The sequence below is a fragment of the Rickettsia africae ESF-5 genome, assembly GCF_000023005.1.
GTDB lineage: Bacteria > Pseudomonadota > Alphaproteobacteria > Rickettsiales > Rickettsiaceae > Rickettsia > Rickettsia rickettsii.
In genome coordinates this window covers 895001-1278540 of sequence record NC_012633.1, presented here as the reverse complement: position 1 = coordinate 1278540, position 383540 = coordinate 895001, and the positions used below count along the sequence as shown (strand labels likewise).

Genomic DNA, 383540 nt, shown 5'->3' with positions numbered 1-383540 from the left:
ACTTTACACACGTAATTGTGGATAAATTTTTTAATAACTTATTATTTTTCCTATTAAAACTTATTAAAAATTTCCTCAAATCCTTATTAAATCAAGTAAATCTAGTGTATTTTCTTTTAAATAAATAGTTTGTGGATAAAATTGTGAATAAATATCATTTTTCTTTGAAAAAATAATCTTTTCTAAGCTATAAATGAATTTTACACTTAATTATCCACTTGTATAAATTCATTACAAACTTATGTGAATAATAATTAAAAATACATATATTTTTAAGAAAATTTTAATGAAAATTTTGTTGATAACTCTGTTTAAAACATTTAATCTACATAATTCTATTTACATAAACAACAAATAATAAATATATTTATTATTTTAATATTTTTAGTAATAGCATGAAGCAAATTATAAATCCGTTAAAAGGAAATAATAATAAAGTACCTATTTGGTTTATGCGTCAAGCAGGTAGATATTTGCCGGAATATAAAAAAGTAAGAGAAACAACAAAAAATTTTCTAGATTTTTGTTATGATGTTAGCAAAGCAACAGAAGTAACCTTACAACCGATAAAACGTTATGGATTTGATGCAGCTATTATTTTTTCCGATATATTAGTTTTACCTCATGCTCTTGGATGGGAAGTGGATTTTAAAGAAAATATAGGGCCTATATTAAAGCAATTCAAATCACAAGAAGATTTTAAATATCTGCAAATCAATCCGAATTATAAATTAGAAAAGGTTTATGAAATAATAAAAAAAGTAAAAAAAGAATTACCATCCCCCATTTCTTTAATAGGATTTGCAGGTAGTCCTTGGACAGTGATGAGTTACATGCTAGAAGGAAAAGGAAAACAGGATTTTAAAACGAGCAAAAAATTCATATATGAAAATAGAATACTTGCTGAAGAATTATTAAATTTTATTACGGAAAAAACAGCTGATCATCTTATAAATCAAGCAAAATCTGGAGCAGATATTTTAAAGCTTTTTGATTCATGGTCAGGAGTACTTGCAGAAGAGGAATTTACTGAATTTGTAATAGAGCCGACAAAAAAGATTATACTAAAAGTAAAAGAAGTTTTTCCAAAAACTCCTATAATTGCTTTTCCTAAAGGAGCAGGATTATTGTACGAAAAATTTATAAAAGAAGTACCGATAGATGTTTTAGCCGTAGATCAAATGGTCCCTCTTAAAAAAATGAAAGAGTGGAGTGATAAAGTAATAGTACAAGGTAATTTAGATCCGGTTGTATTATTAACTAATAAAGAAATTATTAAAGAAAAAACTTATAAAATTCTTCAGGTAATGAAAGGAAAGAATTTTATCTTTAATTTAGGACATGGTATTTTGCCTGAAACACCTACGGAAAATGTAGAATTTTTGATAGAATATGTTAGGTTATATGAAGAAAAGAATAGCAATAGTACTTTTTAATTTAGGCGGTCCAAAAAACCTTAAATCAGTGAAGCCTTTTCTATTTAATCTATTCTATGACAAAGCTATAATTAATCTACCAAATCCTTTGCGTTATATTATCGCTAAAATAATTTCTATTACTAGAGAGAAAAAATCTCAAAAAATTTATTCTTTAATCGGTGGTAAATCTTCTTTACTTCAGGAAACAGAGGAGCAGAAATTAGCACTAACCAAAAAGCTAAAGCAACTTATAAAAGAAGATTTCGCTATTTTTATAAATATGAGGTATTCAGCACCGTTTGCTAAAGAAGTAATAGGTCAAATAAAAAAATATAATCCAAGCGAAATAATATTATTGCCTCTATATTCTCAATTTTCAAGTACTACGACAGGATCATCGGTTAAAAATTTTTTACAAAACCTTGATATTGATATTCCAATTAAAACAATTTGCTGTTATCCTCTAGAAAAAGATTTTATAAAAGCCCATGTTTCATTAATTAAAGAAAAACTATACGATAAAAATTTTCGTGTATTATTTTCTGCTCACGGGTTACCCGAAAAAATAATAAAAGCAGGCGATCCTTATAGTTTTCAGATAAAAGAAACAGTACAAGCAATAGTTAAAGAATTAAATATAAAAGATCTAGATTATAAGATAACTTATCAAAGTAGAGTAGGACCTATAGAGTGGTTAAAACCGAATACGGAAGATGAAATAGAGCTAGCAGGAAAGTTAAAAAAAGACATAATTATCGTACCTATATCCTTTGTATCCGAGCATGTTGAAACACTAGTAGAGCTTGATATTGAATATAAATTAATCGCAGATAAATATGAAATTCAATATACCCGAATTCCAACACTTGGAACAAATAAAATTTTTATTAATAGTTTGACAAATATATTGCTACGATTTATTAATAAGGTTGATACTAATTTAGTTATGAGTAGCTCTAGTACAAGAATATGTCCAAACGAATTTACTAAATGTTTGTGTAAATTAACAAGTTAATAAGGAAAAGAATGGCAAGTTACTATCTATGGTTTAAGTCAGTTCATCTGATATCTGCTATATGTTGGATTGCAGGGCTTCTTTATTTACCTAGAATATATGTTTATCATATCAAAGCTAAAATAGGTAGTGAGCTAGATAGTACTTTACAAGTAATGGAACTAAAATTACTCAGATTCATTATGAATCCAGCAATGATTAGCACATTTATTTTTGGTTTAATAAATGCTCATATTTACGGGTTTGTTGCTCTTGATACTTGGTTTCACATTAAAATGTTTGCAGTATTAGTTTTAGTGATATTTCATGGTTTACTTGCAAGATGGCGAAAAGATTTTGCAAATGGTAAGAATGTCCATTCAGAAAAATTTTATCGCATAGTTAATGAGATTCCGGCTATTTGCATGATTGTTGCAGTGATTATGGTTATAGTGAAACCATTTGACTAGTATACTCTTTGTTATTTGAAAAGGGATTGTTAAAGGTATATAGTCATTGCGAGCAGGAAATAATAACAAACTTCTAAGATTGTGTTTCGTCAATATTTTCTTTTGAAGTAAACTCTGCTACGAGTTCAGGTAGGCTCTTGTTAGTTTGGTTAGATATGTAGTTACTCCCGATTAATTAAACTAAAGCATTGCTTTTAAGCTCTGGACATTCCTATTATAGCTGACTTTTGGTAGAGATTGCTAAACCTAAACCCCGAAATAGTGTTTTACTATTTTAGTTAAAGTTTATACCTAACTTCCTTTAAAAGTCAATCTATAACTTATTTTAAACTAATAATTTATTTATCTAAGAGATTTTTTATTTCTAATGTAAAATTTATTTAGAATATCTATAATTCATAAAAAATAATATGGAACATTATGAATAATAGCGATAAACTTAATAAGTTAGTAATCTTTAAAGATAAAACCATTAGAAGAATTTTGCATAATAACAAATGGTGGTTTTCAGTAGTCGACGTAGTAGGAGCATTAACTGATAGTAGTGACCCTGGAGCTTATTGAAGAAAACTAAAACAAAGGTTAAACGAAGAAAAAAGTGAGGTCATGACAAATTGTCACGGACTGAAATTAACTGCCACAGATGGAAAAAAATATATAACAGACTGTGCAAATACAGAGTTATTACTTCGTATTATACAATCTATTCCGTCTCCAAAGGCAGAACCATTTAAACAATGGCTTGCTAAAGTCGGTTATGAGAGGATTCAAGAAATTTCTGATCCAGAAAAGTCAATTGATAGAGCAAGGGATAATTGGAAACGACACGGTCGTAGCGAGAAATGGATTCAACAACGTATGATGGGGCAGGAAACACGAAATAAATTAACTGATTACTGGAAAAACCATGAAGTAACAAAAGAGAATGAATTTGCTATATTAACTAATCACTTTTGACAGAAATTTCAACACACCGAAATAGCATTTTGCCATTCCGGTTATGATTTTAAAAAAATCAATTAAACTTTACTTCAGGTGGCAACGACATTAATATTGCTTCGACATTTCCATCGGTCATTAAGCCGAATTTAGTACCGCGGTCATATAGCAAATTAAATTCTACATATCTACCTCGCCTTATAAGCTGGTATTCTTTCTGCTCAGCTGTCCAAGGTAAAAATAACTTACTTCTAACGATTTCAGGATATACCGACAACAAAGCCTTACCTACGTCCTGTGTAAAGGCAAAATCCTGTTCAAAATTACCGTTATTTAAGTAATCATAGAATATTCCGCCTACTCCTCTCGGCTCTTTTCTATGCTTTAGATAAAAATATTCATCACATTGCTTTTTGAATTTAGGATAATAGCTAGAATCATACTTATCGCATGCTTCTTTAAAAGCTGCATGAAACTTTACAGTTTCGTTTTTTTCCGGATAAAAAGGTGTTAAATCGCCACCGCCGCCAAACCAACTTTTAGAAGTTTCTATATAACGAGTATTAAAATGCATAGCGGGAATTAGCGGCGATTTAAGATGTGCGACTAATGAAATGCCTGTTGCAAAGAATTTCCCGTCTAGCTCTGCTCCTGGAATTTCGTTGCGGAATTCGGAAGAAATTTTACCAAATACGGTAGATATATTAACCCCAACTTTTTCAAATACTGCTCCTTTCATGAGAGACATGACACCGCCACCGCCGCCGTTACGTTGCCAACTTGAGCGTACAAACTTAGCCGGTTTTAAACCTTTGGTTTGTGCATATTCTTCTTCGATTTTTTCAAATTCTTTGCACAATAAATCACGTAAATTAGTAAACCAACTACTTGTTATTTCTTTATTTTCTATGTTCATAATTATTAAGCAACGATTTAATTACTTTCCTCATCATATACATAATCACTAAAAATACGGTAGCAATGATCATAATATAAAAAGCCGGAGCATAAAATAAGCCTGTGTGCTCTACAAGCCAACGAGAAATAATAGGTGAAGTTCCGCCGAATATCGCTATTGCAAAATTGTAGCTGAAAGCAACACCGGTAAATCTTTGTTCTGCCGTAAACAAGGATATAACGAGTATATAAGCTGTACCTGCTATGCTTCCTGCGAGCATACCAAGCATTGTAAGAGCTATAATTTGTTGCCACATCTCTTCTGTCGACATAAGTAACATGGTCGGTAAAATCAATATCAAGATAGCAACACCAACAAGTATTGCCATTTTAAATTTTCCGATAATATCGGCAGTACCGCCGGCAAGCGGCATCGCTATCATCGCAATAAACGAACTATACGCTAAATATGATAAAGCAATAGTATTACTAAGATGCATTACATTATAATAGAAAACATTTATATATGTTTTTACTAAATACATAACGCTGCTAGCGATAGCACCTATACACATAGTTAAAAATATCGATCTCCAAGCAGTTCTAATTACATTGGAAAAAGGTGCTTTAAGAACTTGTTTCTTTTTCTCAAGCATTTTAAAAATCGGTGTTTCCGATACGCGCAATCGCAAGTAAAATCCTGCAAGACCCATAAACCCGCCAAGCAGAAAAGCAAAACGCCAAGCAAAATCTATATGAGAGAAATAACGTTCTATTATAATACCGATAAATGTTGCAATTAAGGTACCGGCGATATTTGAACCATGTACTAAACCTGCCGTAAAACCCGGTCTTAAATTTTGACGATGTTCAAGGATAAAAATAGCCGCTCCCGTTCCTTCACCGCTAATACATAAACCTTGAATAAGCCGCATTATAACTAGAGTTATAGGGGCATAAATCCCAATACTTGCATATGAGGGTATGAGACCCATAATAAAGGTCGGAATAGTCATACCTAGCATCGAGATTATTAAAGCGATACGTCTACCGTATCTATCACCGATATAACCGAATAATATGCCTCCTATCGGTCTTGTCAGAAAGCCAACCGCAAATACTCCAAGGCTTAGAAGAATTCTAATGAATTCTGATTCGCTTGGAAAAAAAACTTGTCCAATAATCAGCGAAAAAACTGAATATACCGTAAAGTCATAATATTCGAGTACATTACCTGAAATAGCAGATAAAAAAATGAACTTAGACCTATTATTCATCGAGCTTTCAATAACTTAATTACTAATTAGTTATTATAGACAAGTTACATAATTTATAAAGTGTAATTTATAATATTTAATTGTCGGCATTTTAATTCTTGTGGTGATAGTAATATGTTTTTGTGGTTATAAGTTCTTGTTTAATAAACAACCTGAATCAGTTGCAAATGATTTTGAAAAAGAATTAGCAGAATGTGATAAAGCTATAAAACAAAATCCGAATGATGCATATATTGGATATGGATTTAGACTAAGAATACTGGGACTTAGATTTCCTGAAAAATATGAGTTGGCCCTTGAAGTTTATAACAAAGCAATTGCACTAAACTCTAATCATTTTCAGGCTTATCTTAATAAAGGAGCGGTATTAATCCTTATGCTTATAACAATAAAGCAGAAATATTAAGAAAGCTTGAAAAATACGAACTAGCACTTGAAGCATACAATAAAGCAATTGAAATTGATCCTAATTATTCCGATGCTTATTTTAATAAGAGTAAATTATTCGATGAACTTGGAAATTACGAAGTAGCTCTTGAGGCATATGATAGAGCACTCACATATATGCATGATGACGATTTAGATTATTCTGACATATATATAATATAGGAACAATTTTGAGTAGGCTTCAAAAATATGATTTAGCTGTTAAAATGTATAATAAAACAATACAGCTTAATCCTGATGATTTTAGAGCTTACGTGAATAAAGGAATAGTTTTAGGAATTCTTAAAAAATATAATTTAGCATTAAAATGATGCAGCACTTAAATTAAATATCAATGATTATAAAGCACATCTTAATAAAGGCCTTACTTTGGAAAAATTAGGCAAATACGATTTATCTCTTGAATCATACAACAAAGCATTAGAATTAGAGCCAAATGACTTTGAGACACAAGCTCAAATACAAGTATTAGACATACAAAAGGCAAAATAATAGTCATAATTTATTATGACTATTATAACGTACATATTAATTTGGTCATAATTATTATAATATACACGTTATAATGGTCAAGCACTTTATAACCTAGTTATCCTCTAGTGGTACCGGAATTCCTACTTTTGTAAGTTTAGTTCCTTTTGGCTTTTTAATTCCTGCAAATTTCTGTTCTTCTTGTTGTTTTCGTAGTTTTTTTCCTATTTTTGCAGCTTCTCTGCTACCTTTAAGAGCACTTTTTACGGGCTTTGTGTTAATATTCGTAACACCTTTTGAAGTCTTAATACTTCAAATCTTTATCAAAATATTTTACGTTTGTAGCAATACTTAAATGGTAAACTCCGCTACCTTTTTGTATAAACTGATTTTGATTTTGTAAAGCTTTACCTTCTAAATCTAAGAATTTACCATCTTTACCAAAATCACCTACTTCTCCAACTTTTGTACCACTAAGATCATATGCGTAAAGTTTTTCTTCATAAGAAATCTAGGTTGTTTAAAAAGTTCTCTATAGAATTCTTATCATTAGTAAAATTGCCTAATTCATGGGTGCCTATAATTTTCTCTTCTTTGCTTACTACTTTTTAATAATTCCAAGATAGGCTAGAGCTTTTTTAAACTTACCCAAATTACACTTTACCTCAACTTCTACGGGTCTAGAAAATTCTTTTTCTTTTACTTCTTCAACTTCTCCTATAACTAATTGCCCATCTATGGGGCTGCCCAGTTCATCTTTAAAATGAATTAATTTGGCATTTTACTCTATTTAAGTCAGTTTCTTCAGTTTGAAAATGTAGATGTTTTTTTCTGACATAAATTCCTCCTTGAATAAATTGTGGTTTATTTCAAATGTAAAGGAGTAAATTAAATTTTTGCAAGAAGTTTTTATTGTTAGTTATTTCTCAATAAATAACAAATATTAAGAATTAAAAACTACTGTGCCATTCAGCCGCCATCTATCAAGAGTCCACTACCTGTTATTGATGATGCTTTTTTGTCACATAAGAATATTACTAAGTTTGCTATTTCATCAGCTTCTACAAATTTTTTCGTAGCTTGAGATTTAAGGATTACATTTAACGCTGATTCTTTTCACTGATATGTCTAGCTTTAGCAGTATCTGCTATTTGATTCCTTACTAATGGTGTGTTGACGTAACCGGGACAGATAGCATTAACTGTAATATTATTCTCAGCCACTTCTAAAGCAACGGTTTTGGTAAGTCCAAGGATACCATACTTTACTGCTACATATGCCGACTTGAAAGGTGATGCGACATATGCATGAGCGGAAGCGATATTAACAATTCGCTTGAAGCCGTTTTTTCATAATCTGTATTGCGTATTTTGTAGTATAGAAAGATGCTATTAATCTATACGCAAAATTTGCTCCCATTTATCTTCAGAAAATTCATCGATAGGAGCAACATGCTGAATACCTGCATTATTTACTAATATGTCTATTTTACCGAATTCTTTTATTATCCTCTCAAACATAGAATGAATTTCATCAGGTTTTTCCAAATTTATTCCTTGATAAAATACAGCCCTTGCCCCAAGTTCTTTCAATTCTGCTGAAATTGTGGCTACTTCATCTTCTTTTACAAAACCGTTTTTGCAAAATGTTTTGCTATCTCAAGCCCGATACCGCTAGTAGAACCGGTAATAACTGCTACTTTGTCTTTCATTTTTATCTCCTTATAAAATATGTACTGTCATACCGTGGCTTGTACCAGCCAGCTAAATCGTCATTGCGAGCAGAGCCATAGGCTGTGTGGCAATCTCAGAACTTTGGCACTAGATTGCTTCGTCAATTACTTACGTAATTTCCTTGCAATGACAAGAAAATTAGAACCATGCAACAAAGCTGATCAAGTCACGGGATGACATATTTAATCAAGTAATATTTGTCTTTTATTTAAAAGTAACTTATATTAGATTACACTTAAAGAAATAATGTATAAATCTATGGAAATTGTTAATAGCGTTGATGCATCTGTATCTTGCCAGGGCAAAGAACCTCCATATGACCATCCGAAAGTTTATTTAGAGATAGATAAAAAAAAAAAAGAAGTTATCTGCCCATATTGTAGTAAGAAATTTAAACTAGTAACAAAATGACTATAAAATTTCTGTCAGAAAGTACTATCAACCGAATTGCTGCCGGTGAGGTTATAGAAAGGCCCGCATCGGTAGTAAAGGAATTAGTTGAAAATGCTGTTGATGCAAGTAGTACTAAAATAGATATTGTTTTAGAACGTGCCGGTAAAAATCTAATCATTATTTCCGATGACGGTATCGGTATGACTGATAAGGAATTAGAAATTGCTGTTGAACGTCATACAACTTCTAAGTTTGATGAAAGCGATTTTCTAAATATTAATACTTTTGGTTTTAGGGGTGAAGCACTGCCGTCTATTGCTGCTATTAGCAAAATGCTAATTACTTCTAAAAAACGAGATGCCGACAAAGCATTTCAGATTAAGTTAATCGGCGGCAATGAAAAACAAGTTACTATTTCTGTTCATAATGAAGGTACTAAAATAGAGATACGTGATTTATTTTTTGCAACACCTGCACGTTTAAAATTTCTTAGAGCCGATAAAACAGAGCTTGCAGCAACTGTAGATGTGGTTAAGAAAATCGCTCTAGCACATCCTAAAATTTCTTTTAGTTTAACACATGACGGTAAGAATTTATTAAAACTAAAGGGACAAAATAAAGATGCTGAAACTAACCTAAAACAGCGTATAATTGATGTAATAGGTGATGATTTTATAAAAAACGCTGCTTATATAGACTTCAAAACACCTGATTTCTCTATTTGCGGCTATACTAGTAGTCCGACATATAATAGAGCTTCAAGTGAAGATCAGTTTTTATTTATTAATAATAGATCAGTAAAAGATAAATTATTACAGGTAGCTTTAAGGGTAGCATATCAAGATTATTTAGCTCGTGATCGTTATCCGATATGTGCTATATTCTTACAAATCGATCCGCAACTTGTTGACGTTAACGTACATCCGGCAAAAGCAGAGGTTAGGTTTCATGACCCGAATTATGTGCGAAACTTATTAATAGAAGCAATTAAAAATGCTTTAACAAATAAAAGCCATGTTACTTCTACTACTATCGCTTCTGATGCTCTTGAGTTATTTAAAAATCCTTTAGTTAACAAACAATCGCCAGTAAGTAAAGTTATAAATGTTAATAGTAAATCGGCAGATTATAGACCTACTACTCATTCTACACTTAATACAGTTCCTCAAAATCATGTTTGTCAAAAATTAATCGATACATTATCACATGCTAAAATAGAACAAGAAGTAGAAAATCGTATAGAACATGAACAGCAAACCCGTAAACAATATAAACTTGGGGCAGCTAAAGCACAACTTCATACGACTTATATTATTTCACAAACCGAAGATAGTATAGTGATTACCGACCAACATGCAGCACACGAACGTTTAGGGTATGAAAAAATAAAAGATTACCTTAAAACGGAAGAGTTAATCAAACAGCGTTTGCTTATTCCTGAGATAGTAGAACTGCTAAATGAAAAAAAAGCAGATTGTTTATATGACCATAGAGAAAAACTATATAAACTTGGTTTAACTCTAGAAAAATTCGGCGAAAAATCTATTATAGTAACTGAAATTCCAAATATCCTTGGAGATGTAAACGTACAAAAGTTAATTCAGGATCTCGCCGATCATTTATCGGATTTTGGCAAGAATATAGCTTTGACAGAGTTAATCGAGCATGTAACGGAAACTTATGCCTGTCATTACTCTATTAGAGCAGGACGAAAATTATCGGCAGATGAAATGAATGCCTTACTGCGTCAAATGGAAAATACGCCGCTTTCAGGTCAATGTAATCACGGCAGACCTACTTATATTGAGTTGAAGCTTAAGGATATCGAACGCTTATTTGGACGGTAACTCGTTTAATTTGAAAAATTGGCGTCATTGCGAACGACTGCAAGGAGTGCGGCAATCTCGGGAAATTAAAACTAGATTGCCACGCTCCTTATTAGTCGCTCGCAATGACTTATCTCTCTTTATTTTGCAATGCCTAGTTTTTACTTGACTATTTTTCAATTTCGTTTTATTCTACTTTTCTTAGAATAATAAAATAATATCTTGATTTAAGGTGTCAGCTAATGGCAAAGAAAAATAAAAATGTTTTGGTAAGGCTAGTAAGTACTGCCGGCACAGGTGTTTTTTGGGTAAAGAAACGTAATCCGAAGACCCAAACCGAGAAGCTTTCTTTTCGTAAGTATGATAAAGTAGTTAGAAAACATGTTCTTTTTAAAGAAGAAAAAATAAAATAATTGTAAGTAATATAATATGGCAGTAAAAATTCGTTTAGCTAGAGGCGGTGCTAAAAAGCGTCCTTTTTACCGTGTAGTAGTAGCTAACGCAACAGCACCTCGTGACGGTGACTTTTTAGAAAAAGTCGGAACTTATGATCCAATGCTTGCTTCAGATAATAGTGAGCGTGTTGTTTTAAAAAAAGATCGTATAGAATATTGGCTTGGCACCGGTGCTAAACCAACTGAGCGAGTCGCAAAATTTATTGAGCAAGCGGGTGTTACTCTTCCTGAGAAAGTTAAAAAGGAAATGGAAGTGAAAGCAAAAAACCGCAAAGCTAGACTAAGTAAAAAGGAAGCTAAAGAAGCTTAGTTTATAGTGTATTTTCGTCATTGCGAGCAGGCATTGACTGTGTGGACCAATTCAGCCCCTGTCATCTCCCGCTATTTGATTGCAGGATTTAGTAAATTTGACTATTACAAGTTATTTTTCTAGATATTGTGGTCGAGCCACGGGTATGACAGCACATATCTCTTCTCTATAATCATATTAATATGCCGGATTAGCTCAGTGGTAGAGCAACCGCCTTGTAAGCGGTAGGTCATCAGTTCAAATCCGATATCCGGCACCATCAAAATTTTTCTTGTCATACTGGGACTATCTTTATATAGATACCAAATCGTCATTGCGAGCAGCCGTAGGCTGCGTGGCAATCTCATGAAATAATAACACACTTCCTGAGATTGCTTCGTCGAATTACTGTGTAATTCTTCTCGCAATGACGATTTACCGATCCATGCAAGCAAGCTTTTACAAGAATTATATAGAAAAAAACATATAATAGTGACATCCTTTGAAGTTTTTATATATGATAGTAATCGATAAAACATCTTATAGAGCTGTGGGATTTGATAAACGTATTAAATTCCTAGTGCTACATTATACACAGTGTGATTTTAAGCAGTCTTTAGATTTTCTAACTGGTGAAAAGTTAAGTAGCCATTATTTAATAAACAATGAAAACCCTGAACATATATTTCAATTAGTAGAAGAGCGTGATAGAGCATGGCATGCTGGAGTAAGTTACTGGCAAGGTCATGAGCGTATTAATGATACATCAATCGGTATTGAAATCGTAAATCCTGCTTTTGAAGTAAATGCAGAAAACAATGATATAGTTTGGCTACCCTATTCAGAAAGGCAAATTAATAGTGTTATAAGTTTGTGTAAACAGATTATTGCTAGATATGATATTAAACCTACTAGAGTAGTTGGGCATTCTGATATTGCTCCAGGTAGAAAACAGGACCCTGGCCCGCTATTTCCTTGGAAACTATTATATGATAACGATATTGGAGCTTGGTATGATGAACAGGTGTTTAACGATCTATTGCCGCAAGTTGACATAACCGATATTGCAGCAATTCAGCAAAAATTTATTACATACGGTTATAAACTTGAAGTTACCGAAATTTTAGATTCTAAAATGAAAGATATTATAATTTCGTTTCAAATGCATTTTCGTCCTAGTAATTTTTCTGGCGATTTGGATGCTGAAACCATAGCAATTTTAGATGCATTAATATTGAAATATAAATCTGAATTAATATGATAAGATTTATAACTATACCGGATTTTGCGGATTATCAAGTTACTTTGAAATTAATGGAAGATTACGTTAACAAAGTAATTAGTGATCATGAGCCGGAAATTATTTATTTAGTTGAACATTTGGAAGTATATACAGCCGGTACTAATTATAAACAAGAAGAATTATTAAATTACGGTGATATTCCGGTAATTTACACAGGGCGTGGCGGTAAATTTACTTTTCATGGACCGGGTCAGCGTGTTATTTATCCAATTCTTAATTTAGCTTCACCAAATCGACACAAAGATTTAAAGCTATATATAAAAATGCTTGAAGAATGGATTATAAATAGCTTAAATTATTTTGGAATTAAAGCATATATTATTAAAGATAAAGTAGGAATTTGGGTAAAAGTAAGGAAAGATGAATTTGCTAAAATTGCTGCAATAGGTGTTAGAGTAAGAAAATGGGTTACATATCACGGTGTAGCTATAAATATTTCAACAGATTTAAGTAAGTTTAGTGGGATTATTCCTTGTGGACTTGAAAATTCTTTAGTAACATCTTTAAATCAGTTAGGGATTCATGTTGAAATGTCTGAATTTGATAAAATTATTCAAACTGAATTTAATAAAATATTTAAATGATCAGAAAATTTTTACTCACAATTTTTGCTCTTTGGGTCGGTGGTTTTGGTTATTATTTATATTTAATAAATTCTTATAAGCTTAATAGTAATACCACTAATGCAATAATAGTATTTGCAGGAGGAGGACATAAAATTGAAACCGGTATTGCTTGGCTTAAGGCAGGTTATGCACCTATATTATTTATTACTGGTATAGAATCTACAGAGCAATTAAAAATTTTGTTAAAGGAACGTAATGTTATAGAACAGCAGGTAATATTTGCTCCGAATAAAATAATGTCTGAAGAAGATAATATTAAGAAAGTGGTTGACTTTATTGTAACTTACAATCTTACTTCAATAATTTTAGTAGAGCATAATTATAATATGCCTTTTATGCTAAATAAGCTTGAAAAAGCGATTCCTTCTTCTAATAATATCTATATAGTACCATATCCTGTTTTTTCCAAACAAAAATATGATGTGTTATTAAAATCCTATCATCGTTATTTAATGAGTATACTCGTTTAATTTCTTCTTTACTCTTTTCCAGTACAATATTTCAGAACGGCTACGCCAAATAATGCAGAAATTAAAGAGTCTATTATTACTGCAGCTCTCATAGAGTTTGAAGGGCAGCTGCTCTCAAACGTAAAATACTACCTATAAATAAACTTAGGGTAAATCCAATCCCTCCAAGTATAGCTATAGAATAAAATTTTAACCATGAAGTATCACTTGGTAAGTTACAGAGTTTAAATTTTACAAATGGATATGAAAATAGCATAATACCTAATTGCTTACCTACAAATAAACCAAATATTATCCCATAAATTAAAGCAAGTATTGAGTTGGAACAAATGCCTTTAAATGCAAAATATTCTAAAAAGATACCGGAATTCATAAATACAAAAAGCGGTAAAATAAAGTAATTTACAAAAGGACGAGTTAAGTTTTCAAGTTTTTTAAAAGAAGTGTTAAATTCTCCTTTTATATTAACAGGTATAAAAAGTGCTATAATGGCTCTGCATAAGGTATCGTGAATACCTGACTCCACCATACTAATCCATAATAATAAACCTACAATTATATAATAAAATAATTGTTTAACTTGTCGATAATTCAATATAAACAAGATGAATATAATTATAGAGGAAATTAATAATGCCGGAGTATTGATTGTTTTAGTATAAACTAGCATAATTAACGCAAAAGCATCGTCAATTAATGAAAAACCTATAATAAAAGCTCGTAATTCTAAAGATATATGTCGGCTGAAAAAAGATAAAATACCAAGGACAAAAGCAGTATAAGTTGCGATAGGAATAGCCCATCCTTTTATTAATCCCGGTTTATCGTAATTAAAAAACATGTATATTAGAATTACCACACCTCCAAGGGCTGCCGCTGCAGGTAATATTAGTTTTTTTATTTTTATGTTCACCTTCTACTAGGTGAAATTTCATCTCTAAACCTATTAATAAAAAGAAGAAAGTCATGAGACCGTCATTAACTAACTCTATAAAAGTTGTTTTTTGTACTTTTATAAGCTTGTATAATAAGTGTAAGAAGATATAATTATTAATTACAAAAAAATATCTAAGCAATTCTTATGTTAGCAGAACAGCAAACCGAATGGATTGAATGGATTATCAGCAATAACCTTGTAAATAAGGGATGGCATATAGATAATGATACTAAAAAGAATGTTTATTTCCAAAAACCAAAATCAAAAACAGAACAGACAAGATTAAACGGAGAAAGATCTGATCATATCTTATATGAAAGTAATAATGATAAACCTATTGCAATAATAGAAGCAAAAAAGCAGGAGTGGATTTAAGGCAAGCTTTAGATCAAGCAACGGAATATGCAAAATTGCTTGATGTACCTATAGTGTTCGTAATGAATGGAGCTTACTGCGAAGCTCGTTTTGTTGCTAATAATAAAGAGCTTATATTAAATCGGTGATGAAGTAAGGGAATTACTACATGCAAAAGAATTATTATCTGCTTTTTTAGAAGCAAGCAGTAATGAAGTTTGGACTATACCGAAAGAAATTAAAATATCACGTGAAGAATTAATATCAATATTTAAAAACTTGAATAATCTTTTAAGAAATGAAGGGCTCCGAGCAGAAATAAAAAGATTTAGCGAATTTGCAAATATATTATTCTTAAAATTATTAAGTGAAAACAACGAAAAATCCTGGTGGAATAATATCAAAGCACAATCAAACGATGATATTATCGGTTACATTAATAGCTATGTTATAGAACAAATTAAGAATAAATACGGTGGTGATGTTTTTACGCCTATTTCTCTAGGCAATTACATTACTCTCCGCCACATTATCGATGCAATTGATCCTCTTATTTTATCTACGATAGATACAGATATAAAAGGCGACGTATTCGAGTATTTCTTAGAAAAAACTACATCAACGGAAAAATGATTTAGGCGAATATTTTACACCGAGAAATATCGTTAAAACCATTATTAATTTGGTTGATCCTAAATTTAAAGAAACAATTTATGATCCTTTTTCGGTACCGGTGGGTTCTTAACTGAAGCTTTTAATTATATCAAAGAAAATAATATAATTAGTACCGATGAAGATTTAGAAAAATTAAGATTTAATACATTATATGGGTGAGAGTTAACCAAAACCGCTAGAATCGCTAAGATGAATATGATTTTGCATGGTGACGGACATAGCGGAATTCAGCAAATAAATAGTCTTGAGAACCCTAATGATGTTAAACCCTTAACTGATCAGCAGTTAAAGTTTGATGTAATTGTTACTAATTGCCATTTTCTCAAACTATCACTAAAAAAACTAGCAAAAACGGCAAAACTATAACAGAAAATCATATAACTTCTCTTTTTAATAACGGCATTGCAAAAAATAACGGTGATGCTGCTTGTGTTTTGCATTGCCTGCAAAATTTAAAAGAGGGTGGTAGAATGGCATTGGTAGTACCTGAAGGGTTCTTATTCAGAAAAGACACCGCTGCTGTTCGTCAATTTTTACTATCAAAAGCAAAGCTGCAACTCGTTATCTCTCTACCGCAGCAAGGTACTTTTTTACCTTATACAGGAGTAAAAACGTCAATACTTTATTTTATCGATGTACATAAACCGAATAATCAAAAAGAATATTGGTTTTATGAGGTTAAGAATATCGGCGTTACGTCTAGACAATAAAAAAAGAAAAATTGTCGGTATAAATGATTTAAACAGGCGAGGATGAAAAATTAAATTTATCTAAAATTCCTTTTATAGATCTCGATTTTTATCAAATAGCTAAAAAGGGTTGGTGAAAAACAATGATATTTTAATGTGTAAAGACGGAGCATTAACTGGTAAAGTGTGTTTTGTAGATGATAAAATTTTACCGCAAATAGAAGTAATGGTTAATGAACATGTTTATATTTTTAGAGGGAAACCGAATATTATACATCAATCTTATTTATTTTATTGTTTAAATAGCGATATAATTCAAAATCAAATTTAATAAGAACTTAGCTTATAATAAAGGTGCTCAGCCTGGTTTAAATAGAGAACATATAAACTCAATTTATATTCCTCTTCTGTCTCTAGAAAAACAACAGAAAATTATTGAAGAATTGAATAGCTATCAAAAGATAATAGAGGGGGCAAAACAGATAATAGATAATTGGCATCCTTATTTTGAAATAAATAAACAATGGGAAATTGTTAAATTTGGCGATATCGTTATCAATAAATTAAAAAGTAATATTTTATCTCTTGAGCATAAGGAGTATACAACATTAATAGTAGGTAAAAAAGGTAAAATGATTAACATTAATACTGCAATTAAGGGGGATATTCCAGTAATAGCATCTGGTCGGGTTAGTCCTTATTCACATAATCAATATAATTTTAACGGTAACATAATCACTATTTCTTCATCGGGAGCATATGCTGGATATATTTGGTATCATAATTCACCAATGTGGACTTCAGATTGTAACGTAATCTATTCAATTAATGAAAAACTATTGTTAACTAAATATCTATATTATATTTTAAAATCTCAGCAAAATATAATATACCAAAAGCAAGCTGGATCAGGTCAACCTCACGTTTATTTGAAAGATTTAGAGGATTTACAAATTCCTATCCCGCCTCTTGAAGAACAGCAAAAAATGGTAACAGAGCTTGATAATAATCAAAGTAAGATTGACAACCCCTTAAAAACTATATAAAACAATTTGAAAACAAACTAAAAACCACATTAAATTCTCTTTGGCAATAATTGATGTACATTAACTACTTAAAAGATTTGATTGGTTTTAAGTCTGTAACTCCTAAGAGCGATGGGGCTATTGAGTATATTAATGATTTGCTTAAACAGCACGGCTTTAAGACCGAAATAAAAATATTCGGTGATTCTAAAAGTGAGCAAGTCACTAATCTTTATGCTGTTTTCGGTAGCAATGAGCCTAATATTTGCTTTGTTGGTCATGTAGATGTAGTGTTGGCAGGCAATCATGAGCTTTGGCATAATGCGAGTCCATTTAAAGTTAGCCAGCAAGATGGTAAGATATATGGCAGAGGTGCGGTGGATATGAAAGGGGCTATAGCGTGCTTTCTAGCTGCCAGTTTAGATTTTATAAAAAATAATACCGATTTTAAAGGTTCCATTAGTTTCTTACTTACTAGTGATGAAGAGGGAAAAGCAAAGCATGGTACTAAAGAAATGCTGCAATATATTTATGATCAAGGATATAAGATAAATTTTGCTATTGTCGGTGAACCTACTTGTGAAAAAGAAATAGGCGATGCAATTAAGATTGGCAGAAGAGGAAGTGTTAACTTTAAATTAAATATAGAAGGCTTAAGCGGGCATGTAGCTTATCCTCATAAAGCAAATAACCCATTGCCTTGCTTAATAATAATATTGAATGAGTTAACAAATATAAAACTTGATGAAGGTACTGAATTTTTTCAACGTTCAAATCTTGAAGTAACGAATATCGAGGTCAGTAATAATACTTCAAACGTAATTCCGGCAAGTACGGAAGCATCTTTCAATATACGTTTTAATAATTTACATAGTGCAGAAACTTTAGCAAAACAGGTAGAAGAAATTATTAAACAGCATTGTAAAGAATATAAAGTAGATTATAAGTTAGAATATAGTAGTTCTGCTGAAAGTTTTATTCAGAACCCTAGCGATAAAATAAAAGAATTTGCTAAAGTAGTAGAGCATACGCTTAAAATAAAGCCTGAATTCTCTACAAGCGGCGGTACGTCGGATGCAAGATTCGTCAAAAATTATTGTCCGTTAGTAGAGTTTGGTTTATTATCCGAAACGGCACATAAAATAAACGAATACACAAAAATTAGCGATTTACAAAAATTATATGATGTGTATTATAACTTTTTGATGGAAATACTTTGATGTCATTCCCGCAGAGGCAGGAATGACATAGAATCCATGCAACAAGGCCACCCTTTTATAGGAATGGCATTACCATACGCGGATGTGATGGAACTGGTAGACATGCAAGATTTAGGTTCTTGTGCCGTGAGGCGTGGGGGTTCAAGTCCCTTCATCCGTACCACTTAAATTTTCTCATAAAAAATAACATAAAATTTTTATGCAGCAATTTAGTATTTATCAAACAAGCGATGAATTGCTTCTAAAATCGATATTGCTTCTGATAGAAAAATGCTATCACTCTGATCTTAAAAGCGTGATATTAACTGCAGATGCAGATCAACAAGAAATGCTCAATAAAAATCTTTGGACTTATTCACGTAAGCAATTTATACCTCACGGTAGTAAACTTGACCCGCAGCCTGAAAAACAGCCGATTTATATTACTGATGAGTTACAAAATCCTAATAATGCTAGTGTGCTTGTTATTATTTCGCCTACAGATATAGGAAAAATTTTACAAGCAAAAGAGTATATAAGAGTTTTCAAAAGGATAATTATAATAACTGATTTACCGGAAGATTTAAAAGAATTAACAGTTAAAATAAATAAATTTACCGGACAGGAAAACAAAATAGATTGTTTTACTCAAAATCCTCGTGGAGCTTGGAATAAAGTAGTCTAATAAATTTATATTCTTTTACGTACAAATAAATATAATCCGATCGTTAAAGCAATAACCAAATTGAAATAACAAGCAAAAATAAAATCTAGATTTTTTGAAGCAAAATTTTGTAATATAAAATGAATTGAAGTAACTAGCAATACTGTTAAGGCAGAAAATAATACCGGCATAAAAGTTGTTTTTTTGCTATAAGGATATCTCAAAAAAACTGCAAGTGCTACAAAAGGTAATACAAAATTGTATAAAGGCCAAATTATTCTTTGATGTGCTTCAGCAATTAATTTAATTTTTTTAGTAATAGCTAAATCATGAGGAGGGGCAAGTAATTCGCTTATATAATATTCGTTTGCTTCTTTATTATGTTTAGTTCTTTGCGATACTAAAGGATTATCATTTTGCAGTTTTATTATTAAAGAATCGAAAGTTAACTGAGTTAAATTACCGTTTACGTCATATTCTTGTCTTATGCCTTTATTAAGTTCAAAAATCGGGCTATTATCATATATATTAAGAGTACCTGAACCCGCAAATACTACTGATGGGTTATCAGCGTTGCGATTATCAAATATTATTACGCCGTTCATAATATTTCCTGCTGATTTTTTATCTATAAAAACAGTGATATCTTTCGTTACTTTATTAAAAGTTTTCTCTTCAATCATACTTGAGATATAATTATTCTTTATAAAGTTTAAACGTGATTTTAAGTTTATATGAGATAACGGCAGGATGTTAGAAGATATATAATAAGCAAGTAGCATAACTATTAATGCGACATATAAAGCAGGCAGTGCTAGCTGTACATTATTAACTCCTGAAGTTTGTAATATAATTAATTGTCGCTCGACTTTTAAATTATTATAGATATAGATCACGGTAATAACCATTATTACCGGTAACAGAATAAATAATAAAGTAGGAAGTACTAAAACTATTAAACTGAAGAAGTCCATAACTTTTATACCTTTATCAAATAAATATAAAAGTTTTAATATTTGCGTTATCCATACTATACTAGTCACTGAAAAAGTAACGACTATAAGCAGCGGTAAGATATTTTTTATAAAGTATTTTCGGTATAGTAGCATAATGTTTGTTTGGTTTTTTGATGTCATTCTCGTTTTTAGCTAGGAGCGACATCAAACGCTTTTTAAAAACTGTCCAGTACTATGGATGGTTAGGTGGTTTTTGGGGGAACTCGTTCCCGGTTCATTTCAAAATAATTAAAAACCAAGTGTACTGTGTGAACCTAATTTTATTAACTCCAATGTGTCAGCATCGGGTTTTCTATAAATTAATACTAAATCCGGTTTAATATGACAATCTCTACAATCTTTCCAATTACCTATAAGGGCATGATCTCTCATATGTATAGGTCATGTTATATCAGCAACTAAGTATCTAACTGCTTTCAGTAAAATATCATCCAAATTTATTCCACGTTTAAACTGTGCAGTACGTTTAATCGTTCTCATTTAAATCAGATAACAAATTATTGATATTACCAACATGAACTAATTTGCCGCTTCTTGCAGCTTTCATAGCTTTAATTGTTTCATCATTTGGGATAAGTGGCTCAAACGGCAATGCTTTTTCACGAGCAACACGAAATAACAGCATACGAACAGCATCAGATAAAGTAAGTCCCATAGCAGCAAGCACTAAAGCTGCTTCTTCTTTTACGTCTTCATTAATACGGGCTCGCACAATAGAATCAGCAGACATAAAAATCTTCTTTCAATAATGTAGCTACATTGTAGCGTGCATATTAAAAACTTTCAAGATTAAAAAACAAGTTTTTTATATGTTTTTTCTTAATTACTGCCTCATTAATAGAAAATCCCCGATCTTTCTTATTATATGATTTGCAAAGATGCGATAAATTAACTTACCTATCAGTATTGTTATAAATGTAATAATAATGCCGTAGATTATATCACTTGGGTAATGCATAGCAAGGCTTATGCGAGATAAAGACACGAGCATAATAACACAAATCATTAAGATTTTTAATGGTAATTTTATATAATTCCAAGCAAAATACGTTACTAACACGCTAAGAGCTGCGTGGCTGCTTGGAAAGCTTGAAAAGCATCTTTCGTTTGCAGTATTTATTATGGTCATGAAACTATCTACAGGAAGACTGCAATAAGGGCGAGGGAAATTAACTGAAAATTTAAGAGCGGTAAAAATTAAACCGAATACCCCGTATATTATACCGATTTCAACTAACTTATTATAATTGTGCCAGAATTTATTTTGCCGCTTCTTATCATTTTTGGTTTTCTTTAATTGAATATAAAAATATATACAGTATAAAATATATATTAAAGCGAAATTAGCGATATTAAAACAAAACGAAATTATTTTAAAAAAATAAGGTATAAAGCCGATATTAGTAATTTTATTCAAAAATAAGAATATTTCTTGATTTAAGCCGCAAAAATTATAAAAAACTTCAAACATTATTTTAAATATTTATGTTACAAGTAACAATACTTGGGTGTGGAGCATCTATAGGCGTACCGGTGATCGGGTGCGATTGTAGTACTTGCACATCTCCTTCAAAGTACAATAAAAGGACTAGATCAGCAATATATATTAACGATGAAAATAGTCAAATATTAGTTGATTTCGGTTTTGATATTAGAAATCAACTATTACGAGAAAAGATAAATAAGCTCGATTGTGCTATATTAACACATTATCATTCCGATCACGTTAACGGCATCGATGATTTACGAGTATTTACTTTTATGCAAGGCAAGCCATTTGAAATCTATACAAATCACGATAGTACGGCAAAGCTCCATACAAAATTTGATTATCTATTTAACAATAAGTTATTTAAGCTTGGGCGACTGTTCACAACTCAATCTGTTAGTTTTTTTGATAAAATTAAGATTAATACTATTGAAATACAATTTTTTAGACAGCATCACGGTCCTATAGATAGCTTGGGCTTACGTATAGGTGATTTCGTTTATTCGCCCGATTTAATCGATTTTCCTCCTGAATCAGATAAATTTTTAAAAGATATAAAAATATGGATATTAGATTGTATGGATTATAAATCAAATCCGAATCATGCAGGACTTGATAAAGTTCTAGAATGGCGTGAAAAATATAAACCTGAGCAGATATTATTAACCAATATGAGACACACGATAGATTATCATGAGATTACGAAAATGCTTCCAAATAACGTTAAGCCGCTTTATGACGGTTATAAATTTACGGTTTAGTTTATGATTATTTTAGAAAAAGTTTGTAAGCGTTATGGCAAGAATTACGCAATTAAGAATATTGATTTAAGTTTTACTACTAAGGAAACTACTGTAATAATCGGTCCTTCGGGAAGCGGTAAAACTACTCTGCTTAGAATTTTAAATAATTTAGAAGAACCAAGTAGCGGTACTTTTTTGGTAGACGGGAAGAAGCTACTGCTTAAAAATAGAAGAAAGCTTCTTTTAAAAGTTGGTATGGTTTTTCAAAATTTTAATCTATTCCCGCATTTAACGGTAGGAGAAAACCTAATCTATACGCCGGTAAATGTTTTAAATTTGCCAAAAGAACAGGCAATTTCTATGGCAAAGGAATTGCTTGCAAAATTTAAGCTAACGCAAAAATTTGACTCATATCCGGCAAGCCTATCAGGAGGGCAAAAGCAACGCACCGCAATAGCAAGGGCTTTAATGATGAAGCCGAAAATTTTGTTATTTGATGAACCGACTTCGGCACTCGATCCTGAAAATATTAAAGATGTTATAGAGAATATAAATTTATTAAAAGATCAAATGAGCATGGTAGTGGTTACGCACCATTTGAAGTTTGCAAAATTAATAGCGGATCGTGTTATTTTTATGGATCAAGGACAGATTTTAGCAAATCAGCCTGCTGAGGATTTTTTTAATAAACCGGCATCGCATCGAGCTAGGTTGTTTTTAGAGAATATCGGCGATTTAAGGTAATTTTCTTGATAAAGATAAAATGATAGCCTATAATTAGTATTAATTATAGGTATCCTCAATGAACTTAAAAAAACTGGCTACGTCGTCTAAATAAGTTCGCAGGTAGCCACGTATTAAGGATACGCTTTGCTCCTAGTCTTGTAGACTCCTTGCTCTTTTCCAAGTTGATCTTCGTATAACTTTCTTCGTTTACTTGGAGTCAATAATGGAACATATTTATGCAAATCTAGCAGTTAGTATATCAGAATTTAAAAAAAGCCCTACTGTATTATTGGATAAGGCAAGTGGTGAGCCTGTTGCCTTATTAAATCATAATAAACCGACTGCTTATCTAATTCCAGCTGAATTATATGAGCAAATTATTGAAGCTTTAGATAACAAATATTTATTAGAGTTTGCTACTATTAGATTAAAAGATAAAGAAAAGGCAATAGCGGTTAATTAGTATATAATTTGCTTAGAAAGCTGGATTCCTGCTTTCGCAGGAATGACATAGAATCAATAAATAATATCGCCATATGAATAAAAAGCTTATCCTATTTTTTAGTATAATGTTACTATTATCACATCGTACAGTTTTGGCATAGATATGAGTATAATGACCGCAAAAACTAAAAAGCTTGAATTACAAGGAGGAGCAATTGCAATTTTATACAAAGGTGAAGTTATTTATAAAACAACGTTTGGAAATCAGAAAGGTAATAGTGGAGTTATTTATAGATAAAACTTTATTTCTTTTAGCATCGGTTTCAAAAGCTGTTTCAGCAACGGCAATTGCATTAATGGTAGATCAAGAAAGTTGAGATTTTGATGAAAAATTCAAATTACCATACCTAAAAATGCTATTAGTCTTAATAATATTTTAAGCCATACAACAGGTTATCAATTCTCAGGAAATATTGAAATTGAGCAACGTTGCTAAAAAAACAACAAGCTAGTTGTAAACCCGGGCAATGCTATAAGTATAGTAACATATTTTAGTTTACTTGAAGAAGCTTTAAATTGTAAAAAATCAAGTTTAAATGCTGCAATAGATAATTTGCGTACAACGCTTAAAACGCAAGATATATAAATATTACCGTTAGGGCCGAATGTACAACTTGCTTATCCGCATTCTAAAGCAATAATAGACGGACAGGAGGTAATAACATTGCTGTCGTTTCCGCCTTATTACCCAAAGACGGTACCTGCATCTGTCGGTATTTTTGCATCGATAGATGGAATGATTGAAATATTCACACTTAGTTTTGGTTATAAACCGAATCTTATTGCTAAAAGTACTTTAGATCGTATGTGTAAAATAGTAAAATCAAACAAAGATGTTTTTGGATTTAAATGGTAACCGATTTGGCCTATTGATCAAAAAATGATTGAGTCATATTACGTATTCTTAAAGTAAAAGGATGCTCAAATAAGGATTTAATTTTTCACTCAGGCTATATAATTAACGGTATTAATTCTTTTATTGGCTTTATACCGTCAGAAGAACTTGGAATTATTATTCTAGTGAACCAAGAAGGTAGTTTTCCACTTAAAAATGGGCTGGGACTTTGGTTTGATTATATAGATTAAAATTTATATACTCAGATAGAACTTCGTATACCTATTCTTTATTTACTTGTAGTATATTATATGAATAAAAAACTCATAAAACTTATTTTTATCATTTGTAGCACCGTAATTGTAACCGGTTTATTATACAAATATATCAATCAACATTATCCAAAATTTTTTAAAGCACCACAAAATATAGGGAGTTTTTGTGCGTCATTATTAATATTATTTAGTATAATTTACAGTACTATTAGCCAAAATGAAATACGCAGATTTTGTTTGCAATTAGCAATGTGGGCAGTAATTTTCTTAGTTATAATAACCGGTTATGCTTTTAGGTTTGAGCTGAACTACGCTTATCGTAGAGTAATGTCTGCTTTAATTCCATCATATAAATGGTCTACTGAAGTCGGAGAAATTATTATAGCCCGTAACAGAGACGGGCATTTTTATATCAATGCTTTTGTAAATAATGTTAAAATAAAATTTATGGTAGATACAGGGGCAAGTGATATAGCTTTAACTAAAGAAGATGCTCAAAAATTAGGCTTTGACTTAACTAAATTAAAATATACTAGAACTTATCTAACAGCTAACGGCGAAAATAAAGCCGCCCCTATAACCTTAAATAGTGTAGTAATCGGTAAGGAATTTAAGAACATCAAAGGACATGTAGGTCTTGGTAACCTTGATATTTCGCTTCTTGGTATGTCGCTACTTGAGCGTTTCAAAGGTTTCAGGATTGATAAGGATTTATTGATCTTGAATTATTAAACTTCTTGCATAACTTGCTTCTAAAGGCAATTTGTACGTCGATCCTAATCCCTAATCTTCACGTATGTCTATATATGCTGCAGCGGTAAGTGCTTCCGTGTATCCTTTAAATTCCTCTCTATAAACTGCTTTGGAAAGATGTCTATTTTTTACAAATTTCCTTTTTTATTAAGAAATAGTTAAATTATTAATTATTTCTTGGCCTTTATATCAAAAAGTGCTAACATGCCTTTTTTAAATAAAAGGGGTTTTGTGTATAAATCTAAATATGACGAAATCAATTTGTTTAATGCTATTTACAATGAAGACATTAAGAATATCAAAGAACTTGTCAATAATAAGATTATAATATTGATGTTGTTAAACTTTATCTACAAGATGCTTGTAATTTGAAAAATTTTTTAGAAATCGGTAAAAAAGAGCTAACAGAAGAGCAAAAAGAAAAATTAGATAAACTAAACGATATGATTACCCCTTCTCTTAAGGATAAAATAGGGATAAAACGCTATTGAAATATAAATAAATATATAATGATGACAACAATGAAGAATATCAAATATTAAAAGAGAAACTTAAAGTTTTGCCTGAGATAGTGCAAACAGAGCTTAACGAGATGTTGGGGATAATACATCTTATTGTGATGATATTTTGTGAATAAATATGGATACCAAATTGTCATGAGCTAAGCGACTAAAGACGTTGTTGAGTGGAGCAGTTTTTCCGTCATTGAGAGGAAATTTACAATAGTAAATTGACGAAGCAATGGGAAGAATTCCTGAGATTGCCACGCTCACTAACGTTCGCGTGCAATGACGACTTGTATCCACTCAACACGATTTTTGCAAGAATGACATAAGAGTCGTGTTAAAACGGCATTTTAAAGCCTGGTGGTAATCTCATACCGTTTAAAGCTCCTGATAAAGAATTTTGAGAATCTTCATCACATTTTTGTTGAGCATCATTAAAGGCAACTTTAATTAAATCCTCAAGCATTTCTTTTTCTTCTGCTTTTAATAAAGATTCATCAATTGAAATCTTTTCAACTTCGCCTTTACCGGTTGCAATAACCTCAACAAGTCCGCCGCCGGCTTTACCGGTATATCTTGCATTTGCCATTTGCTCTTGAGCTTCTTGCATTTTCTTTTGCATTGATTGGGCTTGCTTTAAAAACTGATTAAAATTTACCATAATTCTATCCTATATATTTTTAGCTTTTAAGTAAAATATCCGAAATTGTTATATTTGGGAAATGTTTTTTAATTAAACCAAAATCGTTACTTGCTTCAATCTTACCAATTAACTGATTCTTTAAGGTTTGCTTGTTCTGCTCTTTTATTATTACTATCTCAAACTTTTCATTAGTAAAAGCAGCTAACAAATCGTCTATTTGTCTTTTTATTTTGCTTGTAACTTCAAGACTTACGAACTCTAATCTATTATTACTGAGATTTTTAAGTTCCGTATGATTGAGCAGGAAATAATATATATCTATCTCATTATTTTTATATAAATATTCAAGAAAATCTACAATTTCAAATTTTTTTTTTATTTCCGGATTAATTGATTGATTTAAATTTTGATTATTACCGTCAAAATCTGTAAGCAAGGGTAGCGACGTCGAATATATAGATTTTATAACTAACATTTCCGTTTCTGTTAGTTGGTTATAGGAAATTTTTATTTCCCCTACTCCCTTATTATATATTTGCCATAAGATTGATAAGTGCGGCAAGCTGGTTTTATCTAATATGTTTTTAGTTCTATCATTAAATGATTCATATATAGGCAAACTATAATTAGGTAACATTTTTACTTTATTAAGATAAGCAATAAAATCTGCTGCCGATTCTATAAAAATCTCAAGATTAACCGAAGAACCGTAAAGTTTATTTATTAAATTTATAGCTTTTTCCGTCTCTCTGTAGATAATACATTCGACAAATTCTATTATAACCGAACTATCGACAAGCCCAAGCATTTGATTAATTACTTGAGGACTAATTATATTGTCAGATTTCACCGACATACTAGCTGCTTGATCTAAAATAGAGACTGCATCACGTGCCGACCCTTCCGATTTGTAAGCTATAATTCTTAGTGCTTCTATATCGGTTTTTAAATTTTCTTGCTTAGTTATATATTCAAGTAGCTTAAAAATCTCTTCAAAACTCAACCGCCTTAAATCATAACGTTGACATCTTGAGATAATAGTTGCAGGTATCTTTTGTACTTCCGTCGTTGCAAAGATAAATATTACATGAGGTGGTGGTTCTTCCAGTGTCTTAAGAAGTGCATTAAATGCCCCTTTAGAGAGCATATGCACCTCATCAATAATGAAGATTTTATGCTTACCTTGTAGGGGCTTATACTCGGCGGATTCTATAATTCTACGTATGTCATCTACGCTAGTTTTACTTGCCGCATCAATTTCGATTATATCAGGGTGATTATGATTATTAAAGCTGATGCAATTCGTACATTGCTCGCATGTTTTAATAGTCGTATTTTCGGTAATTAAAGCAGAACAGTTGACGGCTTTAGCAATAATTCGGGCGGAAGTAGTTTTACCGACTCCTCTAATACCTGTTAAAAGATAGCCTCCGGCGAGCCTATCGTTTAAAATAGTATAGCTTAAAACTTTGACTAATACCTCTTGCCCCTGAAGCTCGGCAAAGTTACTAGGACGATATTTCCTTGCAAAAGGAATATATTGATTTGATGAATTTATATCTAGCACGATAGTTATAAGACTAAAAAATTTATTTTGTATATGTTTTACTGAGAATTCCTGCTTTCGCGGGAATGACATAAAACGAGCCGCCTTGCTGTAGAAATGACATCAAAATTAGAATAATGCTAGTAATGACCCATCGAATCCCACTCTGGCTGCTTCCTTTCAGACCTGACCGACTAAACAGGTACAATGCCCACTACTAGCATAATTAACATAACCTGTTTATTTTCAAGAAACAATATATTTTTTTTCTATTTCCGATTTTGTTAATCTTTTAGGAGGACCGAATATTTCAGGGTTTTTTATTTTAAACAAATCATCGGAAAATTTTTGTACTTTAGCTATTTTATCAAAAGTAATAGTGACTATATTATTATCTTCAAATATTTTTAATGCTTCAATTTGTTGAGTAGCTTTATTAAAAGTAATTTCGCTACGTTTTTCCGTTAGAGTATGATAGATAGTAATTTTAGAAATATTTCTTGCGTTAATTACCGCTTCAAAAACAAAATCCTTGTCAAAATGCTCATTATCTTCTAATAAAAAATTAAATGTATTTTCGCTTCTATTAATACGGCTTACTTGCTCCATATCATAATCATACATCGATACGAAATTTTTAGTACCTATTATAACTAAAGGGAAAGGAGGATAATAATTACATCTAAAATTATAAGGTTTATGGATCAGTAATTTTCCTTTAACTATTTTACCGTACGAATCTTCTTGAGTAAAATCTATCGCAACCGATTTTATCTTACGTAGATAAGTTTTTAGTTCCGAAATAGCTGTTTTATCATCTGCCCCAAATGTTAAGCTTGAATTCACAAAAAGATAAATAATGATTAGAAAAAATATTTTTTTCATTTTCGTTGTTTTATATTTTAAATTATGTTTAAAATACCTTATGTATTCAGTTAATGCAAAATATAATTAGTATTTATGAAAATCGTTGCTTTAAAAGAAAAAGCCAAGCATGAAACACGAGCCGTAATAACTCCTGAAGTAGCAGGATTGTTAGTCAAAAAAGGCTATACGGTTATGGTAGAAAAAGATATAGGGCTTCATGCCGGTTTTCTTGATGAAGAATATGTTGCTCTAGGTGCTAAAATATCTTCGGTACCACTCGAAATTATTTCTGATGCTGATATTATATTAAAGGTGCAACCTTCATCCGTTACGGATAAATATAGTGAGCTTGAATTTGCAAAAAAAGGAGCAATTATTGTAGGATTATTATCGCCTTATTTAAATCATGAATATATAAAAGCGGCAGCTAAAAAAAACCTTACGACTTTTGCTATGGAGTTTGTGCCGAGAATTACTAAAGCTCAAAATATGGACGCTTTATCTTCTCAAAGTAACTTAGTAGGCTATAGAGCGGTAATTGAAGCAAGCTATCATTATACAAGGGCTTTTCCTATGATGATGACGGCAGCAGGGACAATTTCACCGTGTAAAACTTTAGTGCTTGGTATCGGTGTTGCCGGTCTTCAAGCTATTGCAACGGCAAAAAGGCTTGGTAGTATTGTTGCAGGATATGATGTAAGAGCTGCTACCAAAGAGCAGGTAGAAAGCTTAGGAGCTAAGTTTGTTTCACCGGAATTACAGGAGGATTTACAAGATAAATCAGGCTATGCTCACGAGAGTTCGGAAGATTATAAAGCTAAACAAGAAGAGTTTTTAGCAAAAATTATTAAAGGATATGATATAGTGATTACTACTGCACAAATTCCGGGAAAAAAAGCACCTCTGCTTGTTACGAAAAAAATGCTAGAATCTATGAAGCGCGGCTCAGTGATTGTTGATATAGCGACTAGTACAGGCGGGAACGTGGAAGATTCAGAACCGGATAAGATCGTTACTAAGCACGGAGTTACCATAATAGGTTTATCAAACCTTGCTACTAAAATTGCTACCGACAGCTCAAAATTATATGCTAAGAATTTGTATAATTTTCTAACCTATGCATTGCAAGACGGTAAGTTTAATATGGATGATGCGTTAGTACGTGAGATGTTGATTACTAAAGACGGAAAAATTGTGAGTGAGAAATTAAATATATGAATCAATTACCGACGATGGCTAAACAGGCTGCTGAAATTGCCCATAATACCCAAGAATTATCAGATAAATTAAAAGATTTGGTAATAGATACTAGTTGGCAAACAAACACAAGTACTATAGATCCGCTAGTATTTGCTATAACTATTTTTGTATTAGCTTCTTTTGTGGGCTATTATGTTGTGTGGAAAGTAACGCCTGCACTTCATACTCCGCTTATGTCTATTACTAACGCTATTTCAGGTATTATAGTTTTTAGTTCTATGATTGCTGCAAGTAGCTCTGCTTTTGGGTTTCCCGGTCTACTAGGGTATTTTGCAACGCTGCTTGCTTCTATAAATATCTTCGGCGGATTTATAGTAACAAAAAGAATGCTCGAAATGTTTAAGAAGAAGTAATTAATAATGTCATACCTGCGTTGTTGATACCCAAATTGTCATTGCAAGGAGCAGGGGGTGTTGCATGGATCGAAAAACCTACTCGATGTCGTTCCTGCGTAGGCGGGAATGACATAACAAGCCATACGGTTAACGTTTATAGTGACAAAAAAATCAAATTAAAGTTCTAGTTCTTTATATTCAATGGTAACTACTTCGTATGATTTAGATCCTTTCGGTGTTGTAACTTCTACAAAATCACCTACCGATTTTCCAATCAAAGCTTTTGCTATAGGAGAAGCGATTGAAACTCTTTTTCTAGTTATATCAGCTTCATATTCTCCTACAATAATATATGTTACTTCTTCTTCAGTATCGTCGTCGATCAAAGTAACCGTAGCCCCGAATTTTATGTTATCTCCCGATAATTTACCAATATCAATAATTTCCGCTCTTGCCGTCATATCTTCAAGCTCTTTAATACGCCCTTCTATAAATGCTTGTTTCTCACGTGCCGCTTCATATTCCGCATTCTCGGATAAATCGCCGTGTTCTCGTGCTTCGGCTATATCTGCACTAATTTTTTTACGTTCTACATGTTTTAAATGTTTAAGCTCGTGTTCTAATTTTTCAAAACCTTTAGCGGTGATAGGAAATTTTGTATTCATAATTATATTGTATAGATTTAGTAATTTTAGTATACTATTTTCAATAATATAGAATATAGATTTCAGCAAGTATATTTGTAATAGTGAAATTTGTCAAATAAGCCTTTTTAATTATTTGGCATTGCCTAAATATCGTCATTGCAAGTGGTCCTTGTCTAAGCGGATTCTGTTATGTCATGCCTGCGAAAGCAGGAATGACATCGAATACTGTTCGCAATGATGTTGGCATTATTTCTCATATAACAATAGCAACAAATTAGTAGTCTTATGGAAATTAAAGATTTTGACTTTGAGAAAAAGCGTAAAATTTTCCACCTATCGGCTATAATATTTCCGCTGCTTTATTTATTTATTCCAAGAACCGCTATTACGTTATTATTATTTATAATAACGGCTATTACATTATATTTAGATGTATCACGTCATAATAATGCAAAAATTAGTGAATTTGTAACTAGATTTTTTTCAAAAGTTATAAGGCTTGAAGAAAATAACGGTTCTTTTGCTTTAAGCGGCGTTAGCTTTATGATGATCGGTTTTTTCTTAACTGCTCTTCTTTTCCCTAAAAATTTAGTGATTTGTTCGTGGTTGATTTTAATTATTTCAGATTGTTTAGCGGCTCTTGTCGGCGTTAAAATAGGAAATAGCTTAGGTAACGGTAAATCTATAGCCGGTTCTATTACCTTTTTAGCTTCTGCAATTTTTATAAGTATATTGGTGTATTTCTACTTAGGATATAATACAAGTTTTATTATTATTATTATAAGCTGCATAGGGGCTACAGTAGCTGAATTTTATTCAAAAGATTTAAGAATTAACGATAATTTGTCTATACCGCTTTCTTATTGTCTTTCTACATCTATTCTTTCCTACATATTGTAATATAATGAGAGTTGCACCGGAATTTTATGAGTTCTTAAGAAACCGTATTAACATATCGGATGTAGTGCGGCAAAAAATAGCTTTAACTAGAAAATCCGGTAACTATGTAGGTTTATGTCCCTTCCATCAAGAAAAGACCCCATCTTTTACGGTTAGTAATAGTAAGAGATTTTTCTATTGTTTTGGTTGTAAAGCAGCCGGTGACGTTATAAAATTTACTTCTAATATTAGCGGTTTATCTTATAATGAGTCTGCTATAAAGCTTGCAATCGATTACGGTATAGAGATACCGAAATTAACTGCAAAACAGAAAGAATTTTATGAAGAATCCGATGAAATTCTAAATATTTTAGAACTCGCCAATAAGTTTTTCAGGACACAATTAACACCTGAAATATTACATTATCTACACGCAAGGGGTATTACCGAAGAAACAGTAAAAGAGTTTTCAATAGGTTTTGCCCCGAAGAATAATAAATTTGAAAAATTTTTTCACGATAAAAATATAGATATTATAAAGCTTGGTAAAGCAGGGCTAATCGGCAAGCGAGAAAACGGTGAAATATATAATTTATTTTCTAACCGTATTACTATTCCAATTAGAAATATTTACAATAAAATTGTAGGCTTTGGCGGTAGAGTACTAGGGGAGGGGCTGCCTAAATACTTAAATTCACCTGAAACTACAGTATTTCAAAAAAGTGAAACTCTATACGGTGAGCATAAAGCGATAAGCAGTAGCTATAAAAAAAATCATTCGATTTTAGTAGAAGGTTATTTTGATGTTATAGCACTACATCAAGCAGGTTTTAGTGAAACGGTTGCGAGTCTCGGTACTAGCGTTACTGAGAATCACTTACATAAATTATGGCGTGCTGGCGATGAAATTATATTATGTCTTGACGGAGATAATGCAGGCATAAAAGCTAGTATAAGAACTATTAACTTAGCATTACCGCTTATTAATAGTGAAAAGAAAATTTCTTTTATTAGGTTACCAAGCGGACTTGATCCCGACGATGCAGTAAATAAAAACGGTGTTGATTTTTTTGCAAAGCTTATAGATAAAAGAATAAGCTTATCAGAAATGATTTGGCATATTGAGTATAGCGGCAAGAGTTTTAAAACTGCGGAAGAAAAAGCTAATTTAGAAAAAAATTTAAAAAATTATTGCAGCAAAATATCGGATAGTGATTTAAAAGTAAGTTATTACAGGTTTTTTAAAGATCAAATATGGCAAAATTTAGTTACAACGCAGAAGAAAGCTACAACTAAAAACTCAAATTTGGCTCCTATAATTTCAAGTCACGGCTATTCGGAGCTTGAAATACTAGAACACGCTTTTTGTGCTTTGTTGGTTAAATTTCCTATAATACTTGAAGACAAAGATATTAGAGATTTCATCTTAAATTTAAATTTTAATAATAAATTGCTTGAAGAATTCCGTAATTGGTATTTAAACGAGATTATAGATAATAACGTAGAAGCAAGTGAAATTACTGCAATTGTGGAAAAAACTAGCTTTTTTGATATTTTTTTATTATTATCAAAAACGGATAATTTGTTTTTAGATATCTCATTTAATAAAAATAATATCAGACTGGATTTATTATGGCAGTGGCTACATAAGAAATATTATCTAATAAATTTACAACAAGAATACGCTGTTACCATAAACAGTACTGACAATCATGACTTTGAAAAAGTTTTACTATATAAAAAAGAAATTCTGAAGATTGCAAATGAACTGCAAGTTTTAAACGAATCTTTTATTAATCACACGATAACTTAATTATTTCAAACTTCTTTTAAAAGAAAAAAGCATATAGGTATTTAATGAGCAATAGCAATATAGACAATGATCTAGATAAAATAGATAGTTTACTTAAAAAAGCTAAATCTAAAAAGATACCGGTCACTTATGATGATATAAACAACGCTCTTCCTCTTAATAAAAATCCTTCAATAAGACAATTAGAGGAAGCTATATTAAAATTTTCCGATGCAGGAGTAGATATTTTAGAATCTAATGAAGATGATGAAATTAAGCTTGATATCGGAATGGATGAAGAATTTAAGCTATCTACCAATGTTGATAATGAACCTGAGGATGAGGTAGAAGAAGAAAATATAGGTACTACCGATGATCCTGTAAGATTATATCTTAAGGATATGGGGGGAGTCGATCTTTTAACTCGTGAACATGAAGTAGAAATAGCAAAAAGGATTGAGGAAGGACATAAAACAATGACTGCTTCCTTATGTAGAAGCCCTATTGCTATGCGTTGTTTTATAGTATGGTATGAAGATTTAGTTAATGAAAAAATGTTACTACGTGATCTGATAGATTTAGAAGCTAACATGTTACATGACGAAACACCCGAAAATGATGAAGAAAATAGTAGTGAGACCGAAGGAGAAGAGCATGAGGATAATCACTTATCTATGTCTAGAGTAGAAACGCAGATATTACCTAATGTTATAGAGCGTATGAAAAAGATTGCTTTTATCTGCGAAGAGCTACTCATTGAAGCTAAAAAATGTTATGAGAAATCTTTTGAGCCGAAGGTTTTACAAAATAGCAAAAAATATAATAATTTGGAATTATTAATAAATGAAGTTTCGGAAATACATTTTAATTCTAAAAGAACGGAAGAAATTTTAGGTAAGATGTATGGAATAAATCGTGATTTAATTAATAAAGAAACAGCTTTTTTAAAACTTGCTGAAAAATATGGAGTAACTCGCCAAAATTTCCTTGATGAATATATAGGATCGGTTATCAATGCAGCATGGAAAGAAAAAATGCTGAAAAATAAAAAAGTCGCTTGGAAAGAGTTAATGACTAAAGAATCGGATTATATAGATCAAATGATTGCTGAATTATCGGTTATAGAATCTAAAACCGGTCTTTTAGTTAATGATTTTAAAAAACTAGTGAATACTATACAAAAAAGCGAGAGACAAACGCTACAAGCAAAAAAAGATATGATAGAAGCGAATTTACGTTTAGTTATATCTATTGCTAAAAAATACGCTAATAGAGGATTGCAGTTTTTAGATTTAATTCAAGAAGGTAATATAGGACTTATGAAAGCGGTGGATAAATTTGAATATCGCCGTGGTTATAAATTTTCTACCTATGCTACGTGGTGGATTAGACAAGCTATAACAAGAGCTATTGCCGATCAAGCAAGGACTATACGTATTCCTGTGCATATGATTGAAACAATTAATAAGATACTACGTACTTCAAGACAAATGCTTAATGAACTCGGATACGAACCAACAGCAACGGAAATCGCTAACCGTCTTTCAATGCCGCTTGATAAAGTGCGTAAAGTCATGAAAATAGCTAAAGAACCTATAAGTCTTGAGAATCCCGTAGGTGATGATAGTGACGGCGGTCAATTAGGCGATTTTATCGAAGATAAGAATGCAGTAGCACCGATTGATGCGGCAATTCAGTCAAATTTACGAGAAGTTACCACTAGAGTACTTGCAACCCTTACGCCTCGTGAAGAAAGAGTGCTTAGAATGCGTTTCGGTATAGGTATGAATACTGACCATACATTAGAAGAAGTAGGGCAGCAATTTAAAGTAACTAGAGAACGTATAAGACAAATCGAGTCAAAAGCTTTAAGAAAGTTACAACATCCTATTAGATCCAAAAAACTTAATAGCTTTAGAAGCGGAGGAAAGCGTGGTGACGGTAATCCATCGGATTTACTAGAAGCATGATAATACTTATACTGTCATCCCGTGATTTGGGATCTTAGGACATGGGCTGTGATACAAGATCCCGTGGTCAAGCCACGGGATGACAGTGGGCTATTATGTATCGATATAAAATTACCATTGAATATTTAGGCACGGATCTTGCAGGTTGGCAAAGACAAGCAGGAGTAATGTCGGTACAGCAGATATTAGAAGAAGCGATTTATAAATTTTCCGGTGAACAGGTGATATTGTTTGGGTCAGGAAGGACAGATGCCGGTGTTCATGCTATAGGTCAAGTAGCACATTTTGATCTTTCAAAATATTTAGAACCTCACAAAATTATTACAGCTATCAACTATTTTGCAAGACCGTATGCCGTAGGAGTATGGAATTGTGAATTAGCCCCCAATAATTTTCATGCTAGGTTTTCGGCTACTTCTCGTTATTATATATATAGAATTATTAATAGACCTTATCCATCGGTAATTGATTTAAATAGAGCATGGTGGATTAGTTCACCTTTAGATGTTCCGGCTATGCAACAAGCTGCCGTCTATCTATTAGGCAAACATGATTTTACTTCATTTAGGGCTAGCTCATGTCAATCAAAATCATCGATTAAAACTTTAACTGAACTTAATATTATTAAAGAAGACGAAGAAATAAAATTATATCTTTCAGCCCCGTCATTTTTGCATCATATGGTACGTAATATTGTCGGCAGTTTAGTACTTGTTGGTAAAAATATTTGGCAGGTAGAACAAATTAAAGATGTTTTAGAAGCCAAAGATAGAAAAGCCGCTGGTCCTACTGCTCCCGCCTCCGGTCTTTATTTTGTGAAAACAGCGTATTAACAACCATAAATTTTGTCATTACAATGACTCCCTGCATAGGCATTGTTATGTGGATACCACCTTGTCATTGCGAGGAAATTACGAAGTAATTGACGAAGCAATCTCAGGATATTTGATGAGATTGCCACGCAAGTACTACGGTTGCTCACAATGACAACCGGGTATCCATCTACAAAGCACACTCGTAATGACGTCCTAAATTAGTACACTACGACACTGTCAATAAACTGTATAATTTTTCATGGATATTAGTTAGCTTACCTATATCATTTCCACCGGCTTGAGCAAGGCTTGCTTGTCCACCTCCGCCGCTGCCACCTAAGAATAAAGAAAGTTTTTTTGCAATTATATCTGCATTGTATTTGTCTGTTATAGCTTTACTCACCGCAACCGTAATAGATAATTTACCAATTCCCTCGGCAATATATACCATTATCAAATCTTCTACTTTTTTTGTTAAATTTTCGGCAGCTTGACGTAATATTTTATTGTCTATATTTCCTACTTTTTTATATAATAGTTTTATTCCTGTTATTTGTGCAGCTTGCTTTTCAATTTGCTCTATACTTAAATCTAAACTAGCTAAAAGAGTTTTTTCTAACTCTTTCTCAACTTCCTTGTTACGCTCTAAGATATTATTAACCTTAGTAATAAGTTCATTTTTATTAGTTTTGAAACTGCTTTCTATCGATTTAAGTAAACTATCCTTTTCTCTCATTAATGTAATTACGAATTCACCGCAAACTGCTTCAATTCTACGAACACCTGCTGCTATAGCACTTTCGCTTGTGATTTTAAAGCAACCGATGTCACCGGTACGTCTGACATGCGTACCGCCGCATAATTCTAAAGAAGTCTCACCCATCTTAACTACTCTTACTTCAGAGTCGTATTTCTCGCCAAATAGTGCCATAGCTCCTTGTTTAATTGCATCTTCAGTTGCCATTAATGTAGTAGTTACTTCATGATTATCTCTAATAATCTCATTTACCTTATCTTCGATTAAAGTGATTTCTTCATTAGTCACAGCTTTAGAATGGCTAATATCAAAGCGTAAATAAGTCGGAGCGACTAACGAACCTTTTTGAGTAACATGTTTCCCAAGTACCTCATGCAGTACTGCATGTAATATATGCGTTGCCGAGTGATGAATTCTTAAATTTTGCCTATATCTTATGTCTATACTAAAATTAGCATTCTCGCCTACGTTAATCTGCCCCCTTTTCAAAATACATTTGTGGATTATAATAGAACCTAAATATTTTAAAGTATCTATTACTTCTACTTCAGAATCTTTTGCAAATATTGTTCCGATGTCACCTATTTGACCGCCTGATTCACCGTAGAAAGGAGTTTGGTTGCTGATTAGTAGGAATTGTGTATCTATTTCTTTTATATCATTAACTAAATTATTATTTTTGATTAATGCAATTATTTTACATTTTGCTTCATTAAGTGTATATCCTAAAAACTCCGTGCTACCATGTTGCTCTTTGATATCAAACCACAACTGATCGGTTTTTGATTCACCGGAGCCAAGCCAAGATTTTCTAGCACGTTCTTTTTGCATAAGCATTTGCTCTTCAAACCCTTTGTGATCAACGGCAATATCACGGTTTTTTAGAATATCTTCGGTTAAATCAAGCGGAAATCCGTAAGTATCGTATAGTTTAAATGCTACTTCTCCTGATAATTCATTACCTTTTGTTAGTGTTTCTGTTTCTTCGGTAAGAAGTTTGAGACCACGTTCTAATGTGGCTTTAAATCTAATTTCTTCTTGTTCTAAGATACTGCTTATAAAGCTTTCTGCTCTTTTAAGTTCAGGATAAACATTTCCCATTAAATCAACAAGTTTTGGCAGTAATTTATACATTAACGGTTCTTTTGACCCAAGCATATGAGCATGCCTCATGGATCTTCGCATAATGCGGCGAAGTACGTAACCACGCCCCTCATTTGAAGGAATAACGCCGTCAGCTATTAAAAAGCTACTTGCTCGTAAGTGGTCGGCAATAACTCGGTAAGAAAATTTAGCTTCTCCCTCTACTTTCACTTTTACTATATTTTCGGTAAAATTAATTATTTCCTGAAATAAATCTATATCATAATTGTTGTTAACATGCTGTAATACTGCTGTCATACGCTCAAGACCCATACCGGTATCGATAGATTTTTGCGATAATTCTATGCTAGTATCTTTATCGATTTGTTCATATTGCATAAATACCATATTCCAAATCTCGATAAATCTATCACCGTCTTCATCTTTAGTACCAGGAAGTCCGCCATATATTTGTTCACCGTGGTCGTAAAAAATTTCGGAACAAGGACCGCAAGGGCCAGTATCACCCATTGACCAAAAATTATCGTTTGTTTTGATCTTTATGATGCGATCATCCCCAAAACCTGCTATTTTTTTCCAATAAGCAGCTGCTTCGTCATCAGTATGATAAATTGTTGCATAAAGCTTGTCTTTTGGGAGTTCAAATTCTTTAGTCAATAAATTCCAAGCGTAATATATGGCTTGTTCTTTAAAATAGTCACCGAATGAAAAATTACCTAGCATTTCAAAAAAGGTATGATGTCTTGCCGTATAACCGACATTCTCAAGGTCGTTATGCTTGCCGCCGGCTCTAAGAGACTTTTGACTAGTTACCGCTTTGTTATAAGGTCTTTTTCCTTGTCCGGTAAAAACATTTTTAAATTGTACCATTCCGGAATTAACAAACATTAAGCTAGGGTCATTGTGTGGAATTAACGAGCTGGCCGGTACATGTGTATGATTATTTGCTTTAAAGTAAGTTATAAATTTACTTCTAACTTCTTCGGTGGTAAATTTAGTCATGGTAAGATATATTATTTAATGTTATGTCATTCCGGAGAGGATCATTTTTCGTCATGGCGAGGAAAATTACGTAGTAATTGTACGTACGCAATCTCGTGCCAAAGTCCTGAGATTGCCACGCTCCTTATCAGTCGTTCGCAATGACGGTTCGGGTATCCACGCAGAAATGACGTCCAGTATAGTAAAATACACTGAATTATGATTAAAATAAATTTATTTATGAAAAATATTTTTGATTCGATCAAATTACATTTTGTTCAATTTGCTACAAAATTAAAAATATTTTCTTTCAAAAGAGAAAAGATTGTGGTGTTACTAGGTAATAAAGGTGTATTTCTTAGTACTTTTCTCGATAGTAAATTATTAGATAAATTATTTATCCCTACTCGGGAACAGATAGACTTAAATTCTTATAAAAACTTTTTTAGTAAATTTCCAAAAAGCGATATTTATTTTTTACTTGACGGCAGTGAATGTAAAACACGGCACGATCAAATACCTATATTACAGTCAATAGTTAAACTTGATCCTATTGAACAATTTATTGAAGGTTATTTTAATAAAGAAGACATTATAGCACATTGTGTTTACGAAATTACTACTACCCCAAGTGAAATTTGGTCGACTTTAATTATGTCGTGTCCATTTGAAACACCTTTAAGTGATATAATTTCATGCATTATAGATAACAGATCTCTTGATTTAAAAGGAATTTACTTTTTAACGTTAGAGCTAAAAGTTATTATAAATAAAATAGTGCAGAATATAGAAAATGATAAATATAACGATTATTTTCAAATTTGTGTATATGTATCACAAGCTAGCGGTATAAAATTTATTATCAAACATAAAAATAATATAATAACAATTAGAAATCTTGAGTATCCATTTGATAAAACAACCGGCTATGTTCAAGGTATTATAGAACAAGAAATTAATGATTGTTTGATATTATTTAAAAACTATATAAGTAATCTTGACCAAAGAGCCTGTATAATTCTTATAGTAGATGAAGAGTTAAAATCTTTATTAGAATCAATAAACCTTGAAGAATGCCCTGTAATCTTTATACCGGTTGATAATATACTAAATAAGCAAACTCTAGAAAAAGAAAGATTTATAGATACGAATATTAGTAGACTGTTTCTAGAATATAAGAGTTTTCCCGCTTATAATAATAATTTAAAATCAATAAAAAAACTAGTTACTATAAAGGATCTGACATTTAAATTATATAGTGCATTACTTATAATATTAATATTAGTGGTCGGTATTATCAAATATAATACAAAACAAAATTACAAAGACATAAACTCTATTAATGAAAAATATTATGCAACAAATCAAGAATATGATGATATCAAATATAAATATCCTTATATTAAAAATACTACTAGCCTAGCTGATTTATATGTAATAGAAAAATTACTAGAAGCACCGGTACCACTGCCGTTTGATTTACTTAAAAGGCTAATAATTACTTTAAATCCGGCTTTTAAATTAGAAGAAATTAAATGGGAATTAACAAATATAGATAATATTTTGTTAGTTTCTAAGAGACAATTAATAATCAAGTTAATACTTAAATATCATACTAATAATCTATCGGTGGATGAATCTCTAAAGATGCTAGATGATCATATAACAAACGCAAAAAATAAATTATCTAATTTGCAGATAGATTATGTTATATATAAGGATAAAATACTTGATATATTCGGTAAGGTAGTAATTCCTTTATCGGTTAATATAGTTGATAATAAAACGTAATATTCCATGTCATTCCCGCGTAGGCGGGAATGACATAAACCATGCAACGGCACTAATAACCCAAGGTAAAAATAATGTTTGAAAAATATATTGTGTATTTAAAGAATCTTATATTTTTTCAATTTATTATATATTTCTTCTTTATTTCCTTAACTATTTGGATAATAAAAATTTTCCAGCAAGAATACAGTAAATCTATTCTTGATAAACAAGTTTTACAAGAAAATCTAACAGAGGAAGTTTTAAAGCTTTATTCTGTCATTAACTCTAAAGAAGAAATATTAGAATCGTACAAAAAATATGTAGATTTAAGCGTGCCAAGTAGTGTGAGTTGTTTAAATTATCAAGAACTAATTCCTAAAATAAAAAGCTTAAGCAATAAATATGATTTAGTAGAACCTATAGATGTATTTATAAATTCAGTATTTTTTAAAAATAATGTTCAGGCGATTGAAGGAGAAGGTGAATCGATTCATGTAAATAATTATAGCATAAATATAAAATATGCATGTGCAGATTTTTTGACTTTTCTAAAAATATTCTCTGAAATTTATTCTTATATGCCTCCTAATACTCTTATATCTTTTGTACGAGTACGTAATGAAGAAGTGTTAACACCTAAGAATATATATAAACTTTCAGTAAATCATGCTCCTAATCTTATTTATGCTAAATTGATATTATATATCAGAGAATTAGCCTCAAAATAAATTACCAAAATGAATAATGCAATAGTACTTAATAACGTAAATACTAATTTATTTAAAAAAGATATTGTTAATAATTTTGTCAATAATCTTATGAAATCTACTTGCTCTACTATTGCAAATATGCTTGCTATAGATTATACGCTAAGGCTTAATTCTAAACCAGAGGCTGAAGAATATATTAATAAATGTATTTCTAGACTCAAAAATTATTTAGGTATGCGGGTTATTAACGATGATAATTTTTCCGTAGCATTAGAGTTATTTGCAATAATGATTACTTCTGAAGACGAAAATGAGCAAAATAAGAATAATATTTTAGAGCAATCACAAGCTATAATAGCAGAAAATCTTGTAGAAGTTTATTTTGGAGATGAAATGAATAGTACCGAAAAAGAAAAAATTAAAAATATATTTAAAACTCTTTTAAAAGAGAAGAATTTTGATAAAATAATAAATTATGCGGAGTCTCACAAAAAATTATTTAAGGTTTCTGTAATGTATGCCATGAAGAAATATAATAATATTGATAAAGCAACCATCTATATAAAGAAAGAATTTAATAAAATATTAGAGATGTCTTTAGTATTTACACAAAAAAGTAATATATTTAAACAAGCCACTGGAAAAATTGCCGGTGCTGTTTGTGCTTTATTAGTCGGAGCAATCAGTGTTGCGACTGCAGGAGCGGCTTTTTCTATCATAGTTGTACCGGCATCAATTTTTGCCGTCAGATATGCACCTGAACTTGGTGAAAAAATTGGAGGATTAATTTTGAATAATGATAGTGCAATAAAACTAGAACAAAGCAATATAGATAAGTTTATGAAAACATTACAAAATGATAAAGAAAGTCTTCTATCTCAAGAAAAAACAAAAAACATCAAACAAAATATTAAAGTTTCTCCTTCTCAAATCAATGTTAAATTAACTAAGAAAGTGGTGAATGAAAAACATAGATAGGGTATAGTCATTGCGAGAAGAATTACGCAGTAATTCGACGAAGCAATCCAGTAAAAATTCTGTAAATCAGAATTTTTTTAATTATTTTTCTAGATTGCCACATCTCTACGCTCCTCGCAATGACAACTACGGTATCAACGCAAGCAAAGCTATTTTTACTTGAGAATATAAAATATTACTCTTAGTATCTTTTTTTAAATCAATAAAATAACTTAATGAGAAAAGTAGTAATATCCGGCATGATCGGCAACGCTTTAGAATGGTATGATTATGCATTATATGTGCAAGTTGCTTATATTATAGTGCAGCATTTTTTTCCGGATCCAGAAATGCAAGAGACGTTAACTTTTGCGGTATTTGCTGCAGGCTTTGTAGTACGACCGCTCGGCGGTATTATTTTCGGTAATATAGGTGATAGATTCGGTAGACGTACTGCTTTGGTGATGAGTATTATAGCTATGGCAATACCGACTGCCGGGATAAGGGCTCTTACCAAGTTATAAAACTATTGGAATTGCCGCTCTTATTATTTTAACTATTATCAGACTCATACAAGGTTTTTCTTTAGGAGGGGAATTTAGCGGTTGTATTTCGTATATTGTAGAATATGCTTCGTTCGAGCAGCGAGGACTTGCGGGGAGTAGCTCATTTGTTATAGTATGTGCGGCGGTATGCTGCTTGGACTTGGTACAGCAGCCGGTTTTTCTTATTTTATGCCTGCCGATATGCTATTTGAATGGGGTTGGAGGATACCTTTTATTTCCGGTTTATTTATTAGCTCCGTAGGTTTATATATTAGAAAAAACCTAGCAGAAAGTCCTATTTATAAAAAAGCTAAGGGAACAAGGCGTTGAGCACGTTTTCCTTTACGAGAAACATTAACAAAATACCCAAAAGAACTCTAATTATCGCACTTGGTCTGTATATTACCGTAACTGCTTCTTTTTATACTTCTACGGTTTTTATTGGTAATTTTATGCAAACACTCGGTTATACTAATCAGCAAAGCACAATTGTTAGTAGTATAATATTAATCGTAATAATGATAGTATTTCCTATATCTGCGTATGTTTCGGATAAGGTGGGGCGACATCCTGTACTAATATTGGGGATTATCTTGTTAATTTTATCAGTCTATCCTATTTTTGTAGCCTTAGGGTCGATGAATTTTACTTTAGCTATAATATCTCAAGTAATATTTGCTGGAGTTATTAGCATCTATATGGGGCCTATTCCAACGGTTTTAGTAGAGATATTTCCGACTAGCATAAGATTTACCGGTGTTGCACTTTCATACAACCTTGCAGCTGCTATATTTGGCGGTACTGCTCCAATGTTAGCAATGATATTAACGAAAGTTACCGGAGACAATTATGCTATTGCATATTATTTTAATTGCACTTGCCTTGTTATCTTCTATAATTCTAAAATTCTATAAAGAAACCTATAAAAAGAATCTAGTAAATTAATATGAGCGAAGTTTTTGAAATACCAAACGGTGAAAGCAAGGTTTTACTCCATTGTTGTTGTGCTCCTTGTGTTGGCCCTTTAATGGAAAAAATGATCGATACCGGCATTAAGTTTATGCTTTTTTTCTATAATCCTAATATTCATCCTAAAAAAGAATATGAGCTTCGTAAAAACGAAAATATTAAATTTGCCGAGAAACATAATATAGAATTTATCGATGCAGATTATGATCCACAAAATTGGTTTAGGCGTGCTAAAGGGATGGAGCTTGAGCCTGAGAGAGGTATACGCTGTACAATGTGTTTTGATATGCGTTTCGAGCGTACGGCTTTATATGCTTATGAGAACGGCTTTAAAGTTATAACTAGCTCGCTTGGTATTTCTAGATGGAAAGATATGAACCAAATTAATGAATCAGGAACTAGGGCGGCATCTCATTATGAAGGGGTGACCTATTGGACTTATAATTGGCGTAAAGATGGCGGTGCTAGCAGAATGTACGAAATTGCAAAAGAAGAGCACTTTTATAAACAAGAATTTTGCGGCTGTGTTTATTCTTTCCGTGATACTAACGATTGGCGAGTAGCAAACAATCGTCCTAAAATCGAGATCGGCAAGGAGTATTATTAAGACCTCAAATTAATAAAAAAATATTTTATTTTTTTGCAATCTTTATATTATAATAATCTGGACAATCTAGCTATATGAGGATTTTATATGAATAAATGACAGTTACACGAAGCAAAGAATAAGTTAAGTAATATTATTGATATTGCAATGTATGGTACCCCTCAATGTATTACAAAAAGGGGTGAAGAAGCAGTTGTAATTATTAGTATAAAAGATTATAAACAACTTACTAAACAAAAACCTGATTTCAAAGAATATTTATTGAGCATACCTAAGACAGATAATTTGGATATTCAGAGAGCAAAAGGATATGCTAGAGATTTTGAATTATGAAATATTTATTAGATACTAATGTTGTATCTGAAATTCAAAAGAAAAAATCCAATTCTCAAGTAGCAGCATGGTTTTCAATTATTCATTCTAGCCAGTTATACTTGGGTTGTATTACTATCGGCGAAATAAGAAAGGGAATATCAAAATTAGCAAAAAAAGATAAAATAGCAAGTTTGAAATTAGAAAAATGGTTAGAAAGAATAATAATAGATTATAATGAAAGAATTCTTAATATTGATAAAGAAATATGTGAGGAGTGGGGTGAATTAATGAGTATTGATAGTACAAATGCAATCGATGCTTTAATAGCTGCACAGGCAAAACAAAGTAATATGATACTAGTTACTAGAAATATTAAACATTATAATATGTTTAATATAAAAATATTTGATCCTTTTAACTGATCAAAATTTTCTTTCCCAATAATAATACCCTATGAAAAAACTATCATTTCAGCAAATTATTCTGACATTACAAAATTATTGGCAGGATTATGGCTGTGCAATATTGCAACCTTACGATGCCCATGTTGGAGCCGGTACGTTTCACCCTGCAACTGTACTTCGCTGCCTTGGTACTAAACCTTGGTCTGTTGCATATGTTCAGCCATCAAGAAGACCGGGGGATAGCAGGTATGGCATGCATCCTAATAGAATGCAGCATTATTATCAGTTTCAAGTTATCTTAAAGCCGTCTCCAGATAATATTCAAGAGTTATATCTTAAAAGCTTAGAATGTTTAGGCATAGATTTAAAAATTCATGATATCAGATTTGTTGAAGATGATTGGGAGTCGCCAACCTTAGGTGCTGCCGGGCTTGGCTGGGAAGTATGGTGTAACGGTATGGAAGTATCGCAATTTACTTATATGCAGCAAATCGGTGGTATTGAATGCCGTCCCGTTGCCGGTGAAATCACTTATGGACTCGAGAGGCTTGCTTTATATATTCAAGGTGTTGATGAAGTAAGAGAGCTTGATTGGAGCGGGCAAGTAGGCGAAAAAGCTTTAAAATACGGTGAAGTGGATTTCGAAGCTGAAGGGCAATTTTCAAAATATAATTTAGAGCTTGCCGATAGTGAAATGTTACTGCGACATTTCAAGGATAGCGAAGACCAGTGTGAGAGATTAATCAAAGCTAATTTACCTATGCCGGCTTATGATGAATGCCTTAAGGCAAGTCATGCATTTAATCAACTAAATGCACTTGGAGTAATCAGCGTCACTGAGCGTGCTTCTTATGTTTTAAGAGTGCGTCATTTAGCTAGAATTTGTTGTACAAAATGGTTGGAGATGAACAAGTGAGCGAGTTATTATTAGAACTATTTAGCGAAGAAATGCCGGCTTTTATGCAAAAAAATGCTGAAGAGGGTTATTTAAATATATTCACGAAAATTTTTGAAGAAAACGAAATATTTGCAAAAGTACAAGTATTCGTGGGACCTCGCAGGATAACGCTGCATGCTACCCATTTGCCAAAGATAACTTTGCCAAAAGAGGAAGAAATTAAAGGACCAAGCATAGAAGCTCCGGAAGCCGCTATTAACGGCTTTTGTAAAGCTCATAATGTTAGTAAATTAGAGCTTCCTACTAAATTAATTAGTAATCAGCTATATTATTTCTTTGTCAAAAAAACAGAAGAAAGAGAAATAAAAGAGATTTTGCCGGAGATTATTATAGAAGCTATTAATAAATATAGTTGGGCAAAATCGATGTTTTGGGGTGATTACAAAATAAAATGGATTAGACCTCTGCGAAATATTTTATGTATATTTGACGGCGAAATATTACCGATGCAATTTGGGCATTTAACCGCTAATAATATTACGTATGGGCATCGTCTTACTGATAATAAAAAATTAGAAGTAACAGATTTTGAAGATTATAGAAATAAGCTTTTAGAAAATCATGTTATTTTAGAAAGAGCAAAGAGAGAGGCAATAATTAAAACCGGTTTACTGGAACTAGCAAATTCTCATGAGTTAATTATAAAAGAAGATAATCGTTTAGTAGAAGAAGTAGTAGGGCTTAGCGAATTTCCTGTTGTGCTGCTTGGAAAAATACCGCAAAAATTTTTAGAGTTACCTAAAGAAGTACTTATTTCTTCGATGCGTACGCATCAGAAATATTTTTGTTTATTTGATAAAACAGGAAATTTCACACCGTATTTTCTCTTTGTCAGTAATGGTAGATTTACAAATGCTGAACTAGTTATTCAAGGTAACGAGAAAGTCCTATCGGCACGTCTTTCGGATGCTTTATATTTTTGTAAGCAGGATATAGCTAAAACTTTAGAATCAAGATTAGGCCAATTAGAAGCTGCAACATTTCATGCAAAGCTTGGTAATTTAAGAGAAAAAATTGAACGCATAACCGATATTTGTAATTATATAGCTCCAAATAATAAGGATTTGATTACAGCAGCTAGACTTTGCAAAAGTGATCTTGTTTCTGAGATGGTCGGGGAATTTCCTGATTTACAGGGGATTATGGGTTATTATTATGCAAAACATGAAGGGCTAAATGCAGAAATAGCCGCTGCAATTAGAGACCATTATAAACCGCAAGGTTTGAGCGACAATTTACCAAGTGGAAATGCGGCTTTACTTGCTTTAGCCGATAAGCTAGATAGTTTAGTAGGTTTGATGATAGCAGGGGAAACACCAACAGGCTCAGGTGATCCATATGCCTTAAGACGTCAAGCTCTTGGTATAATAAGAATAATACTTGAAAATAAATTAGAGCTAAATTTTAATGATTTAATTAATTTTTCTATAAACTTATATAAAGATTCATCTGACGAAAATAAGAATTTAATAATATCTTTTTTTAAAGAAAGAGCAAAATTTTACTTTAAAAATGACTATGATATTGCGTTAATTAATGCAGTTCTTGACTTAAATTTAGTAGATACAAACTTTAAGCTTGATGCGTTAAAAGAATTTTTAATAGAAGACGCAGGCAAGCAATTATTAAATGCTTACAAACGAGCTAGCAATATAATTGGTGATCAGAAAATTACCGGCTTAGTTGATGCGAGTCTCTTTAGTACACAACCTGAAAAAGAATTATTTGAAGTAATCCAAAAAATTTCTCCGCAAATTATAGATAGTATAGCTGATAAAGATTATAAGAAAGCATTAAATTTATTATCGTCTCTATTAACTCCCATTACTAGCTTTTTTGATAATGTACTCGTTAATGACTCTGATCCAAAGATCGCTCAAAATCGTTTGTCGTTATTACAGAATATTTGTGAATTATTTGATAAAGTAGCTAAGTTTAACCGCTTATGATAAACAAAGCAGTTCAATTTATAAAATCAGGTAAAGTGGTTGTTTTTCCGACTGAAACAGTCTATGGGATTGGTGCGGATGCCACAAATAATGAGGCGTGTTTAAAGATTTTTCAGTTCAAAGAGCGTCCTGCTATCAATCCGCTTATCGTGCATGTCTCCTCCATAGAGCAAGCAAAGGAAATAGGGGAGTTTGACGATTTAGCTACAAAAATAGCAGAAAAATTTTGGTCTGGACCATTATCTATAGTTGTCCCTTTAAAAGAGAATGCAAATATTGCTCCTAGCGTAACAGCAGGACTAAATACCATAGCACTTCGGATACCATCTTATCCTGTAGCGTTAGAGCTTATCAGACAATCAGGCATACCTATAGCTGCCCCAAGTGCTAACCCTTCAAACTATATTAGTCCGACTAACGCTGAGCATGTCACAAAACATTTTAAGGATAATCAGGAAATTTTTATTTTAGCACCTGAAATCTATCAATCTAAATATGGGCTAGAGTCAACGATAATTGATACAACAACTGTTACTCCTACTATTCTTAGAGAAGGGTTTATAACTGCTGAAATTTTAGGAGAAATACTAGGGATAGAAGTTTTAAAAGCATCAGAGACAAGTACTATAAAAGCTTCGGGAATGCTTGCAAAACACTATTCACCAAAAGTACCGGTTAGGCTAAATGCTATAAATTTAGAGGATAAAGAAATCGGATTAAATTTTAGCAATAGCAATCTTACAGGAAGATTTTCATTAAACTTAAGTGTAAAAGGTGACTTTATAGAAGCCGCTGCAAATCTTTATGCTTATTTAAGAATACTTGACGATTATGCTGCATCTCATGATGTAAGAGGTATAGCAGTTAGCCCTATACCTCAAGTGAATATAGGGGTTGCAATTAATGATCGCCTAAAACGTGCCGCAAAATCATAAATTTCGGCGTTCTATTCGCCTTAATAGCTTTTTGATGATATTTGGTAATTACATAGTTATCGTGCGGTTTTAAATAATCATTTTTATTTATAATTTCAAAATTACCGTTCTGCTGTATTAACTCTATTGCTTCATAAAAATAATTTTCGATATCGGAAGCAAATACTAAATTACCATTGTCTTTTAGCTTATCTTGTAAAAGCTTAAGTCGTTCTTTATTGAAAATACGTTTCTTTTTTTGCTTATTTTTTATCCATGGATCGGGAAATAAAATATAAATTCCATCAAGGCTATTACTTGGTATCTCATTTAATATTAAATCCAAATTATTAGGGAATAATAAAAAATTCGTGATATTTTGTTCGCCTGCAAGCTTTAAAACATTTGCAACTCCGTTTAAATATACCTCTATCCCAATAAAAAGTGCATTAGGATTCATTTTAGCTTGATTAATGAAATGCTCACCCATACCAAAGCCTATCTCAAGAAATACTTTACGTTTTTCATTTACAAGTTTTTCTTTAGAAAATAAATATTTTGGTAGTTTGTTATCTAATAAATTCTTTTGCACTCCTGATAAGCTTTTACCGATACGTCTTGCATATGACCGATTGAGATTAATAGGAGAAAATAATATTACCCTACTGTGACCTTGTAGATCCTTATAAACGCTTTCAATATTATAACCATGATCTAAGAAAATTTGGGTTACCGCTTCTTCCTGTTTAAACCCTATTTCTAATATAATCTTACCATTTGGTTTTAAGAATTGTTTGGCATTTTCAGCGATGAGAAAGTAAGCTTGCAGTCCGTCTTTTTCAGCAAATAAAGCAATAGACGGTTCATAATTGATTGTTTCAATTGCCATCTCTGATTTTTCGCTGTGAGCTATATATGGTGGGTTGCTAACGATAAAATCAAATTTCTGAGTTTCAATATTCTCAAACCAATTACTGTGAATAATCTGAATGCGATCCGTTACCTCATATTTTGCCGCATTACTTTTGATAATGTCTATAGCATCAAGACTTATATCGGTTGCAATTACATTAGCATTCGGTAACTCACATAATAGACTGATAGCAATGCAGCCGCTACCTGTGCCAAGTTCTAGGATATTTAAGAATTTGTCATTGCAGTTTTCGCTTATGTCATTCCCGCGAAAGCAGGGATTCGGTTGCTTTTTTTCTGGATTCCCGCTTTCGCGGGAATGACATTGAAATACAACATCCACCAAAACTTCAGTATCGCTTCTTGGAATTAATACATGTTTATTAACAATAAATTCACGTGAGTAAAATTCTTTAACACCTGTAATATATACTATCGGTTCATGCTTTAATCTTCTCGCTAACAGTTTTTCAAAAGCTTCTATCTTGGCTTCATTTAACTGTTCATCAAGATTAATAAGTAAATACTCAATAGGTTTATTTATAACATGCTGTAGTAAAATTCGTGCTTCTAATTGCGGCGAACTAATACCTATTTTATTTAATTTATCTGTAGCGTCACTAAGAATTTGCTTTATAGAACATTGCATGGAAAGTTTTATTTTCTGCCAAAATTTTTCATTGCTAAAATCTCATCTACACTACCTAGCGGTGCTCGTTTTTTAAGTTCAGTAAATTCACGAAATATATTATTACCAAATTTATTCTTATAATATTCGGGTTCCAGAGTTATAATATCTATTTTAAGATAATTTTTGGTTTTAGGTATTTTAATTATTTTCATAAACCGTTTTATGTCATTATATCACCAATTATTTCTGAATAATATCTATATAGCTATTTTTAAAGCTAAGATTTGTTAATGTGTCTAAATCACAAGTGATTAAAGGTTCTTGTTCGTGTTGATTTTTTAATAAATAAGGACTAGTACAAAACCAAGCGAACTTTCCTTTTATCTGGTCAGCAGTTAGTTTATTTAGTACTTCACCATTTTTCCCATACAAAACCAAGTCAGAAAAAGCACCATATCCTGCTTCGGTAAATTTTATGGGAGCTTTCTTCTCACCTAAAATTTGTTTTTTCTCATATTCTTTAATAATAATATGAGTTATATTTTTTGTTGGAACAGTAATCATATATTCTTTTTTGTTAGGATAAATAATCTCTGCACATTTAGCAATAAAATTATGAAGTTTAAGCGAAAGACTAGAATGTTTTTTAGTATTATTATAGTCATATATTGGAGCTTTAAATAAAATTTGCGTTCTGGAAGTTGCCATAGTTATGATCATTTCTACCGATGGTATATCAATACTACTTTTCTGTTCCCATGCTTTATTATAGGTAAAAACTACATATACATCTGTTAAATCTTGGTCATGATATTCTATGCTAGAGTCAAAAGCATCTAGGCCCATAAAAGCTTTTCTATATTCTTTTTCCCGGACTGGTTTATAAACTCCCCCTGTTTCTTTGAGAAATTTTGCCAAGTAGTTACATTTACTCCATTAACTTTTACCATATAAAAATGTAAATCATCTTCTACTTCATAATGATAAATTTCTGATTTCACTTCTTGTGCTTTATATAGCTTTGTAAAAAGATGTTGTAAATTAGAATATTTTTCATCTATTTTACTGAAATCAAATTCAGAGAAAATCCGCAGAGCTTGCATATATTGCATGTCTATATTATCAGGTGCTTTTGCTTCTTTGCATGCAACTTTTATAAATTTATTTAATTGTTCTTCTTGCTCATTAAAATCATTTTTTTTAAATTCTTCTAAAAATTTTTTTAATAAAAGTTCTTTCCTATAATTTGCATCATCAATATACGTACTATTATTAATATCTATGCCTGTTTTTAATCTTAGAGAAAGAATTTCATTGACGAATTCAGAAATTTTAATTTCATGTTCTGTACTAATATTAGGAAGAGCTAGCAATTTTTATAGATTGCGGTTTAAGAGATAAATTATTACCTAATTTTAAAATAGAATCTTTTACTTCTGGCCAATCTCTATAATTTGATATATCTAAGAAAATAATTTTGTCTGTGGCGGTACTTAAATCTTGCAGAAAAGTAAAAATCTTTTCTAAGCTCGCTTTTTGTTTTTAAGGTTTAAAATACCCTCTTCCATAGAATATAAGGCTTCTTCTAATTTAGCATTAGCTTTTTTCATTTTATAAATAAATATTAATTTTTAATATAATATTAAGGATTAATATTTTGTTAATTATAAACTAATTATCTCTTCCATATCCCTTGGCAACTCACAAGAAAATTCCATAATCTCATTACTAGTCGGATGAGTAAAACTTAAATACCAAGAATGCAGGGCTTGACGTTTAAAATCAATTAATTTTGCTTTTAGTTCAGGGGGAGAATGAGCAATTTTTCGGTCGTTATTGCCGTAAGTTTGGTCGCCGACTATCGAATGCTTTAAATGGCTTAGCTGTACTCTAATTTGGTGAGTTCTACCCGTACTAAGCTTGCACTCCACCATACTAATACTACCTTTATAAAATAATTCTAGAGTCTTATAATGTGTAACGGCTTCTTTGCCGCCATATTTTAATATGGTCATTTTTTGGCGATCGCTTCGGCTGCGACCTATATTATTCTTAATGACTCCTTCTAGCGGATTTATTACTCCCCACACTAACACTTTATATTTCCGTATTACCTGCCTTTGTTCTATCTGATTTGCAAGTAGCATATGTGCTTTATTATTTTTAGCAACTACCATCAAGCCCGTAGTGTCTTTATCTAAACGATGTACTATCCCGGGTCTTTCTGATGAGCCGATATCCGATAAGTTTTTTGTATGATGTAATAAAGCATTAACAAGCGTATCGTCATGATGCCCTGCTCCTGGGTGTACCGTCATACCTGCAGCTTTGTTAATTACTATCAAATCATCGTCTTCATATATTATATCAAGTGCTACATTTGCTGTTGCAATTTTTAGCTCTTCAGGTTCTTTAAAAGAAAATAATATAATATCATTCTCCTTGACCAAAACATCAGGATCAGAAATAATTACATCATTAACTAGTACTTGCGAATCTTTAATAGCTTTTTGGATTTGATTCCTTGAAACATTTTCAAGAAGCGATGATAGAGCTTTATCAAGCCTTATGCCATTTAGTTCGTGTGGTACGGAATATTTTAACATATTTTATTTTAAGATAATGAATAATACGCTTAAATGGTTAAGTGCAATCGGTGTTGAATATTATTGCCATGAACATCCACCGCAATTAAAGGTACGTAATAATACTGAACTAACTGAAAAGCCACAAGTAAAACTTATGTCTACAAAAGAAACTGCATTCAATATGAATGATAAAGTTCATGATAATATAACCCTAGCAAGATCTCTTGCCGATAAAGCTGATAATATTGAAGAACTAAAAGAATCTCTACTAAATTTTAATGGTTGTGAACTTAAGAAATTTGCTACTAATACGGTTTTCGGTGACGGTAATTTGGAAGCTAAAATTATGTTAATAGGCGAAGCCCCGGGAAGTATCGAAGATTTGAAAGGAATACCTTTTTACGGCGAAAGTGGCAATTTACTTGATAATATGCTACATGCTATCGGAATTTCACGAAAAAATAACGCTTATATTACTAATACGGTATTTTGGCGTCCTCCTGCTAATAGACAGCCGACGTTCGAAGAAGTCGATATTTGTAGACCTTTTGTCGAGAAGCATATTGCTCTTATTAACCCGCAGCTAATTATTCTAGTCGGTAGCACGGCTGCAACTAGCTTACTTGGAAAAAATTCGGGTATTACTAAAATTAGACAAGAATATTATTTTTATACCAATAAATATCTATCCGCTCCTATTCAAACTACGGCAATCTTCCACCCTGCCTATTTACTCCGCCAACCTATGCAAAAACGCACCTCTTGGTATGATTTACTCAAGATTAAGGAGTATTTAGTCAATAATAGACTTCTTGCATAACTTGTACATTAATCTAGTACTAACAGCTTCACGTACTTTTCAAAATAATTTTCTACTGGACAATTAGTCGTATATATGCGACAGTGTAATCATCTCTAGTTAAGCTTAATATGCAAAACACTAAACAAATACAATTTTTATAACAGATATTCTGCTATTAAATGCAGGTAATAAAGATACTCAAGGCAAAGATATTAAAAAAGCCTTAGAAATAATAGAAGAAGTTTATAAACGAAATTGAGGGTGTTATATGGAAAGTTTACAGATTGTTATATGGAAAATTTACAGATTATTTAAAAGAAAAATTACAACATGAGGAAATATTAGTAGGGTATATTAATGAAGCGTTAGAGCAGTATTTCGTGGATCATAATAATGAGCTATAATGGCTATTTTAAAAGAAGCCATTATAGCAAGAGGAGGTAAGCAAAAATCTCTAAAGAAGCTCATATAAATAGGCAACATATATATATAATATTATTTAGCAAAGGTAATCCAAGTGTCGACAATATAGGATCTTTATTAAACGCTTTAGGCTTGCAGTTGAAAGTAGAAGCATGTGCGTTTTTAATTTTCATTAACCTTGCAAGTTGAGCAAGATATCAAAGAAAATTTTTAAATCCTAATAAATCATAATGCATTTCTAATTTCATTAAATTAGGGTTATACTTACTGATGTATAAAAATAAGGTATATCCATATGACCGATGAAAATAATAATGATTCAGAATTTGCTGAATTAAAAATCAGAGGAAAAATATTTAAATTACCTATACTTAAAGCAAGTATCGGTGAGGATGTAATCGATATAAGTAGGGTATCTGCGGAAGCCGATTGCTTTACTTATGACCCGGGTTTTATGTCTACTGCTTCTTGTCAGTCTACTATCACCTATATAGATGGTGATAAAGGAATCTTGCGGCATCGAGGATATGATATTAAAGACTTAGCTGAGAAAAGTGATTTTTTAGAAGTGGCATATTTACTGATTTATGGGGAACTACCAAGTGGTGAGCAGTATAATAATTTCACTAAACAGGTTGCTCATCATTCATTAGTGAATGAAAGATTACACTATTTATTTCAAACCTTTTGTAGCTCTTCTCATCCTATGGCTATTATGCTTGCGGCTGTCGGTTCTCTTTCGGCATTTTATCCTGATTTATTGAATTTTAAGGAAGCAGATTACGAACTTACCGCTATTAGAATGATTGCTAAGATACCTACCATCGCTGCAATGTCTTATAAATATTCTATAGGACAACCGTTTATTTATCCTGATAATTCGTTAGATTTTACCGAAAATTTTCTGCATATGATGTTTGCAACGCCTTGTACGAAATATACAGTAAATCCAATAATAAAAAATGCTCTTAATAAGATATTTATCCTACATGCCGATCATGAGCAGAATGCTTCTACTTCAACAGTCCGAATTGCCGGCTCATCTGGAGCTAACCCTTTTGCTTGTATTAGCACGGGTATTGCCTCACTTTGGGGACCTGCTCACGGCGGGGCTAATGAAGCGGTAATAAATATGCTTAAAGAAATCGGTAGTTCTGAGTATATTCCTAAATATATAGCTAAAGCTAAGGATAAAAATGATCCATTTAGATTAATGGGTTTTGGTCATCGTGTATATAAAAACTATGACCCGCGTGCCGCAGTACTTAAAGAAACGTGCAAAGAAGTATTAAAGGAACTCGGGCAGCTAGACAACAATCCGCTCTTACAAATAGCAATAGAACTTGAAGCTATCGCTCTTAAAGATGAATATTTTATTGAGAGAAAATTATATCCAAATGTTGATTTTTATTCGGGTATTATCTATAAAGCTATGGGTATACCGTCGCAAATGTTCACGGTACTTTTTGTAATAGCAAGAACCGTAGGCTGGATGGCACAATGGAAAGAAATGCACGAAGACCCTGAACAAAAAATCAGCAGACCTAGACAGCTTTACACCGGTTATGTACATAGAGAGTATAAGGGTATTCGGGAGAGGTAAACATTTTCGTCATTGCGAGCGACTGCAAGGAGCGTAGCAATCTCAAGAGATTTGATGAGATTGCCATGTCGCTTCGCGCCTCGTAATGACGTTGAAAATATAAATCATATGCATTTTATTGATGAAGTTAAAATATATATAAAAGGTGGGAACGGCGGCAATGGTTGTGTTAGTTTCCATCGTGAGAAATTTATTGACAGAGGCGGACCGGACGGTGGTGATGGTGGACGTGGCGGTAGTGTTATTTTCAGGAGTAATCACCATCTTAATACGCTAGTAAATTATCGATATAAACAGCATTTTACCGCAGAAAACGGCGAAAACGGTAAAGATTCAAATAGAAGCGGTAAATCAGGAAAATCATTAGTTCTTGATGTTCCGATCGGTACTCAAATCTTGTCCGAGGACGGCAATATATTATTTTATGATTTCACTGTGGATGATCAAAGCTTTGAAATAATTAAAGGAGGAAGTGGTGGTCTTGGCAACAGCCATTTCAAATCGTCGGTTAATCAAGCTCCAAGAAAGCGTACGGAAGGAGAAATTGCCGAAGAAATGTGGATTCATTTAAGTTTAAAACTTCTCTCTGATGTTGGGCTTGTGGGGCTTCCAAATGCCGGTAAATCTACTTTTTTATCCGTTGTAACGGCAGCCAAGCCTAAAATTGCCGATTATCCCTTTACTACTTTAGTGCCAAATCTTGGAGTGGTATATGTTGATGACGAAGAGTTTGTCATAGCCGATATTCCTGGTTTAATTGAGGGGGCTCATCAAGGTCACGGACTTGGCGATAAATTCTTAAAGCATATAGAAAGATGTAATGTATTAATACATTTAATAGATGGCTCTAGTAATGATGTAGTTGCAGATTATAATACGGTACGTCTTGAGCTTGAATTATATTCCGATTATCTAAAAAATAAAATCGAAACCATATGTCTTAATAAATGCGATGTTCTCACAGATGAGGAAATACAGGAAAAAATAAATAAGCTGCAGAAAGTTACTAATAAAGAAATTTTTCCTATCTCTACCTGCACTAATGCTGGAGTAAATAAAATAGTTAAACTTGCTTTAGAGACTATAAAAAATCAGGAGTAATACTACTAGGTATTGCCTGCGTGGATACTGAGGATTGTCATTACGAGGATTCCTGAGATTGCCACGTTCACTAACGTTCGCTGGCAATGACAATGAATAAGCTTTAAATTAAAGTAATACGTTGCTCTTCTGCTTCTAGATATTTCTCTAGCTCTTCCTTAGTATATTTCTTTTCTTTAAGCTTTATTTCGTGATTAAATATATATTGTACAGCTTTATCTTCTAAGGCAGGACCTTTAAGTCCTTCAATTGCTCTAGGATTATTTTTATAAAAATCAAATATCATATTTTCCTGCCCAGGAAAATTACGTGCTTGTTGCATAATAACTTTTCTTAAATCATCAGGCTCTAATTGCAAATTTTTAGATTTTGCATATTCAGCAAGTAATAAGCCTATTCGCACACGGCGTAGGGCTAATTTATTATAATATGCTGTTATTTCTTTAGAGGATTTATCTTTCAATAATGATTCATCTTGTTCATTTTTATCGGTTCCGGACTTTAGAATATTTTTTTCTTGCTCTAATAAAGATTCCGGTACATCAAAATCTAACAATTTTTCTAACTTATCAAATAAGTTCATTTTCATTATAGTATTAATAGCTTCTTCCGACTCATTTTCTATTTGTTTAGTAAAATGTGTACGCAATTCTTCAAGGCTATTACTTTGGAATTTTTTAGCAAATTCGTCATCGATAACGGTAGGTTCTGCAGTATGTACTGCTTTAATTTGTACTACAAAACGAGCATCCTTACCTGCTAAATCTTTAGCATGGTAATTTTCAGGAAAAGTAACATTAACATCTACTTCACTACCTGTTTTAGAACCTATTAATTGTTTCTCAAAACCGGGAATAAGTGCATTACTACCTATTATTACCTTAAAATCATTTAATTTACCGTCCTCAAAAGCTTTCTCCTTGATGTACCCGATTGCATCAATGGTAACCTGATCTCCGTCTTTTATTTTTGCTTTACTTTCTTTAGTATAATTTTTTGTTAATGCAGCAAGTTTTTCTAGTTGTTCTTCAACATCTTTAGAGTTTACTTCTAATTTTGGACGATCTAGTGAGATTTTTTTTAAATCCGGAATAGTAATTTTAGGTAATAGCTCCATTTTTACGGTAAATTCTAAAGCTTTATCGGATTCGTTTTGTAATTCTTCAATTGTAGGTCTACCGATTATATTTAGATTATGCTCTTTAATAACGTGATTTACTGAATGGTTAATTCTTCTTTCTATTATATCATTCCTGACGGAAGTACCGTATTTTTTCTTAACAATTGAAACCGGTACTTTACCGACTCTAAAACCTGCTATTTTAACTTTTTTGGTTAAATCAAGTAATTCTTTTTGAATATCGTCATCTATCTCACTTAAAGGAGTAGAAATTCTTGCATGAAAATCCAATCCTTCGTTTTTTAATATGGTAATTCCCATTTTAATAATCCATTAATTCTGTATATAGTTTGCTAATCAAAATAAACTAAAGAGCTGCAATATGCAATAGTTTTTGTAAAATCCCATTAGGATTAGGCATTGCTAACTGTGAGTTTCGCAGAACTCACCTTTGCTGGCATATAGTCGTCTATTTTTGCAATCACTAACTATTTCGCGTTAGTACTTAACAGCAATTGAGCCATTTCCATAGCAGTAAGCTCCTGCTTCTTATAATTTTCAAGGGCTTTAATAATTTTGGATATATCAAATATCTTATCGGTATTATTAATATAACAATATTTAGCCCGATTTCCCTTTTTTATTGTATTAATGTTCGGTTCGATGTTATAGTACGTAATAACCTTAATTTGTGTCTATAAATCATTATGATAATTTTTTTCTGCTACTTTATTCTTAGTGCTAAGTAATCGTTTGCCGTTGCTTGTTTGTACTTTTCGTTTTGTTTCATCAGGATAAGTATTAAGCAATCCATGTAGGCTATTTGAGCATTACTAAATTCTTTCCCTGGATGAGCTTTAAGGAACTCAATAACTGCATTTTTACGGTCAAATTTTTTATTATAATATACCTCATTATCATTAACCGCTCTATTAGTATTATTAACATAACAATATTTAGTCAAAAGCCCTTTTTTATTATCTTAATGTTCGGTTCTATTTGTTGTATAGCGTTCAATAGCTTATTCAATTCATTTCTATAAATCATGATAATAATTTTTCTCTTTCTTACTTTGCTTTTAGCATTAAGTAATCGTTTATCATTGCTTGCTTCCTCTTTTTTCTTTGCTTCTTCAGGATAAGTATCAACTAGCTAGGTTGCTATTTTAGAAGCAGTAAACTCTTTGCCGGCATGAGTTTTAAGAGTTTAATAATTGCAGTTTTGCGGTCAAAAAAAGACATATTCGGTAATTATATTAAGTTAAAATTCATATTACTTTATTTTTTAGACATTGCTAAATTAAAGATGGATATTGTCATGAGCTAAGCGACTAGCCGTAGTCGATTTTGTAGAAGTACTTTTTTCTTTTTTGTTATTGCTCTTTTGTTCTTTATCTGAGTTAACTTTAAAAGCTCAATAATTACAGCTTTGTATTGAAATTTTGCAGAAAAAATAAATTATAACTTCTTCAAAGTAAACAAATTAATTATATAGAAATAAAAAATTAATATTATAGTGGTATAAAAATACAACTATTTTTTAAATTATATAAAGATAAGGTATTTATGGGGTAACCCTTTATTTTTTAAAAAGAATTTAAAGGGTTATATCTTACTTTTTTAGAGTATATTGCAATAAACTAGATGATTTAGGAGCAAAAGCAAGTAAATAAATTGGGTATAAGATTTGTGGCATTGTTAACCAAAGATAGATATCGTTATGAGCTAAACAACTGAAAGTGTTGTTGCGTGGAGGCCAAATCGTCATTGCTAGGCGCGAAGCGACGTGGCAATCCAAAAAAATAATTAAAAAAATTCTGATTTTACAGAATTTTTTACTGAATTGCTTCGTCGAATTACTACGTAATTCTTTTCGCAATGACGGAAAACCAATCCACGCAACAATGCCACACAGGAATGACATTAAGAGCATTTTTTATTAGACCGCTTAGTCAGTAATTTTCCTCACAATGGTGTTAAGCAATAAGATTTAAGCGTATTTCTTCGTTCAGTTCTTTAGCAGAAGATAATTCTATATCAAGTTCGGCAAATATCTGCACTAAAGCTACAGATAAATCATTGATCATTTTGTAGGTATGGGCAGGGGTTGGGATGATGCGGAGGCGTTCCGTACCTCTCGGTACGGTTGGAAAATTGATATGTTGAACGTAAATACCGTATTCATTAAGGAGCATATTTGAGGCTTTCGCCGTTTTAATCGGATCACCAATAATTATCGGTACTATATGACTTTCATTTTTCAAATAAGGTATATTAAAACGTTCAAAAGAATTTTTAAGTTTTGTAACTACTTCTTGATGTTTTATTCGTTCTTCATTCGATTCTTTAAGATGTCTAATACTATGCGTTGCAGCGGTAGAAATTACCGGCGGCAATGAAGTAGTGAAAATAAACCCTGGAGCGGTTAGTCTTATAGCATCGACTAAATTATGGTTGCTAGTGATATAACCGCCGATAGTACCATATGCTTTGGCAAGTGTCCCTTGAATAATATCGATTTGATCACTACAATTAAGAAGCTCGGCAATACCGCCACCCTGTTTACCGTATAAACCGACCGTATGAACTTCATCGATAAAGGTTAAAGCATTATATTTTTTGGCTAAGTTGATTATATCTTTGATAGGTGAGAAAAAACCGTCCATAGAGTAAGCCGATTCAAAAACAACAATTTTCGGTCTATTAATATCGACTGATTGTAAAAGCTCTTCTAGATGCTTAACGTCTAAATGTCTATATATATATTTCTCGGCTCTTGAACTTGTAATCCCTGCAATTATTGATGCATGATTTAGCTCATCGGAGAAAAATACTATATCCGGCATGATTTTAGCAAGACTTGCAAGCGTTGTATCATTTGCAACAAAACCGGATGTAAAAACTAAAGCTGCTTGCTTTTTGTGTAAATTTGCAAGTTCTTTTTCAAGCTCAAGAATGGCAATATTATTACCGCCGATATTGCGAGTTCCACCTGATCCAACACCGTATTTTAGCAAGGAATCTATAGAAGCGTGCATTACTTTTGCATGTTTACTCATACCCAAATAGTCATTAATGCACCACATAACTATTTGTTTATTAGCGTGTTCTGCAAAAGGAAAATTATCGGCTTGTCTTTTTAAGGCCTTAAATTCTCGATATCTTCCTTCGCTTTTGATCTTATCTATATGTTTGCTAAATATAATATCGTAATAAGACATTTTCTCGATGTTATTCCCGCGTAGGCGGGAATCCATTTTATTAATTATAAAATTCTATAATCAGATATTTTGAATGTTCTTTCTAGATTCCCGCCTACGCGGGAATGACATCGAACAGAACAATACTTCCAAACTGACGTTTGCAACTATTCTACATTAAAATTAAAAAAGTTTAAAGTTATAATATGGCTTTTTGTACAATATCGTTTAATCTCTTTGAAAATGCACCTGTATCAGCAACCGGTTCACCCTCTAAAATACAGGCTTGATCAAATATTAGATTAACCAATTCTTCATTATTTTTATTATTTGCTTTTAAGTCGTTAAAGATTTTCTCTATGATTTTATTTTTAGGGTTTAACTCTAGATTTTTAGCTGAGGCATTAGCTATTTGTTTCTGTTCAATCAAAAATCTCTCCATACGAATATCCATAGCAGCGTCGCTAACGGCAAGACAAGCAGGACTTGAAGTAAGTTTTTTAGAGATCTTAACTTCTTTTACCAACTCCCCTAGTGTCTCTTTAAAATAATCTGTTAGCAATTTATATTCATCATCGGATTTTTTACTATCTGTATTTTTCTCCTCAGATTGTGAAGTAGTTTGCTCTACATCGATATCGCTTCTTGTCGCTGATTTAATAGCATGTTCTTTATATTTGCTATTAACATTTACCCAAAAATCATCCACTGTATCGGTAAAAAGTAATACATCGATTTTTTTACTTAACAACCCTTCGATTTGTGGGCTTGAAAGTAATTTATCGGGGTTATCACCGCTTAAATAATATATAGTACTCTGCCCTTCTTTAAAATTCGCTATATATTCGTCAAGGCTGATCATTTTATTATGCAAGGCACTTCTGAATATGCATACCTCTAATAATTTTTCATGGTTGGTAGTAGCCTCACATAAACCCTCTTTTAAAGCACCGCCGAAATTAGTCCAAAACTTATTATATTCTTCAGGTGATTCCTCTTTCTTTTTTCTAAGCTCGCCGAGCACTCTTTTTGTAATAGCATTTTTGATTTTCTCAAGTACGCTATTATGCTGCAGTGATTCACGGCTAATATTTAGTGGTAAATCTTCTGAATCAACCACGCCTCGTAAAAATCTTAAATATGACGGGATTAAATCTATATTCTCATCAGATATAAATACTCTTTTTATATATAATTTTACTCGCCTTTTGCGATCAGGGTGGAATAAATCAAATGTTTTGCTTGATGGAATGAAAAGTAGGTTAGTAAATTCTATAGCTCCCTCGTTTTTATTATGCATAGTTATCCAAGGGTCATCAATGGCATAAGATAGACTTTTGTAGAATTCTTTATATTGTTCTTCCGTAATTTCCGATTTCGGTCTTGTCCATAATGCAGAAGCTGAATTAAGCTGGATTTCATTATTACCAGCTTCATCAAAGAAATATATTGGTACTGCTATGTGATCGGAATAGCTTTTAACGATGTGTTTTAATCTAAAATGATCAAGGAATGTATCTTCTTCCGTTTTTATATGTAAAACGATTTCCGTGCCTCTTGTGAACTCTTTATCTGAATCTGAGACAGTATATTCACCAAGTCCGTCTGATTCCCAAATATGGACTTTATCTTCCCCAGCTTTTCTTGAGGTTACAGTCACTTTATCGGCTACCATAAAGCTTGAATAAAATCCAACACCAAATTGACCGATTAGCATATTGTTTTTTTTAGAATCACCGGATAGGCTTTTAAGAAAATTTGCCGTACCCGATCTTGCAATAGTACCGAGATTTTCAATTAAATCGTCTTTATGCATGCCGATGCCATTATCACGGATAATGATTTGTCTGTTATCTTTATCGACTTTAACTGTAATTTTAAAATTGCTATCGCCAGCTACTAATTCACTATTACTTTGAGATAAATAACGTAATTTATCACAAGCATCCGAAGCATTGGAAATTAACTCCCTCATAAAAATCTCTTTATTACTATAAAGAGAGTGAATCATTAAATTTAAAATCTTGCCAACCTCGGCATCAAATTTCTTTTTTTCTTGTATCATAATTATTCCAGTTAATAAATTATTTTTTCGTCATATGACTGCTTATGTCATTCCTGCGGAAGCAGGAATCTAGAAAATAATAAATATAAACTGGATTCCCGCCTATGCGGGAATGACATTGGAAGTCTAGCAACAACTGCACCTTATTTAATATAGGAATTAATAATCAAATTTAAATAGTCTTCATTAATATTTTTTATCAATATCGTTTTTAAGCTATGAGTATGACCTTTAATAATTTCGATATTACTACGTGATAATTTCCATTCTTTTGCTAAATAATTTATGATTTCTTCATTCGCTTTACCTTGTTCCGGTATTGCTTTTATAGATAATTTTAGATATGGGATATTATTAATAATTACAAAATTGCTAATTAGATTTTGTTTAGAATTAGGCTTTACTTTAAAACTAAGTAAAGCCTGATGTGAAGAAGAATTGTAATTGTAGAATTTATCCATGAATATTTTTTATCATATTTGCTTATTATTTTTAATAAAAAAATAATCCTTGAAAAACTTTGCTTAAACTGATATTATGTTTACCATAAATGTTTAGCACCCTTAGCTCAGCTGGATAGAGCAACAGATTTCTAATCTGTGGGTCAGAGGTTCGAATCCTTTAGGGTGCGCCATTCTGCATTTCTCGGTATTTCTACAAACGTATCAAACCGCAGATGCAGCATAAAATCAAGCTTTTGACCGTTGAACTGAATATTAATTGTCTTTCACCAAGTCTCTAAACTAAGCAGCTTTTCTCTTTCTGCTAAATAGTAAATTTATCACCTTATAAAACGAAATATTAAAAATATTTCTCAAGTTTATTAATTAAAGCTTTAATTTCTTTTGTGTTAACTAATATTTAATAATCATGATATCACAAGTATCGCTCCATATTTAGACATAAATATGAAAATTTGCTTAAAGGAGCTAATAATGGATTAAAAGAAGAAATGATTATTAATACCCTCACAGAACTATCATCAGACCATTCTGGTGTAATGCTTAATTTAAAACCGAGTAATAACGAAAAAGAGTTTAAAGAAAAATTAGAAAAGATTATTAATACTTATGAAAAATGGAAGGAAAATCCTGAAAACAAAAAAGCAATTTCTCAATAACTCAAAAAAGAATTAGAGAATCTAGATATATGGTGCAAAGAAACAGCTAAAAAAGATAATTCGCATGTTTTTAAAAATATTGGACAAGTTATAAAACATAGTTTTAAAGCTTTGGCTAACATAGGAAATAAAGAAGCTTTCAAAAAAGAACAGAAAGAAGTAGGTATTTTATATGGATGCTATAACACATGCTAATAAAAATACTAAACAAACACTAGAACGCATAAGGGCTACTATTAACAAACATAAATCTCCCCTTCCTCATTTTCTTTATTACTACTCCCAAGAATATATCGCAAAAAAGCAAGCGAGGATCTGTAGAAAGATAAATAATAATTGCTCGAAGCTGGTAAATGTATCGATAATCGTCCACTAGGGTGTGCCATTAACCGAAAATCAACAAGCCGTCTTAATCTCGTTTATTTTCAACTGTGGGGCTGGGGCATTTCAAGCATCAACATTGCAACAAAAGCTAAACCGAGGTGAATATGCAAACGCTGCTAACGAGTTACTGCGATGGATGTGTGCTAAAGGCGGTCTTAAGCTGCAAGGCTTAGTGAAACGTCGGCAATATTATAGATTATAATTATTAAAACTTTTGATTATTTCCTGTAATTCTCAATAATACGCTTAAACTAAGAGATATTACAGGAAACCTGCTATAAATATTTATCAATTAAGCAGACATCACCGGAGAAGGAGCAAAAGATTTTGTCGGATAATTTCCACTTTCTTTCTCCAATTTTTCAAAATGCAATATACCAAATCCAATACTTGTTGGAATCATCATAATTAATACTTCCCAGTTTCTAAAGGTTTTTATTAAATGAGGAAAGCAAAAAGAGCTAATAACATACATACAAGCAGCTGATACAGCATATGTAAATGTTACGGAGGTAAAGCGTTTAAAGATTGGAAAATGTCTAAAACAATTTGGTACAGCCGGCATAACATTAAGGGCAAAAGCCATGATAAGTGCTTGAATATAAATTAATAATATTTCCTAATGCCTAATTACAAATCAGAGGAATATCTAATATATTAGACCAAACTTTATCCCAACCTTTTGCATGAGAAATATTAGGAAAAATTTGCTTTTTTACACACGGTGAGTTACTTGTTTTTACGTAAAGTGCTGCTATGAAAGGCGGGACTCTTTTGTCATCCATGCCGGAGAGATGTAATTGAGGGATATTATTAATCTGTTTTGCATAATTTATCGGGTTTAAGGATTTAACTAAGTAACCACGATAATTATGATATTTATCAAACTTTTTAGTATCTAAATTACCGGCAATCGTTATAATATCTTTAACATTACTATTTTGAGCGGCAATTAATATTGTAAGCCCGCCGCCACCGGAGAAGCCGACTAAGCTAAATTTTTGTCCGTTATTGATAATATTTATGACATTGTTAATTGAATCTACGACTTCCTGCCCCATTCTTTTATCTAACCAATAATCGCTAATGCATTTTGAGTTCATTTCTAAAGGAGTATATTGGCAAGGTCTTGCTATATAAACAATATTCGGTCTTTTATCCATTGTAGCAAGCTTTAAGAGCATCGGATTAACGGGAGTAGGGTTGTCGGAATTAGCAGATCCATCCGCAAGATGTCCATCTCCCTCAATATAGAATACAAAAGGTAGGTTACGGTCGGTAATACGCTGATAAGTCGTAAGAGTAAAATCACCACCGTTTACTAGCCCCATCTGAAAGTTATTTTGAGTTGCTATATCTTGCGAATGCTTTACCCTTCTAGCTACATCATGAGTAGTAGAACACCCTGAAAGAAATATTGGTATTAAAAATATTATTGCCCAAATAAAATTTTTCATAACAATTTTGATTAAAACGGTATTTCGTCGTCTAAGTCGCTATGGTCAAAGGAATGATTTTTAGTTTCAGGATGTTTATATTCGCTATGCCCTGAATCTTGATTATGATTATTAGAGTTTTTACTATCTAATAATATTAATTGTGAATTAAAGTTTTGTAACACAACTTCCGTGGTATATTTTTCTTGACCTGAATTATCATTCCACTTACGGGTTTGCAATGAACCTTCAATATATAATTTGCTACCTTTTGTGACATAGCGTTCTACAACAGATACTAACCCTTCACTAAATATCACTACTCTATGCCATTCAGTTCGTTCTTTTCGTTCGCTGGTAATGCGATCTTTCCAAGTTTCGGTTGTTGCTAAGGAAAGATTAATGATTTTTTTTCCTTCGCCCGTAGTTCTCATTTCCGGATCACGCCCTACATTACCTATTAATATTACTTTATTTAAACTACCTGCCATAGATTACTACCTACTTTAAAATATTACTATTGCAATAATAAAATAAAAGAGCCTATAATACTACAGGTTTTTTAAAAAATATCTCAAAAATTTTGTAGTGAAGTGATTATGAACCAAGAATATATTAAGGTACGCGGTGCTAAAGAGCATAATCTAAAAAATATAAATGTTAATATTCCAAGGAATAAATTTGTTGTTATCACCGGTCTTAGCGGTTCAGGCAAGTCTTCTTTAGCGTTTGATACTATTTATGCAGAAGGTCAAAGGCGATATGTTGAAAGTTTATCTTCATATGCAAGGCAATTCTTACATTTACAAAATAAACCTAATGTAGAATCTATTTCCGGATTATCGCCTGCTATTGCAATTGACCAAAAAACTACTTCCAAAAATCCACGTTCTACGGTTGGAACTATAACGGAAATTTACGATTATCTTAGGTTATTATATGCAAGGGTGGGTATTCCTTACTCTCCGGCAACCGGTCTTCCGATACATAGCCAAACAGTTTCCGAGATGGTAGATATAATTAATGAACTACCTAAGGGTACGAAAATATATTTACTCGCTCCTATTGTTAGAGGACATAAGGGTGAGTTCAAGCGTGAAATTATGAATTTAAAAAAGCAAGGCTTTCAGAAATTAATAGTTAACGGGGAAGTTTGCGAAATTGATGATTTACCGCAACTTGATAAAAATAAGAAGCATAATATAGAAGTGATAGTTGATAGAATAGTTCTAGACGAAAGTTTAGGTAATAGACTTGCAGATAGCTTAGAGAGTTCGTTAAATCTTGCCGAGGGTATTACTTATTTGGAAATTGTAGAATTACCGCCGGCAGTTAAGAGCGAGTTTGAAAAAAATCAGCGTATTACTTTTTCCGAGCAATATTCTTGTCCGGTATCGGGTTTTCAGTTTACTGAAATAGAGCCTCGAATCTTTTCTTTTAATAGCCCTTTTGGAGCATGTCCTAAATGTGAAGGGATAGGTAAGGAGTTTTTCTTTGATAGAGATTTAATAGTTCCGGATCAAAGAATTGCTATTAAAGACGGTGCAATAGTGCCTTGGGGTAGTACAGCTTCTAAATTTATCCTAGAGACATTAAAGGCTCTTGCCGATCATTATAAATTTTCTATTGAAGTACCTTTTGTAAGTTTATCACAAAATGTTAAGGATATTTTATTTGAAGGTTCAGGAGAAGAGGCAATAAAGTTTGAATTTCACGATGGTTCTAAAACGCAAATAATAAAACAACCTTTTGCCGGTATAATACCAAGTTTGCAAGAAAAGGACCGTACTATAGAATCGGTTTTAATAAAAGAAGAACTAGCTAAATTTAAGTCAGAGCATAAATGTACTGCTTGTTCAGGGTTTAGATTAAAAGACGAAGCATTATGCGTTAAAATAGCAAATTTGCATATAGGCGAAGTAGCAGGTATGAGTATTGCAGCCTTGCAAAAATGGTTTAGTCACTTAGAAGAAAAATTAAATAAAAAGCAATTATTTATTGCTGAGCGTATACTCAAAGGAATTACCGAGAGATTAAAATTTCTTATGAATGTCGGGCTTGATTATCTAACGTTATCACGAGAAGCAGGTACTTTATCGGGGGGGGAAAGTCAGCGTATTCGTCTTGCATCTCAAATAGGTTCAGGACTGAGCGGTGTTTTATATGTACTTGATGAGCCGTCTATTGGTCTTCATCAACGAGATAATACAAGATTAATTGAGACACTAAAAAGGCTTAGAGATTTGGGTAATACCGTTTTGGTAGTCGAGCATGATGAAGAAACAATATATGAAGCAGACCATATTATTGATATAGGACCGGGAGCCGGTATTCACGGCGGTCGTGTTATTGCGGAAGGCAATGCTGAAGAAATAAAGAATTTTGAAGAAAGTATCACAGGTAGGTATCTAAGTGGTCGTCAAACAATCAAAGTGCCGTCTGAAACAAGAGTAGGGCATGATAATAGGGCAATTGAATTACTTGGGGCGGTTTCCAACAATTTAGATAATGTTGATATCAAAATTCCGCTTGGTACTTTTACCGCTATAACGGGAGTATCGGGAAGTGGTAAATCAAGCTTGATGATTCATACTCTGTATAAAGCGGCTCTAAAGCATTTAGAGCCAACTAGCAAAGTATTTCCTGGCAAATATAGAGAGTTAAAAGGACTTGAATATATTGATAAAATTATCGATATTAATCAATCTCCGATAGGTAGAACTCCTCGTTCAAACCCTGCGACTTATACAGGTGCCTTTACCCATATTAGGGATTGGTTTGTGGAGTTACCTGAATCAAAAGCTAGAGGGTATAAAGTAGGCAGATTTTCGTTTAACGTTAAAGGTGGTAGATGTGAAGCATGCCAAGGTGATGGGCTAATAAAAATAGAGATGCATTTCCTACCTGACGTATATGTAAAGTGTGATATTTGTAACGGTCACAGATATAATAGAGAAACGCTTGAAATAAAATATAAAGGTAAATCTATTGCCGATATTTTGATGATGACTGTAGAAGATGCGATGCAGTTTTTTGAAAAAATACCGTTAATCTATGAAAAATTAATTACCTTAAATGAAGTGGGTCTAGGCTATATTAAAATCGGTCAGTCTGCTACTACTCTTTCAGGTGGTGAAGCACAACGCGTTAAGCTTGCTAAAGAATTATCAAGACGTTCAACCGGTAAAACGCTTTATATACTTGATGAACCGACTACGGGATTACATATCGACGATATTAATAAATTGTTAAAAGTGTTACATAAACTTGTTGATATGGGCAATACCGTTTTAGTTATCGAGCATAATTTAGATGTTATAAAAACTGCAGATTATATTATTGACGTCGGTCCTGAAGGTGGCGACAAAGGTGGTAAGATAGTTGTATGTGGCACCCCTGCCGACATCGCTGCCTGTGAGGAAAGCCATACCGGTAGATATTTAAAGCAATATTTGGTGTGATCTAATATAAATAGCAAGTTACTCCATATAATTTGCTATTTGATGTATTTCTAAATTATCCTTAACACTCATCTCTTGATTTCGTTAAGAAAAATTAATCTAATCCTTGCTATTTTCTAAAAATTATCATGTTTTGTGGTTTTCTGTAGAATAATTATAAAAGAAGAAATTAATGAAAGTTACATTTAATAGTATTGAAAAAATTTATAATTTATTAACTACCGAAGAATGGATAGATAAATAAGATCCAAAGCAACGCTTGGAACAATTAAACAAAAAACTAGCGAAAGCTAGTGATCCAAAAGAAAAAATTAATTTAGAAAAGGCCATAACAACCTTAGAAGAAAATGCTAAAAGTAATCCCATGACTTTAAAAAAAGCTGGAATAAACCAAGACGATGCTGAAATATATTATATAAAGAGGGCTTTAATAAAAAGTCTAGTGATACATTAAAAGAATTATTAGAAAATAATTTTGATCAATTAAATACTAATGATGTTTTTGAAAAAATACATAAGCAATATTTAAGTACAAATACACACCTTAAAAAAATCTTATTAGTAAAGACTATGTAAGGAATATTGCCATATTGTCGAAAATCGCTGACTTATATACGGAGAATGGCGGTTTAAATTCTTTAGAAATGGCTAAAAAAGTATCTACTTACTTTGGAAATTTAGAAGATATAAAAAGTTACTTAAAAACTGTTAATTATGATACAAAAGAAACAATAGAATTGAGTTTTCAATTTAATTTACCACAAACATTGTCTTCCAAAACATTAGAATTTTTTCAAATTTTAAATAAATCTGGAAGGGACTCATTATATATTTTCAGTAATGCACACTTACTGGAAAAAACTGAAAAATTTCAAAAAATTCTTAAAGAAAATAAATTAAATGATTTTCAGCAGATAACTAAAAATGATTTAAAGAATTAGCAAATCAAGTAACTGAAATAGTAAATTAAAGAATCTTATAAGTACAACGAAGAAGAATTATCAGAAGAAAATAAATTACATGCAAAAAATTTAGCTAATTTTTCTTTAAAAGGAAAACTAGATAATAATAGTTTTCAAAAAGCATTGAACTTTATAAAAGAATATTATATGCCTGATATTAATTTTGATATAGAGGTAACAGGCAAAAAGTATAATTTTCCTAAATTACCTGCCGATGATATGAAAGGTTTTATGCTTGGTAAATTTAGTAATTCTTGCCAATCTATAGGACATGATTCCGAAAGATTATTTTAGAAGGTATGAGTAAAGCAAATGCCGGTTTTTATATAATTACGGATGATGAAGGAAATATAAGAGCTCAGTCATATGCTTGGCTTGCTGGAGAGGGAAAAAAGAATGAAAAAGCCACTTCTATGTATGGTACTAGATTCGTTTGAGCATTTAGGGAAAGAAGATAAATTATTATTTGTACCTATAATAAATAAATTGAGAGAAGCATTACAAAAACAAGCATTAAATTTATATGTAGGATGTGGCGGACAAACTCCTAAACTTGATATAAACACTATACTTCATCCAAAACCAATGGAGCAAGATTTATATATGGCGATGCAACAAATGTTTATCCTATTACAAGAGAAGTACCAACAATAGAATTAAACTTAGGAAAAAATGCTAATAACCAGGTTAATCAATATTCTACTATTGAAGAGCTAAAAACTGATAGTAAATTACTACAATACTACAACAAATTATAATAAGTAAGCAAATTAACCGAGATTTAACAGAAGAGGAAATATCGTTGCTTAACATAGGTTTTACTTTTGCACAAATTTCGAATATAGAAAACAATAAACAAGAATTCTTTGTTGAAAATGACTATAATATAAAAAGTTTGACTGACGCCGGTGTTAGTGTGAAAGAATTACTTGCAATGGAACCAAGTCAGCAGAAACTCTTTATTGAAAATAGTTATAAGGTAAAAAGCTTATCTAAGGCCAGGCTCATTACGAAAGAATTGTTTAATGTGATAACAGGCCAACAAGAATCAGGTAATACAAATGAAAATGATTTAACTCAGTTCGATAATACGGATCACAATGCATTAAAAGTAGAATTGATAGGTGATGCTACAGAACAAGCTTAGGTGAGCGTGGAATACAATTCAAGTATAATAGAATTCTTGCATAACATAGCTAATAAGGAGAGATCCTTTTGGAGACAAATAAGTTATGCAAGAATTCTAATGCTTATGGTCATGGTGGTGGGTATAGAAGCCTAGAGCAGAAAGTGCATTTGAGAATTCAGAGTTAGGAGTTATTTCATTTGGTATTCCGCTGCAACATATGTGACCGTTTAAGCATATCACTTGATTGGAGTTTTTTATTACGGTAAATAAATCATGAGAAATCATAAAAACCGTAATATTGAGCTTTTTACGAATCAAATTAATAAGCTGATAAAATTCTTGTTGGCTTGTTACGTCTAAAGACTGTAACGGTTCATCTAAAATAATTAAGTCGGGATTATTAACTATTGAACATGCAAGAACTACCTTTTGAAACTGCCCTCCTGAGAGCTTAGAAATTTCTTGATCTTTTATATGTTCCAAATCAATAAATGAGTTAATCTCTTTAATATTGTTATTAAAATTACTCGGTGCTAACAACTCTAAAAAATTTTTTACTGTAATAGGTAAATCAGGGGGTAATCCGAACTTCTGCGGTACATATCCAATTTTTAGTTTGGGATCAATTATAATCTCGCCGCTTGTAGGTTTTTCAAGTCCAAGCATTAAGCGTACTATGGTAGTTTTACCTGCACCGTTAGGTCCGATTAAAGTAGTGATATTATTTTTTTTGACAGTGAAACTAACGTTATTTATCGGCAATTTATTACCGAATTTTTTAGATACGTTACGAAACTCGATTATAGGTTTTTGCATGTGTTAGTTCACTTCTGTCATCCCGTAGCTTGACCACGGGATCCAGTAATAAATACTAAAGTTATTAATGTTTTAAGTTATTTTTCTAGATCCCGTGGTTAAGCCACGGGATGACACAGTGGGCAATAAATAGCATTCGTTAAATAGAATAAATGCCGATTAGTGCTGCCTCGGTAAGTAAATGCTTTTGCAGGGCTAATACTAAATCTGGCTTACTAGCATTCTCATCAAGCTCAAGATAATCATTTAGGGCATATAGTTTAAAAAAATAACGATGAGGTTTGCCGGCAGGTGGACAAGGACCGCCGTATTTTTTTTCTTGCCAGCTATTATTTAAAATTTTAATACTACTATCTATTTGTCCTTCTGAAAGCTTAGTAATAGAAGCAGAAATATTATATATTACCCAATGATCCCATATACCGTGTGGCGGTGCTATTTCTACCGGTGCATCCGGATCATCCATTATAAGTGCAAAAGATTTAGTATCTGAAGGAGCATTACTCCATTCTAGATGCGGTGAAACATTTTGTCCTTTACAAGTAAATTTATCAGGAATGCGATCATTATGTTTAAATGCCGTACTTGTTATTATGAAAGTCATAGGTTGCTCCTTTTGTTATAACGTCATTGCGAGCAGCCATAAGCTGCGTGGCAATCTCATGAAATAATAAAATTCCTGAGATTACTTCGGCAATTACTTCGTAATTTTCCTCGCAATGACGTTTTGTCTATCAATTCACAACTTGCCATTGTCCGTCAGGTTGGCGGCATGCATTACCGTATGCTTTTTGTTGTTTTCCGCCTATTACAACTGTTTGAGTGTATTCACGGCAATATTGACCAGTGCTATTTCTATAAGTTTTATTAGGTGTTACGTAACCGTAATTGCCGTTATCCGGATTACGCCATTCTACGTTACTACCACTAGGAGCTGTTTCTAAAGCTTTCTGTGAGGTAAGCTCTGCAAGTCTTCTATCCTGTTCATCCATACCTGCACCGATTTGTCCACCAAGAACTGCTCCAAGTAATGCACCTACACCTACTCCAACAAGCTGTCCTTTGCCCTTACCGAATTGAGAACCAAGTAATGCGCCGCCAGCACCGCCAAGAAGTGTTCCTGTACCTTGTTTATTCATACCGCCCGGACCGTTACAGGCTTGTAACATAGAAGTTGCAAGAGCTATAATCATAATTTTAGATAATAGTTTCATATAATTCTCTCTAAATTAATATATAATTAATAAGTATATGGTTTTTAGAATTTTGTAAAGCTAAAACTAGATTCTGTGTATTTTAAAATATTATTTTTAATTTTGTTCACAGAACCTCATTATAATTGAATTTTATATTTTCTTTGTTAAACTACAAATAAATAAATTGGAAAGATTTGTCATGGATACTAATAGCCGTAATCGGTTAATAAAATCGGCATCTTATTTATCGGTTACTACGGCATTAATTATTTTAAGTATAAAATTATATGCTTGGGTTGTTACCGATTCGCGATCAATCCTTGCTTCTTTAATTGATTCAATGCTTGATATAACTTCCTCCTTTATTAATCTAATAGCTTTAAGATTTGCCCTGCAACCGCCGGATCATCATCATCGATTCGGGTATGAAAAACTGCAGGATTTAACAATTTTTTCTCAATCGATATTTTTCTTTGCTTCAGCTTTTTTTGTAGGCTTTTCTTCGGTTAAATCTTTATTTGAAAAAACAAAACCGGAGAATATTAGCGACGGTACTACTGTAATGTATGTATGTATATTCTTAACAATTATTTTAGTGTTTTACCAAACTTATGTAATTAAAAAAACAGGATCGGAAATAGTAAAAGCCGATAAGCTTCATTATTTCACGGACTTACTAACTAATGTTATAGTAATTATCTCTATAAATTTAAGTGATTATTTTTGGTTTGTTGACCCATTATTTGGTGTAGTTATTTCGTTATATATATTTCACTCTTCTTATTCTTTATTTAAAAAGGCATTTAAAAATTTAGTAGATCATGAATTACCCGAACAAGACAGACAAAAAATTATCTCGATAGTTAATAACCATTTAGGGGCAAAAGGTATGCACGAAATGAAAACTAGATATGCCGGTCAAAAAGCTTTTATCCAGTGCCATCTGGAAATGGACGGCAATATGTCGCTTTATAATGCTCATAAAATTAGCGATGAGATTGCTTTTGAAATATTGCAGGAATTTCCGGAGGCTGAAATAATTATCCACCAAGATCCTTTTGGAATCGAAGAACACGTAAAGTACCGTGAATATATTGTTAGATAAAGAAGCTAATTTTAATAATTTTTTCATGGAGCAAGCTTTAAAACAAGCAAAGATTGCTTTTGATAAAAATGAAGTCCCGGTCGGAGCGGTAGTTGTAGATAGGTTAAATCAGAAAATTATTGCTAGTACCCATAACAATACGGAAGAAAAAAATAACGCTCTTTATCATGCTGAAATTATTGCTATTAATGAAGCATGTAATCTTATATCTTCTAAAAATTTAAATGATTATGATATTTACGTTACTTTAGAACCTTGTGCTATGTGTGCGGCAGCTATAGCTCATAGCAGGTTAAAACGTTTATTTTATGGGGCTTCTGATTCCAAGCACGGAGCAGTCGAAAGTAATTTGCGATATTTTAACAGTAGTGCTTGTTTTCATAGACCGGAAATATATAGCGGAATTCTTGCCGAAGATTCGGGGCTATTAATGAAAGAGTTTTTTAAGAGGATAAGAACTGTTATTTCTAGCCACAGAATGACATAAAGAAGTAAGAAAACATGCTAAAACTATTAACCCCCTATTATTTTAATAAATTATCAAAGGTTATAATACCTATATTAGCTATATCTACTTGCGTAATGATGATTATAGGTCTTTATTTAGCCCTCATAGTTTCGCCGGTAGATTATCAGCAAGGTGATTTTGTACGCATTATGTATGTTCATGTCCCTGCCTCTTGGATGGCTCTTGGTGTTTATGTTTTCATGGCAGTATGCAGCTTTAGCTATTTAGTATGGAAAACTACTATTAGCTATTTGCTAGCCGTAGCTTCTAGTTACGTTGGGGCTACTTTTACTTTGGTTAGTTTAGTAACAGGTTCTTTATGGGGAAAACCTATATGGGGGACATGGTGGGTTTGGGATGCAAGACTTACCTCCATGCTCATATTATTTTTATTATATTTAAGCTATATTATTATAGTGAATAGTGCGGATAATATAAGAAAGGCACAAAATCCTTCTTCTATTATTGCTCTTATCGGACTGATTAACATACCGATAGTAAAATTCTCGGTAAATATTTGGTATAGTCTGCATCAGCCTGCTAGTGTTTTAAGGCTAGGGAGTCCAACTATTCACTCTTCAATGCTAAAGCCTTTAATTATCATGTTTATTAGTTTTATATTATATTTTCTATTAGTATTACTTTTAAGAACTGCTATATTAATCGACAAAATCAAAAACAGATAATAAAATGACTTATGTTGTAACCGATGAATGCGTAAAATGTAAATATACCGATTGTGTTGAAGTATGTCCTGTAGATTGTTTTTATGAAGGTGAAAGGGAAGATGATTTTATGTTAGTCATTAACCCCGCTGAATGTATAGATTGCGGCGTTTGTGTTCCTGATTGTCCTATAGGTGCTATTAAACCTGAATCACCGGGGTTAATAGAATGGGTAGAACGTGCAAAAGATTTTATAGAAAATAAAGGATGGAAAAATATTACAAAAAAAAAAACTGCTTTGCCTGATGCCGATAAATTTAAAGATGAGAAAGATAAGTTTAATAAATACATAGGTTCTGTGAAGATTTCTAATTGATTTGTTATTTTGAGATATTTTTAAGCGAAAATTATAAGATTTTTTTGAAATAGGATTAACTATTCCTTCAAAAATCTTATAATTTTCGCTTAAAAATATCTCAAAATAACAAATCAATTAGAAATCTTCACAGAACCTAAAATAACATGAATTAACTATATGTGTTTATTTTGTCACAAAACTTAATAAAAGCTTTATTATATGAATCTAATTGCCGATTAAATATAGAACTAAAAAATATAATATGTTATATATGCCATTAAGATAATGTTTTTAATTTGAGGTGCTAATCATGAAAAAGTTACTTTTAATAGCTGCTACAAGTGCAACAATTTTGTCTTCTAGCGTATCATTTGCTGAGGGCATGGATCATGAGTGGTATTTAAGAATAGATACCGGTGTAGCAATGTTTAATGAAGCAAAAGATAAGGCAACCGGTGTTAAATTAAAATCTAATACAACTGTTCCAGTTGCTTTAGGTATCGGTTATTATATTTCCGAAAACTTTAGAGCCGATTTAACTTTAGGTACTATAATCGGTGGTAAGTTAAAGAAATCCGGAGCTGCGACTAATGCACCTTTTACCCGTACTAATGTTTCAGCAAGCCATAAACCTACTATTACACGTTTACTTATTAACGGTTATGTAGATTTAACTAATTTTGATATGTTCGATGTTTTTGCTGGTGCCGGTGTTGGTCCTGCATTAGTTAAAGAAAAAATTACATATAATGGGATAACCGGTCTTTCATCTAACACTAAAAACAGAACTAATATTTCTTACAAGCTAACTTTAGGTACTTCTGCACAAATTGCCGACGGTGTTAAAGTAGAACTAGCTTATAGCTGGATAGATGATGGTAGAACCAAAAGTAAGAATGTAATTTACCAAGGAACAAGTGTACCAACCGGTGGTATGCATTATCAAAGCCGTAACTTAACAGCCGGTATAAGATTTGATATATAATTAACAAGAATATATTAATAGTTTTAGGTAATAACCTAATATCATACCGTGGCTTAACCACGGTATCTAGAAATACAAAAAAAAAAGATTGGATTCCGGTGGTTAAGCCACGGAGTGATATTAGATGACAACTCAGAAATGTCACTTAAAGCTATTTTTTATCGAATTTAGGTAAAAATTGTAAAATTATTATCTAATATCGTTTTTACTAACAACTAATAAAATTTAAAGGAAAAATTTAACAATATGAAAAAATTACTTTTAATAGCAGCTGCAAGCACAGCACTTTTAACTTCTGGTCTTTCATTTGCTGATTGCGATATGAATTCTTCTGTAGATTCATCTACTAATGCATCGATGTCATCATCTGTGGAAAATCAATGGTATTTAAAACTCAATACCGGCGGTGTGATTTTTAACAAAACAAAACCTAAAGGAGCAGATTTTAAGTTAAATAATATAAAGTCTAATACAGGATTTACAGGTGAGATCGGTGCGGGTTACTATATCATGGATAATCTAAGAACCGATTTAACAATTGGAACGGTAGCAAGTAGTCATTTAAAGAAATCAAAACCTTATCCAGACGGTAATTCTTTCTCAGTAAAAAATAAACCTACTATTGTAAGTGTATTACTTAACGGTTATGTTGATTTCGTCGATTTAAGTATGTTTAAAGTATTTGCAGGTGCAGGTGTTGGTGCTGCTTTTGTAAAGGAAAAAATTAACTCTAAAGATATTAAAGGTGGTGTAACTGACACTTTCAACGGTACTACTAAAAACAAAACTAACTTTGCTTATCAATTATCTTTAGGAACTTCATTTGAAGTTGCACAAGGTGTAAAAGCTGAACTAGTTTATAGCTGGAGAGATTACGGTAAAACAAAAAATACCACCAAAACTATCAACGGGGATAAAGTTAAATTTGGTGGAACCCATTATAAAGGTCATAACTTAATGGCAGGATTAAGATTTGATATGTAATTAGTCTTAAATCTTTTTACAAGCTATTAACACGAAAAAGGAGTCTTTATTAAAGACTCCTTTTTTTGTTTGTATGTCTTGCCTACGTGGATACTGAGACGTCATGAGCTAAGCGACTGCAAGGTATTATCGCATGATTCAGCTTTTTTGTCATTGCGAGGAAAATTACGAAGTAATTGACTAAGCAATCCAGTAAAAAATTCTGATTTACAGCATTTTTATTATTTTTCCTAGATCCTACGGTTGCAGAGTTGTTGTATGGTTAGCCCGTACGATGTCATTCCCGCTTCCGCGGGAATGACATAAACTGAGCCAGGCAACAACACCTACAAGCTTGCGGAGTTATAGTAGAGATGGCATTGATATTCATGCCAACAAACTCTTAATCTAAAGACTCTTTTTGCCTTTATAAAACGTTACGTTCATTTGATGTATTGCTGCAAAGCCTAAATAAATTTTAATACGTTCTAGAATAATATCTTGATAATAAGGTAATTCTGCTGCAGTAGCATTATCTTCAGCTTGTATAAACAGCGTATTAATCTTTTGTTTTTTATAAGTATAGGTGGTGATTTTTAAAGGTAATGCTTTAGTGCTGAAGTTAAACCCGACTATTTTATTCCAGTTAATCATGATTTCAGGCAGCAATGGATGTTGTTTAGCAAATATACGTCTAACTATTTTATCAATATCCTCTTTAATTAGCTTCATTTTAATAAACTCTGCACTGTTAAAGTTATGACTGCTAAAGCAAGCATTATAGATATTACGGGAAAATGTAAAGATGTAACCGATATGATCATTAAAAATATATTACAAACTGCTATAATCGATACTACTTGTTTATGAGATTTACCTTTTTGTACTGCTTTTTGAAAAAAATGTTTTAAATGAGGCTGCCAAATTTTTTCTTTATTGAGTAGCCGAATTAATATGGTTAGCACTGCATCAGTGATGTAATATAAGCTAGCAATAGCACAAGCTATAAATAAATTAGTGCTTGTAAGAGCCAGCAGGAGCAAACAAAGACCCGTTAAGAATCCAAGACTAATACTTCCCACGTCTCCTAAAAATATTTTTGCCGGATGCCAATTAAATATTAAAAAACCACAAGAGCCACCAAGAATAATAACATTTACACTAGTTATAAAATATGGATTATTAATAGTCGGAAATTGTAAAAAACATAATATAAGCATAGTGCTAGATAGATGGATAGATTCCACACAACTCATACCGTCTATACCGTCCATAAAATTATATATATTAATAAAACCGCTTAAAGCTATAACTAAAATAGAATATATTAGTATATGTACAGAGTTTAGCTGCGAAAAAAGAAAAATAGCAAAAGCTGCACAAATTAAGTGGACTATTAAACGAATTAGAATAGGTACGGCTTTTAAGTCATCTAAAAAGGAAATCGAAGCAATTGCCAATAATAACGGTAATATTTTTATTGAATTAACAAAGTTGTTGCTCGTTATATATTCAAACCCGCTCAAAGCAATCATTACAACAACTACAATAGCAAGACCGCCGCCGCGTGGTGTTATCTTATCATGAGAACGACGGTTACTTGGTATATCAACTAAACCGATAGTAGGAAGATATTTAGTTAATATATATGTTAATATAGAGGTGGATATAAAAGAAAAAATAAATAATGTGCTGTAGCTATTTATATTCATAGGAACATATTAGATTTAAAACTATAATATTTACGGTTTGGCATATCTCTACTATCTTATTTGTCATATGAATGTTGGCTTTTGAAGGTTCAGGGCTACCGCTTGGATGATGATGCACAAGTATAATGCTGCTTGCTTCGTTAAATAAAGCTCGTTTAATTATCTCACGTGGATATACCGCAGCTTGGTCTATAGTTCCTTGACTTAAAACCTCATTAGCAATTAAAATATTTTTCTTATTCAAAAATAATATACGAAATTGCTCGAGTCGCATATTGCCCATATTAACTTTTAAATAATCAATCCAAGAACTCCAAGAAGCATTAATATTTTTATTTATTATTTTTTGTTTCAATACTCTAATTTATCAGCTCACGTAGAGCAAAATTGATATATAAATTTTCATTGGTGCCTTTAATACTAAGTAGCCTTTCCTTATCAAGGTTAATTAAATCCGTAATATCAAAATGATCAAGTAATTTTTTAGCAAGAGGTTTTATGTCTTTACGAGGGATAGCCGAAAATAACATTACTTCAAGTAATTCGTAATCAGAAAAATGTTCTGCTCCAGCGGCAACGAAGCGTTCTTTTACTCTTTTACGGTGACCTATATAATGAGGCGTATCTATTATTTCATCATTACTAAATTCTAACAAATTATTTTCTAACATTTTTTATGTTTATTCAAATTATAAATAAGTAAAATGTTGCTGATGTCATTCCTAGCTAAAAGCGGGAATCCAGTAATCTTTAATGTCATCCTAGCTAACTTGATCGCGGGATCTAGTCTTTTTAAATACTTTTTGGATCCCGTGGTCAAGCCACGGGATGACACTGAGTGCGTTTTTTGATCCACGCAAAAATGTCCCGCGGGAATGACATAGATAGCCATACAACAAAATCAAGTTTTACCCTACAGTTTAGTATGGAGGATAATCAAGTTTTTTAGGTGATAACGTAAATATTTCAAAACCGTCTTTAGTCACGCCTATAGTATGCTCAAATTGAGCCGATAATGATTTATCACGTGTAGTAACTGTCCATCCATCTAGTTTACTTAATATAGTGTCATAATTACCGGCATTTATCATAGGTTCAACGGTGAAAAACATCCCTTCTTCTAACGTTAGACCCGTGCCGCTGCGACCGTAATTTAATATTGATGGTTCGTCATGAAAAACTCTTCCGATACCGTGACCCGTATAATCTCTAACCACAGAATAATTATGTTTCTCGGCATAGCTTTGAATAGCATGTCCGATATCACCGAGTTTAGCACCGGGTCTAACTACTTCAATCCCTTTCATCATTGCATCATAAGTTACTTGAATAAGACGCTTTGGCTTAATTGCTACGTCACCGACATAATACATACGGCTAGTATCACCGTACCAACCGTCTAAAATTACCGTAACATCAATATTTACTATATCACCGTTTTTTAACGGTTTATCGTTTGGAATGCCGTGACAAACCACATGATTTATAGAAGTACAAATCGATTTCGGAAAGCCTTTGTAATTTAACGGTGCAGGAACAGCATTATGAGAAGTAATAAAATTATGACAAAGGCCATTTAAACTATTAGTAGTGACATTCGGTTTTACGTGATCAGTAATAAAATCGAGCGTCTCTGCAGCTAATTTTCCTGCTGCCCGCATCTTTATGAAATCTTTTCCCGTGTGGATTTTTATGGTCATGAATTTTGGTTACCTTTCCCTCAAAAAAATATATTTTCATAATACAAAATGGCTTTTTTAATGTAAATAACTTATCCTATTATTGTGAGAAGTGCTGCTATGTTACTTGATGTAGGTTTTGGATATTATATAATTGCTAAATATTATTTAATATAATGGGTGTAGTGAGGTTATTATTTGCTCTTTCTGTTGTGGCTGCACATTCAACTTCTCATCCATTGCTTAAATTGATAGGTACAACAATTGCAGTACAATCTTTTTTCATGATTTCCGGCTTTTATATGGCTATGATTCAGAGCAATTATACAAACAAAATAAAATTTTGGAAATGTAGATATTTAAGGCTTTATCCTACTTATATCTTTTGTATTTTAGTTACTTTCTTTTTGCAGCAAAAATTTTCTTTTTTAAGCAATTGTGTCATCTTCCATTTCCGGCTGGTTTTTTTAATTTTTGCAAACCTAACAATGTTGTTGCAAGATGTCACAATGTTTATTGGAATTAATAATAATACAGTACATTTTACAAAATACTTTATTGACTCCACGTCTCCTCTTTATCAATTTTTGTTGATACCTCCTGGTTGGTCAATTGGGCTAGAAATTTTTTTTTATTTAATGGCACCTTGGATTCTAAAAAAGAAAAATATCTATATTTTATCCATAATTTGTATATCTTTAATTACTAGAATTATTCTTCAGTTTAATGGATTTATAGGAGATTCTTGGTCTTATAGATTCTTTCCTTCTGAACTTGCAGTTTTCTTAATTGGTAGTCAAGCATTTTATATTTATACTAATCAAGAAATAAACGAAAAAAAGTCTTGGCTTAGTCAATTACTCTATTTATATATTATATTAATAATTATTACTTTTCCGTTTATCCCAATAGAGCCTCAACTAAAAAAAATACTTTTTTATTGTTTATTTGCTCTATCTTTAGGAAAAATATTTGACTTAACCAAAGATAATAAGTTAGACAAATTAATTGCTTTACTCTCTACCCAATATATTGTTGTCATTTAATTGTGTTGTATAATATATTACCTGCTATTTCATATTGGGCTGATAATGGGACATTTCTTAATACGTTGGTTAGTTTTATAACAGTAATAATTATTTCTTTATTGAAAAGCCTATAGAGTATTATAGAAAAAGATATAAAACTCATAATTTAGCTTAATATTTAAAACTATGCTATATTACATAAATAAAATTCTTTCAAACAATAAGGTACAAGCGGTTATCTTAGGGATAATCGGGCTTGGGATTGTTACTGTTCTCACGTCATATAATATAGACGATCCGTCATTTAACTCGGTCACAACAGAGTACCATAGTAATTTAGTAGGAATTTTTGGCTCTTATTTATCGGATTGTTTATATCAATTTTTTGGGTTGGCTGCTTTTATCATACCGCTTGCTTGCTTTGTTTGGGGGAGAAATTGTTGGTATGGAAGATATCGCGGCTCATTTATCCGTATGTTTGTAATGTTGCTTGCTCTCGTTAGCAGTAGCACATTATTATCTAAGATTAAGCTAGAATTCATACCGGCAAATGCAGGTGGAGCTATCGGAATAATAGCTTCTAATTTTTTTGAGCGATTTACAAATCAACTATACTTATTATTAATATTTTTTACCTTTATTATATTAGTTGTTTTATTTGAAATTAAATTTACTTCTTTAAGTAATTTTATTATTAAGCTAGGGAAATTTTTAATCTATCGGATACAATCTTTTTTACATAATGTATTTTCACGATTGTCGTCGATAAGATTATTCCCTACTAAAAACAATGATAAGATAAATATAACTTCTTCTTACCAAAAGCCTGTAAGTGAAAAAGTAAAATTTCCTGAAGAAGCAAGATCCGTACCTGCAAATCCTATAAAATTCTTTAGCAAACCTGTTAGCCCTAAAATATCTCAAAGCGAAATAGCAGAATTGCCGCCTATTTCGTTATTACGTGATCCTGAAAAACATCATGTAAAAGGAGCTTCGTCCTCAGAGCTTAAACAAAAGGCAGAAGAGTTATTAACCGTGTTGAATGATTTTGGAGTTAAAGGGCAGATAATTAATATCAATCAAGGACCGGTGGTAACTCAATATGAATTTGAGCCGGCAGCAGGTACGAAAACATCAAGGGTAGTAGGATTATCTGACGATATAGCACGCTCACTATCTGCTTTATCAACAAGGATAGCAGTCATACCCGGCAAAAATGTACTGGGTATTGAGCTTCCTAATAAGCAGCGTGAATTCTTTTGCTTAAAAGAACTTATAGAGACCCCAGAATACCAAGACAAATCAACTTTATTGCCGTTAGTCTTGGGTAAAGATTTAGCAGGTAAGCCGCTGATTGCCGATCTTGCTAAAATGCCTCATTTATTAGTAGCAGGAACCACCGGCTCAGGTAAATCCGTCGGTATTAATGTGATGATTGTATCGCTCTTATATCGCTATACTCCCGAAGAATGTCGCTTTATCATGATTGATCCGAAAATGCTTGAATTATCGGCTTATGATGGAATACCGCATTTGCTAACTCCTGTGGTAACCGAGCCTTCTAAAGCGGTAGTTGCTCTTAAATGGGCAGTTAAGGAAATGGAAAACCGTTATAGAATGATGAGTAATATTGGTGTTAAGAATATCGCAGGTTATAATGCAAAAATCTTAGAAGCGGTTAAAGAGAATAGGGTAATTGAGCGTTCGATTCAAACTGGTTTTGACCCTGAAACAGGTAAGCCTATTTACGAAACCGTTACAATGAACATGGAAAAACTGCCTTACATAGTGGTTATTGTTGATGAGATGGCTGATTTAATGCTAGTTGCCGGTAAGGATATTGAAATGCTGATTCAAAGGCTTGCTCAGATGGCAAGAGCGGCAGGCATCCATATTATTATGGCAACGCAAAGACCTTCTGTAGACGTTATTACTGGTGTCATTAAAGCCAATTTTCCAAGTCGTATTAGTTTTAAAGTTACCTCTAAAATCGATAGCCGAACGATTTTAGGAGAGCAAGGTTCCGAGCAGTTACTCGGTATGGGTGATATGTTATTTATGGGGAGTACTTCCAAGATAAGTAGGGTACACGGACCGTTTGTTAATGAAGCCGAAATTGAGCAAATTACGGAATATTTGAAAGAGAGCGGTATGCCTGAATATATTTCTGCCGTTACCGAGCAACCTGAAGAAGACGATAGTAGCATTGATATCGGTGACGGCACCTCTGATGAAGTGCTTTACAAAAAAGCTGTGCAGATAGTGCGTGACGAACGCAAATCTTCCATTAGCTATATCCAAAGGTCGCTTAGAATTGGCTATAACAAAGCTGCCAACTTAGTTGAGAAGATGGAGAAAGAGGGAATAGTCTCACCACCGAATCATACAGGTAAAAGAGAGATATTATTGCCTGAGAGGTAGGGTATTTTTTCGTCATGCGCTACGCAGTCGTAGGCGTTGTTGCATGGCTCTTATGTCATTCCTGCAAAAACAGAAATCCAGCATAAAGCGAGCTTTAAATTTCAAAAATTTGGTAGAAACTTTATTTATATAGTAAAGGTGTTGATGCCCAGTACAAAGACCAATTAGGACGTATAGCTCTGCATCATGCTATAAAAGCTAATTGCGGTGAAGAATTAATACAGTTTTTAATTGAACACACTGCGTATATTAATTATCGTGATAAATCAGGTCTAACACCGCTGGCTATGGTGAAGAGTAATCATTGTATCCCGGCTACAGAATTATTGCTCAAAGCTAATGCTTCTGAATATTATATGTATGATGTGTTATTAAGGTGTTAGGAGAATATGGATACTAAATAGTCATTGCGAGCGGGCATTGCCCGCGTGGAGCGATTCCCTCCCTGTCATCCCATGGTTTGTCCACGGGATGACACCCAGCAGATTTCTCGAGCCATGCAACAAGGCCAACGTCGCTACGGAATGACAATCTATACATAAAAATATCATCTATGTTATTAATTATAATAGACATACTAAAAAAGTTGCGTTATAACACTTTTTAAGTGAGTTAATTTTTATTAAGGTTTACATATATGGCGAATATTTCTCCAAAATTATTTCAAAAAGCAATACAACAAGGTCTTAAAGCCGCTTTATTCACCACCTCAACCGCAGCGATAATGCTGAGTAGTAGCGGGGCACTCGGTGTTGCTGCAGGTGTTATTGCTACTAATAATAATGCAGCATTTAGTGATAATGTTGGCAATAATAATTGGAATGAGATAACGGCTGCAGGGGTAGCTAATGGTAATCCTGCTGGCAGTCCTCAAAACAATTGGGCATTTACTTACGGTGGTGATTATACTATCACTGCAGATGCAGCCGATCGTATTATTACGGCTATAAATGTTGCAGGTACTACTCCCGTAGGTCTAAATATTGCTCAAAATACCGTTGTTGGTTCGATTATAACGGGAGGTAACTTGTTGCCTGTTACTATTACTGCCGGCAAAAGCTTAACTTTAAACGGTAATAATGCTGTTGCTGCAAATCATGGTTTTGATGCTCCTGCCGATAATTATACAGGTTTAGGAAATATAGCTTTAGGGGGAGCGAATGCTGCACTAATTATACAATCTGCAGCCCCGGCAAAGATAACACTTGCAGGCAATATAAATGGAGGAGGTATAATAACTGTCAAGACAGATGCTGCCATTAACGGAACAATAGGTAATACAAATTCATTAGCCACGATAAGTGTAGGAGCAGGTAAAGCCACGTTAGAGGGAGCGGTTATTAAAGCTACTACGACTAAATTAACGAATGCTGCGTCGGTATTAACCCTTACAAATGCAAATGCAGTATTAACAGGTGTGATTGATAACACCACAGGCGTTGATAATGTAGGTGTCTTAAATTTAAATGGTGCATTAAGTCAAGTAACCGGGAATATAGGTAATACAAATTCATTAGCCACGATAAGTGTAGGAGCAGGTAAAGCCACGTTAGGGGGAGCGGTTATTAAAGCTACTACGACTAAGTTAACAGATGCTGCGTCAGCAGTGACATTTACGAATCCTGTAGTGGTGACCGGAGCGATAGATAATACCGGTAATGCAAATAATGGTATAGTGACGTTTACCGGTAATAGTACAGTAACTGGCAATATAGGTAATACAAATGCATTAGCAACAGTGAATGTAGGAGCAGGTTTGCTACAAGTACAAGGAGGAGTGGTAAAATCGAATACAATAAACTTAACGGATAATGCGTCAGCAGTGACATTTACGAATCCTGTAGTGGTGACCGGAGCGATAGATAATACCGGTAATGCAAATAATGGTATAGCGACGTTTACCGGTAATAGCACAGTAACTGGCAATATAGGTAATACAAATGCATTAGCAACAGTGAATGTAGGAGCAGGTTTGCTACAAGTACAAGGAGGAGTGGTAAAATCGAATGCAATAAACTTAACGGATAATGCGTCAGCAGTGACATTTACGAATCCTGTAGTGGTGACCGGAGCGATAGATAATACCGGTAATGCAAATAATGGTATAGCGACGTTTACCGGTAATAGCACAGTAACTGGCAATATAGGTAATACAAATGCATTAGCAACAGTGAATGTAGGAGCAGGTTTGCTACAAGTACAAGGAGGAGTGGTAAAATCGAATGCAATAAACTTAACGGATAATGCGTCAGCAGTGACATTTACGAATCCTGTAGTGGTGACCGGAGCGATAGATAATACCGGTAATGCAAATAATGGTATAGTGACGTTTACCGGTAATAGTACAGTAACTGGCAATATAGGTAATACAAATTCATTAGCCACGATAAGTGTAGGAGCAGGTAAAGCCACGTTAGAGGGAGCGGTTATTAAAGCTACTACGACTAAATTAACGAATGCTGCGTCGGTATTAACCCTTACAAATGCAAATGCAGTATTAACAGGTGTGATTGATAACACCACAGGCGTTGATAATGTAGGTGTCTTAAATTTAAATGGTGCATTAAGTCAAGTAACCGGGAATATAGGTAATACAAATTCATTAGCCACGATAAGTGTAGGAGCAGGTAAAGCCACGTTAGGGGGAGCGGTTATTAAAGCTACTACGACTAAGTTAACAGATGCTGCGTCAGCAGTGACATTTACGAATCCTGTAGTGGTGACCGGAGCGATAGATAATACCGGTAATGCAAATAATGGTATAGTGACGTTTACCGGTAATAGTACAGTAACTGGCAATATAGGTAATACAAATGCATTAGCAACAGTGAATGTAGGAGCAGGTTTGCTACAAGTACAAGGAGGAGTGGTAAAATCGAATGCAATAAACTTAACGGATAATGCGTCAGCAGTGACATTTACGAATCCTGTAGTGGTGACCGGAGCGATAGATAATACCGGTAATGCAAATAATGGTATAGCGACGTTTACCGGTAATAGCACAGTAACTGGCAATATAGGTAATACAAATGCATTAGCAACAGTGAATGTAGGAGCAGGTTTGCTACAAGTACAAGGAGGAGTGGTAAAATCGAATGCAATAAACTTAACGGATAATGCGTCAGCAGTGACATTTACGAATCCTGTAGTGGTGACCGGAGCGATAGATAATACCGGTAATGCAAATAATGGTATAGCGACGTTTACCGGTAATAGCACAGTAACTGGCAATATAGGTAATACAAATGCATTAGCAACAGTGAATGTAGGAGCAGGTTTGCTACAAGTACAAGGAGGAGTGGTAAAATCGAATGCAATAAACTTAACGGATAATGCGTCAGCAGTGACATTTACGAATCCTGTAGTGGTGACCGGAGCGATAGATAATACCGGTAATGCAAATAATGGTATAGCGACGTTTACCGGTAATAGCACAGTAACTGGCAATATAGGTAATACAAATGCATTAGCAACAGTGAATGTAGAAGCAGGTTTGCTACAAGTACAAGGAGGAGTGGTAAAATCGAATGCAATAAACTTAACGGATAATGCGTCAGCAGTGACATTTACGAATCCTGTAGTGGTGACCGGAGCGATAGATAATACCGGTAATGCAAATAATGGTATAGTAACGTTTACCGGTAATAGTACAGTAACTGGCAATATAGGTAATACAAATGCATTAGCAACAGTGAATGTAGGAGCAGGTATAACATTACACGCTGGAGGAAGTCTAGATGCGAATAATATAGATTTTGGAGCCAGGAGTACTTTAGAGTTTAACGGACCTCTTGATGGTGGTGGTAACGTAATCCATTATTATTTTAAAGGAGCTATAGCAAACGGCAATAATGCTATATTAAATGTTAATACAAAGTTACTTACGGCATATCATTCAACTATAGGAACAGTTGCAGAAATCAATATTGGAGCCGGTAATCTTTTTGCAATTGATTCAAGTGCTGGTGATGTTACTATATTAAATGCTCAAGATATTCATTTTAGAGCTCTAGATTCTGCTTTAGTACTTTCTAACTCAACCGGAGTCGGAGTAAATAATATATTATTAGCAGCTGATTTAGTAGCTCCCGGTGCTAATGAAGGTACGCTAGTCTTTGATGGTGGGGTTAGTGGTCTGAATATTGGGAGTAATGTAGCAGGTACCGCTAGAAATATCGGTGATGGAGGCGGTAATAAATTTAACACTTTACTTATTTATAATGCCGTTACAATAACTGACGATGTAAATTTAGAAGGTATACAGAACGTGCGTATTAACAATAAAGCAGATTTTACTAGTAGTACAGCATTTAATGCTGGTGCTATACAAATAAACGATGCTACTTATACGATTGATGCAAATAATGGTAATTTAAATATACCGGCAGGAAATATTCAATTTGCACATGCGGATGCTCAATTAATATTACAAAATAGTTCAGGAAACGACCGTACGATCACACTAGGTGCGAATATAGACCCTGATAATGACGACGAGGGTATAGTAATATTAAATTCTGTAACTGCAGGAAAAAAATTAACGATAGCCGGAGGCAAGATGTTTGGTGGAGCTCATAAGTTACAAACTATAGTTTTCAAAGGAGCGGGAGATTGTGACACGGCAGGTACCACTTTTAATACAACAAATATAATGCTTGATATTACAGGTCAATTAGAACTTGGAGCTACTACGGCAAATGTAGTTTTATTTAAGGATGCTGTTCAATTAACTCAAACCGGTAATATTGGAGGTGTCTTAGATTTTAATGCAAAAAACGGTACGGTAACATTAAATAACAATGTAAATGTTGCGGGAACAGTCAAAAATACCGGTGGTACTAATAACGGTACGTTAATAGTTTTAGGTGCAAGTAATCTTAATAGAGTAAACGGGATTGCTATGTTAAAAGTAGGTGCAGGAAATGTAACTATTGCCAAAGGCGGTAACGTTAAAATCGGCGAAATCCAAGGTACAGGTACAAATACTTTAACATTACCTGCACACTTTAACTTAACAGGCAGCATAAATAAAACCGGTGGTCAGGCTCTGAAGCTAAACTTCATGAATGGCGGTAGTGTTAGCGGTGTTGTAGGGACTGCGGCTAATTCGGTTGGTGATATCACAACGGCAGGTGCTACAAGTTTTGCAAGCAGTGTTAACGCAAAAGGTACCGCGACACTTGGCGGTACTACAAGTTTTGCCCATACATTCACTAATACAGGTGCGGTTACTTTAGCCAAAGGTTCTATCACTAGTTTTGCTAAAAATGTAACGGCTACCAGCTTTGTAGCTAACAGTGCTACTATTAATTTCGGCAATAGCCTAGCCTTTAATAGTAATATAACAGGTAGCGGTACTACACTTACTTTAGGTGCAAATCAAGTAACATATACTGGTACCGGTAGCTTTACCGATACGCTAACCTTAAATACTACTTTTGACGGAGCAGCTAAGTCAGGTGGTAATATCTTAATTAAATCAGGTAGTACTCTTGATTTATCAGGGGTTTCAACTTTAGCACTTGTTGTTACTGCTACTAATTTCGACATGAATAATATAAGCCCAGATACAAAATATACGGTAATATCTGCAGAAACAGCAGGTGGTTTAAAGCCTACTCCTAAAGAGAATGTTAAAATAACTATTAATAATGACAACCGTTTTGTTAACTTTACTTTTGATGCATCGACTTTAACGTTATTTGCAGAGGATATAGCTGCAGATGTTATAGATAAAGATTTTGCACCGGGTGGACCGCTTGCAAATATCCCAAATGCTGCAAATATAAAGAAATCGCTTGAGTTAATGGAGGATGCTCCCAATGGTTCAGATGCACGTCAAGCTTTCAATAACTTTGGTCTAATGACACCGCTACAGGAAGCAGATGCTACAACTCATCTCATGCAAGATGTTGTAAAACCTAGCGACACTATAGCTGCCGTTAATAATCAAGTTGTAGCGAGTAATATATCAAGTAATATAACTGCTCTAAATGCTAGAATGGATAAAGTACAAGCAGGGAATAAAGGTCCTGTTTCTTCTGGTGATGAAGATATGGATGCTAAGTTTGGTGCGTGGATAAGCCCGTTTGTCGGTAATGCAACGCAGAAGATGTGTAACAGTATAAGTGGTTATAAGTCTGATACAACTGGTGGCACTATAGGTTTTGACGGCTTCGTTAGCGATGATCTAGTACTCGGACTTGCATATACAAGAGCCGATACTGACATTAAGCTAAAAAATAATAAAACGGGCGATAAGAATAAGGTAGAGAGCAACATCTATTCTTTATACGGTTTATATAGTGTACCTTATGAAAATCTCTTCGTTGAAGCTATAGCATCTTACTCAGATAATAAGATAAGAAGCAAATCAAGACGTGTTATTGCAACGACACTAGAGACTGTCGGTTATCAAACTGCAAACGGTAAGTATAAATCCGAAAGCTATACAGGTCAGTTAATGGCTGGTTATACCTATATGATGCCTGAGAACATTAACTTAACACCGTTAGCTGGGCTTAGATATTCGACTATCAAAGATAAGGGCTATAAGGAAACCGGTACTACTTACCAAAATCTTACCGTTAAAGGCAAGAACTATAATACTTTCGACGGTTTACTCGGTGCTAAAGTATCAAGTAATATCAATGTCAATGAAATAGTGCTAACACCTGAGCTTTACGCAATGGTTGATTATGCATTCAAGAATAAAGTTTCGGCGATTGATGCAAGATTACAAGGTATGACTGCTCCTCTTCCAACCAACAGCTTTAAGCAAAGCAAAACAAGTTTTGATGTTGGTGTCGGTGTTACTGCTAAGCATAAAATGATGGAATACGGGATTAACTACGATACCAATATCGGAAGTAAGTATTTCGCTCAGCAAGGTAGTGTAAAAGTTCGTGTTAATTTTTAATTAACCGTTCTATAATCATAAAAAAAGCCTATATAGTTTGACTATATAGGCTTTTTTGCTTTATAATGTAGTTTTGAGAAGCGTCATTGCGAGGAGCGAAGCAACGTGGCAATCTCGTCAAATATCCTGAGATTGCTTCGTCACTTACTTCGTAATTTCCTTGCAATGAAGATAAAAACTTAAATAAAAAATTATGTTAGATAATATTAGAAAAACTGCCGATAGTTTTATAATGCGGGTTTTATTCGCAATGATAGCTTTTGCTTTTGTCGGCTTTGGTATTAAAGATGTATTAAATGGAAGAAGAAGCGGCGATATTGTTACTTTTTCTCATGTGAAAAATATCTCCCAGGAAGATTTTGTGAGAGCAAAATCTTTAGAAATTAATGTTATAAGTAAGCAAACGGGAACAAGTTTAACGGATGAAGAAATAGCACAGTTAAATATTGATAACCGAATCCTCAAAAGGCTTGTTTACGATAATGTCTTAGATTATTTAGTGAATTATTATGACTTAGATCTAAGTGATGATACAGTTAAAATTTTAGTTAAAGAATCACCGGTTTTTAAAAATGAGCAAGGTGTTTTCAATATAAAAATTTTTAAAAATTATTTTAGAAATTCTTATATGGATGAAGAAAAATATTTATTAAACTTCAAAGAAAAAGCTCTAAAAAATATTTTTGTTGGTACTTTTATAGAAAGTTTCTATGTTCCTAAAGCTATGACTGACAATATAGTAGATTATATGGCTGAAAAAAGAGAAGTAGAATTAATACAAATAGATTTACAAAATAAACCGAAAGATTTACAAATCCCTACTCCTACCGGTCAGCAATTAAAGGATTTTTACCAAGATAATAAAACCGCGTTTGAGGTACCTGAGAAACGCAGCTTTTCTTATATTAAAGCTAATATTAAGGATTTAAAAGTCTCAGTTACTCAAGATGAGTTGTTAGAATTTTATAATGAAAATAAAGATGAATTCGGTGATCAAAGTTTTGAAGCGGTACAAAAACAATTACATGATTTATTAAAGGCTCAAAAAATCGACATACTTAATATGGAGTTTGCTAAAAAGCTGGAAGATGAGACGGCAGCCGGTTCTAGCTTAGTTGAAATTGCCGAAAAATATAAGCTACCGATACAAAACGTTAACTATATCAGTTATGCAGAGCTTATTGAAGATAAAATAATTGCTGAAAGTGCCGATAGTATTTTTGAGCTTTCGGAAGGTGAATTATCTTATCCTATAGAAACAGAGGATAAAAGCTATCTTATATTGGTAGAATTAAAATCTATTCAGCCGGCAAAAATACCTGAATTTGATGCTATTAAAGAGCAGGTAAATAAAGCTTGGATAAAGCGGAATATTGCAGATGTAAACTTAAAAATTATCAAGGATTTAGCAAAGGAATATAATTCAGATCAAGAGAACATAAAAGAGCTTAAAGCTACCGGAATAAAAATAAGCAAAAAAAGCTATATTAGATCCGAAATGGAAAATGATCTAACACTAACTCCTGAAATATTATTATCAATTTTTAATACTACAATAGGAAGTAATACGCCTGTATTTCAAGTAGGTGATGAAGTATATTTTGCACATATTAAATCTAGCAGTATCGATGAATTAACAGCTAAAAATATTCATGTCAATTCAGAAAAAAATATAATATATAATATTAAAAATTCTGTAATTGACGAGCTAATTAACTACACAATTATTCAGAATGATATGCAGGTAAAAGCTAATTTTAGTAAGTAGCGAAATCCATCAGGTTATACCGTATCGTCATTGCGAGGAAATTACGAAGTAATTGACGAAGCAATCTCAGGATATTTAATGAGATTGTCACGCAGCCTATGGCTGCTCGCAATGACGATAAAATAAGCCGCACATTATAAACAAAAAAAAACTATGAGCTTTAAAGATTTACCGGAGTTTTTAAAATTTTTAGAAAAAAACGGTGAGTTAAAGCGTATTGCTCTTGAGGTTAAAACTGACTTAGAAATTACTGAAATTAGTAGAAGAGTATTAGCACAAGGCGGACCTGCATTACTTTTTGAAAATGTTATAAAAGTCGACGGCATTAAGTCCGACATACCTGTTCTAACTAATCTTTATGCTAGTATAAATCGTATTTGTATGGGGCTTAAACTTAAGTCACCCAAAGAATTAAGAGAACTTGGCGTTTTACTAGCATTCCTTAAACAGCCGCAACCACCCGCATCTTTTAAAGAAACATTGTCAATGTTACCGTTTGCTAAGCGTATATTTGCTATGTCTCCTAAAACCGTATCAAAAGCAGCTTGTCATGAAATCGTCATTGATAAACCGAATATTAATATATTGCCGATCCAAAGATGTTGGCCGGATGATATTTCGCCTTTAATTACTTGGGGTATAGTATTTACTAAAGGTCCAACAAAAGATAAAATCGATAATTACAACCTTGGCATATATAGAATGCAGGTTATTTCAGAAAATAAGCTATTGATGCGTTGGTTAAAGTTACGGGGGGGAGCAGAGCATCATAAACGTTGGAAAGAAGCAAAAAAAGAACCTTTTCCTACTGCTATCGTTATCGGGGCAAATCCAGTGGTAACTTTGGCAGCAGTTATGCCGATACCTGAGAATATCTCGGAGTATAATTTTGCTGGTTTACTCGGTAATAAAAAAGTAGAGTTGGTACAATGCAAAACTATTGACCTCAAAGTACCTGCACATAGTGAAATAGTTCTGGAAGGCTATGTAAGTTTAGAGGAGTATTTGCCTGAAGGTCCTTTTGGGGATCACACCGGATATTATAATGATGTTGAGGAATTTCCTGTATTTACGGTTACCGCAATAACGATGAAGAAAAATCCAGTATATTTAAGCACCTATACAGGAGAACCGCCTGATGAGCCATCAATCTTAGGTGAAGCATTAAATGAAATTTTTATTCCTATATTACAGCAACAATTTCCGGAAATAGTCGATTTTTGGCTTCCACCTGAAGGTTGTTCATATAGAGTTGTGGTAGTATCGATTAAAAAATCCTATCCCGGTCATGCTAAAAGAATAATGCTTGGGATTTGGTCTTACTTACGGCACTTTATGTATAGTAAGTTTATTATAGTTGTAGATGACGATATTGATGTTCGTAATTGGCAAGAAGTAATTTGGGCAATAGCAACAAGAAGCGACCCAAGGCGTGATACGAGCTTTATAGATAATTCCCCGATAGATTATTTGGATTTTGCATCTCCTGAGCCAGGCCTTGGTAGTAAAATGGGAATAGATGCAACCGATAAAATATACCCTGAGACAAATAGAAAATGGGGTAAAAAAATAGAAATGAGTCAGGAAGTTATCGACAAGGTTAATAGTATGTGGAATAGTTTAAAGATATAAGGTATACTCGTTTAATTTGAAAAATTGGCGTCGTTGTTTCATGTTTTTTGATCCTCACGTAGGGCTAATGATTTAATTTGGACGTTTTTTGTCAATAATTACTTACTCGGTAAAAAACCGATGCCTTTTGATTTGCTATATTGGAATGCGGATTCTACTAATTTGCTGGCAAAAATGTATGAGGAATATTTACAAAATACATATTGCAATAACTTGCTAAAAGAGTCTAATAATTTAGAGGTACTCTGAACAAAAGTAGATCTTGGAAAAGTTAATTGTAACTCTTTTTTCGTAGCCGCAAAAGAAGATCATATAGCTCCATGGCGTTCAATATATGATGGAGTAAAATTATTAAATGGACATAAGATTTTTTGTCTCACGGATTCAGGGCATGTAGCAGTTGTAGTTAATCCTCCCGCTAGTGCTAAATATAATTATCGGTTTAATGACGACTTAAGTTTAAGTAGTCATGAGGTGGCTTGTGAAAGCTACGGAATATAAAGGCTCATGGTGGAATTATTGGCTTAATTGGCTTATAAAAAATAATGATAATAAGCTAGTAGATTCTTTAGATTATCAGAATCTAGAGGTTATTGAAGAAGATCCAGGAAGTTACGTAAGGAAGTAGGTGTTGTTTGTGGGGATACTAAATCGTCATTGCGAGCAGCCATAGGCTGTATGGCAATCTCATGAGATTTTGCTTCGTCAATTACTTTGTACTTTTCCTCGCAATGACGGAAAAGCCGATCTATGCAATGCCTAAAATATAAATAAGTCATGAAGAGAAAAAATAATAAATTTATAGAAATATCTATTGCCTTTATTTTGGGAATTGCTTTAGGTCTTTATGGACAGAATCCGGATTATTTTACTAATCTAATAAGTCAAAAATCATTAGCTTTATCTGCTATGCAAATAAAGCATTACAATGTTTCAGAGCTTTCAAGAAGTAAAGTTAGTACATGTTTTACTCCGCCTGCCGGTTGTACTAAGTTTATAGCCAATCAGATAGATAAAGCTGAAGAATCTATTTATATGCAGGCATACGGTATGAGCGATGCGTTAATTACTAATGCACTTATTAATGCACAAGCGCGAGGAGTAAAGGTTAGAATATTGCTTGATCGTAGTAATTTAAAGCAAAAATTTTCTAAATTACATGAATTACAACGAGCAAAAATTGATGTAGATATAGATAAAGTACCGGGAATCGCTCATAATAAAGTTATAATTATTGATAAAAAGAAAGTAATAACCGGTTCGTTTAATTTCACGGCTGCTGCCGATAAACGTAATGCTGAAAATGTAATTATTATAGAAGATCAGGAGCTAGCAGAATCTTATTTACAAAATTGGTTAAACAGAAAGGCGAGCAACTGAGAGGAGATTCCCACTATGTCATTCTTGCGAAAGCAGGAATCTAGTAGCTAAAAGATATAAATAGATTTTAAACATTGACATTCACTAGCTTGTTTGAAATCTTTAGAAGTTGCTGCTTCTTTAGTAGTATTCAAAATAGTATTAACATTATTTTGTATAATTTCGGAATTTTTCTTAAGCAAAGATTGCATGCTTTCTGTAGCAATTTGGTTAGTTATTAAAAGAATATTCATAGCTCTTTGCATTGTATTTGTGATAGATGCAAGATCTACACTAGGGATATTTTTCATAGAACTCATATAAAATTCTGGATTCATATAGGATTTCATTAAAAATTGTGTATTATTTCACATTATTCATTATTCTAAAAAATTTTTTGTGTTTTATAGGTTACGTATATGTAAACATAAACCCTCAATTCATGCTCACATTTATAAAATTATGAGTCAATAATTGTTAGCATTAAGAATAATATTAAAAATAGTTAAGTTTTTATAAATGTTAGATACATCAATTCAAGCATTAATAAATAAGTGGCAAAAATACCTCGTTTTGCAAAGAAATTACTCTAATCATACAGTAATTTCTTATAATAATGACCTTAAGCATTTTCTTGAGTTTATGAATTATTATAATTCAGAGCTTGTAACGATAAATCATATTAAAACCGCAGATATCAGATTAATCCGAAGTTGGCTTGCAAAACGTAACTGTGATAATTTTACCGCTTCTTCAATTTCACGTGGTTTATCTGCAGTAAAAAATTTTTATAGGTTTTTAGAGAAAACAACACAATTAAATAGTCATATAATTTTTTCTATAAAATCTCCTAAAAAGACTAAATTGTTACCAAAAGCTTTATCGGAAGATGATGTAGTAATATCACTTGAACATATTGAAGAATACGGGAATGTTAAGTGGATAGAACTTAGAAATAAAGCCCTACTTGTCCTTATATATGCTTCAGGTCTACGTATATCGGAAGCATTATCAATTACGAAACTTCATCTACAAAATCTAGAATTTATAAGAATAATAGGTAAAGGTAGTAAAGAAAGAATAATTCCGTGGTTACCGATTGCTAAAAATTTAATTACCCAATATTTAGAAATATTGCCATATAAGTTAGGTGATAATGAACCCATATTTAGAGGAAAGCAGGGTAAGAAATTGCAACCACCGGTATTTAATCGTGAATTAATTAAATTAAAGCATTTTTATGGTTTACCGCAGCATTTAACTGCTCATTCATTTAGACATAGTTTTGCTTCACATTTGCTTGAGCATGGTGCAGATTTACGCTCTCTTCAAGAACTATTAGGTCATAAAAGTCTATCTACTACACAAAGCTATACTAAAACAAGTATAAAGCATTTAGAAGCTGTATATACTACCGCATATCCAATTAAAAAATAAAATATATTAATATTCATAATCTTCTTGCATTAATTTTAAGTTATATATTATTTTAAAAACCTTATAAACATAATATATTAAAGTTAATATTGAGATATTAATATGCTAGAAACACTTTTAAAAACCTTATAAACATAATATATTAAAGTTAATATTGAGATATTAATATGCTAGAAACACCTAAATTACCTATGGGATATAAACCTTCTCAAGATGAAGAATATATGTGTCCTAATCACCTAGAATATTTTAGACAAAAACTTTTAAGATGGAAAGAGGATTTATTAAAGGAATCTCAAGAGACTTTAAATCATTTAAAGGAAGCAAATTTAAAAGCATCCGATCTTAACGATTGTGCTACTCATGAAACAGAAAGAGCTTTTGAGCTTCGTAGTAGAAATAGATATTGTAAATTAATGAGTAAAATAGAAGAAGCATTATCACGTATTAAAAATGGAGAATATGGTTACTGTGAAGAAACAGGCGACCCAATAGGTATAAAAAGATTAGAAGCACGACCTATTGCTGCATTATGTATTGAAGCTCAAGAGCGTCATGAAAATTATGAGAGAAGTCATTTGGATGAGCCTGGGCATTAAGTAGCTAGGTAATTTATGTGCGTGGATCGCAAGAATCCAAAAACATTTAATGCCACCCCGTGGCTTGACCACGGGGTCTAGAAAAACAAATTATTATATTAATAATTTTAGTATTTTTAACTAGATTCCGTGATCAAGTCGCGGAATGACAATAATTCATTTTTGCAGGCATGATACTTGAACATCTAAAACCTAAAGAAGTTAGAGCATTTACTGTTTCAAATAAAGGTAATCCCATAACATTTGAATATGAGCCGGAAATAAATGAGATAAAAGCTTCTGCATAACCGGAAATTTTACATCCGCCGGCTTTATCTATTCCCTCATCCAAAGAACAATAAAAATTAATCTCTTCATCACTTAATTTTTTGAACTTAACAATAGTCTGAACTATTTTTTGTCTAACTGTAAGCTGATCATTCTCTTTTTTGATAATACATAAACCGGTATAGACACGATGACGACGCCCGGATAACATCTTAATACAATTCTTGACTTCTTCATAAGTAGTAGCTTTCGGCAATATTCTTCTACCTACTGCCGCTACGGTATCGGCAGCTATAATTATAGCTGATGCCTCTATTTGAGATGCAATTTTTATAGCTTTTTCGTAAGCAAGTCTTATGGCTAAGGGAGCGGGTAATTCACGCAAATTAGGTGTTTCGTCTATATCTGCCGGAATAATTTGTGAAGGGATAATTTTGATTCTGTTTAGTAACTCAATTCTTGCAGGAGAGCTTGATGCTAATATAATCGGTAGGTTTTTTCTGTTCTGCTTCATACTTATAAAGACTAGTGACGATGAATCACACGTCCCTTAGTTAAATCATAAGGAGTCATTTCTACCATAACTTTATCTCCTAGTAATATTCTGATACGATTTTTACGCATCCTACCGGAAGTATGAGCAATAATTACATGATCATTCTCAAGCTTTACTCTGAAAGTAGCATTAGGTAAAAGTTCAAGTACTGTACCTGTAAACTGAATGAGGTCGTCTTTTGACATTATAATTTATGTTTTTATGGTCGGGGCGGAGAGATTCGAACTCCCGACCCTCTGGTCCCAAACCAGATGCGCTACCAGGCTGCGCTACGCCCCGATAATTAATTATGTCTATACTATATACTCTATTATTCGTAGCAAATCAATTTGTTTATATAAAAATTTATAGATTTTACCTAGAAAAAGTGGTTTTGTTAGGTTCTAAGCGTCATTGTATTAGTCCTGCGGCTTTGTTGTATGGCCCTTATGTTCATACCCGTGGAAGCGGGAATCCAGTCTTTTTTGCTGTTATACTGTGACTTGACCCCGATCTTGTATAACAGACTGTGTCCTGAGATCCCGCAATCAAGTTGCGGGATGACATTAAAGATTACTGGATTCCTGCTTTCGCAGGAATGACATAAGAGGTACAAAAATTAATAAAGTTTTGCGGTTTTCACTAAGAAGCTAAAATAGATAGGTTTTACCCTTGTATTTCTTAAGTTTTATATACGATTTACCGAATTTCTATAAAGAGTACATAAAGTTTAATTTATTTTAAACAAGAAAAGTAACTATGAGTTACTTTTCTATATAGAAAATACCTTCTTTATAAGCATTTTTTATAGATATTTTTAGTATTAATTAATGTTTTTCAATTAAAAGTAATATGTTATTTATATAACAAAATCATAAGTTAGAAAAATTAAGCCCACATTTAGGAGATATTATGTCAAGTCAACGGTAAAAAATTTAATAAAAAAAGGCATGTTTACATCAATTGCGGCATTGATGCTTGCTAGCACTAGTTAGTGTCCTTGGTATTGCTAACCGAATCGTAACAGTAGGGGGTGGCTCAGTAGCTGATGGTAGTGCTTTTGGCGGAGGAGCATATGTACCAGGTTCATTTGTAACCCTTGGCGAAGTAAATAATTTTACTGCAGATGTGCCAGCAATGCCTGCTATATATTTAGATACTTTTAATAATGCAACAATACTGTGCCAAATAACATATTTTGGACCGGTTATACCTGTTGATCTTACTAAAGAAAATGTCGGGCGTGTTGTAGATGTCCCTAACGCTATAAACATCACTTTAACAGGTACGCCAGTTACAAATGCACAAGCACTTGCAGTAGTTCCTCCTTTTGCTCCAGGACCAGGAGAAGCACCAGGGAATACTTACTATTTTAACAGCTTTAATTTTAACGATTTAGCTAGTACTTTGATTTTTCAGGCTACATCACTTTTTCCTTCTACTGGTGATAATAGAATCGCCTTTATCTCAGGTCCAGGTAGTATAGTAACTTCTGTTCAAGGCCAGGCAGATCTTACATTACAGATTGACACTGACTTTCAATTTAAACATCCAAGTTGGATTAAGGCAAAAACTTTTAATATTGCAAATAATAAGCTACTTAATTTTGCTACTGATACTTCACCAGCCGCAGGTCTTTACGTTAATGAAGTTATGGATATACAACCTTATAGACATAGTATCAAGTTCGGCGGCCAAAATGCTACTTATGACGTAAGTAATGAATCGCCAAATGCTGCAGAATTTGTGGCTAGCTTCAACCTAGTTCCAGCAAATGATGTAGATGGTCAATTAAGAGTACACGTGGCTTCCGGTAGCCGAGAAATTGCACTTAATGCAGGTACAGGTAGACGGGTAGCGGTAATGGAACAGGAGGGACAAGGCTTAACAAATTTTTAACCGATGGGATAGGAGCTCCTCTAAATCACACTCCAGCTACAATTACAGGAACCATCTTTGCCCAAACTATTCAGATAGGGAACCAGTATCAGCCTATTAATATAGGAGTAGACACGCCGTATGGTGTGGATTGGATACCGGCGCGGGAGGATTAGTACAATTTACGCAGAACTCGTTAGTACGATTTCAGCAAGATGTAATTTCTGATATAGATTTTAACGGTACGGCCGCACAAGTAACAATCGCTGATGGTAAGAATGTTGGTGGGGCTACCGGTGGTAATATAGATAATAAATTAGGAGGAGGTGTTAAATTTTGTCGGTAATAGTACGGTTATCGGTAATGTAGGAGCTACAAATCCGGTTAATATATTAAATGTTCAAGGCAATAATGCCGGTACAATAAACCTTGCTGCGGGCGGTAATTTAGCGGCAGTAACAAGTAGCGGAGGTGTTAACGGCATTGTTAATGTTTTAGGAGTAGGTACGCTTGGACCTGTAACAGGTATTGCGGCTTTGAATCTTAACGGAAGCAGGGAATGTTATGATAGTCGGAGCATCTAGTGCAACTACTCTTACCATAAATAATGCAGTTGTGGTAGCTACAGCTGCGGGTGGTTTTACCAGTAATGCTGAGGTCGGAGCAGGCCAACTTACAACAAATACTACAGGTAATGTTACTGTCGGAACAGGAACATATACAGGTAATATTACCGGTAATGCAACTTTTGGCGGGGCCGGAACTATTAACACAACAGTTATTACAGGACAGACTGATTTTAAAGGGTCTGCAGGTACGGTTAACGTTAATGATACCGGTACTTTAGCAGCAGTGACAAGTAGTGCAGCAACTAACAGTAGTTTAGTATTTTTAGGAGGCGGTAACGTTACCGGAGTCATAAATAATATTGGAGCAATTACTGTTAATGCAGCGGGTAATAAAACGGTTATCTTGCAAAAAAGTGTATCCGCTACTTCTTTATGCTGTGGCGAATTTACAAGACTCGCTTACAAAAAGCGGTAACGTGGATTTTACCAATGGCGGTGTTTTAGAGTTTTCGGGAGCAAATCCTGCAGGTTATTTACTTAACAGCCAAATCAAAAACGGGAATACAGGAACATTAAACGTTTATACTACCGGTACTACTTTAACGGCTACTGATTCAAGTACAGGTATGGTAAACACAATTAATATCGGGCAGGGAAATGCAGTCGCGGCATTTACGATAGATGTATCTAACAAGGCTTTAACGCTAGGAAGTGATATTAATTTGAATAATACTAAATCCGTATTTGGTTTAACTACTAGCAAAAATCAACAAGTTACCTTTATGAATAGTGTCGATGGTTTTGCCGGTAGAGGCGGTAGCGTCAATTTAAGTAGTACTTCTAGTACTATACCTGATAATAATGTGTTAACTTTGCAGGGTAATTTGGGTAATGAAACTCTTGGCACAAAGGCAAATCCCCTTGCTGTTATAAATGTTAGTGGTAATGTCAGCGTTGTTGGTACTAATGCTACGTTAGGTACAAATGGACTTGATATGAGTAATACTGCAGTGCTTAATATTGCTGCTGGCGGGGTTTTTGCCGATGCATCACTTACTTCGGCTAAGATTGCCAAAATTAATATCGGTGAGGTTAATGCTGGACCAGCCGTTTATGTCCTTGATGCATTAAACGGTGATTTTCCATTAGATGCACCAGGTGTTACATTCATGAATTCCGCATCTGTTTTAAAGTTAATGACTACTGTAGCTAGCGGCAAAAACAGTACTATAGAGTTAACAGGTAATATAGAGCCAGTTGTTCCAAATACCGGTGTAGTTGAGATAAATGCAAGAAATGCTAATACCAAGTTAACAATAGATGGTATGGCTAATAAGTATGCTATCGGAACAAAAGCAAATCCGGTGAGTAAAGTACAACTTACAGGGTACGGAATACTGGTAATAACTGCTCTTAATACCCCAAATATCGACGTATCCGTTGCAAAAGTTGCTATAGGATCACAGTTTGGATCAAATTTTTTTCTCCACTCCTTCCGGTTCTATTAATAGCGAGCTTGGGGCTGTAAAGATTGACGGTAATATGAATTGCCAAAATAATGCCGGTACCGTAGCAATATTTGCTAGTGATATAGCAAATAATATAACATCAGCTATTACCGGTAATATAACAAGTACCGGAGGTACTAACGGTACTATAGGTACAGTTGATGGTAATGGAAACTTAACGAATACAATTACGAACCTTGCAATGTTAAAAGCGGGTGTTGACAACAGCACCATTACGATTAACGCCGGTGGTAATATGTCAATTGCTGAAATCCAAGGAACCGGCACGGGTAATAAGTGTTTACTCAAGCAACTAATTTAACCAGTGGTATTAACATCACAGGCGGTAAAGATGTGGATTTAATGTTTACCGGTCCAAGCAGCGTTAGTGGAGCTATAGGTAGCAGTACTTCAAAAGTGGGTGATATAACTATTAGCGGTGATGTATTAAATTGTATCGGAGGTATTAATGCAGGATATGTAATATTAATAAATGGTGGCGACATAAAATTTAAGGGAACAACGAATAGTTTAGATATTTCTAAAGGATCAAGCTTTTCTCCTTTTGCTTTTAAATCCTGAGGATAGAGCATGGTGATTTTTGATGAATTTACTGCTATTACTTATTCCGGTAGTATAGGTACTAAAGGAATGGTCGATATAGTTCAAATAGACAGGGGTGATGTTACAATTCAAGGTATCGTGAAAACAGGCTCGATTTCATTTACTACTGCTCAGTCTGAAACTTTAAGCCTTAATAATACAAGTATAATAAATGAATCAATTACGACCACAGGTAATAAAATCCATACTCTTGCAATATCAAATGATTTAACAACTGGAGCTAGCGGTAGTGGTTCGGTAGGTTCAGACTCAAATCACCTTAAAACCGTTCAGTTCAACGGTGTAGACAGTAAAATCACAATCGATAGCGAAGATTTTTACTCGAGTATAACAACCAAGACTAATAATCAAGGTACGGCAATATTTAACGCTAATAATGGTTTGACCGATGATTTAGGCGGTGAGAATTTAAACCTTAAACTAGTTCAGTAGTAATAAAGACACGGTAAAAGGGGATATGCTAAAACTATTGATGCCGGTAAATCAAGCGGTATTTACCGGTTATAACAGTAGAAGTTTAGACATTTCGTCAGCCACGGTCGGCGGTGTTAAAGTGCCAAGAGCAACAACAAAATTTCATTACAAAACAAAAATCGTTTCAGAGAACTTCAAAGGGAGCAGCAGCAACTCTTCAGCGGAATACATTAATGCTGCACTTGTACAAGCACCGATTATAATGGCGGTAGTCATAAATTCGATGATGATGTATGGCTACAAAAAGCGGTAACAGGCACTAATACTATTACTTTTGCACCGAAGAAAACCGCTTTTATTATTGCATCGGATTTAGGAGCAAATACTATAAGTTGCCGATCAAGCAACAATGATGTTTACCTGTGATAATACTAGTGTAAATGTCGGGGGCAATATCTCAGGAAGTAATATAACTTTCGATCTTGGTAATAATAAAGTTACTTATACAGGCTCTGCTACTCCTACCGGTGAGCTTATTATAAATGTCTTCTATGATACTATAAATGCAGGGCAAACAGGCAACGCTAATAGCGGTAATATAGTACTCGCAAGCGGTAGTACCTTTGATTTATCAAATGTTTTTTCAATTAAAGTATTTTTAACTGCACAAAATAATCCGTTTGCTATTGGGCAAGGTAGTGCTTATCCTATCATCACCATGGCAGGAGGTAATATCATAGTTGGTCATGTTGTAAGCTTACCGTTTAATGTAACCGCTAATGAAGGTGGTTTTGTCAGATGGCAAATTACAGGTAATTCCTTTGTACTTTTGATGATAGAACCAACAGGAGATGTAACAATAGATAATATCATCAAATTTTTAACTAAATACTCCTGTTGGTAATGTTATAGTAAATACCCTTGTAGGGCAAAGATGAGAAGTCGTTGAACATCTATTACCTATAATTCAAAGACCTTCAAATGAAATACATAGAATAACTACTCCGCTTATTACCCCAATGGGGTCCTTCCGTCGGTTCGAGTGTTGGAGGTTTTAGCCCTCTACAGCCGCCACCAACTAGCGGTAGTGTAGTTAACAATATATATGTTCCGCCTACCACTCCGGGCGGCTACGACGTAACACCTAGCAATCCGGCAGGATATAATACTCCGACTACTCCGGTTACAGGTACAGGCGGATTTGGTCCTAACGGACCTGGTACAGGAGGTAATATTGGTACAGGCGGCGGTAGCCCATCAGTTGGTACCGGTGGTTTTGGTCCTAACGGTCCTGCTAATGTCGGAGGCAATCCTTACGGTCCGAATGCTTCGGTCGTAACGATTCCAACCTCAAACGTAGGCGCTAACCAGTTATCAACTGGAGGAGGCGGTAGCTTTGGAGGTACTACGGGTTATAACAGTCCATCAACAGGTGGCTCAAGTTACAATAGTCCTGCTGTAACCGGTATTGCTCCTGCTAATAGTGGTAACTCTTCAGCACAAGGGAGCAGTTCTAGTTTGGGAGGTACAACTAAAGGCGGTGTAACCAACAGCGGAAGTAGTCCATACGGTAATAGCTATAATCCTAAAGCAACAGGTATTTCTCCCGCTAATAATAGTAACGGCATGGGAAGTAGTTCCGGTAGCGATATGTCTGCTATAGGTAGTAGCCGAGATAATTCTGCAGGTACAAGTAGCGGTGGAAGCTCAGGTAGCGGAATAAGTCGTGCTAAAGCGAATGACGGCTTTAATGCTGCACAAGATAATACTAGTATCGGTAATCAGAAAGTAAGGGAGAGAATTAAGGCTCTTGAAGATGAAAATAACAATGCTACGAATCCTACAGCAGAAGATGCTACATCACGTAAGAGAGGTGTAGTTGTCGGAGGCGGTGATTGTGAACTTGATGAAAGTAAAGCTAATAATTCCATTTACGGGGCATGGGCTAGCCTATATTACGGTAAGGCAGTACAAAAAGCTTTTAACGGACTTTATAAAGCTAAATCTACCGGTGGCTCAATCGGGATTGATACCGTTATAAACGATAATATAGTTCTGGGTGCTGCTTATTAGAGTCGATACGAAGTTACGTAAAATGCTAAAGCCGGCAATACTACTAAGGTCGGAACTAATATGGGCTCTATATACGGTTTATATAGCTTTATAAATAACCTATTTATAGAAGGCGTAACCACCTATGCACGAAGTGATATTAAAACTAATGAACTACGTAATATTATAGGCGGTTATGAAACAGCACACGGTAAATATAATTCAACTTCTTATAGTGGTCAAGTAGTTGGGGGTTATAATTATCTATGGAAAGAAACTTCATTTGCACCGATGGCAGGAATCAGGCTTACTAAGATTAAAGATTCCGGTTATCAGGAATACGGTACTTCTTTCCAAAACCTAACTATTCAGAAACGTCAATATAACAAGGTTGAAGGTATACTCGGCGGTGAAATTAAGACAACCTACTATAAGGATGAATTCATAATTAGACCGCAAATTCATGCCTTTATTAATTACGATTTCAAAGGTAAAACACCGGCAATCGTTGCAGACCTTAACGGTCTTAATGAGCCTCTACCGGTACTGGCACCTAAACCTACTAAAATGCTATATGATTTAGGGGCAGGTGCAGTAATTAAGAAGGGTAGAATGGAGCACGGAGTGTATTACAGTCTGAACTTAGCTAAAAAATACCATGCCCAGTCCGGTACGCTAAGATTTAAAGTAAACTTCTAAAAACCCGCATCAATTAAGAATAAGGATTTTAAAATCCTTATTCTTAATTACACACCGAATAGCGGATTACTATATAATCAGCTGTTTGTATAAAATTAAATAATAAGTTGAATTTATACAAGGATTATCATATTAATATTTGTAATTATTTTTCGGAAACTGCGATAGTTTTTATGGTAATTGCATGTAGTTTTTTATTTAATATTTCAGACAGGACGTTTTTTACTAATTTATGTTGATTAATTAAAGAAAGTCCATTAAATTGAACATCTGATATTTCTAAGGCATAATGGTCTTGATCTCCTACTAAATCAGTAATTTTCATTGTACTGTTCGGAAATGATTCTTTAAGTATTTTTTCTAACTCTTCTACAGATATTGCCATTATTTTATCAATATTAATTTAAGTATTAATTAAAGTTTTTTTGCTTAAAGTAAAGCTTTATATGAATTTTTATTATAGAATTTTAAACATTCATTGATAAAATCGACTCTTATGCATATAATAATTAATATTATTATATCATTCTATTAATTATTATGAAAAAAGAAACTGAAGAATTAAAATTATTTATCTTAGAATGTTTAAGTGAGAAAAAAGCAGAAGATATTGAGGTAATTGATTTAACAGGAAAACATAAATTAGCCGATTATATTATATTTGCTAGCGGTCGTTCGACTAAAAATGTTGGAGCAATTGCTGAATATATAGCTTTAGAATTAAAAAATAATGCTGGTATAAATAGTAATATTGAGGGGCTTGGTAAATCAGAATGGGTACTAATAGATGCAGGTACTATTTTAATTAATATTTTTTATCCTGAAGTACGGGAGCATTTTAAGTTAGAAGAAATTTGGAAAAGATGAACGATCATATTCTTATTAACGTTATAATTTTACTAGGTACTGCGGTTTTTATCGTGGCTATACTTAAGCGTCTTAGATTAAGTCCGGTACTTGGTTACTTAATTGCCGGAGCTGCAATAGGTGATCACGGTTTAAAAATCGTAACATATGACCAAACTAAGTTACTAGGTGAACTTGGTGTAGTATTTCTATTATTTGCGATAGGACTTGAGTTATCCTTCGAGCGATTAAAAGCTATGAGACGATATGTATTTGGTCTCGGTAGTTTGCAAGTTTTAACAACCGCTATAGTAATTGCCGGTGCAATGGTGCTTATAGACGGTAATAGTAGTGCGGCTATTATTACCGGTGGTGGTCTGGCCCTTTCATCTACAGCACTTGTTATGCAGGTTATTGAGGAAAATCGTAGTCAATCAACGCAAATAGGAAGAGTTTCTTTAGCTATTCTGTTACTACAAGATTTGGCTGTAGTGCCATTGCTTGTGATAGTTCCGTTACTTGCCGGTAACAATAAAGCCTCGCTTGCAGTGGCTCTTGGTATTGCACTCTTAAAAGCCGTAACGGCCTTACTTACAATATTTATTGTCGGTCGTGTTTTTCTTCGTCCTGTATTTTCATTCATTTCATCAGAAAGTAATAATGCAAGCGAGTTACCTATTTCGATGACTTTGTTAATAGTACTTTCTGCTGCTTGGGCTACCGAAACATTTGGTTTATCTTTAGCTCTAGGGGCATTTGTTGCCGGAGTATTAGTTGCAGAAACTGAATTTAGATTGCAGGCAGAGGAAAGTATTTATCCTTTCAAAAGTTTATTTTTAGGATTGTTTTTCATGACCGTGGGTATGAATATTGATGCCCTAGAAATGTATGAAAAAATATCTCATATTCTTACTTTATCTATTGCTTTAATAGGTATAAAAACCTTAATCATAACGGCTTTTTGTATTTTATTCGGTTTTAATAAAGGAGTTGCTTTTTATTCAGGCTTATTATTATCACAAGGTGGAGAGTTTGGTTTTATATTATTCAGTTTAGGTAAAGATAGTGGAGTATTAGAAGAAAGTACTGCCGATATATTATTACTCGTAGTTACTTTTACTATGGCACTTACTCCATTACTCGCAGCTTTAGGGCAAAAGATTGCTGAGAAAGTTGATAAAGGACTTGGTAAAACTCCGACTCAAATGATTGAGCTTGGGGCAAGAGATTTAACAAACCATATTATTATTGCCGGACTCGGTAATACCGGTAAAATGGTAGCAAGAGTTTTGGAAGCGGAAGGTATAAGTTACGTAATACTTGATTTAGATGATGATAGAGTAAAAGAAGAGCTATCAAACGGTTTGCCGGTTTTTAAAGGTGATGTATCGCAAGCCGATACTCTAAAGGCATTAGGTACGGAAAGAGCATTCGCTATAATACTTACCATGAATAATCAAGTAACTATCAAGAAATCGCTTAAAACAATTAGTGGTAATTATCAGGATATACCAGTTGTCGTTAAGTTAAAAAATTTAAAAAATGCTAGAGAGTTTTATGATTTAGGTGCCACAACTATTATTCCAGAAAGTTATGAGACTGGATTACAAATAGGTGGAACAGTCCTAAAAAATATAGGTATTAGTGAGCAGGAAATTAATAGAATAAAAGTACAATTTAGGCTTGGTAATTATATAATAGCAAAAAAAGAGGATGCTTTATCTGAAGCGGAAGATAATGATTAAAATTCTTATTACTTTGATTATTGTAATATTATCAACAACAATTAATGCCGATAATAAAAAATTGCCTATTCCGAGATTTGTTTCAATAAAATCTAATGAAGTAAATGCAAGGAGCGGACCAACTACTAAATCTGCTGTAGAATGGGTTTTTGTTAAAAAAGGCGAACCGGTAGAAATAACTGCAGAGTACAAGCAATGGCGACAAGTACGTGACATTAACGGCGAAGGCGGTTGGATACATTCAAGCGTTTTATCAGGTAAAAGATCAGTAGTTATTACTTCTGATAAGGAAATAGAACTTACCAAATCCGCAGACCATAAAAGCCGAGTTATAGCAAAATTAATGCCAAAAGTTCGTTGTAGTTTAAAAAAATGTAAAGAACAATTCTGCCAAATTACATGTAAGGATTACACAGGTTGGATTTCCAAGAAAGTAATTTGGGGAGTGTATGATGATAATGATAGGTATTAATAGGCTTCTTGCATAACCTCCTTCTAAAGGTAATTTGTACGTCAATCCGGTACTCGCATCCTCACGTACTTTTATGTACGCTGCAGTGCTGTGTTCCGTGTTTCCTTCAAGTTCCTCTTTATAAGATAGGTGATGCAAGAAGCCTAGTACCGATAATAAATTGTAAAAGTAATTTACTGCCTGAAGTTAATTTGCTATGTATAAAAACTTACCAAAGATATAATTATTTATCCAAAGATATTTAGACGGTACAAATGATGTCGCATTTAAAAAACTATTTAGCGATAAAGTAAAATTAATAAATTTATTGAACTCTCTTCTTAGGTTATCGCAAGGAGATAGAATCATAGATTTAAGCTATATAACTACTGAACAGTTACCTGTATTTCTTGAAGGGCAAAGAAGTTTGTTCGATATAAAAGTTAAAGATGAAACCGGTAGATGGTATATAATCGAGATGCAGCGTAAAATGGAGAAAGATTATCTTAATAGAATGCAGCTTTACGGTTGTTATACCTACGTTAGTCAAATTAAGAAGGGTATGAAACATAAGGATTTATTGCCGGTAGTAATAATTTCTATCATAGGAGCAAAAGCTTTGCCTGATGAATTGCCGTATATTAGCTATCATCATATAAAAGAAAGCAATATACATAAATAATATTTGTTTTCATTAACTTATGTATTTATTGAACTAGGGAAGTTTAAAAAAATGATCTTAAAGATGATACCGATGAATGGTTGCATTTATTAAAATATGCTTCGCAAGAACAAGAACCGCCAAAAGAGATTAAAAATGAAATTGTGTTATTGGCATATGCAAGTTTAGAGCAATATAAATGGACAGAACAAGAGCATGATGATTATTTTAGAGCTGAAATGGCTATATAACAAGAAATAGACAAGTTTGAAGAAAAGTTTAATGCCGGGGGATGGAGAAGGGCATAGAAAAAGAGAAAATTGAAACTGCAAAAGAAATGTTAATAGAGAATGAACCTATAGAGAAAATAGCACGATATACTAAGCTTACAATAGAAGAAATAAAAAAGCTAAAAGCAGAAAAATATAAAGTATAGATATTTAAATGAAAACCACCTTACCCGAACGTTCTTTTAAAATTAGAGCAAGACTTAATTTTATAGTGCAGCAGATTTTAGATATTGCACAGGAAAAATCGTTATGATTATCTTGTACGGCTCTTTTGCTAGAGGCGATTGGGTACATGATCTACCTTACGGCTATCATAGCGATACTGATATTTTGATAATTCTGAAAAAAGGTAAATATAAAGGATACACTGCTTTAAGATTAAAAGATAATATAAATATATAAGATTAGAAAACACAGGAATAATAAACCCTAAGCAAATTATTCCGTATGATTCAAGAATATCGATAATTCTAGAGTCAATAGAGGAAATAAGTAGGCAGTTAGAAAAAGGACGTTATTTTTATACCGATATAAAAAAAGAAGGGAATTTATACTTAGCGAGGCTAAAGATTTATCTTGGAGCGATTGGTAGAGGTAAAGGTTTTTTAAAAGGGGCAACTACTTATTTAAGCGATTTGTAGTATGCTTTTTATCAGTCTTTGCCCTTCATCAAGCTACGGAAAGTCTTTACAGTACTATTTTATTAGTTTCCTCAAACTACAAACCTAAATTACATAATTTACAAGAACTAGGTAGCATGGCAGGAAATTATGACAATGAATTATGGAGTGTATTTCTTCAATTAACCGAAGAACAAAAAAAGTGTTTTGAGTTTCTTGAAAAAGCTTATGTTGATGCAAGATATGATAAAAACTATAAAATTACTAAAGAACAGCTGCTTTGTCTTATTGAAAGAATAGAAAAATTAAAAGAAATCACCGCAAGAATCTGCACAGCAAGAATGAATCCGTAAGGATTGAGTGTCATTCCTAACTCAGTATTACCTGCGTGGATACCGAGTCGTCATTGCGAGCGACTACAAGGAGCGTAGCAATCTAGCAAAAATAATAAAAATCTAAATATTAGCATTTTTAACTGGATTGCTTCGTCAAAACTTGCAGTTTTTCCTCGCAATGACGGGGCTTTTAAAGATATCTATAGTTATTGAGCAATGCCCATCAAGGTTTTAGTTTAAAGATTGATATAAATATAGTATAATATAAAACTTTAGTATATTCGATGAACTGCAAAAATTGGCTGAGTCGTTCTACAAGAGCTTCGGTTCTCGCGTATTACGTTATACGCAGCTCATCTTGCCTTGTGAACTCCTCGCTCTTTTTGAATTTGATCTTCGTATACTAGGCTTTTAGTTTAAAGATATATATATAAAATTATGAGTAAGAAGCTTTATATTAAGACCTACGGATGTCAGATGAATGTTTATGATTCCGTTAAGATGCAGGATTTGCTTTATCCCTTTGGCTATGAACCTACTGAAAATATTGAAGAAGCAGATGTTATTATTCTAAATACTTGTCATATCAGAGAGAAAGCAGCTGAGAAAACTTATTCTGAACTCGGTCGTATTAAGAAACTACAAGATACCAGAACAAAACAAGGTTTAAGTTCTGCAATAATAGTTGTAGCCGGTTGTGTTGCACAGGCGGAAGGGGAGGAGATTTTTACAAGAACTCCTTATGTTGATATTGTTGTCGGTCCGCAATCTTATTATAATCTACCGGAATTAATCTCAAAAGTCGTTAGACACGAAAAGCACTTAATCGATCTTGATTTTGTTGAAGAAGCAAAATTTGATCAGCTACCTGAGCAATTATATCCGCAAGGAACAAGTGCCTTTATATCGGTACAGGAAGGGTGCGATAAATTTTGTACTTTCTGTGTAGTACCTTATACTAGAGGTGCTGAATTTTCAAGAAATGTAGAGCAGGTTTACAGAGAAGCACTAAAAGTAGTTAGTAGCGGTGCTAAAGAAATTATGTTACTTGGACAAAATGTCAATGCATATCACGGTAAAGGTCCTGCAGATAAAATATTTAGTCTAGCCGATTTACTCAAACATCTAGCACAAATTCCCAATTTAGAGAGATTACGTTATACCACCTCACACCCGATAGATATGAATAATGATCTAATAAAGCTGTACGGCACCGAACCTAAATTAATGCCGTTTCTACATCTACCGGTGCAGTCAGGTTCAAATAAAATATTAAAAGCCATGAACCGCAAACATGATCGGGAATATTATTTTGATATAATTAATCGCTTAAGAGAAGCAAGGCCTGATATAGTTTTATCCTCTGATTTTATCGTCGGGTTTCCCGGTGAAACAGATGAAGATTTTGAGGATACATTAGATTTGGTTCGTAGAGTAAAATACGGTCAGTGTTATTCGTTTAAATATAGCCCACGTCCCGGCACACCTGGTGCAACTAGAACCGACCAAATACCTGAACATATAAAATCAGAGAGATTAACTATATTACAACAAGAACTCATGGCTCAGCAACTAGCTTTTAATACAAGTTGTGTTGGTAGTACTATGAAAGTTCTATTTGATCGCAATGGTAAATTCGACGACCAGATAATAGGTAAAACTCCATACATGCAGTCCGTATATATCCAAAACCCTAATAAATCTTTACTTGGTAAAATCATTGATGTAAAAATTACTAAGGCTTCACTTAATAGTTTAACAGGCGAAATATTATAAGTCATGTATAAATCTCTTCTTTTTTGTTTAAAAATTTTTGTCTTCCTTATTTTAGTAGGTTGCGGGATTACTGCTTATATAATATACCACTATTCACGTGATTTGCCTGATTACTCACAGCTTGCACGTTATTATCCGCCGTCGGTAACGCGTATTTATTCCCGTGACGGCAAATTAATGGAGGAGTACGCTTTTGAACGTCGTGTATTTGTACCGATTAATAGCGTACCGAGTTCGCTAATAGAAAGTTTTATTGCAGCTGAGGATAAGAATTTCTATAACCATCCCGGTGTTGATTTGTTTGGAATAGTTAGAGCGGCATTTTTAAACATATCTAATTATTTACATCATAGGCGTATGGAAGGAGCGTCTACCATTACTCAGCAAGTGGTTAAAAATTTTCTGCTAACTAACGAAGTTTCTCTTGAACGTAAGATTAAAGAAGCGATTCTTTCTTATATGATTTCAAGAGTATTTACTAAGGATCAAATTTTAGAATTATATCTTAATCAAACATTTTTTGGTCGTGGTGCATACGGTGTTGCGGTAGCTGCACAAAATTATTTTAATAAATCCGTAGAGGAACTTACTATTGCAGAATCAGCTTTTATTGCGGCACTGCCTAAAGCCCCTTCTGAACTTAATCCTGAGAGAAATTATGCTAGAGTAAAAGCTCGTCGTGATTACGTAATAGCACGTATGTTTGAAGATGGTTATATAACAAGAGACGCTGCGAAAGAAGCTATGGATAGCCCGATAGTGTTACGTAAACGAGCTAAGGAAGAAACTGTTACGGCAGATTATTATGCTGCACAGGTCAGAGAAGAAGTAATTAGGATGTTAAATAGTAAGGAAGAATTTTATACCGGAGGTCTTACTATCATTACTTCTTTAGATGCACAGATGCAGCAATTAGCTGAAAACTCTCTAAGAAAAGGTCTAAGGGAGTTTGATAGAAGGCGTGGTTTTAGAAAGCCTATAGCTAATATTTCTCTTGATAATTGGCAAGGAGAGCTAAAAAAACTACCGACTCCTCCATCGCTTTTAGAGTATAAATTAGCTGTAGTTCTAGATGTAGCCGATAATCATGTAGAGATTGGACTTATAGACGGCAGCAAATCTAAGATGCCTATTGCTGAAATGAAATGGGCAAGAAGTAATTTTAAATCAGTTAAGACCTTGCTTAAAAAAGGTGATGTGATAGTGGTTGAGGCTATAAAAGAGGGGTATGCTCTTCGTCAGATTCCTGAAGTAAACGGTGCTATTATGGTTATGAACCCAAATACCGGACAGGTACTTGCAAGCGTCGGCGGTTATGATTTTTCCACAAGTAAATTTGATAGAGTAACTCAAGCACTGCGTCAACCCGGTTCTTTGAGTAAAACCTTTGTTTATTTAGCAGCTCTTGAAAACGGTGTTAAGCCGAATCAGATTTTTAATGATGGACCTATTGAGATTTTGCAAGGTCCAGGGATGCCTAGTTGGCGTCCTAAAAATTATGAGGGTAAGTTTTTAGGTGAAATCACTATGCGTACTGGTCTTGAAAAATCTCGTAATCTTATAACCGTAAGAGTTGCAACTGCCGTAGGACTTACAAAAATCGTTGATATAATTAAGCGTTTCGGTATTAATAATGAACCAAAAAAAGTTTACTCTATGGTACTTGGTTCCATTGAAACCACACTTAGCAGAATGACTAATGCTTATGCAATTATTGCTAACGGCGGTAAAAAAGTTGAGCCTCATTTTGTAGAATTAATTAAAGATCGTAACGGTAAAATTATTTATAGGCGAGATGATAGAGAATGTCTTGCTTGTAATGTTTCGGATAGTAATTTAGATACCGCAATATTAGAAATACCGAAAGAATATATCTATAGAGTTACGGATGAAGCTAGTGATTATCAAATTACTTCGTTTTTAACCGGAGCAATAGATAGAGGTACCGGTTATGCTGCGAAGAAGTTAGGGAAAATTATCGGCGGAAAAACCGGTACTAGTAACGATAGTAAAGATACATGGTTTGTAGGTTTTACACCCAAAATAGTAGTCGGCAGTTATGTGGGTTATGATACACCGAAAGAGCTTGGAAAAAGAGCAACAGGCTCAAACGTAGTATTACCGATTTTTATTGATTTTATGAGTAATGCTTATAAGGATAAGCCATCGCTGCCTTTCAAAGTTCCAGATTCAATTAAGCTAATCGCCGTAGATAGCGCAACTGGTAAAATTACACCAAGCGGTACTGTTATAGAAGCATTTAAAATAAATAATGTTCAGATGCTTGAGAATGAAGATATGATTGATAATCAAAATAATAATGATATTTTTGATTATGTACCGAGTAAGGAAGATCAATCGCAGGAAATTTACTAAACTGTATAATTAGTTTAAGCCGATGTCATTCCCTGTTCTCTATGTCATGCAACAAAACCACCTATTTTTATTTGAACCTATGAAAAAAATTATTTTATATCTCACTGCCCTAATATCACTTACTATAACTTTTATAATTCAAGCGGATTGTTTTTTAGTTAATGAAAATTATAAAACAAGAAGGTAATTGTGATTCTCGTTATGCTCCATGCTCAACATTTAAAATTGCTATAAGTTTAATGGGTTATGATGATGGGTTTTTAATTGATGAAACTCATCCAAAATTACCTGTTAAAGAAGGATATGCTGACTATCTTGAAGTTTGGAAACAATCCCAAACACCTAAAGATTGGATGAAGAATAGCTGTGTTTGGTATTCTCAGATTATTACTAAAGAATTAGGTATGGAAAAATTTCGTGATTATGTAACATAATGTGATTATGGTAATCGTGATATTTCAGGAGGAGATAAAGGAAGGAATAACGGTTTAACTAATGCATGGCTTTCTAGTTCTTTAGAAATTTCACCGTAAGAACAATTAGCTTTTCTTCAGAAACTGGCAGAGAATAAATTGCCTGTAAGTGTTCAAGCCCAAGAAATGACTAAAAATATTTTGTTTATTGAAGATTTTGTAGATTGTTGGAAGCGTTACGGTAAAACAGGCAGTGGTAATAAACTTAGCCAAGATAGAACTGTAAAGTTAAAGGATCGTAAAATCGGATGGTTTATAGGTTGGCTACACAAAAATGACAGAACAGTTTTCTTTGTACATTTCATTGAAAATAATAAAAATTATGATTCTTATGCAGGGCAACGTTCTAAAGAAGCAGCGAAAGAAAAGCTAAAAGAATTGATAAATCAAGAATTGAAATAAATCTCAATTTTTATTTTCGAGGAACAACCAACAGTGAATTTGCTATTGTTTGTTGATTAAAAAGCAATACTCTAGGTTATCTATACTAAAGTACCTTCTTCTTCATAGGAGACTCCGGTCATATCTACCACAGCATGATCATTATCAAGTAGAGTGTTATTTTCAGTAGTAACATCTTCATTAATTTCAGCAGCAAGTTTTTCAGCTTCAATTTCATCAATATATTGTTTTAATTTAGCGTTTGTTGCGTTTTTATTTCTAACATACCAAGTTACCCCTACACCTATTATAACAGCTATGGAGGCAACTACAGTTGTGCCAATGCTTATATGTTGAGCAACCAAGGAATTATCGTTATCACTCTCATCAAACATATTTTCTTGAGAGTTGTAAGTTGTATTGAAAGCAGTATTAGTAAGGTTTGCTACGGTGTTATTAATTAAATTTATTCCCGTTTCAGTCTAACTTTCGGTGTTATCGGAAAAGATTGATTCAGAAATTTCGGCAGTAGAGCTTGTTATTGTGTTATTAATCGGATTAGCTGCTATTTCAGATAAGTCTTTTGTTATGAGTTCTAATAAGTTTTCTATTGTGTTAGTACCTTGAGTAGTGCTAGATATCGGGTTAGATATTAAATCCTTTATTTCTGAAGAAATTCCATTCAAATTATTTCCTTTAAGTACCTCAAATATTTTGCATCCTTTACTATAACCTATAGTAATAGGGTTATTAGTTGCTGCAGTATTAAGTATATACTCAATAGTAGGGTTTTAAATTTTAGTATAATTTTGTGGATCAAAATAATAACGAAAATTTCCTTGACATATTTTCATCAATGCTTCCTCATACATAAAAGTATTATCACCTTGTTTTTTTTTAATATATAATCTCGTATATCGTCTCCATTATCATTAACTGCAGTAATAATAGCCCCTCGTCTATAGTTAGTTAACGCTTTCTTTATTTTGAAAAACCCTCTAAATATTAGGTTCATGATATCGTTATTTAATAATTCAATTCTTTTGCTATACTCCATCGCTGCCATATTGTTTTTAGGACAATTTGATACAATTAAATTTTTTGTAGTAGGATCTATATAATAATTTTCTCCGTTATATCCTATTTGAAGCATATTATATTCTTGATCTTCAATTGTTGCTCTTGCTGTTGTAGTAATTCTTGCCACAGTGGTTAAAAATGAAGTTAATTGATGTATCATTTTGCTATTCCTTTGGATTTTTAAAATTGAAGGGCATAATCAGCAGTACTTATTTGATAGTCAAGAAATTATTAACAAAAATTAATAATTAATATATAATCATTGCAATTAGGTGAAATTATATAAATTTCAATATCACTTGAAGTATCTAAAGAAATGTTATAAAGTCAAAAAGTTCATAGAAATTTAAGGGTATTATGCAAGTAGTAAAAGCTTTAGAACAAATTTTAGCAGATAGCTATGCTTTATATTTTAAAACACAAAATTATCATTGGAATGTAGAAGGAGCAGAGTTTAGAAGTCTACATTTATTATTTGAGGGGCAGTATGAAGATTTAGCTGAAAGTTTAGATGAGCTTGCTGAAAGAATAAGAAGTTTAAATGCTAAAGTTCCCGCATTATCAGATTTAATAAAACTTGCATCTATAGATGAGGCAAATCTAAACGCAACGGCAAATGAAATGCTGAAAAGTCTAACAAAAGATCAAGATATTATTAGAGATACATTATATAAGGGACTCAAAGTAGCACAAGCAGAGGGCGATGAGGGTACAGCCGATATGATTATTGGACGAATTAAGGTGCATGAAAAGAATAGATGGATGCTGAAGAGTAGTATACTCTAGTGTCATTTCCATTTTCGTCATTGCAAGCGACTGAAAGGAGCGTAGCAATCTCAGGAGATAGTGTATGATTCCTGAGATTGCTGCGTCGATGCTGTGCATCTCCTCGCAATGACGTTAATGTGCATAACAAACTAACAAAATAAAAATAAAATGGAACAATATGATGTAGCCGTTATAGGCGGTGGTCCAGGTGGATATGTTGCAGCAATTAGAGCAGCACAATTAAAGAAAAAAGTTGTATTAATAGAAAAAGAGCATTTAGGTGGGGTATGTCTTAATTGGGGGTGTATACCGACTAAATCCCTGCTTAAATCTGCTGAGGTTTTTGAATATATAAAACATGCTAAAGATTATGGAATTGATGCTAAAGGTGCTGAAATCAACATTAAGAAAATAGTCGAACGCTCAAGAGAGATTTCAAATAAGCTTGCAGGCGGTGTTAAGTTACTACTGAAAAAAAACAAAGTGACCGTGATAGACGGAGTAGCAAGTCTTGCAGAAAATAAGGTAATAAATATAAATGATAAACCTACAGTAAAAGCAGGAAATATTATTATAGCTACCGGCGCAAGATCTAGGGTTTTAAAAGGCTTTAAGCCTGACGGTAAACAAATTTGGACTTCTAAAGAAGCTATGATACCGCAGCATGTGCCGAAATCTATGATTATTGTCGGCTCAGGTGCAATCGGTATAGAATTCGCTTCGTTTTATAATAGTATTGGTGTGGATATTACCGTAATTGAGGCACATAATAGAATATTGCCTGCTGAAGATATGGAAATTAGCGGAATCGCTCATAAGAACTTTGAGAAGAAAGGTATAAAAATTATTACAAATGCTAAGTTAATTAAGCAAACAAAATCAAAAGATAAGATAGAAGTTGAGTTAGAGTTAGCAGATAAAACACAAAAATTACAAGCTGAAATTTTACTTATGGCAGTAGGTATTACAGCTAATACAGAAAATTTAGGTCTTGAGAAAACAAAAATTAAAGTAGAAAACGGCTATATAACTACTAACGGGTTAATGCAAACTGCGGCATCAGGAATTTATGCTATAGGCGATGTAGCAGGAGTGCCTTGTTTAGCTCATAAAGCAAGCCATGAAGGTATTATTGCAGCGGAAAGCATAGCGGGCTTAAAACCGCATACTATTAATAAACATAATATTCCTGGTTGCACTTATTCTTCGCCGCAAATAGCAAGCGTCGGTTTGACTGAAGAAGCAGCAACAACCTTAGGTTATGAACTTAAAATAGGCAGATTTCCTTTTATAGCTAACGGTAAGGCTTTAGTAAGCGGTGATAGCGATGGCTTAATTAAAACTATATTTGATGCTAAGACGGGTGAGTTGCTTGGAGCTCATATGATAGGTTCAGAAGTTACGGAATTAATACAAGGATATGTGATTTCAAAAAATTTAGAAGGAACGGAGTTGGATTTAATTAACACTATCTTCCCGCATCCGACTTTATCGGAAATGATGCATGAATCAGTATTCTCTGCTTATGATAGGGCAATACATATATAATACTCGATGAACTTCAAAAATTGGCTACGTCGTCTTATAAGAGCTGTGGTGCTCACGTATTAAGTATATGCTCCGCTCCTTGCCTTATAGACTCCTTGCTCTTGTTGAAGTTGATCTTCGTATATACGTTTCATTTTACTTCGGAGATATAAATTAAGAAAATGAACAAAGGTAATTTAATCAAGAATTATGCAGTAGCGTTATTAAATAACGCTATGGTTGATAATATACAAGATAAGATCTTTGAAGAAATTACTTCTATAAACCGTATAATTACCGATAATTTTGATATTAGAGAGTTCCTATTTTCTCCTATAGTAAATAAGAACGACAAAATTAACGCAGTCAATTTATTAGCAAAAAATATCAAAATTAGCACAATAGTACAAAATTTTTTATTGTTATTGGTAAAAAATTCTCGTACTGCTATTTTATCTAATATAGTAAATGCTTATAATACTTTACTATATGAAAGTAAAAACATAAAGATAGTTCAGGTTATTTCTGCAAATAAATTACAACCTAAAGAGCAGGAGTGGATTAAATCTCGTATAGAAAAAGAATTAAATCAAAAAACAGAAATATTATTTGATATAGATAATACTATTATTGGCGGTATTGTAATTAAATATGATAGTATGTTGCAAGATTACTCAATAAAAGGTAGTTTAGAGAAAATAAAGAAAGCTTTAAAGACAGTTAATATTGCTGTATAGATATTTATATAGTCATTGCGAGGAAATTACGAAGTAATTGACAAAGCAATCTCAGGATATTTTATAAGATTGCCACGAGGCCTACGGCTGCTCGCAATGACGACTTGGTATCCACACGGGCAATGCTCGTTCGCAATGACAAGAAAATTAGGAGACATAAACCACATGAAACTAAAGCCTATTGAAGTAGCTGAAATATTACAAAAGGAAATAGCTAATATTAATTGCTTAAGTGAGCTTGAGGAAGTAGGGCAGGTAATAACCGTCGGTGACGGTATAGCCCAAATTTACGGTCTTGCTAATGTAAAATCCGGTGAAGTAGTAGAATTTAAATCCGGTGTTAAGGGCCTTGTTTTAAACTTGGAAAACGATAGTGTCGGTGCTGTAATTATGGGGGATGATAACCAAGTACAGCAAGGTGATAATGTCAAAAGAACTAAAGCAGTTTTAGAAGTACCGGTAGGAAAAGCTTTGCTTGGTCGTGTTGTTGATGCTCTAGGTAATCCTATTGACGGCAAAGGCGATATTGCAAGTAAAGAGTACAGACATATCGAGATGAAGGCTCCGGGGATAATAGAAAGAACGAGCGTGAGTGAACCCGTACAAACCGGAATAAAGGCTATAGATTCGTTAATCCCAATAGGTAGAGGACAAAGAGAGTTAATAATCGGTGATAGGCAAACTGGAAAAACGGCTATAGCCGTTGATACTATTATTAATCAAAAACAAGCTCATTCACTTACTAATGAAAGTGATAAAATTTATTGTATTTATGTAGCTATTGGGCAGAAAAGATCAAGTGTTGCACAAATAGTAAAAAAACTAGAAGATGCCGGAGCCATGGACTATACACTTATTGTTTCGGCTACTGCTTCGGAAGCTGCAGCTCTTCAATTCATTGCCCCTTATTCTGCCTGTAGTATGGGCGAATATTTTCGTGATAACGGCATGCACGCACTTATTATTTATGATGATTTAAGTAAGCATGCCGTTGCATATAGACAAATCTCATTATTACTTAGAAGACCTCCCGGGCGAGAAGCCTATCCCGGCGACGTGTTCTACCTGCATTCAAGGTTGCTTGAGCGTGCTGCTAAAATGTCAGAGGAAAAAGGCAGCGGTTCACTTACTGCTCTTCCTATAATCGAAACGCAGGCAGGTGACGTATCCGCATATATCCCAACAAATGTTATTTCGATTACCGACGGTCAAATTTTCTTAGAAAGTGAGCTATTTTATAAAGGCGTAAGACCTGCCGTTAATGTCGGTATTTCGGTAAGTCGTGTTGGTTCTGCAGCACAAATAAAGGCTATGAAGCAGGTAGCAGGTTCGGTAAAGCTAGAGCTTGCTCAATTTAGAGAGCTTGAGTCTTTCTCGCAATTTGGATCAGATTTAGACTCTGCCACTAAAGCACAAATCGATCACGGTAAAAGATTAGTTGAGATATTAAAACAAGCTCAATATCATCCTTTTCCGGTAGAAGAACAAATAGTAAGTATTTATGTCGGAACTAAGAAATATTTAAATGATGTCCCGCTTCAGAAAGTAAAAGAATTTGAAGATAAAATGCTTACGGAGATAAGGTTAAATAAAAAAGATATTTTGGAATCAATAAAAAACGAGCAACGTATAACCGAAGAAACCGAGCAGAAACTGAAAGCATTTTTAGAAAATTTCGTTAAGGAATTTGTTAAATAAGATGATGTTGTTTTTGTGTGGATACTAAATCGTCATTGCGAGTGACTGAAAGGAGCGTGGTAATCTCAGGATATTTGACGAGATTGCAACAAAGCTTCGTTCCTCGCAATGACATAAAAATACTAAATAAATATGTCAAATTTAAAGCAGTTAAGAACTAGAATTAAAAGCGTTAAATCTACACAAAAGATTACTAAAGCAATGCAACTAGTATCAGCTTCTAAAATGGCAAAAATAAAGAGTCAAATAGCCAATTCAAATTTTTATATTGAGGCTGTTAGTAAAATGATGTCTGCTATATTATCAATTGATATGTATGAGTTATCTATAGAAGAGCAGAAATTTTTTAATACCGTGCCGAATAAAGCAAATTTATTGATAGTTATGACATCACAGCGTGGTTTATGCGGAACGTTTAATTACAGTATAATTAAGCAAGTTAAGAATGATATTAAAGAGTTAGAAAATAAAGGCGAACAAATAAAACTTATCATTATTGGAAAAAAAGGTTACGAAGCACTAAAAAGGCAATATGTAAATTATATTGATAGTTATTTTGAGTTACCCAAAATTCATGATGAAAATCTGATGCTACAAGTAAAACAAAAAATTATGTCGGCAGTAGAAAATCTAGAAATTAGTAATTGTGTTATATATTTTAATAAATTTAAGAACGCAATGACTCAAATTATGACTAGACAACAGATTTTACCAGTAGCAAAATATCAGGATGATTCTATGATAGATAATCCTATAGTTAATTTAGTCGGATTCGGATACAAGGAACGAGGAGTGAAGCCTATAAATAATAGGAGAGCGACGAGTGACATAGTAGGCGAGTCCAAATCAATTGACTATAATTATGAATATGAGGGAGCAAGTCTCATTTCTAATCTAATTAATTTATATGTGAATTCCCAAATAAATTATGCTTTACTACAAAGTAGAGCAAGTGAGGAGGGAGCTAGAATGACCGCTATGGAAAATGCAACAAATAATGCTAATGATTTAATAAGCAAGTTAGTTTTAAAGCTAAATAGATCAAGACAGGCTATTATTACTACGGAATTAATAGAGATTATAGCCGGTTCAGAAGCGGTTTAGATATACTCGTTTAATTTGAAAAATTGGCGTCGTTGTTTCATATTTTTTGATCCTCACGTACTAGTATATACGCTGTCAAAAAATATGAAACGCCTTGCTCTTTTCCACATTAAACTGCGTCTATCTGTTCTTCATTTTATTTGTATTATATTTTTTAACAAAAGAAAAAATCATGACAAAAAATATTGGAAAAATTACTCAGATTATTTCAGCGGTGGTGGATGTAAAATTTACGAATAACGGTGAGTTACCGGAAATTTTAAATGCTCTAGAGTGTTATAACGATAAACACAGGATAGTCCTGGAAGTAGCACAACATATAGGTGATGATACAGTGCGTTGTATTGCTATGGATTCTATGGAAGGGTTAGTGCGGGGCGTAGAAGTAATAGATACAGGTAGTCCTATTCGTATTCCTGTAGGTACTGAGACGCTTGGGCGTATTATGAATGTTGTAGGTGAGCCGATTGACGGTAAAGGAGACATTAAAAGCTCAAATATTTCTTCTATATATAAGCCTGCTCCTGATTTTACCAATCAGTCAACCGAGCGTAATATATTAGTAACTGGTATTAAAGTTATTGATTTACTTGCTCCTTATACTAAAGGCGGTAAAATAGGACTATTCGGTGGTGCAGGAGTCGGTAAAACCGTGCTTATAATGGAGCTTATTAATAACGTAGCTAAAGCACACGGCGGTTATACGGTATTTGCAGGAGTTGGTGAGAGAACTAGAGAAGGTAATGATCTTTACCATGAAATGATTGACTCGGGTGTTATTAACCTTGCAGAGCCTGAAAAGTCAAAAGTAGCTTTAGTTTATGGACAAATGAACGAGCCGCCGGGAGCAAGGGCAAGAGTTGCGTTAAGTGGTCTGACCATTGCAGAGAGTTTTAGAGATATGAATGAAGGGCAAGATGTTTTGTTTTTTGTAGATAATATTTTCCGTTTTACTCAAGCAGGTTCTGAAGTATCAGCGTTACTCGGTAGGATTCCGTCAGCGGTAGGGTATCAGCCTACTCTTGCAACCGATATGGGTGAGCTACAAGAGCGTATCACCTCTACTAAGTATGGCTCAATAACTTCCGTGCAGGCTATATATGTACCGGCGGATGATTTAACTGATCCTGCTCCTGCTACTTCTTTTGCACATTTAGATGCTACAACGGTACTTAGCCGTCAGATAGCTGAGTTTGGGATTTATCCGGCGGTTGATCCGTTAGATAGTAATTCGCAGGTACTTGATCCGATGATTGTCGGTGAAGAACATTATAGTGTAGCAAGACAAGTGCAGCAGGTTTTACAAACTTATAAATCGTTGCAGGATATTATCACTATTTTAGGTATGGATGAGCTATCCGAAGAAGATAAACTAACCGTGGCACGTGCTAGAAAAATACAGCGTTTCTTATCGCAGCCTTTCCATGTCGCTGAAGTATTTACCGGAGCTGCAGGCAAATTTGTTAATCTAGCCGATACTATTGCAGGTTTTAAAGGACTTGTAGAGGGTAAATACGATGATTTACCGGAAGCTGCTTTTTATATGGTCGGAACTATAGACGAGGCTATAGAGAAGGCGCAGACGTTGAAGTGACGTTGATGTCATTCCCGCGTAGGCGGGAATGACGTAGTAATTTTACTATATTATTCTATGAACGCAACAATTCTAGTCAAAATAATTACTCCTTTAAGTATTGCATTGGAAAAGCAAGCTAAAATGGTAACAATGTCGGGTGAGGAGGGTATGTTTGGAGTGCTGCCGAGTCACGTTCCGATGATTGTTAGTTTAAAAGCCGGTTTAGTGCAAGTTTATATAGATGATATGCATAAATCCGAAAACACTTATCTTATTTCCAGCGGTGTAACCGAAGTAACGGCAAATTATATTAATATAGCTACGGAAACGGCTATTAACGTTACGAATTTCAGTGAAGCGGAAATAGCAACTAAGCTTCTCGATCTTCAAAAAACTTTATCAGATCAACATTAATTTGTTTGAAAAATCTACGTTTTGGGATAAGGTTATTTTAATGTCATTACAAGGCTTTTTTCCGTCATTGCGAGGAGCGAGAAGCGACGCGGCAATCTTGTCAAACTTCCTGAGATTGCCATGCAGTTCTACGGCTGCTCGCAATGACGATGTTTATTCCACATAATCAAGTGAGAAACAAATGTCAAAAGTACATAATTCAGAATATATACAAGAGTTATCAGTCGATAATACTTCATACAAAATTTACGATATAAATAAAGCGGCAAGCGATATAGATCTTCCCTTAAAAAAGCTTCCATATAGTTTAAGAGTATTATTTGAGAATGTATTACGTTCTAATGGTTCAAAGCAAAGCTTACTTGTATTTAAAGAATGGCTAAAAACTAAAAAATCTGATGCGGAAATAGATTTTATGCCGGCAAGAGTTTTGATGCAGGACTTTACCGGTGTGCCTGCTATTGTAGATTTGGCGGCTATGCGTGATGCGATGAAGAAAATAGGAGGTGATCCGTTAAAAATTAACCCGCTTATTCCTGTTGATTTGGTAATAGACCATTCCGTAAGCGTTGATTCTTATGCAGCTAAGGATTCATTCAATAAAAATGTTCACATGGAAATGAAACGTAATATAGAGCGTTATGCATTTCTTAAATGGGGGCAGCAAGCATTTAATAATTTTAAAGTAGTGCCGCCGGGTACGGGTATTTGTCATCAGGTAAATTTAGAATATTTAGCAAAAGTCGTGTGGCATAAAGACGGCACCCTTTATCCTGATAGTTTAGTTGGAACGGATAGCCATACAACTATGGTAAACGGTTTATCGGTGCTTGGTTGGGGAGTCGGCGGAATAGAGGCAGAAGCTGCCATGTTAGGTCAACCTCTTACTATGATTCTGCCGGAGGTAATTGGGGTAAAACTAACAGGAAAATTAACAAGTATAGCTACCGCAACCGATTTAGTTTTAACCGTTACCGAGATGTTGCGGAAAAAGAAAGTAGTAGGTAAATTTGTCGAGTTTTTCGGTGAGGGTCTTAAAAACCTAAAGATTGCCGATCGTGCTACTATTTCTAATATGTCGCCTGAATACGGTGCTACTTGCGGTTTTTTCCCGATTGATCAAGAAACTATAAAATATCTAGAGCTAACAGGTAGAGAAAAAACGCAAATCAGATTAGTAGAGCAATACGCAACCGAGCAGAATCTTTGGTATGATTTTGAACATGCGGTAGAATATACTGAGGTTTTAGAGCTAGATTTATCTATGGTACATAGTTCACTTGCCGGTCCAAAACGTCCGCAAGATCGAGTAAACTTAAATGATGTAGCAAGTAATTTTAAATATGAATTACCGAATTTTGCTTTAGACAATAAAGACATTGATAAAAAATATGCCGTAGCAAATCAGAATTACGAAATTGGTAACGGCGATGTGGTAATTGCAGCAATTACTAGCTGTACTAATACTTCTAATCCTTCGGTTATGATTGGTGCAGCACTTCTTGCTAAAAAAGCACTAGAACACGGGTTAAAGGTAAAACCTTGGGTTAAAACTTCTCTTGCTCCTGGTTCAAAAGTCGTAACGGAATATTTGAAGCTTAGTGGTCTTGATAAATATTTAGATGAATTAGGGTTTAATCTAGTAGGTTACGGCTGCACTACTTGCATCGGTAATTCCGGACCTCTAAATCCAGAAATAGAGGAAACTATTAACAAAAATGGGCTAGTTGTTGCTTCTGTTTTATCTGGTAATAGGAATTTTGAAGGGCGCATTAATCTGCTTACTAAAGCAAGCTATCTCGGCTCGCCTATTTTAGTCGTAGCATATGCACTTAGCGGCACTCTTAATATAGATCTAACAAATATGCCCATAGGAGAAAATATTTATTTAAAAGATCTTTGGCCAAGCAAAGAAGAGATAGATGAAGTTATTGCAAATTCAATTAATTCCTATATGTTTATAGAAAAATATTCTGATATATTTAGCGGAACGAAAGAGTGGAAAGATTTACAGGTTACTAATAGTTCTACTTATAACTGGAATAAGAATAGTACCTATATTAATAATCCGCCTTATTTTAAGGATATAGGTAGCAAGAATAATATACAAGATATAAAATCTGCAAAAATTCTAGCAATTTTCGGTGATTCTATTACTACCGATCATATTTCGCCGGCAGGTAGTATTAGTAAAACCAGCCCTGCTGCTAAATATTTAACGGACCATCATATAGAGCCTCTAGATTTCAACTCTTACGGATCACGTAGAGGAAATCATGAAGTAATGATGCGTGGCACATTTGCTAATATTCGTATAAAAAATGAGATGTGTAAAGGTGTAGAAGGCGGGTTTACCATAAACCAGTTAAATGGCACGCAGCAAACTATCTACGATGCAGCTATGGACTACAAAGCTCATGATGTATCGGTAGTGATTTTTGCAGGTAAAGAATATGGCAGCGGCTCATCTAGAGACTGGGCAGCAAAAGGACCTGGGTTGCTTGGTGTAAAGGCAGTGATTGCCGAGAGCTTTGAGCGAATACATCGCTCAAATTTAGTAGGTATGGGTATTTTACCGCTAACTTTTACCGGCAATAATACAAGATTAGATTTAAAGTTAGACGGTTCAGAAACTATTGACATTACAGGCTTAAGCGAGAATATAAGCTCTTATCATCCTGTTAAATGCGTGATAAAAAAACAAACCGGTGCAATAAGAACAATCGATTTAATATTGCAAATATTTACGGATAATGAGATAAATTATATAAAGCACGGCAGTATTATGCATTTTGTGGTAGAGAGTTTGAAGGGGTAGTTTGCTGGTATCGTCATTGCGAGGCAATTGCGTAGCAATTGTACGTACGTAATCTTGGGAGTTTGTTATTATTTTATGAGATTGCCACGCAGCCTACGGCTGCTCGTAATGACAGCTCAGATAGCCATGCAACAACGCCACATGGGAACGACATAAAGAGGTAAAAATATGGACAAGCATCTTAAAGAATATACCGAGAGTGGTAAGAAAAATTTAATAGTGGTATATATATTATATTTATGCGGGATCGTAGCTCCGATATTGCCGTTAATCGGGGTATTTTTTGCATATCTTAACAAAGATAAAGGCGATAACTTTGCAATTAGTCATTACGTGTTTTTATTTCGTACTTTTTGCCTTGGGGTTCTTGGGTGGATTGTATGTTTTATATTTACGTTTATCATGATTGGAGTAGTACTATACGTTATATTCGCTGTTTGGTATATACTTCGTGTTGCCATCGGTTTTAAATATATGATAGAAGACAAAGCATACCCAAACCCTATGACTTATTGGATAAAATAAAAATGATAAAGCTGAACGTAGACGGTTCTGAAATAGAAGTATCAGAAGGTAGCACCGTTTATCAAGCCTGTACACAAGCAGGAAAAGAAATCCCTCATTTTTGTTATCATGAGCGTCTAAAAATTGCTGGTAATTGTCGTATGTGTTTGGTTGAAATGGAAAAATCACCAAAGCCTATAGCTTCTTGTGCTATGCCGGTAAGTAACGGTATGGTTATTCATACCGATACGCCGATGGTAAAAAAAGCACGTGAAGGGGTGATGGAGTTTTTACTGATTAACCATCCTTTAGATTGTCCTATTTGTGATCAGGGCGGAGAGTGTAATTTACAGGATCAGGCTTTCAGATACGGCAAAGGTACTAATAGATTCCACGAAAATAAGAGATCTATTAAAGATAAATATATGGGACCGTTGATTAAAACAGCGATGACTAGGTGTATACAATGCACAAGATGTATTAGATTTGCGAGCGATATAGCGGGAATAGAGGAAATAGGAGCTATTTACCGTGGAGAACACATTGAAGTAACTTCATATTTAGAGCAAACTTTAGATTCCGAAATTTCCGGTAATATGATCGATATTTGTCCCGTCGGTGCTTTGAACTCTAAGCCTTATGCTTTTAAAGCTCGTAAATGGGAGCTAAAACATACCGTTAGCATTGGAGTGCATGATGCCGAAGGCTCTAATATTCGTATTGATAGTAGAGGTGATGAGGTAATGAGGATATTACCTCGTGTTAATGAAGAAATAAATGAAGAGTGGCTTTCGGATAAGAATCGTTTTAGTTATGACGGTTTAAAATATCAGCGCTTGGATCGTCCTTATATCAGAAAAAACGGTAAGTTAGTAGAAGCTAGCTGGAGTGAAGCTTTAAAGACAGTAACGGATAAAATAAAATCCGTAAAACCAGAAAAGATTGCTGCTATTGCTGGTTCTCTCTCTTCTGTTGAAGCAATGTTTATGTTAAAAACATTATTGCAAAAGCTTGGCTCTAATAATTACAGCGTTAATCAGTTTGACTATAAACTAGATGCCATGCAGCGAGGTAATTATTTATTTAATACTACTATTGCAGGGATAGAAAAGGCTGATTTATGTCTGCTAATCGGAGCAAATCCAAGGCAAATAGCTCCAGTATTAAATAGTAGAATAGGTATGCGAGTACGTGCCGACTCACTAAAAGTAGCAAGAATAGGTGGGGGGCATAACCAAACCTATAAAATTCAGGATTTAGGAAGTGATATTAAGATTATTGAGGAGCTAGCCATTGGTACTCATGAGTTTACGAAAGCCTTAAAAGCAGCAAAATATCTGATGATTATAGTAGGTGACGGTGTATATGCAAGAGATGACGGATATGCTATATTGTCGCTTATTCATAAGATAGTGACTGAATATAATATTATGCGTGATGATTGGAAAGGTTTTAATATATTGCATAATCACGCTTCTATAGTTGGTGGTCTTGATATTGGTTTTAATACTCCTATTAAGCTCGAAGAGTTGGAACTCGCTTATTTACTTGGAACGGACGCCATCCCATTTGATAAGCTGAAATCGACTTTTATAATATATCAAGGACATCACGGGGACGCAGGTGCTAGCAGTGCTGATGTAATTTTACCTGCGGCTGCTTATACCGAGCAGAGCGGAATTTACGTAAATTTAGAAGGTAGACCGCAAATAGCAGAAAAAGCAGTATCGCCTGTAGGGGTAGCTAAAGAAGATATAGAAATTATTAAAGAGCTTGCCGGTTATCTAAAAATAGATATCGGAATGGATAATTTGCAAGAAGTAAGAGTAAGACTTGCTAAAGAATATAAGGTATTTGCTAGTATTGATAGAATTATAGAAAATAAATTTAGTAAGTTTAGCTCTAAAGATAAGTTATCAAAAGAGCCTATAACTGCAGAACCTATTAATTATTATATGACTGACGTGATTAGTAAAAATTCGGTCACTATGGCTAAGTGCATTGAGGCTAAGGAAGCAAGAGACGAGGAGGTGGCATGATGAAAAATATGCTATTCTCACCCCGTATGTCATTCCTGCAAAAGCGGGAGTCCAGCTCTTTTTTTGTAAATTATTTTCTGGATTCTCACTTTTGCGGGAATGATATAATAAGAGTACAACCATGCTAGAACTCTTTTTTGAATATATTTTTCCGTTAATTATCATCGCTCTAAAGGTAGTTGCAATTACTATCCCTTTAATATTGTGCGTTGCGTATTTAACATATGCAGAGCGTCGTGTTATTGGATTAATGCAGCTTCGACGAGGACCTAACGTTGTCGGTCCGTTTGGATTACTTCAGCCTATTGCCGATGCGGTTAAGCTCTTATTCAAAGAGCCGATCATTCCAACCAATTCCGATAAAATATTATTTATTTTAGCACCGATGATAACTTTTATATTAAGTTTAATCGGCTGGGCAGTTATACCCTTTGCAAAGGGCGTAGTTCTGGCAGATATTAATGTAGGTGTTTTATATATTCTTGCTATTTCTTCTTTAAGTGTTTACGGCATTATTATTGCTGGCTGGGCTAGTAACTCAAAATATGCTTTTTTAGGAGCTATACGTTCCTCTGCCCAAATGATTTCTTATGAAGTGTCGATGGGGCTGGTTATTATTACCGTGCTACTTACTACAGGCACTCTCAATTTAAGTGAGATCATTGAAGTACAAAGAACAATGCCGTGGTGGATTGATTTAATGCTACTACCTATGGGTGTCGTGTTTTTTATCTCGGTGCTTGCCGAAACAAATAGATTACCTTTTGATTTACCTGAAGCAGAATCGGAGTTAGTTGCTGGCTATAATGTTGAATATTCCTCTATGGGATTTGCTTTATTTTTTCTAGGTGAATATGCTAATATGATATTAGTTAGTGCAATGACTACGACTTTCTTTTTAGGAGGTTACTTGCCGCCCTTTAATATATCGTGGTTAGATTGTATTCCGGGGTTCTTTTGGTTTGTATTTAAGGTCGGATTCTTATTGTTTTGTTTTTTATGGATTAGAGCGACCTTACCAAGATATCGCTATGATCAATTAATGCGACTTGGCTGGAAAGTATTTTTACCTCTAACTTTATTTTGGGTAGTGTTAGTATCAAGTGTGCTTGTTTATACAGATAATTTACCGAGTATTTAGGTGTTATTATCATTGTTGCTTGATCGGTTTACCCGTCATTGCGAGGAAATTACGAAGTAATTGACAAAGCAATCTCAGGGTATTTGATGAGATTGCCACGCAGCCTACGGCTGCTCGCAATGACAACTCGGTATTCATGCGGGTGATGCCCCGCAGAAATACATCGATCTTTAATATATAATTTTTATGATACACTATTTAAAATCGTTTTTTCTATATGAGATAGTAAGGGGGATGGCTTTGACTTTAAAGTATTTCTTTAAGCCCAAAGTTACCATAAATTATCCTTATGAAAAAAGCCCTATTAGTCCAAGATTTAAGGGTGAACATGCCCTGCGTCGCTATGAAAATGGTGAAGAACGCTGCATTGCGTGCAAACTCTGTGAGGCGATTTGTCCGGCACAAGCGATAGTAATTGAAGCGGACGAACGAGAAGACGGCAGCAGGCGTACTACTCGTTATGATATAGATATGACAAAATGCATTTATTGCGGATTATGTCAGGAAGCTTGCCCTGTAGATGCAATAGTTGAAGGTCCTAATTTTGAGTTTGCAAGTCTAACTCATACCGCACTTATTTACGATAAGGAAAGATTACTGCAAAATGGCGATAGATGGGAACAGGCACTCGCTAGTAAACTACGCAAAGATTACGAGTATAGGTAATATACTCGTTTAATTACTCTTCATTTATTCGGAATATATACGTATATTATGCTATTGTGATTCTGTTAATAGGTTCATTTCAAAAAAGTTAAATTAAAAAAATATATCATGAAAATTCGAACCTTGCATTCGAGATTTCATAAACCTTTGTAATTTAATTATTGCTTTTCTTTTTTTTGACGTTTATTCTCTTAATTATAAAAACTAAAAAACTATATTCCTACTGGAATAAGAGGAACTCATAAAATATATAGTACTAATGAGCAATATTTAAAGCTAAAATCATATGATAAGGATTTATATGAACAATTAAAAGCCTCCAAAAGAGCTAGAAGACAATAGTTATAAGAATAATATATAAAGTTACTAAAACACATGCTGTAAGTACAATAATTAATTGTTCAATTTGGATTATAGTTAGCCTTATATTTTTTATTGTACATTGGGAGATTTATAAAAATACGCAAAACAATAATAATTAATCAAGCCGTAATATCTGTGCAGATTTTATAGAGCTTTCTAGATGAGAGGATAGAAGAACAATACCGCCGCTATTTGCTTTCATGACAATTAGATTATTGAGTAAAGCCCTATTTTCTTTGCTTAAGTTAGTTTCAACTTCATCAAGTAGCCATAGGTCAGATTGGCAAGCAATAAGCCTTGCTATGGCTACGATTTTCTGCATTCCGCTAGACAAACTATAGCATTTTTTATCTAATAAGTCGTGTAATTTGAAGTAATGAATAGCAGCATATAGGGTTGCAGCGGAATTATAAATTTCTGACCAAAATTTTAGATTCTCAAAAACAGTCATTTCTGATTTTAGACCTAAATTATGACCGATATAAGTGCAGTAAAGTTTAGCGATATTGTTAATATTACAGTTTCTATAGTAGATATGACCGCTACTCGGTTGCATAATTCCTGCTATCATTCGTAGCAACGAGCTTTTCCCACAACCGTTAGCTCCTTTTATATATGTTATAGAAGAAGGAAGAAAAGTAATATTTAGATCAAATAAGTTTTTAAATTGTAATTGATGAAGTGATAGCATGTCCTTGTTATACCGTAGCTTGACCACGGTATCCATATAAAAGCAATTCAAAATACTAATAATTTTACTAGATATCGTGGTCAAGCCACGGTATTACATCTGTTGCTTTTTAATAAATTTAATTTTCATGATGCTCTTCTGGTGTGGTCCGTTAATTCTGTATTATCTTGTTGATTATTATGACCAATTCCAAGTTTCTCACGAGCATCTCTTCAAGCTTCTTTATGATCTGATGCATCAGGATTTACCACATGACTTATATCTATGCCTGTTACCTTATTAGCTTCTTGACCTAGTTTTTTAGTTGCGTTGTTTAATTCATGGTTTATTTTTTAGGTTCTTTTGCTATTTTTTATATAAATCTCACTTTTAAGTTCTATAATTAAAGTAGCATTTATATTTTTTGTAAGCAATTAAAATTTTACCAGCAAATTTCCCACCGATAAGCTAAATACATTTAAAATAGAACTCGGCATTAGACCAAAGTAAATAATTAATAATATTAAAGGAGCTATTGAGATTATTTCGTATTTATATAAATCTCTGAAATGCATAATTTCTTTATTGGTAATTTCACCGAGCATTACTTCTTTGTATAATTTCAGCATATAAACCGCCCCGAAGATTATGCCGAGAGCTGCTATAAAGGTTGCTACTACATTTACCTTATAAATCCCAAGCAGGCTTAAAAATTCTCCAATAAATCCACTAGTTCCGGGTAACCCGACAGAGCCGAGCATTGCAATCATAAAAAATGCGGCAAGCACCGGCATTTTACTTGCTACACCACCATATTTAGCTATTTCTTTTGTATGTAATCTTTCGTACAAAGTACCGACTATTAAGAATAGACATGAAGAAATCACACCGTGGCTAAGCATCTGAAATATTGCTCCGCTAACTCCGGCTTTAGTAAAGCTAAAAATACCTATCGTAACATATCCCATATGTGCAATAGATGAATATGCTATCATCTTCTTCATATCTTTTTGAGCAAGCGCAACGAGTGATGCATATATTATAGCAATAATGCTAAGGTAAATTACGTAAATTGCAAATTCTTGTGATACACTCGGACATAGAGGTAGTAATACTCTTAAAAAACCGTAACCGCCGAGTTTTAGCAAAATACCGGCAAGAATAACCGAGCCGCTGGTTGGAGCTTGTACGTGTGCATCTGGTAGCCAAGTATGAAAAGGAATAATAGGGATTTTAACGGCAAAAGCAATAAAGATAGCCCACCATAAAATTTGCTGAGCAAATAATGGAATATTATCGGTAAGCTGAAAGATATAGGTTAAATCAAAGCTATGCATTTTGCTATAAATATAAATTAATGAAAGTAGGAAAAATACAGAACCAAAGAACGTGTATAAGAAGAATTTAAGAGCCGCATATATTCTATTCTTGCCACCCCATACGCCGATAATAATATACATCGGCACTAATATTGCTTCAAAAAACAGATAAAATAATAGTAAATTTACCGAGGTAAATGCCCCTATACAAAAAGATTCCATTAATAAGAAACATACCAAATATTCTTTAATATATTTTTTAACGGTAAATAAGCTTCCAATTATACAAATAAGAGTAAGAAAAGAAGTTAGAACCACAAAAAATATTGATATACCGTCAACGCCTACATGGAATTCAAGCCCGATCTTATCAAGCCAAGCGTAGCGTTCAACGAATTGATAAGCGGGGTTTGAGGAGTCAAACTCTATTAAAATATAGATAGTTGAGATGAATGTTAAAACAGAACTAAGCACTGCAACATACATTACATATATCGGTTTATCTGCTTTTTTACTTTGACTAATAAACAGCAAAATATATAGCACGCTTATTAGTGGCAGAAAAATACTGATAGATATAATAGGTAATTCTAACATTCTTTAAGATTTTATGAGTTTTTTTCCGTCATGGCGAAGCAAATTACGCAGTAATTGACAAAGCAATCTCAGGAATTTGTTATTATTTTATGAGATTGCCACGCTCTTTACGTTCGCTCGCAATGACGGTTTTAGTTTTTAACGCAAATAACATCAGTACATTATGTTTTTCCAAACAAAATAACTAATTGTTACAACAATAAATGATACTATATACAAAGCATAATTAAAAACATATCCTGTTTGTATTTTGCCGGTAAGAACGCTAAAGCAATTAACGACTCGTGAAAAACCGTTTGGTCCAAAACGATCGATTATTTGCTGATCGCCAAGATAAAATAAAGAAGCTAAACAGTTAATAGGTTTCACAATTAAGCAATTATATATTTCATCGAAGTAATATTTATTGCGTAATATGTTGGAAATTAATACAAGGGGTGTCATCCCGCGGCTTGACCGTAGGATCCAGGCGTTTTTAATATTTTTACTGGATTCCCGCTTTTGCGGGAATGACATAACAGTACTTGACTTATATAAGTAAATCCCAGTAACAATTCCCACTATACCGACTGCCATAGGTAGTAGCTTAATATATAAAGGCGGGTGGCTAATTAGTAATTTATAAATATGTAAATTAAATAGGCTTGCATGGAAATAACCGTTTGGTTTGTCCATAGCAAGTAAATAATAGCCGATCATACCACTAAAAAAGCTTCCGGCGACAAGTAATATAAGTGGATTATTCATTACTTTAGCCGGTTCGTGAGCATGCTCAAAAACATCTTTTTCTAGCTTAGTTTTGCCATGAAATACCAACATAATAATCTTCATTGAATAAATAGCGGTAAGTATTGCTGCTGCTATTCCAAAAATAAACATAAACGAGCCGCTACTATAAGCCGCTTCTAAAATCGAGTCTTTAGAGTAAAATCCTGCCAAAGGATAAATCCCTATTAGTGCAAGTGAGCCGATTAAGAAGTTGCCATAAGTTACCGGCATTTTATTTCTTAAATCACCCATTTTAAAAATATCCTGCTCGTGAACGGCATGTATTACGCTGCCGGCTGATAAGAATAATAAGGCCTTAAAAAAGGCATGAGTTACTAAGTGAAATATTCCGCTATTATAGGCAGATACTCCGCACGCCATGAACATATAACCAAGCTGACTGCAAGTTGAGTAAGCAATAATCTTCTTGATATCGCTGTGCATAATAGCAATGCTTGCAGCAAAAAGACAAGTAACACCGCCGATAATCGTAATAAATTGTAGAATTAAAGGGCTATATTCAAATAAATACGAGCAGCGTGCTACTAAGAATACTCCTGCCGTTACCATGGTTGCTGCATGAATAAGTGCAGATACCGGAGTCGGTCCTTCCATCGCATCAGGAAGCCATACATGTAAACCGATCTGTGCAGATTTACCCATACAACCGATGAATAATAATAAACAAATAATGTCTAGAATAGAAAAATGTACAAATATTTTTATATTAGATAATAATTCTGCAGATGACAATACATCTTTGTAATTTGCTGAGCCACAATAAACAATAATCGTCATTACGCCTAAGATAAAAGCAAAATCGCTGGCTCTATTTATTATAAAAGCTTTAATCGCTGCTTTATTGGCTGATTCTTTTGAATACCAAAAACCTATTAGTAAATATGAGCAAACGCCGACGCCCTCCCAACCGAAAAATAACTGTAAGAAATTATCGCTAGATACTAGTATTAACATAAAAAAAGTGAATAAAGAAAGAAAAGACAAGAAGCGTATAATCCCCTTATCTTTGGCCATATAGCCAAGCGAGTAGATATGCACGATGCTTGACACCCATGTTACGGCTATAAACATTATGCTAGTTAGCTGATCGATATAAATCGACCAATTTACTTTAAAATTTCCAACCTCAATCCATGGTAATAATTTAATATGGATTATATTCCCGTCTAAGCCTGCATCGCAAAATATTATTAATGAGAATAAGGCAGATAAAGATAAAAAGCCGGTTGCAATTACTTGCGCTAATTTTTTGTCTATTACCCTTACGAATAACCCGTTTATTATGCTAGATGCAAGCGGTAACATGATGATCATTATGCAAATATTTTGATACATCATTATCCCCACATCTGATTAATGTCAGTAATTTCAATGGAGCCTTTATTACGGAAATATATTAGTAATATTGCAAGTCCGATTGAGGTTTCGGCAGCTGCTACGGTTAAGAGTATAATACTAAAAATTTGTCCCGATAATTCTTGCATATATACGGAAAATGCAACAAAATTTATGTTAACTGCAAGCAGCATTAACTCAATAGACATTAATATATTGATAATATTTTTGCGATGCATAAATAATCCAAACATTCCGATAGTAAAAACTAAGCTGCTTAAGATTAAATAATGATTAAGCGAAATATATTCATTCATATTTAATATTCTCAACACCTTTATTTAGAATAGGCTTTGTCATTAATACGGTATTTTCTTTATTGTGACGTAGTTGTTTTGATATATCTTGACGTTTTACTCCCTCACGCTTCTTTAGTGTTAACGTAATACATGCAATCATAGCGACAAATAATATAAGGCCCGCCATTTGAAACGGTAGCATAAAGTCTGTGTAGAGTACGCCTCCTATTGCTTTAGTATTTGAGATATTATTTGTTATGGTAAACGATACATTGGAGTTGAAATTAATATTTTTAGTACCAAGTAAAATAATTATTACTAAATCGGCAAACATAATCAAAGCTATAAAAATACTTAAAGCTAGATTTGCTTTTAGCTGCGTTATTTTCTTATTAAAATGCATATCTAGCATCATTATCACAAATAAGAATAATACTGCTACAGCTCCAACATAAATTACTATCAGCATCATAGCTAAAAATTCTGCTCCAAGCAAAATCATAAGCCCTGCACCGTTGATAAATGCAAAAATTAACCATAATACCGAATATACGGAATTTTTGCTTAAGACAACGCATACGCTACTGATAGTTATTAATGTTGCAAATAAATAAAAAAATATAGGCATGGTGTTTATATAGGTTGTGTCTTATCTCTATTTTATCCTCGTAAAACTCGTTTCACAACATTAGGTTCTTTCTCAATAATCTTAAGAAGTAATTTTGCAGCTCCGGTAGGTAATCTTCTGCCTTGTTCCCAGTTTCTTAAAGTTGCAACACTCACTCCAAATGTTGTAGCAAATTGTTGTTGTGTTAATTTTAACTTATCTCTTGCTTCATGCACGTCTATATTAGATAATTTTATATCATGTTTATTTGCTTTTAATTTTCCTTTAGTGTATAAAACAGCCTCTTGCATTCCAATTAATATACTTTTGTCGGTTTGAGTAGTATTTTTATTATTTATTTTTGCCTGGTCCGACATATAATTTTCCAATTCTTCAGTTAGTTTTTTTAATTCATTACAACTATTATGATTAATATTTTCCATCTTACTTTTTATAAAACCGGTTATTAAAAATACCGGCATATTTTCATTGTAGTAAAAATAAATTATTCTTATACTGCCACTTTTATCTTTATTATTACTACTTAAAGTAAATCGTAACTTTCTTCTTATACCTCCAGTGCCTTTTATTATATCACCTTGGTCAGGATTAGCAGCAATGTAATGTATTATTTCAAAGCATTCTTTTTCATTTAAATTATTCTTAGCGAATTTTTGAAACTCTGGAAGCTCAACAACTAAAATCAGTTTTTTACTCATAATAATTATACGCCATTGGCGTAGGAGAATCAATAAATAATTTTTGTTTAGTATATGGATACCGTGGCAAGACCACGGTATGACAGAGTGCAAATTAGCTACACCAACAAAGCATTAGAAGAAAATTTCTTGATCATCGGAATAAATAAGCTTTCTAGTTCTTTGCGTATTTCTTCCTTGTTTTCTACTTTTTGACCTTCTTTACTTAAAGTTAGCTCGCCTTTTTCTACATGACCAAGGACAGCCTCAATGATTGCTTTTTTATCATGTTTACCATCCATATATCTAAGTGCAAACTTCTCAAAGAAATTAACGCCGATCGGTTCATGTTGTAAATTTGTAACCCACATAGAAGGTGTATGGGTTGCTTGATGTATCACCATTTTTGTTGTTTTAGGCTTATCAAGCTCAGGGTTATTTCGATGCTTCTGATTTGTAATACTAATATAACCTTGTAGTACTAGCTTCATTGCATTATTTAAAAGCTCAGCTTTGATTTCGTTTAATTTAGTATTATGTAGCTTTTTATTAGCTTCAGTGGTTATTTTCTCAAAGCTTAACGGATTATTTAGATTTTCGCTGAAAGTGTATAAAATAGCTTTCATATAAGGCGAACTAGTTGTTAAGTTAGAGTCTTGATTGCCGTTTAAGAAGAATTTTAAATTTTCGGAAGCATTATTAAGATCTACTTCTTTGAGTGGTTTTTCAGGCACTATATTAAAGATTATATTAAATTTCGTTATATCATCATTGTTAATATTTCTATTAATTTTCACATCACTATGACATAGTAAAGTGGTTCTAAAACGACGATTCGTAATGAAATCCATATATTGTTCGGTTCTAACTATATCGTTTACCGCTTTTAACTGCTCTACTACTTTCGGCGGCATATTACCGAGATACATAGTCGAAAGATTACAATCGGCTAAATATTGTAAATTGTGCTTTCTTGCTTCATTCATAAATTCATGGAAGTAGAATTGAGCATTTTCTTCTTCTAGATGATCATGACGTAAATAATGATCGGTTTGTTTAGCAAGTAGCCCTGCTTCGGTTTTTAATGTTTCTGCATAAGGAGTTTTAGAGTTTTCTAAGCTATCCTTAACAAATTCTAGTAACAATCTAGATTGAGCTATTCTATCCCGTACATTTGCAAATGAGCTAGAATGATACATCATCATATCTCTAATAGTACGGACCATATTCCAGCCAGGGAGGGTATTATAGCTAATATATGCTATTCCGTTTGGACTAAGATTTTTATTACAAACTTCAAAAATTTTATCTCTAACGGTTTTTGGTACCCAAGAAATTACGCCATGGCAAATTATATAATCAAACTTACCGAAAGAATCGTTAATATCAGTTATCGAACAATGATGGAACTCTATATTTTTTAATCCTAGTGCTTTAACATTTTTATTTGCTTCGTCAATTTGTACCTTAGACAAATCAATCCCAACAAAATAAGCTTTTGGATAAAGAACTGCATGTGGTATTAAATTACCGCCTGCTGCACAACCAAGCTCTAATATTTTTGCATTCTCGACTTCAGGAGCATTTACACCGAAAAGAGTTGCAAGTGTACTTAAGTGATAAGGATTTGTAAGAGCATATGGGTAGCTTTCATACGGTATTTCATCATAAGTGTTATGATCTGAAACCGCACCGTTAACAACGGATTGTGCGGAATGTGTTTTTTTTGCCATCTTATCATGACCGTTAGGGGTAGAAGAAGAGTTAGTAGCTTTTGGAGACATATTTTTCCCTTATATAGTTGAATTATTCGTGTCATCCCGTGGGATGATGACATTGTAGCTTTCATATAAATATTTCACAGAATTATTAAAATGGCAATCTATAAGTAAATCCTATGCCAAATTCTCCAACGGTTATAGTTTTTTTGATAGGATTTGTTGGCACGAATTGCCCCGTTTTCATATCAAGCGTATCATAATTAATTCTTACTCTATATGCCGTTTGTAATTTTGCAGTTGCATCAATACTTAAATTTGAAGTTACATCTTGTGCAATTCCAAGACCTGCTTGCCAAGCAACACAATTTTTATGAGTTTTTCTTACTTTAAAATAATCGCTATTTATAACACTCCACCTAGAAGAGGTAGGCTTAACTTTTACTTGTGCTATTCCACCTCCAAGTATTACAAAAGGTGTGAAAGTTTTTATTTTTTCTAAATCATAAATAAGATTTAGCATATATAGATTTGATAATACGGTAGTATTACCTGGGGTTTTAGGAATAGTGAGACCATTACTTAAATTTTGCTGAGGTAATACGTAATGCAGACTATATTTAGGTTGATAAGTTGTTGAGAATTCAATAGCTATCTGTGGATATATTATATATCCTATTTTTCCACTATACATACTTGATTTTTTTAAAATTATTTCGGTATTCGAGTGTTTATGTCGGAATTTACTAACGACCGGTTCAATTATTCCGCCTTCTACTCCTATATAGAATCCTGTTTCTTTTGCGAAAGCAATGTTATTAAAAATGATGATAGTAATAAAAAATAATTTTAGTAATTTAGTCATTATAATTGCTTAAAAAATAAAAAAATATTATATACCCCCTTCATTAATGGTCAATCATATTTTTCCTAATTATGGAAGCAATTATACCAAATAGTAATAAAGTAATAGTTACAGTGAACGCAACATATTCCGGAATCGCTATATAATGATGAATAAATATTTTAAAGCTGATAAATATTAAAATTAAAGCCAAAGAATATTTTATATAACTGAAACGTTCTACAATTTCTGCTAAACAAAAGAATAACGCTCTAAGCCCTAAAATAGCAAAAATATTTGAAGTATAAATTATATAAACATCATTAGTAATTGCGAATATTGCCGGTATACTATCTATAGCAAAGACTAAATCTATTGCTTCTATCAGTACTAGAGATATAAAAAGGGGGGTGCAATATAGTTTGTTATTACGTTTAACAACAAATTTATCCCCTTCAAGGTTAGGGGTAATATTTAGATTTTTTATTATTGACTTGTAAATATAAGAATTCTGTATATCAAAAGTTTTATGTGATACATAGAAAGTTTTTATACCTGTAGCAATAAGTATTACGGCAAAAATATATAATAACCAGGCAAATTTATTTATAAGAATAATACCGCCGTAAATCATTACAGCTCTGAATATTATTACGCCTATTATACCGAAAAATAAAACACGATGTTGATATTGCCGGGGAATTTTAAAAAATTGGAAAATAATAGAGATAACAAAAATATTATCAAGTGACATAGCTTTCTCAATGAGAAAGCAAGTATAATATTCACGAGCATGATCTGCCCCCGTATTATAGTAAACATAGATACCGAATAAACAAGCTATTACAAGATAGAAAAGACTAAAAAGTACGCTTTCTTTAAAGCTCATTATGGTATTTTTTTTGTGTATTATTCCCAAATCGAGAATCAGTAAAGCAGCGATTACCGTATAAAAAATAATCCAACTCATTTATTTATCTCTTCATTTTATATTGCATGTGGAAATATAGTCCTCCCTCAAACATAACTCTTAGCTGGAATCTTATAGTATTTTCTCCTTGTTTTAAATAACGCTTTATATCAATCGGTAAATTTTTAGCTTGTAATGCTTGACCTTGGTCATTTCCATTGTTACAGTACCTTTTCTCATCTAGAGAATCAATGTTAGTAGGGCAGCTAAGTAACTTTGTGCCGTTGACATATATTAATGTGCAATCATCATACCATAAATCTTTTACTTCAAAATACTCAATATCGTCCATTATTGCATCTAAAGTTACTTTGAATTCTACAGTATGCAATATTGTATTGTCCGGTTTATTTGTTGCAGTTATAAGTGCTCCATCCTTTGGAAATGCCATAATGCTCCCATGTGGTACCGGTTTTTTGTTGAAGATATAGTCACCTATTTGAGTTACCGGATTATAAGGGGTCTCAAGTAATTGGTCTGATGGAAAGTCGTTATAACCAACTTTTATGGGGAATCCTTTAAATTTTCTACAGCCGACATTGTGGCCTAAAGGTTCAAACTCGACAACCTTTTTATCAAAATATGATAAACAATGGCGTTCTAAAGGTTTATTAGGATCAATAGGTATCCAATTCGTCGGGCATTTTCCTTTTGCAAGTTCTCCTATATCGCTTTCAGGCCATTCTGCATTACCGTGATTGTTACCGGAAGGAGCTTTCTCTGTGCTAGGAATTTTAGCACAAGTAGGTACTAATATAGGAGCACAAAGATTTAGCTCTTGCCAAGTTTTATCTCTTACATCCTCAGTCTCAGCGTTATATGTCGGCTCAGGAGGAGTATTGTTATCTCCTTTTGTATATGTCACTGTATAATATTTTGAAGGATCTACCGGTACTAATATTGGTCCTATGTTAGGTTTCGGCTCGATTCTATCTGTATAATCCCTACTTAAAACACATATTGGAGTATTAGCCTTATCGTTATTGGTATAGCATTTACTCGGAATCTTATTTATATTGCAAGTATAAATTGTAATACCTCTTCCTGGACCTGACACTGTTTCTTCTAGAGTACAGCGCGTTAGATCTATATCTTTTTTACATAAGCCAAGATTTGGATATTTAACGTTATATTTATTTTTAAAATCTTTGCAATTTATAGTATCGTTGTTGTTGAGTTTAGCAAGTACACAATTTGTTGAGTCATGATTGTAACCGGGCATAGGTGATCCATCAGGTAAAGTAGGACGCAGCATAGGGTTACAATGTTGGAAATTTTTCGGCATCAAGCAGGCATGCGTTCCACCTTGGATATATTTACCATTTATATATTCTAAATATTTTAAATATACCGCACTTGAGTCAGGATTTCCATTACTATCATAAGGTGCTTTATCGTCTTTATATTTACCGTGAATAGTCAACTGATTTAGAGTATTCTCTCCTGAAAACGGCATAGCAATATATTTATCTTCCTTTGGATCTTTAGGTATAAACGCAACGGAAGAACTATACTTATAACCGGCAAGCATTACTATGCTTTCTGTGTCAGTGGGGTTGGGAGGTGGAGGTCCGGCGTATGCTAACGGCGTTACAAGAGTGCTTGTTTCATCTATGATATTGTCGCCTTCTCTTACTTGTACTGACGCAATGAATTGCGGTTTATAATAAGCATCGTTGGGATTGCTATTATTAGTACAGGTAATTCCGGCATATTGCTTTGCACATTCATAAGCAGCTAAGCTGTAAGAATGATTTACTCGCGGTACACAATCTATTAAATTACCGGACTCAAATAAGCAAATATTATTAGGATTTTGCTTATCGTCTTCGGTATTACTAATAGAGACATAAAGCTTTCTATCTTTACCGTTGTTGTCTTTTAAGATGACATCTGTCTTTATAGGCATTAAGCTAGTTGTATCTTGCTTTTGTACCTCAGGAAATTTTACGCTTACATCCTTAAATTCACCGATATTAACTCCCCACACTTTTTGACAGGTAGTTGAATTAGAACTTGGACAGTCCGGTATATCGCTTATGTAGTAATCGCTGGGTGTTTCTACATTTCCAATTTTCTGCGAATATACTATTCTAAATCCCTCATTACAACCGTTAGCCGTAACACTACATGGCGTAGAAATTTCTGTATTAATACATGGAGTGTTGCCTGAAGTATTCTTACACGATTTAATTAAATCTTTAAAAGCCGTATTAGTATGAGTAATTTTTGCTGAAGAAAAATCTATATTACGTGGTTCTACACAAGTTTTGAGGTCAGAGCGAGAACTCGTGCAAAGCGGAACAAGATTGCTAAAGCTAACACGTATGGTATTATTAACAATATTGTTTTTAACATTAATATTAGATGGCACTACACAAGCCGGATTAGTAGAAGATTGGTCAAACTGGCCGCTTGCATCTTTTATGCTACATACATTATGAGCACTCGCACTAGTGCTAATATAATCTAAATTTGGACAATATGGTGGTGGAAAAGGCCCTAAAGGTAATTGTACACAACCAAAAGAATAGCTATCTACAGCACCGTTTAATGACCCAAGTGCTTCAATAATTTTTATTATTAAAGCAGGAAAAAAATTAAAAATCTTTCCTATCGCATTAAGTATTGATTGAAGTACTTTTATAAATTCTGAATTTTGATCTATCATACCAAGAAGTTGCCCTAATAAACTTGGTAAATTTACTCCTTTTATCGTTTCAACTAAAAATTTTAATACTTTTGCAATAGGGCTAAGTTCGTTAGTGTGATGAAGAGGTTGACGATTAGGATTCCAGTCCATCGGATCAAGATGTACACCAGAATCTGAAACAAGGTTAACAAGTCCAGGATCGCTATAAGCACAAAGTTTAGGAGGTTTTAAAGTAATTATTTTTCCGTCTATACCGATTATCTTATTATCAGTTTCTGTATAACCGACTTTATTGAGATGTACTCCATCGGTATAACCTGGATCTGCAGGGGAAGGTGGGGCATTTATCCCGGGAGGTGGAGGCATATCCGGTACGGCAACTCTAGCACAGACTCTAGTTAGAGGTATACCGTAACCTGTAGGCCATAATACACATTCTCCATCCCAATTTAAAGTAGAGTTTTGGTGCCAACAAGCTATGGCATTACAGCTTTGAATTCTAATACGAATTTTTGGAGTAAAGTAACTACTATCAGGAGCTTCTTCTGCACATCTATTGAGTAAAAAACCGATAAATGTACCTGGGTAATCAAATTTTAATAAACAAGTATCATTATTACGACCGTCGCTTTTATTCCAAGGAGGACATAATGTGCCTGGTTTAAAAGGTCCTCTTGGCTTTGCATTGATGCCTCCATCCTTATTCCAAATTTCCGTTCTCTCACTTTGACCGCAATTACATGGATCGCTAAGACAAGTGACTATATCATCCCAAATAGATGCATATACATTAAATGAGAAAAATGAAAATAAGAAAAATAGTAAATATTTTTTTAACACTTTGAGTATTCTTTATGCTCGTTGTTTTTATAGTTCATAATAAATTATTGTCATCCCACGAGCTTGTAGCGGAATCCAATCCTTTTTAATTTTTTTTGGATCCCATAATAAATCACGGGATGACAGAGTGAAATATTAGTCCGTATTTAACTCATTATATAGGTAATTAACCCAATTATCTGGAGGACCTTGGTGTTGTTCAAGTATTTTTTTATAAATATCCATTTCCTCCTGTCTGCTTGATAAAATACGGACAACTCCTATTAAAGCGGCAATACTTAATTCAGAAGCTATCGATTCATTATCCTTACTAATTAAGAACATTCTTGCAGAAAGTATTAGCTGTGATAATTTTCGTATTTCCGGTTTGCTTAAACCTAAAATTTTATCTAAATCTTCTATTTTAACGTCAGATGGTAGAATAATTTTAGTATTAATTAAATCAAGCCAAGGTTTTATAGTATATTTTGGATATGACTTAAGATAAATAAAATTGAAATTACTGACGAAAATACCGTTATTTTGAGACAAATTATTATAGATTAAATTTATATTATCATAATAAATCTCAGGTCTGTAAAGTTTATCAAAATTATCGGCAGCAAATATTTTAGGTTTTGTGCCAACTAGACTTAAATGATAAGTAAAAGCATAAATTACTGCTGCACTAATACTTTGGTGTTTCTTTAAATTATTATTAAATTGTTCTAAAAATTTTCTCTCCGTCGGGTAAAATTGTTTAGAAAACGGCTCATCAGAAAGTTTATATAAATTAAACCCTATAACTTTCCCTTCTTCAATGTTAAGAGACGATCCGTCAAATAATCCGGAATATAATTGTTCTTCGGTAAAAACTTTAAGTTTATCAAGTATTTGTATTCCTCCTTCCTCCTTAAAATCTTCTAATTTTAAAATATCGGAAAAAATACGTTTTTCTTTTTCAATTGATAAAATTTTATTTTTTAATTTCTCTAGAAAGGATATCTCTATTTCGCTAAGAGGTGAAATATAATGACCACTGATTAATTTTAAAAATTCTAAAATGAATGCTTGTGATTTTTCTGTATCATCTACTAAAAATGGATTGATAATTTGTTTGTCCGGTTCTAACCATTTGCCTTCTATTGCCTCGATAAAAATTTTAGAATCATTATTATTAGAGATATAAATTATTGTTGGATCGTATTTAGTCGCTTCTGATATTAAAAAGTTCAATAATACGGTTTTGCCGGTTTTCCCCGTACCAAAGATGCAAGTATTGCCTTTATTCGTTTTATCATGAAAATTCATGAAATATGGAGTACCTTTCTCGGTTCGCAGTAAAGTTATAGCCTTACCCCAAGGATTATATTGATTACCGAGTGTAGTATTATGAAGAGCGGTAAGAGAAGCAATATGCTCTACGGATAATGGCGACATTCTACGTATAAAGGCAAAGTTAGCAGGTAATTGCGACCAAAATATTTGCTCAATATTAATATCTTCTTTTACATGAATAATACCAAGTTTAAAAAGTTCGGTTGATGCTTTAGCTACGGCTGCATCTAGTTTATTTTCATCTTCTTCTATAACGGCAATTGAAATTTGCTGATTACAAAATTGAAAATCTAAATTAGCTGCATCAAGCTTATTAATCCCTTTGTGATTAAGTAAAGTTGAGTCGTTAGTAATTTTTAGAATATAATCTTGACCATGCAATTTGGATATTACTTGTTTTTTGCTAACAAAGTAAAATATTTCAGTTATTATTAATTCAATCGGTAACTGTAAAAATTTATCCAGTGTATTAGAAGGAGTTTCATGATATTCTTTTATAGATAGTAAAGAAACGAATTTATTATTTTTCTCATGATCCGTAACTACCATTTTATCGCTGCTAATTGTATAAATACTTCTACCTATTGCATCGGATAAATCTATTATAGGTATCAAACAATCATTATTATTAAGGTTAGCTATGCGATTATATAAAAATAAAGGATTAGAAAAAACATTATCATTTTCAAATATTATACCGAGTTTTTCAGCACTGAATTCGTTTAAATCATTTAAAATATTATTAGTGATATTGTCTAATTTTTGAAAAGCTGAATCTAAGTAGTTATTTTCAAAATCAGTAATTAATTTATGAGATAAAGAATTTATTAAAGAGTTAAAATTTGTGATGTTAACTTTAGTAGAATCATGTACTATAGATATATATAAAGTATTAACGAATTTATTATTCCAATGGTTTTTTCTTTGCCATAAGGTATGAATATTTGCCGGTAATAATTTTTTGTAAGGAGTTGAATCGTCTAAGTTTTGTTTTTCTCGTATTGTATGTAGCCAAAAAGCAAAATCATAATCGGTTATATTCTTTGTTATAGAAACTCTAACCATTTCACGTAAATTTTGTATGTTATCGCTTATTTTCTCTGAGGTAATGCCGTGTATTTTAATAATTTGTAGTAATTTACCGTCTTTGGTAAGTAAAGTATTTTCATTATAATGACATGCTATAGGTATAAAATTAGGAGCCTTATAATTATATAGATCTTTATCAAATTTTCGTAAACCACTAAACACAAATAACCTGAATTTAAATTATCGTTTTGTATACTCGTTCAACTTGAAAAATTGGCTACGTCGTCTTTGTACGTCCTTGGATGCTCACGTATTAAGTATACGCTCCGCCCCTCGGCTTACAGACTCCTTGCTCTTTTCCAAGTTGAACTTCGTATAATAACTCTTCATTTCACAGGAGTATATACTAATGAACTTTGCCTGCATGGATGCTAGAGGCGTCATTGCGAGCAGCCGTAGGTCTCTACTCGATGTCATTCCCGCGAAAGCGGGAATGACATAAGAGCCATGCAACAAAGCCAATTTAACAACAACTAGAAACTTTATATTTTATATTTAATAAACAATTATTCACTATAGGCAATGATTTTTTGTAATCCTCCCATGTAATTTATCAAGACATCCGGTATAGTTATTGATCCATCTTCATTCTGATAATTTTCAAGTATTGCAACCATAGTTCTTCCGATAGGTAATCCTGAAGCATTTAAAGTATGAACTAAGGTAGTTTCGTTACTGCCGAATTCTTTATATCTTGCTTTCATTCTACGTGCTTGAAAATCTCCACAATTAGAACAGCTAGCAATTTCGCGATATTGCTTTTGTCCCGGAAGCCATATTTCTATATCATAGGTTTTTTTTGCCGCAAATCCCATATCTCCGGTGCAAAGTAACATAACACGATAAGGAAGATTCAGTTTTTGTAAAATAGTCTCTGATGCATTAGTTATATATTCATGCTCATTTGTTGATTCTTCAGGGGTAGTAATAGATACTAGCTCAACTTTACCGAACTGATGTAATCTAATCATACCTCTTGTATCTTTACCGCTACTACCTGCTTCTGATCTAAAGCACGGGGTGTAAGCAACATAACGTATCGGTAATTTTTCTCTTGGTATAATAGTATCGGCGACCATATTTACTAAAGATACTTCTGCGGTTGGAATTAGTCTGTAACCATTGGTTGTTGCAAAAGACTCTTCGGCAAATTTAGGTAGTTGTCCTGCATTATACATAGCATTATCTCGAACTAATACCGGAGGTGATATCTCAAAGAAATCCCACTCTTTAGTATGAACATCAATCATAAAATTAATTAAAGCACGTTCTAGCTTTGCTAAATCACCTTTTAACGTTACAAATCTAGTTCCAGAAATTTTAGCAGTTTGTTCAAAATCCATTAAATTTAATTTTATACCTAGTTCAAAATGCTGTTTATTCAAAGCATTTGGATTTGTCTCTCCGTAAGTACGAACTAATTTATTCATACTTTCATCCATTCCGTAAGGTACTTCTTCGTCCGGAATATTAGGAAACATATTTAATAGTTCATTTAATTCGTTATTATTATTGAGCTCCTGTTCAAGTGCTTCCAACTTCTCATTTATATGTTTGACATCTCTTTGTAACCCTTCAAATTCTTCGCCGCTTTTAGAGGCCATATTACCTAAAATCTTTGATTTTACCTTACGTGCATGCTGAAATTCTTGAATTAAACTCGTAATTTTTCTTTTCTTTCCGTCGAGCATAGCAATTTTACTAGACATAGGTTCAATAAATCTTTGGCTAAGCTTTTCATCGAACAATTCTTTATTTTCTCTAATCCATTTGATATTTAACATTTAGTGTCCTCAGTTTTTCTATAAAATTACATATCATTATTGAAGTTTCATATAATAAAAGTAGCGGTATTGCAAGAGCAAATTGGCTTAAAATGTCAGGAGGCGTTAATATTCCTGCAATAATAAAGTTAATTACCACGGCAATGCATCTTTTTTGCTTAAGTGTTTGTACCTTAACTATTTTTAGTATATTTAATATCATTATCACAACTGGCAGTTGAAAGGCGACTCCAAAAGCAATAATTAAATGAATAACTAAATTTAGATACTCGCTAATTCTTGCTTCCAAAACTATCGGTACGATCATATCACGTTTTTCAAAACTAAGAAAAAAATTCCAAGCTTTCGGCATTACAAAGTAAAAAACAAAAATACTACCGCACCAAAATAAAATAGGCGACATAAAAAGAATAAAAGCGATAATTTTTTTTTCATGGCGGTGTAACCCGGGACTGATAAATAAATAACACTCCAAAGCAATTATAGGTATAATAATAGTAAAAGCAGTAAAAGCTGCAAGTTTAATATAGGTAAAAAATGCTTCTGTAAGCCCTGTATAAATTATATTTCGTACCGTATCACCGCTTAGCTTAGCAAGCGGTTTTAATAAAACACTATAAATAGTGTCGCTAAAGTAATAGCAAATAGCAAATATAATTATAAAAGCAGTAAATATTCTAAGAAGCCTTATTTTTAATTCTAATAAATGTTCTTGAAAACTATATAGTTTCATAAAAATTCTGACTCTTCATTGCGCAGAAATATATATATCAATATTATAAACTTTTTTTAATAATTGTCATATCTTTTTAGAAATATTCACAAAGCCTAGTTTCTTTCTATATATTTTATAAAATATCGGGATAAATAACATGCTAAACAGAGTATTACCTAAAAAGAATACAGGCCAAGTAAGATATTTTGCACAAATACCGCCAAGGCTAGCTAGAATAATACGGCTAAGCGAGCTAAAAGATGCAATAATAGAATACTGTGTGGCAACAAATTCACTATTGCAAAGGCTAGCAAAATAGATAGAGATAATAGTTCCTGCAAAGCCTGCACAAAAATTTTGTACTGTAACAGTTATTATAAATGTCTTTATATCATAGCCGATAGTAGCAAGAATCATAAACATAAGAGGTGACAATAATTGAATAACTCCACCAATTAAGACACTATGCAATATACCCATTTTTGCAGCTAAAACGCCGCTTAAAGCTCCTCCGATGATCATGATTAGTAACCCGTAAGCTTTGTAAATAACGGCAATTTCATGAGTAGTAAAACTTAAATCGAGCAATAAAGGCGAACTCATAGCCATAGGTATAGAATCCGCAGCCTTATATAAAAAGATAAACAATATAATTAGCAGTAAATATTGCTGTTCATTTTTTAAGGAGATAATACTTTTTTTAATAACTTCAAAATATTGTTGTAATCCTATTAAATGAGTAGTTGTATGGTGTATTTCTTTTGATTGTGGTTCTTTGATACATAAAATTACTATAGGTCCAATTAGAGTAATGAATAGAGCCGATTTATATACTGTATTCCAGCCGAAAATAATTGATGAATATAAAGTACCGACGCTGCCAAGTAACATACCTAAACGAAACCCTATGCTACTAAAGGTAAAAGCCATTGAAAGCTCTTCTTTAGATGTAGGTCTCTCAATTCTATATGCATCAAGTACAATATCTTGTGTAGAACTGCAGGATGAAATAATAAATAAGATAATTGCAGTAATATATAAGTTATTACAAGGGCTTATGTTTAAGAACCCCGTCATCGCTAGGATTAAAAATATTTGTGATACCAATGCCCAGCCACGCCTGTGACCGAATTTAGAACATAAAAAAGGTATAGAGTATTTATCTATAAAAGGTGACCATATGACCTTTAAGCAATACGGAAAGGCAGCTAGTGATATCGAACCTATTATATCAGTGGTGTATTTTGCTTCGGATAATTGATATGGAACTGTAAAAAAAATTAAATTGAACGTCAGACCGGAAATTAAGCCTAAAAGTAAAATACCGATTAAATATGTATGGTTATTTGTGTCATTCTTGCATGAATTGATCTTCAACGTCATTGTGAGGAAAAACTGTAAGTTGCGACGAAGCAATCCAGTAAAAAATTCTGATTTACAGAATATTCTATTATTATTTCTGGATTGCCACCACGCTTCTTGCAGTTGTGGCTTTGTTGCATGGCTTGCTTCCACTTCTGTCATCCCGCAAGTTTGTAGCAGGACCCAAATACTAATATTGTTAGTATTTTTAGTTGTTTTCTGGATACCGTGGTCAAGCCATGGTATAACACCGAATACGTTTTTTGAGCCATGCAACAACGCTTTCAGTCGCTTGCAATGACGATTAGGTACACACGCAATAATGCCTCGCAGGAATGACATAAAGGAATGATTAAAAATTTTGTACATGAAATCTAATAGCTTTAAATAGTTACTTAATATTTCATTTTTAGGGAGTAAGGAGCGACTTTGGAAAATATTTTACCGACTACCGGTATTTTAGTTACAATAGTGCTGATTAAGAAAAAGGAAGGAATAACATTTCCTTTAACCATAATTAATTGCTGCTTGGTATCAATATTACCTGTTATAGTAAAATCAAAGAACGGTCCATGTGCTTCCGTATCAAAAATTGTAATTATATTTCCTCTATAATTAAATTTACCGCTCATATCTTCAAATAAAATATGTTTATTATTAGTTATTGAACTAAGAAAACCCGGCAACGAAACAAAGGAAACAAGCCGTGTTAAAAAAGGAGTATCGACTACCGTAAAATGTTTTATAGAAAATTTGCCGTCTAATATTGGCACTATTTCACCTTTTTGTACTTCATATCTTTTTGTATTTAAGTTGATGTTAATTTGACCGTTTTGCATAGTGGTATACATTCCAAGTCCCTTAAGCAATGCTCCGGCATTATCGGATTCAATGAACCATTGTTCAAAAGTTTCCTTAGCAGTAAGCGACATCTTAACTTTTTTATTATCAATATTAGCATTTAGAAAGCCGGAGAAACACCGTACTTTATCACATTTAATTGCTAAATCAAGATTACCTAGAATTATATTATTCTTTAAAAGTATTTTTGATATATTAGTTTTTAAATTAATATTACGTGTAGAATCTCCCGCTTTTTCTAAAAACTGCATCATATTAGCATTTGATAAATCTAATCTGTTTCCATAAAGTGTCGTATTAAGATTATGGTTATCTATGATTATGTTTCCTTTTAAATCCGTATGATTATGTTTAACAGAGGCTAGATTAATATTATAAATATTTTTCTTAATTAAGGCATTACCGTTAATTTTTAGATTATCCTGCCCTGAAAGGTTAAATACAATATTTCTATCGAAATTTTTATCATTTAATTTAGTATATAAATATAAATTGGCTTTTTTATATAATTTTTTATGAATAGATACTTTATCTATATAAAATTCTAAATTATTAAGATTAGAATTAACGGTAATAAAACTCTCATTAGTATGCTGTTTTTTATACTCAAAATTTAAAACGGTGCTGCCTGAAATTAATTTAAATACTCCAAATCTTTGATTATTTGCCGTAATATTGCTTTTTATTTTAAGTAAACACTCATTATTTTTATCCGATATATCATGATCATAAGTAAAGCTGCTTGCATAATTATTAATGTTACCTTTACCGCTAATATTTAGTTTATTATCTTTAAAACTACCTTTGGCTTCACCGTTTTGTAATAGGATATTATTGTCTAAGGTGTTAAAAGAGATATTTGTTAATGTCGACAAAACATTATAGCTATTAGGGATATTGGGGCTAATAGGAATTATTAGCTCTATTATTGAATTTGCCGTTCCTTTGATTTTTTTAAGATCAATATTTTGAGCTTTAATATTTTGATATGCATCATTTGGAACAAAGGCAATTAAGTCATTAATTTCACCTTTAGCAGTAGCATTAAAAACAAATTGTGATTTATCCAGTCCTTCCCATTTGAAAGTCATAATACCGTCTGAAATGACACTTTTACCGCTATATGCTTCATTAATTAGAAATTTTATTTCCGGTCCTGAAATGATTATATTAGTATCAACTTTAGTCAAAGGTGGTAAATCTGTATGATATTTATATTCAAAATTCGAGATATGTAAATTTGCTTTTAAATTATCTTCTACTAAAATATTTTTTTTTAAAAATTTTTTATCTAATTTAATATTTAATTCTCCGTTTTGGATGTAACCTTGTTTTATATGTTCTCGTAAATATGAGATTATAGGATTATCCGGAATGATTTTTTCGACTGTTTGATAAATTATTAAAGGCATATTTGCGGCAGCTGCACTTGCATCGATATTTTTATCGGTTATTATACCGCTTAGTGATAAAAAAGCTTTGTTTCCAAAGGTGAGTTTGCAATTAACAGTCTTTGGATTATATTTAGAATAGGTGGTTTTATATGAGCATAAAGCATTTCCTAGAGGTAAGTCTGCTCCTTGCTCATCAGTTAGGATATCACTTTTTATTGAAGTTAGTCGTATGTTGGTTAGGGAATTTTTTTTAATTATATTTAACGAATAATCACCGGTCGTTGAAGTATTTATAATCTCTTCATCGTTATTTGAAATTACGTAAATTTTATCGATATTAAAATTAGCCTCTATTAGCGCATTAGAGAAGAAATTTTTGAAATTAAAGAAAAGATTAAAATCGTTAACTTCTCCTCTAGCATTATCTATAAGACTTAAGGAAATTTTATCTATGGATAACCGGTTTTCTTTAAATTCTAAATTATGTAGTACAGCCTTTATATCATTTTTACTTAAATAAAATTCAATTATTTTTTTCAAAGGTTCATTTAAGTGTCCTTTATTTGCACTATAAACAGTTAGAGTTATAGCCAAAGATAATGAAATCAGAATTATAAAAATACTAATAAAGGTTTTTTTAATAAAATTCATTTGAGTTTGTAAATCTATTGAAATATGATAAAAGCTTTATATACTCGGATAGAACTGCAAAAATTGGCTACGTCATCCTACAAGTACTCCGGTACTCACGTATTAAGTATACGCTCTGTTCCTCGTCTTGTGGACTCCTTGTACTTTTTGAAATTGAGCTTCGTCTATACTACTCTTCATTTATTTGAGGTATACACTTGGAATATAACGTATAATTTAAAAATTTAATATAAAAATCACAAAAAATTATGAATATTACATTTATCGGTAGCGGATATGTGGGATTAGTCTCAGGTATTATTATGGGCTATTTAGGTCATAATGTTACTTGTCTTGATAATGATGAGGTTAAAATATCCAAATTAAATAAGCAAATATTACCGATTTATGAAGCTAAACTTGATGAGTATCTTAAGCAAGCTTTAGAATCTGATAGGTTAAAATTTACAAATATTTATAATAATGAACTTCAAAATGCTGATGCAATATTTATTACGGTCGGTACACCTTCAAAAGGGTTGGGAGAAGCGGATTTAAAATATGTTTATGATGCTATTGATAAAGTTTTCGAGCATATAAATAAAGATTGTTTAATAGTCATAAAATCTACCGTTCCGCCGGGTAGTTGCAGTAATATTATAGCTTATTTAAAATCAAGAGGCTTTTCATTTAATGTTGCTTCTAATCCTGAGTTTTTAAGAGAGGGTAGTGCGGTAGAAGATTTTTTATATCCTGATCGTATAGTTATCGGTGTAAATAATAAAGAATCAGAGGAAATATTGCGAAAAATTTATGCACCTTTACAAGGTGTAAAGTTTGTGGTTACCGATTTAGTGACGAGTGAACTTATTAAATATGCTTCAAATAGTTTCTTAGCTACCAAAATTGCTTTTATTAATGAGATGGCTGATTTATGTGAAAAAATCGGCGGTAATATTAAAGATTTATCTAAAGGTGTAGGACTTGACCAAAGAATCGGTCAAAATTTTTTAAATGCAGGACCTGGTTTTGGCGGTTCGTGCTTTCCAAAAGATATTCTAGCATTAAATAATCTTGTAGAAAATCATCATATAGATTGTAGGATTCTTAAGGCAGTAATTAAAAGTAATAAGCAGCGTCCAAGTAATATGGTAGATAAAATAGCTACTTTGTTAGACGGAGATTTAAAAGGTAAAAATATAGCAATTTTAGGCTTAACATATAAAGCAGGAACAGATGATGTAAGAGCAAGCCCTGCCATCGCAATTGTAAAGATCTTATTAAATAAAGATGTATATGTTAAAGCATTTGATCCTATCGGTCTTGAAAATGCTAAAAAGAATTTGGAACATAAAAATTTGCTATATTTAGATTCAGCAGTTGACGCCTGTAAATCAGTAGATATTATAGTTATTGCAACTGAGTGGTCAGAATTTAAAGAACTTAATTGGCAAGAAATTTATGATTTAGTAAAATCACCGATAATCATTGATTTTAGAAATATACTAGATAATGAAGCAATGAAAAAAATCGGTTTTAGATATTATGCAGTCGGAAGTAAAATTTAGTCTTGTCGTTAAGGCTTCCGATGTTATTCCCGCGTAGGCGGGAATAACATAAAAAGTTTACGGGAATGACATAAGGAGTCATACAGTAAGACAATAAACTTTAACATTAATTTAAAATGCGACCTGAATTTATTCATTTAAGAACTCAAAGCTCTTATTCTTTTCTAGAAAGTGCATTAACGATTGAGAAGGTAGTAGAACTTGCTTCATCGAATAAAATGCCTGCTATTTGTTTGGCAGATAAGGGAAATTTATTCGGCTCATTAGAGTTTGCATTATGTGCAGTAAAAAAAGGACTGCAGCCGATACACGGAGTTATTCTAAATATAAAATACGATATAGATATTTTTGCTCAAATTTTGCTTATAGCTAAAGATGAAACTGGTTATAAAAATTTACTCAAACTATCAAGCCTTACTTTTACTAAAAATGATCGTAAGATATGCGATCACATTGATTTTGAAGATTTAATCGAATATCAAGAAGGATTAATAGGATTATGCTGTTATACCGACGGTATTGTCGGAAAATGCTTGCTAGCTCGCAACGAGGCGAAAGCGATGCTGTTTGCACGTAAATTACAGGAAATTTTAGGAGATCGTTTTTACTTTGAGATTATGAGACATGAGCTACCGGAAGAACAGTTTATTGAGGATAGTTATATTAGAATTGCTGCCGAGCTTGCTATTCCGCTTGTTGCTACTAATAAAGTTTTGTTTAGTGAGAAAAGCATGCATGATGCACATGATGTATTGTTATGTATATCAGCCGGTGTTACTAAAGAATATCTGGATCGAAAAACAGTTAGCGAAAATTGTTATTTTAGATCACCGCATGAGATGATAGAGCTTTTTTCCGATTTACCTAGTGCCATCCAAAATACTGTGAATTTAAGAGAGCGTTGTTATTTTGCCGCACATGCAAACCCGCCGATGCTGCCTAATTTTGCCACCAAAGATATTAGTGAAACGGATTTAATTAAAAAAGATGCAAAAGAAGGGTTGCTTGCAAGGCTTGCTACAAAGTTTAAATCTGAAAATATTGCGTTAGAGAATCAAGAAGCATTGAAAACCGAATATTTTGCTCGTCTTAATTATGAGCTGGATATTATCTGTAATATGAATTTTGCCGGTTATTTTTTGATTGTATCTGATTTTATTAAATGGAGTAAAAAAGAGGGTATTTTAGTCGGACCGGGTAGAGGATCGGGAGCAGGCTCGGTTGTTGCTTGGAGCTTGCTTATTACTGATCTCGATCCGATTAAATTTGGCTTATTATTTGAAAGATTTTTAAATCCTGAACGTATTTCAATGCCTGATTTTGATATTGATTTTTGTCAGGAAAGGCGTGAGGAAGTAATTAATTACGTACGTTCCAAATACGGTAATAATAGAGTAGGACAGATTATAACTTTCGGTAAGATGCAGGCAAAGGCTGTAATTAAGGATGTTGCTCGTGTGCTTAGCTTACCTTATAAATTCGCTGATTATCTAACGGAGCTTGTCCCTTTTAGTGCAGTTAATCCAGTTAGCTTAGAACAGGCAATGCGTGAAGTTCCGGAGCTTGCAAATGCCGCTAAAGGTAATGGGCTGTATAATTTAGATGGTGAAGCGGAGTTAATTAAGTTAGTGATTGATACTTCGTTAATTCTTGAGGGGCTGCATAGGCATTCCTCAACTCATGCTGCAGGAATCGTAATAGCAGGTACTGATTTAGTCGATATAGTACCGGTATATAAAGATGCTAACTCCGATATGCTGGTAGTCGGTTATTCTATGAAATATTCCGAGATTGCCGGTTTAGTTAAATTTGATTTTTTAGGGCTACAAACCCTAACGGTTATTACCGATTGTAAGAAACTGCTTAAAGAGCAAGGGATAGAAGTAGATTTTAACAATATGACGTTTGATGATAATAAGACTTATCAAATGTTGTGTAAAGGTAAAGGAGTCGGCGTTTTCCAATTTGAAAGTATCGGGATGAAAGATGCACTTAGACGCCTTAAACCTGATTCTATACATGATTTGATAGCTCTTGGTGCGTTATACCGTCCTGGTCCTATGGAAAATATTCCTACCTATATAGCTTGTAAGCATAAATTACAACAGCCTGATTATTTACATGAGCTATTGCAACCAATCTTAGAAGAAACTTACGGAGTGGTGATATATCAGGAGCAGGTACAAAGAATTGCTCAGGTTCTTGCAGGTTATACGCTAGGAGCTGCCGATTTACTTCGGAGAGCAATGGGTAAGAAGATAAAAAAAGAAATGGAGGAGCAGGAAGAAATTTTTGTTAAAGGAGCAATTGCTAATAATATTTCGGAATCTCAAGCTAAATCCATTTTTGCGACCGTGGCTAAATTTGCCGGATACGGTTTTAATAAGGCACATGCTGCGTCTTACGGTGTTATTTCATACCAAACTGCATATCTTAAAGCTAATTATCCTGCTGCATTTTTAGTAGCATGCTTAAATCTTGAATTGAATAATCACGATAAAATTAATTTATTTTTACAAGAAGCAAAAGATAACGGCATAAAAATTATTGCACCTAATATTAATATTTCTGAAGGGTATTTTAGTGTAAAGTTTTCGGACACTGTCATCCCGCATAGCGTAAAGCCTGTCATCCCGCGACTTGATCGTGGTATCCAGGAAATTTCAAAAGATACCGTGGTCAAGCCACGGTGTGACATCGCGGGTGCAATAATCTTCGCCTTAGGTGCTATTAAGGGAGTTACGCCGAATTTCGGTAAATTAGTAACGGATGAGCGAAAAGCAAGAGGGGCGTTTAAATCAATTACTGATTTTATTGAAAGATTACCCCCAAAATCTATTAACAGTAAATTATTGGAAAATTTAATCAAGTCAGGCTGTTTTGATGAGCTGCATGATAATCGATTGCAATTATTGTCAAGCATTCCAAAATTGCTTTCTTATTCAACTGCATATCACGAAGAGCAGGAATCTAATCAATTTAGCTTAATTAAAGTTTCTAGTTTAAGTCCAACTATTTTAGTATCAAGCGATTATGCCGATAAAAATACTTTAGCCTTTTATGAATTTGAGGCTATGGGTTTATTTATCTCTAATCATCCTCTTACGGAATATCAAGCAATATTTAGTCGTTTAAATATTTTAAATACTGCGGATTTGCATAATAACTTACCTGATGGTACTAACCGAGTAAATCTTGCCGGTGTAATACAAAAAAAGGATTCTCGTATGTCGGCAAGAGGTAGGTTTGTGACGCTCGTGCTTTCTGATCCTGAGAATATCTTTGAACTTAGTATTTTTAGTGAGGAAGTTTTAAAAGATTATGTACATTTACTTGATGTTAAAAGTTTGGTAGTTGTTAATTGTGACATAGTTAAAGATGAGGGCGGAATAAAACTAACGGCAAAAAGCTTTTCATCAATTGAGGATGCAATTAATAATAAACAATTTGAACTACAGTTTTATCCACAAAATCATGAAGAATTACGGCAGATAGTAACCTTGCTTGCAGCTCGTATAAATAATGAAGATCAGAGTAATGCTAAAGCTACAATCTATTTACAAAGCGCAGATGTAAAAAATTTTGTAGCAAAAATTATATTACCTGAAAAATTCTTGCTCCAAGGACAAGATTTTGAGATTTTAAAAGGATATAGTAAATAGCGTAGTTGTTGAGTGGTTCGGTTTTCCACTGTCATTCCCGCAAGGCATTGTTGTGTGGATATCGGGTCGTCATTGTGAGCAGCCATAGGCTGCGTGGCAATCTCATGAAATAATAACAAACTTGAGATTGCGGACGTACAATTACTTCGTAATTTTCCTCGCAATGACGAAAAAACCGAACCATGAAACAAAGCCAATGCCTCGCAGCATCGAAACCTTGAGTCAACTTTTTATAGGCAATACCTGAATTGACAGTAAAATGAATCTATAATTGATATAATTGAGTAATATTCTTTGATGTTTTTTTACCGCTAAATACTGCATTATTATTTTTATTATCGCTAAGTTCCATATATTTTGTTAGTCGATGTTTGTCTGCTATTAACTTTGCTTCTTTTTCTAAATTGATATTTTGCTCAAGATTTGGGTCTTTAATTAATTCTTCAAAATAATTACTTATGGATTTTAATCCCAATTTTCTCGTTAATTTACTTAAATACTTATAAAATTTATTTTTGATAGTTTGTTTTTTAGGTTCTGAATTTTTATTGAATGTATTATTGGTTTTAACTTCTTATTTTTTATCTTCTAATACTCCTGTATTAATTGATCTTTTGGTGTTTGATTTAGTTTTGAATTATCTGCTCTTACCCCAGCACCGGCATTATATATATACGATAATTTTTTCCGTTTTCTTTAGAATATTTTATAACATTTGTATGTAATCCTGTATTAGTAGGAGCATTAGAATATGATAAATATGCTTCTCCGGTTTTTTGTAGTTTATCATATATTTCATTTGTAGTTTTTTCTAAAGATTTTTTTAACTGTTCTGCTGGTGGTAATTCAGTTGAGCTAGTTAATTTACGTAAAAAGGATTGCTTATAAATCTCATCTAAGCCATCCATAAAATGGTCTAATTTTTTACCTGTATTTTCGTCAGGATTTAAAGCTTTATACGCTTAGCCGTTATAAAATGAGCTGAGCCTAAATTATAATCTTTTGTGGATTGATCATAGGTACGGGTATCGTCAAGCATTGCGCAGTACTGAGTTGCTTTTGCTTCATACTCATATTTCCGTATGTTATTTAAGGCTTGAGTGATATTTTCATAATGTTCTTTCAGTTTATTTTGGTTATTCTTGTTTAGAGCAGTATTTGTAAGTTGATTATCATAATTTTCTAAGTTACCGAACTTTCTATTATTATTTACATTCTCAACCATATTTTCAACTAGCTAGTTAAGCAGGGATCAAAATAATCATGTATTACGAATAAATGTCAATAATTACTCACCTCAATATATCTACTTTATCTAATTGTTCCCATGTAAAATTTACGTCTTCTCGGCCGCAATGACCGTAAGAAGCCGTTTTTTGATAACATGGAGTGCGAAGCTTAAGATGTTTAATAATTTTTCCTGGACGCATATCAAAATGCTGTGTTATGAGCTTAGTAATTTGTTCGTTGCTTAATGTGCTAGTACCGCAAGTTTCAGCATAAACAGATACGGGAGCAGCTATGCCTATTGCGTAGGATATTTGTATTTCACAGCGATCGGCAAGTCCTGCTCCTACTATATTCTTAGCAATATAGCGTGCCATGTAAGCAGCCGATCTATCTATTTTTGTTGGATCTTTTCCAGAAAAGCAACCGCTGCCGTGTCTTGCCATTCCTCCATAGCTGTCCACGATAATTTCCCTACAGGTTAAACCGCAATCTGCAACGGGACCGCCTATAACAAACCGACCCGTCGGATTAATTAGGTATTTAGTGTCTTTATGAAGTAAATTGCTTGGTAATGCTTGTTTAATAATTTCTTCCATTACTGCTTCAATAAGGTCTTTTTGTTGTATTTCCGGATGATGCTGAGTTGATAAAACTACTGTATCAATGGCAATTGGTTTGTTGTTTTCATATCGTAACGTGACTTGAGATTTTGCATCGGGTCTAAGCCAAGACAAGATATTTTGTTTACGTAAATATACTTGCCTTTTCATTAATAAATGAGCGTAGTAAATCGGTGCGGGCATGAAACTATCCGTTTCATTACAGGCATAACCGAAAACCATACCTTGGTCTCCTGCACCTATTTCATCGTCATTTGCATTGTCAACACCCATAGCTATATCGGGTGATTGTTAATGATAGCTGAAATTACGACACAACAGCTACCGTCAAATCCATAATTTGGATTATTATAGTCGATTTCTTGTATCTTGCTACGTACTATTTGCTCAATATCCACATAGGTACTAGGCCGCTCACTAGAACTAGACCGGTTGTTACAAATGTTTCACAGGCAACACGACCGTTAGGGTCTTGTTTTAGAATCTCATCAAGTACCGTACCTGAAATTTGATCGACAATTTTGTCCGGATGCCATTCAGAAACTGACTCAGACGTAAATATAAAATTTTTCATACATTACGCTCCTTTTAAAATTCTTCAAATGTTATATTAATATATGATTTTTTATATGCTTATTTTATCAAATATGTATGCTGTATTATATGTTGAAGTTATTTTTCTGGATTCCTGCTTTTGTGGGAATGACAGCAAGTCATGCAATAACGCCGCCTTTAGCTAGGAATGATACACCTTCAATGAATTTCCATCCAGTTATTACCTGCTCTAATTTCGGTTATAATCGGTACAGCCATATTAGTAGAATTTTCCATGATTTTTTTAATAATAGGTGTTATAATTTCTACTTCATCAATCGGTGCTTCAAATAGTAATTCATCATGAATTTGCAGTACTAATCTTGTTTTAAGTTTACGTTTTTCTATTTCTTGATCTAGATTGATCATAGCAATTTTAATTATATCGGCATTAGTTCCTTGAATCGGAGCATTAATAGCCGCACGTTCTGCGAATTGTTTAAGCTTTTTATCATGAATTAGAGGTACAAAACATTTTCTGCCAAAGCAATTTGTGACATAGCCGTTGCTACTTGCAAAAGCTTTTGTTTGCTCCATATATTTTTGCACTCCTTTATATTCAGCAAAATATTTCTTGATATATTCGGATGCTTCGCCGTTAGTAACGTTTAATTGCTTAGCAAGCCCAAAAGCGCTTATACCGTAAATGATACCAAAATTTATAGCTTTTGCTTTACGCCTATGTTCGCTAGTTAGTTCGTGTTTTTGTAAGTTAAAGATCTGACAAGCAGTTTGAGTATGGATATCGTCTTTATTGATAAATGCTTGTTTTAGTGCATCTATATTTGCGATATGGCTTAATATTCTAAGCTCAATTTGAGAATAATCGGCAGATATTAATTTATAACCTTCTTCAGCAATAAAAGCTTTTCTGATTTGATTCCCCTCACTAGAGCGAATAGGTACATTTTGTAGATTAGGTTCCTGTGAGCTAAGTCTTCCTGTAGTGGTAGAAGTTTGTAAAAATGTCGTATGTACTTTATGTGTTATATTATCTATCTGTTTCGGCAAACTATCGGTGTAGGTATTCTTTAATTTTGTTAGTTGCCTCCATCTTAATAACAAATCTGCAATATTATATCCATGCTCACTAAGTTTTTCTAGTATTTCCGCTCCCGTTGAGTAAGAGCTTGCTTTAGCTGAAGCTTTACCGAAAGGTAATTGCATTTTTTCGAACAAGATTTCGCCTAATTGTTTTGGCGAACCAATATTAAATTTAGTTCCGCTAAGAGCAAAAATTTCTTCTTCAAGTTTTAGAATTTCTGTTCCAAATTCAGCGGATAATTGTTTTAGGTAATTAGCATCTACTGTAATACCCACTTTCTCCATTTTATCTAAAATAAAACAAATAGGTAAATCAATGTTGCTATAAAGTCTAAAGGTTTTGTTGTCTTTAAGTTCCCATATAGTTTGCTTATAAAGTGCGATAAAGTTTATTACTATTTTTGCTGATTCGATAATTATATTTTCTATCCAAGGTTCTTTCAAAACTTCTTTAAATAAATTTTTCTGTGATAAACCAGCAGATAATGCATACTGCATTAATTCTAAATCTTCTATAGCCGTAATGTCATGAGATTGGTTTGCATAAAATTTAAGTAGAGGTTTAAGAGAGTAAGTAATTTTTTTTATGGATTTATCGGTTAGTAAATTGAAGATTATATCCGAAAACCAGTTGTTATTACTTTTAGTATTATAAGAAAATAGATCATGAGAAGTGTTTGAAATTTTAATAATATAGCTTTGGTTTTGCAGTGATAAAATAAAAGCAAGATTAGCTCCTTTATGCTGTAATAAATATATCCCGAATATTCCTATTTTCGTGGCTTCTTTAGCAAAGTCTGCTAACTCATTAGCATTATTAATTTCTTTTATTTCCGTTACTTTATTATCTGCTATCTCTTTGTGGTCGTTAATTTTAATATCCAATAAATTTTCTACTCTTTTATATAAAGATCTAAAACCGTATTCCTGTAAAAATCCTGTTAATTTATCGCTATTTGGAGGTGACCATTCTAAATTATTTAGCTGAAAATCTAAATCAACATTAGAATTAAGCCCTATTAACTGCCATGAAATTAACGCCGCTTCTCTTGAATTTTGTAAAGTTTCACGTTGTTTTACGCTTGAGACTTGGTCTAAAGAGTTAAATATATTTTCTACAGAACCAAATTGTGTTATAAGACTACTTGCAGTTTTTGGTCCAATAGATGGTACACCCGGAATATTATCCGATCTATCGCCGATTAAAGCCATTACTTCACGTAATTTATCAGAAGTAGTACCAAATTTTTTAACCACATCATCTTCCGTAATATATTTCCCTTTTAACGGATCATATATCTTGATGTTTTCAGTCATTAGCTGTAATAAATCTTTATCGGAAGAGATAATGACTACATGTGCGCCAAGTGCAGCAGTTTTAGTAGCAAAGGTTGCGATAATGTCATCGGCTTCATAACCGTTCTTCTCTAGAATAGGAAAATTTAAGTTACTTGCAACATCACGAACTAAAGGTAATTGTATAATTAAATCTTCAGGGGGTGGAGGGCGGTTAGCTTTATAGTCGGGATAAATCTGATGGCGAAAATTTTTCCCGCCGCTGTCAAATACTACAGCGACATGTTTAGGCTTAAAGTCGCTCAGTAATTTTAGCAGCATTGAAGTAAAACCGTAAAGAGCACCGACAGGCTCGCCTTTTGGTGAAGTTAAAGGCTGTTGTGCATAATAGGCTCTAAAAACAAATCCGTATCCGTCTATGAGCAATAAGGTATTTTTTTGAGTCATTTTATGATTTTATTTTTAATTAGATCGTCATATTGCGAGGAAATTACGTAAGTAATTGACGAAGCAATCTCAGGAGTTTATTATTACTTCATGAGATTACCGTGCAGCCTACGGCTACTCGCAATGACGACTCAATATTCGTGCGGGCAATGACGTAGCAAAACCTCACAACCCCACTAAATTTCTAGCAAAATCATGTTGGTTGAATATTTTTAAGTCCTCTATCTTCTCGCCTATACCGATAAAGTATAAGGGTAAATTAAATTTTTGTACTACTCCGACAATTACGCCCGCTTTAGCACTGCCGTCTAGTTTAGTCACGATAAGCCCCGTCAAATTAGTAGCATCATTAAAATGTTCTACTTGGTTATAGGTATTTTGTCCGGTAATAGCATCAATGACTAAAATACTATGAGTGGGGGCATTCTCGTCTAGTTTTTTTATAACTTTTACAATCTTAGACAGTTCATCCATCAAATTTTTCTTATTATGAAGCCTACCTGCTGTATCGATAAAAAGTATATTGATATTTTGTTTTATCGATTCTTCCATCCCGCGATAAGCAACACTTGCGGGGTCAGCTGATTCTTCACCGGTAATAAGTAGTGCATTTGCTCTATCTGCCCAAGTACTTAGCTGATTTACGGCAGCTGCTCTAAAAGTATCGCAGGCTGCAACTGCTACTTTTTTCCCTTGTGCCGAGTACATTGCAGCAAGCTTACCTATAGTCGTGGTTTTACCTGCTCCGTTAACACCGCAAACTAAAATTACGTTTAATTTATTTTCGCTTAAAGTAAAAGGAATTGCTGATTTTGATAGCTGCTGCTCTATTAATTTAGCAAGGGCTTCTTTTACTGTATCACTATCTATTTCTTTGTCAAATTTTACCTTTTTAAACTCTTCAATAATATTAGTTACTACCAAAACACTCATATCACTTGAGATAAGTAGCTCTTCTAGCGCTTCTAGAGTTCCTGCATCTAATTTTTTCTTGTAAAATATTTTGTCGATACCTTCCGATATTTTATTAGAAGTTTTAGATAAACTTTGTTTTAATTTACTAAATATCGAAATCATATTAGATAGTTTTTTGTTTTATGGGTGTTGGTGTTACGTCTGCGTGAATATCAAATCGTCATTGCGAGGAAATTACGTAAGTAATTGACGAAGCAATCTCAGGAGTTTGTTGTTATTTCATGAGATTGCCACGCAGCCTATGGCTCGCAATGACGATTAGGTATCTACACAGATAAGCCATCTTGCAATGATGATTAAGGTACTTATCTCTTTTTCTTATTTTTGCTTTTGTTTTTATTTCCGTCAGTGGTTTTATTGAATCTACCTAAATTTTTAACAAATTTTTGTAGTCCGTTAAGTTCCGTTCCATATGTCCTAGTATATTCATGGACTATTTCTATATCTTGTCTATGAGAATCATCTATTACTACTACTTCCTGCATAAAATTATTAGCATCAAACGTAATTTTTACTATCTTCTGCTTTTCAATTTTTGGATTGAGCCAAGCTCTTTGAGACATAACTCTTTCAACATAATACCAGGTATTTTGGGAATATTCCGGTACTATAGTAGGCGTACCTATTAACTCTACGACTTCTGTTTTATTTAGTTTTTTAGACTCTAATTTTACAAGTGCCGAATCATCTATAGATTGCCCTCTATTTTCGATAGTTTTGCAGCCGCTTAAGGAAAAAAAGGCTAATATACTAAAAATGTATGTTATAAAAATTTTCATAAGTTTAATTTTATCTAGATTTTATTACAAGATTATAATATACTGCTTCACTAATTTGACAAATACTTTTTAATTTATATTTAGAGAGACTAATAATGGCAGTTCCAAAGAAAAAAACATCAAAATCAAGACGTAATATGAGACGTTCGCACTTAGCACTTGGCAAAGTTAACGTAATAGTTGATTCGCAAACCGGTGAATATAAGCTTCCGCATCACGTTTCTTTAGTCGACGGTACTTATAATAATCGTCTAGTAGTAACAAAGAAAATTAAAACTGAAGAAGAAGTAGCCTAAAAGATTTATGACCTGTAAAATTATTGGTTGCGGCGGGTATCTTCCTTCAAAAATAGTTAGTAATGACGAGCTTGCAAAATTCGTAGATACTAACGATGAATGGATTAGAACAAGAACAGGTATTACGCAGCGTCATATAGCAGGTGATACAGAATATACTTCCCATCTTGCTTTAAAATCAGCTGAAAAAGCTATAGCAGATGCAGGGATATCGGTAAATGATATTGATTTAATTATTACATGTACTACTACTCCCGATAATAGCTTCCCTTCGGTTGCCTCTAAGCTTCAAGGTTATCTTGGTTTAACTAATATACCGTCTTTTGATTTACAAGCAGTATGTGCCGGCTTTGTTTATGGTTTACAAGTAGCAAATTCTCTTATCTCATCAGATAAATATAAAACTATTTTGCTTATAGGAGCCGAGAAAATGACGTCGTTATTAGATTGGAATGATAGGACTACTTGCGTTTTATTCGGTGATGGGGCCGGTAGCGTAATATTACAGCGTAGTAGTGATGATTCCGGTTTAATAGATAGTAATATCTTCTCAAGTGGGGCTGATTATGATGAAATATTATACACAAACGGTGGTGTAAGTATGAACGGTATTAGTGGCAAAATAGTTATGCAGGGGCAAAAATTATTTCGTCATGCAATAGAAAAAATGCAACAATCTATAAAAGATTTACTGCATGCTAATCAATTCAGTGTAAGCGATATTGATTATTTTATACCTCATCAAGCAAATATCCGTATTATAAATAAACTCGCTGAACTATTAAATATAGAAGAGCATAAAGTAGTGAAAACCGTAGACAAACATGCTAACTGCTCTGCTGCTTCTATTCCGCTTGCTTTGAGTACTCTCAAAGCATCAGGCAAAATAAAAAAAGGTGATATTCTACTATTTTCAGCTATCGGTGCAGGTCTTACTTGGGGCAGTGCATTCATTAGATGGTGAATATACTCGTTGTATTACATCTTCGGAAACTCTACTACTAGAGGTAATTTGTACGTTGATCCTGTACTCGAATCCTCACGTACCTCTATGTACGCTGTGGTTCTGTGTGCCGTGTCTTCTTCAAATTCCTCTCTATAAGCGAGTTTCTGAAGATGTCTATTTGAAAAATTGGCAACACTACTTATTTGCTTATAATTCTCACATATTATATATACGCTGCGGTTATAAGCTTCAAAATCGATTCCTCTTTTCCCCATTAAACTGCATCTATCTATTTATCCAAAGTATATACTTGTATTAAATGATATTTTTACCACATTTATACATGAGTAATTGCATTTTATAATATTTTAGCCTTTAAACTAATAAAATAATGATATATACTAACTCACATAGCTTTTGGTTAGTTTAGTTTTATGACTAGCTAAAATGAATTCAGTATTAATAAATTATAATCTCAAGGAGTTTAATTATGAAAACAAAAATTGCATTAGCTTTTCTTGCATTATGTGTGCTTGCAGGGTGTAATACAACAAAAAGAGCACCGCAATTTGACGGTAATATGAATCAAAGTGAAGAAACTTCATTAATGAAAGATTTCGAGAAGCATGCAGGAAATGCAGTATGGTTTGCTTTTGATAGCTCTGCTTTATCACCAAAGGCTAAAGAAGAACTAGAGAGACAAGCTTGCTGGTTATCAAAGCATCCTGAAGTAAAAGTTACTGTTGAAGGACATTGCGATGAAAGAGGTACCAAAGAATATAACTTAGGTTTAGGTGAAAGAAGAGCAGCAGCAGCGCAAAAATTCTTAGTTCATAAAGGAATCGATCATAACAGATTAAATACAATCTCTTATGGTAAAGAGAGACCTGCTATGATGGGTAATACTGAAGAAGCTTTTGCCTATAATCGTAGAGCTGTAACAGTTGTACACCACTAAAATTATTTACTAATTATAGTATCCTAAAAGGTCGAGTTTACTACTCGGCCTTTTTTTATTTATAACTTGATGTTATTATTGCGAAAGCGTTGATGCGTGGATACCAAACCGTCATTGCAAGCCATAGGCTGTGTGGCAATCTCATGAAATAACAACAAACTCCTGAGATTGCTTCGTCAATTACTTTGTAATTCCTCACAATGACGAAAACACTGAACCATATTGCCCTGTTTTTTAGGCGATACCTCAAAAATATAAAAATTTTACTAGACTTAACTGCATAATAATTATATAAATTTCAAATGAAAAGGGGCTGTAGCTCAGTTGGTTAGAGCACGCCGCTCATAACGGTGTAGTCGTAGGTTCAAGTCCTACCAGCCCCACCACACAAATTCTTATTTAAATTCGCATTAGCACTGAATTTATAATGATTAATCTAAAAACACTTTCTTGGTATCTTACTAAATTATATTCTAAGTGTTTTTTTATTATATTATTTCTTTTAATCGGGCTATTAATTATCTCAAATGTTTTTGATCTTTTACAAAAATTCAAAAATATTTATGTTCCTTTTAGTTTTTTTTGGAGACTTATCTTATATAAGATTCCTTATTTACTAGGTCAAGTATCTTCATTAATTAGTTTTACCGCTATGTTATTTTTTCTTAGAAATCTAACAAAAAATAATGAATTAACGGCTATGTTATCTAGCGGTATTCATATTTGGCAAGTGCTTGTTATTCCATGTATTGTAACTTTAATGTTAGGTATAGTTTTTACGACTATATTGAATCCTATCGGTACTATAGGCTTACAAAAATATGAGTTATTAGAAGCAAAACTAACTAAAAAAGCCTTGAGTGAGGGTATAATATCTAAATCAGGCTTATTATTTTTTGAATCTTTAAATGATGAAACTCAAATTATCCAAACACAATTTATTAATGTTGCCGAGAAAAAATTAAATAATATTACAATTTTATTTGTTGATCATAATAATTCTTTTTTAAAGAGAATTGATGCATTATACGGTATTATTGAAAATAAAATGTTACATTTAAATAGAGTTAAGGTTTTCACAAAAGAGGAAACTAAGGCTTACAATAATTTAACTATGCAGACAAATTTATCAATTAATAGTTTAGTAAATAAATTTATTCGTCCTGAAATGGTTTCTATTTGGGCTTTACCTAAATTAATTCATGAATTATTAAATTCAGGTTTACCGGCTATTAATTATCAAATTTATTATTACAAGCAATTATTTAAGCCTATAATGATGATGGCAACCGTAATTTTAGCAAGTTGTTTTATTAGTCTTAAACAGCGTGATAATTCCCAAGAAAAAATACTGCTATTAGGTTTATTTTCAGGTTTTATAGCATATTCGTTATCAGAAATATTATTAAAAATACTTACTTATAATAATTTGTCTTTAATTGCTGCTATTTTATTACCTAGTATGCTAATATTTTTTATTAGTAACTTTATTATGTTACATTATAAAGAAATTTAATATAGACGAAGTTTAATTTGAAAAATTGGCATCGTCGCTTCTCATTGTTGATCCTCACGTAGTATTCTACGCTGCGGTCAAAAATTCCGAGGCTTCTCGCTCTTTTCCAAATTAAACTTCGTCTATATTAAATTTCTATTTACTATGGGACTGTTTATTTTGTTAACAGTTCTATAGAAGTGTTTTTAGAATTTAGAGAGAAAAAATACAATGATAATGAAATTTTTGGAAGGATTTTCTTCCGGTATGGCCATAGATCTTGGTACGGCAAATACTATTGTCTATCAAAAAAATTGTGGAATTGTTCTACGGGAACCTTCTGTTATTGCGTTAATAAAAAAAGACGGTGCTTTTGTGCCTTATGCTTATGGTCATGAAGCAAAAATGATGCTTGGGCGTACTCCTACGGATATTGAAGCAAAAAGACCTTTAAAAGATGGTGTTATTGCCGATTTTAAGGGTGCAGAGGAAATGATAAAGTATTTTATTAGAATGGTACATAATCGTCGCTCTTTTTTTGGGCCGACAATTGTTATTTGTGTGCCTTCCGGTTCTACGCCGGTTGAGCGTCGTGCTATCCAAGAAGCAGCAGAAAGTGCAGGGGGTAGGGATGTCTATTTAATTGAAGAACCTATGGCGGCAGCGATCGGGGCAGGGCTACCCGTAACGGAAGCAACCGGTTCGATGATTGTTGATATTGGAGGAGGCACTACCGAAGTTGCAGTTTTGTCACTAGGGGGCATAGTATATGCAAGGTCGGTAAGAGTCGGCGGTGATAAGATGGATGAAGCTATTATCTCATATATAAGAAGGCACTATAACCTATTGATAGGTGAGGCTACTGCCGAAAAGATAAAGCAAGAAATAGGTACGGCTTATGTAGATGAAAATGTTGAGCCGAGAAAGATGGAAATTAAAGGACGTGATTTAATTTATGGTATTCCTAAAGAAATGATATTGAACGAAAGACAAATTGCTGATAGTCTAATTGAACCGGTAAGTCAAATTGTTGAAGCGGTAAAAGTAGCACTAGAAGCAACACCTCCTGAATTATCTTCAGATATAGTTGATAAGGGAATTGTTTTAACAGGCGGCGGCTCATTATTACGAAATCTTGATTTTGTTCTTAGTGAAGCCACTAAATTGCCAGTAATAGTTGCAGATGATGCCCTCTCTTGTGTGGCACTTGGAACAGGAAAAGTACTTGAAGATTTTACAAAGCTAAAACATGTACTATTTAAACAGGATTAAAAATGGCAATACTTGCAAATAGAGTAAAAAATTCTTCAAATTCATTAGAATTAATAAGAATAATATCAAATACTCTTAAGCGTTTTTTTGTTATATTTGGGCTTGGATTGTCTGTATATTTATTTTTTGCTACACCTAAAAAAATATCTAGTATATCACTTGAAGTAACCGGTAGTATAGTATCAATCGGTTTAGCAGTGTATGAAGATATATTTGAATATATAAATTCAATAACACAAAAATTTGTTTATTTTCAAGATTTAGAACGAAAAAATATAGAACTTAAACTTGAGATAGCAAGATTACAACATTTACAAAGTGAAGTAGAATTGGTAAGAGCCGAAAACATTGCATTAAAAGATTTGTTAACGATTGCTGAGGAAGAAGAATTTGAATATATTACTACTAAATTACTGAGTGTTTCCTTTAATCCCTTTTCTAGAACTGCTTTGATTTCTGCAGGTAAAAAGCAAGGCATTGAACCTGATCAAATCGTTGTTAATTCAGGAAAATTAGTAGGAAAAATAATAGAAGTGAGTAATAATTATGCGAAAGTAATGTTAATTAGCGATGTTAATTCTAGAATACCTATTAAAGCTAATTTTTCAAGAGAACAAGGTATTTTAGCAGGTACTAATAATAATAGTAAAATTTTATACTTGCCTAACAATCATTTAGTACAGAAAGATGAGGAGATAGTAACCTCTGGACACGGTAATATTTATCCTGCAGGTATTTTAGTGGGCTATGTGTCTAAAGTGACAGAACATGATGTTATGGTAAACGTAGCAGCTGATCTATCTAAAACGGAATTTGTACAAGTATTATTGCCTAAGGAGTAATTTCTGTTTTTTTTACTCTATGTCATTACCGCGTAGGCATTGTTGCATGGATCGGTACAATTCCCTGTGTGTCACCCCGTGGCTTGACCACGGGGGCCAAACAACAATAAAAAATACTAGCAACAAAGCTTTCCCGTGTAGGTGGGAAAGCAGCAAAATAACTTCAATATTGCTACAGAAGTTATATATTTGATAAAATAACCATATAAAAACTTGTTTTTATATGGTTTTACTAGATTTTTGTTTACGCGGGAATGACATTGAGTAGGCTTTTCGATCCATGTAACAAGGCTGGTAATACTCGACTTTGTATATATCTATCCTTTATTTATTCAGAGGTTATTAATATGGCACTTGCTACTAAAGTAAAAGAATTTTTAGAAGAAAAATTAAAACAAGAAAAGATAGATCGTAAATATCTTGCCGAAGTCACTAATATCCCTTATACTACTGTTAGCAGAATTATGAGAGCGGAAGCTAATCGTGAATTCAACCCTGAAATAGATACTATTTTAAAAATAGCAAAATATTTTAATTGTACTATGGATGAGGTAATAAAAAGAAAAGTACAGAATAATTCATAAAGCTTGATACAAGCGAATTTTGCATGACTCGCCTGTACTCACTCACGTAGTTTACCTACTGCTTTCGCAGGCTTGCATTTAAATGCATCTTGTCTAAATCTTTCTGAAATATGCTGTACCTACGAAATAAAACATAAAATATGACAACAAAAAATAAAAGAGTTCTTCAGAAATGCGCTTATAGAGAGGAATTTAAAGGAGACATGGAACGTAGCACCGCAGCGACGTCTAAATTACCTCTAGAAGTAGAACTTTCGAGGAACTCTAAAGGACTGATTATAATTTTATCTTCCCCTTCAGGTACAGGTAAGTCGAGTTTAGCTAAAGCATTATTGAAAATAGATAATAATTTACGTTTATCTATTTCGGCAACTACAAGAAAACCACGTTTAGGAGAGGTAGAGGGCATAAACTATTACTTTAAGACCGGTCTAGAGTTTGAAGAATTAGTTAAGCAGAATAAATTCCTTGAATATGCTAAAATATATGATAATTATTACGGTACGCCTAAAGAATACGTCGAAATGTTATTAAATCAAGGCTTGGATGTTTTGTTTGATATTGATTGGCAAGGAGCAAGGAGTATTAAGAAAAATGCTACTAATGTTGTTACTATATTTGTATTGCCTCCTAATATTGAAGTATTGGAACAACGCTTAAGAAATAGAGCGACCGATAATGAAGAAGCAATAAAATTACGTATGCAGTTGGCACAAAACGAAATATCACATGCTAATGAGTATGATTATGTAGTTACTAACGATGACTTTGACAGGACGCTTAAAAAAATACATGCGATTATAGTTGCAGCACGAGACAAAGCGTTTTGACTTTGTCGTTTTTTCTTTTTATACTGAGAATTAGACGTTATGTTTCTAATTTTCAGAGTACTAATTTAAATGCTTAGAAAACAATTCCTTTCATCAATAATAAAACATTTTAAAACTCATAAAGTTGTGCCTTGTTAGGACCAAGGCAGTGCGGAAAAACTACACTTTCTAAACAATTCGTAGAAGCTTATAATATTCCTAAAATCAATATTTTTGATCTTGAAAATCCTTTAGATTTAGCAAGATTAAATGAACCGATGCTTGCTTTGTCTGATCTAAAAGGATTTGTTATTATTGATGAAATTCAGTATAAACCGAATCTATTTCCTATTTTAAGAGTTCTTGTTGATACAACTGATATTAAATTTAGTACTAGGCAGTGCATCAAGAGACTTAATTAAACAAGGTTCTGAAACACTAGCAGGTAGAATAGGTTATATTGAAATGACACCGTTTACCTTATCTGAAGTGTCAGGTACTCAGCAATTATGGATACGCGGCGGATTTCCTTTATCATATCGTGCAGATGATGAAGAGTTAAGTGCTTTATGGCGTCAGAATTACATTAAAACATTTTTAGAAAGAGATATACCAAATTTAGGTTTTACAATTCCGTCTATGCAGTTACGTAGGTTTTGGTTAATGCTTTGCCATTATCACGCTAATATATTGAATGCTTCAGAACTTAGAGGGAACTTTTATGATCCGTATTTTGCAGCCTTGGTATGAAAACCTTAAAAAAAGACAAGTTAAGACTCCAAAAATCTTTTTTAGAGATGGTGGAATATATCACGCTTTATTAGGCTTAAATAATTATGAAGCTTTAAGCACTCATCCTAAAATAGGTGCATCATGGGAAGGATTTGCCTTAGAACAAATTGTTAGATATTATAAAGCCGAACCCGAAGAATGTTATTTTTGGTCATCTCATAATGGAGCGGAAATAGATCTTTTAATTTTTAAAAATGGAAAACGCTTGGGGTTTGAAATTAAATATACAAATACACCGAGCATTACAAAATCAATGCAAATATCTTTAGAAGATTTAAAACTTGATCAAATTAATGTAATATTTCCAGGTGAGATTAGCTTTAAATTGTCAGAAAAAATACAGGCAATAGGTCTTTCGAGCTTAATTCAAAATGATACAAAAGCTGCAACTATATAGTTACAGCTTTTAGAATGTTATATTATTTCACATACGCCTTTAGAAGCTTTACCGGCAAGTTTGATATCTTTGGAAGCATTATCCACACAATTACCTAAATCTTGATTATATTGGTGGATTTGACTACTCGCTTGCATAGCTTCTTTAAATATTGCGTTATGTTTTTGCTGTTGTTCTTCAAATTGTACTTTTGCAGCTTCTAAAGCTGCTTTTCTTTGTTCAGGAGTTAATTTTTTAAATTTAGACATAATAATTACTACTTTAGTTAAATTCCTCTCGTTTTATTATTTGTAACTTTAATATTAGGAGTACGAGTAGGAGATAAACTCCTAGTATTAGGATCTTTTACTTGTGTTTGTTCTCTGATTTTATTAGCTAAAGATTTAGTTTTATCCACGTTAATTTTATTTAGTACTTTATTATGATGCTCTATATCTTTTACAACGCCGTCTGTCTTAATTGCTTTATGCTGATGTTTTAGAACTAAATATTTTTCATATGCATCTAAATATTTTTCTGGTTCTTTTTTATAACGCTCTTTAATATCACTTCCTAATTTCTTTATTTTATCTTTATTTATGTTGTGTGCTTTTTCATGTTTAATAATTTCTTGATCTAATATTTTTTTACTACTTTCAATCTTCTCTACATGTGCCTTATGTATTTTTAACATTTCTTGGTGAAATTCTAATTCTTCTTTTAATTCTTTAACTTTTTTTGGTGCTAAGCCTTTTTCTTGTAATTGTTGTGATAAATTCGTTATTGTTTTATTTAATTCATTTAATTCTGTATGTGATTGTTTGTGTTCTTCAGTTATTTTTTTATGGTTTTTATGTAATACTTTATACGCTTGATTTAGTTTAAATATTTCTTCATGAGTTAATATTTCACGATTTAACTCTTCATGATCAATAATGTTTTCCTTTTCTAGTTTATTTATTATCTTATCTAAACGCTTATTACTTTCTTCAATTCTTTTAGTATCTTTAGTAATATTTTTTATAAATTCATTATGCAAATTATTAAGTGCAGCAATTCTTTGTGCGATTTCTTTTTCTTCTTCGGCAAGTTTTATTGCTCTTTGTGATTTTAGAAATTCTTCTTCTTGAACCCTAGCTTTCTCAATAGATTGTTCTACTTCATAGTGCTTGAGCTTAGTTTCAGCAGTCTCTTTTAGATTGGATATGTCAAAATTCAAGCCATATGAAGCTGCTTCGCTTTGTAAACTACTCAATTCTCCTAGAATTATTTCTATTTGAGAGCGAGAATAAGAATTGTTAAGATGCTCTTTTAAATTATCGAATTTATATTTTAATGTAGCTGTTATATCAGACATGCTCATCATCTTTAATATTAACGCCAAGAAACGTTAACAAAAGTTAATAATTAAGTCAAAAAAATTTTAATAAAAATTAATCTTGTATTTCTAGCCATTGATTTAATAACTCGTCTAGTTTCTTTTTATCATTAATTAATTGGCTAGTAATGCGGTTATATTTTTGAGGATTATCTAAATATAGATTAACGTCTTCAAGTTCTTTTTCTAAGTGTTTGATGGATATTTCTAGCTTTTCAATATAGTTGGGTAATGTTTCAAGCAAACGCTGATATTTATAAGATAGCTTTTTATTTAGAGGTGCTTTTTGAGAAGTTAGTGGTAGTGGTTTTGAAGCTTTTTTGGCTATAGGAGAGGTAGTAAAATACTGCTTATAATCTTCATAACCTCCTGTTAAATCATGAATTTTACCTTGAGCGAAAACTAAAGTTCTAGTAACTAACCTATCTAAAAAGTCACGATCATGGCTCACGACTATTAAAGTACCTGAATAATCTGTAAGTATATCTAGTAAAATTTCCAGACTATCCATATCGAGGTCATTAGTCGGTTCATCTAAAATTAACAGATTGCCAGGGTTAATTAGAATTTTTGCAAGTAATAATCTATTAGCTTCACCGCCTGATAAAATAGCGGTTTTTGCATTAAGTAGTTTAGGATTAAACATGAATTGTTTTAAATAACCGGCAACATGCATGGTTTTACCGTGTGGCAAAAATACTTGATCACCGCCTGTAGGACATAAAGTTTGTTGTAATGTATGATTAGGCTCTAGTTTTTCTCTATGTTGATCAAAATATGAAATATCTAAATTACCGCCATATATAATTTTGCCGCTTTCAGGGGTAAGCTGTTTTGTTAGTAGTTTGATAAAGGTAGATTTGCCTGAGCCATTTGCACCGATTATACCAATTTTCTCGCCGTTTTTTACACGAAAGCTAAAATTATTGATAATTTTAGTATTTTTATAACTAAAAGTAATATTATCTGCTTCAATAATGAATTTACTTTTAGCTATATTTTCGGCAAGTTCTGTCCTAACTCTTTGTGTTGAACTAGCTAGTTTTGCAGTCTGTTCTTGTGTTATTGCTCTTAAAGCTTTCAAATCCGCAAGTCTCTTTTGATTTCGTTTACGTCTAGCAGTAACACCGGCATTTAACCATTCATTTTCTTGAGATAATTTTTTATTTAATTTCCGAAGAGCGGCTTCTTCTTGGTCTATGATAATTGTTTGCCATTCATCAAAAAATTTAAATCCTTTATCGGATTTACGTAAAATTCCTCTATCAAGCCACCAAATTTTATTAGTAACATTTGAGAGGAATGTTCTATCATGACTAACGCAAATAATAGCACCGTTATAAGATTTAACAAATTCTTCTAACCATTCGATTGTTGCAATATCTAGATGGTTAGTCGGTTCATCAAGTAATAATATTTCCGGCTCTAATATTAAAGCTTTAGCAAGGCTTGCTCTTCTCAGTTGACCGCCTGAATAGGTGGATAAATTATCTGTTCCGTTGATTTGTAATTTTTCTAGAATTATATCGATTTGGTATTTATCTATTTCTTGTGTACTATCTGTTTGTTGTAAAACAAAATCATAAACAGTTAGATGAGTTTTTATAGAAATATCTTGTCTTAAATAACCGGTTGTAACTAAAGGATCTTGAAATAATGCACCGTTATCTAACTCATAATCACCTGATATGACTTTCATTAAGCTTGATTTCCCGCAGCCGTTACGTCCTATAAGACAAATCTTATCGCCTGTGTACAAATAAAGCTCTAAATCAGATAAAATTACTTTATCCGCAAAACTTAAGTTACCGTCTTTAATGTAATAAATTGGGGTCATAGTTGATTATTGGCTAGTTTTAATGTCATTCCTGCGAAAGCAGGAATCTAGAAAAATAACCTTAATATTGGTACAAAATTACATATTTGATAGAATAAACATATAAAAATAAGTTTTTATATGTTTTACTGGATTCCTGCTTTCGCAGGAATGACATTAAGTTAAAGGTTGGTAAACGAAGTTTAATTTGGAAAAGCACAAGGGGTCCATAAGACGAGGAGCGGAACGTATACTTAATACGTGAGTACGGTGCTTATAGGACTTTGTGCCAATTTTTTAAATTAAACGAGTATACTCTTAATCACTAAACTAGCATTAGTACCACCAAATCCGAACGAGTTGGAAAGCACGTAATCTATCTTAGTTTTCTTAGCTTTAAGTGCAACTAAATCTATATTCACCTCATCCATAGGGGTATCTAAGTTTAAGGTTGGCGGTGCAATCTGGTCTCTAATTGCAAGAGCTGAAAAGATAAACTCAACACTTCCTGCCGCACCAAGCAAATGTCCTATTGATGATTTAGTAGAAGACATTAAAACTTTGGGATTCGCTTCTAAAAATAATTTTTGTACGGCTGCTAATTCTATTCCATCACCAAGTGTAGTAGAAGTACCATGTGCATTAATATAATCAATCATATCGGGCGTGATAGTTGCATCTAGTATTGCGTCTCTCATCGCTCTATAAGCTCCTCTACCTTCAGGATGTGGAGCTGTCATATGATAGGCGTCACCTGTAGAGCCGTATCCTATAACTTCACCGTAAACTTTAGCCCCTCGATTTAAGGCATGCTCATATTCTTCTAAGACTACAACGCCTGCTCCTTCACCCATAACAAAGCCGCTGCGGTCTTTATCCCAAGGTCTTGAGGCTTTTTTAGGATTATCGTTATATTTAGTACATAATGCTCTAGCAGCAACGAAACCTGCAACTCCGACAGGTGTAACTGGAGCTTCCGCACCGCCTGCGATCATAACATCGGCATAGCCGTGCTTTATCATACGCATAGCATCGCCTATAGCATGTGCCCCTGTAGAGCAAGCTGTTACTGCTGTTTGGTTTGGACCGCTAAAACCGTATTTTATAGAAACAAGACCGGATAAAAGATTAATTAATGAAGCGGGGATAAAGAAAGGACTAACTTTGCCGTTATTTTCTTGATAAAGTTTGATAGAGGTATCTTCGATCATTTTAAGCCCACCGATTCCTGAACCTAATATCAAGCCGGTTCTATCACGAGATTGTTCATCGTCGGGTAACCAGCCGCTATCTTCAACTGCTTCGGTTGCGGCTGCTACTCCGTAATGGATAAATTTATCCATTTTACTTAGTCTATTAATGTCATCTGCTTGTATGAAATTTTCAAGTTTAAATCCATCTTTCTCAGAGTTATCTATAAGTCCGGCAATTTTACACGCAAGTTTAGAAGTGTCAAATTCTGTAATAGTTTTTATACCGCTTACTCCATCTACAATATTTTTCCAAGATGAGCTAACATTAAGCCCAACAGGAGTAACAAGTCCAAGTCCGGTAATAACTACTCTTTTATTTACTCTTTGATTCGACATTTTTATTATCTATTAGGGATTTTTTATGCAGATTAAGATTGGCGTTCTTTGATATATTTTATAACATCGGATACGGTTTTAATTTTAGTGGCTTCATCATCAGGAATATCAATACCGTATTCAACTTCTATTGCCATCATTAACTCTACGGTATCAAGGCTATCAGCTTTCAAATCTTCTATAAATCTTGAATCCGTAGTTATTATCGATTTATCTTTATTTAGCTTTTCAGCAACCATTTCAATAACTTTCTGTTCGATCTTATCCGTTGTACTCATAATTTTGAACTCCATAAATCATTTAATTTTATATGCCGTATAATAGTGGTTATTCAGCTATTAGACTTTATTTTAACTGTATGAATATTTATTTAAAATATTCATTACATTTTATCTTTAAAAGAACTTCTAGCACAAAAAATTATTTTATGCTAGCACAAAATAATCTTATTAATTTTTATACCATTAACATACCACCGTTTACATGTATAGTTTGACCGGTAATATATGATGCCTGATCGCTTGCTAAAAATGCAACTGCGTTTGCCACGTCTTCCGGCATACCGTAAGTGCCTAGCGGAATTTTTTGTATTATAGCTTCTCTTTGTTTTTCATTTAGTTTATCGGTCATATCTGATTTAATAAATCCTGGAGCTACTGTGTTAACCGTAATGCCTCTGGTTGCAACTTCGTAAGCGAGCGATTTGGTCATACCTATTAAACCTGCTTTAGAAGCACAATAATTAGCCTGCCCGGGGTTACCTGAAATTCCTACTATTGAAGATATGTTAATAATACGTCCATACCTGTTTTGTATCATTTTTTTTATTGCTTCACGATTTAAAATAAAATTTGCTTTTAAATTAATATCAATAACTTTGTCAAAATCTTCATCTTTCATTCTAATTGCTAGCGTATCGCTAGTAATACCGGCATTACATACTAAAATATCTAACTTTGATGCTTTAGATATTAAATTGCTACATTCTTCCTTATCGGCAAGATTACATACTTCTATCGTATAATTATCTTTTACAACCTTTCCAAGGGATTTTAATTTTTCCTCATTACTACCGCTAATAATTACATGGCTTCCGAGTTTGTGTAGTAACCTCGCTATAGCTCCGCCTATGCCTCCTGAAGCTCCCGTAATTAAGGAAGTTTTACCTGTTAAATCAATCATTTTCTTCCTCCGTTTGATCAAGATTTATATTAGTAATTTTTGACGATTTTTCACGTATTATTTTCTCAATTTCGTTGGAAATTTGTGGATGTTCTTTTAAATATTGTTTGACGTTTTCACGTCCTTGACCTATGCGTACGTTCTTGTAGGAAAACCAAGAGCCGGATTTCTCAACAATATCAAGCTTAACTCCAAGGTCGATTATCTCGCCTTCTTTTGAAATACCTGAACCGTACATTATATCAAAATCTGCAGTTTTAAATGGAGGAGATACTTTGTTTTTGACTACTTTTACTTTGGTTTGGCTGCCTATTACTTCTTCTTTATCTTTAATGGAGCCGATTCTTCTTATATCGATCCTAACAGAAGCATAGAATTTTAAGGCATTACCGCCTGTCGTGGTTTCAGGACTACCGAACATCACACCTATTTTCATTCTGATTTGATTGATGAAAACAGCAATACAATTGGTGCGATTAATTGATGCAGTAAGTTTACGCAAAGCCTGGCTCATTAATCTTGCTTGAGAAGCCATTTGAGCATCACCCATTTCGCCCTCAATCTCTGATTTCGGTACTAAAGCCGCAACACTATCTATTATTATCATATCAATACCGCTGGAGCGAATTAATGTATCGGCAATTTCTAGGGCTTGTTCACCTGTATCGGGCTGTGAAATAATAAGCTCATCAATATTTACGCCTAATTTTTTAGCATAAGCAGGGTCTAATGCATGCTCGGCATCAATAAAAGCACATGTACCACCCTTTTTTTGAGCTTCTGCAATTAAATGCAATGTTAGAGTGGTTTTACCTGAGCTTTCAGGACCAAAAATTTCGATGATTCTACCTTTGGGAACACCGCCGATTCCAAGAGCTATATCTAGCCCAAGTGAGCCGGTTGATACGGCCTCTATATCAACATGCGGACGCTGCCCTAGTTTCATTACCGAACCTTTACCGTAGCTTTTTTCAATTTGTGCGAGTGCTGCGGCAATGGCTCTTTCCTTATCTGTATTTGACATAAATTTCCATATTATAAACTTACCAATTAAAATATAAGCTTGAGAAAGAAAAATCAAATTTTATTTATGTTATTGTGCTTGTAAGATTAAATCTTGACTTCCATACTAGGTGATGCTTAGATGTTAAATTTACTTGTGTTATGGTTAATTGATTTGGACTTGCTTACTATGTTACCAACTGAATTAACCTAGGACTATTAACAAAAGAAATTTTAAAGCTAATTAAATTACTTGTTAACAGTCCCATAGTTCTCGAAAAAGATAGATTTAGTAAAACCCTTATTAAATAACTTATCACATATGGTACCACAATTTCCGTAAACTGAATATATCGCTAAAGATAATTCATCATCTATATCTTATAAATTTAGATGGCATATTTTAGTTATTTTAAGCATTTGCTTACTTTTGGTATCGATGGATGCTACAGTCTTGTATGCTGTTATTCCTACTATAATCCTTGATTTAAAACCATCTAATTTACAACAATTATGGATAATCAATGCATATGCATTAGTATTATCAGGTCTTCTCATTACCGCAGGTGCATTAGGAGATAGATTTGGTCATAAAAGATTATTACTTTGGGGACTTTTAGTTTTTTTCATCGCTTCAATGTTAGTTTATGTATTTGATAGCTCATGGGGATTAGTATTATGTCGTGCTTTACTTGGGTTAGGAGGATCAGAGATGATGCCTTCCACTTTATAATACACATGAACGTATGATCGCAATATCCGTGTGGGGAATAATGGCAACCGTAGGAGCAGCTATAGGACCAATACTAGGAGGAGTATTGGTTGAGCTTTTAAGTTGGCAATTTGCATTTTTTAATCAATGCACCTATTGCATTAGTAATTATTGCTTTTGGTATAGTTTGGATTCCTAAATCATCTAATCCTAGTAATGAACCCATGGGATTGGATAGGAGTATTTCAATCGTTTTTTGGGATGGCAGCTTTAGTTCAAGACATTGAGATGTTGGCTAAATACGGTATTATGAATCTAGCATTCGGCGGAATGCTATTAATTGGCATTGTGTTACTAATAATAGTTACCTTACGTTATGCCAACTTAAAAGTGATGATCCGTTAGTGGATATGCGTTTATTCTTAATTAGCAATTTTAGTATAGGAGTAATAGTTTATTTGCTGATTACGTGTGTCTTAGGATCCATAATGTATCTTATGTCCTTATGGTTACAGTTTATCAAAGGGTTAAGTCCTTTGTATGCAGGTCTTTATATGTTGCCTGCAGCAGTTTTTGCTTTAATTGCATCTTTAGTTATGCCATATTTATTCACACGCTTTATCGCACGTGTAATAATGTTTAGTGGGCTTATCTTTACTACTATATCATTGATTTTACCTAGTATATTAGACTATAGAGATTTATTATCGAATACTATGTTATATATCTTGGATTGCTTGGTATAGGAAGTAGTCTATGCCTCTCTACACCGTAACAGTTATGATGAATGCAGTACCGGCAGAGAGATCTGGAGGTGCAGCAGCATTACAAGAAACAGCATATGAATTAGGTAATGTATTAGGTATAGCTGTTATTGTGAGTATTACGTCTTTATATATATAGTAACAATCTAGTAATGCCTCACGGTGTTTCTGTATCAATTGCAGAAATAGCTCATGACTCAATCGGTGAAGGAATAATTATTGCTTAACAACTACCACCTTCATTTGCTTACGAATTAATTAAGGATGTTAATATTACTTTTATAAATGCATTTAATATAGTAGGTATTATTCTAGGAATAATCATGCTAATATTGGCGGGTGTGATTATGTATGTTCTTCCTCCTTTTAAAGTATCTACCTCTCTACATTAATATGATGAAACTGGTATAGAAACCTTACCGTCTTTTGCTATTTTTGCACTATTTACCATGAATGGTTAATAATGATCTTAGTGCTTATTTTTATAGTAGGTAGTTAATAAAATGAGATGATGATATTTTCAAGGCTATAAATCATTACTAAATATTTTTTCTAATTCTGTTAAGCGTTGTTCTATTCTTTCGATATCGCTTTTTGTTATAGGTCTTTCTAGTAAATCTGCTATCTTGGCTCTTAGATTTTTTTATGTTCATTTAAAATAAATTCTATGATGAGTCTTGGGATGGTTTTAGTATTGTGGTCAGACATATTTGTTCCCGATTAATTAAACTTACACTGCTTAAGTTTCAACCACCGAAGAGAAATAAACTCTTAGTGGTCGGGGGAGTAAGAAAACCATCAACGATAGCCATAATAGCCTTTAGGTTCTAAGCTTAAGCTTTAAATCTTGGACATAACTATTATAACCCCCCGACCGTGAAGTCGAGGATTGCATCAGTTTTGTAAGAAATGTTCTCACTTTTGGCAGAGGTTTCGACACCCTGAAATAACACTTTGCTACTCTAAGCATCATTTTATATATAACTTTCAAAAAGTCAATGATGGTTTGTTATGGTACTAACAATGTTCTATGCTTCTATACCTAAGGAGTTATATGGTGATGATACATCGGCTAATAACGGCATTTCGCAATTTTGATAGTTAATATCTGTGTAACAAGGATTAAATATCTCAAATATTTCTATAATGCTTTCTTTATATTTTTCAGACTTGGGATTTGTTGTTCGTATAATTGTTATTAAGCGTGCAAAGTTGCTGATAGTCTGAAAACTATCATCACCGCCAAGACTCTTACATATTTCATGCAATATTCCGCTTGAAGAATCTAAGTTCATTGCTATAGCGGATGGGGAATTTAATTTTACAATTTCATTATTTAAATTAGTTAGTGGTAGTATTGAGAATTCATATTTCTTAATAGATTTTGCTAGTTTTATAATATCATGTAAATTATTTATTTTTATAACTTCATCGAATATAACTGCATTCTGCTTAAAATTTTCATATAGTAGTTCTACAAATGCTAATTCTTTATTCTTTATTATTAAATCTAAATGTTCATTTTGTATATTTCTTCCCTTATACCAATCCCATCCATATTTAATACAATACCCTAAGATCGTACCTACAGCTAATGTTCCTAATGCTATTCCAGCTATATAAGCACCGCTGCTATATCCACCGTCATTTGTATCATCGTTAGGTCTTTCTGTAGTAGTAGGGTCAGTGTAAGCTTTACCGAGTTGATCTAAAATATTTTTACCTATTTCTGTAGGAGAGACATTATCTAAAGAGAGACCTAAGTGATTTAGAGTATTTTCAAGAGTATTTATAAACGATTTACGAGAGATTAAAGTTTTTTTATAAGCGTTATAGTTTTGTAAAGCACTCATAGCTTCTTCTTTAGTGCATTCATTTAAACCTAAGAAATCAGCTCCGCTAGTTTCGGTAATATTGCCTTGAGAGAATATATAATCATTTATTACTTTATAAAGTTGATTAAGAATACTAGCCGTACCGTTTTGATGAGGTGTTACGGCTTGTTGTAAAAGTATATGAGGATTATTTTCAGCATCGATAAAAATATTATTTATTGGAATATTTAAACCATTGTTGCACTCTTGGTATAGTATTGAAAAATCATTTGGGGACTCATTGAAAGATTGTGCAATGTTTTTCCAATTACACTGTGTATTATCCACTATATAACCTTTTTTAAAAGTTCCTTTAACAGTACTATATACTGATGAAAATATAGTACTGCTTAATTTATGAATGATGTGGCTTACATTACCCGGTAAACGGCTTACTATTTCATTGCTAAATATAGGCATAACGCAGTTAAAATTTATATTTAATATATATGCCATAATGTTACTCCTTTAATTAATAAAACGTGGTTTCTAAAGTATGTTAATGTTTTTGTCAAGATAAAGTTAAAATAAATTAATATATGGAAAGATTTGAGAAAGATGATTGTTATGCTGTAATGTTTCGTTTTTTCGTCATTGTGAGGAGAGACAAAGCCTCGAATTGGCAATCATTTTGTACTAGACTTCTTGCATAACCTATCTTATAAAGAGGAATTTACAGGAAACGGATGTGAGTACCGGATTGAAGTACAATTAGAAGGAGGTTATGCAAGAAATCTACTGTTTCATGAGGTTGCCACGCTCCTTACAGTCGCTCGCAATGATGATTTGGTGTCCATGCAATAATACCTTGCGGGGATGACATAGAACGAGCTATACAATATTACTTACCTATGCAGAAATTTTTAAAGATCTCGCCTAGTATTTCTTCTACGTTGATAACACCTGTAATTGCACCGATGCAGCGTGCCGTCATTCTAATATCTTCAGTTGCTAGAACTAAATCATTATCTAAGCTAAAAGCCGTTAAATGTGAGAGAGCTTGTTGTAAATAGTTACGATGACGCTGATTTGTTATATAAGGAGTTTCAGTAAATCCTGCCATATTTTCGGCAATATTTTCAATATTTTTTAATATACTTGAAAGCGCAATATTATTTTTTACTGAAACTCTTAAGCATTTATATTTATTTTCAATAGAAAAGATTTTACTAGCTTCGATTAAATCGATTTTATTAATTATTGTGATAGTATTTTCATCAATTAAATTAATAATATCTTCATTTATAGAGGAGTCTAATTTTTCGGCATCAAACATTATAATTTTAATATCTGCTGTTTTAGCTGAATTTATAGCTCGTTTTATACCTTCCTGCTCGATAATGTCACTACTTTCTTCTCTTATACCTGCTGTATCCTGTAAAATAATAGGATAGCCGCCAATGTCTAAATGTCCCTCAATTATATCTCTAGTAGTTCCTGCAATATTTGAGACAATCGCTATATCTCTCTGCATTAAGAAGTTTAGTAAGCTAGACTTACCAACGTTTGGCGGACCGATAATTGCAAGCTTAAGACCACTTCGTAGTAATTCTCCTTTTCTGTTATCATTAAGATATTCCGATATTGTATTTACAAGAATTGTATGAGTATTAGTAACTTCATTAAGGACGGTATCAGGTATATCTTCATCCGGGAAATCTATATAAGCTTCAAGCAGAGAGATCATTTTTAAAAGCTGACTACGCCAATTATTATATAATGCTTCAAGTTTGCCGCTTGCTTGTCTAATTGCTTGCTTATGCTGCATTATAGTTTCGGCATTAATTAAATCGGCTATCCCCTCTGCTGCTGTTAAATCAAATTTGTTATTTAAAAAAGCTCTTTTGGTAAACTCTCCTGCTTCTGCCAAACGAATACCAGCTATATTTAATAATGCATTTGTCAGCATTATAGATATAGCTTTACTGCCATGCGTGTGAATTTCGACTACGTCTTCCCCGGTAAAGCTACCAGGTGACTTAAAATAAACAACCATAACATTATCGATTAGCTCCTTAGTTTCAGGGACTGTAATTTGTTGATAATACATTAATCTTGATTTAAAGTCCTTTCTACCGGTAAGTAGCTGTAAAACTTCTAAACTTTTAGGACCAGAAATCCTAAAAACTGCTACGCCTGCTTTACCGAATGCAGAGCTTTGTGCAAATATCGTTTCCACTTATTTTCTATGCCTCTTGCTTAAGTTATTTTATATAATATAATAACAACAGAAATAATCATATTATTATTAATTAAGCAAATCATGACCCCAAAAACAACCTCTTTAAACTTTAGCCGTTTAAATTGTCAAATCCCGAATTATAAAACTAAAATTCTAGAACTTAGCAAGGAACGTGAGTCAAGTTCCATATATATAGATTTTGTTCAAAAGTTTTTAAATTATATTCCGATAGATTATGATTTTGAGAATAGAGCAAAATTGTTCCAAAATTTTGCAGATGAAGCCTTTAAGTTTTTTAAGCAAAGGATAGCAAGAGCAAGAAAAATAGCAATAACAAAGGCAGTTATCGAAAATGATCCGGCAATAAATGTCTTGATATTACTTGATAATAAGCCGCATATTGTTGATTTTATCATATGTCTGCTTAAAAACATGAATTTGCAAACTAAGTTTTTACTCCATCCGGTAATAAACTGTGTCCGAAATAGTAAAGGAGAATTAGAAAAAATATTAGCAAATTCTGTGTCGGATGAAAAATCAGAATCAATACTACATTTAACCATTTTAGGAAATTTTGACGATAAAACTACTACATTTTTAACTGAGGCTATAAATGAAAGATTAGAAAAGTTAGAGCAAAGCTATAGCTATTTACCGCAATTACGCACAAAATTACAAGATTTATCTAAAAATATAATTGATAATTATAAATTAAATTTTAAAGAGGCTAAAGAATTCTTAAATTGGTTACAAAACGATAATTTGGTTTTATTAGGGACTCTTGATTTTGAAGTAAAATCTTTAAAATTAAGCAATGAAATAGGAGCAGCAAAAATATGGCAAGAAGTAAAAGACGAGATTGATGATATTATAAAATGTTCTGCTAATCCTTTATATCAAAATCAATTAATAATACTCGGTAAAATAAATAGTGCGTCGCTTATCCATTCAGATAATTTAATCGACTATATCTTAGTGAAAAATTTTGACTCTTCGGGTGAATATATTGCGGGAAGTATAATTTTCGGTATATATAATTCAAATATGTATTACCATTCAATAAGTAATATTCCAATCCTACGACAAAAATTTAATTTTGTAATTGAGAAAGCCGGTTTTGCATTATCTGGTTATAATGCTGATAAGTTAAGAATTTTAATGGAGTCGTTACCGAGAGAAGCTTTAATACAAATTGATCAAGGCGATTTATATTGTATGTGTTTACATATGCTCTCAAGTATGATGAGTAAGAAGCTTAAATTATTTATTCAATATGATTGGTCTAGTTCTTTTCTTAATATCATAATTTTTCTGCCACGAGAACGTTTAACGGCTGAAATCCATAATATGATAGATTGTTATTTAGCAGAAAAATTCGGTAGTAAAATTTTATCCAACTATATCACCGAAGTAGCCGGTAATTTTTCTTATCTTTTTGTAACGCTTGAAGCACAAGGGGAACATAAAATAAATTTTGAAGCAGAAATAATACAGCACGATTTAGATCGTATCTCTACATGTTGGAGTGAAGATTTTTATTTTAAGTTTTCTAAAAAATTCGGCGAATATCAAGCAGGTATTAATTTAAAGCTTTTTGATAATGTTTTTTCGGCAGATTATCGGCAAAAATTTTCTCCGGAAATAGCTTTAGTAGATATTGAATATCTAACGGAAGCAAGTAAGTCACAAAAATGTATGTTTAATCTAGTTTCTGTAAATGAAACGGAATTTTACTTAAAAATATATAGTCCAAAAGTAAAACTTGCACTTTCTAACATATTGCCGCCAATAGAAAATTTAGGTTTTAAAGCAATTGATGAACAAACTTTTGCAATTAAGGAGGCTCTCGAAATCAAAGAAAGCTGGATATATAATTTTATCTTAACTTCTATTGTACCTGTAAAGGATAATATTACCGAATTAAAAATAAATGTTGAAGAAGCTTTAGACAAAATGGCACTTGGGATGCTTGCTAATGATTCTTTAAGTAAATTAATAGTGCTTGCCGGTTTTAATTGGAAGCAAGTTAAACTCGTCAAAGCTTTAACAAGATATTTACATCAAACGGGATTTAGTTACGGTAAAGGCTATGTACAGTTAACGTTACTTAAACATCCCGAATATACAAAAATGTTGGTAAATCTATTTGATATAAAATTTAATCCTAAACATTCGGATAATAATTGTGACGTAATTAAAGATAAACTAAATAATTACTTAGTAACCGTTGAGATGAGTAGTGAAGATAAAGTACTACGTAATATGCTTGGTATAGTTAATGCTATTACTAGAACAAATTACTATCAACCACATAAACATATTTTTTCATTTAAGTTTGATTCTTCAAAAGTACCGGATTTACCTAAACCTGTTCCGTTTGCCGAAGCATTTGTTTATTCTAGAAATTTTGAAGCTGTTCATTTAAGAGGCGGTCCCGTATCACGCGGAGGGCTTAGATGGTCGGATAGAGCAGAAGATTATAGGCTTGAGGTCCTTGGGCTTATGAAAGCACAAATGACTAAGAATTCTGTTATTGTCCCTGTCGGTTCTAAAGGCGGATTTTATGTTCATTTTACTGAGGAAGGGCTTACTCGTGATGAATATATGGAAAAAGTGGTAGAGTGCTATAAGAATTTCCTTAGAGGTTTATTAGACATAACTGATAATATCATTGACGGTAAAGTAGTACATCCAAAAGACGTTATTATTTATGATAAAGAAGATCCTTATTTAGTGGTTGCTGCCGATAAAGGTACAGCCTCATTTTCGGATTATGCTAATAGTGTGGCAAGAGAATATAATTACTGGCTTGATGATGCTTTTGCTTCCGGTGGTTCTGCAGGTTACGATCATAAAAAAATGGCTATTACTTCCAAAGGAGCTTGGATTTCCGTAACTAATCACTTTAAAACTTTAGGGTTAGATGTCCAAAAAGACCCTATTACCGTCGTAGGTATAGGAGATATGTCGGGAGATGTGTTCGGTAACGGTATGCTCAGATCAGAGACTATTAAGTTAGTTGCTGCCTTTAATCATAAACATATATTTATTGATCCTACTCCTGATCCTTTATCAAGTTTTAATGAGCGTTTGCGTTTATTTAATTTAAAGGGGTCTAATTGGTCTGATTATGATTCTAAGCTTATTTCTAAAGGAGGCAAAGTATTTGAACGCAGTAGTAAATTAATAAAATTATCGCCGGAAATTAAAAAATTACTTGATATAAATGATAATGAATTATCACCGGAAGAATTAATTAAAGCTATTTTAAAAGCAGATGTTGATTTATTGTGGAATGGCGGAATAGGCACTTATATCAAAGCTAAAACGGAAAATAATTTAGAAATCGGTGATAAAGCAAATGATAACCTTAGATGTAACGGTGAAGAAATTAGAGCAAAAGTTATAGCAGAAGGCGGTAATGTTGGGGTATCACAGAGAGGTAGAGTTGAATATGCTAAAAAAGGCGGGCGCATAAATGCTGACTTTATTGATAATTCAGCAGGTGTTGATTGCTCCGATCATGAGGTAAATATCAAGATTGCTTTAAGTAGTGCGATAACCTCAGGAAAAATTACTTTAGAAGAACGTAATAAACTTCTAAACGATATGACAAAGCAAGTTGAAGAGTTAGTATTACTTGATAATTATAAGCAAACCGAAGCAATAACAATTATGCAACTATCTCCTACTTTAACTGTTAATATACTTAGTCAATTTATAGATATTTTAGAAGAAGAAAAAGTATTAGAGCGGGAAAATGAATTCTTGCCTAGTGCAGAAGAATTGAATAGCAGAGCTATGAGCGGTGAAGTATTAACTCGTCCTGAGCTTTGCATATTGCTATCATATAGTAAGAGATCTGCTTATCATGAGTTAATTAATTCTACTTTTTCCCATGATAAATATTTTGATGCATATCTTATAGATTATTTTCCTGAAATGATGCAAAAAAAGTTTCGTAATGAAATTTTATCTCATCCACTTAAACATGAGATTATTAAAACCGTTACTATAAATAAAATAATGAATCAGCTTGGGGGACCGCTTATTAGTATTGTAAAGCGTGAGATTGGGGTTCCTCTTTGTGATATAATAAGGTCATATACCATTATTTGTGAAATTTTTGATCTTGATGATATATGGGAAACAATAAGTAAGCTACCTACTAATATTGATTACAATGTAAAAATCGACATGTTTACCGAAATAACGAAATTAATGCGTCGAGGTATTTCGTGGTTTATTAAAAATTTAAAACATCCTATTAATATTAGTGAAACTATAGAAGAGTTTAGAGTTCCTGCACAAAACTTAAGAAAAACGGTAGATACTTTATTAGTCGGAGAAACTAAAATAAGATTTGAAGAAAAATTAAATTATTATACCACTAGCGGGGTAGAGGAATCATTGGCTGCTACTATCGCTACATTTGACAATTTAATTTCAGTATTTGACATTATATATGTAACAAAACAGACTTCAGGGAATAATAAAGAGATAGCAAAAGTTTATTTTGTTATAAGTGATATGTTTAGTCTTGATTGGTTACGTAAAGTTTGTGATAGGCAATTGAACGATTCATTTTGGCGTCGCTTAGGTATTCAATCGCTAAAAGATGATTTATATGACAAACAACGTAGATTATTAATAAAAATAATTAATAAATCTAAAACAACTATTGATTTAGATTTATGGATTGATAATAATAATAACTTAGTTAGAAATTTGCTTGATTTTATTAAAGAAATTAAAGCTCAAGAAACTATAGACTTAAATATAATTATTTTAGCAAACAAGAAATTTGAAATATTCTTACAGAAACTTGAGTAAATTATGTCGTCAATGCTTAAGCAAATTAGGTTAGATTCAGGTAAAACTTTAAATCAGGTATCTAGTGATTTAAAAATTAGAAAAAAATATTTAGTAGCTTTAGAAGAGGGTGATTTTGATGTTTTACCGGGAGAAGTATACGTAAGAGGTTACTTAAAATTATACTTGGATTATCTTAATGTAAAAGATAGAAATGCAGAGCAGATAGAAGCTACTAAACAGAACGAAACCGAAAAATTATTAAATAATAAAAGAGCTACGGTGATAAATTATAAACGTAAAAAACAATTAGTACTTATATCTATTATAATGTTATCAATTATTATTGTAAGTCATCCATTCATAATTAACGCTTAAACGAAAATGGATAATGAAATATTAAACTGCTTACAGAATGAAGCTAATAAAGAGGCATTGGAAGGAGACACGGAACGCGGCACCGCAGCGTACATAGACGTACGTGAGGATGCGAGTACAGGATCGACGTACAAATTACCTTTAGAAGCAAGTTATGTAAGCAGTCTAAAGAAATTAATGGAAGAAGTAGAACATAAACTCGATGATTTGTTGAGTATGCTTGTAAATAATCAAAATGAAGTTCAAAAATTACAAAACGAAAATAAAGCATTAAAAGATAATTATATAATAATGCTAGATCAAATTAACATTTATATTAATGAACTTGAAGAAATAAAAAAACAGCAAAAATAATTATGTCAATTGTTACGGTAACATTAAATAACAAGAGTTTTCAATTATATTGTAATAATGGAGATGAGGAAGAATTACTATCTTTAGCGAATAAATTGAATGATAAAATAGCGGAAATTAAACTTGGTAGTCCCACAGCCTCTTTTGAGTTATTATTAGTTATGGCATCACTTAATGCACAAGCTGAAATAGCTAGTCTAACAGAAAAACTTAATAAAAATGGTCTTCAAAAAAATCATCCCGACGAAGAAAAATTCGCAGAAACCTTAACTACTATAGCAGGTTACCTAGAAAACCTTGCACGTAAAATGGAAAAGTGATATATTAACTATTAGCTGCTTGGTTCGTGAGCTTAATATTAACCTAGGACTACCACTAACTTTTAGGACATCGTCCCTGTCTAATACTAATTCAGTTTAGATATATGAAGTCCACCTTTACATAAAGGTCTTTGAAGGATTTTAAGTAACGGCCAAAGCGGTCATGTATACTCGTTTAATTTGAAAAATTGGCTACGTTGTCTTTTGCTGATAATCCTCACGTACTAGTATGTACACTGCGGTTATCAGCTTCAAAACGCCTTGCTCTTTTCCAAATTAAACTTCGTCGTCTACCTACTTTTCGTTTACTCACAGTATACCTTTAAAATGAAACAAACAAAATCACGCAATAAAGTTCTCGGTGCTTTTTTAGGCACTATTATTGAATATTACGACTATAGTTTATATGGTTTTTCAGCGGCAATTATCGCTGATAAATTCTTTTCAGCCAGTACTGATCTATTAACAAAGCTTGTAAATGTTTTTGCCGTTTATGCAGCAGCATATTTATCAAAGCCTATGGGTGCTTATATTTTTGGATGTATAGGGGATATATACGGTCGAAAAAAAGCCTTAAGTTTTACGATTATCGGTATTGTAATCCCTACCTTAATAATAGGTTTATTGCCCGATTATTCCTCGATAGGAGTTTGGAGTACAATAATTTTAGTTTTATGTCGCTTCATGCAAGGTATTTTTATTGGAGGGGAATATGACGGTGCAGCAATTTATGTTATTGAACATTTAGGAGCAAAATACCGATTTACTGCCTCGGCAATAACTAGATGTACAGGAGTAATGGGTTTATTATGCGGAATCGGTGCAACTAATTTCTTTAATTCTCATATTTTTCCGGAGTGGGGTTGGCGTATTCCGTTTTTACTAAGTTTACCACTTGCATTAATAACTCTTTATTATCGCCGGAAATTTGATGAAACACCGGAGTTTAAAAAAGCACACTATAGCCAAGATTCTATTGAAAAACTTAGCTCTATAATTAAAAAGCAATGGAAAAATATTGCACGGTTAATATTTTTAGCCGGAGGTTTTGGAGCAATATATCAAATTGCGATCATCTTTATGAAGCACTATTTACCGATCGTATTACCTTCAGTCGGTATTATTATGAGTGCTTTTTCGGTCTTAATAGTAATATGTTTTGCTGTTTGCATGCCGATTGCCGGTTTTATTGCCGATCGCTTAGGAGTTAATTCAGTATTAAAAATCGCATTTATATGTACTATTACAGCAAGTGTATTTTTTGTGATAGCAGTAAAATATCAAATGACTAATTTAGGGCTTGCAGCTAGTTTAATGTTAGCTGCATCAGTTGCACCTTTTAATTCTCTTGCTCATAGTATAGTTATTAAGTCTTTTGTAGTTAAAGAACGCTATCGTGTTATAAGTTTAGGACATAATATCGGCTCAATGTTAATGTCCGGTACTGCTAATTATATTTGTGCAAAGGTAATAAAATCATTTGATTTTAACCTATTCCCGATTTTATATCTTTGCATGTTTGCCGTACTTGCTTATTCTATGACCATATTATTTAACCGTAATAGGTAAAAAATAAATCTTGACGGTAACTTTAAATGTTATGCATAAAATTTTTCATAAATCTATAATTTTTATTATCTTATGTATACAAGGAAATATTAGTTTTACCGATGCAAACGGAAGTATATACGTTAGATATTGGTAATTGCAAAGAACGTAAATATAACTATGAAGATCATTTGGAAGAATTGTTGAAGCAAGAAATTTCTTTAGCAATGCAGAAGAATGGTTTAAGAGTTAAGCTATTGTACAACAAAGATATTAGAACACAAAAGCTTGATGATTTAGTATCTCGTTTCCGTAGCTCCTATAATAATACTTATACTGCTTTATATACGCCTTTATTATGGCTTGAGGTGAACCTGTTATAATGTTAGGAGAAAAAACAGGAGCTGATATATTTGTATTACTTAATTATGTGCAAATGATAAAGACTAATGGAGCTCGTACACATGACTTTTTAATGAGTGCTTTGGGTTGTTCAGTAAGTAATGCAGATAATATATTTATGTCTATAGGAATAGTAGAAGCAAAAGGTGGTAGAATATTATGGACTAATGCAACGCCCCAAGCACAACCATTTAGTAGCTCTATTTTCTCTTCTTGTGATAAATCAGAAATTGGCAATTTTTATTCAGTAATAAATATGCTTTTATCTCTATTATAAACTGAATTTTGTGTCGTTCAGGGGTGGTTGGTGTGGCTTATTATTCCTCTCTGTCATTCCGTGATTTATTCACGGGATCCAGTAAAACATATAGTATGGGTAGACAAAACACATCTAATTTAAGTGCATAAACTATAAATCATTTTTATCAAATAGGAAAAATTCACCTATTTCAGGGGTAATCAACTTATTTTCATCAATATTATGTTTTTTTCCGATCTCTTTAAAAAGATTATCGTTATAACCCGAATCACCTATAAAACAAATATCTCCTATCTTAGTTTTAATGATCAAAGTTCCCCATAATGCTTTATTTTTATCAAATATTCCTCTAGCCGACCAATGCTGTGTCGGTTCTAAATAAAATTCTACATCGCCTTTAATTTCATCTTCTTAGAAACTTTTTGAATTTAGCTGTATTTCTTGTTCTTTATATGACTCTCCCCACCCTAAGGTAACAATTTCTGCATCGGTAATATGTTTTTTGATTATTACGTCATTCATTAGCGGTGTAATAATCTTAGGGTTATCTTGTACCCATAAATCTTTAATTGTTCTGATGTCTAAATGGTCATAGTGATTATGGCTTATTAATATAACATCTATTTTAGGTAAATCGGTAAAATTAATACCGGATTTTACCACTCTCGTTGGTCCTGTAAAAGTAAAAGGACTAACCCGCTCCGACCATACCGGATCGGTTAAGATATTTAAACCGTCTATTTGAATTCAAAAGGTTACATGTCCTACTTAGGCTACTCGTACAGCGTCATCTCGATCGCTTGATACTAATGAATTTCGTGGAACTCGTCTCTGTAGTCACGTACTAATGTACACTGTGCAGACTCGTCCTTAAATTCATCTTGTCTGAAGCGATCGAGATTTAGTTGTGTATTTTTACTGCTAGTTATTTTTTGTGGTGGAATATCAGTGGAAGTAAATGGCAGTGTTGTCGGCCATTTTGGTCGTTTTGAAGTTATTTTCCATTTTAGAATATCAAGTAAGGTTTTAAGTTTTATATTAGGCTCAATATTGAAAAACATATTTTTATTTAGATAGACCTTCCTTTCGGTTTATTAGAGCTTTTAACTTGTTCAGCAAAAGATTTTGTCTTTTTATTTTTTGGTTTATGAATAAACCCTCTAGTTTTTTCTCCTATCAACATGGCTTCTTGCAGTATATCTTTTGGTAGTTTAGCTATAGATGCCGATATTTCCGGAGTTTGTTTTATTTCTACCGTTATCTTTTTTGCTTTATTTATATCTCTGCCTATTACTTCATCTAGTGGAACATTTTTATAATCTGCAAGAGCAACAATTGCTCCCATATCAGGCATTTTTGTACGACCATCTAGAAAATTTTTCCACGCTGTTTCATGAGTACCTGTTTTTTCACTTAACTTATACGGGGTTATATTGTCTGTTTCTAATATATTCAGTACAAATTTTTTAAAATTATTTCTAATTTCTTCTGGATCATCTTTATTTGTTTCTGATATATCGTTAATCCGATTAAATCGTTCTTTTGACCTTATATCTTCGCTCATTATTTGTTCCTGTAAAATTTACTCCTAAAAATTGAGAGTTAAAATAACTTCATAGATAGTCTCTTAGATTTATTTATTAATATATAACTAATAAATAGTAAATAGAAGATAATTATAATGAAAATAATAAATTTAAGCTATTGAATTAAGTATTTAGGTCTTATATATGAAATTTAAATTAATCTATTTTAACTTTTTTTGTCACAAATTATAAAATTTTTCTGTAGTATTATGAGCCATGTCTGTTCCATTTCTTTTTCTATAAATTAAATTTCAGATGCAGAATCTAAGATATTTTAAAAAGATTATATAAATTAAAAATTGTTTTTTCTGTATCTTGATCATTTATGAATAAGGTAATTTTAACTTCTGATAATTGTATCATGTGAACATTTATATTATCGTTCGTTAACTTTGATAATATCGTTTCAAGTAATTTACAATCATTTTTAATCCCATAACCAATAAGAGAGATTGTAGCAATTTCGGTATCAAAAGTAAAATCTTGTATCTGCTTATCATCTTTTAAATTAGTCAGTAAAGCTTGTAAATTATTTTTATCGGTTAAATTTGTAATAAAACTATATTCTTCATTATTTTTTATCTCTTGCATAAACTCAATATGATTATTATTTTGTGTAATCATATTTGCAACTTGCAAAAAACTTAAAGAAATGCTCTTTACAGATATTTTTAATAAATTTTTATTAGAAGTAATGCTGTTAATAATCCCATTCTCCATATTTTTATCCTTTGAAGTGATTAACGTACCTTCTGTATCCGGTGAAAATGTTGACAGAACACGCATATCTATTTTATACCGCATTACTAACTCTCCGGCTCTAGGGTGTAGTACTTTTGCTCCACTTGATGCTAGTTCTAACATTTCTAAAAAATCTATTTCTTTTATCTTCTTGGCATTTGGAATAATTCTTGGATCAGCAGTAAATATTCCCTCTACATCGGTATAAATATCACATCTATCGGCTTTCATAGCTGCAGCGATTAAGGCGGCAGTAGTATCAGATCCTCCTCTGCCCAAAGTAGTTAACCTATTGGATTTGTTAATTCCTTGAAAACCGGCTATTATAGGGATGGTATTTAACTGTAAATATTTTTCTAGTAAATCTGTAGTAATTGATTCTACTAAAGCTTTACTATGATTATTATCGGTGAGCATCGGTAATTGCCAAGCTAGAAATGATCGCGCCTTTATATCTTCTTCTTGAAGAGCGAGCGCTAGTAATGAAGCAGTGACTATTTCACCGCTAGAAAGTGCTACATCATATTCTGCAAATTGAGAAATGTTATTAAGGCTTGATACTTCATTACACAATGTGACAAGTTGATTAGTAACACCTGCCATAGCCGAAACTACTACAATTATTTGGTTATTTTTAGCTATTTCGGTTTTTATGATAGGAACGATTTTTTTTATTCTATCAATATTTGCAACGGAAGTGCCACCGAATTTTTGAATTATTAAGGCCATAAATAAAGCCTAATAGAATATTATGTTATATAATTAATTTCCGCCTGTCGTCATCTAGCGCACTTACAGACATTATTGTGTGGAACGGTTGTCAATTGTCATCTCGCGACTTGATCACGGGATCCAGCTTAAAATACTAATAATATTAGTACTTTAAATTATTTTTATGGGCCCTTTAGTCAAGCCACGGGGTGACCAAGTGGACTTTACCAATCAACGTAACAATGCCATAAAAAGCATTTTTCGTTCCACGTAACACTAGTAGATCAAATCGCAATACTTAAGTACTTGCAATTCCTTTAACATTCACGATTTTATGATTTCGCTTAGTTAAAAATTCTACTCTACCTTCTATCAAAGCAAATATTGTATGATCTTTGCCAAGCCCTACATTCGTTCCAGGATGAATTTTTGTGCCGCGTTGTCTAACTATAATATTACCGGGTATTACATATTGTCCATCGGTTTTTTTTACTCCCAGCCTTCGACCGGCTGAGTCTCTTCCGTTTCTAGAACCACCACCGGCTTTTTTGGTTGCCATTTTATAATTCCTTTTAAGTTATTATTATTGTTTGGTAATATCTAATATTTTTAATTCCGTCAATTCTTGACGATGACCGGCTTTACGACGATAATTTTTTCTACGCTTTTTCTTAAAGACTATAATTTTATTATCTTTAAGTTGGTTAGTAATTTCAGCCGTAACGACAGCCCCTTTAACTATTGGAGTCCCAATAAAAGAAGGCTTTGAGTATTCGCCAATCATTAAAATTTGATCAAACTGAATTTTAGAGCCAAGTTCTCCATCAATTTTTTCGACTTTAATAATACTATTTCTGTCTACTTTATATTGTTTTCCACCTGCTTTTATAACTGCGAACATGAAAACTATCTCTTTAAAAATTTATAAATATTTATCGTATCATATTATTATATTAGAAATTAGTCAATGATCTTTTTTTATAGCAAATCTATTGTCGAATATCTATTAACACAAATATAATTGCGTATTGAGTTACCGCAGCAAATATTGCGGCTAGCAAATCATCAAGCATAACGCCGATACTGCCCTTAATATTTTTGTCCAACCAATTAATAGGCCAGGGCTTTACTATATCAAAAAATCGGAATAGACAAAAAGGTAATACGAAAAGTAATATAATATTTATTGTTAGCGGACTAAAATATTTAATTAAATACGATTCATTAGCAAATAAAGCGGAAAAAAATACTAAAACAATAGTTAGTATTTGCCCTACTACTTCATCAATGACCACTTCTTTAGGGTCTTCTGACTTTGTATAATTTAAATATATTTTAGTAAAATAAGTGCCGAGCATTAAGAGTATCAAACATAGGCTAAAGCTTATAATAAATATACTGACAAGTTGAGCTTCACCGAGAGTAAGACTTGAGAAAGGAATGATTATTTTGTTATTAACAATAAAATATATTAAGAAATAAGTTAGAGGGAAAGCAGCAATCGATCCAAAAGTGCCTGGGCAGTATTTTATTTTCCCGATATAAAAAAAAGTAACAAAAAATTCTGAAAATTGTTTTTTAGTAAACATTTCTTTAATTATTTTATCCTAGATTAGAGCTATAATATCTTATATAATTAAATTTTAACTTATACAGCAAAAAAAATATCATGGGAATGAGCTTTAGCCATTTATTAATAGTTTTATTAATTATTTTTGTATTATTCGGTGCCGGCAAATTACCGCAAGTCATGTCCGATCTTGCTAAAGGTCTTAAAGCTTTTAAAGACGGCCTGAAAGACGACGGTAGTGATAATGATAAAAATAAATAATTAATCTTTAGTTAGTGTCCCTTTGTCATCATGTGGCTTGACCAGCCTTGTTGCATGGCTTGAAAAACCTACTCAATGTTATTCCCGCGGAAGCGGGAATCCAGAGTAAAGCGAGATAAATCGAGCTTTTCAAAAAATCTTTAAAGTACTGGATTCCCGCTTCCGCGGGAATGACATCCTGAACATTCGTACAACACATGGTCAGGTTACTGAGTGACCAAGATACAACAACGCCCTAATTTCCTGAAACAGTAGAATATATCCCATTCTCTTTCCTAATAATATCATATCGTCTCTGAGCTACTCCATCGATGAAATAAATATTACCGGATAAACCTATATAAGGTTGTCTACTGTTCATTCTATTTAAAAACCTTTCAGATGCAAATTCATTGCCTATATAGTTTGCAGTCATACGTCCTAAATCATAAGAAAGAAGATGCATGAAGCCCATATGGTTAATACCTAAGTCTTTTGCCCTATCCGGAACGTTGCTATTGAGTAAATTTAAAGAGCCGGTAAAGCTAATATCGATATTTTCAGGGTAATCGATATCAATACGATGATCACCGATTAAAATAGCCTTTTTATCTAAATTATATTTACGAATACTATCAGCAAGTAGGTTTAAATTTTTTGGATCGTCTGATAGATAAATAACCGGTTTTGTTGTGTCGCTATGTTCATTTATAATATCGGTATTGTCTGAAATATTTCTTGCGGCTTTTGCTATAGATTCAGGATTATCCTCATAAAATTCAGTGCGTGATAATGATGCATTGTTCTGAATCAATATATTTTGCATTACTTGACTAATAGTTTGCGAATGCTTCCCTTTAGGTAATAATGCCATAAAATCTTTATGGTTGTTACTTGCGTAATAATTAATGATACGTATCAGTTGTTTTAAAGGTGCATGACCGAATACAAATAATTTATCTTCTGCAAGAGCCGGATTATTTGACATAGTTATTATAATAATATCATTTGCCTTTGCTTTTTCGGCTATTAGAGAGGTAAAGTTAGAATATAGAGGACCTAAAATAATCTTAGTTTTACGTGCTACTATTTTATCCATAGCAGCTAAAACGTTTTTTTCGTCTGAACCATCGTAAGAAGTAACATGTATGTAAGATTTGATTCCGTCGTTAAGTCCCATTTTAATTAAATCTTTATATTGTTTCCCGACAATACTATCAGGACCCTGATTTGGCATTAAAATTGCAATCTCAATTTCTGTTTGTTCTTTTTTAGGAAAACTTATAGGTTCTTCTTTAGGAGTTTGACAGGACGTTAAATATATCAAGCAAAAAAATGATAGAACGATTCGTAGTTTATGTTTTATACTAGCCATAATGTTACTTAAAATTAAAAAACTATGATTAGATATCTTTCCAAACCGGCATTATATATTGTTTCAACACCGATCGGTAATTTTGAAGATATAACGCTTCGTGCTATATCGACTTTAAAAAATTCGGATATTATCTTATGCGAGGATACTAGAATATCACAAAAATTGCTAGCAAAACATGATATTCATACAAAATTACAAATTTATAATGATCATAGTGACGAGAAAGATAGAGAAAATATCATAAGTTTAATAAAATCGGGCAATATAATAAGCTTAATTTCTGATGCGGGGACTCCTTTAATTTCCGATCCCGGCTATAAGTTAGTTAGAGGTATACGCAATCTTAATTGTCATATAGACGTAGTACCGGGAGTATCTGCACCGGTTACTGCTCTAACTTTATCGGCTCTTCCTACTGATCGATTTTTATTTCACGGGTTTTTACCTAAAACTATAGAAAGTAAGAAAAAGATTTTTTCTGAACTAGTAAATCTTAAGGCTACTTTGATTTTTTTTGAAACGGCTCCTCGTTTGATAAATACTTTATCGGTAGCTAAGGAAATACTAGGAAACCGAGAAATATGTGTAGCTCGTGAGTTAACTAAACTGTATCAAGAAATAAAAACAGGGGATATAGATGAAATAATAGAGTTCTATCAAAATAATATTTTAAAAGGTGAGATAGTATTGTTGATTTCAGGAAATATACAGGAACAAAACCAACACAAAAATTTAGAAAAATTTATAGAACTTTGCTTAAGTAAAAACTTAAGTAGCAAAACTACTACCGAACTTGTTTATGACAAATTCAAAGATGTTTATAGTAAAAAAGAGATATATAGATTGGTGAATAAGCAAAAGATTTAATATAAATTTATAGTAGAATATTTACCTCAGAATATGCTAAAATAAAGAGAAAATCACATTCAGTAACATAATAATATGTCAAAAGTTAATCCGAGAGTAGATTTAGCATTTAAAAAAATCTTCGGAGTAGAAGAGAATAAAGATTTATTGATATCGCTTATTAATTCAATAGTAAGTGAGAAAGATCAGATTGTAGAAGTAACATTACTTAATCCGTATAATCCAAAGAATTTTAAAGCCGATAAACTATCTATACTTGATATAAAAGCCAAAAGTAAAAGCAGTAAAAGGTATAAATCGAAATCCAAGTAACCGATGAAGTGGATTACGATAAAAGAGCTTTGTATTACTGGGCGAAAATGTATACGGAGCAACTGAAAGAGGGATCAGATTATGTGGCATTAAATAAAACAATAGGGATACACATACTTAATTTTACCAGTATTACAGATACAGATGAATATCATAATTCTTTTCAGTTAAAGGAAATAAAAAGTGGTTTAGTATATTTTAAAGATATAGAGTTACATACGATAGAGATTAATAAATTTGCTAAGCATCCTAAGGAGGAGTTATCTGATGTTGTCAAGAAAGTTAAAAATGCTTTAGATATATGGCTAGCATTTTAACACGTAACTAGCATTTTAACACGTAATGATTTATTAAATAAAGATAATTTACCGAAAGAATTGGATAATGATGTATTGAAAAAAGCATTAACCGTGCTTGAGGTAATAAATTTAAATGATGCAGAAAGAGAGGAATATGAAAATCGTTTAGAGTGGCTTAGAATTGAAACTAGTGCTTTTAAAAAGATGAAAGAGGAAGGAAGAGCTGAAGGCGAAGCTAGAAGAAATATTGAAATAACAAAAGAAATGCTAATTGATAAAGAGCCTCTAGAAACAATAATTAAATAGAAAAGCTAAAAGCAGAAATCGATGAGGCAGAAAAATAAAAAGTCGTCTGCGATATATACTCCGAGTAAATGAAGAATTGGCAGACGACCCATTATAAAAAACAGTATATTTAGTTAGCTGAGCTGTGAGGACAGCCGCAACCTTTTTGAGGCTTATTGCTTTCTGCCGAATCTTTAAGTTTTTTACCGGCTGCCTGTATATCTTGACCTGCACCTTGCATTGTATTACAAGCACTTGTTAAGAAAGCTACAGCTACTAATATAGAAGTTATAAGTGCTGAACGCATAAATTTTACCTTTATCAAAGTGAGCCTAGATATTATGAAGTAAGCAAAAAATTGTCAACTTGAAAATATATTAAAATTTAAAGTATTTGTACACATCACTTAGCCGTATCTTTATAATCACATAAGATATTTTGTTGATAAAATATTAATTTTTAATATTTCTTTAAGAATTAATATTTAAAAGATTTATCAAATGAAAGAAAAATCAATGATCAATTGAAAGAAGCACTATCTTTTATGCAAGATGGTGTCTTAGATTGTACAAATTTAGAGGGAATAAGCTTACAAGAGATTTTTAATTTTCTTCAAAATCCTTATTATAGTAAAGGATAAAATTATCGCTCTTGATATATCAACCTATGAACATTGGAAAGAAGTAAATGATTTTATTTTGCAATTAAATGATAATTGATCTTTTAAGCCCCAAACTATAGAAATTTATACCTTCTATAGATATATGGAAGATATTTTGAATTTAAGATTAAAAACAGGCATAAATATTACTAATCATATTGATGTTAATATGACAGATCGCAGAAAAGAGGCTTTATTAAAAAAATTCTTAGAGAAATTTAAAAAAATAATTTTACTAAAGATGAAGAACAGTTAAGTCAATTTATAAAAGCTGTATGTAAAGAAGATAAAACCCCGGATGGAATCGAAATGCAATATGGGCGAGCTTTACAGCTTGGTTCTAAGTATAATTTCAGTAAAATAGATAAACAATATTCTGATTTACAGGGTATTTTTAAAAAGTTACAAGAGACACAAATACAAAAAGTAAATTCAGAAATTCATCATTATAAACAGGAAGATGACTTACATTTTTATATGGTAAAAGTCAACGGAGCGAATATGTCTGCTTGGCAAGATTTTTTGGGTAAGCAGAGTAGCTTTCAAAGTTCTTATCAAGGTAATGATCTGGTGATAAAAATTTTTAAGGGGAAGTATGCCTTTTCCGCTAGCTTAGATTATCATGATCAAGGCTTAACCGATGTATTATGTAGCCTTTGTTTCCAATAAAATATGACTCGCGTGATACTTCATCTATAGAGATGTTTATAACCATGCTGACTTCTCAAAATGCAAGCTTTATTTCGCATTCTGGTATAGCAAGACTTCCAATATATCAAGAAAAACCTTTTATTATAAAACATAAAAATCTTGCAGTTAAACTTCATAGTTTTATTGCCGCCTGTGCCAGAGATATTTATTCTAATAAAAAAGAATATATGATTACTGTACCGGTAAAAGAAATGACACAAATAATTCTTAAAGAATATGAGAAAAAAGGAGTTTTAGATAAAATATATATAGGATATCAGCAAGAAAATTTAGATAATAAACAAACCCCTATAAAACTTATTGAGGATGATGACAATATTTAGTCTTTATGATAAAAACGGGAATTAACTAGTGCACAAATGGAAGGAGAATTCGCTTGGTTTTGCAAACATCCGTACCTATGCAGGGGGCAAGGTAAAAGGTGCACCGTTCGTTACTTGTCATTTAGAAACATTAGCAACACTTGATCCTAAACCTAATTCTATAGAACATGAATATTATTCAGAAATAATTGGTAATTTATAAGATTTACTATAACTCTTATTTAAGGTTAAAATAATAATCGCAATACTCTTTAATAGGGCAGATGTCGCAATCAGGTTTTCTAGCTTTGCATATATATCTGCCGTGCAGAATTAGCCAGTGATGGGCATGCGTTAGCCATTTTGTATCGATAATCTGCAGTAGCTCTTTTTCTACTATTTCAGGAGTACCGCCTTTAGCAAGCCCGATTCTGTTGGCTACTCTAAAGACATGCGTATCAACTGCCATTGTAGGCATGCCGAATAAGCAATTTAGTACAACATTAGCAGTTTTTCTGCCAACGCCCGGTAGTTTAATTAATGCCTTAAAATCATTCGGTACTGAAGCTTGATAATTACTTATCAATATTTTACATAATGCGATAATATTTTTTGCTTTGCTGTTAAATAGTCCTATAGATTGTATATATTTTTTAAGTCCTTCTTCGCCGAGTTCTAAAATTTTTTCTGGTGTATCATAAGTTGCAAATAAAGATTTAGTTGCTAAATTTACTGATATATCGGTGGCTTGAGCAGATAATATTACCGCTACTAATAAGGTAAAATCATTCTTATATATTAATTCGGTTTTCGGATTGGGATTATTCTTGCTAAAAATCTCAAAAATTTTATTAACTATTTGTGCTTGCATATATTGCTATAGAAAGTGTATTTTAGAAGATAAATTATTGAGTCTTAAAATGCTAGAAAATAAAAATTTTAAATTTATAGAAAATGAGATAAAAAATAATAAAGTAGTATTGTTCATGAAAGGTATTAAAAAGTCGCCTGCATGCGGATTTTCAGGAACCGTAGTAGCTATTTTGAATAAATTAGGTGTAGAATTTCGTGATATTAATGTACTTTTTGATGCTGAATTACGTGAAGATTTAAAAAAATTTAGCGACTGGCCGACATTCCCACAATTATACATTAACGGAGAATTAGTCGGCGGGTGTGATATTGCTAGAGAGTTATATCAAAGTGGAGAACTTGAGAAGATGTTGAAAGTGTATACTCGGTGAATTTCAAAAATTGGCGTATTCGTCTAGTAAGTTCTGTGGTGTTCACGTATTCAGTATACGCTCCGCTCCTCGCCTTGCAGACTCCTTGCTCTTTTTGAAATTGACCTTTACTACTACTCAACCTTAATATTTTAAGTACATAAACATATAAAAACATGAGCAAATATTTAGAATACCCCGAAGTAGAAAGTAAAGAGCAGCCGCCGAAGAAGCTAGTAGTATTACTGCACGGTGTCGGCTCGGACGGACATGATTTAATAGGACTTGTGCCTTATATCAAAAATTATTTACCCAATTGTCATTTTATTTCCCCGCATGGTATCGAGGCTTATGATATGATGCCTTATGGTAGACAATGGTTTAGTTTGCAAGACCGCAGCCCGCATATTATGGCAAAGCTAATTGCAAATAATATTTCTAAGGTTGAAGATATAATAAAGCAAAAGCAGGACGAGTTAAATCTAACCAACAAAGATACTATCATTATTGGCTTTTCTCAAGGTACGATGATAGGATTATATTTAACACTAGTTCAAAAAGAGCCGTTTTGCTGTACTATAGGTTTTTCGGGTGCATTAATTCCACCTATGGAAGTGAATAATAAGCTTACTCCTATATGCTTGATTCATGGGGAATTAGATGAGGTGGTCGGTGTTAGCGAGATGTATAATGCTTCAAACTATTTATCTAAGCTGCATATAGAGCATAGCGGACATAAATTAACGTCTCTTGCGCATTCAATAGATGGACGGGGGCTTGAGATTGCGATTAATTTTATAAATAACCATCATTGCGAGCAGCCGTAGGCTGCGTGGCAATCTCAGGATTTTGGTATGAGATTGCTTCGTCAAAATTTTCAATTTTTCCTCGCAATGATGATTAGATATCCACACAACAAAACCAAAAAAATATGAGGATGAATGAATATTTTTAATAATAATTTACACGAAACGGATAAAGAGATTAATGAAATAATAAAGCATGAAAAGCTACGTCAAAGTAGCGTAATCGAGCTTATTGCATCAGAAAATTTCGTAAGTCCTGCTGTGCTTGAAGCTCAAGGGGCGCTTCTGACTAACAAATATGCTGAAGGATACCCAAGTAAGCGATTCTATAACGGTTGCGAGGAAGTAGATAAAGCTGAAAATTTAGCTATAGAACGAGTAAAAAAACTCTTTAACTGCAAATATGCAAATGTCCAACCTCATTCAGGATCACAAGCAAATCAGGCTGTATATCTTGCTTTATTACAGCCGGGTGATACGGTTCTTGGTATGTCCTTAGATAGTGGCGGGCATCTAACGCACGGTGCAGCTCCTAATATGTCTGGTAAATGGTTTAACGCCGTTTCTTATAGCGTAAATAAAGAGACTTATTTAATCGATTATGATGAGATTGAACGCTTAGCGGATTTGCATAAACCAAAATTACTTATAGCCGGTTTTTCTGCTTATCCTCGTAATATTGATTTTGCAAAATTTAGAGAAATCGTGGATAAAGTAGGAGCTTACTTTATGGCAGATATTGCTCATATTGCAGGACTTGTTGCCACAGGTGAGCATCAAAGCCCTATTCCTTATGCTCATGCTGTTACCTCTACTACTCATAAAACACTTAGAGGTCCAAGAGGCGGTTTAATTTTATCTAACGATGAAGCGATAGGTCACAAAATAAATTCTGCATTATTTCCAGGACTACAAGGTGGTCCGTTAATGCATATAATAGCTGCAAAAGCCGTAGCTTTTTTAGAAAATTTGCAGCCTGAATATAAAAGTTATATTCAGCAGGTAATAAGTAACGCTAAAGCTTTAGCAAGTAGCTTGCAAGAAAGAGGATATGATATATTAACAGGTGGTACCGATAATCATATTGTTTTAGTGGATTTGCGTAAAGACGGAATCACGGGTAAGCTTGCCGCAAATTCTTTGGATAGAGCAGGGATTACGTGTAATAAGAATGCTATCCCGTTTGATGAAACTTCGCCTTTTATCACTTCAGGTATTCGCCTTGGTACTCCCGCATGTACTACTAGAGGTTTTAAAGAAAAGGATTTTGTATTAGTCGGTCATATGGTAGCAGATATTTTAGACGGCTTAAAAAATAATGAAGATAATAGCGCTCTTGAGCAGAAAGTATTAAATGAAGTGACAAAATTAATTGAATTATTTCCGTTTTATGGCTAATTTAAATAAACGACCTGATTGGATAAAAGTAAAAGCTCCTAATTCTACAGAGTACTATAATACAAAGGATTTAATAAAGAATCTGAGATTAAATACTGTGTGCGAGGAAGCTGCTTGTCCTAATATTGGTGAGTGCTGGTCAAAAAAACATACAACTGTGATGATTTTAGGTTCGGTTTGTACTAGAGCTTGTAGGTTTTGTAACGTTAAAACGGGTAGACCGGATTTACTTGATCCGTATGAACCGCAAAGGTTAGCGGAGGCGGTACAAAAGCTAAATCTTAAGCATGTAGTAATTACTTCCGTCGATCGTGATGATCTTGAGGATGGCGGAGCGTCACATTTTGCGGAGTGTATTAGCGAAATCCGAAAATCATCGCCAAATACTACTATTGAGATTCTAACACCCGATTTTTTAAGAAAAGAAGGAGCAGCTGAAATAATAGCAAACGCAAAACCTGACGTTTTTAACCATAATGTCGAAACAGTACCGTCTTTATACAAAACGATTAGACCAGGGGCTAGATATTATAATTCTTTAAGCTTACTTCATAATATTAAAAAATTATCTCCTGAAATTTTTACAAAATCCGGTATGATGGTAGGACTTGGGGAAGAAATAAATGAAGTAGTACAGGTTATAGATGATTTAAGAGAAGCAAAGGTTGATTTCCTAACTATCGGGCAGTATCTGCAGCCTACCAAAAATCATGCTGAGGTCGCAAAATATGTTACGCCGGAAGAGTTTAAATATCTAGAGCGAGTAGCAAAAACAAAAGGATTCTTGATGGTTTCGGCAAGCCCGCTAACCCGTTCTTCATACCATGCCGATGAGGATTTTCAAAAATTAAAAGAGAATTACCAACAAAAACTGATGTCTTAAAATATCATGCTTATTGCCTGTGTGGTCAGTTTTCATAGCTATTATCTTTGTTTACTAAAGTAAATAATCCTTATGTTGATTAATTTATATATATGATAGCATACGTGTAACACACGTGTATACGAGTATTTTATGCAGAAGAAATTGACAATTACTATAGATGAAGCGGTTTATTATAGGCTTTATTCTGTAATAGGTGAACGTAAAATTAGCAAATTTATTGAGCAACTTGTAAAACCTTATGTAATTAATGAGAAGCTTGGAGCCGCTTACAAAGCCATGGCTCAAGATACAAAAGCTGAGGAGAAGGCCAATGAGTGGGTAGAAGGGTTAATAGAACGCGATTTTTATGAAAAGAGCTGAGGTATGGTGGTCGACTTTAATCCTTTGTTAGGTGGGAAGTCACTAAGGTAAGACTGGCAATAATTACTCAAATGCTTCATTAAATCGTGTGCAAGTAATACCTTTAACTAGTAACATCGATAAATGCTATCCTTGTGAAGCCTACGTAATGATAGGTAGCAAAAAAGGTAAAGCCATGATTGATCGAATAATGACAGTAAGCAAATTAAGATTAAAATCTAAAATTAACGTTATCTCTAATGAAGATATACAGCTTTTAAAATATGCTCTTAAGTTACAGCTAAGTCTATAACGACTATTTATTCAATATTTGGTACAATGATAAACGTAGAAATTGTAAGAAACTACAACAAATGGCGTGAGTATAAGCAGATAAATAAGAGTTTAATCAAAAAAATAACTCAAAATATTTTATTGCGGTTTGATAATTTTAGTAAAATAAAACAATTTGAATTATCAATTTTACTAACGAATGCTGCAGAAATATTGACCTTAAACAAACAATTTCGTAATATAGAAAAAGCTACTAACGTTCTTTCTTTTCCAAGCAACGAATTAAATTGGCAGGATTTATATTCTAAACTTGAATTTTTAGATGATTCTGATTATATGCATTTAGGTGATATAGCATTTTGTTATGAGGTAATATATAACGAATCGTGCGAGCAGCACAAAACTTTTGAGAATCATTTTATTCATCTTTTAATACATAGTATTTTACACTTAATTGGTTTTGATCATCAAAATGACACAGAAGCAAATATTATGGAAAATCTAGAAATTGAAATATTATCATATTTCGGTATTTTCCCTCCTTATTAACTAAATAAAAAAATTTATGTTAAAATCTTCAAAAAAAGAAGATTCTAGTAAAAAAAATCAAAATAATAAGTTAATTTTTACTGTACGAAAATTATTCTCTCCGATAAAAAATTTTTTTAGAAAAACAAAAACGCCCGATAATTTTTTTGGTGTCATAAAACGCCTTAAAATTAATAGCCAAAAAATGACTTTAGACGAGCGTAATATTTTAGCTAATTTATTGGAGCTAGAAGATAAAACTATTGAAGATATAATGGTACCGCGTTCCGATATTGCGGCAATAAAATTAACTACGAATCTAGAAGAATTAAGTGAGTCTATTAAGTTAGAAGTCCCACATACACGAACTCTTATATATGATGGTACTTTGGATAATGTAGTAGGGTTCATTCATATCAAGGATTTATTTAAAGCATTGGCTACAAAGCAAAACGGTCGTTTAAAAAAGCTTATACGTAAGCATATAATTGCAGCTCCTTCTATGAAATTATTAGATTTGTTAGCAAAAATGCGTCGTGAGAGAACACATATTGCAATAGTTGTTGATGAGTATGGCGGTACTGACGGTTTAGTTACTATTGAAGATCTGATAGAAGAAATAGTAGGACGAATAGATGATGAGCATGATCAGCAATTAGATAGCGATAATTTCAAGGTTATTAATAACTCAACAATTATTTCAAATGCACGTGTTGCAGTAGAAGTGCTTGAAGAAATAATAGGAGAAAAGCTACACAATGATTATGATGAATTTGATACGATAGGTGGATTAGTATTGACTAGAGTCAGTAGTGTTCCGGCTATCGGTACTAGAATAGATATTTCAGAAAATATTGAAATTGAAGTTACAGACGCAACTCCTCGTTCTTTAAAACAAGTCAAAATTAGACTAAAAAACGGTTTGAATGGTCAATGAATACGAATTTAGAGTCGGTGTGTCCTCTAAATTCGTTAAAAATATTTTATTATTATATTGCAGCTTGTGCTTCATTTCCTATCATCGGACTTTCTTGCGAAGTTGCGCCTGTATAATGCTCATATGCTAGCATTGCTCCCATTGTTGCTACTATATCGGCACCACATTTGAGAATAAAAGCCGGAGATTTAAGTAAATCACCTGCTATCACATAAATTCCAACAGCACATGCTCTTACTACTGCAAGCTTACCATACCAAGGGGTTGGTATCATCACTTCTAAATAATTCGACTATTTTGTTAAGCATAAAAATAAACCTAATTAGTTAATATTAAATTTTAGTTATGCGATATATAACTAAACATTAACTAATTGTCAATGATAATTACCATGAAACATGGACAATATAATTTTATGCAATTATTGTCATTTGACTTAGCAGAGAAATTTGAGTTAAATATCAAAGCTCTATACATAAAAAATTATCATTATGAATGAATTATATATTAAACTACAAAATTACAGTAGTACATATCCTGAAGAAATTGTTACAAAAACAAAAATGCTTGAATTTTTAAATGAATATGAAAACCCTTTTAGCTGAGATTTACAAATAGGACATTTCACTGCTTCGGCTTTTTTACTTAATAATGATAAAACTAAATTTTTATTGATGCACCATAAAAAGCTTGATAAGTGGCTTCAACCAGGCGGTCATTGTGATGGAGATAGTAATATATTAAATGTAGCGGTTAAAGAAGCTATAGAAGAATCCGGAATTAATGAAATCAAAACGATAAATAAGGAGATTTTTGATATAGACACCCATTATATTCCGCGAACTCATAAGGAGCCTGCTCATTATCACTATGATGTACGATTTTTACTAAAAACAGTAAATAATGATAATTTTATAAAAAATAACGAATCGAATGAACTTAAATGGTTTAACTTTTCTGATTATTTAAAATTAGATATTGAGCTAGAACGTTCTGTTACTAGAATGATAGAAAAGTTTATGACAATTAACCATCCTGCTTGTTAAATATAAATTATTGCTCTATAATAAATAGCGTTTTTTAAATAAAATGTAAATCAAATGCCATCATCTAGAATTTTTTCATTCCGTAGTAAGAACAAGGAGGATAATACTCCAAAAAATCTAGAAATTACGCATCCAGATTCAATTAATAAGAACAGATATCCGAACTCTCTAGCAGGCGAAGTTGTTACTATTAAACTTAAGGATTAACCTCAGCCTCATAATTTTATAAAGAGTGAAAAAGTTACCCTAACTTCATTTAAACCGCCTTCTTATTAAAGTAAAGACGATATCTTAAAGGATTTTGAGATTTTCTTAGATAATATAGAGACTAAAGCTTTAGGAGAGATTGATTCATAGTAACATCGATAGTTTTATGCTGTAAGGTTCCTAGCTAAAAAGGGCATTACCCGCGTGGATCAAAAAACGCGTTCGGTGTCATACCGTGGCTTGACCACGGTATCTTGGTTACAGACTTGTATTCTTAGATTCCGTGGTCAAGTTGCGGGATGACAATAATTTATTTTATGCTATTTTTTGATATTCAAAATATATTTTTCTTACTGCATAAATCCACGCTAAGCATACAAAAGTAAATACCACCATTAGAATTGGTGAGATTAAGGTAAAAGTAGCGGTTGGAACTAAAGTAAAAATAATAGATTGCACAAGACCGCTAGAGGATTTGCCGACTTTTGCACTTATCACGTCAACCGCAGCTTTACCTTTGGTTTTAAGCTCCTCATCAAGAGGGATATATAACATTTCTCTTGAAGTATCCCATATAGAATATTTAGTACCTTTAGCTAAAATATTTTGAATACCACCGATTGAAACGGCAAGAGCAAGAGGTGACATTAAAACTGCTCCATCAAATAATGATAAAATTTGTTGGTCAAATACGATAAGTACAAAGAACAAAATGCCGGTCACCATTATTATAACCGGTGAAATAACTGCTGCTACAAACCAGTTGTGCATACGCATAATGTTATTACCGATGATGGTCATAACCATTATTGCCACGCCTGTCCAAAGTATATACAGACTGTTAAATTCAGCATAGGTATTTACAGTCGGATATAATTCCTTAATTTTTGCTTTCCATACGGCTTCGACTAAGTTAATAGCAAATCCGAAAGCTGCCGAACAAATTAAAAGTAGCCATAAATATTTTGATTTCGCAATATATTTAAAGCTTTTAATTAGCCCCATACGTTCTGAAGTTGAGCGACCACTTTTTGCTTTAGCATAAAATAACGGATTAGTAAAAACGTTCTTGCTAATAAATCTAACTAACAAACAACAAATAATAGCAACAATTGCCACAATTGTCGTGGATACTTGAACTAAAGTGATTTTACTATCCGAAATACTCATAAACTTCTTAATAATAGTATCTTCCGATGATAGATTCATCATTAAAAAGCCGACTAATATTAAAGAAGAGTTGCCGAATAGCGAAAAGAGAGTATAAAATCTTTTTGCTTCTTCGGTAGTAGTAAGTTCATTAGCAAACTGCCAAAATAATAATACGTAAAAAATATTAGGCCAAAGCTCGGCAAGACTATAATATACTATATAACCCCAATTACCTACTAATGAGATGTACCACTTAAAATGAGGATAACGTTCCATCCAGTCAGCTAGATTATCGGGATGTACATGAAAAATATGAATATTAGGATAGATTACAAAAGTGAATAAAACAAAAAAGCTGATAAAAAATGCACTTAAATAATAAAAGATCTTTTCAAAAGTAAGATAATTAATCATTTTAGCATAAATAATCACGAATAAAGCAGCGGCAGGCGTAACGCAATAAACTTTAGCAAAACCTGCTATTTCTGCACTAATCTCGGAGATTAAAATACTATCTTTTAAGATTCGTAAAACGTTTTGATTAAATAAAATACAAAACATTAAGGTACTCATCGGAATAAACTTTCCGAGTTCGTAATTATGCACAGGCCAAAATGCTGCTCTGAATTTGTTTTTAAACGATCGTGATGAGGTACTTAGCATTATAAATCCCTAAGGACAAAAAAAAAACTTAAGCACTTCAAGATTTTATGAAAAGACATTTCCCCTAAAACTTTAGAGCCTATATACTTGTTATTACATTCTGAAGGTGCTGCACTTATACAATATATTTAGCCTTTTGTCAAGAATTACTAGATACTCTCAATGCTAGATAGTAATAAACTACAGGAATATTGTGACCTTTATAATAATTATACAAAGACACATAATTTAGGTAATTAATATTTAAAATCAGGTAAAATAGTAATGCAAACAGAGCATTATAGGGTGTTGTATTACTCGGCGTTATCCCGTGGTTTGTCCAGAGATTCCAGTAAAAATAAATTAAAAATGGATTCCCGCTTTCGTGAGAATAACAAAGGGGAAGTCAGGAATGACATAGAAAGAAGTCAGGATGACATCAAAACTTTCCTAATCATCCTCTCTATCTTCAACTCACTGGAAATATTTTTTTAGCTCGTGACAAAAGTTTTATTGAAACTTTGAGAAGCTACGGTGAAGTTTATTTAACAGATTGGCTAGAGATTGAGGAACCTAAAGATTTACTAGACGACTATGTGCATAAAATAATCGAAGTAATAGATAATTTGAAAATTAAAGACATTAATTTAATAGGTCATTGTATCGGTGGTAACCTTGCGATAGCTACAAACGTACTTATGCCTAAATTTATCAAAACTCTGACTTTACTTACCTGCCCGTGGGATTTTTCTCATTTTTTCTATATAAGAATGTTGCATCGATATTTAAAACTAGATAGTGGTATAGACAATTTACGATAATTCCTAAAATTCATGTTCAAATTTTATTTTTTCTTTTATTCCCTGATTATTTCAATGCTAAATTAAAAAATTTTTTCTCTATAACTTCCGATAAGGAGCAAGAATTAGCATTGAGAATAGAGAATTGGCTTATGTCAGGTAATAGTATATCTAAGGAGGTTTATAATCAAATTATACAAAATATATTAGATGAAAATATGTTTATAAATCTTAAATGGAAAATCGAATAATTTTATTATTGATCCGAGTTTAAGTCATTGTCCTGTATATATATGGTAGCAGCAGAAGATGATCAAATAGTACCTAAATTTTCCATTTTACCTTTGCAAAAATTATTAAAAAACTCTAAGCTTATAGATGTAGCAGGCGGACATATTAGTTATTTAATAAATGATAAACTAGATAAATTGTTTAAGGAGTACACATTATGACAAAACTGGTTTATATAACTTATGCGAAAAGGACTACTTTTATGTGCAAAGGACTACTTTCGGCTCGTTTATGGGTAGCCTTAGTACAACGGCTGCACCTATGCTTGCTGCTCATTTAATAAATGATATACTGCAAAACAGCAAAATCGATCCAGCTTTAGTAGGTGAGGTAATCCTAGGACAGGTAATAACCGGTGGTAGCGAGCAGAATCCGGCGAGGCAAACTCTGATTTATGCGGGAATACCGAAAGAAGTGCCGGGCTATACGATTAATAAAGTATGCGGCTCAGGTCTTAAAAGCGTAGTACTTGCAGCAAATTCAATTATGATGGATGATAATGAAATAGTTATAGCAGGTGGGCGGGAGAATATGTCGCTCTGTATGCACGGTAGCTATATCAGAGCAGGAGCTAAATTCGGCGATATTAAAATGGTTGATCTAATGCAGTATGACGGATTAACCGATGTATTTTCAGGAGTATTTATGGGTATTACAGCCGAAAATATCTCGAAACAGTTTAATATTAGCAGACAACAGCAGGACGAGTTTGCCTTAAGCTCTCACAAGAAAGCAGCTAAAGCACAGCTAGCAGGAGTTTTTAAAGATGAAATCTTACCTGTCGAAGTAACGATTAAAAAAACTACTAGTTTGTTTGATCATGATGAAACAGTAAGACCTGATATCAGCCTTGAAATTCTGAGTAAATTACGTCCTGCTTTTGATAAAAACGTTGTAGTTACAGCGGATAATGCTTCCTCTATTAATGACGGTGCGGCATGTCTTATGGTAGTTTCCGAAGAAGTTTTGAAAAAGCATAATTTAACGCCGCTAGCTCGTATTGTTTCTTATGCTTCAGCCGGTGTTGATCCAAGTATTATGGGTACTGCCCCTGTTCCTGCATCCAAAAAAGCTTTAAGTAAAGCAGGTTGGAGCGTTAATGATTTGGAAGTTATCGAGGTTAATGAGGCGTTTGCCGCTCAAAGTATTTATGTAAACCGTGAAATGAAATGGGATATGGAGAAGGTTAATGTTAACGGTGGAGCAATAGCCATCGGTCATCCGATCGGGGCAAGCGGCGGACGTGTACTTATTACTCTGATACACGGCTTACGCAGAGCTAAAGCTAAAAAAGGCTTAGTTACTTTATGTATCGGTGGCGGTATGGGTATGGCTATGTGCGTTGAAGCGGTTTAAATGTGCATTTGACTATATAGGCATTCATTGCTTTATTTGCTAAAGAAGAAAGTTGTATTCATCTGAATTAACTATAGTTCATTGTAATATATATCTGATCTAATATCTCTACAACCTAATAATGCATCATTCCCATCAATTAAACAAGACAATATATAACTTAAGGTAGCTAATTGTATGCTTGGTGACCAGTTTATAGGATTCCAATAAGACCAAATGCTAGACACTATATATTTAATAATTTCCTTATTATTTTGCATTTATTATATCCTATTTGGGTTAAGGAAATATATTAAATGAATTTATAAAATACTAAATTTTATTAAATCATTAATAATTTGGTGATAATTATACACATCTTTATATGCTATAAATAGTAACATTAAAAAGTTGTTTACTTCTTCTAGTTTCATACTTAGGATATTTCTATTTTAAGTGTACACTTCTTTTGATGTACAATCAATCTGATGAACAAATCAAATCTATCCTCGGTGTATGGAAGATTATTGAAGTACTAACTCCTAATAAAAACGAAAATTTAAATAGATATTTTGACATTATTAGAGAACATACCGATAAAAAAGGCAGTTTTAGTTGCAAACTGGATAAGAAAGAAACACTTTGTTCTTAAAAGATGTTTAGTTTGTGGATAAAACAACACTCGGTATTGATCTTGAGAAAAACGAAGTAGCAGTTCATTGGCATATTTATCTCGGTTATTTAAAATGGTCGGAAGCTGCACTTGATCTTTTACAGAAAATCCAAAATATCACTAAATTAGATCAAGAGTTCTTAAATGATTATAATAACCATCAAGATAAGCAAGAGCAACCGACAAACACCTATTGCTGGTTTAACTATAGATGAAAACGGTAAATATATTGAAGGATTGATGGTTATCTCTATTGCTGCTTATGCTCTCGGTAGAATCATGAGAGATGAATTCCAAGAAAAAGAATTAAAAGATTTACCAAATTTTGTAGATAATAATAACAGCCTAATAGAGGAAGTATTTTCAGAAAGTGAGAGAATATATTTTAAGGATAAAAAGCAAGATTCTTGAGTTAAAACTCTAGATTTAAAAATGAGTAATCTTATGATTGATCTTGTAGTGCAGAAGTTAGAAATTGACAAAAAATATTTATTTAGCCGCTCTGAAATATGCTTAAGAAGAGTTACCTCGCATAAAAAGAAAAAAGATAAACCGGTAATTTATAATTTTGCCGCTCCTTCCTTAGAAATGTTTAATAGTTTTTTTCTAAGACCATTAGATTTTGTACGAAGTAATATAGAAAAATTTGACTCGGAATCAGCAATTGCCAAATATCTCGGTAAAGAAGATAAGCCGGATTCCATAGATGTTTTAAAGCATCAAGAAAGTCTACAAGAACTGTTATCTCCATTTATGATGCAACCGATGCGTTGGTGTTCATCGCCGAGTCACTCTCTTGCGGTACTGCAAGCTGTGGCGATTAATGTGGTATTACCCTCTTTTCAGGAAAGCTTTTTGCTGTTAATGGTCCACCTGTACAGGAAAACCACTATACTTTTTGATCTTATAGCAAATATCTATGTAGATCGTGCTTCTTATTTAGCAACTTTAGAAGATCCTAAGGAGGGGTTTCAAAATAAAAAATCTTCCTTACATACACCAAATTTTGATTATCATGTTAATTCTTTCAAACCGGAATTACAAACTTACGGTATGGTTGTTGCATCATCTAATAACAATGCCGTTGAAAATATATCTAAAGAAATATCGTTATATAGTAAAATAGATAAGCTATATCATAAAGATTTAAGTTATTTTAAATAACTTTTATTGAAAGAGGAAAAAGAGAAAGATAGGGGTATATTTGCTGCGGTGCTCGTTAATCATGGAAATAAAAAGAGATTTTCAAATAAGTTTTGGAAATATAAAGATGAAGAAGAAAACGATGATAAGAATGATGAAAAACATACAATGCTGCAATATCTTAATCTGCTAGTTAATAATAAATGTAGAGATAAAGCCCCTGCACATTTTAAACCTGAGTATTGTAATTCTATAGATGAAATTAATAATGAATGGAAAGAAGCGTGTGCTGGTTTTAACAATTTATACAGTGAAATTCATGAAGTTTATGAAAATATTGCATCAGTTATTGAATTTAATAAAAAGAAAAGAGAGTTAATTAAGGAAGAGGATTGATATATGCAGAAAAAAAGAAGAGTAAAATGAGTTAGAATTAGAGCTTGATTATAAAAGCTCTAAAAATACTTAAAATTGATTGTGAAATAAAATTATTAAATTTGGTTTTTTTTTGAAAAAATTCATGCATTTTTTAAAACCGCAAAATACAATTTTTGCTATGAGCAAAAACGGGATTTAATTAAGCTAAAAAATAAATCTTCAGAAGAAATTGACCGGATAAAAACTGATATTAAGAATATTAAAGCTGCAATTAAGAAAATTGAAGCTTCTGTAGAAGAAATAAAACAGCTTAACGACGATATAAGCTTGGCTATCGTAAGTTTAAAAGATAAATATTTCAATATTAAGGATTTTGAAGAAAATTTATTTTGGAAAAATTGGCAAGAAAATTTTTAACTTACAAAATTGTTTGGCAAAATTTCTTTATGGTCATACCTGTTGTGTCTACAACTTTTCACTCATTCGATAAAATGTTGACAACATCCGAACATAATGCAATTCCTTGGTTATTTATTGATGAAGCAGGGCAGATACCGTCACAATACGCAGCTAGTACTATTTACAAATCAACAAAAGTCGTAGTAGTCGGTGATCCGCTGCAAACAGATCCTATTTCTATATTAAAGCAAGATTTAATCAAATTATGTGAACATTTTAAGGTTTCATATCCTAAGTGGTCACCTTCGGAAGTTTCATTGCAAAACCTAGCTGATCGTAATTCTTTATATCAAACAAAAATAGATGATGTTACGGTTAGTTTTCCTTTATGAGTGCATAGAAGATGCCAAAATCTGATGTTTAAAATATGTAACAAAATAGCTTACGGTGACAAAATGATTTTTGCTACCTCTGACTGTAACTCTGATATTAGAACGATTTTAGGTACTTCAAAATGGATAGATATAAAAGATAATAAGGTTCAACGTTATAAATATGAATCGGAAGCCGAATTTCAAAAATTACTAGAGTTATTAAAACCAAGTATTAAAAGAGAAAAATGGGGATGATTTGCTCAAACAAATTGACATCCTTACAATGTATAAAGATTACAGCGAATCTATTCGTAGAAAATTGAATGAAATATATGACGATTCAAGATATGAGAAAACAATTCAAGTATTTGGATATAAAAATATCGCCACTATTCATGCATTTCAAGGCACAGAAAATGATACGGTAATAAAATACTACTAGGAGCTCAGCATCCTCTTGATAAAGGTGCACGAAATATAATGACGCAAAAGCCAAACGTTTTAAACGTCGGTATTAGCAGAGCTAAAAATAACCTTTATATTATCGGTAGCCTTGAGATTTGGCTGAAACATAAATATATGCCGGAAATCTATAATATGCTTGGTGATAAAGATTATACTTAGATCGCACTACAAGAATTGGTTAACTGTCTAGACTGGGGGGGTACGTTATGCAAACCCTTAACCAGTTTAGATTAGCCTTGATTCAGGCTACGCTTAGGCCTGTTTATGCATTAGTACCAGCTCCAAATATTTAGTTTAAATATTATATCCCATGCTCATTAGTCCGGCTAAAATAAGCTCCTTATCATCATTATTAATTGCTTCGTAGATTAAATTAGGGCTTAGTAATGTAGTGGCCACTTGTAGCAATTCTGGATTATTGAAAAGCGGTTGGTAATAAATCCTTTGCTATAAATGTAATTATACTAGTGTATTCGTTTTTTTCTTGAAGTATTATTGTCTCAATTTTCTTTCTTAAATCTATAACTGTTCCTTTAGTAATTTTGCCATCTAAAAGTTTCCCCATCCAGTTTGTTATTTGCTCTATACTAACATTGTTTTCTAAAGTTTGTACTTTACTTGATATTTCGTTTATTTGTGTTTGTATCACTGCACTATCTTTAATGTTAGCAGTTTCTAATTTCGTAATTATTTTTTACTGTTGCGTTGAATATATTTAACTTTTGTTGCGTTTGTTTTTCTGCCATTTCATTAACTTCATCTTCTAAATCTACAACTGTCCCCTCGGTAATTGCATTTCCTATAAGTTCTGTTATACTTTGAGTTATATTTATTATGTCGTTTTTATCTGTTAGCTTCTGAACATTATTAAGTATTCTATATAAGCTATTCTCTCTATGGGCTTGTCTGCTTCATCAATATTAGTACTATTTTGTAAGTTAAAAATTATCTTGCCTATTATTTGGTAAATATTTGCTTCCTCTGCAATAATAAGTTTTTCGTCCTCGTTGTTATATATATATTTGTTTTATTGAATTGATTATTTAGCTCATTTACTCTTAAAGTTAATAAGTCATATATATTTTTAAAATTATTTTTTATAACTAAATTTAATACTGTTTCACCTTTATTATTAACATGATGAATAGCTTGAATAGTCGTTCTAGGTATTAATATAACTCACAAACCCTTTCTAAACCCTTCCATACAGCTAAAGTTAAGGCTATAGTACCATAAGTTTTGGTAATAGTATTAATAGCCGGATCGCTCATTAGAGGGATTAGTTGCATGCATACTTTACTTAAGCCTTTACTAGCATTTACTAGCAGCATAAGTTAAAACCGTTTCACCATTGCTATTAATAGTACTAATAGCCTGATTAGACATTTTAGAGATTAGTTGCAAACTTTATCTAATCCTTTATAAGCAGCTAAAGTTAAAGCCGTATCGTTGTTATCGTCTATCTTGTTAAGCGTGTCACCGTTTAGCTCTTTAACTAAATTTTCTGCTTCTTCTTCCGTACTTTCTTTTATTACTAAAATTAGTTGATTATATTTTAGCTCATCAAGCTTGAGGTTTTGCTGTTGTTTTTCTTGTTCGTCCAATAGTTTTCTTTTTTCTTCCTCTACTTGTTGTGTTTCTAGTTCTTGCTTTTGCTGTTCTTCATATTTCTTTTCTGCTTTTTTTGGTTATAGTTTTATTTCTGTACAGATATTCATTAATTATTTTAAATGTTGCCTCGCCTATGTTGTTCCAAGAAAGATAAAGCGACGTTAAAGATTTATTAGCTTTAAGTGCTGCAGCTAAATCTTTTGCTTGTTCATCAGTTATATTTTTATTACTAAGGTCACTTGTTGTACTTTCTTTCGGATAATCTTTTGTGCCAGTTTGTTTTAAAAATGTTTAGTATGAACATAATTATATTCTTATTGAATTCTATAAATTTTAATATTTTGTTAAAAATGAGCTATAGACAGAATCATAATAAGAAACTTTAAGAACGCAATAGAAATTTAACTAAAAGCATAAATAAATTGGAATTGATTTAGGGAATTTTTGAATATATAGAAGATTAAGCGAGATTATTTTAATAAATGATAATAATTACAATTAGTAATTTAATATATTAGTTAATTATTTTAAACAATCAGTTACTACATTTGCAGTAACCGCAACCTCATTAGCAATTGAGGTTGTGTCTGTTGCACTTAAGGATAATGACCGCTCTATTTGCCGGCGTGTTACTAAGTATAGTACCGGACAATTTTTAAAAAGCCCTAGATGTCATCCCTGCGAAAGCAGGGATCCAGGCTAAAAAATCTTAATTTTAAAGATTTTTTATATCATTTTTTTCAAGGTAAAACTTTTAAAAAAGCTTTAAAGTACTGGATTTCCGCTTTCGCAGGAAGGCATTGTTGTGTGGATCAATTTCACCTCTGTCATCCCGTGGTTTTGACCACAGGGTCCATAAAAACAATAAAAAATACTAATAATTTTAGTATTTTTAACTGGATCCCGCGTTCAAGCCACGGGATGACAGAGGTTGAAATTGATCCACACAACAATGCCTCGCGGGAATGACAGTAGCACCTCAAATTGTTTGATTAAATCAGTCATAATTTAATCCTTTAAATAATATCTCAACTACTAAGCTATAATTATTGTAAGTTGAGTATTGAAGTGTTATAATATCTTATGTGGGTTCGTCCTTTCCCACCAATGAGCTGAAGAGGTCGTTTACTGGGTAGCGGGATACGATTTTGTATGTTGTGATTGCGTAGTTAACGCCTTAGATTTATTCCTTAATTTCTGCTATTTTGCATTTCGATTATATACCAGCTACCGGCTTCATCTTTAACCTTTAAATCAAATATGCTTTTTTTCCTTTATTGAGCATAGGTACTTGCTCTATGGGCATAAACTCTATTTCTTTAATTCTAAAACCCTCCTGAAGTTCAAGAACTGCATTGATACATTCCTTTAATCTCTCTAAATCACGAAAGATTTTTTTAAACAAACTATCATTTGTTGGGTCTAAATATCTTTGCATATTAATTACTACTTTTAGTATTGCTTATATTATTTTCTATATTTAGTAATTATGGCTTTTGATATCTTACTTATGTACTTTCCGAATAAACCATAATTTTTTGGTGTGTAATTGCTACTCATATATAAATTCTATTAAACCTAAGGTTACAGGAGATAAACCTTATATTTATATAGTGTATTATAGGTTTTCCTACTTATGATTTAGCAGATTTGTATAATTTATGTTGTAATCAAAAGCTGAAATAGCTAGGTTATTTTGAATAAGTAGAATTTAACTATTGTAAGAAGTAAAAAATGAAAGAACAAAAATTATTTATAAATGAGATGAATTATATAAATCAACACTTGGAAATACAGAAGGAGTACAAGGTTGGTGTTGGGGTTTGTTTCACAAATACGATAGTAGTTTACCTTATGTTTCTTGGCATACTAATGAAGATATAAATGATATAAGAAGGACAGTTTCGCAAGGCGTAAATAATATATTTAATGAAGTAATAGATGGTTTTCGCAACATAAGTGATATAAAATTGGCTACCTTAGAGGAAGTAACACAATTAAAAGATTTAGTAGCAAATGATAAAGTAAAATTAGGATGTACCATGTGTAATAATGGTAGCACAGACTGTAGTAATAAAGAAGAAACGTTGAAATTTTTAAACCTTTATATTTCCGACCCAACCCTTGAGCTTTATTTAAGTCCTCACTCAATTCTGGTAATAGGTGCAATTTTTATACACAAAAACTGAAAAATTTTGGTATAAACAATTAATTCTATTAAAAAAAATTTTTACAAAAAGCCCTCCAATCCCTTATTTTACGAGGAATAGCCCCTAGTTTGTATAGCGTACATATTTTTAGAAAAAAAATGGCTAAAATTGGTGAAATTTGTAGAAAATAACGTATAAGTAACAGAAAATATTAGAGAAAAGTCTAGCATAAACTAACATATGAATAGCATAGAACATATTAGTAGGTTTGTATTAAGAGCTGAAATCCTTGTTAAATCAAGGCAATAAGGCGATAATGTGTATTTGCGAACCTAAATTTGAAAGGCGGAAATCTTGATTACTCCTTGGCTTTTCCATTCGATAAACTACAAGAATTGGCTAACTATCCAGACTGGCGGAGAGAGAGGGATTCGAACCCTCGATACGGTATGACCCGTATAACGGTTTAGCAAACCGCCGCCTTCGGCCACTCGGCCATCTCTCCGGTTATGGCTTTACTTTATATCATCTAATAAGCATAATTTCTAGAATTATTTTATAATTTTTCTAACTAAATATAATCATTTTCCGGCTTTACGGAATTGCCCATAATCAAAGCTTCCTTATCACATCCGGATGGCCCTTTAAAGTCCATATACCAATAACTAGGTAACTCATCCCAACTACGGAAATATTCAATATATTTGTAAAACTGTTTAGCCTTGGCTTCGAGCGTTTTAATATCCGTGTTATCATCACAAATATCAAAAAGTTGTTGGGTTATGTAATAAATAGATTTAGTATCATTTTTATATTTATCTATTAAGTACTCTATAATTTCGATTCGCTTGTTTAAGCTAAGATTATAAGAGTCTGAAATTAACAATTTTACAAAATTCTCACTATCACTACAGATGCTAAATAATATGTTCTGAATGTTCTCAAATAATTTCTGATATTTAACTAAAAATCTATTCCAAGTTATTGCTTTAAGATTGACAAAACTCTTATAGTCTTTTGGTTGGCATTCGGGAATATATTTTTGTAACGGAAAAATTGAGGTTATCTAAATTTTGATGAAAATTGTTTAATTCTTCAAAATATGCAGCCATAAAAATGATTGTACACTGAGTAATAAGAAAATCTACAAAATAAAATTGATAAATAAATTTGATGATATTTGAATATCTGCTACTAACTTGCTGTCTAGTTTTCTAATATCATTTACTATATCACCTATATATTTTCACTCTTCATCCGTGTGATCTACATATTTAATATTTAAATCTTCAAAGGTAATAACTTTACCTTCGGCTATTTTATCTATTATCGTATAGTTTTTAATTATAGGTTCTTCATAATTAGCAATAATATAAATTTCCGGATTATATATATCTTTGAAGTTATTTCGCAGCATATTTTTTACTGCTTTTACCGTATTTTGATTTAGATAATCAAGCTCTAATATATGAGAATATTGGTAAGTAATAAACTTGCATGATCTATTTTATTAAAAGGAGCAACATACCATGGATATTCACCTTCTTTAATGTCTTTTTGGATAAGAGCAATTATAACATTCTTCTTTTAAAAATGTATCATTAGTATCTGTTAAGGCTAAATTTTAAAATCCTCTATTACCTTGTCTAAATAGCTCTGCCAATCACTAGTGAATAATTCTAGTAATTGCTTAAAAAAACTAAAACTAATTTGCATATAATAATATTAAGTTAATTTAAAAACTTTATGAATCAGAAGTTATTAGAGACAGTTATTGACTAATGTTATCTAAACAATGCTGTAGTTCTTCTAAATTACTTATATTACTTAACTTATATGGATAATTAATTTTCCGGAGCATATTTGTTAGTACGCTTCCTGCCCCTATTTCTACTATATGAGCAATTTCTAATTTGTGAAATAGTTCTAAAGTTTCACGCCATCTAACTCGCCCGCATATCTGAAGCATTAAATTTTGTTTGATTTCTGTAGGATCTAGAGTAGGTTTTGCGGTATAATTTTGGATTATCGGTATCAGAGGTTTATTAATTACAGCTTTATCAAGAGCTACTCGCATTTTTTCTTCTGCCGGCTTCATTAAGCTACAATGAAATGGAGCACTGACTTTCAGCTTTATTGCTTTATAACCTAAATCTTTAATTATACTAATAGCATGATCTATAGCTGTGGTCTTGCCGCTAATAACTATTTGTCCTTCGATGTTATCGTTGGCGATTTGGCATAAATTTATTTTGTTGATCTCTTCTAATATTTCTTCAAGTTTTTGAAACGGAATATTGATACAAGCCGCCATGCTTCCCTCACCTTCAGGACATGCTTCCTGCATAGATGTACTACGTATATGAAGTAGTTTTGCTGCTGTCTCAAGGTTAATACTTTCGGTGCTACATAAAGCACTATATTCACCTAGCGAATGACCGGCAGCATAATCGCAAAGACTATCCAAACTTTTACCGGTTTCAGCTTTGATAATATTTATTATTGCCATAGATACTGCCATTAATGCCGGTTGTGCGTTAGTGGTTAAGGTAAGTTCTTCAGAAGGTCCATTAAAAATTATATCAGTGAGTTTTCGGTTTAGTACTTCATCAACGATTTGAAAAGTTTCTTTGGCGGGTTTAAAATTATCATAAAAATCTTTCCCCATGCCGATCAATTGCAACCCTTGACCGGGGAAGATAAAAGCTGTTTTCATATTTTGTATTATCGATTGAGTTTATTAATAGATTTTATTAAAATTTTCTAAAATAGTCAAATTATTTTAAGCATTTTAACACTGTTTTTCAATTTTTACGCTATATATAATTTTTACAAAAGTATTAATTTTTCTTAGTTCTATAACTTGATTACTTCCAACTAGTACTATAAATTAAACTAAGAAAATATAAACAAGGAAATTAGTTATGAAGTTAAAAGAATATTTTAAAAAGTTAGAAAGTACAGCTTTTGGTCCGTGGCTTGCTGCATTTAAAAAATTATTTAGTAAAGAGGCATTAGAAGAGGAAATACTGAATATAAAACTAAAGGAATCTGAAAAGCAAGAGGTTAATAAAAAAGATTTAGTTATTTTATCTAATAATGTTATTGAAATTGGACAAAAAGATACAATAGCGCATGAAATTTCAAGAGTTAACCAATATAAAGAAAATATAGGTTTGGTATTTACTCTAATTACCAATATTCAATTAGAAAAATTTGCAGAATTTATCTCTAATTTACCGAAAAAACATAGTGAATTTAAGGATTACTTTTGTAGTGAAGAACAAAAAGATGGGTTTTTTAAAGAAGATGCTTATAAAAAAGTTGTTAATAAAGGTAAATTAGTTGAAAAATTCCAAAACTCATATAAATATAATTATGAAAAAATAGAACAAAATGTTCATGAATTACAAGCTTATTTAGATTCATGTGAATATAATTGTGGTATTCTTAAATCTGATTTATTAAGGCATGATTATTATCATAATGCATAAATTATTATGCTATCTATTTTAGAAGTAGCGGTTTCAATAAAAATCTTATTAATTTTCTTATGACAATATCTATAAATGATTTAAATTTAAGATATAGGAGTTAAATTGAAATAAAAAATATTTAAGTTGAAATTCAAATAAATGTTACTACTATTATGTAGTATCTAACTAAATTCTGTGAAATTAATGATGTTTGATCAGTTAAATATCTTATATCCTCTGTTAATAAGTATTTTTATTTTTCGTGTTGTAGTTGTTATTTCTAAAATAACAAAGTATAAACAAGCCTTAAAAAGAAAAAAATTTAAGTATTATTCCTTATGACCTTTTTCATAAGCATAATGCAGGGATGGTAATTGTTTAACCTTTCTATTTTAATTCTTACTTTATTTTCAAAGAAACTTTCTAAAATTTTTAACATAAGATGCTATTTAAATATATGTGCGTCTTAATAGTCTATTATATTTAATATAGCAGCTACTAATTGAGAGATTTATCGCAAGTTTGTTTGGCTATTTCATACCAGCAATTTTCAGGAGTGGTAGATTTATTACTAAAACCGCATATAATCAGCCTGTCTTTAGCTCTTGTCATTGCAACATAGAGTAGTCTTATATATTCTTGCAAATCTTTTAATTTTTCAGCTTCTTTCAGTTCTTGCAAAAACTCAGGAGTATCGGCAGCATTAGCAGAGAAAAACATTTCTCCTTTATCATCCCAAATAAATTTATTGCTGCTTATCGGTAAAGTAGTAGAATCGCATAATATAACAATAGGAGTTTCAAGCCCTTTAGAGCCGTGGACGGTCATTACTCTTATTTTGTCTGAATGCTCTATATCACGTTTAATATAGATATCGTTATTCTCAAACCAAGCAACGAATCCTTGCAGTGAATTATCTATATCATTTGCATAGTTTTTGCTTAATGTTAATAGCTCAGTTATCATATCATCACTATCATCATCGTAAAGCTCTCGTAAATTTAGATTATGTACCACTAAATCAAAGAAGTTCTCAACAATAGATATTTTATAAAGTTCAATTAGAGAATCTAACTTATTATATATCTCCTCATGTGAAGAGAGTATATCCCATAAGCTATTCTCACTTTTATTTACAAGAAGTTCGTATAATTGCTGCTCGCTTATTCCAATAATCGGTGATTTTAGTAAACCGGCAAGATTTAAATCATCATCAGGTAGTAACACAAATTTAGCTAATGAAATTAAATCCATTATAGTTAGATTTTCCTTAAGGTTCATTCTATCGCTTACCTCAACTTTAAGCTTAGCTTTGCTAAGTTCTTTGATCAGATTATTACTAAATTCATCTCTCTTTCTGACTAATATCATGAAATCTTTTTCAGATATTCTGTTTGCAGTAGATGGTAAAATTTCTTCGCTTTCTATTTGTTCTTTTATAAAATTTACGATTTTTTCTATGAGTAAATCGGCAGCAGATTTAGAATTTTCATAATCTTCAGGTAGTGCCCAAAAAAGCTCTTCTTGTTTTTCACTCGTCACTAATGGCCAAACCGTTACAGAGCCTTGATGTGTACGAAATGAGGATATTAAAGGATTATTCGAAAGGAATAAACCCGGGTAATTGGATTTTATATTTTTTAAAACATTATAAGTAAATTGTAAAATCTCTGTACATGATCTATAAGAATATTCAAGGGTGATATTTTTGAATTTCTTATTAGCATTTGTAAGATTTGCTTTTAGTCGCTCATTTACTAAGTTGAAATTACGAAGATCAGCCCCTTGAAAACTGAAGATCGATTGTTTATCATCGCCGACTATGAAAACACTATTATTTGGCCTCTCTACAGCATTAAACTCTGTTATTAAAGTAGTAATAATATTCCACTGCGAGGGACTTGTGTCTTGTGCTTCATCGACAAGAATATGATTTATCTCGCTTTCAAGCTTATGCAGCAACCACTTATGAGTAGTTTTATTATTTAGTAATTTCTCGGTGTAGTAAATTAAATCGTCGTAATCGAGTAAATTATTTTCTTCCTTATATGAATCGTATTTTTTTAAAATAATATGCGCAAGTTTAGTAAGTAAGTTCGTATGATATTCTAGCTCTTCTATGCGACGCAGCTCATCTAATCGGTAAATTTCAGAGGTAATTTTTTCTAGCTCTAGTAATAATTTAGGATATTTCCTTATTAATTCTTTCGATAAAAGGCTTTTTCGTTTTTTCCCATCTTTGGTAAAAAAAATTTCTTTCGGTGCTATCTCCACATCATACTCGGCAAATAAGTTTTTTACCTTATCGTAAATATTATTTAATTCCCCTAACGCTAATCTTTTATTAGATATTTCTTTGGGAATTTGCTTATTTATAAATAACTTTCTGAATTTAATTTTCTGCTCGATTATCTCGGTAAAAATATCTTGCAGAGTTATTTCATGAAATCGGTTAAGTAAAATTTTCATTAAGTCATTATGTTCATCGCTTAAGTAAATTTCGTTTCTGATATTTAGGAAGATATCTTGTAATTTAGTTTCTTCAAGGATTTTAAATTCTGGTGTTATGCCGGCTTCTAAGGGAAAAGTGTTAAGGATTTTTTGACAAAAAGCATGTATTGTATAGATATTTAAAAGCTTATTGCTATTTAGTATTTTATCATATAAAGTTTTTGCGTTTTCTGTGTCTTGCGGCGATGGCTTATTGCCGCTCATTAAGAAAAGTGCTTCTTCTAGTTTCTCGGCGTTGCAAAGAGAAAGATATTTAAGTCTGCTATTAATCCTTACTTGCATCTCTATAGCTGCAGCATTAGTAAAAGTAAGGCATAAAATATTGGAAGGCTCTACGCCCGTTATTAACAGACGTAAAAATCGATCGGTTAGGATTTTGGTTTTACCGGTACCGGCAGATGCCGATACCCAAACGGAGTAATTAGGATCGGATGCTTCTCTTTGTAAGTCACTCATTTATGTATCGATTTTCTACTGTTACCCCGTGGCTTGACCACGGGGCCCAGTCTTTTTAATTATTTTTCTGGATCCCGCTACAAGCTCGCGGGATGACATCCACAGCCATATAACGACGCCGATAAATTACATATATTACGATTAAAGAAATAGCAAGTCCAAACCAAGTTAGGGCGTATTCTAAATGGTCATTTCTGATTGCTGCTAAATGATTTATTGCAAGAGGTAATAAAATATCTAGATTGCTAATATCTTTTTCTTCCGCAATAATATAAAAATTCTCAAGATCTAAGCCTAACACTTTGGATGTTTCTTTTAAATTTAGCGTTAGCCACACATTATTTTTTATATCGTTAGCAGGTAAGTAGATACGAGTTTTTTCTGATGGCATGGTAACACCGATAATCTCGTGCTGCCGGTCGTTTGTAGCTTGCGTGATAATATTTTTATTGCGATTACTGAACCAACCTCGTGCTACTAAAATAACTTTATCTTCTATGGTTTTAAAAGGAGTAACTAAATAATATCCGTCTTTTTCACTCGACATTGACCTTCTACCGTATAAATATATGTCTTTATTAGGCAAAAATTGACCGGTAATTTTTACTTTGTGATAAGGTAAACCGTCTTGAATTTCTGCTAAATTAATTGCAGGTGAGGTTAGGTTAGCTTGCATTGAAGCTAAAAATAATTTCTTTTCTTTTAAACGACTAAGCTGCCAAAAGCCTAAAGAGATAAGTATTGTAAAGGTTATAAATACAAGAAAATTTGTTTTCATAGATAAGGGGATTGTTGATAATCGTCATTGCGAGCGATTAAAAGGAACGTGGCAATCTCATGAAATAATATAAAACTCCTGAGATTGCCACGTCGAGGCTTTGCCTCTCCTCGCAATGACGTTTTACTAAGCAGTTTTTAAAATCCTACTGAGAAACTCTTTATGTTTTTGCAGCTCTTCTTTTGTAGGTTTAATAACAATAGTAGTTTGCTCTGTTTTGTTATTTACTTGATTAGTTGCTAAATTATTTATTACGGCAGATTTATCAACCATTTTAAAAGCGGATTGTCTACCGCCCATTAACTCTACATATACTTCTGCAAGTAATGCGGCATCTTTCAAAGCTCCGTGAAGCTGCCTACCTGAATTATCAACTTTAAATCTTTTACATAATGCATCAAGATTATATTTTGAGCCTGGAAATATGCTTCTAGCCATTACTAAAGTATCAATAGTATTTGCTAGTTCCAAGAGTTTAATGTCGGTTCTTTTTAATAATGATAATTCGTGATTTAGAAATTTAATATCGAAAGGAGCATTATGAATAATCAGTTTGCTATCTGAAATAAACTCTAAAAAATCATCGGCTATTGTATGAAATAGAGGCTTGTCTTTTAAAAATTCGCCGGATATGCCATGAATTCTATAAGCCTCAAACGGCATATCTCGCTCAGGATTAATATAAAAATGAAAATTCCTGCCTGTTAATACCTTATTTACCATCTCAATAGCACCGATCTCAACGATTCGATGACCTTGTCGTGGGTCAAGTCCCGTAGTCTCGGTATCTAAAATTATTTCTCTTAAACTCGACATTCCAAATCCTTTATTAGCTTCGCTATTTGTTTTTCCAAGTCTAACATATCAACGCCGCTATTTATAGCAAAATCTGCTTTTGCTATTTTGCTTTCTTGTGATAGTTGAATTTCTTTGATTTTATTATAAATTTCTATATCAAACGAAGATCTCGTTATTGCTCTTTGCATTCTTATTGCTTCAGAGCAGTATATTGTTACGACAAAATCAAAATATTTCTCAAACTTAGCTTCATAAAGCAGTGGTATTTCGGCAAAGCCAAATTTGGAATTAGCATTTTCTTTTTTAAATAAAATGAGTTTATCTATTAGTAAGGGGTAAATAAAATTTTGTAGTTTTTCTCTAGCTAGGTCGTTATTGTAAATTAAATTACTGATTTTTCTAATATTGAAAGACTCAAGTTCAGGTAGTAATTTTAAAATCTGAGTTTGCAAAACTACATCTTGATATAATTCTTTTATGCATCTATCGGCACAAAAAGTTTTATATCCTTTTTCTGTTAAATAATCCAACATAAAAGTTTTACCCGATGCATAGCTACCGGTAATACCTATTGCTAACATTTTGTTATAAAAATTTTATGTTCATTAGCGAGTTTTATAGTTAATTCCTCTTCGACTATAATTACGTTATTTTTTTGAATCGCTACCCCTTTGTAATTATATTTAGCAAGATTCTTTATAGTATTAGGACCGATCGTCGGCATATCTAGTCTATTATCTTGACCTAATTTCGCTATTTTTACTAATACTCCTCCATGAGGATTGTTACGTAAATCTGCACATCTCGTTATTAAATTATCCGTTCCTTCGGCAGCCTCTATACCAAGTATATAGCCACTTTCAACTATAACCGATTGTGCGATATCGAATGCACTTAGATGATCCAATAATTTTATTCCAAGCTCAATATCATTTTTATCTGAACTTATAGGGTTAGTATTGGTTATAATATTGGAGTTACCTTGTTGATTTTTATATATTTCATTACTTGAAATTACCTTGAAACCGTAACTTTCAAAAAAATCCGCTACTATTTTTAGCAAACTATCATCTCCTCGAATTTTTTGCCCAACTATTTTGAAAAGCAATAAACTGCCTATTTTATCTACGGCTAAATTTTTAAAATTCGGTCTATTAACTCCACCGATAAAAATAATATTTTTTACCTTATGCTCCTTAAAATATTTTATAGCTTCCCCGACCATACCGATTTTTAAAATCTTATATTCAAAATCTTTAATTTGCTCTATATCAGCTTCGTCTTTAATTGCTGCGATATAGCAATTACCACCTTGCTTTGTATAATTACCTGCTATTAAGTAAGGTAATGAACCTCTGCCGGCGATAATTCCAAGATTTGGTAGCATAATTAAGTTTTTAATTTAGAATTCTAACCATTTATTATAAGTCCATTTTTAATATAAATCTAGAATTCTTATTTGACCTTTACATTTTAATCAAATTAAGGCATAATATGTGGTGCTAATATAGCTATAGTAATAAACGTAATTTAGAATAGAGGTTGCGGACTCGGGGGCAGTACCCGACGCCTCCACCAAAACTTTCTAAATAACTTGCTCCTAAAGGTAATTTGTACGTCGATCCGGTATTCGAATCCTCACGTTACTTACGTGCACCCTGCGGTTCTACGTTCCGTGTTGCCTTCAAATTTCTCTTTATTAGCTACGTCATTTAGAAAAGTTTAAATATGTAATAACTCTTAAAGAGTAGACAATACGAAGTTCATCGAGTATTTTTGGGGGGCGAAATAGGATCGACGTGCCTAATAAAAAGATTGCTTTTACTCGGGATGATTCCGCCGATGGCTTGTGCCATATGGGTCAAAACAAAGAAACGCAAACGATAATAATCGTTCTGTAGGTCATTTAGCTTTAGCAGCTTAATCCTACGCGGCTGGAGGGTGTGCCGGGCAACAGAACAACCCTCACTTATACTTGTTTAATTTGAAAAATTGGCATTGCCTAAAAACGGTTGATCTTGTCATTGCAGGCGAACGTAGAGAATGTGGCAATCTCATAAAGTAGGACTCCTGAGATTGTTTCGTCAAAACTTACAGTTTTCCCTTGCAATGACTTAAACTGTTCAAATTAAACTTCGTTGACTTATTTTTATTTATTTTTCTCGTATGAATATTGAATATAAAAAATTTGTGCATGAATATATGCTAGAATTTGTGAAAAAAATTCTAACAAAAATTCAGCATGAAAATTTATATTGGGATCAGTTAATATACATATCGTACAGAACCGATAACCCTGCAGTAATTTTACCTTCAAAAGTTAAACAGGCATATCCGAAACAGATAACAATAGTACTGCAATATCAGTTTGAAAATTTAATAGTAAATGATACGGGCTTTTCTTTAACGGTAAGTTTTAACGGTGTTAAAGAAATAATTTACGTACCTTTTGATGCACTTATTAGCTTTGTTGATTCCAATAATAATTACAATCTCACTTTTAATCAGTCGTTAAATATACATGAAAATCCTCAACATGAAGAGGCAATAAGTAATAATAAAAGTGATCAGACTTCATCATCATCTTCAAGTCCAAATGTTATAATGTTAGATAAGTTTCGTAATTCTTCTAAACCTAGTTAATGCATATTATGGATTCAAAAGTAGTGATATATACTGATGGTGCATGTGCAGGTAATCCAGGTCCCGGAGGGTGGGGAGCTTTGCTTCAATTTAATGATACTAGCAAAGAAGTATTTGGGTATGAGTTAGATACGACTAATAATCGTATGGAAATTACGGCAGCACTTGAAGCCTTGAGGATTTTAAAAAAATCTTGTAATATTGAGATTTATACCGATAGTAAATATTTGCAACAAGGAATTACCGCTTGGATTCATAATTGGATAAAAAATAATTGGTGTAAAAGCAACAATGAACCCGTTAAAAATGCCGATTTATGGCAAAAATTATACGCAGAATTGAGTAAACATACTATTATTTGGAAATGGGTAAAAGGTCATGCAAATAATAGCGGTAATATTGTTGCCGATAAACTTGCAGTGCAAGGAAGAGAAACTGCTATAGAAATTTTAAAATGTCTTGGATAGATAAGTGTTTTATTACTTTTTTTCACAAAAAAGTAGGAGAAGATGAGTTTTTGAATCAATATTATGAAAGCCGTAATATTGGTTATTTAGGGCGTCCAAGGAGGTTTGTTATTTATAAAAATGTAAATGAACCTACAAAAATTCCGCCAAGTTGGCACGCTTGGTTACATCATTTAGTAAATGAGATACCAAAAAATATTCAGCTTTTTCCATGGCAAAAGAATAATAAAATAGTTAAAAAGCTGCCTAAAACATCAAATCTTAAATATAATAGATGGCAACCGTAATTAATTAATAAAATATAAAAAACAATGCAACAGAACATTATTGAAACAATTATAGGCTTTGTAGTATTAATTATTGCTTTGCTATTTTTGATTTTTGCCTACAAAACAGGTAGTTCTATAACTAGCTCAAAAGGATATCAGGTAACTGCTCATTTCCAAAGTGCGGAAGGGATAGCAGTTGGAAGTGACGTAATGATTGCAGGTATAAAAATCGGTAGTGTAAAGCAAATTACTTTAGATCCAAATAGTTTTGATGCAAGTGTATATCTAAATATTAATGATGATGTTAAAATACCTAAAGATTCTAAAGCCCAAGTAGTCACCAGTGGGTTACTTGGAGGTAAATATATTTCAATTGTACCGGGTAATGACGATGAAAATTTAGCGGCTAATGAAGAGATAAAATATACTCAATCAGCAATTAATATTGAGTCATTAATTAATAAAATTGTTTCTTCATTCGGTAGTAAGTAGAAGTAATACGAAATAAAAAATCATTAAATTTAGCCGAATCTAGTTTAGATTCGGTTTTTTTATTGTTTAAGCTATTGTAAAGTTCTTATAATAGAAGCATCGTATAAGTTTTGTAGGCAAAATAATTTGCTTAACAAAATGTAAACTAATAAAGGAGTAAATTATGAAAGAATCAAATTCAAACTCTGCTAAAGCAGATGTCGAAGGTATCAAAAAAGATATTGAAAGCTTAGTGTCAAGATTACGTAATTTAAAAGGTAATCCAGAGATATTCTAGATGAGCAGTTAGGTAATTTATCATCCCGTTATGGAACATTATAAAGATAAAGGAATGGATAAAGGTAAAGCTAATGTAGCGGATTTATGTGAGTTGACACGTGACCACCCTTTGCGGAATCTCGCTTACGCTTTTGGTGCAGGTGTATTGCTCGCTATTCTTATGAAATAAGTAATTCCATGTTAAAATCTCTAATATATTAATTATTAAAAAGTAGCATTAAGCAAGAAGAGAAATCTTATGGCAAACCATTTGTCTATTTTTTTAATATTTTAGGTTTAGTTTTAATAATTATTGCTAATTATTGTTATTGTTCGGATAGTCTGGAATTTTATTTTCTTATGCAAAGCGGAATAATTTCTATTATATCTTCTATGGTTATTGAAGCTGTTAGATGTTATTTAAAATACAAAAATAGATATCGTACTTTAGATTGTTTAAGATCAAAAGATCAAAAAGTAGAGAGTTAGTAGAGAGCATCAGTACGTCGTTTACTGACTTAGTCTCAACTAAGACCTTAATAAGATATTTACCTACGATAATTCGCTATGTTCCAAGTACCGTACTGACATTTTTAGTATGTACTTATATTAAAAGAAAATTCTTAAAAAATGTTACATATCCACTTTTAGGTAAGTAGTAATTTATTTCTCGGTTTAGGTAACTCTAAACCGAGCTTTAAATAACTCTGTCTTACTTAAAAATATAGTTTCAATATTAAGCTCTTGATACCGAATTTGGTAAGATTCGCTTATACGACTTCGTTAAGCTCACTCTTAAATTTAAATTTGTTATTTGAGTGTCTAATTTTGTTTTTGGGAAATCTACATTATCTTAGCCAAGTGTATGAAAGTGTTTAAGCTTTCTTCGTCGTCTTTGGTCATTATATAATGCACTTTGACATATATAAGCATTTGATGTGTTTTGTCCGATATTTTATTTTTCTCTAAAAACGCATATGATTTATGAGTATTGTTATGTTCATCTTGTATACTAAACACTTTATTTACTGTAACTGATTTATCGGATTTTGATATAAAATCATCAATAAAATAGTTTAAAGAATCTCTAAATAATTCGCTTAATTGCTTATCATTTTCAAGTTCTTCATATGATAACGATCTTGCAGTTTTCAACTTAAAATATGATTTAATCATTTCAAGAGCAGAATATCTATCGCAGTTATTATTAAGAATTTTATATAACATTTTTTTATCAAAATATGCAGGTATTATTTTTAAATCCTTATTAATAATTTGCTGTTTGTAATAAGATAATTGACGCATAAACACGATAAAAGTAGCTGTAAGACCTGCAACTAAGATAGAGTATAAATTTAGTGATTGAAAAAGCATATTTTGAATATATTTAATTATCACTACTAATGATAGTATAGTATTTTTGCTGTTCAATCTAAAAATGAACCATTATTACTGTACATTATTTATTTTTTCTTTCAATTAGTTTATTTATCACATATCTATCCATGCTAATAAAATGAAGTAAATTGAAAGTACTAATTGTTAGTTTGTTTCTTGCTTTTAACGTTACTATTTGCTGGGGAATACAGTTAAATCTATATAATTACAACTATAAAAAACATCGCAATATATTATAGCTTTTTTCTATCAATTCACGGCATATATTAAGTTGCACTTCCTTTTCTTATTTATCGTGTAAAGTGAAATTTTCTATTGACTTTTATATAAAACAGTATAAATTTCTTTACAATTTAATTTTTTGTAAAGAATTTATGCTAGGCTATGAAAAAGAACAGAGAAGTTTAACAAGCGACCAAAAAGCAGCCACGGGAATTTTATCTACAGCTACTTTGCTTGAGTATTTTGATTTAATGTTGTACGTCCATTTAGCAGTATAAATGAATTGTTCTTTCCTAAATATGATGCGAGTGCAGCTGCTCTTCTCTCTGCCTTTACCTTTTGTTCTACCTTTATATTTAGACCACTAGGAGCATATGTTTTTGGTCGAATAGGTGATTATAAATTAGGGCGAAAATCTACTATTATTATCTACCTTAATGGCTTTATCCTGTATAATTATGGCAAATGCTCCTACTTATTATGAGCAAGTAGGTTATTTTGCTGCTGTATTAATCACAATTTGCCGTGCAATTCAAGGTATAGCTTCTGTAGGTGAAATAGTAGTAGCAGAACTTTATTTAACTGAAATTACAAAACCACCTATACAATATCCCGTAGTTTCTTTTATTGCCGTAGCATCAGTAATTGGGACAACTGTAGCTTTAGCTATAGTATCTTTAGTTACTACTCAAGGATTTAATTGGCGTCTTGCCGTTTGGATAGATGCAATTATTGCAGTTGTGAGAGGTTACGCTAAAGCTCATCTTAGAGAAACGCCTGATTTTGTAGATGCAAGTGCTAGACTTTTACGAAAATATGAAAAAGCAAATATCGACAAAAAAGAATTAAAAAACGATGAGATTTTTTACCAAAAACCTAATAAGAAGACAACTATATATTTTTTCATAATGGTTGTGCTTGGCCCATATTTTCTACTATACTTATATTACTTGTGGTGAAGTTTTAAAGAATGCATTTGGATATAGTGCAGCTCAGGTTATTCATCATAATTTTATTATTTCAATGTTCTACCTAGCTAGTATGTCTTTAATATGTTTTCTAAGTTATAAAATATATCCTTTAAAAATTCTTAGAGTAAAATTAGCTTTACTCTTATATTTATTCTATTTGCACCATACCTTTTAAAAAGTACAACTATACCTTTCCAGCTTCTTTTAATTCAAATAGGTTTGATAATATGTTCATTTGATACTGTTCCTGCTGTTTCAATCTTTTTTAGGCTCCGGTTTTTCAACGCTTTACAGTAGTATGATATATGCTGTTTCTAGAGCCTTAATGTGTATAATTACTTCGTTTGGAATTATATATTTAACAAAATATTGGGGTCAATATGGTTTGTTTGTTGTGATGGTTCCATTACTTATAATTTGTATGTTTGGTCTAAATCATTTTCAAAAGTTGGAAAAAGAAACAGGTTATTCATAGTGAATAATGATATTTATTTTTGTTGAGAAAATTTATCTTTGTATAAAAACCTATAGCAAATTTCATTAAACTTTTCTTCAATTTCATAACACTCTAAATGTATAGCAACAACTAGAAACTTCTTAAATGTTTCCACAATGATCTGCTTCGCTTTTTCAGGTGATTTAGCTGCTAATGTTTGTACATTATGAATACGAAAATAATTTTATAAGTGCGGTATCCTATCTTTTTTGCTTAATTAATAGGTTTAAGCTTTCCTCGACACTGATTTGTCCGTGAGGTTTAATTCTAGTTAAACCTTCTACATGTTTTGCTATTTCTTTACCAAAAATTTCGATGATCAGCTTTTCAGTAAGTTCTGTATCCTCAATAGTATAGTGGAAGTAGAGCAGCATTTATCATATTAGAAGTAAAAAGCTTAGGCGCTTCGTCTGCTACAAACTTTGCAAGCATAATCGCTACTTCGATCGGGTGCGAATAATACGGATCACCTGACTTACGCATTTGTGAACCATGATATTTACGAGTGTAGTAGATACCTGTTTTAACTTCCTCTATATCAACAGGATTTTTTACTTTAGTGTTTAAATATTCGAGTTTATCAACTAGCTTTTTAGCGTAAACACAAATTTCAAACTTTTCTTTCCAAGATTTTATATCTTCCATAAAAGTTATTTTATTTATATTAATAATAGTTGATTACAATTAAAGCAAAAGTGTAAAAATTGTAATAACAAATAATTTTTTAACTTTAAATAGATTAATAGTTTTTGGTTACATTGTATTTAAACAATTTCATTTTGTGTTATTATTTATTTTTGCTTCTTGTTCTTGCTGTAATTTATACCCTGCTGCTTTTTCTTCTATATAGTTAAAAAAGAAATAACAAAAAGTTAAAAAACTAGTGAGAATAATAGCAAATGTTATTAATATTAACTTAAGCTCTTTTCTTGCATTGTGAGCTTTGAAACGCTTTTCCTCCTCTTCATCTATTATTCACTCAAAGGTTAAAGTTTCTTCTTCTTTATTTTCCATATTTTAACTCTTATAAATTAAATTATATTATGAATGACAGAGTTTAATTATCATTTTTAAGAAAAGTAATCTATAAAGTAATTAAAATAAGTCGATGACTATAATTATTTAGAGTTGCAAAGATTATCATTACGCGGGAATGACATCGGAAGGCTAAATTACAGCATAAAACAACTGCTTTTAATCTTAATTTTTATGTTCCAGGATAAACTATAGTATGCTAAGATATTACTTTTAAAAATAAGTGATTATCAGTGTCAAAATTTTCTTTTAATATTCATCATCAGCATAAAAAAGCTAGAAGCGGTATTATCGTAACCGCACACGGTGAGATGCGTACACCCGCTTTTATGCCAGTTGGAACTAGAGGAACGGTTAAGGCAATGCTACCTGAATCGGTAGCAGAAACGGGAGCGGATATATTGCTTGGCAATACTTACCACTTAATGCTTCAGCCGACTGCCGAACGTATAGTACAGCTTGGTGGCTTACATAAATTCATGAATTGGGATAAGCCGATATTAACCGATTCTGGCGGTTTTCAGGTAATGTCGCTATCGAAGTTATGCAAGATAACCGAAGAGGGAGTAAGTTTCAGCTCTCATATTAACGGCGATAAATATATGTTAACTCCTGAGCGTTCTACCGAAATACAATATCTGCTCGGTAGCACAATCACTATGGCTTTTGATGAATGTACGCCTTACCCTGCAACCTTTGAAGAAGCTAAAACTTCTATGCAGCTTACGACTAGATGGGCGAATAGATCACGTAATGCTTTTGTTAAGCGGGAAGGCTATGCACAATTCGGTATTATTCAAGGTAGCGTTTACGAAGAATTACGTGAGCAATCGGCTAAGGATCTAGTAGAACTTGATTTTGAGGGTTATGCTATAGGTGGACTTGCAGTAGGTGAGGGGCAGGAGCTTATGTTTAAAGTACTTGATTATGCTCCTGAGTTTCTGCCGCAAAATAAGCCGCGTTATTTAATGGGAGTCGGTAAGCCTGTTGATATTATAGGTGCGGTTAGCAGGGGTATAGATATGTTTGACTGCGTAATCCCGACACGCTCAGGTCGCAACGGTCAGGCTTTTACGAAATACGGTACGGTAAATATCCGCAATAGCAAATATGCCGATGATAACAAGCCGCTAGAACATGATTGCCTATGTCCTGCTTGTAGAAACTATAGTAAAGCTTATCTACATCATTTAGTTAGAATCGGTGAAATACTTGGCTCTATGCTAATGACATGGCATAATTTAACATATTTCCAAAATCTCATGAGCCGTATTAGAGCATATATTAAACTAGGTAAAGATTTTGATTTTGATTCTTAAAGTAACTAGTTATAAAACATGCCTTATTACATTGTAAACGTACTTAAATGTGTTATGTTATGAAAAAAGTTTGTGCAGATCACACTTCAGTGATTGTAACTAGACAAAAACAAAAACCGGTGGTTATTATGTCGCTTGAAGATCATAATGCTATGGAGAAAACTATACTTGTTAAAAAGTCCTAAAAATGCTGAAAGACTAAAACGAGCAATTAGCGATTTTGAAGAAAATAAAAATTTTAGGAATTGGATTTGATTGTAAATTAAAATAAAAGTATGAACTACTAATGCAAAATATTGATTTAATATCTGAAGAGGAAGCACAAAAATTACTAGAAGAACTCGCTGATAAAATTGCAGCGTATAACCATGCTTATTATATAGAAGATAATCCTTTAGTTTCTGATAGCGAGTATGATCAGCTATTTAATACCAATCTCAAGTTAGAACAAAAATTTCCTCATTTAATTTTAGAAAATAGTCCTAGCAAAAAAGTAGGGGCTAAAATAGCAAATAAATTTGCTAAAGTTACGCATCAAGTACCCATGCTATCTCTCAGTAATGCTTTTGATGAGCAAGATGTGAGAGATTTTGTAGACCGTATAAAAATTTTCTTACGCCTTAATGAGTTTGCTCCTATCTTTTGTGAACCTAAAATAGACGGTTTGTCTTTTTCTGCTGTTTATAAACACGGGGTGCTTACAACGGGAGCTACAAGGGGTGACGGATATGTCGGTGAAGATATAACAGCAAATATTAAAACAATCAAAAATTTTCCTCATAAAATAGATAATGTTCCGGAGTTTTTAGAAGTACGAGGGGAAATTTATATTGAAAAACAAGATTTTTTAAATCTAAATAAAGAACAAGACGAGCAGGGCAAGGATAAATTTGCCAATCCTCGTAATGCTGCTGCCGGATCACTTCGTCAGCTTGATTCTTCTATTACGGCTAAAAGACCGCTCAAATATTTTGTATATTCAGGAGGGGTAACTGAACAGAATCTCGCTTCTTCACAAGATCAATTACTTACAAAATTAAAAGAATGTGGCTTTAATATTAATGAAATATCTAAACTTGCGAGTTCTGAAGAAGAAATTTTCGCCTTTTACGAATATCTCAAAACAAATAGAGAAAATTTACCTTATGAAATTGATGGAGTAGTATATAAGCTAAATGATTTTGTACTGCAAAATAGAATGGGCTTTATTGCACGAAGTCCACGCTTTGCTACCGCTCATAAATTTCCTGCAATAATAGGACAAACAAAGTTACTTTCTATTACTGTACAGGTTGGTAGAACTGGTACGTTAACGCCGGTAGCCGAACTTGAACCCATAGAAATAGGCGGGGTAACTGTTAGCAGAGCAACATTACATAATTTCCAAGAAATTGCACGAAAAGATTTGCGGATTAAGGATTATGTATTCCTGCAACGTGCTGGTGATGTTATTCCTAAAATCATGGGAGTTGATTTTGATAAACGTCCTAATGATACAGAAACGTTTGATACTCCTTTATTTTGTCTGTCATGCAATTCTAAATTGCATTATACGCCTGAAGATATTATTATACGCTGTGATAATGGCCTTAACTGCCCTGCTCAGAATTATGAGCGTATCCGTCATTTTGTATCGAAAAATGCTATGGATATTGAGGGGCTTGGGCGTAAGCAAGTTGAGTTTTTAATAGATAAGGGATTGATTAGTAATCCTTTAGATATTTTCTTTTTAAAAGAAAAAAATGACTCTAGCTTAGCAAAACTTGAAAATATGGATGGATGGGGTAAAAAATCAGTAGAAAATCTTTTTAAAAATATAGAAAAATCAAAAAACGTTAGTTTGCCAAGATTTATATATGCATTAGGCATAAGGCATATCGGTGAACAAAATGCTAAATTACTTGCTAGAGAATTTGGCAGCTATAATAATTTTATAGCTCAAATGGAATTGCTTAGAACAAATGAGCCTGATATTTATCAAAAACTAAACAATTTAGAAGGAATCGGTGATAAGATTTTAGTAGATATTATTGATTTTTTTGATGTTAAAGAAAATATTGAGCTTATCAAAAAACTTGGTGGAATATTAAATATTGAAGATTATAAAGAGACTAGAGAACAGAGTAGTTTAACGGACAAGATAGTCGTATTTACCGGTAGTTTATCGACGATATCTAGAGCAGAAGCTAAAGCAACGGCTGAGAAGCTTGGGGCTAAAGTTGCAGTTGGCGTATCATCGAACACGGATTTAGTTGTAGCCGGCGTTGGTGCAGGCAGTAAACTTAAAAAAGCTAAAGAGCTTAATATTAAAATTATTGATGAAGAAGAATGGCTTACGCTTATAAAAAATGTTTAAAGCAAGGCATTGCTAACTAAATGATAGTAAATAAAAAACTTGATGTCATTTCCACGAAAGCGGGAATGACATCGGAAAGCTAAACTACACTGTAAAACAACTTTTTCTAGGCAATGCTAAACTTTTTGACAAAGAAAGATAGAACAGTTATTGCAAAACATATTAATAAAATTCTAAAAGAAAGAAAACTAGACAATATAGTATGTGCAAATTTTGCACATACTGCCGCTGATGGTAAAACATACCAAGTAGAATACTATAATTTAGATATGATAATATCAGTAGGATATAGGGTAAATTCTAAGAGAGGGATCGCTTTCAGAAAATGGGCTACTAACTTACTTAAAGAATGTCTAATTAAAGGCTATAGTATTAATCTACACTGCTTTTACGAAAGATTGCACAGTAAAGTTATACTATGATATAATATATAATTACTGTAGCTAAATTAGACGAGATGCCTAAATCTACTAATACGAGAAGCCATTAAAAATTATTTACGTGAACTAAAAGAAGATAGAGAAGATGCAGAAACTGCTTTAGCAAGAAGCAATAATAAAAGTGATAAATTACTTACTTCAGCAGAAGCAACGGAATTCTTAAAAAAGAAATATGGTTTATAAAGTATATGCTCTATGTCATTCCCGCGAAAGCGGGAATGACATAGAGCCATGCGTGCGAGTTGGTCATAGAAGTGAAATTTATGATTAATTTAAAATGAACTATCGTCATATTTATCATGCAGGCAATTTTGCCGATATAGTCAAACATTTAGTCCTAATTAGTATTTTAGAACAACTCAAGAAAAAAGAAAAACCTTTTGCGGTTTTAGATGCTTTTACTGGGCTAGGTCTTTACGATTTAAACTCGGAGGCGGCTTCTAAAACTCTAGAAAGCGATACGGGAATTAATAAATTACTGCAAGCTACCGATCCTATTCCTCAGCTCTTACAAACTTTTTTAAATATAATAAATATAGCAGGCAAAAGTCACTACCCAGGTTCACCTTTTATAATTAAGCAATTATTAAGACCAAATGATTGCTCAATTGCCTGCGAACTTTCATCCAAGCGATTATTTAAGTTTAAAAAAATTATTACCAAATGATACGCATAATATAGATGCTTATAATGCTATCAAAGCTTTGCTACCATTTAAAGAGAATAGAGGATTAATTTTTCTTGATCCGCCTTTTGAAGTAAAAAATGAGTTTCAAAAATTACTTGAAGCACTTAAAAAAATTAAGCTACGAGTTCTTAATAATACTGTCTTAATTTGGTATCCTATAAAAGATTTATCTTTAGTCCGTGATGTTTACCATAATTACAAAAATATCGGATTTAAAGAAACTATGATTATTGAATATGAGCTTTTAAATAGTGATAAAAATATGGTAAAGTGTGGGTTAATGTTAATTAACCCTCCAAATATTAGAGGAGAATTAGAGAAATTAACAGAATATTTAAGTGGCACTCTTAATTTGAAATTTACATACATTTATCTTTAATGTCTTTTAAAAAATATATCTTTTTACTGTTTATAGTTTTTCTTGTTCAAGGTTGTAGCAGTATTAAAAAATCTAGTGATACTACGTTACTTGCTACTACTTCATCTCAATTAAAACAAAAATATAAAATCAGCCATGCGGATTTAGTAGTACAGTATGATTTAACAAACAAAAATAGCAAATGTATATATGCAAAAAACTTAGGTCTAATAATTAATAACCCTAAACAAAATAAGATTTTTTTACACAAATTACATAATAAAAACCTGGCAGAATTTAATAAAGCAGCTGAAATAAAAATAGCTAATATAAAGGCAGTTGTAACGAAACTACATTCAAAATATAAGTTTCTCTCTAAACCGGAAGCTAGCTATTTTGCAAACAAACAAACTCATAGGAATAATATCTCAGAATTAACCAAGCTTGATAAAATAATTAGTACAATACCACTTATGATGTCGGAATATGAGCCGAAAATTACTAGCCATTACGGAACTAGGACAAGTCCTCATAAAAAGAAAAGAAAAAAGAAATGTTTCCATAGCGGTATTGATTTACAAGCTAAAAAAGCAGCACCGATATATGTAGCAGCAAGCGGAATTGTTATAAAAGCCGCTAGAGCACCTGATTACGGGAATTTTGTTGAGATTAAACATGGACGCAAATTTGTTACGAAATATGCTCATTTAAAAGAAATGTCAGTCAAGGAAGGAAATAAAATTAAGCGTGGTCAATTTATCGGTATACAAGGAAGCACTGGTAATGCAACGGGTGAACATTTGCATTTTGAAATTCTGTTAGATAATAAAGCAATCAATCCGTTTGACTTTATTTTTAACTACCATAAATGTTAAACTATGATCAAACTTTTATATCCTGAATTTTGGCAGAAGCGAAATATTATAGCTTATTTGCTTTTGCCTATAAGCGTGATATATCAATTTTTAGGCTATTTACGAGCTAGTTTAGCACGTCCTATTATGTTGCCTGCTAAAGTTATTTGTGTCGGTAATTGTAGCGTAGGAGGTACGGGTAAGACGCAGATAGTAATGTATCTAGCCAAATTACTAAAAGCTAGAAATGTAAGTTTTGTAATAGTAACTAAGGCTTATGGTAGTAACCTTACAAGTGCAACTACCATACATCAAGGACATACAGCATTAGAGGTAGGAGATGAGGGGGTAATACTTGCAAAGTACGGAGCAGTTATTGCTACTAAAAATATTAAAGAGATTGTGCCGTTACTTAACGAGCTTAAACCTGATATAATAATAGTTGATGATTTCCTACAAAATCCTTATTTTCATAAAGACTTTACTATAGTCTCAGTAGATAGCCAAAGGCTTTTCGGCAACGGTTTTCTAATTCCTGCTGGTCCTTTAAGACAATATCCAAATAAAGCCCTTGATGCAGCTGATTTAATTTTTTTAGTCAGTAGCCACCAAGATAAAATACCAAATATTTTAACTCCTTATGTCAATAAGTTAATAAATGCTCAGATAGTTCCTTCAAATAATATAGATAAAACTAAAAATTATTTTGCTTTTAGCGGTATCGGTAATCCTGAGCGTTTCTTTGCGACTTTAAAAAATTACGGATTAAATATAACCGGTTACAAAATTTTTCCTGATCATTATAATTATTTACAAGCAGATTTAGAAAATTTATATTCATTAGCTAAAGAGCATAATGCTACTTTAGTTACTACAAGAAAAGATCATGTTAAGTTTAATGATTTAAATAATAATATTGTCTGTCTAGATGTAGAATTATCTATAAACCATCCTGATTTATTAAATGAAAAAATTTTTAAAAAAGCTTAGATATTTAATTGAGTATTTTATCGTTGTTATATTCCTGAAAGTAATAGGAATATTCGGTGTAGATAAAGCGGCGGATATTTGTAGTTTTATAGCAAGAAAAGTCGGTACATTATTTGCTGTTAATAAAATTGCTAGACGAAATATTAAAGTAGTATTCGGCGATATGTGTGATGTTGAAACAATCATAGATCAAACTTGGGATAATTTTGGTAGGTTTATCGGTGAATTTACATATGTTAGCAAGATGGATGAAGCCGAGTTAGAGCGTAGAATCACAATAATCGGCATAGAAAATATTAAAAAACTTGAAGGACAACCTTTTTTATTATTTGGCGGTCACTTTGCCAATTGGGATATTAGTATTAAGATTCTTCATAAATTTTATCCGAAAGTTGCCGTAATTTATCGTAAAGCAAATAACCCGTATGTTAACAAGTTGGTTAATGAAAGTCGTGCCGGTGATAAATTAAGACTTATACCGAAAGGTCCTGAAGGTAGCAGAGCTTTAGTTAGGGCTATCAAGGAGAGTGAATCTATTGTTATGCTTGTTGATCAAAAAATGAACGATGGAATTGAAGTGCCTTTTTTAGGGCATCCTGCTATGACTGCAAGCGCCATCGCTAAAATTGCTTTGCAGTATAAATATCCAATTATACCTTGCCAAATCATTAGAACTAAAGGCAGTTATTTTAAAGTAATAGTTCACCCGCAATTAAAGTTTGAGCAAACCGGCGATAATAAAGCCGATTGCTATAATATTATGCTTAATATTAATCAAATGCTAGGCGAATGGGTTAAGCAAAATCCTGCTCAATGGTTTTGGTTTCACAATAGATGGAAGAAATGAAACATCATTGCGAGCAGCCGTAGGCTGCGTGGCAATCTCGTCAAATATCCTGAGATTGCTTCGTCAATTGCTATGCAATTTCCTCGCAATGACAAAAAAATGAGCCACGGTATGACATTTTAAGAAAGCATAGTCCGTAATTTCTCAAGTACTTCTTGAGCGTGATTTTTAGCATTTACCGACCGCCAAATATGCTTAACTATGCCTTCCTTATCAAGTAAAAACGTAGCTCTATCAATACCCATATATTTTTTACCGAACATTGATTTTTCTATCCATACCCCTAGTTGTTCGCATAAATTTGAATTTGCATCAGAGGCTAAATCAAATCCTAAACTATATTTTTCTTTAAATTTATCATGAGAGTCAAGCTTATCTTTGGATACTCCGATAATTACCGTATTAAGTTTATCGAATTCCGGTTTTAGCTTGTTAAAATCTTGTGCTTCAATAGTACATCCAGGTGTATCGTTTTTCGGATAAAAATATAATATTACGAATTTTCCTTTTAAATCCGATAGTTTAATTACGTTATCTTGACCTATGTGTAAAGATAAATCAGGAAGTTTTTTTCCTAGTTCTAATGTCATAACACCCTCAAATTTATTTGATATAATAACTATATATTCAATATGTACTTTATTGAATATATAGTTATTATATCAAATAAATTTAAAATTGCTTTTTATAATTATATTATTTATGGTACCGGTATATAATATTTAAGTTTAATTTTTATTAACTATTTCAATAAAGAGGTTTTATAAGCACTATAAGTGAAGCACTTGAAGAATTACATTTAAATCTTAAGGACTCTGCTAAAATTATTACTGTCGATTTTAATAAAAAATGTCATGAAGTAGCAGATAAATTATCCGTCAACATTAATGATTTAGAGGAATATGCTAAGGATAGTAAAGACCATTCTTTAGAAACTATAAAAGCGCAATATAAAAATTTAACGAAAGAGTTACAGGATTATCAGAAAATTAAAGATGATAAAGTGGAAGAATATAGACAGACTCTTGTGAAAAAACTTGATGATTTAAGTAAGAAAGTTGAACAATATAATAATAAACATAAATAATTGGAGAATATAATGAAAAAATTTTTAATAACATTAGGTGCTACCGCTACTTTATTATTAACACCTAGTATTTTTGCAGCTTTGCCTACCAAGGATGAAACAAAAGCAAATGAAGTGCAAATTGCAGAAGTAGCTACAAGCAGTACAAAAACAATTACCGAAAACTTACAGGCATTAAAAGACAATTTAACGAACCTAGCACAAACGGGAGCCGATAAATTTAATCAGACCTTAAGCAATACTTATGATCAGATAGCCCAAAGCGTTACAGAGATAAAAAAGAATGTGAAAGATCAGAAAGATAAAAAAGGTGAAGAACTGCAAAAATCTATAGATGCTGTAAAAGCAAAAATGGAAGCTTATAAAAAAGCAGGCAGCAAGAAGCAAGAAAAAATACGTCAGCACCTAGTGGATAAATTAGAAGAGCTAAATAAAAATATTAACGAATATAATAACGATAAAGAAAAAGCAAATTCGTAATTTTTTAATGTCATTGCGAGGAGATGCGTAGCATCGACGCGGCAATTTCATAAAGTAGGATCAACTTCTGAGATTGCTTCGTCGAAACTTATAGTTTCTCCTCGCAATGACTGCAGACAATATACCCTTAAAAAACCGGTATTATTTATGACTATTACCAAAGCAAAAATTGCAGCTATGTTAAGCTCTAAATTGGGTTTTTCAAATAATTTATGCGAGGAAATAGTTCATACGGTTTTTTCTAATATTTTAGAAATAGCAAAAGAGCAAAAATTAACTTTAAAGAATTTTGGTAGCTTTGAGGTGAAACAAAAAAATCCACGTCCCGGAATAAATTTTCATACCAAAGCACCGGTAATTATAGAATCAAAAAAGCATTTACGTTTTGTCCCTTCTTCTAAATTAAAAGCTTTAATTAATGAATCTACTCGATGAACTTCGTTATAATTTGTTGGCTTGTTGTATGTCTCGGAAAATGCTTTTTATGTCATTCCCGCGAAAGCAGGAATCCAGTAAAACCTATAAAAAACTTGTTTTTTTAGGTTTACTGTGTCAATAATGTGTATCAATATTAAGGTTATTTTTGGGACTCCCGCCTACGCGGGAATGACATAAAACGAGCCATGCAACAAAATCTGTATTCGGAGTATATGACAAACAATAAGCTAACAAAAAAATATTATTCTGCTAGTGAAGTGATTAAGCATTTAAATATTGCTTTACATCAATTAAGATATCTAGAGACAAAAAACCCTGATTTATCTAATTATAAAATAAATAATAGAAAATATTATACTGCTAATGATATTGATCTACTCCAAAAATCTTTAAATAAAGATATTACATCTCTTTCTACCGCTAGAATCGATATATTACTTACCAATTTCCATAATTTGTCTCTTCAAATAAAAAAAATTCTTGCCGATTCCTCGATGACGTGCGTATAGTACTTGTCATATCACGTTTTAAAGAAAAGAAAGGAACATATTATGACAATAAGACAAATGGTAAAGCCAGTAATTATAGGTATATCTGGTCCTGAATTAACCGATGCCGAAAGAGAATTATTTGAAGAGCATAATCCTTTAGGTGTAGTTTTATTCCGTCGTAATATTAGAAAGAATGATAACGGTGCGCAGGCTAAAGAAGCCCTTATTAAGCTTATTGCAGATATAAAAGAAGTATTAGGGGAAAATACTATCATCTCTATAGATCAAGAAGGCGGTAGGGTACAAAGGCTTATAGCACCGACTTTTTATGACGCTCCGGCTGCTCAAACTTTTACTGATCCCCAAGCATGTAAACAAAATTATAGTGATATTGCGAAAGAGCTGAGAGAAGTAGGCATTAATCTAGATTTTGCACCGGTAGCGGATTTGCTCCACGAAGGAGCAGACAAGATAGTCGGCGATAGAAGTTTCGGCGGGGAGCCGGAAGTAGTCGTGCCTTTATGTTTAGCTGCTATAGACGGATTACAAGAAGAGAAAGTCGGGGCTTGTATAAAACATATTCCGGGCCATGGTAGAGCTACGGTGGATAGCCATAAAAAATTACCGATTGTCGATGTTGATATAGAAGAGTTAGCAAAAACAGACTTTAAAGTATTTAAGGAGCTCGCGAAGCACGATAATATTAAACTTGCTATGACAGCACATATAATTTATAAAGCTCTTGATCCTGAGAATCCTGCCACCCTATCAAAAAAAGTGATAGACTATATTAAAAATAATATCGGCTTTAAAGGGCTTATTATTTCTGATGCAATAGATATGAAAGCTTTAAGCGGTAGTATGGCAGATATGACCAAAGAAGTTTTAGATGCAGGCGTAGATATAGTGCTTGAATGTACCGGAGAATTTAACAAAATGTCTGAAGTCCTATGTAGTGTTTCGGAAAGTTCTATAGATAAATTTTCTGACTTGTTTATTGCGTAAGGCTATTATTCATTTAATGTCGTACCGCGGCTCGACCGCGGTATCTTAGGACACAGTCTGTGATGTAAGATCCCGTGGTCATAAAGCCACGGGATGACAACAGAACTGCACAACGGCAGGTATTTAGCCGTAAAATGGCTATTAAGGAACTTATCCAATTAATCTAAGTTAAAATTAATTAAACAATTATATTGAAAAAATTTATTTTTACTATTAATCTGTTTTTTAATTTTTAGTTAAAGAATTAATTTTATAAATTACTTGAATAGTGTTATGAACAGTCTTGTGGATTTAAGTTCTAAAAGCTATAGGTAATATTTACTAAGAATAGAGATATAGAGAATTTTAGGTAGCAGGAGGGGATTTGATTTGTGATATTATTAATCTGCTTAAAGAAGATTTAAATAAAGCAGATATAGAAAATGAGATATATATGCGTCTTAAAGACCCTTATTCTGTTTTAAAAAAGATGAAAAGGAAAGAAGTGCCGATTGATGCATTGAAAGACTTAATTGCATGTAGGATTATAGTTAAATCTAAAGCTCTATGCTATAATGCTTTGGACGTAGTTAAGAGTTCTCCGCATTTAGATTGGTTATATACTAAAGATTATATCAATAGACCAAAAAGTAACGGCTATCAGTCTCTTCATAATATAATGCAGCTTTTACACTCTAAACGTAATTTTGAAATACAGATAAGAAGTGAAAATATGCATAAAGATGCCGAGCTTGGTAGAGCAGCTCATTTAAATTATAAAGAAGAACAAGACCGTCATTTGCAAAAAGTTTTTGACGTTACTAATGACACGATACTTTCTAAAGCACGTCAAATGGTGAAACAATTTGAAGGATTCGAAGAGCAAATTGTAGAATATGAAAAAGAAATTATGCGTATTTGGCATACTAAATACGACGAAATGCTAAAATGGGCAAATACTGCTGAAGTGCTAATATTTAACAAAGATTAGGGGGATAATTAGTTCGTCATCCCGTGACTTGACCACGGGATCCAGTGCTTGGTGTCATACTGCGGGCTTGTAGCGGTATCCATCTAAAAAAATCAAAAATGTATACTTATTAAGTTATTTTTTTGGATCCCGCGGTCAAGCCACGAGATGACACTGATAAGGCATAACGCCAATGTGGTAAAAATATAACATTTGTTAAAACTTTATAAAAAAACTATAGCGATGCTTGTAATTATATACAATATATAGTATGCTACAGCTCGTAGTTTAGAAACTATTGAAACAAAATATTAGGTTATTTCCTTATCAAATGTGGGATATCTTGACTCACGTTTGATTGTTTTAATACTAGGTACTAAATTTTAACTTAAATAAATATAGGACAAAAATTATGGCTCAAAAACCAAATTTTCTAAAAAAATTAATTTCCGCAGGGTTGGTAACTGCTTCTACAGCTACCATAGTAGCCAGTTTTGCAGGTTCAGCTATGGGTGCTGCTATACAGCAGAATAGAACAACAAACGCAGATGCTACAACTGTTGATGGTGCGGGATTTGACCAAACTGCAGTTCCTGCAAATGTTGCAGTTCCTCTAAATGCAGTTATTACTGCTAGTGTTCATAAGGGTATTAATTTAAATACTCCAGCCGGTAGTTTTAACGGTTTGTTTTTAAATACTGCAAACAATTTAGCAGTGACAGTGAGTGAAGATACTACCTTAGGGTTCATCACTCGTGCTGTTAATAACGCTAACTTCTTTAACCTTACGCTTAATGCCGGTAAAACTCTTACTATAACAGGTCAAGGTATTACTAATGTACAAGCTGCTGCTACAAAAAATGCTCAAAATGTTGTTGTACAAGTTAATAATGGTGCTGCTATTGAAAATAATGATCTTCAAGGTGTAGGAACAATAGACTTCGGTGCTGCGGCTTCTACATTAGTATTTAATTTAGCAAATCCTACAACTCAAAAAGCTCCTCTTATACTTGGAGATAATGCTGTAATAGTTAATGGTGCTAACGGTACATTAAATGTTACTAATGGATTTATTAAAGTTTCAAGTAAAAGTTTTGCTACTGTTAATGCAATTAATATCGGTGACGGTCAAGGTATCATATTCAATACTGATGCTGATAATGCTAATGCTTTAAATTTACAAGCAGGTGGTACTACTATTAATTTTAATGGAACAGACGGTACGGGTAGATTAGTATTATTAAGTAAGAATGCTGCTGCTACCGACTTTAATGTTACAGGAAGTTTAGGCGGTAATCTAAAAGGTATTATTGAATTTAACACTGTTGCAGTAGACGGTCAACTTAAAGCTAATGCAGGCCCTGCTAATGCAGTAATAGGTACTAATAATGGCGCAGGTAGAGCTGCAGGATTTGTTGTTAGCGTAGATAATGGTAAGGTAGCAACAATCGATGGACAAGTTTATGCTAAAGACATGGTTATACAAAGTGCTAATGCAGTTGGACAAGTAAATTTTAGACACATAGTTGACGTTGGTACAGACGGTACTACTGCCTTTAAAACAGCAGCTTCTAAAGTTGCAATAACCCAAAACTCAAACTTTGGTACTACTGATTTTGGTAATCTTGCAGCACAGATTACAGTTCCTAATACTATGACCCTTAAAGGTAATTTTACAGGTGATGCTAGCAATCCCGGTAACACTGCAGGTGTGATAACTTTTGATGCTAACGGTACTTTAGCAAGTGCTAGTGCAGATGCAAATGTTGCGGTGACAAATAATATTACAGCAATTGAAGCATCAGGTGCCGGAGTTGTCCAATTATCAGGAACACATGCTGCCGAGTTACGTTTAGGAAATGCCGGTTCTGTCTTTAAACTTGCTGATGGTACAGTTATAAACGGTAAAGTTAACCAAACTGCTCTTGTTGCCGGTGCTCTTGCAGCCGGTACTATTACCTTAGACGGTAGTGCTACAATTACCGGCGATATAGGGAACGCTGGCGGTGCTGCTGCGTTACAAGGCATTACTTTAGCTAACGATGCTACAAAAACATTAACACTTGGTGGAGCAAATATTATCGGTGCTAATGGTGGAATGATTGATTTCCAAGCTAACGGTGGTACTATTAAATTCACAAGCACTCAAAATAATATTATAGTTGATTTTGATTTAGCTATAACTACTGATCAAACAGGCGTTGTTGATGCGAGTAGCCTAACAAATGCTCAAACTTTAACTATTAACGGTAAAATCGGTACTATTGGAGCTAATAATAAAACTCTTGGACAATTTAATATTGGCTCAAGTAAAACAGCTTTAAGTGGCGGTGATGTTGCTATTAACGAGTTAGTTATTGGAAATAACGGTGCAGTACAATTCGCTCATAATACTTATTTAATAACAAGAACTACAAATGCTGCCGGTCAAGGTAAAATAATATTTAATCCTGTTGTAAATAATAATACAACTCTTGCAGCCGGTACAAATTTAGGTAGTGCTACAAATCCACTTGCAGAAATTAATTTTGGATCTAAAGGGGTTAATGTTGATACTGTATTAAATGTTGGTGAAGGTGTAAATTTATATGCTACTAATATTACTACTACCGATGCTAACGTAGGTTCTTTCATCTTTAATGCCGGTGGAATAAATATAGTAAGCGGTACAGTCGGTGGACAGCAAGGTAATAAGTTTAATACTGTAGCATTAGATAACGGTACTACTGTTAAGTTCTTAGGTAATGCAACATTTAACGGTAACACTACAATTGCAGCTAATTCTACCTTACAAATCGGTGGTAACTATACTGCAGACTTTGTTGCATCTGCCGATGGTACCGGTATAGTAGAATTCGTTAACACCGATCCTATTACCGTAACATTAAACAAACAAGCTGCACCTGTTAATGCTTTAAAACACATAACGGTTTCTGGTCCCGGTAACGTAGTGATTAATGAGATAGGTAATGCAGGTAATTATCATGGTGCCGTGACTGATACGATTGCTTTTGAAAATTCAAGTTTAGGTGCAGTTGTATTCTTACCTAGAGGCATTCCATTCAATGATGCAGGCAACATAATTCCTTTAACAATTAAAAGTACCGTAGGTAATAAAACAGCTGCAGGTTTTGATGTTCCTAGCGTGATTGTTTCAGGTGTTGATAGTGTCATCGCTGACGGTCAAGTAATCGGTGATCAAAATAATATCGTAGGTCTAGGTCTTGGAAGCGATAACGATATAATCGTTAATGCTACTACATTATATGCAGGTATCGGTACTATAAACAATAATCAAGGTACTGTCACACTTAGCGGTGGTATTCCTAATACCCCTGGTACAGTTTATGGCTTAGGCACAGGTATTGGCGCTTCAAAGTTCAAGCAAGTAACGTTTACTACAGACTATAACAATTTAGGTAATATTATTGCAACTAACGCAACAATTAATGACGGTGTAACTGTTACTACAGGCGGTATAGCCGGAATAGGTTTTGATGGTAAAATTACTCTTGGAAGTGTTAACGGTAACGGTAATGTAAGATTTGTTGACGGTATATTGTCTAATTCTACAAGTATGATTGGTACTACTAAAGCTAATAATGGTACTGTAACTTATTTAGGTAATGCATTCGTCGGTAATATAGGTGGTTCAGATACTCCTGTAGCTTCTGTTAGATTTACAGGTAGTGATGGTGGTGCAGGATTACAAGGAAATATTTATTCACAAGTCATAGACTTTGGTACTTATAACTTAGGTATTTTAAATTCTAATGTAATTTTAGGCGGCGGTACTACTGCTATTAACGGTAAAATCAATCTTCTTACAAATACTTTAACATTTGCAAGTGGTACTTCAACATGGGGAAACAATACTTCTATTGAAACTACTTTAACATTAGCAAACGTTAATATAGGTAACATCGTTATTTTGGAAGGTGCGCAAGTTAATGCAACAACCACAGGAACTACAACCATTAAAGTACAAGATAATGCCAATGCAAATTTCAGTGGTACACAAACTTATACTTTAATCCAAGGTGGTGCTAGATTTAACGGTACTTTAGGAGGTCCCAACTTTGTTGTAACCGGAAGTAATCGTTTCGTAAATTACGGTTTAATACGTGCTGCTAACCAAGATTATGTAATAACACGTACTAACAATGCAGAAAACGTAGTTACTAATGATATCGCAAATAGTCCGTTTGGAGGTGCACCGGGTGTAGGTCAGAACGTTACAACATTTGTAAATGCAACTAATACTGCAGCATATAATAATCTTCTTTTAGCTAAAAATAGTGCTAATGCTGCTAACTTTGTTGGAGCTATCGTTACCGATACAAGTGCGGCCATAACTAATGCACAATTAGATGTAGCTAAAGATATCCAAGCTCACCTTGGTAACAGATTAGGTGCTCTTAGATATTTAGGTACTCCTGAAACTGCTGAAATGGCTGGACCTGAAGCTGGAGCAATACCGGCTGCGGTTGCTGCAGGTGACGAGGCTGTTGATAATGTAGCTTACGGTATATGGGCAAAACCTTTCTATACTGATACACATCAAAGTAAGAAAGGTGGTTTAGCTGGTTATAAAGCTAAAACCACCGGTGTCGTAATCGGTTTAGATACGCTAGCTAACGATAACTTAATGATAGGTGCTGCTATTGGTATCACTAAAACTGATATAAAACACCAAGATTATAAGAAAGGTGATAAAACCGACGTTAACGGTTTCTCATTCTCTCTATATGGTGCCCAGCAGCTTGTTAAGAACTTCTTTGCTCAAGGTAGTGCAATATTTAGCTTAAACCAAGTGAAGAACAAAAGTCAGCGTTACTTCTTCGATGCTAACGGTAATATGAGCAAGCAAATTGCTGCCGGTCATTACGATAACATGACATTCGGTGGTAACTTAACAGTCGGTTATGATTACAATGCAATGCAAGGTGTGTTAGTAACTCCAATGGCAGGACTTAGCTACTTAAAGTCTTCTGACGAAAACTACAAAGAAACCGGTACAACAGTTGCAAACAAGCAAGTTAACAGCAAATTTAGCGATAGAACCGATTTAATAGTAGGTGCTAAAGTAGCCGGCAGTACTATGAACATAACTGATCTTGCGGTATATCCGGAAGTTCACGCTTTTGTGGTTCACAAAGTAACCGGTAGATTATCTAAAACTCAGTCTGTATTAGACGGGCAAGTTACTCCGTGTATCAGCCAGCCTGACAGAACCGCTAAAACATCTTATAATTTAGGTTTAAGTGCAAGCATAAGATCTGATGCTAAGATGGAGTACGGAATCGGTTACGATGCTCAGATTTCAAGTAAATATACTGCACATCAAGGTACTCTAAAAGTCCGTGTAAACTTCTAATCGCTCCCGATTAGCCGGTTTATAAGTTCCTCAAGAAAAAAGTCCTCTTTGAAAAAAGGGGGCTTTGTTTGTTCTTTCTTCCCGCCTACATGCCTTGTTGCATGGCTCAAAACCTATTACATTCCCGCGTAGGCAGGGATCCAGAAAAAAGCGAGATAAATCGAGCTTTTAATTTTACAAACTTATTGTGTATAATCTTTAAATTACTGGAGTCCCGCTTTCGCGGGAAGGACATAAACGAGCCATACAACAACCCTCCGCCTATGCGAGAATGACATCACCTACTTTTCCACCCCGTGCAATACCTTCACTAACCTCAAATTTTATTGACTTCTAGTCGAAAAGATATAAATTTTTACAGCTAAGAATTTAAAATTAATAAATATTATGAAAAAAATATATATTAGTGATTATTATGCTTCTAATAAGCGGCAGTATATTTGCTCAAAGTCAAATATCCAATTTAGTTGTACCGGTTAGCTATTTTATAAATCATGTATCCCAATTGGAAAAACTAAAGGAAAATCTTAATAAATATAAGCAATCTAGTGTAGTAGGGGTAAGCGGTATGGGTAAAATGCAGCTTGCTAGAATGTACGCGTATGAAAATAAAGATAACTATAACATAATTTGGTTGATTGATTGTAATCTAAATATAGAGCTGCAATTACTCAAATTATCTAAAACTATTAATATTGAGGTAAAATCACCGGTGATTTCAGAAGATATGGCAGTGATGAAGAAAGATTTAATGGTTTATCTAGTAAGTAAGGATAAATAGTTATTGGTGTTTGATAATTTAGAAATAGGCGAGAATAAGAAAATAGAGGATTTTATTAATTGGGAGTATAAAGGTAATATTATATTTTGTACCCAAGACGATGAATTATTATCTAACATAATCAAAGCAAACGCTTTCACTAAGCCGGAAGCTGCATTACTTGCAACAAATATATTGGAAAATAAAAATCTGGAATTAATAAATTGTTTGACTCAAGCATTTGGAGGTTATCCGATTCTCATAGTTCAAGGAGCACAAATATTAAATCAAATACAAGGTTTAAACTTAGAGAAATACAAGAAAAAGATAAAAGCCTCTAAGGATAAAATTGAGCTAAATATAAAACTTGTTAGCAATGAATTAAAGCCTAGTGCCAAGAGATTACTAGATGGGATAGCATTGCTTAATAATCAAAGTGTTTCAAAAGAATTATTAAATTCTATTACTGAAGATAAGCATAGTCTAGATGATGATATTTATCAGTTTTCTAAATTTGCTTTGATCTCTAATATTGAACCTAATGAAGTTAATCCGATATTTGAAATGCATGATGGAAAAAATATTACAAATAAATGGAGATAAAGGAAATAAAGAATATCTTAAACGTAGTGTTACTAATCTTTTAAATTCTATGCTTAAAAGTTTAGTAAAGGGGCGTATTTTTAGAAATGCTAAAACTATACCGGATTAATTACAAAAAATGCAGAAAAATACGATATGTCAATATATAAAATTTTAGAGTTATAAATTTATTAATACAATATGCTAATTCTTCCGATTTATATAACTCAAAAAAATTAGTAAATTGGTTTGATAAAAACGATCAAAAAGGTAAATTTAAATTATGGACAATGAATAATGAAGAAAAATTTGCTTATGCTGCATATTTAGGACGCATAGGGTGGTATTATAGAACCTGGTCAGATCCTAAAAAGCAATTGAATAGATACCAATTGAATAGATACGAAAGCTAAGCAGGTATTTGATGAAGTGAAAGTATATGATTCCATAAAATGTAATGTAGTTTTCGGTTCGGCTATATCCAATATTCAGCTAGGAAATCTAGAAGAAGCAGAAAAAAATATCCAAATGATGGAAGATATGTTCAATCAAAATCTAGTAGATCAAACTGACATAGCAACTATATATTATGCAAAAGCTAAATTATTTAATATCCAAGGTAAAAATTATGAAGCATTAAGAAGAATTGACGATACTATAAATGCTTGTATCGAAAACGGGATGAAACCTCAAGATTTATTTCTTACCGGTTCATATCTCATTAAATTAGATGTATTAAATAATCTTAAGAAACATCAGGAAGCTCTTTCTTTATTAGAATAAGTATATGATATGAATAAGTCGAGTAAAAAAGAGGAAAATCAAGTATTTGGATGAATTTTTACCCAAAAATCAAGAGCAAAACTAGGTTTAGGTGATGTTACCGAAGCTCTAGAATAAAAAAGCTAAAGCAATTTTTCTTAATGATCCAACTAGACCTAACAAAGAGATTATTATATCACCGGATATAGATTTGGCAAAAACGTTTGTTGTTGAAGGGGATGCACTAGTGTTACTTAATCAAAATGAGGAGGCGGTAGATACTTATGCTACTGCTGAAAATATATATTGGAATAATTATAAAGAAAATATGAAAAATGTGTATGAAATAAGTAATATGTATTTTGCAGCCGCTAAAGCTAGTTGTACTTTACCTAAGAAATTTTGGTATGAAAAATTCCGTAATAATCAGATAGAACAATTCAGTGCTGATCATCCGAATAGTATTAAAATTTTAAACCTTAAATGTGATGGTTCAAATTAGCTAGAATTTTTTCTGATTAGTGCAATAAAAAAACCGGACGCGGTAAGAATAATTCCAAGCCAAATAAAGCTTATCGTTGGCTTGTAATATATTTTAGCATGGATTATATCGCCGTCTATATTACTTAAAACTGCGTAAAGATCATATAATAAGTAAGAGTATATATCACTTTCTTGCGATAAACTCTTTTCAACTATATAAAGTCTATTTTCCGGCTTTAATATAGTTATATTACGGCTATTATCCTCAAGCCAAAATTCAGCGATTTGTCTATAATAATTTTTACCTTGAGCAAACTTAATATTTTGCAATGTTACTTTAAATTCGTTAAATGTTTTACTTGTTCCTACTCTGCCGGTAAAATCCATTTCACTTTGTAATAATGTATTCATAGTAATACTAAAACTAATTAGTGCAAAACCAAAATGCCCAAGGATCATACTAGCGTTACTTGCTTTAAGTCTATTTCTACAATAATTAGTTTTAACCAAAAGATAATGAATATTATGAAGCATAAGAAATATAGATGCGATTATAGTTAAAATCGATATAACACTAAATGTTACTTTTAATGATATTAAATAAGTAATTATTAGAGATAATATTAGAATTATAATATGTTTTTTAATAGAGCTTCTAGTAGTAAATAATCCTATGGTACCAAGAATAGGGATAACGAATATAATAAAATTATTAACAAAAAATGTTTCACTAATAATAATAGATTTATCGTCGAATAAAGAGTAAATTGGCGGATAAAGTGTGGCAGCTATTAGTACAATAAGGCTAAGAAGGAGGAATATATTACCGAGGAGTATGGAGTTTCCACAATGCGTCATTGCGAAGCCACGAAAGTGGCTGTGGCAATCTCGGTTAGCTTCCTGAGATTGCTTCGTCAATGTTAATGCATTTCCTCGCAATGATGTGGTAGTATACCACCCAATACTACCAATCCCCATAATCAAAAATATTCCAAGCAAGTATATTCCTCTCTCAGGTGAGAATGCAAAAGAGTGAATTGAGGTAATAAAACCGGAACGTACTAAAAAAGCACTAAATATTACTAATAAAAAAGTAATGATGGATAAAATTACTGTCCAGTTTTGCATACGTCTGGTTTTTGTTGTTACAATTATAGAATGATGGAGCATAATTCCAGATAACCAAGGAAATAGTGAAATATTTTCTACCGGATCAAAAAACCAAAATCCGCCCCAGCCGAGTTCTCTATATGCCCACCAAGAACCAAGGCTAATTCCTATGGTAGTAAATAAGATACCGATATTGGAAAATGTTTTGAGAAGTCTTATGTCATTAATGGATTCCCGCTTTCGCGGGAATGACATAAGTGGGTATGAGAATGACATAGAGGCACAAACAATAGTAAACGGTACTACATAGCTAACATAGCCTAAATAAAGCAGAGGAGGATGGATGCTCAAAGCAATATCTTGTAGCATCGGGTTTAAGCCTAACCCTTCTTTAGGAACGAAAGAAAACACGTTAAAAGGATTGGAGGTAAAGTAAATAAAGCTGCTAAAAAATAATTGTATGGCTGATAGAATAATAATAGATAAAAATTTAAGACGGTTATCTTCAAGTAAAAATATATAACAGCAACTAACGATTTGTAATAAACAAAACCATAATAACATTGAGCCTTCGTGGCTCGACCAACTACCGGCTATTTTATATATTAAAGGTTTTAAAGTACTGGAATTTAAGAAAACATTTTGTAGTGAAAAGTCAGAGATAATAAAAGCATAGACTAGGGTAAAAAAGGCAAGTATAGTACATGAGGCAGCTATGTAGAAGGGGCAAGTAATGAGGTAGTTGTCATTCCTGCGCAAGCGGCAATCCAGTCTATAAAGTAGAGATTTTTTATGGATTCCCGCTTGCGCAGGAATGACATAAAAGACAAAAGACAAACCGATAACCGACAAGTACATCGTTGTTAGTAGTAAAAAATTACCGATTTCACTCACTGCTTATTGTTGCCTCGGTAGTAGGTAATACGGTAATTTTTACGCTATCAATCTTATTGGCAATTTTCTTTAAAATAATTACCTTTAAATTAAATATTTCAATTACTTCCCCTTGATTTGGAATTCTAGCAATTTTATGGATTATTAATCCTGCTATAGTGTTTGCATCTTCATCCGATAAATTCCAATCAAGTTCTCGGTTAATATCTCTAATAGTCGTAGTTCCTTTTATAATGAACTCGGTATTAGACTTCTTGATAATTTCATTATTAAGTCTATCATGTTCATCAGTAATGGGTCCTACGATTTCTTCTATAACATCTTCAAGAGTAATAATACCTAGTAGAGTACCATACTCATCTACAACACAAGCAAAATGATTATTACGTTTTCTAAATGCATGTAGCTGGTCTACTACAAGTGCATTCTCAGGGATAAACCAAGGTGGGGTTAGAAGTTTATTAATATCAACTTTTTTTGCATCATTATTATTTTCGTATAATGCTTTAAGCAAATCTTTTAGGTTGAGAATCCCTATTATATTATCTCTATTATCTTGCCACAAAGGTATACGTGTATGAGCACCCGATAATAAAGTTTTAATTATCACTTCATGAGGTAGGTCGATATTAAGGGCTATAATACTACTTCTGTGAGTCATAATTTCCGATACCGTCATATTACGTATATCTAATATTCCGCCGAGCATATTACGATCAGATTTATAAACTCCGCCTTCTTGATGGTAATGCTCAATCACGCCTCTTACTTCTTCCGTTCCTGATATTTGAGGATTTAAATTAATACGAAATATGAAGCAAAATATTTTTGTAATGTAATCAAGAGCAATATTAATAGGTTTGAAAAGCTTTAAAAATATTACAATAGTTGAAGCCATTTTTAATGTTAATTGTTCAGGTTTAGCAACGGCTATTGCTTTCGGTACTACTTCGGCAAAAACAATAATTATAAAAGCCATAACGCCGGAAGCAACAATGGGTCCATTATCTCCAAGAAAGCTAATAAAGAGAGTAGTAGCAATAGTGGTACAAACAGTATTGATTAAACTATTACCTATTAATAAAGTTCCTATGACCTTTTCTTTTTTCTTAAGAACCTCTAAAATTGTTTTAGCACGCTTATTACCGGCGATTTTAAGCTTATGAATCTTCCCTGGGGAAGAAGCGGTAATAGCAGTTTCGGTAGCGGCAAATAAGGCAGATAAGGCGATCATTATTATAATAACGATCACAAGTATGGTAGTCATTCTTTGTTAAAATATAAATTAACTATAAATAATTATATTAGTAATTATAGATTTTGCCTAATGTTTTTTTGTTATCAACGACTCCTTTCAGTATCTTTTGTTTTTCGGCTGTTAATAAGATTGTGAAATTTGTTATTTGTAGATGATGTCTTGCGTGATTCGTGTCCAATCGCTATTGCTTGTTGCTGTATTAATAATGTATTAGCTTGAGCTTTCCTTAAATTTATACCTTGGTCTTTAGATTCTTCAGTAGTTAGAATTTTTTGCCCTTTAGAGAGTTTGATCGCACTATCGCATACGAACACTCCGCAATCATATACATTTTCTTGTTGCTTGGTATTTAGGTCTGTTATTTTTGCATCGGGATAAATGTCGGTAATATATTCTGTTACTTTTGGTCGAGATTCCAATGGCTCACCATAGGGATCATTATACATAAAGTTTATATTACCTTTATCATCTTTACTAGCCATTAAGAGTAACCAATGTTTATGTCCTGTATTTAGTGGTATAATTGCAGGCTTATTATCTAGTATTAAATCCGCTACTGTAACACGAACAGTATCTTTTAGTATTTCCGGCTCTTCTAAAGAGGCATGATGAAATATAGAGAACATATTCTTATCTATATTTGCTTCCAATATATTTTTTATATCATCTTCAGTGTATAAATAAGTAGGTTGTTTTATATTTCCTGTATTATAAACACCAACTTGATCTTCAGTATTTATAACCAGTGATGATTTTTTTTCAGGTATCTGCTGTTTTGGCTCTATTACTGGTTTGGCTAATTGTTGTTCTGCTTTTAGAGATTCCTTATACATTTCCTGTGGAATTCCTAATTTTTCCCATGGTTTTTGATTATTAGCGGGAGCTTGCTGTTGCGGTGGATTTATAGAAGATGCAACAGTGGTTAGTGGTTCTTCTGTTATTGTCGGCTTTGCTTCCGTAGTTGGAGTTGTTGATTCGTGAGTTTTAGGTTCTTCTTTTTTGCCGAATATTGCTTCTTTAAAACTAGTTATTATATCTTTAAAATAGTTAAAAACTCTTTTAAAAAAACCTTGCGGTTGTGGTTGATTTGCTTTTGGAGGTTCATATGATATTGTTTGTTCTACTTGTATATCCTTAGGTCTATCATTCATAACTTTCTTTGTATTAATAAAATTAAAGTCAATGGGATTTACCTCAGTTTTACCTAAATCTTTTTGAAATTGCCTAGATATTTGTGATACATATTTTTTTAAGTTTTCAGCAGCATTATTTGCATCTTTTAAGATTTCATTAATTTCGAGTTTCAATCCGTAAATTTGATCTTCAGAGGTAATACCGAATTTAGCAGTGATAAGATTTGTTGCTTCGTCTGCAGAAAGAGGCCAAGTTTCTATAATCACTCTACCGCCTTGATTTTTAGCGTTTTTTATTATTTTATCTAGCTTTTCTTTATCAGGTATTGTACCGGAAAGTAATTGATCAATTTTACGATCAGATACAAGATTGTTAAAAACAGATGTTACTAAACTTATATCCGTAATTGTAGTGGCTTTATCTTTTGGTACTATACCATCGGCTATAGATAAATTTTGATCTGCTTCATTTGTAAAAAAAACATGATCAACTTTTTTCATAATTTGCTTCCAATAAGCTTCTAGTTCAGAATTTTGGGGTAATGAATTATATTGATCAAAAGTAATAGTAGTTTTTATATTTAAATTTTGTAAATTAATTAAATCTTGTACCGTAAAAATGGGTTGTATATTATTGTTATTAAGTTGAATATTAAAAATCGGTGTTTTGCCCTTTTTGTGGGATGCTTGTAAGATCTCCGAAAAAATACGTTCTTTATCGGGTATATGTGATGCTTTATTAACTTCTAGCCGGATAATAGGCAGTTTATTTTGAGTTTCCTGCTTGTTTATTTTCTCTAATATCCGATCTTCATCTCCAAGTAAAAGAGTAAATATAATAGGCTCAGCCATTACTAACCTTTATTAAAAGAATATTGGGTTCTGTGAAAATTTCTAATTGATTTGCTATTTTAAGATATTTTTTAGCAAAAATTATAAGGTTTTTGAAGGAATAGTTATTCATATTTCAAAAAAATCTTATAATTTGCAGCAAAAAAGAGCCAAAATTAAATCTTTTTAGAAATCTTCACAGAACCTACATATAATTATTAGAATTTTTGAGCTTTAAATCAAGCTATATTTAATAATCTGTGCTTTAGCTTATATAATTTATCCATTTTATGTGCTAATTCATGGTTATGTGTTACCATAATAATTGCGGTATTTTGTTCTCTTGCTACTTTTAAAAATAAATTAAATACTTCATTTGTAGTTTTGGGATCTAAATTACCTGTCGGTTCATCTGCTAAAATAATTTTCGGCTTATTAATTAAGCTCCGAGCTATAGCGACCCGTTGTTTTTCTCCTCCCGATAATTCTCCAGGCATATTATAGAGTTTTTTCCCAAGCCCTAAATCATCTAATATCTTTGTTGCATCTTCTATTGCTTCTTTTTGATCAAGACCACTAATAAGCCTTGGCATAATAACATTTTCAAGAGCGGTAAAATCTTTAAGTAAGTGATGTTGTTGATAGATAAAACCTAAATAATGAAGACGAATGAGATGATATTTTTGATACTTGCTATTTGGTATGATGACTTGACCTTTTGTAGGTTTATCAAGCAAGCCGGCAATATGTAGTAAAGTTGATTTGCCGCTACCTGAAGAACCTATTATAGCGATTAATTCACCTTCATTAACCGTTAGATTAAGATCATCTAGTACTCTAACAATAATTTTGCCTTGGCTGTAATGTTTTGAGATATTTTTTAAAATGAGGACTGTATTATTCATATCTTAGGGCATCCACGGGATTTAATTTTGAGGCTCTATAAGAAGGATAAATTGTCGCAAGAAAACACAATATTATAGATAAAGAGGTAATTAAAATAATATCCTCAGTTCTTACTTTTGAAGGTAAACTATAAAGAAAATAAATAGCTGCCTCGAAAATTTTAGTACCGGTTATACGCTCCAAATAATTCTTGATAGTTTGAATATTATAAGAAAAGGTAACACCAAGGATTACACCTAGTGTTGTGCCAAGTAATCCTATAAACATTCCGTTATAGATAAAAATAAGCATTATTTGCTTAGTGCTTGCTCCCATAGTTCTAAGAATTGCAATATCTGAAGTTTTATCTTTAACAAGCATAAATAAGCTTGAAATAATATTAAATGCGGCAACCGTAATAATTAAAGATAGAATAGTAAACATAGCTGTACGCTCAACAGCAAGAGCACTTAAAAATTGTGAATTTAAGGTTTGCCAATTAAATACATATAGGGTTGGACCTAAGAGTGATTGTATTTTATGTGAATATGTGAGAGCTTTATCGGGATCTAGACTATTAATTTCAATTAAATTAATATCGTTGCCGAGAGATAAGAAATTTTGTGCTGCGGTAAGCGGCATTAATATCGTTGTCAAATCATAATCATACATACCGCTATTGAAAATTGCTATAACTTTAAATTCTTTTGATCTTGGCATACTGCCAAAGGTGGTAGAAACTGAATTATTCGGTGAAATTAATCTAATCTTATCCCCAACGGTTACGCCTAAATTGCTTGCTAATTGTTCTCCGAGTGCTATTACGTTTTTGCCGTGAAAATTATCAAAACTACCAAAATTTACATTTTTAAAAATTTCATTTCTTATACTTAGATCCTTTAATTTCATACCTTTAACAAGCACACCGCTATTATTACTTTTACCAAGAGCCAAAGCTTGACCGTGAGCAATGAATGTTACATGTTTTACATAATCTTGTTTTAGGAGTTTGGCTTTAATCTCTTCATAGTTATCAATACTACCACCTTGCCGATTTATCACTATATCCCCATTTAAGCCGATAATATTTTTAGTAAGCTCTATATGAAAACCGTTCATAACGGACATGACTACTATCAATGCTGCAACGCCGATCATGACGCCTACTAAAGAAAAGGCAGAAATAATAGAAACAAACTTTTCGTTTTTCTTAGCTCTAAAATATCTGAAAGCTATCTTGAAGATAAAATTGTTATTGATCATTTGTTTATTTTTTCTTACATCCGTTTCTAGGTTATTACTGTGTGAATCAGCTTTTTTGTCATTGTGAACAGCCGTAGGCTGCGTGGCAATCTTATGAAATAATAACAAATTCCTGAGATTGTTTCGTCAACACTTACAGTTTTTCCTCGCAATGACGACACAATTGATGACATAAAGACATCTACACGTTACTAGAAATCTCAAAGACTTTATCATACTTAAATAATTTAGGTAATGTTACTAACCCAAATAGTGTAATACTGGATATAGTAATGCCAAGAGGAGTAAAAGTGCCGTTATATAAAAATCCTACTAATTGCAGCCCAAATGCCGTTAAAATCAATCTAGCCACAGTGAAAATAGCCATCATACGAGCTTTACCGTCCGGAATAGCTTCTAAAAGCAATGGCCATAATATGTTAATCGGATATATCACGCCAAGAGATAATAATAAAGTAACTATTGTTATGGTTAAAGGATTATTAATATTATATACAACTAATATGCTATTGCCTAGTAGGAATAGTATTATAAATATAACTCCAAAATAGAAGCAATTTTTAATACCGAATTTTTTAAAGCAATAACCGCTTGAAAAGCTCATAATTGAGAATAGAACTGCCATTGCTCCTTGATAAAGTCCGAAATATTCTAAAGTTACACCTAAACCTTGCATATATAAAATAGGAGCAATCCCAATAAATATCCAATATCCTTGTGCAAGAAATATCATTGTAAGTATATAATATATAGCTTTTGGCGATTTAAAGATAGGTATATATTCTTTTAAAGAAATACGTATTTTTTTATTAACTTCTCTTTTTGGAATAAATAATATACCAAGAATTAGGCTGATCAAACCTATTATAAGCAACAAAACAAAATTGCCACGCCAGCCCCAAAATAAATTGACGTAGCTACCTATAACCGGTGCTATTGCCATAGAAAGGACAATAGTGCCGTTTAAAATGCCCATGAATCTTTGCTGTTCTTGTACCGAATAAATATCGGCAAGAACAATATATACTAGCACTGCAACCGATGATATCCCGCATCCTTGCAAAAATCTTCCAAATATAGCTGCATAATTATTTGCAAATACACAAAATAAACTACCAAGATTAAAAATCAGTAAACCGAGTATAATAATCGGTCTGCGTCCGTACCTATCTCCTAAATTACCGACTATAAGGGAAGTAATACAATAAGCAGTTAGATTAACACCAAGTAGTAACTCTGTCATAAAAGTTGAAAGGTTGAATGTATCTTGTATTTCAGGAAAACTTGGAATGAATAAATCTATTTCCGCTCCAGCGAGTATTTCCATGATGATTACGGTAATAATTAATTTCATAATTAATTGTTAGTTTGAGGTTATTTTAGCAAAGTATTATTGAAGCCGAAAGCCTTGCGCGATGTCATCCCTGCAAGGCATTGTTGCATAGATACCAAGTCGTCATTGCGAGCGAACGTTAGTGAGCATGGCAATCTCAGGAATTCTTCCCAAGATTGCTTCATCAATTTACTATTGTAAATTTTTTCGCAATGGTGGAAAAACCGATCCACGCAACAACATTTTTGCGGGAATGACATAAATAAGGATGCAGGAATGGCAGCAAAGCCACACAACAAATTAGCCTTCTATATTCTTATAGCTTACAATAATTAGTGTATTGTTTTACTAAAGAAAGAATAAATGAATATTTATGCTCGTCTAGCAATTTTTACTTATCAGGAGTATATACATGACACGATAACAGGAAGACTGAAAGGAAGTGCAAGCAGAAACTTTTAGTAATATATGTTAATAATAATGATCCCTAACATGTGGGACTATTAACAGAATAAATTTTAAAGCTAATTAAATTTATTTTTACTGCAAATTATAAGGCTTTTTTAAAATAGGATTCACACTATTCCTTCAAAACTCTTATTCATTTTCGCTAAAAATTCTTTTTAATTATCAATTAAAATTATCTTGTTAACAGTCCCCTATCAATTTTAAAAATTAATTAAAATATTACTGATTAATTCCTAAAGCTTGTTTTTGAGTATCGGTAGTATTCTCCATTACCCACTTTTGGACATCAGGACTTAACATATTATACTGATCTGCTGTTAAACTAGCAACCCAAGCTTGTTGATCGTCAGTACTCATAGCTTGTATTTGGGTTGTTGTAACTGAAGCTGGGGCAGGCATTTGCATTGATGAAGCAAATACTGAGCTCGCGAAAGTTAGAATTAATAAAATCCTTAATAAATTTTTCATTTTGTAAACCTTTTTTGTTTTGTAATTGCGATTATAACAAAGTTACGGCAGCTTTCAAGCTAAATTCTATTAAACATTTAAATTTTTTATACTAAGGAACTTTTATTGTAACAAATATATCAATTATATACTTTATTGTCATTCCCGCGAAAGCGGGAATCCAGTAAAAAGCGTTCAGTATCATACCGTGGCTTGACCACGGGATCTTGTGTCACAGATTATGCCCTAAGATACCACGCTCAAGTCGTGGTATGACATTAAGGTTGACTGGATTCCTGCTTTTGCAGGAATGACATACCCCTTTATATTGTTAACTGCTCTCTGCAAATATTTCGATAAATTTCTGAGTTTTTAGATAAATCATTATGTGATCCTTCAGCGACTACTCCTCCTTTATCTATGACTAAAATATAATCAGCTGATTCTATACTACTAATTCGATGGGCAATTGATATAATAATGTTCCCTCTCATTATTTTTTTTATAGACTCTAGTAATTTCTGTTCGCTCATCGTATCTAAAGCACTCATTGCCTCATCAAGAAGCAAAATTTGCGGCATGCGTAGTAATGCTCTAGCAATAGCTATTCTTTGTTTCTGTCCTCCTGATAATCTAACCCCTCTTTCACCGATTTTAGCATTTATACCGTCATGAAGTTTAGCAGCAAATTCTTCTATTCCTGTAATTTTTATTATCTCATTTATTTCGTTGTCGCTTGCTTCATTATTACCGAATATAATATTTGATTTTATAGTGCCGGAAAAAATGCTAGCCTCTTGAGGAACATAGGCAATTAATTTACGAATTTCAGCAGGATTTAAAAGAGTTATATCTTGATTGTTAATAAGGATAGTGCCGTTTTCTTGCCGGTAAAAACGCAGCAGTAACTGTATCACAGTACTTTTTCCTGCACCTGATCTACCTACAATACCAAGAAACTTATTGGCATTTATCTTCAAAGACATATTATTAATAATCCTTAAATTAGGTCTTGAATGATAGGTAAAATCAACATTTTTGAATTCTATCGAGATTGGATCGGAATTATTTAATTCTAAATAATTATTATGTGCTATAGGTGTCTTATCTATAATTGTAATTATTCTCTCAAGGGCTGTAACAGGTAAATGCATTTCGCTTAGTAGCTCAAAAATACCGCCACAGCTAACTCCGGCGATAATCGCATAATAAATAAACGAGATAATTTGTCCCGCAGATAAATGACCTTTCACTATATCTGAAGCTCCGATCCAAACGACTAAAGTAATCGCAAGAAATATAACGGCTATTGAAATCGCAAAGAATAAAGCACGAATTTTTAAACGGGTTTTGCAGTATATTAAATAGTTTTGTAATTTAGTGTCAAAATCGGCAATTTTGTTTATTTGATGGTTAAAAGCATAAATAGCTCTAATATTATTAAAAGTTTCATCAATATCCGATGCTAAAAGTGACTTAGATTCTAGAGCTTTTTTAGATAAAACCTTAACATGCTTGCCGAATTTAATTAAAGGAATTAATAAGATAGGAATGGTAATAATTACTATAGAAGCGAGTTTAAAGCTTTCAAAAAACATTAATGTAATGCTGCCGATTAGCATCACCGAATTGCGAATAAAAAAAGATAAGAAATTAACGATGAGAGTAGATATTTGATCTATATCATTTGTTAGGCGTGAAATTATATCGCCGATTTTTAGTTCTTCAAACTCTTCAATTTCATAATTAATTAAATTACTATAAGCTTCTTTTCTTATTTGATTAACTGCCTTTTCAGCAACATTATTGATAAAATATGAACGAAAAAAACTAGCAATACTTAAGATGATAATTAATAAACAAATATATAATATAGATTTATCAACCGATGAAATATGGTCTTTGCTCAAGCCTTTATCAACTAAATTTCTAAAAACACTACCGATTAGTAATAATGAAGCTGATACGCTAAGTAAAGAGATCATAACGATGATCAAATCTTTTTTATAGAACCTTAGATATTTAGCTAGTCTATATAAAAGTTTGATATCCATAAGAAAAAAATGTCATTGCGAGTGACTGTAGGCGTTGTTGCATGGATGTCAAATCGTCATTGCAAGGAGCGAAGCGATGTGGCAATCCAGAAAATAACAAAAAAGTACTAATTTTAGCATTTTTTACTGGATTGCTTCGTCAATTACTTTGTAATTTTCTTCGCAATGATGATTTGGTAACCACACAACAATTCCAAAATATGGGGCGAGTGACGGGATTCGAACCCGCGACCCTCAGAACCACAACCTGATGCTCTAACCAACTGAGCTACACCCGCCATAAATTAACAACATAAATTTAGATTATTAGAAGGAGTTAGTCAAGAATATTTATTGTATTAACATATATTATTTGACTTATATATTATAACTATATATAGTTACAACATGAATCAGTATATAAAACTTATAAATAAAGAAAGCTAAACAAAAGCCTAAAGGATTCAGTTTCTCTGATTCATACTTTAATGACTAAGTGCGGTTGGGTTAAAGATAGGCAAAAAGGTAGCCATCAGATTTGGTACTTGCCCAAAGGAAATAGGTTATCTATTCACACTTTTGGAAATATGGAAAAAGAATATCAAGTTCAACCATTTTTAAACTTTGCAAAAGGAAATGAAGATGAAAACAAATGATACATTTGATGGGTTTACTATAGAACTTTTTAAAGATACGGATGGAGATTGGCTAGCAAGGTTTGAAGAGCTACCGAATGTATCAGCTTTTGGCAATTCGCCTGAAAAAGCACTGCAAGAATTACAACAAGCTTGGACTTTAATGAAAGAAAGTTATATAAGTCATAATCAATCTATCCCCTTAGCTCCGTCTAGGAAAGAGTATAGCGGACAGTTTAATGTTAGAGTAGATAAACGTGTGCATCGAGCTTTAGTACTTGAAGCACTTAGAGCAAAAATTAGTTTAAATGCTTTAGTATCTCAAAAATTAACTTTATCGGTAAAACAATGAAAAAAAAAGCAGTTATTTTATTAAGCGGTGGACCTGATTCTACTACGGTTCTTGAGATAGTGAGCAAAACAGATTATGAAATTTATGCTCTAAGTTTTAATTATCATAGACGCAATAGTCTGGAGGTCCAAAAAATCCAAGGATTAATTAAAGATTATAATGTAAAACAACATAGGGTTATTAATATTGATTTGCAGTCATTTATCGGTTCTGCATTGACTGATGATAATATAGATGTACCAAAATTTAAAAACACAGATCAATTACCAAGTGACATACCGGTTACTTATGTACCGGCACGTAATACAATATTTTTAAGCTACGCACTAGGAGTTGCTGAGGTTATAGGAGCTAGAGATATTTTTATTGGGGTACACACTAATGATTATACTAACTATCCTGATTGTCGTCCTGAATATATAAAATCTTTTGAAGCAATGGCAAATTTAGCAACTAGGGTAGGAGTAAATGGAGAAAAAATTACTATCCATGCTCCTTTAATAAATATGACCAAAGAGCAAATAATTAAAAAAGGGCTTGAGCTTGGAGTAGATTATAGTAAAACAATATCATGTTATGATCCAACAGAAGACGGTTTATCTTGTGGTCAATGTCTATCATGCATTGCACGACTTGATGCTTTTAAAAGGAATAATGTACAAGACCCGATTAAGTATGTATAATTATAGATATATACTCATAAAATTAATAATAAAATAATATGAAGTAAATTTGTATACAAGGTGGAAACCATTGTTCACCTTGTATACTCATTATTTAAAAATCTTCTGTATAATATGAATATGCAATATTTATATTATACAGAAAAATAGTTAGTATATATGATAAATAGAGGACATTTATATACCCCTTTTCCTGTGCTTGATTTAAACGATATAGTTTTACGAGAGTTAGCCGCAGAGGATGCACAAGATTATTTTAATTATATGAGTAAGCCGGAAATGGCTATTTATATAACTGATAGCAATAGGCCTAAAGACGTAGAAGAAGCCGGAGAGGAAATACGTTATTGGTCTAGTTTATATAAAAATCATAGAAGTTTTTATTGGGGAATTGCCATTAAAGACGATAATAAATTAATAGGTACTGCCGGTTTTAATATAATAAATCTAGAGCATCATAGAGCAGAAATAAGTTATGATCTAGATCCTAATTTTTGGGGTCAAGGTATGATGTTAAAATCTATAAAGAATATTTTAAAATTTGCTGATTATATTGGTATTATAAGAGTACAAGCAACAGTAATTACTGATAATTTTCGTTCAATTAATCTTCTTGAGAGATGCGGTTTTGCTAGGGAAGGAATTCTTAAAAAATACGAAATAGTTGCAAATGAGCATAAAGATTATTATATATACGCAAGAGTACTATAGTTAAGAATTGTTAAAATAAACATAAAAAAGAAAGTTAATGGTAGTAGAAGCTGATAAAAAAGCATTGATTTGTTCGTTTTGTAGTAAAAAACAACATGAAGTGAAAAAACTGATAGCAGGTCCTGCAGTATTTATTTGTGATGAATGTATAGATTTATGTACAGATATTATGAAAGAAGAAAATAAAGTTGCTTTAAAGCAAATTACTTCTTCAATTCCAACGCCGCAAAAAATATGTGGCATTCTAAATGATTATGTAGTTGGGCAAGATCAAGCGAAAAAGATTTTAGCAGTAGCGGTTTATAACCATTATAAGAGGCTTGAATATGTACAATCCGGCAATAATGACGTTGAGCTTAATAAGTCGAATATCTTACTGATCGGTCCTACCGGTTCAGGAAAAACTTTACTTGCTCAAACGCTTGCTAAAATTTTAGACGTACCTTTTACTATGGCGGATGCTACTTCTTTAACGGAAGCTGGGTATGTCGGTGAGGATGTTGAGAATATATTACTACGTTTATTGATAGCATCTGAGTTTAATATAGCAAAAGCACAAAAAGGTATAATTTATATTGACGAGGTTGATAAAATTGCCCGTAAATCGGAGAATCCTTCTATTACACGGGATGTATCGGGTGAAGGAGTACAGCAGGCATTACTTAAAATTATGGAAGGAACAGTTGCTTCCGTGCCTCCTCAAGGTGGTAGGAAACACCCACAACAAGATTTCGTACAGTTAGATACTTCAAATATCTTATTTATTTGTGGTGGTGCTTTTATGGGGATTGATAGCATTATAACCTCAAGAACTAATCATAGTTCTATAGGCTTTGCAGCTAACGTAAATATAGATAAAGAGAAAAATAATAGTGAGATTCTTAAATCCCTAGAGGTTGAGGATTTAACTAAATTCGGTTTAATTCCTGAATTTATCGGTAGATTACCTATCGTTACTACTTTAGATGAGTTAGACAAAGAAGCTTTAATTACAATTTTAACTAAGCCTAAGAACGCCATAGTAAAGCAATATCAGAAACAATTTGAGCTTGATGATGCTGAGCTTGTAATTGATTATTCAGCCTTAGAAACTATTGCCGAAAAAGCTCTAGCTAAAAAGACGGGAGCAAGAGGACTGCGTTCAATACTTGAGCATCTTTTGCTTGATAGTATGTATAAAGTTGCCGAGCTAAAAAAACAGCGTGTTACTATTACAAAAGAGGTAGTTAACGGCTTAGTCGAACCGATAATGACCTCTCTCATTTCTACAAAATCAAACAAAAAACAACCGATTATTGCAGATATACCGGCGTAAATATTATTGCTTCTCTATGTCATTCCCGCCTACGCGGGAATGACATAGAGAAGCATGCAACAAGATCTACGACTGCTCGCAATGATGGGTGGGTATCCACACAACAACGCCGGCTTGACCACGGGACAATACTAATTTAGTATAAAATTTATCCTAAACTAGTATATTATAGCGGTTTAAATACCATTAAGAAAAAAATAATACTCAAACTGATAAATACCGGCCAGCCTAGGTAGGATCATAATTTAAATAATTTATAATATTTTTCCGGTAGGGGAATTCGCGGTTTTAATGCTTCAAGTGCCATATTTCGTAGTGGAATTTGAATCCATACCACCAGAAGCCAACAACTACCGGCGATTATGTATCCGATATAAGTTAAGGTAAGCCATAAATCAAAATAATTATAGCCAAGCATATTTACTAATATTATGCCGCTAACCGGTTGAATTATCACAGTTGGAGTAGTAAAAAGAAGATCAGCTATTGTAGTGCGAGTTGCATATGCCGTTGCATTCAAATCACCGGTTTTATTTGCCCACCACATAAAAAAAAAGCAGTACCAAATAAAGTGGTAGAGCTAATAATATGCATAGTTTTTATAAAAAGATAATCCATTATTTATCTCGTTCTATTGCCATGAATACTAAAGTAAGTAATATTACTGGAATATTTTTAAATATCGGACCAAGCGGATCTAGCCACAATATTGGCTTAAGATATGTTAATAGTAGAGTATAAGCTAGTATTAATAAAATTTGTAAACTACATATCCTATTTATTTTATTTTTGATAATTAGTAGAATTCTAAGAATAATATCTGTAAAGCAGCTTCCATATAATATGTAAGGTGCTATTTGTTTATCAAATCCTAGTGATATTATAATTTGCATACTAGCATCATAAACAAAAATGCTTGAAATAATTCCTGTCATTATCCAAAATAGTCTTAAGACAATTTTTATTATAGGTTTTAAAAAATAAAGCCTAGCGTGCCATATGGATTGTACGGTTAAAGGTTCGGTTGCAAAACCTTGTTGAAAGTTTCTAGGGATTATAGAAGTAAAATCGATAAAATCTTTTTTATCAGCAATATTAGGTTGAAGTCACATATTATACGCAGTAGAATTAATGGGTCCTATTTTTAGACAATCCCCTAATTTAGCTGCTATTTTAATGAATATTAAAGGAATTTTTATTAGTCTTCCATGACTCCAAGCCATCTTCTGAATCCAAGCAAGATATCCTTCATATTCACTATGTCTGGTCCAACTATTTTTAATAATGTGTGGATTTTTCCTTCCCTTTCTATACAGTGAATAATTACTTTCGTTAAATCATCAATATGAATAGGTTGAAATTGTTGTAAACCATCACCTATTAAAGGAATAAAATAAGGTAATGTTGCAAGAGCCCTAAATAGCGAGGTACCACCATAACAACCGCTTGCGTAAACAAGAGACGGTTGTAAAATTATCCAGTCTATATTCCTAATTTTTGTACATATTCTTCAGCTGCTTTTTTAGTTAAAGCATAAGCAGTGTTTTTTTCATTATCTATTCCAAGAGCTGAAATATGAATAATTCTTTGTACGTTAGTAAGGGTGCAAGCCTTAAATAGAGCCTTTGGATCATTGACATGAACATTGCCAATATTATTGCATGACTAGACGTTAACACACCTGATACATTAATAACTATATCTATGTTATTTAATCTATTTATCCAGCTTTGTGGTGTTAGGTCTATATTAAAATCACAGTATATCACTTCTGCAGTAGGGAATTTTTCCTGGTCGATTCAACATCTCTAACACAGCATATTACTTTATAATTATTCTTTAATAATTCAGCTGTAATATATGATCCAATAAAGCCGTTAGCTCCTGTTACTAGTATTCTCATTATAATATAAACTATTCAGGTACTGATATTTTTTATATCATTAATCAGATCCTGTTGCCAATAGAAGATAAAAAAGGATATGTTATGTCCACAACTATTGTTTTTTTGGTTAAAAACTTTTATAATCCAATCCTCTTCTCGCTTATCATAAACTGGGGTTGCTCGTGTGTGACTTTAATGTTAAAATAATTAAAGATTATAAATGATTATATATAAAAGATTTGAATAAATATTAAGAGATGTTTATATTTTTAATATTTATTTAATTAAAATTATGAGTAACAAACTAGAAGTAATAATACAATATTATAATGATATATCAAATTTAGGCGTAAGATTATGGAAAACTACTACAGCACTTGCTAGTTTTAATTTAGGTGAGGTATGGAAAATATGGTTCTGTGATAAAAATTTTCAAGATCTACTGACACTAGATCAAAGTTTAATTTATACTCAATCTTTAGAAACAATGTTAAGTAAAGTAGCTGTTACCGGAAAGTATCAAGATAATAATATTGATCATTCTCAATGGAGCCATTGTTTTGAAGAGCTAAATAATTGAGATCATTTTTCTACAGAAGTTAATAGGAGTAGAAAACAAGAATATCATTGATGCTATGCTAGATGATATAGGGGATATAAATTCATTAGATTTTAGTACCCTAATTACTAAAGTCCAAATGTTTTTAAAAAATAATTTAGATCAATCTGAACACTTGATTAAAGCAGCCAAAGAAATCGATGCTATGGCATATCCTCTGACGAGAGAATATTTTTTATATCGCTATATAGCTAAAGCAATATTACTTACAAATAATTTAAATGTGCCTTCCTCGTATGAAAACGAGTTTAATATAGTAAAAAAAGCTCATTTAAATTTTGCAAATTATCTTAATTCATTAGAGCAAAGTCTTACTAGAATAGAAAAAGCTAGTGATAAGTATAATGAAGATCACAAAATTGCTTCTTGGTTAACCGAAAAATCAGCTTTAGTTAGTAATCATTCAGGTAAAATAGCAATTACTTATGTTTCTCTTATAGTGGGTGTAATTGCTTTACGTTCATATATAATTGACGAAAAGGATCCTTGGTATGAATTATGTGCTTTACCGACCACTAACCTTGCGATGTTACAAATTTTATTATCTTTCCCGGTACGGTCTTATCAAATAGACAAACTAAAGAGATGAATAATAATATGTTTCAAGCATTAGAAAATAACAATGACAATGCTGAAGATGTTAAATTTTTATTTGATCATACTCCAAGCTTTGCTAATGATGCCGTAAATACAACTGTGATTTGTTTTAGATATGCTGCTAATTTAGGGTTGCAGCCTATTGATTTATTAAATAATGATACTATTAATCGTATAATTGTATATACGGGCTTTACGATGGTATACAGTTGCAGGAGTAGTAGAAGAACAAAGTAAAGTTACAAATTTTATGCAAAATAAATTAATTAAATTTTTGCATGATAAAATTGTACCGGCTTTAATTGAGCATAAGCAATTTACAGCTGAAGAAATTAAACCATATTTTCAGTTACTATATAAACATTCCAAAACAGATAAGAATACGCAAATAAAACTTCAGGCAATATATAATAAACTTACCAATCAAGATATAGATTTTAACAATATTGAATCAGACATTAGTATCTATAATGGATGGAAGAGTACTGCTATATGTTCGGCAATAGCCACACTGATTTTGGATTATATCTGTTTTTATTTTTGTAATCCAGCATTAGAATTTTATGAAGATCCAATGTTTTATGCATCAACTTCTGTTAAATTCATGCGTCTTGCTTCTTTATATTAGTATCAACATATTATGGCAATAAAGTTATAGAAAATATCACCAACAAAACATTAACTAATGATGTGTTTTTTCAAAAGTTTTACTATAATGATACGGCAAGATTGACCCTAGCGATAGTACCTTTAATAATGTTTGAGTCTATTAAAGATTTAAAATTCTTAAGTTTTACAACTTTAATAGATGTTTTAACAACTGTTATATCGGATTTCAATGTCGGCAAGGCAATGAGTAGTGCAGGCAAGAATATTGCCAAGAAAACCGCTACTACCCTTACTTGGCTTAATAAGGTTACCTCAGGCACAAACGATGATACAGTTATTGATATTGATCCTACAGAAGAAGTACCATGCTTAGAGGTTTTGTGGACACTGCTAATTGATTTGCTATTTTGCAGCAAAAAATAGCCAAAATTAAATCTTTTTAGAAATGTCCACAAAACCTCTATTAAGGTTGTAAAATTTACGTTATTTAATGTGCTCTTCCCATTTCAAATATAATTGAATCTTCAGAATTAAGTGTTGCATATATTAAAAAAGGTGAGGTGACATAGGACTGCACTTCGCTATGCATAAAAGCTTGGTACATTATCAATCTCTAAAGTAAAGTTTTTGCTATATTCAAGAAGTTTTTGAGCAGCTTTTAAGTGTATCAAATAACCTGTAGTTGTATTAAAGTAACCACCATGACCTATCTTCTTTAAATACGGATTATTGTAAATATTATAAAATATTTTGTTTTTAGAATGTGACAAGGACAAATAAATTAAATCCCAGTCGGTAGGTAAATGCTTAAGTATTGTTAAAAATTTATTACGGAAATCGTCATTTAGTATAGCATCATCTTCTATTATTAGGGCATAAGGTATATTGTCTTTAACCATTTTAAGCCAAATTTCTCTATGGTTACAATAACAACCGAGTTCACCTGCCGTTAAAGTATGATTTAATATTTTGCTATCGGAATAATAATTTATATTTTCCGAAGGACAAAGTACAGTATAACCGTTATTAAGGGATAAAAGAGCAGGGTTATTTTTTACATCTAATCCGGTAAATCTTTTTCCCCCTGAATCTGTTATAGATAAATTATAACCGTTTCTTCAAGTGGAGCAAGAACCTATTTGATAAGTTTTTAAAAATATAAAAAGCAATGATAAACAAATAATTATAATTGATATTATAAAAATAGTTTTTAATTTGTATTTAATAGAGGTAATTTTTTTCTTAATTTTTCTTTTACTGCGATGTAATTATTTTCTGAAGCCGGTACAATCTTATTATTATATATCTTATAATATTTTTCATCATCTTTATCAACAGAAATAATATTATTATATAAATCTTCTTCTGAATAATCTTTAGCAAATATTACTGAATTAGGGTTTACATCTTTTATATAACTTTTATCTGCATAATATATAATAGGTACTGCTCCTGCTAAATAAGCTTGAAAAGGTTTTGCAGTAACATACCCCTCAGATGTTTTATTTTCAAAAGCAATAACAAATTTACATTTAGATAACCATTCACGAGTTTTTTCTTTTGGTATAATTGTAGATTCAGTATTTAAATATTTACTGCCGCTTACTACTTTTTTATACAGCGACAATTTATGAAAAAATCGATTTCTTGCTATGCAGTCGTCGTTCTCAGGATCTTCTATACCGTTAGAGACTAAGAAACAAGCAAAATACGTTTTGTTCCGATTGTATTTTGAGCGTTTATATTCAAGTACTGATGTCATTAGTACAATACATATAATATAAAGGTATTCTTATATAATTTGGATGATCTATATAATCAAAACCTATAGATATATCATAATTTTCTAGCTTTGGTCTAACCGATTCACCGGTAAAAAATATCTTTATACTATCGTTATTACTAATAGTTCTTTGACCAAAAACACTATCAATAATAAGGTCATAATTGTTATGATCTATAACAATTGTTTGTCCGTTTTCTTCAATGATTTCTTTTATCATCGGTAGCTCGTCTATTGTAAAGCCCGGCCAAATATTAATAAAACTCACTCTTATAGCATGTTTGTTTTCTTGTTTAGGAGCTTTAATCTTATATGCTTACACATAGTAACAATATGGCTATACAGATTATGGAAAGTTTTTTTAACATTTAAATTACCTATTACGAGAAAAATTTATTTATAATTTTTCTGCTATTTGTGGTGGATTTTCTGCTTCCACTTCAATAATCTCAGATTTAGAGGAAACGATTTGATAACGCTCTAAGGTAGCCGGCATGGCTTTATTCCCTGAATCAATACCGAGTTTTTGAATATTCTTTACTCTTGACATAAAATTACGATTAAACGAGGCAGCAAATTTATCGTAATTAGTAACCATATTATGCAGGTTATTACCGATCTTTTGAGAATAATCTGCCATAGTACCGATGGAGTTTAATAGCTTTCTCACTTCTTCAATGATTACCTTATAATTTTCTGAGCGGCGATGATCGGTAATTTGAAATTTTGCAAATGATAGCATATTCATAAGGCCGCTAGGTCCTACCGGAAAGATATTACAGCCCCAAGCTTTTTGTAAAAATTCAGGGTCGGCTGCAATAACTTTCTCAACTGCTTGTTCAGTCGGCAAAAACATTAAAGTAATAACATTGTTAAAGCTCTGATCCTTTTTGTTTAGATTAGTTAAAATATTTGCGGCATATTCTTTATTCGCCAAAGATTTTAAATGGTAATTCATAGTTTTATTAAGACTCATGTTATTATCTTGCTCGTTTACAAGAAACTTTGAAGCTTTAGAATCAATAACCATTAAATTACCGGAAGGAAGAAAAATGAGCGCATCAGGTCTTAGCTTCCCGCTATCTAATGTAGTTAGACCGTATTGCATAATGAAATCTAAATTAGGACGTAAGCCCGAAGATTTTAAGATATTCTCAAGGGTAATCTCAGCAAGTAGCCCCGCCCCGATCGGAGAAAGCAGAGACTGTTTTATCAAATCAACCGTACCTTTTGATTGCTCTATATCTTTATTTAATGCTCCCACCATCGTAATTAACCGTTCAAACTCACTATTAAATTTTCCTGAAGCAGTAGCGATATTTTTCTCGGCTAGCTCTCTTGCCGCCGTGTTTTCCATTTTATGTATCTCTATTAATTGTTTAGACAAATCTTGACCTAAATCAAATAACGCAGCTTTAGCCGATGAAAATGACTCTTCTCTTATTTTTTCTGAATCCTTAATAGTCTGTGTTTGATATTCTATTTTACACTGCAATTGCTCAATTTTCTGTAAATATCCTATCTTTTCTTGATTTAATAATTGGTTGTTATTGCTAATTTCTAGATTCTGTTCTGATAAAAATTGTAGCTGTGTCCTTAAGGCTTGAGTTTTTACATAAAACCAAATTATTAGCGCTAATAAAATAAGTAGAGTAGTTATAATAGTGGGTAATAAATAAGGCATAGAATGAAGCAAAGTTTAATGTTAAATAATACTAAAGTACCGCATAATTTGCACTAATTATTTGGGCATTGCCTAGAAAAGGTTGATATAGTCATTGTGAGTTACTGCAGGTGTTGTTGCATGGCTCGTTTTATGTCATGCCTGTGCAGGTCTTGTTGTGTGGACCGAAAAACCCGTTCGGTGTTATGCAGTGGCTTGACCACGATATCCAAAAACACAACTTAAAATACTAAAATTTTAATGTTTTAAACTGGATCCCGCGATCAAGTCGCGGGATGACAATTAGGAAACTGGTCCACGCAACAAAGCATTCTCGCTTTCGTGGGAATGACATCGGAAGGCTAAACTATAAAACAACTTTTTCTAGGTAATGCTCAATTTCAATACTACAAGTAAGACTATTTCGATATTAGCCTATAATATTTTTATAAACTTATAGAAATATTATAATGGATAGGTTATATAAAAAGCAAGTTGAAGAATATCTAACAAATTACGGTAAGCTTGTATTTATAAGCGGAGCAAGGCAAGTAGGAAAAACTACAATATCAAAACAAGTAATTAAGCCTAATCCTAATTCAATTTACCTAAATTGGGATTATCTAGAAGATAGAAATAAAATCTTAAACAAACACACCGAACTTTTTAAAAATCTACTTTCTACTATATCCGATAAGAAACCGTGCTTAATATTAGATGAAATTCATAAATATAAAGATTGGAAAAATCTTGTAAAAGGATTTTATGATAAATTCGGAGAAAATATTGAATTTATTATAACAGGTAGTGCCAAATTAAATATATATAAAAAAGGCGGTGATAGCCTAATGGGACGTTATATAAGTTTAACCGTGCATCCGTTATCGGTATCTGAAATAGCTAAAAATTTTGATAATGACATTGATTATATTAAAAAGCCCCAAAAATATCACTATAGATGAATGTGAAGCTTTAATAAATTTTGGAGGATTTACAGAAAGTTATTTAAAAGCAACTGCTAAATTTCATAGAATATGGAGTAATCAAAGGTTCGAGCAATTATTTAGAGAAGATGTAAGAAATACTGAAGATATCAACAATATTTGTGCGTTAGAATTACTTGTTAGCATTATAAATGAGTGAGTAGGCTCATTTATAAGCTATACAAACCTTGCTAACAAAGTTAGAGTTTCAGACCAAACAATAAGAAGATGGCTCTCTTTGCTAGAAAAGCATTATTATTGTTTTGCTATCAAACCTTGGTCTAAAAATGTTGTAAAAAGTTTGATAAAAGAGCCCCAAATTTACCTTTGGGATTGATCGCAAATAAAAGATATAGGAACGAGATTTGAAAATCTTGTAGCTTCTCACCTTTTAAAAGCCGTATATTTTTGAAACGAAACAGGGCTTGGTGATTTTGGTTTATACTATCTGCGTGATAAACAAAAACGTGAAGTCGATTTAGTAATAACAAAAGATAACCAACCGTGGATTTTAGTGGAAGCAAAAGTAAGTGACTCAACCGTTTCTTCAAGCTTAAAATATTTTCATGAATTACTTAACCCTGAGTTTAGTGTTCAAGTAATTCAAAATAAACAAGCTATTTCGGACTCTTGCTTTGATAAACCGGGTTTATGGGTAGTACCGGCTATTACTTTCTTATCTCAACTTGTTTGATATGAATTTTTGCAAAAAAGGTAACCTAGGCAAATGTAAATCATATGACTATTTCGTTGCTTATATCGAAATAGTCATTACCAATTCGACATTTAATGATAAGCTGTATCCTCGCACATACCACTAAATGTAGCTGAATTGACTATATTCACTTTATCTTCTAGCGGTCCGAGTGGCTGAGCTGGTTTTAACAATTCCGGCGTTAATATAAATTTAGTTTTTTTCTCGATATTCGATAAAAAAGGTAAGTGTAAGCTATGAGGGCTGTATATTATTGCATATTTATCCCATTCTAGATATTGTCTATTCAAATTCTCTTTATATTCAGATGGCCCATATACTTCTATACTACCAAATTTATATTTTTTTAAAGGATATAGCTCATAATCATAAAAAAAATCATTTGGATATTTATTACGCATACTTTGATTAAAATGAACAAATTTATCATTTTCTTTATGAAATACGAAAATATCTAAGCATCTTTCTCCGCAAATTACATAAATTTTATTATGTTTAACACGATATCCTAATTGTTCAAATTGCGGTAATATTTGTTGCAAACGTATTTCGTCTTCATGCATAATGCCGATATCTAAATCATCGTCAAAAGGAATTATGCCTTGATGTCTAACGGCTCCAAGCAGAGTGCCGCCGTCTATCCAATAATTAATATTATTTTTACCAAGTAGCTCATGAGTGTCTTTCATTAACTGATAAAGGGCAATAGCTTTTTTCTCACTAATCCTGTATTTTTTTACTTGTTCATCACTTAAGGTTACATATCGCCAATTATGTTCTAGTAGATAAGCATAACACAATATACCGACGAAAATAGTAAGGATTAAGCGTAAAATATTTTTAAAGAATAATATTGACTTTAATTTTATCACCTTGAATCTTAAATTACATTTCCCCTGCTGATATAATATTTTTTAATCTATATAAAACAACCGGTTATGACTTTTTTATCTCAATTTGTTTAAAAGTTTATTCTATCCTCTAAGGGACTAAAAGGCTGAGCCGGTTTTAACAATTCCGGCGTTAATATAAATTTAGTTTTTTTCTCGATATTCGATAAAAAAGGTAAATGTAAGCTATGGGGCTGCTCTATCACTGCATACTTATCCCATTCTGGATATTGCCTATTTAGATTTCCTATAGGATCAGTGGGACCGTAAACCTCTATACTACCGAATTTATATTTTTTTAAAGGATATAATTCATTATCATAAAATGAACTATTCGGATACTTATTTCGAACCGCTAAATTAGTATATATAAATTTGTTTTGTTCTTTATGAAAAATGAAAATATCTAAACAAGCTTTTTTGCATATATTATAAGCTCTTTTATAGGAAACAGTATAACCGAGTTGCTCAAATTGCGGTAATATTTGTTGCAAACGTATTTCGTCTTCATGCATAATGCCGATATCTAAATCATCGTCAAAAGGAATTATGCCTTGATGTCTAACGGCTCCAAGCAGAGTGCCGCCGTCTATCCAATAATTAATATTATTCTTACCAAGTAGCTCATGAGTGTCTTTCATTAACTGATAAAGGGCAATAGCTTTTTTCTCGCTAATCCTGTATTTTTTTACTTGTTCATCACTTAAGGTTACATATCGCCAGTCATGTTCTAATATATATAAGCATAAAAAAATATCCCGGCAAATATAATTAATATTAAACCTATAATATTTTTAAAGGATAATATTGACTTTAATTTTATCATCTTTCATCTCAAATTGTATTTCTTCTGCCGATGTGACGTTTTTTAAATCTTCTGCTAATTCTGCAGATAATACTATGCCGCTAACTTCAAGCAATTTTATTGGAGTTTTTATAGATAGATTCTTCTCAGCTTTGAATTTTCTGACGATATCTAGTATTTCAAGCAGCCCTTCTGCTCCTTTTGCATTGATTTCATAATTTAAGTCACTGTAATTAACCCAGCTACCTTTAACATGAATAGAATTTTCACTATATAATATTTGGTATAATTCTTCGGTAATATGCGGCATGAAAGGTGCAAATAGTTTCAGTAACGTTTGCATAACATGATATAAAGTTAATATGCTACTATATTGTCCTTGTGGATTTTTGTGTTCCTCATCATAGCTTCTTGTTTTGCTTATTTCTAAATAATTATCACACAATACCACCCAAAAGAATTTTTCCGTCAGATGCATAGCATTTGCATATTCGTAGTTTTGTAACTCATTTGTAGCTAGCTTAACTAATTCCACTAGCTTATTAACCATCCATTTATCAAACTCGTTAGTGATTTTTTCTTTAATATCGAGTAAACTCGCTTTTTTATCTTCACCTTTCAGTTTATCAAAATGTATAAAAACAAATTTAGCGGCATTCCATAGCTTGTTAACAAGCCTTTTGCCGTTTTTCATAACGTCTTCAGAATAGGTGGTATCAGCACCTAGCTTTGAATTTGCCGACCAATAACGTATCACGTCGGAACCATATTGTTCTAACAGTTTTTCAGGAACTAAAACATTGCCCTTAGATTTTGACATTTTACTTCGATCTTCAGCTAAACACCAACCGTTTACCATGATGTTTTTCCACGGCAAAGTATTTTGGTGTAAATGAGCTTTTAAAATAGTATAGAACGCCCAAGTTCTGATAATTTCATGTGCTTGAGGTCTTAAATCCATCGGAAATAATTTATCGTGCCTATCTTTATTAACAGCGAAATCGTCAGAAATCCCATGAGTAGAAAGTTGAGGCGAAACGGAACTTGTTGCCCAAGTATCCATTACGTCATAATCAGGTTCTACTTCTTCTTTACTATAACCCACAGGTAAATCTTTTAACGGATCGATAGGTAGCTGCGTAACATCGGCATATAAGATTTTTCCTTCCTCACCTACTCTTTTAGAGTACCAAACAGGGAAAGGCACACCAAAATAACGCTGCCTACTTATACACCAATCCCAACTAATGGCATTAATCCAATTCTCTAAACGAATCTTCATATTTTTAGGATGCCAATTTAACTCATTCGCTCTTTTAAGCAATTCTTCTTTATGTGATATAGTTTTAACGAACCATTGCGGTACAGTTAGTATCTCAAGAGGAGCACCTGACCTCTCGGCACATTTAACGGTATGAGTGATGTCTTCTTGTTTAATAAGCAACTCTTGTTCTTTTAAAATATCTATTATTTTTGTTCGAGCTTCTTTAATTTTCAACCCATCTATAGAAGTTTCATGTTGGAAGTCTATTGTACCTTTTTTAGTGATAATAGTTTTTAAAGGTAGATTATGCGTCTTCCACCAAGTAATATCCGTTTGATCACCAAACGTACAGCACATTACCAGTCCCGTGCCTTTATCTTGTCGTACTAAAGGGTCAGCAAGCAGTGGAACTTGCTCATTAAAAAGTGGGGTTATAGCTGATTTACCTGCTAGATGCTTATAACGTCCATCGTCAGGGTGATAAAATACGGCTACGCAAGCCGGTAATAACTCAGGTCTGGTAGTGGCTATAGTAAGCGGGTCTCCTTGCGCGGTTTTAAACGTAATATAATTCATGAAAGAGGTTTTTTCCTTATCCTCAATATCGGCTTGGGCAAGAGCTGTACCATCTACTGGATCCCATAAAATCGGTTGATTAGTACGATAAATTTCTTCTTTTTGTACTAAATCAAGAAAAGACATTTGTGATATTTTTCGTGATAACGGACTAATAGTTTGGTACTCTAAACTCCAATCAACCGATAAAGCTATTTGGTTAAATAGACTTCTAAACTTTTCTTCTTCACTTTCTACTACCTCTTCGCAAATTTTTATAAATTCAGATCGATCCATATTATAAGCTTTGATCTGTTTCTGCTTTTCAACAAGTCTCTCGGTCGGTAGCCCGTTATCGTCAAAACCCATAGGATAAAAGATATTTTTACCCATCATACGCTGAAAACGTACAATAAAGTCGGTTTGCGTATAGCTATAAACATGACCGATATGTAACTGCCCTGAAACTGTCGGAGGCGGAGTATCGATTACATAGGTTTCTTCTTTTGCAACGTTTGGATTATAAGCATAAATTTGTTTCTCTTGCCAAATTTGCTGCCACTTTTTTTCATTTTCGGTAAAATTATAATTTTTTGGAAATTCTTTCATAGATTTTGTAGTTGATTCAAGAATATTATTATAAAGGTTATATGTGATTATGACAATAGATGCTTTTCTTTGGGAGGATATGGATATTTAGGATTTGTGCAAGTGGTGCTTGCATGATTAAGTACTTATTTACAATTGAGCGAACGAAAGTTTCTTGAAGACCTGTAATTTTGGCAATAACAGGAATTTTAAAGCCCTGACTGAACATTTCCTTCGCTATAATTACTGCCTTATTATGTTCGCCCTCAGCTTTGCCTATCTCAATACCCTGTACCTTTCCTTCATCTCTATATGTATCAGCGATAGTTTTCATAATAGTATCCTTATCTTGCGGTAATAGATGTGCATCCAATACTTCTACTAATTCCGGTTGTTTTTGTGTTGATAATTTTGCGTTAGTATACCATAAGAACGATCTTAGGTAAATATAACCTTTTTCTTTATCCAATATTATAATATGCTTAAACTCTGTTAAAAACTTCTCCCATAGTTTTATCATATCCTGCATATTGGATATGCTGCATTATATATTCTAGCATACCTAAATGTTTTTTCTTGACGATTTCATCATCTGTCATAGCTTGCAAATCTACTAATTGATAATCTTCCGCCATTAATTTCTTTGCCATCACACTATCAGTAAATAAACTCCACAGATTTCTTGGAGCATTATAAATTTCTTTACCGTTGTAAATAACTAAATTATAGACTAGCGGTAATTTATCCTTTCCTTGCTTATGTCTTTCACATAATAATAGTGTATATTTCCATAACCGCAAAGCCGTCCAATAATCAATTGTTGATTGGGCCTCTACTAATATATAAACAAATGCTTCTTCTTTATTATTGGTGCTAATTTTATATGTTATATTACTATATTTCTTATTTAAAGATTCCTCAATGTAGCTTTCTTGTTCTACCGTTATTTTTGATAAATCTACTATTAAAATCATCGGGTAAATAATATTACAAAAATTCTTGTGCTGCTACCGGGTTGTTCATTATTATTTTTACTAATGAATCATGTTTTAATTTTTTAGCCATAAAAATCTAGTAGCTTTATTTCGTGGCGTATTGTATCTTAAATTATCTATAATATCCATATTTATTTAAATTTAAAGTTTAATGTGCTAATTCTAGACAAACTTTTGCTTACCTTAAAATTAATGCGTGCAGATAAGCTGGTAGCTTATTTGCTGGTTTTTTTTCCTGCTTTATTTGGGTTACTGCTTGCAAACCCCTCAAGAACGGAGTTAATACATTTATTACCGTTATTTATTTTAGGTAGTATAACAGCTAGAAGTAGCGGGTGTATTATTAACGATATATTTGATAGAAAATTTGATAAGCATGTCGCAAGGACTAAAGAGCGACCTTTAGCTAGCAAGGCTTTATCTGTTTCTTATGCTATTTTGATACTCTTTATTCTTAGCGTTATCTCACTTTGTATTTTGCTACTTTTAAACAAAACAGCTATATGTATAGGTTTTTTTGCGGTAATAATGATTATCCTATACCCGTTAATGAAACGTATTACTTATTTCCCGCAAATCTTTTTGGGATTTACATTTAAGCTAGGGGTCTTAATAGCTTATGCGGCAGTTCAGGATACACTGGATATAGCAGCGATTATTATGTATTTAGCATGCTGTTTTTGGGCCATTGGTTATGATACGATTTACGGATATATGGATATAAGAGATGATAAGAAAATAGGAGTGAAATCGTTAAGTATATATTTAGAGAACAAGCATTCTAAGCTTTGGCTTTATATATGTTATATAGGTTTTATATTGTTATTTATTCTAGCAACAAAAATGGCTAACCATAATATCGACTATTTACCTATTTTAGCTGTTTTAATTTTACTGATATTACAAGTAGCAACTCTTGATATTGAAAATCCTGCCAATTGTATGACAAGATTCAAAGCTAATAATTATATCGGATTAGTTTTGAGTATGGTGTTTTATTAAATTCTTTTCCTAATAACAGTCTTGTTAGGGATTAGATAATGTTCTTGATGTCATTCCTGCTTTCGCAGGAATGACATTGACCCGTGCAACAACTCCTCTAACAGCCCATAAAGTGACCATCGATATTGCGGTTATATAAACCGCAATTGATAAAGAGTTGCTGGTTACATACCATAGCATTAGGCAGATTGACGGAGTAAGACGTCCGATTAATGAAGCACCTATACTACTGCCGATACCGACTAACATATATTTATCGGCAGTTTTAAATAAATCATTTAGCCAGCAGTTCAAAGGTGCCAAGAACCCGACACCGAGTATTATAATCCAAATACGTACAAAATTAACATACCATATAGATGCATTATTCAAGCAGAGCCATAAAGGAATTATGCTTAAACTCATTAAAATAAGAGTACCGTTTAGTATTTTAAGGTAATGTAGCTTTTTTGTTAGATGCCCTATTATCGGAATCATAATCATATCAAAAATCAGAAACTCAGTATTAAATTTCATCATTATTTCGAGTGATATATCAGTGATAAGCGGAATAAAACTATTCAAAAAGACGAAAGGTACTATATAAGTCATATATGAGAAACCTGTGGCAAAACTAATGCGTAAGATACTTAGTTTACAGTTCCAAATTGTAGTTAAGTCTTGTAATAGTGATGATACTACGTCATTGCGAGGAGAGGACCCAGGTGTCATCCCGTGGCTTGACCACAGTATCCAAAAATTACGTAAAGTAATTTTATCTTTTTTATTGGATCCCGTGGTCAAGCCGCGGGATGAAAATGAGGGCTTGACTACAATATCCTCGCGCTTTCTTAAAAAATAACCTATCAGTGCTGTAAGTCCACCAAATATGAAACATAAACGCCAATATGTATTATACTCTACATTTAAAACTATAGTACTGATAAATGAAGCAAGAATAATACCGACCATAGTAGATGTTTGATAAAGGTAAGAAGCTTTAAGCGCTTTTTTTTCTTCTTTATTCTCTAAAATAAATAATTTAGCAATGGCACATTCACCCTCGGAATATACTCCTTGCAACGTTCTAAGCAACACTAATAATAGCGGTGCAAGCCAGCCTATTTGAGCATGTGAAGGTATTAAACCGATTAGGCTAGTTGTTAAAGCAACGCCGATTAAAGAGTAAGATAAAGCAAAAACACCGCCGTATTTTTTAGCAATTACGCCAAAAAAATAAGAGCCTATGAGACGTGTAAATAAAGACGTAGCAAGAACACTATAGGTAAGTATTAAAGCAACGACTTTGTCATGATTCGGAAAAAAAATACCAGCAAGTAGCGGAGCAAGAAACCCATAAAGTGCAGTATCGAAATGATCCATCGCATTACCGATTAGGATCGAAAAATCCCTTTTACTTAATGCATTATTCATATATTAATAATTTAAAATTTATAATGGATTATACTCGATGAATTTGGAGCATTGGTGACAATGTCTTTGTAAGTCCTCGGATGCTGAACGTTTAATATACGCTCTGCTCCTCGGCTTACAGACCGATTACTCTTTCCCAAGTTGATCTTCGTATAACAGCGCTTCGTTTTGTAGGAGTATATAAGTATGTAATCTTCCTTGTAAATATTTTTTTAAGAGATATGATTATAAAGTTATAGCTTAAAGTAATTGTAATGAATGAATAATTTGAAACAAGGAAAGTTTATTACATTTGAGGGAGGGGAAGGGATAGGCAAATCTACTCAATCTCAAATGCTCTATGAATATTTACAATCTCAAAATACTCCCGTTATTTTAACTCGTGAAGTCGGTGGTACTATTGTAGCCGAAAAAATGCGTGAAATTCTAGTACATGAAGAATTACTACCCATATCCGAGCTATTACAAGTTATGGCAGCACGTTATGATCATATGGCACGGAAAATTATACCAGCTCTACAAGAGGGACATATTGTAATATGTGATAGGTTTATTGACTCAACTGTATGTTATCAAGGATTAGAGCTAGAAAATGGCATAGATTTAGTTTATAATCTGCACAAAACTTTAATGCCTTCTCTTATGCCGGATATTACGTTTTTTATTGACGTAGAGCCGGATACTGCTATTAAGAGAGTCAATTCACGAAATATGAACAATAAATTTGACATAAGAGGTATAGATTTTTATAAAAAAATCTATTATTGCTTTAAAGAATTAAGTAATAGATTTCCTGAGAGAATAAAAACAATTAAAGCTTCAGATTTAAGTCCACTTGAAGTACATGAGTTAATAAAAAAGCATTTATGAACAATACTTACTACATTACTACCCCTGTATATTACGTTAACGATATTCCCCATATCGGTCATGCTTATACTAGCGTTGCAAGTGACGTAATCGCTCGTTTCATGCGACTTCGAGGTTTCGATGTAATGTTTTTAACAGGTACTGACGAACATGGGCAGAAAGTAGAAAAAGCAGCTATTAATAAAAATATTGACCCACAAAAATTTACCGATCAAACATCCGAGAGTTTTCGTCATCTGATGACTGCTATGCATATTTCCAATGATGATTTTATCAGAACAACGGAACACAGACATAAAGAAGCTGTAGCTGTTTTTTGGCAGAAATTACTAGATAACGGCACTATTTATGAAGGTTTTTATGAAGGGTGGTATGCAGTGCGAGATGAGGCTTTTTTTGATGAGTCGGAACTTACGAGGGACGGTTTAGCACCGACGGGTGCTCCAGTTGAATGGGTTAAAGAGCCTAGCTATTTCTTTAATCTTTCAAAATGGCAGGATAAATTGCTTGAGTTTTATGAAGCACACCCTGATTTTATCAGACCTATATCAAGGCGTAACGAAGTAATTAGCTTTGTTAAATCGGGTTTAAAAGATTTATCGGTATCGCGTACTACTTTTAATTGGGGAATAAAAGTGCCAAATAATGAAAAACATGTAATTTATGTTTGGCTTGATGCACTGGCTAATTATATTTCAGCACTCGGTTATCTTGACGAACAAAGTAATTACAATAAGTTTTGGCCGGCTGATTTACATGTAGTCGGTAAAGATATCTTGCGTTTTCATGCCGTCTATTGGCCTGCTTTCTTAATGGCTGCAGAAGTTCCGCTGCCGAAAACAATTATGGCTCATGGCTGGTGGACGAATGAGGGGCAGAAAATCTCTAAATCTCTTGGTAATACCATTGATCCGATTAAGTTAATTGATGAATTCGGTGTTGATCAAGTTAGGTATTTTCTGATGCGTGAAGTAACTTTTGGTGCGGACGGCAATTTTGCTCGTAGTAATTTAATTACCCGTATTAATAGCGAGTTGTCAAACAAAATAGGTAATTTATTACAGCGTACTACATCTTTTGTTTATAAGAATAATGACGCCAAAGTGCCTTTGCTTACGCAAGGTGTTATAGATAAAATATATGAGCTACCGATTTTAAAAACCGCAAGTAAATTTGTCGAGCAGAATATTTTATTGATGGACAAAACAGAGATTAATAAAATTCTTGAAAATATTATTAATTTGGCCGAAGAGGCAAATATCTATATTGATAGCGAAGCACCCTGGAATTTGAAAAAAACCGATCCAGATAAAACGTTAGAAGTGTTATACGCTTTACTAGAAGTTTTACGCTATATTGCGATAATGCTTCTGCCTTTTATACCGAGTTCAGCAAATAAAATGCTTGATCAGTTAGGGGTAAATAAAGAAGAACGTCTATTTAAGCATTTAATACGTGATTATACTTTAACAGCGGGTAGCAATATTTTAGAACCTACCATAATATTTCCAAAATTTGAATAGTGTGTCATACCGTGGCGAGACCGCAGTATGACACACCTACTAAGAGTATAATATGTTAATAGATTCACATTGTCATCTTAATTTACGTAGTAACTTGTCATCCCGCGACGTAGATACCGTAGTCAAACCATGGTATGACGCAGTGCTTTTAGATTCTGTCATTCAAAGAGCATTAGAAAATAATGTGCAGTATATGCAAACTATCTGCACTAAAATTGAAGATTTACCTATTATTTTAGAGATAGCTGAAAAATATGCAAATGTTTTTGCGAGTGTTGGGGTGCATCCGTGTGAAGTGAATTCTTTTATTAGTCATTGCGAAGCACTGCAAGTGCTGTGGCAATCTCAGGAAGCTTGGACAAGATTGCTACGTCAAGACTACGTCTTTCCGAACTCAGATGCTGAGGCAATTATTATGCTAACCCAGCATCCGAAAATTATCGGAATCGGTGAAACGGGGCTTGATTATTATCATCAGCCTTACGATCAAAAATTACAAAAAGATTTGTTTGTAGCACATATACATGCGGCGTCTAGTACACGTCTGCCTGTTATTGTTCATACAAGAGAAGCAGACGAAGATACTATTGACATTTTAACCTCAGAAATGCGTAACAGCACATTTCCAGGTTTAATACATTGCTTTACCTCTTCAAAAAATCTAGCGGCAAAAATGCTAGATATCGGTTTATATATTTCAATGTCAGGGATTATAACTTTCAAGAATGCTACTGATTTACAAGAAATAGTCAAATATATACCGCTTGATAGGTTATTAATAGAAACCGACACTCCTTACTTAGCTCCTACGCCTATGCGAGGCAAACAAAACGAACCGGCATTTGTTAGGTATGTCGCTGAAAAAGTTGCCGAACTCAAAAATATAACATCAAAAGAAGTAGCAAATGTTACTACTCATAACTTCAAAACATTATTTTCTAAATTTGAACAATATATAAATAATACTTTATAAAAACAGCAAGTTTGATAATTTAAAGTTGAAATTTTTTTAAAATAATATGTATATTTTATAGTATTTCAATTATTAGTATATTTGATATGGAATTTAATTGCAAAAATACCATCATTGGTTTTTTAAAAGCACATGAAGATCAGAAATTTACCTCTTATGGTATAGCTGAATGGTTTGTAGAAAATCACATTGACTAAGCAAGACTCAAGAAGAAAAAGATAAGGAGATTATAGGAATTGATGCAGGTGAAATTAGCAGTAGTAAGCTTTCTGCTGAACGAAGACAAGAACCTAATATTAGAATAAAACCTAAGCTAAAGTTTTATTATTCGCAAAACCCTGATTACTATGTCAATAATGAACAAGCCACAGAACCTAAAATAAATGCAAATAAAGAAGATAAAATAACCGCAGTGCAAGTATGTGATGATGCACTGGCATTATATCTTCAAAACAAATTGAAGATTCATAATATGCCTATTAAGCATAATGTTTCTTCAAATAAACAAGGCACTAAAGGTAATAATAAATGGTTACCCCAGATTGGGTAGGTATGGAAGTTCTTAATGAAAAGTGGAGTTTACTAATTAAAGATTGTGCTAAATATTATGCATGAAAACAAGTAAGGTTTTGGTCTTTTGAAGCAAAAAAAAATATCAAGCGTAGTAATTTACGAGAATCTTTTTTTCAGGCTTTATCAAATTCCTCATGTGCACATTACTAGTTATTTAGTTACTGCTGATTTAATTGAAAGTAGATAAAATGATACTAGGCATGGTATAGGATTTATTTTAGTATATATAGAAAATCCTGAAGATAGTAAAATATCAATTCCTGCTAGAGAAAGACCGGAAATAGATTGGAATATGGCTAATAGGTTAGCAGAAGAGAATAAAGATTTTGAAAATTATATAAATAGTCTATAAAAAACAGAAAGTAAATGATAGTACTTGGTTTAATATTAATGACCACGTAAATAAAATTCCTAAGCAAAATAAGAAGAAAAAATAAACATATTTATATATAGACCATTATTATCACGCATTTATAAAAATTTAAGCAGTGAGTCCTAAAATTAATGTACTGAGAATTTTTAGTGTTAAACTAAATTTATATTAATTATTTTTAAATTTGTGGATAAATTATGATTAACTGTGATTTAAGTACTAATTATACATATTATATGTTAGAGGGGCTTAGAGCATAAATTGCTCCAATGCATTTAGGTATAAAAATTCTAAAAGAAGCATATTAACATGAGATAACGGTTTTGCAAGAATTATGCATGCTTATTTAACGCTTTGTGAACGTATGACTAGAAAATATGCAAAACCCGAATTTAATAATCCTTGAAACAATTATTGATGATAAAACCTATAACATTAATGAAAAAGTTATACTAAAAAAGTCTTTTTGTAGACTAAGGCATTTTCAGAAAATAGGTTTTAAAAAAGAATTACCTCAATTATTAATAGTAGCACCCATGGCCATGGCGGGACATCACGCTACTTTACTTAGAACAACAGTACAAGAATTATTACTGTATACCGGTATTTATATTACAGATTGGACGGAAGCCAGTTATGTGCCGCTTGAAGCAGGGCATTTTGATATGGGTGATTATATTGATTACGTAATGGAGTTTATCAATTTTGTAGGACCGAATGTTCATACTATGGCAGTTTGCCAACCTACTGTTCCATTGCTTGCCGCCATTAGCTTAATGTCGGAGAGTAATAGTCCAAATGTGCCGAGTTCGATGATTTTGATGGGCGGCCCTATAGATGCTAGAAAAAATCCCACGGCAGTTAATGAATTCGCTCAAAGTAAAAGTTTAGAATGGTTCTGCCAAATGGTTACAATGCAGGTGCCGCCAAACTATCCCGGTTTCCTCCAACTTGCCGTCTTTATGGGTTTAAACTTATGTTGTCATATAGATTCACATTTAGAATTATGGCAAAGTTTATTAAATTCTGACTATAAAAAAGCCGATCATACTATTAAATTTTATTATGAGTATTTAGCAGGTATGGATATGCCGGCAGAGTTTTGCTTACAAACTACAGATGCAGTATTCTAACAATTTTCGTTAGCAACAGGTAAATTAGTTTCTGAGAAGCGTCCGATCGATTTAAAACATATTACTAAATGTGCTTTACTCGGTATTGAAGGGGAATTAGATGATATTGCAGTGGTAGGGCAAACAAAAGCTGCTTTAAAACTTTGTTCAAATATACCTGAATCAATGCAAAGATACCATTTACAAAAAGGGGCAGGGTATTACGGGGTATTTAGCGGAAGTAAATTTAAACATTGATAAAACTAATTTCAAGCAATCTAAACTTAAGGCAGCATAAAAATAGTCATTATGAGCGGGCATTGCTTGCGTGGATTGTTTTTTCCGTCATTGCGAGGACATTACGTAAGTAATTGACGCAGCAATGCAGTAAAAAATGCTGATTTACAGCATTTTTTTTGTTATTTTTTCTGGATTGTCACGCTCCTTTCAGTCGCTCGCAATGACGGGGTGGTATCCACGCAACAATACCTTGCTGGAATTATATCGCAGCCATACAACAAGATCATAATTAAAGGAGAAGTGTGGTAATCTAATATTCAACTCTTATTAATCTTTTGAATTTCTTGTTGTTGCTGTTGTCTGTATTCTTTCGCTTTTTCTTCGATGTAATTAAAAAAGAAATAAGTAAAAGTTAAAAAACCGGTCAAAATAATACCAAATGTTATTAGTATTGCTTTAAGTTGCTTTCGTGAATCTTCTGCTTTTAACCTTTTCTCTTCTTCATCTATGTCTTCATCATTTTTGACTTCAGATATTATTGTTTGTTCTTCTGTAGTATTTTCCATGTTGTAACTCAACTAAAATGAACCGCTTTATTACTAAGTTGTTCCTATAACTTACAGATTTTTGAAGTGTATAAGATTAGCTATATTTGAATAATGAGGTTTAAACTCATAAAAATAGGATATATAAGCAATAATGCTATGTCAATAGCCTTGAATATTAGCAGTGTTCAACCAAGGTTATACATATGATTATAATTTGAGTCTCCTAACATTGAAGTATTTAAAGTATCGGAGTAAGCAGCTGATAATATAGCATCATCAAAAGTGATATTAAGCTGCCCTGTATAGTCTTGAATAAAATTGTTAACAGTAGATTCAAAGTTTGTATATTTTTAGGATATGAATGAACACGCTCTGTACATTCTGTATTTCCTAATTTACTTCCAATCAATGTTAATAACATAGAGTTATATTCATCTTGGGGGTGTTACGATTAATTATTTCGTAAGTTTTAGCAAGAATATAACAAGCTTCGTTATTTCGCTTCATAGTTTCTAATTTTATTTCTTCAGAAGATAAAATATTATTTAGAAAAGCTTTTTCATATATTTCATAATTCGGTGATGAATCAGATTTTCCGTTAAAAAGAGCAGTAAATAGGATTTTAGCTTTCTCTAGATCATTCATTTTTGATTTATCGGCAACCAAAAGACCGTCTTCATAGTATCGATAATTATGAAATTGTCAAGACCTTAATTTATTATTAGAACTAATGAAAGAGTTTGTAGTATTGCTTGTTACTACGTTTCCCTCGCAATAATTATAGTTTATATTCCGGTGTTTTACCTGTAATAAGGAATGCCAAGTACCAAGATCGTTCCAAGCAAAATCGGCTTTTATCATGACCATTCCCGAAATATATTCCATTATGGTATTGTCTTAGAGAAATTGCTGCGATTTCATTATAAGCCTCATTGTCTATGGCCAAACTATTCTCATTTTTTACGGCAGTATTAAATGCTTTTTCTGCAATACAGAATAAATCAGGTTGAAGGTTCATTGTTAAGTTTAAGAAGAAGTTAACATCGTATACACAAATTCCTGAATTCCAAAAATATTCATTACTTTGAAAATGTTTGTTTGCTTGCTCTAATATAGGTTGTTCAATTAAATGATCAACTAGATAAACATTTTCTGCAATTGGTAATCCTGTGTTTATATAGCCATACTTGGCACTTATAACATTTATAGGAATATAGTGCAAATGCCGCATTCATTAACATAATGTAAAGCTTTATTTATAGTATTAAGATAATTTATATCATCCGCTATATGATGGTTTGAAGATAGTAACACTACAATATCAAATCCTAGTGCTGTAGCCGATAATGCCGTAATAATGGCACAAACGGCAGTATTTTTTTGTAAAGGCTCGGTAATTAATGCTATTTCTACATCTATTTCTGCTGCTTGTTCTTTAGTGATTGATTCATATTTTTTGGAAGTAATAATAGTAGGTTGTCCTAAAAATTTATTGCGGTTTAATGTTTGCTGAAGTAAAGTTAGATCACTCAATATTTTTTTAAACTGTTTCGGTTTATCCTTAGATGCCAAAGGCCATAGTCTTTTACCGTTACCTCCTGCCATAATCACCGGTTTTATTAGACTCCTTGCATAACCTCATTCTAAAGGTAATTTGTATACCTTTGATACTTCAAGATTTGGTACGTTAAATTTCAGGATTTGCCTGTGCTCAGGTATTTTTATACGCTGTACAGGCTCACCACTTATTTGACTCCCAACTTCTGAAGTATCTGCGATATACGTCGATCCAATACTCGCACTCTCACTTACCTTTTGGTATGCTGCGGTGCTGCGTTTCATGTCTCCTTCAAATTCCTCTTTATAAGATAGGTTATGTAAGGAGTCTACTTTCATATATTTTTACAACTATTAATTGAATTAAATAATAAAGAGCTTTATAAATAGTTTTAAAAAATATGTCAAGTGAATTAACTATATTGGCAAGTTTTACAATAAAAAGTACTTCTGCCTGAATGCTTTATCTTGATAATAGTGCTAGAGCAGCTTAAACAACTTTGTCCCTCTCTACCGTAAACCTTAAGTTGCTTAGTAAAATAACCAGGTTTGTTATCGCCGTTTACAAAATCTTTAAGAGTAGTACCGCCGGCAGTTATAGCTTTAGTTAACACATCTCTAATCGCTTTAATTAAATTTTCTATTTCATCATCCCTTAAATCGTTACCTGATTTATCCGGATGAATTCTAGCTAAATGCAGACTTTCGGAAGCATAGATATTACCGATTCCGACTATAACTCTATTATCCATAATCAAGTTTTTTATTGGTATTTTTTTAGTTTGTAGCTTATCTTTTAGATATTCTAACGTCAATAAATCAGAAAAAGGCTCTATGCCTAAATCATTAAAAAATTCTTTTTCTAAGAGATCAGTCTTAAAACTATAAATCATACCGAATCGTCTAGTATCGTTGAAAATTAACTTTTCGCCGTTACTTAAATCAAAAATCACATGATCGTGTTTTTGAGTTTTATAATTAGCAGATTGCAGAGTAAATCTGCCGCTCATGCCTAGATGAACTATTAAAGAATAATCATTATTAAAATCTATAATTAAATATTTTGCACGACGCCTAACATCCAGTATATTAGTATTTAAGATTTCTGTAGTTAAAAGTGGGGATAGCTTATAACGTAAATTATCTCTTTTTAACTCTACATTTTCTATAATAAGCCCGATTAGCTTATCTTTTAGAGAGTTTTTAAGAGTTTCTACTTCAGGAAGTTCCGGCATTTGATACTAATATTTATAATGAAAAACTATGAACCAAACAAATTTTGGCTTTAAAAAAGTAGACTACACTAAAAAACAAGGCTTAGTAAATAACGTTTTTTCTAATGTCGCTGATAAGTATGATTTAATGAATGACTTAATGAGTTTGGGATTACATCGCTTATGGAAAGATGAATTTATTAGGCAAATTCCAAATCTTAACTCTCATATATTAGATGTTGCTAGCGGTAGCGGTGATATTGCTTTAAAACTTGCTAAAAAAGCAAGAGATAGAGTTAATAATATCTCTTTAACTTTAAGTGATATTAATGAAGAAATGTTAAAGCAAGCTAAGAAAAAAGCAATAGATCTGAATTTATTTCAAAATCTTAAATTTACTGTAGCAAGTGCTGAAGAACTACCGTTTCCGGATGATAGTTTTGATTATTATACTATAGCATTCGGTATTAGAAACGTACCTGATATAAATAAGGCTTTAAAGGAAGCATGTAGGGTTTTAAAGCCAATGGGTAAGTTTATATGTCTTGAGTTTTCAAAAGTAAAGGAAGGGTACATAAAAGATTTCTATAAATTCTACTCATTTAATATTATACCGAGTATTGGTCAAATGATAGCAGGTAATAAAGAGGCATATGAATATTTGGTCGAAAGTATAGATTTATTCCCCTCACAAGACGAGTTTAGAATAATGATTAAAGATGCCGGTTTTGAGGAAGTCGGTTATAAAAATCTAAGTGGCGGAATAGTTGCTATCCACAGTGCGTATACTCAATGAACTTCAAAAATTGGCTACGTCGTTCTACAAGATCTGCGGTACTTACGTATTAAGTATACGCTCCGCTCCTCGACTTGTGAACTCCTTGCTCTTTTTGAAGTTGATCTTCGTATACTATTTTTTATTGTACTTCGGAGTATATAATAGATGATAAGTAATTTTTTTAATTTAATACGTATTTTTCGTATCATCAGTAAAAAGCAAATCTTAATTGATTCAAGAAGCCCTAAATATTGCAGGTTTATCGGTTATATATTAGCCTTATTTTTTGCTCCGGTCTCGTTAATAAAAAAATCACGGGAAGATTACGGCAAACGCTTAATAGATTGTTTAAGTGATCTTGGACCTATTTATATAAAATTTGGACAAACTCTTTCGACAAGAGCCGATTTAGTAGGAACAGAGATAGCAGGTTATTTAAGGTTACTGCAAGATAAGCTACCTCCGTTTGATGGTGGGGTGGCGAGAAGGTTGATAACGTCATTGCGAGGAGACATTTATGTCGACGAAGCAATCTCAGCAAGCAAACAAAAGATTGCCACGCAGTCTATGACTGTGAGCCATGACGCCCTCCCTTTCTTACACCTCGACGATACCCCCATCGCTGCCGCATCAATTTCGCAGGTACATAAAGCACAACTTATAACCGGTGAATATGTTGCGGTAAAAATTTTGCGTCCGGGTATTCATAAAAAATATAACAGAGATATTAAGCTGCTATATTTTCTTGCAAAAATTATCTCAAAATTTTCTAAAGCAAAAAGGCTCAAACCGATTAAAGTAGTCGATAAATTTCATGAAACTATGAAATTTGAGCTTGATTTACGTTTAGAGGCGGCAGCAGCTTCTGAGCTTACGGATAATATGCGAAATGATATTAACGTGATAATCCCTAAAATATATTGGGATTTAACATCAGAAAATATACTAACCACCGAGTGGTTAGACGGCACTTCTATATATGATACTTTGCTACTAAAGGAAATGGGGTTAGAGCCTACAAAAATATCTCAGGATTTTGCCGTAATGTTTTTCAATCAAGCCTATAGAGACGGATTTTTTCATGCTGATTTACATGCAGGGAATATTTTAGTGAATAAGCAAGGTAAAATAATTTTACTTGATTTCGGTATTATGGGCAGACTTAAAGAAAAAGATCGTTTAGCCGTTGCCGAAAGTCTATTTGGCTTTTTAAGGCGTGATTATAAATTAGTTGCTAAAGTACATTTAAGAGCCGGCTATATCCCATCAAATACCGATTTAGCTTTATTCGCTCAAAGTTGTAGAGCAGTTACCGAGCCTATAGTAGGGACGCCCATAAAAAATATTTCCATAGGTAAGCTGCTTGCACATTTATTTAAAATCACGGAAGATTTTGGCATGGAAGTACAACCGGAGTTGTTGTTATTGCAAAAGACTTTAATAATGGTGGAAGGGATAGGCAGACAGTTAGACGGTAATGTTAATATGTGGCAGCTCGCCGAACCTTGGATTAAAAAATGGGCCGTGAAAAATCTAAGCCCTGAAGCGAAGTTGTTACGATTGGTAAAGCATGACCTAGATAGTCTAGAGGATATTATTTGACATATAAAAAATTAGCCTTATATATTAAGAAATTTTTTATTATGAAACTAAAAGATTTATTTATTAAATATCCTATTACTACTCCTTTTTTGGTTGATTGTAAAAATGATAAATTAGTATTTCCTTCAGATAAAGAACAAAAATATAAAAGAGACCTAAAAGAAAAAATAGGAGAGGAAGAGTTTGAAAAATTAACGGCTTTAGATAAAATTGTTTAATACCCCGAAAACTTAGAAAATATAGCTTTAGTAAGTATAGAAAGACATCTCGATAAACCATTTATAGTAGCGAAATTGTTTAATGATGTACAACGTGAATATTATAAATCCATATAGATCCCGATAATAATATTAAGTCGATTTTGCATTTCTCAGAAATATATTTTATCGGTGATGTAGGGTGAATGCCGGCTGAAGTTTTAAAACGCGAGTATAATGTTGGTACTATACAGCAAAAATCTTTACCGAAAATCATGGAATTATGGCCTGACCCTTACTATTACAACTGGATTCAGAAAAATAAAGAGCATAACAACCCGGATATAGATCCTCAGGTAATGGAGAGTATTGTTTTATTGTGTGGAGAGGTTAGTATGGATTTACCGGTAAATGAAAAATTATAGTAAAAAACCATTGCAAGATAACCATGACTTTTAAAATTAACAAAAATTAAAAAGTAAAATTTTATAAACCTTTAAATTATATAAAGGTATTTAAATGTCTAAAAGCCAAGAGCAAGAGCAGGAATCCATTGATAAGATAAGGCAACAGTTTGATGAAGAATATAAAAATCTTTCGTGGGTTCAAGTTGGATATTTAGCTCTTGGAGCTGACACAGGTAACAAAAAATATGATGAGTTAAATAAACGATATCTAGATCTTAATAAAGATAATTTAGGTATAATACAAAGTGTTATCCAAGCAGTCGGGAATGTTCCTAGTGCATTGCAGTTTACCTGGGAGGCTTCTCAAGTTTTACCTGATCTTGGCATTGGAGCTTAATAACCTCAGAAAAGCGAGAAGTGCTACCACTAGTGTAGGTTCTATTGACGCTGGTTGTAAGATGATAGCAGATGCAGCATCGCTTATAAAAAAATGTGCTTCTGTTTTACATTCCGCAACTATATCCAATAGTTCAAAAGAAACTCTTTTACAGTCTAAAGTTATCCCATATCTCTTCTCACGCCTATTTTAAATAAGAGGCTTAGCAAAATAACAAAAAACTTTCAAATTTCCGAAACAGAAAAAATAAATGTATTAGACAAAATAAGTCCTAAATTTATCAGAGAATTATCTACACTAGGAGTAGATTTAATATCTAAAGCACTAGAAAGCGATTTAAACCCAAAAGTACAAGAAATATATAAGAATATTAAACAAAAAAACACGTCATCTCAAGGTGCTATATTAAAAATATACATGACATTTAAAGCACAAAAAATCGCTAAACCTGAATTAATTGCAAATACAGTAGCACTACTTGTAAATTCTAGCGAAGAATTAATTGAAAGTACTCCTTCAGCTATAAAAGCTTATAGTCAGCTTAAAGCAAATCAGCGTTGGACTAAAATTAACCTAAATATGGAAGGGTTAGATACTGAAACTAAAAAAGAGTTATTAAAAGGCAAAAAACCTCAAATAGTAGAGTTAGTTGAAAATGCCAAAAAAATTATTGATAATTTATCTCCTGTTTTAGAAAAAAATTACCGCGATATTTAGATAGTAATAAACAGGATATATTAGATGTTTTAAAACATCCTAAAGTAACGGAAAGAATAGAATCACAAGGGAAAGATCCGGAGTTTATACATAAGGCATTAGATGCATCTACGTCTTTTTTAAAAGAGGCTCTGCCGTCAATTACTAAACTTGCAAGCCTCGCTCTTTCCGATAGCGATAAAGTTGCTGATATAATACAAAAATTTCAGTTAATTAAGCCACTTCCAAAGGAAGAGAAATCAAAAGAAGAAAAGGTAAAAGAGGTAAAGGAATGGATTAGTCTTTTGATACAAATTAAAAACCATAATCCGGAAATAAGAAAAATAATTGAAAAAGACCTTCCTGAACTATTAACAAAACATGTAAGTAGTTTAGGACCGGTTGTAGATGAGTTGTGAAATAAAACACCTAAGGGTCAAAAATTAAAATTAGACGGTGAAAAATTAGTAAAGATAGCCGGTAAGTAAACATGCACCTGAATTAATTCAAATTGCCGATAAATTGAGCAAACATGAATACGGTAAAATTATTATTGCTGGCGTTAAAATTATTATCAGATCCAAAAGTGCTAGGAGTATAGTAGCAGAAACTATAGTTAATTTAGGAAAAAGTAAATTTAGTAAAGATAAATAAGCAGTAGGACCGCATACAAGTAAGGTATTAGAAGAAAGACAAAGAGAGATAGGAAAATCCGGTAGAGGAGCCTAAGTCCTGTGTGCACTTTTAATAGAATATTATGGCTCTAGTTGGCAATTATCAAATTTTTTTGAAATATGCATAACTATTCCTTCAAAAATCTTATTAATTTTCGCTTAAAAAGATCTAATAATTATAATCATTAATCAAAAGTGCACAGGACCTAGAAACATCTTGCTATTATTTGATTAAAATTATATTGTAAATTCAAAGTGTCATTATGAAATTACAAGGATGATAGACAGAAATTATTATTTAACACATATCACAAGTGCCCTTGAGATATTCCCTATTTGTGCCATGCTCGGTCCAAGGCAATGTGGTAAAACTACTTTAGCTCACGCTTATATTAAACAGCTTAAAGAAGATGAAAAGAGCTACTTTTTTGACCTTGAGGATCCAGCTCACTTAGATCAATTTAAGAATCTTAAAACAACTCTTGAGCCTTTAAACGGTTTAATAGTAATTGATGAAATTCAAAGACAACCTGAAATATTTCCTTATTTAAGAGTTCTTGCTGACTATTCAAACAAAAAATTTTTAATATTAGGTAGTGCTTCTGGAGAATTATTGCGACAATCTTCAGAATCATTAGCCGGCCGTATTGAATATATGGAGCTTACTCCGTTCAATTTAATAGAGATAAATGATTTTAGGGAGTTATGGTTAAGAGGTGGTTTTCCTAAATCATATTTAGCAAAAAATTATGTTCAAAGTCTTAGATGGCGTAATAGCTACATCACTAGTTTTATCGAGCGTGATTTGCCTAGTTTAGGAATATCTCTTAATGCACATGTAATGAGGCAGTTATGGATGATGCTTGCTCATAATCATGGGCAATTATTAAATTATAGCGAGCTTGGAAGGTCGCTCGGTTTAACGGATATGACTATAAAACGTTATACTGAAATATTAGAGCAAACTTTTATGATTCGGCTATTAAAACCTTGGTATGAAAATATCTCAAAACGTCAAGTGAAAGCACCAAAAGTCTATATACGAGATAGCGGAATACTACATGCCTTATTAGGGATTCACGAACATGATTGGTATGTTCATCCAAAACGCGGTCTTTCATTTGAAGGGTTTGTAATAGAGGAGTTAATACGTAAATTTAAAACGGATGCAGAGTATTTTTTTTGGCGAACGCAAACAGGAGCAGAATTAGATTTATTGATTATTAAGAATGGTAAGAAATACGGCTTTGAAGTAAAAAATGCTGATGCTCCTAGTATTACTAAATCAATGTATGCCGTTCTTGCCGATTTGCAGTTAGAACATTTATATATTGTTACCGCCGGGAATAATACATATACAAAAACAGAAAAAATAAGTGTAGTTGGAATAGCGAACTTATCTAATTTACAGCTTGGTTAAAATATATAAGTTACCATAGTTCATTACCTTTAGTCTTATCATTACTTAATAAATTTATGATGACAATTAGAATCAGTAATATTATCTAGTAATATATCTAATTCAGATTTTTCGGTGCTAATAACTAAACTGTTATTAATTAATTTTAAACTACACATACGGGTTTTTAGTTTTTACGTAAATGAATCTAATAGGAACGCCCGGCATGTCAAAAGCCTCACGCATATTGTTTACTAAATACCTAGTATAGCTATCGGTAATTTTTTCCGGATTATTGGAGAATAGTTTGAAAGTAGGGGGGCGGGTTTTTGTTTGAGTCATATACTTTACACGCACTCTTCTGCCTCCTTTTTGTAAAGGCAGCAGATGTGCTTCCGTAGTAAAATTAAGCCATTCATTTAATTTGCTAGTAGTTATTTTCTTATTCCAAATTTTATAAATTTTAAGACAAGCATCTAGCACTTGTTCAATATTTTGTTTATTTATTGCTGAAATGAATAGAACGGGGATACCTTTAACTTGAGGCAGATGAGTATTTATCTGATAATAAAATTCTTCCTGAAATGCTTCTTTTTCGGATTCTTTAACTAAATCCCATTTATTCACTACTATAACTATACTTCTTCCTTCATTTACCACATGGCTTGCAATATTTAAATCTTGTTGTTTTAAAGGAGCTAAAGCATCAATCATTAAGATTACGGTATTAGCAAATTTAATACTGTTAATAGTATCCGATGCCGATAATTTTTCTAAAGACTTTGTAATAGTAGATTTCTTGCGGAGTCCTGCTGTATCAATCAATTTAATATGATTATTTTTATATTGCCAATCAATTTCAATTGATTCACGAGTAATGCCGGCTTCAGGACCGGTTAATAATCTTTCATCATTAATAAGAGCGTTTATAAAAGTAGATTTTCCGGCGTTAGGTCTGCCACTAACTACTATTTGCAAACAATCTCCTTTAATTGGATCGGCTATATTTGTCTTGATTGATTCTTCTTCAGGTAACTTGGCAATAATTTCGTCATATAAATCAATTAAGCCTGTGCCATGTTCGGCAGAGATAGCTATCATACTATCAAACCCTAATTTGTAGTACTCTTTATCAAAATCAAAAGCTTTCTCGCATTTATTAACTACCAATATAGCAGGCTTATTATATTTTCTAACAAAACTACTAAGTAGCTTATCATCAGGTAATATTCCGCTTCTACCGTCAACCATAAAGCAAATTAAATCTGCCTCTAAAATTGCTTTAGTAGTCTGCTCAATTAACCTCTCTCCCATACTATTAGGATGCTCGTCAAGTCCTGGGGTATCAATTAACAAAAATTCAAAAGAGCCGATTTTGCCGTCTGTATATTTTCTATCTCTAGTGACGCCTGGCAAATCGTGAACGATAGCTTTTTTACGTATGCTTAATCTATTGAAAAGCGTTGATTTGCCTACATTCGGACGGCCAACTAAAGTAATGATTTGCTTAGTCATTATTTAATATATTATTATGGTTAAGAGAACTAATAATGCCCCGATAAAACCTACTATATTTGCTATTATAATAGGTGTATTTTTTATTAATATGCCGTATATAAGCCAACTACAAAGAGCAATAGCACTTATAGTAAAGGCGGGCATAGAAACAGAAGCCGAAGATTGGCAGGTGAAAATCTTATGAGCCTGTACATAGAACATAAAATTGCCGATTGTACCGACAATCGTCATATATTTTTCGTAAAATGTCATGAATTTTGGAGACATATATTTATTTTTAAAAAGTGGTCTATGTCATTTCTGCGTAGGCGGGAATCCATTAAAATCATATAAAAACTTGTTTTTATATGGTTATTTTATCAAATTATGTAACTCCTATATCAATATTAAAGCTATTTTTTTGGACTCCCGCCTACGCAGAAATGACATACGGCATCCTAAGATAGCAACATTCCACATTGACTATCCCTTAAAACTCGCAATTACCGGTATATGATCTGAAGGTTTTTCTTGAGTCCTTAAATTATAATCCATATAGCAATTTTCTAAATAGTCAATAGTATTATTACAACCAAGAACCATATCAATCCTCATACCTTTATTTTGTTCAAAACATCCGGCTCTATAATCCCACCATGAAAATTCTTGTTTACTCGGATGCATTAATCTGTATAAATCCTCAAATCCGGAATTTAGAATAGTGCGTAATTTTTTTTGTTCAACCTCAGTAAAACAAGTAGTTTCAGTAAGTAGCTTAGGTGAATATACGTCTATATCGAACGGTGCAATATTGAAATCACCGCCTATGATAGTTTTTTCGTCAAAAGATTTTTTAGTTGATAGATAATTGATAAAATTATCATAAAATGCTAGTTTTGCTACAAATTTATCGCTACCGACAAATGAACCGTTAGGAGCATAGAGCGAGATTATATTACAAAACCCTATAGGTAATGATAATTTTATTTCTAAGAATCTTGCTTGATCACTGCAGTAATTATTCGGAAAATCCTTAATTATTTCATCGGCAGGAAATTTTGAAATTATAGCAACGCCGTTATATGATTTTTGTCCATGAACATAAGAATTATAAGGTAGATCGGATAATGCATCAAAAGGAAATTTTGCGGTTTCGCATTTTATTTCTTGCAATAATAAAATATCCGGATTTTCTTTAGATAAAAAATTACGCAATAAATTAAGTCTTGTTTTTATGGAATTAATATTCCAAGTAGCTATCTTCATGTTTGTTTTGCTATATCTTCTAATTTTGTATTACGGAATCGCCACTCAAGAAAACCAAAATGATAAACTAAGAGACTAGTAATAAATGCTCTGGCAATTACTATACTCATTGAATATTTTATTGTATGAGATAATTTGGATTACCACTGTACATATCTAATAATATGCTAAAAGCTATACCCCATAAATACAGTGATTGCAATACTCACTCCTCTTGGTGTCCTCTTAATTGAATTTTCTTTCATAATAAAAATCTCGTAATATTGTATCGCAATTAGCTGTAATGAAAGCAAAAAAAGGTCTCCAAAAACTTAGAGGCTCAATTTTGTGAATAATAACCATTGCAACTTCTCTCAGTAGTGTAAGTAGCTCCTGCTGTCATATCGGCATTGCCGCTTTGAATATTTAACTTGATACCAGCTATCTTGATTGTACTCAATATTGATACCTATTTTTTCAGCAATAGCGTTCATTAATTCTATATCTATACCGGAAACGGTAGTATGACCGTTTGAAGCAGCAATTAAGTATTGATAAGGCTCATTTACATACCATGCATTTATCAAAGTTTTTTTATCAGCTGTCCCTTCGCATTCTAAAATTGCTTGTTGTTCGTTCGTGCATATGCTTAAAGCATACAAATTTTTAGAAATGAGAAGTATAAAAACCAAAGCCTTTAAGCACGAACTACTTTAATTTCACCGTCAGAAAATTTAATATTAAAAATTTTTTCATTCGCAGCAGTAATTTTAGAAGATAAAAAATTACCCGTTTCTCCTTTAACTATAGCAAAACCTCGTTTTAATACGTTGTGATAATCAAGGCTTGCAAGTAACGTACTATTTAATTCTAATTTATACTCAAAGTTTTTCAAAGTATTATTTGCCGATTTTGATAGATAAGCTGTTTGATGTGTTAATTCTAATGTTTTGTAATTGATTATTTTAGCAGGGTTAACTCTTTCTTTAGAAAAAGATTTTATCTTTGTTTCTTGTAGTTCAATAAAGCACGGTAAAGCATCTAGTAAATTAAAACCGGTTTCGTCCAGTAACTGCTGCCTATGATTTATATAGTGAGAGAGATATCTGTGTATTTTATTGTAATTTACTATATTTTGTTCGTGATATTTAATTAACCGGCTAGTATTATTCAATAATATTTTTTCATAAGATTGTAGCGTATTATTTAAAATAGAGTGTACCGGTACAGCAAATTCTGCGGCAGCAGTCGGTGTTGGAGCTCTTTTATCAGCTGCTAAATCTATTAAAGTATAATCCACTTCATGACCTACTGCGGAAATAATAGGAATTTTTGAGTTATAAGCAGCACGTACTAATATCTCATCGTTAAATGACCAAAGATCTTCTATAGAACCGCCACCTCTAGCAACGATTATAACACGTGGTTTATTTACCTCTTCTAAATTGTTAAATCCTTCAATTGCTTCAGCAATTTCATTGCCAGAATTTTCGCCTTGTACGCTAACTGGCCATATTATTATCCGAGTCGGAAAACGTTCGCGAATACGATGAATAATATCTTTAATAACAGCACCGGTTATTGAAGTGATAACGCCTATTTTATCAGGTAAAAAGGGTATAGGAATACGTATTTTATTAAATAAGCCTTCTTTCTCGAGCCTTGCTTTACGCTCATTTAGAATTTGCAGCATAGCTCCAAGTCCTGTGGGTTGCAAATTATCTACCGATAATTGATAACGTGAATTACCTGCATAACTTGAGAGTTTACCGCTAATTACTACTTCCATGCCGTCATTTAAAGGAAATTTGATTTTAGCAAGAATAGGACGCCAGCAAGTACAGGCTAAAATGGCGGTATTTTCTTTTAAGTTAAAATAAGCATGACCTGAGTTTGCTATTTTTAAGCCTGAAATTTCGCCTTTTACCTTAATATAGCCAAAATTATTTTCTAATAGCTCTTTGATTTTATTAGAAATCTCACTAACTGAAAACTCTTTGGTTGTTTGATGCGCAATGAAATTGTCTAGCATTTTATTAGTACTTGGTTTTTTGTGCTGAGGGTAACACATTATTCGTCATTACGAGGAGAAACTATTGTGACGAAGCAATCTCAGGAGTTTATCCTACTTCATGAGATGGCCACGTCGATGCTATGCATCTCCTCGCAATGATGATTATCATCTCCATAGAATAACCTTGTACTACAAAAGAGCAAGCAAAATTTTTTATTATTTGATATATTGCTAATAGCTTGCTATTATTTTTTACTATTAAAATATATTTATTAATATAAATGCTACTGCGAATAATATGTTTGCTTATTATCATAATATTTTCTTTGGTAAGTTTTGCCGCTCTTTCTAAGAATGGTCAAAATATTAAAATAAGCAATATTATAGCTGACTTCGTAGAGTATAATGAAAATCAGGATTTGATATATATGCTAAAGGTAATATAAGAATTATCACGGATGAGTATTTATTAACAGCAGATAATTTACTTTATGATATAGAAAACGATATTTTAAGGGCAGAAGGTAATATCCGAATTAAGGATAAACAAAATCGGATAATAGAGGGAGACAAAGCGGTTTTAAAAGATGAATTTAAGAAAGGTATCATATCGGAATTCATTTTGCTTTCCGGTGATAATAATCTTTTAATTGCTAAACTTGCCGAAAGAATAGATGAAAATAATCTTAAGCTGCACCATGCCGAGTTTACCCCTTGTGATGTTGCTTGTAATAGAAATCCTATTTGGCAAATTGCTGCTAAGGATACTTATATTCATTCCGTAGAGCATAGAGTAGTTTATAAAAACGTGTTTTTTGAAGTGTACGGTGTACCGATTTGTTACTTACCGTATTTTTTCCATCCGACTCATACGGCCCCTGCAACTTCTGGATTATTGGTACCTGACGTCAAAAATAAAGGGTTTGGCATCCCCCTATATCTACGTGCAAAACCTAATATCGATTTTACTCTCACTCCAAGAATTTTTAGTAAATATCAAACTTATGAGCTAGAAGTACGTTATCGCTTGAATGATAACGATAATATGAATTTTCAAGTTAGTTACGGTAAATTACCGTATTTTCTAGAAAAAGATGGAAGTGTAGTGAAAAATAAAAAAGTTTCTTCTTATCATTATACAGCAAGCGGTAATTTTATTAGTACCGATAAAGTTTATGATTACGGTTTCAGGGTGGAGCGTACATCGGATAAAGCTTATTTAAAAAATTATTATAATAACTACGCTTCATATTTAACTTCTAAAATATTCTTAAATAAAATTCATGAGGCTGATTATTTTTCGGCGGAAGGATTAAGTTTTCAAGGCTTAGGTAGTAATGATCGTAAATATACCGATCCTCTAGTATTACCAAAAATCAATACAAAAAACGTGATAAATTTGAATGATAATGACAACAGCCATATCGTTGTTGAAAATAATACGTTAATGTACAAAGAAAGAATAGGAAAACAAGTTGCTAGAACCTCTTTGCAACTATCCTTTATGCATAATGTGCTGACTGCTTCAGGACAAATTTTTGATTTTGCTGCTAAAGATAGAGGCGATTTTTATCTTGCTAGGCGGGCTTATGTAGATAAGCCGAGAGAAAGTAAAGCATTTCAAAGGAATATACCAGAATTGCAAACTTTATGGCGTTATCCGTTAGTAGGCAATATAACAAAAACGATAAATTTACTTATTGAGCCGGTAGTTTCTTTTACTATGGGACGTAAACTATCTAAGAAAGATAAAAAATTTGTTATAATTGATCCTGCTAAATATGAATTATCCGAAAAAAATATCTTTTTATCCAACCGTTATAGCGGTATTGATTGCCATGATTTCGGTAATAGATTAAGTTACGGCTTAAATACTAGTATTGCTAAAGAAGAAAATTATTTAAAATTATTTTTAGGACACTCCCGTAATACAAGATATAGTATAAATTTGCCAGCTGATGATAAGGAAAATGTAGGGCGGATACTAGTTAATCTTTCTAATAATTTAGAAGTGTTTTATAGCTTTCGGAAAGATAGATATTTCAGACCTATTAGGGATGAAGTGGGAGGAAATTTTAACTATGATAAGATTAACTTTCTAGGTAGTTTTATTCAGCTTACCAATCTTAACAAAGATTATTCCGTAGAAAGTATAAAGGGTTCAAATAATAGAGTACGACAATTTTATGGAGACATAAATTATCAGCTAGCGGAAAATTGGACTATAGGCTTTGGTGCACGCATTGATCTCTCTAGACGGTCTCCAAATTTACTTACGCGAACTATTAGGATGACATATGCTAAAGATTGTGTTAGAATTACTGCAAAGATTTATTCCGATTATCTAGCCGATGGAAGTAGAGGAATCAAAAAGACTACCTCTTCGCCGACTATTTCTATCGGTTTAAAAGTTTTAAACATGTGAGTATACTCGTTTTATTTGAAAAATTGGCTATGTCGTCTTATAAGTTCTGCGGTGCTCACGTACTAAATGTACGCTCCGCTCCTTGACTTATAGACTCCTTGCTCTTTTCCAAATAAAACTTCGTCTACTTACTGGTCACTTATTCAGAGTATCATATGAGAAAATTATTATTAATCATTACCGTTTTTTTTACTTTTAATGTAGCACAAGCATCATTACCGAATATAGTAGCATCCGTAAATGATGAACCTATTACTCTTAATGAGTTCCGTGCTAGAAAAAAAATGATTATGGCACTAAATAATGTTGAAAGTCTAACGCCTGCTCAAGATAAGCAGCTAAGTGACTTAGCACTTAAGAGCTTAATTGACGAATCTTTGCTTTTTCAATATGCAGGAGATAGAGAAATTCCGCAAGAAGAGATAGAGAACGCTATTAAGTCTATTGAAGATCGTAATAAAATGCCTCACGGTGCTCTTCTTCAGTATCTAAAAAGCAGATCGGTTAATCCTGATAGTTTTATTTCCCAAATTAAATCCGAGTTGATTAAAATGAATATTTTATCAAGTCTATCAAGATCGGTACAAGTAAGTAATAAAGAAATAGATGTTGCAATTTTATCTAGCGATCAAAAAGATGTAGAAATTTCAATGCAAGTATTTACATCTAAAGATGGTGGCAATAAAGCGTTTACGCAGATGAATAATTTGAAAAATCGACTAAAAAAATGTGCGGATGTTAAAAAATCGCTTTATGATAATTTTGCTACTATGCAAATTATTACCGATAAACTTAGCAAGATAGAAGGTGTAAAACAAACTATTGTAAAGGACTTAACTCCTGATAAAGCAAGTAATGTTTTTGAAGTAAATAACAAATTTGAAATAACATTAGTGTGCAGCAAAAAAATATTAAATGTTAATGAAGATGAAAATAATTATGTAGTAAATTTCCTAACCAATAAAAAGATTTCGCAAAAAGCACAAAAAATGTTTGAAAATATGCGTAAGAAAGCAGTTATAAAAATAATGCTGCCGTCTTAGTGTGTGTTATTCTATGTCATTCCCGCGTAGGCGGGAATCCAGACAAATAACCTTGATTATTAATACAGAATTATATTTGATAAAAACAAACATATAAAAACAAGTTTTTATATGTTTTACTGGATTCCCGCTTTCACGGGAATGATATACCCTATGCTCCCTTCAATTGCAAAACACGCAGCTTTACATCAAGTTAATCCTCTTAAAAAGCACGGACAAAATTTTATTTTTGACAGTAGTCTATGTGATAAAATCGTACGTGCAAGTAACCTGGCAGAAAATAGCCGCGTATTAGAAATAGGGCCCGGCACAGGAGGGTTAACTAGGGCAATATTGCAGAAAAATCCTGAATCCTTAACTGTTATAGAAACAGATGAGAGATGCCTCCCGCTCCTTAATGAGATTAAAGAATATTATCCTAATCTAAATATTATTAAACAAGATGCTCTTAAAATAAATTTAACCGATTTAAGCTGTGATATAGTCAATTCAGTTGGATTTGCATACAAGAAGCGAGAAGCGAAGCCTATAACTAATAGGAGAGCGAACGATATAGGCGAGTCTAAATCAATTGACTATAAAGTAACTATAATCTCTAATTTACCGTACCATATAGGTACTGAGTTAGTGATTAGATGGCTGAAAGAAGCACAGCTAATTACTAGTATGACGCTAATGTTACAAAAGGAAGTAGTAGAACGTATTTGTGCTATACCCTCAACTAAAGCATATGGCAGGTTATCGGTAATATGTCAGTTAATAGTTAAAGTGGAAAAGTGCTTTGACGTAGCGCCAACTGCTTTCTATCCACCTCCTAAAGTATATTCTGCGATAGTTAAACTAATACCTTTAGAAAATTCGCCGTCTATTGCTCTGATAAATAAAGTTGAGCAAATAACAAAGCTGGCTTTTGCAGGACGACGGAAAATGATCAAATCATCACTGAAAAATCTTGTACCTAATATACATGAAGTATTAACTCAGTTGAAAATCAATGATAATTATCGCGCTGAAAATCTTGCCCCTCAAGATTATTTGAGAATTGCTGAAATATTATAGCTTGCATCATTCAGCTTTATCTAACTTTTTTGCTTCTGCTTCTTGCTGTAGTTTATATTCTGCTGTTTTTTCGTCTATATAGTTAAAAAAGAAATAACAGAAAGTTAAAAAACTAGTCAAAACTATGCATTTTGAACTTTTAATTTCTTTTCTTCCTTTTCATCAATATAAGACTCAGAGGTTAAAATTTCTTCTTTATATTTTAACTCTTTAAAATTAGCTTATATATTAATGATAGAGTTTAATTATCATGTGAGAGAAGTAATTTATAGGGGGGAATAAGTTAATAATTATATATTTAATAAATCTATCTTACTCAAAAATACGGCTTTTTCTATTTACTAGGTAAATACAATTTAGTTCTTGAGTCTTATAATAAAGCAATTGAACTTGATCCTACAAATTCTAAAGCACAATATAATAAACAACATTTATTAAAGCGTATGTGTTATTAAGTAAAAAACGCTGCAAAGCTTTTACTTATTGCCTTTTCAATCTATTCTGTTTGCTAGATTTCTTTAGTCTAAAATAAGCGAAGCAGTGATGCTATTCGTCTATTGTAATTTGCTTGATTCCGACAATTGTCTTATACAAATGTTCAGCTAAAGTAAACATATTAAATAGCATTGGCTTGGTGGTTAGTGTTTTGTGGCAATCTCTAAATCAGTTTCACTCATAATATCTAGTTGCGATGTGAATTAATACATTAGGGTCACAGCTACGCATTAATTTCGGTTATCGCTACAGGTTTCCTTGATATCAAAAACCTCAAGTGCCTATAAGATATTTAAAAGTTCCAGCGTGAGCGAAAAAAGACGTTTAGTAAATTTAATATTTGGGAACTTAATATTGAAACCTGAAAAGCTTGATTTTATGCTACGTTCGCTGTTTGATACATTGGTGAATTTGCCTAAAAATGGCGAATGGTACCCGCGGCCGGACTTGAACCGGCAAGAGCTTACGCTCCACGGATTTTAAGTCCGTTATGTCTACCATTCCATCACGCGGGCAGCTGTGGATATTAAGGTTGCATTTGCTAAGTGGACAGATTAATAAAAAAAATACGAAAAAGCAAGTACTTTTATCGTTAATATATTAGTCTGATATGAAAAAGTTATTAAACACATTTAAAATCGTTAGTTTACTCATTAATTTATTAGATAATTAACTTAAATAGTGACAAAATAGTAATAATATGATAGATTAGTTTCAGGAAGTAATACTTTCTCTTGCATGTTATTGACATGTTTATTGACAAATGCCGCAAGGTAAGGTAGTTTTGCATAATGAATTTTTATCGGCTCTTATATTTAAGTAAGGCTTAAAGTAAAATTTAAGTTTTAGTTATTATAAGCGTGTGTTAAGTTCAAATAAGTAATTTCTATCTAATAAAGGTTTTTATGGCTACAAATATAGTAGGTAAAGTTAAGTGGTATAATTCTACAAAGAATTTTGGATTTATTGAACAGGACAATGGCGGCAAAGATGTGTTTGTACACAAATCAGCCGTAGACGCAGCAGGTTTACATAGCCTTGAAGAAGGACAAGATGTAATTTTTGATCTTGAAGAAAAGCAAGGAAAAGCCTATGCTGTTAACCTCAGAATTAAATAAATTTATAATACCAAAAGCAGCTATCCAAAATTGTTTATAGTTTAGGGTAGCCTAGTCATCTTTATCAAAATAGTAAATATTTTGTTTTTGTCTTATAATAACCTATATAATTTTAAGTATAATAAATTATTTTTACTAAAGGGCATGAAAATGCCCTAAATCTAATAGTATTATTCTGGCTTGAATAAGATTCTAAAATAGTTTCATTATTCATTATCGTTTTATATATTTAGTGGGTGTTTTGTAATCTAGCTTAAGCATATTTTTTGATTCAGGATAATTATATAAGTCGTTATTTTAATTTACTATAACTTATTTTTTATACAATAGACCTCTTGCATAACTTATCTTATAAAGGGAATAAGAACTTCTACTCTATGCAGCGTACATAGTTAAGTATGTAAGGATGAGAGAGCAGTGTCGATGTCTCATATATCTTTAAGAAATGAGTTATGTTAAGAGGTCTAATCAATAATGTGCATATTTTGATTTAAAACTATATTGGATTATATAATGAAAAATTTTAATTTATCTGAAGAATTAATTATTGCTCTCGAGACAATGAATATAACTGAGCCGACTGAAATACAAAAGCAATCGATTCCGGTTGCAATGGCGGGATCGGACATACTCGCTTCTAGCCAAACAGGTTCAGGCAAAACTCTTGCTTATTTATTGCCGTTAATTGATTCATTTATTAAAAATAAAACTACTGCTTTAATTCTTGTTCCGACTAGAGAATTAGCAACGCAAATACACAGTACTTTAAATAAAGTAACTACATCCTATAAAATTAATAGTGCAGTTTTGATAGGCGGTGAACCGATGCCTAAACAATTTATGCAATTAAAAAAGAATCCAAAAGTGATTATCGGTACGCCGGGGCGTATTATTGATCACTTAAATAGGGGAAGTCTAAAAATTGATCGTATAGGCATAACCGTACTTGACGAAATGGATAGAATGCTTGATATGGGGATGAAAGAACAATTAGAAGAAATCAATAAATTTTTACCGGACAAAAGACAAGTTTTAATGTTTTCCGCTACTATGCCAAAACATATTATTGCTGTTTCTCAAAAATATCTAAACAATCCGGTACGTATTACGGTAGGTGCTACTAATAAAGCAGCTGCAGAAATAAAACAGGAATCAATGCATGTTTCTGATAAAGAAAAATTTAGTGCATTAACTAAACAACTTGGTAATAGGGAAGGATCGGTCATTATTTTTGTGAAGACTAAACGTTCTGCCGACCAATTAGCTAAAATGTTGAAATATGAAAATCATACAGCAGAAGCTATACACGGTGATTTAAGTCAGCGTCAACGTGAAAGAGTAATTTTATCATTTCGTAAGTCAAACCATAGAATAATGGTAGCAACTGATGTAGCGGCTCGTGGGCTTGATATTCCTCATACACAGCATGTTATTAATTATGATTTACCTATGTGTCCTGAAGATTATTTACATAGGATAGGTAGAACGGGTAGAGCAGGGGCTACCGGACATGCGTTGTCTTTTATTTCTCCTGATGATGTTATTAGATGGCGTGCAATCGATCGTTTAGTAAATAAAGGAGAATCTACGCCACGTAGTGAGTTTAGAAGTGATAAAAATAATCGTAAAAGATCATTCGGTAAAAGAGCCGGCGGTGACGGTAAAAAGTTTAATGCTTTTGATAGTAGCCGTAAAAGCACCTTTGATGGTAACAGCTACGGTAATAAAAGAAAGAAAGTATCGTAGTTTAGATTTACGTCATTTATATCATTGCGAGGAAATTACGTAAGTAATTGACGAAGCAATCTCAAGAGTTTATTATTCTTTCATGAGATTGTCACGTAGCCTTATGGCTGCTCGCAATGACGATTAGATATACATGCGGGCGATGATGCCTTTGCAGGAATGACAACCGTATATTTTAAAGGAGGATAAATTCATAAGTTTAAATTTTTCACGATTTCAATATATATCTAATATTTTCTTTATATTAATAATTTCTTTTCCTGGAGGTTTAATTTATTTACTTACCGGTTCAACTCTTTCTTTTTGGCTTCGAGAATGCGGTTTTGATAAAATCACTATCGGGCTTTTTAGTTTAGTGAATTTTATTCATATATTTAAATTTTTATGGGGTCCTTTGCTTGAAAAAGTAAGTTTTGCTCCTTTAAGTAATCGGGGATATAAATATTGTTTAATTATTACTTTGGTTAGTTGTATTTTTTGTGTATATGTTCTAACAAATTTTAACCCTAACACTCATTTTATACCATTTGCTTTATGCTTAGTAGCTGTGGCATTTTTTTCTTCCATTTATGATATGTTACTTCAATCATCACAGATGTTACTGATTACAAATAAAAATTGGGGCATAAGTGAGGCAGCTTGTACTACAGGCTTTAGAATAGGTATACTTATAGCAGGTTCAGGAGCGTTATATTTATCTACTATCATATCCTGGCAAGATGTTTATCGTGCTATGGCAATTTTATGTATACCGTCATTACTATTAATTATAATCTATCCGCTTAAATTTAAAGATAAGATAATTATTAATGATTTTGATAGATTTTGGCATGCTTTTTATGATTTTGTCAAGAAACCTAAATGGCTAATAATTGTTAGTGTTATGCTTCTATATCGTCTTCAAGATAATTTTCTGTCAATTATGCCGAATATGTTTTATCTCGATATTGGGTATACGAAGAAAGATTTAGCTCTTGGATATAAAGCTTTCGGTATGTGTGCTACAATCCTTGGAGGTTTTATAGGTGGGTTTTTGTGCCGAAAATATGAATATTCTTATTTGCTTAAAAGAGTATTAATATATCATGCTTTATCTAGCCTATCTTTTTTATTTCTCTATTTTTATAATCGAGATATTACAAGTTTGTATATAGCGGTCTTCTTTCAAGAATTTACCAAGGGCTTAACTATGTCGCCGTTTTTTTCTTACCAATTAAGATGCTGTAGTGCTAAATATTGTATAACCCAAATTGCTTTAATTACTTCTATTGCTTATATTAGTACCATATTGTTTGGTAGTATTTCAGGCTATGCAGCTACTTATTTAGGCTGGACTTATTTCTTTATTGTAGCAGGATTTTGTTTTATACCGGCTTATATATTAATTAGATATTTGCCGCCTTATGGTATTTCTAGCTAAAGCGGGAATCTAGCAAAATATTTATAATTGTCATTGTGAGGAGGCGTTGTTGTGTGGATCAATTTCACCTCTGTCATCCCGTGGTTTGACACCGAGTGCTTTATCGGTCCCTGCAACAATGCCTTGCGAGGAGCGTAGCGACGTGGCAATCTCTCTTAAATTGCATGAGATTGTTTCGTCGGCATAAATGCCTTCTCGCAATGACGTGGATAGGTAGTATTGGATTCCTGCTGCCGCAGGAATGACATACTTTTGAGCGCCATGTAAAAATGCCTAAATACAAATATATTGTAAAAGTAGTACTATCAATTTATAATAATCAACAAATTTATTAGTGTGCTTTAATTATGTTTATTCAAACTGAAGATACTCCCAATCCGGATGCAATAACATTTTTCCCAGGGCAGGAAATAAGTAGTGATCAGCCGGTATTTTTTAGTGAGCTTGCTGAAGTAAAAGGAAGAAGCAAACTTGCAGAATCATTATTTTATATTAATAATGTAAAATCGGTGTTTTTCGGTAGTGATTTTATAACAGTAACTAAACAAGCTGAAGGTAATTGGCAAGTTATAAAGCCTGAAATTTTAATGGTTATTATGGATCATTTTGTTTCAGGCTTTCCTGTATTTGAAGAAAACACCAAAGCAGATAATGTAAATCATAACCTTGATGGGCTTTCGGAAATAGAGAAGCAAATCGTAGAGATTATTGAAACTAGGGTGCGTCCATCTGTTGCACAAGACGGCGGCGACATAATATATAAAGGCTTTGAAAACGGTGTAGTTAAATTAGCACTTCGTGGTGCATGCCTTGGATGTCCTAGTTCCACCATCACCTTAAAAAACGGCATTGAGTCTATGCTTAAACATTTTGTACCGGAAGTGCAAGAAGTTGAAGCTGTAGAGGAAGATTTTGAGTAATTTAGTATGCTAACTGTGTTAGTCTTCGTCATTGCAAGAAGAAACTGCAAGTTTCGACTAAGCAATCTAGTAAAAATTTCTGATTTACAGAATTTTTGATTATTTTTTCTGGTTCTTCCTTTGCAGAATTGATTGTATCATTTTGATGCCAAATAACGTAATGTAGTTCAACATCTTTTGGAGCATATACTACGATAGGTAGTTTGCTATTATAGCTTCAAAATGTTTCATCGCCTAAAAATACACTAACCGTTTGTATGGTTGCTTTTACGTTTGGGCATGCCATCATTGTACTAGCAGGATGATCGTTAACTTGATCGATTATATAATAATTATATCCCCATCCTTCTAAAGTTTTTGTTTCCAGCTTACCACCAAACCAAACACGATTACAATCTTGCATTGCATTTTTTGTTGCTTGCAATTCTACTTTTAGCTTTTCTTCATTGGATTCTGTAGGTAAATGAATTACATAAATACTTTTGATTTTTAAGTGGTGTAGGATAGGGTGCAATATCTTTTAACCGCTTATCGGTATCGGCTAATAAATCAGTATTTAAAAAACATGATAAAATAATATAATTTTATTTGGCATATGATTATTTTTTTAATTAGAATCCATTATCTCGCCTAGAGGAGTTATATAAGAAGCATTTATTTTACCATTGGCTATAATGTCAGTACTAAAGCCTTCACTATAGTCAACATCACCATTTTCGTTTATTTTTGTACTTAAAAATAATATAGAATTTTCAAATTTATTTTCTTTTAATATAGGCTGATTATTTAAACTAAAAACTTTCATGGCAAGCCTTTCATTATTAGGTAATCTAAAATATATTTCTGATCCGTTATTGGATTCAAAAAAATTACATTTATTATAAGCACCTAATAATAATAAATTATTTAATATATTTATAGTAACTTGTTCTTCAAGGTTTATAATCTTAGGAAATAATATGTAATTATTGTGATTATTTTGTATATTTGAAATAAGAATACTTTGAGAGTTATATTGTTGTTTTTCCAAATATATTTTTGCAAAATTATTTTGTTTTAATTCTGTAAAGGTTAGTTCAGCCTTATATTTTTGTTTGTTACTAGAAAAGTTAGGTAGCGTTTCTATTAAATGAAAATCAAGGGAGGTTGCGCTAAATCTTGTATTCAGCATATTATTTTGATTTAATTCGGTAAAATCTAATGCGGCATAGTATGTTGCTCCGTCAATGTCTAAACTATATACAGGCTTATCTTCCAATATCTCTTCAAATAAATCTTCCCATAGCTCGTGTAACTCGTGTAAAAAATTTTGAACATGTTCTTTAGTTTTACAAACATCAATTTGATTTGCAAAGCTTTTTGCTATAAAACACTTTAAATCTTTTTGATCCGATAAAGATAAATCATGAATGTGACATTTAAATGTTTTATCTACATAATTTATTAGTGATGCAGTATCTGCAGGAAAATTTTTAGTTATTTCTAATAATTCTTTTTTTATGCTGTTCTGAAATTATATTCATTTTCTAATCTAATCCCGTTTCTTTCTTAAAAAAGCCGGTATGTCATGAATATCAGACTCTTTATTATCTTGATCTAGAGTACTAACAACAACGTTTTTGCGTTCTAAAGTTTGATTATTTGAAGCACGCAGAGAACCCCATATTTTTCCTAAAAATGATGGTTTGGGTGAGTCATCTTCAGATTTGTTGAAAGTATTGGCATGTAACCCTAGCTCTTTTTCATTTCCGATAAAATTTTGATTTATTGGAGAGTCGGTAATTTCAATATTTTCGGTACTGTAGCTGTTAAAATCAGGCATTTCTTCTATTTGTGTAGGTTGTGCTATAGCTTTATTATAAGTTTCCTCAGGAACTATATTGGTAGTTTCAGCTATTGCGGGTTTATATGTCGGTACTTTATCGGCATCAATACCGGTAGCAACAACTGATACTCTGATCATTCCTTTTAATTCTGGATTAAATGTTGAACCGAAAATAATATTAGCATCAAGGTTGTCTACTTCTTCTCTAATTCTATTAGCAGCGTTGTCAACTTCAAATAAGGTCATGTCGGAACCGCCGGTAATATTGATTAATACACCTCTTGCACCGCACATTGAGCTATGATCTAGCAGTGGATTTGAAATTGCAGATTCTGCCGCTTTAATAGCTCTATCTTCGCCACTAGCTTCACCTGTACCCATCATTGCTTTACCCATTTCACTCATTACTGCTTTAATATCGGCAAAATCAAGATTAATAAGTCCCGGCATAATCATTAAATCCGTTACTCCTCTAACGCCTGCATGTAATACGTCATCTGCCATTTTGAAAGCATCGGCAAACGTCGTTTGTTCATTAGCAATACGGAATAGATTTTGGTTCGGTATTACAATTAAAGTATCAACGAATTGCTGTAATTCAATAAGTCCTTTATCGGCAGTTTTCATACGATGACCGCCTTCAAAATGGAAAGGTTTAGTTACTACCCCAACCGTAAGGATGCCTAGTTCTTTAGCAATGCGTGCAATAACCGGTGCAGAACCGGTACCTGTACCACCGCCCATACCTGCCGTAATAAATACCATATTGCTATTTTCTAGGTAATTACGAATTTCGCTTTCTGATTCTTGAGCAGCAAGGGCTCCAACCTCAGGAGAAGCTCCTGCCCCAAGACCTCTAGTCGTAGAAACACCGAGTTGTATTTTGTTAGTGCATAAAGAATGTTCAAGCGATTGTGCATCAGTATTAGCTACTACAAAATTAGCACCTTGCAGATTAGCACTAATCATATTATTTACTGCATTACTACCTGCACCCCCAACGCCAAAAACTGTAATGGTTGGTTTTAATACTATATTTTCAGGAGCTTTGATATTTAAAACCATGATACTCTTTTATTTTATATAATTAATGTTTAAGTATAATAAAAGATTTAGAAATTTCCATAAACTTTTTATGAAAAATATGGATTATTGTATTATAAAATAGTGGAATGCCGTTATTATGACATGCTTTGATTAATGCTTTATCGTTAGTGGTCATAGGAAGTACTTCATGCATGGCAGTTAATAAATAAGTTGTATCATATGTAGTAAGATTGTTGGCTCTTGCAGTTTAATTTCATGTATGGAAAAATTTAAATTTGATATATTAAGGGGGAGAGAGTTTAAAAAATCTATTATTTTAATAACCTCTACTGATTTTATTCTAGCACGTTTTTCTGCTATTAATATTACATTAGTTACTTCAAGTCTCCAAAGAGGCGGTACTATCACTCTAAACTTATAACAATAATCTAATGTAAAATCTGAATATTTATCACGTTCATCATAAAAGAACCATGAGACAGTTATGGAGCAATCGGCTATAAACGATTTAGAATTCACCATTGTCTACCTTCATCTCTAAGCTCTTTAATTAGTATAAGGAGCTCTAATGTTTTGCCTTTGCGGAATTCTCTTGTTTGCTCTACTATATTATCCATTTTAGGTTTTTGAGTTATACTTTTTGCAACCGGCGTATTATGCTTACAAATGGTAATTTGCTCTCCGTCTTGTACACGTTGTATTAGATCAGAAAAATGAGTTTTTGCTTCGAGTAGGTTAATTTGATTAGATAAATTTTGTTTCACATAGGTAATATAATAATAGACTAATTTAATATTATCCTATTTATAAGATTTTATACAGTAATATTAATAGTTTAAATTAATATCTTTGTATCAAACCTAAGATTGACTAACCATTTTTTCAGGTACTACTATTTTATCAAATTTTGCTTCCGATAGAAGATTGAGTTTTTTAGCTGCTTCTTTTAAAGTGATCCCGTGCTTATGTGCTTCTTTAGCAATTTTTGCAGCATTATCATAGCCTATATGCGGATTAAGAGCTGTAACAAGCATTAGAGATTTATCACGTAAATCATTAATGCGTGCTATATTGGGTTCTAATCCTTTAACACAGTGAGTAACAAAGCTATTTACGCTATCGGATAACAGCTCTATAGATTGTAGGATATTGTATATTATTACGGGTTTAAATACGTTAAGTTCAAGATGTCCGTTTGAGCCGGCAATAGTAACCGTAACATGATTCCCCATCACCTGACTGCACACCATTGTTAAAGCTTCGACTTGTGTAGGGTTTACTTTACCGGGCATAATAGAAGAACCAGGTTCATTTTCAGGTAAATGTAGCTCACCAAGACCGCATCTTGGACCGGAGCCGAGCAGTCTTATATCATTTGCTATTTTCATTAAGCTAACTGCTATAGTATTAAGAGTTCCTGAAAATTCTACTAGTGCGTCGTGAGCAGCTAGACTTTCAAATTTATTAGGAGCCGTCTTAAAGGGTTGTTTAGTAAACTCTGCCACTTTCTCGGCAAATTTTATATCAAAGCCTATTTTTGAGTTAATACCTGTACCGACTGCTGTGCCTCCTTGGGCCAGTAGATAAACTTTTTGTAGTGCATTTTCTATGCGTTCTAAAGCATACTCTATTTGTGTAATATATCCGGAGAATTCCTGTTTAAGAGTTAAAGGAGTTGCATCCTGCAAGTGGGTACGTCCTATTTTTATGATTTTGTCCCAATCTTTTGACTTATCCTGCAAAGAGGTCAGTATATTATTCAAAGCTGGTATCAGTTGCTGTTTAGTTGCAAGTACGGTTGCTATATGCATAGCGGTTGGAAAAGAGTCGTTGGATGATTGTCCTTTATTAACATGATCGTTAGGATGTACCGGAGATTTGCCGCCTTTCTTGCCTGTTAATTCTTCGTTGGCAATAGAGGCAATAACCTCGTTCATATTCATGTTTGTTTGCGTTCCTGAACCTGTTTGCCAAACTACTAAAGGAAAATTATCCTCAAATTCGCCTTCTAAGATTCTATCCGTGGCTTTATCTATACTTATAGCGATTTTAGCTTCTAAATCACCAAACTCATGATTAACCTGTGCTGCACATTTTTTTAAAATAGCAAGAGCACGAATTAAAATTTCAGGCATTTTTTGCTTGCCTATTTTAAAATTTTCTAAAGATCTTTGAGTTTGAGCCCCCCAATAAAATTTTTCTTCTATTTGAATTTCTCCAAAAGAATCACTTTCGGTTCTGTAATTTTTCATAAATTGTTAAATGTTATATAATTATCTATTTTTTTCATAAAATGATCACTTACTGCATTCAAGTCTAATTGCTGGGCTAATTTAGCAAAGCTATAATATAATTTGTCTGTTAAAGAAGCTTTTTTTAGATTCTTAGCAATAAATATTAATGTACTTTCTATCATAAGATTACGATTAAAACTATAAAATTTTTGCCAATGTTCGTTATATTTAGGTTCGGAAGATGTTATATAATCGGAATATATAGGTTTAGTAATTACTGTTTTACCTTGATATATATCAAATATAATATCATTAATTAATCTTTCATTCTTGAGGTTATTGATCACTTTATCAAAAAAATTGTTTAATATAGCTGTTGTTATCTCTTTTTCTGTAAGTGCATTTATAAATATGTCTAATTGTTTTTCAAAACTCTCGATAATTTGTTCATTTGGTTCCCTTTTCATTACTTTTCTCTCAAATTAATAAGTTTATGACTTTAATTTTAGTAGACTAAATATTTATATCGAAGTAAATAAAAAACAATATTTGATTTATTAAAAATATTATTTATGTAATGAATGAAAAATTATAGAAGCGGCATTTGATACATTAAGACTTTCTACTCTCTGAGAAATAGGGATTTTGGCTAAATAATCACATGTTTCTGCAACTAATTTTCGTATACCTTTATCTTCTGAGCCAAATACCAATACTATTTTGTCGGAAATTAATTTATCGGTAAAGTAGTCATTTGCAGAACCTGTTAGACCTATAATCCAAAAGCCGTGTTTTTTAAGATAATTCATACATGAGCGTAAGTTAATAACTTTAATTATAGGTATTAATTCTAAAGTACCGCAAGCCGCTTTAGCAATGCTGCCGCTTTCATTTGGAGAATTATCTTGAGGTAATATTATAGCATTTATATCAAAAGCAGCGGCACTACGAATAATTGCGCCAATATTTTGTGTGTCTGTTATTTGATCAAGAATCGCAATTTTACATTTTGGATTTGTTATATCTATGTCCTCTAAATTGTAAGAAAAAATTGGTCTAATTTTTGCAGCTATTCCTTGATGTGTTTGGTTTTCCAGTAATTTAGATAAAATATCGTTATTAACAATTTCATAAGCTCTAGTACCTATTAATTTTTTATTTGTCTCAAAAATTTCCCTAGTGCATAAAATATTGTCAATTTGACGTTTTGGATTATTTAGAGCAGAAAATACAGGATGTTTCCCATACATATAATAACAATGTTTAGAATCAAGTTTTTTATTTTGCATCTTATTGAAAACCGTCAGTAATTTGTTCTTGACAGAAACTACTATTTATTATAGAAAGTTACAACTAAATAAATGTGCAAGCTGCTATTTGTTTATTTGATGATTCGGCAAGAAGTTTTATAAGTCCTAATACTAATTATATATTGTATTTTACAGTGAATTAGTCTATTTAATACAGTAAAGTTCTTTAGGAGGGGTGGCCGAGTGGTCAATGGCAGCAGACTGTAAATCTGCCCGCGTAAGCGTTCGAAGGTTCGAATCCTTCTCCCTCCACCACTTAAATGGTTCAGGGAAGCATATCATTTTATTTAAAAATAAAACATAATTGTGTATATTTATAAATCTGAATAAAATTGATATAGCACTGTTAACAAAATAACTTTGAAATTAGTTTATTAATAGTGCCACAATGCGGGTGTAGCTCAATGGTAGAGTTCCAGCCTTCCAAGCTGGCTGTGTGGGTTCGATTCCCATCACCCGCTCCAGAGATAGTGGTAACAAATAAAATTTAGCAAAAAAATGCACTTATAAAAAAATAACTTGTATTAAACCTAAAAAATTGTAGAGAGTAATAATATGGCAAAAGCAAAATTTGAACGAACTAAACCGCACGTTAATATAGGTACGATCGGTCACGTAGATCACGGTAAAACTTCCTTAACGGCAGCAATAACTATAGTACTTGCTAAGACAGGTGGAGCACAAGCTACAGCGTATGATCAAATTGATGCTGCTCCTGAAGAAAAAGAAAGAGGTATAACTATTTCTACTGCACACGTAGAATATGAGACTAAAAATAGACACTATGCACACGTAGATTGTCCGGGACACGCTGACTATGTAAAGAACATGATAACCGGTGCCGCTCAGATGGACGGTGCAATATTAGTAGTTTCTGCTGCTGATGGTCCTATGCCGCAAACTAGAGAGCATATATTACTAGCAAAACAGGTAGGTGTGCCTGCTATGGTAGTATTCTTAAATAAAATAGATATGGTGGATGATCCTGATCTATTAGAACTAGTAGAGATGGAAGTAAGGGAATTATTATCAAAATATGGTTTCCCGGGTGATGAAATACCTATTATTAAAGGTTCTGCACTTCAAGCTTTAGAAGGAAAGCCTGAAGGTGAAAAAGCTATTAATGAGCTAATGGATGCAGTAGATAGCTATATACCGCAGCCTGTAAGAGCTACGGATAAACCTTTCTTAATGCCAATAGAAGATGTATTCTCTATTTCAGGAAGAGGTACTGTTGTAACTGGTAGAGTAGAGTCAGGAATAATTAAGGTAGGTGAGGAAATTGAAATAGTCGGTCTAAAAGATACGCAAAAAACTACCTGTACCGGTGTAGAAATGTTCAGGAAATTACTTGATGAAGGACAAGCTGGAGATAATGTTGGCATATTACTACGCGGTACAAAAAGAGAAGAAGTTGAAAGAGGACAAGTTCTCGCAAAACCTGGTAGCATAAAACCGCATGATAAGTTTGAAGCTGAAGTATATGTGCTTAGTAAAGAAGAAGGTGGACGTCATACCCCATTTACTAATGACTATCGTCCGCAGTTCTATTTTAGAACAACAGATGTTACCGGTACAATAAAATTGCCTGCTGATAAGCAGATGGTTATGCCTGGAGATAATGCTACTTTTACAGTGGAATTAATTAAACCGATTGCGATGCAGGAAGGGTTGAAATTCTCTATACGTGAAGGTGGTAGAACAGTGGGTGCCGGCGTAGTAACTAAAATAAATAATTAATTGATTTTATAAATACCTATTATTTTTTAATAATAGGTATTTATATTTTAAGATGTAATAGACATTTTTCCGAACTGGCTTATAGAGAAGAATTTGAAGGAGGTACGGCATGCAGAACCGCAGCGTATATAACGGACGTGAGGATTCGAGTGCCGGATCGACGTACAAATTACCTCTAGAAGTGCAGTTTGGAAAGATGTCTAAAAAAATATCTTGCTGTTTAAAATATTAGGTTTACTGAATGAAAAATAAAATCAAAATTCGTTTAAAATCATTTGATCACCGTAGTCTTGATCAAGCTACAAAAGAGATAGTTAGTGCTGTTAAAAGAACGTTTGCTAACATTAATGGCCCTATTCCTTTACCTAAAAAAATTGAAAGATTTACCGTAAATAGGTCTCCTCATGTACATAAGAAGTCAAGAGAGCAATTTGAAATTAGAAAGCATAAAAGATTATTAGTTATAGGTGATCCGAATCCGGCGGTTGTCGATGCTTTAAGTAAAGTTGATTTAGCAGCAGGTGTTGATGTAGTGATTGAATTAGAGAGTGGGGAATAAATGAGAACCGGTATAATTGCTCAAAAAATTGGGATGACTAGTGTTTTTAATGATAAAGGTGAAAGAATTTCTTTAACATTAGTAAAAGTTGATGATTGTCAAGTAGTAGGACATAAAACTCTAGAAAAACATGGATATAATGCTTTGGTTGTAGGTGTAAAAGATAAAAAAATATCTAGAGTAACCAAACCTATGAGACAAGTTTTTGCTAATGCTAAAATATCTCCTAAAACTAAATTAAAAGAATTTAGAATTTCTGAAGAGAATTTTATTGATATAGCAGCAAGTCTAGAAGTAGACCATTTTACGGCAGGACAATTTGTGGATATAACGGCAACTACTATAGGTAAAGGATTTGCCGGTAGTATGAAAAGACATAATTTTAGAGGTCTTGAAGCTTCTCACGGTGTTTCGATATCCCATCGTTCGCATGGTTCTACAGGACAAAGACAAGATCCAGGAAAGGTTTTCAAAGGCAAAAAAATGGCCGGTCATATGGGATGTAACCAAGTTACTATTCAAAATTTGAAAATATTTGCCGTTGATAAAGAGCGTAAGCTTATTATGATTCAGGGTAGTATACCCGGTCACAAAAATTCGTATCTTTCAGTAAAAGATGCAATAAAAAAGATTTCAATAACTGTATAATAGATATTTAGACATGTTTGTTGAGGTTAAAGATTATGACGTTAACAAAACGCCATGCAATATTATTTATATAAAAGTTTTATATAAGACTGTATAAGGTTAAAATAAAGATGAAAACTAAAATATTCAGTCTTGCTAATGAAGAAGTTGGTGAGATTAGCTTAAATGAAGATATATTTGCTGTTGAATTTATCAGAGATGATATAATAAAGCAGGTTATTGATTGGCAGAGAGCTAAGGCAATGTCTGGTAACCACAAAACTAAAACAGTATCAGAAGTATTAGGAACCACAAAAAAACCGTTTAAGCAAAAAGGTACAGGTAATGCAAGACAAGGTTCCCTTAGATCGGTACAAATGCGTGGTGGTGGTGTAGCTCATGGACCTAGAGTACGTAGTCATGCAACGAAATTACCTAAAAAAGTACGAAAACTTGGTTTAATTCATGCTTTATCCGAGAAATGCGCTGAAGGAAAATTATTAGTAATAGATTCTTTAAAGCTAGATAAGCCTAAAACTTCTGCTCTTGTAAATATATTAAACAAATTTCAAGGGAAAAGTTTCTTTGTAATAGATGGAAATGAAGTAGATATTAATTTTTCTTTAGCTGCAAAAAATATTTATAATACTGTGATTGTTCCACAAATAGGAGCCAATGTTTATGATATAATACGACATGAATATGTCCTATTATCACAAGAAGCAGTGAGTGTTTTAGAAGAGAGGTTAAGATGAGTTCTTATAAATACTACGATTTAATTAGAAAACCTATTATTACAGAAAAAACTACAACCCTTTCGGAACAAAATAAATACGCTTTTTATGTAGATAAATTTGCTAAAAAACTTACCCTTAAAAAGGCTATAGAAGAAATATTTAAAGTAAAAGTAAAAAAAGTGAATATTTTAAACGTTAAAGGTAAGAAGAAAAGATTTAAAGGAATTATAGGGACTCAAATCAATAGAAAGAAAGCTATTGTTACATTAGAAAAAGACCATAATATCGATTTTGCCGGAGGAATTAAATAAATGGCTTTAAAAAACTTTAATCCAATTACTCCTTCTCTTAGAGAGTTAGTTCAAGTTGATAAAACTAGTTTATGGAAAGGCAGACCTTTAAAATCTTTGACCAAAGGTATATCTAAAACCGGTGGACGAAATAATCAAGGTAGAATTACTTCTTGGCACAGAGGTGGAGGACACAAAAAATTATATCGTATTATTGATTTTAAAAGAAATAAAATTGATATTTCTGCTATTGTTGAAAGAATAGAGTATGACCCTAATAGAACTGCTTTTATTGCTTTAATAAAATATGAAGATGGGGAATATTCTTATATTCTAGCACCACAAAAATTATCTGTAGGTGATAGAGTAATATCAAGTCAAGATGCTGATATAAAAATAGGAAATTGTTTACCTTTAAAATGCATTCCTATCGGTACTACTTTGCATAATGTTGAAATGAAAGTCGGTAAGGGCGGTCAAATTGCAAGGTCTGCAGGTACTTCAGTAGATCTAGTGGGTAAAGATTCAGGATATGCTCAGATTAAATTAAGATCAGGTGAATTTAGGTTAGTACCTTTAGATTGTAAAGCTACTATAGGTAGTATATCTAACCCGGATCAAAAAAATATTAATTTAGGCAAAGCCGGTAGAAATAGATGGCTAGGTTGGAGACCGCATGTTAGAGGTGTAGCAATGAATCCTGTAGATCACCCTCATGGTGGTGGTGAAGGTAAAACTTCAGGAGGTCGCCATCCTGTTACTCCTTGGGGATTCCCAACAAAGGGTAAGAAGACACGTAAAAATAAACGTACTTCAAAATTTATCGTAAAGAAAAGAAAATAGATTTTAAATTAATTAGGTATTAGTATGGCACGTTCAATATGGAAAGGGCCTTTTGTAGACGGTTATTTAATAAAGAAAGTTCAAAAATTAATGGAATCAGGTAAATCTGAAATGATTAAAACTTGGTCTAGAAGATCAACGATTTTACCTATTTTTGTAGGGTTTACCTTTTCTGTGCATAATGGAAATAAATTTATTCCGGTTTCTGTAAATGAAGAAATGGTTGGAAGAAAATTAGGTGAGTTTGCTCCTACTAGAACATTTCACGGTCATGGAGCAGATAAAAAAATCAAAAGAAAATAAAGATTTATATGGTACAGGAAAATAAAAATTTTGCTACGGCACAAGCTAAATCTATTAGAGTAAGTTCAAGGAAGCTCAATTTAGTTGCAGCCTTTATTAGAAATATGAAAGTATCTGAAGCATTGGTACAATTAACTTTTTCTCCTAAAAGAATTGCAAAAGTTGTAAAAGATTGTTTACAATCTGCTGTTGCAAATGCTGAAAATAATTTAGGTCTAGATATAGATAGATTGGTTATTACTAAAGCGACTGTAGGTAAGGCTTTAGTAATGAAAAGAGTTATGCCAAGAGCAAAAGGAAGAGCAACTAGAATAAATAAGTTTTTTAGTAATCTTTATATAACTGTTACAGAAAAAGAGGATAATTAAAATGGGGCAGAAAGTTTGTGCACATGGTTTTAGAGTTGGACCGACTTTAATTAAAGGTTGGGATTCCATATTATATGCAGAAAAACATTATAAAACTCTTTTTATACAAGATTTAAAAATTAGGGATTTAATAAATAAGGGTTTTAATCAAGCCCAAATTAGTAGAGTTTTAATTGAACGCCCTTCTAATAAAAGTATTATAATTAATATTAATGCCAAAAAACCAAATATCATTATCGGTAGAAACGGTAGTGAAATTGATAAGCTAAAAAAAGCTATCGAGAAAATGACTTCTTTAAAAGAAGTTTATATAAATATTCACGAAGTTCGAAAATTTAATATAGATGCTGCTATAGTAGCTCAAACTATAGCACTACAGCTTGAAAAAAGAGTTTCTTTTAGAAAAGCCATGAAAACAGCAATTCAGGCGTCATTTAAACAAGGTGGACAAGGTATCAGGGTTAGTTGTTCAGGACGACTTGGAGGTGCTGAAATTGCTAGAACCGAATGGTATATAGAAGGAAGAATGCCGTTACATACTTTAAGAGCTGATATTGATTATTCAACAGCTGAGGCTATAACTACTTATGGAGTTATAGGGGTTAAAGTGTGGATTTATAAAGGTGAATATACAGAAAATAAAAGATATAATTAATTTTAAGTATTAAAATGTTAGCTCCGAAAAAACAAAAATTTAGAAAAGCTCATAAGGGTAGGGTTGCTTCAATAGCAAAAGCAGGTACGACGCTTGCTTTTGGATCATTTGGTCTAAAATCTATAGATGGTTGGCGTGTTACTGCAAGACAAATAGAAGCAGGAAGAAAAGCTGCTACTAGATGTATGAAAAGGCAAGGAAGATTATGGATTCGCATTTTTCCGGATGTTCCCGTTTCTAAAAAGCCTGCCGAAGTAAGAATGGGTAAAGGTAAAGGTTCTCCTGAATTTTTTGCAGTTAGAGTTTCGCCTGGAAGAATTATGTTTGAAATTGAAGGGGTAGAAGAAAATGTTGCACTTAGAGCTTTGGAGCTTGTAAGTGCAAAATTACCTGTTAGAACAAGGATAGTGAGACGTTATGAATGATTTAAAATTATTAAGAAGTAAGTTATCTACTGAAACAATAGAAGAGCTTTATAAAAACCTTAATCTTTTAAAAAAAGAATTGTTTAATTTAAGATTTCAACAAGCTTTAGGTGATTTAAAAAATACTAGTAGGTTTTCGTTAGTCAAAAAGTCTATAGCACGTATTAAAACTGAATTAACAAAAAGAGCTAATAGTGAGGAATATTAAAATGCCGAAAAGAGTGTTACAAGGCGTGGTTATAAGTTCAAAAGCTGATAAGACGGTTACAGTAAAAGTAGAAAGAAAGTTTAAGCATCCTATTTATAAAAAATTTGTGAAAGTATCTAAAAAATATGCTGCTCATGATTCAGAAAATAAATATCAAGAAGGAGATAAAGTTAGTATAATTGAAAGTCGGCCTATCTCAAAAACCAAAACATGGATAGTGGTAAATGGGGAATAAAGTTTTTTAATCTTTGACTTTATAAGGTAGATTGTTTATTTTATTTCTCGTGTATAAAAAATTGGAAGTAGTTTATGATTCAAATGCAGAGCATCTTGGAAGTTGCAGATAATTCCGGTGCTAAAAAAGTTATGTGTATTAAAGTTTTAGGTGGCTCTCACCATATGGTGGCAAAGCTAGGTGATGTTATAGTTGTATCTGTTAAAGACGCTATACCCGGCGGTAAGGTTAAAAAGGGTGATGTTTATAAAGGCGTGATTGTTCGTACAAAGACTGGAGTAGTAAGACCTGACGGTAGTACAATAAAATTTGATCAAAACGCATTAGTGCTTTTGAATAAACAAGATGAACCTATCGGTACTAGAGTTTTTGGTCCTGTTACAAGAGAACTTAGAGCGAAAAAATATGTTAGAATAATGTCGCTTGCAGAGGAAGTGTTATAAATGATTAAATTAAAAGTAAAAAAAGGTGATGAAGTTGTTGTTATTACCGGAAAGCACAAAGGAAAAAAAGGTAAAATATTAAAAGTTTTCCCAGAGGACAGTAAAGTAATTGTTTCTGGAGTAAATGTAGTAAAAAAGCATACTAAATCTAATCAAATGAGTGAAGGCGGGATAATAACTAAAGAATTACCTATACATATCTCAAATATTGCACACATCGATCCAAAAACCGGTAACCCTACCAAGGTAGCTTTTAAATTCTTAGAAGACGGTTCTAAGGTTAGAGTAGCAAAGAAATCAGGGGAAATTATTGGTAAGGAAGGTAAATAATGTTAAGATTTAAAGAATTATATCAGCAAAAAATTATTGAAAACTTACAAAAAAAATTTTCTTATAAAAATAAACACGAAATACCGCAAATTAAGAAAATTGTGATAAATATGGGAGTAGGGGAAGCAACGGCCGATTCCAAAGTAATTAATAATGCAGTAAATGATCTTACTTTGATTTCCGGTCAGAAGCCGGTTGTAACGTTAGCAAGAAAATCTATTGCAACTTTTAAGTTACGCGAAAATATGAAAATAGGTTGCAAGGTTACATTACGTAAAGATAGAATGTATGATTTTTTAGAGAGGTTAGTAATTGTTGCATTACCCCGTGTTAAAGAATTTCGCGGTTTTTCTTATAAAAGTTTTGATGGTAAAGGGAATTTTACTTTTGGGTTAAAAGAGCAGATAGTTTTTCCTGAAATTAATTACGATAAAATCGATACAATAAGAGGTATGGATATTACAATCGTTACATCTGCTAAAACAGATCAAGAAAGTAAATTTTTGTTATCAGGGTTTAATTTACCTTTTTATAATTAATTTTTAGGATATATATAATGGCAAAAGTAAGTTCTATAAAAAAGAACGAAAGTAGGAAAAAAAAATCACAAAGTTTACATAATAAACGTTTAGCACTAAAAAGTAAAATTTATGATAAAAATATTTCATTAGAAGAGCGTTTTTCTTTGGTAATGTCACTTGCACAATTACCTAGAAATTCATCATCTACTAGAATAAGAAATAGATGTGAGCTTACAGGTAGACCAAGAGGTGTTACAAGAAAGTTTGGTATATCGAGGAATAAGCTTAGAGAATTAATAGGCAGAGGCTTAGTTCCCGGTGTAGTTAAGTCAAGTTGGTAAAAGTCGATAGGTGAATCATATGTCAATGACGGATAATGTAGCAGATATGTTAACTAGAATTAGAAATGCTTATAAAAGCAAATTGATAAATGTTTCTTTTCCTAGTTCTAAAATTAAAACTTCAATTTTAGATGTTTTGCAAAAAGAAGGTTATATAAAAGATTATATAACTACTCAAAAAAATAATATTAGTTATACTGAGGTAGCTTTAAAATACTCTGTTAATGGTGATGCTTCTATATGCGAAATTCATAGAGTATCAAAGCCTGGAAAAAGAGTATATTCTGCTATTAAAGATTTGAAAGGATATTATAATAATATGGGTATATATATTCTTTCTACTCCTTACGGTGTTATGTCTGATAGAGAAGCTCATATTAAAAATGTCGGCGGCGAAGTAATTTGTAAAGTATTTTAAGGTAAAAAATGTCACGTGTTGGAAAATTGCCAATTACTATACCTGAAGGTATAAAAATTGGTTTAAATGATTTAGAAGTCAAAATATCCGGACCTAAAGGCGAATTATCAAAAACTTTTAAAGGTAATATAGCAATTTCATTGGCAGAAAATAAGCTTTTAGTAAAACCTTTAGCCGCAAATAAGAATGCACGTGCTATGTGGGGTACTGCAAGAAGCATAATATCAAATATGGTTACCGGCGTTAAAGAAGGTTTTAAGCTTAAACTCGAAATTAACGGAGTCGGTTACAGGGCGATGGTAAAAGGTAAATATTTAAATTTAATGCTTGCTAAAAGCCATAATACAAAAATTGAAATACCTTCAGATATTAAAATAGAGGTGCCTAAGCAAAATATTATTATTCTTGAGGGAACAGATAAAGAAAAATTAGGACAATTTGCTTCAATTATTATAAAACAGAGACCACCTGAGCCTTATAAAGGAAAAGGAATTAAATTTGAAAATCAATTTATACCGCGTAAAGAAGGTAAGAAAAATTAAATTTAAGAGTTAAATATGCGTAGTGCTAAGCTAAAATTTGAAAAAAGAAGAAGTAGAATAAGACATAAAATATCTAAAACATCTAATAGAGTTAGATTATCAATATTTAAGTCAGGTAGACATATATATGCACAAATTATTGATGATTCTAAGTCTATAACGATTGCTGCTGCTTCAACTTTAGATGAGAAAATAAAAAAATTAAAAAAATCTCATTGTAATATTGAAAATGCTATCAAAGTAGGCGAAGAAATAGCAAAAAAAGCTGATTCTGCAGGGATAAAAGACGTAGTGTTTGATAGAGGCGGATATAAGTATCACGGTGTTGTAAAAGCGCTAGCTGATGCAGCTAGAGAGAAAATAAAATTTTAGGTTATAAGGTTGTAGTAATGTCTAAAGTTAAAAAAAATGACGAGACTTTAAGTGAAGTTTTAGTTGATGTAAATAGAGTTACAAAAGTAGTAAAAGGCGGTAGAAGTTTTGCTTTTTCTGCTTATGTAGTGGTCGGTGATAAAGCCGGCAGAGTCGGAGCGGGACACGGAAAAGCTAAAGAAGTAAATGAAGCTCGAGGAAAGGCAAAACAAGCCGCTAAAAAGAGAATGATGAAAGTACCGTTATATCAAAATAGGACTATTCACCATGACGTTGTCGGTAAAAGTGGAGCTGCTAAAGTGATTTTAAGAAGAGCTAAAGCAGGTACAGGCATTATAGCCGGAGGATCTATGAGAGCAATTTTTGACTCTTTAGGCGTTCATGATATTGTTGCTAAATCAATAGGTTCAACGAATGTTTACGCAATGATTTCTGCAACATTTGATGCATTAAATAAGCTTGCATCACCAAAATCTATTGCTATGAGAAGAGATAAAAAAGTAAATGAAATATCTGTAAAATCTGCTGACATTCAAGTTAATGAATAATGTTGTATAAGTAAGGTGAAGTTATGAATAATAAGATCAATAATATAAAAATTACTCAAGTTCACAGTGCTATAGGTCGTAAGTATGATCAAAGGTTGATATTAGTTGGGCTTGGTTTAAACAAAATTAATAAGAGCGTTATTCTTGCAAATACTAATTCAATCAAAGGGATGGTTAACAAAGTAAAGCATTTGTTAAAAATAGAAAATATGTAATTAGAGTTTTTAAATGAAATTAAATGAATTATATAATAATATAGGTGCTAAAAAAAATAAGAAAAGAATAGCACGCGGTATTGGTAGTGGTAAAGGAAAAACCGGCGGTAGAGGAATTAAAGGTCAAAAATCTAGATCCGGTGTTGCAATAAAAGGTTTTGAAGGTGGTCAAACACCTATTATCAAAAGACTACCTAAAAGAGGGTTTAATTGTATTTCAACTAAAAAATACAATATAATAAATATTTATAATATTGAAGAAGCATTAGCCGATGGGCGTTTAAGTGCTGATGATAATATTACGAAAGAAAAATTGGTAGAAGCCAGAGTAGTTAATAATAAAAATAATAAGAAATTAGTGAAATTATTATCTATTTGTAGTGATGATTTCGCTGCTCCTCTATCATTAAAATTAGATGCTTACTCTTCTAAAGCTAAGGATTTAATCGAGAAAGCAGGTGGAAAATTATTATAGTATATGGGGCAGAATTTTTCTAAAAAATCCGGTAATGATTTAGTTAGTCGCATTGTTTTTACTGTTCTCATTCTTATAGTATGTAGATTTGGGTCTTTTATACCTATACCTGGTATAGATTCAATTGCTTTAAGTAGTGTGGCTGCAAAGAATCAATCCGGAATACTCGGAATGTTTAATATGCTATCCGGAGGATCGCTAGGTAGAATGTCCATTTTTGCTTTAGCAATTATGCCGTACATTACTGCCTCAATTATTATCCAATTAATGTCAGTTGCATATAAACCTTTGGAAAATTTAAAAAAAGAAGGGGAAGTCGGCAAAAGAAAAGTAAATCAGCTATCGAGATATTTAACGGTTCTGCTTGCTTCTTTTCAGGCTTATGGAGTTGCTATAAGTTTAGAGTCGATTGTAACAAATACTGGTCCTGTAGTAATCTTAGCGGGTTTTTTCTTTAGAGTTACAACCGTAATTACTTTAGTTGTAGGCACGATGCTATTAATGTGGTTAGGAGAACAAATTACACAACGCGGAATAGGTAATGGTACGTCTTTAATTATATTTATAGGTATAATTTCAGGAGTACCTAGTGCTATTATTAGTATGTTTGAATTATCAAGAAAAGGAGCATTATCGCCTTTAATAGCGATAGCTGTTTGTATTGGAGTAGTTGTATTAATAGCTATAATTATATTTTTTGAAAGAGCCCAAAGAAAATTATTGGTGCAGTATCCTAAAAGACAAGTAGGAAATAAAATTTATGGAGGCGAAGCAACCCATATGCCTCTCAAGTTAAATACTTCTGGTGTAATACCTCCAATATTTGCTAGTTCAATTTTACTATTTCCTGCTACGCTTGCTAATTTTTCTAATAGTAATTCAGAAACTATGGGCATGCTTACTTATTACTTAGGGCATGGAAAACCTGTATATATTTTATTATATGTAGCATTAATTATGTTTTTTAGTTTTTTTTATACTGCAATAGTATTTAATTCTGAAGAAACTGCTAATAATTTAAGAAAATACGGTGCTTATATTCCAGGTAAAAGACCAGGAAAAAATACGTCTGATTATTTTGATTATATACTTACAAGGCTTACGGTTATAGGTGGGATATATTTAAGTGTAATATGTGTAATTCCGGAGCTATTAATGAATAAATATGTAATCTCTCTTTCTTTAGGAGGTACGAGTTTTTTAATTGTAGTGAACGTGGTACTTGATACTATGACTCAGATTCAAACTTACTTATTTAGTAGTAAGTATGAAGGTTTAATGAAGAAAGTAAAATTAAAAAATTAAAAATGAGCTTAAATAGTGATAGTAATTTTTTTAGGTCCTCCAGGAGCGGGAAAGGGCACACAAGGAAAAAAGATAGCTAAAAAAATTAATTTACCACATATAGCAATCGGTGATATATTTAGAACAATTATTAAAACATCAACTAGTGAAGCAGAGTTAATTAATAATTATGTTAAGCAAGGGGAGCTTATCCCTAATGAAATAGTTAATCAAGTAATCAAAAATTTTTTATTATCCTCTGAATATAAAAACGGCTACATATTAGATGGATATCCGCGTAATTTAGAGCAAGCAAAATTTTTTGAATCATTTATTAAAGAAAAAATTAAAATAATATATTTTGATGTTTCAGATGAATTATTAATTAAAAGAATTTTAGGAAGATATAGTTGTAAAAATTGCGGTAAAATATATAATAGATACTTCTTGCAGCCTAAAACTGATAATGTATGTGATGTTTGCGGTTCAAGTACATTTGATTATAGAAAAGACGATAATGAAGAAGTAATAAAAAAAAGAATTGAAGTATATAAAACAGAAACATATCCGTTAATAGATTATTATAAAAATAGTGGTAATTTTTATATAGTTAATGGAAGTAAAAGTGAACAAGAAATAGAAATTGATATACAGAAAATACTAAAAATAAATTGACTTTATCAAAGATTTTTATATTATTTTTTAGTTACCAGTAAAATTTTGGAGATTATTTGTGGCAAGAATTGCAAGTGTTAATATTCCTGATAATAAACGTTTAGTTGTGAGTTTAACTTACATTTACGGTCTTGGGCCTACTATGGCAGCAGAGATCTGTAATAAAGCAAAAATATCGAAAGATAAAAAAGTGAAAGAACTGACAGATCAAGAGTTAATAGGCTTACGTAATATTATTGAAAGTGAATATAAAGTTGAGGGTGATTTAAGACGAGAAGTTACGCTTAATATTAAGAAAAAGAAAGATATAAGATGTTATCAAGGACTTAGACATATACGTAAGTTGCCGGTGAGAGGACAGAACACGCATTCTAATGCTCGAACTAGAAAAGGTAAAGCTATTGCGATAGCCGGAAAGAAAAAAGCTGTAAAATAATAGTTTAAGTATAGAGTATAAATAATGAATCAGACGGTTAAAGTTAAGAAAAAGAAAAAAACTATCACTCTTGGTGTTGTGCATATCCGAGCATCATTTAATAATACTATAGTAACATTTACTGATATCCAAGGTAATACTATTGCTTCTGCATCGGCAGGAGGTAATGGGTTTAAAGGGGCAAGAAAAGCAACACCTTATGCAGCTCAAGTAACAATTGATAGAGCATCGGAAAAAGCAAAAGAATATGGTCTAAAAACTATTTCTATTAGGATTGGAGGACCGGGGGCTCAGCGTGAATCAGCAATGAGAGCTTTATTCGGACAAAATTTTGTGGTTACATCAATTTTAGATGTATCGTCAATTGCTCATAATGGAGTAAGACCGCCAAAAAGAAGAAGAGTATAAGAGAATCATAGGTATTAAATGTTATCGTTAAGTAAAAATTGGAATACTTTAATAAAGCCGAATAAAGTTGCTTATGAAAATTTTCCAGAAACCAATAATAAAGCTAAAATTGTAGTTGAACCTTTAGAAAGAGGTTTTGGTTTAACACTCGGTAATGCTATGAGAAGAGTATTACTTTCTTCTTTACAAGGAGCAGCTATCACGTCTATAAAGATCCCTGCTATAGAACATGAATTTTCCTCTATACCCGGTGTAAAAGAAGATGTATCTGAAGTGATTTTAAACATTAAAGGTATTGAAGTAAAAATGCATGTTGCAGAAAAACGTATCATGAAATTAAAAGCAACAGGACCTTGTGTTGTAACGGCCGGTATGATTGAAACAGGTCATGATGTAGAAATACTGAATCCGGATCATGTAATTTGTGATCTAGCTAAGGACAAGCAGCTTGAAATGGAATTAACTTGCAAGGTTGGTAAAGGGTATGTACTTAGCACAAATAGTTATGAGGATAATTTACCTATTGGTGAAATAGCTATAGATGCTTTATTTAATCCGGTAAAGAGTGTTACTTATAAGGTAGAAAATACTAGGGTAGGTCAGGTTACCGATTATGATAAATTAATTATGTTTGTAGAAACTAACGGTGATGTATTACCTGAAATGGCTGTAGGTTTAGCTGCACGTATTTTACAGGAGCAATTACAATTATTTATTTCTTTTGAAGAACAAGAAGAAGATAAGCAAGTTAAAACTGATGCTTTACTATTTTCACCTTATTTACTTAAGAGAGTTGATGAATTGGAATTATCGGTTAGATCGGCAAACTGTTTGAAAAATGATAATATAATATATATAGGGGATCTAGTAAAAAGAACGGAATCCGATATGCTAAGAACTCCAAATTTCGGTAGAAAATCTTTAAATGAGATTAAAGAAATATTGGCAAAATTTAATTTAAGATTCGGTATGGATGTACCGGATTGGCCACCGGAAAATATTCAGGAATTATCTAAACGTTATGAAGATTCTTATAATTAAGGACTAAAAAATGCGACATAAAATTAAAAGCAGAAAGTTAAATGTAACAAGTAGTCATCGGCAAGCAATGCTCGCTAATATGGCTGTAGCACTTGTAACCCATGAACAAATTAAAACTACTTTACCAAAAGCTAAGGAATTAAGACCTTATATTGAAACTCTAATTACTAAAGCTAAAAAAGCTGATTTAATGGTAAGAAGAAGCGTTTTATCAAAAATAAAAGATAAAACAGCAGTAGAAAAGCTTATAAATATTTTAGGTATCAGATATAAAGATAGACCTGGCGGTTATACTAGAATAATAAAGGCCGGATTCCGTTATGGTGATTTAGCACCGATAGCATATATTGAATTTGTAGATAGAGATATTAATGCTAAAGGAAATATACAGCAAGATGCTAATGAAGAAATTAAAAATTAAAATATAAGGGACTCGGTGATGGCTAATCATTCTTCAGCAAAAAAAGCTGCTAGACAAACAGTAAAAAGAACTCTAATCAATAAAAAACGATCTAGTGCAATAAAAACTTTTATAAAGAAAGTTGTACATGAAATCAGTCTTGGTAATAAAGAAAATGCTAACATAGCTTTATCTGTTGCTCAGTCTAAGATAATGCAAGGTGTGAAAAAAAATATAATTAAATTAAATACCGCCTCAAGAAAAATCAGCAGATTATCAAGGCAAATAAAAAGTTTGAAAGTAAATAACACTTTATAGTAATTTAAAAGCAAAAACTAATAAAATTTTGCTAAATTATTTATATATTTCTTATGAATTATAAATGATGTTATTTTACTAATTAATAAAAAATATGGGCGATTAGCTCAGCTGGTAGAGTATCTCGTTTACACCGAGAGTGTCGGCGGTTCGAGTCCGTCATCGCCCACCAATCAAAAGTTTTTAGTATTTCAACGATCAAACAATGAATGAAGCTTAAACTCAAGTTTTTCAGTTTTAAATGTTACAATAGTTAAACCTATCAAGAAAAACAGTATCTTTGTGAAAGGGCATTTCTAACTAAGTATATATTAGTTAATAATTTAATGCCATTGCTAGAAAATTACAAAGTAAGTGAAGAAATAATCCAGTATAAAAATGCTAAAATTTAGTATTTTTATACTGGATTATTTCTTCACTAAGCTGATTAAATCGCTGTTGTTTTTCTTGATCGGTAAATCTAAAGTAATTCTTATCTTGTAGTAATGCGTTTAATGCTATAGTTTGAATAGTGTCTTTATATCCTATCTCTGCTAATGCTTGTATATTTTTATAATTACCTATATCTGCTTTTTGTGTTTCTTGATTAATATTATGGTTTAGCTCCTTAATTAACTTTATCCTATCTTGGATCTGATTGACCGAATCTTTAGAACCTTTTAATGGTTGTAATCCTATATTTATTGATGAAATTATTTGTGCTACATTATTACCGACTATAGCTGCTGATATCCCCGCCACGTTTACTATATTATTTATTACATTTGTTATAACCGATGCTATAAATAATGATTTAGTACCTTTATTACTTTTGTCTTTCGTTTGTTGCTGCTCATTATGTATATATAAATCATCTTTTAAAATATCTTTTTACTTTGGATCAATTTTTAGAAGAGCTTGTTGTTTACTCAAATCATTACGATGTTTTTCTAATAATTTATTTTCTTGTGTAAGAAGACATATCTTGCGAGTATGTACTACATCTATTATGGCTTTACCTACTATAGATGTTGCCATGGCAGTAGCTGATACAAACATAAATGGAGCTGTGGCAGGTGCTATAGTTGCCAGCATAATACTACTTGCTATTAATCCGAGTACGCTAGCTGTGGTTTTATTAAAAAGAATTTTTCCTGTTACGTTGCTTATTTTCTTTATATTACCCCATTTTTGAGGTCTTAATACTATTTATAATACTGGATATTCTTGAGTTATTTTGTGCTTTATACTCACTTTTATAAATTAGTATTGGGGTGTTGTTCATGGGTTGTTAAGGCGTGTGTGCCTCTACTCATTAATTGCTGTATCCGTTCTTGCTCTATTATATATAAATCATCTTTACTTTTTACTGTTTCTTGAGAAATTATACGCTCCAAGTTACGCCTTTGTATAACTTCTATATCATCCATACTGCTAAATATTGGAGGCTGCTTTTTAGGTACTGTGTCTATATTATTGGATGATGCCTTTACAATATCTAAATCCTTTTCTAGTGAGTGTGGCATATTTCTTTTCTTCTTTTATAGGTCTTGCCATTCTATTCGCTCCATTTATATGCCTTTAATCTGTTTTAGGGTGCATTATAGATAATTATTAAAATTTTATGTCAAATACACCTAAGTTAGAAAATCACTATAATAAATTGTTACAAGATATTATACTTAAAACATTAGAGCAGAATCAAATTGTAGCAACCTATTTAATACAAGAAGATTTTAGTAATACTTTAGATGAGCTGCAAAAAATAAACGCAAAGCTTGAAGAATATTGTAAGGTTTTTGCTCTGCTTGAAAGAATTAAAACCGAATTAGCTGAAGAAGATAAAGTATATAACTAATTTAATTGATATAAAAGGTGCAAGCTGCATTTCGCCTTTTATATTTAATAATAATTTCCTGCTTCAACTTCTAGCTTTTTAAAAGGTGATATACCGAGGCTATACCCTATAATAATAGGAATTACTATCATCAACAATCCTAAATTATTAAAACGTTCTGTTAAATAAACAAGCCCAAAAGAACTAATTACATAACATAGCGGTTCTTGAATAAGCATATATAAAGCTAGCATAGGTAAATCGTTTTAAAACCGGAAAACTTTTATAAAATATTGGAATTGCCGGGGATTCACTTGGAGAAAAAGTCACTACAATTAGTGGAATTAAGAGAATTTGCTAACCTTGCATTATATTATCTAATATTAATGGACTAGATAGAAGAAAAGTTAAAAATATTACTAATTGCATTTATAGTAGCATAAACACGTAAGTGCTATTGCTACAAAAAATTCTACTATAGAAATTTGTATTAAAAAATAATAAATTGCAGTCTTCTTATTAACTTTTTCCTGCCATACAAGATTATTTTTTATCTTTGCTACATCAATTATATTACTATCTTTTATCGTTTTCTTGTATTCTACGCTTAGCATCAACAAAATCTGGTGTTTCTCGCAAAGTAGTCCTAGCAGCACGACCTATTAATGCAATTCCTGTACCTACCCAAAATGCGATACGCTAATTAAAGTCATAGGATGTAACTAAGGTTTCTACGCCAAAGGCCACAGTTAATCCTAAGCACACACCCCTACAAATGCTCTACGGCAGGAAAGCGTTTAGGAACTCCCACAGATTCCGTTAAATATAATTCTGCTCCTACTCTTGCTCCCATGGATGACATACCTTGCACTATACGGCATATTGTTACTATGCAGGCGGCACTAGCACCTACTTGGGCATAAGTAGGAAGATTAACCATAACGATGCAAGAAAATGACATTAAAATAGTGGTAATAATGACTGTGGATTTCCGACCTATATTATCAGCCAAATAATAAAGCTCCTAAGGGTCTAAAAATAAAAGTAGAACAAAAAGAAAAAACTGCAAGAAGTCGATTAACGTTCATATTGCGGAAAGAAAAGCTCATCAATTAGTACTGCCATATGAACATATAGCATAAGATCAAAATATTCTCAAAAAGTACCTATATATAGTAAGCCTATGCCTATAGCCCGTTTTTGTTTTCTGTTTAAACTTTTTTGTTTTTTTTCGTATCCCAACACAATTTTTTCTAAAAAGTTAATTTATAGCAATGTTATATTGAGAAGATTTCAAGTCTATAAATTCAAGGCAAAAGTTACAATGTTTTATGATTATACTTATTTAAAACTTCTTTGACTAATGAAGTTGTTATTTTTCTTTTGGAAATTAAAGCAAAATAGTTAATATTGTCTAATATTTCTATAATTTTCGAATATTCCCTAGGCAAATTTACTAAAAGAAAATCTATTATTTGTCGGGATATTGTTACCGAAGAAATAGCAAAATGCTTAAATATTAGAATTTTGATTAATTCATCGTCAGGTGAGTTTAATAGAATACTAAGTACTGATTTAATACGTGAAGATAAATCGGGTAAAGTAAAATTTCTGCTTTTATCAGATGCGGTAAGTAAAAGATATTTTTGTTTTTCGTTAATAATATTAAATATATGAAGTAATGTCGGCTCTTGCCAGTTTTCAATATCTTCAATGATGAAAGCATTATATTTTTCTGAAATTTCTTCATTAAAAAAAATATCTTTAATAATATAGGCATTGCTTAAATTTTGCCATATTTTGGTTAAATAAGTTTTGCCTGACGAAGAAGGTCCTTTAATTAATAAAGTAAATTTATAAGGGTTAACGCCAAAGCCACACTGCCAATTTTTTATAATATTATAAGCTTGATCGTTAGAACTAGAAACAATAAATTCATCAGGATGATATTTACTAGAAGTAGTAAAACGAAATATATATTGCTGCACTGTTATAAGAATTTTTTAGTCGTCTATTCGATAGAATTTGCTAGATTTATAAAATTTAATTAGATTCAAAAGTAAAATTTTTGTAATCCCTGCAATCGGTATAGCAAAAAATATTCCAATAATTCCAAATAAGCTGCCGCAGGCAAAAATTGAGAATATAATCCAAAGAGGATGCAACCCTATTTTATCACCGATAATTTTAGGGGTGAAAATATAAGACTCGCAAATATTTCCAACTAGATAAATTATCATTATATATAGTAATTTAGTAGTTACACCAAAAGTTAAATAGCCGATAATTAGAGTTAAAAGAAACGATATAAAAGTACCAAGGAAAGGAATAATAACTAAAAATCCTGTTAAAATGCCAAGTAAAAGAGCGAGATCAATACCTATTACGGTAAATGCAATACTATAATAAGTAGATAATAATAAGCAAATATTTAGCTGTCCTCTTATGTAAGCAGATAACAGATTATTAATTGCCGATAATATTTCAAGGATTTTCGGTCGGGTTTTTATAGGTAATAATGATTTCATGTTTGCAATAATTTTAGCCCAATCACGTAGGAAATAGAATAATATTATAGGTATAAGTAAAAATAAAACAAATATGTTAATAGTTATAATAGTATAACGCCAAAAATTATTAGCAATACTGCCAAGTATAGTAAATATACTATTTATAAAATTGCTTAAAGAATTCTTGATTTTATCGGCAATATCAGGTTCTATCGAATAAATTTTTACCATTATAGGCGGTAATATTTCTGCCTGTAAATAATTGTTATATTTTGGAATATTATTTATAAAAGTAAAAATTTGTCCATAAATTATCGGCACTAAAATAGTTAAGCTTAAGAAAAATATGCTCAAAAATATCAGATAAATTATGCTTGATGCAAATTTATTTGATATTTTAAATTTTGATGTGATAAAACCTATAGCAGGTTGTAGTAAGTAAGATATTATAAATGCGATAAAAAATGGTTTTACTGCGTCTGAAATTAGCATAAAACCGCTGATAAAAAGCCCTAAAAAAACTAGCCAAAATATAACGGTTCTATTCATTATTATTTTCCTCATTTTCTATACGAAGATCAACTGCAAGAAGAGCTAGGAGTTCACAAGGCGAAGATCACAGCATATATTTAATACGTGAGAATTGAAGTTCTTATAAAACGACGACGCCAATTTTTGAAGTTGATCGAGTATTAAGGTTTTTTAACTACTTGTACAGTAGCAGGACGAAGTAGTCTATCTCTAATTTTATATCCTGATTGCATTAAAGTAATAATACTATTCGGTGCATGATCAGGATGTTCTATCTGCGCAATTGCATTATGTAAATTATAGTCGAACATTGATCCTATTTCCGGCTTTATTTCTTCAATATGATGTTTATGAAAGACTTTGTCTAGCTCGTCTTTAGTCATCTGAACGCCTGCAATAATATTTGTGACTTCTACATCAGAATTTGCCGGTTTATGTGCTAATGCTCTTGAAAGATTATCACTAACATTTAGTAGTTCTTTAGCAAATGTAGCAATTGCATAATCTTTTGCTTCGTCACGTGCTTTTTCTAAACGCTTTCTTGTATTGTCTATTTCAGCAGTAGTTCTTATTAGCTTATCTTTTAGCTCTTCAATCTCGGCTTTTAACGCTGTTACCTCCGGATTTGCTGTTTCAACTATCTCTTCAGCAATATCATTTATTGTTTGTTCATTATTTTCTATATTATCGTCTATCATATTATTTACTTTATATTTATGTTCTTTTTTGAAATATATATAGATATAATAAAAATTTTTTCAATGGTATACTCGTTTAATTTGAAAAATTGGCGTTGTTGTTTCGTATTTTTTTATCCTCACGTACTAGTATGTATGCTGCGGTCAAAAAATATGAAATGCCTTACTCTTTTCCAAATTAAACTTTACTATTTATTTTTACTTATGGAGTACAAATTGTATTATGAGACAGTCAGGAAGAAAAAGCAACCAATTACGTCCTATTTCATTAGAATTATCCCCGCTTATTAATGCGGAAGGTTCATGTCTTATTAAAATCGGTAATACACATGTCATGTGTAGTGCTACTTGTGAAACTACCGTACCGCCATTCTTGAGGGGACAAAATCAAGGCTGGATTACTGCCGAGTACGGTATGCTTCCCGGTTCTACATCACAGCGTATTAAAAGAGAAGCGGCACTTGGGAAACAAGGCGGAAGAACGCAAGAGATACAGCGTTTAATAGGTAGGGCGATGCGATGTGTAATTGACGTGAGGAAACTCGGCGAGAGGCAAATTATCATAGATTGTGATGTTATTAATGCTGACGGTGGTACTAGAACTGCAGCAATAACAGGGAGCTATGTAGCATTGCACCTAGCTATTAGGTCCTTGATGAAAAAGAGAGTTTTAAAGGTGAACCCGTTAATTAGTCAAATTGCAGCTATTTCTTGCGGTATATATAAAGGTGAGGCGATACTAGATTTGGATTATTTAGAAGATAGTGATGCGGACGTGGATAGTAATTTTGTGTTTGCAGGTAACGGTAATTTAATCGAAGTACAAGGCACGGCAGAGAAAAATCCTTTTTCCGAAGAGCAGTTTTTAGCAATGTTAAAACTTGCTAAAGGCGGAGCTGCGGAATTATTTAAACTACAAAATCAGGTACTGCTTGGGTCTTAGAAAGTTGCTAAGTGGATCAGTGTTCCCGTCATTGCAAAAAATGCTAATTTATAGCATTTTTTTATTATTGCTCTGGATTGTCGCATCGCTTTGCTCCCCGCAATGACGGTGCATGTATCCACGCAACCAATCTTCCACGAGAAGAACGTATTTATTAAGCGTATGGATTATCATCAAAAGCAATATGTTCACCTGATAATATAATTATCTTATCTCGATTGGTATTATTTATAAATACCTTATGATTAAGATCTGTTACTTTAACACTACTATGTGGTCCTAAGATTAATTCCGCAACATTGCCTAGGCTTTCAAACGTTAACACGCTGATTAGCTCCAATTGTTATTTTATTGGGCGATATATTAATATTTGCTGTTCTACTTTCTTCGGTAAAAGTAATAGTTCTATATTTTGGATCGTTCATATTTTCCTCTTTGAATGAATTTTAAGTTATAAAATCATTACTACAATATGCCATATACTACTTCAATTAAAAATTTTTTAACCTAGCTCTTTACTCAATTTATAATTGCTATCATAGTGTATTTTTTAAATTTAAGCTGCTATGGTATTAAGATTATATTATTGTCGTCTATTATGCCTTATTAGTAGAATTATCCTCTGATCAATATGAGCAATTTGTAAGTAGTACTGTAGAGAATACGGTATTACCGATAATCAAAATATTAGAGTACATTTTTTGTACAAAGAAGATAAATTTTTGAATGAAAAAAACATAAGCACGGATGCTTCTATTTACTATAAATTGAAGCTATTTGAAGATAAAGATTTTGTTATTGCGGCTCAGCCTAAAATTTTAATGAGTAAGAGTAAAAAGCTTAAAGAAGATTTTTTAGGCGAGATATCTTTACTAATGGGAATGTCTAAAAATATCCACCCTGTTATTATTTTTAATCAAAATATATTTAGCTTTGGACATTCAATTAATATTGGTTCTAAGAAGATGTATTATATTTCTACTTGTGAAGGGATTAAATTTAAAAACGGCATAATGCTTACAAGTTTTACAAAATACCATACTTGGCAAAATTACGGCTATGTATATGATAGTTCAGTTTATGAGCAGTTAGGAATTGCAAAGATAATTAATTTTGGTAAAGAGAATAGAAACTTGTTAACTGCTCAAATCGGTCATTTTTGGGATCGTAGTCTTTCAAATTAAGAAATATAAAATATCAGGTATAAATTTTTCAGCATGGTTAGATGTATAAATGAAGATATAATATTACAGATAATCAGAGATAAAAACTTATTAGGTAAAAAACAAGTTAGTAGTTTAAAAGCTATGATCGAAGAAGCAATTATCGATAATGAGATAATGATTGATATATTATATGAAAATAGAATATTGCTGCTAATAAGCAATATTTCTTATATTAAAATTTATAATTATTCTTATATACAAGCCTATGTAGTGAATGGTTATTGTATATATGACGATGTTCATGGTAATACAATAACTGCTATAAATGATCTAAAAATATTGTTTAGTAATAATAATATTTTTAGATCTATAATGCTGATCAAGAAATATTATTTTTATAAATTATTAGAAAAAAATTTCGCCTATTTAACTAGTATCAAAGCAAAATATGCTCTTGAATTTAAAGTCGGACTGATTATTGCTAAGAATATTAAGTATACCAATAAAATAATAATATTTTTCGTCGTGTTTATAGTCACATTGATTTATCTGCCGGTTTTATTTCATGTTGCTAATAATATAAGCTATTGTTTGCAAAATATTTTAAAATCTCTGTTATGTATAAGGGCAGTAAGAGAATCGCCTTCGGTAAGGGTTGTATGGATTGAAAAGCGTATTCGGTGTCATACCGTGGTTTGACCACGGTATCCCGAAAATAATTAAAAATACTAATATTAGTATTTTTAACTGGATCCCGCGATCAAGTCGCGGGATGACAGAGGTGGAATCGCTTCACAAAACAAGTAGTACTAAAAATCATTCGGTGGAATCACAAATTTTTCAAAATGAGGAGAAAGCTTTACCGGTTTATACAGTTTTAGTACCGTTATATAAAGAATTCAGTAAGTTAAGGTCAATAATTAAAAATATTTCATTAATTAATTATCCAAAAGATAAGCTAGGCGTTAAAATTATTATCGAAGATGACGATTATCTAATGATTAAAGAAATAGTGTTATATAATTTACCGTCTTATTTTCATGTTATATCTGTTCCGAAAAGTCTACCAAGAACTAAAAGCCGAAAGCCCTTAATTATGCTCTAGAATATTCACATGGCGAGTATCTAGTAGTATATGATGCTGAAGATAAACCTGAACAGCTACTTAAAGCTCTAGCAATGTTTAAAAACTTACCTCTAGAATATGCTTGTCTTCAAGTTAAGCTTAATTTTTATAATAAAAATGAGAATATTTTAACCTATTCTCAAAAATGTTTAATATAGAATATAGTTTATGGTTTGAATATATCTTGAAAGGATTAAGTTTGCTAAAACTTTCTACACCTCGGGGGTACTAGTAATCATTTTAAAACGGATTATTAAATAAGCTTGGCGGATGGGATTCTTATAATGTAACAGAAGATGCCGAGCTTGGTATAAGAATTTACTCACAGAACTATAAAGTAGCTATTCGTGATTCCTATACTCTAGAAGAGGCTCCGAATAGTTTAGGTAATTGGCTAAATCAAAGATCACATTGGATTCAAGGCTTTTTGCAAACATTTTTGGTATTTAAAGCACAAAAAGATAAATGCCAAAAGTTTACTTTATTGCAAGTAATAACAATTTATATTTTCATCGGCTTATCTACTTATAATTTTTGGAGTTTACCCTTTATAATATTTTCTATTGTTATAAATAAAAATTCTATAATTAATTATTTATGGCTTATTAATAGTATTTTTTCGCTTTTATATCTATATGGTACAGCTCTGTATATAATTAAAAAATTCTTTAAAAAGCGGAAAAGTAAAATTTCAGGATATAGTAGCTTTGAGCTGATGGGCTAGTTATTTTATATTACATACTGTAGCTTCATATAAAGCAGTATTTGAAATAATTTTCTGTCCTTTGAATTTGAAATGGAGTAAAACTAAACACGGCACTAGTTTAGAGGATTTTGAGAAAGAATAGACCTCTAATAAAAAAAATTTTGTTCTTGCCCCTTGAACTAACAAAAATAAAATATATATAGTATGTACATTTAAAGATTTAATAATTGGAGGTTAAAATGTCTTTTAAACCATTACATGATAGAATTGCAATAAAGCCTATCGAACAAGAAGAAAAAACTAAAGGTGGAATTATTATTCCGGATACTGTAAAAGAAAAGCCGATGCAAGGTGAAATAGTAGCCGTAGGTAAGGGTATTCGTAATGAAAAAGGCGAAATTCATCCTTTAGAGCTAAAAGTAGGCGATAAAGTTTTATACGGTAAATGGGCAGGCACCGAAATTGAAATTAAAGGCACAAAACTGATCGTTATGAAAGAAAGCGACGTATTTGGTATTATTAATTAATTATTTGTTTTTAAGGAGAAATTAAATATGGCAACAAAACTTATTAAACACGGCTCAAAAGCTCGTGAGCAAATGTTAGAAGGCATTGATATACTTGCAGATGCAGTAAAAGTTACTTTAGGTCCAAAAGGCAGAAATGTACTTATAGAGCAATCATTCGGTTCACCTAAAATTACAAAAGATGGTGTGACGGTTGCAAAATCGATCGAGTTAAAAGATAAAATTAGAAATGCGGGAGCTCAGCTATTAAAATCAGCTGCTACAAAAGCTGCAGAAGTAGCCGGTGATGGTACTACTACAGCTACGGTACTTGCTAGAGCTTTGGCTCGTGAGGGTAATAAGCTAGTAGCTGCCGGTTATAATCCTATGGATTTAAAGCGTGGTATGGATTTAGCGGTAAACGCAGTAGTAGAAGAAATTAAAAAATCCAGTAAAAAAATCAATAGCCAAGAGGAAATCGCACAAGTCGGTACTATCTCTTCAAACGGTGATAAGGAAATCGGTGAGAAAATTGCTAAGGCAATGGAGGAAGTCGGTAAAGAAGGCGTGATAACCGTTGAAGAAGCAAAGAATTTTAGCTTCGATGTTGAAGTAGTTAAAGGTATGATGTTTGATAGAGGTTATCTATCACCGTATTTTGTAACGAATTCTGAGAAAATGGTTGCTGAGCTTGAAAATCCTTTCATCTTACTATTTGAGAAAAAATTATCAAATTTACAACCGATGTTACCTATACTTGAGGCTGTAGTACAATCACAACGCCCTCTATTAATTATTGCTGAGGATGTTGAGGGCGAAGCTCTTGCAACGCTTGTAGTCAATAGATTACGTGGTGGTTTAAAAGTTGCGGCAGTAAAAGCTCCCGGTTTTGGCGATAGAAGAAAAGCAATGATGGAAGATATTGCTATCCTAACTAAAGGTGAGCTTATTACTGAAGATTTAGGTATGAAGCTTGAAAATGTGAGTATTAAGAGTCTAGGGACAGCAAAAAGAGTAACAATTTCTAAAGAAAATACCGTAATTGTTGACGGTAACGGTGATAAGAAAAATATTGAAGATAGAGTATTACAAATTAAATCTCAAATAGCTGAAACTACTTCTGATTATGATAAAGAAAAACTGCAAGAGCGTTTAGCTAAACTTTCCGGCGGTGTTGCCGTATTAAAGGTTGGCGGTGCTACGGAAGTTGAAGTGAAAGAGCGTAAAGATCGTGTTGAAGATGCACTTGCTGCTACAAGAGCGGCAGTTGAGGAAGGTGTTGTTGCCGGTGGCGGTGTAACATTACTTCATGCATCACAACCTTTAACAAAGCTTAAAGTAGAGAATAAGGATCAACAAGCAGGTATTGAAATAGTAATAGAAGCTTTAAAGGATCCGTTAAAACAGATTGTTGAAAATGCCGGTGAAAACGGTGGCGTAGTAGTTGGTAAATTACTAGAACATAAGGATAAAAATTATGGCTTTAATGCTCAAGATATGCAATATGTCGATATGATTAAAGCAGGAATTATTGATCCAGCTAAAGTAGTGCGTACTGCACTTCAAGATGCTACTTCCGTTGCTTCGTTAATTATTACCACGGAAACTTTAATTGTTGACGAACCTTCTGATAAGGCAGAGCCAATGCCAATGCGTGGCGGTATGGGAGGCATGGGCGGTATGGATTTCTAAGTCTATATCTCTATAAGATAGGTTATGCAATAGATCTAATAAACCCGTTTTGTTGTATTGCTCGTTCCTCTCATTGTAAGGAGGCATTGTTGCATGGACCGCAAAACCTGCTCAATGTCATATCGTGGCTTAACCATGGTATCCAGAAAACAATACTAATAATATTAGCATTTTAAACTGGATCCTGCTACAAGCTCGCAGGATGACAATTGAGAAACTAGTCCACGCAGGCAATGCCTGCTCCGCAATGACGATTTTAACAACGTGCTGTATAACACATTATTAAAAGTCGCAGTAGGACACAATTGATTTATGCAACAAATGGGTTTTAAAGCGATTCTTTGCTAATTTGAAAATAAACTCTTTAAGCAAACTCTTCCTCAAAAAATAAAATATAGAATTTCTTGTAATTATTTCAATATAATGACTGCAAATATTTTTTAATTAATTATAATAGCTCAACCTTTGGTATTGATCCTATGAGACTGTTAACAAAATAATTTTAAAGCTCATTAAATTCTTTTTAACTGCAAATTATAAGATTTTTTTGAAATAGGGATATTTATTACTGTAAAAATCTCTTTAATTATCAATTAAAGTTATTTTGTTAACAGCCTTACATATGATGATCAAAAGGTTTTAAGCGGTTTTACGCTTTAATTATTAAGAATAGATTTCTTGTTGCAGTTATAGGCAAGGTTAATCTATAATGTATATATTCGTTTAATTTAAAAAATTAGTAATAACAGTTTCTAGCTTTTGGTTGGTTAAACTATGCTAACTAAAATTAGTAAGGTTTTAGAAAAATTACTATTCTTATTTTAAAAAAATCTTATAATTTATACAGTTAAGAAAGACTAAAATAAGATAATTTAAATTTTATATATAAAACTTAAAAAATTGGGTTCTAAAAGCTTTAAGTAGATAGTAACGTAAGAATTTAAGCATTGTTGCGTTACTATCTACTTAAAGCTTTTAGGCCTTCCTTTAAGCCGTCTTTTATAAATGAAATTTTAACTTGTTTGCCGTCTGCGGTAATTAGTTCTATATAATTATCGTTTGATAAAATCATGTCTAGATCGTCTTTTGTAATAATAGCTAAAGCCTGACAGCCGTTTACTGTACAATTTACATATTTTCCGGCTGCTATTCGTTTGTCACCGCTATTAATAACTGTACCTGTCGGAATTTGAACATTTGACGGGACTATTTCTATTATTTTTAATTCCTGTTTTTCTTGTTCCCCATTGAAATAACCTATGTGATAAATGGCTAATATTTCCTTTTCTTTATCTTTCTCTAGATTATTAATTTGTTGTGATAAGAAGCAAAGTTGTTTTTTCTCATTATTAAGAGTACAATTTAAAGTCCAAGCTCCGTACTTTTTTGGTGCTGTTGATGCGTTGATGTTTTCTATGCTATACAAAACAAAAGTGCCGGTTATTATGAATAATCCACTAAAAATAAAAGCAATTTTTTTTATACAATCTTTCATATAATTTTTAACCTTTTTAAAATATTTTCTTTTCCTAAAATTTCTGCAATCTCAAATACGCTAGGTGATGCAGTCATACCTGTTATTAAAGCTCTTACCGGTTTCATAATGTCATTCAGCTTTAAGTCGTTTGCTGCTGCTATTTCTTTAAATTTATTCTGTACGGATTCCTTATCAAACTGCTCAAGTTTGCTTAAGTTTTCTATAATTTGTTTGATTAAATTCTTATCGCAATTTTCTATAATTTTTTTTGAATCTTGGCTGTAGATGATAGGCGAATCTACTAGATAAATTTGAGCAAGGCGTGTTAGTTCTAGTAATGTTTCACTTCTAACTAATAAGCTTGGCATTGCTTGTTTGATATAGCCTATTTCCTGCTCACTAATCTTAAACTTCTTCGGCAACTCTACTGCTAGGGGTAATTTGTACGTCAATCCGGTACTCGCATCCTCACGTATGTCTATATACGCTGCGGTGCTGCGTTCCGTGTTTCCTCCAAATTCCTCCCTATAAGGGAGCTTCCGAAGAAGTGTATTATAATTTTGTTCCAATATCTCTACAGTCTTTGAAGTTAAGCTATCATTGTCAAGCATTCTTAAGTAATGAGCGTTAAGGCTATTCATCTTAGCAAAATCAAGCTTAGAAGGTGATTTACCGAGTGAATCAAGATTAAACCAGTCTATAGCCTGAGTCATTGAGATAATTTCATCATCGCCGTGACTCCATCCAAGACGCAGTAAATAATTGCACAAACTTTCCGGTAAATACCCCATATCCTTATAAGCTTCAATGCCTAATGCTCCATGCCTTTTGGATAATTTTGCTCCGTCTGCTCCATGAATTAACGGTATATGAGTCATGCTCGGTACTGCATATCCGAAAGCCTGATAAATAGCGAGTTGTCTTGCTGCATTGGTTAAATGATCGTCACCTCTAATAATATGAGTTATACCCATATCATGATCGTCTACTACAACGGCTAGCATGTAAGTAGCAGTGCCGTCTGCTCTTAATAGTACCATATCGTCTATATGAGAGTTTTCAATTACTACCTTACCTTGTAAAGTGTCATGAATTGTTATGCTACCCTCTCTTGGAGTTTTTAGACGTATTACTGGCTTAATATCAGTAGGATAGATAGATGGATCTTTGTCACGCCACTCGCTATTAAAAATAAAATGCTGTTTATTTTCTAAAGCTTGTTGTCGCTGTCTTTCTATTTCTTCTTGGCGAGTAAAACAATAATATGCTTTACCGTTTTGCAGTAATTTTAGTGCAGCTTTTTTGTAAAGATTATTACGTTTAGACTGGAATATAACCTCACCGTTCCAATCAAGCCCTAGCCATTTTAGACCTGAGAATATAGCTTCTACCGCTTCTTTAGTTGACCTTTCTTTATCAGTGTCTTCAATGCGAAGCAAGAACTTACCGTTATGATGCCTTGCGAACAAATAATTAAAAAGGGCGGTTCTTGCCGAACCTATATGTAAAAACCCCGTTGGTGACGGAGCAAATCTCGTAATTACGTTATTATTCATTTATTATCTTTTTTAAATATATACTAAGAACTGTGTCATACCGTGGCTTGCCACGGTATCCAGAAAACAACTAAACATACTAATAATATTAGTATGTTTAACTGGATCCCGCTATCAAGTTGGCTGTGTTGCATGGATCAGTTTTTGCGTCATTGCGAGGAAAGTGCATAGCAATTGACGAAGCAATCCAGTAAAAAATGCTAAAAATTAGCATTTTTTTATTATTTTTCTGAATTGCTACGCTCCTTACAGTCGCTCGCAATGACGATTCGGTATTCATGCAACAAGGCTGATCAAGTTAGCTAGGATAACACATACTCTTTCTCCCCAAACACATAAAATAATTTACGTCTATATCATCGCTTAATTTCCACTCATTTTTAGCCGGATCATATACCAAGCCTTTCAGCTCTTTAATTTCAATTTTGGTATCCGTAAGCATTTCGTAAATTTCCAACGGTTTTAGGAATTTGCTATAATCATGAGTGTTTTTTGGTACCCAACCTAAAATATATTCGGCAACTATTATTCCAAGTATATAAGCTTTTTTAGTACGGTTAATCGTAGAAATTATTGCCATACCGTTTGGCTTAATATGCTTCACCAAATTTAGTATAAATTGCTGTACGTTTTCTACGTGTTCAATAACCTCAAGACAAATTACCACATCATATAGCTTGTCACTTTCTAATTCTTCTATAGTAGATTGTAAATAATTTATTTTTACGCCGTTTTCCTTAGCATAAGCAGTTGCCGTTTCAATATTACTTTGCAGTGCATCAATGGCTGTAACGTTAAAACCTTGAGCCGCTAAAGGCGTTGCAATTAACCCTCCACCGCAACCGACGTCTAATATTTCTAATTTAGAAATATCGTTAGACATCTTTTCAAACTCTACTTCTAGAGGTAATTTGTGCGTCAATCTGCTGCTTGCATCCTCACGTACCAAAGCGTACGCTGCGGTGCTGTGCTGCATGTTTCCTACCAATTCCTCTCTATAAGCGAGTTTGGAAAGGTGTCTATTGTAATGCGTAGTTATTTTCTCTATTATATATTCAAGGCGAATAGGGTTTATTCGGTGTAAGATACCGAATTCTCCGTCCTTATTCCACCAATTATGAGAAATTTTCTCAAATTTTTCTAATTCTTTTTTATCGATTGAAGACATAGCCTATGATTCTTTCCAATGTCATCCCGTGGCTTGACCACGGGCTCTATAAGTACAGCCTAAGAACTTTAGTGGATCCCGTGGTCAAGCCACGGGATAACAAGAGGCCATACAACAAACATATATAATATACTCAGATGACTTTAATAATACTAGCCTTAATTTTAATTAGCTGCATATTTGCCCCGCTTGGCTGCATTGCCCTATGGAAGAGATATATTTATTTTGGTGACGGGCTTGCTCATAGTAGTTTTTTAGTGGCTAGTATAAGTATTATAGCACATGTTCCATTAATATATTCAGGCATAATAGTTGCAATTCTTTTTTCGTTTTTTGTGTTTATTTTTAAAAATAATTCTGAAAAAAACGCAGTTATTAATTTGATTTCTAGCTTTATGCTAGCTGTTGCTTTAGTTATTAATTATTTTACTTCTTTGCAGAATAATATAGTGAATTTGTTGTTTGGGGATATTTTATCCGTATCTTTTAATGATTTGATGATACTTGCAATAGTGCTAATAACTATTATAGGCTTTATAGTATATTTTTATAATCAAATTCTTCTTATTATTATCAATAGAGATATTGCCGTCATAAAAGGCTTAAAGGTTAATATTATTGAGCTAATATTTTTACTTCTTCTCTCATTATCGGTATTTTCTGCTATAAAGATTGTCGGAGTACTTATGGTAACTGCTATTTTACTTATTCCTGCAATGATTGCACGGTTTGTAGCATATAGTCCCTCCCAGATGATTATAATATCAATTCTTATATCTTTATTTATTAATTTTTGTGCTGCATTTAGCTCTTTCTACTTTGATTTACCTTTAACTCCATTGTTTATTATATTAGGTACGTTTATTTATGGTTTGTTGTATTTAAAGCGGTTATTATGAACCAAAATGCATTTACTGAATATGTCAAAGAATTGTTAGAACCATATGGTTCAGTAGTCGTTTGTGTAATGTTTGGTGGATATGGTATATATAAGGGTGGTGTGATGATAGGAATTATTAAGAGCAATGAATTATATTTTAAGTCAGACCTAAGCACTTATGAATATTTTCAATCTTTCGGTTCTGAGTCATTTGTATATTAAAGTAAAGGTAAACTTGTAACTCTATCATATTGGAAGGTGTTACCTGAAATTATGGAGGATCAGGAGTTATTAGGTAAGTGGTTTAAATTAGTTTTGAATGCTGCTATTAATAGTCAAAAGAAAAAATAAATGTCGTCCCGTGGTTTGACCAGCGTTGTTGTGTGTGGCGTTTTTTTCCGTCATTGCGAGAAGACGCCATAGGCGTCGACAAAGAAATCTCAGGCACGATTCCTGAGATTTCCACGCTCCTTGCAGTCGCAATGACGTTAAAATCTATCCACGTTTTTCATAATCTCAAGATAATCAATTTTGCCGTTTGTAAGTAGAGGTATTTCTGAATCGGTAATAATTACTTTCGGTAAATGTAGTAAAGGAATTTGAGCTTTAGATACAGCATCTGCAAAGTTCTCTCTATTTATATTGGAACCGGTAGTAAGTAAAATAATCTTGTCTTCGTGCGTTTTATCGGGAATAGAAATAGCAGCGTGCAAGGAATCAGGATCAATTTCGCTTGCAAGTTCTTCAATTTTTGTAAGAGATATCATTTCCCCTGCTATTTTAGCAAAGTGTTTTAAACGTCCTAGAGTTGTTATATATCCTTCAGAATCGATTTTGACTATATCGCCTGTGTCGTACCATTCTTTATAAGTACGGTGACCTTCTAAGTCCAAGTAACCAAGCATGATGTTAGGACCCTTAATGAATAAACGTCCCCCTTCATTTATTCCCTCTACTTTCTCAAGCTTATAATCAATTTTCGGTAATAATCTTCCTACCGTGCCTGCTTTATTATGCATAGGGGTATTGCAAGCTATAATAGGTGAGGCTTCTGTAATCCCATATCCTTCAAAAATACGTATGCCATACTTATTAAGCCAAAATTGTCGTGTAGATTCTTTTAATTTCTCGCTACCGGCAAATATATAGCGTAATGAGTAAAAATCATATGGATGAGCGTAATTAGCATAACCGTTTAAAAAAGTATCGGTAGAAATTAATATAGTTGCTCCAATATCGTATATAACTTCAGGAATGCTACGATAATTTAGTGGAGAAGGATATAGAAACAGCTTAATACCGTTTAAAGTTGTAATAATTGCACCACTAAAACCAAAACAATGAAATAGCGGTAGCGCATTAAATACTATATCTTCAGGGCTAAAGGGTACTTTAGCAGTTATTTGATATCTATTAGTTTGTAAATTTCTGTGAGATAATAATACGGCTTTAGGTTCACCTTCAGTACCCGAAGTAAAAATTATCACTGCCGGTTTTTCGTCATCACGATTACGACAAAAATAATTGTAATAAGTTTGGGCACAATAACTTCCTATTTTTGCTTTTAGTTTTAGGGCTGTACCAATCTGATTTTTAAAATCTTCTAAATATATTATTTTAATACCGAAATCTAATAAGTTAGTTATTAATTCATGTAAATTTGCTTTCTCAATAAATTGTTTTGAAGTGTAAACTACTTTAATTTGTGCAAGTTTACAGGAGTTAATAATAGTACTTATGCCGCTGCTCCAGTTAATTATAGCAGGAACATAACCGCTAGATTGCATAGCGTAAAAAGTAATTAACGTATTCGTGGTATTAGGCAACATTAAGCCTAAATTTCTGCCAAAGATATTATTCTTTTTGATTAAATCACCTAGGATAAAAGATTTTAATATTAAATCTCGATAAGTAACCGCATTATTTTCAAAATCATCAACTATTTTTTTCTTAAATCCATGAATTTTAGCAGCTTCTATAAGAGATGAGAATACAGTATTTTGATAGTCTGAACTTTCAAACATCATGTCAGCCATGATATCATAAAGAGTCCTAGATATATAACTGCGTCGTTCTTGATTGCTTGTAGCATCGATATTAGCGAATTTTACCGGCGGTAAAACGGTTATAGTAATTTTAGGAAATATTTTTCTTTTTAATATGTTTTTTAATTTTGATAAATGAGTAAATTGAGTACCGTCTATTCTAACCGGTAAGACGGTAGCACCGGCTTTATCGGCGATCATTCCCGGTCCTTCGTATATTTTCATTAAAGAGCCGGTAACGCTTATTCTACCTTCAGGGAAAATTGCTACTTTCTGATCCTTTTGTACTTCTTTTACTAAAGTCTTTATTGCCATTGGGTTACTTGGATCAACCGGCAAAGTTCTTGCCATACGTAAAAACGGTTTAATCCACCATATTTTTTGTATATCGGGACTAATTGCAAAAGTCATTTCTTCTCGTAAGTAAGTAGCAATTAGCGGCGGATCTAGATATGAAATATGGTTAGCAACCACTACTACTTTTTTACCTGCTTTTTGAAAATTTTCAAATCCTTTAACTTCAACATTATACATAAGATCAAAACAGATTTGGAATATTCTTCGCAATAGCTTAAATGGAATAATTTTAACTTCAGGTATTAAACGGTAAATATGTATAGTAACGATTATATTAGCTAGGCTAATAAATAATATAATCCAGGGTATAGTGAAATTTAGGTAAAATAATAAAGATAGAATTATTGTGGATCCCACCATGAAAATGGAATTGATAAGATTGTTAACGGCAATAATTCGACTACGATGAGCAGGGTTTGCGTAATGCTGTAATATCGCAAAAAGCGGAACGATATATAATCCGCCTATTGCCGCTAAGAACAATAAATCTATAACTATGCGCCAATTATGTCTTTTCGATAAAAATACTAAAATACTTTTTAGCTGAGTAGGTTCGTAGTTAACTGAGCTAATTCTACTTGCAAAGAATAAATCAATACCGAAAATACTAATGCCTAGGGCTGAAATAAATAGATATTTAACGGTAATCTCATCTTCAAATATTTTGCTACATAAAAACGAACCGACCCCAACACCAAGCGAGAAAACCGCTAAAAATAAATTAGCAACATTCTCATCAGCTTTAAAAGTTATCTTAGCAAGTAAAGGTATTTGAGAAATTATAGCAGCTCCGATAAACCAAAACCATGAAATACCAAGTATAGCTAAATATATCTGTTTTTTTGCTTTGGCATATTTAATCATATTTATGCTTTCATCTATAATATTAAAATTTAGTTTAATATCACGATTTACGTTTTTAGATTTTGGGGAACAAAGGCTTGTAATAAAGCCAAGAAAAGCGATGGTAATTAAGGAATAAATTATAAAATTATTGCTGATTGTATAATAGCTGCCGATTATAGTACCGATAAAAATACCGATAAAAGTTCCGGCTTCAACAAAGCCGTTAGCTCCAAGTAGTTCGTCTTTATTTAGGTGATCAGGTAATACGCTATATTTGATTGGACCGAAAAAAGTAGAATGTATACCCATTAAGCAAATAGAACAAAACAGGATTAACAAATTATTATGATGAAATCCGTAAATTGCAAAGGCAATTATACCGATTTCACAAATCTTAATAATTTTAATAAGATTTGCACGCTCGTATTTATCGGCAATTTGTCCTGCTATGCTTGCGAATATTATAAAAGGTAATACAAAAGTAGCATTAGCAATTAAAACAAGTAGATTATTATATTTACTTAAAGCTCCTGAAATACCATAAGTTATAAGGATTACCAGAGCATTTTTTAATATATTATCATTAAGACAACCGCATAACTGCACTATAAAATTCGGTAAAAATCGTCTATCTTTGAAAAGATATAATTTGTTTGTGTCCATGATATAAAATATTTTAAATGCTAATTTTATTGGGTGACTCTTATGTCATTCCCGTGAAAACAGGAATCCAGTAATTAAAAAATATAAATACAGTAAGTTTTTAAAACTAAAAACTCGATTTATCTCGCTTTACCCTGGATTCCCGCCTATGCGGGAATGACATAAGCGAGCTATGCAACAAAACCTAAACTCCCCAAATATTAACAATTTATATTAATATGTCAAATGTGGTGCTTATTTACTTTCTGTTTCTGAGCATCTTGATTTTATTAATTCATCTACAAGAGAAATGTTTTCGTCCGTAGAATCAGTGTAATTTTTGACTATTGTTTGTAATGCAGATAAAGCTTGGCTTGTAGTATCTTTTGTTTTAACTTTCTTTCTTCTTTGTAAATTCTTTTTTAAGGCAGTTGATAAATTATCAAATTTAGCCGGTGATTTGGCTTTTTTCGGTGCTTCTTTGATATAGTTGGTAGATGACATAAATAATTATCTTTTCACATTAGCATTATTATATTATATTATGGATATTTTGGAAAATAAAACTATAAATAATCTATGAATCAAAGTAATATAATCTCTCCTGAGTTATTGGATGAGAGAAGAAATATTGCAAGGCAAGGGGGCGGTGAAGCTAGGATCAACGCACAACATCAAAAAGGTAAGTTAACTGCACGAGAACGCATAGAAGTATTATTAGATCCAAATAGCTTTACCGAAACAGGTATGTTTGTATCCCATAGATGCGATAATTTTGGGATGCAGGATAAAAAGTTTTTAGGTGACGGCGTTGTAACGGGACACGGTACGATAAACGGTAGGTTGGTATTTATTTATAGCCAAGATTTTACCGTACTCGGTGGCTCTCTCGGCGAATATCATGCTAAGAAAATCTGTGATATTATCGATCAAGCTATAGAAACCGGTGCTCCCGTAATCGGTATTAACGACTCAGGGGGAGCAAGAATTCAAGAAGGGGTTGATGCTCTGGCCGGATACGGTGAATTATTTCAGCGTAATGTTTTAGCGTCGGGTGTCATTCCTCAAATTACCCTAATTATGGGCCCTTGTGCCGGTGGTGCGGTATATTCTCCTGCCTTAACCGATTTTATATTTATGGTTAAGAATAGTTCTTATATGTTCGTAACTGGTCCCGATGTAGTAAAAACCGTTACGGGTGAAGAAGTAAGCCAAGAAAAGCTCGGCGGTGCTAGGATGCATACCACTAAAAGCGGCGTTGCCGATCTTGCATTTAACAATGATATAGAAGCATTGCTTGAAATTCGTAAATTCTTTAATTTCCTTCCGTCATCCAATCGTAGTCCTCTTCCTGTTCGTTCGACTGTTGATCCTGCCGATAGAGTTGATATGTCTCTTAGCACGTTAATACCTAACACTCCTAATAAGCCTTATGATATGAAAGAGCTTGTTGAGCGTATCGTTGATGAGAGAGAATTTTTTGAACTACAACCTGATTTTGCTAAGAATATCATTATTGGCTTTGGTTATATGGAAGGTTATCCGGTAGGATTTGTGGCTAATCAGCCTTTGCATTTAGCAGGATGTTTAGATATAAACGCCTCAAGAAAAGCAGCAAGATTTGTTAGATTTTGTGATGCTTTCAATATTCCTATAGTAAGTCTTGTTGATGTGCCTGGATTTCTGCCTGGTACATCCCAAGAGCATGACGGTATTATTAAACACGGGGCTAAGCTGTTATACGCTTATGCGGAAGCTACAGTGCCGAAGATTACTGTAATTACCCGTAAGGCTTATGGAGGTGCTTATATAGTTATGAACTCCAAGCATCTTAGAGGCGATATAAACTATGCTTGGTTTAATTCGGAAATCGCTGTTATGGGGGCAGAGGGAGCAGCCGAGATAATATTTAAGGAAGAATGTAAAAACCCTGAAGCTAAAAAACAAAAAATTGATGAATATAGGAAAGTAGTAACTTCGCCTTTTGTTGCAGCATCTAGGGGATATTTGGATGATATTATAAGACCGCAAAATACCAGATGGCGAATATGTAAGGCGTTAAATTTCCTGCGTACTAAAAAAGTAGAACTGCCTTGGAAGAAGCATGATAATTTGCCGCTTTAGCTGTTATCCCGTGGCGTGACCATGGGATCTCAGAATACAGCCTGTGACACAAGACCCCGTGGTCAAGCCACGGGGTGACATTAGGATATAAAAAACTATGAATAAACCATTATTTGATAAAATTTTAATTGCTAATCGTAGCGAGATCGCCGTTAGGATAATACGTACCTTAAAAAAGATGGGGATAAAGTCGGTTGCAGTATATTCTGAAGCAGATACAAACTCAATGTATGTGCAGCATGCAGATGAGGCTTATTATATAGGTGATTCCCCTGCAACGGAAAGTTATTTATCTATTAAAAATATTATTTCGGCGATTCGTGAAAGTGGCGCAAGTGCAGTACATCCAGGTTACGGTTTTTTATCAGAAAATCCAAATTTTGCTAATATTCTTAAAAGAGAAGGTGTTGTTTTAATAGGACCGAGTGCCGGAACTATTAAAAAAATGGGCGATAAAATTGAAGCAAAAAAGATAGCGATAGAAGCCGGAGTTAGCACCGTGCCAGGTTATATGGGCACTATAAACGATGTTAAACAAGCTATAGATATTGCTAAAGAGATTGGTTTTCCGGTAATAGTAAAAGCGACTGCCGGCGGCGGTGGACGTGGTATGAGAGTAGTGAATAATCCCGCTGAAATGGCCAATGCTTTTGAGTCGGCAAAGCTTGAAGCAGCCAATAGTTTTAGTGACGATAGATTATTTATTGAGAAGTTAATTCAAACTCCCCGTCATATCGAAATTCAGCTAATTGCTGATCAATACGGCAATATTGTATGTCTCGGAGAGCGGGAATGTTCAATACAGCGTCACCATCAAAAAGTAATCGAAGAAGCACCAAGTTCTTTTATTACTGAAGATATAAGGCAAGAAATGTATCGGCAGGTAATATCCTTATCTCAAAAAGTGGGATATTATTCGGCCGGTACCGTTGAGTTTATAGTAGATAGCAATAAAAATTTCTATTTTTTAGAGATGAATACTAGGTTGCAAGTCGAGCATCCTGTTACTGAGCTAATTACCGGTATAGATATCGTTAAAGAGATGATACAAATCGCAGCCGGCGAGAAATTATCATTTACACAAGATGACGTAAAATTAAAAGGTTGGGCATTTGAATCACGAATTTGTGCCGAAAACCCAAGCCGAGGTTTCTTACCTTCTAGCGGTAGAATTATAGCTTATTCCGAACCTGCAAAGAGTCCTAATATCCGTATAGATACAGGGATTGGACTTGGCGGCGAAGTAAGTATGTTTTATGACTCAATGATTGCAAAATTATGTACTTACGGTGAAACAAGAGAGCAGGCAATTGAGCTAATGCATTCTGCTTTGAGTTCTTATATAATTAACGGTATTGCTCATAATATCAGTTTCTTAGAAGCGGTAATGCTACATCCACGCTTTGTTAGCGGCGATATTTCTACTGCCTTTATTCAAGAAGAATATCCTGACGGTTTTTCCGGAGCTAGTCTAACTTCAGAAGTAACTACCGTATTTTTAGCAACGGCTATTTTTATTTATATATCGGAGCAAAGACGTGCTTCTTTAATTTCCGGCAATATTAACAATCAGGCTAACAAAATAGGTACAAGGTGGGTAGTAACTATCGATGATAAGCTATTTCCTGTATTAATTACACCTGTTGAAAACGGCTATAATATACGTCACGAAAGCGATAGAATATATATTCGTAGTAACTGGAATTTAGGTAATGAACTTTTTACGGCTATAATTAACGGTAAAAAGACAAATGTGAAAATTGAGAATATCAGGACCGGTTATTTATTATCGCATGCCGGTATTAGCGTAAAAGCCTTTGTACGCTCTCCTCGTATCTCAGAACTTGAAGCGTTGATGGTCTCAAAAGTAGTGGTGGAAGAAAGCTCCGAACTACAAGCTCCTCTAAGCGGTCAGATTGCTGCGATAAAGGTGAAAGAAGGGCAGGAAGTGACGGCAGGACAAGAAATTATGATTTTAACTGCTATGAAAATGGAAAACCTGATTCTTGCCGAAAGAGATGGAAAAATAGCTAAAATTTTTGTTAATGAAAAGGATAATGTTATAAGAGGGCAGGTATTATTAGAATTTGCTTGATATATTAGACTCTGTAAAGGATAATTCCATTATTTATATTTTCAGATATTTTTTAGCACAAATTAATAAGATGTTTGCAGTAATAGTTGTTCCTATTTCAAAACAATCTTATAATTTGCAGCAAAGAAGAGCAAAAATAGATTAATTTAATTTTCCTTCACAGAACCTAATATATTGTCTTTTGCTTATAATTCGCTACTATAGTAAACTCAGCTCCATTTTATGACAAGCGTAAGGGTAGAGCCTATATATTAATAGGCAAGACAACGAACAACGAAGTACAAAATGGAGATCAGTTTACTATATTCATTTATTTAGAATTAATTAAGTCAAAATTTTGCTCAATAACTGAAATATTTGAGCTAGCTTTTTCAAATAGATAATGATTTTTGTTTACCTTATTATATGCCTCTACAGCTTCTGTAAATTCTTCTTGATTAAGGTAACACTCTCCTAAATAATATTGTGCTTCTTGATAATAATTAGAGCTTTTGTGTATTTTACTATACATGTCTATAGCTTCTTTATAATTTCTCATGCCTAAAATAATTATTTCCTTCCGTAAGATTTGGATGAGCCATGGTTCCTCCGTATTTTAATTAGATTTTTTTATAAAAAAGTATATATTACCATGAAATATGATTCTCATGTTTTGTGGTAATATATATGTATCTAATAAGTGTGTAAGAGGTTTTGTCGTCATTGTGAGGCAAATTGTAAGTTTTGATTAAGCAATATAGTTATAATAATATTAGTATTTTTAACTAGACCCCATGGACAAGCCACAGGGTAACAATTAGGAAACTGGTCCACGCAACAACGTCTATGCAGGAATGACATAAGAGCAGGCAATGAAGCAATCTTATCGTAGGAATGACATTATTAAAGCTCAGAATCAAATATTTTTATATCACCGCCTAAAGACGTTTCTTCATCAAGTCTCTCAAGGGCAAAAGTGCGAAATATACCTGATTTAGAAGGAGTATGTTCTAACCTAGAGCCTATGTTAGGTTTTTCAGTTTCAACCTTAAAATCAGAAACATAGCCCTCGTCTTCTACTACAGTATTTGTATTTATTGGAATTTTCTTCCCGCTAGAATAATCTTCTAACAGTGCTTTAATTTCTGCGAAATTTTGTAAATCTTTAGATAGTTGTTTTTTGAATTTAGAAAATTTTTGCTTTATTTGTTCTGATGATAAATTCTTATATCCGTCATAATGTGATGATATACGTGTTTTTCATATCGTCTCTAATATGTATTGGTGGTTAGGATTATTAGCTTTTTCACACAATGTAGAAATCTCAGTGATTTGAGTGAGTTGACACGATACATCGCTATGTAAGTTATCTTTTTCCCATCCTTTAACATTATAGTTACCGTGTTTAAGTAAATATTTTACTATTGTGACCTGTCCATACTCTGATGCAAGCATTAAAGGTGATACATCTGTATTGCCGTTAATCGTTTGCATCTAATAATGTTTTTACCGCATTTAAATTACCGTATATTATTGCTACTTCTAGAGCTACATCTAAATTAGCATTTTTAGATAAAAGATACTTTGCAATTTCTTTTCTATTTTTTAAATTTGCGGTACTTAATGGTGTGTTAAACGATATTCAGTATTAACATCAAAACCGTATATTTCAACAAATTTTTTAATTACTTCAAGCTTATTTTCGTTTATTGCTTTAAAAAAGATTTGCTTATGAAGATCATTTACATTTTGATCACCTTGTGCTGCTTCTTCTAAGGTTGTATTTAAATAAGTTGCTCCTTTTATTAAAAGATCACATGTAATGTCTATTTTGTAAGGTTCTTCCAAACCGGCAGTAATATTTAGTGTATTAGAACCATAATGACTAAAATTTACATTCACTCCTTTTTCTTCTACAAAATACTTTACTAAAATTAAACTTTTATTGTGTATTGCTTGTATTAGACTGGGATTAGGTTCAAACGTAAGATGATTAAGTAAATATTCAGCTTGTGCATTATTGTTTTTAAGTGCAAAGTCTAGTGCTTTGTATTTATTTTACACCTTGCGATATAAGGTCTTCCATGAGATTTATTTTATTTAAATTCGGATCATCTAAGCTAGCTATAATATTTAATGCTGTCCCGTCTTTAGGATGAAACGCATCAAAATATTGTTTTAAATACCCTAGAGTTATTACATTGTCTGTTTTAGTAGTTTCCGGCTTAGTAGTTCTTTTAATTTGAGAACCCCCTGGAGCTGTGGAGGAGTTGTGCATGATAATTTACCTTAAATTAATTTATAGCGTGCGTACTATAGATTAATCTAAGTAAATTATCAACATCTTAATTGATAGTAAAATAATTTACGATTTCTTAACTTTAAGTTGTATTTGATGGTTCTCTAATTCTACTTTACTTACATAATCAGGCGTGAAATTTTTAGCAAACTCGCCTAAAGTTTGTTCTTTAATAAAGTCTCCATAATTATCAATTATCTTAGATAAATTAAACTCGCTTATTATCTCAATTAAAATCCTGTCAGTGATAGAGAAATCGGCATCTTTTCGAGCCTGTTGTATAAAGCGTACAATGTCTCTTGCGTATCCTTCTTCTATTAACTCAGGTGTTAGCTCTAAATCAAGTATTAACAAGCTACTATTATTCTCAAAACTTGCTGCTCCTTTGATATGTGAATACGGCTCTAAAACTAGCTTATATTCGTCACTATTTAAGGTTTCACCGCATATAGCTAAACCGCCTGCGATAGCTTCCCACTCACCTTTTTTAGAAGCGGCTATAATCTCTTTCATTTTATGCGGCAAACGTTTACCAAGCATTGGGAAATTAATCGATAGTTTTTTGCTTGCGTAATTCTCTAGATCGTCACGATAAATTACTGCCTTAACATTAATTTCATCTTTAATTAAATCTTCAAAATCTTTGAGGTTGTTATTATGTTTACTGATAATAGCTATGCTAGCAAGTGGTTGCCTTACCCTGATATTTTCAGTGCTTCGGATAAATAGGCTATTACTGCAAATATCAAGCACGTTATCCATAGTAGCAACCAGCTCGTGATTTATTTCAAAGTCTGAGAGAGTAGGGTAGTTGCAGAGATGTACGCTAATCGCGTCATTGCAAGGCACTGAAAGTGCCGTGGCAATCTTATGAGATACTCCTGAAATTGCTTTGTCAAGACTTGTGTCTTTCCTCACAATGACGTTTGATTTTCCTGAGAGTGCCGTGTCGTTACGCTCCTCACAATGATGTAATCCCTTATATATCGCTTCCGAAATCATAGGCACTAGTGCCGACATCGCAATAGCCATGGTGTCTAAACATGAATATAGAGTATTATAAGCATTTTGCTTATCTGTATCTTTTTCGCTTTTCCAAAATCTAGCTCGGCTTCGTCTTATATACCAGTTATTCAAAACTTCAAAAAATTCTGAAACTGCATGATAAGCTGTTTGCGTATCGAAATTATCTAAGCTCTCTTCAATTTTTTGTACGGCTATTTTAAGCTTAGATAATATATAAACATCAAGTACGTTTTTAGAGCTAAAATTAAGCTTGCCTTTAAGCGAATCGGTATTAGCATACATCGTAAAGAAATGGTAAGCATTCCATATAGGTTTGATAAATAGACGAAGCGTATCAAATACCATTTTGCCGTCTTTATCAATTAATAGCTCCTGACCTTTAACAACGTTTGAAGATAACATCGTAACTCTTAAAGCGTCAGAGCCGTATTTATCAAATAGCTCCAGCGGATCGGCGTAGTTATTAAGACGCTTTGAAAGTTTTTGACCTGTAGAGTCTAAAATGATGCCGTGGCATATACAATTTAAAAACGGTGGGCGATCAAATAAAGCGGTAGATAGCACCATTAAAGTATAAAACCATCCGCGTGTTTGAGCTGAATACTCAACTATAAAATCAGCCGGAAAATGATCCTCAAACCACTCTTTATTTTCAAAAGGGTAATGGGCTTGCCCATAGGGCATTGAACCGCTTTCAAACCAGCAATCAAACACGTCTTCTATTCTACGCATTGTTGATTTACCGGTTGGATCGTCGGGATTTGGTCTTGTCAGTTCATCGATAAACGGACGATGTAAATCAGTAACTTTAACACCAAAATCTTTCTCTAATTCCTCTATAGAACCGTAAACGTCTATGCGTGGATATTTTGGATCATCGGACTTCCATACAGGCAGCGGCGTTCCCCAGAATCTATTACGGCTTATCGACCAATCACGGGCATTTTCAAGCCACTTACCAAATAAATTATCTTTAACATGGAAAGGTATCCAGTTAATTTGCTGATTTAACTCTACCATTCTATCTTTAAATTGCGTAACCTTTACGTACCATGACGGAACAGCCTTATATATAAGAGGCGTATCTGTTCGCCAGCAATGAGGATAATTATGAATATACTGCTCGGTTTTTAGCCAATTTCCTTGCTCTTTCAGTTTGATTATTATTTTGTCATTTGCATCAAATACTTGTAAGCCTTCTAAATCAGGAATTTCTTTAGTGAATTTACCGCTATTATCAACAGGACAAACAAGCTCAATACCTTTCGATTCACAAAGTATTTGGTCATCTTCGCCAAAACCTGGAGCCATATGTACGACTCCCGTGCCGTCACCCTCAACCACGAAGTCGCCTGCAAATATCTTGAAGCTGTTTGGATGATTCTCGAAATAGTCGAATAAAGATTTATAGTTCAATCCTTGAAGTGCTGAGCCTTTAATTATCTCAAAATTTTCTTCACCGCTAAGTCCTAATTCTTTAGCATATTTAGAGACGGAATAGGCAGCTATTATATAACAAACATCATTTTTAGGGACTAATGCATAATCTATATCACTACCGACTGCTAAGGCTAAATTTGACGGTAATGTCCAAGGTGTTGTTGTCCAAGCGAGTATACGGTATTCTTTAAAAGATCCTGTGGTCGTAGCCACGGGATGAGATAGTACAAAACTCACCGTTACAGCTTTATCGGCTCGCTCACGATAAGAATTATCAAGTCTTGTTTCAAAATTAGAAAGCGGTGTTTCGCATGCCCAAGAATAAGGCATTACCCGCATAGATTCATACAATAACCCCTTATTATATAACTCCTTAAATGCCCAAAGTACGGATTCCATAAAATTCTTATCCATCGTTTTATAAGAATTTTTAAAATTCACCCATCTTGCTTGACGAGTTACATATTCTTCCCAATCATTAGCATATTTCATTACCGAAGCTCTGCAATGTGCATTAAACTTCTCTATACCAAAATTAGCTATTGCAAGACGTCCTGAAATGCCAAGTTCTTTCTCTGATTGCATTTCAGCAGGAAGACCGTGACAGTCCCAACCAAAGCGACGCTCGACTTTCTTACCTTTTATGGTTTGGTATCTAGCATATACGTCTTTAATAAAGCCGGTAAGCAAATGACCGTAATGCGGCAAACCGTTTGCAAAAGGCGGGCCGTCATAAAAAATAAATTCTAACTCTCCGTTCCTATCATCAATAGATTTTTGGAATATATTATTGTCTTGCCAAAATTTTAGTATCTCTCGCTCTAAGCCTGCAAAATCAGCATTCGAGTTAACTTCAGGATAATATTTAGTATTTGTCATTATTTTAGAAATTATTTTTAAAAATATCTTTATTATATGCAAGAGCGGTCATAATACAAGAATTTTTAAGGTATTTAAGAAAGTAATAAGGTGTATTACAGATTAAAAGATGATATAGAAATTTTGTCTAACTCAATTCATTTCACTATTAGTTACTAGCTATCGTTTCAGCTTCATAAGCCGGATAATATTTGTGCTTCGTATCCTAAATACTGCCACTCTTCATTTAAATATTTAAACATTACTTCAACTCTAGTATATTTTGTTAAATCGCTAAGGCCCTGTGCTTTAGCATCACTTTCTACTTTATTACTTAAATTTAGTAGGAGCTTTTGTTTTTGCTCTAAATTAATAGTTTTCATAAGAGCTAGCAAATCACAGATTTTAAATATTAAATTCTTTACATATTTCTTTTCTGTTTTATAAGAATAATATTTGTCATCATTTATCTTCTCTTGAAGATCTAAAATCTTCAGAGAAAAGTATCTTTAGTGTTTTTGAATTTTCACCAAAATAACTTATAGGGATAACTTGATTATTAACTAATGTTCTATCATGTTCTTTATTAGAACATGCTTTTTTAAATTGAGTTTTCATATTATGTGAATTAGCAAATCAAAACAATATTGCAACTTAATTGTAAGCTAGCTCAAGCTTTGTCTGCTGTATATATCGGATAATTTTTTCCTGTCCTTTTTCTTCCGCAAGTAAAGCCATCAAGGAAGAAGAATCAAGAATTATTGTTATGAGAAGACATTATTGGGTTACAAGTTAAAATTTAGAATTTTCTTTATTCGCTTTTTGATATTTCTGTTTTAAAAATTCATCAACAAATGATTCTGATTTAGAACCATGTTGTTTAAACAATGCTTGAGCTTCTTTTACAGTCTTATGACAAGTGATTAAATGTAATTCATTATTAACTTTATTTATAAGTTTCAATAGCATTTTTATATTTGATATGGAGTTAATATTACCAATTAAGCATATCTACGTAAACATTCTAACTATGGGGATCTTTGAAGGGGCGAGTAATTTTTTCATCTGTGAGAAAGTTTTTTCTATATTTTCTACGGCAGTCTCAATCAATTTATCGGTTTCAATATAATTTTCCGATTCGTCTTGGATATAAAAAAGAATAGATGAAACATAAACCGAGAGCAATAAGCTTCTTTTGGTATAATAGTTAAAATCAAGAGATTTATCACCGGCATAACGCCAAATAGCATCACAACTACGGAATGCAACTTCAGTTCCTTGTATTGGGTTTAATGCAAAATAAGCGGCATTCTTACTATGAATAATAGGAAGTACGGTTTTGACCCTAGTCTTTACGGCCAAAGATATTTTTTCTCTTATTTTTGATGGTTCTACTATTATCTTTAAGCTTTCTAGCATAATATTATCTAAATACTCTTCCAAGAATCCTACTATTTCGGATAAACCTTCTGGAAAAACTATTAAGCTATAGCCTTTTGCGAAACCGCATTTTTCTTCTGCTTCTTCGAGTAGTTTATTATTCCATTCATTAAATGGTAATAATTCTAATAAAGATTGCACGAAGCTTATTTTTTTGATATGGTGTTCTTCTTGAATGCTCATATTTCTAACCTTGACATATAACTGAATTATAGGGTATAGTTCAATAAACCACAATATCTTTTAAGGAGAGTAATTTTAGTGATACTAGTAAATGTTCACGCCGGTAATTGTGATAATACGCTTAAGAATTTTAAGAAAAAGCTACAAAGAGAGCTTTATTTTCGTAAGATGAAAGAACAGCGTTATTATGAAACACCTTCAGCGAAGCGTGTTCGTAAAGTACAAGAAGCAGCAAGAAGACAGAGAAAATTTGCTCGTAAAAAAATGTTTGATGAATAAAATTTCAAACAATTTTCATACTAAATATAAAGCTAGAAATATTAATATTTCTAGCTTTTTTTATTGTCATCTAGTTGCTTGACCATGTGTTGTACGAACGTTCAAGATGTCATTCCTGCGCAAGCAGGAATCCAAAAAATAGCCATACAAAATTTTATGTATTTGATGAAATAAATATAATAAAAAAACAAGTTTTTATATGTTTGACTGGATTCCCGCTTCCGTGGGAAAATGACATAAAAACAATCAATGCAACAACACCCCGCTTTTGCAGAAATGACAATAAAACACTTAAAACTTGAAATATTTTCAATTAGCTTTTTTTTTATGTTATAAAGAACTGTTATAGTCATATAAACAGTATCTATGCTTAGTTATCTTAAACAAAATTTACATTCTTATTTTTCTAGTAGAGTACTAATTTTTACTTTAGCAACAGCAGCTATTATTTTTGCTTGTGCTACTTTTTATGTGATATCTTTAGAATCAAAGAATTTTAGTACGATTATTGGATTTTTATTAGTTGATTTAGCAATTTTTTTAATTTTAGGTGTTGTACTAACTCAAAAATTTTTTACTAAAAATAATAATAACGATAGTTCTAAATTACAAAATCGTATTGTAATTGCCTTTAGTTTAGTTGCAGCTATTCCAACTATAATTGTTTCGGTATTTTCTGTTTATTTTTTTAATCTTAGTGTTCAAGCTTGGTTTGATAAGAAGATTTCTACGGTTCTTGATCAATCCGTGATAGTTGCAGAATCGTATATTGCCGAACATAAATTACAGCTAAAAGAAACGGCTTTAGCCGTTGCTGAAGATTTAAGCGATATGTATTACGATTTAATTCACAATCCCGCTTTATTTACTAAAACACTTAATACTGAAGCAGAGATGCGTTCGCTTGATGAGGCTATAGTTTTAAACAAATCTACTAATACTATAGTAGCTAATAGTTATTTAAGTTTTTCATTATCATTTGCAACTATCCCTGCACATTTAATAAAAAAAGCGGATTTAGGTGAACTGGTGGAAGTAAAATCCGATCCAACCAAAATAAGAATGCTGATTAAATTAAAAGAGTATAATGATGTGTATTTATTAGTTGGTAGATTAGTAGATAATAAAATTATCGACCATGTAGATGCAACTAACGGAGCAGCTGCCGAGTATAATAGCCTTAAAAATGAAATAGATAATATACAGATTAAGTTCTCTATAATGTTTATCTTTATTGCCTTATTACTTCTTTTTGTAGCTATAAGTTTCGGGGTTATATTTACTGCTAAAATAGTAAAACCTATTAAAAAATTAGTTACTGCAACCGATAACGTTAAAGACGGTGATTTAACGGTACAAGTGCCTGAAAATGAAGTAGATAAAGACGAAATAGGCACGCTTTATGTGGCATTTAATAGAATGATTAAGCAGCTTTCTCGCCAGCAGCGTGATTTAGTTATAGCACAGAGGGCTATGGCTTGGTCGGATGTTGCAAAAAAAGTAGCCCATGAAATCAAGAATCCGTTAACTCCTATTTTACTTGCTTCTGAAAGATTGCTGAAGAAATTTAGCCCTGAAATTAAGGAAAGGGTAGAATTTGAAAATTATTTAAAAATGATTATTCGCCATACTAACGATATTAAAAATATAGTATCCGAATTTGTTCTTTTTGCACGTCTTCCTGCTCCTAAATTTACGAAGAGTGAATTAGTTTATTTAGTTAAACATATTGTTGAAGCACGTAAATTACTTAATGATCATATTTTGTATAAATTTGAGTCTAACGTAGAACAATTTGATTTTATGTGTGATGCTACCCAAATAAATCAAGTTATGATCAATTTATTGAAAAACGCAGAAGAGTCAATAGAAGGACGAGAATCAGGGAAAATAGAAGTTACTATAGATGTTAAAGATGATTTTATTAGCGTTATTGTAACGGATAACGGTAAAGGATTCCCGCCTGAGCTAATAGGCAAAGCTACCGAAAGCTATGTTACGACCAGCAGTAAAGGTATGGGAGTAGGGCTTGCTATAGTTAAAAGAATAGTCGAAGAACATTGCGGCATTCTAGATATAGCAAACAGAGAAGCAGAGGGAGCAATAATCGATATAAAATTTGATTTAAAAGAATTGGATTTAAAGGCTAAGCGTTTGGAAATGTAGTATTTTACTAGAGGATGCAGTTCTTAAAGAAAATTTAGAATCAATTATTTATCACCTAATATGAACACAAATCATAAACAAAAAGCAAAGTTATGAATGTAGAAATCACAGAGTTTTTAGCAAAAGAGCTTATTACAGAACAATCTCCTAAATGGTTTCATTTACCTATCAAACCGGTTGAATTTAGTGGTTATGATAATAGAACCTTTCATTTAGGCGATGAAATGTTAATTAGATGACCAAGTGCAGCAAAATATGTAGGTGCGGTTTCAAAAGAACACAAATGGTTACCAATATTAGCGCCTAACTTGTCATTTCATATCCCTAAGCCTTGAGCTTTAGGTAAACCTTCAAAAAATTATCCTTGGAATTGGTCAATATATAAATGGATTGAAGGAAAAAAGTGCAAATAGCTTTGATACTAGTAGCTTAAATTTATCTCTAATTGCTTCTGATCTAGCAAAATTTCTAAATGAATTGCATAAGATTGATATAATTGATGGACCTGTTCCAGGTACTCATAACTTTTGGCGTGAAGGTGATCTTGCAGTTTATGACCTTGAGACAAAAATAGCAATTAAAAATTTAAAAGATTTGGTTGATGCAGATAAAGTTCTATCTGTTTGGGAAAAAGCATTACAGTCTCAGTGGAATAAAAAACCTGTATGGATTCATGGTGATTTTGCAAGTGGTAATATTATTATAAAAAATGGTAAGCTTAATGCAGTAAGCGATTTTGGAGGTATGGGTATTGGTGATCCTGCTTGTGATTTGGTAATAATTTGGACTTTTCTACAAAATGAAGCAAGAGAAATTTTTAAAGAACAGCTAGCATTAGATGATGATACTTGGGCAAGAGCACGAGGTTGGGCTTTGTGGAAAGCTTTAATTGCTCCACTAGATGGTTTGGATGCTGTTAAGAATTTACAAATTATTCATGA

417 protein-coding genes, 11 tRNA genes, 3 other RNA genes and 29 pseudogenes (1 of these 460 cut by a window edge) are annotated in these 383540 nt (G+C 32.5%); 284 read left to right on the top strand and 176 right to left on the bottom strand.

All coding sequences use genetic code 11. The features are described 5' to 3' along the window. Window positions 1-395: 395 nt before the first annotated feature. From hemE to RAF_RS06965, 5 genes and pseudogenes are all read left to right on the top strand, one after another. The gene (gene hemE / locus RAF_RS06985) at window positions 396-1436 is read left to right on the top strand and encodes a uroporphyrinogen decarboxylase (RefSeq protein WP_012720124.1); all 1041 of its coding nucleotides are present in this window, start codon (window positions 396-398) and stop codon (window positions 1434-1436) included. Beyond that, window positions 1393-2433, top strand: a complete 1041-nt coding sequence (gene hemH, locus RAF_RS06980) for a ferrochelatase (protein ID WP_012720123.1) — start codon at window positions 1393-1395, stop codon at window positions 2431-2433. Before hemE ends, hemH begins: the two co-directional genes overlap by 44 nt. A gap of 11 nt (window positions 2434-2444) precedes the next feature. Beyond that, window positions 2445-2882 (top strand): protoporphyrinogen oxidase HemJ, encoded by a 438-nt coding sequence (hemJ, locus tag RAF_RS06975; protein WP_012720122.1) that lies wholly within the window; start codon window positions 2445-2447, stop codon window positions 2880-2882. A gap of 420 nt (window positions 2883-3302) precedes the next feature. Next, a complete protein-coding gene (locus RAF_RS09580; RefSeq protein WP_016830581.1) occupies window positions 3303-3446 on the top strand; it encodes a hypothetical protein in 144 nt (47 codons plus the stop codon). An 18-nt stretch (window positions 3447-3464) separates the two neighbouring features. Then, window positions 3465-3839, top strand: a pseudogene (locus RAF_RS06965) (BRO family protein); the annotation flags it as partial. Window positions 3840-3897: 58 nt separating this feature from the next. Here the strand turns inward: RAF_RS06965 and hemF are convergent. Both hemF and RAF_RS06955 read right to left on the bottom strand, forming a co-directional pair. Then, window positions 3898-4737, bottom strand: a complete 840-nt coding sequence (gene hemF, locus RAF_RS06960; RefSeq protein ID WP_012720121.1) for an oxygen-dependent coproporphyrinogen oxidase — start codon at window positions 4735-4737, stop codon at window positions 3898-3900. Next, the gene (locus RAF_RS06955) at window positions 4721-5995 is read right to left on the bottom strand and encodes an MFS transporter (RefSeq protein WP_012720120.1); all 1275 of its coding nucleotides are present in this window, start codon (window positions 5993-5995) and stop codon (window positions 4721-4723) included. The genes hemF and RAF_RS06955 overlap by 17 nt, the downstream gene beginning before the upstream one ends. Before the next feature lie 136 nt (window positions 5996-6131). On the opposite strand from RAF_RS06955, the gene RAF_RS09000 reads away from it, so the two are divergent. From RAF_RS09000 to RAF_RS08455, 4 genes are read left to right on the top strand one after another with little or no spacing between them, the layout of a single operon-like run. Then, window positions 6132-6401: a tetratricopeptide repeat protein gene (locus RAF_RS09000; protein ID WP_148206978.1), complete on the top strand. Its 270-nt coding sequence runs from the start codon at window positions 6132-6134 to the stop codon at window positions 6399-6401. After that, complete coding sequence (locus tag RAF_RS08995) at window positions 6362-6604, top strand: tetratricopeptide repeat protein (protein WP_148206985.1); 243 nt, start codon at window positions 6362-6364, stop codon at window positions 6602-6604. Before RAF_RS09000 ends, RAF_RS08995 begins: the two co-directional genes overlap by 40 nt. An 8-nt stretch (window positions 6605-6612) precedes the next feature. Then, window positions 6613-6753 carry a tetratricopeptide repeat protein gene (locus RAF_RS08460; RefSeq protein ID WP_016926668.1) on the top strand — a complete coding sequence of 47 codons (141 nt, stop codon included), beginning with the start codon at window positions 6613-6615 and terminating at the stop codon, window positions 6751-6753. A 58-nt stretch (window positions 6754-6811) separates the two neighbouring features. Next, window positions 6812-6934 (top strand): tetratricopeptide repeat protein, encoded by a 123-nt coding sequence (locus RAF_RS08455; protein ID WP_083762134.1) that lies wholly within the window; start codon window positions 6812-6814, stop codon window positions 6932-6934. 948 nt (window positions 6935-7882) lie between these two features. Here the strand turns inward: RAF_RS08455 and RAF_RS10810 are convergent. Further along, window positions 7883-7963, bottom strand: coding sequence for a hypothetical protein (locus RAF_RS10810; protein WP_268738944.1), 81 nt, complete (start codon window positions 7961-7963; stop codon window positions 7883-7885). 50 nt (window positions 7964-8013) lie between these two features. After that, window positions 8014-8505: pseudogene (locus tag RAF_RS10215) on the bottom strand (SDR family NAD(P)-dependent oxidoreductase). Window positions 8506-8892: 387 nt separating this feature from the next. Between RAF_RS10215 and RAF_RS08440 the strand changes: the two are divergent. The 8 genes from RAF_RS08440 (at window position 8893) to RAF_RS06910 (ending at window position 14008) form a co-directional block, all read left to right on the top strand. Further along, window positions 8893-9057 (top strand): zinc-finger domain-containing protein, encoded by a 165-nt coding sequence (locus tag RAF_RS08440; protein ID WP_010977913.1) that lies wholly within the window; start codon window positions 8893-8895, stop codon window positions 9055-9057. Continuing rightward, window positions 9054-10886 carry a DNA mismatch repair endonuclease MutL gene (mutL, locus tag RAF_RS06940; RefSeq protein ID WP_012720119.1) on the top strand — a complete coding sequence of 611 codons (1833 nt, stop codon included), beginning with the start codon at window positions 9054-9056 and terminating at the stop codon, window positions 10884-10886. Before RAF_RS08440 ends, mutL begins: the two co-directional genes overlap by 4 nt. Before the next feature lie 221 nt (window positions 10887-11107). Next, entirely contained in the window at window positions 11108-11278 is a 171-nt protein-coding gene (rpmG, locus tag RAF_RS06935) for a 50S ribosomal protein L33 (RefSeq protein WP_004997072.1), read from the top strand. Window positions 11279-11294: 16 nt separating this feature from the next. Next, complete coding sequence (rpsP, locus tag RAF_RS06930; protein WP_004997078.1) at window positions 11295-11630, top strand: 30S ribosomal protein S16; 336 nt, start codon at window positions 11295-11297, stop codon at window positions 11628-11630. A 184-nt stretch (window positions 11631-11814) separates the two neighbouring features. Further along, window positions 11815-11889: transfer RNA gene (locus RAF_RS06925), tRNA-Thr, on the top strand. 237 nt (window positions 11890-12126) lie between these two features. Further along, window positions 12127-12870, top strand: a complete 744-nt coding sequence (locus tag RAF_RS06920) for an N-acetylmuramoyl-L-alanine amidase (protein ID WP_004997081.1) — start codon at window positions 12127-12129, stop codon at window positions 12868-12870. Next, window positions 12867-13496, top strand: coding sequence for a lipoyl(octanoyl) transferase LipB (lipB, locus tag RAF_RS06915; RefSeq protein ID WP_012720118.1), 630 nt, complete (start codon window positions 12867-12869; stop codon window positions 13494-13496). The genes RAF_RS06920 and lipB overlap by 4 nt, the downstream gene beginning before the upstream one ends. Beyond that, a complete protein-coding gene (locus RAF_RS06910) occupies window positions 13493-14008 on the top strand; it encodes a YdcF family protein (RefSeq protein WP_010977909.1) in 516 nt (171 codons plus the stop codon). The genes lipB and RAF_RS06910 overlap by 4 nt, the downstream gene beginning before the upstream one ends. An 88-nt stretch (window positions 14009-14096) precedes the next feature. On the opposite strand, the pseudogene RAF_RS08435 reads toward RAF_RS06910, so the two are convergent. Next, window positions 14097-14976 (bottom strand): annotated as a pseudogene (locus RAF_RS08435) (Na+/H+ antiporter NhaA). A 113-nt stretch (window positions 14977-15089) separates the two neighbouring features. On the opposite strand from RAF_RS08435, the gene RAF_RS09565 reads away from it, so the two are divergent. From RAF_RS09565 to RAF_RS06855, 10 genes and pseudogenes are all read left to right on the top strand, one after another. Beyond that, the gene (locus tag RAF_RS09565) at window positions 15090-15320 is read left to right on the top strand and encodes a hypothetical protein (protein WP_012720116.1); all 231 of its coding nucleotides are present in this window, start codon (window positions 15090-15092) and stop codon (window positions 15318-15320) included. Then, window positions 15311-15448, top strand: coding sequence for a hypothetical protein (locus tag RAF_RS09560; protein ID WP_041471984.1), 138 nt, complete (start codon window positions 15311-15313; stop codon window positions 15446-15448). Before RAF_RS09565 ends, RAF_RS09560 begins: the two co-directional genes overlap by 10 nt. Window positions 15449-15578: 130 nt before the next feature. Beyond that, window positions 15579-15932: an SAM-dependent DNA methyltransferase gene (locus tag RAF_RS09555; protein WP_041471983.1), complete on the top strand. Its 354-nt coding sequence runs from the start codon at window positions 15579-15581 to the stop codon at window positions 15930-15932. Window positions 15933-15960: 28 nt separating this feature from the next. Continuing rightward, window positions 15961-16044: a hypothetical protein gene (locus RAF_RS10805; protein WP_080582477.1), complete on the top strand. Its 84-nt coding sequence runs from the start codon at window positions 15961-15963 to the stop codon at window positions 16042-16044. Window positions 16045-16163: 119 nt separating this feature from the next. Beyond that, window positions 16164-16684 (top strand): annotated as a pseudogene (locus RAF_RS09540) (class I SAM-dependent DNA methyltransferase). Window positions 16685-16796: 112 nt separating this feature from the next. After that, the gene (locus RAF_RS06875; RefSeq protein ID WP_012720115.1) at window positions 16797-16994 is read left to right on the top strand and encodes a hypothetical protein; all 198 of its coding nucleotides are present in this window, start codon (window positions 16797-16799) and stop codon (window positions 16992-16994) included. Window positions 16995-17106: 112 nt separating this feature from the next. Next, window positions 17107-17709: a restriction endonuclease subunit S gene (locus RAF_RS08425; protein WP_012720114.1), complete on the top strand. Its 603-nt coding sequence runs from the start codon at window positions 17107-17109 to the stop codon at window positions 17707-17709. 53 nt (window positions 17710-17762) lie between these two features. Beyond that, window positions 17763-18908 (top strand): succinyl-diaminopimelate desuccinylase, encoded by a 1146-nt coding sequence (gene dapE, locus RAF_RS06865; RefSeq protein WP_012720113.1) that lies wholly within the window; start codon window positions 17763-17765, stop codon window positions 18906-18908. Between the two features lie 78 nt (window positions 18909-18986). Further along, window positions 18987-19071 (top strand) — tRNA-Leu (locus RAF_RS06860). Between the two features lie 36 nt (window positions 19072-19107). Further along, the gene (locus tag RAF_RS06855) at window positions 19108-19572 is read left to right on the top strand and encodes a DNA polymerase III subunit chi (protein ID WP_004997101.1); all 465 of its coding nucleotides are present in this window, start codon (window positions 19108-19110) and stop codon (window positions 19570-19572) included. 5 nt (window positions 19573-19577) lie between these two features. Here RAF_RS06855 and RAF_RS06850 read toward each other — a convergent pair whose 3' ends face one another. The 4 genes and pseudogenes from RAF_RS06850 to RAF_RS06840 all read right to left on the bottom strand — a co-directional run bounded on the left by RAF_RS06850 (window position 19578) and on the right by RAF_RS06840 (window position 22038). Then, window positions 19578-20660, bottom strand: a complete 1083-nt coding sequence (locus tag RAF_RS06850; RefSeq protein ID WP_041472058.1) for an LptF/LptG family permease — start codon at window positions 20658-20660, stop codon at window positions 19578-19580. A 135-nt stretch (window positions 20661-20795) separates the two neighbouring features. Further along, window positions 20796-21047: pseudogene (locus tag RAF_RS10675) on the bottom strand (type II toxin-antitoxin system YafQ family toxin). Beyond that, a complete protein-coding gene (locus tag RAF_RS06845) occupies window positions 21034-21297 on the bottom strand; it encodes a type II toxin-antitoxin system RelB/DinJ family antitoxin (protein ID WP_012151450.1) in 264 nt (87 codons plus the stop codon). The pseudogene RAF_RS10675 and the gene RAF_RS06845 overlap by 14 nt, the downstream one beginning before the upstream one ends. A 93-nt stretch (window positions 21298-21390) precedes the next feature. Further along, a complete protein-coding gene (locus RAF_RS06840) occupies window positions 21391-22038 on the bottom strand; it encodes a phosphatase PAP2 family protein (RefSeq protein WP_012720110.1) in 648 nt (215 codons plus the stop codon). 14 nt (window positions 22039-22052) lie between these two features. Here RAF_RS06840 and RAF_RS06835 point away from each other — a divergent pair, with 14 nt between their 5' ends. The 8 genes from RAF_RS06835 (at window position 22053) to RAF_RS10460 (ending at window position 26383) form a co-directional block, all read left to right on the top strand. Beyond that, on the top strand, window positions 22053-22817 hold the full coding sequence (locus RAF_RS06835) for an MBL fold metallo-hydrolase (RefSeq protein ID WP_012720109.1): 765 nt from the start codon (window positions 22053-22055) through the stop codon (window positions 22815-22817). A gap of 3 nt (window positions 22818-22820) precedes the next feature. Further along, window positions 22821-23543, top strand: coding sequence for an amino acid ABC transporter ATP-binding protein (locus RAF_RS06830; RefSeq protein WP_010977895.1), 723 nt, complete (start codon window positions 22821-22823; stop codon window positions 23541-23543). Window positions 23544-23748: 205 nt separating this feature from the next. Next, entirely contained in the window at window positions 23749-23988 is a 240-nt protein-coding gene (locus RAF_RS06825; protein WP_012720108.1) for a type II toxin-antitoxin system Phd/YefM family antitoxin, read from the top strand. A gap of 196 nt (window positions 23989-24184) precedes the next feature. Then, window positions 24185-24346 (top strand): hypothetical protein, encoded by a 162-nt coding sequence (locus RAF_RS09135; RefSeq protein WP_162465577.1) that lies wholly within the window; start codon window positions 24185-24187, stop codon window positions 24344-24346. Between the two features lie 347 nt (window positions 24347-24693). Further along, entirely contained in the window at window positions 24694-24885 is a 192-nt protein-coding gene (locus tag RAF_RS06815) for a hypothetical protein (RefSeq protein WP_041471981.1), read from the top strand. A 35-nt stretch (window positions 24886-24920) separates the two neighbouring features. Further along, window positions 24921-25115, top strand: a complete 195-nt coding sequence (locus tag RAF_RS10800) for a serine hydrolase (protein WP_410524345.1) — start codon at window positions 24921-24923, stop codon at window positions 25113-25115. Between the two features lie 60 nt (window positions 25116-25175). Continuing rightward, window positions 25176-25871, top strand: a complete 696-nt coding sequence (locus tag RAF_RS06810) for a TIGR02281 family clan AA aspartic protease (RefSeq protein ID WP_012720107.1) — start codon at window positions 25176-25178, stop codon at window positions 25869-25871. 389 nt (window positions 25872-26260) lie between these two features. Beyond that, window positions 26261-26383, top strand: coding sequence for a hypothetical protein (locus RAF_RS10460; protein WP_014411152.1), 123 nt, complete (start codon window positions 26261-26263; stop codon window positions 26381-26383). A gap of 352 nt (window positions 26384-26735) precedes the next feature. Here RAF_RS10460 and RAF_RS06805 read toward each other — a convergent pair whose 3' ends face one another. The 4 genes from RAF_RS06805 to RAF_RS06795 form a co-directional block, all read right to left on the bottom strand. Then, a complete protein-coding gene (locus RAF_RS06805; protein WP_010977891.1) occupies window positions 26736-27059 on the bottom strand; it encodes a YbaB/EbfC family nucleoid-associated protein in 324 nt (107 codons plus the stop codon). A 19-nt stretch (window positions 27060-27078) separates the two neighbouring features. Next, the gene (dnaX, locus tag RAF_RS06800; protein ID WP_041472057.1) at window positions 27079-28608 is read right to left on the bottom strand and encodes a DNA polymerase III subunit gamma/tau; all 1530 of its coding nucleotides are present in this window, start codon (window positions 28606-28608) and stop codon (window positions 27079-27081) included. A 111-nt stretch (window positions 28609-28719) separates the two neighbouring features. Beyond that, window positions 28720-28813, bottom strand: an RNA gene (gene ffs / locus RAF_RS07115) — signal recognition particle sRNA small type. Window positions 28814-28833: 20 nt separating this feature from the next. Further along, window positions 28834-29472: an outer-membrane lipoprotein carrier protein LolA gene (locus RAF_RS06795; RefSeq protein ID WP_012720105.1), complete on the bottom strand. Its 639-nt coding sequence runs from the start codon at window positions 29470-29472 to the stop codon at window positions 28834-28836. Window positions 29473-29547: 75 nt separating this feature from the next. On the opposite strand from RAF_RS06795, the gene RAF_RS06790 reads away from it, so the two are divergent. Together RAF_RS06790 and RAF_RS06785 are read left to right on the top strand one after the other, a co-directional pair. Further along, on the top strand, window positions 29548-30672 hold the full coding sequence (locus RAF_RS06790; RefSeq protein WP_012720104.1) for an NAD(P) transhydrogenase subunit alpha: 1125 nt from the start codon (window positions 29548-29550) through the stop codon (window positions 30670-30672). Then, window positions 30669-31067, top strand: a complete 399-nt coding sequence (locus tag RAF_RS06785; protein WP_012720103.1) for an NAD(P) transhydrogenase subunit alpha — start codon at window positions 30669-30671, stop codon at window positions 31065-31067. The genes RAF_RS06790 and RAF_RS06785 overlap by 4 nt, the downstream gene beginning before the upstream one ends. Before the next feature lie 158 nt (window positions 31068-31225). Here RAF_RS06785 and greA read toward each other — a convergent pair whose 3' ends face one another. Beyond that, window positions 31226-31714 (bottom strand): transcription elongation factor GreA, encoded by a 489-nt coding sequence (greA, locus tag RAF_RS06780; RefSeq protein WP_041471980.1) that lies wholly within the window; start codon window positions 31712-31714, stop codon window positions 31226-31228. Between the two features lie 267 nt (window positions 31715-31981). On the opposite strand from greA, the gene RAF_RS06775 reads away from it, so the two are divergent. The 4 genes from RAF_RS06775 (at window position 31982) to truA (ending at window position 37170) form a co-directional block, all read left to right on the top strand. After that, window positions 31982-32596: a diacylglycerol/polyprenol kinase family protein gene (locus RAF_RS06775; protein WP_012720101.1), complete on the top strand. Its 615-nt coding sequence runs from the start codon at window positions 31982-31984 to the stop codon at window positions 32594-32596. A 4-nt stretch (window positions 32597-32600) separates the two neighbouring features. Next, window positions 32601-34388 (top strand): DNA primase, encoded by a 1788-nt coding sequence (gene dnaG / locus RAF_RS06770; protein WP_012720100.1) that lies wholly within the window; start codon window positions 32601-32603, stop codon window positions 34386-34388. Window positions 34389-34432: 44 nt separating this feature from the next. Next, complete coding sequence (rpoD, locus tag RAF_RS06765; protein WP_004997130.1) at window positions 34433-36337, top strand: RNA polymerase sigma factor RpoD; 1905 nt, start codon at window positions 34433-34435, stop codon at window positions 36335-36337. A gap of 95 nt (window positions 36338-36432) precedes the next feature. Then, window positions 36433-37170, top strand: coding sequence for a tRNA pseudouridine(38-40) synthase TruA (gene truA / locus RAF_RS06760; protein WP_012720099.1), 738 nt, complete (start codon window positions 36433-36435; stop codon window positions 37168-37170). A 208-nt stretch (window positions 37171-37378) separates the two neighbouring features. Here the strand turns inward: truA and alaS are convergent, their stop codons facing one another. After that, window positions 37379-40015 (bottom strand): alanine--tRNA ligase, encoded by a 2637-nt coding sequence (gene alaS / locus RAF_RS06755; protein WP_012720098.1) that lies wholly within the window; start codon window positions 40013-40015, stop codon window positions 37379-37381. Between the two features lie 198 nt (window positions 40016-40213). On the opposite strand from alaS, the gene RAF_RS06750 reads away from it, so the two are divergent. The 10 genes and pseudogenes from RAF_RS06750 to RAF_RS06705 all read left to right on the top strand — a co-directional run bounded on the left by RAF_RS06750 (window position 40214) and on the right by RAF_RS06705 (window position 50116). Next, window positions 40214-41785, top strand: a complete 1572-nt coding sequence (locus RAF_RS06750; protein ID WP_012720097.1) for a hypothetical protein — start codon at window positions 40214-40216, stop codon at window positions 41783-41785. Window positions 41786-41859: 74 nt separating this feature from the next. Continuing rightward, window positions 41860-42495, top strand: a complete 636-nt coding sequence (locus RAF_RS06745; protein ID WP_012720096.1) for a hypothetical protein — start codon at window positions 41860-41862, stop codon at window positions 42493-42495. 9 nt (window positions 42496-42504) lie between these two features. Continuing rightward, window positions 42505-43455, top strand: coding sequence for an RP853 family protein (locus tag RAF_RS06740; RefSeq protein WP_012720095.1), 951 nt, complete (start codon window positions 42505-42507; stop codon window positions 43453-43455). Between the two features lie 215 nt (window positions 43456-43670). Beyond that, window positions 43671-44924: pseudogene (locus tag RAF_RS06735) on the top strand (MFS transporter). A 1-nt stretch (window position 44925) separates the two neighbouring features. Continuing rightward, entirely contained in the window at window positions 44926-45555 is a 630-nt protein-coding gene (locus RAF_RS06730; RefSeq protein WP_004997144.1) for an epoxyqueuosine reductase QueH, read from the top strand. A gap of 99 nt (window positions 45556-45654) precedes the next feature. Then, window positions 45655-45888, top strand: a pseudogene (locus tag RAF_RS06725) (type II toxin-antitoxin system Phd/YefM family antitoxin); the annotation flags it as partial. After that, a complete protein-coding gene (locus RAF_RS06720) occupies window positions 45885-46292 on the top strand; it encodes a type II toxin-antitoxin system VapC family toxin (RefSeq protein ID WP_012720093.1) in 408 nt (135 codons plus the stop codon). The pseudogene RAF_RS06725 and the gene RAF_RS06720, both read left to right, overlap by 4 nt. A 31-nt stretch (window positions 46293-46323) precedes the next feature. After that, entirely contained in the window at window positions 46324-47190 is an 867-nt protein-coding gene (locus RAF_RS06715; RefSeq protein WP_010977874.1) for a glycine--tRNA ligase subunit alpha, read from the top strand. Then, complete coding sequence (gene glyS, locus RAF_RS06710) at window positions 47187-49181, top strand: glycine--tRNA ligase subunit beta (RefSeq protein ID WP_012720092.1); 1995 nt, start codon at window positions 47187-47189, stop codon at window positions 49179-49181. Before RAF_RS06715 ends, glyS begins: the two co-directional genes overlap by 4 nt. Beyond that, entirely contained in the window at window positions 49178-50116 is a 939-nt protein-coding gene (locus RAF_RS06705) for an L-threonylcarbamoyladenylate synthase (protein WP_004997156.1), read from the top strand. The genes glyS and RAF_RS06705 overlap by 4 nt, the downstream gene beginning before the upstream one ends. Here the strand turns inward: RAF_RS06705 and trmB are convergent. The 5 genes from trmB to RAF_RS06675 all read right to left on the bottom strand — a co-directional run bounded on the left by trmB (window position 50082) and on the right by RAF_RS06675 (window position 54244). Further along, window positions 50082-51656: a bifunctional peptide chain release factor N(5)-glutamine methyltransferase PrmC/tRNA (guanosine(46)-N7)-methyltransferase TrmB gene (trmB, locus tag RAF_RS06700; protein WP_010977871.1), complete on the bottom strand. Its 1575-nt coding sequence runs from the start codon at window positions 51654-51656 to the stop codon at window positions 50082-50084. The genes RAF_RS06705 and trmB overlap by 35 nt on opposite strands. A gap of 8 nt (window positions 51657-51664) precedes the next feature. After that, on the bottom strand, window positions 51665-51850 hold the full coding sequence (locus tag RAF_RS06695; RefSeq protein ID WP_041471979.1) for a hypothetical protein: 186 nt from the start codon (window positions 51848-51850) through the stop codon (window positions 51665-51667). Between the two features lie 28 nt (window positions 51851-51878). After that, entirely contained in the window at window positions 51879-52556 is a 678-nt protein-coding gene (locus tag RAF_RS06690) for a hypothetical protein (RefSeq protein ID WP_234943907.1), read from the bottom strand. Beyond that, window positions 52475-53011 (bottom strand): hypothetical protein, encoded by a 537-nt coding sequence (locus RAF_RS10205; RefSeq protein WP_234943906.1) that lies wholly within the window; start codon window positions 53009-53011, stop codon window positions 52475-52477. The genes RAF_RS06690 and RAF_RS10205 overlap by 82 nt, the downstream gene beginning before the upstream one ends. Window positions 53012-53302: 291 nt before the next feature. After that, on the bottom strand, window positions 53303-54244 hold the full coding sequence (locus RAF_RS06675; protein WP_012720091.1) for an RluA family pseudouridine synthase: 942 nt from the start codon (window positions 54242-54244) through the stop codon (window positions 53303-53305). Window positions 54245-54260: 16 nt separating this feature from the next. Between RAF_RS06675 and RAF_RS06670 the strand changes: the two genes are divergently transcribed. The 3 genes from RAF_RS06670 (at window position 54261) to obgE (ending at window position 58155) form a co-directional block, all read left to right on the top strand. Further along, on the top strand, window positions 54261-55046 hold the full coding sequence (locus RAF_RS06670; RefSeq protein ID WP_041471978.1) for a uracil-DNA glycosylase family protein: 786 nt from the start codon (window positions 54261-54263) through the stop codon (window positions 55044-55046). Between the two features lie 700 nt (window positions 55047-55746). Beyond that, window positions 55747-57054 carry a citrate synthase gene (locus RAF_RS06660; RefSeq protein ID WP_012720089.1) on the top strand — a complete coding sequence of 436 codons (1308 nt, stop codon included), beginning with the start codon at window positions 55747-55749 and terminating at the stop codon, window positions 57052-57054. 108 nt (window positions 57055-57162) lie between these two features. Next, window positions 57163-58155, top strand: coding sequence for a GTPase ObgE (obgE, locus tag RAF_RS06655; RefSeq protein ID WP_041472053.1), 993 nt, complete (start codon window positions 57163-57165; stop codon window positions 58153-58155). A gap of 103 nt (window positions 58156-58258) precedes the next feature. Here the strand turns inward: obgE and tig are convergent, their stop codons facing one another. From tig to RAF_RS06630, 5 genes and pseudogenes are all read right to left on the bottom strand, one after another. Further along, window positions 58259-59596: a trigger factor gene (gene tig, locus RAF_RS06650; protein ID WP_012720087.1), complete on the bottom strand. Its 1338-nt coding sequence runs from the start codon at window positions 59594-59596 to the stop codon at window positions 58259-58261. A 403-nt stretch (window positions 59597-59999) separates the two neighbouring features. Next, window positions 60000-60322: pseudogene (locus RAF_RS06645) on the bottom strand (hypothetical protein). A gap of 928 nt (window positions 60323-61250) precedes the next feature. Next, the gene (hemA, locus tag RAF_RS06640) at window positions 61251-62495 is read right to left on the bottom strand and encodes a 5-aminolevulinate synthase (protein ID WP_012720086.1); all 1245 of its coding nucleotides are present in this window, start codon (window positions 62493-62495) and stop codon (window positions 61251-61253) included. Window positions 62496-62673: 178 nt separating this feature from the next. Further along, entirely contained in the window at window positions 62674-64539 is a 1866-nt protein-coding gene (htpG, locus tag RAF_RS06635) for a molecular chaperone HtpG (protein ID WP_012720085.1), read from the bottom strand. A gap of 143 nt (window positions 64540-64682) precedes the next feature. After that, window positions 64683-65000: a DUF167 domain-containing protein gene (locus RAF_RS06630; protein ID WP_004997180.1), complete on the bottom strand. Its 318-nt coding sequence runs from the start codon at window positions 64998-65000 to the stop codon at window positions 64683-64685. A gap of 96 nt (window positions 65001-65096) precedes the next feature. Here RAF_RS06630 and RAF_RS06625 point away from each other — a divergent pair. The 3 genes from RAF_RS06625 to RAF_RS06615 all read left to right on the top strand — a co-directional run bounded on the left by RAF_RS06625 (window position 65097) and on the right by RAF_RS06615 (window position 66245). Beyond that, a tRNA-Arg gene (locus tag RAF_RS06625) sits at window positions 65097-65173 on the top strand. Window positions 65174-65455: 282 nt separating this feature from the next. After that, window positions 65456-65659: a hypothetical protein gene (locus RAF_RS06620; protein WP_041471977.1), complete on the top strand. Its 204-nt coding sequence runs from the start codon at window positions 65456-65458 to the stop codon at window positions 65657-65659. 379 nt (window positions 65660-66038) lie between these two features. Continuing rightward, window positions 66039-66245: a lysozyme gene (locus tag RAF_RS06615; RefSeq protein WP_012720084.1), complete on the top strand. Its 207-nt coding sequence runs from the start codon at window positions 66039-66041 to the stop codon at window positions 66243-66245. Between the two features lie 90 nt (window positions 66246-66335). Here RAF_RS06615 and RAF_RS06610 read toward each other — a convergent pair whose 3' ends face one another. From RAF_RS06610 to RAF_RS06600, 3 genes are read right to left on the bottom strand one after another with little or no spacing between them, the layout of a single operon-like run. After that, window positions 66336-66629 (bottom strand): hypothetical protein, encoded by a 294-nt coding sequence (locus tag RAF_RS06610; RefSeq protein ID WP_012720083.1) that lies wholly within the window; start codon window positions 66627-66629, stop codon window positions 66336-66338. Between the two features lie 40 nt (window positions 66630-66669). Further along, a complete protein-coding gene (locus RAF_RS06605) occupies window positions 66670-67500 on the bottom strand; it encodes an alpha/beta hydrolase family protein (RefSeq protein WP_012720082.1) in 831 nt (276 codons plus the stop codon). A gap of 11 nt (window positions 67501-67511) precedes the next feature. Then, window positions 67512-67970, bottom strand: coding sequence for a single-stranded DNA-binding protein (locus tag RAF_RS06600; RefSeq protein WP_010977855.1), 459 nt, complete (start codon window positions 67968-67970; stop codon window positions 67512-67514). 108 nt (window positions 67971-68078) lie between these two features. On the opposite strand from RAF_RS06600, the gene uvrA reads away from it, so the two are divergent. The 6 genes and pseudogenes from uvrA (at window position 68079) to RAF_RS06570 (ending at window position 73049) form a co-directional block, all read left to right on the top strand. Next, entirely contained in the window at window positions 68079-70940 is a 2862-nt protein-coding gene (uvrA, locus tag RAF_RS06595) for an excinuclease ABC subunit UvrA (RefSeq protein WP_041471976.1), read from the top strand. Between the two features lie 259 nt (window positions 70941-71199). Beyond that, window positions 71200-71394 carry a hypothetical protein gene (locus tag RAF_RS06590; RefSeq protein WP_004997188.1) on the top strand — a complete coding sequence of 65 codons (195 nt, stop codon included), beginning with the start codon at window positions 71200-71202 and terminating at the stop codon, window positions 71392-71394. Window positions 71395-71530: 136 nt separating this feature from the next. Then, window positions 71531-71881: a hypothetical protein gene (locus tag RAF_RS06585; protein WP_014273847.1), complete on the top strand. Its 351-nt coding sequence runs from the start codon at window positions 71531-71533 to the stop codon at window positions 71879-71881. A gap of 168 nt (window positions 71882-72049) precedes the next feature. Beyond that, a pseudogene (locus tag RAF_RS06580) lies at window positions 72050-72339 on the top strand (hypothetical protein). Beyond that, complete coding sequence (locus tag RAF_RS06575) at window positions 72299-72556, top strand: hypothetical protein (RefSeq protein ID WP_234943904.1); 258 nt, start codon at window positions 72299-72301, stop codon at window positions 72554-72556. Before RAF_RS06580 ends, RAF_RS06575 begins: the two are co-directional and overlap by 41 nt. Before the next feature lie 148 nt (window positions 72557-72704). Next, window positions 72705-73049 (top strand): hypothetical protein, encoded by a 345-nt coding sequence (locus RAF_RS06570; RefSeq protein ID WP_041471975.1) that lies wholly within the window; start codon window positions 72705-72707, stop codon window positions 73047-73049. Window positions 73050-73145: 96 nt separating this feature from the next. Here the strand turns inward: RAF_RS06570 and RAF_RS06565 are convergent, their stop codons facing one another. Both RAF_RS06565 and RAF_RS06560 read right to left on the bottom strand, forming a co-directional pair. Next, a complete protein-coding gene (locus RAF_RS06565; RefSeq protein WP_012720080.1) occupies window positions 73146-73847 on the bottom strand; it encodes a metal ABC transporter ATP-binding protein in 702 nt (233 codons plus the stop codon). A 139-nt stretch (window positions 73848-73986) separates the two neighbouring features. Next, on the bottom strand, window positions 73987-74451 hold the full coding sequence (locus tag RAF_RS06560; protein WP_012720079.1) for a YbhB/YbcL family Raf kinase inhibitor-like protein: 465 nt from the start codon (window positions 74449-74451) through the stop codon (window positions 73987-73989). 45 nt (window positions 74452-74496) lie between these two features. Here RAF_RS06560 and RAF_RS10795 point away from each other — a divergent pair. After that, a pseudogene (locus RAF_RS10795) lies at window positions 74497-74583 on the top strand (lytic transglycosylase domain-containing protein); the annotation flags it as partial. On the opposite strand, the gene RAF_RS06555 reads toward RAF_RS10795, so the two are convergent. Further along, window positions 74582-75061, bottom strand: coding sequence for an RT0821/Lpp0805 family surface protein (locus RAF_RS06555; protein WP_012720078.1), 480 nt, complete (start codon window positions 75059-75061; stop codon window positions 74582-74584). The pseudogene RAF_RS10795 and the gene RAF_RS06555 overlap by 2 nt on opposite strands. A gap of 181 nt (window positions 75062-75242) precedes the next feature. On the opposite strand from RAF_RS06555, the gene RAF_RS06550 reads away from it, so the two are divergent. The 6 genes from RAF_RS06550 (at window position 75243) to RAF_RS06525 (ending at window position 79648) form a co-directional block, all read left to right on the top strand. Next, window positions 75243-76148: a cation diffusion facilitator family transporter gene (locus RAF_RS06550; RefSeq protein ID WP_041471974.1), complete on the top strand. Its 906-nt coding sequence runs from the start codon at window positions 75243-75245 to the stop codon at window positions 76146-76148. After that, a complete protein-coding gene (locus RAF_RS06545; RefSeq protein ID WP_004997207.1) occupies window positions 76129-76635 on the top strand; it encodes a nucleoside deaminase in 507 nt (168 codons plus the stop codon). The genes RAF_RS06550 and RAF_RS06545 overlap by 20 nt, the downstream gene beginning before the upstream one ends. A 14-nt stretch (window positions 76636-76649) precedes the next feature. Beyond that, window positions 76650-77342: a heme ABC transporter permease gene (locus tag RAF_RS06540; protein WP_012720076.1), complete on the top strand. Its 693-nt coding sequence runs from the start codon at window positions 76650-76652 to the stop codon at window positions 77340-77342. 4 nt (window positions 77343-77346) lie between these two features. Then, complete coding sequence (locus RAF_RS06535; RefSeq protein ID WP_012720075.1) at window positions 77347-77697, top strand: ferredoxin family protein; 351 nt, start codon at window positions 77347-77349, stop codon at window positions 77695-77697. A 292-nt stretch (window positions 77698-77989) separates the two neighbouring features. Then, on the top strand, window positions 77990-78664 hold the full coding sequence (locus RAF_RS06530; protein ID WP_041471973.1) for an outer membrane beta-barrel protein: 675 nt from the start codon (window positions 77990-77992) through the stop codon (window positions 78662-78664). A 246-nt stretch (window positions 78665-78910) separates the two neighbouring features. Further along, on the top strand, window positions 78911-79648 hold the full coding sequence (locus RAF_RS06525) for an outer membrane protein (RefSeq protein ID WP_012720073.1): 738 nt from the start codon (window positions 78911-78913) through the stop codon (window positions 79646-79648). 387 nt (window positions 79649-80035) lie between these two features. Here the strand turns inward: RAF_RS06525 and RAF_RS06520 are convergent, their stop codons facing one another. The 5 genes from RAF_RS06520 to map form a co-directional block, all read right to left on the bottom strand. Further along, the gene (locus tag RAF_RS06520; protein WP_004997222.1) at window positions 80036-80359 is read right to left on the bottom strand and encodes a DUF721 domain-containing protein; all 324 of its coding nucleotides are present in this window, start codon (window positions 80357-80359) and stop codon (window positions 80036-80038) included. Continuing rightward, window positions 80356-81339: an MraY family glycosyltransferase gene (locus tag RAF_RS06515; RefSeq protein WP_012720072.1), complete on the bottom strand. Its 984-nt coding sequence runs from the start codon at window positions 81337-81339 to the stop codon at window positions 80356-80358. Before RAF_RS06515 ends, RAF_RS06520 begins: the two co-directional genes overlap by 4 nt. Further along, window positions 81326-81694 (bottom strand): RadC family protein, encoded by a 369-nt coding sequence (locus RAF_RS06510; protein WP_041471972.1) that lies wholly within the window; start codon window positions 81692-81694, stop codon window positions 81326-81328. The genes RAF_RS06515 and RAF_RS06510 overlap by 14 nt, the downstream gene beginning before the upstream one ends. Before the next feature lie 4 nt (window positions 81695-81698). Then, entirely contained in the window at window positions 81699-82010 is a 312-nt protein-coding gene (locus tag RAF_RS06505; protein ID WP_014411118.1) for a UPF0758 domain-containing protein, read from the bottom strand. Window positions 82011-82259: 249 nt separating this feature from the next. Beyond that, complete coding sequence (gene map, locus RAF_RS06500; RefSeq protein ID WP_010977838.1) at window positions 82260-83039, bottom strand: type I methionyl aminopeptidase; 780 nt, start codon at window positions 83037-83039, stop codon at window positions 82260-82262. A 164-nt stretch (window positions 83040-83203) separates the two neighbouring features. On the opposite strand from map, the gene RAF_RS06495 reads away from it, so the two are divergent. From RAF_RS06495 to pld, 8 genes are all read left to right on the top strand, one after another. Continuing rightward, window positions 83204-84064 carry an acyltransferase family protein gene (locus RAF_RS06495; protein ID WP_327203426.1) on the top strand — a complete coding sequence of 287 codons (861 nt, stop codon included), beginning with the start codon at window positions 83204-83206 and terminating at the stop codon, window positions 84062-84064. A 168-nt stretch (window positions 84065-84232) separates the two neighbouring features. Beyond that, window positions 84233-86467: a DNA translocase FtsK gene (locus RAF_RS06490; protein ID WP_012720070.1), complete on the top strand. Its 2235-nt coding sequence runs from the start codon at window positions 84233-84235 to the stop codon at window positions 86465-86467. A gap of 173 nt (window positions 86468-86640) precedes the next feature. Further along, window positions 86641-86850, top strand: a complete 210-nt coding sequence (locus tag RAF_RS08380) for an ankyrin repeat domain-containing protein (RefSeq protein WP_327203450.1) — start codon at window positions 86641-86643, stop codon at window positions 86848-86850. A gap of 254 nt (window positions 86851-87104) precedes the next feature. Beyond that, on the top strand, window positions 87105-93386 hold the full coding sequence (locus RAF_RS06480) for an autotransporter outer membrane beta-barrel domain-containing protein (RefSeq protein ID WP_012720069.1): 6282 nt from the start codon (window positions 87105-87107) through the stop codon (window positions 93384-93386). 193 nt (window positions 93387-93579) lie between these two features. Then, a complete protein-coding gene (locus tag RAF_RS06475) occupies window positions 93580-95154 on the top strand; it encodes a SurA N-terminal domain-containing protein (RefSeq protein ID WP_012720068.1) in 1575 nt (524 codons plus the stop codon). 153 nt (window positions 95155-95307) lie between these two features. Then, window positions 95308-96786 (top strand): UbiD family decarboxylase, encoded by a 1479-nt coding sequence (locus tag RAF_RS06470; RefSeq protein WP_012720067.1) that lies wholly within the window; start codon window positions 95308-95310, stop codon window positions 96784-96786. A gap of 481 nt (window positions 96787-97267) precedes the next feature. After that, complete coding sequence (locus RAF_RS09535) at window positions 97268-97414, top strand: hypothetical protein (protein ID WP_041472052.1); 147 nt, start codon at window positions 97268-97270, stop codon at window positions 97412-97414. A gap of 149 nt (window positions 97415-97563) precedes the next feature. Continuing rightward, complete coding sequence (gene pld, locus RAF_RS06455; RefSeq protein ID WP_012720066.1) at window positions 97564-98166, top strand: phospholipase D; 603 nt, start codon at window positions 97564-97566, stop codon at window positions 98164-98166. A gap of 47 nt (window positions 98167-98213) precedes the next feature. On the opposite strand, the gene RAF_RS06450 is transcribed toward pld, so the two are convergent. Next, window positions 98214-98483 (bottom strand): phasin family protein, encoded by a 270-nt coding sequence (locus RAF_RS06450; protein ID WP_234943903.1) that lies wholly within the window; start codon window positions 98481-98483, stop codon window positions 98214-98216. A gap of 181 nt (window positions 98484-98664) precedes the next feature. On the opposite strand from RAF_RS06450, the gene RAF_RS06445 reads away from it, so the two are divergent. Both RAF_RS06445 and dksA read left to right on the top strand, forming a co-directional pair. Next, on the top strand, window positions 98665-99582 hold the full coding sequence (locus RAF_RS06445) for a tyrosine recombinase XerC (RefSeq protein WP_012720064.1): 918 nt from the start codon (window positions 98665-98667) through the stop codon (window positions 99580-99582). A 167-nt stretch (window positions 99583-99749) separates the two neighbouring features. Further along, window positions 99750-100181 (top strand): RNA polymerase-binding protein DksA, encoded by a 432-nt coding sequence (dksA, locus tag RAF_RS06440; protein ID WP_012720063.1) that lies wholly within the window; start codon window positions 99750-99752, stop codon window positions 100179-100181. Between the two features lie 133 nt (window positions 100182-100314). Here dksA and RAF_RS06435 read toward each other — a convergent pair whose 3' ends face one another. From RAF_RS06435 to RAF_RS06425, 3 genes are all read right to left on the bottom strand, one after another. Beyond that, a complete protein-coding gene (locus RAF_RS06435; RefSeq protein ID WP_012720062.1) occupies window positions 100315-100962 on the bottom strand; it encodes a Maf family protein in 648 nt (215 codons plus the stop codon). A gap of 11 nt (window positions 100963-100973) precedes the next feature. Beyond that, window positions 100974-101189 carry a translation initiation factor IF-1 gene (gene infA / locus RAF_RS06430; protein WP_010977828.1) on the bottom strand — a complete coding sequence of 72 codons (216 nt, stop codon included), beginning with the start codon at window positions 101187-101189 and terminating at the stop codon, window positions 100974-100976. A 17-nt stretch (window positions 101190-101206) separates the two neighbouring features. Beyond that, window positions 101207-101283: transfer RNA gene (locus RAF_RS06425), tRNA-Pro, on the bottom strand. A gap of 678 nt (window positions 101284-101961) precedes the next feature. Between RAF_RS06425 and RAF_RS10670 the strand changes: the two are divergent. The 10 genes and pseudogenes from RAF_RS10670 (at window position 101962) to RAF_RS06370 (ending at window position 106880) form a co-directional block, all read left to right on the top strand. Beyond that, window positions 101962-102203: pseudogene (locus RAF_RS10670) on the top strand (cell surface protein). Between the two features lie 809 nt (window positions 102204-103012). Further along, a complete protein-coding gene (locus RAF_RS06410; protein WP_004997262.1) occupies window positions 103013-103207 on the top strand; it encodes a hypothetical protein in 195 nt (64 codons plus the stop codon). Next, on the top strand, window positions 103188-103445 hold the full coding sequence (locus tag RAF_RS06405; protein WP_041471970.1) for a hypothetical protein: 258 nt from the start codon (window positions 103188-103190) through the stop codon (window positions 103443-103445). The genes RAF_RS06410 and RAF_RS06405 overlap by 20 nt, the downstream gene beginning before the upstream one ends. Further along, on the top strand, window positions 103426-103905 hold the full coding sequence (locus RAF_RS10195; RefSeq protein ID WP_234943902.1) for a hypothetical protein: 480 nt from the start codon (window positions 103426-103428) through the stop codon (window positions 103903-103905). The genes RAF_RS06405 and RAF_RS10195 overlap by 20 nt, the downstream gene beginning before the upstream one ends. After that, complete coding sequence (locus RAF_RS06395; RefSeq protein ID WP_234943901.1) at window positions 103868-104938, top strand: hypothetical protein; 1071 nt, start codon at window positions 103868-103870, stop codon at window positions 104936-104938. The genes RAF_RS10195 and RAF_RS06395 overlap by 38 nt, the downstream gene beginning before the upstream one ends. Beyond that, window positions 104898-105260 carry a hypothetical protein gene (locus tag RAF_RS06390; RefSeq protein WP_041471969.1) on the top strand — a complete coding sequence of 121 codons (363 nt, stop codon included), beginning with the start codon at window positions 104898-104900 and terminating at the stop codon, window positions 105258-105260. Before RAF_RS06395 ends, RAF_RS06390 begins: the two co-directional genes overlap by 41 nt. Continuing rightward, on the top strand, window positions 105236-105520 hold the full coding sequence (locus RAF_RS06385) for a hypothetical protein (protein WP_041471968.1): 285 nt from the start codon (window positions 105236-105238) through the stop codon (window positions 105518-105520). The genes RAF_RS06390 and RAF_RS06385 overlap by 25 nt, the downstream gene beginning before the upstream one ends. 9 nt (window positions 105521-105529) lie before the next feature. After that, window positions 105530-105994 (top strand): hypothetical protein, encoded by a 465-nt coding sequence (locus tag RAF_RS06380; RefSeq protein WP_200858173.1) that lies wholly within the window; start codon window positions 105530-105532, stop codon window positions 105992-105994. Between the two features lie 25 nt (window positions 105995-106019). Continuing rightward, on the top strand, window positions 106020-106289 hold the full coding sequence (locus RAF_RS10190) for a hypothetical protein (RefSeq protein ID WP_234943900.1): 270 nt from the start codon (window positions 106020-106022) through the stop codon (window positions 106287-106289). A gap of 96 nt (window positions 106290-106385) precedes the next feature. After that, entirely contained in the window at window positions 106386-106880 is a 495-nt protein-coding gene (locus RAF_RS06370; RefSeq protein ID WP_234943899.1) for a hypothetical protein, read from the top strand. 226 nt (window positions 106881-107106) lie between these two features. Here RAF_RS06370 and RAF_RS06365 read toward each other — a convergent pair whose 3' ends face one another. Continuing rightward, on the bottom strand, window positions 107107-107286 hold the full coding sequence (locus RAF_RS06365; protein WP_041471967.1) for a hypothetical protein: 180 nt from the start codon (window positions 107284-107286) through the stop codon (window positions 107107-107109). Window positions 107287-107494: 208 nt separating this feature from the next. Here RAF_RS06365 and RAF_RS06360 point away from each other — a divergent pair, with 208 nt between their 5' ends. Together RAF_RS06360 and RAF_RS06355 are read left to right on the top strand one after the other, a co-directional pair. Next, the gene (locus tag RAF_RS06360) at window positions 107495-108049 is read left to right on the top strand and encodes a hypothetical protein (protein WP_041471966.1); all 555 of its coding nucleotides are present in this window, start codon (window positions 107495-107497) and stop codon (window positions 108047-108049) included. 39 nt (window positions 108050-108088) lie between these two features. Further along, window positions 108089-108727: pseudogene (locus RAF_RS06355) on the top strand (autotransporter outer membrane beta-barrel domain-containing protein); the annotation flags it as partial. Between the two features lie 145 nt (window positions 108728-108872). On the opposite strand, the gene RAF_RS06350 reads toward RAF_RS06355, so the two are convergent. Then, window positions 108873-109112 carry a BolA/IbaG family iron-sulfur metabolism protein gene (locus RAF_RS06350; RefSeq protein WP_012720060.1) on the bottom strand — a complete coding sequence of 80 codons (240 nt, stop codon included), beginning with the start codon at window positions 109110-109112 and terminating at the stop codon, window positions 108873-108875. A 155-nt stretch (window positions 109113-109267) separates the two neighbouring features. On the opposite strand from RAF_RS06350, the gene rsfS reads away from it, so the two are divergent. From rsfS to RAF_RS10165, 12 genes are all read left to right on the top strand, one after another. Beyond that, on the top strand, window positions 109268-109594 hold the full coding sequence (gene rsfS / locus RAF_RS06345; protein WP_012720059.1) for a ribosome silencing factor: 327 nt from the start codon (window positions 109268-109270) through the stop codon (window positions 109592-109594). After that, complete coding sequence (locus tag RAF_RS06340) at window positions 109591-111318, top strand: monovalent cation:proton antiporter-2 (CPA2) family protein (RefSeq protein WP_012720058.1); 1728 nt, start codon at window positions 109591-109593, stop codon at window positions 111316-111318. The genes rsfS and RAF_RS06340 overlap by 4 nt, the downstream gene beginning before the upstream one ends. Beyond that, window positions 111311-111790, top strand: a complete 480-nt coding sequence (locus tag RAF_RS06335) for an SH3 domain-containing protein (protein WP_004997294.1) — start codon at window positions 111311-111313, stop codon at window positions 111788-111790. The genes RAF_RS06340 and RAF_RS06335 overlap by 8 nt, the downstream gene beginning before the upstream one ends. Before the next feature lie 307 nt (window positions 111791-112097). Continuing rightward, window positions 112098-112451, top strand: a complete 354-nt coding sequence (locus tag RAF_RS10185) for a PD-(D/E)XK nuclease family transposase (RefSeq protein ID WP_012720056.1) — start codon at window positions 112098-112100, stop codon at window positions 112449-112451. 80 nt (window positions 112452-112531) lie between these two features. Continuing rightward, on the top strand, window positions 112532-112681 hold the full coding sequence (locus RAF_RS10180) for a hypothetical protein (protein ID WP_234943898.1): 150 nt from the start codon (window positions 112532-112534) through the stop codon (window positions 112679-112681). A 41-nt stretch (window positions 112682-112722) separates the two neighbouring features. Then, entirely contained in the window at window positions 112723-112866 is a 144-nt protein-coding gene (locus RAF_RS10175; protein ID WP_014014833.1) for a hypothetical protein, read from the top strand. A 103-nt stretch (window positions 112867-112969) separates the two neighbouring features. After that, a complete protein-coding gene (locus RAF_RS09530; protein WP_004997297.1) occupies window positions 112970-113122 on the top strand; it encodes a hypothetical protein in 153 nt (50 codons plus the stop codon). A 295-nt stretch (window positions 113123-113417) separates the two neighbouring features. Next, window positions 113418-113693 carry a HEPN domain-containing protein gene (locus tag RAF_RS08945; protein WP_148206976.1) on the top strand — a complete coding sequence of 92 codons (276 nt, stop codon included), beginning with the start codon at window positions 113418-113420 and terminating at the stop codon, window positions 113691-113693. A 420-nt stretch (window positions 113694-114113) separates the two neighbouring features. Continuing rightward, a complete protein-coding gene (gene miaB / locus RAF_RS06315) occupies window positions 114114-115451 on the top strand; it encodes a tRNA (N6-isopentenyl adenosine(37)-C2)-methylthiotransferase MiaB (RefSeq protein WP_012720055.1) in 1338 nt (445 codons plus the stop codon). 3 nt (window positions 115452-115454) lie between these two features. Beyond that, window positions 115455-117827: a penicillin-binding protein 1A gene (locus RAF_RS06310; RefSeq protein ID WP_012720054.1), complete on the top strand. Its 2373-nt coding sequence runs from the start codon at window positions 115455-115457 to the stop codon at window positions 117825-117827. Between the two features lie 161 nt (window positions 117828-117988). Further along, on the top strand, window positions 117989-118261 hold the full coding sequence (locus RAF_RS10170; RefSeq protein ID WP_041471963.1) for a penicillin-binding transpeptidase domain-containing protein: 273 nt from the start codon (window positions 117989-117991) through the stop codon (window positions 118259-118261). Between the two features lie 165 nt (window positions 118262-118426). Further along, on the top strand, window positions 118427-118702 hold the full coding sequence (locus tag RAF_RS10165; RefSeq protein WP_234943897.1) for a penicillin-binding transpeptidase domain-containing protein: 276 nt from the start codon (window positions 118427-118429) through the stop codon (window positions 118700-118702). 80 nt (window positions 118703-118782) lie between these two features. On the opposite strand, the gene RAF_RS06295 is transcribed toward RAF_RS10165, so the two are convergent. The 3 genes from RAF_RS06295 to RAF_RS06285 form a co-directional block, all read right to left on the bottom strand. Continuing rightward, entirely contained in the window at window positions 118783-119076 is a 294-nt protein-coding gene (locus tag RAF_RS06295; RefSeq protein ID WP_041471961.1) for a hypothetical protein, read from the bottom strand. Between the two features lie 87 nt (window positions 119077-119163). Next, window positions 119164-119367 (bottom strand): hypothetical protein, encoded by a 204-nt coding sequence (locus tag RAF_RS06290; RefSeq protein WP_016728372.1) that lies wholly within the window; start codon window positions 119365-119367, stop codon window positions 119164-119166. 167 nt (window positions 119368-119534) lie between these two features. Beyond that, the gene (locus RAF_RS06285; protein WP_234943896.1) at window positions 119535-119921 is read right to left on the bottom strand and encodes a hypothetical protein; all 387 of its coding nucleotides are present in this window, start codon (window positions 119919-119921) and stop codon (window positions 119535-119537) included. 197 nt (window positions 119922-120118) lie between these two features. On the opposite strand from RAF_RS06285, the gene RAF_RS06280 reads away from it, so the two are divergent. From RAF_RS06280 to nuoI, 12 genes are all read left to right on the top strand, one after another. After that, window positions 120119-120547 carry a Dps family protein gene (locus tag RAF_RS06280; RefSeq protein ID WP_012151348.1) on the top strand — a complete coding sequence of 143 codons (429 nt, stop codon included), beginning with the start codon at window positions 120119-120121 and terminating at the stop codon, window positions 120545-120547. Window positions 120548-120697: 150 nt separating this feature from the next. Continuing rightward, the gene (lpdA, locus tag RAF_RS06275; RefSeq protein WP_012720053.1) at window positions 120698-122077 is read left to right on the top strand and encodes a dihydrolipoyl dehydrogenase; all 1380 of its coding nucleotides are present in this window, start codon (window positions 120698-120700) and stop codon (window positions 122075-122077) included. Between the two features lie 161 nt (window positions 122078-122238). Next, entirely contained in the window at window positions 122239-122793 is a 555-nt protein-coding gene (atpH, locus tag RAF_RS06270; RefSeq protein ID WP_012720052.1) for an ATP synthase F1 subunit delta, read from the top strand. Between the two features lie 165 nt (window positions 122794-122958). Then, entirely contained in the window at window positions 122959-124491 is a 1533-nt protein-coding gene (gene atpA / locus RAF_RS06265) for a F0F1 ATP synthase subunit alpha (RefSeq protein ID WP_041471960.1), read from the top strand. A 132-nt stretch (window positions 124492-124623) separates the two neighbouring features. Further along, window positions 124624-125595: an ATP synthase F1 subunit gamma gene (atpG, locus tag RAF_RS06260; RefSeq protein ID WP_012720050.1), complete on the top strand. Its 972-nt coding sequence runs from the start codon at window positions 124624-124626 to the stop codon at window positions 125593-125595. Window positions 125596-125767: 172 nt separating this feature from the next. Then, a complete protein-coding gene (gene atpD, locus RAF_RS06255; protein WP_012720049.1) occupies window positions 125768-127189 on the top strand; it encodes a F0F1 ATP synthase subunit beta in 1422 nt (473 codons plus the stop codon). Window positions 127190-127246: 57 nt separating this feature from the next. Further along, window positions 127247-127585, top strand: a complete 339-nt coding sequence (locus RAF_RS06250; protein WP_012720048.1) for a F0F1 ATP synthase subunit epsilon — start codon at window positions 127247-127249, stop codon at window positions 127583-127585. 181 nt (window positions 127586-127766) lie between these two features. Continuing rightward, window positions 127767-130403, top strand: coding sequence for an aconitate hydratase AcnA (gene acnA / locus RAF_RS06245; RefSeq protein ID WP_012720047.1), 2637 nt, complete (start codon window positions 127767-127769; stop codon window positions 130401-130403). A 168-nt stretch (window positions 130404-130571) separates the two neighbouring features. After that, complete coding sequence (locus RAF_RS06240) at window positions 130572-130928, top strand: DUF4870 family protein (RefSeq protein WP_012720046.1); 357 nt, start codon at window positions 130572-130574, stop codon at window positions 130926-130928. 2 nt (window positions 130929-130930) lie between these two features. Next, complete coding sequence (gene nuoG / locus RAF_RS06235) at window positions 130931-132946, top strand: NADH-quinone oxidoreductase subunit NuoG (RefSeq protein WP_012720045.1); 2016 nt, start codon at window positions 130931-130933, stop codon at window positions 132944-132946. Between the two features lie 121 nt (window positions 132947-133067). Continuing rightward, entirely contained in the window at window positions 133068-134087 is a 1020-nt protein-coding gene (nuoH, locus tag RAF_RS06230; RefSeq protein WP_012720044.1) for an NADH-quinone oxidoreductase subunit NuoH, read from the top strand. Between the two features lie 186 nt (window positions 134088-134273). After that, complete coding sequence (nuoI, locus tag RAF_RS06225) at window positions 134274-134753, top strand: NADH-quinone oxidoreductase subunit NuoI (protein ID WP_012720043.1); 480 nt, start codon at window positions 134274-134276, stop codon at window positions 134751-134753. Window positions 134754-135231: 478 nt separating this feature from the next. Here the strand turns inward: nuoI and ccmA are convergent, their stop codons facing one another. The 16 genes from ccmA to RAF_RS06145 form a co-directional block, all read right to left on the bottom strand. Next, the gene (gene ccmA, locus RAF_RS06220; RefSeq protein WP_016770480.1) at window positions 135232-135807 is read right to left on the bottom strand and encodes a heme ABC exporter ATP-binding protein CcmA; all 576 of its coding nucleotides are present in this window, start codon (window positions 135805-135807) and stop codon (window positions 135232-135234) included. 413 nt (window positions 135808-136220) lie between these two features. Beyond that, entirely contained in the window at window positions 136221-137702 is a 1482-nt protein-coding gene (locus tag RAF_RS06215) for an NADH-quinone oxidoreductase subunit M (protein ID WP_012720041.1), read from the bottom strand. 153 nt (window positions 137703-137855) lie between these two features. Next, window positions 137856-139829 carry an NADH-quinone oxidoreductase subunit L gene (gene nuoL / locus RAF_RS06210; protein ID WP_041471959.1) on the bottom strand — a complete coding sequence of 658 codons (1974 nt, stop codon included), beginning with the start codon at window positions 139827-139829 and terminating at the stop codon, window positions 137856-137858. Beyond that, window positions 139829-140143, bottom strand: a complete 315-nt coding sequence (gene nuoK, locus RAF_RS06205; protein WP_041471958.1) for an NADH-quinone oxidoreductase subunit NuoK — start codon at window positions 140141-140143, stop codon at window positions 139829-139831. The genes nuoL and nuoK overlap by 1 nt, the downstream gene beginning before the upstream one ends. Next, window positions 140136-140753 (bottom strand): NADH-quinone oxidoreductase subunit J, encoded by a 618-nt coding sequence (locus RAF_RS06200; protein ID WP_012720038.1) that lies wholly within the window; start codon window positions 140751-140753, stop codon window positions 140136-140138. The genes nuoK and RAF_RS06200 overlap by 8 nt, the downstream gene beginning before the upstream one ends. Before the next feature lie 32 nt (window positions 140754-140785). Further along, on the bottom strand, window positions 140786-141451 hold the full coding sequence (locus RAF_RS10160; protein ID WP_083762130.1) for a helix-turn-helix domain-containing protein: 666 nt from the start codon (window positions 141449-141451) through the stop codon (window positions 140786-140788). A gap of 98 nt (window positions 141452-141549) precedes the next feature. Beyond that, window positions 141550-143214 (bottom strand): methyltransferase regulatory domain-containing protein, encoded by a 1665-nt coding sequence (locus RAF_RS06185; protein WP_012720036.1) that lies wholly within the window; start codon window positions 143212-143214, stop codon window positions 141550-141552. An 85-nt stretch (window positions 143215-143299) separates the two neighbouring features. Next, window positions 143300-144013, bottom strand: coding sequence for an outer membrane protein (locus RAF_RS06180; protein WP_012720035.1), 714 nt, complete (start codon window positions 144011-144013; stop codon window positions 143300-143302). 43 nt (window positions 144014-144056) lie between these two features. After that, a complete protein-coding gene (locus RAF_RS06175; RefSeq protein WP_012720034.1) occupies window positions 144057-144962 on the bottom strand; it encodes a TerC/Alx family metal homeostasis membrane protein in 906 nt (301 codons plus the stop codon). A gap of 4 nt (window positions 144963-144966) precedes the next feature. Further along, the gene (locus tag RAF_RS06170; protein ID WP_012720033.1) at window positions 144967-148455 is read right to left on the bottom strand and encodes a hypothetical protein; all 3489 of its coding nucleotides are present in this window, start codon (window positions 148453-148455) and stop codon (window positions 144967-144969) included. A gap of 135 nt (window positions 148456-148590) precedes the next feature. Next, window positions 148591-151023, bottom strand: a complete 2433-nt coding sequence (locus tag RAF_RS06165) for a VirB4 family type IV secretion/conjugal transfer ATPase (RefSeq protein ID WP_012720032.1) — start codon at window positions 151021-151023, stop codon at window positions 148591-148593. Between the two features lie 84 nt (window positions 151024-151107). Further along, on the bottom strand, window positions 151108-151323 hold the full coding sequence (locus tag RAF_RS10665) for a palindromic element RPE5 domain-containing protein (protein WP_083762129.1): 216 nt from the start codon (window positions 151321-151323) through the stop codon (window positions 151108-151110). Between the two features lie 44 nt (window positions 151324-151367). Further along, complete coding sequence (gene serS, locus RAF_RS06160; protein ID WP_012720031.1) at window positions 151368-152645, bottom strand: serine--tRNA ligase; 1278 nt, start codon at window positions 152643-152645, stop codon at window positions 151368-151370. Continuing rightward, entirely contained in the window at window positions 152623-153378 is a 756-nt protein-coding gene (gene tatC / locus RAF_RS06155) for a twin-arginine translocase subunit TatC (protein ID WP_012720030.1), read from the bottom strand. Before tatC ends, serS begins: the two co-directional genes overlap by 23 nt. Window positions 153379-153444: 66 nt before the next feature. Next, complete coding sequence (locus tag RAF_RS06150) at window positions 153445-155091, bottom strand: MFS transporter (protein ID WP_012720029.1); 1647 nt, start codon at window positions 155089-155091, stop codon at window positions 153445-153447. A 26-nt stretch (window positions 155092-155117) separates the two neighbouring features. Next, entirely contained in the window at window positions 155118-157628 is a 2511-nt protein-coding gene (locus RAF_RS06145; protein WP_012720028.1) for a DUF3971 domain-containing protein, read from the bottom strand. 248 nt (window positions 157629-157876) lie between these two features. Here RAF_RS06145 and RAF_RS06140 point away from each other — a divergent pair, with 248 nt between their 5' ends. Together RAF_RS06140 and dnaE are read left to right on the top strand one after the other, a co-directional pair. Further along, complete coding sequence (locus RAF_RS06140; protein WP_012720027.1) at window positions 157877-159175, top strand: UDP-glucose dehydrogenase family protein; 1299 nt, start codon at window positions 157877-157879, stop codon at window positions 159173-159175. Between the two features lie 116 nt (window positions 159176-159291). After that, the gene (dnaE, locus tag RAF_RS06135) at window positions 159292-162837 is read left to right on the top strand and encodes a DNA polymerase III subunit alpha (RefSeq protein WP_012720026.1); all 3546 of its coding nucleotides are present in this window, start codon (window positions 159292-159294) and stop codon (window positions 162835-162837) included. Between the two features lie 265 nt (window positions 162838-163102). Here dnaE and RAF_RS06130 read toward each other — a convergent pair whose 3' ends face one another. The 7 genes and pseudogenes from RAF_RS06130 to RAF_RS06095 form a co-directional block, all read right to left on the bottom strand. Beyond that, window positions 163103-163312, bottom strand: coding sequence for a hypothetical protein (locus RAF_RS06130; RefSeq protein ID WP_041471956.1), 210 nt, complete (start codon window positions 163310-163312; stop codon window positions 163103-163105). Between the two features lie 172 nt (window positions 163313-163484). Continuing rightward, window positions 163485-163745, bottom strand: coding sequence for a hypothetical protein (locus tag RAF_RS06125; protein WP_041471955.1), 261 nt, complete (start codon window positions 163743-163745; stop codon window positions 163485-163487). Window positions 163746-163783: 38 nt separating this feature from the next. After that, window positions 163784-164062, bottom strand: a complete 279-nt coding sequence (locus tag RAF_RS06120; protein ID WP_041471954.1) for a hypothetical protein — start codon at window positions 164060-164062, stop codon at window positions 163784-163786. A gap of 67 nt (window positions 164063-164129) precedes the next feature. Continuing rightward, window positions 164130-165261: pseudogene (metK, locus tag RAF_RS06115) on the bottom strand (methionine adenosyltransferase). Between the two features lie 179 nt (window positions 165262-165440). Beyond that, a complete protein-coding gene (gene polA, locus RAF_RS06105) occupies window positions 165441-168068 on the bottom strand; it encodes a DNA polymerase I (protein ID WP_012720025.1) in 2628 nt (875 codons plus the stop codon). Between the two features lie 165 nt (window positions 168069-168233). After that, window positions 168234-169145 (bottom strand): signal recognition particle-docking protein FtsY, encoded by a 912-nt coding sequence (ftsY, locus tag RAF_RS06100; RefSeq protein ID WP_012720024.1) that lies wholly within the window; start codon window positions 169143-169145, stop codon window positions 168234-168236. Between the two features lie 203 nt (window positions 169146-169348). Next, a complete protein-coding gene (locus RAF_RS06095) occupies window positions 169349-169822 on the bottom strand; it encodes an outer membrane protein assembly factor BamE (RefSeq protein ID WP_010977769.1) in 474 nt (157 codons plus the stop codon). Window positions 169823-169917: 95 nt separating this feature from the next. Between RAF_RS06095 and rpmF the strand changes: the two genes are divergently transcribed. Both rpmF and RAF_RS06085 read left to right on the top strand, forming a co-directional pair. Further along, window positions 169918-170118, top strand: a complete 201-nt coding sequence (rpmF, locus tag RAF_RS06090) for a 50S ribosomal protein L32 (protein ID WP_004997395.1) — start codon at window positions 169918-169920, stop codon at window positions 170116-170118. Between the two features lie 7 nt (window positions 170119-170125). After that, on the top strand, window positions 170126-171082 hold the full coding sequence (locus RAF_RS06085; RefSeq protein ID WP_010977768.1) for a beta-ketoacyl-ACP synthase III: 957 nt from the start codon (window positions 170126-170128) through the stop codon (window positions 171080-171082). A 14-nt stretch (window positions 171083-171096) separates the two neighbouring features. Here RAF_RS06085 and RAF_RS06080 read toward each other — a convergent pair whose 3' ends face one another. Then, on the bottom strand, window positions 171097-171339 hold the full coding sequence (locus RAF_RS06080) for a palindromic element RPE1 domain-containing protein (RefSeq protein ID WP_012720023.1): 243 nt from the start codon (window positions 171337-171339) through the stop codon (window positions 171097-171099). Window positions 171340-171554: 215 nt separating this feature from the next. Between RAF_RS06080 and pal the strand changes: the two genes are divergently transcribed. From pal to RAF_RS06040, 8 genes and pseudogenes are all read left to right on the top strand, one after another. Further along, the gene (pal, locus tag RAF_RS06075) at window positions 171555-172022 is read left to right on the top strand and encodes a peptidoglycan-associated lipoprotein Pal (protein WP_012720022.1); all 468 of its coding nucleotides are present in this window, start codon (window positions 171555-171557) and stop codon (window positions 172020-172022) included. Between the two features lie 309 nt (window positions 172023-172331). Further along, window positions 172332-172408 (top strand) — tRNA-Ile (locus RAF_RS06070). A 41-nt stretch (window positions 172409-172449) separates the two neighbouring features. Then, window positions 172450-173538 (top strand): LptF/LptG family permease, encoded by a 1089-nt coding sequence (locus RAF_RS06065; RefSeq protein ID WP_012720021.1) that lies wholly within the window; start codon window positions 172450-172452, stop codon window positions 173536-173538. A 210-nt stretch (window positions 173539-173748) separates the two neighbouring features. After that, window positions 173749-174789 (top strand): rod shape-determining protein, encoded by a 1041-nt coding sequence (locus RAF_RS06060; RefSeq protein ID WP_004997403.1) that lies wholly within the window; start codon window positions 173749-173751, stop codon window positions 174787-174789. A gap of 2 nt (window positions 174790-174791) precedes the next feature. Further along, window positions 174792-175631, top strand: a complete 840-nt coding sequence (mreC, locus tag RAF_RS06055) for a rod shape-determining protein MreC (protein ID WP_012720020.1) — start codon at window positions 174792-174794, stop codon at window positions 175629-175631. Between the two features lie 254 nt (window positions 175632-175885). Next, window positions 175886-176215, top strand: a complete 330-nt coding sequence (locus tag RAF_RS06050) for a helix-turn-helix transcriptional regulator (RefSeq protein ID WP_012720019.1) — start codon at window positions 175886-175888, stop codon at window positions 176213-176215. 140 nt (window positions 176216-176355) lie between these two features. Continuing rightward, window positions 176356-177045, top strand: a complete 690-nt coding sequence (gene gmk, locus RAF_RS06045) for a guanylate kinase (RefSeq protein WP_010977760.1) — start codon at window positions 176356-176358, stop codon at window positions 177043-177045. Window positions 177046-177114: 69 nt separating this feature from the next. After that, a pseudogene (locus RAF_RS06040) lies at window positions 177115-178213 on the top strand (ATP-binding protein). A 17-nt stretch (window positions 178214-178230) separates the two neighbouring features. Here the strand turns inward: RAF_RS06040 and RAF_RS06035 are convergent. The 7 genes from RAF_RS06035 to recA all read right to left on the bottom strand — a co-directional run bounded on the left by RAF_RS06035 (window position 178231) and on the right by recA (window position 185181). After that, window positions 178231-178461, bottom strand: a complete 231-nt coding sequence (locus RAF_RS06035; RefSeq protein ID WP_014411059.1) for a hypothetical protein — start codon at window positions 178459-178461, stop codon at window positions 178231-178233. 17 nt (window positions 178462-178478) lie between these two features. Then, a complete protein-coding gene (locus RAF_RS06030; protein WP_041471952.1) occupies window positions 178479-179549 on the bottom strand; it encodes a hypothetical protein in 1071 nt (356 codons plus the stop codon). 76 nt (window positions 179550-179625) lie between these two features. After that, on the bottom strand, window positions 179626-181407 hold the full coding sequence (locus RAF_RS06025; RefSeq protein ID WP_012720017.1) for an ABC-F family ATP-binding cassette domain-containing protein: 1782 nt from the start codon (window positions 181405-181407) through the stop codon (window positions 179626-179628). Window positions 181408-181688: 281 nt separating this feature from the next. Beyond that, on the bottom strand, window positions 181689-182975 hold the full coding sequence (gene fabF, locus RAF_RS06020; RefSeq protein ID WP_012720016.1) for a beta-ketoacyl-ACP synthase II: 1287 nt from the start codon (window positions 182973-182975) through the stop codon (window positions 181689-181691). A 32-nt stretch (window positions 182976-183007) separates the two neighbouring features. Then, window positions 183008-183268, bottom strand: coding sequence for an acyl carrier protein (gene acpP, locus RAF_RS06015; RefSeq protein ID WP_008579292.1), 261 nt, complete (start codon window positions 183266-183268; stop codon window positions 183008-183010). Window positions 183269-183431: 163 nt separating this feature from the next. Then, window positions 183432-184157, bottom strand: coding sequence for a 3-oxoacyl-ACP reductase FabG (gene fabG / locus RAF_RS06010; RefSeq protein WP_012720015.1), 726 nt, complete (start codon window positions 184155-184157; stop codon window positions 183432-183434). Next, window positions 184150-185181: a recombinase RecA gene (recA, locus tag RAF_RS06005; RefSeq protein ID WP_004997434.1), complete on the bottom strand. Its 1032-nt coding sequence runs from the start codon at window positions 185179-185181 to the stop codon at window positions 184150-184152. The genes fabG and recA overlap by 8 nt, the downstream gene beginning before the upstream one ends. 417 nt (window positions 185182-185598) lie before the next feature. Between recA and RAF_RS10450 the strand changes: the two genes are divergently transcribed. From RAF_RS10450 to RAF_RS10145, 4 genes are all read left to right on the top strand, one after another. After that, a complete protein-coding gene (locus tag RAF_RS10450) occupies window positions 185599-185892 on the top strand; it encodes an MFS transporter (RefSeq protein ID WP_268738929.1) in 294 nt (97 codons plus the stop codon). Between the two features lie 13 nt (window positions 185893-185905). Beyond that, the gene (locus RAF_RS10445; RefSeq protein ID WP_327203424.1) at window positions 185906-186070 is read left to right on the top strand and encodes a hypothetical protein; all 165 of its coding nucleotides are present in this window, start codon (window positions 185906-185908) and stop codon (window positions 186068-186070) included. A gap of 17 nt (window positions 186071-186087) precedes the next feature. Then, window positions 186088-186276 carry a hypothetical protein gene (locus RAF_RS05995; protein WP_041471951.1) on the top strand — a complete coding sequence of 63 codons (189 nt, stop codon included), beginning with the start codon at window positions 186088-186090 and terminating at the stop codon, window positions 186274-186276. A 351-nt stretch (window positions 186277-186627) separates the two neighbouring features. Continuing rightward, complete coding sequence (locus tag RAF_RS10145; protein WP_146709393.1) at window positions 186628-186774, top strand: MFS transporter; 147 nt, start codon at window positions 186628-186630, stop codon at window positions 186772-186774. An 889-nt stretch (window positions 186775-187663) separates the two neighbouring features. Here RAF_RS10145 and RAF_RS05985 read toward each other — a convergent pair. Further along, the gene (locus RAF_RS05985) at window positions 187664-188965 is read right to left on the bottom strand and encodes a DUF5460 family protein (RefSeq protein WP_012720014.1); all 1302 of its coding nucleotides are present in this window, start codon (window positions 188963-188965) and stop codon (window positions 187664-187666) included. A gap of 385 nt (window positions 188966-189350) precedes the next feature. Further along, entirely contained in the window at window positions 189351-190688 is a 1338-nt protein-coding gene (gene mnmE / locus RAF_RS05980; protein WP_004997443.1) for a tRNA uridine-5-carboxymethylaminomethyl(34) synthesis GTPase MnmE, read from the bottom strand. 84 nt (window positions 190689-190772) lie between these two features. Here mnmE and RAF_RS05975 point away from each other — a divergent pair, with 84 nt between their 5' ends. The 8 genes from RAF_RS05975 to RAF_RS05945 all read left to right on the top strand — a co-directional run bounded on the left by RAF_RS05975 (window position 190773) and on the right by RAF_RS05945 (window position 198782). Continuing rightward, window positions 190773-195524, top strand: a complete 4752-nt coding sequence (locus RAF_RS05975; protein WP_012720013.1) for an NAD-glutamate dehydrogenase — start codon at window positions 190773-190775, stop codon at window positions 195522-195524. A gap of 3 nt (window positions 195525-195527) precedes the next feature. Continuing rightward, on the top strand, window positions 195528-195881 hold the full coding sequence (locus RAF_RS05970; protein ID WP_012720012.1) for a helix-turn-helix domain-containing protein: 354 nt from the start codon (window positions 195528-195530) through the stop codon (window positions 195879-195881). A gap of 6 nt (window positions 195882-195887) precedes the next feature. Beyond that, window positions 195888-196235, top strand: coding sequence for a palindromic element RPE1 domain-containing protein (locus RAF_RS05965; RefSeq protein WP_012720011.1), 348 nt, complete (start codon window positions 195888-195890; stop codon window positions 196233-196235). Between the two features lie 2 nt (window positions 196236-196237). Next, window positions 196238-196555, top strand: a complete 318-nt coding sequence (locus RAF_RS05960; RefSeq protein WP_012720010.1) for a cell division protein ZapA — start codon at window positions 196238-196240, stop codon at window positions 196553-196555. 9 nt (window positions 196556-196564) lie between these two features. Beyond that, a non-coding RNA gene (gene ssrS / locus RAF_RS08300) (6S RNA) lies at window positions 196565-196723 on the top strand. Between the two features lie 159 nt (window positions 196724-196882). Continuing rightward, on the top strand, window positions 196883-198124 hold the full coding sequence (locus RAF_RS05955) for an MFS transporter (RefSeq protein ID WP_012720008.1): 1242 nt from the start codon (window positions 196883-196885) through the stop codon (window positions 198122-198124). Between the two features lie 101 nt (window positions 198125-198225). Further along, window positions 198226-198486 (top strand): hypothetical protein, encoded by a 261-nt coding sequence (locus RAF_RS05950; protein ID WP_041471949.1) that lies wholly within the window; start codon window positions 198226-198228, stop codon window positions 198484-198486. Then, entirely contained in the window at window positions 198486-198782 is a 297-nt protein-coding gene (locus tag RAF_RS05945) for a hypothetical protein (RefSeq protein ID WP_041471948.1), read from the top strand. The genes RAF_RS05950 and RAF_RS05945 overlap by 1 nt, the downstream gene beginning before the upstream one ends. A gap of 132 nt (window positions 198783-198914) precedes the next feature. Here the strand turns inward: RAF_RS05945 and RAF_RS05940 are convergent, their stop codons facing one another. The 8 genes and pseudogenes from RAF_RS05940 to RAF_RS05905 form a co-directional block, all read right to left on the bottom strand. Then, complete coding sequence (locus RAF_RS05940) at window positions 198915-199076, bottom strand: hypothetical protein (RefSeq protein ID WP_004997461.1); 162 nt, start codon at window positions 199074-199076, stop codon at window positions 198915-198917. Between the two features lie 99 nt (window positions 199077-199175). After that, complete coding sequence (locus RAF_RS05935) at window positions 199176-199490, bottom strand: MBL fold metallo-hydrolase (protein WP_083762127.1); 315 nt, start codon at window positions 199488-199490, stop codon at window positions 199176-199178. Window positions 199491-199544: 54 nt separating this feature from the next. Further along, a pseudogene (locus tag RAF_RS10660) lies at window positions 199545-199678 on the bottom strand (palindromic element RPE3 domain-containing protein); the annotation flags it as partial. A gap of 155 nt (window positions 199679-199833) precedes the next feature. Continuing rightward, window positions 199834-200328 (bottom strand): hypothetical protein, encoded by a 495-nt coding sequence (locus RAF_RS05925; RefSeq protein WP_012720007.1) that lies wholly within the window; start codon window positions 200326-200328, stop codon window positions 199834-199836. Between the two features lie 286 nt (window positions 200329-200614). After that, a complete protein-coding gene (locus tag RAF_RS05920; RefSeq protein ID WP_012720006.1) occupies window positions 200615-201820 on the bottom strand; it encodes an aspartate kinase in 1206 nt (401 codons plus the stop codon). A gap of 280 nt (window positions 201821-202100) precedes the next feature. Further along, window positions 202101-202361, bottom strand: a complete 261-nt coding sequence (gene rpmA, locus RAF_RS05915; protein ID WP_012720005.1) for a 50S ribosomal protein L27 — start codon at window positions 202359-202361, stop codon at window positions 202101-202103. A gap of 24 nt (window positions 202362-202385) precedes the next feature. Further along, the gene (gene rplU, locus RAF_RS05910; protein ID WP_004997480.1) at window positions 202386-202703 is read right to left on the bottom strand and encodes a 50S ribosomal protein L21; all 318 of its coding nucleotides are present in this window, start codon (window positions 202701-202703) and stop codon (window positions 202386-202388) included. Between the two features lie 88 nt (window positions 202704-202791). After that, window positions 202792-203391, bottom strand: coding sequence for a phosphatidylglycerophosphatase A (locus RAF_RS05905; protein WP_012720004.1), 600 nt, complete (start codon window positions 203389-203391; stop codon window positions 202792-202794). Between the two features lie 80 nt (window positions 203392-203471). Between RAF_RS05905 and RAF_RS05900 the strand changes: the two genes are divergently transcribed. Further along, window positions 203472-203633 carry a Sec-independent protein translocase subunit TatA gene (locus tag RAF_RS05900; RefSeq protein WP_012720003.1) on the top strand — a complete coding sequence of 54 codons (162 nt, stop codon included), beginning with the start codon at window positions 203472-203474 and terminating at the stop codon, window positions 203631-203633. Window positions 203634-203868: 235 nt separating this feature from the next. Here RAF_RS05900 and RAF_RS05895 read toward each other — a convergent pair whose 3' ends face one another. Continuing rightward, complete coding sequence (locus tag RAF_RS05895; protein ID WP_012720002.1) at window positions 203869-204987, bottom strand: penicillin-binding protein activator; 1119 nt, start codon at window positions 204985-204987, stop codon at window positions 203869-203871. Window positions 204988-205011: 24 nt separating this feature from the next. Here RAF_RS05895 and rsmI point away from each other — a divergent pair, with 24 nt between their 5' ends. The 4 genes from rsmI (at window position 205012) to RAF_RS10135 (ending at window position 206774) form a co-directional block, all read left to right on the top strand. Beyond that, a complete protein-coding gene (gene rsmI / locus RAF_RS05890) occupies window positions 205012-205857 on the top strand; it encodes a 16S rRNA (cytidine(1402)-2'-O)-methyltransferase (protein ID WP_012720001.1) in 846 nt (281 codons plus the stop codon). 75 nt (window positions 205858-205932) lie between these two features. Then, window positions 205933-206169, top strand: a complete 237-nt coding sequence (locus tag RAF_RS10440; protein ID WP_010977728.1) for a PD-(D/E)XK nuclease family transposase — start codon at window positions 205933-205935, stop codon at window positions 206167-206169. An 8-nt stretch (window positions 206170-206177) separates the two neighbouring features. Further along, entirely contained in the window at window positions 206178-206486 is a 309-nt protein-coding gene (locus RAF_RS10435) for an Rpn family recombination-promoting nuclease/putative transposase (RefSeq protein WP_041471946.1), read from the top strand. A 60-nt stretch (window positions 206487-206546) separates the two neighbouring features. After that, the gene (locus tag RAF_RS10135; RefSeq protein WP_234943894.1) at window positions 206547-206774 is read left to right on the top strand and encodes a hypothetical protein; all 228 of its coding nucleotides are present in this window, start codon (window positions 206547-206549) and stop codon (window positions 206772-206774) included. Between the two features lie 109 nt (window positions 206775-206883). On the opposite strand, the gene RAF_RS05870 is transcribed toward RAF_RS10135, so the two are convergent. Continuing rightward, complete coding sequence (locus RAF_RS05870; RefSeq protein ID WP_004997492.1) at window positions 206884-207060, bottom strand: entericidin A/B family lipoprotein; 177 nt, start codon at window positions 207058-207060, stop codon at window positions 206884-206886. 663 nt (window positions 207061-207723) lie between these two features. Between RAF_RS05870 and RAF_RS10130 the strand changes: the two genes are divergently transcribed. From RAF_RS10130 to RAF_RS09510, 3 genes are read left to right on the top strand one after another with little or no spacing between them, the layout of a single operon-like run. Beyond that, window positions 207724-208083, top strand: a complete 360-nt coding sequence (locus tag RAF_RS10130; RefSeq protein WP_234943893.1) for a hypothetical protein — start codon at window positions 207724-207726, stop codon at window positions 208081-208083. Continuing rightward, window positions 208071-208448, top strand: a complete 378-nt coding sequence (locus tag RAF_RS05850) for a hypothetical protein (protein WP_041471945.1) — start codon at window positions 208071-208073, stop codon at window positions 208446-208448. Before RAF_RS10130 ends, RAF_RS05850 begins: the two co-directional genes overlap by 13 nt. Before the next feature lie 28 nt (window positions 208449-208476). Then, complete coding sequence (locus RAF_RS09510; protein WP_200858172.1) at window positions 208477-208650, top strand: hypothetical protein; 174 nt, start codon at window positions 208477-208479, stop codon at window positions 208648-208650. A 15-nt stretch (window positions 208651-208665) separates the two neighbouring features. Here RAF_RS09510 and nth read toward each other — a convergent pair whose 3' ends face one another. Then, complete coding sequence (gene nth, locus RAF_RS05845; protein ID WP_012719999.1) at window positions 208666-209298, bottom strand: endonuclease III; 633 nt, start codon at window positions 209296-209298, stop codon at window positions 208666-208668. Between the two features lie 49 nt (window positions 209299-209347). Here nth and grxD point away from each other — a divergent pair, with 49 nt between their 5' ends. From grxD to tlyC, 8 genes and pseudogenes are all read left to right on the top strand, one after another. Further along, the gene (gene grxD / locus RAF_RS05840) at window positions 209348-209671 is read left to right on the top strand and encodes a Grx4 family monothiol glutaredoxin (protein ID WP_041472045.1); all 324 of its coding nucleotides are present in this window, start codon (window positions 209348-209350) and stop codon (window positions 209669-209671) included. Between the two features lie 155 nt (window positions 209672-209826). Continuing rightward, on the top strand, window positions 209827-210477 hold the full coding sequence (locus RAF_RS05835; protein WP_012719997.1) for a hydrolase: 651 nt from the start codon (window positions 209827-209829) through the stop codon (window positions 210475-210477). 114 nt (window positions 210478-210591) lie between these two features. Then, on the top strand, window positions 210592-211854 hold the full coding sequence (gene glyA, locus RAF_RS05830) for a serine hydroxymethyltransferase (protein ID WP_010977717.1): 1263 nt from the start codon (window positions 210592-210594) through the stop codon (window positions 211852-211854). Next, a complete protein-coding gene (gene lipA, locus RAF_RS05825) occupies window positions 211847-212737 on the top strand; it encodes a lipoyl synthase (protein WP_012719996.1) in 891 nt (296 codons plus the stop codon). The genes glyA and lipA overlap by 8 nt, the downstream gene beginning before the upstream one ends. A gap of 132 nt (window positions 212738-212869) precedes the next feature. Further along, on the top strand, window positions 212870-213100 hold the full coding sequence (locus tag RAF_RS05820; RefSeq protein ID WP_012719995.1) for a hypothetical protein: 231 nt from the start codon (window positions 212870-212872) through the stop codon (window positions 213098-213100). A 70-nt stretch (window positions 213101-213170) separates the two neighbouring features. Beyond that, window positions 213171-213392, top strand: a pseudogene (locus RAF_RS05815) (type II toxin-antitoxin system PemK/MazF family toxin); the annotation flags it as partial. A gap of 26 nt (window positions 213393-213418) precedes the next feature. Beyond that, window positions 213419-213922, top strand: a complete 504-nt coding sequence (gene ybeY, locus RAF_RS05810) for an rRNA maturation RNase YbeY (protein WP_012719993.1) — start codon at window positions 213419-213421, stop codon at window positions 213920-213922. Between the two features lie 16 nt (window positions 213923-213938). Then, window positions 213939-214838, top strand: a complete 900-nt coding sequence (tlyC, locus tag RAF_RS05805; RefSeq protein WP_012719992.1) for a hemolysin C — start codon at window positions 213939-213941, stop codon at window positions 214836-214838. 52 nt (window positions 214839-214890) lie between these two features. Here tlyC and RAF_RS05800 read toward each other — a convergent pair whose 3' ends face one another. Then, window positions 214891-215112, bottom strand: a complete 222-nt coding sequence (locus RAF_RS05800) for a hypothetical protein (RefSeq protein WP_041471944.1) — start codon at window positions 215110-215112, stop codon at window positions 214891-214893. A gap of 217 nt (window positions 215113-215329) precedes the next feature. Between RAF_RS05800 and RAF_RS05795 the strand changes: the two genes are divergently transcribed. Both RAF_RS05795 and RAF_RS05790 read left to right on the top strand, forming a co-directional pair. Further along, entirely contained in the window at window positions 215330-215443 is a 114-nt protein-coding gene (locus tag RAF_RS05795) for a hypothetical protein (protein WP_014411033.1), read from the top strand. Window positions 215444-215452: 9 nt separating this feature from the next. Further along, window positions 215453-215884: an NUDIX hydrolase gene (locus RAF_RS05790; RefSeq protein ID WP_083762126.1), complete on the top strand. Its 432-nt coding sequence runs from the start codon at window positions 215453-215455 to the stop codon at window positions 215882-215884. A 522-nt stretch (window positions 215885-216406) separates the two neighbouring features. Here the strand turns inward: RAF_RS05790 and tlc5 are convergent. Then, window positions 216407-217906 carry a GTP/GDP exchange transporter Tlc5 gene (gene tlc5 / locus RAF_RS05785; RefSeq protein WP_012719990.1) on the bottom strand — a complete coding sequence of 500 codons (1500 nt, stop codon included), beginning with the start codon at window positions 217904-217906 and terminating at the stop codon, window positions 216407-216409. Between the two features lie 348 nt (window positions 217907-218254). On the opposite strand from tlc5, the pseudogene RAF_RS10655 reads away from it, so the two are divergent. The 3 genes and pseudogenes from RAF_RS10655 (at window position 218255) to RAF_RS05770 (ending at window position 220332) form a co-directional block, all read left to right on the top strand. Beyond that, window positions 218255-218936, top strand: a pseudogene (locus RAF_RS10655) (alpha/beta hydrolase). A 27-nt stretch (window positions 218937-218963) separates the two neighbouring features. After that, window positions 218964-219137, top strand: a complete 174-nt coding sequence (locus RAF_RS10120; protein WP_083762125.1) for an alpha/beta hydrolase family protein — start codon at window positions 218964-218966, stop codon at window positions 219135-219137. Beyond that, a pseudogene (locus RAF_RS05770) lies at window positions 219134-220332 on the top strand (acetyl-CoA C-acetyltransferase). Before RAF_RS10120 ends, RAF_RS05770 begins: the two are co-directional and overlap by 4 nt. Before the next feature lie 71 nt (window positions 220333-220403). On the opposite strand, the gene RAF_RS08290 reads toward RAF_RS05770, so the two are convergent. Beyond that, window positions 220404-220592, bottom strand: a complete 189-nt coding sequence (locus RAF_RS08290) for a hypothetical protein (RefSeq protein WP_148206975.1) — start codon at window positions 220590-220592, stop codon at window positions 220404-220406. A gap of 191 nt (window positions 220593-220783) precedes the next feature. Between RAF_RS08290 and RAF_RS05765 the strand changes: the two genes are divergently transcribed. The 9 genes and pseudogenes from RAF_RS05765 (at window position 220784) to RAF_RS10110 (ending at window position 223902) form a co-directional block, all read left to right on the top strand. Continuing rightward, on the top strand, window positions 220784-220963 hold the full coding sequence (locus RAF_RS05765; RefSeq protein ID WP_014411028.1) for a hypothetical protein: 180 nt from the start codon (window positions 220784-220786) through the stop codon (window positions 220961-220963). 14 nt (window positions 220964-220977) lie between these two features. After that, window positions 220978-221199 carry a hypothetical protein gene (locus tag RAF_RS09090; RefSeq protein ID WP_041471942.1) on the top strand — a complete coding sequence of 74 codons (222 nt, stop codon included), beginning with the start codon at window positions 220978-220980 and terminating at the stop codon, window positions 221197-221199. After that, window positions 221129-221395 carry a hypothetical protein gene (locus tag RAF_RS09085; protein ID WP_158299174.1) on the top strand — a complete coding sequence of 89 codons (267 nt, stop codon included), beginning with the start codon at window positions 221129-221131 and terminating at the stop codon, window positions 221393-221395. Before RAF_RS09090 ends, RAF_RS09085 begins: the two co-directional genes overlap by 71 nt. 33 nt (window positions 221396-221428) lie before the next feature. Beyond that, window positions 221429-222148, top strand: coding sequence for a DNA helicase (locus tag RAF_RS10115; RefSeq protein ID WP_234943891.1), 720 nt, complete (start codon window positions 221429-221431; stop codon window positions 222146-222148). Window positions 222149-222154: 6 nt separating this feature from the next. Next, entirely contained in the window at window positions 222155-222523 is a 369-nt protein-coding gene (locus RAF_RS09075; RefSeq protein ID WP_041471940.1) for a hypothetical protein, read from the top strand. A 101-nt stretch (window positions 222524-222624) separates the two neighbouring features. After that, window positions 222625-222922, top strand: a pseudogene (locus RAF_RS10650) (hypothetical protein). Window positions 222923-222996: 74 nt separating this feature from the next. After that, window positions 222997-223296, top strand: coding sequence for a hypothetical protein (locus RAF_RS09065; RefSeq protein WP_234943890.1), 300 nt, complete (start codon window positions 222997-222999; stop codon window positions 223294-223296). Window positions 223297-223320: 24 nt separating this feature from the next. After that, entirely contained in the window at window positions 223321-223533 is a 213-nt protein-coding gene (locus tag RAF_RS09060; RefSeq protein ID WP_041471938.1) for a hypothetical protein, read from the top strand. Window positions 223534-223758: 225 nt separating this feature from the next. Beyond that, on the top strand, window positions 223759-223902 hold the full coding sequence (locus RAF_RS10110) for a DNA2/NAM7 family helicase (RefSeq protein ID WP_016770345.1): 144 nt from the start codon (window positions 223759-223761) through the stop codon (window positions 223900-223902). Window positions 223903-224158: 256 nt separating this feature from the next. Here the strand turns inward: RAF_RS10110 and RAF_RS05730 are convergent, their stop codons facing one another. The 4 genes from RAF_RS05730 to RAF_RS05715 all read right to left on the bottom strand — a co-directional run bounded on the left by RAF_RS05730 (window position 224159) and on the right by RAF_RS05715 (window position 226792). After that, the gene (locus tag RAF_RS05730; protein WP_041471937.1) at window positions 224159-224392 is read right to left on the bottom strand and encodes a hypothetical protein; all 234 of its coding nucleotides are present in this window, start codon (window positions 224390-224392) and stop codon (window positions 224159-224161) included. A 520-nt stretch (window positions 224393-224912) separates the two neighbouring features. Next, complete coding sequence (locus RAF_RS05725; protein WP_234943889.1) at window positions 224913-225074, bottom strand: hypothetical protein; 162 nt, start codon at window positions 225072-225074, stop codon at window positions 224913-224915. Window positions 225075-225137: 63 nt separating this feature from the next. Beyond that, complete coding sequence (locus RAF_RS05720) at window positions 225138-225347, bottom strand: hypothetical protein (protein WP_049752714.1); 210 nt, start codon at window positions 225345-225347, stop codon at window positions 225138-225140. 1256 nt (window positions 225348-226603) lie between these two features. After that, window positions 226604-226792, bottom strand: coding sequence for a hypothetical protein (locus RAF_RS05715; protein ID WP_004997554.1), 189 nt, complete (start codon window positions 226790-226792; stop codon window positions 226604-226606). Window positions 226793-227177: 385 nt separating this feature from the next. Between RAF_RS05715 and RAF_RS05710 the strand changes: the two genes are divergently transcribed. Beyond that, on the top strand, window positions 227178-227543 hold the full coding sequence (locus RAF_RS05710; RefSeq protein WP_012719988.1) for a hypothetical protein: 366 nt from the start codon (window positions 227178-227180) through the stop codon (window positions 227541-227543). A gap of 374 nt (window positions 227544-227917) precedes the next feature. On the opposite strand, the gene RAF_RS05705 is transcribed toward RAF_RS05710, so the two are convergent. The 4 genes from RAF_RS05705 to fabD form a co-directional block, all read right to left on the bottom strand. Beyond that, window positions 227918-228009: transfer RNA gene (locus RAF_RS05705), tRNA-Ser, on the bottom strand. Between the two features lie 66 nt (window positions 228010-228075). Next, window positions 228076-228390 carry a hypothetical protein gene (locus RAF_RS05700; RefSeq protein WP_012719987.1) on the bottom strand — a complete coding sequence of 105 codons (315 nt, stop codon included), beginning with the start codon at window positions 228388-228390 and terminating at the stop codon, window positions 228076-228078. A gap of 360 nt (window positions 228391-228750) precedes the next feature. Next, on the bottom strand, window positions 228751-228921 hold the full coding sequence (locus RAF_RS09505; protein WP_200858171.1) for a hypothetical protein: 171 nt from the start codon (window positions 228919-228921) through the stop codon (window positions 228751-228753). A gap of 354 nt (window positions 228922-229275) precedes the next feature. Next, window positions 229276-230220, bottom strand: coding sequence for an ACP S-malonyltransferase (gene fabD, locus RAF_RS05680; RefSeq protein WP_012719986.1), 945 nt, complete (start codon window positions 230218-230220; stop codon window positions 229276-229278). Between the two features lie 208 nt (window positions 230221-230428). On the opposite strand from fabD, the gene RAF_RS05675 reads away from it, so the two are divergent. After that, window positions 230429-230998: a hypothetical protein gene (locus RAF_RS05675; protein ID WP_012719985.1), complete on the top strand. Its 570-nt coding sequence runs from the start codon at window positions 230429-230431 to the stop codon at window positions 230996-230998. A gap of 480 nt (window positions 230999-231478) precedes the next feature. Here the strand turns inward: RAF_RS05675 and RAF_RS05670 are convergent, their stop codons facing one another. From RAF_RS05670 to RAF_RS05650, 5 genes are all read right to left on the bottom strand, one after another. Beyond that, window positions 231479-233947, bottom strand: coding sequence for a UvrD-helicase domain-containing protein (locus RAF_RS05670; RefSeq protein WP_012719984.1), 2469 nt, complete (start codon window positions 233945-233947; stop codon window positions 231479-231481). A 55-nt stretch (window positions 233948-234002) separates the two neighbouring features. Then, complete coding sequence (locus tag RAF_RS05665) at window positions 234003-234725, bottom strand: SURF1 family protein (RefSeq protein ID WP_012719983.1); 723 nt, start codon at window positions 234723-234725, stop codon at window positions 234003-234005. Window positions 234726-234851: 126 nt separating this feature from the next. Next, complete coding sequence (dnaQ, locus tag RAF_RS05660; RefSeq protein WP_004997573.1) at window positions 234852-235541, bottom strand: DNA polymerase III subunit epsilon; 690 nt, start codon at window positions 235539-235541, stop codon at window positions 234852-234854. Beyond that, the gene (gene coaE, locus RAF_RS05655) at window positions 235529-236104 is read right to left on the bottom strand and encodes a dephospho-CoA kinase (protein WP_010977684.1); all 576 of its coding nucleotides are present in this window, start codon (window positions 236102-236104) and stop codon (window positions 235529-235531) included. The genes dnaQ and coaE overlap by 13 nt, the downstream gene beginning before the upstream one ends. After that, window positions 236098-236910: an LpxI family protein gene (locus RAF_RS05650; protein WP_012719982.1), complete on the bottom strand. Its 813-nt coding sequence runs from the start codon at window positions 236908-236910 to the stop codon at window positions 236098-236100. Before RAF_RS05650 ends, coaE begins: the two co-directional genes overlap by 7 nt. Before the next feature lie 74 nt (window positions 236911-236984). On the opposite strand from RAF_RS05650, the gene ssrA reads away from it, so the two are divergent. The 7 genes and pseudogenes from ssrA to RAF_RS05620 all read left to right on the top strand — a co-directional run bounded on the left by ssrA (window position 236985) and on the right by RAF_RS05620 (window position 240311). Then, window positions 236985-237493: a transfer-messenger RNA gene (gene ssrA / locus RAF_RS07110) on the top strand. Between the two features lie 196 nt (window positions 237494-237689). Further along, window positions 237690-238166 carry an SspB family protein gene (locus RAF_RS05645; protein ID WP_012719981.1) on the top strand — a complete coding sequence of 159 codons (477 nt, stop codon included), beginning with the start codon at window positions 237690-237692 and terminating at the stop codon, window positions 238164-238166. Beyond that, complete coding sequence (rnhA, locus tag RAF_RS05640) at window positions 238166-238633, top strand: ribonuclease HI (protein WP_012719980.1); 468 nt, start codon at window positions 238166-238168, stop codon at window positions 238631-238633. The genes RAF_RS05645 and rnhA overlap by 1 nt, the downstream gene beginning before the upstream one ends. Beyond that, a complete protein-coding gene (locus tag RAF_RS05635; protein ID WP_012719979.1) occupies window positions 238621-238920 on the top strand; it encodes an NADH-ubiquinone oxidoreductase subunit NDUFA12 family protein in 300 nt (99 codons plus the stop codon). Before rnhA ends, RAF_RS05635 begins: the two co-directional genes overlap by 13 nt. Before the next feature lie 24 nt (window positions 238921-238944). Then, the gene (mlaD, locus tag RAF_RS05630) at window positions 238945-239394 is read left to right on the top strand and encodes an outer membrane lipid asymmetry maintenance protein MlaD (RefSeq protein WP_012719978.1); all 450 of its coding nucleotides are present in this window, start codon (window positions 238945-238947) and stop codon (window positions 239392-239394) included. A 163-nt stretch (window positions 239395-239557) separates the two neighbouring features. Then, window positions 239558-239842: pseudogene (locus RAF_RS10645) on the top strand (hypothetical protein). A gap of 47 nt (window positions 239843-239889) precedes the next feature. Further along, a pseudogene (locus tag RAF_RS05620) lies at window positions 239890-240311 on the top strand (hypothetical protein). Window positions 240312-240495: 184 nt separating this feature from the next. Here RAF_RS05620 and RAF_RS05615 read toward each other — a convergent pair. Then, the gene (locus RAF_RS05615; protein ID WP_041472041.1) at window positions 240496-241026 is read right to left on the bottom strand and encodes a hypothetical protein; all 531 of its coding nucleotides are present in this window, start codon (window positions 241024-241026) and stop codon (window positions 240496-240498) included. A 398-nt stretch (window positions 241027-241424) separates the two neighbouring features. Between RAF_RS05615 and RAF_RS10105 the strand changes: the two genes are divergently transcribed. Continuing rightward, on the top strand, window positions 241425-241550 hold the full coding sequence (locus tag RAF_RS10105; RefSeq protein WP_014411011.1) for a hypothetical protein: 126 nt from the start codon (window positions 241425-241427) through the stop codon (window positions 241548-241550). Window positions 241551-241709: 159 nt separating this feature from the next. Continuing rightward, window positions 241710-242231 carry an MFS transporter gene (locus RAF_RS10100; RefSeq protein WP_234943888.1) on the top strand — a complete coding sequence of 174 codons (522 nt, stop codon included), beginning with the start codon at window positions 241710-241712 and terminating at the stop codon, window positions 242229-242231. A gap of 853 nt (window positions 242232-243084) precedes the next feature. Here the strand turns inward: RAF_RS10100 and RAF_RS05600 are convergent. Beyond that, complete coding sequence (locus RAF_RS05600) at window positions 243085-243384, bottom strand: bifunctional (p)ppGpp synthetase/guanosine-3',5'-bis(diphosphate) 3'-pyrophosphohydrolase (RefSeq protein ID WP_041471936.1); 300 nt, start codon at window positions 243382-243384, stop codon at window positions 243085-243087. Window positions 243385-243513: 129 nt separating this feature from the next. Beyond that, window positions 243514-243714, bottom strand: coding sequence for a hypothetical protein (locus tag RAF_RS10095; protein ID WP_234943947.1), 201 nt, complete (start codon window positions 243712-243714; stop codon window positions 243514-243516). A gap of 293 nt (window positions 243715-244007) precedes the next feature. Between RAF_RS10095 and tgt the strand changes: the two genes are divergently transcribed. The 4 genes from tgt (at window position 244008) to rhuM (ending at window position 247871) form a co-directional block, all read left to right on the top strand. Beyond that, window positions 244008-245093, top strand: coding sequence for a tRNA guanosine(34) transglycosylase Tgt (gene tgt / locus RAF_RS05595; protein WP_004997587.1), 1086 nt, complete (start codon window positions 244008-244010; stop codon window positions 245091-245093). A gap of 59 nt (window positions 245094-245152) precedes the next feature. Continuing rightward, the gene (locus RAF_RS10090) at window positions 245153-245278 is read left to right on the top strand and encodes a type II toxin-antitoxin system Phd/YefM family antitoxin (RefSeq protein WP_083762123.1); all 126 of its coding nucleotides are present in this window, start codon (window positions 245153-245155) and stop codon (window positions 245276-245278) included. Between the two features lie 101 nt (window positions 245279-245379). Further along, window positions 245380-247449 carry an NAD-dependent DNA ligase LigA gene (ligA, locus tag RAF_RS05590; protein ID WP_012719973.1) on the top strand — a complete coding sequence of 690 codons (2070 nt, stop codon included), beginning with the start codon at window positions 245380-245382 and terminating at the stop codon, window positions 247447-247449. A 113-nt stretch (window positions 247450-247562) separates the two neighbouring features. Continuing rightward, window positions 247563-247871 (top strand): RhuM family protein, encoded by a 309-nt coding sequence (rhuM, locus tag RAF_RS08235; RefSeq protein WP_012719972.1) that lies wholly within the window; start codon window positions 247563-247565, stop codon window positions 247869-247871. 71 nt (window positions 247872-247942) lie between these two features. On the opposite strand, the gene RAF_RS09050 is transcribed toward rhuM, so the two are convergent. Beyond that, entirely contained in the window at window positions 247943-248122 is a 180-nt protein-coding gene (locus RAF_RS09050; RefSeq protein WP_155813506.1) for a hypothetical protein, read from the bottom strand. Between the two features lie 44 nt (window positions 248123-248166). Between RAF_RS09050 and rlmJ the strand changes: the two are divergent. From rlmJ to RAF_RS05565, 4 genes and pseudogenes are all read left to right on the top strand, one after another. Further along, window positions 248167-248956, top strand: a pseudogene (rlmJ, locus tag RAF_RS08880) (23S rRNA (adenine(2030)-N(6))-methyltransferase RlmJ). Next, entirely contained in the window at window positions 248956-249810 is an 855-nt protein-coding gene (locus RAF_RS05575; RefSeq protein WP_012719971.1) for a M23 family metallopeptidase, read from the top strand. Before rlmJ ends, RAF_RS05575 begins: the two are co-directional and overlap by 1 nt. A gap of 3 nt (window positions 249811-249813) precedes the next feature. Further along, the gene (lpxK, locus tag RAF_RS05570) at window positions 249814-250779 is read left to right on the top strand and encodes a tetraacyldisaccharide 4'-kinase (RefSeq protein ID WP_012719970.1); all 966 of its coding nucleotides are present in this window, start codon (window positions 249814-249816) and stop codon (window positions 250777-250779) included. Then, a complete protein-coding gene (locus RAF_RS05565; RefSeq protein WP_012719969.1) occupies window positions 250754-251626 on the top strand; it encodes a lipid A biosynthesis lauroyl acyltransferase in 873 nt (290 codons plus the stop codon). Before lpxK ends, RAF_RS05565 begins: the two co-directional genes overlap by 26 nt. Before the next feature lie 119 nt (window positions 251627-251745). Here RAF_RS05565 and bcp read toward each other — a convergent pair whose 3' ends face one another. Next, window positions 251746-252216: a thioredoxin-dependent thiol peroxidase gene (gene bcp, locus RAF_RS05560; RefSeq protein ID WP_012719968.1), complete on the bottom strand. Its 471-nt coding sequence runs from the start codon at window positions 252214-252216 to the stop codon at window positions 251746-251748. A 509-nt stretch (window positions 252217-252725) separates the two neighbouring features. Here bcp and RAF_RS05555 point away from each other — a divergent pair. The 10 genes from RAF_RS05555 (at window position 252726) to RAF_RS05515 (ending at window position 264059) form a co-directional block, all read left to right on the top strand. Further along, entirely contained in the window at window positions 252726-253193 is a 468-nt protein-coding gene (locus tag RAF_RS05555; protein WP_012719967.1) for a hypothetical protein, read from the top strand. Window positions 253194-253340: 147 nt separating this feature from the next. Next, entirely contained in the window at window positions 253341-253628 is a 288-nt protein-coding gene (locus RAF_RS05550) for an HU family DNA-binding protein (protein ID WP_004997606.1), read from the top strand. 215 nt (window positions 253629-253843) lie between these two features. Then, window positions 253844-254140, top strand: a complete 297-nt coding sequence (locus RAF_RS05545; protein ID WP_014273726.1) for a MerR family transcriptional regulator — start codon at window positions 253844-253846, stop codon at window positions 254138-254140. Window positions 254141-254182: 42 nt separating this feature from the next. Then, entirely contained in the window at window positions 254183-255127 is a 945-nt protein-coding gene (nagZ, locus tag RAF_RS05540) for a beta-N-acetylhexosaminidase (RefSeq protein WP_016830931.1), read from the top strand. 364 nt (window positions 255128-255491) lie between these two features. Beyond that, complete coding sequence (locus RAF_RS05535) at window positions 255492-256097, top strand: guanosine polyphosphate pyrophosphohydrolase (RefSeq protein WP_012719965.1); 606 nt, start codon at window positions 255492-255494, stop codon at window positions 256095-256097. A 391-nt stretch (window positions 256098-256488) separates the two neighbouring features. Next, a complete protein-coding gene (gene ompB, locus RAF_RS05530; protein WP_012719964.1) occupies window positions 256489-261453 on the top strand; it encodes an outer membrane protein OmpB in 4965 nt (1654 codons plus the stop codon). A 415-nt stretch (window positions 261454-261868) separates the two neighbouring features. Next, a complete protein-coding gene (locus RAF_RS10085) occupies window positions 261869-262234 on the top strand; it encodes a hypothetical protein (RefSeq protein ID WP_234943887.1) in 366 nt (121 codons plus the stop codon). 3 nt (window positions 262235-262237) lie between these two features. Continuing rightward, on the top strand, window positions 262238-262816 hold the full coding sequence (locus RAF_RS10080; RefSeq protein WP_234943886.1) for a hypothetical protein: 579 nt from the start codon (window positions 262238-262240) through the stop codon (window positions 262814-262816). Between the two features lie 408 nt (window positions 262817-263224). Beyond that, the gene (locus RAF_RS05520; protein ID WP_041471935.1) at window positions 263225-263578 is read left to right on the top strand and encodes a hypothetical protein; all 354 of its coding nucleotides are present in this window, start codon (window positions 263225-263227) and stop codon (window positions 263576-263578) included. Window positions 263579-263768: 190 nt separating this feature from the next. Continuing rightward, on the top strand, window positions 263769-264059 hold the full coding sequence (locus RAF_RS05515; protein ID WP_041471934.1) for a hypothetical protein: 291 nt from the start codon (window positions 263769-263771) through the stop codon (window positions 264057-264059). Here RAF_RS05515 and RAF_RS05510 read toward each other — a convergent pair. From RAF_RS05510 to RAF_RS05470, 9 genes are all read right to left on the bottom strand, one after another. Next, window positions 264056-266044, bottom strand: a complete 1989-nt coding sequence (locus RAF_RS05510; RefSeq protein ID WP_012719963.1) for a heme lyase CcmF/NrfE family subunit — start codon at window positions 266042-266044, stop codon at window positions 264056-264058. The genes RAF_RS05515 and RAF_RS05510 overlap by 4 nt on opposite strands. Then, on the bottom strand, window positions 266037-267311 hold the full coding sequence (locus RAF_RS05505) for an HlyC/CorC family transporter (RefSeq protein ID WP_012719962.1): 1275 nt from the start codon (window positions 267309-267311) through the stop codon (window positions 266037-266039). The genes RAF_RS05510 and RAF_RS05505 overlap by 8 nt, the downstream gene beginning before the upstream one ends. 74 nt (window positions 267312-267385) lie before the next feature. Then, window positions 267386-269287 (bottom strand): Ulp1 family isopeptidase, encoded by a 1902-nt coding sequence (locus RAF_RS05500; RefSeq protein ID WP_012719961.1) that lies wholly within the window; start codon window positions 269285-269287, stop codon window positions 267386-267388. A 218-nt stretch (window positions 269288-269505) separates the two neighbouring features. After that, entirely contained in the window at window positions 269506-270171 is a 666-nt protein-coding gene (locus tag RAF_RS05495) for an ABC transporter ATP-binding protein (protein ID WP_012719960.1), read from the bottom strand. Continuing rightward, window positions 270164-271414 (bottom strand): lipoprotein-releasing ABC transporter permease subunit, encoded by a 1251-nt coding sequence (locus RAF_RS05490; protein ID WP_012719959.1) that lies wholly within the window; start codon window positions 271412-271414, stop codon window positions 270164-270166. Before RAF_RS05490 ends, RAF_RS05495 begins: the two co-directional genes overlap by 8 nt. 181 nt (window positions 271415-271595) lie before the next feature. Next, complete coding sequence (locus RAF_RS05485; RefSeq protein ID WP_012719958.1) at window positions 271596-272768, bottom strand: multidrug effflux MFS transporter; 1173 nt, start codon at window positions 272766-272768, stop codon at window positions 271596-271598. Between the two features lie 666 nt (window positions 272769-273434). Then, on the bottom strand, window positions 273435-273683 hold the full coding sequence (locus RAF_RS05480) for a DUF2673 domain-containing protein (RefSeq protein ID WP_012719957.1): 249 nt from the start codon (window positions 273681-273683) through the stop codon (window positions 273435-273437). Window positions 273684-273985: 302 nt separating this feature from the next. Then, window positions 273986-275716 (bottom strand): ABC transporter ATP-binding protein, encoded by a 1731-nt coding sequence (locus RAF_RS05475; protein WP_012719956.1) that lies wholly within the window; start codon window positions 275714-275716, stop codon window positions 273986-273988. Window positions 275717-275917: 201 nt separating this feature from the next. Further along, window positions 275918-275994 (bottom strand) — tRNA-His (locus RAF_RS05470). A gap of 189 nt (window positions 275995-276183) precedes the next feature. Between RAF_RS05470 and RAF_RS08205 the strand changes: the two genes are divergently transcribed. From RAF_RS08205 to clpX, 5 genes are all read left to right on the top strand, one after another. Beyond that, a complete protein-coding gene (locus RAF_RS08205; RefSeq protein ID WP_083762119.1) occupies window positions 276184-276351 on the top strand; it encodes a type II toxin-antitoxin system HicA family toxin in 168 nt (55 codons plus the stop codon). Further along, entirely contained in the window at window positions 276338-276682 is a 345-nt protein-coding gene (locus tag RAF_RS05465; RefSeq protein ID WP_012151206.1) for a type II toxin-antitoxin system HicB family antitoxin, read from the top strand. Before RAF_RS08205 ends, RAF_RS05465 begins: the two co-directional genes overlap by 14 nt. Next, window positions 276679-277365, top strand: a complete 687-nt coding sequence (gene queC / locus RAF_RS05460) for a 7-cyano-7-deazaguanine synthase QueC (protein ID WP_012719954.1) — start codon at window positions 276679-276681, stop codon at window positions 277363-277365. Before RAF_RS05465 ends, queC begins: the two co-directional genes overlap by 4 nt. Window positions 277366-277524: 159 nt before the next feature. Further along, complete coding sequence (locus RAF_RS05455; protein WP_012719953.1) at window positions 277525-278076, top strand: GNAT family N-acetyltransferase; 552 nt, start codon at window positions 277525-277527, stop codon at window positions 278074-278076. A gap of 37 nt (window positions 278077-278113) precedes the next feature. Beyond that, a complete protein-coding gene (gene clpX, locus RAF_RS05450) occupies window positions 278114-279391 on the top strand; it encodes an ATP-dependent Clp protease ATP-binding subunit ClpX (RefSeq protein WP_012719952.1) in 1278 nt (425 codons plus the stop codon). Between the two features lie 238 nt (window positions 279392-279629). Here clpX and RAF_RS05445 read toward each other — a convergent pair whose 3' ends face one another. The 3 genes from RAF_RS05445 to RAF_RS10075 all read right to left on the bottom strand — a co-directional run bounded on the left by RAF_RS05445 (window position 279630) and on the right by RAF_RS10075 (window position 281294). Next, entirely contained in the window at window positions 279630-279938 is a 309-nt protein-coding gene (locus RAF_RS05445) for a DUF2269 domain-containing protein (RefSeq protein ID WP_004997675.1), read from the bottom strand. A gap of 70 nt (window positions 279939-280008) precedes the next feature. Then, window positions 280009-280326, bottom strand: coding sequence for a DoxX-like family protein (locus RAF_RS05440; RefSeq protein WP_041471933.1), 318 nt, complete (start codon window positions 280324-280326; stop codon window positions 280009-280011). A gap of 830 nt (window positions 280327-281156) precedes the next feature. After that, window positions 281157-281294, bottom strand: a complete 138-nt coding sequence (locus RAF_RS10075; protein WP_014273722.1) for an NAD-dependent epimerase/dehydratase family protein — start codon at window positions 281292-281294, stop codon at window positions 281157-281159. A gap of 274 nt (window positions 281295-281568) precedes the next feature. On the opposite strand from RAF_RS10075, the gene RAF_RS05435 reads away from it, so the two are divergent. From RAF_RS05435 to RAF_RS05415, 5 genes are all read left to right on the top strand, one after another. Then, window positions 281569-281856: a hypothetical protein gene (locus RAF_RS05435; protein WP_049752713.1), complete on the top strand. Its 288-nt coding sequence runs from the start codon at window positions 281569-281571 to the stop codon at window positions 281854-281856. 55 nt (window positions 281857-281911) lie between these two features. Then, window positions 281912-282484 carry a hypothetical protein gene (locus tag RAF_RS05430; RefSeq protein ID WP_041471932.1) on the top strand — a complete coding sequence of 191 codons (573 nt, stop codon included), beginning with the start codon at window positions 281912-281914 and terminating at the stop codon, window positions 282482-282484. Next, a complete protein-coding gene (locus RAF_RS09125; protein ID WP_041471931.1) occupies window positions 282481-282729 on the top strand; it encodes a hypothetical protein in 249 nt (82 codons plus the stop codon). The genes RAF_RS05430 and RAF_RS09125 overlap by 4 nt, the downstream gene beginning before the upstream one ends. Window positions 282730-282742: 13 nt before the next feature. Next, entirely contained in the window at window positions 282743-283120 is a 378-nt protein-coding gene (locus RAF_RS05420; RefSeq protein ID WP_234943885.1) for a hypothetical protein, read from the top strand. A gap of 62 nt (window positions 283121-283182) precedes the next feature. Further along, window positions 283183-283524: a hypothetical protein gene (locus tag RAF_RS05415; RefSeq protein WP_234943884.1), complete on the top strand. Its 342-nt coding sequence runs from the start codon at window positions 283183-283185 to the stop codon at window positions 283522-283524. Between the two features lie 158 nt (window positions 283525-283682). On the opposite strand, the gene RAF_RS10070 is transcribed toward RAF_RS05415, so the two are convergent. From RAF_RS10070 to RAF_RS05395, 4 genes are all read right to left on the bottom strand, one after another. Then, window positions 283683-284069 (bottom strand): glycosyltransferase family 25 protein, encoded by a 387-nt coding sequence (locus RAF_RS10070; RefSeq protein WP_234943946.1) that lies wholly within the window; start codon window positions 284067-284069, stop codon window positions 283683-283685. 242 nt (window positions 284070-284311) lie between these two features. Continuing rightward, window positions 284312-284863: a glycosyltransferase family 10 domain-containing protein gene (locus RAF_RS05405; protein ID WP_041471928.1), complete on the bottom strand. Its 552-nt coding sequence runs from the start codon at window positions 284861-284863 to the stop codon at window positions 284312-284314. After that, window positions 284847-285137: a hypothetical protein gene (locus tag RAF_RS09045; protein WP_041472039.1), complete on the bottom strand. Its 291-nt coding sequence runs from the start codon at window positions 285135-285137 to the stop codon at window positions 284847-284849. Before RAF_RS09045 ends, RAF_RS05405 begins: the two co-directional genes overlap by 17 nt. A gap of 144 nt (window positions 285138-285281) precedes the next feature. Further along, window positions 285282-286568: a DNA recombination protein RmuC gene (locus RAF_RS05395; RefSeq protein WP_012719950.1), complete on the bottom strand. Its 1287-nt coding sequence runs from the start codon at window positions 286566-286568 to the stop codon at window positions 285282-285284. Window positions 286569-287017: 449 nt separating this feature from the next. Between RAF_RS05395 and RAF_RS10065 the strand changes: the two genes are divergently transcribed. From RAF_RS10065 to RAF_RS10055, 4 genes are all read left to right on the top strand, one after another. Next, window positions 287018-287509, top strand: coding sequence for an ATP-binding protein (locus tag RAF_RS10065; protein ID WP_234943882.1), 492 nt, complete (start codon window positions 287018-287020; stop codon window positions 287507-287509). Then, on the top strand, window positions 287469-287690 hold the full coding sequence (locus tag RAF_RS10060; protein ID WP_234943881.1) for a hypothetical protein: 222 nt from the start codon (window positions 287469-287471) through the stop codon (window positions 287688-287690). Before RAF_RS10065 ends, RAF_RS10060 begins: the two co-directional genes overlap by 41 nt. A 12-nt stretch (window positions 287691-287702) precedes the next feature. Continuing rightward, on the top strand, window positions 287703-287867 hold the full coding sequence (locus RAF_RS10790; RefSeq protein WP_410524344.1) for a DUF4143 domain-containing protein: 165 nt from the start codon (window positions 287703-287705) through the stop codon (window positions 287865-287867). A 177-nt stretch (window positions 287868-288044) separates the two neighbouring features. Continuing rightward, the gene (locus tag RAF_RS10055; protein WP_041471927.1) at window positions 288045-288224 is read left to right on the top strand and encodes a hypothetical protein; all 180 of its coding nucleotides are present in this window, start codon (window positions 288045-288047) and stop codon (window positions 288222-288224) included. 92 nt (window positions 288225-288316) lie between these two features. Here the strand turns inward: RAF_RS10055 and RAF_RS05380 are convergent, their stop codons facing one another. The 4 genes and pseudogenes from RAF_RS05380 to RAF_RS05365 all read right to left on the bottom strand — a co-directional run bounded on the left by RAF_RS05380 (window position 288317) and on the right by RAF_RS05365 (window position 293412). Continuing rightward, on the bottom strand, window positions 288317-289117 hold the full coding sequence (locus RAF_RS05380) for a LicD family protein (RefSeq protein ID WP_004997690.1): 801 nt from the start codon (window positions 289115-289117) through the stop codon (window positions 288317-288319). Between the two features lie 89 nt (window positions 289118-289206). After that, a pseudogene (locus tag RAF_RS05375) lies at window positions 289207-289961 on the bottom strand (LicD family protein). After that, window positions 289930-292368 carry a valine--tRNA ligase gene (locus tag RAF_RS05370; protein WP_012719948.1) on the bottom strand — a complete coding sequence of 813 codons (2439 nt, stop codon included), beginning with the start codon at window positions 292366-292368 and terminating at the stop codon, window positions 289930-289932. Before RAF_RS05370 ends, RAF_RS05375 begins: the two are co-directional and overlap by 32 nt. A gap of 37 nt (window positions 292369-292405) precedes the next feature. Next, a pseudogene (locus RAF_RS05365) lies at window positions 292406-293412 on the bottom strand (Rpn family recombination-promoting nuclease/putative transposase). Window positions 293413-293495: 83 nt separating this feature from the next. Here RAF_RS05365 and ubiA point away from each other — a divergent pair. Continuing rightward, complete coding sequence (ubiA, locus tag RAF_RS05360; RefSeq protein ID WP_012719947.1) at window positions 293496-294344, top strand: 4-hydroxybenzoate octaprenyltransferase; 849 nt, start codon at window positions 293496-293498, stop codon at window positions 294342-294344. A 24-nt stretch (window positions 294345-294368) separates the two neighbouring features. Here the strand turns inward: ubiA and RAF_RS05355 are convergent, their stop codons facing one another. Continuing rightward, on the bottom strand, window positions 294369-295757 hold the full coding sequence (locus tag RAF_RS05355; protein WP_012719946.1) for an MFS transporter: 1389 nt from the start codon (window positions 295755-295757) through the stop codon (window positions 294369-294371). Between the two features lie 258 nt (window positions 295758-296015). Here RAF_RS05355 and tmk point away from each other — a divergent pair, with 258 nt between their 5' ends. From tmk to phaZ, 4 genes and pseudogenes are all read left to right on the top strand, one after another. Beyond that, window positions 296016-296627, top strand: coding sequence for a dTMP kinase (gene tmk / locus RAF_RS05350; protein ID WP_012719945.1), 612 nt, complete (start codon window positions 296016-296018; stop codon window positions 296625-296627). Further along, on the top strand, window positions 296624-298150 hold the full coding sequence (gene metG, locus RAF_RS05345) for a methionine--tRNA ligase (RefSeq protein WP_012719944.1): 1527 nt from the start codon (window positions 296624-296626) through the stop codon (window positions 298148-298150). Before tmk ends, metG begins: the two co-directional genes overlap by 4 nt. A 52-nt stretch (window positions 298151-298202) precedes the next feature. Then, window positions 298203-299123 (top strand): TatD family hydrolase, encoded by a 921-nt coding sequence (locus RAF_RS05340; protein ID WP_012719943.1) that lies wholly within the window; start codon window positions 298203-298205, stop codon window positions 299121-299123. 1206 nt (window positions 299124-300329) lie between these two features. Beyond that, a pseudogene (gene phaZ, locus RAF_RS05335) lies at window positions 300330-301439 on the top strand (polyhydroxyalkanoate depolymerase). Window positions 301440-301738: 299 nt separating this feature from the next. Here the strand turns inward: phaZ and RAF_RS05330 are convergent. The 5 genes and pseudogenes from RAF_RS05330 to mutM all read right to left on the bottom strand — a co-directional run bounded on the left by RAF_RS05330 (window position 301739) and on the right by mutM (window position 304761). Then, on the bottom strand, window positions 301739-301987 hold the full coding sequence (locus RAF_RS05330; protein WP_041471926.1) for a hypothetical protein: 249 nt from the start codon (window positions 301985-301987) through the stop codon (window positions 301739-301741). Between the two features lie 393 nt (window positions 301988-302380). After that, window positions 302381-302614 carry a hypothetical protein gene (locus RAF_RS09495; RefSeq protein ID WP_041472037.1) on the bottom strand — a complete coding sequence of 78 codons (234 nt, stop codon included), beginning with the start codon at window positions 302612-302614 and terminating at the stop codon, window positions 302381-302383. A 133-nt stretch (window positions 302615-302747) separates the two neighbouring features. Continuing rightward, window positions 302748-303200, bottom strand: a complete 453-nt coding sequence (locus RAF_RS10430; protein WP_268738927.1) for a sugar phosphate nucleotidyltransferase — start codon at window positions 303198-303200, stop codon at window positions 302748-302750. Continuing rightward, window positions 303173-303865, bottom strand: a pseudogene (locus RAF_RS10640) (sugar phosphate nucleotidyltransferase). The gene RAF_RS10430 and the pseudogene RAF_RS10640 overlap by 28 nt, the downstream one beginning before the upstream one ends. A 74-nt stretch (window positions 303866-303939) precedes the next feature. Then, window positions 303940-304761, bottom strand: a complete 822-nt coding sequence (gene mutM / locus RAF_RS05310) for a bifunctional DNA-formamidopyrimidine glycosylase/DNA-(apurinic or apyrimidinic site) lyase (protein ID WP_012719940.1) — start codon at window positions 304759-304761, stop codon at window positions 303940-303942. 28 nt (window positions 304762-304789) lie between these two features. On the opposite strand from mutM, the gene ubiE reads away from it, so the two are divergent. The 8 genes from ubiE (at window position 304790) to RAF_RS05275 (ending at window position 310911) form a co-directional block, all read left to right on the top strand. Continuing rightward, window positions 304790-305536: a bifunctional demethylmenaquinone methyltransferase/2-methoxy-6-polyprenyl-1,4-benzoquinol methylase UbiE gene (ubiE, locus tag RAF_RS05305; protein ID WP_004997739.1), complete on the top strand. Its 747-nt coding sequence runs from the start codon at window positions 304790-304792 to the stop codon at window positions 305534-305536. A gap of 147 nt (window positions 305537-305683) precedes the next feature. Then, window positions 305684-307120 carry a 2-polyprenylphenol 6-hydroxylase gene (gene ubiB / locus RAF_RS05300; protein ID WP_012719939.1) on the top strand — a complete coding sequence of 479 codons (1437 nt, stop codon included), beginning with the start codon at window positions 305684-305686 and terminating at the stop codon, window positions 307118-307120. Further along, the gene (locus tag RAF_RS05295; RefSeq protein WP_014410965.1) at window positions 307117-307338 is read left to right on the top strand and encodes a hypothetical protein; all 222 of its coding nucleotides are present in this window, start codon (window positions 307117-307119) and stop codon (window positions 307336-307338) included. Before ubiB ends, RAF_RS05295 begins: the two co-directional genes overlap by 4 nt. A 185-nt stretch (window positions 307339-307523) precedes the next feature. Beyond that, on the top strand, window positions 307524-307742 hold the full coding sequence (locus RAF_RS05290; protein ID WP_041471925.1) for a hypothetical protein: 219 nt from the start codon (window positions 307524-307526) through the stop codon (window positions 307740-307742). Window positions 307743-307836: 94 nt separating this feature from the next. Beyond that, window positions 307837-308121: a hypothetical protein gene (locus RAF_RS10040; RefSeq protein WP_234943879.1), complete on the top strand. Its 285-nt coding sequence runs from the start codon at window positions 307837-307839 to the stop codon at window positions 308119-308121. A 417-nt stretch (window positions 308122-308538) separates the two neighbouring features. Next, window positions 308539-308838, top strand: coding sequence for a hypothetical protein (locus RAF_RS05280; RefSeq protein ID WP_041471924.1), 300 nt, complete (start codon window positions 308539-308541; stop codon window positions 308836-308838). Between the two features lie 501 nt (window positions 308839-309339). Then, window positions 309340-309471, top strand: a complete 132-nt coding sequence (locus tag RAF_RS10420; protein ID WP_268738926.1) for a hypothetical protein — start codon at window positions 309340-309342, stop codon at window positions 309469-309471. A 297-nt stretch (window positions 309472-309768) separates the two neighbouring features. Continuing rightward, window positions 309769-310911: an ATP-binding protein gene (locus RAF_RS05275; protein WP_012719938.1), complete on the top strand. Its 1143-nt coding sequence runs from the start codon at window positions 309769-309771 to the stop codon at window positions 310909-310911. 150 nt (window positions 310912-311061) lie between these two features. Here RAF_RS05275 and der read toward each other — a convergent pair whose 3' ends face one another. From der to RAF_RS05240, 6 genes are all read right to left on the bottom strand, one after another. After that, window positions 311062-312405: a ribosome biogenesis GTPase Der gene (der, locus tag RAF_RS05270; RefSeq protein ID WP_012719937.1), complete on the bottom strand. Its 1344-nt coding sequence runs from the start codon at window positions 312403-312405 to the stop codon at window positions 311062-311064. Window positions 312406-312408: 3 nt separating this feature from the next. Beyond that, window positions 312409-312675 carry a SemiSWEET family sugar transporter gene (locus tag RAF_RS08165; RefSeq protein WP_010977607.1) on the bottom strand — a complete coding sequence of 89 codons (267 nt, stop codon included), beginning with the start codon at window positions 312673-312675 and terminating at the stop codon, window positions 312409-312411. Between the two features lie 195 nt (window positions 312676-312870). After that, window positions 312871-313653, bottom strand: coding sequence for an exodeoxyribonuclease III (xth, locus tag RAF_RS05260; protein ID WP_012719936.1), 783 nt, complete (start codon window positions 313651-313653; stop codon window positions 312871-312873). A gap of 353 nt (window positions 313654-314006) precedes the next feature. After that, a complete protein-coding gene (locus tag RAF_RS05250) occupies window positions 314007-314324 on the bottom strand; it encodes a hypothetical protein (protein WP_012719935.1) in 318 nt (105 codons plus the stop codon). A 5-nt stretch (window positions 314325-314329) separates the two neighbouring features. Beyond that, on the bottom strand, window positions 314330-315664 hold the full coding sequence (gene xseA / locus RAF_RS05245) for an exodeoxyribonuclease VII large subunit (protein ID WP_012719934.1): 1335 nt from the start codon (window positions 315662-315664) through the stop codon (window positions 314330-314332). Between the two features lie 88 nt (window positions 315665-315752). Then, window positions 315753-315962 carry a hypothetical protein gene (locus tag RAF_RS05240; protein WP_014273704.1) on the bottom strand — a complete coding sequence of 70 codons (210 nt, stop codon included), beginning with the start codon at window positions 315960-315962 and terminating at the stop codon, window positions 315753-315755. On the opposite strand from RAF_RS05240, the pseudogene RAF_RS05235 reads away from it, so the two are divergent. From RAF_RS05235 to RAF_RS08855, 4 genes and pseudogenes are all read left to right on the top strand, one after another. Further along, a pseudogene (locus tag RAF_RS05235) lies at window positions 315928-318071 on the top strand (LPS-assembly protein LptD). The gene RAF_RS05240 and the pseudogene RAF_RS05235 sit on opposite strands and share 35 nt — an antisense overlap. Before the next feature lie 155 nt (window positions 318072-318226). Continuing rightward, a complete protein-coding gene (locus RAF_RS05230; RefSeq protein WP_012719931.1) occupies window positions 318227-319114 on the top strand; it encodes a SurA N-terminal domain-containing protein in 888 nt (295 codons plus the stop codon). A 153-nt stretch (window positions 319115-319267) separates the two neighbouring features. Then, window positions 319268-320173, top strand: coding sequence for a 16S rRNA (adenine(1518)-N(6)/adenine(1519)-N(6))-dimethyltransferase RsmA (gene rsmA, locus RAF_RS05225; protein ID WP_012719930.1), 906 nt, complete (start codon window positions 319268-319270; stop codon window positions 320171-320173). Window positions 320174-320478: 305 nt separating this feature from the next. Further along, the gene (locus RAF_RS08855; RefSeq protein ID WP_146610389.1) at window positions 320479-320628 is read left to right on the top strand and encodes a tetratricopeptide repeat protein; all 150 of its coding nucleotides are present in this window, start codon (window positions 320479-320481) and stop codon (window positions 320626-320628) included. A 469-nt stretch (window positions 320629-321097) separates the two neighbouring features. On the opposite strand, the gene RAF_RS05220 is transcribed toward RAF_RS08855, so the two are convergent. Then, window positions 321098-321183: transfer RNA gene (locus RAF_RS05220), tRNA-Leu, on the bottom strand. A 390-nt stretch (window positions 321184-321573) separates the two neighbouring features. Between RAF_RS05220 and RAF_RS05215 the strand changes: the two genes are divergently transcribed. From RAF_RS05215 to RAF_RS05200, 4 genes are all read left to right on the top strand, one after another. Further along, window positions 321574-321786, top strand: a complete 213-nt coding sequence (locus tag RAF_RS05215; RefSeq protein WP_004997759.1) for a cold-shock protein — start codon at window positions 321574-321576, stop codon at window positions 321784-321786. A gap of 513 nt (window positions 321787-322299) precedes the next feature. After that, window positions 322300-323532 carry a DEAD/DEAH box helicase gene (locus RAF_RS05210; RefSeq protein WP_012719928.1) on the top strand — a complete coding sequence of 411 codons (1233 nt, stop codon included), beginning with the start codon at window positions 322300-322302 and terminating at the stop codon, window positions 323530-323532. 193 nt (window positions 323533-323725) lie between these two features. Then, window positions 323726-324952 (top strand): MFS transporter, encoded by a 1227-nt coding sequence (locus RAF_RS05205; protein ID WP_083762116.1) that lies wholly within the window; start codon window positions 323726-323728, stop codon window positions 324950-324952. A gap of 347 nt (window positions 324953-325299) precedes the next feature. Further along, the gene (locus tag RAF_RS05200) at window positions 325300-325872 is read left to right on the top strand and encodes a NifU family protein (RefSeq protein ID WP_004997765.1); all 573 of its coding nucleotides are present in this window, start codon (window positions 325300-325302) and stop codon (window positions 325870-325872) included. A 28-nt stretch (window positions 325873-325900) separates the two neighbouring features. Here RAF_RS05200 and eco read toward each other — a convergent pair. The 9 genes and pseudogenes from eco to rlmB all read right to left on the bottom strand — a co-directional run bounded on the left by eco (window position 325901) and on the right by rlmB (window position 332267). Further along, window positions 325901-326386: pseudogene (gene eco, locus RAF_RS08850) on the bottom strand (serine protease inhibitor ecotin). A 93-nt stretch (window positions 326387-326479) separates the two neighbouring features. Next, window positions 326480-327043 carry a hypothetical protein gene (locus RAF_RS10035; protein WP_410524343.1) on the bottom strand — a complete coding sequence of 188 codons (564 nt, stop codon included), beginning with the start codon at window positions 327041-327043 and terminating at the stop codon, window positions 326480-326482. Window positions 327044-327403: 360 nt separating this feature from the next. Next, the gene (gene ftsZ / locus RAF_RS05185; protein WP_010977596.1) at window positions 327404-328762 is read right to left on the bottom strand and encodes a cell division protein FtsZ; all 1359 of its coding nucleotides are present in this window, start codon (window positions 328760-328762) and stop codon (window positions 327404-327406) included. Between the two features lie 22 nt (window positions 328763-328784). Next, window positions 328785-328937, bottom strand: coding sequence for a hypothetical protein (locus tag RAF_RS10030; RefSeq protein WP_234943878.1), 153 nt, complete (start codon window positions 328935-328937; stop codon window positions 328785-328787). A 5-nt stretch (window positions 328938-328942) separates the two neighbouring features. Continuing rightward, window positions 328943-329266, bottom strand: coding sequence for a type II toxin-antitoxin system VapC family toxin (locus RAF_RS05180; protein WP_012719924.1), 324 nt, complete (start codon window positions 329264-329266; stop codon window positions 328943-328945). Further along, window positions 329260-329508, bottom strand: a complete 249-nt coding sequence (locus RAF_RS05175; protein WP_012719923.1) for a type II toxin-antitoxin system Phd/YefM family antitoxin — start codon at window positions 329506-329508, stop codon at window positions 329260-329262. The genes RAF_RS05180 and RAF_RS05175 overlap by 7 nt, the downstream gene beginning before the upstream one ends. A 96-nt stretch (window positions 329509-329604) precedes the next feature. Beyond that, window positions 329605-330996, bottom strand: a complete 1392-nt coding sequence (gene fumC, locus RAF_RS05170; RefSeq protein ID WP_010977593.1) for a class II fumarate hydratase — start codon at window positions 330994-330996, stop codon at window positions 329605-329607. Continuing rightward, window positions 330993-331445 carry a hypothetical protein gene (locus tag RAF_RS05165; protein WP_012719922.1) on the bottom strand — a complete coding sequence of 151 codons (453 nt, stop codon included), beginning with the start codon at window positions 331443-331445 and terminating at the stop codon, window positions 330993-330995. The genes fumC and RAF_RS05165 overlap by 4 nt, the downstream gene beginning before the upstream one ends. Window positions 331446-331544: 99 nt before the next feature. Next, complete coding sequence (rlmB, locus tag RAF_RS05160; protein WP_012719921.1) at window positions 331545-332267, bottom strand: 23S rRNA (guanosine(2251)-2'-O)-methyltransferase RlmB; 723 nt, start codon at window positions 332265-332267, stop codon at window positions 331545-331547. Window positions 332268-332457: 190 nt separating this feature from the next. Here rlmB and RAF_RS05155 point away from each other — a divergent pair. The 33 genes and pseudogenes from RAF_RS05155 (at window position 332458) to RAF_RS05000 (ending at window position 348217) form a co-directional block, all read left to right on the top strand. Beyond that, window positions 332458-332543 (top strand) — tRNA-Tyr (locus tag RAF_RS05155). Window positions 332544-332678: 135 nt separating this feature from the next. Then, window positions 332679-332752: transfer RNA gene (locus RAF_RS05150), tRNA-Gly, on the top strand. Window positions 332753-332843: 91 nt separating this feature from the next. After that, on the top strand, window positions 332844-334028 hold the full coding sequence (tuf, locus tag RAF_RS05145) for an elongation factor Tu (protein WP_004997779.1): 1185 nt from the start codon (window positions 332844-332846) through the stop codon (window positions 334026-334028). A 44-nt stretch (window positions 334029-334072) separates the two neighbouring features. Then, window positions 334073-334251: pseudogene (locus tag RAF_RS08140) on the top strand (palindromic element RPE1 domain-containing protein); the annotation flags it as partial. An 18-nt stretch (window positions 334252-334269) separates the two neighbouring features. Further along, entirely contained in the window at window positions 334270-334587 is a 318-nt protein-coding gene (gene rpsJ / locus RAF_RS05140; RefSeq protein WP_004997781.1) for a 30S ribosomal protein S10, read from the top strand. Then, window positions 334588-335235, top strand: a complete 648-nt coding sequence (rplC, locus tag RAF_RS05135) for a 50S ribosomal protein L3 (RefSeq protein ID WP_012719920.1) — start codon at window positions 334588-334590, stop codon at window positions 335233-335235. 110 nt (window positions 335236-335345) lie between these two features. Beyond that, entirely contained in the window at window positions 335346-335969 is a 624-nt protein-coding gene (gene rplD / locus RAF_RS05130; RefSeq protein ID WP_012719919.1) for a 50S ribosomal protein L4, read from the top strand. Next, window positions 335966-336262: a 50S ribosomal protein L23 gene (gene rplW / locus RAF_RS05125; RefSeq protein WP_010977586.1), complete on the top strand. Its 297-nt coding sequence runs from the start codon at window positions 335966-335968 to the stop codon at window positions 336260-336262. The genes rplD and rplW overlap by 4 nt, the downstream gene beginning before the upstream one ends. Then, window positions 336263-337084 (top strand): 50S ribosomal protein L2, encoded by an 822-nt coding sequence (rplB, locus tag RAF_RS05120; RefSeq protein WP_004997791.1) that lies wholly within the window; start codon window positions 336263-336265, stop codon window positions 337082-337084. 24 nt (window positions 337085-337108) lie between these two features. Further along, window positions 337109-337387 (top strand): 30S ribosomal protein S19, encoded by a 279-nt coding sequence (gene rpsS, locus RAF_RS05115; RefSeq protein WP_004997794.1) that lies wholly within the window; start codon window positions 337109-337111, stop codon window positions 337385-337387. 8 nt (window positions 337388-337395) lie between these two features. Next, the gene (rplV, locus tag RAF_RS05110; RefSeq protein ID WP_004997796.1) at window positions 337396-337755 is read left to right on the top strand and encodes a 50S ribosomal protein L22; all 360 of its coding nucleotides are present in this window, start codon (window positions 337396-337398) and stop codon (window positions 337753-337755) included. Between the two features lies 1 nt (window position 337756). Further along, entirely contained in the window at window positions 337757-338410 is a 654-nt protein-coding gene (rpsC, locus tag RAF_RS05105; RefSeq protein ID WP_010977584.1) for a 30S ribosomal protein S3, read from the top strand. A 14-nt stretch (window positions 338411-338424) separates the two neighbouring features. Further along, the gene (rplP, locus tag RAF_RS05100) at window positions 338425-338835 is read left to right on the top strand and encodes a 50S ribosomal protein L16 (protein WP_012719918.1); all 411 of its coding nucleotides are present in this window, start codon (window positions 338425-338427) and stop codon (window positions 338833-338835) included. After that, window positions 338828-339043: a 50S ribosomal protein L29 gene (gene rpmC / locus RAF_RS05095; RefSeq protein ID WP_004997809.1), complete on the top strand. Its 216-nt coding sequence runs from the start codon at window positions 338828-338830 to the stop codon at window positions 339041-339043. The genes rplP and rpmC overlap by 8 nt, the downstream gene beginning before the upstream one ends. A 1-nt stretch (window position 339044) precedes the next feature. Further along, on the top strand, window positions 339045-339278 hold the full coding sequence (gene rpsQ / locus RAF_RS05090; protein WP_008580954.1) for a 30S ribosomal protein S17: 234 nt from the start codon (window positions 339045-339047) through the stop codon (window positions 339276-339278). Between the two features lie 74 nt (window positions 339279-339352). Then, window positions 339353-339721, top strand: coding sequence for a 50S ribosomal protein L14 (gene rplN / locus RAF_RS05085; protein ID WP_004997813.1), 369 nt, complete (start codon window positions 339353-339355; stop codon window positions 339719-339721). Continuing rightward, window positions 339722-340051, top strand: a complete 330-nt coding sequence (gene rplX, locus RAF_RS05080; RefSeq protein ID WP_004997814.1) for a 50S ribosomal protein L24 — start codon at window positions 339722-339724, stop codon at window positions 340049-340051. Beyond that, entirely contained in the window at window positions 340051-340590 is a 540-nt protein-coding gene (gene rplE, locus RAF_RS05075) for a 50S ribosomal protein L5 (RefSeq protein WP_010977582.1), read from the top strand. The genes rplX and rplE overlap by 1 nt, the downstream gene beginning before the upstream one ends. Before the next feature lie 17 nt (window positions 340591-340607). Then, complete coding sequence (gene rpsN / locus RAF_RS05070) at window positions 340608-340913, top strand: 30S ribosomal protein S14 (protein ID WP_008580947.1); 306 nt, start codon at window positions 340608-340610, stop codon at window positions 340911-340913. A 19-nt stretch (window positions 340914-340932) separates the two neighbouring features. Next, entirely contained in the window at window positions 340933-341331 is a 399-nt protein-coding gene (rpsH, locus tag RAF_RS05065; RefSeq protein ID WP_010977581.1) for a 30S ribosomal protein S8, read from the top strand. 8 nt (window positions 341332-341339) lie between these two features. After that, window positions 341340-341873, top strand: coding sequence for a 50S ribosomal protein L6 (rplF, locus tag RAF_RS05060; protein WP_012719916.1), 534 nt, complete (start codon window positions 341340-341342; stop codon window positions 341871-341873). Between the two features lie 15 nt (window positions 341874-341888). After that, window positions 341889-342245, top strand: a complete 357-nt coding sequence (gene rplR, locus RAF_RS05055) for a 50S ribosomal protein L18 (RefSeq protein WP_004997824.1) — start codon at window positions 341889-341891, stop codon at window positions 342243-342245. 17 nt (window positions 342246-342262) lie between these two features. Then, a complete protein-coding gene (gene rpsE / locus RAF_RS05050) occupies window positions 342263-342793 on the top strand; it encodes a 30S ribosomal protein S5 (protein ID WP_004997826.1) in 531 nt (176 codons plus the stop codon). Between the two features lie 23 nt (window positions 342794-342816). Further along, window positions 342817-343008 (top strand): 50S ribosomal protein L30, encoded by a 192-nt coding sequence (gene rpmD, locus RAF_RS05045; protein WP_004997827.1) that lies wholly within the window; start codon window positions 342817-342819, stop codon window positions 343006-343008. Between the two features lie 13 nt (window positions 343009-343021). After that, window positions 343022-343483 (top strand): 50S ribosomal protein L15, encoded by a 462-nt coding sequence (gene rplO, locus RAF_RS05040; protein WP_004997829.1) that lies wholly within the window; start codon window positions 343022-343024, stop codon window positions 343481-343483. 3 nt (window positions 343484-343486) lie between these two features. Then, entirely contained in the window at window positions 343487-344788 is a 1302-nt protein-coding gene (gene secY, locus RAF_RS05035) for a preprotein translocase subunit SecY (RefSeq protein WP_012719915.1), read from the top strand. Between the two features lie 15 nt (window positions 344789-344803). Then, on the top strand, window positions 344804-345442 hold the full coding sequence (locus RAF_RS05030) for an adenylate kinase (protein ID WP_012719914.1): 639 nt from the start codon (window positions 344804-344806) through the stop codon (window positions 345440-345442). Between the two features lie 58 nt (window positions 345443-345500). Next, the gene (rpsM, locus tag RAF_RS05025; protein ID WP_004997837.1) at window positions 345501-345878 is read left to right on the top strand and encodes a 30S ribosomal protein S13; all 378 of its coding nucleotides are present in this window, start codon (window positions 345501-345503) and stop codon (window positions 345876-345878) included. 24 nt (window positions 345879-345902) lie between these two features. Continuing rightward, window positions 345903-346286, top strand: coding sequence for a 30S ribosomal protein S11 (gene rpsK / locus RAF_RS05020; RefSeq protein WP_004997839.1), 384 nt, complete (start codon window positions 345903-345905; stop codon window positions 346284-346286). Window positions 346287-346304: 18 nt separating this feature from the next. After that, window positions 346305-347327: a DNA-directed RNA polymerase subunit alpha gene (locus tag RAF_RS05015; protein ID WP_012719913.1), complete on the top strand. Its 1023-nt coding sequence runs from the start codon at window positions 346305-346307 to the stop codon at window positions 347325-347327. Between the two features lie 10 nt (window positions 347328-347337). After that, window positions 347338-347748 carry a 50S ribosomal protein L17 gene (gene rplQ, locus RAF_RS05010; RefSeq protein ID WP_012719912.1) on the top strand — a complete coding sequence of 137 codons (411 nt, stop codon included), beginning with the start codon at window positions 347338-347340 and terminating at the stop codon, window positions 347746-347748. An 18-nt stretch (window positions 347749-347766) separates the two neighbouring features. Then, entirely contained in the window at window positions 347767-348045 is a 279-nt protein-coding gene (rpsT, locus tag RAF_RS05005; RefSeq protein WP_004997845.1) for a 30S ribosomal protein S20, read from the top strand. Between the two features lie 96 nt (window positions 348046-348141). Then, a tRNA-Val gene (locus tag RAF_RS05000) sits at window positions 348142-348217 on the top strand. A gap of 209 nt (window positions 348218-348426) precedes the next feature. On the opposite strand, the gene RAF_RS04995 is transcribed toward RAF_RS05000, so the two are convergent. The 3 genes from RAF_RS04995 to RAF_RS04985 all read right to left on the bottom strand — a co-directional run bounded on the left by RAF_RS04995 (window position 348427) and on the right by RAF_RS04985 (window position 349550). Continuing rightward, the gene (locus RAF_RS04995; RefSeq protein WP_041471922.1) at window positions 348427-348786 is read right to left on the bottom strand and encodes a hypothetical protein; all 360 of its coding nucleotides are present in this window, start codon (window positions 348784-348786) and stop codon (window positions 348427-348429) included. Window positions 348787-348915: 129 nt separating this feature from the next. Further along, window positions 348916-349083, bottom strand: coding sequence for a hypothetical protein (locus tag RAF_RS09485; RefSeq protein WP_200858170.1), 168 nt, complete (start codon window positions 349081-349083; stop codon window positions 348916-348918). Between the two features lie 197 nt (window positions 349084-349280). Beyond that, window positions 349281-349550: a hypothetical protein gene (locus RAF_RS04985; RefSeq protein WP_041471920.1), complete on the bottom strand. Its 270-nt coding sequence runs from the start codon at window positions 349548-349550 to the stop codon at window positions 349281-349283. Window positions 349551-349648: 98 nt separating this feature from the next. On the opposite strand from RAF_RS04985, the gene RAF_RS04980 reads away from it, so the two are divergent. Next, window positions 349649-349882 carry a hypothetical protein gene (locus RAF_RS04980; RefSeq protein ID WP_012719911.1) on the top strand — a complete coding sequence of 78 codons (234 nt, stop codon included), beginning with the start codon at window positions 349649-349651 and terminating at the stop codon, window positions 349880-349882. Between the two features lie 44 nt (window positions 349883-349926). Here RAF_RS04980 and RAF_RS04975 read toward each other — a convergent pair whose 3' ends face one another. The 5 genes from RAF_RS04975 to grpE all read right to left on the bottom strand — a co-directional run bounded on the left by RAF_RS04975 (window position 349927) and on the right by grpE (window position 353600). Beyond that, window positions 349927-350100 carry a hypothetical protein gene (locus tag RAF_RS04975; protein WP_032849909.1) on the bottom strand — a complete coding sequence of 58 codons (174 nt, stop codon included), beginning with the start codon at window positions 350098-350100 and terminating at the stop codon, window positions 349927-349929. 530 nt (window positions 350101-350630) lie between these two features. Next, window positions 350631-350873 carry a hypothetical protein gene (locus RAF_RS04965; protein ID WP_012719910.1) on the bottom strand — a complete coding sequence of 81 codons (243 nt, stop codon included), beginning with the start codon at window positions 350871-350873 and terminating at the stop codon, window positions 350631-350633. A gap of 307 nt (window positions 350874-351180) precedes the next feature. After that, window positions 351181-351849 carry an HdaA/DnaA family protein gene (locus tag RAF_RS04960; RefSeq protein ID WP_010977572.1) on the bottom strand — a complete coding sequence of 223 codons (669 nt, stop codon included), beginning with the start codon at window positions 351847-351849 and terminating at the stop codon, window positions 351181-351183. A 15-nt stretch (window positions 351850-351864) separates the two neighbouring features. Next, on the bottom strand, window positions 351865-352920 hold the full coding sequence (locus RAF_RS04955) for an AI-2E family transporter (RefSeq protein ID WP_041471918.1): 1056 nt from the start codon (window positions 352918-352920) through the stop codon (window positions 351865-351867). 143 nt (window positions 352921-353063) lie between these two features. Continuing rightward, window positions 353064-353600, bottom strand: a complete 537-nt coding sequence (grpE, locus tag RAF_RS04950; RefSeq protein WP_010977570.1) for a nucleotide exchange factor GrpE — start codon at window positions 353598-353600, stop codon at window positions 353064-353066. Window positions 353601-353823: 223 nt separating this feature from the next. On the opposite strand from grpE, the gene rph reads away from it, so the two are divergent. After that, on the top strand, window positions 353824-354543 hold the full coding sequence (gene rph, locus RAF_RS04945) for a ribonuclease PH (protein ID WP_010977568.1): 720 nt from the start codon (window positions 353824-353826) through the stop codon (window positions 354541-354543). A gap of 154 nt (window positions 354544-354697) precedes the next feature. On the opposite strand, the gene RAF_RS10025 is transcribed toward rph, so the two are convergent. Next, window positions 354698-354868, bottom strand: a complete 171-nt coding sequence (locus tag RAF_RS10025; RefSeq protein ID WP_234943877.1) for a hypothetical protein — start codon at window positions 354866-354868, stop codon at window positions 354698-354700. Between the two features lie 376 nt (window positions 354869-355244). On the opposite strand from RAF_RS10025, the gene RAF_RS04935 reads away from it, so the two are divergent. From RAF_RS04935 to groL, 6 genes are all read left to right on the top strand, one after another. Next, window positions 355245-355727, top strand: coding sequence for a hypothetical protein (locus RAF_RS04935; RefSeq protein WP_012719908.1), 483 nt, complete (start codon window positions 355245-355247; stop codon window positions 355725-355727). Between the two features lie 33 nt (window positions 355728-355760). Beyond that, complete coding sequence (locus tag RAF_RS10020; RefSeq protein WP_041471917.1) at window positions 355761-356408, top strand: hypothetical protein; 648 nt, start codon at window positions 355761-355763, stop codon at window positions 356406-356408. Beyond that, a complete protein-coding gene (locus tag RAF_RS10015) occupies window positions 356374-356814 on the top strand; it encodes a hypothetical protein (RefSeq protein ID WP_231282942.1) in 441 nt (146 codons plus the stop codon). Before RAF_RS10020 ends, RAF_RS10015 begins: the two co-directional genes overlap by 35 nt. Window positions 356815-357145: 331 nt before the next feature. Beyond that, on the top strand, window positions 357146-357559 hold the full coding sequence (locus RAF_RS10010) for a glycosyltransferase (RefSeq protein ID WP_234943944.1): 414 nt from the start codon (window positions 357146-357148) through the stop codon (window positions 357557-357559). A gap of 221 nt (window positions 357560-357780) precedes the next feature. Beyond that, window positions 357781-358068 carry a co-chaperone GroES gene (locus RAF_RS04915; RefSeq protein WP_041471916.1) on the top strand — a complete coding sequence of 96 codons (288 nt, stop codon included), beginning with the start codon at window positions 357781-357783 and terminating at the stop codon, window positions 358066-358068. A gap of 27 nt (window positions 358069-358095) precedes the next feature. Beyond that, window positions 358096-359739: a chaperonin GroEL gene (groL, locus tag RAF_RS04910; protein WP_012719906.1), complete on the top strand. Its 1644-nt coding sequence runs from the start codon at window positions 358096-358098 to the stop codon at window positions 359737-359739. A gap of 958 nt (window positions 359740-360697) precedes the next feature. Here groL and RAF_RS04905 read toward each other — a convergent pair. From RAF_RS04905 to ubiG, 3 genes are all read right to left on the bottom strand, one after another. Continuing rightward, window positions 360698-361234 carry an invasion associated locus B family protein gene (locus RAF_RS04905; protein WP_012719905.1) on the bottom strand — a complete coding sequence of 179 codons (537 nt, stop codon included), beginning with the start codon at window positions 361232-361234 and terminating at the stop codon, window positions 360698-360700. After that, window positions 361231-362772 (bottom strand): glutamate--tRNA ligase, encoded by a 1542-nt coding sequence (gltX, locus tag RAF_RS04900; RefSeq protein WP_012719904.1) that lies wholly within the window; start codon window positions 362770-362772, stop codon window positions 361231-361233. Before gltX ends, RAF_RS04905 begins: the two co-directional genes overlap by 4 nt. Before the next feature lie 298 nt (window positions 362773-363070). Beyond that, window positions 363071-363940, bottom strand: coding sequence for a bifunctional 2-polyprenyl-6-hydroxyphenol methylase/3-demethylubiquinol 3-O-methyltransferase UbiG (ubiG, locus tag RAF_RS04895; protein ID WP_012719903.1), 870 nt, complete (start codon window positions 363938-363940; stop codon window positions 363071-363073). A 137-nt stretch (window positions 363941-364077) separates the two neighbouring features. On the opposite strand from ubiG, the gene RAF_RS04890 reads away from it, so the two are divergent. Together RAF_RS04890 and RAF_RS04885 are read left to right on the top strand one after the other, a co-directional pair. After that, complete coding sequence (locus RAF_RS04890) at window positions 364078-364839, top strand: metal ABC transporter permease (RefSeq protein ID WP_004997884.1); 762 nt, start codon at window positions 364078-364080, stop codon at window positions 364837-364839. Next, window positions 364836-365042 carry a TfoX/Sxy family protein gene (locus RAF_RS04885; RefSeq protein WP_012719902.1) on the top strand — a complete coding sequence of 69 codons (207 nt, stop codon included), beginning with the start codon at window positions 364836-364838 and terminating at the stop codon, window positions 365040-365042. Before RAF_RS04890 ends, RAF_RS04885 begins: the two co-directional genes overlap by 4 nt. 266 nt (window positions 365043-365308) lie before the next feature. Here RAF_RS04885 and RAF_RS04880 read toward each other — a convergent pair whose 3' ends face one another. Together RAF_RS04880 and RAF_RS04875 are read right to left on the bottom strand one after the other, a co-directional pair. Next, a complete protein-coding gene (locus tag RAF_RS04880; RefSeq protein ID WP_012719901.1) occupies window positions 365309-368731 on the bottom strand; it encodes an acyl-[ACP]--phospholipid O-acyltransferase in 3423 nt (1140 codons plus the stop codon). A 234-nt stretch (window positions 368732-368965) separates the two neighbouring features. Further along, window positions 368966-369214 (bottom strand): hypothetical protein, encoded by a 249-nt coding sequence (locus RAF_RS04875; protein WP_012719900.1) that lies wholly within the window; start codon window positions 369212-369214, stop codon window positions 368966-368968. A 75-nt stretch (window positions 369215-369289) separates the two neighbouring features. On the opposite strand from RAF_RS04875, the gene RAF_RS04870 reads away from it, so the two are divergent. The 3 genes from RAF_RS04870 (at window position 369290) to RAF_RS09480 (ending at window position 373074) form a co-directional block, all read left to right on the top strand. Then, window positions 369290-370834, top strand: a complete 1545-nt coding sequence (locus RAF_RS04870) for an acyl-CoA carboxylase subunit beta (RefSeq protein ID WP_012719899.1) — start codon at window positions 369290-369292, stop codon at window positions 370832-370834. A 97-nt stretch (window positions 370835-370931) separates the two neighbouring features. Beyond that, the gene (locus RAF_RS04865; RefSeq protein ID WP_012719898.1) at window positions 370932-372929 is read left to right on the top strand and encodes an acetyl/propionyl/methylcrotonyl-CoA carboxylase subunit alpha; all 1998 of its coding nucleotides are present in this window, start codon (window positions 370932-370934) and stop codon (window positions 372927-372929) included. Continuing rightward, on the top strand, window positions 372922-373074 hold the full coding sequence (locus RAF_RS09480) for a hypothetical protein (protein ID WP_010977554.1): 153 nt from the start codon (window positions 372922-372924) through the stop codon (window positions 373072-373074). Before RAF_RS04865 ends, RAF_RS09480 begins: the two co-directional genes overlap by 8 nt. A gap of 165 nt (window positions 373075-373239) precedes the next feature. On the opposite strand, the gene RAF_RS04860 is transcribed toward RAF_RS09480, so the two are convergent. The 10 genes from RAF_RS04860 to RAF_RS04825 all read right to left on the bottom strand — a co-directional run bounded on the left by RAF_RS04860 (window position 373240) and on the right by RAF_RS04825 (window position 380154). Next, on the bottom strand, window positions 373240-373467 hold the full coding sequence (locus RAF_RS04860) for a tetratricopeptide repeat protein (RefSeq protein ID WP_012719897.1): 228 nt from the start codon (window positions 373465-373467) through the stop codon (window positions 373240-373242). Between the two features lie 701 nt (window positions 373468-374168). Further along, window positions 374169-374363, bottom strand: a complete 195-nt coding sequence (locus RAF_RS04855; RefSeq protein WP_012151109.1) for a hypothetical protein — start codon at window positions 374361-374363, stop codon at window positions 374169-374171. Window positions 374364-374388: 25 nt separating this feature from the next. Further along, the gene (locus RAF_RS08835; protein WP_146709550.1) at window positions 374389-374550 is read right to left on the bottom strand and encodes an ankyrin repeat domain-containing protein; all 162 of its coding nucleotides are present in this window, start codon (window positions 374548-374550) and stop codon (window positions 374389-374391) included. Next, on the bottom strand, window positions 374529-374810 hold the full coding sequence (locus RAF_RS08830) for a hypothetical protein (protein ID WP_012719896.1): 282 nt from the start codon (window positions 374808-374810) through the stop codon (window positions 374529-374531). Before RAF_RS08830 ends, RAF_RS08835 begins: the two co-directional genes overlap by 22 nt. 151 nt (window positions 374811-374961) lie before the next feature. Further along, a complete protein-coding gene (locus tag RAF_RS04845) occupies window positions 374962-375186 on the bottom strand; it encodes a hypothetical protein (RefSeq protein WP_041471915.1) in 225 nt (74 codons plus the stop codon). A gap of 87 nt (window positions 375187-375273) precedes the next feature. Continuing rightward, a complete protein-coding gene (gene ileS, locus RAF_RS04840) occupies window positions 375274-378552 on the bottom strand; it encodes an isoleucine--tRNA ligase (RefSeq protein ID WP_012719895.1) in 3279 nt (1092 codons plus the stop codon). A gap of 173 nt (window positions 378553-378725) precedes the next feature. Next, complete coding sequence (locus RAF_RS04835; protein ID WP_014410922.1) at window positions 378726-378914, bottom strand: hypothetical protein; 189 nt, start codon at window positions 378912-378914, stop codon at window positions 378726-378728. 79 nt (window positions 378915-378993) lie between these two features. After that, the gene (locus tag RAF_RS09475; protein WP_200858169.1) at window positions 378994-379149 is read right to left on the bottom strand and encodes a hypothetical protein; all 156 of its coding nucleotides are present in this window, start codon (window positions 379147-379149) and stop codon (window positions 378994-378996) included. A 174-nt stretch (window positions 379150-379323) separates the two neighbouring features. Further along, a complete protein-coding gene (locus tag RAF_RS09470; RefSeq protein ID WP_014410921.1) occupies window positions 379324-379500 on the bottom strand; it encodes a hypothetical protein in 177 nt (58 codons plus the stop codon). A 42-nt stretch (window positions 379501-379542) separates the two neighbouring features. Beyond that, window positions 379543-380154, bottom strand: a complete 612-nt coding sequence (locus tag RAF_RS04825) for a COQ9 family protein (protein WP_041471914.1) — start codon at window positions 380152-380154, stop codon at window positions 379543-379545. Between the two features lie 78 nt (window positions 380155-380232). Between RAF_RS04825 and rpsU the strand changes: the two genes are divergently transcribed. From rpsU to RAF_RS04805, 4 genes are all read left to right on the top strand, one after another. Then, complete coding sequence (gene rpsU, locus RAF_RS04820; RefSeq protein WP_004997902.1) at window positions 380233-380433, top strand: 30S ribosomal protein S21; 201 nt, start codon at window positions 380233-380235, stop codon at window positions 380431-380433. A gap of 366 nt (window positions 380434-380799) precedes the next feature. Continuing rightward, entirely contained in the window at window positions 380800-382599 is a 1800-nt protein-coding gene (locus RAF_RS04815) for a sensor histidine kinase NtrY-like (RefSeq protein WP_010977545.1), read from the top strand. Between the two features lie 92 nt (window positions 382600-382691). After that, window positions 382692-382838, top strand: coding sequence for a hypothetical protein (locus RAF_RS09465; RefSeq protein WP_014410918.1), 147 nt, complete (start codon window positions 382692-382694; stop codon window positions 382836-382838). A 151-nt stretch (window positions 382839-382989) separates the two neighbouring features. Then, window positions 382990-383540: the 5' portion of a phosphotransferase gene (locus RAF_RS04805; protein ID WP_041471913.1), read on the top strand. It continues 28 nt past the right edge of the window; the window shows 551 of its 579 coding nt (coding positions 1-551); its start codon is at window positions 382990-382992; the stop codon falls past the right edge of the window.

Excerpts from the sequence above, each read along its gene's own strand:
- hemE (WP_012720124.1), top strand. The coding sequence starts at position 396 with ATGAAGCAAATTATAAATCCGTTAAAAGGAAATAATAATAAAGTACCT.
- hemH (WP_012720123.1), top strand. The coding sequence starts at position 1,393 with ATGTTAGGTTATATGAAGAAAAGAATAGCAATAGTACTTTTTAATTTA.
- hemJ (WP_012720122.1), top strand. The coding sequence starts at position 2,445 with ATGGCAAGTTACTATCTATGGTTTAAGTCAGTTCATCTGATATCTGCT.
- RAF_RS09580 (WP_016830581.1), top strand. The coding sequence starts at position 3,303 with ATGAATAATAGCGATAAACTTAATAAGTTAGTAATCTTTAAAGATAAA.
- hemF (WP_012720121.1), bottom strand. The coding sequence starts at position 4,737 with ATGAACATAGAAAATAAAGAAATAACAAGTAGTTGGTTTACTAATTTA.
- RAF_RS06955 (WP_012720120.1), bottom strand. The coding sequence starts at position 5,995 with ATGAATAATAGGTCTAAGTTCATTTTTTTATCTGCTATTTCAGGTAAT.
- RAF_RS08440 (WP_010977913.1), top strand. The coding sequence starts at position 8,893 with ATGTATAAATCTATGGAAATTGTTAATAGCGTTGATGCATCTGTATCT.
- mutL (WP_012720119.1), top strand. The coding sequence starts at position 9,054 with ATGACTATAAAATTTCTGTCAGAAAGTACTATCAACCGAATTGCTGCC.
- rpmG (WP_004997072.1), top strand. The coding sequence starts at position 11,108 with ATGGCAAAGAAAAATAAAAATGTTTTGGTAAGGCTAGTAAGTACTGCC.
- rpsP (WP_004997078.1), top strand. The coding sequence starts at position 11,295 with ATGGCAGTAAAAATTCGTTTAGCTAGAGGCGGTGCTAAAAAGCGTCCT.
- RAF_RS06920 (WP_004997081.1), top strand. The coding sequence starts at position 12,127 with ATGATAGTAATCGATAAAACATCTTATAGAGCTGTGGGATTTGATAAA.
- lipB (WP_012720118.1), top strand. The coding sequence starts at position 12,867 with ATGATAAGATTTATAACTATACCGGATTTTGCGGATTATCAAGTTACT.
- RAF_RS06910 (WP_010977909.1), top strand. The coding sequence starts at position 13,493 with ATGATCAGAAAATTTTTACTCACAATTTTTGCTCTTTGGGTCGGTGGT.
- RAF_RS09565 (WP_012720116.1), top strand. The coding sequence starts at position 15,090 with ATGTTAGCAGAACAGCAAACCGAATGGATTGAATGGATTATCAGCAAT.
- dapE (WP_012720113.1), top strand. The coding sequence starts at position 17,763 with ATGTACATTAACTACTTAAAAGATTTGATTGGTTTTAAGTCTGTAACT.
- RAF_RS06855 (WP_004997101.1), top strand. The coding sequence starts at position 19,108 with ATGCAGCAATTTAGTATTTATCAAACAAGCGATGAATTGCTTCTAAAA.
- RAF_RS06850 (WP_041472058.1), bottom strand. The coding sequence starts at position 20,660 with ATGCTACTATACCGAAAATACTTTATAAAAAATATCTTACCGCTGCTT.
- RAF_RS06845 (WP_012151450.1), bottom strand. The coding sequence starts at position 21,297 with ATGTCTGCTGATTCTATTGTGCGAGCCCGTATTAATGAAGACGTAAAA.
- RAF_RS06840 (WP_012720110.1), bottom strand. The coding sequence starts at position 22,038 with ATGTTTGAAGTTTTTTATAATTTTTGCGGCTTAAATCAAGAAATATTC.
- RAF_RS06835 (WP_012720109.1), top strand. The coding sequence starts at position 22,053 with ATGTTACAAGTAACAATACTTGGGTGTGGAGCATCTATAGGCGTACCG.
- RAF_RS06830 (WP_010977895.1), top strand. The coding sequence starts at position 22,821 with ATGATTATTTTAGAAAAAGTTTGTAAGCGTTATGGCAAGAATTACGCA.
- RAF_RS06825 (WP_012720108.1), top strand. The coding sequence starts at position 23,749 with ATGGAACATATTTATGCAAATCTAGCAGTTAGTATATCAGAATTTAAA.
- RAF_RS06810 (WP_012720107.1), top strand. The coding sequence starts at position 25,176 with ATGAATAAAAAACTCATAAAACTTATTTTTATCATTTGTAGCACCGTA.
- RAF_RS06805 (WP_010977891.1), bottom strand. The coding sequence starts at position 27,059 with ATGGTAAATTTTAATCAGTTTTTAAAGCAAGCCCAATCAATGCAAAAG.
- RAF_RS06795 (WP_012720105.1), bottom strand. The coding sequence starts at position 29,472 with ATGAAAAAAATATTTTTTCTAATCATTATTTATCTTTTTGTGAATTCA.
- RAF_RS06790 (WP_012720104.1), top strand. The coding sequence starts at position 29,548 with ATGAAAATCGTTGCTTTAAAAGAAAAAGCCAAGCATGAAACACGAGCC.
- RAF_RS06785 (WP_012720103.1), top strand. The coding sequence starts at position 30,669 with ATGAATCAATTACCGACGATGGCTAAACAGGCTGCTGAAATTGCCCAT.
- greA (WP_041471980.1), bottom strand. The coding sequence starts at position 31,714 with ATGAATACAAAATTTCCTATCACCGCTAAAGGTTTTGAAAAATTAGAA.
- RAF_RS06775 (WP_012720101.1), top strand. The coding sequence starts at position 31,982 with ATGGAAATTAAAGATTTTGACTTTGAGAAAAAGCGTAAAATTTTCCAC.
- dnaG (WP_012720100.1), top strand. The coding sequence starts at position 32,601 with ATGAGAGTTGCACCGGAATTTTATGAGTTCTTAAGAAACCGTATTAAC.
- rpoD (WP_004997130.1), top strand. The coding sequence starts at position 34,433 with ATGAGCAATAGCAATATAGACAATGATCTAGATAAAATAGATAGTTTA.
- truA (WP_012720099.1), top strand. The coding sequence starts at position 36,433 with ATGTATCGATATAAAATTACCATTGAATATTTAGGCACGGATCTTGCA.
- alaS (WP_012720098.1), bottom strand. The coding sequence starts at position 40,015 with ATGACTAAATTTACCACCGAAGAAGTTAGAAGTAAATTTATAACTTAC.
- RAF_RS06750 (WP_012720097.1), top strand. The coding sequence starts at position 40,214 with ATGATTAAAATAAATTTATTTATGAAAAATATTTTTGATTCGATCAAA.
- RAF_RS06745 (WP_012720096.1), top strand. The coding sequence starts at position 41,860 with ATGTTTGAAAAATATATTGTGTATTTAAAGAATCTTATATTTTTTCAA.
- RAF_RS06740 (WP_012720095.1), top strand. The coding sequence starts at position 42,505 with ATGAATAATGCAATAGTACTTAATAACGTAAATACTAATTTATTTAAA.
- RAF_RS06730 (WP_004997144.1), top strand. The coding sequence starts at position 44,926 with ATGAGCGAAGTTTTTGAAATACCAAACGGTGAAAGCAAGGTTTTACTC.
- RAF_RS06720 (WP_012720093.1), top strand. The coding sequence starts at position 45,885 with ATGAAATATTTATTAGATACTAATGTTGTATCTGAAATTCAAAAGAAA.
- RAF_RS06715 (WP_010977874.1), top strand. The coding sequence starts at position 46,324 with ATGAAAAAACTATCATTTCAGCAAATTATTCTGACATTACAAAATTAT.
- RAF_RS06705 (WP_004997156.1), top strand. The coding sequence starts at position 49,178 with ATGATAAACAAAGCAGTTCAATTTATAAAATCAGGTAAAGTGGTTGTT.
- trmB (WP_010977871.1), bottom strand. The coding sequence starts at position 51,656 with ATGCAATGTTCTATAAAGCAAATTCTTAGTGACGCTACAGATAAATTA.
- RAF_RS06695 (WP_041471979.1), bottom strand. The coding sequence starts at position 51,850 with ATGAAAATAATTAAAATACCTAAAACCAAAAATTATCTTAAAATAGAT.
- RAF_RS06675 (WP_012720091.1), bottom strand. The coding sequence starts at position 54,244 with ATGTTAAAATATTCCGTACCACACGAACTAAATGGCATAAGGCTTGAT.
- RAF_RS06670 (WP_041471978.1), top strand. The coding sequence starts at position 54,261 with ATGAATAATACGCTTAAATGGTTAAGTGCAATCGGTGTTGAATATTAT.
- RAF_RS06660 (WP_012720089.1), top strand. The coding sequence starts at position 55,747 with ATGACCGATGAAAATAATAATGATTCAGAATTTGCTGAATTAAAAATC.
- obgE (WP_041472053.1), top strand. The coding sequence starts at position 57,163 with ATGCATTTTATTGATGAAGTTAAAATATATATAAAAGGTGGGAACGGC.
- tig (WP_012720087.1), bottom strand. The coding sequence starts at position 59,596 with ATGGGAATTACCATATTAAAAAACGAAGGATTGGATTTTCATGCAAGA.
- hemA (WP_012720086.1), bottom strand. The coding sequence starts at position 62,495 with ATGTCTTATTACGATATTATATTTAGCAAACATATAGATAAGATCAAA.
- htpG (WP_012720085.1), bottom strand. The coding sequence starts at position 64,539 with ATGATACAAGAAAAAAAGAAATTTGATGCCGAGGTTGGCAAGATTTTA.
- RAF_RS06630 (WP_004997180.1), bottom strand. The coding sequence starts at position 65,000 with ATGGATAAATTCTACAATTACAATTCTTCTTCACATCAGGCTTTACTT.
- RAF_RS06610 (WP_012720083.1), bottom strand. The coding sequence starts at position 66,629 with ATGGCTTTTGCCCTTAATGTTATGCCGGCTGTACCAAATTGTTTTAGA.
- RAF_RS06605 (WP_012720082.1), bottom strand. The coding sequence starts at position 67,500 with ATGAAAAATTTTATTTGGGCAATAATATTTTTAATACCAATATTTCTT.
- RAF_RS06600 (WP_010977855.1), bottom strand. The coding sequence starts at position 67,970 with ATGGCAGGTAGTTTAAATAAAGTAATATTAATAGGTAATGTAGGGCGT.
- uvrA (WP_041471976.1), top strand. The coding sequence starts at position 68,079 with ATGAACCAAGAATATATTAAGGTACGCGGTGCTAAAGAGCATAATCTA.
- RAF_RS06575 (WP_234943904.1), top strand. The coding sequence starts at position 72,299 with ATGAAAAAGCCACTTCTATGTATGGTACTAGATTCGTTTGAGCATTTA.
- RAF_RS06565 (WP_012720080.1), bottom strand. The coding sequence starts at position 73,847 with ATGCAAAAACCTATAATCGAGTTTCGTAACGTATCTAAAAAATTCGGT.
- RAF_RS06560 (WP_012720079.1), bottom strand. The coding sequence starts at position 74,451 with ATGACTTTCATAATAACAAGTACGGCATTTAAACATAATGATCGCATT.
- RAF_RS06555 (WP_012720078.1), bottom strand. The coding sequence starts at position 75,061 with ATGAAACTATTATCTAAAATTATGATTATAGCTCTTGCAACTTCTATG.
- RAF_RS06550 (WP_041471974.1), top strand. The coding sequence starts at position 75,243 with ATGGATACTAATAGCCGTAATCGGTTAATAAAATCGGCATCTTATTTA.
- RAF_RS06540 (WP_012720076.1), top strand. The coding sequence starts at position 76,650 with ATGCTAAAACTATTAACCCCCTATTATTTTAATAAATTATCAAAGGTT.
- RAF_RS06535 (WP_012720075.1), top strand. The coding sequence starts at position 77,347 with ATGACTTATGTTGTAACCGATGAATGCGTAAAATGTAAATATACCGAT.
- RAF_RS06530 (WP_041471973.1), top strand. The coding sequence starts at position 77,990 with ATGAAAAAGTTACTTTTAATAGCTGCTACAAGTGCAACAATTTTGTCT.
- RAF_RS06525 (WP_012720073.1), top strand. The coding sequence starts at position 78,911 with ATGAAAAAATTACTTTTAATAGCAGCTGCAAGCACAGCACTTTTAACT.
- RAF_RS06520 (WP_004997222.1), bottom strand. The coding sequence starts at position 80,359 with ATGAAGCTAATTAAAGAGGATATTGATAAAATAGTTAGACGTATATTT.
- RAF_RS06515 (WP_012720072.1), bottom strand. The coding sequence starts at position 81,339 with ATGAATATAAATAGCTACAGCACATTATTTATTTTTTCTTTTATATCC.
- RAF_RS06505 (WP_014411118.1), bottom strand. The coding sequence starts at position 82,010 with ATGTTAGAAAATAATTTGTTAGAATTTAGTAATGATGAAATAATAGAT.
- map (WP_010977838.1), bottom strand. The coding sequence starts at position 83,039 with ATGACCATAAAAATCCACACGGGAAAAGATTTCATAAAGATGCGGGCA.
- RAF_RS06490 (WP_012720070.1), top strand. The coding sequence starts at position 84,233 with ATGCTATATTACATAAATAAAATTCTTTCAAACAATAAGGTACAAGCG.
- RAF_RS06480 (WP_012720069.1), top strand. The coding sequence starts at position 87,105 with ATGGCGAATATTTCTCCAAAATTATTTCAAAAAGCAATACAACAAGGT.
- RAF_RS06475 (WP_012720068.1), top strand. The coding sequence starts at position 93,580 with ATGTTAGATAATATTAGAAAAACTGCCGATAGTTTTATAATGCGGGTT.
- RAF_RS06470 (WP_012720067.1), top strand. The coding sequence starts at position 95,308 with ATGAGCTTTAAAGATTTACCGGAGTTTTTAAAATTTTTAGAAAAAAAC.
- pld (WP_012720066.1), top strand. The coding sequence starts at position 97,564 with ATGAAGAGAAAAAATAATAAATTTATAGAAATATCTATTGCCTTTATT.
- RAF_RS06450 (WP_234943903.1), bottom strand. The coding sequence starts at position 98,483 with ATGAATCCAGAATTTTATATGAGTTCTATGAAAAATATCCCTAGTGTA.
- RAF_RS06445 (WP_012720064.1), top strand. The coding sequence starts at position 98,665 with ATGTTAGATACATCAATTCAAGCATTAATAAATAAGTGGCAAAAATAC.
- dksA (WP_012720063.1), top strand. The coding sequence starts at position 99,750 with ATGCTAGAAACACCTAAATTACCTATGGGATATAAACCTTCTCAAGAT.
- RAF_RS06435 (WP_012720062.1), bottom strand. The coding sequence starts at position 100,962 with ATGAAGCAGAACAGAAAAAACCTACCGATTATATTAGCATCAAGCTCT.
- infA (WP_010977828.1), bottom strand. The coding sequence starts at position 101,189 with ATGTCAAAAGACGACCTCATTCAGTTTACAGGTACAGTACTTGAACTT.
- RAF_RS10195 (WP_234943902.1), top strand. The coding sequence starts at position 103,426 with ATGATAGTCGGAGCATCTAGTGCAACTACTCTTACCATAAATAATGCA.
- RAF_RS06380 (WP_200858173.1), top strand. The coding sequence starts at position 105,530 with ATGGTGATTTTTGATGAATTTACTGCTATTACTTATTCCGGTAGTATA.
- RAF_RS10190 (WP_234943900.1), top strand. The coding sequence starts at position 106,020 with ATGCTAAAACTATTGATGCCGGTAAATCAAGCGGTATTTACCGGTTAT.
- RAF_RS06370 (WP_234943899.1), top strand. The coding sequence starts at position 106,386 with ATGATGTTTACCTGTGATAATACTAGTGTAAATGTCGGGGGCAATATC.
- RAF_RS06350 (WP_012720060.1), bottom strand. The coding sequence starts at position 109,112 with ATGGCAATATCTGTAGAAGAGTTAGAAAAAATACTTAAAGAATCATTT.
- rsfS (WP_012720059.1), top strand. The coding sequence starts at position 109,268 with ATGAAAAAAGAAACTGAAGAATTAAAATTATTTATCTTAGAATGTTTA.
- RAF_RS06340 (WP_012720058.1), top strand. The coding sequence starts at position 109,591 with ATGAACGATCATATTCTTATTAACGTTATAATTTTACTAGGTACTGCG.
- RAF_RS06335 (WP_004997294.1), top strand. The coding sequence starts at position 111,311 with ATGATTAAAATTCTTATTACTTTGATTATTGTAATATTATCAACAACA.
- RAF_RS10175 (WP_014014833.1), top strand. The coding sequence starts at position 112,723 with ATGGAGAAGGGCATAGAAAAAGAGAAAATTGAAACTGCAAAAGAAATG.
- RAF_RS09530 (WP_004997297.1), top strand. The coding sequence starts at position 112,970 with ATGATTATCTTGTACGGCTCTTTTGCTAGAGGCGATTGGGTACATGAT.
- miaB (WP_012720055.1), top strand. The coding sequence starts at position 114,114 with ATGAGTAAGAAGCTTTATATTAAGACCTACGGATGTCAGATGAATGTT.
- RAF_RS06310 (WP_012720054.1), top strand. The coding sequence starts at position 115,455 with ATGTATAAATCTCTTCTTTTTTGTTTAAAAATTTTTGTCTTCCTTATT.
- RAF_RS10170 (WP_041471963.1), top strand. The coding sequence starts at position 117,989 with ATGAAAATTATAAAACAAGAAGGTAATTGTGATTCTCGTTATGCTCCA.
- RAF_RS10165 (WP_234943897.1), top strand. The coding sequence starts at position 118,427 with ATGACTAAAAATATTTTGTTTATTGAAGATTTTGTAGATTGTTGGAAG.
- RAF_RS06295 (WP_041471961.1), bottom strand. The coding sequence starts at position 119,076 with ATGTTTGATGAGAGTGATAACGATAATTCCTTGGTTGCTCAACATATA.
- RAF_RS06285 (WP_234943896.1), bottom strand. The coding sequence starts at position 119,921 with ATGATACATCAATTAACTTCATTTTTAACCACTGTGGCAAGAATTACT.
- RAF_RS06280 (WP_012151348.1), top strand. The coding sequence starts at position 120,119 with ATGCAAGTAGTAAAAGCTTTAGAACAAATTTTAGCAGATAGCTATGCT.
- lpdA (WP_012720053.1), top strand. The coding sequence starts at position 120,698 with ATGGAACAATATGATGTAGCCGTTATAGGCGGTGGTCCAGGTGGATAT.
- atpH (WP_012720052.1), top strand. The coding sequence starts at position 122,239 with ATGAACAAAGGTAATTTAATCAAGAATTATGCAGTAGCGTTATTAAAT.
- atpA (WP_041471960.1), top strand. The coding sequence starts at position 122,959 with ATGAAACTAAAGCCTATTGAAGTAGCTGAAATATTACAAAAGGAAATA.
- atpG (WP_012720050.1), top strand. The coding sequence starts at position 124,624 with ATGTCAAATTTAAAGCAGTTAAGAACTAGAATTAAAAGCGTTAAATCT.
- atpD (WP_012720049.1), top strand. The coding sequence starts at position 125,768 with ATGACAAAAAATATTGGAAAAATTACTCAGATTATTTCAGCGGTGGTG.
- RAF_RS06250 (WP_012720048.1), top strand. The coding sequence starts at position 127,247 with ATGAACGCAACAATTCTAGTCAAAATAATTACTCCTTTAAGTATTGCA.
- acnA (WP_012720047.1), top strand. The coding sequence starts at position 127,767 with ATGTCAAAAGTACATAATTCAGAATATATACAAGAGTTATCAGTCGAT.
- RAF_RS06240 (WP_012720046.1), top strand. The coding sequence starts at position 130,572 with ATGGACAAGCATCTTAAAGAATATACCGAGAGTGGTAAGAAAAATTTA.
- nuoG (WP_012720045.1), top strand. The coding sequence starts at position 130,931 with ATGATAAAGCTGAACGTAGACGGTTCTGAAATAGAAGTATCAGAAGGT.
- nuoH (WP_012720044.1), top strand. The coding sequence starts at position 133,068 with ATGCTAGAACTCTTTTTTGAATATATTTTTCCGTTAATTATCATCGCT.
- nuoI (WP_012720043.1), top strand. The coding sequence starts at position 134,274 with ATGATACACTATTTAAAATCGTTTTTTCTATATGAGATAGTAAGGGGG.
- ccmA (WP_016770480.1), bottom strand. The coding sequence starts at position 135,807 with ATGCTATCACTTCATCAATTACAATTTAAAAACTTATTTGATCTAAAT.
- RAF_RS06215 (WP_012720041.1), bottom strand. The coding sequence starts at position 137,702 with ATGTTAGAATTACCTATTATATCTATCAGTATTTTTCTGCCACTAATA.
- nuoL (WP_041471959.1), bottom strand. The coding sequence starts at position 139,829 with ATGATGTATCAAAATATTTGCATAATGATCATCATGTTACCGCTTGCA.
- nuoK (WP_041471958.1), bottom strand. The coding sequence starts at position 140,143 with ATGAATGAATATATTTCGCTTAATCATTATTTAATCTTAAGCAGCTTA.
- RAF_RS06200 (WP_012720038.1), bottom strand. The coding sequence starts at position 140,753 with ATGCCTATATTTTTTTATTTATTTGCAACATTAATAACTATCAGTAGC.
- RAF_RS10160 (WP_083762130.1), bottom strand. The coding sequence starts at position 141,451 with ATGAGTAAAAAACTGATTTTAGTTGTTGAGCTTCCAGAGTTTCAAAAA.
- RAF_RS06185 (WP_012720036.1), bottom strand. The coding sequence starts at position 143,214 with ATGTCTCCAAAAGCTACTAACTCTTCTTCTACCCCTAACGGTCATGAT.
- RAF_RS06180 (WP_012720035.1), bottom strand. The coding sequence starts at position 144,013 with ATGACTAAATTACTAAAATTATTTTTTATTACTATCATCATTTTTAAT.
- RAF_RS06175 (WP_012720034.1), bottom strand. The coding sequence starts at position 144,962 with ATGAGTTGGATTATTTTTTATACGGTAATCGCTGCTTTACTGATTCTC.
- serS (WP_012720031.1), bottom strand. The coding sequence starts at position 152,645 with ATGTTAAATATCAAATGGATTAGAGAAAATAAAGAATTGTTCGATGAA.
- tatC (WP_012720030.1), bottom strand. The coding sequence starts at position 153,378 with ATGAAACTATATAGTTTTCAAGAACATTTATTAGAATTAAAAATAAGG.
- RAF_RS06150 (WP_012720029.1), bottom strand. The coding sequence starts at position 155,091 with ATGTACAAAATTTTTAATCATTCCTTTATGTCATTCCTGCGAGGCATT.
- RAF_RS06145 (WP_012720028.1), bottom strand. The coding sequence starts at position 157,628 with ATGAATTTTATTAAAAAAACCTTTATTAGTATTTTTATAATTCTGATT.
- RAF_RS06140 (WP_012720027.1), top strand. The coding sequence starts at position 157,877 with ATGAATATTACATTTATCGGTAGCGGATATGTGGGATTAGTCTCAGGT.
- dnaE (WP_012720026.1), top strand. The coding sequence starts at position 159,292 with ATGCGACCTGAATTTATTCATTTAAGAACTCAAAGCTCTTATTCTTTT.
- RAF_RS06125 (WP_041471955.1), bottom strand. The coding sequence starts at position 163,745 with ATGGATGGCTTAGATGAGATTTATAAGCAATCCTTTTTACGTAAATTA.
- RAF_RS06120 (WP_041471954.1), bottom strand. The coding sequence starts at position 164,062 with ATGGTTGAGAATGTAAATAATAATAGAAAGTTCGGTAACTTAGAAAAT.
- polA (WP_012720025.1), bottom strand. The coding sequence starts at position 168,068 with ATGACTCAAAAAAATACCTTATTGCTCATAGACGGATACGGATTTGTT.
- ftsY (WP_012720024.1), bottom strand. The coding sequence starts at position 169,145 with ATGATTTCGATATTTAGTAAATTAAAACAAAGTTTATCTAAAACTTCT.
- RAF_RS06095 (WP_010977769.1), bottom strand. The coding sequence starts at position 169,822 with ATGAAAATTTTTATAACATACATTTTTAGTATATTAGCCTTTTTTTCC.
- rpmF (WP_004997395.1), top strand. The coding sequence starts at position 169,918 with ATGGCAGTTCCAAAGAAAAAAACATCAAAATCAAGACGTAATATGAGA.
- RAF_RS06085 (WP_010977768.1), top strand. The coding sequence starts at position 170,126 with ATGACCTGTAAAATTATTGGTTGCGGCGGGTATCTTCCTTCAAAAATA.
- RAF_RS06080 (WP_012720023.1), bottom strand. The coding sequence starts at position 171,339 with ATGGGGAAAAGAGGAATCGATTTTGAAGCTTATAACCGCAGCGTATAT.
- pal (WP_012720022.1), top strand. The coding sequence starts at position 171,555 with ATGAAAACAAAAATTGCATTAGCTTTTCTTGCATTATGTGTGCTTGCA.
- RAF_RS06065 (WP_012720021.1), top strand. The coding sequence starts at position 172,450 with ATGATTAATCTAAAAACACTTTCTTGGTATCTTACTAAATTATATTCT.
- RAF_RS06060 (WP_004997403.1), top strand. The coding sequence starts at position 173,749 with ATGATAATGAAATTTTTGGAAGGATTTTCTTCCGGTATGGCCATAGAT.
- mreC (WP_012720020.1), top strand. The coding sequence starts at position 174,792 with ATGGCAATACTTGCAAATAGAGTAAAAAATTCTTCAAATTCATTAGAA.
- RAF_RS06050 (WP_012720019.1), top strand. The coding sequence starts at position 175,886 with ATGACATTGAGTAGGCTTTTCGATCCATGTAACAAGGCTGGTAATACT.
- gmk (WP_010977760.1), top strand. The coding sequence starts at position 176,356 with ATGACAACAAAAAATAAAAGAGTTCTTCAGAAATGCGCTTATAGAGAG.
- RAF_RS06035 (WP_014411059.1), bottom strand. The coding sequence starts at position 178,461 with ATGTCTAAATTTAAAAAATTAACTCCTGAACAAAGAAAAGCAGCTTTA.
- RAF_RS06030 (WP_041471952.1), bottom strand. The coding sequence starts at position 179,549 with ATGTCTGATATAACAGCTACATTAAAATATAAATTCGATAATTTAAAA.
- RAF_RS06025 (WP_012720017.1), bottom strand. The coding sequence starts at position 181,407 with ATGACCCCAATTTATTACATTAAAGACGGTAACTTAAGTTTTGCGGAT.
- fabF (WP_012720016.1), bottom strand. The coding sequence starts at position 182,975 with ATGTCGAATCAAAGAGTAAATAAAAGAGTAGTTATTACCGGACTTGGA.
- acpP (WP_008579292.1), bottom strand. The coding sequence starts at position 183,268 with ATGGAGTTCAAAATTATGAGTACAACGGATAAGATCGAACAGAAAGTT.
- fabG (WP_012720015.1), bottom strand. The coding sequence starts at position 184,157 with ATGATTGATTTAACAGGTAAAACTTCCTTAATTACGGGAGCTTCAGGA.
- recA (WP_004997434.1), bottom strand. The coding sequence starts at position 185,181 with ATGTCAAATACAGATAAGGAAAGAGCCATTGCCGCAGCACTCGCACAA.
- RAF_RS10450 (WP_268738929.1), top strand. The coding sequence starts at position 185,599 with ATGGATGCTACAGTCTTGTATGCTGTTATTCCTACTATAATCCTTGAT.
- RAF_RS10445 (WP_327203424.1), top strand. The coding sequence starts at position 185,906 with ATGATCGCAATATCCGTGTGGGGAATAATGGCAACCGTAGGAGCAGCT.
- RAF_RS05995 (WP_041471951.1), top strand. The coding sequence starts at position 186,088 with ATGAACCCATGGGATTGGATAGGAGTATTTCAATCGTTTTTTGGGATG.
- RAF_RS10145 (WP_146709393.1), top strand. The coding sequence starts at position 186,628 with ATGCCTCTCTACACCGTAACAGTTATGATGAATGCAGTACCGGCAGAG.
- RAF_RS05985 (WP_012720014.1), bottom strand. The coding sequence starts at position 188,965 with ATGGCATATATATTAAATATAAATTTTAACTGCGTTATGCCTATATTT.
- RAF_RS05975 (WP_012720013.1), top strand. The coding sequence starts at position 190,773 with ATGACCCCAAAAACAACCTCTTTAAACTTTAGCCGTTTAAATTGTCAA.
- RAF_RS05970 (WP_012720012.1), top strand. The coding sequence starts at position 195,528 with ATGTCGTCAATGCTTAAGCAAATTAGGTTAGATTCAGGTAAAACTTTA.
- RAF_RS05965 (WP_012720011.1), top strand. The coding sequence starts at position 195,888 with ATGGATAATGAAATATTAAACTGCTTACAGAATGAAGCTAATAAAGAG.
- RAF_RS05960 (WP_012720010.1), top strand. The coding sequence starts at position 196,238 with ATGTCAATTGTTACGGTAACATTAAATAACAAGAGTTTTCAATTATAT.
- RAF_RS05955 (WP_012720008.1), top strand. The coding sequence starts at position 196,883 with ATGAAACAAACAAAATCACGCAATAAAGTTCTCGGTGCTTTTTTAGGC.
- RAF_RS05950 (WP_041471949.1), top strand. The coding sequence starts at position 198,226 with ATGCAAACGGAAGTATATACGTTAGATATTGGTAATTGCAAAGAACGT.
- RAF_RS05945 (WP_041471948.1), top strand. The coding sequence starts at position 198,486 with ATGTTAGGAGAAAAAACAGGAGCTGATATATTTGTATTACTTAATTAT.
- RAF_RS05925 (WP_012720007.1), bottom strand. The coding sequence starts at position 200,328 with ATGAGCGAAGATATAAGGTCAAAAGAACGATTTAATCGGATTAACGAT.
- RAF_RS05920 (WP_012720006.1), bottom strand. The coding sequence starts at position 201,820 with ATGGCCTTAATAATTCAAAAATTCGGTGGCACTTCCGTTGCAAATATT.
- rpmA (WP_012720005.1), bottom strand. The coding sequence starts at position 202,361 with ATGGCAACCAAAAAAGCCGGTGGTGGTTCTAGAAACGGAAGAGACTCA.
- rplU (WP_004997480.1), bottom strand. The coding sequence starts at position 202,703 with ATGTTCGCAGTTATAAAAGCAGGTGGAAAACAATATAAAGTAGACAGA.
- RAF_RS05905 (WP_012720004.1), bottom strand. The coding sequence starts at position 203,391 with ATGTTTACTAAAAAACAATTTTCAGAATTTTTTGTTACTTTTTTTTAT.
- RAF_RS05900 (WP_012720003.1), top strand. The coding sequence starts at position 203,472 with ATGGGAATGAGCTTTAGCCATTTATTAATAGTTTTATTAATTATTTTT.
- RAF_RS05895 (WP_012720002.1), bottom strand. The coding sequence starts at position 204,987 with ATGGCTAGTATAAAACATAAACTACGAATCGTTCTATCATTTTTTTGC.
- rsmI (WP_012720001.1), top strand. The coding sequence starts at position 205,012 with ATGATTAGATATCTTTCCAAACCGGCATTATATATTGTTTCAACACCG.
- RAF_RS10440 (WP_010977728.1), top strand. The coding sequence starts at position 205,933 with ATGTCAAAAGTTAATCCGAGAGTAGATTTAGCATTTAAAAAAATCTTC.
- RAF_RS05870 (WP_004997492.1), bottom strand. The coding sequence starts at position 207,060 with ATGCGTTCAGCACTTATAACTTCTATATTAGTAGCTGTAGCTTTCTTA.
- RAF_RS10130 (WP_234943893.1), top strand. The coding sequence starts at position 207,724 with ATGCAATATGGGCGAGCTTTACAGCTTGGTTCTAAGTATAATTTCAGT.
- nth (WP_012719999.1), bottom strand. The coding sequence starts at position 209,298 with ATGCAAGCACAAATAGTTAATAAAATTTTTGAGATTTTTAGCAAGAAT.
- grxD (WP_041472045.1), top strand. The coding sequence starts at position 209,348 with ATGCTAGAAAATAAAAATTTTAAATTTATAGAAAATGAGATAAAAAAT.
- RAF_RS05835 (WP_012719997.1), top strand. The coding sequence starts at position 209,827 with ATGAGCAAATATTTAGAATACCCCGAAGTAGAAAGTAAAGAGCAGCCG.
- glyA (WP_010977717.1), top strand. The coding sequence starts at position 210,592 with ATGAATATTTTTAATAATAATTTACACGAAACGGATAAAGAGATTAAT.
- lipA (WP_012719996.1), top strand. The coding sequence starts at position 211,847 with ATGGCTAATTTAAATAAACGACCTGATTGGATAAAAGTAAAAGCTCCT.
- RAF_RS05820 (WP_012719995.1), top strand. The coding sequence starts at position 212,870 with ATGCAGAAGAAATTGACAATTACTATAGATGAAGCGGTTTATTATAGG.
- ybeY (WP_012719993.1), top strand. The coding sequence starts at position 213,419 with ATGATAAACGTAGAAATTGTAAGAAACTACAACAAATGGCGTGAGTAT.
- tlyC (WP_012719992.1), top strand. The coding sequence starts at position 213,939 with ATGTTAAAATCTTCAAAAAAAGAAGATTCTAGTAAAAAAAATCAAAAT.
- RAF_RS05800 (WP_041471944.1), bottom strand. The coding sequence starts at position 215,112 with ATGATACCAACCCCTTGGTATGGTAAGCTTGCAGTAGTAAGAGCATGT.
- RAF_RS05795 (WP_014411033.1), top strand. The coding sequence starts at position 215,330 with ATGAATGAATTATATATTAAACTACAAAATTACAGTAGTACATATCCT.
- tlc5 (WP_012719990.1), bottom strand. The coding sequence starts at position 217,906 with ATGCTAAGTACCTCATCACGATCGTTTAAAAACAAATTCAGAGCAGCA.
- RAF_RS08290 (WP_148206975.1), bottom strand. The coding sequence starts at position 220,592 with ATGCAAAATAATAAGGAAATTATTAAATATATAGTGTCTAGCATTTGG.
- RAF_RS05765 (WP_014411028.1), top strand. The coding sequence starts at position 220,784 with ATGTACAATCAATCTGATGAACAAATCAAATCTATCCTCGGTGTATGG.
- RAF_RS09085 (WP_158299174.1), top strand. The coding sequence starts at position 221,129 with ATGATTATAATAACCATCAAGATAAGCAAGAGCAACCGACAAACACCT.
- RAF_RS10115 (WP_234943891.1), top strand. The coding sequence starts at position 221,429 with ATGATTGATCTTGTAGTGCAGAAGTTAGAAATTGACAAAAAATATTTA.
- RAF_RS09065 (WP_234943890.1), top strand. The coding sequence starts at position 222,997 with ATGTTGACAACATCCGAACATAATGCAATTCCTTGGTTATTTATTGAT.
- RAF_RS09060 (WP_041471938.1), top strand. The coding sequence starts at position 223,321 with ATGTTTAAAATATGTAACAAAATAGCTTACGGTGACAAAATGATTTTT.
- RAF_RS10110 (WP_016770345.1), top strand. The coding sequence starts at position 223,759 with ATGACGCAAAAGCCAAACGTTTTAAACGTCGGTATTAGCAGAGCTAAA.
- RAF_RS05725 (WP_234943889.1), bottom strand. The coding sequence starts at position 225,074 with ATGCTGCTAGTAAATGCTAGTAAAGGCTTAAGTAAAGTATGCATGCAA.
- RAF_RS05715 (WP_004997554.1), bottom strand. The coding sequence starts at position 226,792 with ATGCAAAGATATTTAGACCCAACAAATGATAGTTTGTTTAAAAAAATC.
- RAF_RS09505 (WP_200858171.1), bottom strand. The coding sequence starts at position 228,921 with ATGCTGCGAAATAACTTCAAAGATATATATAATCCGGAAATTTATATT.
- fabD (WP_012719986.1), bottom strand. The coding sequence starts at position 230,220 with ATGAAAACAGCTTTTATCTTCCCCGGTCAAGGGTTGCAATTGATCGGC.
- RAF_RS05675 (WP_012719985.1), top strand. The coding sequence starts at position 230,429 with ATGAAGTTAAAAGAATATTTTAAAAAGTTAGAAAGTACAGCTTTTGGT.
- RAF_RS05670 (WP_012719984.1), bottom strand. The coding sequence starts at position 233,947 with ATGAGTGACTTACAAAGAGAAGCATCCGATCCTAATTACTCCGTTTGG.
- RAF_RS05665 (WP_012719983.1), bottom strand. The coding sequence starts at position 234,725 with ATGAAAACAAATTTTCTTGTATTTATAACCTTTACAATACTTATCTCT.
- dnaQ (WP_004997573.1), bottom strand. The coding sequence starts at position 235,541 with ATGTCGAGTTTAAGAGAAATAATTTTAGATACCGAGACTACGGGACTT.
- coaE (WP_010977684.1), bottom strand. The coding sequence starts at position 236,104 with ATGTTAGCAATAGGTATTACCGGTAGCTATGCATCGGGTAAAACTTTT.
- RAF_RS05650 (WP_012719982.1), bottom strand. The coding sequence starts at position 236,910 with ATGCTACCAAATCTTGGAATTATCGCCGGCAGAGGTTCATTACCTTAC.
- RAF_RS05645 (WP_012719981.1), top strand. The coding sequence starts at position 237,690 with ATGAATATTGAATATAAAAAATTTGTGCATGAATATATGCTAGAATTT.
- rnhA (WP_012719980.1), top strand. The coding sequence starts at position 238,166 with ATGCATATTATGGATTCAAAAGTAGTGATATATACTGATGGTGCATGT.
- RAF_RS05635 (WP_012719979.1), top strand. The coding sequence starts at position 238,621 with ATGTCTTGGATAGATAAGTGTTTTATTACTTTTTTTCACAAAAAAGTA.
- mlaD (WP_012719978.1), top strand. The coding sequence starts at position 238,945 with ATGCAACAGAACATTATTGAAACAATTATAGGCTTTGTAGTATTAATT.
- RAF_RS05615 (WP_041472041.1), bottom strand. The coding sequence starts at position 241,026 with ATGCTTTTTCAATCACTAAATTTATACTCTATCTTAGTTGCAGGTCTT.
- RAF_RS10105 (WP_014411011.1), top strand. The coding sequence starts at position 241,425 with ATGCTAGGCTATGAAAAAGAACAGAGAAGTTTAACAAGCGACCAAAAA.
- RAF_RS10100 (WP_234943888.1), top strand. The coding sequence starts at position 241,710 with ATGGCTTTATCCTGTATAATTATGGCAAATGCTCCTACTTATTATGAG.
- RAF_RS05600 (WP_041471936.1), bottom strand. The coding sequence starts at position 243,384 with ATGGAAGATATAAAATCTTGGAAAGAAAAGTTTGAAATTTGTGTTTAC.
- RAF_RS10090 (WP_083762123.1), top strand. The coding sequence starts at position 245,153 with ATGAAAAAAGTTTGTGCAGATCACACTTCAGTGATTGTAACTAGACAA.
- ligA (WP_012719973.1), top strand. The coding sequence starts at position 245,380 with ATGCAAAATATTGATTTAATATCTGAAGAGGAAGCACAAAAATTACTA.
- rhuM (WP_012719972.1), top strand. The coding sequence starts at position 247,563 with ATGCTAAACTTTTTGACAAAGAAAGATAGAACAGTTATTGCAAAACAT.
- RAF_RS09050 (WP_155813506.1), bottom strand. The coding sequence starts at position 248,122 with ATGGCTCTATGTCATTCCCGCTTTCGCGGGAATGACATAGAGCATATA.
- RAF_RS05575 (WP_012719971.1), top strand. The coding sequence starts at position 248,956 with ATGTCTTTTAAAAAATATATCTTTTTACTGTTTATAGTTTTTCTTGTT.
- lpxK (WP_012719970.1), top strand. The coding sequence starts at position 249,814 with ATGATCAAACTTTTATATCCTGAATTTTGGCAGAAGCGAAATATTATA.
- RAF_RS05565 (WP_012719969.1), top strand. The coding sequence starts at position 250,754 with ATGAAAAAATTTTTAAAAAAGCTTAGATATTTAATTGAGTATTTTATC.
- bcp (WP_012719968.1), bottom strand. The coding sequence starts at position 252,216 with ATGACATTAGAACTAGGAAAAAAACTTCCTGATTTATCTTTACACATA.
- RAF_RS05555 (WP_012719967.1), top strand. The coding sequence starts at position 252,726 with ATGAAAAAATTTTTAATAACATTAGGTGCTACCGCTACTTTATTATTA.
- RAF_RS05550 (WP_004997606.1), top strand. The coding sequence starts at position 253,341 with ATGACTATTACCAAAGCAAAAATTGCAGCTATGTTAAGCTCTAAATTG.
- RAF_RS05545 (WP_014273726.1), top strand. The coding sequence starts at position 253,844 with ATGACAAACAATAAGCTAACAAAAAAATATTATTCTGCTAGTGAAGTG.
- nagZ (WP_016830931.1), top strand. The coding sequence starts at position 254,183 with ATGACAATAAGACAAATGGTAAAGCCAGTAATTATAGGTATATCTGGT.
- ompB (WP_012719964.1), top strand. The coding sequence starts at position 256,489 with ATGGCTCAAAAACCAAATTTTCTAAAAAAATTAATTTCCGCAGGGTTG.
- RAF_RS10085 (WP_234943887.1), top strand. The coding sequence starts at position 261,869 with ATGCTTCTAATAAGCGGCAGTATATTTGCTCAAAGTCAAATATCCAAT.
- RAF_RS05505 (WP_012719962.1), bottom strand. The coding sequence starts at position 267,311 with ATGACTACCATACTTGTGATCGTTATTATAATAATGATCGCCTTATCT.
- RAF_RS05500 (WP_012719961.1), bottom strand. The coding sequence starts at position 269,287 with ATGGCTGAGCCTATTATATTTACTCTTTTACTTGGAGATGAAGATCGG.
- RAF_RS05495 (WP_012719960.1), bottom strand. The coding sequence starts at position 270,171 with ATGAATAATACAGTCCTCATTTTAAAAAATATCTCAAAACATTACAGC.
- RAF_RS05490 (WP_012719959.1), bottom strand. The coding sequence starts at position 271,414 with ATGATCAATAACAATTTTATCTTCAAGATAGCTTTCAGATATTTTAGA.
- RAF_RS05485 (WP_012719958.1), bottom strand. The coding sequence starts at position 272,768 with ATGAAATTAATTATTACCGTAATCATCATGGAAATACTCGCTGGAGCG.
- RAF_RS05480 (WP_012719957.1), bottom strand. The coding sequence starts at position 273,683 with ATGAAAAATTTATTAAGGATTTTATTAATTCTAACTTTCGCGAGCTCA.
- RAF_RS05475 (WP_012719956.1), bottom strand. The coding sequence starts at position 275,716 with ATGGATATCAAACTTTTATATAGACTAGCTAAATATCTAAGGTTCTAT.
- RAF_RS08205 (WP_083762119.1), top strand. The coding sequence starts at position 276,184 with ATGACTAAGTGCGGTTGGGTTAAAGATAGGCAAAAAGGTAGCCATCAG.
- RAF_RS05465 (WP_012151206.1), top strand. The coding sequence starts at position 276,338 with ATGAAAACAAATGATACATTTGATGGGTTTACTATAGAACTTTTTAAA.
- queC (WP_012719954.1), top strand. The coding sequence starts at position 276,679 with ATGAAAAAAAAAGCAGTTATTTTATTAAGCGGTGGACCTGATTCTACT.
- RAF_RS05455 (WP_012719953.1), top strand. The coding sequence starts at position 277,525 with ATGATAAATAGAGGACATTTATATACCCCTTTTCCTGTGCTTGATTTA.
- clpX (WP_012719952.1), top strand. The coding sequence starts at position 278,114 with ATGGTAGTAGAAGCTGATAAAAAAGCATTGATTTGTTCGTTTTGTAGT.
- RAF_RS05445 (WP_004997675.1), bottom strand. The coding sequence starts at position 279,938 with ATGTGGTGGGCAAATAAAACCGGTGATTTGAATGCAACGGCATATGCA.
- RAF_RS05440 (WP_041471933.1), bottom strand. The coding sequence starts at position 280,326 with ATGACAGGAATTATTTCAAGCATTTTTGTTTATGATGCTAGTATGCAA.
- RAF_RS10075 (WP_014273722.1), bottom strand. The coding sequence starts at position 281,294 with ATGAGAATACTAGTAACAGGAGCTAACGGCTTTATTGGATCATATATT.
- RAF_RS05435 (WP_049752713.1), top strand. The coding sequence starts at position 281,569 with ATGAGTAACAAACTAGAAGTAATAATACAATATTATAATGATATATCA.
- RAF_RS05430 (WP_041471932.1), top strand. The coding sequence starts at position 281,912 with ATGCTAGATGATATAGGGGATATAAATTCATTAGATTTTAGTACCCTA.
- RAF_RS09125 (WP_041471931.1), top strand. The coding sequence starts at position 282,481 with ATGAATAATAATATGTTTCAAGCATTAGAAAATAACAATGACAATGCT.
- RAF_RS05420 (WP_234943885.1), top strand. The coding sequence starts at position 282,743 with ATGCAAAATAAATTAATTAAATTTTTGCATGATAAAATTGTACCGGCT.
- RAF_RS05405 (WP_041471928.1), bottom strand. The coding sequence starts at position 284,863 with ATGACATCAGTACTTGAATATAAACGCTCAAAATACAATCGGAACAAA.
- RAF_RS05395 (WP_012719950.1), bottom strand. The coding sequence starts at position 286,568 with ATGCCTTATTTATTACCCACTATTATAACTACTCTACTTATTTTATTA.
- RAF_RS10065 (WP_234943882.1), top strand. The coding sequence starts at position 287,018 with ATGGATAGGTTATATAAAAAGCAAGTTGAAGAATATCTAACAAATTAC.
- RAF_RS05370 (WP_012719948.1), bottom strand. The coding sequence starts at position 292,368 with ATGAAAGAATTTCCAAAAAATTATAATTTTACCGAAAATGAAAAAAAG.
- RAF_RS05355 (WP_012719946.1), bottom strand. The coding sequence starts at position 295,757 with ATGAATAATGCATTAAGTAAAAGGGATTTTTCGATCCTAATCGGTAAT.
- tmk (WP_012719945.1), top strand. The coding sequence starts at position 296,016 with ATGAATAATTTGAAACAAGGAAAGTTTATTACATTTGAGGGAGGGGAA.
- metG (WP_012719944.1), top strand. The coding sequence starts at position 296,624 with ATGAACAATACTTACTACATTACTACCCCTGTATATTACGTTAACGAT.
- RAF_RS05340 (WP_012719943.1), top strand. The coding sequence starts at position 298,203 with ATGTTAATAGATTCACATTGTCATCTTAATTTACGTAGTAACTTGTCA.
- RAF_RS05330 (WP_041471926.1), bottom strand. The coding sequence starts at position 301,987 with ATGGAAAATACTACAGAAGAACAAACAATAATATCTGAAGTCAAAAAT.
- RAF_RS09495 (WP_041472037.1), bottom strand. The coding sequence starts at position 302,614 with ATGAATGATCTAGAGAAAGCTAAAATCCTATTTACTGCTCTTTTTAAC.
- RAF_RS10430 (WP_268738927.1), bottom strand. The coding sequence starts at position 303,200 with ATGCGGCATTTGCACTATATTCCTATAAATGTTATAAGTGCCAAGTAT.
- mutM (WP_012719940.1), bottom strand. The coding sequence starts at position 304,761 with ATGCCGGAACTTCCTGAAGTAGAAACTCTTAAAAACTCTCTAAAAGAT.
- ubiE (WP_004997739.1), top strand. The coding sequence starts at position 304,790 with ATGAACCAAACAAATTTTGGCTTTAAAAAAGTAGACTACACTAAAAAA.
- ubiB (WP_012719939.1), top strand. The coding sequence starts at position 305,684 with ATGATAAGTAATTTTTTTAATTTAATACGTATTTTTCGTATCATCAGT.
- RAF_RS05290 (WP_041471925.1), top strand. The coding sequence starts at position 307,524 with ATGCCGGCTGAAGTTTTAAAACGCGAGTATAATGTTGGTACTATACAG.
- RAF_RS10040 (WP_234943879.1), top strand. The coding sequence starts at position 307,837 with ATGTCTAAAAGCCAAGAGCAAGAGCAGGAATCCATTGATAAGATAAGG.
- RAF_RS05280 (WP_041471924.1), top strand. The coding sequence starts at position 308,539 with ATGACATTTAAAGCACAAAAAATCGCTAAACCTGAATTAATTGCAAAT.
- RAF_RS05275 (WP_012719938.1), top strand. The coding sequence starts at position 309,769 with ATGATAGACAGAAATTATTATTTAACACATATCACAAGTGCCCTTGAG.
- der (WP_012719937.1), bottom strand. The coding sequence starts at position 312,405 with ATGACTAAGCAAATCATTACTTTAGTTGGCCGTCCGAATGTAGGCAAA.
- RAF_RS08165 (WP_010977607.1), bottom strand. The coding sequence starts at position 312,675 with ATGTCTCCAAAATTCATGACATTTTACGAAAAATATATGACGATTGTC.
- xth (WP_012719936.1), bottom strand. The coding sequence starts at position 313,653 with ATGAAGATAGCTACTTGGAATATTAATTCCATAAAAACAAGACTTAAT.
- xseA (WP_012719934.1), bottom strand. The coding sequence starts at position 315,664 with ATGCTAGACAATTTCATTGCGCATCAAACAACCAAAGAGTTTTCAGTT.
- RAF_RS05240 (WP_014273704.1), bottom strand. The coding sequence starts at position 315,962 with ATGATAATAAGCAAACATATTATTCGCAGTAGCATTTATATTAATAAA.
- RAF_RS05230 (WP_012719931.1), top strand. The coding sequence starts at position 318,227 with ATGAGAAAATTATTATTAATCATTACCGTTTTTTTTACTTTTAATGTA.
- rsmA (WP_012719930.1), top strand. The coding sequence starts at position 319,268 with ATGCTCCCTTCAATTGCAAAACACGCAGCTTTACATCAAGTTAATCCT.
- RAF_RS05215 (WP_004997759.1), top strand. The coding sequence starts at position 321,574 with ATGGCTACAAATATAGTAGGTAAAGTTAAGTGGTATAATTCTACAAAG.
- RAF_RS05210 (WP_012719928.1), top strand. The coding sequence starts at position 322,300 with ATGAAAAATTTTAATTTATCTGAAGAATTAATTATTGCTCTCGAGACA.
- RAF_RS05200 (WP_004997765.1), top strand. The coding sequence starts at position 325,300 with ATGTTTATTCAAACTGAAGATACTCCCAATCCGGATGCAATAACATTT.
- RAF_RS10035 (WP_410524343.1), bottom strand. The coding sequence starts at position 327,043 with ATGCTGAATACAAGATTTAGCGCAACCTCCCTTGATTTTCATTTAATA.
- ftsZ (WP_010977596.1), bottom strand. The coding sequence starts at position 328,762 with ATGGTTTTAAATATCAAAGCTCCTGAAAATATAGTATTAAAACCAACC.
- RAF_RS10030 (WP_234943878.1), bottom strand. The coding sequence starts at position 328,937 with ATGCATGAAGTACTTCCTATGACCACTAACGATAAAGCATTAATCAAA.
- RAF_RS05180 (WP_012719924.1), bottom strand. The coding sequence starts at position 329,266 with ATGGTGAATTCTAAATCGTTTATAGCCGATTGCTCCATAACTGTCTCA.
- fumC (WP_010977593.1), bottom strand. The coding sequence starts at position 330,996 with ATGAAAAATTACAGAACCGAAAGTGATTCTTTTGGAGAAATTCAAATA.
- RAF_RS05165 (WP_012719922.1), bottom strand. The coding sequence starts at position 331,445 with ATGAAAAGGGAACCAAATGAACAAATTATCGAGAGTTTTGAAAAACAA.
- rlmB (WP_012719921.1), bottom strand. The coding sequence starts at position 332,267 with ATGCAAAATAAAAAACTTGATTCTAAACATTGTTATTATATGTATGGG.
- tuf (WP_004997779.1), top strand. The coding sequence starts at position 332,844 with ATGGCAAAAGCAAAATTTGAACGAACTAAACCGCACGTTAATATAGGT.
- rpsJ (WP_004997781.1), top strand. The coding sequence starts at position 334,270 with ATGAAAAATAAAATCAAAATTCGTTTAAAATCATTTGATCACCGTAGT.
- rplC (WP_012719920.1), top strand. The coding sequence starts at position 334,588 with ATGAGAACCGGTATAATTGCTCAAAAAATTGGGATGACTAGTGTTTTT.
- rplD (WP_012719919.1), top strand. The coding sequence starts at position 335,346 with ATGAAAACTAAAATATTCAGTCTTGCTAATGAAGAAGTTGGTGAGATT.
- rplW (WP_010977586.1), top strand. The coding sequence starts at position 335,966 with ATGAGTTCTTATAAATACTACGATTTAATTAGAAAACCTATTATTACA.
- rplB (WP_004997791.1), top strand. The coding sequence starts at position 336,263 with ATGGCTTTAAAAAACTTTAATCCAATTACTCCTTCTCTTAGAGAGTTA.
- rpsS (WP_004997794.1), top strand. The coding sequence starts at position 337,109 with ATGGCACGTTCAATATGGAAAGGGCCTTTTGTAGACGGTTATTTAATA.
- rplV (WP_004997796.1), top strand. The coding sequence starts at position 337,396 with ATGGTACAGGAAAATAAAAATTTTGCTACGGCACAAGCTAAATCTATT.
- rpsC (WP_010977584.1), top strand. The coding sequence starts at position 337,757 with ATGGGGCAGAAAGTTTGTGCACATGGTTTTAGAGTTGGACCGACTTTA.
- rplP (WP_012719918.1), top strand. The coding sequence starts at position 338,425 with ATGTTAGCTCCGAAAAAACAAAAATTTAGAAAAGCTCATAAGGGTAGG.
- rpmC (WP_004997809.1), top strand. The coding sequence starts at position 338,828 with ATGAATGATTTAAAATTATTAAGAAGTAAGTTATCTACTGAAACAATA.
- rpsQ (WP_008580954.1), top strand. The coding sequence starts at position 339,045 with ATGCCGAAAAGAGTGTTACAAGGCGTGGTTATAAGTTCAAAAGCTGAT.
- rplN (WP_004997813.1), top strand. The coding sequence starts at position 339,353 with ATGATTCAAATGCAGAGCATCTTGGAAGTTGCAGATAATTCCGGTGCT.
- rplX (WP_004997814.1), top strand. The coding sequence starts at position 339,722 with ATGATTAAATTAAAAGTAAAAAAAGGTGATGAAGTTGTTGTTATTACC.
- rplE (WP_010977582.1), top strand. The coding sequence starts at position 340,051 with ATGTTAAGATTTAAAGAATTATATCAGCAAAAAATTATTGAAAACTTA.
- rpsN (WP_008580947.1), top strand. The coding sequence starts at position 340,608 with ATGGCAAAAGTAAGTTCTATAAAAAAGAACGAAAGTAGGAAAAAAAAA.
- rpsH (WP_010977581.1), top strand. The coding sequence starts at position 340,933 with ATGTCAATGACGGATAATGTAGCAGATATGTTAACTAGAATTAGAAAT.
- rplF (WP_012719916.1), top strand. The coding sequence starts at position 341,340 with ATGTCACGTGTTGGAAAATTGCCAATTACTATACCTGAAGGTATAAAA.
- rplR (WP_004997824.1), top strand. The coding sequence starts at position 341,889 with ATGCGTAGTGCTAAGCTAAAATTTGAAAAAAGAAGAAGTAGAATAAGA.
- rpsE (WP_004997826.1), top strand. The coding sequence starts at position 342,263 with ATGTCTAAAGTTAAAAAAAATGACGAGACTTTAAGTGAAGTTTTAGTT.
- rpmD (WP_004997827.1), top strand. The coding sequence starts at position 342,817 with ATGAATAATAAGATCAATAATATAAAAATTACTCAAGTTCACAGTGCT.
- rplO (WP_004997829.1), top strand. The coding sequence starts at position 343,022 with ATGAAATTAAATGAATTATATAATAATATAGGTGCTAAAAAAAATAAG.
- secY (WP_012719915.1), top strand. The coding sequence starts at position 343,487 with ATGGGGCAGAATTTTTCTAAAAAATCCGGTAATGATTTAGTTAGTCGC.
- rpsK (WP_004997839.1), top strand. The coding sequence starts at position 345,903 with ATGAATCAGACGGTTAAAGTTAAGAAAAAGAAAAAAACTATCACTCTT.
- RAF_RS05015 (WP_012719913.1), top strand. The coding sequence starts at position 346,305 with ATGTTATCGTTAAGTAAAAATTGGAATACTTTAATAAAGCCGAATAAA.
- rplQ (WP_012719912.1), top strand. The coding sequence starts at position 347,338 with ATGCGACATAAAATTAAAAGCAGAAAGTTAAATGTAACAAGTAGTCAT.
- rpsT (WP_004997845.1), top strand. The coding sequence starts at position 347,767 with ATGGCTAATCATTCTTCAGCAAAAAAAGCTGCTAGACAAACAGTAAAA.
- RAF_RS09485 (WP_200858170.1), bottom strand. The coding sequence starts at position 349,083 with ATGTTTGTATCAGCTACTGCCATGGCAACATCTATAGTAGGTAAAGCC.
- RAF_RS04985 (WP_041471920.1), bottom strand. The coding sequence starts at position 349,550 with ATGCCACACTCACTAGAAAAGGATTTAGATATTGTAAAGGCATCATCC.
- RAF_RS04980 (WP_012719911.1), top strand. The coding sequence starts at position 349,649 with ATGTCAAATACACCTAAGTTAGAAAATCACTATAATAAATTGTTACAA.
- RAF_RS04975 (WP_032849909.1), bottom strand. The coding sequence starts at position 350,100 with ATGCTTATTCAAGAACCGCTATGTTATGTAATTAGTTCTTTTGGGCTT.
- RAF_RS04955 (WP_041471918.1), bottom strand. The coding sequence starts at position 352,920 with ATGAATAGAACCGTTATATTTTGGCTAGTTTTTTTAGGGCTTTTTATC.
- grpE (WP_010977570.1), bottom strand. The coding sequence starts at position 353,600 with ATGATAGACGATAATATAGAAAATAATGAACAAACAATAAATGATATT.
- rph (WP_010977568.1), top strand. The coding sequence starts at position 353,824 with ATGAGACAGTCAGGAAGAAAAAGCAACCAATTACGTCCTATTTCATTA.
- RAF_RS10020 (WP_041471917.1), top strand. The coding sequence starts at position 355,761 with ATGGTTAGATGTATAAATGAAGATATAATATTACAGATAATCAGAGAT.
- RAF_RS04915 (WP_041471916.1), top strand. The coding sequence starts at position 357,781 with ATGTCTTTTAAACCATTACATGATAGAATTGCAATAAAGCCTATCGAA.
- groL (WP_012719906.1), top strand. The coding sequence starts at position 358,096 with ATGGCAACAAAACTTATTAAACACGGCTCAAAAGCTCGTGAGCAAATG.
- RAF_RS04905 (WP_012719905.1), bottom strand. The coding sequence starts at position 361,234 with ATGAAAGATTGTATAAAAAAAATTGCTTTTATTTTTAGTGGATTATTC.
- gltX (WP_012719904.1), bottom strand. The coding sequence starts at position 362,772 with ATGAATAATAACGTAATTACGAGATTTGCTCCGTCACCAACGGGGTTT.
- ubiG (WP_012719903.1), bottom strand. The coding sequence starts at position 363,940 with ATGTCTTCAATCGATAAAAAAGAATTAGAAAAATTTGAGAAAATTTCT.
- RAF_RS04890 (WP_004997884.1), top strand. The coding sequence starts at position 364,078 with ATGACTTTAATAATACTAGCCTTAATTTTAATTAGCTGCATATTTGCC.
- RAF_RS04885 (WP_012719902.1), top strand. The coding sequence starts at position 364,836 with ATGAACCAAAATGCATTTACTGAATATGTCAAAGAATTGTTAGAACCA.
- RAF_RS04880 (WP_012719901.1), bottom strand. The coding sequence starts at position 368,731 with ATGGACACAAACAAATTATATCTTTTCAAAGATAGACGATTTTTACCG.
- RAF_RS04875 (WP_012719900.1), bottom strand. The coding sequence starts at position 369,214 with ATGTCATCTACCAACTATATCAAAGAAGCACCGAAAAAAGCCAAATCA.
- RAF_RS04870 (WP_012719899.1), top strand. The coding sequence starts at position 369,290 with ATGAATCAAAGTAATATAATCTCTCCTGAGTTATTGGATGAGAGAAGA.
- RAF_RS04865 (WP_012719898.1), top strand. The coding sequence starts at position 370,932 with ATGAATAAACCATTATTTGATAAAATTTTAATTGCTAATCGTAGCGAG.
- RAF_RS04860 (WP_012719897.1), bottom strand. The coding sequence starts at position 373,467 with ATGAGAAATTATAAAGAAGCTATAGACATGTATAGTAAAATACACAAA.
- RAF_RS04855 (WP_012151109.1), bottom strand. The coding sequence starts at position 374,363 with ATGCTTGCATCAGAGTATGGACAGGTCACAATAGTAAAATATTTACTT.
- RAF_RS04845 (WP_041471915.1), bottom strand. The coding sequence starts at position 375,186 with ATGCACAACTCCTCCACAGCTCCAGGGGGTTCTCAAATTAAAAGAACT.
- ileS (WP_012719895.1), bottom strand. The coding sequence starts at position 378,552 with ATGACAAATACTAAATATTATCCTGAAGTTAACTCGAATGCTGATTTT.
- RAF_RS04835 (WP_014410922.1), bottom strand. The coding sequence starts at position 378,914 with ATGAAAACTATTAATTTAGAGCAAAAACAAAAGCTCCTACTAAATTTA.
- RAF_RS09475 (WP_200858169.1), bottom strand. The coding sequence starts at position 379,149 with ATGAAAACTCAATTTAAAAAAGCATGTTCTAATAAAGAACATGATAGA.
- RAF_RS09470 (WP_014410921.1), bottom strand. The coding sequence starts at position 379,500 with ATGCTATTGAAACTTATAAATAAAGTTAATAATGAATTACATTTAATC.
- RAF_RS04825 (WP_041471914.1), bottom strand. The coding sequence starts at position 380,154 with ATGAGCATTCAAGAAGAACACCATATCAAAAAAATAAGCTTCGTGCAA.
- RAF_RS04815 (WP_010977545.1), top strand. The coding sequence starts at position 380,800 with ATGCTTAGTTATCTTAAACAAAATTTACATTCTTATTTTTCTAGTAGA.
- RAF_RS09465 (WP_014410918.1), top strand. The coding sequence starts at position 382,692 with ATGAATGTAGAAATCACAGAGTTTTTAGCAAAAGAGCTTATTACAGAA.